The organism is Haemophilus influenzae, from assembly GCF_900475755.1.
In the GTDB taxonomy this organism is placed as follows: domain Bacteria; phylum Pseudomonadota; class Gammaproteobacteria; order Enterobacterales; family Pasteurellaceae; genus Haemophilus; species Haemophilus influenzae_D.
In genome coordinates, this window is sequence record NZ_LS483411.1 from 1,267,511 (window position 1) to 1,728,883 (window position 461,373).

The following is a 461,373-nucleotide window of genomic DNA, read 5'->3' on the forward strand; positions in this document are numbered from 1 at the left end:
CGCGTCAAGCAAAGGTGCATTATGACTTTCAATGCCCTCAAATTGAGCTTCTAAAAAGTGATTAATACGATTTTGAACCTGTTGTAATTCTTCAGAAAAGTGACCCATTAAGCATTCCCTTCATAATCATTCCCTTTATAATCATTCAGTGGAGCATCTTCTGTTTTTTGCAATAAGATCTGAATGCGTTGTTCTGCTTGTTGTAAACGTTCTTGTCCTAACTTAGCGAGTTGCACACCTTGTTCAAATTCTTTTAATGCTTCTTCTAACGGTAGATCGCCATTTTCTAAATGTGTAACAATATTTTCTAACTGCGCTAACGTTGTTTCAAAATCTTGTGAAGATGCAGGTTTACGCGCCATTTAATCGTCCTTTTTCACGGTAAAAATTGCTTGTCATTGTACTGTATTTTACTTGAGTTGTTAAAAAATTATTTCAAGCTAGGACCAGTGGACTTTTCACTATCTTTGCGTAAAATACTCGCCACTTTAAATACCCAAGAAATACCTAAGCTATTTATATGAAATTTATCGTTAAACTTTTTCCTGAAATTATGATTAAGAGCGAAACTGTGCGTAAACGTTTCGCAAAAATTTTAACTTCTAATATCCGCAATATTTTACAGAAATATGATGAAGAAACTGCAGTTGTACGTCACTGGGATTACATTGAAGTGCGGTCAAAAAATGAAGAAAATCGTGAAGAATTAATCGCCTTGTTACAACGTATTCCTGGTATTCATCATTTTTTAGAAGTTGAAGAAAAACCGTTTACCGATTTACATCATATTTTTGAATTGACGCTTGCTGATGTTGCGCAACAACTTCAAGGCAAAACCTTTTGCGTTCGAGTAAAACGTAAGGGAAAACATAAATTTAGTTCGATTGAAGCAGAACGTTATATCGGCGGTGGATTAAATCAACATATTGAAAGCGCAAAAGTACGGTTGAAAAATCCAGATGTGACTGTTCGTATTGATATTGAAGATGACAAAATGATGTTAGTTAAAGCACGCCACGCAGGGATTGGCGGTTATCCAATTGGGACGCAAGAGGATGTGCTTTCTTTGATTTCGGGGGGATTTGATTCTGGCGTATCAAGTTATATGTTGATTCGTCGTGGTTCTCGAGTTCATTATTGTTTCTTTAATCTTGGCGGTGCAGCCCATGAAATTGGCGTAAAGCAAATGGCTTATCATATTTGGCAACGCTATAGCGCTTCACATAAAGTACGCTTTATTGCGATTAACTTTGAGGGGGTTGTCGGTGAGATTTTAGAGAAAGTCGATAATGGCCAAATGGGGGTTGTATTAAAACGGATGATGGTGCGAGCAGCAAGTAAAGTCGCTCAACGTTTTAATATTGAAGCGATTGTGACAGGGGAGGCATTAGGACAAGTTTCCAGCCAAACTTTGACCAATTTACGCTTGATTGATGAAGCTGCTGATGCCTTAGTATTACGCCCGTTAATTACGCACGATAAAGAACAAATTATCGCGATGGCGAAAGAAATTGGCACTGACGATATTGCAAAATCTATGCCTGAATTTTGTGGTGTGATTTCAAAAAATCCTACGATCAAAGCTGTTCGCGAGAAAATTGTTACAGAAGAAAGGTATTTTAATTTTGAGATTCTTGAAAGTGCGGTACAAAATGCGAAATATTTAGATATTCGCCAGATAGCAGAAGAAACAGAAAAAGAAGTCGTGGAAGTTGAGGCAATTTCTGTATTGGGAGAAAACGAGGTAATTCTAGATATTCGTAGCCCAGAAGAAACGGATGAAAATCCATTTAAATCGGATGCACATGAAGTCATTCAAATGCCGTTCTACAAACTTTCCTCTCAATTTGGTAGCCTTGATCAAAGTAAAAATTACGTGTTGTATTGTGAACGTGGTGTGATGAGCAAATTACAGGCCTTATATTTGAAAGAAAATGGTTTTTCAAATGTGCGTGTGTTTGCAAAAAAGATTCATTAATTAGGATATAAAATATGCGTAATCAAACTAAACAGCACCTTGAACAGCTTCAAATTACCATGCAGCAGCTTAATTTATGGCAAACGATGTCCCCTGCTGCAGAGGCGTTTTTAAGTGAAGAACCTTTTTCAATTGATACGATGTCTGCCGAAGAATGGCTACAGTGGATATTTATTCCGCGTATGTGGGCTTTATTAGAAAGTGGTTCAGCTTTGCCAAATAAAATTGCCATTTCGCCTTATATTGAAGAAGCAATGAAAGAATTTGATGAATTGCAAAAATTATTAGCCCCTTTGGTTGCTTTAGAGGCACTGCTGAACAAGAAAGAATGCTAGAAATTTTATATCAAGATGCGTTTCTAGTTGCGGTGAATAAGCCTGCTGGCATGTTGGTTCATCGCAGTTGGTTAGATCCTCATGAAACTCAATTTGTGATGCAAACTTTGCGAGATCAGATTGGTCAGCACGTATTTCCTATTCATCGTTTAGATCGACCGACATCTGGCGTGTTGTTATTTGCATTGAGCAGTGAAATTGCGAATTTAATGTGTGAACAGTTTGAACAAAAGTGCGTTCAGAAATCTTATTTAGCTGTAGTGCGAGGGTATCTACAGGGAAAAGAGCGGATAGATTATCCACTAAAAATCCAATTGGATAAAATCGCAGATAAATTTTCTCAAGAAAATAAAGGGTCTCAAGAAGCGATTACTGATTATGAAGGATTAAAAATAGTCGAAATGCCTTATCCTGCTGGGCGTTATCAAACAGCACGTTATTCTTTAGTTAAATTAATCCCTCATACAGGCAGAAAACACCAATTACGTCGCCATATGAAACATATTTTTCATCCGATTTTAGGGGATACACAATATGGTGACTTACATCAAAATCGTGCATTAATCTCACATTTAGGCTGTTCTCGATTATTTTTACATTCAGATAGTTTGTCTTTTATTCATCCGATAACCAAAGAACAAATCACTATCACAGCAGGGCTAGATGAACAATGGAAGAAACTAATTAATCAATTTGGATGGGAAAATGCTTGATATAAATCTAACACACGAACAGCAACAAAAGGCAGTTGAACAAATTCAAGAACTTATGGCAAAAGGAATTAGTAGCGGAGAAGCTATTCAAATAGTGGCGAAAGCACTACGAGAAATTCATAAAAATGATAAAAAAACTCCAGAAAATTAAATTTTTTGTGATCTACTTATCATTTTTGAATATTGCTCGTTGCATAACCGTTCAAAATATTTAAACATAACGGACCTATATTAGGTGATAAGGCGAGAGTCTTGTTGATTTATTGTTTTAATAGGCGAAGCCTAGAGAGGTCTTTTATGGAAATTGGTATTGTAAAATGGTTCAATAATGCAAAAGGATTTGGTTTCATTTCCGCAGAAGGTGTGGATGCCGATATTTTTGCACATTATTCAGTGATTGAAATGGACGGCTATCGTTCATTAAAAGCAGGTCAAAAGGTGCAATTTGAAGTTATCCACGGCGATAAAGGATCTCACGCCACAAAAATAATCCCAATTTTGGATACTCAAGAATAATAAATACCCTAAATTTTTTCTATTAATCCTAATTTAAAAGACAAGAATTGCAGCTTGTCTTTTTTTATTTTAATAAATTCTTTAAACTAGTTTTCATTGCTGCCATTTGATTTTCAAATTGTGCTTTGCTTTCTCTTTCGTCAATCATATAGGTAATTGTTTCCGAAAGTGTCATTTTCATTTTTCTAGAATATTTAGAAAGACGTAGCCACACCGCATATTCCAAATCAATGGATTTTTTCTTGGTATGTTGTTTTTCTCCATTAAAAAATCGTTTACGGCGAGCTCGAATGGCTTGATCAAGCTTAATTGGCAAGGCTGGGGAAAGATGGTTTTTAATCCATTCTTCAATTTTTTCTGGATAATTTTGGGATTCTAATAATTCTTGCGCTTTGGCTTCTTGCAAACTACGTTCTTCATAACGCGTGATATTTTCCCCTTCGCGATGTTTACGAATGAGGTAAATCCATTTCCAATTTGCTTCTTGATTTTCGAGTTTTTGGTATTTCATTTTTTATCATTGAGTGACGTGGTAACTGCATTAATATACGTGTTTTTATGCTGATTTTCTAGTGGATTTTCACAAGGCTATTAAATATGCGATAATGTGACCAATTTTTCTAGAAAGAGACCAGCCGTGAGTTCATCATTTTCTCAACAACAAGCTATGGAGCAATCCTTAAATTGGCAGGCATTGCAACCTGATTTAGCAATTCAAGATTTTCCTTTAGAACCAGTAGATTTTTGGGCGTTACAACCGAATGCCACACAGGCTATCGATTTATTTTTACGTCATCCAACACGTTCACTACTAATGATAAAAGTGGGCGAACCTGTTGAATATGCGGAGTTATTGCAAAATTTTATATCGCAAAACCATCATAAAGTGCGGTCAATTTTTGGTGTGAATTATGTGATAGAGCAGGGGGACTCTTTTTCTTTTCCGTATATTTATACTGAGCCTGCAAAATCTTTAGATGATAATTTTGCCAGTCAAGGAGAGGTATTAAGCGCATTGTATTGCGATCAATTCCAGCTTTTCGGTAGTTTTCGGCTTCATCCAAGTTCACAAGATATTCAATTAGTGCCAGGATTAGTGCATAAAGCTAATGGCGGAGTTTTGATTTTAAGTGCGACAACATTGTTATCTCAATTTGATTTGTGGGGGCGATTAAAACAGATTCTGCAAACCCAAACTTTTGATTGGTATTCAGCTCATCCATTTAAAAATTTACCTTGTGATATACCAGGCTATACGCTTAACTTAAAAGTGATTGTACTTGGTAATCGTACCGAATTAGCCACTTTGGCTGAGTTAGAAGAAAACCTTTATTCTTTCGCCGATTATGCTGAAATTGAAAGTTATGTTTCTGTGGCTGAAGTGGAAGAACAAAAAACTTGGGCTAGTTATGTGCTACAAATGGCTCAAGAGCAAAAAATTGAGCTAGATTTTTCGGCGTTAAATAAACTTTATCAATTATTAGTGCGTGAAAGTGAAGATCGTTTTTTAATTAATGCATCTCCTCTCAAATTAAAAGAAATCTTACAAGATGCTTCAACTTTTGCAGAAAAAATAGCATTAAGTGCGGAGGATTTTGAGGGCATTTTTCAACAAAAATTAGCACAATATGGTTTTTTAAAAGAACAAACCTATGCGGATATTTTAAACGAGCAAGTTTATGTCGAAACGCAAGGCGAAATTGTTGGACAAATTAATGGGCTTTCGGTAATTGAATATCCAGGTACACCAGTATGTTTCGGCGAACCTTCGCGTATTAGTTGTATTGTACAATTCGGTGAAGGGGAAGTGATTGATGTTGAAAGAAAAAATGAACTAGCGGGAAATATTCACGGTAAAGGTATGATGATTGCGCAGGCTTGCCTTTCCAATATCTTAGATTTGCCCTCGCAATTGCCATTTTCTGCATCATTGGTGTTTGAACAGTCTTATGGAGAAATTGATGGTGATAGTGCATCTTTGGCGATTTTCTGTGTGCTAGCAAGTGCTTTAGCCGATTTACCTTTGCCTCAACATATTGCAATTACAGGATCGATTGATCAATTTGGACTTGTTCATTCTGTGGGTGGTGTAAATGATAAAATTGAAGGCTTTTTTACTATTTGCCAACGTCGCGGTTTGACTGGAAAACAAGGTGTAATCATTCCAATGACAACAATCCAGCAACTGAGTTTATCTGATGAAGTGAAAAGTGCGGTAAAAAATGGCGAGTTTTTTATTTATCCTGTGGAAGATATTTATCAAGCTTGTGAATTGTTATTTGAGCGTGATTTGTTAGATGAGAACAAAGATTATACAGAAAAAACAGAGCCTTTATCTCGTCTTATTCAACGTCGTATTGAGGGGCGTGCCGATTCTGAACGAAAAAGTTTTTGGCGTTTTTTCCACTCCTAATAGAGAAAAGCGAGCATTTTTTCGCTTTTCTTTTTTTCTATAATTTCTAAGAGTGACTGCTCCGACAAGTTTTGCGAACAAGTGTTAGCTATTTACAGTTTGCTGCGTTCCTTTTAAAATACATATATCAGTTATAAACTGGATTTATCATATATAAAGGAATCTGAAATGCAAAACACTTGTACACTTAATAAAAAAAGTAGCTATTCTTATGATGATTTGCTCGCGTCAGGTCGCGGCGAATTATTTGGTAAAGAAGGGCCGCAATTACCCGCACCAACAATGTTGATGATGGATCGCATTGTTGAAATGAATGAAGAAACAGGTGCTTTCGGTAAAGGATACATTGAAGCCGAACTTGATATTAAGCCTGAATTGCCATTTTTTGGCTGCCATTTCATTGGCGATCCAGTAATGCCCGGTTGTTTAGGATTGGATGCGATGTGGCAGCTTGTTGGGTTTTATTTAGGCTGGATTGGTGGCAAAGGAAAAGGGCGAGCATTAGGGGTTGGCGAAGTGAAATTCACAGGGCAAATTTTGCCGACAGCGAAAAAAGTAGTTTACAGAATCCATATGAAACGAGTAATTAATCGTAAACTAGTTATGGGAATGGCTGATGGCGAAGTTGAAGTAGATGGTCGTGTTATTTATACCGCGACAGATTTAAAAGTAGGATTATTCCAAGATACTTCAGCATTTTAATTTTTCCTTATTAAATTGTAATAAATTCTTAAAATATCTATAATATTCCTGCTATTTTTTTAATTTTATTAGTGGTAAATAAAATTTATTTTAAAGTTTTTTAATAGACGTTATTATAGAAAATAATAAATTAATTTCTATTTAAACTATAAATAATATACTAAAGTAGTGGGAATATGATGGCAAATGATGATTTTCAAGAATATGTGAAGCAACTGGTAACAAAACATCGAGATGAACGAATTTATCCTTTTCAATATGAAGGAAAAAATATTGGTTGAAACAACCTGAAAAATTGAAAGGGATTTGGCTATTATTAAAACCCCATTCTAAAAAATCTTTTAAAAATGAATTATATACTTTATTGAAGCTTGCTGAACAAAATGCGCCAGTGCCAAAAGTCTCTTATTATAGTGATCATTTTTTTGTGTTGGAAAATGTGGGACTGACTGTATCACAATGGCTATGCAATAAAAATATAGATGAACAACAGAAATTTTTAATTATTTATGATGCTTGTCTCGCTTTGATTGATTTGCACGCTAAAAATTTGATGCACGGTCGTCCTGCTATTCGAGATATTACTTGGGATAAAGGAAAGGTTACTTTTCTTGATTTTGAATCTCGCTCAAATAGCCAAAATCAAATTTGGATAGTTATTCGGGATATGTTATTTTTCTTTGATAGTTTATGTCGAGAAGAAGATATTTCGGACACTTTTATTCAAAAAGTAGCATTATATTATCAAACACATTGTGAAGCGAAAAATTGGCAGAATATGATCGTATTTTTGCAGCGTTTTAGCTGGGTTTATTATCTTTTATTGCCTTTTAAACCTATTGCAAAGACAGATTTAATTGCGATTTATCGTTTATTTGAAATTTTATTGATAAAGAAAAAATGATGAAGAAAATATTTTTTATTTTTGCATTATCAGGCATATTAGCTGCTTGTACTGTGGGTGGTGTTAGTGCTGGTGGTGGAAGTAATGGTGTAGGATTAGGTGTGGGGATTGGATCTGGTATTCGCTTCTAATAATGAAAAGTGCGGTAAGTTTAATCTTTATCTTGCATTTGAACTTATTCATCGTTAGAATGCGAACTCCTTGTCATCGCTGAGTTAGAGATCGGCGAATGATGTATTTACAACACTACCTTTTAGGAGTAAAAAATGTCTCTAAGTACTGAAAAAAAAGCAGCAATCGTTGCTGAATTTGGTCGTGATGCGAAAGATACTGGTTCTTCTGAAGTTCAAATCGCATTATTAACTGCACAAATCAACCACTTACAAACTCACTTCACAGAGCACAAAAAAGACCACCATGGTCGTCGTGGTTTATTACGTATGGTTTCTCGTCGTCGTAAACTTTTAGACTACTTAAAACGTACTGATCTTGCTTTATACCAAAGCACTATCGCTCGTTTAGGTTTACGTCGCTAATTTTTATTACGATAGTAAAATCAAACCCTCGAATTTCGAGGGTTTTTTTATATTCTATCTTTATTTAAATACATTGAAATAAATAAAATATTTGATTTACATATTTTGCATAGCTATTTTCTTATTTTTCGTAGTAAACATACATTTAATTTGAGTTGTTTGTTATGAAATTGCTGTAACGTACTACGATGACCTACGCTGAGAATAATCATTTCGGGCAAACGCTCTTTAATTGTTTGGTAGAGTAAATGCTCCGTTGTTTCATCCAATGCGGAAGTTGTTTCATCAAGAAATACGACATCTGGTTTTGTGAGTAAAATACGAATAAACGCCACTCTTTGTAGTTCACCGGGCGATAAAATCGCTTGCCAGTCATTTTTTACATTAAGTGCTTGTATGTATTTTCCTAGCGCGCAATCCTTCATGGTTTGTTCCAATTCTGCGTGACTTGGATTGATATTTGGGTAACAAATCGCTTCTCGTAAAGTGCCTTGTGGCATATAAGGTCGTTGTGGCAAGAATAAACTTCCCATACAAGGATGCTCTGCAATGCCTATTGTTTCAAAGGGATAGATTCCTGCAATGGCTTTAGCAGTGATGTTTTTCCTGTTCCGGATGCACCTTGAATTAATAGGGCATCTCCATTTTCTAAATTTATATTCAAATTATTGAGTAATATGTTGCCTTGTTCATCTTTGATGCCAAAGTTTTTTAATGCGACTCTACGAGAACAATGAAAAGTATGATAAAAATTTTGCTTATCTAATTCATCCATTTTGGTTATAAATCCATAAAGACGATTTAATCGTGCTTGATAGAGTGTAAATTGTTCGTAAAATAATCGGAAAAATGAAAGTGCGGTCATTAATCGGTTAAATGCTTGGACTGTTTGATGCATGTCTCCCAGCTTTATTTGACCAGAAAAGAAACGTGATGCTTGTAACATTAAGGGCAATAATTTGGCAACGCGAGTAACCCCTGAGTTGAAACTATTTAAGCCCAACATTTTTAATACAATGGACCAACGATTATGAATAATTTGACGGAATTGATATTGTAAGAATGTTTGTTCTTTTGGCTCGCCATTATAAAAAGCAATGCTTTCTGCATTGTCTCGCACACGGATTAGAGAATAACGATAATCGCCATTGAGTTTTTCTTTTGTAAAATTTAGCTTAATTAGTGGGCGTCCAATCCACACGGACATAAATATTGCAAAAATGATAAAAGCATAAATGAAGAAAACGACGCCTTTTTCGATATTAAATCCAAATAAAGTTAATATGCCAGAAAGTGACCATAAAATAATCGTAAATTCAATGGTTGTGAGTACCGAGTTAATTATGCCTCGCACAATTTGTACAGTGCTGGTAATAAATTCTCTCGCATCTTGTTCAATACGTTGATCAATATTATCTGGCAAATCTCGTTTATATTTCAGTCGATAGTATTTTTTCTTATTTAACCAGCGTTTAATAAGTGTTGTATTAAGACTTTCTAACCAACGAATTTCAAAAACTTGTTGAAAGAAATAATCCGCAATAGTATGTATAACTTGTGCTGTTACAAGAAGAGCATTTAATTTTGCAAAGAACCAAAATTTCTCGATGTTTAACTCTTGCATTGAATATATAATCCATTGTAAAAAAATGAATTAAGCAGGCTAAATCTAACTTCCAACAATATCATTATAAATAGCACTAACAACATTAAAATTAGTTTAAGGCTTGTTTTTTTATTCATTGATGGTGACACGTGACACGATACACCAGAATTTTTTGCCGAAAGTAGTTTGTTTTAAGGCTAATATTGTGATGGTAAAGCATAATATTACCCAAAAAAGTGCGGTTAAAATCCAGTTTAAACTATTATAAAGTTCGGTTTGCCAGTTCATTAATTTTCCGTAAATAGAAAAAGGCGAAATCAGTTCGCCTTAATTTTTAATAATTCATCAAAATTCAATTTTAGTGTTTAATATCACTTCACGCGCATAGCCTAATGCAACAGGAATAAGTGTTCCGTTTGCATTTCCTGACGTTGATGGATAATAAACTTTATTCGATAAGTTTTTACCATTTAATTGGAAAGAAAGTTTTTTGCCTGAAATTTTTGTATCGTATGCAATGAACGCATCATAAACAACTGAATGTGGGAGCTTATATGCTTTTGTATAGGTGCTATTATAAGCATACCAAGAGCCTAAATAATGCGCACCACCAACACGAATATGGCCAAAGTCAAATTCGCCAATGTTATAGGCTAAGAATAATGAAGATTGATGTTTTGGTACACTTGAAAGTTGTTTACCAATAGCTAATTTATTATTGTGATTCTCTAAGGTTTTTACTTTTATGTAAGTATAGTTTACAGCAATACTTAAATTATCAGTAAGTTGCCCATTTATATCAAACTCAATGCCACGAGAACGCTGTTTTCCAACAATTTGTAGTTCATTTGTGTTATTAATATTAACTGTTTCTGCAACATTGCCTTTGTTTATATTAAATAAAGCCAAAGTTGCATTTAAATATGAATTATCATATTTTAAACCTGTTTCAAAAGATTTACCTTGCTCCGCAGGAAGTTCGCTATTAATAATAAGCGTTCTATTATTTTGTGGGCGGAATGATTCTGCACAGTTAAAAAATGTTGCAATTCTTGGGGTAAATTTATATACACTACCGAATTGATAGAGAAGTTTTCCGTCTGTTTGCGCTAAATATCCACTTCTAATATTATCTAATGTTGATCTTCCAATCACTTGATCAAAATATTCATAACGAAGTCCTCCTGTTATAATAAAGTTATCAGTAAAATAAGCAGAATCTTGAATATAAAGACCTAAAGTTTTTAAATGATTAAACTGGTAGGCATTTTTATTTGTATTTTTTTGAATAGCGATTGGATTTGTATAGATTGGATTATCAATATTTAAAGGTTTTCGTTCTGCTGACTTATTTGTATTGTAAATTGGACCAAGATCCATATTATTACGCATAATATCAACTCCAAATGCTAAGCGATTAGCTACATTTCCAATACCAAATTCTCCAACTAAATTTAATGTTCCACTATGAATGTGCTGACTGCCTTGTTGTTCAATATAACGTTGGGCAATTCTATTCGTTATATTTATGCTATTAATACGAGATTGGTTATAGAAATATTTATAACCTGAATAACTATAAGCAGCATTAATTTTCCATTGTTCATTTAGTTTATGTTCAATTTTAAAATCAATATTATCTGTTTTTGCAGTTGTTTCGTTATTGGGTTCATCTAAACGACGAGAAACAGGAATATCAGGTCATAAATAAAACGATATGCAAAGCCGTTGCTTAAACCGCCAGTGAAATCTAATTGAGTTCCCCAAAGATTATGGCTACCTAAAGAGCCAGCAATTAAATATTTTGGTGTTTGTTGTGGTTTTTTAGTCACAATATTGATTACGCCACCCGGATCTTGCACACCATAAAGCACAGAAGTAGGCCCTTTTAAGAGTTCAACAGTTTCAGTTGTAGCACTAAAATTTTTAGCAGGACCAACCTGTAAGCCATTACGCATAATTGAGTTATCTCGGTTGCCGCCAAAACCACGCTTTTGAATGGAATCAAACATTCCCCCTAAAGTATTTGCTTGACTTACGCCGCTTACATTATAAAGCGCATTAATAAGAGAATTCGGCTGACGATCTTGTAAAAGTTGTGTTGAAAGGACATTAACAGTATTTGGCGTATCAAATACGGGGACTTCAGCTTTAAAAACAGCAGATGTACCTGTTACTTGATAACCGTTTTGTTTAAGACCTGTATCTTGTAATTTGATCTAATGTTTTAGTATCAGAGTGCTGTGTTGTTTTTGCTATGGCAGAAACAGAAATACCCGCAAAAAGTGCGGTATAAACTAAGCTTAATTTAAAGTTCATACTGTGCTTCCCAAGGTTAAATCTAGGTTAAAAAAGAGTGGAGAGTATAAGAAAATATAGCAAGTTAATTAATAAAAATAATTATCATTTAATATTTTAATTGATGAATAGCATTGAGTAAAAAGAGATAAAAAAATACCACACTTTTTATGAACAAAGAACTTTTAATGAACAAAGAAAAGTGCGGTATTTTTAAGAAAGAATTTATCAATATTTATAGAGTTCGTTGTATAAGTTACGCTCAAATTGTACCAGTGGTGCACGTTTTGTTTTGCTTTCCAAATCGCCCGTTGAGTAGCCATTAATAAATTGTACAAATGCTACTTTTTCCCCTCTCGCGTTTGTCATAAAGCCAGCTAGGTTATAAACCCCTTTCAAAGAGCCAGTTTTAGCAATCACATTTTTCACTAATGGCGGTCTAATTAATCCGCCACGACCACTGATCGTGCCATCTACGCCTGCGATGGGAAAAGTTTCCATTAAATGTAATTTATCTTCGTTTTTGGCGATGTATTCTAAAACGGATAGCATTGTTTTAGGTGCCACAAGATTATGGCGAGACAGACCAGAGCCATCGGCTAAAATACTGTTACCAAAACGAATTCCTTGTTTTTGCAAGATGGATTTAACCGCCAATGTGCCTAATTGAAAGGAGGCGGGGCGTTTATAGTAATTGAATGCCACAGCTCGGAACAGTGAATCGGCAATCTGGTTATCGGATTTTTTCATCATTTTTTTCAATAAATCGGGTAATGGTTTTGATAAATGTTTCGCTAATAGCTGACCTTGTTGCGGTTTTTGGGGTAACAAGACTTTACCATTAAACTCAATACCTAATTGTCTTAATTGACGTTGAATAATCGCGGCAGCATAGGCATCTGTATCTTGCACGGCAAAGCTTAAGCCAAAAGGTTTAGATTGACGCGCTAAACATCCTTTTACTTGATAGCGATTATTATCGTGTACAACAACATCAAGGTGACAATAAGGGGCTTCATTGCTATCCACTACATAGACTTGTCCGAACACTTGAATTGGAAATTGTGCAGGCACATTGATTTTTACTGTTTCTCTGGGATTTTGATTGGCATCTAGTTCCGCATAGAAACAGTTGTTATCGATATTTGCCGCTGCAGGGGGAGAGTTGAAACACATTGTGAGATCGTTCCAAATCCAACCTAATCCTCGATCGTGACTGGAAAAAACAGAGGTATCTAATACTAAATCGCCATTAATTTTTTTGATGCCTTGTTTTTTTAATTCTGCAAGTAAGGTATAAAGCTGGCCACTTGTGAGATCAGGATCGCCTGTAAAACGCACGATTAAGTGACCCTCTAAATTGACATTTTGGATTTTTCCATTAGTTAAAAGTGCGGTCTCAAATTTGAATTGATCGCCTAACGCGAGTTTAGCAGCGACAGCTGTAAAAACTTTTTGTGTACTCGCAGGAAGCATAAAGGTTGAGCCATTATAATCCGCAATAATTTGATTTTGATTGATATTTTTAGCAATAACACCTGTGTTAGAGCCTTCAGGCAGTTTTTGTGTTAAATCTGAAACATTAATGTTTGCGAAAGTTGGCAGGCTAAAGCTTACGGAAAGTAAAAAGGAACCAAGTGCGGTGGAAATTGAAGATAATTTTTTCATATTAGGTTTGTTATGGTTGCTATTTTTTTTTAGACGAACAATAATAAGCCCCGAATGAAATTGAGTAAATCATTTTCTCATTTCAAGTTTATTTTTAATAATACTGCGGCGAGATTTTAGGATTTTGCCGTGGTTTTTGTTTTATTTAGTAAAAGGAAAAACAATGCAACAAATTCCAATGACTGTGCGTGGCGCAGAACAATTACGTGAAGAATTGGACTTCTTAAAAAATGTACGTCGTCCTGAAATTATTAAAGCCATAGCAGAAGCACGTGAGCACGGAGATTTAAAAGAAAATGCAGAATATCACGCGGCGCGTGAGCAACAAGGTTTTTGTGAAGGTCGTATTCAAGAGATTGAAGGTAAACTTGGTAATGCTCAAATTATTGATGTAACAAAAATGCCAAATAACGGTAAAGTTATTTTTGGTGCAACAGTTGTGCTTGTAAATACGGATACAGATGAAGAAGTCACTTATCGCATTGTAGGCGATGATGAAGCTGACATTAAATCGGGTTTGATTTCGGTTAATTCTCCTATTGCACGAGGTTTAATTGGTAAAGAATTAGATGATACCGTTAATATTACAACGCCTGGCGGTGTCGTTGAGTTTGATATTATTGAAGTGAATTATATTTAAATAAAAAAAGTGCGGTTAAAAATGACCGCACTTTTGATGTTATTTTCGTGGAAGCTGAATTTTTGCTTCTTCGCTTGGGCGATAAAGCACCAAAATATGCCCGATAGTTTGTACTTGTGCTGCTTTAGTCTCACGCACAATCGCATCGATAATAAGTTGTTTTGTTTCGCGATCTGCACCAGCAACTTTTATTTTGATGAGTTCGTGATAATTAAGTGCATTTTCAATTTCAGCAAGTACGCCTTCGGTTAAGCCATTTCCACCAAGCATAACGACTGGGTTAAGATGGTGCGCAAGACCTTTTAAAAATTGTTTTTGTTTGGTTGATAAGGTTGTCATAAGGATTCCTAATAAAAAAGAGCGGTTGATTTTCTCAATGTTTTTCACTGATTTCAATCAGCCTTGACTTGAATTTGACAGATTGTACCCAAATATAGGCGAAACGACTATAAAAAATAGAAGATTATGGGAAAGAAAAAACGTTCAGCGAGTTCTTCTCGCTGGCTAAATGAACATTTCAGTGATCAATTTGTGCAAAAAGCGCATAAGCAAAAGTTGCGTTCACGTGCTTATTTTAAGATTGATGAAATTCAGCAAACGGATAAATTATTTAAACAAGGAATGACCGTGGTCGATCTCGGCGCAGCACCGGGCGGTTGGTCGCAATACGTAGTAAGTCAAATTGGGGGCAAAGGTCGTGTAATTGCTTGTGATATTTTGGAAATGGATCCCATTGTAGGCGTTGATTTTCTGCAGGGCGATTTCTGTGATGAAAACGTTTTGAATGCTTTATTAGTGCGTGTAGGCGAAGATAAAGTTGATGTTGTGATGTCTGATATGGCACCCAATTTTAGTGGAATGCCATCAGTGGATATTCCACGCGCAATGTATTTGGTCGAGCTTGCTTTAGATATGTGTAAACAAGTCTTGGCAAGCAAAGGAAGTTTTGTTGTTAAAGTCTTTCAAGGGGAAGGCTTTGATGAATATTTAAGAGAAATTCGTTCTTTATTTAATGTGGTGAAAGTGCGTAAGCCTGAAGCATCACGCGGACGATCTCGTGAAGTATATATTGTGGCAACAGGCTATAAAGGATAATTGCTTTGATAGCTTTTCATTGCTAATGATGTGTAGTATCTTGTGACGAAATTTTTTAACTTAGGAAAGGTAGGTTAGACTTTGAACGATATGGTCAAAAATCTAGTGCTTTGGGTGGTAGTGGCGGTCATTATGATGACGGCATACCAAAGTTTTAATTCATCTTCGGTAGAAAATTCTACTGATTATACGACCTTTGTTTACGATGTAAGCAACGGACAAGTGACAGCGGCACGTTTTGATGCCAATGAAATTACGGTAACTAAAACCGATGGTTCTAAATATTCAACTGTAATGCCACCACTTGAAGACAGAAAATTGCTTGATGATTTATTAAGCAAAAAAGTGAAAGTGGAAGGCACGCCATTTGAAAAACGTGGTTTCTTATCCCAAATTTTAATTTCTTGGTTCCCAATGTTATTCCTTGTTGGCGTATGGGTTTTCTTTATGCGTCAAATGCAAGGTGGTGGCGGCAAAGCAATGAGCTTTGGTAAAAGCCGCGCCAAAATGCTGAATCAAGATCAGATTAAGGTTACTTTTGCGGATGTGGCTGGTTGTGATGAAGCAAAAGAAGAAGTGGGCGAAATCGTTGATTTCTTGCGTGATCCGAATAAATTCCAAAACTTGGGCGGTAAAATTCCAAAAGGTATTCTGATGGTTGGTCCTCCAGGTACTGGTAAAACCTTGCTTGCTCGTGCGATTGCAGGGGAGGCAAAAGTTCCATTTTTCACTATTTCTGGTTCTGATTTCGTAGAAATGTTTGTGGGTGTTGGTGCATCACGTGTACGTGATATGTTTGAACAGGCTAAGAAAAATGCACCTTGCTTAATCTTTATTGATGAAATCGATGCTGTGGGTCGCCAACGTGGTGCGGGCTTAGGCGGCGGACACGATGAACGTGAACAAACCTTAAACCAAATGTTGGTTGAAATGGATGGCTTTAGTGGTAATGACGGCGTAATTGTTATTGCCGCAACTAACCGTCCAGATGTACTTGATCCAGCTTTAACTCGTCCAGGCCGTTTTGACCGACAAGTAGTTGTTAGCTTGCCTGATGTGAAAGGTCGTGAGCAAATCTTAAAAGTGCATATGCGTAAAGTGCCTGTTGCGCAAGATGTTGATGCAATGACATTAGCGCGTGGCACACCTGGCTATTCCGGTGCAGATTTAGCAAATTTAGTCAATGAAGCCGCCTTATTTGCTGCTCGAGTCAATAAACGTGCGGTAACCATGCTTGAGTTTGAAAAAGCAAAAGACAAAATCAACATGGGGCCAGAACGTCGCACCATGATTATGACGGATAAGCAAAAGGAATCAACCGCTTATCACGAAGCAGGCCATGCGATTGTGGGCTATTTAGTGCCTGAACACGATCCTGTTCACAAAGTGACGATTATTCCTCGTGGCAGAGCGTTAGGTGTAACATTCTTTTTGCCTGAGGGCGATCAAATTAGTATTAGCCAAAAACAATTAGAAAGTAAGCTTTCTACCTTGTATGCAGGGCGTTTAGCGGAAGATTTGATTTACGGCGAAGAAAATATCTCAACGGGTGCATCAAATGATATTAAAGTGGCAACTAATATCGCGCGTAATATGGTGACGCAATGGGGATTCTCTGACAAATTAGGGCCAATTCTTTATACGGAAGATGAGGGCGAGGTGTTTTTAGGTCGTTCAATGGCAAAAGCGAAACATATGTCAGATGAAACCGCACATTCTATTGATGAAGAAGTGCGTGCAATTGTAAATCGCAACTATGAGAGAGCAAGACAGATTTTGACTGATAATATGGATATTTTGCACGCAATGAAAGATGCGTTAGTCAAATATGAAACTATTGAAGAAGAACAAATTAAGCAATTGATGAATCGCGAACCTGTCACACCGCCATCAGGTTGGGGAGAGCCGAAAACACAACAGGCTGCTTATGCAAATTCAACAACGAATGATGCAAAGCCTGAAAGTGCGGTAGAAAATACCGACGATTTTAATGTTTAACTTATCAAAGCCTTTCTTCGGAAAGGCTTTATTTTTTCCTAAATGATTTTTTTTCTTGGATGTATTTCGCTATAATTGCTCACCAAAATCACTCTAAAAATTAACCGCACTTTATGAAACTTTACGCAAATAATAAATGTCTTGATTTAAGCGTTCCTCAAATTATGGGGATCCTTAATTTTACGCCTGATTCTTTTTCTGATAGCGGACAGTTTTTTAGTCTAGATAAAGCACTTTTTCAAGTGGAAAAAATGCTAGAAGAAGGGGCGACAATTATTGATATTGGTGGAGAATCCACTCGTCCGAATGCAGATGAAGTTTCGGAACAAGAGGAATTGCATCGTGTTGTGCCTGTGGTGGAAGCAGTGCGAAGCCGTTTTGATTGCTGGATTTCCGTTGATTCCTCAAAAGCAATTGTGATGTGTGAAGCGGCTAGTGTAGGAATGGATTTGATTAATGATATTCGTGCTTTGCAAGAGCCAAATGCGTTAGAAACAGCGGTAAAACAGGCCTTACCAGTTTGCATTATGCATATGCAAGGACAACCTCGCACGATGCAGGCAAATCCTTATTATGAAAATGTCGTGCAAGATATATTGGCTTTTTTACAAAAACGTACTAATGAATGCCTTTCTGCTGGCATTAAAAAAGAAAATTTAATTTGGGATATGGGCTTTGGATTTGGCAAATCTGTACAGCATAATTATCAATTATTACAAAATCTGAATGAATTTTGTCAGAATGGTTATCCTGTATTAGCGGGGTTATCTCGCAAATCAATGATTGGTGCTGTGCTTGATAAACCAGTCGATCAGCGAGTGATTGGTAGTGCGGCAGGCGCGCTTATTGCAGCGCAAAAAGGTGCAAAAATTTTACGCGTACACGATGTTGCAGCAACATCAGATATGCTCAAAATTTGGCAGGCAACAGAAAATGCCTGATGGTTTTATAACGATAAAAAATTAAAGGAATTTTATTATGGCAAATCGTAAATATTTTGGAACAGATGGTGTGCGTGGAAAAGTGGGCTCTTATCCAATTACACCAGATTTCGCATTAAAATTAGGTTGGGCTGCAGGAAAAGTATTAGCTTCTCAAGGTTCTAAAATGGTTTTAATCGGTAAAGATACCCGCATTTCTGGATATATGTTGGAATCAGCCCTTGAAGCAGGTTTAGCCGCTGCAGGTTTATCTGCTGCCTTTACAGGCCCAATGCCGACACCAGCCATTGCTTATTTAACCAGAGCTTTCCGTGCTGAAGCAGGTATTGTGATCTCGGCTTCACATAATCCTTATTATGATAATGGCATTAAATTCTTTTCAGCAAAAGGAACAAAATTACTCGATGAAATTGAAGAAGCCATTGAAGCGATGTTAGAGCAATCAATGGATTGTGTGGAATCTGCTGAATTAGGTAAAGCAAGCCGTGTTAATGATGCAGCAGGACGCTATATTGAGTTTTGCAAAGGCACATTTCCAGCTCACTTAGGCTTGGAAGGTTATAAGATCGTGGTAGATTGTGCCAATGGGGCGACTTATCACATAGCACCTAATGTATTGCGCGAGCTTGGGGCTAAAGTCATTGAAATGGGTACAGATCCAAATGGTTTGAACATTAATGAAAAATGTGGTGCAACTGATGTGACAGCATTGCAAGCTAAAGTAGTTGAAACGAAAGCTGATGTTGGTTTAGCTTATGATGGCGATGGCGACCGAATTATGATGGTCGATCATTTAGGAAATAAAGTCGATGGCGACCAAATTCTCTTTATTATTGCCCGTGAAGCATTGCGTTCAGGTCAATTAAAAGGCGGTGTCGTTGGCACATTAATGAGTAATATGAGCTTAGAGATTGCGTTGAAAATGCTTGGCGTTCCTTTCTTACGTGCAAACGTGGGCGACCGTTATGTGTTGGAAAAAATGGTTGAAAATGATTGGACGCTTGGTGGCGAAAATTCAGGTCATATTATCATTGCAGATAAAAATACAACGGGCGATGGCATTGTTGCGTCATTAGCTGTATTGGCGGCAATGGCACAGCATAAATTATCCTTAAATGAATTAGCGAGTGCGGTTAAATTATTCCCACAAGTGTTAATCAATGTCCGTTTTGCAGGTGGGGTAAATCCACTTGAAAGTGACACTGTAAAATCAGTTGCCGCAGAGGTTGAAAAACGTTTAGAAAGCAAAGGGCGTATTTTATTGCGTAAATCGGGTACGGAACCACTTATTCGCGTTATGGTGGAATGCCAAGATGCCTCACTTGCACAACAATGTGCAGAAGAAATTGCAGAAGCCGTGAAAAAAATTAATTAATTTTTGACCGCACTTAGTAAAGTGCGGTTTATTTTTGTTTTTAAATAAGGAAAGCAAAATGAACATTTTTATTATGCGTCACGGCGAGGCAGAAGTAATGGCGAATAGCGATAAAGCTCGCCATTTGACTGTTTATGGTTCTAAACAGGCTTTTTTACAAGGGCAGTGGCTAAAACAACATTTAAGTACATTATTAATTAATTCACTAGACCGTATTTTAGTAAGCCCTTATACCAGAGCTGAAGAAACCTTTCATCAAGTTAATCAAGCTTTTGATTTTGCGTTAGAAAATAACGTTGAAATTTGGGAGGGGATTACGCCTTATAGATATGCGCATTCCGTAATTGATTATTTAGAAGTACTAAAAGATGAAGGTGTTAAATCTGTATTGATTATTTCTCATTTGCCCTTAGTGGGAGAAATTGTTGCTGAACTGTATGGAAAAAGAAATCCAATACCATTTTATCCTGCAACCATTGCTCAATTATTATGGGATGGTAATAAATCAGAAATATTGATGCATCAAGCATCTCCTATAATTTATTTAAAATAAATTATTCTTTTTTTACAAAAAAATAAAATTTTTATAGCTTTTATAAAAACATTTAAAATCAATATCTTAGGTGTTGTTTTGTGAAGTAATCTTTTTTTAGAAAGGTAAAGTTTTACTATTACTATTTTTCTTTTTATGAAAATTCCCGTAAACTAAACTACATCAAAGTAATAGGGCTTTGTAATAATCAAATTATTCTATGGAGAAAATAATGAAAAAATTAACACTCGCATTAGTTTTAAGTTCAGCTTTAGCCGTGACAGGTTGTTTTGATAAACAAGAAACAAAACAAAAAGTTGAGGAAACAAAACAAACTGTAGCATCAGTTGCATCAGAAACAAAAGATGCTGCTGCAAATAAAATGGCAGAGGTAAAAGAAAAAGCACAAGAGCTTTCTACAGACGTGAAAAATAAAGCAGCAGAGAAAGTGGAAGATGCGAAAGAAGTAATTAAATCAGCAACAGAAGCTGTAGCAGAAAAAGCAACTGAAATGAAAGAAGCTGCATCAGAAAAAGTAAGCGAAATGAAAGAAGCAGCGTCGGAAAAAGTAGGCGAAATGAAAGAAAAAGCAACTGAAATGAAAGAGGCTGCATCAGAAAAAGCAAGTGAAATGAAAGAAGCTGCGTCGGAAAAAGTAGGTGAAATGAAAGAAAAAGCAACTGAAATGAAAGAGGCTGCATCAGAAAAAGCAAGTGAAATGAAAGAAGCAGCATCAGAAAAAGCAACTCAAACAGTAGATGCTGTTAAAGAAGCGGTAAAATAACAGGTTTAATTTAAATAACAAAATCCCTGTTAAAGAAATTTAACAGGGATTTTTTATAGATTAATTCATTTTAATTTTACAAATAATATCCCGCCATTGAGCTATATACCGCATTTTCACTTTGCAACACTTGATATTTTGCATTCAAAATTGCAAGTTGTGATGATTTTTCCGTATTAGCTGCAACCAACCATTCACGCAATTCGGATACGCCCGCATTATAGCGATTTCGATAATATTGTGTGATACGCTGATTGTAACTATGGGTTTGCTGTAAATTACTTAATGTACTTTGCGCCTGGGTAAACGCGAAATAGTTGGTATCCACATTATTGAGAGCCGTGGTAATACGTTGTTCGTAATTTAAACGTGCGGTTTCATAGTCAGCTTCAGAAATTTTAACGTTCCATTTTACGCTGTTCCAATTTAAGAATGGCAAGCTAATTCCGACTGTGCCAGCAGCCACAGGATTGTGTAACGCCGTGCCAACAGTACTTGCTGTTGAAGAAAGGCTTGCACCTAAATTAATCTCTGGGAACCAACTTTTTTGAGTTGCTTTCGCATTTTTGAATGCACTGCTTAAACGGAATTGTGCTGCTTTTACATCAGGACGATTTGCAATTACAGACACAGGCACGTTTAAATTTACGCCTGCCGTTTTCACATTCATAATATGTGGGAAAGTGATATTTAACCCATCGTTTGGTTTTAAGTTCAGCAGATTGCGTAAGGTTTGTTCTGCCGTTTTGCGTTGGGTTTCAAAATTTAATTTGTTATTACGCGCCGTTAATATGGCTTGTTGTGCTTGATCAACGCTGGCTGCATCAGCCACACCTTGGGCTAAACGCGTTTGCATAATATTGCCAATATCCGTGTAATATTTGATTGTTTCATCGGTTGTGCTAATTGCATCATTTAAATACGCAATTTGATAATAAGTTGTTATCACAGAATTGATTAATGATAAACGAGCCGACTCCATATCTTCTGCGGTTGCTTTGTGTGACCATTCCGCTGCATCAGCGGCATTGGCTAAACGTTGCCAAAGATCTAATGTATAGCTCACATTTAAAGAACCTTTGTGTGAAATGGTTGAGCTTGCACTAGTATCAACTCGACGTTGTGCCGCAGATGAAGTTGAACCATTAAATGCAGGCACTAAATTTGCGCCAACTAAATTTGCACTATAAAGCGCACGGTTTACCGCTACAGCAGCTTTAGCTAAATCTTTATTGTTTGTTAAAGCCTGTTCTATAACACGATTTAATTGTGCATCGTTATATAATGACCACCAATTTTCTTTTACATTATATTGCTTGGTAATTGCTTCATATTGCTTGTAATCTTCAAGGCTTGCTTGATAAGAATCGCCAATATTGGCACATCCCACTAATGCACCAGACATCAACAAAGCAAGCGTGATATTTTTCATTTTAAACATTGAATTTTCCTTTCTACGAACTAAAAAGTGCGGATGATTTTAACCGCACTTTTTTATTTATAAAATAAATATTGTGACCATTATTTATAATGAACGTTTGTTCAGTGGCAGGTATTTTAAAGTTAAATAGTAGAATTTGCACGAAAAAATTTGTATTTTCTTTACATATCAATCTATTTAACGTAAAGTCACGCTTCCATTTATTTTAATGCTAGGAGTATATAAAATGTCTTATTATAATTCTGCAAGCAAGCAAGCAAGCAAGCAAGCAAGCAAGCAAGCAAGCAAGCAAGCAAGCAAGCAAGCAAGCAAGCAAGCAAGCAAGCAAGCAAGCAAGCAAGCATAATCTTTTCTTTTCATCTGTCAAACTAACCACAGCAGCCTAACTTATCAGCAGTTTGCTGATCTCTTCTCAAGCCTTTGCGGCAAATAACAATTCAATTAGTAGTAATTACGGCATTAAAGAGTTTGAGGCATATAGCCTAATTATTGGTCATTTAAAGAATAATACAATTAATAGTAAAAAAGCCGAAGAATTTACACTTTCAAGGATCCAGTTAAAAAACAGCAAAATTTCCTATCAAATGGGAGCTGGCTGGGTTTGGTAAGCTAAACATTCAAAAAACTTACCGCACTTTTTGCATTTATACATCGCCACGATAATTTCGTGGCGGTTTTTTATGGCAAGTTTTTACAATCTTTTATTTAAATCCAGTATTTCTATGGCAAGAACAGGAGATGAACCTTTATTTTCCCTTAGATTTGTATAGAATAGCCAAATATTTTTTTATTTTAACGAGAGAAAATGATGACAGAGACATCTTTGGGCGCAGAAAATACTCGCACTCACAATTTTATTACCCAAATTATTGATGAAGATTTAGCTTCGGGTAAACATAAAAGCGTTCATACCCGTTTTCCGCCAGAGCCGAATGGCTATTTGCATATTGGTCACGCCAAATCGATTTGCTTAAACTTTGGCTTAGCAAAAGAATATCAAGGTTTATGTAACCTACGTTTTGATGACACCAATCCAGTGAAAGAAGATGTGGAATATGTAGATTCCATTAAAGCCGATGTGGAATGGTTAGGCTTTAAATGGGAAGGCGAACCGCGTTATGCGTCTGATTACTTCGATGCACTTTATAGCTATGCCATTGAATTAATTAAAAAAGGCTTGGCTTATGTGGATGAACTTTCGCCAGAAGAAATGCGTGAATATCGTGGCACATTAACTGAAGCGGGTAAAAACAGCCCATATCGTGATCGTAGTGTCGAAGAAAACTTAGCTTTATTTGAAAAAATGAAAAATGGCGAATTTGCCGAGGGTAAAGCAAGTTTACGCGCAAAAATTGATATGGCATCGCCATTTATGGTCATGCGTGACCCTGTAATTTATCGCATTAAATTTGCCAGCCATCATCAAACAGGCGAAAAATGGTGCATTTACCCAATGTACGATTTCACTCACTGTATCTCTGATGCCATTGAGCGTATTACTCACTCGATCTGTACATTAGAATTCCAAGATAACCGTCGTTTATATGATTGGGTGTTGGAAAATATCAGTGTTGAACGTCCATTACCGCATCAATATGAATTTTCACGTTTAAATTTAGAGGGTACATTAACGTCTAAACGTAAGTTATTGAAATTAGTAAACGACGGCATTGTAGATGGTTGGAACGATCCACGTATGCCAACCATTTCAGGTTTACGCCGTCGTGGTTATACACCTGCTTCGTTACGTGAATTCTGCCGTCGTATTGGTGTGACGAAACAAGATAACGTCGTAGAGTATTCTGCACTTGAAGCCTGCATTCGTGAGGATTTAAACGAAAATGCACCGCGTGCAATGGCAGTTATTGATCCTGTTCGTGTGGTAATTGAAAACTTTGAAGGCGAGGAAGTTTTAACTGCCCCAAATCATCCAAATCGTCCAGAATTAGGCGAGCGTCAATTGCCGTTTACGAAAGAGCTTTATATTGATCGAGCTGACTTCCGTGAGGAAGCAAACAAACAATATAAACGCTTAGTGTTAGGCAAAGAAGTGCGTTTACGTAACGCTTATGTGATTAAAGCTGAACGTGTCGAAAAAGATGTAAGTGGCGAAATTACCACGATTTTCTGTACTTATGATCCTGAAACCTTAGGTAAAAATCCAGCAGATGGTCGTAAAGTGAAAGGGGTAATTCACTGGGTTTCTGCTACGCATAATCATCCAGCGGAGTTCCGTTTATACGAGCGTCTTTTCACCGTACCAAATCCAGGGGCTGAAGATGATATTGAAAGCGTATTAAATCCAAATTCTTTAGTGATAAAACAAGGTTTTGTAGAACAAAGCTTGGCTGCTGCAGAAGCAGAGAAAGGTTATCAATTTGAACGTGAGGGTTATTTCTGTGCAGATAGTAAAGATAGCCGACCTGAACATTTGGTGTTTAACTTAACAGTAAGCTTAAAAGAAGGCTTCTAATTTTAATCAACCAAGTGCGGTCAAAATAAATGCGATTTTGACCGCACTTTTTATTTGTATCAACTATGCAATCCAATATGCAACTTGAACCCAATTTCTGGCAAACAAAATCCCTGCTTGAAATGACTGAATCTGAATGGGAAGCGTTATGCGATGGCTGCGGAAAATGCTGTTATCGCAAATATATTCAAGGGCGAGGTAAACGCCAAAAACTTTATTACACTCGAATTGCTTGTAACCTTTTAGATATGGAAACTGGAAAGTGCGGTAATTATTCAGAGCGTTTTAAAATTGAAACCGACTGCACCAAACTCACTAAAAAGAATTTACCTGATTTTCATTGGTTGCCTGATACTTGCGCTTATCGTTTGCTTTATGAAGGAAAAACACTCCCAGAATGGCATCCGCTTATTTCTGGATCTCCCCATTCTGTAAAAAATGCGGATATTTTGATTAAAAATGGTATTCATGAACGTGATGTAATTGATTGGTTTGAGTTTGTGATTTAAGTTTTTATAAAAAACTGGTGTTATTTTTATAATTATTTATAATTTTAAATTGTTCATATATTGTATTAAATTAATATTTAATCAGGTAATTTTAAATTATTGTTATATAAAATATTTAGAATATTAAAGTAGGAATTATGATGGAACCACAACCCAGTATTAATCGTTTAGAAAAAGCAATTGTAGATAAAAATTATGAAGTTGCCTGTTCTGAACTTCTAAACATTCTAGAGAAGATTGATGGTAATTTTGGTGGTATTAACGAGATTGAATTTGATTTTCCTGAACAAATTTCAGATTTATTAGAAAAACGGACTCAATATTTTTGTACTCGTGTAGCTAACGCGGTCACAAATTTATTTATTGATCCTAATTTAATTCTTTCAGAAAGTGGTGCATTACGTTTTATTGCTTTTCAACGTTGGCTTGCATTTATTTTTGCAAGTTCTCCTTATGTGAATGCAGATCATATTTTAAAAACGTACAACACTAATTCTGATATTTTAGGGGATATTCATTTAAATAATGATTTTTCAGCAATTGCAAAATTTTGTATTTTATATTTCCCCGAATCAAATATTAATTTAAATTTAAACGCACTGTGGAATACAAATAAGGAACTTTGCGCTTCTCTTTGTTTTGCATTGCAATCGCCTCGTTTTATTGGAACAGCGACTGCATTTAATAAAAGAGCGGCTATTTTACAATGGTTTCCTAATAAATTAGAGGAATTTGATAGTTTAAATCAATTGCCTGCAAGTATTTCTCACGATGTTTATATGCATTGTAGTTATGATTTTGCGCAAAATAAACACGATGTAAAACGTGCCCTAAATCAGGTTATACGTAAACATTTGTTGGCGCAAGGTTGGCAAGATCGCGAGATTACTTCATTAAACGAATGCAACGGTAAACCTGTAATGATTGTGCTTTTAGAGCATTTTCATTCTTTTCACTCCATTTACCGAACTCACTCCACTTCAATGATTGAAGCGCGTAAAAAATTTCATTTAGTTGGTATAGGAAAAGAAAATGTAGATCAAGCTGGACGAGAAGTATTTGATGAATTTTTCCAACTTGAAAACGGCACAATTTTTCAACAACTTGAGTTTGTTCGTAAAAAATGTGAAGAATATGGTACCGCTGTTTTTTATATGCCAAGTATTGGTATGGATATAACAACGATTTTTGCAAGTAATACGCGTCTTGCACCCATTCAAGTTGTTGCCCTTGGTCATCCAGCTACAACCCATTCTGATTTTATTGAATATGTGATTGTTGAGGATGATTATGTAGGTTCTGAAGACTGTTTTAGTGAGACCTTACTACGTTTACCAAAAGATGCACTGCCTTATGTGCCGTCAGCATTGGCACCTGAAAAAGTCGATTACTTGTTCAGAGAAGAGCCTGAAGTAGTGAATATTGGTATCGCTGCAACAACAATGAAATTGAATCCAACATTCCTTGAAACATTGAGAATAATTCAAGATAAGGCTAAAGTGAAAATTCATTTCCATTTCGCACTAGGGCAGTCTTTCGGTATTACACACCCTTATATTAAGTGGTTTATTGAGCAGCATTTAGGGGATAGCGTAACAGCCCATGCCCATGCGCCTTATAACGAATATCTCAATATTTTACGTCACTGCGATATGATGTTAAATCCATTCCCGTTTGGTAATACGAATGGCATTATTGATATGGTTACGCTTGGTCTAGTTGGTGTTTGTAAAACTGGGGCTGAAACATATTGATGAAGGGTTATTCAAACGTTTAGGCTTACCAGAATGGCTTATCGCTCAAAGTGTAGAAGAATATATTGATTGTGGAGTCAGACTTGCTGAAAATCATAAAGAGCGTCTTGAGCTTCGTCAGCATATTATTAAAACCAATGGTTTAAAAACACTTTTTAAAGGTGATCCTAGCCCTATGGGTAAAGTGTTATTAGAGAAAGTAAAAGCGTTAAAATTTTAATAAGATTTTATTCACGAAAAATTTAGTTTTATATTTAGCCTCTAAAAGTTGGATTTTACCTAACTGATTAGAGGCTTTATTTTGACGAAGATCACACTTTTAAATAAAGCCGGTTGTCATCAATTTCAGCTTAGCTATAATCCCTAACAAGAGTTATATAGTTGTGATGTGGTGTCTATGCAAATCTCGGATTCTCTCAAACAAAAAGCGGAAAAATGCGGTATCGCGCTTTCTCATTATGATATTGATGGACATCTTATTTTCGCGAATGAAAAGACGGTTTCAACTTTTGTTGAGCTTTTGCAGCCTCCGCCAAAAACGAAAGGACAGTTTGACGATGTACTGGCTGCATTTGAAAATGAACCGATTGATTATCGACTAAATCGTCTAGATTTGCCACCATCTGTGGAATATCGTTATCAGCTGATTGATGAATCTAATGCTATTCTGTTGGAAAAAACACTTTCAAATTTATCCGCACTTTCCCTGCCTCCACTTCCTTTTGGCTATTATCAATTATCTATTTTTTCTGATACTGAACAGTACAGCGTTCGTTTACTTATTTCCCCTAAAACAGCGTTTCAACCACCCGTATTAAAAAATAAAAAAGTATGGGGCGTGAATGTGCAACTTTACAGTTTACGCTCAGAACAAAACTGGGGGATTGGCGATTTTGGCGATTTGGCCTATTTGATTGAACAAAGTGCAAAATTAGGCGCAGATTATGTGGGAATTAATCCATTACATTTGCCGTATCCTGCTGTGCCAAAATGGGCAAGCCCTTATAGTTCATCTTCTCGTCGTTGGTTGAATTTTTTATATTTAGCCATTCCTGATTTACCCGAATTTAAGTGTTGTCGTTCAGTGCAAAATTGGTTTAAGCGTGAGGATATTCAGGAAAAAATTGGTAATTTACGTAAAAGTGATTGCGTCGATTATTCTTCAATTTTGGCTTTAAAATTAACCGCACTTGAGTTTCTATTTGATTTCTTTCAACGTAGTCAATCCGCTGAAATTGTGACACGTCGAAAAATCTTTGCCGATTATTTAAAAAGCAAAGGGGAACCTTTATTGTTACAGGGCTTATTTAATGTCTTGGATTTACAAGAACACGCTGATCATCAAGCAGAAGAAAATACCATCGGTTGGCTTGGCTGGCGTAAAGAATGGCAACATTTAAGTGCGGCAAAAAGAAAAGCCCTATTAAAAACACATCACGATCAAATTCAATTTTTTGCTTGGTTGCAATGGCTTTCGGAAGAACAACTTTCCGCATTACAAAATCTTTGTAAACAATCTGGTATGAAGTTGGGGATTTATGGCGATTTAGCGGTGAATAGTTCTCGTGGCAGTGCTGATGTCTGGAGTGATCCTGATTTATATTGTGTAAATGCCTCTATTGGTGCGCCACCCGATCCGTTAGGCCCCGTCGGGCAAAATTGGAATTTGCCACCTTATAATCCAACGGTGTTAAAAGCACGTGGCTTTGCACCATTTATCGATATGCTACGTGCCAATATGCAATATTTCGGTGTGCTTCGCATCGATCATGTTATGGGCTTATTCCGTTTGTGGTGGATTCCAGAAGGAAAAACCGCGGCTGATGGTGCTTATGTACATTATCCTTTTGATGAATTAATGACGATTCTTGCCATTGAAAGTGTACGCAATGAATGTTTGATTATTGGTGAAGATCTCGGCACGGTGCCTGATGAAGTGCGGTGGAAATTAAACGAGTTTCAAATTTTCTCTTATTTTGTATTGTATTTTGCCCAACGAAATGGCGAATTTCCTCGTATATCTGATTATCCTCGAAATGCTTATGCCACTATTGGTACACATGATGTTCCCTCATTACAAAGTTTTTGGCATTGCCGTGATTTAGAATTATTTAATCAACTCGGTATTCTGAATGGGGAAGTGCTCAAGCAAAAATACGATCAACGCGTTGTTGATAAACAAGCCTTATTAAATAGTTTACATCGTGATAATTATTTACCGCCACATTATGAAGGCGATGCACTTTCTATGGCGATGCACGATCATTTAAACAGAATGATCCATCATTATTTAGCAGAAAGTAACAGCCGATTGATTGGTGTGCAATTAGAAAATTTACTTAGCCAAGAAATCAGTTTTAATTTGCCGGGTACTTCAAATGAATATTCAAACTGGTGCAAGAAACTTGCTCAACCGTTAGCGTTTATTTTTAACAATGAAGCTGTAAAAACGTTCTTTGTGCAAATTAACCAAGGGCGAAATGTATAAGGAGTAAATATGACAACCGCAGTAACACAAACAATTATTGATGGTTTTTTTGATGCGAGCAATGGCGATCCTTTTGCTACGCTTGGTATGCACGAAACAGAGCTAGGAATTGAAATCCGTACGTTGTTGCCAGATGCCAGTCGCGTTGTGGTGATTGAGCGTGAAAGTGGAAAAGAAATAACGGAACTTGATTGTGTCGATGAGCGTGGCTTTTTTGTTGGTGTTATTCCAAATTGCCGTCATTTTTTTGCTTATCAATTACAGGTTTTTTGGGGAAATGAATCGCAAATAGTCGAAGATCCTTATCGTTTTCATCCTATGATTGATGATTTAGAACAATGGCTACTTTCTGAAGGTTCTATGCTTCGTCCGTATGAAGTGCTTGGTGCGCATTTTATGGAATGTGATGGTGTGAGCGGGGTGAATTTCCGCTTATGGTCGCCTAATGCAAGATGCGTTTCTATTGTGGGCGATTTCAACTATTGGGACGGTCGTCGTCATCCTATGCGTTTCCACCCAAAAAGTGGTGTGTGGGAATTATTCCTACCGAAAGTTTGTCTTGGTCAGCTGTATAAATTTGAATTGATTGATTGCTTTGGAAACTTGCGTTTGAAAGCCGATCCTTATGCGTTTAGTTCACAACTTCGCCCAGATACGGCTTCACAAGTCAGTACCTTGCCAAATGTGGTAGAAATGACCGAAGCACGCAAAAAAGCCAATCAAGGCAACCAACCAATTTCTATTTATGAAGTGCATTTAGGATCTTGGCGTCGTAATTTAGAAAACAATTTTTGGCTAGATTACGATCAAATTGCTGATGAATTAATTCCTTATGTAAAAGAGATGGGCTTTACCCACATTGAATTTTTGCCGCTTTCTGAATTTCCGTTTGATGGTTCTTGGGGTTATCAACCACTTGGACTTTATTCGCCAACCAGTCGCTTTGGTTCGCCTGAGGCATTTCGCCGTTTAGTAAAACGTGCTCACGAAGCAGGCATCAACGTGATTTTAGATTGGGTGCCAGGGCATTTCCCAAGTGATACCCATGGTTTAGTCGCGTTTGATGGTACAGCCTTGTATGAACATGAAGACCCTCGCGAAGGCTATCATCAAGATTGGAATACCTTGATTTATAACTATGGACGTAATGAGGTCAAAAATTTCTTATCCAGTAATGCACTGTATTGGCTTGAACGCTTTGGTGTAGATGGTATTCGCGTGGATGCTGTGGCTTCGATGATTTACCGCGATTACAGCCGTGCGGAAGGGGAGTGGATTCCAAACCAATATGGCGGACGTGAAAATTTAGAAGCCATCGATTTTTTAAAACATACCAACTGGAAAATTCACAGTGAAATGGAGGGGGCAATTTCTATTGCGGAAGAATCAACTTCTTTTGCAGGCGTAACTCACCCAAGCGAAAACGGTGGATTAGGTTTTAATTTCAAATGGAATATGGGCTGGATGAACGATACGCTCGCCTATATGCAGCTTGACCCAATTTACCGCCAATATCATCACAACAAAATGACCTTTGGAATGGTGTATCAATATAGCGAAAATTTTGTGCTGCCACTTTCTCACGATGAAGTGGTTCACGGTAAATATTCACTTCTTGGCAAGATGCCGGGCGATACGTGGCAAAAATTCGCTAACTTACGTGCATATTACGGTTATATGTGGGGCTACCCAGGCAAAAAATTGCTCTTTATGGGTAATGAATTTGCTCAAGGCAGAGAATGGAATTACGAAGAAAGTTTGGACTGGTTCTTGCTTGATGAAAATATTGGCGGAGGCTGGCACAAAGGCGTGTTGAAGCTGGTTAAAGACCTTAATCAAATTTATCAAAAAAATCGACCGCTCTTTGAGCTCGACAACTCCCCAGAGGGTTTTGATTGGCTTGTCGTTGATGATGCGGCAAATTCTGTGTTCGCCTTTGAGCGTCGCAGTTCAAACGGAGAACGCATTATTGTCGTCAGTAACTTTACCCCTGTGCCTCGCCACGACTACCGCATCGGTGTGAATATTGCGGGCGAATATAAAGAAATTTTGAATACAGATTCAATGTATTACCAAGGCTCAAATGTGGGCAATTTTGGTTGTGTCGCAAGTGAAAATATTGAAAGCCGCGGACGAGAAAATTCGATTTCAGTGTCCATTCCGCCGTTAGCAACAGTTTATTTGAGATTGAAACCAGTAGAGTAATCCGTGGGTATAAATACCCCACGGTTAGGTATAGGCGTTCTCATTTGGAGAACCAAATAGCGGAATAGAATAGCAAATTACAACCCCAAAGGGGTTGGATTATAACTAACCTAGGGTAACTTGTTACCCTAGGAACAACGAAAGATATGTTTACGATTTACAACAACGGCAATCCTATTCCAATGGGATACTCACAAGCGGTCAAAAACAGTGTACAAATTACCAATTTCGCCCTGTTTTCTGCAGCAGCGACAGGCGTGGAGCTTTGTCTTTTTGATGAACAAAATCAAGAAACGCGCTTGCCAATGGTGCGTACTGAAAATGTGTGGCATTTGGCGGTAACTGGCGTGAAAACTGGTACGGAATATGGTTTTCGTATTTACGGAGAATTTGCCAATCCACAGAAATTGATACTCGATCCCTATGCGAAAGCCGTGAATGGTAAACCTGATTTAAGTAGCGAAGAAAGTCGTTCTTGGTTCTTGCTTTCGGATAATCGCGACAACGCACATCTTGCCCCAAGAGCGGTTGTGATTTCGGAAGATTTTGATTGGGAAAATGATTCCTCCCCCAATACGCCTTGGGCTGAAACTATTGTGTATGAATTACACGTTAAAGGGTTTAGCCAGTTAAACGAGAAAATCCCTGCGGCGTTGCGTGGTACTTATACTGGATTAGCACATTCTGTGAACTTGGCGTATTTGAAAGAGTTAGGCATAACTGCAGTGGAGTTGCTGCCTGTCAATTTCCATATCAATGAACCACACTTACAAGTACGAGGCTTACAAAATTATTGGGGATACAATCCCTTAGCTATGTTTGCGGTGGAACCTAAATATGCGGCAACAAATAATCCATTAGCTGAATTTAAAGCGATGGTGAAGACGTTTCACAAAGCAGGTATTGAGGTTATTTTAGATGTGGTATTTAACCATTCCGCAGAATCAGAGCAAACTTATCCAACATTCTGCCAGCGTGGCATTGATGATCAAACTTACTATTGGCGCAACGACAACGGGCATTACATCAACTGGACAGGCTGCGGAAATATGCTCAATCTTTCTTCTGATGTCGGGCGAAAATGGGTGGTGGATTGCTTACGTTATTGGGTGGAGCAATGCCACGTTGATGGTTTTCGTTTTGATTTAGCCTCTGTTTTAGGGCGTGATACGCCTGATTTCAACGCGTCAGCTCAGCTTTTTACAGATATTAAAAACGAGCCAAGTTTACAGAATATTAAATTGATTGCCGAGCCTTGGGATATTGGGCATTACGGTTATCAAGTCGGCAATTTCCCAAGTTATTTTGCCGAATGGAACGACCGCTTCCGTGATGATTTATGTCGTTTCTGGCTATGGAAAAGTGGCGAAATTGGTGCATTTACTGAACGCTTTGCAGGTTCTAGCGATTTATTTAAGAAAAATGACCGTTTGCCACATACTACACTTAATTTTATTACTGCCCACGATGGTTTTACGCTTAAAGATTTAGTGAGTTACAACCAAAAACATAATGAAGCGAACGGCGAAGAAAATCGCGACGGCAGAAACGAAAACTACAGTTACAACCACGGCATAGAGGGTTCGAGTGAAAACCTTGCTGAACCGCAAAAAAGTGCGGTGGAAAATAACCGCACTTTTGCACAAAGTGGCTTGTTAATGAGTTTATTGCTTGCAAATGGCACACCTATGTTGTTGGCTGGCGATGAATTCGGTAATACCCAATATGGTAATAACAATGTCTATTGCCAAGATAACGAGATTACTTGGCTTAAATGGGCAGAATTTAACACAGCATTATTTGAACTGACCAAGCAAACGATTGCACTTCGTAAGCAAATTGTCAGTTTAAACCAAGATCAATGGTGGTCGGATGAGAATGTACAATGGCTTAATATTGCAGGCGAACTGATGACAGTTGAAGATTGGCAAAATCAACAAACCAAAGCATTACAGATAGTTTTAGATAATCGTTGGCTTTTGTTGATTAACGCCAAAGCCGAAAGTCAGGCATTTTGCCTCCCCGCAGGGGAATGGACACCCCTAAATGGCACACACTATTTAACTCTCAATACACGGCAAACCGAGCTATGTGCAATGGGTTTCTGTGTATTGAGCAATGAATAACCAAAAGACTATGGAGATCCTTATGAAATCTGGCGACCTTAACAAATATGATTTAGTTAAAAACACTTTGGTGCTTGTTCTCGCAGGTGGACGTGGTTCACGTTTACACGAATTGACAGATAAACGTGCAAAACCAGCTCTTTATTTTGGTGGTAATCGTCGCATTATCGATTTTGCACTTTCTAATTGTATTAACTCAGGTTTAAACCGAATTGGGGTCGTGACTCAATATGCGGCACACTCCTTGCTTCGTCATTTGCAAACAGGCTGGTCTTTTTTGCCACAAGAGAGGGGGGAATTTGTCGATATGTTGCCAGCTCGTCAGCAAATTGACGATTCTACTTGGTATCGTGGCACGGCGGATGCGGTATATCAAAATATGGCTATTATTAAAAATCACTATCGCCCGAAATATATTTTGATCTTAGCAGGCGACCATATTTACAAACAAGATTACAGTGTGATGTTAATGGATCACGTCAATAGTGGGGCGAAATGTACCGTTGGTTGCATTGAAGTGCCACGTTCTGAGGCTCACGAATTTGGTGTGATGGCAGTAAACGAAAACTTGAAAGTGAAAGCCTTTGTGGAAAAACCGAAAGATCCGCCAGTCATAGTGGGCAAACCTGATGTTTCGCTTGCCTCAATGGGGATTTATGTATTTGATGCTGATTATCTTTATAAAATGCTTGAGCAGGAAGTTAATACCCCACAAACTAGCCACGATTTCGGTAAAGATGTGTTGCCAAAATGTTTAGAAGAAGGCACGCTTTATGCTCACCCATTCAGCCGTTCTTGTATGGGACGCAACACCGAAGGCGAAATTTACTGGCGTGATGTAGGGACGCTTGATAGTTTCTGGCAATCCAATATCGATTTAGTCTCTGAAAATCCACAATTAGATATTTATGACCAAAACTGGCCAATTCGTGGTAATCCTATTCAGGCTTATCCATCAAAATTTTTCTACAAACACTCCAATGTGCATCCAGTGGATAACTCACTTATCGGCGGCGGTTGTGTAATTACCGATGCTTCGATCAGCAATTCTGTGTTATTCGACCACATTAAAATTGACGCATTTTCAAAAGTGGATCACTGCGTGGTGTTACCACAAGTTAAAATCGGCAAAAATTGTGTGTTGAAAAATTGTATTATCGATCGTGAATGCGAAATTCCTGATGGTATGCAAATTGGTGTGGATATAGAAGAAGATAAAAAACGCTTCCGTATTAGCTCAACAGGCAAAGTCATTCTTGTAACCCCGAAAATGCTAAAGAAACTTGAGGGACACGAGATTGAAGAAGATGGGCATTTAGATTAGTTAGGAAAAATGCGGTCAAAATTGACCGCACTTTCTGAAACCCCTCTTTAGCAAAGAGAGGGGCTGATCGAGCGTTATTCATATTTATAGGGAAAATAAAGAACTCAATGAAAATACTACATGTTTGCTCGGAACTCTATCCGCTATTAAAAACAGGCGGGCTTGCCGATGTTTTAGGGGCATTACCCCAAGCACAAAACCAAATCGGGTTGGATGCTCGCGTTTTATTGCCTGCTTATCCTGCAATTACAGCAGGTATTCCGAATACCCAAGTGGTTGCCGAATTTGACAACTTCGCTGGGCACGTGGTGTTGCGTTATGGAGAATATAACGGTGTCGGGATCTATTTGATTGACGCACCGCACTTATACGGTCGCGAAGGCAATCCTTACCACAATGCCTATTACAATGACTACGGTGACAATTACAAACGTTTTGCTTTGCTCGGTTGGGTGGGGGCAGAATTAGCCACTGGTTTAGACAGCTGGTGGCGTGCAGAAGTGGTACATACTCACGATTGGCACGCTGGCTTATGTGCAGCATATCTGTTCAACAAAGGCCGCCCTGCGAAATCGGTGTTCACTATTCATAACTTGGCATATCAAGGGCAATTTTCTTATCATCATTTATACGAAATTGGTTTGCCTGCTGGAATGTTTAATGTGGACGGTTTGGAGTTATTCGGGCAAATTTCTTATTTAAAATCAGGCTTGTTCTATTCTGATTCAAGCACGGCGGTAAGCCCAACTTATGCAGAAGAAATCACGACACCTGAATTTGCCTATGGTTTGCAAGGCTTGCTTTCTGGCTTAAAAGCTCAAGGTCGTTTGGTGGGGATTTTAAACGGCGTGGACGAAAATATTTGGCATCCAAACGTGGATCAATACATTCCGCACCATTACAAGCTGAAATATATGGCAGGCAAAAAGAAAAACAAAGCTGAATTGCAAGCGTTTTTCAATTTGCCACAAGATGAATCTGCCTTGGCATTTGTGATGGTCACCCGTTTAACCGAGCAAAAAGGTGTCGATTTATTAATCGAAAGTGCAGACGAAATCGTCAAACAGGGCGGACAGTTGATGATTTTAGGCTCTGGTGCACCGCACTTGGAACAAGGCATTCGCGATCTTGCCGCCCAATATCCAGAAAATATTGCGGTAAAAATCGGCTATGATGAAGCCCTTTCGCATTTAATGGTCGCAGGTGGCGATGTGATTTTAGTGCCAAGCCGTTTCGAGCCTTGTGGCTTAACCCAACTTTATGGTTTGCAATATGGCACACTTCCACTTGTTCGTAAAACGGGTGGTTTGGCGGATACGGTGGTGGATAGCACTTCAGAAAGTATCAAAGCTCGCACCGCAACAGGTTTTGTGTTTGAACAGGCAACGGCAGATGATTTACGCCGCACCCTTCAGCACGCATTTTCAATTTGGAAGAAACCTAGAGCTTGGTCAATGATACGCACGGACGCAATGGAACAAGACTTCAGCTGGCGTAAAGCTGCAGAGCAATATAGAACACTTTATGAACGCTTGTAGTTTTATTCGTAAACTTTCTTAATAATCACACCGCTTGTGAAAGAATCTTTTGCAAGCGGTGTGATTGGGCTTGTTTTTTACAAAGATAAGCATAAAATTCGAACTACTTTTGTAGGCTGTGTGAACAACATTCACGCACTCAAAGAGCGGTCAAATTTTGATTGATTTTTGCAAACGTGCGTAAATTTTGAAAATTCATACACCCTACGTTAATCATTTCTTAGCATTCTAATAGAGGTTTTACCTATGATAATGGATAACTTTGATTCTCCATTCCAATATAATCGTCCTGAAATGACCGTTGAAGCGATTAAAAAATCAATCGTTTACAAACTCATTTTCTTAATCGGTCGCTCTCCACGTGAAGCCAGCCAACGCGATTGGCTCAATGCAACACTCCACGCTGTACGTGATTTGGTTACCGAAGGTTGGATTACCACTGCGCGCCAAACTCGAGCAGAAGATTCTCGCCGTGTTTACTACCTTTCAATGGAATTTTTAATCGGACGTACGCTATCTAATGCGATGATTGCAGAAGGCATTTATGGATTAGCACAGGAAGCACTTTCTGAATTAAATGTGGATTTAGAAGAAGTTTTAGAAAAAGAAGTAGATCCAGGCTTGGGTAATGGCGGTTTAGGTCGTCTAGCAGCGTGTTTTATGGATTCTATTGCGATCCTTGGTTTACCAGGTATGGGTTACGGTATTCGTTATGAATACGGTATGTTCCGCCAAAAAATTGAAAACGGTCAGCAAGTAGAACGCCCAGATGCGTGGCTTGAAAAAGGAGCGCCTTGGGAATTTATTCGTCCATCAAAACGTTTTACTATAGAATTTGGCGGTAATATTCACTTTGAAGGCAAAAAATGTATTTGGCAAGATACTGAAAAAGTGACCGCACTTGCTTACGACCAAATGATTCCAGGTTATCAAAATAATTCTGCTGCGACATTACGTTTATGGTCGGCACACGCAGGGGAAGTGTTTAACCTTGCCGACTTCAACCGTGGCGAACATTTAGCCGCATTAGAAGAGCATTCTGCAAATAAAAACTTATCTCGCGTGCTTTACCCTGATGATTCTACGTGGAATGGTCGCGAATTACGTTTACGTCAAGAGTATTTCTTAGTCTCTGCATCACTTCAAGATATTTTACGCCGTCACAAACGCACCCACGATAGCCTTGAAAACTTGGCGGATAAAGTGGCGATTCACTTAAACGATACCCACCCAGCGTTAGCGATTCCTGAATTAATGCGTATTTTAGTGGATGATGAAGGTTTTGAATGGAAAAAAGCGTGGGAGATGACGCATAATATTTTCTCTTACACCTGCCATACTTTAATGTCCGAAGCATTAGAAACTTGGCCAGTGGAAATGATGGCGAAAATCTTACCGCGTCATTTACAGATGATTTTTGAAATTAACGATCACTTCTTAGAATATGTCCGCACTTATGTGACGACTGACAACGATTTTATCCGTCGTGTTTCTCTTATCGAAGAAGGCTACCAACGCAAAGTGCGTATGGGCTGGCTATCCGTGGTAGGTTCACACAAAATTAACGGGGTTGCCGAAATCCACTCTGATTTAATGGTAACTTCAACCTTTGCCGATTTTGCTCGTATTTTCCCAGAACGCTTTACCAATGTAACAAACGGTATCACACCGCGTCGTTGGTTAGCCGTTGCGAATCCACAATTAGCCGCATTGTTTGATAAATATATCGGCTCAGAATGGCGTTGCGATTTAAGCCAAATCGAAAAACTCAAACCGTTCGCACAAGAAAAAGCATTTAAAGAGGCTGTCGCTGACATTAAATTTGCCAATAAAGTGAAATTGGCGGAGTACGTAAAACGCGAGTTAGGGGTAGAGCTTGACCCGCACGCTTTATTTGATGTGCAAGTAAAACGTATTCACGAATACAAACGCCAAATGTTGAACGTGTTGCATATTATCGCTCGCTACAATGAAATGCTTACCAACCCTGAAAAAGATTGGCAACCTCGTGTATTTATTTTAGCAGGTAAAGCGGCTTCAGCTTATTATGCGGCGAAACAAACCATTCACTTAATCAATGATGTAGCAAATGTAATCAACAACGATGAACGTTTGAAAGGTCGCTTGAAAGTAGTGTTTATTCCAAATTACAGCGTGAGCCTTGCTCAGTTGATTATTCCTGCAGCGGATATTTCAGAGCAAATTTCACTTGCAGGCACAGAGGCTTCTGGCACCAGTAATATGAAGTTTGCCTTAAATGGTGCATTGACACTTGGTACACTTGATGGTGCAAACGTAGAGATCTTGGAAAACGTGGGCGAAAATCACATTTTCATCTTCGGTAATACGGTAGAACAAGTGGAACAACTTCGTCGAGAAGGGTATCGATCATTTGAATACTACCAGAATGATGCTCAATTACGCACAGTTGTGGATCAAATTATTGAAGGTAAATTCTCACCAGAAGATCCTCAACGTTATCATCAACTATTACAAGGCTTGCAATACCACGATTATTATCAAGCTTTTGCTGATTTCCGCAGTTATGTAGAAACTCAAAAAGCCGTAGATGAAAAATACAAACAACGCGACCAATGGATTGAAAGTACCATTCAAAATATCGTGAATATGGGCTTCTTCTCGTCTGACCGCACGATTAAAGAGTACGCAGAGAGAATTTGGAAAGTTGAGCCAGTTCAATTAGGTGATTAATTTTATATTAAATAGCCAATAAATAAATTATCTGCATCAAACCAAGTTTGATGCAGATTTTTTTGGAGTGTTAGTTACAAACAAAATTACATAAATTTTTAAGCCAAAATCAGTACGGGCAGGTAGTATTTCATAGTCATTGTTTATCAATTTTTTAGATATAGTTTTTAATTAGATTTTAATTTACTTATACATAAAGTTTTATAGAATTTTGAGTAGGATAATTTTTATCCTAAATTTATTAATTTAAAATTTGGGGTTGTAGTAGATTAGCCTAAATATCACACTATTTTTCAAAATTTTAACAGTTTTTTTGATGTACTAAAGTTAAACTGAAACTTACATTATTCAAGAATAAAGAAACAAGCCTAATTATATGATAAAATAGATTTGTTGTATCAGGCTGTATACCAAGCAAGTTTGTAGTAGTTACCGTAGTAGTTTCAGCCAAAAAATTAAAATAATTTTTTCTGTAAAAATTTCTTTAATTTATAATGGGTTATTTTTATTTCTGCAGTGTATAATTGATGTACAACTTTATTTTATAAAAAATAAAAAAAAGGCGTGATACTCACACCTTAAATTTATTCAACTAATGTAATTTTTGTTTTATTCGTACCAGTTAATTCAATTAAACCATTTAAATCATTGATTGTAATATATTTGCCTTGTACGCTAATAACACCGAGTTTTTGAAAGCGACCTAATAAGCGGCTGATGGTTTCTACTGTTAAACCTAGGTAATTGCCAATATCGCCACGTGTCATCGTTAAACGAAATTCTTTTGCTGAAAAACCTCGAGCAGAATAGCGTTTAGAAAGATTATGAATAAAAGCAGCCAAACGTTCTTCTGCATTCATTTTAGATAGCAATAAAATCATCTCTTGATCACTTTTAATTTCACTGCTCATCAAACGTAAAATTTGCTGGCGTAGTTTTGGCATTTTTCCTGCCAAATCATCTAAAATATCAAAAGGAATTTCACATACCATAGCCGTTTCTAGAGCTTGTGCAAAACTAGGGTGTTGCATTTGAGTAATGGCATCAAAACCAACTAGGTCACCGGGCAAATGAAATGAAGTAATTTGTTCTTCGCCAGATTCACTAATCGTATAGCTTTTTATTGTGCCAGAACGAATAGCATAAATTGAATTGAGAGAATCTCCTGCTTTAAATAATACTTGAGACTTTTGAATCGGTTTTTTTCTCTCTATGATATTATCAAGCTGATCTAATTCTTGTTCATTTAAGGTAAAAGGAATGCAAAGCTGACTAATACTGCAATCCTGACAATGAATCGCACAACCGCCTGATTGAATTTTGCGCCCTGATTTAGCTTCTGCAACGAAATTTTTCATGTACGCCTCAAATATTGAAAAAAAATAGTGTAAAATTGATCTAACGCAAATATTCTACCACTAATTAGTCAGATTAAGAAGAGTAAAGCATTATGGCAGCTGAAAAATTAACAAAAAAACGTTTAGCTCAAATTTTAATTATGTTGTGCATTTTAATTATTGCATTTGTTTGGCGATATTTTTAGAAAACAGAAAATTCTTGCTTATTTTTAAAACAAATGGATTATTTCTAATAAATTTTGCTTGTCACACTCTTATATATGCGTATAATTCGACCCATTAAGCCTGGGTGGCGAAATTGGTAGACGCAGCAGATTCAAAATCCGCCGTTGAATAAACGTGTCGGTTCGAGTCCGACCCTAGGCACCATAAAAATAAAACTAGCCGTGTTAATCGCGGTTTTTTTATACATAATTAAAATGTATTAATGCTCGTGTAGAGCTTAATTTTGCAATATTTTCCCTTGATTCTTTCTATATTTCTTTATTATTTGCACATCATCTGTGTTCCTCGTAGAATACGAACAATCTTTCCCTTAAAGTGCGGTGAAAATTAACCGCACTTTCTTACAGTAAACTATCCTGAGAGATAAACGAGTATGTATCAATTATTCCGTCAAGGCATTTTCCAAATGGATGCTGAAAAGGCTCATAATTTCACGATTCAATGCTTGAAATTAGCTGGTAATCCTTTATTTCAACCGATCTTAAAATCTCTTATTCATGCACCCAAAGGCTTTCCGAAAACAGTAATGGGTGTGAATTTTCCTAATCCTATTGGATTGGCGGCTGGGGCGGATAAAAATGGTGATGCGATTGATGGTTTCGGTGTATTGGGTTTCGGTTTTCTCGAAGTAGGAACTATTACGCCCGTTGCACAAGATGGGAATGTAAAGCCACGTCAGTTTCGTTTAATTGAAGCTGAAGGCATTATTAACCGTAATGGCTTTAATAATAATGGCATAGACTATCTTATAGAAAATGTGAAAAACGCCCGTTATCAAGGCGTGATTGGTATCAATATTGGTAAAAATAAATTCACGCCTTTGGAACAAGGCAAGGATGATTATATTTTCTGTTTGAACAAAGCCTATAACTACGCAGGTTACATTACGATGAATATTTCATCCCCCAATACACCAGATTTGCGTCAGTTACAATATGGTGATTATTTCGATGACTTATTGCGAGGCATCAAGGATCGTCAGGCTATTTTGGCAAACCAATATAATAAATATGTGCCGATTGCGGTAAAAATTGCACCAGATTTAACGGAAAGTGAATTAGTGCAAATTGCGGATACGTTAGTTCGTCATAAAATGGATGGTGTTATTGCAACGAATACCACGGTTTCTCGTGATACGGTTATGGGGATGAAAAATGCGGAGCAGCAAGGCGGATTAAGTGGAAAGCCGTTACAGCATAAAAGCACGGAGATTATTAAGCGATTACATCAAGAACTGAAAGGTCAGATTCCCATTATTGGTAGCGGTGGCATTGATGGTTTGCAAAATGCGCAAGAGAAAATTGAGGCTGGTGCCGAGTTGTTACAAGTTTATTCAGGATTGATTTATCACGGTCCAAAATTAGTAAAAGATTTAGTAAAAAATATTAAATAATGACAAAAAAATACGACTTACATTGTCACAGCACCGCATCAGATGGGGTATTAAGTCCAACTGAATTAGTCCAGCGTGCTTATGCGCAAGGCGTGAACGTGTTGGCATTATGCGATCACGATACGATTGCAGGTATTGATGAAGCACAGATAGCAGCTAAAGAAGTAGGCATTGAATTAATTACTGGAGTAGAAATTTCCACAAATTGGGAAGGGCGAGGGATCCATATTGTAGGATTAAACTTCGATAAAACTCATCCCAAAATGACCGCACTTTTGCAAAGCCAAAAAGCATTACGTGAAAAAAGAGCGGTGGAAATTGGCGATAAATTAGAAAAAGCAGGTATTCCTAATGCTTATGAAGGTGCGAAAGCTTTAGCCAATGGCGAAGTGACGCGTGCTCATTACGCGCGTTATTTGGTGCAGATTGGTAAGGTATCTAATGATGGTCAGGCCTTTAAACGCTATTTAGGGCAAGGAAAACCAGCATTTGTCAAAGCAGAATGGACAGATATTCCCACGGCGATTGATATAATCCATGCCGCAGGCGGTATAGCCGTTATTGCCCATCCGTTACGTTATAACATGACGGGGAAATGGGTGCGTAAGCTGATAACCGATTTTAAGGCTTGGGGCGGTGATGGCATGGAAATGGCGGATTGTGGTCAGACAAAAGATCAACGTCAAATGCTTGCTCGTTGGGCAAAAGAATTTGATCTGCTGGGATCCGTTGGCTCCGATTTTCATTTCCCTTGTGGCTGGATTGAGTTAGGAAAAAATTTAGATTTAGTTGGGGGCGTTATCCCAGTTTGGGAAAAATTTTAACAAGCCATAATGTATAAATACCTGTTTCCTTGAAAAGCTAAATTATAAAATTTATTTGGAAACAGGTATTTTTTACGTTTTAACAGATGGATGAAAGATAAATTTTAGCTTTGAGAGTTTTTTTGACTATCTAATAAATAATGTGGCGGCAACTCAGGCATTGACTCTTGTTCATCAAAGGATTCACTTTTAGGTTTGAGATAAAATTCAGCCGCTTCATGATTGCTTTTCGTTTTGCCTAATAATTGTGGCTGAAGTTTTACAAAAGTGCTATTCGGTGCAAGCCAAATGCCGATAAATGCTTGATTAAATTTAGCATCAAAATCGTGTTCCAAAACTGTATCATTTAATACAAAGTAACCTTTATCGGGTAAAGCAATATAGTTCAATATATCGTTTGGGGAAAAATCAGGAAAGGTCTCTTGCATTTCTTTTAGCCAGCTTTGAGTATCGCCATCATTAAGTTTTAAGGTTTCGATTTCTTTAATGAGCGTAATCGCAAAATTTTTTCCTTCAATGGGTTTTTCATATTTGAACGAGAGCATTAATGGACGTTCATTTTCTTGATAAGTGCCAGTTTCGGAAAATAAACCAATGGTATAAACATGGAACGGCCCCCAAGTATATTCGGCATTTCCGATAGGTTGCCAATGGGCAAAAGGTGCGGTAGAAAAAAACGTTATCATTGCCACAAAAAGGGATTTCATTTTCATAATAAATTGCCGTGAATAAAATTGTGTTGATTATAACAAACCGCATCAAAAAACAAATGATAAACGAGTAAAAAGGCGAGTAATTTTACTCGCCTTTAATATTACTGATGTTAATTTGTGCGGTGGATTATTTTAAGCTACCCACCATATCTTCAGGGCGAACCCATTTATCAAAATCTTCGGCAGAAACTAAGCCTAAATTAATCGCCTCTTCACGCAATGTTGTGCCATTTTTGTGCGCAGTTTTTGCAATTTTAGCCGCGTTTTCATAACCGATATGCGTATTAAGTGCGGTCACCAACATTAATGAATTTTCAAGTTGTTGTTTAATGCGTGGATAGTTTGGTTCAATACCCACTGCACAGTGTTCATCGAAAGATACGCAAGCATCGCCCAATAATTGAGCGGATTGTAAGAAGTTTGCAATCATCACAGGGTTGAACACATTTAATTGGAAGTGACCTTGCGAACCCACAAATGCGATGGTGGTGTCATTACCAAATACTTGTGCGCAAACCATTGTCATCGCTTCACATTGAGTTGGATTTACTTTACCCGGCATAATTGAAGAACCCGGTTCATTTTCAGGAATTAAAATTTCGCCAATTCCTGAACGAGGGCCTGATGCTGATAGACGAATATCGTTCGCAATTTTAAATAAACTCATTGCTAATTGACGTAATGCACCGTGAGTTTCAACAATCGCATCGTGTGCTGCTAATGCTTCAAATTTATTATCTGCAGTAACAAAAGGGAGAGCTGTGAATTTCGCAATGTAATCTGCCACTTTCACATCATAGCCTTTCGGCGTGTTCAAACCTGTACCAACCGCAGTGCCACCCAACGCTAATTGACTTAAATGTGGAAGAGTATTTTTTAATGCTTTTAAACCGAAATCTAATTGAGCAGCATAAGCTGAAAATTCTTGACCTAATGTGAGTGGCGTTGCATCCATTAAGTGAGTGCGGCCAATTTTTACCACGTTTTTGAAGGCTTCAGATTTTGCTGCAAAAGTTTTTTGTAAACGTTCAACACAAGGAATGGTATGTTCAACTACTTTTTTATATGCCGCAATGTGCATTGCTGTTGGGAAAGTATCGTTTGAGGATTGTGATTTATTCACATCATCATTTGGATGAATGATTGATTTTTCGCCTAATTTTCCACCGTTTAGCACATGCGCACGATTTGCAACCACTTCGTTCACATTCATATTGGATTGTGTACCAGAACCGGTTTGCCAAATAACGAGTGGGAATTGATTGTCTAATTTATTTGCTAAAATTTCGTCACAAGCTTGAGCAATTAAATCACGTTTTTCAAGAGGTAATACACCCAAATCATGATTAGCAAATGCAGCTGCTTTTTTCAAATAGCCAAAAGCTTCGATAATTTCATGTGGCATTGATGCGGCAGGACCGATTTTAAAGTTATTGCGTGAACGTTCAGTTTGTGCAGCCCAATATTTATCTGCTGGAACTTGAACTTCACCCATTGTGTCTTTTTCAATACGAAATGCCATCCTGTACTCCTATGAATTGAATGAAAATTAAAACTGAATTGATTTTAACACTTCCGAGTTATGAGTGGAACGTAACAAAAACGTTAAAAATCAGTTTTGTGACATAGATCATAAAAGTGCGGTGGATTTTCAGACATTTTTAATAATATCTATTTAATTATTTATCTTCCAAGGTTTTTTCGTTAAAATCCTCAACTTTGTATGGGGCTAGATTGAGAAAATAACGGGGCAAAAAATGGCAAAAAATGCACAATTTTATATTCTTACTGAAAATTGTACTTTAACTGTCGAAGAAATAGCCTGTAATCTTGCTGCCTCAATATGGCGTTCAGGGAAAAAAGTACTAATTAGTTGCGAAAGTGAGAGCCAAGCATTAGAAATTGATGAACTTTTGTGGCAACGAGATCCTAATGAATTTGTACCGCATAATTTATCGGGGGAAGCCACACAATATCCTACACCGATTGAGATTTCATGGCTTGGGAAACGAAATTTACAACGCCGTGATGTGCTAATTAATTTGCAACAAGAAATCCCAGATTTTAGCCATAGTTTTACCCAACTTATTGATTTTGTACCGAAAGATGATGTCTTAAAAACACAAGCTCGAGAACGTTATAAACAATTACGTCTGCAAGGTTGGAATCTTTCTACTGAAAACGTGGGTTAATAAATGAATGACATTACCTTTTATCAACGCTTTGAAGCCGACATTCTCGCCGGGCGTAAAACGATTACCATTCGGGATAAATCTGAAAGCTATTTTAAAGCGGGCGATATTCTACGTGTTGGTCGATTTGAAGATAATCAATATTTCTGCACCATTGAAGTGCTAAGTGTATCGCCGATTACTCTTGACGAGCTGACGGAACAACATGCGAAGCAGGAAAATATGGGATTGGAAGAATTGAAAGAGGTGATTCGGGGGATTTATCCAAAGGAAAAGAACTTCTTCGTCTTAAACTTTAGATTATATTTGTGAATAACCAAATTGTATGATTAATAATCCAGAAGAAAATTTATTTCCTATATATTTTCTATTTAAGATAAATGTAGATTCCATATTGTTTAATCCTCATAAGCCAGAAGGCTTAAGTTTTAGATTAAATGATTCATTATGGTTTTCCTTAAATCCATCAAAGCCTGATGAGGATGCTCAGGGATATTCGCATGGGTTAATATCTCAGATAATAGCAAAATATGAAGTACATCAAGAACAGTATGATTTTATTATCAATTATATTAGAGATAAGAGAGTAACCACTACATCTAGTACTATAACTTTACCTTTATACAGCAATGTTGATCCGAATAAATGTGTAATCGATGACAAGGGATATTGTCAGAAAGGATTTAGTCTAAAGAGATTTATGTGTCCTGATGATATTCAGGAGTTAATTAATTCTGCTGAAACAGAATTATATAATAAGATGAATGATTTATTAGGATTGATTACTTGGAATCACGGGATTCATGTTAATGCATCCTTTGATAAAGGAACTTTATATTGGGGAGAAAAAGGTAAAGATAACTTTTTTATAGTTCCAAGGAATTTGAATCAGCAAGAATTTCCAGTATTTTTAAGTAATGACATTACATGGGAAGAGCAAGATGGAAAAGTTCTTTCTGAAAGTTGGGGAAAAAACTTAAAGATTCCATTAGGTCATATATTAGCAAGAGAGGCTACAGTTCTTATTGAGCATTACCCAAGAAGTGCAATATTGATGATGACCTCTGCATTAGAAACTGGAATTAAAACACATATAAGTAAATTATCTCCAGATACTGAGTGGTTACTAGAAAATCTTCCATCACCACCAATAGATAAGATTTTTAAGAATTATATACCACTATTGTATGAGAAATGTGGTAGAGCGATTGAGTTTCAAAAAGAACTGAAGTCACTAACTAAACAAATAAAGGACATAATAGAAGTTAGAAACAAAATAGCCCACACAGGAAAGTTGCCAGAGAATATTGGTAATATATGAGATGTCACAATTTGTTTTTGATATTTTATATTTACTGGATGTATTAGATGGAAATCAATGGGCTAAAGAGTTAGTTAGTTCTAAGTTAATGAGAAAATTAAGTTGGAAATCTAATAAAGAAAAAATATATGTTTCAGAAATAAGAGAAGATTATTAGATCTTTTTGTTAATGAGAGAACAACAATGACACAAAAATTTGAAATGGCAGACCGTTTTAATCCGTCTGCGGTAGAACAAGCCCTTTATCAACATTGGGAAGAGAGCGGTTATTTTAAACCGTCTGAAAATGAAAACGTGCCGAGCTATTGTATTGCGATTCCGCCACCGAACGTAACAGGTTCTTTACACATGGGGCATGCTTTCCAACAAACCTTAATGGATACCTTAATCCGTTTTAACCGTATGGAAGGACATAACACCTTATGGCAAGCGGGGACAGACCACGCGGGTATTGCAACCCAAATGGTGGTAGAGCGTAAAATTGCTGCAGAAGAAGGCAAAACTCGCCACGATTATGGCCGTGAAGCATTCATCAACAAAATTTGGGATTGGAAAGCCTATTCAGGTGGCACAATCAGCCAACAAATGCGTCGTTTAGGTAACTCAATCGACTGGGAACGTGAGCGTTTCACTATGGACGAGGGGTTATCCAATGCGGTAAAAGAAGTGTTTGTTCGTTTGCACGAAGAAGGTTTGATTTACCGTGGCAAACGCTTAGTAAACTGGGACCCAAAACTTCACACCGCGATTTCTGATTTAGAAGTGGAAAATAAAGAGAGCAAAGGCTCCCTTTGGCATTTCCGCTATCCGTTAGCAAACGGTGCAAAAACGGCAGATGGTAAAGATTATTTAGTGGTCGCAACTACGCGTCCAGAAACTATGTTGGGCGATACGGCGGTGGCTGTGCATCCTGAAGATGAACGCTACAAAGATTTGCAAGGTAAGACGGTAATTCTACCGCTTGCAAACCGTGAAATTCCGATTATTGCGGATGAATATGTGGATCGTGAATTCGGTACTGGTGTGGTGAAAATTACTCCTGCGCACGACTTTAACGACTACGAAGTGGGTAAACGTCACAGCTTGCTGATGGTCAATGTATTAACCTTAAACGCAGATATTCGTGATGAAGCGGAAATTATCGGTACTGACGGCAAACCACTTGCTGGCTATGAAGCGACTATTCCTGCGGATTACCGTGGCTTAGAGCGTTTCGCTGCACGTAAGAAAATCGTGGCAGATTTTGAAGCGCTTGGCTTATTAGACGAAATCAAACCGCACGATTTGAAAGTGCCTTATGGTGACCGTGGCGGCGTGCCAATTGAGCCGATGTTAACCGACCAATGGTATGTGAGCGTGAAACCGCTTGCTGATGTAGCGATTAAAGCGGTGGAAGATGGCGAAATCCAATTCGTGCCAAAACAATATGAAAACCTTTACTTCTCTTGGATGCGTGATATTCAAGATTGGTGTATCTCTCGCCAACTTTGGTGGGGACACCGTATTCCCGCATGGTATGACGAAGCAGGTAATGTGTACGTAGCACGTAACGAAGAAGAAGTGCGTGCAAAACACAACTTACCGACAGATCTTGCATTACGCCAAGATGAAGACGTGTTAGATACGTGGTTCTCCTCAGGCTTATGGACATTCTCAACTTTAGGCTGGCCAGAGCAAACTAAAGAGCTCAAAATGTTCCATCCAACGGATGTGTTAATCACTGGCTTCGACATCATCTTCTTCTGGGTTGCACGTATGATTATGTTTACGATGCACTTTGTGAAAGATGAAAACGGCAAACCACAAGTGCCATTTAAAACTGTGTATGTAACAGGCTTGATTCGTGATGAGCAAGGTCAAAAAATGTCGAAATCGAAAGGTAACGTGCTTGATCCAATCGATATGATTGACGGTATTAGCCTTGAAGATTTACTTGAAAAACGCACTGGCAACATGATGCAGCCGCAATTGGCAGAGAAAATTGCCAAAGCAACCCGTAAAGAATTTACGGACGGTATTGCTGCTCACGGTACAGACGCATTGCGTTTCACATTAGCTGCGTTGGCTTCAAACGGTCGTGATATCAACTGGGATATGAAACGTTTAGAAGGCTACCGCAACTTCTGTAATAAATTATGGAATGCAAGCCGTTTCGTATTAACGAATGACAAATTAGATTTAAGCGAAGGCGAGATCGAGTTCTCATTGGCGGATCGTTGGATTCAATCGGAATTCAATCGCACAGTTGAAACTTTCCGTAATTCATTAAGCCAATATCGTTTTGACCTTTGTGCCAATGCGATTTATGAATTTACCTGGAATCAATTCTGCGACTGGTATTTAGAATTGACTAAACCAGTATTTGCCAACGGTAATGCAGCACAAATTCGTGCAGCAAGCCAAACTTTGGTTCACGTATTAGAAAAATTATTACGTTTAGCGCATCCGCTGATTCCATTTATTACCGAAGAAATTTGGCAAAAAGTGAAAGGATTTGTCGGCATTACGGGTGACAGCATTATGTTGCAAACTTTCCCGAAAGTGGAAGAGAGTGCTTTTGACCCAGAAGCAGAATCTGAAATTGAGTGGTTAAAGGAAGTGATTGTTGCGGTGCGTAATATCCGTGCAGAAAGCAACATCGCACCAAGCAAAGGTTTAGATCTGTTATTCCGTAATTTAAGTGCAGAGAATGCAAAAATTCTTGAAAAACAGACCGCTCTTTTAAAAGCCATGGCGAAGTTAGACAACGTTCAAGTGTTAGCGGCAAATGAAACCGCACCGCTTGCGGTAGCGAAACTCGTGGGCAATGCTGAATTACTCGTGCCAATGGCTGGGTTTATCAATAAAGAAGCTGAGCTTGCACGTTTAACCAAAGAGATTGAAAAATATCAAAACGAAGTTAAACGCATCGAGAATAAACTTAGCAATGAAGCTTTTGTGGCTAAAGCACCTGAAGCAGTGATTGCGAAAGAACGCGAAAAACAAGCGGAATACCAATCTGGATTAGAAAAAATCCAAGAGCAGTATAAAGCGATTGAGGGGTTATAGCTAAATATAAAAAGTAGGCATTATGCCTACTTTTTTATTTCTGATTTAATCCTAAAAAATCTCCAACTTCATGTTCGAGTTGGCTCATTGTGATCAGAGCCTCTTGGGTTTTCTTAGCTTCATCTTCATCAATAACACTCATTGCAAAGCCCACATGAACAAGCACCCATTTGCCAAGTAAATCGGCTGAATTTCCCGTGCAAACTAGTTAAATATTTACTTCACGTTGTACGCTACATACATCCACTGTGGCAAGTTGAAGATAATTTTCATCAATTTTGACAATTTGACCCGGAACGCCTAAACACATAATATTTTTATTCCTATTGGCATTTAAGCTGAAATATAGATTTATTTTACTATTAGGTAGAATAAATTATTACGATCTGGATCAACAGTTGCTCATTTCGGGTTATTTAGTGATTTCTATGTTATTAAAATTAATAAATATTATTAAAAACTAACCGCACTTTTTCTTGATCTTTTACGCCTACAGAGCTTTCCACTCCCGAATTAAGATCCAAGCCTAAGCAATTTTGTTGAATGGCTTGTTTCACATTGTTTGGCGAGATGCCTCCAGCTAAAATAATCTTGTGCTTAAGATGTTCGGGAATTAATGACCAATCAAAGGTTTTTCCTGTGCCACCTTGCTGGTTGGCTGTTTGGCTGTCAAAAATATAACGATCCACATTCAAATCATCAGTAAAATCGACCGCACTTTGGGTTTCAGTATTGACAGAAATCGCTTTCCAGATTTGCGTGTTTTTTGGTAGCTGCTGACGAAGTGCGGTAATAAATGCCTCATTTTCTGCACCATGTAATTGCACCGCATAAAGCTGTAACTGGTTGGCTATTTTTACGATAAAGTCAATTTCTTGATTCTGAAAAACACCAACAAATCGAAGTGGAGCAGCGGTTACTAATTCTTGCGCTTGACGTAAACTCACACAACGTTTTGAATGTTCTACGAAGATTAATCCGCCGTAAAGTGAGCCGTTTTCGTAAACGATTTTGACATCTTGCGCGCGTGTTAAACCACATACTTTATTTTCTCCAAAAATCACTGAGCGAACCGCATTATTCAAATCTTGGTTGCCCATTAAGCTGCTCCCAATTAAGAAACCATGTGCCACTTTTTGTAATTGATGAATTTGCTTGTGATTGTAAATGCCTGATTCGCTAATAATACGTACATCAGCAGGGATACGATCTGAGAATTTTTCAGTGAGTTCAACAACACGATTTAAATCCACAGTTAAATCGTGCAAGTTACGATTATTGACACCAATAATTTTCGCACCAAGCGCAAGGGCGCGTTCAAATTCTTGTTCATTGCTGGTTTCTGTCAATACTCCCATGCCAAGAGAATGTGCAAGATCTGCCAGCACACGATAAGTTTCATCATTTACCACGGAAAGCATTAATAAAATCGCATCAGCTTGATAGTAGCGAGCAAGGTAAACCTGATATTCGCTGATCATAAAATCTTTGCAAAGAACAGGTTGGTTCACGATATCGCGAACTAAAGGCAAGAACTCAAAATTCCCTTGGAAGTATTTTTCATCTGTCAGCACAGATACAGCAGAGGCATAATGTTTATACACATTGGCAATTTCTTCCAAATTAAATTCAGCACGAATTAATCCCTTGGAAGGGGAGGCTTTTTTACATTCCAAAATATAGGCAGGCTTTTGATGCGTACCTTTTGCTAACGCATCATAAAAAGAGCGGTCAGATTTTTGAATGTTTTGTTTAAACTGAGAAAGGGGAAATTCTTTTTCTTTTGCTTTAACCCATTGCACTTTGTCTAAGACGATTTTTTGTAGCACCGTAGCAGAGTCAATCGGTTTTGTGAAATCTTGGGTAATCATAGTTTTCTTCTAGTTGTAGTTATCGCAACATTAATATTTCGTTAAGTTTTGTAGCGTTTCAAACGCTTTACCTGATGCAAGATGCACCAATACACTTTGCACATTTTGTTTTAAGTCATCATGCCCGAATAATTTCAATAATAATGCCGTATTTGCCGCCACAGCATTTACGTGTTCAGCTTTTCCTTTGCCTTGTAAAAGTGCGGTGAGCATTTGGGCATTTTCTTGCGGTTCCCCCCCACGAAGGCTTTCGAGAGATTGCGTTTTTAAGCCAAAATCTTCAGGCGTTAAAGTGAAATATTCAATTTTGCCATTTTTAATTTCTGCCACTTGCGTTTCACCGTGCAATGCGACTTCATCTAAGCCAGAACCATGTACAACAAAGGAATGTTGATGCCCTAAGGCGACTGCGGTTTCAGCATAGGTTTTCACTAATTCAGGCACATATACGCCAAGTAAATGATAAGTTGGGCGAGCAGGATTGATAAGCGGCCCTAAAATATTAAAGATAGTGCACGTTTTTAAAGATGCACGGACTGGCGCAACATGGCGGAAACCAGAATGATATTGTTGAGCAAATAAAAAGCAGACACCAATTTCATCTAATGCTTGTTGAGCTTGCTCTGGTGTGACGTTCACATTAACGCCAAGTGCCGTTAATACATCACTGGCACCTGATTTACTTGATACGCTACGATTGCCATGTTTTGCTACCTTTGCTCCCATTGATGCTGCAACAATGGCACTAGCTGTAGAAATATTAATAGTGTTTTGACCATCGCCTCCTGTTCCTACAATATCCGCAAAAGGGTAGTCTGGATATGGAAATGCTTTAGCATTTTGTAAGGATGCTGATACCGCACCACTTAATTCATCAATGCTGACACCACGTACTTTTAACGCAATCAGCATAGCTGCAATTTGTTCGTTATTGAGTTCTCCTTGCATAATAGCATTAAAAATGACCGCACTTTCTGCTTTATTGAGTATTTGTCCGTTGTAAAGTTGTTCTAAAAGTTGTTCGTGTTGCATAGTCTATTCCTGTTTTTCTTTATATATGTATTTGTTAATTTTCTATATTTTATTAAACATAAATATCGTAATCTAAATCGCGCGCCTCATCGCCTGTCATGCCGCGGAAGCCCCAGCAATGCGCAGATTGTTCTTTAATCGTAATCTCCACATCGTGGGCTCGAATACCGAGTTTGTACTCTAATTCGCTAAATAGCATTTTTATCAAGCGTTTTTTCGTACCTTCCATACGACCAGCCATCAGGTTAATTTCGATGACCGTGTAATCATCGCTGCGGTCAAAAGGGTAGTAAAAATCCTCTTTTTCTAAGCACAAAAAACGAATCGCGTGTTTGCCTTTTGGAATGTCTAAGCCGAGATGAAGACTGTTATAAATTACTTCCGCAAGTTTTTCACGACGTGGTGAAAGTTTGGATTTAAGTCCGAATACAGTGATCATTTTTTCTCCTTTAAAGTGCGGTTAAAAATTACCGCACTTTTTTCTGTCTTATCTATTTAACAACCATTCAATTGATTGTTGTAATAATTGTGAACCTTGCACAGTTAAAATACTCTCAGGATGGAATTGAAATGCGCAAATGGGTAAATCACGATGACGAATTGCCATAATAATGCCATTATATTCCGCATTGACGACAAATTCTTGTGGTAAATTTTGTCCCATTAAAGAATGATAACGCGCCACAGGCATTGGATTAGCAAGATCTTTAAACATGGCTTCGTTATCATGGGTGATACGAGAAACTTTACCATGCAATACTTCGCCAGCATGAACAACGTTACCACCAAAAGCTTGAATCAACGCTTGATGCCCTAAACAAATTCCAATAATCGGTACTTGATTTTTTAAACGTTCGATCAATGGCAGTAAAATCCCTGCTTCTGATGGCGTTCCTGGCCCAGGAGAAAGCGCAAGAATGGTATCAGGTGTATTAAGTGCGGTTTCTATCAGTTTTTCTAAATCACAATCATTGCGGTAAATTGTGACGTTGTGACCTAACACACGAAATTGATCTACAAGATTGTAAGTGAAGGAATCGAAGTTATCTAAAAATAAAATATTAGCCATAAAATTCTTCCTTATTTTGCTTGTGTATTAACTTGACGAATTGCTTTTAAGACAGCTGCGGCTTTGTGGCGTGTTTCATCGGCTTCCATTTGTGGATCAGAATCCAATACTTCTCCGCAACCCGCTTGTACATGGGCTATCCCATTTTGTACAAAAGCAGAACGGATCACGATACAGGTATCAAAATGTCCATCGGACGTGAGATAACCCACCGCACCACCGTAACTATGGCGTTTTTGTTGCTCAAATTGATAAATAAGCTGCATTGCTTTAATTTTGGGCGCACCAGTTAATGTACCCATATTCATACAGGCTTGATAGGCATGAAGTGCATCTAACTCAGGGCGTAATTTACCCATCACACGAGAGACCAAATGCATAATGTGAGAATAACGATCCACTTGCATTAATTCAGCCACTTTACGGGTACCGCTTTGGCAAACTCGAGCAATATCATTACGGGCTAAATCAACCAACATTAAATGTTCCGCTTGTTCTTTATGATCAAGGCGAAGTTCTAGTTCTAAACGAGCATCCAATTCAGGATCGATATTGCCGTGAGCGTCAAAACCACGAGGGCGTGAACCTGCGATGGGGTAAATTTCTAACTGACGATTTTCTGGCGAATATTTCAGCGCACTTTCTGGCGATGCACCAAACAAAATAAAGTCTTCATCATTCATATAGAACATATAAGGGCTTGGATTATTTTGTTTGAGTTGAGTGTAACTGGCTAATGTATTCGGGCAAGCAAGGGAGAAACGGCGAGAAGGCACAATTTGGAAAACATCGCCAATATTAATGTGGTATTTTAAGGCTTTCACAATGCCCTTAAATTCAGGATCTTCAAAGTTTGTTTTAACTTCGTCACTTGCCGCTTTAATAGAAAGAACGTTATCAATATTTTTTAGTTTTTGCGCGATAGAAAGTGAGGTTTTCGCAATATTGACTTGTTCTTCTTGAGCAAAACAGAAACTTTTGAGTGTTGCTTGTTGATTTTGATGATCGATGGTGATGAGGTGTTCGGCAAGATAGAAACTGTAATCAGGGCAGTTGATACCATCATGTTGTAATGTAATGCCATCCATTGGAATGAAATTTGCGACGAGATCGTAAGCAAATAATCCACCTAAGAAAATAGGCGTTTGGCTATGTTGATAAAAAGTAGAAACAACACGTAGTCCATCAAAAATAGTGGCAGATTGTAATTTGCTATCTTCATCGAGTTGATTATCAAGTGGCGAAAATTGTATAGAAAATTCTTCTTCAAAATTGACCGCACTTACTTTCCCAAGTGCGGTTAATTTTGGATAAATTTCTTTTAAAACTTGTTTTCCATTCTCATTTAATGCTTTAAATGTGACGTTGTGACCTAAGCACGTTATTTTAACCGCAGCATTGACTAAGATAAGGCTTTGTAAACTGTTTTTACTCCCGATTTCGGCAGAGTCGAGCAGAAGAGAATTTGAATTAGGTTGGCAAAGTGTATTAAAAATAGCTGTGGTGTCAGCATAATAGGGAATGGGTTGCGCTGTCACTGCAATAAAGGCTTGAGCTTGAATATTCATATTTATTTATCCTTTTGGAAATTTTGTACTATTAAACTAGTGCAAAAGGAATAAGTCAAGCCTGATTTTAATTTTTTATGTTTTTTGATTAAAAAATGTGTTTTTTATTCCTTTGCCCAAGGGCGACCTCCATAATATTCTATATTTTGCTGATTTATCACTTCTAATATTTTTGCAGAAATATTATTGTTATCTTCATCTGACAAAGATTTTTGAGGAAAAACACGACGATAAGGCAAGCAATATGTTTTGATAAGATTGGAAATAAAGATTACGCTCTGTAATTATCTAATAGAAAATATTTTTAGAAAATTTGGAATTAAAATAATCTGGCAGACACATTATTTTAAATAAAAGCTCTGCCAGATTTGATCATCTATAATTAGGCTTTGGTAGCGAGATTACCTAAATCCTTATCGATTAAGAACAAGCTTTTGCCATCTTCTCCAAGAAGATTTAATTTATCTAAAATACTACTAAATAATTTTTCTTCTTCATGTTGTTCTTCCACATACCATTGTAAGAAATTAAATGCAGAGTAGTCTTTTTCTTCAAAGGTTTTACCTACTAATTCATTGATTTTACTGGTAATTAATTTTTCATGCTCATAGGTAGTTTCAATTACTTCTTTTAATGATTTATATTCATGTGCAGGTGCTTCAATTGCAGAAATTACAGCACGTGAGCCAGTTTCATTTAAATAAGTAAATAATTTACGCATATGTTGCATTTCTTCAGCTGCATGAACTGATAAGAATTTTGCCGTGCCTTCAAAGCCTTGCTGATCGCACCAAGCACTCATTTGTAAATATAAATTAGAAGAATAAAACTCTAAATTCATTTGATCGTTTAATAGTTTTACTACATTTTCTGATAACATATTATTTTCTCCTATCTATTCCAAAGTTGCGAGTTCACGATCAATAAAGAATAATCCTTTGCCATCTTCGCCAACAAGATTAAATCTATCAATAATTCCACTAAATAATTTTTCTTCTTCATGCTGTTCTGCTACATACCACTGCAAAAAGTTAAAAGCAGAGTAGTCTTTGCTTTCAAAAGTAACTTCAACTAATTCATTGATTTTTGAAGTGACTAATTTTTCATGTTCTAAAGTTATTTCAAAAACTTCTCTTAATGAAGAATAATCATGTTTAGGTGCATCAATTTTTCCTAAAAGAGGCATACCGCTAGTTTCACTTACGTAATTAAACAGTTTTTGCATATGTTCTAATTCTTCATCAGCATGACGAAGTAAGAAGGCAGCAGCACCTTCATAACCGTGTTTTGAACACCATGCACTCATTTGTAAGTAAACATTAGAAGAGTAGAACTCTAAATTAATTTGGTCGTTCAGCTTGTTTATGATTATTTGATTAAGCATAACTAATTCCTTTCCATTTTGATTGATAAAATGCAATAAAGCGTAATTTGCGGCAATCATTTTAAATTCACAAATGATAATTGCAAGTTTTTTATCAAAAAAATTTTATATAACTCATTAATTTTAAAAAGAAAAATAAAAAACAATTATTATCATTTACATAATGATATATAAATTAAATATGACGTTGTCACAATGAAACTAACAAATTTTAAATTAGTATTAGATATGCCTTTATTTTCCTCCTTAGATTTGGATGAAAATTTAGATTATCGAGTAAGCATGAAAGAGTTCATACCCATTTTCAGCCTAAGCCCAATAACTATTTGCATATCTGTCACGCAAAGTCCTATTTAGCTTTGGTTTGCAAAATTTATTTCTTATTGTACATACGATCCTGAAACTTTAGGCAAAAATCCAGCAGATTGACACAAAGTAAAAGGCATCATTCATTAAGTTTCGGCTGTGTATAATCATTTTGCTGAGTTTTCACTGTGTCAAATCTGAGTGTAGAAAATGACATTGAAAGGTGATAAAACCAAATTCTTTAACGATAAATAATGGCTGCGGTAAACGCCAAAAACTCTATTACATCCGAATTGCTTGTAACTTTTCAGATGTGGAAATTTCTTATAACTACTTTCTTTTGATTATCCATTTAAAATTTTTCATATTGTCATCAAACTGTCACAATTATTTTCTACACTTCGCTACGCAATCTAAATAACACTCAAGGAGAATTTGTTATGTTTATGCATAAAATGAAAAAAAATCTTATTATCGTTTTAACCTTAGGTACGTTACCTTTTGCTCAAGCTAATAGCATCACTGGTGCTGGAGCGTCTTTCCCTTATCCAATTTATGCGAAGTGGGCATCTTTATATGAGAAAGAAACTGGGAATAAAGTTAATTATCAATCCATCGGTTCGGGCGGCGGACAACAGCAAATTATTGCAAAAACGGTTGATTTTGGTGCCTCTGACGATCCAATGAAATCCGAATTATTACAACAACACCAACTAGTCCAATTCCCTGCGGTTATCGGTGGTATAGTGCCTGTTGTTAATTTGCCTGAAATTAAATCTGGTAAATTAAAGTTATCAGGTAAGCTGTTAGCAGAAATCTTCCTTGGTAAGATTAAAAAATGGAACGATCCTGCCTTAGTTGCATTAAATCCAACGCTTCCTTTACCAAATAAAAACATTATTGTGATTCATCGTTCAGACGGCTCTGGAACAACATTTGGCTTCACTAATTATCTATCTAAAATTTCGAACGATTGGAAAAATCAAGTTGGTGAAGGTAAATCAGTGAAGTGGTTAACAGGTCAAGGTGGAAAGGGGAATGAGGGAATTGCTTCTTATGTTCGCCAAATGAAATACTCCATTGGTTATGTAGAGTATGCCTATGCCAAACAAAATCAGCTTGCTTGGATTTCATTACAAAATCAAGCAGGGCAATTTGTACAGCCTTCTAATGAAAGTTTCATGGCAGCTGCAAGTCACGCAAAATGGCACGAAAAGGCGGGAATGGGTGTTATATTAACCAATGAAACGGGGGAAAAATCTTGGCCAATTACGGCAGCGAGTTTTATTTTATTAAATAAATATTCTGACAATCCTGAAACAACTAAAAATGTATTAGCCTTTTTTGATTGGGCATTCTCAAGAGGGCAAGATGCGGCAACTGAATTAGATTATGTGCCAATTCCTGCTGATGTGGTAGCTACCATTAAAAGTCAATGGAAAACAGAGCTAAAACAATAAAATCTCTTTATTTTATACCGCACTTTATACAAAACCAGGCACTTGACATTAATAAAGTGCGGTTATCTTAAATAATTTTGGAAAATACTTATGCTCACAAAAAGTCGGAAATATTTTAATCAAACATGGATTGAATCATTATTCAAACAGACTACGGCATTGTTTGCTTTGCTTGTGTTTATTTTACTTGCTGCTATTTTAATTTCTTTAGTCATAGGAAGTTGGGAGAGTATTAAACGTTTTGGTGGGAGTTTTCTATTAGAAACATATTGGGACCCTGTACAAGAACAATATGGGGCAATTATTCCTATTTTAGGTACGCTTATTACGGCGAGTATCGCATTATTTATCGCAGTACCCATTTCATTTGGTATTGCAATCTTTTTAACGGAGCTAGCTCCCAATTGGCTAAAACGTCCTATAAGCATTGCAATTGAAATGCTAGCTGCAATTCCTTCTATTATTTACGGAATGTGGGGGTTGTTTGTTTTCGTTCCATTATTTCAAGAACATATTCAGCCTGTACTAATTGACAATTTGGGTAATTTACCTGGATTAGAATTATTTTTTTCTGGCGTACCTTTTGGTGTTGGTTTATTTACGGCAGGATTAGTGCTTGCCATAATGATCATTCCTTTTATTGCATCCGTAATGCGAGATGTCTTTAGTGTAGTACCACCAATGTTAAAAGAAGGTGCTTATGGATTAGGTGCAACCACTTGGGAAGTGGTTCGACAAGTGATTGTACCACACACTAGAATAGGGCTTGTTGGGAGTGTGATGCTAGGATTGGGAAGAGCATTGGGCGAAACAATGGCTATCACTTTTATTATAGGTAATACGTTTCAATTGCCTAATTCCTTATTTTCACCTTCTACCTCAATCGCATCTGCTATTGCTAACGAATTTAATGAAGCAGGTGGATTACAAAAATCTGCATTGATGGAATTAGGACTACTCCTCTTTGTTATCACAACTATGGTATTGATTTTATCAAGATTAATGATTACAAAAATGCAACAAACAAAAGGGAAATAAGATGAAAACTAATCAAAACTTGCGTTTTTATTGGCGTAAAACACACAATAAATTAATGTTAGGGCTTTCCTATATTTCAGTAATTATCGGCTTATTTTGGTTGTGTTGGATATTATTCACTCTAATTACCAAAGGCATTCCAGCTTTATCAATTGATTTATTCACACAATCTACCCCTGCCCCTAATGAAAAAGGGGGATTGTTAAATGCACTGATTGGTTCGTTTTTTATTGTCGGTGCGGGTACATTGATAGGCACTCCTATGGGGGTATTGGCAGGGACGTATTTAGCAGAATATGGTCGTTATAGCCGTTTCGCACAAATTACCCGTTTTCTTAATGATATTCTTCTTTCTGCCCCTTCTATTATTATTGGTTTGTTTGTTTACAGCTTATATGTATCAAAAATCGAGCATTTTTCAGGGTGGGCTGGAGCATTCGCATTAGCTTTATTGCTTATTCCTATCGTGGTACGCACTACGGACAATATGTTATTACTTGTACCAAATAATTTACGTGAAGCAGCGGCAGCTCTTGGTTGCTCTCAATGGCAAGTTATTATGATGATTTGTTATCGAGCAGCTAAATCAGGGATTTTAACTGGCGTGCTATTGGCAGTTGCCCGAATTTCAGGAGAAACTGCACCGCTATTATTTACCGCACTGTCTAATCAATTTCTATCTTGGAATATGAATGAACCTATCGCAAATTTACCTGTAGTTATTTATCAATATGCAGCAAGTCCTTTTACAGATTGGAATAATCTAGCTTGGGCAGGTGCAGCTCTAGTAACATTATTTGTGCTTTGCTTAAACATTTTCACTCGACTCTTCTTTCAACATAAAAAATAATGAGGCAATATGATTAGTCTACAAGAAACCAAAATAGCTGTGCAAAATCTAAATTTCTACTATGAGGATTTTCATGCATTAAAAAACATTAATTTACGTATCGCTAAGAATAAAGTGACCGCCTTTATTGGTCCTTCAGGTTGCGGTAAATCTACTTTATTGCGGAGTTTTAATCGGATGTTTGAGCTATATCCAAATCAAAAAGCTACTGGTGAAATTAATTTAGACGGTGAAAATTTACTCACAACAAAGATGGATATTTCTCTGATTCGTGCTAAGGTTGGTATGGTTTTCCAAAAACCAACGCCATTTCCAATGTCGATTTATGATAATATTGCATTCGGTGTTCGTTTGTTTGAAAAATTATCAAAAGAAAAGATGAATGAACGAGTAGAATGGGCATTGACTAAGGCCGCTCTTTGGAATGAAGTGAAAGATAAATTACATAAAAGCGGAGATAGTTTATCTGGCGGACAACAGCAACGCTTGTGCATTGCTCGAGGAATTGCTATTAAACCTAGTGTGTTGTTGCTCGATGAACCTTGTTCGGCATTAGATCCTATTTCGACTATGAAAATTGAAGAACTCATTACGGAGTTAAAACAAGATTATACTGTGGTTATGGTAACTCATAATATGCAACAAGCTACACGTTGCTCCGACTATACGGCATTTATGTATTTGGGTGAATTAGTTGAATTTGGTCAAACACAACAAATTTTTGATAGACCTAAGATACAACGTACAGAAGATTATATTCGCGGTAAAATGGGGTAGTTAAAAAGTAAAAGTTTGGTGAGAATGTATTATTTCTCACTTCACTTTTATGCCATAAATCAAATGAAGGAGTATTATGACAAGAAAAATTCTGATAGTTGAAGATGAATGTGCAATCCGTGAAATGATCGCACTGTTTTTATCTCAAAAATACTATGATGTGATTGAAGCGAGCGATTTCAAAACAGCGATAAACAAGATAAAAGAAAATCCTAAACTAATATTATTGGATTGGATGCTACCTGGTCGTTCAGGTATACAATTTATACAGTATATTAAAAAGCAAGAAAGCTATGCTGCGATTCCCATTATTATGCTCACAGCTAAAAGTACAGAAGAAGATTGTATTGCCTGTTTAAATGCAGGGGCTGATGACTACATCACTAAACCCTTTTCACCTCAAATTTTATTAGCTCGCATTGAGGCAGTATGGAGGAGAATTTATGAACAACAAAGTCAATTTATACAAATCGATGAACTTTCCATTGATGAAAATGCTCAGAGAGTGTTTTTCCAACAGCAGGAAATTAATTTAAGTAGTACAGAATTTAAATTGTTACATTTTTTTATGAAGCACCCTGAAAAAGTTTATTCTAGAGAACAATTGTTAAATCGTATTTGGCATAATGATCTAGAAGTTGAATATCGCACTGTTGATAGCTATATTCGCCGTTTACGCCGCAATTTAGCCCCTTTTCAATGTGAACATTACATCCAAACAGTTCGAGGATCTGGTTATCGATTTTCTAGTTATTTACGAGATAAACAATGAAAAAAATATTGAATTTTATTGTTGAAATAAATTTGGCAATCATTATTTCCTTATTTACTTCTGATTTTATTCTTTGGTTTGCAATAATACTTTTATTAATTTTAGCTTGGCATCATATTAATGAATATCGTTTACTCAAATATCTCAATTTAAAGCAAGATAATAAATTCTCTTTATTACAATTAGGAACATTCTCTCAAACTGAAGCCTACCATCGTCATCGAATTTACAAAGAAAAATGTGCAAGTTTACGTTTGTTATCTCAAATAAATAAAAATATTAAGTATTTACCAGATGCAATTATTATCTGTCAGCATAATGGTAATATTTCTTGGTGTAATTCAATTGCGCAACAGATGTTTGATTTTTGTTGGAATAAAAAAGTCCAGAAAAATATTTTTGATGTTATTTTTTATGAACAATTTAAACATTATTTTTTTCAGTCAAAAAAAAGACGACCGTTAGTACTATTAACTTATAATCAACGTTATATTGAGGTGCAGTCGCACGCTTATAATTCTCATATGATTTTAGTTGTCGCTCGAGATATTACAGATATGATTCATTTACTTAATTCACGCCAAAAATTCTTGAGTAACATTAATCACGAGCTACGTACTCCATTAACCGTATTACAAGGTTACTTAGAAATTCTTGCAGATAATAATACTCAGAACCCTCTACAAAAAAAGGCTATTTTTGCAATGCAAGAGCAAAGCCAACGAATGGAACATCTATTACAACAATTTAATTTTTTAGCAAAAATAGAAACAACTTCAGATAAGGATTTTCGTACATTTGATATGTCAGCCATGATAAATTCTTTAAGAAAAGATACAGATATATTAAATACTTATAATCATCACATTGAATTTATTATTCAACCTAATATCATTATTTTTGGAAATGAATTTCAACTAAGAAGTGCCGTTTCAAATTTAATTTATAATGCTATTAAGCATTCTGGTAAACAGTGTCATATTCAAATTAAATGGGAAACTTGTGAACAGGGTATTAAATTTAACGTGATAGATAATGGTGTTGGCATATCACCACAGCATATTCCACATTTAACAGAACGTTTTTATAGAGTTGATGAATCTCGTAGCCATTTAACTGGTGGAAGTGGTTTAGGACTAGCTATTGTGAAGCATACTTTATTACAATATCATTCTCATTTAAATATTGAAAGTACTGAAACGAAGGGTAGTAGTTTTTCGTTTATCATACCTAAACGCTTTGTCATATCAAAAAAAGAATAAAGAAATTCAATGATAACACGTTGCAAGTATTAGCTGACACGGTAGTAAATAACACATCAGAAAATCGAAAATGGTGGGCTAGTGGAGAACTTAGATACATAAAAAACACAGCTTGGTAGTTTTTCACCCATCTAAACTTTTACTATGGAGCTTGATTGCTTGATGGAAAACGTATTTTATTTAATAAGTTAAAAGTTCTAAACAGGAAACTTATATTATTTACATTATGTAGCAGTGGCTAAATCACCTAAATCTTTATCAATCAAACATAAATCTTTATCAATCAAGCATAAATCTTTAAATGCTGCAGCACTTTCACACCCATGAATGTAAATAAACGTCATAGTATGGCTCTAAATTAATTTACTCGTTCATCTTATCTGTGATGATTTGATTAAGTATAACTAATTAAGAGAGGAGAAATAATCTCTTCATAACCTATAATTAAAGTTACTTTGCATTTTTATAATTTAACATAATATACATTATGCGAAATTAGTTATCTGGTTAGCAAAAACTACGGATTAAATAAATCACAGAGTTATGCACAAGTCACGGATACTAGCAAAACAAGACAAAATAAGGCTATATAACACGTTGTAACGTGTTGTTTTATAGAGTTATTGAATGGAAGAATGAAAATGTAAAGGCAATGTAAAGGTAGAATAAGCTAAATTTATGTGATTGCGCTACGTAAAATCTGGAGAATTTCTTGGATAATTATTCCCAGAAAAAACAACAAAAAAAGCACGTTTTTCTTAAAACGTGCTTTTTGACAAAATGTGACAACGTATTGACTAGCCTAGTAGTTTTATACCATATTCATATACTTGTTGCAGTAAAGATAGTTTTTCATGGTTATCTGAATGTTCCTCTGCTAAACGTTGTAAACTTGATTCAAAATTTACCGCACTTTTTTCAAGTTTATTCTGTCTATATTTCTGCCATTTAATTTGTTCAGCGCGTGTAAGGGTTTTATAAAAATGGCGAGCTCGATAATGGAACAATAATTCAGGGATACGTTTATCTTCAAAAGCTAAACCATGTTCAGCTAATTTTTCCGCAGGTAAACTACGTAAAATAGACATATTATTTTTATCAGCATTGCTGAAAAAGCCATTGTATAGCTCAGTTTCCACATTATCATTTGATTCAAATTGACGTTCTTCATTAAAAATATCCGTCACTTTTTCACGAATATCAAAAGATGCTCGTAATTTTGCAAGATTATCCAAGCATAATTGACGATCAATACCCAAGCGATTTGCTGTTTCTGGCAACAAGGTTTTGGCTGGCGCTAAAATAGGACATTTATTGATATGCACAAGCTTTAATGGGATGGATGAAACTCCCCTTTCTTCTAATTCCAATTTTTTGGTATATAAATCTGCCCGTAATTCATCCGCACTTTTGGCTAATAAATTATCGATATCGCCAGTTAAATCACAAACAATAAGTGCATTTTGATTTGTCGGATGCCAAGCTAAAGGGGCAACCCAAGTGCAATTTCCACGATAATTCCCTAACATCCCAGAAACATGCACTAAAGGTGTCATTGCGCCTGTATCAACCAATTTTTCGATTTCTTTTTTACCGCGATTTTCAAAGAAATATTGGAATAATTTAGGCTGTTTTTCTTTAATTAATTTCGCCATAGCAATAGTTGCATATACATCAGCCATTGCATCATGAGCATTTTCATGCTCAATACCATTTGCTTTAGTGAGTTTTTCTAAGCGGAAACTTGGCATTCCATCATCGTCATAAGCCCAATTAATCCCTTCTGGACGCAAGGCATAACAAGCTCGTACTAAATCTAACAAATCCCAGCGTGAATTCCCGTTTTTCCAACTGTATTCATAAGGATCAATAAAATTACGATAAAACGTATAACGCGTCATTTCATCATCGTAACGAATGTTGTTATAACCCATTACGCAAGTATCGGGCTGTGAGAATTCTGTCAAGATTCTTGCGGCAAATTCAGGCTCTGAAAGCCCCTTTTCATTACATTCTTGTGGCGTAATTCCTGTTACCATTACCGCTTCAGGAGCCGGTAAATAATCGTTGGTTTGTTTACAATAAAACATTATTGGTTCGCCAATAATATTAAAATCAGCGTCTGTACGAATACCCGCAAATTGCGCAGGACGATCTGTTGCGGGATTTACACCAAAACTTTCATAATCGTAAATAAAAAAGCTGAAATCTTTTGCCATGACTACTCTCTTTTACGCAATAAGTTTATCTAAATAATATAGGCAGAAAATAGCTGATAAACTAAAAATAATACCTATCCAATTTAGCTTACTGATTTTTTCTTTAAAAACTAATGCGCCAATTATCGTACCCAAGCAAATCACGCCAATATTCATTCCCGCAAAAACAAGCGTTGGATTTCCAGCAAAACTTTGATGTGCTTTTATATAGAATAAAATATTAAAGAAATTCAATACCCCTAAAACGATGCCGCCAATTACACTTGATGATGTCCATTGGGCTCGTTTTAAGAATAAATAGATAAACATAACACAAGCTGCAAGCGAAAAAGAAATAAACAATGTAGCAGGAAATGCACCGCCGCTTTTCGCAACTTGCTTGAATAAAATATCAATAATGCCATACCCAAACCACACGCCAATTAATCCTAAAACACCTTTAAAATTCACCGCACTTTGCCCTTGATTTGGCTTAGTTAATAAACAAAATAAACCAATAAAGGCTAATACAACGCCAGTGATTTTAGATTGACTTAGTGTTTCATGAAAAATTAAAAATGCCGATAAAATAGGAAGAAACAACGAAAGACGTTGTGCAGCATCAGAACGTACAATTCCAGCAAACTCCACCGCTTTTGACATAATAATAAACACGCTAGGTAGCAATAAACCTAGTGCTAAAAAAATGGGTGAGTTTTCGCTTTGTACAATGTAATCAGTAAATTCTAAGCCTTTAAAATCAGGTTTGAGTAAGAAATAACTAAAAGTAATGGCTGTGATGTAGTTGAATGCGATAGCTTGTTCAATAATAATATTTTTTTTACGGGCAATTTTTAGTAAAACTGAAACCGCTACGCTACAAAGAATGGCAAGAATAAGATTGTGCATTTATTAATCCTTAATAGCTTGTTTAATTAAACTCATAATGTATTCAAGATATTGGGTACTTTCAATGGTAATTTCATAATCCCCATTCCCCCAGTGACCTGTATTAGATACATTTTTTGCTAAATTTTTAGGATCATCTAACTCTCCATAAGGAAGATTAATCCAAATTTTTAAATTCTTTTGTTGGATACGAATATCTGCAATATTTCGATCTTTTTTGAATGCAATGTAAAGTTTTCTAGTATTAATTTCGATATTAGGATCTAAATTTAAAATGCCTTGTTTAAAATCTTCGTATAGTTCTTGAATAAAATCTGATTTATCACTTAAGTGATCAGATTCTTGATAAACTTTTATTTCTTTTAATGTAGAAAATTCTTCATTTTTTTCAATAGAAACAGCTTTAATATTCGGTGCTGATTTTGATTTATTAATAATATTGAGCGTAATAATATCATTATCAAAGCGATTAACTTCCCATAATTCAATAGGTAAATCTTTAAAATTTGTGGCTTGAATTTGGAAATCATTAAAAGTAGGTGAAACAAAAATCACCTTAGATTGTGACCATCCACATCATTTCTTTTAAGTGGGGCTTTTTGCTTTTCATTATATTCCACAATAAAATCAGCTTTATATTCAAGCATCAAATTAAGATAAGAAATCCCTTGATCAACCACACTAGAATTTTGTTGTCTTTTATATTCAATAATGACAAAGGCTTGAGTTTCAGGATCAAAAGCTAAGGTATCAATACGCGAATTTTTAATAGAAAATTCTGAGCGAATAAAAATATAGCCACTTAATAAGGTAAGATTTTCTTCAAATAAACGCTGAATATCCTTTTCCAGCTTAAATTTTTGCTGCTTCAGCTGTGATAATTGTCCTTTTTTTGACGTAAAGATTTTCATTATTCCTTCCTTAAAGGCTTAAGTGCGGTCAAAAACACCGAAGTTTTCAATCGCACTTCTCTATTTTTTATATTCTTATTCTGTCACACCGAATCCACGTAAACCAACAACGTGTACATGCTCTTGGTTGCCTGCGATTTTACGCACGAGTTTATAGGTTGTACCTTTTTCTGGGCTAATGTTTTCTGGCGCAGCAATAAGTAACTGCATATCTAAACGTTCGCAAAGCTCAAATAAGGTAGAAATAGATTTACCGTCTAAACGCGCTGCTTCATCTAAGAACAACAAGCGACAAGGCACAATATCTTTACCACGAATTCGACGGCTTTCTTCTTCCCAGCTTTGAACAACCATTAAGAGAATTGACATACCTGTACCGATAGCTTCACCAGTCGAAAGTGCGCCACTTTCAGCGCGTAACCAACCATCAGCGCCACGGAATACTTCCACTTCAAGCTCAAGATAATTACGGTAATCTAACAATTCTTCGCCGATTGTTTGTGCTGTGCGTTGTCCCATATCAATATGTGGATTAATGCGTTGATAGAGCTTCGCCATAGCTTCAGAGAAAGTGATGCGGTTATCGTTGAATAAATCTTGATATTCATCTTGCTGACCAGAAAGTGCGTCCAACAACATGGCATGGGTATCACGAATATTCACTACCAAACGAACAGATTTCACCTGACCGAACGCAATGTTTTGTAAACCTTGGTTAAGCATACGAATACGATTTTGTTCACGCTGAATCGTTTTACGCATAATATTTGCAACACTTTCAGAACTGATAGCCAATTTTTTCTCACGGCCAGTTAATTCAGCCGTTAAACGAGAAAGCTCAATTTCCATTTGTTCAATGGCATCAATTGGATCATCGGTTTTAATGATGTCTTGACGAATACGTTCACGTAGATGCTGATACACCGCAATAAAGAACCGAACTTTATTTTCAAGTTTACGACTATCTTCAGACATTCTTAGACTATCACGTAGATATTCATTATCTGCCACCGCTGTACGCAACGCACCTAATGCTTTATCCGACATTGAACGTAATTCATCTGCAGATAAATAAGCAAGCTCTCGGCGATTGAGGCGTTTTTCCATATCAGAATTACGTGATAGACGTAAAACTACACACCAACTCACTTTCGCTGCCACCACTAATTCACGTTGAGTTTTATAATCACGTTCAGTTTTGCGGATTAGACGATTTAAGTTGTCAGCTTCGCTTTCAATTAATGTGAGTTGTTTTTCTACATAAGACCGACGCTGACGGCTCGTTGAAAGTTGTTGATGTAATTCATCACGACGGATACGCGCGCGTTCTTCAGCACCATCATCAGCTCTCACGCCAAGATCGCTAATCTCACCAATCAATTCATTTAAAAGCTGATATTTACTATCGTAAGAACTTTGTAACTGAATTAATATGCGGTTATATTCAGCAAATTGGCTTTGTTTTTGGCGAACTTGCTCACGTTGCATATCTCGCTGAGCCTGCATTTGTTCTAAACGTTGGCGAAGTTTTTCGTTAAGTTCAGAAGTTTCAGCCTGCCCTGTATCTTCATAACCAAAATGCGGTTTACGTTGTACAACATCAGCTAACGCAAATGCACGTTGTTGAACTTGTTTTTGACGCTCAATCGCTTGAGTTAATTCATTTTTTAAGCCTTCGTAATTTTCTGGATCACTTTGTAAACTATTGGCAATAGGCTCTAATTGTGACAACGTTACGCCATGCTGACGAATAAAATATTCATCTTGCTCTGCAATATCTAATTGCTCACGACATTCTTCAATACGATCAATTAAATCTTCATCAGTCAATACATTGAGCTGTGGAATTAACTTGTTGAGTAACTGTAGTTTTTCTTTTGCATTATCTAATTGAATGCGTAATTGTTGTTCGCCGTTATTGAATTGATTTAATTCACGATCAATTTCATTGCGTTCGCGATTAATTTCAGACATTAACGCTTCTGGATTTGGCTGGAACGCAAGTGACAGATGCAACCCAACAAATTGGCTGAAATGTTCGTGTAAACGTTGGCATTTTTGTACATCAAATGCAATTTGTGCATGTTGTTCTGCCACTTCATCACGTTCAATTTGTAATTCTTCTAAACGTTTTTCACGTGCTGCACGCCCGAATAATGGGATTTCAGGGAATCTTGAATAGCGTAATTCACGATCTGAAACTTGCACTACAACACCCAGCTCAAGTTCTTGTGCAGATAATACGCTGTCGTCAAATGCGGTAGGATCGCCTTCAATTAAATACAAATCATCAGGACAATCTTCTAATTGCGCAAGTTGTTCACGCACAGCATTGAGATCACGCACAACAATAGCATGACGTGCAGGCCCGTAAAGTGCGGAAAAATAAGGCGCATCTTCAATGGTTACATCATCGTAAAGCTCTGAAAGCAACACCCCACCAAAACGTTCTGTCAGCATATTTAAACGTGGATCTTCTGAACCATCTGGCTGACTTAAACGAGAAATTTGTTCATCTAATTGCAAACGTTTTTGTTCAAGTTGATCACGCTGCATCGTGAGTTCACGTTCTTTCACAAGTTGTGATTGCATAAAATTCATCACATCTTGGCTATATTCAAACGTCTCGCCACTTTGCTGCTCTAAACGTTCTAATGCAGCTTGAGCTGTCAGCCATGCCGGTGCTTTACGCGCATTTTCATCATAAAGTGCGGTTAAATTTTCACGTTTTTGACGAAGCGTAGAACGGTTTTCCACTTGTTCTGAAAGTCTTGCTGAAATATCTTCAATTAACGCTTCTTGCTCGGCGTGATAATCCTCTAATTCTTCTGCCGTTTGTAAACTTAAATTAGCACGTTGATTAAAATCATTAAGTAATTTGACCGCACTTTGTTGTTGTGCATAACGTTGCTCAAGTTCATGTAATTTTGTGCGAAGTTGTGGCGTTTGTTGTGCCTGCAATTTTTGGCTTGGATATTCACGTAATAATTCTTTCGCACTTTCCCACGCCGCAGAACGAGGCATTTCCCCCGCAATTTTGCATACCAATTGATACGCTTTATCAAACTGAGATTTCGCTGCTTCAGAAATAGACATTTTGTGCTCAAGCTCAAGTATGGTTTCCGTTAAACTTTCTGCATGGGCTTCAAATTCTGTGTGATAATCTTCTACATTTTTAACACTTAAATCCGCTAAACCGCATAATGTTTTCGCTTTTTCAAGAGCAGCAATGGCTTGTTGATATTGAAGCGCGCGAGTTTGTTGGGCATCTAATGCTTGTTGATAATCTGCTAATTGGGCTCGTACAGCGTCAATTTCAATTTCAGTTTGCTCAAATTGGGCTTGGCTTTCTTCTAACGCATCATTCGCATCTTCAACCACTATTTTTTGTTCTTCTAAACGCTCGGTGAGTTCTGCAATATCTTCTTGATAGCGCGTGATTTTTTCTTGGTGACGCAAAGCGTTTAACACTAAGTTAAGATAATCAACCGCACTTTGGTGATCAACTTCTAAAGTACGTTCATTTTCTGCCAATTCAGCCGCTTCTCGACTTAAATCAACTAAACGATGTTGAGATAAATTCTGCTCTGCTTTTGCTTTATACCACTCGCGACGAGATTCTAATGCAGCCTCAATATTGCCACGGCGTTCATTCGCATTACGCATATAATCCGAAGCAACATAATTAGTGGTTTCAGTAATTAAATGTTTAAATAAATTGCGATCTGATTGCGTGACCTTAATCGCCTCTAAAGTCATACGGTTCTCACGCAATGCACTTTCCATATCTTGGAAAGCTTTGCGCACACCTAAATTTTCTGGCAATAAATAGTCACGTAAAGAGCGTGTGATTGCACTGGAAATACCGCCGTATAAAGATGCTTCGATAAGTTTATAGAATTTGCTTCGGTCTGATGCTGAACGTAAACGTTTCGGAATAATACCTAAATCGAACATCATGCCGTGATAATCGGTGATGGAATGATATTGTTTAAATTGTGCACCGATATTTTCAATTTTATCTTTGAGTTCGTTTAAATTAAGGACGCGAGCTTGACGTTCGCCCACGGTTTCTGTGAAAAGTGCGGTCGGATTTTGAGATAATTCTACACCTTGAATTGAAAACGTTTTTAAATCAACCTTTTTATCACGACCCGCAATTTGCTGCAGACGCACACCGACAAGAATACGTTGATGACGTGAGTTAATGGTATCTAATACCGCGTAACAAACACCTGGACGCAATTTACCATGTAAACCTTTATCGCGAGAACCGCCTGTGGAGCCAGCCTCTGTTGTATTACGGAAATGTAAAAGGGTTAAATCTGGAATTAATGCGGTCACAAATCCAGCCATTGTGGTTGATTTACCTGCGCCGTTACCACCAGAAAGTGTGGTAACTAATTCGTCTAAATCGAAAGTACGGGCAAAAAAACCATTCCAGTTAATTAAGGTTAAAGAACGGAATTTACCACGCTCTACACCATTGTTTGCCGTCATGCTAAAAGGCATAGGTTCTTCAACGATTTCTTCGACGTTTTCATTTTCCATAATGACTTCATCGCTCTCTAATTCGATTTCATTTTCTAATTCAAAAACATCAGACATTATTCTTGTTCTCCGTCAAATTCTTCGTCAATTTCATCCGCACTTTCTACATCGTTTTCCATTAATTGTGCTTGTTTTTCCAACGCTAAGGATTCAGGTGTTGCCGCTTCCCCATCACGAATGAGTCGAGCTTGCGCCTCTAATGGATCATCTCCGCTACGCACTTCCGCCCCAAAACGAAATACAGATTCAGAAATCGTAAATTTCCCACTATTCTGTTCGCCAACAGTTTGAATCATACCTAAACGACGTAAACGTCCGATTGCTGCTCGCACTTTTTCTGCCAATTTTTGTTTATCTAAGTCAGAACCACTTGAACGCTGATTAACTGCTTTTAATAATTTTCCTTCATCAGCAAGATTTAATAATTCATCATATACTTCTTGCGTACTGAAAATGCCCTGTTGAGCTAAACGTTCTGGGCTTAAATAAAGATAACAAAGCACTTTACCAACAAGCATTTCCAGCTCAGAAAGTACTGAACGCGCAATTAATGTCGTTGCTTTCGGACGAAGATAGAAAAAGCCTTCTGGAGCACGAATGAGTTCCACGTTATAGCGGCGATAAAATCCATCTAATTCATTTTGGAAATCCATTAAAAAGGCGTGATTATCTAAATGCTCCGTGCTGATATGGCGACCGGAACGTAACAGGCTATCCACCGCTGGAAATATTGGATTTGCAATCGCCACAGCGAGTTTTGGGGAAATTACATCTTGAAGGTTGTCTGTCATAGGTTATTTCTCTATTAAAACTTTATTCAGTTACTTTCTTTGTTAATCATTATTGCCAAATCTCCCCTAGTCCCTCTTTGCTAAAAAGGGTTTGGGCATATTTAACAGAAGTAATTCCGTCGAAATTAGCTTTTAAATTATCTTAAAATCAATACTTATCAATCACATGTGCTTGCACTTCTGCGCCACGTTTATTAATTGCTTGCCAAGCTGGATAAATACCCGATAAATCATCATTCGCCATACCAAGGCGTACTGCTTGATCAACAATGATTCGAGCCACATCAAAATGACGAGAAAGTGGGTAATTTTCCAGTTGTTCTTTTAACACTAAACTCAAATCAATCGGACGGTTATTTTCACGATAAGCAATCAGTAAGCCTTGCATATGCTCTACAATTTGATCATGTAAATCTGAAAGGGATTCGTATTGCAATTCTTCTGGCAATTCACCTAAAGCATCATCTTCACGCAACACCATTTCTTCATCACGCAGATCGACTAAACGCTCAGCTTGCGCGGTCCATAAGAACCAAGGATGCTCAAAATAATGATGAATAGAATTACGTAAACGTTGTGAGAACACGCGATTTTTATCCATATCAATGGCGGTTCGGATAAATTTATGCACATGGCGGTCATAACCAATCCATAAATCGATGGCTTGTTGTCCCCAGCTAATAATTCGGTCAAGTTTAGATTGTAAATCGGTAATTAATTGATCGATAAAATACAAATCATCACGCCCAATCACACAATCTTGAATACGCAATAATTGCGCTTGAAGTTTATCCCCAGCCGCATTTAGCGTATCTTGCAATTCGCGTAAATTCCCTGATGTTTCATCTAATAAACGTTCACAGCTAGAAATTGCCGCTTGCCAATCTTTAGTAAGAAGCTCTGCAATTTCATTTTTAATACTTTGCTGATTTTCATCCATGATACGTTGTGAAAGATCGATGCTATCAAAAATCTCTGCAACGGAATATTTTAATGGCGCAAACACATTACGACGCCAATAATGTTCACTTTCATTATTCTCCACGCCTTCTTCCGCAGAATCAGAAGCGCGTTGAATTTCATCTGCCACAATGGAAAGTTGCACTGAAAGACGCAATGCAGAAAATTCACGCTGACGAATGTAATAATCAGACACGCCAACACCTAATGGTGTTAAACGATAAATCGCCAAGCCTTCAGTAAATTCGCTACTAAAACGGTTTAACAAACGTTGTTTCACTAATTCATTAATTGCATTATTCGCTCGTGTTGCAATGGCATCGGTGGATTGCTCAAAAGCATTCATCGTGTGGCGGAAAATATCCACAAGATCGGTTTCTAACATTTCGCCGTCTAAACGTTCGTTGTTATAAATTGCAATCGCTAGCAGGAAAACCAAGCGTTCGGTAGGTAAATTCAAAGAAAACTCGCGATCTTTTGCCCAAGAGACGAGTTCAGGAATAGTTTGGGATGTTTCAATCATTGAATTGCAAAGCGTTAAAATTGAACAAAAAATTGGAAAGATTATACAGGATTTTTTACGGATCTTAAAAATCTTCTTTTGAATTGACCGCACTTTTCCTATTTTTCACGTATAATGTGCGCCTTTCATGAATAACTAAAGATAACAGAATGAGCGAATTAACCCAGTTAGCCCAGCAAGAAAAAAAACAAACCTATAATTTCAATAAATTACAAAAACGTCTTCGCCGTAATGTAGGCAACGCCATTGCAGATTTTGGTATGATTGAAGATGGCGATAAAGTCATGGTGTGTTTATCTGGAGGCAAAGACAGTTATACGCTTCTCGATATTTTGTTGAATTTACAGCAAAGTGCACCAATTAAATTTGATATTGTTGCGGTGAACCTAGATCAAAAGCAACCAGGTTTTCCAGAACACGTATTACCTGAATATTTAGAAAGCATTGGCGTAGATTACAAAATCGTACAAGAAAATACTTACGGCATTGTGAAAGAAAAAATTCCAGAAGGAAAAACCACTTGTTCACTCTGCTCTCGCCTACGCCGTGGGATTTTATATCGTACTGCCACAGAACTTGGTGCAACCAAAATCGCTTTAGGGCACCACCGAGACGATATGTTAGCGACGCTATTTTTAAATATGTTTTATGGCGGCAAAATGAAATCAATGCCACCTAAATTAATTTCTGATGATGGTAAACAAATTGTGATTCGTCCGCTTACTTACTGCAAAGAAAAAGATATTGAGAAATATGCCATCGCGAAAGAATTTCCGATTATTCCTTGTAATCTATGTGGCTCACAACCAAATCTTCAACGCCAAGTTGTAAAAGAAATGCTCAATACTTGGGATCGCCAATATCCTGGACGCTTAGAAACTATGTTCAGCGCAATGCAAAACATTACATTGTCACATATGAGTGATCCAAAATTATTTGATTTCAAAGGAATCAAACACGGACAAATGATTAATGGGATTGAAGGCGATACCGCATTTGATGAAGAACAAATCACGCCAATGCAATTTGAGGACGAAGATCAAACTGATTTTTCAAACAACGAAATGATTAACTTTAAAGAAGTGAATTAATATGTTGAATATCAATGGAATTGAAGTTGAAGTTGAAACTGACAAAGACGGTTATTTGCTCCATAGCCAACAATGGAACGAAGATGTCGCTCAAGCTATTGCACAGTTAGAAAATATTGAATTAACTGATGCCCATTGGGAAGTGATTTATTTTGTGCGAGACTTTTATCAAGAATATAACACTTCCCCAGCCATCCGTATGTTGGTAAAAGCCATGGCGGAAAAGCTTGGTGCGGATAAAGGTAATAGCCGCTATTTACAACGCTTATTTCCTGAAGGCCCAGCAAAACAAGCCACAAAATTAGCAGGCTTGCCGAAACCTGCAAAATGCCTATAAAAGTGCGGTCAATTTTCCAAAAGTTTTTAAACACTTGTGTTTTTACTTATGACTTGTCTTTTTTAAGATAAGGAATAAAATACAAGCTCTTTTAAACCCTAACTAACAAAGAAATGTTATGAAAATTAGTGCAAGAAACCAATTAAAAGGTAAAGTTGTTTCAATCGAAAACGGTTCAGTAAATGCAATCGTTCACATTGATATCGGTGGCGGTAACGTGCTTTCTTCTACTGTATCTTTAGCAGCAGTTAAAGAATTAAACTTAGAAGTTGGTAAAGAAGCATACGCGATCATCAAAGCAACCTCTGTAATGGTTGGGGTAGAATAATTTCTTCCTTTATTTCTTTGATACCTATTTTAAGTCGAATTCCCCTTGTATTCATAAATTTTAAAAATATAATGATAATCATTCTTATTTCTATCTTTTATTTTAGGGAACTATACTATGTATCAAAAAAAGCCATTAATGTTGTTATTCTGCTCAACATTTGTCAGTCCATTTATTATGGGGCAAACTGTTGAAACAACCAACAACCAACAACCAACAACCAACAAAAATATATTGCCCGAAATTGTTGTTTATGGCGACAATAATAAATCGCTTTCTTCCGTTAAAACGCTCTCTTCTGACGAGATAAGTAAAACGCCTACATCAAATGGTAATATCACTGATTACCTTCGTTCTAATCCCCATATTCGTTATGAAAATAGTGACCAAAATGGTTTTCAACGTGGAGAAATCAAGCCTGAAAATATTTCAATTAACGGTGCCGATCCAAATCAAACCGCCTACTTTGTTGATAATGTCAATATAAATAATGATCTTGCTATTGATAACAGTATTTTTGACGGTGCTATGCAAGTTGTTCCAGGAATTAGTCACACTCAAGCTTATTTTTTTGATGCGACTATGCTTTCTAAAGTGGAAGTACAAGATAGTAATATTTCTGCGAGCTTAGGTGGCTTTATGGGTGGTGCTGTTATCGCTAAAACGAAACAATATAGTGGCACTGATAGCATAAAACTTAAATATCGCACGACAAATTCCTCTTGGGCAAAAATGGAAGCTGGAGACTCAGTACAAAAAATACTTAAACAAGTAAGACCCGATGATTCTGGTACGGCAGAGTTACAACCTAAATACAATAAACAAACATTCAATATTTTGGCTGAAAAAAGACTAAATGATAATTTAGGAATGGTTTTTGGCTATAGTCGCAGAACATCATCTATTGAACAAAATCGTTTAATTGGCTTTGATAAAAATGCCAATAACAAAGCGCAACTAGACAAACAAAATCATCAACGACTTTCCGATAATCTTTTATTAAATTTCAATTGGACACCGCAAGAAAAAGAACGTATTGAACTCAGTTTACGTTATTCAAATTATAAAGAATTGAAATATTTCAAGGAAAATATAGGTAACAATGTAAGCGATTATCATCAAGCATTGGGGACAACACTAGCTTGGGTGCATTCATTTGACTCTGGCGTTTGGACAAATACTTTAGCATACGATCGTTTTAAAGATAAGCGTAAATCATCCTCGAATAGTGTTGAAACAACATCAGTGTCAGATGAAAATTATAATCCACTTTATAATTTCGAAAAAGGCGGATATGGTAATAGCCGTTTAACCCAAGATAATTTACATTTTTCAACTGAATATATAATGGATCCTTTTTATTTAGCTTCTACCGAGCATTCTATTTCTATTGGTGGAATTTATCAGGCAACTAAATATCAATTCTATCGTCCACAAGATGTTCATTCAAAAATAATATTATCTACTTTGAAAAATGATGGGACTATAGATCGTTCACCTTTACCAGAAAGTACAACATCAAAAGGTCGTGTAAAAACCACCTATCAAAATATCGCTATTTATGCTGAAGATTTAATTAAATGGCGTAAATTTGAATTTCGACCGGGCATTCGTATTGAACGTGATGATTATTTAAAAAATAATAATATCGCCCCGCGCTTTGTTGCACGTTACCGTCCTTGGGATGATACAGGATTTACATTGGGTTTAAATCGTTATTACGGTCGTTCTTTTGCTTCGTTAAAATTAGCGAATGGTATTTTAAAGCTCAATAATGATTCAACACGTCAGCATCAGAACTTTTCATCCCTAAAAAGCCCTTATGCAGATGAATTAAGCTTAAGTTTTGATCAGAATATGGGTAATTTGGCACTCAAACTTGGTTATATTCATCGTGATAATAAAAATCGTATCATATTGAAACGAGGAGAGATTGTAGGGAGAATAAAGAAAAGTAGTTATATTAATGGGCGTCCATTCGGTGTTGATATTTATACTTTCCAACTTAACAATATAGAACCTTGGAAATTAGGTAAAACTTATTGGACTACGTCACTTGGTTTTGATTGGTTAAATACAAAACGAGCTGATGGCGAAGAATTTGATCTGAATAAACTTGTTTCTTTAGATGGTAAATTAATGACTTATCGTGAAATGTTACGACAAGTTAATAGTAACACCGAAGATTGGATTGCTCGTCTAGGTATTGATATGACGATACCAGATTACAATATTACTTGGTCAAATAAAGTGTATATGAAAGCACCAATTCGTCGTTATGATCCAATTAATGAAAATAATGATGACGACAATGCTCCTCCACGCTATCGTAGCTATCATTACGGCAGACATACACAATGGGATAGTAGTATCCGTTGGCAACCCACCATTCGTGGTAAACATAGTGTCTATTTGCAAGTAGATATTTTAAATGTTCTCAATAAAACACGTAAAAATAAAGTCACTACTATTTCCACCAGCGATGAATATGGTGTCTATACGCCTGGGCGTGAATTTTGGCTAGAAGTTGGCTATCAATTCTAATTATCTTCAATGTATAGGGCTTGTGGGCTTTTGAAATGTCCACCAGCCCTACTCTACGCTCGTTTTACTTAGCGTAGAGTTTTCTTTTTTCTAGGTAAAAATAATGAAAAAAACAACCGCACTTTTTTTGCTTATCTTTTCACTAATTGCTTGTCAATCATTGGAACTATCGCCCAATAGTGATTTACCTTTTGATCCAAATATTCAGCACGGTAAACTATCAAATGGTTTGCAATACTTTGTATTAAAAAATACTGAACCCAAAGAACGCGTTTATATTCGATTAGTAATTAATGCAGGCTCAATGCACGAAGATGATGATCAAAAAGGCATTGCCCATTTAGTTGAACATATGGCATTTAATGGCTCAAAGAAATATCCAGAAAATCAAATTATTAATGCGTTAGAAAAACTTGGAATGAAATTTGCACGAGATATTAATGCTTTCACCGATTTTGAAAATACAGTCTATACTTTAAATTTAGATAGCAACAATCAGCAAAAATTAGAATTGGCTTTTGATGTCATCAATGAATGGATGAATAATATTACTTTTTTACCTAAGGATGTAGATGGCGAACGTGGTGTAGTACAAGAAGAATGGCGGAGACGTTTAAGCCCAATGCTACGTATTGGCAATAAGAAAAGTGCTATTGAAATGGCAGGATCTCGTTATGTATTACGTGATCCTATTGGAGATATGGATATTATTAAAACAATTTCAGCTAAACGCGTCGCTGATTTTTATCACAAATGGTATCGACCAGATAATATGTCAGTAATTATTGTAGGTGATATTGATACAAAACAAGTAGTAAAACTATTAAAACAAAGCCTATCCCAAGAAAACCCAATAACTAAAACAACATTGGAAAAAATTGATTTTAATATTCCTCTTATCAACAAATGGCGATTAGATTCTATTTCTGAACAAGGCACAACAATTCCGAGTATTGAATTAAGTTTTTTTGAAAATACAATTGAAACCAATACATTAGCGAGTTATAAACAAGAATTAATTCAGCAAATTACCACTCGATTACTTAACTTACGTTTACAGCAATGGGAAAAGGAAACAGAAAATGGTGTAGATTCTGCGAATTTTTATCGTACTCATTTAGGTAAAGAAACACTACAAAGCATTTTTTCTCTCCAGCTTATAGATACACAATATTCAAAAACGATAGATAAATTATTTGCCTTTATTGCCAGTATAAAACAACAAGGTTTTACTCAAAATGAATTAAACGGCGAGATTAAACGCTTAACTCAACTCAATGAAAAACAATTAAATATTCGTTCTGGTAGTTTAAAAATTGCCGATGATCTCATTACTTCTGTGGCAAATAAGCAAGTGGTATTGAGCGTAAATGATCGTTATGAACTCAATAAACGTTTTTTATCTCAAATTACATTAGCTGATTTACAACGCACGTTAAATCAAACCTTAGCATTAAAAGCAAAATTACTATTAATCACTCAACCTTTGCCACAAAAAGCCTTGCCTTTTGATGTAGTAGAAATAGAAACTCGTTGGAACAATGCAATGGAAATGCAACAACATCAATGGGATGAAAAAAAACAACTCGAAAAATTACCGCACTTAACATTTAACACAGGCTCACTTTCCCAAGAAAAATATTGGGATCGTGGCGATATTTATGAATTTCGTTTAAGTAATGGAAGTAAATTGATCTATCACTATAGTGACAAAACTCCAAATCAAGTACATTTTCGTGCTGTTACTCAAGGTGGTTTACGCTCTATCCCAGATAAGGACTATCACTTATTGCGTACTGCCGTTAATGTAGTTGATGAAACAGGTGTTGGAGAACTTTCTCTTTCTGCAGTTAATCAAATTTTTTCGCGTGATCCATTGGTAATTGCAACTGTGATTGATGATGATAAACAAGGTTTTACTGGTGTATCTAAACCTAAAGATTTGGAAAATTTACTGACATTGTTCCGCTTAAAATTACGCTCATCCCCTATATCCGATCTTGCTTTAGAAAAATATCGACGTGAAACCCGTGATTATTTCAAACAAATTGATTTAGAAACACAATTTATGCAAGCCGTTTCAAAACTACGCTTTCCAAATATTGAAACTGTCTATACTCAAAAACAAGCACAGCAATTAGCATTTGATAAAAACCAATTAAGTAACGCTTATCAACATTATATTTTAAATAAAACAGATTTTACCTATTTTATTATTGGCGATATTGAACTTAATCAAGTAAAGAAATTGGCAGAACGTTATTTAGCTTCTATTAAATCAAAAACTCAGATCCGCCATTTTGTCCCAACTATTATTCATACACCAACTCAATCATTTATTATGAATGGTTTGAAAGAACCGAGAGCTGATGTAGAAATATACCTTACCGCAGATAATACTTGGCGAGCGGAACAAAAATACTTATTCAATATTCTTTCGGATATTGTGCAAGAAAAATTACGCTTAATTCTACGTGAAAAAGTTTCTGGTATTTATTCTGTAAATAGTTGGTTTATGCAAGATGTTCATGCACCACAAATTGAGGGAAAAATTGAATTTAGTTGCGACCCTAAGCGCGTAGAGGAACTTACGCATCTTACAAATCAGGTACTAGATGATATTGTAAAAAATGGCATTGATGAAAATTTATTACGTAAAAAACTAGCAGAACAACATACTCAGATTCGACGTGAATTTGATTCTTTAGTTTCAATTGCTTCAATTATTGAAGAAAGTTACTGGCAACAAGGTAATCCAGATGCCATTTATACCTATCAAAATTTAGATCAGTTAGCGACAAAAGCCACAATAGATGCGTTGGCGCAAAAAGCCCTAAAAAAATCAGGCAAATTTGTCAGCATATTAAAAGCAACTTCTTATTAGAAAATAAATGAAATCTCAATAGATCTGAAACAGATAAAAAATAACGGTGATCGCTTAAACGATCACCGTTAAATTGAACTCACTGTTTAAACAGTAAATTATATTGGTTATTTTCGAGAAGTATTACTCTTCATTCAATAACTTTAATTCACGGCTTCTTACTTGATTTTTCAAGATTTCCGCAAATTCTTCCACTGTAAATGTACCTAAATCAGCACCTTTACGGGTACGTACAGCGATTTTACCTTCTGCGATTTCTTTATCACCGCAAACAAGCATATAAGGCACACGGCGTAAAGTATGTTCACGAATTTTGAAACCTACTTTTTCGTTACGTAAATCAGTTTTCACGCGTAAACCTACATCAGAAAGCTGTTTCGCGACTTTCTGTACATAGTCAGCTTGGCTATCAGTGATATTCATAACTACCGCTTGGGTTGGTGCTAACCATGCGGGGAAGAAACCTGCATATTCTTCAGTAATGATACCAATGAAACGCTCAATTGAGCCTAAAATCGCACGATGAATCATTACAGGGGTTTTACGGCTATTGTCTTCTGCTACATAAGTTGCATCTAAACGACCTGGTAATGCAAAGTCTAATTGTACGGTACCACATTGCCATTCACGACCTAAACAATCGCGTAGTGCAAACTCAATCTTTGGACCATAGAATGCACCTTCACCTTCTTGGATTTCATATTCCAAGCCGTTATGTGCTAATGCAGCTGCAAGACCTGCTTCCGCACGATCCCACATTTCATCTGAACCGATACGATTTTCAGGGCGAGTAGAAAGTTTTACTGCGATATTAGTGAAACCAAAGGTGCTATAAATGTCGTACACCATTTTAATACAGCTGGTTACTTCGCTCTCAATTTGATCTTCAGTACAGAAAATGTGTGCATCATCTTGAGTAAAGCCACGAACACGCATTAAACCGTGTAAAGAACCTGATGGTTCATTACGATGACAAGAACCAAATTCCGCCATACGGATTGGTAAATCACGGTAAGATTTCAAGCCTTGATTGAAAATCTGAACGTGTCCTGGACAGTTCATAGGTTTAATGGCATATTCACGGTTTTCAGATTGAGTAGTAAACATTAAATCTGCGTAATTTTGCCAGTGACCTGTTTTTTCCCACAACACGCGATCCATCATAAATGGGCCTTTTACTTCTTGATAATCGTATTGTTTTAATTTAGTACGCACGAACGTTTCAAGCTCACGGAAAATTGTCCAGCCATCATTGTGCCAGAATACCATACCTGGCGCTTCTTCTTGCATATGATATAAATCTAATGCTTTACCAATTTTACGATGATCACGTTTTGCCGCTTCTTCTAAGCGTGTTAAATATTCAGCAAGTTGTTTTTTATCCGCCCAAGCCGTACCATAGATACGTTGTAACATTTTGTTTTTACTGTCGCCACGCCAGTACGCACCAGCGACTTTTTGTAATTTGAAATGCTGACAGAAACGCATATTTGGCACGTGTGGCCCACGGCACATATCAATATATTCTAAGTGATGATATAACGCAGGCGTTGCAGTACGTTCAATGTTTTCATCTAAAATTGCCATTTTGTATGGCTCGCCGCGTTTTTCAAAAGTATCACGCGCTTCTTGCCAAGTAACACGTTTTTTCACGACGTCATAATTGGTTTTTGCCAATTCCAACATACGTTTTTCGATTGCATCAATATCTTCTTGGGTTAAAGAGCGATCTAAATCTACATCATAATAGAATCCATTTTCAATGGTTGGGCCAATTGCCATTTTTACATCTGGGAATAATTGTTTAATAGCATGTCCGAGCAAATGAGCGCAAGAATGGCGGATAATCTCTAAACCATCTTCATCTTTTGCAGTAATAATTTCTAACGTTGCATCTTGGTCGATAACATCGCATGCATCGCGACGTTCTCCGTTTACACGACCTGCGATAGTGGCTTTAGCAAGACCCGCACCAATATCTTGTGCGACTTCAAGAACAGAAACAGGATTATCGAATTGACGTTGGGAACCGTCAGGTAAAGTAATAATTGGCATTGTTTTTTCCTTATACAGTGGTCACCCATACGAAAGGTGACGTGTTCGTTTAAAATTCTATAAAAATTAACCGCACTTTTGCCCTACTTGGCTTCATTCCTACCATTGAACGAGCGAAATTAGGCAAAAAATGCGTGGCGAATTCTATCACTTTCTTAAGGTATTGTTAAATAAATGCCCATATTTTACAAAAAGGAAATAATGTTTTTCTGACGAAAGGCTTTATATCCTAAAAATAAAGGCTAGAATAACCGCACTTTTAAATACACTGTTAAGGAATAAAAATGAGCAACGTATTAGTATTAAAATCTAGCATTTCAGGAAATAACTCTCAGACTAATCAATTAGTTGATTATGCTGTCGAAAAATTACAAGGTAATAACATTATCGTACGCGATTTATCTCAACAACCGCTTCCATATTTTGATACCGCAGCTGCAATTGCTGTGCGTGGGGAACCAAAAACAATAGAAGAAAAACAACTTTTGGCGTTGTCTGATGAATTAATCGAGGAATTAAAAAACGCACAGACATTAATAATTGGTGCGCCAATGTATAATTTAAACATTCCAACACAATTAAAAAGCTATTTTGATTTTATCGCACGTCCGAGCGTTACTTTCCAATATACAGCAAAGGGTCCTGAAGGTTTGTTGAAAGGCAAAAAAGTCATTGTGTTATGTGCATTTGGTGGGTTGTATGATGAAGAAAATTTAGTAACACAATATATGAAATCAATTTTAGGTTTTATCGGTATCACAGATGTGCAATTTGTTTATGCACAAGGCATTGGATTGGGTGCTGAAGCCATTGAAAAAGCACAATCATCTGCGAAAAATAAAATTAATGAACTTATCACAAGCCTTTAATCTTCAGATAATCTAAAAAATTTATTACAAACAAAAAAGTGCGGTAATTTACCGCACTTTTCTTGTTATTTTTTTCGTTCAACCCATTTTCCGTTGGTGAAATCAACAATCCATTTAGTCGCTTTTCCCTCTTTTTCAGAAGTCACATATTGCTTTTTCTCTTTACGACTAAAACGAACAATCGCTTCGTTCCCTTCAGGATCTTTTTGTGGTGCATCTGCTAAATAAGCTAATTTTTCAGGTAAACGCTCGCGATATTGCACAAGTTCTGAGATTTTAACTGGGCGTGTTTCGCGGGATTTCGGGAAGTTATGGGCTGACATAAACACGCCACTTGCACCATCACGCAATACAAAGTACGCATCAGATTTTTCACATTTTAGCTCAGGGAAATGTACTGGCTCTTCTTTCGGTGGTGCAACTTCGCCATTTTTCAAAATTTTGCGCGTGTTATCGCAATTTGTACATCCCATATACTTGCCAAAACGACCAAGTTTTAAGTGCATATCCGCACCGCATTTATCACACTCAACAACAGGGCCATCATAACCTTTAATTTTGAATGAGCCTTCTTCAATCAAATATCCATCACAATTTGGATTATTACCACAAATATGGATTTTACGATGGGCATCGATTACATAGCTGTCCATTGCCGTTCCACATTTTGTACAACGTTTACGATCCATTAATGCTTTGGTTTCTGAAGATTCATCTAAAACGTTCAATAATTCTGCTTCGGGAATTAAATTAATCGTTGTTTTGCACCGTTCTTTTGGCGATAACGCATACCCCGTGCATCCTAAAAACACCCCTGTACTTGCCGTGCGAATTGCCATTTTTCTGTCACAAGTTGGGCATTTAATATCTGTTTCCACAAGGCTATTCGGGCGCATACCGCCTTCAAGTTCATCTAATTCAGCTTTAGAAAGTTGGCTAGAAAAATCCTTGAAGAATTGATTTAATTCAGTTTTCCAATTTACTGAACCAGAGGCAATTTTATCTAAGGTATCTTCCATATTCGCGGTGAAATCGTAATTCATTAATTCACCAAAAGACTCATTGAGGCGATCAGTTACAATTTCGCCCATCTTTTCTGCATAGAAACGACGATTTTCAGTACGAACATAACCACGTTCTTGAATAGTAGAAATAATTGCTGCATAAGTGGAAGGTCTGCCAATACCACGTTTTTCCAATTCTTTTACTAAAGCCGCTTCAGTAAAACGAGCAGGTGGTTTAGTAAAGTGTTGTGTTGGTTGCACTTCTTTTAAAGCAAGTTTTTCTGAAACAGCAACTACAGGCAATTCTTGATCTTCAGGATTTTTACCTATTTGTGGCAATACTTTTGTCCAACCATCAAAACGTAAAATTCTGCCTTTTGCTTTTAAGGTATAATCGCCTGCTGAAACAGTCAATGTACTACTATCATATTGTGCTGGTGGCATTTGACAGGCTAAGAATTGACGCCAAATTAAATCATAAAGACGTACTGCATCTTTTTCCATCCCCTCTAAAGATTCAGGCAATGCTCGAATATCTGATGGACGAATAGCCTCATGCGCCTCTTGCGCATTTTCTTTACTTGAATAGAAATTTGGTTTTTCTGGTAAATATTGCGCCCCAAAATGATTTTCAATGTAGCTACGCGCCATATTCAGCGCATCTTGACTTAAATTGGTTGAGTCTGTACGCATATAAGTAATGTAGCCTGCTTCATATAAACGTTGGGCTAACATCATTGTTTTCTTAACGCCAAATCCTAAACGAGTACTTGCCGTTTGTTGAAGTGTTGATGTAATAAATGGCGCACGAGGGCGAGAACTTGTTGGCTTAGTGTCTAAATTTGTGACAACGTAATCAGAAACATTAAGAAAATCTACCGCACTTTGTGCCTCTTTTTGATTCTTTGGATCAAATTTCTTGCCTTTATAATCCGTGACATCCAAACGTATGGCTTGTTTATTTTGATTATTTGTCAGGACGGCAACTTCCCAATATTCTTCAGGCTGGAACGCTTTAATTTCACGCTCGCGTTCGACTAATAATTTAACCGCAACTGATTGAACTCGACCAGCAGAAAGCCCGCGAGCTACTTTTTTCCAAAGTAATGGCGACACCATAAAGCCCACCACTCTATCTAAAAAACGACGAGTTTGTTGAGCATTAACACGATCCATATTTAATTGTTCAGGCTTTTCAAAAGCCTGTTTAATGGCATTTTTAGTGATTTCGTTAAACACCACGCGACTAAAACGATCATCGTTACCACCAATCACTTCACGTAAATGCCACGCAATCGCTTCCCCTTCTCTATCCAAGTCGGTTGCGAGATAAATGTGATCTGCTTTTTTAGCAAGCGACTTTAACTCGGAAACCACTTTTTCTTTACCAGGCAAAATCTGATAATTTGCTTTCCAATCGTGATAAGGATCAATCCCCATACGTTTAACTAAGGCGTTACGTTCCTTTTCTGCCTTAATTTTTGCCTTTTCTTCGGCATCCATACCTTTGGTTGAAATTGGTTTAGCTTTTTCACCTGTACTAGAACCAACTGTCGGCAAATCACGAATATGTCCAACGCTCGATTTCACGACATATTGGCTACCTAAATACTTATTAATAGTTTTTGCTTTTGCTGGCGACTCCACAATCACCAAGGATTTACTCATTTGATTACCTAATATTACTAGAATTTTGTAAAATTGGCGGTATAGTGCAAAGTTATGTTGGCAAAATCAAGCATTTTTTCAAAAAAGGTCTATAAATGGATAAACTCAACGCGATTTCTATTTTCTGCAAAGTCATTGAAACCCAAAGTTTTACTTTGGCAGCAAAGCAACAAAATATTTCTGTGGCGATGGCAAGCAAATTAGTTTCACAATTAGAAGAACATTTAAAAACACGATTGTTACAACGTACCACCAGAAAAATTATGCCTACCGAAGCAGGAATGATGTATTACCAACGCTGTCAAGGCATTTTGCTTGATTTAGATGAAGCAGATTCCAGCATTACTCAGCTTACCAGTTCATTACAAGGAAATTTACTGATTTCCGTTCCTCATGATTTTGGTTTACTTTTTATTGCACCAAATTTACCCACTTTTATGGCTAAGCATCCTCATTTGCATATTGAAGTTGAATTTAATGATAAGAAAATCGATTTATTATCCGAAGGCTATGATCTTGCTCTTCGTATTGGTTATATGGAAGATAGCTCGTTGGTTTCACGTAAAATAGGAACTACTACTGTTCATTTTGCAGCGTCGCCTAATTATCTTGAAACGAATGGTATTCCACAAACGCCTGATGATTTAGAACATCACAATGGCTTACTTTATAAAAATGCAATGAATCAGGTAAATTGGGTTGGTTCACGTATAAATCAAACCCAACGTTTCAAAATCCAATCCAAAGTGGTAAGCAATAGCGGTTTTGCCTTATTAAATATGGCAAAAGCGGGACTAGGTATTGCTAATTTACCAAAATTTATTTTAGGTAGAGCCTTTGAAAAAGGCGAGCTTATTGAAATATTGCCAGAATATAAACAACAAAAATTAGAAATTCATGTGGTCTATCCAAACAGAAGACATTTACCAATAAAAGTACGGGCATTTATTGAATTTTTATCTGGATTGGGCTTGTGTTCAGAAATTTTGGAAAATCATGAAGATAATATTTAAATGCTATAAATAAAAATACCGCACTTAAGCAACCCAAAGTGCGGTTATTTTTATGCGTGTTTTTTATAATGCTTTTAAGATATCTTCAACGCGATCTTTTGCATCACCAAAGAGCATTTGCGTATTCTCTTTGAAGAATAATGGGTTTTGTACGCCAGCGTAACCCACTGCCATTGAACGTTTGAACACAATCACATTTTGTGCTTTCCATACTTCTAACACAGGCATTCCCGCGATTGGGCTATTTGGATCTTCCATCGCCGCTGGGTTTACCGTATCGTTCGCACCGATAACCAATACCACATCGGTATCAGCGAAATCATCATTGATTTCATCCATTTCAAGTACAACATCGTAAGGTACTTTCGCTTCAGCTAAAAGCACGTTCATGTGGCCCGGTAAACGTCCTGCAACAGGGTGAATACCAAAACGAACGTTCACACCACGTTCACGCAATTTTGCCGTAATATCAGCGACTGGATATTGTGCTTGTGCAACAGCCATACCATATCCCGGCGTGATAATCACAGAACTTGCATTTTTCAACAATTCAGCCACTTCTTCCGCTGTAGTTTCACGGTGTTCGCCTTGTTCTTCGCTTGAAGAAACTTGAACATCGTTACCAAAACCACCTGCAATTACACTCACAAATGAACGGTTCATCGCTTTACACATAATGTAAGAAAGAATTGCACCAGAAGAACCAACAAGCGCACCTGTAACGATGAGCAAATCATTATTCAACATAAAACCTGCCGCAGCTGCTGCCCAACCTGAATAAGAGTTAAGCATTGATACCACAACTGGCATATCTGCCCCACCGATTGATGCCACTAAGTGCCATCCAAATGCAAGCGCAATCGCTGTCATTAATAACACAGGGAAAATGCTTTCTGGATTATTCAAGAATGCAACCATCAATAATGCAGATACCACAAGTGCGGCTAAATTTAATTTATGGCGATGCGGTAACATTAATGCTTTTGAATTAATTTTTCCGCTCAATTTACCAAATGCGACAACAGAACCAGTGAAAGTTACTGCACCGATAAAAATACCTAAAAATACTTCGACATTATGAATATTCGTTAATACCGCTTGTTCAGCTACAAATGCGGCTTGTGCTGCTGCATCTAATCCTTCAGGCATTAATGCCTCATGGTGTAAACCATAGCTATTAAAGCCTACGAGTACAGCCGCTAAACCGACGAAACTGTGAAGAATCGCCACAAGTTCTGGCATTTCAGTCATTTCTACTTTTAATGCACGTTGAACACCGATTGCTCCACCAATGATCATTGCAATAATGATCCAAAATGTTCCTTCAGAATGAGGTCCAAAAATGGTTGCGATAAGGGCAATTGTCATACCAACAATACCGAACCAACAACCCGCTTTAGCAGTTTCATGTTTAGAAAGTCCTGCCAAGCTCATAATGAAAAGTAATGCTGCTAAAATATATGCAGCCTGTACTAAACCTTCAGACATTGTGCGCTCCTTAACCTTTTCTAAACATTGCTAACATACGTTGTGTGACACGGAAACCACCAAAAATATTGATGCTTGCCACCAAAATCGCCACAAAAGCTAACGCATCGATAAATAGATTGCCTGTTGGCTGACGAATTTGTAATAACGCACCTACAATAATAATGCCTGAAATTGCATTTGTTACTGCCATTAATGGTGTGTGAAGTGCATGGCTAACATTCCAAACCACGTAATAACCCACCACGCAAGCTAAAACAAATACAGTGAAATGTGATAAAAATGCCGCTGGTGCAACAGAAGCTAACCAAAGGAATAACACACCAACACCTGCCATCACACCGTATTTCACACGAGGATCTGTTGGTTTAGATTCTTTTTTCTCTGCCACTGGTGTAGCTTTGGTCTCTTGTTTTGGTTGTACAGACACTTGAATTTGTGCTGGTGGAATTTCTTCCCCATCACGAACAACGGTCACACCACGAAGAACCACATCTTCAAAATCAATATTGATATTGCCATCTTTCTCTTTGCACAAAAGTTTTAATAAATTGACTAAGTTTGTGCCATAAAGTTGAGAAGATTGCGTTGGTAAACGGCTTGGGAAATCTGTATAACCAATCACTTTCACTTGGTTTTCAGTTGTAACAACTTTCCCTGCTTGCGTATATTCACAGTTACCACCAGTTGCAGCGGCTAAATCCACAATTACCGAACCTGGTTTCATTGAATCCACCATTTCTTTGGTAATCAAACGAGGTGCTGGTTTACCTGGAATGGCTGCCGTAGTAATAATAATATCGACTTCTTTAGCTTGTTCTGCGTAAAGCTCCATCGCACGACGGTTAAATTCTTCCGACATCACTTTCGCATAACCATCACCACTGCCGCCTTCTTCTTTGAAATCAATTTCTAAGAAGCTCGCACCCATACTCTGAACTTGCTCTTTCACTTCAGGACGAGAGTCAAAAGCACGAACAATCGCCCCAAGGCTATTTGCCGCACCAATTGCCGCCAAACCAGCTACACCAGCACCAATTACCAACACTTTTGCTGGTGGAACTTTACCAGCAGCAGTAATTTGTCCAGTAAAGAAACTACCAAATTCATGCGCAGCTTCAATGACAGCACGATAACCAGAAATATTCGCCATAGAAGAAAGTGCATCCAATGCTTGCGCACGAGAAATACGAGGCACTGCATCCATGGCTAACACATTAATTTTCTTCGCTGTGAGTTTTTCCATTAACTCAGGATTTTGCATACGCCAAATAAAGCTCACAAGCGTTGCGCCTTCCTTCATTTGAGCGATTTCTTCATCTGTCGGTGCATTTACTTTGAAGATAATATCCGATTGCCAAATTTCAGCCGACGAACCGATCTTCGCGCCTGCCTCTAAAAATGCTTGATCTTCAAAACTAGCTTTAAAACCTGCATCGTGTTCCACGATCACGTCAAAGCCCAATTTCAATATTTGTTGAACCGTTTTCGGCGTTGCCGCCACACGGTTCTCATTCTCAAGCAGCTCTCTAGGTACACCAATTAACATACTGTTTCCCTCTGATTGATGATTGGGTTGATGAGATTAATGAACAAACTTTCGTCTATTCATCGTTAAAATGACAAAAAGTCAAACAGATACAACTGTATCATTGATTGAATGAAAATAGGTAACGTTTTTAAGTGGTTTTACAAGATATTGTGATAGGGATCACGAAAAATCTCTATTTATAATTTTCTATAAAAAATCAAAAAATAATAGATCTATATATCCTAAGTAATAATATTAGACACTGTAGTGGATTAACATCAATACCAAGCCACAAAAAAGAAAATGACACATTATAAATAAAAAATGCTTGAAAAATCTTATTAAATTTTTGTTGCTAAAGTTAGCTCAAGAACTACTGCAGATTTGCTTAATATTCAACCTAATACATACAGCAATTCTGTTTTATCCAAATTAGCTTTTTATTGAGTGCTATTTAGTACTTGAAGCTCACGGACTTGACAGCATTAAGATTGATGAAAATTACCTAAAGGAAAAAAGACATATAAACAACATAGGAAATTTTTAGAATTAAGATAAAGCTTGTACTCTCAAAAATATAATGGAATTGATCTAAAATACTTTTCTTTATTCTTAAAGGATATGGATTTAAGCTTAATTTGGGTATATGGAAGGGCAATTAAAAATACTGAAAAATGATGCAAGATTTAGAACCAATCTACTATAGTCCAAAAATAAATTTATCCAAATTAATCTTGTACCTTGCCATTCTTGCTATTCTTTTTTATCCTATGCTCCAATTTTGGAGGCTATTATGAAATTTAAAAATATTCTCGTTGTACTTAATCCCAGTAATGAAAAACAGTACGCCCTAGCTCGTGCAGTGCGTTTAGTTGAAGAACAAAAAAATGAAACTAAGGTAAAAATCACCGCACTTTTATCAGTCTATGATTTATCTTATGAAATGTCAGCTTTACTTTCTTCTGAAGAACGTTCAGAAATGCATCAACAAGTAATAGAAAAACACCGTCACGCTGTTCAATATTACTTAGATAAATATGCAAATCCAGAAATTGAATTACAATCTCATATTGTGTGGAATAGCAATGAAGCTGATGCAATTAACGAAGAAGTAGAAAATAATAATTACGATCTAGTCGTAAAATATACCAAAGACGAAGAAAAACTTACGTCTCTAATCTTTACTCCCATTGATTGGCAACTTCTTCGTAAATGCCCTATTCCTGTCTTAATGGTTCGTGATGGCGATTGGAAACATCAACGCCGTATTCTTGTGGCTGTTAATGTATCTGGAGAACAAGAATATCAAGATGAATTTAATCAAGAGCTGGTAGAAACTGGTATTTCACTCGCGGAAAATCTAAATCGTGGTAATGTCCATTTGGTGGCAGCCTACCCTTCCGCGCCAATTAATATGGCGATTGATTTGCCTGAATTTAATACTTCAGGTTATGAAAACGGTATTCGAGGTCAGCATCTCATTAATATGAAAGCGTTACGTCAGAAGTTTGGGATTGATGAAGATCATACTCACGTACGCGAAGGTTTCCCAGAGGAAGTTATTCCTGAAGTGGCGAAAGAAATTGAAGCTGAATTAGTGATTTTAGGCACAGTGGGACGCACAGGTTTATCTGCCGCATTATTAGGCAATACTGCAGAACATGTAATTAGTAAATTAAGTTGTAATTTATTAGGCATTAAACCATCGAAAAAAGACGATTAAAACATTTTCCTCAATTTATAAGACGCCCTAAATATTTTGTATTTAGGGCATTTTTATACTATTTCTTATGGTATTTTTCATTTTGTGATCTCGATCACAAATCTTAAAATTTTATTTAAATAGCTATTTAAATGATAGCTATTTTCATTTAGTATTTTGCACTCATTTTTTAACTCCCCCATTCTTATTAAGGAAATATATGAAAAAAACATTAATTGCAAGTTTATTGGTTTTAGCTGGTGCAGCGCAAGCTCATGAAGTTTGGGTTCAAGCACCTGCAAAATTGGCATCTGGTTCTGTATTAAAAGCAGAATTAGCTTATGGGGATTACCCTTATGTAGAAAAAATTCCTGAAGCACGCTTAAAAATTTTTGCACCAATGGAAATTATTCATCAAAATGGAGAAAAACAAACCTTAATCCAAAAAGGCGAAAACTATCAATATCAATCAGAGAAAGCATTGTCTGATGGTTCTTATTGGATAACAGCCACTTATAAACCAACTTTTTGGTCACAAAATGCTGAAGGTTGGAAAATGGATAATTTGAAAGGATTAGAAAACCCAACTTATTGCGAACAAACTCAAATGTTTGGCAAAAGTCTCGTTACCGTTGGTAAAAAACCATTAAATGCAGAAATGGCAATGACAAGAGTTGGTTTACCGCTAGAAATTGTTCCTTTGCGTGATCCAAGCAAAGCGAAATCAGGCGAACCGTTCCCTGTTCAAATTTTCTACCAAGATCAACCATTAGCAGGCGAAACTGTCATCGCAACCGCTGATACTATTATCGTGAAAGATCTTGAAGCAAGTACAGGTCATCGTGAACCACAAGGTTTTTCAGGTAAAACAGATAGTCAAGGACGTGTGAATATCATTCCATTAATTGATGGTATTTGGAAAATTAAAGTTATTCATAAAACACCATTTGCAGATCAACAAACTTGTCAGCAATCTGCAAGCTATAGCACATTAATTTTACCGGTTGGTAAAGGATTGGCTAAACTCCCACCAAAACCAGAACACCATCATCATTAACCTTGAAAGTGCGGTGGAATTTCACCGCACTTTTGCATCCTAATTAAATAAAAAATACAGAAATAGTCTGCCTAAATCCTAAGTTATTCATCTGCATATCCAGATTTTGGCAAGGGTTTCCCATCTAAATATGCCAAATTATCTTTAAGTCTTAACCGCCCTTCGGTAAACCATTTAATCACAAGCGGATAAATTTGATATTCTTGCTCACGGGTTCTAGCTTCCACTTCTTCTATGCTATCTTCGGGGAAGATTGGCACTTTTGCTTGTAAGACAATCGCACCACCATCTACTTCTTCATTGACAAAATGAACGGTTGTGCCGTGTTCATTGTCGCCTGCTTCAATCGCACGTTGGTAGGTGTTTAAGCCTGCGTATTTAGGAAGAAGAGAAGGATGGATATTTAAAATTTTCCCTGCAAAACGTTGAGTAAATTTTGGGGTAAGAATTTTCATATAACCAGCAAGAACGATCAAATCTACTGCTAGGCTTTGCAAATAATCGCCAATGGCATCGTCCATTTCGAAGTTATTGGCAAAATTTTTGCGAAGAAAGACTGCTTGCGGAATCTGTGCTTGTTTGGCTCGAACTAATCCGTAAGCATCAGCTTTGTTACTTACCACACAAGTAATTTTGGCGGGAATATCGCCTGAATGGCAGGCATCAATAATAGTTTGTAAATTCGTTCCTTGACCAGAAATAAGGACGGCAATTTTTTTCATTTTCTTCCTTATAGAAATCAGCCCAAAAGGGCTGAATTGAAATTTAAGATTTTACTATTGAATCTCAACCTGTGCTTCGCCTTCGCCAAGATGTTCAATTTTGCCGATAACCCACGCTTTTTCGCCCGCTTGTTCAAGCAATGCGATAGCGGTTTCAACCTCTTTTTCTGGTAATGCAATTACCATACCTACGCCACAGTTAAAAGTGCGGTACATTTCATAACGACTAATATTGCCTTTTTCTTGTAACCAGTTGAAGATCGCAGACCATTGCCAGCTTGATTCATCAATCACTGCTTTGGTGTTGTCAGGCAATACACGCGGGATATTTTCCCAGAAACCGCCACCTGTTAAGTGAGCAATGGCGTGAACTTCGGTCTGCTTGATCAGCTGTAAAATCGATTTTACATAGATTTTGGTTGGTGCTAAAAGGTGTTCGCTAAGCGGTTTGCCTTCTAATAAATCCGCTGGATTTGCACCGCTCACTTCAAGCACTTTGCGAATAAGTGAATAGCCGTTTGAGTGAGCACCACTTGAGCCGAGTGCGATAAGCGTGTCGCCTGTTTTCACTGCTGTGCCGTCAATAATCTCTGATTTTTCTACTACACCGACGCAGAAACCCGCTAAGTCGTAGTCTCCTTCGTGGTACATTCCAGGCATTTCAGCGGTTTCGCCACCGACTAACGCACAGCCAGACATTTCGCAACCGTCTGCAATACCTTTGATCACGCTTGCTGCCACATCAACGTCTAATTTTCCTGTTGCATAGTAATCTAAGAAGAAAAGCGGTTCTGCCCCTTGCACGATTAAATCGTTTACACACATTGCTACTAAATCTTGACCAATGGTATCGTGTTTTTTCAAGTCAATCGCCAGGCGTAATTTTGTGCCCACGCCATCTGTACCAGAAACTAAAATTGGCTCTTTATATTTAGTTGGTAAAGCACATAATGCACCGAAACCACCCAATCCGCCCAAGACTTCAGAGCGGCGAGTGCGTTTTACATCGCCTTTGATACGTTCGACTAATTCATTCCCAGCGTGAATATCGACGCCAGCATCTTTGTAGCTAAGTTGTGTGTTGCTCACGATTAACCTCAATCAGTAGAAATAAAAATTAGGCAGATTATATCATTAAGCAAACGTTTGCGGTATTGTTAAATTAATTCATTTAATGGCATTTTTAAAATTAAAATGAAATTGCTTGCAATCAAAATTTATTTGTACTACTTTAATAGTACAAATAAACTCAAGATCTAGGAGAAAAAATGAAAACCACAACCGCATTAGTCACAGGAGCAACCGCAGGCTTTGGCTTGGCAATCTGTAAAAAATTGATCGAAGCAGGCTATAAAGTGATTGGCACGGGCAGACGTGCAGATCGGTTAGCAGAAATTCATTCACAATTAGGCAATAATTTTCTACCGCTTGCCTTTGATATTCGCGATGAACAAGCCACAATTAACGCTCTAAGCACCCTTCCTGAAGGTTGGCAAGAGGTCGATTTATTAGTGAATAATGCAGGTTTAGCCTTGGGATTAGAGCCAGCACATAAAGCGGATTTACAAGATTGGTATCAGATGATCGATACCAACATCAAAGGATTGGTTACTATCACTCGCCTTGTGTTGCCAAATATGGTGGCCCGTAATCACGGGCAGATTATCAATTTGAGTTCAATTGCAGGTACTTATCCTTATGCAGGCAGTAATGTATATGGTGGAACTAAAGCTTTTGTCACACAATTTAGCTTAAATTTACGAGCTGATCTGGCAGGCACAAAAATTCGAGTAAGCAATGTTGAACCCGGTTTATGTGGTGGTACGGAGTTCTCTAATGTGCGTTTTCATGGCGATGATGAAAGAGCGGCAAAAGTGTATGAAAACGTGCAATCGGTTCAGCCTGAAGATATTGCGAACATTGTATTATGGCTTCATCAACAACCTGAACACGTGAACATTAATCGCATTGAAGTAATGCCAACCGCTCAATCTTTTGCGGGAATGAGCGTTGCAAAAGATAACTAAAAAATAATAGGAAAAAATATGTCAGACACACTTCTAAATCCTTATTTTGGCGAATTTGGCGGAATGTATGTACCCGAAATTTTAGTTCCTGTTTTAAAACAATTAGAACAAGCTTTTGTAGAAGCACAAAATGATCCTACATTCCAAGCAGAATTTGCTGATTTACTCAAAAATTATGCAGGCAGACCGACCGCACTTACCCTTTGTCGTAACTTAACCAAAGGTACAAAAACTAAACTTTATCTTAAACGTGAAGATTTATTACATGGGGGTGCCCATAAAACTAACCAAGTATTAGGGCAAATTTTGCTTGCTAAACGTATGGGCAAAACGCGTATTATTGCCGAAACTGGTGCAGGTCAGCACGGTGTTGCGACCGCCCTAGCTTGTGCCATGTTAGATATGCCGTGCCGTGTTTATATGGGCGCAAAAGATGTTGAACGCCAATCGCCAAATGTGTTCCGTATGCGTTTGATGGGTGCGGAAGTGATTCCTGTACAAAAAGGCTCTTGCTCTTTAAAAGACGCCTGTTGTGAAGCGATGCGAGACTGGTCAGCAAACTATGAGAACACCCATTATTTACTTGGAACGGCGGCAGGCCCTCACCCCTTTCCGACGATTGTGAGAGAATTTCAAAAAATGATTGGGATTGAGACGAAACGTCAAATTCTCGAACGAGAAGGTCGTTTACCTGATGCAGTGATTGCTGCCGTCGGTGGCGGCTCGAATGCAATTGGTATGTTTGCGGATTTCATTGAAGAAACCGCTGTGAAACTCATCGGCGTAGAACCTGCGGGTAAAGGTATTGACACGGGCGAACACGGTGCACCGCTCAAACACGGCACAACAGGTATCTATTTCGGAATGAAATCGCCAATTATGCAAGATAAAGATGGACAAATTGAAGAATCTTATTCTATTTCTGCAGGATTAGACTTCCCTTCCGTCGGGCCACAACATGCTTATTTAAATGCGATTGGTCGTGCTGATTATGTATCGATTACCGATGAAGAAGCCCTCAACGCATTCCAAGAATTAGCAAAACACGAAGGTATTATTCCTGCATTAGAAAGCTCACACGCCTTGGCTTATGCCTTGAAATTGATTAAACAAAATCCTGAAAAAGAACAACTTTTAGTGGTTAATCTTTCAGGACGAGGCGATAAAGATATTTTTACCGTTGATAAAATTTTAAATGGAGGCACAAACTAATGAGCCGTTTTGAAACGCAATTTGCGACACTTAACGTAAAAAATGAAGGTGCTTTCGTGCCGTTCGTTACCCTTTGCGACCCTACTTTCGACCGCTCTTTTGAGATCATTTGCACACTTGTCGATAACGGTGCGGATGCTTTAGAGCTCGGCTTTCCTTTTTCCGATCCGCTACTTGATGGCCCAGTTATTCAAGCAGCGAATAATCGAGCTTTAACTGCGGGCCATAGCAGTGAAGATAGCTTTAAGTTATTAGAAAAAGTGCGATCAAAATATCCAGAGATTCCGATTAGCTTATTACTTTGTGCCAATTTAATTTTTGCCAAAGGACTAAATGCTTTTTATCAACGTTGCGCAGAAGTGGGAGTTGATGCTGTGCTTGTAGCAGATATTCCGTTACTGGCAAAAGAAGATTATGTACAAGCGGCTAAAAAACACGGCATTCAACCCGTCTTTATTTGCCCACCAAATGCGGACGAGAAAACGATCCAAGGTGTAGCGGAAAATAGCGAAGGCTATACTTATTTAGTTTCTCGTGCAGGCGTAACCAGTGCTGAAAATCAAGCTCACGCAGCAAATTTGGACACCCTTGTAGAACAACTTAAAGCCCACAATGCCCCACCAATTTTACAAGGCTTCGGCATTGCACAGCCTGAACAAGTGAAAGAAGCCTTAGCTTTGGGGGCAGCTGGTGCAATTTCAGGTTCGGCAACAGTAAAAATTATTGAGCGAAATTTAGATAATCACGAGCAATGTTTAGTTGAATTAGCTGAATTTGTTCAAGCAATGAAAGCAGCAACAAAATAAGCAAAAAAGAACCCGCACTTGTGGCGGGTTTCTTTTATCGAGAAAATTAAAAATTTAATACTTTGTCGGCTTCCATCGTCCAGTCTGCCAACTCTGCTAACGTGCCGATTTCCACACCGTCCGCCAACGGCAGTTCAGTGATACCACGAGCATTTGTACAGGTTTTACAAAGTTTAATTGTCGCCCTTTGCGCTGTTAAAATTTCCAACATTTGTTGTAAATGATACCCTTCTGCTGGATTTTGTTTTGCTAAACCGCCAGTTACCGCATCAGACATTAAAAATACTTTTAAATTAACCGCACTTTTATGTTGCTCTTGCAACTGTAACGCCAAACGTAATGCACTAAAAAATGTTCGTCACCATAAGGGGATGAATGGATAATAAATAGAATATTTTGCATACTATTCTCCTTAATTTCATTAATAACCTTGCTGATAAATTCCTTCCAATAATTTCACTGAAAGCAAGGCGAGATTAAAGCGTTGTTCATCTGCCACAGACCAAAATTCTACGCCATTTTCTACCGCACTTATTTGACTTAAATGAAGTTTTACTGATTCTTCGCTATTTTCTTGTTCTCCATTAAGCACAGGCGTAATTAAGGTTTCTTCTAAAGCGATAAGCTCGCTATTTTGAGGCTGATAGTCGAAATCATAATCTGAAAGTGCGGTGACTTTTTGTGCCAATCCATAAAATACAGGCACTTGGATTGCGTGGAATGTAGCACGCTCTAATTGCGGAAAAATTCGTTGTAATTGATTAGATAAACTAGGTGTTTGATGTGGATAAACATCAAACGCTAAGCGCGTTTCTTCTTCGTCCAATGGAATGCCATTTAATAAACGGGCTGTTTGTCCCGCAAGTTTAGTCACGGTTTCCGCATCTGTATAAGAAGCCGGCAATAAAGAGGTGGCAAACACTTGATTAAGATTCGTTTCTTGTAAAATCGGTGCAAGGGTTAAAGCAAGTTGGCTTACTTGTGGGTCAGGCAAACTAACAATGTTACGTTGTCTCAGTTCAAATAATTGTGATTCATTTACCGTTGGGACAACAACTGGCACATCTGAAAGCGCACTACAAACACCTAACATATCAATGAGAATACAGCCCTGCTCTGCTGCTTGCGCAATATGGGAAACTTGCTCAAGTTTTCCTGCAAAAAAGACATAATTAAAATCAGCCCATTCAACTTCATTTGGGGAAAGTTGTTCAACGCCTTTATTGCGAAAACGAATATTTTGTTCTTCTTCAAAAGGTGTTATTTCAACAATAGAAACGCTGCTAATTTCAAGCGCACTTTGTTCTAAACGCTCTACAATTTTTTCACTTAATTCAAATTCTGCTGCTATCGCAATATTTAAGGTTGCGTCCATTTTTCTCTCCGCTGTAAAATAATCGGCATTATTTTACACCAAAACCAAGAACGAAATAATGACACCTGCAATTGATTTACTTAAAAAACAAAAAATTCCTTTTACCTTGCACACTTATGATCATGATCCGAACAATCAACATTTTGGTGATGAGGCGGCCGAAAAATTAGGCATTGATCCTAACCGCTCTTTTAAAACGTTACTTGTGGCGGAAAATGGCGATCAGAAAAAACTTGCTTGTTTTGTGCTTGCAACGGCCAATATGCTGAATTTAAAGAAAGCGGCAAAATCTATCGGTGTGAAAAAAGTAGAAATGGCAGATAAAGATGCAGCACAAAAAAGTACAGGTTATCTTGTAGGGGGAATTAGCCCGCTGGGTCAAAAGAAACGCGTGAAAACTGTGATAAATTTAACCGCACTTGAGTTTGAAACGATTTATGTTTCAGGCGGAAAACGGGGGCTAAGTGTAGAAATTTCACCACAAGATTTAGCAAAAGTATTAGGTGCAGAATTTACTGATATCGTTGATGAATAAGTGGTTAATTTAGAAATTTAAAGGCGGATTTATTCCGCCTTTTTACTAATTTAAATCTTCCAATAATTTCCCCAATCCGCTCTGGCGTCTCACTGTTTGGCGAATTGCTGTTTTCCATATTTTTTCATCGGCAAATACAGTAAGTTCTTTTTTCGCACGAGTGACACCCGTGAAAACTAATTCTCGCGACAATACTGGATTTACTTCTGTAGGAAGCACCATGACGGTATGTTCAAATTCAGAACCTTGAGATTTATGAATCGTCATCATAAAAGCAGGTTCATGTGCTGGAATTCGGCTTGTCAGCACTTCTCGATTGCCAAACCATACTTTACCATTTGCCAAGCAAAGTCCAATATCGCCGTTATAAAGGCGAACATTATGATCGTTTTCAGTAATCATAATTGGCTTGCCGATATACCAATCTTGTTCATTACGGAACCAGAGCAATTTTTCCTCTCGCAACGCTAATGCGATTTCTTTATTGAGATTTTCAACTCCTAAATTGTTATTACGAAGTGCGGTTAAAAATCTCACAGAATTAAATTGCGCTTGAATAGCCTCGGCATAGGAAATGCCTTGTTCATTTTTAACGTTAGGATCAATTTTTTGTTTACGTAAATCATCCAACATTTTTAAGAAAGTGCGGTAATTTTCCACCGCACTTTTTACCACTTGATTAACCGCATCGCTTTCATCATTTAAGGCATTAAAGTGCAATTCTTGCGGATAATGTTCAAATAACCCAAGGCTATCGTCTGCTTTGCCTTTTTGAATGAATTCAGCTAACTTGCCAATACCTGAATCTTTATCAAAACGGCGACTTTCTGTTAGATGGCATAAGCAATCACGTATTGGATTTGAACAATCAGAACCTTCCACTTTATAGCCTGTTGTCACTTGTAAATACGCAGCTTGTTCATGACTATAAGGTTGATTAATAAATTGTGCCAATTCCCCCAATACTGCCCCCGCCTCAACAGAGGCTAATTGCGCCTGATCGCCTAATAAAATTAATCGAGTTTCGGGCTTTAACGCATTGATAAGTTTTGCCATCATCGGCAAATCAATCATTGATGTTTCATCAACAACTAATACATCCAACTGCAAAGGGTTATGACTGTTATAGCGTGTGTAATCATTAAAGGCATTCACGCCCAGTAAACTATGCAAGGTACTGGCTTTTTGTGGAATCGCATTGAAAAGTGAATCGGATAAATTCATTTTTTCTTGCATAAAACCTAACGCATTTTTAATCGACTCTTCCAAACGAGAGGCAGCCTTGCCAGTCGGCGCAACCAATTTGATATGTAATTTACAATCAAATAATTCTTGTAGAACGAGCAGTAAACGCGTAACTGTGGTTGTTTTTCCTGTTCCTGGGCCGCCTGTAATAATCGAAAATGGATTTTTAATCGCCGTTGCCACTGCCACTTTTTGCCAATCTGTTTTTTCCTGTTTTTCAGGGAAATATTTATCTAATTTTTGACGAATTTCATCATAAGAAAAGGCTAAAGTGCGGTTATTTTTTAAGGTGTTTTTTATATATTGTGCGATGCGATATTCATCTTGCCAAGCTCGATAGAAATACAACGCGCCAAATTGAAATGCCATTGGCACAATTTGATTGACGGGATCTTGCGTAAATGCCATATGCCCGCACAACGCATTTTGCCAATCTTCCACAGCTAAATAACCAATCTTTTCAAGGATTTCTGCTAAATAGTTTTCTTCTGTGGTGCGATAAACCAAACCAAATAAATTATGTTCTAAATAGCGATCTAATTGGCTGCAAGTATTTCCCTGCGTATAACGCCAGCTACAAAGTGCGGCTAATAATATGGCTAAATTTTTGACTGGTTCCGCATAATCCGTATGACATTGTTTATCAGCTATCAACTTAGCAAAATAATAATCACCTTGAGAAAGAATGCCCTGCTCTTTAAGTTTTTGTAATACGGATAACATTAAAACACCCCGTCTAATTCTGTGATTAATTCAACGCTTGGACGATCATAAAATACGCCAGATTGTGGCTCACCGTTCATTCCACGTAAGAAAAGATAAAATACCCCGCCGAAATCTCGCGCATAATCGTAATGAGGCACAACGCTTTGTAAATAACGGTTCAATGTCAGCGTATAAATTAAATATTGCCAATCATAGTGACTATGTAACATTTCTTTTTTCAATGCCTCTTGATTGTAATCAGCAAGAGTTGAACCTAAGAAATTAGATTTATAATCAACAAGATAATATTTCCCATTATGGCGGAAAACTAAGTCAATTGAACCTCTCACCATGCCTTGAATTTGTTCAAATTGAAGTGGCTCGCTTGGCAAATGATGATGGGTTTTCAAAGCACGATTAAATGCTTCAACATCAAAATGTTCCCGAATAGCCAGATAAAATGGCATTTCTTTAATACAATCTTTATTTGCCAAATCAGCTAATGCTATTCCTATTTCATTAGAAAGTGGCGTATGTGAAATCTGTTGTAGCCAATTTTGTAGCGGCTCCGTAAAGGTTTCATCTAACTGTAAGGATTGTCTTAATTTGTCAATTTCTTCTGTATTTGCTAAATCAGAAAAATAGCAATTTTCAAAATGGCGATGCAATGCCGTCCCGACTTGTTTACCTCGTGGCAAATCTAAAATGCTTGATTCATTTTCGTTTAAAAGTGCGGTCGAAATTTCAATAGCATTTTGGTTATCGTAATCTTTTGCGTCATCAAAAACAGCGTGTTTTTTACCCGCACTTTCAGTGAAATAATTTTGTCGGCGATGTGCTTGTTCAATTGAAGTAAAACTGGTTATTCGCCAATCTTGTTCAATATTGCCCGTAAATTCTGCGGCTTTAAGATCATCATTTTTTATATTGATTGATAAAGCCGTAAAATCCTCTAGATTTGGCTTAGTACAGATTTCCACATTATCTCGCATTTTTTCTTTAAAGGCTTGCAACAACGTCTCGGTATTTTTAGAATCTGACAAATTTATTTCTTTGCCTATTTCGCCTTGGCTTAATACATAATGTAAGGCATTCCATTTTTTATCAAATTGACTAGGCAAAGCGAACGCCATTTGATATTTGGCACGGGTTAAAGCCACATAAAGTAAACGTAACTCCTCCGCAAACGTTTCTTCATAAAGTGCGTTTAAATTACGATTTTCCATATCCCATAAGGTTTCATCTCGTTCTTTAGAATAATAAATATTGATGTCTTTTTTACTTGGATCTTTGCTCGGCACAGCTAAAAATGGTAGCCAAACTAAATCGTATTCTAAGCCTTTAGATTTATGGATTGTCACTATTTTTACCAACTGGCGTTCACTTTCTAAACGAATTTGAGCCTCTTGACGACCTTCGCCTTGAATTTGCTTTTCAAACCAACTGAGCAATGCCGCTTCACTTTCGTGTAGCGTGGCAGCTTGTTGTAAAATTTCTGCCAAATGTAGGAAATCCGTTAAATCTCGCTCGCCTGTTGCTTGGCTTAATAATCGCGCTGAAATGCCTTGCTCCAATAAAATTTGATGTAACATTGCCAATATTCCTTGGCGTTGCCAAGTTTGTTGGTATTGAGCAAAGCTATCAGCCCAACGTTGCCAGTCTGCCTCATTTTGCTGAATTTGATGAATATCCGCTGCATTTAAGCCAAAAAGTGCGGTCGCAATCGCATTCAAAATTGGACGTTCTGCCACATTCAAACAGGCTTTAAGCACCCAAGCTAATTCTTTCGCAACATTGCTATCAAATACGCTATTTTGATCAGAAAGATAAACTGACGCTATCCCTAATTTTTGCAATTCATTTTTTACTAAAGCCGCTTCATTTTTATCACGCACCAACACGGCAATATTCGCCGCTTGCAATGTTTTACAAGTATCTTCATTTTGAAAAACTGCCTGATTTTCTGCCGCACTTTTCAGCCAATGTTGAATAGAAATAGCACATATTTTTGCCATTTCAGTTTTATTCACTTTGTCACTTTCGGTTAGATAAAAACGATAAGCAGGTTCGGCTTTACCGTTTAAATAAAATCGAAGATGATCATCACGAGAATCAACAGCAGTAAAGTTAATATTTTGATAAATAAATGGCGATTGAGGAAAATCGAATAAAGCATTTACGCCATCAACCAAATGCTTCTCTGAACGATAATTTTTAGTGAGTTCAAAGCGAGATTGGGCTTCGTCTGAGGCTTTTAGATAAGTAAAAATATCTGCGCCACGGAAACGATAAATCGCCTGCTTCGGATCACCAATCATAATAAAACCAGTATTTTTTTCGGGATTATCACGATAAATTTTTGAAAAAATAGCGTATTGTTGTGAATCCGTATCCTGAAATTCATCAATCATCGCAAAAGGATATTGGAAACGAATCATTTCCGCTAATTCATCCCCTTGCGCACCTTGCAAGGCTTCACAAAGCAAACGCAATAAATCATCAAAGGATTTTTCTTGATGATTAAGTTTATAGTCTAAAAGTTTTTGTTGTAGGCCTTGGCGATAATGATAAAGAGTGAGTTTGCTTAGTAAATCTGGTGTCATTAAGGCATTAACGCGCTTTTCAAGCTCTGCAAAAATCGGGGAATAAAAAGGCGTTGCGGGTTTTTTATCTTTATTTTTATCCGTTGATTCTTCACAATTCTTCTCAATAGATGATTGTAAGAAATAGTCTTTCAATGTGGTATTAATTTGATAATCTCTAGGATTATTTGACCATTGATTGATTTTATTAATCCAATCCCCTAAACGCTTTACTTGGTACTTTTTACGATTTAACGATTTCAACTGATCTTTTGGATAATCTTTCTCCAGTTCATTGGTAATAATCGCTGAAATTTCATCCGCACTTTCTAACCAAAATGCCTTTAATTCATTCAACGCCTTTTGATAACCACCAAGATATTGCGGTAAAAAGATTTGTATTGGTACAGATAACGCCTGTTTATTTTCAATCTCCACCTGCAAATCTTTACCTAAATCCGCTTTCAACAAAGACAACACATTTGCTGGTGATACTAATTCTGTCGCGATAAAATTCGCAGATTCAAAATCCAACGGATAAAAATGCTCTCGCCAAAATTCATTAGCAAAACGAACCAACAAATCAGATTGATCTTTTATTAATTCTAAATTGAAGTGAATGCCAGAATGGAAAGCATATTGCATCAACATACGGCGACAAAAACCGTGAATGGTATAAATCGCCGCTAAATCCATATTTTGCTCGGCTAATTTCAAGCGATGAATTGCCTCAAAAATATCTAAATCCTGAGAAAGTGCGGTAAGAAATTCATCATTTTTAAATGAGGATTTATCTTTGGTTTCTGCAAAGGCTGTGAGTTTATCAATCGCATCTGTTATACGCTCACGAATTTTTTTCTTGAGTTCTTCTGTCGCCATTTCCGTAAAGGTTACCACCAAAATTTCTTCCACATTTAACGGACGAGAAAAGTTATTTTCTCCAGCCTTTAATAAAAGTCGGAGATATAAAGATCCAATAGTGTAGGTTTTCCCCGTACCAGCGGATGCTTCGATTAAGCTAATTTGATTTAAAGGCAACGTGATGGGATTCAGTGGGATTGTTTCGGCCATAGATTTTAACAGATGAGAATTAATGGCATTATTTTACAAAATTTGAAGCCATAAATGCAAAAAAGGACGCTTTTCAGCGTCCTAATTCTTTATCTAAACTTTAAAAAATTAAAGTGCAGATTTTGCTTTTTCAACTAATGCAGCGAACGCTACTTTGTCGAATACAGCGATATCAGCAAGAATCTTACGGTCGATTTCAACAGATGCTTTTTTCAAGCCGTTGATGAATTTGCTGTAAGATAAACCGTTTTGACGCGCTGCAGCGTTGATACGTGCAATCCATAATTGACGGAATTGACGTTTACGTTGACGACGGTCACGATATGCGTATTGACCAGCTTTGATCACCGCTTGGAAAGCAACGCGATACACGCGTGAACGTGCACCATAATAACCTTTAGCAGCCTTAAGAACTTTCTTATGGCGTGCTCTTGCAATAACACCACGTTTTACACGAGCCATTATTTAATCTCCTATGTAATATTTTTCTAAAATGAACTAATCGTACGTTTTGCTTAAATAACGGCTTATGCGTATGGTAAGCAAGCTACTACTAAAACTTGGTCTGCTTTCGCAACCATTGATTTATGACGTAAATGACGTTTACGTTTAGTTGTTTTTTTAGTCAAAATATGACGTAAGTGAGATTGTTTACGCTTGAAACCACCAGAAGCAGTTTTTTTGAAGCGCTTTGCTGCGCCGCGTACTGTTTTGATTTTAGGCATTGTTAAAATAACTCCGCATTTTTCGTTTAAAACAACATAATCAGGCGAACTTAAAAAGTTACTTGGAAGCACTGATCATTTCCATCATAAGGCAAATTAAATTGCCTTTTCAAAAGCAGTTAGGCTGCGTAGTGTGCCCAACATGCAGTTGTCTTTTCATTTAAGTCAAACTTAAACAAAAAGATTTGCTAAGAAATCTCAGCAAAATTCTTATTTTTTCTTAGGTGCTAACACCATTACAGCCTGACGGCCTTCTAATTTACCTGGTGCAGATTCAACCACAGAAATTTCAGCTAAATCATTTTTTACGCGCTCTAGGACATCAAAGCCAATGTCTTGGTGAGCCATTTCACGACCGCGGAAACGCACGGTAATTTTTGCTTTGTCACCGTCTTCTAAGAAACGGATTAAGCTACGTAATTTAACTTGATAGTCACCTTCGTCTGTGCCTGGGCGGAATTTAATTTCCTTAACTTGCACAACTTTTTGTTTTTTCTTTTGTTCTTTAGCGGTTTTACTTTTTTCGTAAAGGAATTTACCGTAATTCATAATACGGCAAACAGGCGGTTCAGCATTTGGGCTAATTTCAACAAGATCAAGTTCTGCTTGCTCTGCCATTTCTAGGGCTTGTTGAATAGAAACAATCCCTGCTTGTTCACCATCTTGGTCAATTAAACGAACTTCTTTTACACGAATCTCTTCATTGATACGGTTTGGGCGATTTACTGCCGGCGCTTTTTTTACGGTTTTAATAATCGTATTCCTTCTATTGGTTAATAGTAAAAATCTTTTCGCTAAAAATAAAAGATTTCAAATTTGTTGCCCGTAAGGAACGAGCAAAATCTTGCGAATTCTATAGTATTCACACCACTTATGCAACAAAATTTAGCCTCTAAGGGAAATTTCTACGCTTAAACTTTCGCCAAATTTAAGCAAGTGATGAATGCGAGCAGTTTCTAAGCACAACATCGTTTGATAGCCAGTTTCACTCATTCCACTCGTCTTTTTATGCCAAGGATTCCAAAGGACAAATTGGCTTGCATTATGATGATGCAGTGCAATCGTACGATTGAAACTTTTATCTACGATTTGATTCTGCATTTTTTCTGCAGAATAAATGCAATCAACATTTTCAGAAATGTGACGCGGTGACGGAACGTTTTCTTGTTGTTGGTTTAAGCTATTAAAACAAGTTTCAGGTAAACCTTGTACTTCCACTCGATTAATATCCCCAATATTGAAATAAGTATGCAATGCGGCTTGTGCAAGTTCTTCGCCATAATGTGTAAAAGTTAAATGACATTTGTCTGTGAACACCATTACAATTTTAGCTTCGATAATATTTAAATCAGAAAACAACTCAAATTCTAACCGCACTTTATGGGCTGAAATATCATAATGACTTAACTGCCATAAACGAATACGAGCTGTACCGTGCGTAGGTTGTTTTACGCCACCAAACCAAGGATAACAAATCGGTACACCACCACGAATAGCGTTGCCACTTTCAAATAGTTCTACTTCACTTAGCCATAATACATCTTGAGCCACGCCTTGTGGTTGCCAGCTAAGAAGTTGCGCGCCTTGTAAGGCGATTTTTGCTGTGCCAACAGCGTGTTTTAGATGAAGAATGGGAATATCATTATGTTGAACAAGGTGAAGTTCTGGTGTCAGTGTTTTTAGTAATGTTGTTTTCATGTTTATTCCTGTAGTTTTAAAAGATAAATAAGGTGCAGAGATAACAAAGGGCGTATCTGATACGCCCTTAATCTACGACTTTGCTTAAATTTCGTCAATAATTCGATAAACCCAATTTTCCAGTGGGTCATTCAGACGTTTCATCTCTGCGCGCATTTCTTCTAGCATTTCTTTTTTAATGCTATTGTATTGCGGATCATAGAACAAATTGTGCATTTCTTCTGGATCATTACGTATGTCATAAAGTTCACACACATCGGTCGCATTAAATACGAGTTTGTAATCTTTACGACGCCACATACGTTGTTCAAAATACACAAAATGCCCTGCAAGCTGACCAAGTACACCTTTTCGTTGGTTATCTTGGTGTTGGCGCATAATCGGGAGAATACTTTGCCCTTCAAAACTTTCTGGCACTTTTTGATTGGCTAAATCGAACACCGTTGAAGTTAAATCGTGAAGATAAACAAGGTTATCATCTTCTTGATTTACACGATTAGAGTTTGGATCTTTGATTATCATCGGAATGTTGTAGGTGGTATCAAACATAAACTCCCCTTTTTCAATCATTCGATGTGCGCCCATTGCATCGCCATGATCTGCCGTAGCCACCAAGAAAGTGCGGTCATAAATTCCTTTATTTTGAAGATAATCAAATAATTCACCAACAGCATCATCAATTAAGGTAATATACCCCCAGAATTTCGTGATGACTTCTTTCCAATGATCTTCGCTCGCCTCCCACATTCCCCACATTTTAGAAATGGTGCGAAAATGACCTGGTTTGCCCTCTAACGGTGTAAAGAAACTTTTATCAAGTACCACATCTTCTTTTCGGTACATGGAATAATAAGGCTCTGGCACGATACAAGGCGTGTGCGGCCCCCAGAAGTTTATCCATGCAAAAAATGGTTTGCCTTCATCTAATGATTCTTGAATATATTTTTTCGCTTCATCAATGATGAAATAAGGGATGGTTTGCTCTTTCGTGCCTGAAAGTAAACCGCAAAGTTCTTGTACCCGTAAATGCGGGTTATCTCCAAAGTAGGCTCGGCTGACCTCGGGGATTTCATACCCCTTTTCTTCTAACCATTCTTTATAACGATTAGAATGTGTTGGAGGTTGGTTGAAGACTAAATTTTTATATACGCCACTACCAGGATAGCCATAACCATCAAAGTTATGGCCTTTAATCCCGTAATCTTCAGGTACGGATTTCGTACCTACATGCCACTTTCCTACAACATAAGTATTATAGCCAGCCAATTTACTGATATTCGGTTTTTCTTGGCTAATTTCGCCTATACCGCCCTTTTCCCCATTTTTAATAATGCCGTGAGACGACGGCATTAATCCAGTAAAAAGTGAAGTGCGAGCAGGCCCACAAACAGATGCTGGCGTGAAAGCATTATTAAAACGAACGCCCTCTTTTGCCAATCGATCTAAATTCGGGGTTTTCACAATTTGGTGACCATAAGCCCCCAACATATCTTTACGAATTTGGTCTAATAAAATGTAAATAATGTTCATTATTTTGCCTCTTTATTTCGTACAACAAATAACAGGATAATTTGTAATACCGCCCATACGCCAAGCACCATTGATGGATTACCATTTTCTGATGCCATACCAAGTGGCGAAAGGAATGTGTAAAGTGCGATTAAGCCTAAAATCAAGGATACGCTAGTCACTTTTAAATATTTCCAGTTGGTTAAATCTACGTCGCCTAAGTTTTCTTTGTTTTCAATGTAAGGTTCACGGCGTAAGAATTGTCCTAAGATGAGCATTAATACAACATCAAATACGAATAATCCGCCCATAATATACACAAAGTTGATTTTGACATTAAACACCCAAACAATGCTGAAATACAAGATAACGTGAGCAAGTAAAGCAATACGTGCCGCTTTGCCAGATACGGTTTTATTAAACATACCCACGGCAAATAAAGCAACGATTGGAATATTCACAAAGCCTGCAAAACGTTTAGTGATTAAGAAGATGCCATCTGTACCAAACATGAGTAACGGTGCGAAAATCATAGTGACAATTGCCATAATGGTAGACACTTTTTTCGCGTAAGAAATTAATTCTGCTTCTGACCGCACTTTTTTACTGATAGATGGCAATAAATCTTTACAGTAAATGGTTGCTGCTGAATTTAAGAATGAGTTAAAGGTACTTAAAATTGCGCCAAATAATGCAGCAATAAAGAAACCTTGTAACCAAGTTGGCAATACTTTGTTTATGAGTAATGGATAAGACGCATCAATTGGATTGATACCTTCGCCTAAAATATGGAAACTCAATAAACCTGGAAGATTTAAAATAATCGGTAAAGTTAATAAGAATAATGCCGCAATCAAAATCCCTTTTTGACCAGATTTTAAGTCTTTCGCACCTAAGCAACGTTGTACGATAGCTTGGTTCGTTGTCCAATAGAAAAAGTGAACAACCATAATGCCCGTGAAAATAGTCGGCCAAGGTGTAGCGTCGGTTTCACTACCAATCGCATTCCATTTTTCAATGTGCGTTGTTGTGATTGTGTGTAAACCTTCAGAGAAACTACCATCGCCTAAATACATCAAGGAAAAGAATGGGACAAGCAATGCACCAATGACTAAAATAATCGCGTTAATAGTGTCAGATACTGCCACCGCTTTTAAACCACCCAAAATTGCATAAATCGCCCCAACAACGCCAATGGCAACAACTGTGTAAGTTATTGCAGCGCCATAACTTAAGCCAAATGCAGTTTCTAAGTTGAAGATTTTATTAAAGGCGATTGCACCAGTATAAAGTGCGGTTGGAATTACGATGAAAAGATAAAACACTAAGAAAAGCGTGGACATAATCAAACGAGTTTGACGGTCGAAACGGCTTTCAAAAAACTCTGGCACAGTGGTGTAACCGTTACGCAAATATTTCGGCAGCATATAAAGAGCCAAGAAACAAAGCGGAATAACCGTTGGAACTGTCCAAGCAATCACGGAAAAATTACCTTTATAGGACACCGCATTGACACCGATAAGCTGTTCAGTTGAAAGCGATGTCAGCACCATTGAGCAACCAATTACTAAACCACTTAACCCACGTCCTGCCAAAAAATACCCTTTCGAAGATTTTAAATCATCCCCTTTTGTTTTTAACCAAGAAACATACGCAACCACAGTGGTTACAACGAGGAAGCTGAGTATCGTCATAAGCATATATTGTTCTCCCATATCGACTAACACAGGATAAAGATAATACAAGGCTCTCTAAAGGGTTATGATAATTGTCATATTAAGATTGTGAGGTGGATCACAGAAATAATAATTGAAGATAAATTCAATGGTTTTTATTTTCTGGCAGTTGAAAAAACAATAAAAAATGCTGGAAAATTCCAGCATTATACTTTTTAAATCCGTCTGACTTGCCAAAAAGATTTCGACCAATAAGGGTTATTCATTGAAGAATAGACAACTCCCCCTCTGGTGGAAGCGTGCAGGAATTTGTCTTCTTTTACATAAATCCCCACATGATATCCATTAGGACCTCGGCCGGTTTTAAAGAAAATTAAATCACCCGTTTGAATATCTTCTTTGCGTACATGTTTACCATAATTGGCTTGTTCAGTTGTACTTCTTGGCAAACGAAGATTAAAACGATCGAGGAAGGTTTTCTGCACAAAACCAGAACAATCTACCCCACGACGTGAAACACCGCCGAGCACATAAGGCGTTCCCGCCCATTCATGTTGTTGTTCGCTCAACATGGCTATAGCCATAATAGGATCGCCGATTTGACCTTTATAGTTCATCGCATAATCATCGTTTTGAAAACTGGAACAAGCGAATAAAAACAGAGAGGCAGTAGCGATTAAAAATGATTTATATACTTTCATACCTTTTCATATGAAAAGTGCGGTAGAAATTCACCGCACTTTTTGTTCCTTGCTATTTAGTTTTTTCTACACGAGCACGTAACTTTTGCCCTGGTTTAAATGTCACCACTCGGCGAGCAGAAACTGGCACAACATCACCAGTTTTCGGGTTACGACCTGGGCGAGATGACTTATCACGTAGTTCAAAATTACCAAATCCTGATAACTTCACATCATGACCAGATTCTAGCGATGAACGAATCTCTTCTAAAAAGTTCTCCACCACATTTTTCGTATCTTGTTTAGATAAGTGATATTTATCGCTTAAATATTCAATAATATCAATTTTGGTTATCGTAGCCATATTAATCCCTTAATTCAGCATTAAAGCGTTGTTTTACCTCCGCTAATACTGCTGAAATCACTGCATTAATTTCTTCATCTTCAAGTGTTTTTTCATTATCTTGGACAGTTAAGCTAATAGCTAAGCTCTTATAGCCTTCAGCAACACCCACACCTTGATATACATCGAACAAGTTCACTTGCACCAATTTTTCGCCGCCTGCTTGTTTACATGCTGCGATCAATTCCCCTGCTGGTACGCTATCTGCTAGGACTAAAGCTAAATCACGACGGTTTGCTGGGAATTTAGAAATTTCTTTTGCTTGCACCACATTACGTGCTGCAATTGCATTCCAAAGAATTTCAAATACAAAAGTTTTGCCATTTAAGCCAAGTTTTTGGCTAATAGATGGATGAATTGCACCAATAAAACCAATTTCTTGGCCATCTAATTCAATAGCAGCAGATTGACCAGGATGTAATGCATCAAATTGTTTTGCAACAAAACGAACTCTATTCCCCCCTTCTGTTAAAGAAAGTACTGATTCTAAATCGCCTTTAAGATCAAAGAAATCTACAGACTCTGCTTTACCGGCCCAATGTTCAGATTTTACAGTTCCAGTAATCACCGCACTTAAAACAAATTCTTGACGCACGCCAAATTCAGCATTGGCATCTGGCACAAAACGTAATCCTGTTTCAAATAAACGAACACGAGATTGTTGGCGATTTTGGTTATAAAGCACTGCACCTAATAAACCACTCATTAAAGACACGCGCATTGCTGACATTTCCACAGAAATAGGATTTGGCAATACAAGTGCTTCTTGATGTGGATGTAATAAACTTTGAATTTTTGGATCCACAAAGCTATAAGTAATGGCTTCTTGATAATCTGCATCCACAAGTGCGGTCTTAATTCGAGCTAAATCTAAATCAGATTCTTTGTGCTCACGCATGCGGAGGTGCGCTAATGGCGCATTGTTTGGAATACTGTTATAACCATAAATACGTGCCACTTCCTCAATTAAATCTTCTTCGATTTCAATATCAAAACGCCAGCTTGCAGAAGTTACCGTCCAAATATCATTTGCATAAGTAACATCGAAACCAAGACGGTGGAAAATTTCTGTTACGCTTTCTGTTTCAATATGATGACCTAAAAGTGCATCTAATTTACTACGGCGAAGTTGAACTGTATTGACTTTAGGAAGATGAGTTTCATTGCTTGCTTCGCAAATTCCCCCTGCTTCACCACCACAGATTTCAAGCAATAATGCGGTTGCTCGTTCCATTGCTTTACGGGCTAATTCAAAATCCACACCACGTTCAAAACGGTGTGATGCATCAGTATGTAAACCATATTGTCTTGCACGGCCTGCAATCGCTAATGGAGCGAAAAATGCGGATTCCAAAATCACATCTTTCGTTTCACTATTCACTCCACTCGCTACACCACCAAAGATCCCTGCCATTGCTAAAGGCCCATTTTGGTCGGCAATTAATAAGGTATTTGATTGAAGTTTTGCGCTTGAACCATCTAATAATATTAATTCTTCACCTTCTTTTGCTAAGCGAACTTGAACAGGTTGTGCAACTTTGGCCGCATCAAACGCGTGCATTGGCTGACCAAGCTCAAGCAAAATATAGTTAGTAATATCAACAATAGGATCAATAGAACGAATGCCACAACGGCGCAATTTTTCTTGCATCCACATTGGCGATTGTGCTTTTACATTGACGTTCTTTATCACACGTAATAAATAACGCGGGCAGGCATCTGGTGCTTGTAAATCAATTTGAACTTTATCAGAAATTGTTGCTGGCATCGCTTCAAAGTGCGGTTGATTTACTGGCTGTTTATTTACCACACCAATTTCACGCGCAATACCCGCAATGCTCAAACAATCCGCACGATTTGGCGTTAAGCTAATTTCGATGGCATTATCATTTAAACCCAAATATTCACGTAAATCAGTGCCGATTGGTGCATCAACTGGCAATTCAATAATACCGTCCGCTTCAACATCAATACCTAATTCAGAAAATGAACAAAGCATTCCTTCTGATGGTTGACCACGTAATTTCGTTTTCTTAATTTTGAAATCGCCCGGCAATACAGCCCCTTCTGTTGCGCAAGCGACTTTTAAGCCTTGACGACAATTTGGTGCGCCACACACGATATCCAATAAACGATCACCACCTACGTTCACTTTAGTTACACGTAATTTATCCGCATCTGGATGTTGTGTACATTCCACCACTTCACCAACAACGACACCGTTAAATTTACCCGCAACGGCTTCTACACCATCCACTTCTAAGCCAAGCATGGTAATTTGCTCGCATAATTGCTCGGTTGAAACGGATGGATTCACCCATTCTCTTACCCACTGTTCACTAAATTTCATTTGTTGTTATCCTTTTAATTCTAATCCGAGAAATTACTTAAATTGTTTTAAAAAACGTAAGTCGTTTTCAAAGAACGAACGTAAATCTGTGACGTTATAACGTAACATTGTTAAACGCTCAACGCCCATTCCCACGGCAAAACCAGAATATTCATTCGGATCAATACCAACGTTACGCAACACATTTGGGTGCACCATACCGCAGCCCAACACTTCTAACCATTTACCGTTTTTACCCATCACATCCACTTCGGCTGAAGGTTCAGTAAACGGGAAATAAGATGGACGGAAACGCACTTGTAAATCTTCTTCAAAGAAAGCGCGTAAGAAATCGTGTAATAAGCCTTTCAATTCTGTGAAATTTGCTTTTTTATCCACATAAAGCAATTCAATTTGGTGGAACATTGGCGTGTGGGTTTGATCGTAGTCATTACGATATACACGTCCCGGAGCCATAATGCGAATTGGTGGCTGCATTTTTTCCATAGTACGAATTTGCACGCCAGAAGTTTGGGTGCGAAGTAATAATTCTGGATTAAACCAGAAAGTATCGTGATCCGCACGTGCTGGGTGATGTTTAGGAATATTTAACGCATCGAAGTTGTAATAATCACTTTCAATTTCAGGGCCATTTTCAACTGAAAAGCCAAGTTCTGAGAAAAATTTTGTTACACGATTAATCGTCATAGTAACTGGGTGTAAGCCACCAGTTTCAACTTTGCGACCAGGTAAACTGACATCAACACGTTCTTTTTCTAATTTTGCGTTAAGTTCAGCCTGTTCCCATTCCGCTTTTTTTGCATTTAAAAATTCTAACGCAGCTTGTTTTGCTTCGTTAATTTTTGCGCCCATAGCTGGACGTTCTTCAGCTGACACATTACGCAATTCTTGCATTAATTGAGTAAAATGCCCTTTCTTACCAAAATATTCGACACGGATTTCATCCAAAGCCGTTAAACTTTTATCCTGAATGGATTCAATCGCTAATTTCGCTTTCTCAACAAGCTCGTTCAGATGTTGCATAGTTTTCCCTGCTTCTCTTTTCTCTATAAAATAAAAACCGAGTAATGATAATACCAAGTACTTAAAAAGTAAAAGAATAATATGAAAAATCATTGGTTTATCAAAAATAAAAATGGAATAACCTTATCGCTATTCCATTTTTTCTTGTTACCAACAAAATCGTTCATTCACAAAATTTTCTGACCGCTCTTTTTGCCATTTTTCTTTATTTTTTGGATTAGCAAAAAAACGTGCTTGTTCCTGTAAACGTTGAACTAATTTTGTTTCTGCTTCTTTTAACGCTTTTTGACGATCTGCAAATTTTGAGGGCAATGCTGGTAAGAAAATCACTTCATAAGGATGCGTAATTGTCCATTTCACCGCATTTTCGGCAGCACGACTTTGTTTATCAAAATTACAAAACGCATAAGCATTAACAAACTGCCCTACAACATGACTAAACCCTGTATTATCCTCTACCGTTTGTTTTGGTAAATCCAACACGTAAAGTGCGGTAATCAAACGATTTTGTCCACGATAAAACCAAGTAACCGCTTCATCTCTTAAGCCAAAATCGTAAGCCCGAGCAGATAATGTGAACATTGTGATTGGGGAAATACGAGCTGGATTTTCTTCTACAAATTTTACCGCACTTTCATAACCTTTTAGCGTATTTTCACGTAGCATAGGATCAATTTCTTTATGTACAAATACATTTTCTGCTTTTCCATTTTCCGCCGAATAATAAGGTTTAATATAAACATCCACTGTCTTCACGGGTTCTTTGCTAATAGAACTACAAGCCGTAATAAGAAGTGCGGTTATAAAACATAGCATTTTAAAAATAGGAATTTTGGCAAAATTCAAGCAAATCCACTGACTAAGTGAAGTTTTTATCAATAATTTCATATTTTCCTTATATAATGGTACGACAAATTTCAACATATCGTTATTATGAAAATCCACCTTATCCGCCATAACACCACATTAGAATTTAATAATGAAACAAGTTTACTCGATCATCTCGAGAAAAATAATATTCATCATGAATATCAATGCCGTAATGGCTATTGTGGTTCTTGTCGTGTGAAGATCAAAAAAGGCAAGGTGTCTTATAAAGAAATGCCTCTTGCCTTTCTACAACCCGATGAAATTCTACTTTGTTGCTGTCAAGTAGAAAGCGATATTGAACTTGATTTATAAATTATTTAAATCCAACACATCCGTCATATCAAATAAGCCATTTGCTTTATTTTCCAGCCATTTACCAGCACGCACTGCACCATTAGCGAAAGTCATACGGCTTGATGCTTTATGGGAAATTTCTACACGCTCGCCAATATCAGCAAACCAAACAGTGTGTTCCCCCACCACATCCGAAGCACGAATAGTTGAAAAACCAATTTCATCACGTTTACGTTCGCCTGTAATTCCTTCACGGCAGAACACTCCGTGAGTTTTTAAATCACGACCTAAAGTTTTCGCGATATGTTCGCCCATTGAAAGTGCGGTGCCAGAAGGTGCGTCCACTTTGTGGCGATGATGCACTTCGATCACTTCAATATCGCAATAATCCCCCATCACTTTTGCCGCTTTTTCTAAAAGCTTGAAGACTAAATTCACACCAACACTGAAATTTGATGCAAACACAATAGCAATTTTATCTGAAGCTGCTTTAATCGCCGCTTTACCATTTTCATCAAAACCTGTTGTACCGATCACCATTTTTTTATTATTCGCTACGCAAAATACAATATGCTCAAGGGTACCTTCTGGTCGAGTAAAATCAATTAATAAATCGAATTTATCTTTTTGGCTTTCAAGATCGTCTAAAACTATTACACCAATTTGACCAATGCCCGCCAATTCTCCCGCATCTGTTCCGACTAAAGATGATCCTTTGCGTTCAAAAGCTGCACCTAGTTCTACGCCTTCCGCAGAATGAACCGCTTGAATTAATTGACGCCCCATTCTTCCGCCAGCACCAGCGATTGCAATTTTTAATGTCATGTTACTTCCTTTTTTATTAATGAATTATTTCGTTGATGCCATTATAGACAAGCACACAACCAAAAAATAAAAATACAATACCTGCCATATTATCAATATAACGACTGTATTGACTGTATAAACGCTTGGCAATATTACGTGAAAAAATCAATGAAATCACATAAAAATAACAAAATGTTTCTACCACAATCACTGCAAAAGCCAAGATAATTTGCCACATTTCAGTGATATTCACTAAAACAAGCGACATCACGCTACTAAAATACACCACGACTTTTGCATTAGATAAATTCACTAAAAGTCCTTTCAAAATTTCTTTTTTAATCGTGGTTTGCTGATTAAATTCAGTATCAGAGTGCGGTTCAAATTGAGCGTGTTTTTTACTGCGAGCCATTAAAAAACCGAGATATGCTAGGTAACTACCGCCTAGCAACATAATAACACCATGTAATGCAGGAATAGTAACGAACAACACCGCCAATCCCAACATTGAAAGCATTGCCCAAAAAGCGATGCCAAGCGTTATACCTAAAATGCCACAAACTGTATTACGACGAGAGTTACTTGCCGCCATCCGACTTACATAAAAGAAATCAGGGCCTGGCGTCATTAAGCCAAATAAATGCACAATGATTAAATTCAGCATCACAACATCCAATACTGAATTGCAAATACGACAATCACCGCATAAATTGCCGCTAATACATCATCGACCATAATACCAAAACCACTTTCGAGTTTTTCGTCAAAATAACGAATTGGGAACGGTTTTAAAATATCAAAAAAGCGGAATAGCACAAAAGCAGACACAATCCATTGCCAAGATAATGACGGGATCGCCGCTAATACAATAAATACACCAATAAATTCATCCCAGACGATAGAACCATGATCATGCACACCCATATCTGCTGTGGTTTTTTGACAAAGGTAGCAACCGAGTAGAAAACAAAGTGCGGTAAAAATTAAAAAGGTTTTTACGCCTAATAAGGAAAGTAAAATCACGCCTAAAATTGTTCCAGCCAAACTCCCCCAAGTGCCGGGAGCAGGATGAATTAAGCCTGAGCCAAAACCAACGGCAAGCAAATGAATAGGATTTAAAAGAGAGATTTTTTTAAGAGGATTATTTTCTGTCATTTTGATTCCTTAAAATGATCGAACCCACTTGAAAAAGTTATATACACAGGTTTTCCATCACGTAAAAAACGAGGCGAAAAGTCACCGCACTTTTCAGTGATTTGACCAATTCGAGTACAAGACACGTTCAGTTTTTTCAAGCGTAATTCTAATTCATCTTTATATTCGGGCGGTATGGTAAAACAAAGTTCATAATCTTCTCCGCCAGTTAAGGCAAATTGTTCCGCTTGAACGCGATCATATTTATGCAAAATCGCTGATGAAAGAGGTAATGAAGAAAATTCAACTTCGGCACTACATTGGCTTCGTTCAAGAATATGCCCTAAATCAGAGATTAACCCATCGGAAAGATCAATGGCTGCATGGGCAATATCAATTAACACCCGTCCAAGTTCAATTCTAGGTGTGGGTCTAAGATGACGTTGTTGCAAAAAAACATCATCAGAATCAACCGCACTTTTGCCCGATAAAATTTGCGTTAAACCTGCTGCGCTATCGCCTAAGGTGCCTGAAACATAAATTAAATCGCCGATTTGTGCTTTATGCCGACAAATTCCTTTGTCTTTTTCGACAAAGCCTTGTGCCGTAATCGTAATAGACAAATTACCTTTTGTAGTATCGCCACCAATTAATGTGACGTTGTATTGTTTTAATGTATGCAATAAACTTTGACTAAATGTTGAAAGCCAATTTTCATCTACATTTGGCAAAGTTAATGCCAGAGAAACCCATTTTGGCAAAGCCCCCATTGCAGCAAGATCACTTAAATTTGTTGCAACGGCTTTGTAAGCTAAATCTTCAGGAGAAATGCTTGGTAAAAAATGCGTATTTTCCACCATTGTATCCGTCGTAATGGCAAGCTGATAATTCTCAGGAATAGAAACCAGCGCACAATCGTCGCCAATAGACAATTGAACGGAATCATCAACTAATATTTGTTGCTGAAAATATCCTTTAATTAAATCAAATTCACCCATTGCCATTTTTCACCTATCTTATTAAAGAAAAGGCACGCGTTAAAAACGCGCGCCATTTTCAGTTTAAAAGGATTATTTACGCCCTAATGCTGGTGCGATTTTATCAAGTACGCCATTGATATATTTATGGCTTTCATCTGCACCGAAGACTTTTGCCACTTCAATCGCTTCATTGATAACCACTTTATATGGCACATCTAACTCGAAGCGCAATTCATAAACGGCTAAACGCAAAATTGCCGTTTCAATAGGATCAAGCTCATCAAAAGCGCGGTCAGTATAAGGCGAAATTGAAAAATCAACGGTTTCAATATTTTCTACTGTTTGACGAAATAATTTACGGAAGTAAGGTTTATCTACCCCATCCATATCTTGATCTAACACAAAGGCTAATTCCACTTGTTCTACAGTATTGCCGGATACTGCCCAAGAATACAAGGCTTGAACAGTACATTCACGCGCACGACGACGAGCAGAAGGCTTTTTCACTTGTTTTTGTTCTGTCATCATTTATGCCGCATCAATTTGTTGAATAAGATTAACCATTTCAAGTGCGGTTAAGGCTGCTTCTGCACCTTTATTACCTGCTTTAGTGCCAGCACGTTCAATTGCTTGCTCAATATTTTCTGTGGTTAATACGCCAAAAGCGACTGGGATTTCAGCATCCATTGCAACTTTTCCTAAACCGCTGCTTGCTTCCCCTGCTACATATTCAAAGTGTGCTGTACCACCACGGATAACTGTACCTAATGCCACAATCGCATCAAATTTTTTACTTTCGGCTAAACGACGAGCAACTAATGGCAATTCATAGGCACCAGGAGCACGCACGATAGTGATATTTTCATCTTTCACTTGACCGATACGTTTTAATGCATCAATTGCGCCTTCTAATAAACTTTCATTAATAAAACTGTTAAAACGAGCAATTGCTACTGCAACTTTTGCATTAGGTGCTGCGACTGAGCCTTCTAAAACTTTCATATTTTTTCCTATTATTAGCCATAATGATTTTGGCTCGGGATTTTAGCACAAAATCGCATATATTCAATATTAATAAGGCTTTACCCCATTTTATTTGAGGTATGTTTTTAAGACTATTTTAGTGTTCATAGACCGCACCAATACTATATTTTTATGGAAAATTTCCTTTATTAAGGTAAACTATCAGCCGTTTTGTGTGAATTAAATTTAGTTACAGAGGTTTAATATGTCTAAAGTGGCATCGATTGTTGATGTATTACGAGGAAAAGTGGCGATTGGCGAAACCGTCACTGTGCGTGGTTGGGTACGTACCCGTCGCGATTCTAAAGCAGGCTTATCTTTCTTAGCAGTTTATGACGGTTCTTGCTTTGATCCAATTCAAGCGATTATTAATAACGATATTGAAAATTACGAAAACGAAATTTTACGTTTAACAACAGGCTGTTCTGTCATTGTAACAGGTAAAATCGTTGAATCTCCTGCAGAAGGACAAGCGGTTGAATTACAAGCAGAAAAAGTGGAAGTGACAGGGTTTGTTGAAGATCCAGATACTTACCCAATGGCAGCAAAACGCCACTCTATTGAATATTTACGCGAAGTGGCTCACTTGCGTCCTCGCACTAATATTATTGGTGCTGTCGCACGTGTTCGCCATTGTTTATCTCAAGCAATTCACCGTTTCTTCCATGAGCAAGGCTTCTACTGGGTGGCAACTCCATTAATTACTGCATCAGATACTGAAGGTGCAGGTGAAATGTTCCGTGTTTCAACGCTTGATTTAGAAAATCTTCCACGTGGTGAAAATGGAAAAGTTGATTTCAGCCAAGATTTCTTCGGTAAAGAATCATTTTTAACGGTTTCAGGTCAGTTAAACGGCGAAACCTATGCTTGTGCATTAAGCAAAATTTATACTTTCGGCCCAACATTCCGTGCGGAAAACTCGAATACTACCCGTCACTTAGCTGAATTCTGGATGGTTGAACCTGAAGTTGCATTTGCAACGTTAGAGGATAACGCAAAACTTGCAGAAGATATGTTGAAATACGTATTCCGTGCAGTATTAGCAGAGCGTAAAGACGACTTACAATTCTTTGAAAAACATGTAGATAAAGATGTTATTACGCGTCTAGAAAACTTTGTAAACTCAGATTTTGCACAAATTGACTATACTGATGCCATTGATGTGTTATTAAAATCTGGTAAGAAATTTGAATTCCCTGTTTCTTGGGGTATCGATCTTTCTTCTGAACACGAACGTTTCTTGGCGGAAGAATATTTCAAATCACCGGTTGTGGTGAAAAACTATCCAAAAGACATTAAAGCATTCTATATGCGTTTAAATGACGATGGAAAAACGGTGGCAGCAATGGACGTGTTAGCACCGGGAATTGGTGAAATCATCGGTGGTTCACAACGTGAAGAACGTTTAGAGGTGCTTGATAAACGTATGGAAGAAATGGGATTAAATCCAGATGATTATTGGTGGTATCGCGATCTTCGTAAATATGGTAGCGTTCCACATTCTGGTTTTGGTCTTGGTTTTGAACGCTTAATCGTCTATGTAACTGGCGTGCAAAATATTCGTGATGTGATTCCATTCCCACGCGCGCCAAGAAATGCGAATTTCTAATTAAATTTAACGTTAATATTGACCGCACTTACGCCAAAGTGCGGTCAATTTTTTCAGAATTTTAAGGAAAGCAAAATGGATAAAATTAAACAACTCTTTGCCAACAATTACAGTTGGGCGCAAAGAATGAAGGAAGAAAATTCAACTTACTTCAAAGAACTTGCGGATCATCAAACGCCACATTACCTTTGGATTGGTTGCTCTGATAGCCGTGTGCCCGCTGAGAAATTGACAAATCTTGAACCAGGCGAGCTTTTTGTTCACCGTAATGTTGCTAACCAAGTAATTCACACAGATTTTAATTGCCTTTCTGTTGTGCAATATGCCGTCGATGTACTTAAAATCGAACATATTATTATCTGTGGTCACACCAACTGCGGAGGAATTCACGCTGCTATGACAGATAAAGATTTAGGGCTTATCAACAACTGGCTTCTTCATATTCGCGATATTTGGTTTAAACACGGACATCTTCTCGGTAAACTTTCCCCAGAAAAACGTGCCGATATGCTAACTAAAATTAACGTAGCGGAACAGGTTTACAATCTAGGGCGTACATCAATTGTAAAAAGCGCTTGGGAACGCGGACAAAAACTCTCATTGCACGGCTGGGTATATGACGTAAATGATGGATTTTTAGTGGATCAAGGTGTAATGGCAACCAGTAGAGAAACCCTTGAAATTTCCTATCGAAACGCTATCGCTCGTTTATCAATACTTGATGAAGAAAATATTTTGAAAAAAGATCATATTGAACCAACAGCAAATTGATACTCGCAATATTTCCACTAGAATTTCATTTATCTATTGTAGAATTTTATTGCTTGTAATGTCTTTTTATTGCAGCAGATTTTGTAAGTTTAGGTCGAGAAAAATGACAGTGGATAAAATAAAAAAGAAGCTAATTTTCCCGAAAATTTGCAAACAATATCATAAATAAAAACATTTGAGCGTTTTTGCACAATTTTAGTTAATAAGATTTTCTATACTGATACCTCATTTACATCAGAAAAGGGAAAATTATGAAAAAAATGATCTCAAGCGTATTTTGTTCGCTTATTGCTGGTACAGCTTGTGCAAAAACTCATCTGTTTTTAGCATTAATGTGCCAGATTTACCTAAACACGGATTTCACGCTAAAAACTTGTTAAGTGCCGATTATGGTTTTGGTTGCAATGGAGGAAATCTGTCACCAGCGATTTCTTGGGCGAATGCCCCGAAAGGGACGAAAAGTTTTGTAGTAACGATCTATGATAAAGATGCACCAACAGGCATTGGCTGGATGCATTGGATAGTTACAAATATTCCTGCAAATACGACCGCTCTTCCTGAAGGCATTAAAGCTGATGGTACTAATTTACCACAAGGTGCGCTGCAAACCCACACTGATTTTGGCGTGCCAGGATTTGGCGGAGCTTGTCCACCCGAAGGACAAAAACATCGTTATGAAATTAAAGTCACAGCAGTAAGTCTAGAAACCTTGCCAAATGTGACGGCAGATACACCAGCTTGGATAATTTTCTCTCCATTTATCCAACGCAAAATTTTTCTACCACGCCTAACCTAAATAACGGCAGGTTGCGTAAAATAGGATTTATCTAGTTTCAATTTATGTCTTTGTATAATGGTATTTTTTTCAGCAAGATTAGGACGAATGGGCATAAAAATTCCTTGTAAAAGTGCGGTCATTTTAAGTAATTTTTTATGAGTGTTCTAAATTATGCTAAACTCTCTCCCAATTTTTAAATGAAGGATCATTTAGAATAATCTGCTACCTATACAGATAAAATTATCGTTCAGTTATGTAATCAAATAATAGATGGAGAAGATTGCGAAGAATTTAACTGATTTATAGCTTTTGATATGATTATTTATAATAAAAAGAGCAGTTAAAAATTATGATATTTTTAACCGCCCTTTGTTTTGTTAAAGGTTAGATTGAACGCTTAACCTCAACCACTTCAAACACCTCGATTTGGTCGCCGACTTTTACATCGTTGTAGTTTTTCACGCCGATACCACATTCCATACCGTTACGAACTTCAGATACATCATCTTTGAAACGACGAAGAGATTCTAATTCCCCTTCAAAGATAACGACGTTGTCACGTAATACACGGATTGGGTTGTTACGTTTCACTACCCCCTCGGTTACCATACAACCTGCGATTGCACCAAATTTCGGATGACGGAATACATCACGAACTTCAGCTAAGCCAATAATTTCTTGTTTAAATTCAGGCTCTAACATACCGCTCATTGCTGCTTTAATTTCATTCAACAATTCATAAATGATTGAGTAATAATGTAAATCAATGTTTTCTGCCTCAATGACACGACGAGCTGTTGCATCCGCACGAACATTAAAGCCAACAATGATGGCATTAGATGCTGCCGCTAAAGTTGCATCAGTTTCAGTAATACCACCTACACCTGAACCAACAACTTTAACTTTTACTTCATTAGTAGAAAGTTCATTTAATGCTTGAACAATCGCTTCTACGGAGCCTTGTACGTCCGCTTTCACAATGACGTTCAATTCAGCCACATCGCCTTCAGACATATTGCTAAACATATTTTCAAGTTTCGCTTTTTGCTGGCGAGCTAATTTCACTTCACGGAATTTACCTTGACGATATAACGCCACTTCACGTGCTTTTTTCTCATCACGTACAACGGTTGCTTCATCCCCCGCTGCAGGCACACCTGAAAGACCTAATAATTCAACTGGAATTGAAGGACCAGCTTCATCAACTTCTTTTCCGTTTTCATCACGCATTGCTCGTACACGGCCGTATTCAAAACCACAAAGTACGATGTCACCTTTACGTAGTGTACCTGATTGCACCAAGATAGTTGCCACAGGCCCTCGACCTTTATCCAAGTAAGATTCAATGACTACACCACTTGCCATACCGTCTTTTACAGCAGTCAATTCAAGCACTTCTGATTGAAGTAGGATAGCATCTAATAAATCATCAACCCCTGTACCTTTCTTCGCAGATACTGGGACAAATTGCACATCGCCACCGAATTTTTCAGAAATGACATCATGTTGTAATAATTCTTGCTCAACACGGTCTGGATTTGCTTCTGGTTTATCAATTTTATTTACTGCAACCACTAAAGGCGCACCTGCTGCTTTTGCGTGTTGAATCGCTTCGATAGTTTGAGGCATCACACCATCATCGGCCGCAACAACAAGAACAACAATATCTGTTGCTTTTGCACCACGCGCACGCATAGAAGTAAAGGCAGCATGTCCTGGAGTATCCAAGAAAGTGATCATTTTGCCATCATCCATTTCTACGTGATACGCACCGATATGTTGGGTAATACCACCTGCTTCGCCTGCAGCCACTTTCGCTTTACGAATATAGTCTAGTAAAGAAGTTTTACCGTGATCAACGTGTCCCATAATAGTTACAACTGGCGCACGCGTTACTTTTTCTGCGTTTACATCACGATCGCCTAATACTGCTTCTTCAAGCTCATTTTCATTGCGAAGAATCACTTTATGACCAAGTTCTTCCGCTACTAATTGAGCGGTTTCTTGATCGATAACTTGGTTGATGGTGACCATTTCACCCATTTTCATCATCACTTTAATGATTTCTGTCGCTTTCACCGACATTTTGTTCGCAAGTTCTGCAACGGTAATGGTTTCGCCAATCACAACATCTGCTTTTACTACTTGAACTGGTTTAGTAAAAGCTTGTTGAAGTGCGGTGCCTTTTTTTCCATTTTTACCTTTACCAAACTTAGCATCTTTTTGATTTTTACGATTAGATTCGCGCTCGTTTTTCGAGTTTTTGCTATTTTCATCGTCACGACCGCCTTTTTTTGCTTTTGCTACTTTATTTTTACCTCGACCACGATTTTCATTACGACGATCTTCTTCATCTTCTGCTTCAAGTGCATATCTTGAACTTAAATTGTAATCAGAATAGTCTTCTGAAGAAGATTCATTGTCTGAATCATCTGCTTCAGCATAACGTTTAGCTTCTTCTGCTGCACGACGAGCTTGTTCTTCTGCTTTTTGACGAGCCACTTCTTCAGCTTTACGACGAAGTTCAGCTTCTTCTGCTTTACGTTTCTCTTTTTCAGGATCAACAAATTTAGCTTTAGAATCTACCGCACTTTTTGCTGGCTTAGCGGTTTCTGCTTTCGCTTTTTCAGCTTTTGATTTTTCATCAGCTTCTTTCTTAGTTGCCGCTTTTTCAGCTTCTAAACGAGCTTTTTCTTCTGCCGCTTTTTGTTCAGCAATTTTTTTCGCTTCCGCTTCTTGCTGTGCTTTTAATTTTGCTTCTTCTTGTTGAGCAATATCGGTTTTTACTGTGCGTTTTTTACGTACTTCTACTTGTACAGCTTTACTTTTTCCACTCGTTGTTGTACCACTCACTGTAGTTTTTGTTCTGCGTTGAATGCTTAATTTTTTTGGCACATCAGCCTTTACATCTTCAGTCATTACAGCTCTCCTTATTCTTCTTCGCCAAACCAACAAATATTACGTGCAGCCATAATTAAATCTGCGGCCTCTTCTGCGGTTAATTCTTCAATATCAGTTAAATCATCAACGCCTTGTTCTGCGAGTTCTTCAAGGGTGGTAATTTGTTTTTCTGCTAGTTTGATCGCAACGTGACGATTCATTCCCTCTAAATTCAATAAACGATCTTCAACATTCGCTTTTTTCAGAGCTTCTTCTTCAGCTACTGCTGCGGCTGTAATCGCATTTTTAGCACGGGTTTGAAGTTCTTCAACAAGATCTTCATCTTCTAAACCATCAATTGCTGTCAATTCATTCATTGGCACATAAGCAATTTCTTCTAAACTTGTGAAACCTTCTTCCACAAGGATTTGAGCAAATTCTTCATCAAGTTCTAAGGCATTCATAAATAAGTTTAACACTTTGTTATCTTCTGCTTGATGTTTTGTGTTTAACTCATCGGTCGTCATTACGTTTAGTGTCCAACCCGTTAATTGTGTTGCTAAACGCACGTTTTGACCATTACGACCAATTGCTTGCGCAAGGTTAGCTGCTTCAACGGCAATATCCATAGAATGATTATCTTCATCAACAATAATAGAAGACACATCCGCAGGTGCCATTGCATTGATCACAAATTGCGCTGGATTATCATCCCAAAGTACAATATCAACTCGTTCACCGCCAAGTTCATTGGTAATTGCCTGAACACGTGCACCACGCATTCCTACACAAGCACCAACAGGATCGATACGTTTATCATTTGATTTTACCGCGATTTTAGCACGAGAACCCGCATCACGAGCTGCACCACGAATTTCAATCATTTCTTCGCCAATTTCAGGCACTTCAATACGGAATAATTCGATCAACATTTCTGGTTTAGAACGTGTCACAAATAATTGTGCAGTTTTGCCTTCAGGATTCACTTTATAAAGTACCCCACGAACACGATCTCCCGGACGGAAGTTTTCACGTGGTAACATATCTTCACGTGCAATCATCGCTTCCGCTTTATTGCCAAGGTCTAAAATAATACTGTCTCGACTTACTTTTTTTACGGTGCCTGTTACAATTTTTCCTTCTTCTTCACGAAATTGTTCAACCACTTTTGCACGTTCAGCTTCACGAATTTTAGTGCTAATAACTTGACGTGCCGTTTGCATTGCAATACGGTCAAACGCAATAGATTCAATTTGATCTTCTACATACTCTCCAAGTTGCAAATTTGGATCATCAAATTGCGCCGCTTCCAAAGTAATTTCCTTCGTTGGTACTTTTACTTCATCTACGACTAACCAACGGCGAAAAGTATCAAATTCCCCTGTTTTTGGATTAATTGAAACGCGAATATCCGTTTCATATTCAAACTTCTTCTTAGTAGAAATCGCAATCGCACTCTCCAATGCTTCAAAAATTTTCTCACGTGGTAATAATTTTTCATTGGATACAGCTTCTGCCGCCAGTAAAATTTCTTTACTCATTTCTCTTTTTCTCCTTTTAAAATTTTGCAACAACATTCGCTTTTTGAATGTTTCCGAAGACTAAAATTTGTTCTTGATCATCAACGATTAAAGTAATCATATCCTTTTCAATACGCTCTAACTTACCTTGCCATTTACGGCGTTCCATCACTGGAATTCGCAAATGTACTGCGATATCTTGCCCAATATAACGTTCAAATTGTAGTAAGGTAAATAGCGGACGATCTAAACCTGGTGACGACACTTCTAGATTGTATTTATCCGCAATTGGATCTTCCACGTCTAAAATTGCGCTCACTTGACGACTTACATCAGCACAATCATCAACCGTCACACCATCATCTTTATCTATAAATAAACGCACCGTCATAAAACGCCCCGCACGCTGACACTCAATTCCCCACAATTCACAGCCTAAATCCTCTACCGCATCTTGTAGCATTTCTTGTAAATTTTGTTCTAACGTAGCCAATTTCTACTCCTATATAAGGTGCAATTCATCGCACTATATCATAACCTTATGAAACCTTATCCTAAACAATACTTATCTCCTCTATTTTAGTAATAGTAAGAAGATAGTTTATTAAATCTCAGGCATAAAAAAAGGGTTAGGTTCATAAGAACCTAAGCCCAGTTACTAAATTTCTTATAGAAAAAAACCCCAAAACTGGGGTTCTTTTACTGAACTTATTATTGGTTGCGGGGGCTGGATTTGAACCAACGACCTTCGGGTTATGAGCCCGACGAGCTACCAAGCTGCTCCACCCCGCGTCCGAAATATGTGCGACATTATAGTGATAAAAATTTAATATGCAAGGAATTTTGTAAAATCATTGGGATAACAATTTAATAAAATTAACAATATATCTCCTAAAAGTAATCTTTTTTATATAAAAGAAAATACTGGTTAGAAAAATTTATATCATTAACACAAATTAAAATAGTCAATATAAATTCTAATTATTCAATAATTTAATTTTCTCAATCACGTTTGTTGTTGAACAACCATTTTCAAAGTTTAGCACTTTAACATCGCCACCGTTTGCCCAAACTTCTTTTGAGCCAGCAATCTCTTCGGGTTTGTAATCTCCGCCTTTGACTAAAAGATCTGGTAGAATGTCACCGATTAAACGCTGTGGTGTGTCTTCGATGAATGGCACCAACCAGTCCACAGATGCCAAACCAGCCAATACCGCCATACGAGTTTCAAGATTGTTAATTGGGCGATTTTCGCCTTTTAAGCGTTTAACAGAATCGTCGCTATTTACTGCGACAATTAAACGATCGCCTAATTTACGTGCATTTTCTAAATAAGAAACATGGCCTGGATGCAAAATATCGAAACAGCCATTAGTCATCACAATTTTTTCACCACGCGCTTTCGCTTGTGCGACTGCATCTTTTAATTCTGCTTCGCTCATAATGCCAAATCCCGTTTCAGGACGAGCATGAATCGCATTTTCAAGTTCCACGGTCGAAACCGTTGAAGTACCCAATTTACCCACCACAACTCCTGCGGCAACATTGGCTAAATAACAAGATTCTTCGAAAGAACGTCCATCTGCTAATGCGGTTGCTAATACACTAATGACAGTATCACCGGCTCCCGTCACATCAAATACTTCTTTTGCGACAGTTGGCAAATGATAAGGCTCTTGATTTGGGCGTAATAATGTCATTCCTTTTTCAGAACGCGTCACCAAAAGTGCGGTTAATTCAATATCAGAAATTAATTTTAAACCTTTTTCAATAATCTCTTCTTCTGTATTGCATTTGCCCACAACGGCTTCAAACTCAGACATATTTGGTGTCAATAATGTCGCACCACGATAACGTTCAAAATCAGTTCCCTTTGGATCGATTAACACAGGCACATTTGCTTTGCGTGCAATTTGAATCATTTTTTGAACATCTTTAAGCGTGCCTTTGCCGTAATCAGAAAGAATCAAAGCACCGTAATTTTTTACCGCACTTTCTAACTTCGCTAATAAATCCTTGCAATCTACATTATTGAAATCTTCTTCAAAATCAAGGCGGAGCAGCTGTTGATGACGAGATAAAATACGTAATTTAGTAATGGTTGGATGAGTCTCTAATGCAACAAAATTACAATCGATTTTTTGTTTTTCTAATAAGTAGGAAAGTGCAGAACCAGTTTCATCTTGTCCAATCAATCCCATTAACTGAACGGGTACATTGAGTGAAGCAATATTCATTGCCACATTTGCTGCACCACCCGCGCGCTCTTCATTTTCTTGTACACGAACCACTGGCACTGGCGCTTCTGGTGAAATACGGTTGGTTGCACCGAACCAATAACGATCAAGCATCACGTCACCTAATACGAGTACTTTTGCTTGCTTAAATTCTGCTGAATATTGAGCCATTTTAAAATCTCTCTAATTTGAATAACCAAAATTGTGGCGATTTTACCACAACTCAAATTTACGATAAACTACGCCCCTAACTTACGTGGAAAGAACAATGAAAAACGAAAAACTCCCTCAATTTCAACCGCACTTTTTAGCCCCAAAATACTGGCTGTTTTGGCTAGGTGTGGCAATTTGGCGAAGTATTTTATGTCTTCCCTATCCTATTTTGCGCCATATTGGTAATAGTCTCGGTTGGCTGTTTTCACATTTAAAAGTGGGTAAACGTCGAGCTGCCATTGCACGCCGTAATCTTGAACTTTGTTTCCCTGATATGCCTGAAAACGAACGTGAGACGATTTTACAAGAAAATCTTCGTTCGGTAGGCATGGCAATTATCGAAACAGGTATGGCTTGGTTTTGGTCGGATTTACGTATCAAAAAATGGTCAAAAGTTGAAGGCTTACATTATCTAAAAGAAAATCAAAAAGATGGAATTGTTCTCGTCGGCGTTCATTTCTTAACGCTAGAACTTGGCGCACGTATTCTTGGTTTGCATCATCCTGGCATTGGCGTTTATCGTCCAAATGATAATCCTTTACTTGATTGGCTACAAACACGAGGTCGTTTACGCTCTAATAAAGATATGCTTGATCGTAAAGATTTGCGTGGAATGATCAAAGCTTTACGCAATGAAGAAACCATTTGGTATGCGCCTGATCACGATTACGGCAGAAAAAATGCCGTTTTTGTACCATTTTTTGCTATGCCCGATGCTTGCACAACCACTGGTAGTTATTATTTATTGAAATCCTCACAAAATAGCAAAGTGATTCCATTTGCGCCATTACGCAATAAAAATGGCTCAGGCTATACCGTGAGCATTTCAGCACCTGTTGATTTTACGAATTTACAAGATGAAACGGCGATTGCTGCGCGAATGAATCAAATCGTTGAAAAGGAAATAATGAAGGACATAACGATATACATGTGGCTACATCGTCGTTTTAAAACACGCCCCGATGAAAATACGCCTAGTTTATACGATTAAAAGTGCGGTCGAATATCACCGCACTTTTTGATAGAATTTTCTCAAATTTAAAAAATTAACGACTCATCTAACCATGACAACCAATTATTCAGCTCAAGAAATTACCGTTCTTAAAGATCTCGAGCCGGTGCAAATTCGCCCTGGTATGTATACAGACACCACTCGTCCTAATCATTTAGCACAAGAAGTTATTGATAACAGTGTGGATGAAGCCCTTGCAGGTTTTGCCACAAAAATTGAAGTAATTTTACACCCCGATCAATCCATTGAAGTCACAGACAATGGTCGCGGAATGCCTGTGGATATTCATCCTACAGAAGGCGTTTCTGGCGTAGAAGTAATCCTGACTAAACTGCATGCGGGTGGTAAATTCTCCAATAAAAATTATGAATTTGCAGGTGGTTTACACGGTGTGGGGATTTCTGTGGTGAATGCACTTTCTGAACGTGTGGATATTCAAGTCAAACGTAATGGGGAAGTGTATAAAATTGCCTTTGAAAACGGCAGTAAAGTAGAAGAATTGGAAGTTATCGGGACTTGTGGCAGACGCACAACGGGAACAACCGTTCACTTCAAACCGAATCCAAAATATTTTGACAGTGCAAAATTTTCCGTTAGCCGCTTACGCCATTTGTTAAGAGCGAAAGCGGTACTCTGCTCAGGGCTTGAAATCAAATTCATTGATAAAGTAAACAATACTCAAGACATTTGGTTATATGAAGATGGGCTTTCCGATTACCTTATCGAAGCAGTAAATGGCTTTGAAACCCTTCCCGAAAAACCATTTGTTGGCGAATTTAAAGGAACAAATGAAGCGGTTAGCTGGGCATTACTTTGGTTGCCAGAAGGTGGCGAACTGATTGGCGAAAGCTATGTAAACTTAATTCCGACTATTCAAGGTGGAACACATGTTAATGGTCTAAGACAAGGTTTATTAGATGCCATTCGTGAATTTTGCGAATTTAGAAATCTATTACCACGCGGGGTAAAACTTACCGCTGATGATATTTGGGATCATTGTTCTTACATTCTTTCCCTTAAAATGCAAGATGCGCAATTCGCAGGGCAAACTAAAGAACGCTTATCATCACGCCAAAGTGCGGTGTTTGTCAGCGGTGTTTTAAAAGATGCGTTCAGTTTATGGCTAAACCAAAATGTACAAGACGCTGAAAAATTAGCAGAAATTGCCATTAGTTCTGCACAACGCCGATTACGTGCGGCCAAAAAAGTCGTACGTAAAAAACTTGTTAGCGGCCCAGCATTACCAGGAAAATTAGCAGATTGCGGCTCACAGGATTTAGAAAAAACAGAATTATTTTTAGTGGAAGGCGACTCTGCGGGCGGTTCGGCAAAACAAGCGCGTGATCGCGAATATCAAGCGATTTTGCCGTTACGTGGGAAAATCTTAAACACATGGGAAGTTTCCCCTGATCAAGTATTAGGTTCAACAGAAATTCACGATATCGCCGTGGCTCTAGGCATCGACCCTGACAGCAATGATTTATCACAACTTCGCTACGGTAAAGTGTGCATTCTCGCCGATGCTGACTCCGATGGACTTCACATTGCCACCCTACTCTGCGCCCTGTTCTTACGCCATTTTCCAAAATTGGTACAAGACGGTCACGTTTATGTGGCTATGCCACCACTTTATCGTATTGACTTAAATAAAGAAGTCTTCTACGCATTAGATGAAAGTGAAAAAGAGGCGATTTTAGAACGGTTGAAAAATAAAAAAGGTAAACCGAATGTTCAACGTTTTAAAGGTTTAGGTGAAATGAACCCATCACAATTGCGTGAAACAACAATGGATCCTAATACTCGTCGCCTTGTTCAATTAACTTATGATTTAGGGGAAGATCAAGGCTCAGATACATTAGAACTGATGGATATGTTATTAGCGAAAAAACGTTCCGAAGACCGTAAAAATTGGTTGCAAGCGAAAGGCGATCAGGTTGATTTATCTGTTTAGACTAAATTAATCTCCGCAAATCCGAATTTTAATAAATTAAAAATATATCAATTAACAGAAACAAAAATGACAAATATCAACTATGAAGGCATTGAGCAAATGCCTCTACGTACTTTCACTGAAAAGGCTTATCTCAACTATTCTATGTATGTCATCATGGATCGTGCGCTGCCTTTTATCGGCGATGGTTTAAAACCCGTTCAACGCCGTATTGTATATGCGATGTCTGAACTTGGCTTAAATGCCACAGCAAAATACAAAAAATCAGCCCGTACCGTCGGTGATGTACTCGGTAAATTCCATCCACATGGCGACAGTGCTTGTTATGAAGCCATGGTATTAATGGCGCAACCTTTCTCTTATCGTTATCCTCTGGTAGATGGTCAAGGTAACTGGGGCGCGCCAGATGATCCAAAATCTTTCGCTGCAATGCGTTATACGGAATCACGCCTCTCTAAAATCGCTGAAATCTTGCTGAGTGAACTAGGACAAGGAACAGTAGATTATCAACCAAACTTTGATGGAACATTGGCTGAACCGCAATATTTACCCGCTCGTTTACCTCACATTTTATTGAACGGAACAACAGGTATTGCAGTGGGTATGGCGACAGATATTCCACCGCACAACATTAATGAAATTGCTGATGCGGCAGTGATGTTGTTAGATAATCCGAAAGCAGGATTAGATGATGTACTTGAAATTGTTCAAGGCCCAGATTTTCCAACAGAAGCGGAAATTATTTCGCCCAAATCAGAAATTCGTAAAATTTATGAGCAAGGTCGTGGCTCAATAAAAATGCGTTCAACTTGGAAAAAAGAAGACGGAGAGATCATTATTTCTGCGCTTCCACATCAATCTTCGCCATCCAAAGTCATTGCACAAATAGCCGAACAAATGACGGCAAAAAAACTGCCAATGCTAGAAGATATTCGAGATGAAGCCGATCACGAAAACCCAATTAGAATTGTACTAGTCCCTCGCTCAAATCGCGTCGATACTGATGCCTTAATGGCACATTTATTTGCGACTACAGATCTTGAAAAAAGCTACCGTGTAAATATGAATATGATTGGGCTTGATCATAAACCAGCGGTAAAAGGCTTATTAGAAATCTTAAATGAATGGCTCACTTTCCGTCGCACAACCGTCACTCGCCGTCTTCAATACCGTTTGGATAAAGTACTCTCTCGCTTACATATTTTAGAAGGTTTAATGATAGCTTTTTTAAATATTGATGAGGTTATCGAAATTATACGTCACGAAGATGATCCAAAAGCAGAGCTTATGGCACGCTTTAATTTAAGCGATGAACAAGCCGATGCAATTTTAAATTTACGCTTACGTCATTTAGCGAAATTAGAAGAAAACCAGCTCAAAGCTGAACAAGATGAACTTGAAAAAGAGCGGTTAAATTTAGAAGCAATTTTAGGATCAGAACGCCGTTTGAATACGCTTATCAAAAAAGAAATTCAAGAAGATGCGAAAAAATATGCGAGTCCACGTATGTCTCAACTGGTCGAACGTGAAGAAGCCAAAATGATCTCTGAAAGTGAGATGACGCCAGCAGAACCAGTTACTGTCATCTTATCAGAAATGGGCTGGGTACGTTGTGCAAAAGGACACGATATCGATCCTAAATCATTAAACTACAAAGCTGGCGATAGCTATCGGGCTCACGCTTGTGGCAAGAGTAATCAAGCCGTTGTATTCATTGATAGTACGGGGCGGAGTTATGCACTCGATCCGCTTTCCTTGCCTTCCGCCCGCTCCCAAGGCGAACCTCTCACAGGAAAACTCAATTTACCAGCTGGTGCGACCATTGAATATGTTGTAATGGCAGGCGAACAACAAGAATTATTGATGGCTTCTGATGCGGGATATGGTTTTATTTGTAAATTTGAAGATTTAATTGCACGTAACAAGGCTGGAAAAGCCTTGATTTCTTTACCAGAAAATGCCAAAGTGTTGAAGCCTAAAAAACTGATAAATTCTACCGCATTTGTTGTCGCGATCACATCAGCAGGCAGAATGTTGATTTTTCCAGCACAAGATTTACCGGTATTATCAAAAGGTAAAGGCAATAAAATTATCACTATTCCCGCAGCGAATGCAAAAGATCGTAGCGAACTATTGACAAAATTATTGCTTATTTCAGATCAAGCAAGTCTTGAATTTTATTCTGGAAAACGAAAAATTGTATTAAAACCAGAAGATCTGCAAAAGTTCCGCGCAGAACGAGGCAGAAAAGGTTCGACATTACCACGTGGATTACATACCAATCTTGAAATTATGGTAGTCGAGCCGTAACACAACACATCACTTAAACATAACTTAGGGAGATCCAATTTATGAGCTATACTTTTAGCACGTATGAAACCCTTGCATTAGCAAGCTTAGTTTTGCTATTGGGCTATTTTTTGGTTAAACGCATTAATGTATTAAAAACATTTAACATTCCAGAGCCAGTTGTTGGCGGCTTTATTGTTGCCATTGGTCTTTTAATTTGGCACAAAATTGATGGAACATCCTTTAACTTCGATAAAAATCTACAAACCACAATGATGTTAGTGTTTTTTACTTCTATCGGTTTAAGTGCCAACTTTTCCCGTCTAATTAAAGGCGGAAAGCCACTCGTTGTATTTCTATTCATTGCTGCATTATTAATCTTCGGACAAAACGTTATTGGCATTGCAAGTTCAATGGCATTAGGAATCCATCCCGCTTATGGTTTACTTGCAGGTTCTGTAACCTTAACAGGTGGTCACGGCACTGGAGCTGCTTGGGCGGATACATTTGCACATCAATTTAATCTACAAGGTGCAACTGAAATTGCCATTGCCTGTGCAACTTTCGGTTTAGTATTCGGTGGTATCATCGGTGGTCCTGTCGCTCGTTTCTTATTAAATCGCCAAAAACAAGGCGAAAATCCTGAAAATGATGAAGTTGATGACATTCAAGAAGCATTTGAACACCCAACTTATAAACGTAAAATTACTGCACGTTCATTAATTGAAACAATTGCAATGATTTCAGTATGTTTATTAATTGGTCAATATTTAGATGTACAAACAAAAGGTACTGCACTCCAATTACCAACTTTCGTATGGTGTTTATTCACTGGTGTTATTGTCCGCAATATTTTAAGCAACATTTTCCGTTTCCAAGTAGCAGAATCCGCTATTGACGTATTAGGTAGCGTAGGCTTATCCATCTTTTTAGCAATTGCTTTAATGTCATTAAGACTTTGGGAACTTGCAGGTTTAGCAATTGATGTATTAATTGTTCTTGCTATTCAAGTCGCATTTATGGCTACCTTTGCAATCTTCATTACTTATCGAGCAATGGGTAAAGATTACGATGCCGTCGTATTAAGTGCTGGACACTGTGGTTTTGGTTTAGGCGCAACCCCAACAGCAATCGCTAATATGCAAGCTGTTACCAGCCGTTTTGGACCATCACACAAAGCATTTTTAATCGTTCCAATGGTCGGTGCATTCTTTATCGACTTAATCAACGCAGCATTATTGAAAGTCTCATTTGCCGTTGTAAATATGCTCGCGTAAAGTGCGGTTGAAATTTACAATATTTTAAAAAATGCCTTTATCTTAAATTGATAAAGGCATTTATTTCAATATAATCAATTATTTCAGCTGCAATATCAACCCCACTTGTTTTTTCAATCATTTCTAAGCCTGGACTTGCATTTACCTCTAAAACCAATAATCCATTTTTTGAACGAATTAAATCCACACCAGCCACATCTAAACCGATGGCTTTTGTTGCTCTAATGGCTATCTGTTTCTCGTCATCGCTTAGTATAATTTTTTCAGTTTTTCCACCACGATGACAATTCGCTCGAAACTCGCCATCTTGTCCGATTCGTTGCATCGTTGCTACAACTTGATCACCAATCACAAAACAACGAATATCCGCATTGCCCGCTTCTTCGATAAAATCTTGCTGCAACATAGATATATTAGTTTGCTTAAAAGCTTCCATAATGCTCACCGCACTTTGTGGCTTTTCAGCTAAAATTACCCCAATTCCTTGTGAACCATTTAGCATTTTTAAAATTGTCGGCGAACTGATATGAGCTATCGTCGCCTGAGCTTGCATTTCACTGCCACTTAAAAGTGAATTGGGAACTGGAACACCTGCATTCAACAACAGTTGCAAACTTTTCCATTTATCACGTGCATTTAAAAATGCCTGAGATGAATTTAAACAAAAAGTCCCTTTGCCTTCAAAATGCTGTAAGACTGAGCATCCCATTTGTGTACTTGTTGTGCCAAATCGAGGCAAAACAGCATCATAATCAGGCAATAAATAAGGTTTAGACCCTGAATTTTCTTGATAAAAAATCTGAAAGTGCGGTGGATTTTGTGAGAGTTTTAAGAGGCAACGATTCGGATCTAAAATATCCATCTCATGCCCTTGACGTTTAGCAGCTTCTTTTAAGCGTTGGCAACTATAAAGACGAGGTTCACGGCAAAGCATTAATAATTTCATAACATTTAATTTATTATCTACGATGTTCCGTATATTACACGAATAAAAACACTTTATGTAGACGATAAAAATCAGGTAGAATTGCCTGGAATGTTTAACTCAAAAAAGGAAATCTTATGTTCGTTGTTATTTTTGGTCGTCCTGGCTGCCCTTACTGTGTGCGTGCAAAAAACCTTGCTGAAAAATTAAAAGGCGAAGTTGCTGATTTTGGCTATCGTTATGTGGATATTCATGCAGAAGGCATTACTAAAGAAGATTTATCAAAATCAGTTGGTAAACCAGTAGAAACCGTACCACAAATCTTTATTGATGAAAAACCAATTGGTGGTTGCACTGACTTTGAAGCATTAATGAAAGAACAATTTGGTATCGTTGCTTAATTTTTCTTTTAATTTACAAAAAAGCCACTTTCAATCGAAAGTGGCTTTTTCATAGAATCGTTTTAACCGTTATAACGTTTAAAAATTAATGTTGCATTCGTACCACCAAAACCAAAGCTATTTGACATGACAGTTTGTAATCCTGCATTTTCTTTCGTCTCAGTAACGATGTTGCAACCTTCAGCGGCTTCATCTAAGGTTTCGATATTAATACTTGGCGCAATAAAATCATTATCCAGCATTAACAACGTGTAAATTGCTTCGTGTGCACCCGCCGCCCCTAAAGAGTGACCTGTCATTGATTTAGTTGAAGAAATCGCTGGGATTTTATCGCCAAATACATTTTTGATTGCACCTAATTCTTTCACGTCACCAACTGGTGTAGATGTACCGTGTACGTTGATGTAATCAATTGGAGTATCAACAGTTGCCATTGCCTGTTTCATACAACGCTCTGCACCTTCGCCACTTGGTGCAACCATATCGTAACCGTCAGAAGTTGCTCCATAGCCGACAATTTCCGCGTAGATTTTTGCACCACGGGCAAGTGCGTGTTCTAATTCTTCCACAACCACAACAGCACCACCACCTGCAATAACGAAACCATCGCGGTTTGCATCATAAGCACGAGATGCTTTTTCTGGCGTTTCATTGTATTTAGTTGAAACGGCACCCATCGCATCAAATTCAGTTGCACATTCCCAAGATAATTCTTCCGCACCACCTGCAAAAACCACATCTTGTTTGCCTAATTGAATTAACTCAACCGCATGACCGATACAATGTGCAGAGGTTGCACAAGCAGAACTCATTGAATAGTTCACACCACGGATTTTATAAGGAGTAGCTAAACAAGCAGAAACACTTGATGCCATTGTTTTCGTTACTGCGTAAGGACCAATCGCCTTTACACCTCTAGGGCCACGCACCGCATCACAAGCCACTAACTGGTTATGTGCAGAACCCGTACCCGCACCAATCACTAAACCAGTACGATCATTAGAAACTTGATCTTCTGTTAAGCCAGCATCCTCAATCGCTTCACGCATAGAAAGATAAGCATAAGCCGCTGCATCACCCATAAAACGGAACACTTTACGATCAATGTGCTCGCTTGGGTTTAATTTGATTGTTCCGGCAACATGGCTACGCATATTCATTTCAACAAACTCAGGCACAACTTCAATACCTGATTTCCCTTCTTTTAATGAAGCCAATACTTCTTCTTTGTTGTTACCGATACTTGAAATAATCCCAAAGCCTGTAATTACAGCTCTTCTCATTGCTTCTTCCTTATTGTTTTATATGTAAAAATAACGGCACAAAATTACTACGAAATAAAAATATTTCAAGCAATAATTCATTTGTTCGACCAGTTCAGAAAATTGCGTTATTATACGCAAATTTCATTAGGCAAGAAAGAAATAAAAATGACCTTTAGCGTGCAACATGCTGAGATTCACTTCAATCGAAACCATATTCCCGTCTCAGATCAATTCAATGATGTCTATTTTTCTAACGAAAATGGATTAGCCGAAACAGATTATGTTTTTCTACAAGGTAATCAACTTTGGGAACGTTGGATAAGCCACAACGAGGCTAATTTTGTCATTGCTGAAACAGGATTTGGTACAGGATTAAATTTCTTTGCGGTAACCAAATTGTTCCGTGAATTTCGCCAGCAACACGAGAATCATCATTTAAAACGCCTAAATTTTATTTCCTTTGAAAAATATCCGCTAAAAATCACCGCACTTTCACAAGCGCATCTTGCCTATCCGCAATTTGAAGATTTAAGCGCTCATTTGCAACGTTATTGGCCTTCATTGATTCTAGGTTGTCATCGTATTCATTTTGAAGAGACCACCTTAGATTTATGGCTTGGTAATGTATCAGAAAACTTGCCACAACTTGGCGATTATATGAATGAACGTATTGATGCTTGGTTTTTAGATGGTTTTGCGCCAAGCAAAAATCCTGAAATGTGGAATGATGATCTCTATAACTTAATGTTTCGTTTCACAAAACCCAATGGTTCTTTTGCCACTTTCACCGCAGCAAGTGCGGTTAGAAAAGGGCTTGAATCCGCAGGCTTTAACGTGACAAAACGTAAAGGCTTTGGCAAAAAACGGGAATGTTTAAGTGGGCTAAAAATACAATCAAAATCTACCGCACTTTCCACACCTTGGTATCTTGCTCAGCCTGCGAAAATGGAAAAACAAGATGTCGCTATTATCGGCGGTGGTATTGCTTCTCTTTGTGCAGCCATTTCCTTAGTAAAACGTGGGGCAAAAGTTACCATTTATTGTGAAGATGAAGCACTCGCACTCAATGCCTCAGGCAATAAACAAGGCGCATTTTATCCGCAACTTAGCGATGATAATGTGCTCACCGTTGATTTTTACCTACACGCTTTCAGTTACGGTCGCCAATTACTTGATTGGACAATCAAACAAAACATAGAGTTTGAGCACGAATTTTGTGGCGTGGCACTATGTGCTTACAACGAAAAAAGTGCGGTTAAATTAACAAAGATTTCTCAACTTGGTTTACCGAACGAAATCTTCCAAATGCTGAGTGCTGAACAACTCAGTGAAAAAGTGGGATTACCGCTTAATTGCGAAGGCGGTTGGATTGAGCAAGGTGCTTGGCTTGCACCAAGACAATTTGTTCAAAATGCCTTTTCATTTCTTGAAAAGCAGGGTGTAATCATTAAAACCTCACAAAAAATTACCGCACTTTCTCAACAAGAAAAAGGTTGGGAACTAGAAAATACGCAAGGTCAAAAATACTGTCATGAAGTCGTCATTCTTGCGAACGGATATAAAATTACTGATTTTATTCAAACAGAAAAGCTACCGCTCTACCCTATCCGTGGGCAAGTCAGCCAAATTCCAACATCAGAAAACTTACTCAAACTGAAATCTGTGCTTTGTTATGATGACTATCTCACTCCAGCCGATCAATTAAAAACCTCACATTGCATCGGCGCAAGCCATATTCGTGATAATGTTGATCGCCATTTTAGCGAACAAGAACAACAAGAAAATCAACAAAAACTCCAGCAAAATATCATGCAGAATTGGACAAAGGACGTAGATACTTCTAGCAATTTGGCTCGAGTGGGCATTCGTTGCTCCGTACGCGATCTTGCCCCAATGATTGGAAACGTCCCGAATTTTGAACAGCAACAAGCGGATTATTACAATTTATTCAACCTCCGCCGCCGTAAACAACCTATTCAAAGTGCGGCCAATTTTCAGAATCTTTTCTTAATCGCAGCCTTAGGTTCTCGCGGGCTTACCTCCGCCCCACTCTTAGGTGAAACTTTAGCTTCAATCATTTATGGCGAGCCATTACCAATAAGCGAAGCCATATTACATAACCTTTCAGCTAACCGAGCTTGGGCGAGAAAGTGGTTGAAAGGTTCAATAGTTGAATAAATCCATAAGATTCAGAACCTTACAAAAATAACTTTAACGTGTTAAAATCAAACAAAATTTAAATATAAAAATGAATACAAAAATGCAATCAATCAATCAATCAATCAATCAATCAATCAATCAATCAATCAATCAATCAATCAATCAATCAATCAATCAATCAATCAATCAATCAATCAATCAATCAATCAATCAAATTGTAGAATTTGTTAAAACTTGCTGCAAGCCTGAGGAAGTATTTCATTTTCTTCATCAGCATTCCATTCCTTTTTCCTCCATTGGAGGAATGACCAATCAAAATGTTCTACTTAATATTTCTGGAATTAAGTTTGTATTAAGGATCCCTAATGCCGTAAATTTGTCACTTATAAATCGAGAATATGAGGCATTCAATAATGCACAGACATATCGTGCTGGTTTGAATGTAGAAACTCCCGTATTAGATGCCAAAAGTGGCGTAAAACTGACTCGTTATTTAGAAAATAGTAAGCCTTTAAGTCAAACACAATTAAACGAACAAAGTTGTTTGTCTCAAGTTGTGAATAATTTATGTCGTTTACACAACAACAGTGAATTTGTTTTTCGCAATGTATTTAGCGTATTCGATGAGTTCCGCCAGTATTTTTCATTGCTAGAAAACAAATCCGCTTTTTTTCAAGCAGATCCTAGAATGGATAAACTTTCAGCCGTATTCTGGCAATTTGAAAATATCAATAAAGACTTAATTTTACGTTCGTGCCACAATGATTTAGTCCCTGAAAATATGTTATTACAAGATGATCGGCTATTTTTTATCGATTGGGAATATTCAGGCTTAAATGATCCGTTATTTGATATAGCGACGATCATTGAGGAAGCTCATTTATCGAAAGAAGCTGCTGATTTTCTATTAGAAACCTATTGCAATCAGACAAATAAATATCACAAGACAGAATTTCAAATCGCTCACAAACGGTTAAAAATTCATCGTTTTTGCCAAAATGTATTATGGTTTTTATGGACAAAAGTAAAGGAAGAACACGGCGAGAATTTTGGCGATTATGCGCTAAAACGCTTAGATGCAGCATTTAAACTATTAGAGGAATTGCCATAATGCGTGGCTATCTCTTTGGCATACTATCCGCTGTATTTTGGGCATTATCTGGATTGTTATATAACGAATTGCCATTAAGTGAATATACTGCGTTAGGGAAAGTGATTTCATTGCTTTTTTTAATTGATTTTTGCTCGTTATTTGTAATAGGCATAACATTGTGGCAAAAAAGTGCGGTAGATTTTCAAGGCGTTTTTTGGCGACCTGCGTTATCTGGCGTATTAGGTGGACCAATAGGAATGTCTGCCTATTTATTAAGCATTCATTATTTAACGATCTATTATGCGGCACCGCTTTCATCTCTCTTTCCTGTTATCGCTGCATTAATGTCTTATTGGATTCTAAAAGAAAAAATCTCTAGAACAGCGCAGTTTGGATTTGGATTGGCGGTTATTGCTTCTGCATTGTTGGCTATTGAAGTCGGGCAAAAAGCAAACTTCAATACAAGCGGTCTCATTTTTTTAGCCATTTGCATATTAGGGTGGTCATCTGAAATAGTGATATCCTCCTATACAATGCGTTCTCTCTCTGGACTTCAAGTGTATTTTTTAAGACTATGTGGTTCAACTATTGGTTATTTATTGATTCTATTTATTCTTTCCTTGAAAGATTTCTCACTAGATATACTTAGTTTTAATTATGTACAAATTGCTGGCGTAATAATCTTTGGGGCATTATCTTACGTCTGCTATTACCAAGCGATTTATCTGTTAAAACCAATCAAAGCAATGGCATTAAATATCACATATTCTGTATGGGCAATTGGACTTGGTTATCTGCTCTATAAACAGCCAATTAAGCCCATTACCTTACTACTCACCTTATTATTAAGTGCAGGAGTGATCGTTACACTTTATTACAAAGGGGAACAAAAATGAATGCAATTATTTTGGCTGCAGGCCTAGGCAGTCGTTTTAAAGACATCACACAAACCACTCATAAAGCCCTATTAGATATTCATGGAACACCTAACTTAGAACGGACACTCGCTTTTCTACGTCAAGCAAATATCGACAATATTGTCATTGTTACAGGGTATTTACACGAACAATTCGAGTATCTAAAGAAAAAATATGACTGCAGCTTGATTTACAACGAAAAATATCGTGAATATAACAGCATTTATTCCTTTTCTCTGGCACAAGACTTCTTTAGTGATTGTTATGTTATTGATGCGGATGTTGTGCTCAATCGTAATATTTTTCTAACGAAGCCACCACACAGTACATATTTCACAGTCATCCGTTCTAAAACGCACAATGAATGGTTACCGATTTTAAATAGTAATGGGCAAGTAATACGTATTGAGATTGGATCATTAAACCAGCCTAGCTTGTCAGGGGTATCTTATTGGACAACTCGGGATTGCAATATTATTCTAAATTTGCTCAAAGAATACACAAATGAAGTGCGGTTAAAAAATCCCAAACTTTATTGGGATACTATTCCGATGGAATATATAGATAAATTAAATGTTCATACGGAGCAACTTAACAACGATGATATATTTGAGATGGATAACCTTGATGATTATCAGCATATTTTACAAAAATTGACACCAAACAAGGAAAAATAATGAAAAAATTGACTCTCAGAGAACAACAACTCGTTTGTCTCGATATCTTAGATTATTTCCACGCTCTATGTGAGAAACACCAAATTCACTATTCTCTTGGTGGTGGAACATTAATAGGCGCAATACGCCACAAAGGCTTTATCCCTTGGGATGATGATATTGATGTATATATGCACCGCGATGAATATCAAAAATTTGTTGATGTTTGGTTTCAAGAAACTCACGAATACTACAATATGGAAACAGTAGAAGACATACTTGCTCAAAAGACTGGAGAAATGGCAAAAATCTTTGATTGTCGTACTCAAATAACCGAAATTAAAGGAAAAAAAAGCGCAATGTTTATAGATATATTCATCTATGATGGGGTGCCAAATAATCCAAAGATCATCTGCTCTTTTATGAAAAAATATAGAAGAACTCATCGCCGTTTCTATTCTTGCAAGAAAAGATGGTTAAGAGAAAAAGAAAATACCTTATGGAAAGCAATACTTAATAAATTGAGCCATTTAATATTTTCCAAAATGCAAAAAAATCTAGAGCAATTTCAAATAACATATCCGATAAAACAATGCGATTATATTGGTCTTGTACTATCTGATTATGACGATTGTGGAGGATGGAAAAAATCTTATATGCCGAAGGAATATTTTAATCACATTGTTTATAAAGAATTTGAAGGACGACAATTTCAAGTAATGAATGGATATCACGAACACTTAACGCAATATTACGGCGACTATATGCAACTTCCCCCTGAAGAAGAGCAAAAACCACATCATATTCAAGAAGCGTATATTTTGTAAGCGAAAGGGCAGATTTAATTCTGCCCTTTTTCAATTATTACTGAACCTTCCCACAATTCAAACAATACAAATATTGACCTTTAGGATCATTAAATTTAGTTAATATATTCAATTCTTTTTGTAATTTTTGAATTGGAGCTGGCAGACCAAGCCATTTAACTAACTGCTCTTGCGTACCTTTTTTAGTATCGCGTAATAAGGTGCTAATTAAACTAACATTATCATCAGTAAACCATTCCACGCTAAAATCTTGTACGGCAGTATCTTGGCGTTGATTTACTAATTGCTCTGCTTTATTGACCGCTTCATTAAAAGAACCGATCTCATCCACCAAACCATTTTGGAATGCGTCACTACCCAACCAAACCTGACCTTGAGCAAGTTTATCTACTTGTGTTTTAGAAAGCTGGCGACCTTTGCTGACAATTTCTAAAAATCGGTCATAACCATGCTCAATTTCTGTTTGATAAATATCTTGTACGGGTTTTGCTAATGGAGAAAACGCTGATGTATTAGCTAATTCAGTGGTTGAAACACCATCTGAACTCACTCCGATTTTCTTTATGCTATTTTCAAAAGTCGGGAACATCGCGAAAATACCGATAGAGCCTGTAATAGTGTTTTCATCGGCAATAATATAATCTGCAGTGGATGAAATCCAATAACCGCCAGATGCTGCCATTGCGCCCATAGATACGATGACAGGCTTACCGATTTTCTGTAAATTTTCTGTTTCTTGACGAATAATTTCAGAAGCAAAAGCACTACCACCTGGTGAATTCACTCGTAAAACAACGGCTTTCACTGAGTTATCATCTTGAGCTTTACGGAGAATTCGCGCAATGGTGTCGCCACCTGCATTTTCTTCATCACTTTCCCCATCGATAATCGCTCCCTCCACATTCACAACCGCAATTTTATTCGGTACGTTGTAATGTTCTAAGCGATCAGGCTGTTGAGCTAAATAATCATCAAATTCGATAAGGTTCGCTTTTCCATCGCTTCCTTTGCCAAAAAGTGCGGTGAGTTTTTTATCTAAATCCAAACGAGTTACAACGTCGGTTACTAATCCACGTTGTTGGGCATAAGCGGTACTATTGCCTTTTAACGCTTTAAGATCCGATAAATATTGTTTCGCATTCGGCAAAACGTTATCTTTCTTAATATTACGATTTTCACTGACGGATAAAACATAATTATTCCACATTTCGCCTAACCAACGCTGCATATTCGCTTTTGCCTCAGCCGACATATCGTTGCGTAAAAATGGTTCTACCGCTGATTTATAAGTGCCTACACGGAAAATATGTGGTGTAACGGCTAATTTTTCGAGCATTTCTTTGAAATACAAATTCTCTTGCGATAAACCGTGAATATCCACTTTTCCAATTGAATTTAGATAAATTTCATCAGCAAAGCTGGCTAAATAATATTGTCCTTGTGAATAATTATCCGCATAAGCAATTACCGGTTTTCCTGCATTTTTAAACTGGCTGATAGCCCCACCAATAAAATCTAATGCCGGCAAATCTGCCCCTTCAAAATAATTAAGATCAAGCACTAATCCTTTAATTTTAGGATCATCTTCCGCTTGTTGAATAGCAAATACCACATCAAACGTCGAAATTTTTCTAGGAACGTGCTCGCCATTCAATTCGCTTAATGCATCTTGCCAACGAAGTGTTTCATCACGGTTGTCCGCTAGATAGCCATCTAAATTAACTAGTAATGCGCCTTCCCCTGTTAATGTTGTAGATTTTTTTCCACCGCTTGAAAAGCTAATGATCGTCACTAGCAATAGTACAAAGCCTAAAAACACGACATTCATCACAAGATCACGAATGAAACACAGTGCTTTCCAACAAAATTTTAATACTCGAAACATACAAATTACCTTTAAAAAAATTTGCCCTAGCGTATCACAAAGCCTTGCCAAAAACTATGCTATAATCTACCGCACTTTTATTTATAGGGAATAATAAAATGGATGCACTTACACTTTTAACCACAAGAAAATCAAATAAAAAATTAACCACACCTGCACCTAATGCAGAACAGCTTGAGCGTATTTTCGAAGCAGCAATGCGTTCGCCAGATCACGGAAAATTACATCCCTATCATTTTATTGTAATGGAAAACGAGAGCTTAAATAAATTGGAAACGTTACTTAAAGCTGCCGTTGTAGAATTTGATTTGGGTGAAGAAAAATTGATGAAAGCTGAAAACCTAGCACATCGCGCACCTATGGTTATTGGTGTGGTAGCAAAAATCAATCCAACTATCGTTAAAGTGCCAGATTGGGAACAAATGCTAAGTGCGGGCTGTGCAACTTACGGAATACAACTGGCTGCCCAAGCACAAGGATTTGATAACGTGTGGATTTCAGGAAAATGGGTTGAGGGAAGTGCATTACGAGAAGCTTTCGGATGTCGTGAACAAGATCGTGTGATTGCCTTAGTTATGATTGGCACAAGCATAGAAAAAGCAGAACGTGAATATCGTGTTATCAATACAAAAGATTTTGTAACCTATCTATAAAATATTGCTTTCCTCAAGACTTAGAGGAAAGCAAAATATTGCCTACTCTTCTTCCAATTCATCCGCCATCGTCGCCAATATTTCTCGTGTAAGAATGGCTAATGCACGATAAAAAGGCAAGGTTGCTTGCTTTTCAACTTGAGTTAAAAACTTCGCTGCACAAGGCAATAAAAAGGTTTCAAAAAATTCTTGCTGAGCGACTAAAGAATCCAAATTATCTTCAAGCCAAGAGGCTGTAAGTAATAATAAAGCAAAATGATCCGCACTTTCCACCTCTGGCATATTGCGTACAAGGCGAAAATTAACAAATTCTTCAACATCAATCTCGTAAGCTGAAATAGCCGTCATCACTTTTCCATTCGCTGCAAATAATTTTTGATACTCTTGGTTCAATAAATTGAGATCAATTTTAGCTTGTAGGCTATTCAGTGCTAATTCACTTTCTTTATCAGTATCTAATGCCCAAACTTGACTCAAACCTTTTTGTTGTAACCAAACAAATGCGTCAGCGAGTACTTTATCTGTTGGAGAACGATAAAAAAGATTACCGAATAATCGACTAATTAATGAAAAATTATTAATTTGTTTTTCAGACATTACGCTTTTTCCTTTAAAAGTGCGGTCAATTTTGCTTGAGTTTTTTGAGCTGCAAGTTCAATCATTGCTTCACGAGCCTTATCATCAATTAAATGAATATCCCCGAATAATTCAAACTCAACATTTTCAATTCCACAATAATTGAATAATCCATTAATCAAACAATGATTAAGCGATTTATCCACACCAAATTCTTTATATTTATCAACATTACTGCCAATAGTAATAAATTGCTGCATTTGCTTATTTTTGAGCAATCCCACTGATTCGCCGTTTTCTGTTTTATAGGCAAAGCCATGACTTAATACGCGATCTAAATAGCCTTTCAAAATTGACGGAAATCCCATCCACCAAAGGGGATAAACCAACGTAATTAAATCCGCTTGAAGAATAAAATCGTGCTCTTGCTGAATATCTTCTGGAATAATACCTTTGTTAGCATTTTGCAATTCTTCATGAGATAAAATTGGATTGAAATTCATTTCATAAAGATCACGAAAAAATACATTTACACCCTTTTCTTGACTGATTTGCTCAATACGATTAGCAATTGCTCGCCCAAAACTATTTTCTGAATTAGGATGAGCAAAAATAATTAAGTGATTCATTTTTCTTACCTATTTGTAGGGAAATAAAACGTGGCAAAAGTCTATCAAAATAGACCGCACTTTGCATATAAAATCATATAAAAAAAGCGGGCAATGCCCGCTCTCTTATTTGCATCATAATTATGCTGCGTTTTTACGTTCTTCTTCCATACATACTGCCGCAGTAAATAATACGTCAGTTGATGAGTTTAATGCCGTTTCAGTTGAGTCTTGTAAAATACCAATAATGAAACCAACACCGATCATTTGTGCTGCTACATCATCAGAAATACCAAACAAGCTACAGGCTAATGGAATTAGTAATAATGAACCGCCCGCTACGCCAGATGCACCACAAGCACAAAGTGCTGCAACAATACTTAATAAAAGCGCACTAACGAAAGAAACTTCTAAGCCAAGTGTATGAACTGCAGCTAAAGTTAAGATAGTAATAGTAATCGCCGCACCCGCCATATTAATGTTCGCACCTAATGGAATAGAAACAGAATAAGTTTCTTCATCAAGGTTTAAGCGTTTTGCTAATTCAATATTCACTGGAATATTTGCTGCGGAACTACGTGTGAAGAATGCAGTTACACCACTTTCGCGTACACAAGTCCACACTAATGGGTAAGGATTGCGACGGATTTTCCAGTAAACCAAAATAGGGTTTACAACAAAAGCAGTAAATAACATCGTACCGATTAATACTGCAAGTAATTGCACATAACCGCCTAATGCAACTAAACCTTTATCAGATAAGGTTTCAGCCACTAAACCGAATACACCAAATGGTGCAAAAGAAATAATCACGTGAACAATTTTTGATACGCCTTCTGCAAAATCAGATAACACATTTTTAGTTGCATCAGATGCATGACGTAAAGCCAACCCTAAACCAATAGACCAAGCTAATACACCAATAAAGTTTGCTTTGAAAATTGCATTTAATGGATTATCTACCACATTCAAAATTAATGTTAGCAACACTTGACCAACGGCTTGAGGTGCAGAACTTGAATCTTCTTTCGCAGCCAATACCACTTCCGTAGGAAATAGAAAACCAGCGATCACAGCAACAAATGCAGCCAAGAAAGTCGCAAACAAATAAAGTACAACAATTTCTTTCATATTACTTTTCGTGCCAATCTTACGATTTGCAAGTGCCGCCATAACAAGAAAGAAAATTAAAATTGGTGCAACGGCACGCAGAGCCTTTACAAAAATCGAACCTAATACGCCAACTTTTTCAGCAAGATTAAAACCAATGGTTTCTTGTAATGGTGCTGAAATCAATGCAACAATAATACCAAGAACCAAACCAGCGGCAATTCGTTTTACCAAACTACCGTGAAATAACAGACTAAATAGACGTGATGTGTTCATATTTTTATCTTTCTTTTAGTAAATTTAACTTCAGATTGTTACCAATCCACCTATGGGGAGTTAAAGATAGCGTAAAATTTTAATGAAAGAAAATATTTTTTATTATTTTTCACTCTAAAAGTGACCTTTTTTCTAAAGTTGTTAGATATTCTCTAAAAACATACTTATAAAAAAATTTTTTATTTAACCTATTGACACCCTGTATGAAACATCAGTAAAATTTAACTGTACAAAAAAACAAGATAAAAGGTTATTTATCCATATTATTTAACGGGAGACAAGAGAATGAACAACCAAACTTTGGCTACACAATATGAAATCGATTTTTCTTATAATCCACTGCCTTTTTTCAGTGATATAGAAGATAACCTTAAATTCAACAAAAAATTAGACTTAAATCTTTACTGTATCAAACGTCCAAAACAAACTTGTTTTATTCATATAACTAATCCAAATATGTTGGCTTGGGGAATTGAAAGCGGCGATATGTTAGTCGTCGAAAAAAATGATGATCTTTACTCTGGTGATCTTATTGTACTTGAAGAAAACAATGAATTTCACGTCTATGAATTTATGTTACATAATGATAATTACCTTTTTATGGCATTGGATTCCACGACACCAAATATAAATACAAAAGATTGGTCGAATTTGCCTATTGTCGGCACCGTAACCAACACTATCCATCAAATGAAACGTCGCGATAAAATGAAATGGGCAGCCTAGTTGGAATAACTAAAGACAAATAAAAAAGTGCGGTAAAAATCCACCGCACTTTTATCTAGTATCTAGATTATATTTCAATTAATTACTCGTCACTTTACGTCTCGCAATCACTGCATCAGAAAGTTGTTGCAATAATCTTTCAGAATCTTCCCATCCAATGCACGCATCCGTAATGCTTTGTCCGTAAGTCTGTGCTTTGCCATCAACTAAATCTTGACGACCTTCCACTAAATGACTTTCCACCATTACACCAAAGATTTGTTTAGAACCAGATGCGATTTGATGACACACATCTTGGCAAACCTCCATTTGTTTTTTATATTGTTTACTGCTGTTTGCATGGCTAAAATCAACCATAACGTGTGGAATACGCCCTGTTTTTTCAATATCAGCACAAACTTTTTCTACATCTTCAGCACTATAGTTAGGGCCTTTATCTCCACCTCGTAAAATAATATGGCAATCTTCATTCCCTTTTGTAGAAACAATGGCAGAATGACCAAATTTAGTGACAGATAAAAAATAATGTGGTGCTTCCGCCGCACCAATTGCATCTAAAGCGACCTTTACTCCGCCATTAGTGGCATTTTTAAAACCAACCGCACAAGATAAACCTGAAGCCAACTCACGATGAACTTGTGATTCTGTTGTTCTAGCCCCAATCGCCCCCCAGCTCATAAAATCAGCCAAATACTGAGGTGTAATCATATCTAAAAACTCGCCCGCAGCAGGCACACCAAGATCATTAATATCTGAAAGTAATTTCCGTGCAATACGTAAACCATCATTTAAACGATAAGTATCATTTAAATACGGATCATTAATTAAACCTTTCCAGCCCACAGTTGTACGCGGTTTCTCAAAGTACACACGCATAATAATTTCGAGACTATCTTTATATTTATCACGTAATGGTTTTAAACGAGTCGCATATTCAATGGCAGCTTTCGGATCATGAATAGAGCAAGGCCCAATCACGACTAATAAACGATCATCTTTAGCCTGAATAATATTATGTGCCTCATGACGAGTTTGCTTCACTAATGCCGCAGCATATTCACTCGCTGGATATTTTTCTAATAAGGCAATCGGTGGTAACACCTGATCGACTTTTTCAATTCGCGTATCATCGTTTGCCACGACAATTTCAATTTTCTCTTTAGCCATACATCACTCTCTTGCTTTCAAATGTTGTATTTAAATTATGTAGCTAATCTACACTTATTTCCTGTACTAGTAAACTAGTTCGTTATGTTTTTAGAATAAAATCTACGAAGTTCCTATTAAACTATCTTTACAACCTGCTTGCAAGCTGAATAAACCGAAATAATTAAGTAAATAAAAGATAAAAAAATACCGCACTTTTGTACGGTACTCACAGAATTAATGACTACTTAATACTTGCGCAGGTTGTAATTTAGCGGCTCGGCTTGCAGGATAAAGGCTCGCAATTAAACTCAAGGCAAGTGCAGCGATTAAAACCATCAAAACATCCAACCAATGTAACTCGCTTGGCAAAAAATCCACAAAATACACATCGCCCGATAATAATTTCTTACCGATAATCCACTCAATACCTTGAATAAAAGTGGTAAGATTTAATGCAAGTATTATGCCTAGCACAATTCCAATTAAGCAACCTTTCATTCCTGCCTGTAAGCCATACCAAATAAAAATACATTTAATGAAAGCGTTATTCGCTCCAAGCGTACGCATAATGGCTATATCGCCTTGCTTATCTTTTACTGCCATAATCAGCGTAGAAACAATATTAAAACACGCCACACCAATCACAAGCACCATTGCGATGTACATCACAGTTCGAATAAGCTGAATATCTCGATACATATAACCAAATTTACTAATCCAATTTTGCATATATAGCATCTGTGGATAATCATTAAGCATTGATAAATCCAGATTTCTCACAGAAAAAGGATCATCTAATTTCAATTCAACACCTGTAATTTGATCTGGTTGATAAGTTAAAAACGTTTGTGCTTGAGCAAGCGGCAATAAGGCATAACTATAATCAAGCTGACCATCTAAGCGTAAAATAGCGGTAACTTGCACTGGCTCACGAGTTGGTTGAGTAAATTGTTCATCGCCGTTTTGCTGAGAAATAAGTAAGGTAATCCAATCCCCTACTTTTACATCAAGTTCTTTAGCGATACCCGATCCCAAGACTAATCCGCCTTCTTTCTCAAATTTGTTCCAACCTTGCTCTTGTACAAAATTACCAATTGAACTTACCTTATCTTCTGCTTGTTTTTCAACACCTTTGACCTGAACAACTTTCAATTTCGAGCCATTTTCTACTAATGCAGTAAAGCTCACAAAAGGAGAAATGCCTTTAATTTGTGGATTTTGTTGTAAGCGTTTTTCTAAATTTTGCCAATGATGAATTGTGGGATCTTTCGCTTGAGGCGCAGAAAAAATCTCAATATGCGGCACGACTGCCAAAATCCGTTGATTAAGCTCACGCTCAAAACCATTCATCGCACTTAAGCCAACAATTAAAACTGCAACGCCCAGCGCAATACCAATTGCAGAAAATTTTGCAATTAACGCAACCAAAGGATTTTTCTGCTTGCCACGTTGATAACGCCAGCTAATAAAAAACGGCGTATTCATTACACACCTTCCTTCAAAAGACCATCTTGCATAACCAAACGGCGTGATAATTTTTCCGCAAGCCCCATATCGTGAGTGACTAATAAAAAAGCGATATTTTGTTCTTGATTAAGTTGTTGAATCAGCTCAAAAATACTTTCAGTAGTCTTGTGATCGAGATTCCCTGTTGGCTCATCCGCCAAAACTAACGATGGATTATTCACTAAAGCACGTGCAATCGCCACACGCTGACGTTCCCCACCAGAAAGCGCAGAAGGACGATGGGTAATTCTATGGCTTAATCCCACCGCACTTAGCATTTTTTCGGCACGATCTTTCGCTTCTGTTTTATTTTGATGACCAATCAACATCGGCATCATCACATTTTCAAGTGCGGTAAAATCCGCCATCAAATGATGGAATTGATACACAAATCCTAAATAACGATTACGCAAAGCAGCTAATTCATTAGCCGATGCTTTTTGCAAAGATTGTCCATTAATAAACACTTCCCCACTACTTGGCTGATCAAGTCCCCCTAAAGTATGCAATAAAGTACTTTTCCCTGAACCTGAGCTTCCCACAATCGCAACCAACTCTGCAGGTTCCATAGAAAAAGAAACGCCTTTTAACACTTGCGTTTGATTTTCGCCTTCTTGATAAAATTTATTGATATTTTCGCATTTTAATAAATAGTTATTCATTTTTTACTCGTTTTAACCGCACTTTAGCGGCAGATAATCCCATCAAAAACTTGCGCGAGTCTATCACACTTTTCCTTGAGCTTAAGTTTCAATACACCCAAAGTATTCAAATCCTGTTTCAGGAAAATGTTTTTCAAGATAACGTTTTAAATAGCGTTGGGTTTCTTGACTAATAATAGGATCATATTCTGGGTAACCGTTATACATTACACTTAATACTGAAATACCGCGAGTACGGCAGGCCTCTAAACTTAATAATGTATGGTTTATACTACCTAATTTTCCCGATGTCACTAAAATTAAAGGGTAATTATTTAACTGGATATAATCCAACGTCGTCTCTTCTTCACAATAAGGTACCATTAAGCCACCAGCACCCTCCAATAGTACATAATCATATTTTTCTGCCAAAAGTGCGGTAGATTTTTCAATGATTTTTGCTTCAATTTTTCTACTTTCTCGCTTTGCAGCTAAATGTGGCGAACAAGGATATTCAAAAACATAAGGGCAGGTTTTGCCTTGTAAATCTTCTTCCGTTAAATCAATCCCTTGAATCTTTCGATGCACAAGTAAATCATCAGCGATATTTTTACAGCCTGTTTGAATCATTTTTTGTGTAATCACGGAAAAGCCTTGTTCCATCAACTTTTTAGCATAAATCCCTGTTGCCACTGTTTTACCCACATCAGTATCAATCCCCGATATAAAAATAACTTTGCCCATAAGCTGCCTTATTGCCTGCCCGCCGCAGAGTAGCGCGCGATAAAAAATAACGGATGATAAGTCAGGCGCACTTTGCCCGACGGCATACTGAACGCCGACAAGTAATCGCCAATAAATCCATTGAGATTTTTTCTTGTCCAATTTTTTTGGTTCGTGGCTGTTACGCCTGTATATTTAAGGTGTTTGAGTACATCTAACGGCGTATCAAAGTCTAGTATTACCTTAAAATCCTCACACCATAAAAGCTCAAAATCTTTGGCTAACCAAGCCTGCCATTGGGATAAAGTCGGGTAATTTAAGCCTATATTTGTGATCTGGCGGACTTCTTTTAAATTGTCTTCGCCAAAGGTCGCAACCGCCAATAATCCGTTTGTTTTCAAGCCTGTTTTGCAATGGGCGATAAAAGCGTCGGGTTGGTGAAACCATTGCACGGCAGATGCGCTTGCGATTAAGTCAAATTGTCGTTGAAAAGGAAAGTTTTCCGCATCGCCGCAATAAAAATCAAAGGATTGTGGCAGTTTTTCAGCCAGTCGGCTTCGTACATCGCACAAATCATTAAATAACCAATAATTCGCTGAAATCTGTTTTTGCAACAACGTACTCAACAGACCAGAACCGCAGCCCAATTCCAGCACGTTTTCCAATGGCATATCCGGCAAATAATCTTGCAAATGCGCGATTAGATTAATCGTCATTTTTTGTTGGATTAAGGCGTGCCGGTCATAATCGTTTAATGCTTTTTGGAAAGCCTGCCGAATGCGCGATTTATTTATGGCAGTCAGTGATTCCATAGTGCCGACCAATGGGTAAATCTTGAAAACAGGTAATGCCCGCCCTCTGTTTCTTGAACCGTGCAACGCGGTATCCAATACCGGTGCTGATTGGCAGGCATAAAAATTTTATCGCGAGAACTAACCCATGCATTTGTCCAGCGGATAAGATCTGTACGTCTATCTTGCCCGATCATCGCAAAAAGTGCGGTAAGTTCTTGATGAATTTCGTCAAACGGACGGGCGGAAAATTGTTGGTAATCTTCAAAAGATGCTTTATCGCCACAGATTCTGCGTTCAAATTTTAAACGGGTATTTTCCGTGAGGTTCTCCAATGTGCCTTTAAAAACGGCGCAAGGGATACCGAAATTATCATCGCAAGGCAAACCTGTGCCATTCACTGCCGTTGCAGATTTTAATCTTATTCCTTGCAATGCCCTCTCTGCCGCCCAAACGCCCATTGACCACGCCACCAAACGGATGTGCCGATAGGCGGAAAAATCAAAATCCAAATTTAAATCTTGATAATCATAGCAAATCAATAAATCGTGATTTTCCGGCAAAATCAAATGATTTACAGCATCGGGCGGCGTTCCCCAACCTGCAAAATACAGGATTAAATGTCCGCCTTGGCAATCGTAAAATTTTGTTTTCATATCATATCCTTACAGGCACGCCACAAACTGTTTTACTTCATCTATTGTCATATCTGCCGTCAAAGATAATCGTATTCTGGATGTACCTTTTGGTACTGTCGGCGGTCTGATGGGCAGGCAATAATAACCCTGCCTTTGCAGGTATTCCGCTTTGGCAAGGGTGGCTTCATTCCCGCCTAAAATATAGGGGATGATACAGGTTTGGCTCGGCATTATTTGCGTCCGATGCGCCACTTCCCGCCGTAAAAATGCGCTTAACTGCTCAAGATGGCTTCTTTCTTTTGAGAATTGCGGCAATCGTTCAAAAATAAAATAAGTCCAAGCCACATTAAACGGCGGCAATGCGGTTGAAAAAATCAATGGACGCATTTGATTAATCAAACATTCTTTCAATACTTGGTTGCAGACGGCATATGCCCCCACCGAGGCTAAGGCTTTACCGAAAGTGCCGACCAATAAATCAATCTCGGCAATCAAATTATCCCGTTCGGCAATCCCCAATCCGTTTTGCCCATAAACACCGATTGCGTGGGCTTCATCCACATAAAGATAAGTATTGGGAAACTGTTTTTTTAATTGGACAAGCTGTTTCAAATCCGCCACATCGCCGTCCATACTGAAAACAGATTCGGTAACGATAAAAGTGCGGTCAAATTTTCCGACGTTTTTTTCAAGCAGATTTTTCAAATGTTCATAATCATTATGACGATAACGGAAAAACGCACACCGGCTCAAACGGATGCCGTCAATCATACTGGCGTGAACAAATTTATCTGCCAAAATCAAACTTTTCGTCGTCGTCAAAGCAGGCAAAATACCGAGATTGGCGTGATAGCCGCTGTTGAACAATAACGCGCTTTCCCGTTTGAAACGTTGTGCGACAAGCGCTTCCAAATCGGTATAAATAGGAAAGTTGCCCGTTAATAAACGCGATGAAGAACTGGTAAAAGAGGGAAAATTACCGCCGTATTGCTGCAAAAAAGACCAGCGCAAATTTTCATCTGATGCCAAACCCAAATAATCATTAGACGACATATTTAGCATTTTGCGGTTTTCCCGTGTAATATACCGCCCTTGATGAATCAAATCCGGAATCGAACGATATTGATTTTGTGCGCTAAGCTTTTCCAGTTGCTGTTTAAAAGCATCCATTTTTTATCCTAATGTTCATATTCCTGTGTTAAAGCCAGAATCATGCCTTTTGTTAATTTCTGAAGTTCATCATCTTTAATCACAAACGGCGGCATAACATAAACCAATTTTCCGAAAGGTCTAATCCAAACACCTTGTTCCACAAAACGCGGAACTAAAGTTTTCATATTTACCGTACTTTTCATTTCAACCACCCCAATCGCCCCTAATACGCGAATTTCTTTGACATAATCTTTTTCAGCTAAAGGCAAAAGCTGTTGTTTTAAGAAATGCTCAATTCGCTGAATATTTTGCTGCCAAGGGCTTTCTAACAATAAACGAATAGATTCCGCCGCAATCGCACAAGCCAACGGATTTGCCATAAAAGTGGGTCCGTGCATAAAGCATTTAGCCTCACCGCTACAAATAATTTGCGCAATTTCAGTGCTTGTAATGGTTGCCGATAAAGTTAAATAACCACCTGTTAAGGCTTTACCGATACACATAATATCTGGCGAAATGCCTGCGTGTTCGGCTGCAAATAGTTTCCCTGTGCGGCCAAAACCAGTGGCAATTTCATCAAAAATCAGCAAAACGCCATATTGTTTACAAAGTGCTTGCGCTTTCACTAAATAAGTTGGCGAATAAAAATACATACCGCCTGCACCTTGCACAACAGGTTCTAAAATTAGTGCGGCAATTTCATTACCTTTTTCTCGAAGTAAATCAGCTAAAGGTTCAATCGCACAATCATTCCAAGATTCATTAAATGAAATATTAGGTTGAGGAAGAAAATACTGCACGGGCAGGCTTTGATGAAATAAATGATGCATCCCTGTGGTTGGATCACACACTGACATCGCATTCCACGTATCGCCGTGATAACCTGAACGAATAGTGGCAAATTTTTGTCGTTGTGGTTCCCCTTTTGCGTGCTGATATTGAATAGCCATTTTCATCGCCACTTCTACCGCAACTGAACCGCTATCGGCAAAAAAGATTTTATCCAGTCCATTGGGCAAAATTTGTACTAATAATTGAGCTAATTCCACCGCTGGATCGTGGGTAAATCCACCAAACATAATATGGCTCATTTTTGCCAATTGATTCTGTGCAGCCGCATTTAAGCGTGGATGATTATAACCGTGCAACGCTGCCCACCAAGAAGACATACCATCAATCAAACGACGACCATCTTTTAAAGTTATCATCACGCCATCAGCACGTTCTACCGCATAAAGCGGCATATCAGAAGAAACTGAAGAATAAGGATGCCAAATATGTTGTGTATCAAAAGCTAAAAGTGATTGTTCATCCATCATTCATTTACCATTAAAACTTATTCATATCGCAAGGCAGCGGCAGGTTCTACTTTCGCCGCACGATAAGCAGGGTAAAGTGTAGAAAGTAAAGAAAGCAACAGGGAAAATCCAATGACAAAAATCATTTGAACAAAGGATAACTCTGTCGGTAAAAAAACACCTTGAGGATTTACCGCACTTACAATCTCTGTTAAGTTCAAGGTAACTAAAACACCCAAAATAGCACCGAGCAATGTGCCAACAAATCCCACCAGTAATCCTTGATAAATAAACACTGAACGAACTTGAGATTTTGTTAAGCCCTGAGTTTGCAAGATCGCAATTTCCCCTTGTTTATCCACCACCATCAAACTTAACGAAGTGACAATATTGGAAATCGCCACGACAATAATCAAACTAATCAGCAATCCCATCATATTTTTTTCCATTCTCACCGCTTGGAAAAATTCGCCTTTTTGCACACGCCAATCCGTGATTTTTTGTGTTGGGAAATGTTGTGGGAGTTCTGTAATTTGGAACGGATCATACAAAAATAAACGATAGCCCTGCACTTGCTGCGGTTGAATACGCATTAAGCGACCAATATCTGTAATATTAGCAAAGGCTTCATAACCCGATGCTTCGCTATAATCATAATAAATATCGCTAACAGTAAACAAACGCTGCATTGGCACGCGACCAAAGGGGGTATATTGGCTATTTTCCGTAATCATCAAACGGATTTTATCCCCAATATTCACGCCCAGTTTTTGCGCCAATTGATCGCCAATGACTAGTTTAAACTCCCCACTAGGCAAAATTTCATTAAATTTAGTCTGCTCAAAAGAATCAACCAAAGGATCATCAGAAAATGATTGAATACCTATAATTTGTCCTGCACTCACGCCTTTTGTCGTTTGATAAATTACATTTGTTGTATTGATCGGCACGGCTTTTTGGACAAAGTGCGGTAAATTTTCTAGCGTTTTTTCCGTAGAAATAAGCTGATCTTCACTGACAATTGCGTGAGGAATGGAAGATAACACCTGTTGTTTTTGGTAATTCTCTAAACCATTCATCACAGAAAGCACAATGATCAATGCCATCACACCTAGCACAATCCCTAGGCTTGCAAGATTTGTGACTAATCGCCCAAAACGATCCGCACTTTTCGCACGCCAATAACGTAGCGCAATATAAAAGGAAATAGGGAAATTCATTATTTTTGATTTAATTGTTGTACAAATTCTTCGATGTTTTGCATTACTTTGCCAACTAATGTTGTCACTGCACTATCGCTCGCCCAAGCAATATGTGGAGTGATAATTAAATTAGGCATCATTTTTGCGGCTAAAATTAACGGATTATCTTTTTCTGGTGGCTCTTTTACCATTACATCCAAAGCCGCTCCGCCTAAATGCCCCGTTTTTAACGCATCAACTAAGGCAAGTTCATCAATCAAAGGCCCACGCCCTGTATTAATCAAAAATGCACCTTTTTTCATTTTGGATAAGGTTTCTGCATTAATTAAATTCTTGGTTGTTTCCGTTAATGGACAATGCAACGTCACAATATCCGATTGTTTTAAGACTTCATCAAAAGGCGTATAACCTTCACGGCAAACAGTGGCATCTTTATGTTCTGCATAAAGCACTTTCATTCCCACGGCATTAGCTAAACGCCCTACTTCTGTCCCTAAGCAACCTTTACCAAATACGCCCAATGTGGAACCACGCACATCTGTAATGGGATAATCAAAATAACAAAATTGTTTACTTTCCGCCCATTTTGCTTCCCTTTGATCGCGTAACCAACCAGCCAAACTGTGTTTTAAAGAAAAAATCAGACCAATTACGTGTTCTGGCACAGTTGTACTGGAATAACCTGTCACATTACGCACGGCGATACCCATTTCTTCAGCAGCCGCAAGATCAACATTATTTGTACCTGTTGCAGTAATCGCAATCAACTTTAACTTAGGTAATTGTTTTAACGTTTCTCGATCAAAAATGACTTTGCTGGTAATAACAATATCAGCATCTTTCGCTCGTTCAATGGTTTCGGCAGAAGACGTATGATCATATTCAGTCCAAGTATGTTCAAAACTTGGGCGAGGAATTGAAATATGTTTAGGAATAGCCGTGCTATCTAAAAATACGATTTTCATTAATTGCTCCTTTTTATATACAAAGTGCGGTCAAAATTAACCGCACTTTTGATGAAATTTAAATTGAGGTATCCAATTCAGGGAAAGATTTCACCAAATCATCGATAGCTTTCATTTGAGACACAAAGCCTTCAAGAGCAGAAAGTGGTAACGCTGATGGGCCATCACATTTCGCTTGATTTGGATTTGGATGCGCTTCTAAGAATAAACCTGCAATGCCGACAGCTAAACCTGAACGTGCGAGTTCCGTTACTTGCGCACGACGACCACTTGATGCTGCCCCAAATGGATCACGGCATTGAAGTGAATGGGTTACATCAAAAATAACAGGGCTACCCTTAGAGGCTTTTTTCATTACGCTAAAGCCAAGCATATCCACAATTAAATTATCGTAACCAAAATTTGTACCACGATCACAAAGAATAATTTTATCGTTACCACATTCTTCGATTTTTTCCACAATATTACCCATTTGACCAGGGCTTAAAAATTGTGGTTTTTTCACATTAATTACAGCGCCTGTTTTTGCCATCGCTTCAACGAGATCTGTTTGACGCGCCAAAAAGGCGGGAAGTTGAATAATATCTACAACATCAGCAACAGGCTGACATTGATAGATTTCGTGTACATCAGTAATAATTTTTACACCAAAGGTCTCTTTCAATTCTTGGAAAATTTTTAAGCCATCTTCCATTCCTGGGCCACGGTAAGAATGAATAGACGAACGATTAGCTTTGTCAAAAGACGCTTTGAATACATAAGGCACGCCAAGTTTTTCTGTCACTTTCACGTAAGCTTCGCACACTTGCATCGCCATATCACGGCTTTCAAGGACATTCATTCCGCCAAAAAGCACGAAAGGTTTGTCATTTGCAACATCAATATTGCCAATTTTTACAATTTTATTTTGCATAAACTTTCCTTAAATTAATGGAGGGGAAAAGTATCTTTATTAATTTCGCCTTTAAGTTCTAAAAGTTGCGTGCGGATAAATGCTGCCGTTGGATCTTTTGGACAATGTTCCACAAAAAACTCTAAATCTTTCAATGCTGAAGGATAAGCCCCCATCTGAGCTAAAACCAAGCCACGGTCACGGATATGATAAGGATCTTCATTATTGCCAATCAGTAAATTCTCAATATAACGGTATGCCATATCATTATGTTCTTCACGAATTAACGCATTTTTCGCCAGTTGCTCAAAGCGAGAATAAAGTAAAGAAAGATCGGCTCTATCAAGTTCTTTGGGTTGAATTTTCGCCCCAAAGCCAAATGCACCTTCATAAAGTTGCTGTAATTTTTCTTGCGAGATATAAGTGCCATCCCAAGGATCAATAAAAGCCACTTCATCTCTTACTTCAGCACGTAAAATGAGCTGCGTTGGAAAATTTACTGGATAAATCGGTAAATCCAATGCCTCAGCTAAATAAAGCACAATTGCCCCAAGAGTCACTGGCATTCCTTGACGATACTCGAGGACATAGGGCAAATATAAATTACGTGCATAGAAATACGCTTCTGGATCGCAACAAAAGCCCCAATCGCCGTAAAATAGTTGTAGCAAATGATGAATCTGTTCTTCTTTCGACCAATCTGGCGAAATTTCTTTACGTGCTTTACGCACAAGCCCACCCATTTTTCCCCGAAGTTGTGCTTCTAAACTGCCATCATCAGAGATAACAAGATAAAAATGCACAAATTTATCGTATAACGCACGTCGATAATATTTCATTACTTCTTCCAAAAACCTAAAGTGACGCGTTCATTGTCGCCATAATCGCGTACAGTTTCAACCATTTCCCAATGATTTTCGAGGAAAATTGACCGCACTTTTTCGCCTTGTTGCCATCCGTGTTCAAGCAATAATGCGCCATTAGCATTCAAATAACTTGGCGCTAATTCAATAATATGACGTAAATCAGCATAACCCTCATCATTCGCCACTAATGCAGAAAGAGGTTCAAAACGCACATCGCCTTGACATAAATGTTCATCTTGAACATCAATATAAGGTGGGTTGCTGACGATAAGATCAAACTGCCCTGTTATATTTCCAAACCAACGGCTCTGCAAAAATTCTACATTTAGCTGATTTCTTTCTGCATTAGATTGAGCTAACGCCACAACATCGGGCATAAGATCCACACCAATGATTTCTAATGAAATCTGTTGTTTTTGACAAATAGAGAAAAGCTCCGAGGCTAATGCTAACGCGATAGCACCTGTGCCTGTGCCGAGATCAAGAATACGAAAGTGCGGTGGATTTTCTTCCAGTTTTTCTAACGCAATTTGTAATGCCTTTTCCACTAAAATTTCAGTATCTGGTCTTGGAATTAAGGTGACTTTTGAGACATTTAATGGCAATGACCAAAATTCTTTTTCGCCAAGAATATAAGCGATAGGTTCTCCGTTTAAACGGCGATCTAAAAGTGCGGTCAATTTTAACCGCACTTTTTCATCAATCTCGGTATCATCAAAAGCAAGGATTTGCGTACGCGGTTTGCCAGTAGCATATTGAAGAAGCACAAGCGCATCAATTTTACTATTTTCAGAGGGATTTTTTTGTGCTAAATCCGACTCCGCTTGTGCCAGCCATTCTTTATAATTCATTATTTTTCGTCTTTTAACACAATCGTGCCAGCCACTAAATCAGTTAAAGAGCGGCAGTCATCTCGCACCAGTGCAACAATACCGCTAATAATCAATAAGAAACTCGTCCACGCCAATAAAATATCAATAATTTCGCGACCGATGTATTTACCAAATTCAACGGGTTGATTGGTATGATAATTAAATACACGCAAGCCTAACCAGCGTTTTGCCATTGTTTGGCCATAAGTTTTCATAAAATATAACTGAAAACCAATATATACCATCGTCCCTAATACACCAGCAAAATCCCCCAATGCAAAACCAAGACCAACCATCACCCAAAGTACAAGCCCATTAATCATACTCGCAAGCCAGCGTTTAAAACGGCTGGCTTGAGTGGGTTGAGATGGCTGGAAAGCAGAAGAAAATTCAGCATCTTTTTGATTTTCAATGATCATAGTATTTCCCTGTAAAGTTAAAAAGGACATCTGAAATCAGACGCCCCTATCATTAATTTTGTTCAGACAATGCCGCCAACTGATCCGCTTGATATTCAGTAATAATCGGCTGAATCAGTTCATCAATTTTACCATTCATTACTTCATCTAAACGGTAAATAGTGAGGTTAATACGATGATCTGTGACTCGACCTTGTGGATAATTATAAGTACGAATTTTATCAGAACGATCGCCCGAACCTAATAAGTTACGGCGCGTATCTGCTTGCTCTTGCGCTAGTTTTTCCTGTTCTTGTTGAACTAAACGAGATGCCAAAACGGATAAAGCCTTTGCTTTATTTTTATGTTGTGAACGCTCATCCTGACATTCCACCACAATGCCTGTTGGAATATGTGTAATACGCACTGCTGAATCCGTTGTATTTACGTGCTGACCACCAGCGCCTGATGAGCGATAAGTATCAATACGCAAATCCGCAGGATTAATTTCTGGCATTTCAGATTCCGGCAATTCTGGCATTACCGCAACGGTACAAGCAGAAGTGTGGATACGCCCTTGCGATTCAGTTTTTGGTACGCGTTGCACACGATGACCGCCAGACTCAAACTTCAACTGACCATACACGCCTTCTCCACTTACTTTTACGATCACTTCTTTATAGCCGCCTTGCTCACTTTCTTTAGCACTTAGCATTTCTACACGCCAGCGTTTACTTTCCGCATAACGGCTATACATACGGAATAAATCTCCCGCAAAAATGCCTGCTTCATCGCCGCCTGTTCCCGCACGAATTTCTAAATAGCAGTTATATTCATCATTAGGATCTTTCGGCAATAAAAGAATTTGAAGTTGTTGTTCCACTTCTTCAATTTCCGCTTTGGATTCTTCGATTTCCATTTGCGCCATTTCTTTCATTTCAGGATCGTCGAGCAATATTTCAGCTTCTTCAATATTTTGATTTAATTGCGTCCAACGATTAAAACATTTCACCACTTCTTCAAGTTGAGAATATTCTTTAGAATACGCACGGAATTTATCCTGATCACTAATCACAGAAACATCACCCAATAAGGCTTCTAGCTCTTCATAACGTTCTTTTAAACTTTCTAATTTTGCAATAATGGAATCTTTCATCATTTGTAAGTCACCGAAAATAAAATCGGCGTATTCTAGCCGATTTTAGGGAGAATTGACAGTGAAAAGGAGATTAAGAATTTCAGACGCTTTATTTGTGATTTACCCACTATTTATTGGTGTCTTGTTTTTGATTGAGCTCACGATATTTATCACACCCTTCTTGACTGCGTAAATCGCAAGCATCGCCAAAATATTTTTTGGCTTTGGATTTATCTTTTTCCAACTCGCCTAGCTTAATTAACACTTTCGGATCTTTACTTAACACCAATTCTTCTTTAATCGCTTCGATTTTTTCTTGAAGATCAGGTTGATTTGGTAAATCATCACGACTAAGAATATTCAGTTTTAAATCGGTGGTATCGTTAATTTTTTTACCTTTACAACCTAGATGGCGATTACATTTATTAATCAATTCCTCAACCATTTTTTCATTTTTTGACGTACCTAATCCCAATAAATAAAGCGTAGCTAAATTTTGGTAAATATCAATGCTAAAGATGCTCAGAAAAATCAAATGTTACAAACACATCATCCGAATTATTGATGTTAATACTCCTATAAGTTTCACTATACCAGTAAAATGCTTTAGACCAATCTTGCTGAACACCATCTCCATAAAAATAGGCTACAGCTAGATCTGCCTGTGAAGATGGATACCCTGCCTCAGCATTTTGATTTAGTAACATTATTGCACTTAGCTTATCTCCCTTTTCATATAAATCCCTAGCTTTCGAAGATTTCGCCTGATAACTTCCTAATAGAACAGCTTTTTCAAGGGATTCATCTTCTCTTTGCTTATCTAAATTGGATAATTGATAATAAGCCTCAGCATAATTCTGAGCTGCTGCTTTCTCATACCATTTTTTAGCAAATTCTTTTTGGTTATTACTTTCATATACTTGAGCCAACTGAAATTGTGCAACTGGATAACCTTTTTCAGCCAACACACGCAAACGTTCAGCAGGAAAGTTTTCTAATTCCTTTCTTGCCTTTACATCTGCATAATGCTGTTCACGCTCTAATAAACGTTCCAACTTTCGAATTTCTGCCTGTTCTGGGTAATATTAGGTAAAATACACCGATCCGCCACCAATTACTGCCAATAATAAAACGGCTAAGGTTAATTTTTTCTTCATTATTTTGTTCCTTGATTTAATTGTTTATACATCTCACAACCTTTTTGCTCTTTATTATCACAAGCCTTGCCAAACCATTTTTTGGCAGTGGCAAAATTTTGCTTTACTCCTATTCCGCCCATATAAGCAAGACCAACTATTGCCTGCGCTCGAGAATTATTATTTTCTGCTGCTTTTTGATACCATTTTATGGCTTCAGTTTTATTTTCTTTTACTCCATCGCCATCATAATACATATCGCCCAATATCATTTGGGATTCAGTATCATTTTGATTTGCCGCTTTTTTCAACCATTTCACTGCTTCCGTATTATTCTGTTTTACGCCAACTCCATCTTTATACATCATTCCCACTTTAAATTGGGCATCAACATCATCTTGCTCCGCAGCTTCCTTCAATAATTTAAAGCCTTCTTGGTAATTTTGTTTTACACCCAAGCCGTTAATATACATACCAGCTAAATCATATTGAGCGATACGTACACCTTGTTCAGCCGATTTTTTATACCATTTTATCGCTTCAAAATAATCTTGCTTTATGCCATCGCCATTTTTATATAACACCGCTAACATCCCCTGTGCAATCCCATCTCCCTGCTCTGCTAAAGGACGAATAATTGCTAATGCGGACTTAAAATCTTTCTGTTCAAATAAATGAATAATCTTATCAAATTGCTCCTCTTCCATTGCATAAACGGTTGATTGAAAAGAAAAGATAGAAGCACCTAAAAGTGCGGTGGTAAGAAGTGTTTTTGTGAGTTTCATTTTAATTTCCTATTAAATTGAATGAATGGATAATCTTTTAGTTTTATTCACTAAAATTGGCGTATAAGTCGCAAAATCTTTAAGTACTTCTCCGTGTGGATGACCTTTTCTTCGTTGGCTATCGGCTGAAAATACACTAATACAAGGCGACAATATCTTCGCTAATCCTTGTTGCCAATTATGCTTTGAACCGTGATGGGGAACTTGCAAGCAATAAATTCTCGCCATTCTCTCCGCACCTAATGATTGCGTTAAATCGGTTAATAATGGCAAATCATTTAAAAACGCATCGCCGGTGTATAAAATGGCATTTTTTGTTTTATCCTTTGGAATAACCGCTATTTCATTTTCATTGTCTGTCGAAACATCAAAAATATGATTATTTCCCATTCCCCAAAAAGAAGGGAGTTTTATATTTCGAATATATAAATATTGAGAAATAATATTTTTGTTTTTACTTCCATTTCCAAATGCGAGAGAGTAGAGTGTTTTTAAGGCTGGAGTTGGGTCTGTGGAATTAGACCGATGAGATTGAATAATTTGTTTAACCTGCTTTTGAAAAGCGGTCAAATTTGTTGGCACTTTTGCAAGCAAATGAAATGGCACATTATATAAAACAAATTCAAACTGCTCTTCGCCTTTTCTAAATAAAAGGGCTTTATTAGGATTAAGCCAATGTAAATTTTGTTCTGACTTATCAAATTCATTTGATAATTTTTCAGTAGTTTCAAAAGAAAGTACATCATCAAAATTACTTGGATCAAGACTTATCGAAATTTCACTCTCATTTTCTTTTGCAGGTAATAAGAGAAATTTGGTTTCGTTTAATTCTTCAGCAAAATCAGTTTTTAAATATTGAATAGGGTTCTGATAAAATGCCCATTCTTCATCATCTGGCTGAATATCTAAAAGAGAAGCAATTACTAAGCGTTGCCATAAGGGATAATAAGGCACAACCCAGCGTTTTATTTTTCTCTTATTTTTGAGTAGTTCTTTTACACCACTAATATGATCTTTATCAAAATGCGAAAGCACTAATAAATCAATATCAGCATTATTTTCTTGCTGGTTATATTTTTGCACGGCATTTTGGATAAGTTTCTGACTTGAATTCGTGCCACAATCATAAACCCAATGAAAGGATGGGGCGTTTCCCATTTGAATACGCCCACTTGAAAATAATCCCTGCCCCACATTCCAAAATTCGCATTGTAAGATTGGCATTAGCATTCCCCTCTATTTAGCTTACCGTAATATTCACACCCTATTTTCTCCCCATTATCACAAGCCTTACCAAACCATTCTTTGGCTAAAGCTTTATTGAGTTGAACACCTTTTCCTAAAAGATATTCTAATCCTAATAGAGCTTGAGCATTTGCATTTCCCTGCTCCGCCGCTTGGCGATACCATTTCACCGCTTCAACATCATCTTGTTTGACGCCGCGTCCCTTCTTATACATCACACCCAAATTAATTTGAGCATTTGCATATCCCTGCTCCGCAGCTTTGCGAAACCATTTCACTGCTTCAAAATCATCTTGTTTGACGCCTTGTCCATTTATATACATCAAACCCAAATTAAATTGAGCAATAGCATTCCCCTGTTCTGCCAAAGATAACCAAAGTTTAAAGGCGGTTTGATAGTCGCTTTGCTTATAAGCGGTTAAACCTTGTTGGAATTGCTGCGCAGGCGTATCTGCCCAAGCAGTATAATGAAAAGAAGCAAGTGAAAAGCCAAGAATAGCAGTAGTAATAAGTGTTTTTGAGAATTTCATAAAATCGTCCATTTATTAATCAATAATTGAAACAACCAAACATTTTTTGTTTAGCAAGATGTTTTGTTGTACTCTCTTTACAGAGAGTACAACACCCAGTATACTGGGTGTGAAATGATTAAAAATTGAACTATTTAATTAGGAGGGAATTGGGGGGATTAAGACTGAAAAAAGTGAGCCATTTTGCTCACTTTCCGCTATTAAATACGCGCGACATCAAACTTCGCTAAATCAATTTTATCTTCTGTGCCATAAAATACCACTAACGCCTTGCGTAACGTTTCAGCTCGTTTTGGTAAACCTTTTTCCGCATAGGTTTTCACTTGCTCATACACGGCTTGTTTAAAAGGCTGTGTATCGCCCGGATTGCCATTCAAATTATCCGCACTGGCAAAATAACGGAAACCTGCCGCTGTTGCTAAAATCCATTCTAATGCTTGCGGTTTAACTTCAACTTTTTCAAAATCACGCTGACGTTCTTCTGAACGTCCATCTGGCTCATACCAATAACCAAAATCTTCTAGTTTACGGCGTTCTTTGCCTGCGACTAACCAATGGGCAATTTCATGCAATGCACTGCTGTAAAAGCCTAGCGCAAAATAAATCGCGTTATAAGGCACTTCATCATTTGCGGGTAAATAAATGGGCTCATCACCGCCTTTGACTAAGCGAGTGTTGTATTCCTCTTCAAAACATTGATTAAAAATTGCAATAATATCTTCTAATTTATGTTCCATTGTATCGACTCCTAAAAAACCGCGAAATTATATCACCAGAGGCTCATTTGTTCTTGTTTATTTTCTTCGGGTAAATTGACATGTAGCCCGATCAAACGAATCGATCGCCCTTTTGCTCGCATAAAAATTTGAGGAAGTAATTGCTGAAAACTCTCTAAAGAAAATGGCAAACCAGTTTTCTCTAAAGTAGTTACTTGAAAATCTTCAAATTTAAGCTTTACGCCAATTTTACGAAGTGCAGATAACGGTATATTACGGCTAACACGTTCAAGGCGACGAAGTAGTTCTTGATAAAGATTATTCAATAAGGCTGAAGCTTGCTCAATTGTGTGAATATTTTCAATCAACGTCTGTTCTACGCCGACTGATTTACGTTCACGATGGGCTTGTACTTCACGCTCATCAATGCCGTGGCTAAAACCCCAAATACGTTTACCCGCCTTACCAAATTGGTTTAATAAGACGATTTGATCAAAGTTTTGAATGTCAGCACAAGTTTCTAATCCCATATCGAGTAATCGTTGTGATGTTACTTTACCCACACCAGGGATTTTATTTAAAGGTAAGGTTTTAATAAATTCCTCGACTTCGTTCGGCTTAATCACAAATTGCCCATTAGGTTTATTCATATCCGAGGCAATTTTGGCAAGGAATTTTAAAGGCGCCACACCGGCGGAGGCAGTTAAATTCAACTCATCAAAAATTGCTTGGCGAATTTCTTGTGCGATCCAAGTGGCTGAGCTAGAACATTTTTGGCAGTGCGTGACATCTAAATAGGCTTCATCTAAAGAAAGTGGTTCAATAATATCGGTGTAACGCTGGAAGATTTGATGAATTTGTGCCGAAACTTGTTTATACAACGTCATATTCACAGGCACAAGAATAAGATTAGGACACTTTTTTATGGCTTGAGCCGTAGGCATTGCGCTATGCAAACCAAATTTTCTCGCCTCATAATTACAAGTTGTTAATACACCACGCTGACGAGAAGAACCACCTACAGCAACAGGCTTTCCCAGCAAATTAGGATTTTCACGAATCTCAATCGATGCGTAAAAACAATCCATATCAATGTGAATAATTTTTTTATCTTGCAACATAAAAAGTGCGGTTAAATTTTTTCTAATATTAATCAAGCAAACAACTGTTTAAATATACATTAAAATTAATAACCTAGCAATTTAATCTTTTATAAATGCCCTTTAACGCAGCAATTCAATCAATCTCAACTTTCCCTACCTTTCTTTTTTTGCTAGACTACGCATAATTTTGGGGCTGATTCTGGATTCGACGGGATTAGCGAAGCCCAAGGTGCACGTCGAGGTGCGGTAGGCCTCGTAAATAAACCGCAAAAAAATAGTCGCAAACGACGAACAATACGCTTTAGCAGCTTAATAACCTGCATTTAGCCTTCGCGCCCTAGCTTCCGCTCGTAAGACGGGGATAACGCGGAGTCAAACCAAAACGAGATCGTGTGGAAGCCGCCGTTTGAGGATCGAAGCACTAAATTGAATCAAACTAGCTTAAGTTTAGCGTGTCTGTCCGCATGCTTAAGTGAAATTAAAGACGAGACTAAACGTGTAGTACTAAAGGTAGAGTAATTTCGGACGGGGGTTCAACTCCCCCCAGCTCCACCACTAAACAAGATCACAAACGGTCAAATTTATTGAAAAATCAATGGTTTGACCGTTTTTATTTAGTGTCTTATAGGTATATAAAAGATCAGTGGATTTCACGAAATATCACAATTTTTTGTAGTAAAAATAGTAGTAAGAACTTACAATGCAAAAATCTTACTACCATTTTATGAAATTCCTACCATGGCAAAAATCATCAAGCAGCTAACCATTGCACAGGTAAATAACGCCAAAGTGGCGGAAAAGATCTATTATTTATTTGACGGTGATGGGTTAAAACTCGTCGTCAAGCCAAACGGTGTGAAAACGTGGGTATTTAATTACAAACGCCCCTACACATTAAAACGTACTGAAAAAACTATCGGCACTTATCCAGCGGTATCGCTTAAATATGCACGTCAAAAAACGCTTAAATTTCGCCAACTTTTAGCCAATAAAATTGACCCACACGAATTTGAGCGAAAACAAGTCATAGACGCACTAAAAGAACAACAGAGTTTTTCCCATGTTGCAAATGAATGGTTGCTCTATCGTGCGAAAATTGGCAAAGAACAAGGCAATTACACAGAAAAGACAAGAATTGATACAGAAAGACGCACGAACGCCGCTATTGACTTAATTGGTGGCGTGCCATTCAAAGAATTGACTCTAAAACACGGTTTATCCGTGCTTGAACCTTATCGCCAATCTGGGGCAACGGCTGAATTGAAAAAGCGTTATTTGGTTTTAAAGTCAATCGCTGAGTATGCTGAACGTTTTGAATATTGGGAAATCAACAAATAGAAATATCTTGGTAATGATTTGCCTGCAGTGAACAAAAACAAACATCATCCTTCAATTCATTACAAAACCTTACCAGAATTTATGATCAGCCTTGCTCGAGCCAACATATCACAAACTGTTCGCCTTGCGATTTTGTGGGGTTTGCTCAACGCTACAAGGGCGAGCGAAACCGTCAGTGCAAAATATTCTGACATCATTGAACACGAACATTTGCCCACTGGTAAAGTGTGGAAAGTGGAAGTTTCAAAAGGCGGGAAAGGGGATCGATTGCACCTTGTGCCGTTAAGTAAACAGGCAGAAACCTTGCTTTCATACATCAAGCAACACGCAAATAAGGAATATTTGTTCCCGTCCACTTTATCAAAGGCGAGAAATAAAAAGCATATCAACAGCCAAACACCGAATGAAGTGATTAAAACAATGGACGGCGGCAAATACAAAGGCACTATGACAAATCACGGCATACGGTCGCTATTCAGTAGTTATTGCAATGATAATCGCCTAGAACTTGGCTTGGATAAGGAAATCATCGAAATTTGCCTAAGCCATTTGAATTCCGATGAAATAAGAAACGCCTATAATCGGGCTGAATATTTGCCTTACCGATTAAAGACGTTTCAAGAATGGGCAACCTATGTTGAAAAATGTGCAAATGGTCTATTTAAAGAAATTATCGCCGACAAGTCTTAATGAATTCGTTCAAGTCGCTTTCCGCAATTTTACGGGAGCGACCGAATTTATAAGACTTTAACTTTCCACTAGCAATCCAACGTTTCACTGTTGCTTCTGAACAAATCCCCGTCTGGGCAATCTCTTTGATTGAAAAGTATCGTTCCATTAAACATCTCCCTCTCTCACAAACACCCCATTCAACTGTGCCAAAATATCTTCTGTTGAATTTGTAACCCATAATCTGTTACTTCCTATGCATAATGCATTAAGGTCGGCTGGACAGGCGGCAAATTTATCTGGCACTAAGTCCCAAGTTCTCTCACAAACATAATCTATAAAATCAATTGCATCCTGTTTTATTATTAATGATGCAGCTGATATATCCCATTTCTTACGCTCAACAAAGTCTGATAATTCTTCATCTTCATTGATATTTACTTCTTTTTCCACTGCAATAACATAATCGGAATTTAAAATAATCTCCTCTGTAAACAAATCAGCTCCAATTGCATTTAATTTCAAAAACTTACTCATTTTTAACCTCACTTTTAATTAATTAACCCTAAAATCCCCCAAGCTCTCGCCCCAACCAAAGGCTTGAGCCAACGGAATTTTTTCTTCTTTAATGAAAACTTCATCGTTTTCACAACAAATCCACCGATAGTCATTAAGCCGTAACCGTCCATGGCGCATTAAAAGGTCAATTTGTGACGGTTTTAATGGCGAACCAATAGGCAACATCAATAAATTAGCTTGCTGTTCAATTTTTGAACGGTTACAGTTATTGACACAAGTCCGAGCTGCGCTCGCTGGTAGAGGTTGAGCTACGCTCAACCAAAGATGGATTAAAGTCCTTAGGACGTTTTTTAATCTCCCATCTTTTGGTTCGCGAAATCACCCGCTTAAGGCTAAAGCGATTGGCTAAGCCAATAATCGCTTTGCGCTGTTCACCATACTTGTTTGCCGGTTTAGTTTCATAATCTAATTTGATTGGCTGTTCTTCTCGTTTTGCCAGTGCACCCCCCTGAATTTCCATATAAGCGGCATAATCGTTCGCCACACCTGCTGCTTGCGCTTTATCAATGAGTTCATCATCGGCTTGACCGCTGATCAATCGGCGCAATTCACGCCAAACAGAAATGGATGCGCCACCGTAGAATTGGAACTGACGAATGCCCCAACGGCTCGCCCATGCACAAACGCGCAATGCGTTGTCGTGTAGGCTTAGTGTCGGGTCTTCATCTGACACTTCGCCAGCAAGGGCGAAACCGTCAATATTTTTCGCAATGTATTTCGCAATGTAAGCCGTTGCGCTGCCTTTTGTTTTATCACATTCTTCCACTTTGCAACGGTGTTCTGCTGCGCCTTTTTCATTGCCGCTAACTCTAGAGCTTTTTGTTTAAATAAGCGGATGACTTCTTCTTTATGTTCTGCTGGCACATAAGCTAGCGCATGCCAGTGTGGTGTGCCGTCTTTGTGCGGCTCTGCCACTCGCATCCCGTAAAATTTAATATCACGTTTTGCTAACAAAGCACGGAATTGTTGCCACACTTTGTTTAGATAGTTTTGCGTATCTCTTGGATTCACCCCCGACCATTTTTTATTGCCGTTTCCTGCATGGAATGATGATGGCGCAGTGAGGGTTAAAAATAAGGCTTCATTATTGTTTTCTTCTGCCCATTCTTCCAAGCCACGCAAGCGCACCATCATTTCATTACGACGTAATGCGGGGTTAGATGATGATTTTAAGAACATATCGAAAAGTTCGACCTGTTCTTCTGGATTGTCCACGTTTTGAATGATCATTGCGCATAAGTAATCATAGTTTTTACGCTGTTGCAGTTGCCATTCTTGGAAACTTTGATTGGAAATATAACTGGCAGCATTGGCACGCACCTCGCCACAGGCAATAGCAACGTGTTCAACTATTCGGCGTTGTGTGGTGCGTATTTTCTTAAACCACCACTTTTCACAAACAAGACGGCTTAATGTGCTATCAACATATTCCCCTTTAATCGGTTTGTTTTGTTCAATTTTCTCCCAATGGGGAATTTGAAACCCCATTGCCAGTGCCATTTCACCGCACTTTTTATAGAGCTCAAAAAAATGTTGATTGATGCTATCAGCCGTTTGTTTGGGATAATAATCCTTGATGTTTTTTATCGTTTCAAATTGGAATGATTCAAACGCTGTGGCGATTTGATACGCCATCTTTTTGATCTTACGTTCAGTAAGCAAATAAAACGGTAATTTGGCATTTTTAGCTTGTTGCTTACCATATTGCTTAAAATTAAAGCCCATTTTGTGAAGTTCGTTATACTGCTCGGCAATTTCTTCACGTGTTGGCACGGTCATAAACTTAGCTTCAAAACGTGTTTCAAATTGGGTTTTAATGTCTTGTTTTATATCTTGCAACCATTTAGGCGTATTGATGAACGCTTGCAAAAAATCCATATTCACGTTGTATTGTGAAAAGACTTTTTTCAAGCGCACATCTAACACATCGCGCAAATAATCATTGGCATGGCGGCGTTGTTTATTGCCAAGGGCAAAGGCAATTGAACCGTCATCTTTGATGGAGCGATAGGCTTTTAAATAGAGCTTGCGGAAATGCTCACGCTGACGTTGGCGTGGGAGACTTTCTAATTTACGTTCAATAAAATCAAAGTCGATTGGATTAGCTGCGAACAACTCTAGCTGTAATGATGTGTATCTGCCATCATCAAAAGGCAGAGAAGTGCGGTCAACATTCACCGCACTTTGCATCATCACTGCACGTGCATCTGCCATCGCTTGCTCACGTTTGGCAAGATTGGCATTACACTCAAGTTCCCAGTTCATCATCAAGAATCCTTACATTGCTGTATTGGCTAAATATTCACTGTGATATTCAAAATATTCTTTGATTTTGTTGTTGGTCGAATTCACTGCACTGACTAATTCTTCCAAACTCAACATTTCATATTGGGCTAAGTCATAACGGCGTACTTCTTCAATTGCGCCCCAAATTGTGTTATGTAAATTGCCTACTGTTCTTGTTTTTTGTTTGCCATACCAACTATCTTGATCGCCCATCACTTCAACCACTTGAAAGCGAGTGCCGATGGGTAAAATTTCTAGCGTTGCGCCACAATCTAGGGCGATACAAATATTGTTTTCCATTATTCTTTTTCTCCTTTACCAACGGCTATCTAGCACGTCCGTAATAAACTCAATTAATCCCATTACCGTCACAGCCACGCCAAGAACGGCAAACACCACCACGAAAAACATCACTAAACAACTTGTCATTTTCTTTTCTCTCTCCAGTCCGCCCATTCGGCGTGTTTTTTCATTAATTCTCGTTTCGCTTGAATTGCAATATCGCCCAAACGGATATATTCACTAAATGCCGTATTCGCTGATTGTTCATCGCCCTTATCTAAGTGGTAGAAATAAGCGAACAATTGTTCTTGTGCATTATCTAGCTTGTGATAAACATCTTTTGCACAAAAAGACAAAGCACCACGGCTTAAAATTATTGCTGCCATTTGTTATTCCCCTATCGTTTTATCAATTTGAGTAAATTCCCGCTCTGTTACGCCTTGTGAAAACATTCCCGAAAGTAACCGCATTTTACGTAGTGCACGGGCTATTTTGCGTTGTCCTTGTTCTGTGTAGTGATGGAGCTTAGTGCCTGTTAAATGCCCTGCACGTAAATCTGAAAAATCTAAATCGGCTAATTCCAACAGCATTTCTCGAAAGCCTTGTTGTAAACCGTCAAACTCTCGTTCTACACGGAATTGGCTTTTGCTTAACGAGTGCAGCACATCATCAAAACTTCGGATTTCAGGCACCTTTACTTGATTTACACGGCACCATTTTTCAGCGGCAGATTCCATTTCATCGTCAAAGCAATAAGGCATTAAGACCATCACTCCCCCCCATTCATTTATTTACGGAACCACCGTGTAACGCATTGGAAAATGCTTTGTTCACGTTTCCACTGTGCTTTTTCAAGTAATGCAATGCGATCGCTTAATGATTCATTCAGCAAAACTTGCTGGGCATTCACACCTGCTTGGTGCGAAATAGCTCGTTGTAAAAGTAAAATATGGCGCGTTTGTTCATTCAATTTTTGTTGCAACTGCCACACATTCACACGGCTATGAGGCGTGTTTTTTTCTTTGCTGTACACATATTTTTTTCTTGTCATTTGCTCAAACTCCTAAATTTTGGTTGCAAAAATCCTGTCGAATGAATTTCTTCAAACGACGGCGGTTAAATTACTGTTGGAAAATTAAGAATTAACCCGTAGGGATTTCGACTTGGCGAGTATCCGTTTCGTCTAACGGCTTACTGCCTAACATTGCTTGCTGATTGGTTTCAAAGCTTGCTGTTTCGACTTCTACAATCTCACTAATCACTTTAAAGCGACATTCACGACATCCACTACAATAACCAAATGAACGCGTGCTTAACTTAGATAACCGTTCAGAGGTGCGAACAAAAACATTTTCAGAACCGCACTTCGGACATTTAACATGAACTTTCACTTTCACCACCTTTTGTTATACTCAACTCCATCTTGATTAAACGGAGCTATTCTATGTATTCAACTTACCCTAAATTTTCTTTACCAAAATTCGATCGGCATATTTCCGCATTTATTGATACCTTTGAAATAGATACCGATGCTTGCCCACGGTTTGATAAAGAATTTGTTGTTGGCATTCAATGCCGCGGATTTATTTACCGACATATTCATTGTCAAAATATTGCTGAGCTTGACGCATTGGCAAATTATCTTGACTACTGTGGCGATTTTCGTCAGGAACTTCCGCCGAAAGGCGTAGATCGACTCTGGGTTCTTTTGGACGAAAGGTAAAAGAGCGAGAAAGTTTAATATTGCCGTCATTTACCACACCTTGCTCAAGGGCAAGGTTCATCCATTCTTCTAATTTTTCCATTGAATAGCGTTCACGAAAGCCGTCTTGGCTTTCCAGCCATAAGGAATATTCGCCATATTGATTTTGCAACAACAAAAAACGCCCTTTGCCTAAGGTTTCCCATTCTGTTCCGCCAGTATTATTTTTTTCACTCATACACACCTTCTTTTTTGTTCTACGCTCTCCACATTCCCCAATATGGATTGCACAGTTATTAAAATTAAAAGATAATCAACACCATAAACCACGACACCATTGAAAATAACGCCACGAGGTATGCCATGCTGACTCGATTTTTACGATTTCTCATATTTATCCTTAACTGGTCTATTGTTGCTGGAATCGTTTGGATTAATGTCATCTTACTGACTGATTAATTAATACATTCTTCCAATTTCAAACGAATAAAATCATTCAATTCCCGTTTATCCGCTTGAGCCATTTCTTGTAACTTTTCTTTAAAACTTGCCGTCACACGAAATGCAATAATTTCAGATTTTAGTTCGCGTTTTTTTTCTGTTTTCGCCATACCCTTTTCCTTGTTGTTGTTTTTGTTTACTTTGTTATACTTCTACTATCTAAAAAATTGGAATGCACAGAACGTTCCTATTACAGCGCAGATAAAACATAAAACTGGTAAATGGTTATGGTGATCATGGTATTGCTGTCCCAGTTCGTCTATTCTTTGCTTGGTTTGTTTTTCCTGTTCTTTCAAGGTTTGTTCAAGTTCTAATATGCGAACCCATAATTGTTCATCCACTTTTTTTGCCATAAAGCACTCCCATGTTTAAAAAATAAGGAACTCCCATGACTGACGAAACACTAGTTATCCCCATTGACGTTGATTCACCGCTCAACATCACTTTCCATGCCGAGACAGGAGAAATGACGGTGGAATATTTTCAGTTTGTTTCAGGTGCGCCACAGGCGAAGATGACTTTTCGCTATACACCGCAGGCAACACAAGAAATGCTGCGGGCGCTTGCGATTTTCCAAGAGAAACTCGGTACAACATTTTTAACGCAAGCCACGCCACATAACGTGCAATAGATTGTTTACATTGAGAAAGCATTGCCTTTTGTGTTTGTTTACATTGTTTGAGATATCATAACTAAATCTTTTTTAAATCAATATGTGATTTAAAAAAGATTTAAAAAATCTTATGAGGAAATCAAAAATGAAAGAATGGTACTCGGCATAAGAGTTAGAAGGGCTAGATGGATTGCCTGCTCAAGCAACAAATATCACTCGCAAGGCAAAAAATGAAAATTGGAAAATGCGCGAAGCCAAAGGTATAAAAGGCGGTGCGTTTGAATATCATATAAGTTCATTTCCTGATGTAACGAAAAATGCATTGGGCTTTACTGACGACACGGTGTGCGTCGTTAATCTGCATGAACCTTTGGCAAAAAAACACTATCCGAGTAGAAATTTTGGATATTGAAGCCAGTGCAGGAAATGGCACGTTTTTAACCCGTACAGAACAGGGCTTATTGGCGCAAGAGTTCGACTTGGATTTCTTCCGTCGCCAATTTGGGCGCACCGATGCTAAAAATTTAAAAATTATTGCGGTGAAAGGCGATAGCATGGCGCCGACATTAGAAAACGGCGATTTACTTTATGTCGATGTATCAGAAAATTATTTCAGTGCCGATGGGCTTTATGTGTTCACGTTTGATGATCACACATTCATTAAACGCTTGCAAAAACGTGGCCGTGAAATGTGGGCGATTTCTAATAATAAAGAAGAGTATAAAGAGTGGGAGATAAAACAGGATGATCCTGTCTATATTCACGAACGCGTGGTGTTTAGTTTGCCGATGAAGATGAAGAAGTGGTGATAAAATGACGGGATTTCTAGCATTTTTAGTTTTTGTAGCAGCGACTTACGGCTTTTATTATATTTTCCGCCTAAAAGCCGAATGAACTCGATTGGCTTCAGCGCCTCCTGCGGTGATTCTTGGTTGGTTAGCCACGGGGTTGTTTTATGCCTTAGCCACAACAGAGCATTATTTTAGGGGCTGACGTAGATTAGCAAGTGTGCTAGTCTATAAAAATAAATATAACTCATTGTAAATTAAAGAAATTTATACAAATAAGCTCCTTGAGTTTTTTGTATTAGAAATTACAGCCTGAGCAGCGGCTGATTTACTCGGTATCCAAGCCAATTCAGCGATTTTGTTTTACCGAAAAATTCGTGAAGTCATTAGCTATCATTTAGCCCTTGAAGCCGATGAGGTTGTTGATGGTCAAATTGAGCTTGATGAAAGCTATTTTGGCGGTCATCGTAAAGGAAAACGAGGTCGAGGCACAGCAGGAAAAATTGCCGTATTTGGTTTGTTAAAACGACAAGGAAAAGTATTTACGGTAGTGGTAGAAAATACCAAAACAGAGACATTAATGCCTGTTATTGTGAGGAAAATCAAGCCTGACAACTGGGTTTATACCGATACTTATCGAAACTATGATGCCCTTGATGTGAGCAAATTTCACCACGAACGAATCAATCATTCCGAACTATTTGCGGTGAAACAAAACCACATAAATGGAATAGAAAATTTCTGGAGTCAGGCGAAGAGAATCCTCCGAAAATATAATAGCATCGACCAAAAAACTTTCCTTTATTCTTGAAGGAATGTGAATTTCGGTTTAACTTTGGATCACCAAAAGAATAACTTAAAACATTGCTTTGCATAACCAAGCAGCTAACATTGCGCCAATTACAGACCTCAAGACAGGAACCCAAGCGTAATCGAAATTGGAACTACCTTTATTTTTAATTGGCATGATAGCGTGAACAAGACGCGGCATAAAATCACGTGTTGGGTTGATTGCATAACTTGTTAATCCACCAAAGGACATAACACCACCAGCTACTCCCGTAAAAACAAAGAACATTGCAACACCATTAGTAGGTTGTTGATGATTTAGTGCGAATAAAATAAATAACAATGAAAATGTGGTGACAATTTCAGAAAGTAAATTGCGTAAGTTATTAGAGTTTGTTGCAATAGTGGTAAAAGAACCTAATTGACAATTTTGATTGTCTTCTTCATCTAAATGATCTTTAAATAATAGCCATACAATCAGAGCACCAATAAACGCACCGATACATTGAGCAATAATATAGACTAACACAAGTTCTGTTGGAAATTTACCTACCGCCCAAAAATCAATAGTAACAGCAGGATTTACATGATCACCGGTGAGTGGTCCAAAAATAACAGCAATGGACACCATTGATAACCCCAACCACAAGCGGCAAGTAAACCACCGCTCCCATACATTCCTGATTTTTTAAGGAAATATTGGCACAAACGCCAAGTCCTAACACCATAAAAAATGCTGTTCCCACAAGTTCACCAAGATAAAGGTTGATATTTTCCATAATCTTCATTCCTATCTAGATATAAAAGAGTGCTAGAGATAACCCTAGCACTCCATCATTTATTCAATTTCAGCAATACAAGTTGGCTTGAATCTAGCCCGACAATGCGTAATGGCGCATTGATAAATTGCTTAATTTTGGCCCCTTTAGGAAGTTCAGAAAGATGCATATCTTCAATCACTGTGGTAAAACGCCCACTGTGATAACCTAAGATCGCTTGGTGATAATTTTTCGGATTTTCTGTATCAGGAACACGAGAAGAAGGCGAACCAAGTGCAAGGAAATCAATACCTACTCCTTTTAAATTAGGATAGTTATCGGATAAATATTTTCCCGCACTCGTCGCAATATATGGTCCTTCATTTTGATAAATTAACGGATTCTCAGTTCTGTATTTCTCAAACCCTGTGCGTAAGAAAGCAAAGGATACTTGCGCTAAAATATCCGCATAAGGCTCTAAATCTTCTTTCGTAATCCCTTCCGCTTCGTCTTTTGGAACCTCAAGTAATACAACATCCTTATGGCAAAAATACTCAATTGGCAATTCATTGATACTTAAACCATCTTTTACAAAGTAGCGTGCCGCATCCATATGTGTACCGCAATGATTTGGTATTTTAGAGATAAAACTGCTAAATGGTGTTATCTCATTTATATCAGTACAACGTATTACTTCAACGACAGGTTCGTCAGGTCAATCTAAATCATTTGGATCTAATGGGTGTGATAAATATATAAACATCATTGATTTCCTTATCTACGTTTTTGGTGTAATAACCATTGTATCACTTCAGGGCTGTTAAATACCGCATCCCATGTATTATGCGCATTATCATTTGCAATACCATTGTCACCCACTTTTTCTGTAGTAAATTCAGTATATTTGACATTTGGTGCATGAAGCTCTTTCAGGATGTTTACGTTAATTCGTGAGCCTTCAACTGGAGAGATTTTATCTTCTTTGCTGTGGAAGAACCACATAGGGATATCCTTAATGGAAGAAAGATTTTCTTTTGTTGCATTACCATCGACCCATTCATACGTATAAGCTTCACGCCCACTCATTAATAATGCACCAGCAAAAAAGTGCGGTCGAGTTAATAAGAGTTTTACTGCACCTTCAGAACCACGAGATAATCCCACTAAATAAATACGTGTTTTATCAATTTGTGGATATTGCATTAAAGTTTCATCAATTATTTTTAATACAAGATCTCGACGGTTTTCCGTTTGCCAATGGATACCACCTTGATGCCCTTTTGTAATATCATCAAAAGGATCAAAAACACTTTGATATTGCGGTGCTAACACGACACCTTCTTCATATTGTAAGGTTGAAATAGCGCCCTTACTTGAAAGCAAATGTGCTATATTATCTGACCCTACTTGCCCTGAACCATGAAGAAAAATGGTTAAAGGATAAGTTTTTTCTGTTTCAAAATGTGGTGTAAAAATTCTGTAATTTAGAAAATTAGCTTTATCTTTCAAATAAACACTTTTCACTGCAAATTGATCAAGCCAAGGTGTTTTAACATGCTCAAAAATAGCAGGTTGCATTAGCTGGATTTTATCTAAGGTTTTACCATTAGTCAGTTTCAAATACCCAATTTGATTAATTTGATAAATTAACTTTTCACCATAATATTGAGGGACTTTGTTGATTTGTTTTTTCTCAATCACAATCACATTACCATCTTTATCTCTTCCTTTGAATTGCATAGATTGATTATTTTCAGTCTTAAGGCTATAAAGATCGGCATTCTTGTCTTGATTATCTAATTCAATAATGACAAATTTACCTATTTTAGGTTGAGCAGATAATGTTGGTTCATTATTTACATAAGCACGTAAAATAGTACGTGGTATAAATTCTTCTCCATTAAGTGCGGTAGAAATTTGATAAGTTTTTCGAAGATCAGAACCTGAAAGTATATTATCTTCATATTCTAATGCTACAGCATTAACCTTTTGACCTTGTGCGGTGATTTCAGCTAAAAGTGTTACTTGAATTGGTTTTATATTTTTAAAAACCTTATCTTGAGCCAAAACATGAAATGCTGCTAGAAGAGAAAGTAGAATGCATATTTTTTTTAACATCATATTCTCCTTAAAATGAAATCCCCATAATATTTTTATCATGGGGATATTTTCTGGCTTAGAGATTTTTATTCTGAAGTTTGATATAGAATAAAATGCTAGCTAACATGACAATAGGGAAAAGTAGATCAAATACAGAGCCATCGTTGCCAAAAATCAAGTTAGCAAGAATTACTGAAATACCACCAATCCCCCAAGCAATCGTGGTTGGTACAGACCAAACGACCATTTGTTTTTTCACATCATTAATTCCCATCATACGGTTAACCACCCAGAATAAACTATCATTGAAATAACCAAAGAAAAGCGATCCCATGGTAGCAGCTTGAGCGGCTAATAGCATATTGACACCGGGTATTTGCGCAAGGATTGGGGCTGAAATTGAAGCAGCTGTAATCATTGCAACCGTACCTGAACCTTGAATAAAACGCACTAAAGTCGATACGATAAATGGAATTAAAATTGGTGAAATAGGTAAGTTTGCGATCTGTTCTGCTAATTGTTTTCCAGCACCACTATCGCGTAATACCGCACCTAATGCACCACCCGCACCTGTTACTAATAAGATAATACCAGCTGTTTTAACACCTTCTTCAAGATGAAGTGCAGTCGTATTTTTATCGGCTTTTGGTAATAATGTGTAAACAGAAATTAATACGCTTAATGCTAAAGCAATAACAGGGTGACCAAGGAATGAAACGATTTGATAAGGTATACTTGTCAATGCTTCAGGTACATCTTTAACGAATAAATGTACAACTGCTTTAATAAAGATTAATATTATTGGTAATACAATTGGTAGTAAAGAAAGCCCTAAACTAGGAAGTTCTTTTTTCTCACGACTTTCAATATAACTATCATATTTTTGTTTTAATTCTTCTTCCGTGAACACTTCTTGATTAAAGTTAGGGTATTTTTTATCTAACCATTTAGCATACAGAACTATTCCTACAACAGGCAAGACAGCCATACACACTCCAGTGAGTAACATTGCACCAATATCTACACCAAATAACCCAGCTACTCCCAATGGACCTGGTGTTGGTGGAACGGTGTGGTGTGTCACAACCAAGCCACCAGCCAAAGCAACGCCTAGAGTTAATAATGAGCGTTTACCATTTTTTGCGAGAGCTTTTGCTACTGGATAAAGGATAACAAATGCAGAATCTACGAAAATTGGAATACTCACTACGTAACCTGTAATGGCTAATGCCCATTCTTCTTTTTTCTGACCTAGCATTTTGATAAAACTATATGCCATTTTTTCTGCCGCACCAGAAACTTCTAAGACGCTACCCATCATTACACCAAGTCCGATAACAATCCCAATACTACCTAGTGTGCCACCAAATCCTTTTGTGATGGAATTTAAGGTTTCATCAGCTGACATACCACCTACTAAACCTGCAATTGAAGCTGCAATTAGCATTGCGATGAAAGCATGAACTCGCGTTCTTAAGACGAGAAAAACGAGAACAAATACAGCGATTAATAATCCAATAATTGGAATAGGTAAGCCAAACATAGTGCCTCCTACATATCATATTCAATAAACTGTTGGATAACATTTTGGAAATTGCTATCCACTTTGAAACCAAGAGCTAATGCCTGGGTGTTATCAATTCTTGCAGGCCAACTAGCAACGATATTGTTAATGCTTTCATCAAACTCAAATTTAATATGTTCTAAAATTGCTTCACCTTTTACTTGAGTGAGATCAGATAACATTTGTTTTACGGTAACACTAAACCCTGGAAGATTAATAGTATGCCAACTACGCAATGGAAGTGATGGAAGTTGTAAAGCATGAATAAAGTTTGCAACTACTGTATTTGGGCTAGATAACCATAAACGTAATTCTTCCGATACGGGACACACAGCATCCTCCCCATGTAGAGGTTCACGCATAATACTGCTAACAAATGAGGATGCAGCTTTGTTTGGTTTGCCTGGTCGAATACAAATGGTTGGTAAACGAATAACAATACCATCTACAAAACCTTTTCGTGAGTAATCATTAATCAGCAATTCACACATTGCTTTTTGTGTACCATAGGTAGATTGCGGTGTGAATGCTGTACTGTCTAAAATAGTTTCAGGTAGTTCTCCACCAAATATGGCTAAAGAACTAGAGAAAATAAACCGCACTTTAGGATTATTTTTGCGACAAATTTCAAGGATATTTCGTGTTGCTAAGAAATTAATTTCATAACCTAAATCAGGATCTTGTTCTGCATGACTACTTACGATAGCTGCTAAATGAAAAATAGCATCCGTTTCTTCAGTAATTAATTCATCTAATCCTGTTGGATAACGTAAATCCATTTCATAACATCGAACACGAGGATCATTATTTGGCGCAATAGGCTTAACAACATCAATTAAAATTAAATCATCAATATGAACATCATTCTGGGCTAATAGCGTTTTGGCTAAACGTTGTCCTAAGAACCCTTGTCCACCAGTAATTACAACTTTCATTGTATCCTCCTTAGATAATATATGTTTTTAAAACCGCAGTTAAATTTAAGAATATTTATTTATACTTCTGAAACCAATCCAATCCCGCTACGGTTTCACCACGTGGTTTATATTCACAGCCAACATAGCCTGTATAACCGATTTCATCTAGTTTATCGAAGATATATTGGTAGTTAATTTCACCTTCGTCTGGTTCGTGGCGTGCTGGTACGGAAGCGATTTGTACATGGGCAAATTTACCGTTTAACTTATCGGTTAAACGAGAGAGATTACCGTCAACATTTTGGGCATGGAAGTAATCCAGTTGAACAAAAACGTTATCGCGATCTACCAATTCTACGATGTCCAACGTGTCATATTGGCTTTTTAAGAAATAGTTAGGTTTAACTTCAGGACTTAACGCTTCCAAACAAATATTAATACCGTGTGGTTTGAATTTTTCAGCAGCATAACGAATGTTTTCTACAAAGGTCTGTTTGTAATCTTCACGATTTGCACCTTCGGGAACAACTGCCGCCATAATATGAACTGTTGGGCAGTTTAAAGTAATGGCATACTCAAGGGCTTGATCAATATGTTGACGAGCTTCAGCTTCGCGTCCGGGAGTCGCCGCAATGCCCCATTCGCCTTTGGTCACATCGCCTGCAGAAGTATTAAATAATACTTGGGTCAAACCATATTGATCGAGTTTGGCTTTTAATTCTTTAGCGGGGTAATCATAAGGCCATAAATATTCCACGTATTTAAATCCAGCGTTAGCAGCAACTTCAAATCGCTCTAAAAATGGTACTTCATTAAACATCATGGTTAAATTAGCTGCAAATTTAGGCATAATTATTTTCCTCTGTGTTCCAAATCTTTAATTTCGTCATCTGTGAGATAACGGATTTTTTGTCCTTTCAATATGAAGAATAATTTTGCGGTTTCTTCTAACTCTTCTGTATTATCTGCCGCATCAAGCAAGTCTGAGCCAGTGACAACAACACCATGATTAGCGAGTAAGAAGGCTTTGCCTGTTAAAGCTCTGTTACTTAATTCTTCTGCAATCTTTGGTGAACCCGGTCTATAGTAGGGAATAACTTGCATTTTTCCCACGCGCATTACGTAATATGGTGTAAATGGCTCTATAGCATTATTAGGATCCAAATTATCTAAGCAAGAAAGTGCGGTCAAATAGGTACTATGTAAATGCACAATGGCTTTGCACTCAGGATTTTTCTTGTACATAGCCAAATGAAATACTGCTTCTTTCGATGGTTTATCGCCCCCTAAAAGATTACCTTCCATATCCAATACAGATAAACGTTCTACACTTAACCGACCGAGTGAAGAACCTGTAGGGGTCACTAACACACGATTGTCATCTAAGCGAACTGATAAATTACCTGCACCGCCCACGGTGTAACCTCGCTCATAAAAAGAACGTCCGAGCTGCACCATTAATTCTTTTTGTGCTAAATCCGTCATAGGAACATTCCTTGTGCATATTCAAAAAAGTCTTCTTTGCCGAAATTGCCTGATTTAAGCGCAAGGAAAATATCTTCTTCTACCGCTTTTAACCAAGGCACACCCGGGGCAATTTGTTTACCAATATGGAACCCAGTAAAACCAAGTTCTTGCACCACAATACTTGAGGTTTCACCACCAGCAGTAATAAAGTTGACCACGCCGGCTTGTTTTAATTTAGCGGCAAGTTTGGCAAAAATGCTTTCAATGGCATGGCTGGCTTGATCCACCCCAAATTGATGTTGAATAGCTTTTAATACATCTGGTTGCACTGTTGCATAGACTATCGGGGCAAATTCGCTATCGAGATTTGCTATCACCCACTGATAAAGTTGTTCTACATAATTTTCATTATGGATGGCTTGCTCAACATCGAGTTGAAAGTGCGGTGCTTTTTCACGATATTTTTCCACTTGTTTATTGGTCATTACTGAGCAAGATCCTGACAATACAACTGTTTTGCCTTTATTCGGGGTAAAAGCGTTCACACCTTTTTTACCACCACTTAAACGCGCCGCCATATATGCTGCTAAACCAGAACCGCCTGTCACCAATTTGAAATCCGCCACTGCTTCAGCAAGTACCTCCAACTGCGAATTATCCACGGCATCAACAACCGCATAACGGTAGCCTTGTGCTTTTAATTCCGCAAAACGCTCTTGCACACGCGAAGCCCCTTTAATCACATCAGAATACGCCACCAAACCAGTTTTACCTTTGGCTTGTGCATCCATTAAACGCATTAAATTAGCATCAGTCATTGGCGTAATCGGATGATTTTTCATGCCTGATTCACTTAAGAGCAGATCACTTACAAATAAATAACCATTAAAAATGGTGCGACCATTCACTGGAAGTGCCGGTGTAATAACGGTGAAATCTTCATTTAATTCATCTAATAAAGCATCCGTGACAGGACCGATATTGCCTTTCGCTGTGCTGTCAAAGGTGGAACAATATTTAAAATAAAATTGTGTACAACCATTTTCCTTTAACCATTGATAAGCCCTCAATGACTGTTCAATGGCTTGATTCACAGGGTTGGAACGTGATTTTAGACTGATCACAATGGCATTTACTTTGCTGTTTAACGATTGTGTTGGAACACCGTTCATTTGCACCGTACTTAAGCCATTTTCAACCAAAAAACTGGCGATATCGCTTGCGCCTGTAAAATCATCTGCAATAACACCCAACATCGCTACGCTCCTTTTTTCGGTAAGTTAACACCACTAAAAATTTTAATCACTGCACTATCATCTTCTTTACCATAACCCGCATTGCTTGCCTCAGTGAACATAGAATAGGCTGTGCTTGCCAAATGAAGTGGGAAATGAAGTGATTTTGCAGTGTCATTAACTAAGCCTAAATCTTTCACAAAAATATCAACCATAGAAAGCGGCGTATAGTCACCTTCTACTACGTGTTTCATCCGGTTTTCAAACATCCAAGAGTTACCAGCTGCATTGGTCACAACATCATACATAACATCAAGTGGAATACCCGCTTTTGAGGCAAGAGCCATAGCTTCCGCACCTGCTGCAATATGTACGCCGGCTAATAATTGATGGACAATTTTCACCGTTGCACCTAAACCAATTTCTTCACCAATGTTATAAACTTTTGCCGCAGTGGCATCTAAAACAGGTTGTAACAACTCAAATGCTTGTTTTGAACCCGATGCCATAACAGTCATTTCACCTTTTAATGCTTTAGCTGCACCACCAGAAACAGGCGCATCTAACATAATCAAACCTAATTCTGTTAATTTTTGTGAAATTATTTGAGCATCTTGAGCCGCCATGGTAGAAGAAACCATCACCGCTGTACCTGCTTTTAATTTTTTAGCAATACCATTTTCGCCAAATAATACTGCGTTAGCTTGGGCTGCATTAACCACTAAAATCACTACAGCATCAAGTTCGTGAGCAAAGTCATAGCCATTTGCCGCTACAGCTTTTGCACCTGCCGCTTTTAGTTTTTCAAGTGCAACTGGGTTTAAATCAATACCATAGGTCGTTAATCCTGCATTAATGCAAGATACCGCTGCGCCCATACCCATAGAACCAAGACCAATTACTGCGACTGAATAATTTTGATTTTCCATTTTTAATCTCCCAATAGATCTTAACTAAATTTATCTGTATATTAGCCGATACAATAAATTAAATCTGAGATCTAGATCACAGAATGATAAAAAATGTTATTTTTTGTTAATTTTGGTGATAAAACGTTATGAGCTCATAATCTGATTTGAAATCAGGTATGGAGAAAAAGATGATTCCTGCTGAACGGCAAAAGACATTATTAAACTTAATTAGTAAACAAGGCGTTATTAGTATAAATAACTTAGTCAATATCTTAGGCGTATCGCATATGACCGTACGTCGTGATATACAAAAGCTCGAAGAGGATGGAAAAGTCATCTCTGTTTCGGGGGGGGTTCAATTACTTGAACGTTTATCCAGTGAACCAACACATGACGATAAATCATTACTAGCAACGACTGAAAAGACGGCTATTAGTAAAAAAGCAGTTGAGTTAATACAAGAACATTCCACTATATATCTAGATGCTGGCACGACAACACTTGAAATCGCAAAACAAATCGCTAATCGAAACGATCTACTTGTAATTACTAATGATTTTGTTATTGCCCATTATTTAATGGTCAATAGCCAATGTAATATTATGCATACTGGTGGGCTCATTAATAAATCAAATCGTTCCTCTGTGGGAGAATTTGCTGCCCAATTTCTACATCAAATTTCAGTTGACATTGCGTTCATCTCGACTTCATCTTGGAATTTAAAAGGGCTAACCACGCCTGATGAGCAAAAAATTCCTGTCAAAAAGGCTATTATCCAATTTAGTCAAAAAAATATCCTTGTTACTGATTCATCCAAATATGGCAAAGTAGCAACATTTCTACTATATCCACTTAGTTCACTAGATACGATTATCTGTGATAAAGGATTACCCGAAAATGCTCAAGCTAGAATCGCTGAAATGAATGTTGAATTATTTTTAGTATAAAATAAAGGGGCTGACGTAGATTAGCAAGTGTGCTAGTCTATAAAATGAATATAACTCATTGTAAATTAAAGAAATCTATACAAAATAAGCTCCTTGAATTTTTTGTATTAGAAATTACAGCCCAAGCAGCGGCTGATTTACTCGGTATCCAAGCCAATTCAGCGATTTTGTTTTACCGAAAAATTCGTGAAGTCATTAGCTATCTCATTTAGCCCTTGAAGCCGATGAGGTTGTTGATGGTCAAATTGAGCTTGATGAAAGCTATTTTGGCGGTCATCGTAAAGGAAAACGAGGTCGAGGCGCAGCAGGAAAAGTTGCCGTATTTGGTTTGTTAAAACGACAAGGAAAAGTATTTACGGTAGTGGTAGAAAATACCAAAACAGAGACATTAATGCCTGTTATTGTGAGGAAAATCAAGCCTGACAGCTGGGTTTATACCGATACTTATCGAAGCTATGATGCCCTTGATGTGAGCAAATTTCACCACGAACGAATCAATCATTCCGAACTATTTGCGGTGAAACAAAACCACATAAATGGAATAGAAAATTTCTGGAGTCAGGCGAGGAGAATCCTCCGAAAATATAATGGAATCGACCGAAAAAACTTTCCTTTATTCTTGAAGGAATGTAAATTTCGGTTTAACTTTGGAGCACCAAAAGAACAGCTTAAAATATTGAGAAAATGGCGTGGTATTTAGGGCTAATCTACGTCAGCCCCTTACATTATCTTGGCAAAGGGTATCATTGGTGGGATTGAACGTTCGGTAAAATATTTAATGCCACTGCTATTTATCTTCTTAATTGGAATGGTTATTCGCAACGTAACATTACCGGGCGCAATGGAAGGCATTACATTCTATTTAAAACCAGATTTCAGCAAAATTACGCCACAATTATTTATCTTCGTTTTAGGTCAAGTCTTCTTCGCATTAAGTCTTGGTTTTGGTGTATTAATTACCCTTTCCAGTTACCTCAATAAAGAAGAAAACTTAATCCATACTGCAGTGATTACAGGTTTCACCAACACAATTATCGCCGTACTTGCTGGCTTTATGATTTTCCCCTCACTTTTCACTTTTGGAATTGAACCAAACGCAGGGCCAACATTAGTATTCCAAAGTTTACCTATCGTATTTTCTCACTTATGGGCAGGTAAATTCTTTGCAATTATTTTCTTCGGCTTATTATTAATTGCTGCGCTAACGACTTCTATCACAATTTATGAAGTAATCATCACGGCATTGCAAGAAAAACTCAGAATGCGTCGTGGTAAAGCCATTATTTTTACGCTTGGAGGGATCTTTCTATTAGGCAATATCCCTGCAATTTTAGGGGGTAATCTATGGAAAAGCGTAACCATCTTCGGCAAAAGCATTTTTGATTTCTACGATTACGCCAGTGGAAATATTCTCTTTATGCTGACCGCACTTGGCTGTGCTATTTTCGTGGGTTTCGTATTAAAAGATGAAGCTAAAAAAGAACTTTCTTCAACAAAATATTCAACTTTTATCAAAATTTGGTTTAACTACGTGAAATTTGTTGTCCCCGTGATCATCTTAGTGATTTTTATTAGCAACCTGTTCTAAAAAAGAAAAAACCGAGTAAATGCTCGGTTTTCTTTTTTTTTAATTCCTACAAAAATATTATTACTTTTAAGCTAATCCCTTGTCTTTCTTTTATTACATTTTCTAACCGCACTTTATTATGCTTGTTTTAACTGGGTTATTAATATGACAACATAAATCCAATGTAGGGTGGGCGTAAGCCCACGCATTTGACTTAAATAATTATCCTTAGTCATATTTATTTTATCGTGAGCGTAAGCCCACTCATTTAACTCAAATAATTATCCTTGTCATATTTATTTTTTCGTGGGCTTACGCCCACCCTACGGACTTGGTTATTGATATGACAAGGTATAAGTTGCGCGACCTTCTAATTCTCCACCTTCAATTTTTTTGGAATTATCCAATTTAATTAATTCGGGAGTAAAGCTAATAATGTATGTATTTTGCTGTGGAAATTCTTTGGTTAATTTAATTTGGTTTTGAGTGCCTTTTTTAGGGCTGTCAGGTCCGAAGCTGATGTAATTACCATTTTTTTGTTTCAGTTTTATGCCAACATTGGCAGTTTGCGCGCCGTTATTTTTGTAAATCATTTTAAGTGTATCACTTCTGTTGCCAAGATTATTTGCATCGGTAAATACAATCCACGGGTTAATATAAGCGTTTGAACCGCAGTTTACACGAATATCTACATCACTTGTTTTAATAGGCGTGGTAATGTCTGAACTCTTTTTCGTGCCGAAATCTCGAGTATAATCTGCCACTCCTTTAATATTACAGGTTACTGCAGTAAGGCGTATTGTTACGTTACTGCCGTTGATTGCTGTCCCAGCATCTTCGGTAACTACTGGTTTCGGTCCTGAACGACTGTATCCATTTAAAGAAAATGCCCCGAAATACGAGTTTTGTAATTTGAGATCAATATCTCCGCTTGGAAATTGAAAGCCATGTACTAAATGACTAAGATCAATCGGTGTAATTTCCATTATCGGTGTTATACGTAACTCTTCTCCTGTAAATCCACAACCACTTCTAAATGTATAAAAATAATCATTTATATTATGCCAATCTTGAAGCCTAGTATTTTCCCCAACCCTTGCAGGCTGACCTGATAATCTAGTTTTAATTCTAAAAGTAAAGCCTAAATAAGGGAATTCTTTTAGCTGAAAAATAGTCGGAGATGTATTAGGAATCTTATTCCAAATAAATTCATCTAAACGTAACTCAGAGGCAAAACAGGAATTATTTCTTGAGCTTGATTTTTTGGGGATCTTATAAGTTTCCATTGTAATTTCGTGTTTACCTAAAGCTTGGATCAGTTTTTCCATATTAATAGGTTTTAAAGTCAAACTAGGATTATCTCGTGGAAAAAGATAACGCTCTGTTAATACTGGTCCTTTAGGATAATGTACTACAGACTGCCCACCGGGAAAACGAATACACCCGTGATTTCCTCCTGTATCACACTCATTATGCCACACTCCTTGCTTATCCGCCTGCACCTCTTGAGGTATAGCATTGAGAATAATAAAAAGAGCGGTCAATTTTTGAAATGTTTTTACAAATTTATTCATAGAATACCTCAAAGGTCATTTCGCTGGCGACTTTGCCAGCTTTGTCTGAAGATCCAGCTGTTACAGCATAGAATTTGGCTGTCAGGGTAATGTCAAAAGTGTCTCCATTTGCTTTTGCCCCAAGTTGAGTGCCAGTATATCCACTACTAGCGGAATTATCTGTCGGTAAGGTTTGTTTTGTTACTTTAATCACTTTTCCAGCCTCACTGCCACTTGTGGCAAAAATTTGGATACCAACACTATCTTTATTGCCTGAATTCTGCACCGTATTTTTTAAATAGTATTGCACGTTCAATCCATTAGTTGTAATAACCTTAAGTTCAGCATAAGGCGAAACAAAATAATATTTCAAGCGATTTGCGTTTTTCGTATTCGGCATTTCGCCACAATTTCTTACAGAAAGAGTAAAGTCTGTTCCGCCAACAGTGGTTCCTTCTCCTGTAAACTGATGGCTTCTTACCCGCCCTAAATCGACGGTTTTTCCCGCGGTTTCGGTGGTAATATTACATAATCTAGCTGCAAGCACCTTGCCTGAAAAAGTCACTTTACCGTGATTTGCAGCATAGCCTTGTGGCAAGCCGAATAGCAAAAATAGCACGCCTGCCCATAAGCTCGTTTTTCTCATTTTAACTCCTTGCTTATTCATAAAAGGCAGCAAAAATCACTTCTGCTCGCACATCGCCTGCTTTATCATCTTTGCCATTTGTAATGGCATAAAAGCGTGCTTTTAAAGGCAATTTAAAAGCGTGCTTTTTCCCTATTACAACCTCTGCCCCGAGAGTATTCCCATTCGGGCTTAAAACAAGTGTTTCAGTGGGAGATGACGAGGCATTGTATTTTATTTCAACAGGATTACCTTGTTTGGTTAATAATTGCACGCCAACGCTATCTTTATTGGCACCTGTTTCAAGATTTGGTAACACACCTTTGGCTAATAAATCAGTCTTGTTTGTGGTATTCATTAACACAAATTTCAGTTTATTGGTTTCATTGATTAAATCGCCGCATTCTTCCACCCAAAGATCGAAATCTTTTTCGCCTGCGGTTTGGTTGGCTGTGCTAAGTTCATTGGCATACACTGTGCCGAGATCAACTTGTTTATTTTCATAGCCACTATGCACTTGGCAAGTGCCACCATTTTTAATCGTTACGGTAAATTTTACCCAACCATCAGATGCAGAGCTAAAAGGTGCCACAAATAACAAGCTGAATAAGCCTATTATTTGGCGGAATAAACCCTGCTTTTTCAATTTTTTCATTGGTTTATCCTCCATTTATTGACACACTTTTTCATATTGTTGCATTTGGGTGGCATTCTCTAAATTCACGCTGTAATCAAAATGGCATTGGTTTTGCTCGCCATTTCCCCAGCTGACTTTGATTGTGCCTTTTGGCTGTTGTAAACCACCAGCGAACAGCACACCATTTTGCACCACATAGCCGACAAATTGCCCTTGTTCATCATAAGCTTCGGATGCCATTGGCAATAATTCGCCGTTCGTACGGGTTAAGTTAAACAATACGAGGCGATTACGTTTGGTTTCAAAATCAATCACGTGAATACTATTGGCTCGCGGAATAATTTTTTTCTCCGTACCATCAAATTCAATATTTAGCGGTAAATTTTGCGGATCGATACCAATTTCATTAATGCGATAAGGCTGAGTGTAAGGCACAATGGCATTACCGAACCAATCCAACATTTGCCCTTGTCCGCTATTCACTTCCGCACCAGCTGCACCATCTGCATGCACCACCGCAAAACTGTCGCCAACAGATTCGCCAAAAGTTAATCCATGGCGATGTGCAACCACTACACCAGATAAATTAGAACTCATTTGACGAGATCCACGATTATCTCTAGAGGCGGAAGCATCAAAGTCGAAATAAGAATTACGATAACTCATATTTGCTGACATATTGCGATATCCCTCTTGTCCTGAGTTGCCATATACGCCATAACTCCATTGACTATTTTTACCAAAACTTCCATTGATACCAATTTGGCTACTGCTATTACCTGCCGAATTACGTGCGTAATTAGACGAAAGTGAATGGTTATGACCTAACGGCACACTCATACTCAAATAAATTTGGTTATCACGCTGCCCACTTTGTCGATCAATCGTTTGTGAAAAGCCGATTTGATAACTTAGCCATTTAAAACGATTCGCATAAGAGAGTTGATATTGATGATAACTGCCTGATTTATTCCAATAATTACGTGTTGCGCCAACTAAATATAAACTTCCCCATTTATCAAAATCTTGAATAATGGATAGTTGATACTGATTTTTAGGGCGAGGCGATAACACAGAAAAAAAGCTTTTCCCAATGACATGATTCGCATTAATCACGTCACTTAAACTATAAAAATCACGAGAAGAATAACGATAAGCTGCTAGCGTAATATTGGTGCGAGTGCGGTTAAAATTAATACTGTAATTACCATGTAAACTATAACCTTTTCTCACGCTTGGCTGTGTGTTCATTGCACCATTTTCATCCACAAGACTGTGCGGCAAAAAGGTACTACGAGTCCAAGTACTATCTACAGAAAACGCACCAATCGGGGTATTCAATCCTAACCCTAACGCACCTGACAAGTAATTTTTACTATAAGTCACACCCGTATTAATAGTGATATTATTATATAAACCATATTGCAACATACTTTGTGCGACATTATCAGGATAGATTTCTTCCCCGCTGCGATAACGCCCTGCAGCGAGTTGATAGCGGAATTGTCCCATTCTAATCAGTGGGGCAACATTAGAAAACGGCACGATAAATGACCGCACTTTTCCGTCTGCCTCTTTGATTTCCACCGTGAGATCGCCGTTATAGCCACTAGAATAAAGATCATCGATCACAAAAGGCCCAGGCGTGACATTAGTTTGATAAATGATATTGCCATTTTGATAAATGCTCACTACGGCATTACTATTTGCAATACCTTGCACACGAGGCGCAAAACCAAGTTGTGATGGCGAGAGCATTCGATCATCAGAAGAGATATCAATACCACGTAATGCAAACCCTTCAACAACTTGTCCAGATGTATAAAAATCGCCTAAAGTAACCAGCCCACGAATCGGTGCAAAATCTCTCTGTACATAGGTTTCGTAAGTTTGGTATGGCGTATTGTAGCTTTGACCTTCACTTTGGCTCCAACTTTTTGAACCAGAATGACGAAATGCCCAGTTACCTAAATTAACCCCTGTTCGCAAATTTAAAAACATTTGCGAAGATTGCGAACCTTGGTTTGCATAACGACTGTGGTTAATATTGTAATCAGCAAACGCTGCCACATCGCCTGTTTGCCAACGGCTTGGCGCAATGTAATCGCGAGGACGATTAATTGTTAAGGCTTGTGCAATCGTAAATTCTAAACGCTGTTGCCCTGTATTAAATACCGCTTTCCCATCAGGAATTGCTTCTTGAATAAACACGCACTCATTCTCACTTGGGGAGCGTTTGATAGCAGCTGATTCTAAATCCAACAAGGCTTCTAATTCAGGGGTAAAACAAAGCTGTGCAAAAGGTATATTTGCATTTTCATTATCACGAAAACGCAATGTCATTTCGCCTTTTTCTTTGCCATTTACCCAAACAGCAGCGGGGTATTCTCCAGGTAATACGCTGTTTTTTTGTTGAAAACGTGCAACATCAATGTTAGAACCATTACCGCCCATATTCAAAAAGCCAGCACTAAATTCCACATCTTCATCTTCTACATTCAAGCTTTCTTTTGGTGTATTTGGTACGTTTTCCGCCTTTGTATACAAGGGGAAAAAAGCCAATCCAATTAAAAAACCAATTAGACTTAAATGCGGATTAAAAGAAAATTCTCTCATAATACCTCGTTAATAATTACGTGGCTTACGCTCACGATAAAATGAATATAACCAACGATAACAATTTGAATTAAACGCGTGGGCTCACGCCCACCCTACATTAATCACTCTCACAACATTAAATATTGTGCGTATCCATTACTTGAATATATTTCATCGCATCGCCCCAACACCTCGTAGGGTGGGCGTAAGCCCATGGTAAAATGAATATATTTCATCGCATCCCCAAAAACCTCGTAGGGTGGGCGTAAGCCCACGGTAAAATGAATATATTTCATCGCATCGCCCAAAGCCTCGTAGGGTGGGCGTAAGCCCACGGTAAAATGAATGTATTTCATCGCATCCCCAAAAACCTCGTAGGGTGGGCGTAAGCCCACGGTAAAATGAATATATTTCATCGCATCGCCCCAAAACCTGTAGGGGGCATACGGTTAATTAATGGTTGATTCGCCTGCTACGTCGCCGCCATAATCATTAATTAACGACCATTTCACTTTTTGTCCGTTATTTACACCTTTTACGTCAAATTCTCCTTGGCTAAAAGGGGCGACCATCACAGCTTCAGGGGCGGATTTACCACCAACTGTGGCTTGTGTAAAAGTTAAATAATAAGGTGTTGGATTATCTGCCCAAAGTTTGCCGCCTTTGGCTTGCCAAGACACTTTTTTGTAGGCTTCTGCTGGTGGATAAGGCAAATTGCTTGGGCGGTAAAAGAGTTTTAAACGGCTACGCACCGAAAACTGCAAATAATTCGGGTTGTCTTTTAAATAGGCTTTACTTGGTTTAGGTGGAATATCCAATAAGTTAAAATAATAAAGCGATTCGCGATCTTGTGGTAAAGCTTGTGTGCCAGTAAAGGTGATACGCAAGGTTTGCCCTTGATTCCCCTCCACACGCGTGACGGGTGGCGTAATAATAAATGGCACCTGTGCTTGGCTGCCTTGTTTGTCTTCAATCCAGCTTTGCACCAAAGCAGGGGAAGAATCTTGATTATTCAATTGCACATTGAGACTGCTTTGATTCCCTGGGTAAATTAAACGCGTACCCAGAATAATCACACTAGCGTGAGCGGAAAAGGTGGCAAATAAACAGGATAAAATCGCAGAAATAAAAATAGATTTTTTAGAAAAGGACAACATACATCACTCTCTTAGCATAAATAATGATACCGAAAAGCCCACCAAAAGGTGGGCAAGGGAATAAACGTAATATTTTGATTACTCGTATGCTAAGTCTAATTCAGCTTCTGCTTTTACTTTACCTGCTTGAGATTGGCCTGTTGCGTAGTAACGGGCAAGGAAGTTTATCGCTGGCGTTGTAGAAAGATCAGTTACGCTTAATTTAGCATCAGCATCATTTTGTCCAATTTTTAATCCATTGCCGTTAATATTAGCAAATTGAATATTAACATTTGTAGCTGGATCATTAGTCTCAATATTTTTTAATGTAAACTGATTAGCAGTATCTACTTTTTCAGTATGGTTAAAAGTAACAGAGACTTTATTTTGAGTAGTTTGATGAACTGTACCTACATGTGGAGTATGAACGCCATTTGTAACGGTACAGTTTTCTAAATGAATAGTAACTAATTGTTGAGCTGCCACGTTACCTGTTTGTTTTAAACTATTTGTGCCTACTTTATCCAAAGTGACAACTTTATTTCTATCATTTGTAGAAATTTCACAAGTTTGAGTCACAACTTCACCATTAACGGTAATTTTTGCATGAGTTGCGGGTTGGTTTTGTGTTGTTACCGCCGTTGCAAACGCACTATTAGCACCAACCACCCCTAATGCTAATAAAGCTAAGATTGTTTTTTTCATTTTAAACATCCTATATAAAAACTTTAGAATAAATTTCATCCTAGATTGGATGACCACGTTTAAACCCGATAATTTAGAGTGAAAACTTACCTATTCTAAAAAAAAAAAAAAAAATGCAATCTGTATAAATATCAGGGTAATTTAATAAATTTCTTTATTTTTCTAGATATTAAGCAAAAAAAAACGCTTGTAATATAACTACAAGCGTTTTTTATATTATGTCGTATTAGTGTTTTATTCAGTAAAGCGTTTACTACATCACCGACACCGCTTTAATCTGAACATAAACATCTTGCCCAACAGCAAAACGCAGTTCATTTTGCGCCCATTTACTGATGCTTGCCCAAATCTTATGCCCTTCCACTAATACGGCAAGATCCACTCGAGAATCTTGTATCTCAATTTGTGTAATTTTGCCACGTAAAATATTACGAATGCTTGTTTGTTCTGGCTTTTGCAGTGTAATAGAAACATCTGAACTATAAATACAAACTCGCACTCGTTCGCTTACATTCGCGGGCACTTGATGAATCCAAAGTGCTTGTTCGCCTAACGAAAGTGCGGTCATTTTATAAGGTGGATTATGCAAATAAACAGGCAAGGCAAGTACACTACTCTGTTCGCTTTCCCCTTTCCAAGGGGCAAAAATAGCACTATTCCAAATTTTTTCTACGCTGTCATAGGCTTTCACAATGCCGTTTTCCATCAGCACAACGCGATCAGCTAAACGCAACAATTCGTCCAAGCTATGTGTAACATATAAAATCGGGATATTAATTTCTTTAGAAAGACGTTCCAAATATTGCATTAGCTCGCGTTTGCGGGGAACATCAAGGGCTGAAAGAGGTTCGTCCATGAGCAAAATATCTGGATCAGTCAGCAACGCGCGCCCGATTGCCACACGTTGTTTCTCTCCACCAGAAAGCGTGAGCGGATAACGCTTTAATAAATGAGTAATGCCGAGAAGATCGACAATATAGTTAAAATCATCTTGCGAGACATTTTTCATGCCATAACGCAAATTGCCTTTCACACTGTAGTGAGGAAATAAGCGCGCATCTTGGAACACATAGCCAATTTTACGCAAGTGGGTCGGCAAGCATTCTTGGCTTTCCATATCCACTAAAGTGCGGTCATTTAAACGGATAAATCCTTCGTCTGGTTGTATCAAACCACTGACAAGATTAATCAGCGACGTTTTGCCAGAGCCAGACAAACCGAAAATAGCTGTCACGCCTTGATCTGGTACTTGTATATTCGCTTGCAAGGCAAGTTGCCCGAGCTGTTTTTTCACATTAATCTGCAACATTTCCTTGTCCTAATTTTTTCTGCATTCGCTTGCTCAACCACTCTGACAATAGCAAAGAAATCAATGAAAGAATGATGGCCAATAAACATAAGCGAGCGGTTTGTTCTTCTGCACTAGGTGTTTGAATAAAAGAATACATCGCAAGGGGAATGGTCTGAGTTTCGCCTGCAATATTCGATACAAACGTAATAGTCGCGCCAAATTCTCCTAATGATCGTGCAAAACCAAGCACTAGCCCAGCTAAAACTCCTGGTAAAGAAAGTGGCAAGGTTATTGTAAAAAATACACGCCAAGCGGAAGCACCCAATGTTTGCGCTGCTTGCTCCAATTTAATATCAATATTTTCTAAAGAAAGTCGAATCGCGCGAACTACCAATGGAAAAGCAACCACTGCAGAGGAAAGCACCGCACCTTTCCAACTAAAACCAAAAGATAAGCCAAACCACTGATATAAATACTTGCCAATGAAACCATTGCGCCCCATTGCCACAAGCAATAGATAACCGATAACCACAGGTGGCAATACTAAAGGCAAATGAATTACGCCAGTAATCAGGGATTTTCCATAGAAGTTTTTGCGCGCTAAAAGCCACGCAACAAAAATGGCTAACGGCAAACTCCAAAGCATAGAACTGACGGCGACACTCAAACTTAAATTAATCGCTGAGATTTCCATTGGCGTCAAATTGAAAAATGAAAAAAATTGGGTAATCAAATAAATAGCCTCTCTGTTTAAATACCTGATTGATGGGAAAAATCCCACATTTACGAGAGATATAATAACGCGAATAACAAAGGGCAGAAATATCTGCCCTTAATAAATGTTAAAATGCCATCTTATTTTGCAGAGAAACCATATCCCACAAGCACTTTCTTCGCAGCATCTGATTCTAAATATTTCAAGAAATCGCGAGAATCCGAATTATCATGACCTTTTACAATAGAAACAGGATAAACAACGGGTTTATGGCTATCCGCAGGGAAAACACCAACTGTTTTAACTTGTTGGCTCACTTTTGAGTCAGTGCTGTACACAATACCGTAAGGTGCTTCTGCACGTTCAACTAAAGCTAATGCACCACGCACATCTTTTCCACGCGCTAAACGATCTTTTACCTTATCCCATAAATTTAATTTGGTTAATGCTTCTTCTGCATATTGACCAGCAGGCACGTGTGCAGGATCGCCAACAGATAAATAGCTATCTTTTAGTGCGTTAATCCATTCGCCTTTTGCAATATCCACAGAATTTACCGCACTTTTTGCTGGTGCGATTAAGACTAAATCATTACCCACTAAAACTTTTTCGGTTTCTTTCACAGTTAAGTCTTTTTCAGAAAGATATTTCATCCATTTATTGCTTGCAGAGACAAAAATATCTGCTGGCGCGCCTTCTTCAATTTGTTTTGCTAAAGTTGAAGAAGAAGCAAAAGAAAACACTACTTCATTTTTCGGGTTTTGTTTTGCGTAATCTTTTGCAACTTGTTGTAAAGCATCTGTCATTGAAGCCGCTGCAAATACAGTCACTTTAGCAGATGCCGCAAAAGAAAATCCTAATCCTGCGATTAAAAGTGCGGTTGAAATTTTCGTTAATTTTTTCATAAATCATCTCCTATGATTGAACGTTATTTACTTAATTATATATTGAAATAAATAACAATCATATAGCAAAAGAAAAATTATTTAGTAAAATATATAACGCTTAGGCTTACCACTTAGGATTACTTAGGAACAGCAAAATGAAAAACACCGAAATTTTACTCACGATTAAACTTCAACAAGCACTTTTTATCGATCCAAAACGAGTACGTTTACTCAAAGAAATTCAACAATGCGGTTCGATAAATCAAGCAGCGAAAAATGCAAAAGTGAGCTATAAAAGTGCGTGGGATCATTTAGAAGCGATGAATAAAATCAGCCCTCGCCCATTGCTTGAACGAAATACAGGTGGAAAAAATGGCGGAGGCACGGCACTTACCACTTATGCAGAGCGTTTGCTACAGCTTTATGATTTATTAGAACGTACGCAAGAACACGCTTTTCATATCCTACAAGATGAATCCGTGCCGTTAGATAGTTTGATCACGGCAACTGCACGTTTTTCTTTACAAAGTAGCGCACGCAATCAATTTTTTGGGCGAGTGGCACAACAGAGAATTATTGACGCCCGTTGTGTCGTGGATGTGAATGTGCAAGGCTTGCCAACACCGTTGCAAGTTTCTATTACCACCAAAAGCTCGGCGCGTTTGAAACTGATTACAGAAAAAGAAGTGATGCTGATGTTCAAAGCACCTTGGGTAAAAATCAGTGAACAACCATTAGCAAATCAACCGAACCAGTTCCCCGTAAATATCAAATCACTTAATGAAGAAGAAGCCATCTTTCAATTTGCTGAAAGCGATATTGAATTTTGTGCCACCGTCCATCAGCCAAATCAATGGCAAATCGGACAACAGGTTTGGATTTATATTGACCAAGAGCAAATTATATTGGCAACGCTGGGGTAATTCCGATGTATAACACATAAATTTAATACTTATATTTTGCATTGAGAATTTTCACTTTAATATTATTATTTATCAGATTAGGTCTAATCTATTCTGCAAACATTCCAATACTCAATGCAAAATAATTAAATTTATGCCAATCTTTAAAAGAACATATTTATTGTTTTCTGAACTAAAATAACCTCAAATCAAACAAAATTTTAAATACTATATTCAATTTCATCGGATTTCCTATTTACGTAAAAAAGTTTGATAAAGTTTTTTCAATAACGAGGTTGGCAATAAACGAGAACCAAAACGCAATGCGAAAGTAAATAATCCAGCTAACAATCCTTGAATACCCAAACGATATTTTAATTTGAACAAACGCCATTCTGCTTTGGCTTGATTGACGCCACGGCGGCGACTCACCATGCCATTTCCGACTCGTGCATAAACTAAAATATCTGGCAAATTCGCCACATATAAACCTTGTGCGACAAGTTTTATCCACAAATAATAATCTTCTTGAAGATCTTCATATCCACCACAATTAATGACCGCACTTTTTTGATATGCCACCGTCATATGATTGAATGGACAACGTTTTTGCGTGAATTTGATAATTTCTTGAGCCGACGTTGGCACATTACGATATGCCACAATATCATTTACATTTTCACCAAATTCAGCAATTTGCCCGCCAAAAATGATGGTTTCAGGATACTTTTCAATAAACGCCACTTGCTTTTCAAAACGATCAGGCACGCAAATATCATCGGTATCCATACGGAAAACCCAGTCATAAGCACAATGCAATAAACCTTCGTTCAAGGCTTTGCCTAAGCCTCGATTTTGCGGCAATTTAACTAATTTTAATGGCAGTTTTGTTTCAAATTCTGTCACAACGGATTCTAATTCTGGTGTTACTACGCCATCAAAAACCAATACAATTTCATCTGCTTGACGAGTTTGTGCAACAAGACTTTCAAAACATTCACGCAAGAATTGAGGATTTTCCTTAATATATAAGGACATTAGGACTGAAAATTTCATTTTATTTTACTTTCCTACATAAACCGTTTTAAATTAATGGCTAATTTTGGCGAAATTAAAATAACCAAAGTAATAATAAATTGCTTAATGCTTTTTGTTTTCTTAAAAATATCAAAATAATATTTTGCCGCTTTACGCGATAAATTCATGATATAGGGATAAGCCAAAATATAACTCGCATTAATATCAAAATTACGAGCTTGCTCTACCGTTTTCACATAATGCTCACGAATATAATCAATGGCTTTTTGCGTATTAGTAGTATCCGTAGACACACTTGAACGTTTAGTATGGAAAGTACAATAAGTCAGTGGTTCATTAATTTTATAAGGTTTAAAACTCGGCTCTTGTAGTAGTTTTAATAAGAAATCATAGTCTTCCAAAGAACGAAGTGCGGTGGATAATCCACCTATTTTTAGAAACATCTCTTTTTTAATTGCAACCATTGGCATGCCACCAATCTTATTGGCTAACAAAATACGTTCTGTCGAGATTTCTTGCGGTTCAATCGGTTGAGTCACATAAGTAAACCCTTCATTGACCATTTCACACTTAGCTGGATGATAAATAAAATTAATGTCTGGATTTTGCTCAATCACTTGTAATATTTTTTCACATTTTTCTGGCATAAACCGATCATCATCATCGAGAAAAAGCAACCAATCTCCCTTTGATGCACGCGCACCAATATTGCGACTTTCCGCTGCACCTTGATTGGTTTCGTTGCGGATGACCTTTACCACAAATGGATAAGATTGTGTCACTTCAACGGGGTCTTTTGAGCAATCATCCACAATAATCACTTCAAAATTACTCGATGTTTGTTGAGTTAAACTTTCTAATAAAGCTGGCACTTCTGCTTTTCGATTATAAGAAGGCACAATAATGCTTAACATAATTCCCTCCTTTAATTAGCCAAATTTCTCTTAATCGCAAAGATTTTTTTCAATGGATATTTCATTAATTTTTTAAATAAATTATTGGATAAAGATCCTCGAACACTTTCTAAATTGCTTATCAATACAGGATTTTCAATGACCATAAGAGGGCGAACCACTTTATTTTTTATATTAAAATCCTGTTCAAAGAGTAAAAAATCATCTGCTAACCAAAATGGTTTATTTTGAGAAATTTGCTGGATAAATCTTCTTGTGGCTGATTTTTTAATAAGATAGCCCACCGTGCCAGCAAAATAACTTTTATAAGGAAAAGCGTAATTTACATTGCCTGTTTTTTTGCATAAAAAAGAAAAAGTTGTGGGATAATTAATTTCTAAATCGTAATTATTAAAATCATTAATTTTGGACTGTCCAAGCAATATAATTTCAGCCTCAAGTTTTTCTGATAAAAGTGCGGTTAAATTTTGCTGAAAATTTGGGTGGAATAAAACATCATCTTCACAGACTAGTGCATAGCTATCTTCAGCGATTTCGTTGTCTTCAATAATTTTTTGGTACACAGAAAGATGGCTTAATGTACAGCCAATTTCGCCCTTAGTGACATCACGACCATAATGTACTTTAAATTGTTCAATATTAAAAATATCAGCTAATTCATCCCAATCTTTTTGCATGGTATTAATGGCAGAAAATACTTGGAAATCCTCAGTGTTTTTTTGAGAAAAGAATAATTCCCGACGTTGAATATCTTTATCTAAAGAGATCAAATATTTTTTTAACATAAAATTATTCCTTATAAAATCACTTTCCATTCTTCAATAATTTTCTCAATGCCATAATCTTCACTGATTACACGAGATTTTTCTGACATCTGTTGATAAAGTTCAGGATTATTGATTAATAAATCTAAAGCATTAACCATTTCTTCAATATTATTTTTTTCACAAAGAAAACCATTTTTTTTATTTTCAACTAATTGCTTTACGCCTGATGAACAATTAAAGGCAACAATAGGTAAACCAAATGCCATCGCCTCAATAAGCACTAGAGGCAAGCCCTCTGTTTGTGAGGGTAAACAATAAATTGAACTATTTTCATAATAAAAAGAAACATCATTAGTACGAGGAATAAAATTAACTAAATCTTCAATATCCAATGCTTTAGCAAGATTTTTTAAATTATCTTCTTCCTCGCCAGAACCCACTATTTTTAAATTCCAATCTGGATATTTTTTTGCCAAAACTTGCCAGACTTTTAATAAATAATCAAAACCTTTATAAGAAAATAAATGCCCTACAGATAAAATGGTTTTATTTTCCCATTTTGCTAATTTATTCTTTGGCAAAAGCGTATTTGGATTAGCAATACTGATTATATTGTTCTTTTTAAATTTTTCTTGCCATAGTGTTTTTTCTGCTTCTGTCAATGTAACTATTTTATCGCAAGTTGTTACAGCTAAATATTTACCGAGTGTGCGAACGAGACGATTTCCCGTAAAATTAAAAGAATAATGCTCCCATAAAATATGCTTTATATTTAAATTAACCAACGCCAAAGCAGAAAAAAGCATAATCGCACCATCAACCACAATTAAGGTATCTAGCTGTAATTCTTTAACCCATTTTCTTAATTTTCTTGTAATAGAAAAATAATCTTTTTTCAATGAATAGGGCAATTTATTCATTGCATAAATATTAATTTTTTCATCGACTTGGAAAAAAGGCTTATTACCACCAATGCTAATAAAATAAACATCATATCCCTGTTTAGCGAGAGCATTGGCAACATTAATGGAAACGCGCTCCGTTCCCCCCGTACTTTCGATATTCATAATAAAGAAACCAATTTTTTTCATCTTAAATTTCCTTATAAATCGTTAATCCAAGGTCTAGAAATGAATCGTAACAGAATTGCCATCTTGGAATACTCGTTCTAATAAAACGAATTTCTACATTAGGATGACTTAATAAATTAAATGCAACAGAACTGAAGAACGTGTAAATAATTACTTTTTTATTTGATAAATGTTTAAATACGTAATCTTCAAAAATTAATTCAGATTCAACATAATTTACCCCATCCACTCGATAATCTTCTGCTGGATGAGGGAAATAATAGTCAAAAGGAATCTGATCTTTTAATTTTTTAATTAATGATACATTTTCCTCTTTTGTATTTAACAATGGTTGCCCTATAAAAAATGAAACTTCGCCATCTATCTCACCATCTACTTTATTATCCCATAAGGAAATTGGTTCAATATTAGGAACAATATTTTTATAATTAGGATAAACCGTATAATGTTTTTTTATTTTTTTAAATAATTTATGCACACTATATCTATCGCCAATAAAGACTTTAATCAGTTTATATTTAAATGTATCAGGCTCTCTCAATAAATTAGGATGTGGAAAAATATTATCCGAGCCATCATCAAAGGTATAAAGCTCTTTAAATGAAACATGACTAAGATAAGTTTGTAGCCATAATGAATTAAGATTAGCGAGAAAAACCTTATCAAAACTTTTATACGTAATTTTATTCTTTAACTGACGCATTAATTTTAAGGAGTCAAAACCTTTTAGATCTTTTCCCGTATCAATATTTACAGCATTACAACAAACCTCCGCTAATTTACTCGCATACAAGGTTCTTTTTTTATCCCATACACCACCAAACATGACGCCAAAGAATTGCTCGTTAGGATGTAATTCAATGATTTTTCTCGCAATTAATACTTGCAATGGTGTGCAACAAAGAATAAGGTTCATAGGGTTTTACTCACTTTAGATGTCATAAAATAAAGAATAGGAATAATGGAAAGCGAACCAATAATTCCAGCATAAGGGATATATTTAATTTCTGTAAAAGTTAAAGCCACAAGGCTTGCCACATAAATTATTGTAGATAAAACGGAACATTGGGAAATCAGTTTATTTTTTCCATAATAGAAAAGATAATTAACTAAAATCAAATAAGGAATACTTAATGTGGTCGAAATTAAAAATAAAATAAAATAATATTTCGTTCCAACAAATTGGCTACCTAAAATCCAAACTAACACATCCTCAGGAATAATCCACATTATTAAGGCAGGAATAGGTATCAGCAAAAAGGAAAATAACGCCCATTTATGTAATTGTTGAATTACTAATTTTTTTTGTTTCAAGGCTTCATAAAAATAGGGAATAATAGCTTTATTAAGTGCTTGAATTGCAATAGAAAAGATTAAAGCAAGTTGAGCCCCCATGGCATAAAGCCCTAAATCTGTTTCACTGAATTTGTGATAAATAAAAATACGGTCTAACTGCCCTTTTAAGAAAAAACTTGCATAATGTAAAATAAGCGGTAATCCAAATCCTAAAATATAAAATAATGCGGATTGATAATGTTTAAATTGATATTTTTTAGATGTTGCACTCTTTCTGTAAAGAAAATAAGAAAAAAACCAAACGACTAAATTACTCAATAAAATTGCCAAAATTCTTTTTTCAACAAGGTCATTTTGATAATACTCGAGCAATGCGACGGTAAATACCGCACCAGTAACAGTGAGTGAAAATTGAATAAAAGCATAAGACCAAGCCTTTTTCTGGCATTGTCTTACACTTAGCTGTACATTTAAAAAAGACTGAAAAATTGAGGAAAGTGCGGCATAAAATAATATTTCAGACTGAGCAATCCAACAACCCATTAAAATAATACTGCCAATTATCGTGGTATAAGCATAGCCAGTATTTACCACTAAATTTAATGAACGTTTTCCGTAAAAATAAAAATAACGGGAAATTGCGCCCTCTTGAGTTAAAGAAACCACAATCAAAAATAAACTTAAAAAAGTTTGATAATAAGAAAGTGAGCCATACCCTTCTACGCCTAATTTACGCGATAAATAAGGCAAAAGTAAAAAAGGAACTAACTTTGACGATAATTCCCCAACAAGGTAAATGACACTATCTTTAAAAACTTTCATAAATATCACCGCACTTTTGATGAATTTAGGCGTTTGTTTATCAAAAAATAAGGGGGCTTATTTTAACAAAATCAACATGGACAAGCTATGACTAATCATTATAATGAAACCGCTCTATATCAAGGATCTTATCTATGTTAGAACTAGGAAAACTTCTTACCGCACTTATCGCACCACCTTTTAATACCTTTGTATTACTTATTATTGCAGCGATTCTTTATCTTGTTCATTTCAAAAAATTAGCCAAATTTATTGCGCTTATCAGTTTCACTTGGCTTTATATCATAAGCACACCTTTTACTGGTTTATTGCTAACAGATAATGATGACACTCCAGCCCTTACCCTAGATGACTATAAACAAGCTCAAGCTATTGTCATATTAGGCGGTGGATCTTACCCAACCAAAGAACTGTATGCAGAAACAACTTCTGGCGCACCGCAACTAGAACGTTTACGTTATGCGGCATTTTTACAAAAAGAAACGGGCTTGCCTATTTTAACTACTGGCTATTCTTTGATAGGCATTTCTGAAGGCGACTTAATGGCAAAAGAACTTAACCAATTCTTTAATGTACCAACACAATGGATCGAAAATAAAGCCCGTAATACGGAAGAAAATGCCAGTTTCACTAAAAATATTTTAGTTAAAGATCATATTCAAAAAATTATTTTAGTAACAAATCAATGGCATATGAAACGAGCCAAATACCTTTTTGAAAAACAAGGATTTGATGTTTTTCCTGCTGCAGCGGCAAGCTATGGCAGCAAAAGAAATCTCTCTGCAAAATCTTTTATTCCTGACTTAGGCGCATTAAATAGCAATATGATTTTATTAAAAGAGTGGATTGGTTATTGGAAAGCCTATTACGTAGAATAATTTGCTTATAAAAATCCTCTTTTCTAAATGTAAATAAACAAAATAGACATAAAAAAGACCGCAAAGTGCGGTCAATTTTTTTAGAATTCTTTTGAAATTAAACTTTCGGCTAATTGCAAATCAAGTGTGGAATCAATATCAATGGAACGATAGGTTGGCATTAAATAAAAACGCATTGGCGCAATGAAAAAGCGTTTTTCTTCAAAGAGACTTTCGATGTCATTAATATAAATTGCGCCATTTGCACGATAAGATTTCGGTAATTTTTGGCGAGGGGCTTCAAAATCGGTTAATTCGTGAATAGGCTGAACTTCGGTGCTTTCTAAAGTGAAAGATTTATAAGGATGATGCTCACATTCGCAAGCGGAAACCACTGATTTATATTTGCCACCAAGGAAAATTTCCATCGCATTACGAATATCTAAAGCATTACGCAATGGGCTAGTTGGCTGCAAAAGTACAGTCGTACCTTGTGAAATATTGAGAGTTTCTAAGCAATGCAAAATAGCATCAATGGTGCGTGTATCACTTTGCGCCAAATTTTCAGGGCGTGCCACTGCTTTTGCACCATATTTTGTAGCTTCTTTTAAAATGTTTTCGCCGTCTGATGTCACTACAATCTGATCAAACATACCCGACTCTTGCGCTGCCAAAATCGCACGCCCCACTAAAGAAACGCCACCAACAAGCTGTAAGTTTTTATCTTTAATGCCTTTAGAACCCGCTCTTGCAGGAATAATCGCAATTCTTGTCATCATCTTTACTCTCTATGATAGAAATGCTAACTATTTTAGAACCTTTCCCTTGCTTTAGCAAAAACTAATCTTTAGTATGGCGACGCATTTTTGTTTAAAAAAAGAGGAAATAAAATGACTCAACTTACTCGTGAACAAGTTCTGGAACTCTTCCATCAACGTAGCTCAACACGTTATTACGACCCAAACAAAAAAATTAGTGATGAAGATTTTGAATGTATTTTAGAGTGCGGTCGATTATCGCCGAGTTCTGTAGGCTCTGAACCTTGGAAATATTTAGTGATTCAAAATAAAACCCTGCGCGAAAAAATTAAGCCTTTCAGTTGGGGAATGCTAAATCAGCTTGATAATTGCAGTCATCTTGTGGTAATTCTCGCGAAGAAAAATGCCCGTTATGACAGCCTATTTTTTGAGGATGTAATGGAGCGCAAAGGCTTGAACGCAGAGCAACAACAAGCTGCCCTCGCCAAATATAAAACCTTTCAAGAAGAAGATATGAAATTACTCGAAAGCGACCGCACTTTATTTGATTGGTGCAGTAAACAAACTTATATCGCCCTTGCAAATATGCTCACTGGCGCTGCCGCCCTTGGCATCGATTCTTGCCCAATTGAAGGTTTTCATTACGACAAAATGAATGAATGTCTCGCCGAAGAAGGATTATTTGATCCTCAAGAATATGCGGTTTCTGTCGCCGCAACCTTTGGTTACCGTTCACGCGATATTGCGAAAAAATCGCGTAAAGCGTTAGATGAAGTAGTGAGATGGGTGGAGTAAAAATCCCATTAAAAAAGGGCTGCATATGCAGCCCTATCTTTTTTTGATTATTTTACTTCTTTAAATAGAATCTCACTTGGGATTACGGAACCTTGCCAGTAAAGTTCTGTAGAGACTTTTTCTGCAAGTTGTAGGAATGCTTGTGAAATTTCATTTTCAGGCACTCGCACAACAGTTGGGTTGCCTGCATCTAAATCTTCACGGATACGAATGTGTAAAGGAAGTTGAGCTAATACTTTCACATTGTATTTTTCAGCCATTTTCTCTGCACCGCCTGTGCCAAAAATCGCTTCATGGTGACCGCACTCGCTACAAATGTGCATAGACATATTTTCCACAATACCCAATACCGGCACGGATACTCGCTCAAACATTGAAATACCTTTCACAGCATCAAGCAGAGCAATATCTTGCGGAGTTGTCACTACCACTGCGCCAGTCACAGGAATTTGTTGTGATAAGGTAAGTTGAATATCGCCAGTGCCTGGGGGCATATCGATAACAAGATAATCTAAACTATCCCATAAGGTTTCATTTAATAATTGGCTTAATGCGCTGCTCGCCATTGGGCCACGCCAAATTGTTGCGCTATCTTCATTCATTAAAAAGCCAATGGAATTTGCAGATAAACCATGTGCTTTAATTGGGGTGATGTGTTGATTATCTGGCGAAGTTGGACGTTGATCCGCTGCGCCTAACATATGTGGAATAGAAGGCCCATAAATATCCGCGTCTAAAATTCCAACACGTGCCCCTTGTGCTTGTAATGCTAAAGCGAGATTAACGGAAACCGATGATTTCCCTACGCCGCCTTTGCCAGAACTAACCGCAATAATATTTTTCACACCTTTTACGGCGGGTTGATTATTCGCACGTTTAAGTGTGGCGATTTGATAAGTCACCGCCCATTTAATTGCGTTGCAATCTGTTGTTTTCAATAACGAATCTGAAACCGCTTGTTTTAATTGTTCTGCACCTGAATTCCACGCAAAAGGTAATTGCAATTCAATGCGTAAAGTATCGCCGCCCTTTTCCACTTTTTTCAAAGTATTAAGCACAATCAGATCCTTTTGCAGGGTTGGATGTTGAAATTGTTGAATAATCTGCTGAACTTGATTTTGCTGCTCGGCAGTCAAATTATCAGAAAAGTAGGTTGCCATAATAACTTCCTGTTTAGTAGAGTAAATTTGTCGGGCATATTTAATCACGGAAAGTGCGGTATGTTAAGTTAAAGTTTTTCAAACTAGAAAAAATCCCCTATTTAAAGTAAGATAAGCACAATTTTTGTATGCTAAAAAGAGAATAAAAATGACAACTCAACCCCGTAAAATTTTAGTCACTTGCGCCTTGCCTTATGCCAATGGGGCAATCCATTTAGGCCATATGTTAGAACATATCCAAGCGGATATTTGGGTGCGTTTTCAACGTATGCGTGGCAATAAAATCCATTTTGTCTGTGCAGATGATGCGCACGGCACACCGATTATGCTGAATGCCGATAAACTTGGCATTACACCTGAAGAATTAATTGCTAAAGCAAAAGCCGATCACATGCGTGATTTTGCAGGTTTCAATATTAGTTTTGATAACTATCATTCCACTCACAGCGAAGAAAACAAAGAGCTCACCGCAGAAATTTACAATAAACTCAAAGCCAATGGCTTTATTAAGAGTAAAGTTATTTCTCAGTTATTCGACCCTGAAAAAAATATGTTCTTGCCTGATCGTTTTGTGAAAGGCACTTGCCCGAAATGTAAAGCAGAAGATCAATATGGCGATAACTGCGAAGTGTGTGCATCTACTTACAGCCCAATGGATTTAATTAATCCTCGTTCAGCTGTTTCTGGCGCAACACCTATCGTAAAAGAATCTGAACACTTTTTCTTTGACTTACCTGCATTTGAAGGGATGTTAAAAGAATGGACTCGTTCTGGCTCACTTCAATCTGAAATTGCGAACAAAATGCAAGAATGGTTTGAGAGTGGTTTACAACAATGGGATATTTCACGCGATGCGCCTTATTTCGGTTTTGAAATTCCGGGCGCAAAAGATAAATTCTTCTATGTTTGGTTAGATGCACCAATCGGCTATATGGCTTCATTCAAAAATCTATGCAATCGTGAAGGCATTGATTTCAATGAATTTTGGGCGGAAGGCAGTGATGCGGAACTTTATCATTTCATCGGTAAAGACATCGTTTATTTCCACAGTCTATTCTGGCCAGCAATGCTTGAAGGCAGTGGCTACCGTAAACCGACTAATGTATTCACTCACGGCTACGTCACGGTGGATGGGGCGAAGATGTCAAAATCTCGCGGCACTTTCATTCAAGCCAGCACTTATTTAAATCATATCGATCCTGAATGTTTGCGTTATTACTATGCGGCAAAATTAAATGATCGCATTGAAGATTTAGACTTTAATCTTGAAGATTTCGTACAACGTGTCAATACGGATATTGTAAACAAATTAGTGAATTTAGCTTCACGCAATGCTGGCTTTATTGCGAAACGCTTTGAAGGCAAACTTGCGGATAAACTGGAAGACGAAGCATTATTTGCAGAATTTACCGCCCAAGCCGAGCAAATCGCCGCTTATTACGAAAGCCGTGAATACAATAAAGCCATTCGTGAAATTATGGCATTAACGGATAAAGCCAATAAATACATTGATGAAAAAGCCCCTTGGGTGATTGCAAAAGAAGAAGGCAAAGAGGCAGAATTGCAAGCCGTATGTTCAATGGGAATTGAGCTTTTCCGCGTGCTGATGTCTTACTTAAAACCTGTTCTTCCAAAACTGGCAGAACGTGCAGAAGCCTTCTTACAAGCTGAATTACGTTGGGATAATATTCATCAACCATTACTTGGTCATACCCTTGCACCGTTCACAGCCTTATTCTCTCGTTTAGAGAAAAAACAAATTGATGCCGTTGTGGAAGAAACTAAAGCCTTATTTGCAGCAGCCAATAAAGCAGCAGAAAAAACTGAAGCAAAACCAACCGCACTTTCTGCTGTTGAACCTATTGCTGAAACCATCACCATTGATGATTTCGCTAAACTTGATATGCGTGTAGCAAAAGTATTGAAATGCGAAGCAGTGCCAGAATCTAATAAACTTTTACGTTTTGAATTGGATCTTGGCGATCATACTCGTCAAGTCTTCTCTGGCATTAAAGCGGCTTATAATAAGCCTGAAGAATTAGAAGGTCGTTTTGTGATTATGGTGGCAAACCTTGCACCACGTAAAATGAAATTCGGCGTATCTGAGGGAATGATTCTATCCGCAGGAACAGGCGGTAGTGATTTATTCTTGTTATCTGCCGATAGTGGTGTTACCGCAGGTATGCAAGTAAAATAATCAATTCTATTAATTAGGGCAACATTACGTTGCCCTTTTATTTTCTTGTTGAAAATAGGTGACTTATAACCTACTATAACACTCAACTATTTATCTGTTTGGAGAATATTATGAAAAACGAATTAATTTGCTATAAACAAATGCCAGTGTGGACAAAAGACAAGTTGCCACAAATGTTCCAAGAAAAGCACAACACAAAAGTCGGCACTTGGGGAAAATTAACTGTATTAAAAGGTAAGCTCAAATTTTATGAGCTAACCGAAAATGGCGATGTCATTGCTGAGCATATTTTCACCCCAGAAAGCGAGATTCCTTTTGTTGAACCTCAAGCATGGCATCGTGTTGAAGCGCTTTCTGATGATTTAGAATGCACCCTAGGTTTCTATTGCAAAAAAGAAGATTATTTCAGTAAAAAATACAACATGACAGCCACTCACGGTGATGTAGTGGATGCAGCAAAAATTATCTCGCCTTGTAAAGTATTAGATTTAGGTTGTGGACAAGGGCGTAATTCACTTTATTTAAGTTTATTAGGCCATGATGTAACCTCTTGGGATCACAATGAAAACAGCATTGCCTTTTTAAATGAAACCAAAGAGAAAGAAAACCTTAATATTTCTACCGCACTTTACGACATTAATTCCGCCAACATTCAAGAAAACTACGATTTTATTGTTTCAACGGTAGTGTTTATGTTCTTAAATCGTGAACGTGTGCCGTCAATCATTAAAAATATGCAAGAACACACCAATGTTGGCGGGTATAACTTAATCGTTGCCGCTATGTCTACTGATGATATGCCTTGCCCACTTCCGTTCTCTTTCACTTTTGCTGAAAATGAATTAAAAGAATATTACAAAGATTGGGAATTCTTAGAATATAACGAAAATATGGGCGAATTACACAAAACCGATGAAAACGGCAATCGCATTAAAATGAAATTTGCCACGATGTTAGCAAAAAAGAAATAATCTGCTAATTTAAAAAATCACCGCACTTTGCCTCAATAAAAAAGATCACTTAGAAAATATCTTTGGCCTTGCGAAGTGCGGTAAATTCTTCAAGTCTTTTTGCTTGTAAAAACGGATTAATTTCTCGCTCTAGTTTTAATGTTGTCGGCAAACTTGGTTTATTTTCAGCTCGCTGTTTTTCAACAAAAACACGCTGCTTTTCTACCGCACTTTTTTCCACCAGCACAATTTCCGCAAATGCTAAATTTCCCAATGTATATTCGTGAGCAGGGCAAACAATCGTCTCGTCAGGCAATGCATTCAAACGCTGTAAACCTTCAAACATCTGCGCATAATTACCTGTGAAAACACGTCCGCAACCTGCAGAAAATAACGCATCGCCACAAAACAAATGATTATCCACTAAAAAACTAACGTGCTGTTTAGTGTGTCCACCCGTCGGAATGACATCAATTTGATAATGTGTGGTAAGGATCTTCCCTTCGTTCACAATTTGAGTTGCACCTTTTTTCTCACATTCTTGCGACCCATAAATCGGCACTGTTGGATAACGTTTTTTAAATGCCGACACACCTTGTGTATGATCATCGTGTTCGTGAGTAAGCAACACCGCTTCAATGTTTACATTTTGTTTATCTAACCACGCAAACAGCTTGTCCGTTTCAGGCAAATCTACAATAATAAGAGGCAGATTTTCTCGTTGATAAAGCCAAATGTAGTTATCATTCAGCGCAGGCAAAGCAAATAACATAATCGTCCTTTTCATTTGTGATGGAGGAATAAAATGATTGTAAACTGGAATGCCAACGCGACCAAATTTTTCTTTTTTGAGTTATCCTAGATAACAACTAAAAATTTGATTTAGGCTAAAATAACCAAATGAAGAAAAGTCGCCTAAGCCACTAGAAATAAAATAAACTTATTTTACCGCAGTTAAAGCCTCGATTGCAGCTTCTGGCGCAGTTTCAACAGTATGAATTTGAAATTTAGACATTATGTTTCTCCTAAATAAATATAAATAGATATGTTTTGTGTGAGAAATAATACGAAGGTTTTTCAATAAATAAAAAGAAATAAAATGCACTTTATAGATTAGAAAGTTATAACTAACGATCAAATTTTGCTAGAATACGGCAATTTTTAACGATATTAATAAGGTACTTTATGTCTGAACAAACATTTATCCTTGGCAAAGATGCCGCATTGGAAGATAGCATTGCAAAATTTCAGCAAAAATTGACCGCACTTGGTTTTAATATTGAAGAGGCATCTTGGTTGAATCCAGTGCCAAATGTGTGGTCTGTACATATTCGCGATAAAGACTGCCCACAGTGTTTTTCAAATGGTAAAGGGGCAAGCAAAAAAGCGGCGTTAGCCTCTGCCCTTGGCGAATATTTTGAGCGTCTTTCCACTAATTATTTCTTTGCTGATTTCTATTTAGGGCAAGAGATTGCAAACAGCGATTTTGTGCATTATCCCAATGAAAAATGGTTCCCGATTGAAGATGATGCTTTACTGCCTAATGGCATTTTAGATGATTATTTATTGGATTATTTTGATCCTAATGCCGAGCTTACGCCTGAATTATTAGTCGATTTACAATCTGGCAATTATGATCGTGGGATCGTGGCGATGCCTTATGTTCGGCAATCAGACGAGCAAACCGTTTACATTCCACAAAGTATTATTGCCAACCTTTATGTCTCAAATGGCATGTCTGCAGGCAATACAAAATTTGAAGCACGCGTGCAAGGCTTGTCAGAAGTCTTTGAGCGTTATGTGAAAAACAAAATTATCGCTGAAGCAATCAGTCTGCCAGAAATTCTAAAATCTGTGATGGATCGCTATCCATCTATTCAGGCTTCCATTGCAAAATTAGAGGAAGAAGGCTTCCCAATTTATGCTTTTGATGCTTCACTCGGCGGAAAATACCCTGTTATTTGCGTGGTGCTACTCAATCCAAATAACGGCACTTGCTTTGCCTCTTTTGGTGCACATCCAAATTTCCAAGTGGCATTAGAACGTACGGTGACTGAACTTTTACAAGGTCGCAGTTTGAAAGATTTAGATGTTTTCTCTCCGCCATCTTTCAATAACGATGATGTGGCTGAACACGCTAATTTAGAAACCCACTTTATTGATTCGAGCGGTTTAATTTCTTGGGATTTATTTAAACAAACACCAGATTATGAATTTGCTGATTGGGATTTCAGCGGTACAACACAAGAAGAATACAATAATTTAATGGCGATTTTCCATGCGGATGAAAAAGAAGTTTACGTAATGGATTACAACCATTTAGATGTATATGCGTGCCGTATTATTGTGCCAGGTATGTCTGATATTTATCCTGCAGACGATTTAATTTACGCCAACAACAATATGGGCATGGACTGGCGCGAAATTTTACTCGATTTACCAAACTGGCATCACGATGCTGAAACCTATCAAGAGTTATTAGAAGAATTAGACGGACAAGATATTGACGATGCAACTCGCGTGCGTGAATTTATCGGTATCGTTGCACCTAAAAATAGCGGCTGGACAACCTTACGCGTGGGCGAATTAAAATCTATGCTTCACCTTGCATTAGGCGAATTAGAACAAGCATTAGATTGGGCAAACTGGACGCTTAATATGAACAGCTCCGTATTCACCACAGAACGTGTGAATTATTACCGTGCATTAATTTCCATCATTGAATTACATTTAGATCAAAATCGTGACCCAGCGCAATATCGTTCAGTGTTTGAGAAAATGTATGGCAAAGATGCAGTTAAACAAGCTTGGGTTGCTGTCTCTGAAGGGGGTAATCCGTTCTACAATCTTCCTGCAAGTGATGAAAATTTGGAAAACTTTAAGGAGCATCAAGCGTTGCTAAAGGCTTATGGGAAGTTGCAGAAAGCGAAGCGAACACATCAAAAATAAATTAGGCTTATTTCGTACTTTCAATTCTTGAAAGTACGACCTACTTTTCTTTGTTTCGCCAAAGAAAATTAGGCAAAAGAAAAGCGCCCCTGCTTTTCCTTATTTCCTTCGTTTCATACAATTTGCTTAACGGAAATTTTCTGAACTCGCCGCAAACGGCTCAAACAGACGAAAATTTCCTACAAATTCTATGAAACAAAGGCGGAAAAGAAGGGACCCCATTTAATTCTACCTACAAATAAAACGACCTATAAAAATCTCCCTAAAACCAACCGCACTTTTTAAATGATCCTCCGATAAACTCGGGCCCCATATAAATCGCCTTTGCGACTTTCAATTTTTAGGCAATTTTCGTCTGTTTGAGCAACGTAGTTGCGAGTTTAGAAAATTGCCGTAAAGAAAATTGAAACAAAGCAAAGATCAGCGATTTAACTGGGGCACTTTTCTTTGCTTACTTTCTTTTGTACAAGCAAAAGAAAGTAAGTCGCCATTAGGCGAAATCCTAATGTAAAAAACATACCTTTATGCTATAATCCGCCACAATTTTTGATCAAAAAAGGAATACCAATGACGGATTCAATCCAATCATCTATCACCCCTGTCAATATTGAAGAAGAACTCAAATCTTCCTACCTTGACTACGCGATGTCGGTTATCGTTGGGCGTGCATTACCTGACGTTAGAGATGGTTTAAAACCTGTTCACCGCCGCGTGTTGTTCTCAATGGATCGCGAAGGCAATACCGCCAATAAAAAATACGTAAAATCAGCGCGTGTTGTGGGGGATGTAATCGGTAAATATCATCCTCACGGCGATTCCGCTGTGTACGATACAATCGTTCGTATGGCGCAACCATTCTCACTTCGCTATATGTTAGTTGATGGGCAAGGTAACTTTGGTTCAATTGACGGCGATGCACCCGCTGCAATGCGTTATACCGAAGTACGTATGCAAAAAATTACGCAAGCATTGCTCACTGATTTGGATAAAGAAACCGTCAATTTCTCGCCAAACTATGATGGCGAATTAATGATTCCAGATGTATTACCGACTCGTATTCCAGCACTTTTAGCAAATGGTTCTTCTGGTATTGCGGTGGGGATGGCAACTAATATTCCTCCTCACAACTTAAATGAAGTATTAAATGGTTGTTTGGCTTATATCGACAACAATGAAATTACCATTGATGAATTAATGCAACATATTCCAGGCCCAGACTTTCCAACCGCGGCATTAATTAATGGTCGTAAAGGAATTGAAGAAGCCTATCGCACTGGTCGTGGCAAAGTGTATGTTCGCGCTCGAGCAACGGTAGAAACCAACGAAAAAGGACGCGAGCAAATTATCGTGTCTGAATTGCCATACCAAGTAAATAAAGCAAAATTAGTCGAGAAAATTGCCGAATTAATTCGCGAGAAAAAAATCGAAGGTATCAGCAATATTACTGACCTTTCAAACAAAGAAGGGATTCGTATTGAAATTGATATTAAACGTGAGGCAGTAGGGGAAGTGGTATTAAACCATCTTTACTCGCTTACTCAAATGCAAGTGACCTTTGGTATCAATATGGTAGCATTGGATCACGGTCAGCCACGTTTATTTAATCTTAAAGAAATCATTGAATCCTTTGTGTTACACCGCCGTGAAGTCGTTACACGTCGTTCTATCTTTGAGCTTCGCAAAGCACGTGAACGTACGCATATTTTGGAAGGTTTAGCGGTTGCTCGTTCTAATATCGATGAAATGATTGCGATTATTCGTAACTCTAAAAACCGTGAAGAAGCTGCAACAACAATCAGTTCACGCTCTTGGACATTACATAGCGATATTATTAATCTTCTTGATGTTTCTGCTCGTCCTGATGATTTAGAAGAAAATCTTGGTATTCAAGGTGAACAATATTACTTATCGCCAGCGCAAGTAAACGCAATTCTAGAACTTCGTTTACACCGTTTAACGGGCATTGCCTTTGAAGAAGTTGTAAAAGAATATGAAGAATTATTAGTTAAAATTGCAGATCTTCTTCATATTTTAAGTAGCGCAGAACGTTTAATGGAAGTGATTCGTGAAGAATTGGAAGAAGTGAAAGCACAATTCGGCGATGATCGTTTAACTGAAATTACCACCGCATCTGGCGATATTGATTTAGAGGATTTAATCGCACAAGAAGACGTAGTTGTAACGCTTTCTCATGAAGGTTATGTGAAGTACCAACCACTAACTGACTATGAAGCACAACGTCGTGGCGGTAAAGGTAAATCTGCGACGAAGATGAAAGAAGAAGATTTCATCGAAAAATTACTGGTGGCAAATACTCACGATACGATCCTCTGCTTCTCTAGCCGTGGCCGTTTATATTGGTTGAAAGTATATCAACTTCCGCAAGCAAGCCGTGGCGCACGCGGTCGTCCAATTGTAAATATTCTTCCATTACAAGAAAACGAACGTATTACTGCAATCTTACCAGTTTCTGCTTACGAAGAAGATAAATTCGTGGTCATGGCAACTGCTGGCGGTATTGTGAAGAAAATCGCCTTAACTGAATTTAGCCGTCCACGTTCAAACGGTATCATCGCATTGAATTTACGTGATGAAGATGAATTAATCGGCGTGGATATTACCGATGGTAGCAACGAAATTATGTTGTTCTCATCACAAGGTCGTGTGGTACGTTTTGCAGAAAATGCTGTGCGTGCAATGGGGCGTTTAGCAACAGGGGTTCGCGGTATCAAACTGGCTTTAACAAACGATATTTCTGACGATGAAAGTGCGGTAGAAATTGAAGAAATTTCTGATGACAACGCTGAAGCATCATTAGACTTAAATATCGATAAAGTGGTTTCTCTTGTTGTGCCAAAAGGCGAAGGTGCCATTTTAACCGCAACGCAAAACGGCTACGGAAAACGCACACAGTTAAGTGAATACCCAACTAAGTCACGTAATACAAAAGGTGTGATTTCGATTAAAGTGAGTGAACGCAATGGTAAAGTAGTTGCCGCAACTCAAGTAGAAGAAACAGACCAAATTATGTTGATCACTGATGCAGGAACCCTTGTTCGCACACGCGTAAGCGAGGTAAGCATTGTAGGTCGTAACACGCAAGGTGTTCGTTTAATTCGTACTGCCGATGATGAACACGTAGTAAGTTTAGAGCGTGTTTGTGATGCAGATGAAGAAGATTCTTTGGAAGAAAGCAGTTCTGAAGAATAACCTATTATAAAAGAACCTATTATAAAAGAAAAAGTGCGGTAAAATTTCACCGCACTTTTTTATGCCTAATTACTTACCAGCCAAACCATCTCTAATCCGTTTTTCAAACTGATCATAATCCACTAAAAACGCATCGTGTCCGTAGTCTGATGGAAATTCATGAAAATGTAGATCGACGCCACTTTGTTCTAAAAGCTGTTTACTTTTATAAAGATCCACTGGTTTAAAAAGCTGATCCGTAGTCACAGAAACCAATGTATAACGCGCTTTAATGCGTGATAAAGCCTCTTTGATATTTTCATACCCCAGACTGGGATCATACATATCTAACGCACGTAACAAATGCAAATAACTATTGGCATCAAAACGTTCTAAGAATTTTTTTCCTTGATAAGAAAGGTAGGATTCCACTTGAAAGTAATCGCCCCAAAAACTGCCATCTGATTTTGTGGCACGCCCAAAGGCTTTCGCAAGTTGTAAATCAGTGCGGTAAGTCAGCATACCTAGCATACGCGCAATAGATAGCCCTTGATCTGGCGGTGTACCATCATAGTAATCGCCACCGTTAAAATTAGGATCATTAATGACCGCTTGACGCATTACGTGGTTAAAACCGATGGCTTCAGCACTAAAATAAATGGATGAGCAAAGGTTCACGATATTATCCATAAAATCAGGATAATCAATCGCCCATTGATTCGCTTGCATGCCACCAAAAGATCCGCCAATAATAGCTTTTAAATGGCTAATGCCAAGATGATCAAGCAAGGCTTTTTGTACTTTGACAATATCTTGCACGACAATATTAGGAAATTGGCTACCATAAGGTTTACCCATCTTCGGATTAATCGATGAAGGCCCAGTTGTTCCCTTACAACCGCCTAATACGTTCGAGCTAATAAAAAAATAACGATCCGTATCCAATGCTAAACCTGCTCCCATAAAATTCTGCCACCATCCATTGCGACCATCATCGAAATAAGGCTCAGCATCGCCAGTCAAAGCGTGGCAAATTAATACCGCATTATTTTTCTCAGCATTGAGCACGCCATATGTTTGATACGCGACATTAATATGGGAAAGTTTGCCGCCAAGCATCAGAGTTAAAGGCTGTGTGTCAAAAAGCACTACATTTTGCACAGACATTGAAAACCTATCGTAATAATCAGAATGGCGTTTAAACTATCAGTAAGTCGATTAGCTTGTCAAGAAATTTTAGCCGTCTAAACGGCTAAATTATCGCACATCAATGCGATTCACAAAATCCATCAAATTCCCCTTGAAGTGCGGTCGATTTTTCATTATGTTTACCGCTATGCTAGTAAAAAAATTCTCCCCAAAATTCACCGCACTTTTTCGCATACTACTCTACGCAATCTTTGCATTGATTATACTTTGCTTGCTAGTTGATCGAGGCGTAAGTTTTTATGTTCGCGATAAAATATTCACAAATATTGATGAACTCCCCTTTCGTCCTTACGCCCTTGTGCTTGGCACATCAAAATACACCGTCAGCGGAAAACCGAACGTTTATTACGATAGTCGCTTAACCACAGCTAAAAGCCTAATCGAACAACAAAAAGTGAATTATCTTTTATTAAGTGGCGACAACCGAACTTTGCAATATAACGAACCAAGAGCAATGTTTCGCGATTTACGCAAAATGGGCGTGCCAGAAACTTCAATGTTCCGTGATTTTGCAGGCTTTCGCACCCTTGATTCCGTTATCCGTGCCGATAAAATTTTCCAAGTACAAGCATTTACGATTGTCAGTCAAAAATTTCATTGCGAACGCGCACTATTAATTACCCAAGCACATAATATTGATGCCATTTGCTTTGTGGCAAAACAGCCAGAATTACATTTTTCCACACAAATAAGAGAAGTTTTTGCGCGAATAAAAGCAGTTTTTGATTTGATATTAGGGGTTGAACCTTATTTTTTGGGCGAGCCAGAACCACTTCCAACGGAAAAATTTTCAGTGAAATAATCGCTGAAATCTAATCAGTATTTCTACCAAAAATTTCCGCTAAAAATTTGCAAGCCTACTTAAAATTGGTTAAAATCTACACGCTTTTGCAAAGCAATGTTACGTATTACGTAAAGTCCCACATTCAATCCTTAAATTAGTAAAATTTATCAGGTGAATTATGAAACTCTCCCAAGCAAGCAAAAAAATAAGGGCTGATTTTAAAGATCAGCCCTTTGTTTTAATGGTAAATTTTATTCCAATACCGCCCAAAATTCAGCAACGGTGTGGAAAGATCCTAAGACTAAAACAACATCATTTTTTACCGCACTTTTGAGCGCTGTACGCACACCATCCATAACAGAATTATCTGATGTAGCTTGAACGTGTGGGAAATGACTTTTCAGTTTATCAGCTAATTCATCGCCTGACTGCCCGCGATAGCCGCCTAAGGTTACACAATGCCATTCATCAATAATAGGCGTTAAATGTGCAAATACCCCATTTGCATCTTTATCTTTTAGCATTCCACATACGGCAATCATTTTGCCCTCAATGTTGCATTTAAGTGCGGTTAATTTTTCAGATAAATATTTTGCGGCATGAGGATTATGCCCCACATCAACAATGATTGTTGGCAAGGTTTCAGCTGGTACGCCAAGATAATCCGCTAATTTTTTACGTCTATCTGCTTTTATTGCTTGAAAACGACCAACCAACTCCACCTCTTGCAGAGATTTTCGCAAAGTCTGTTCAGAAATATCAAAAGGTAAACATTGAACAGCAGCAAGAGCCGTTGCGGCATTCGCCAATGGAATCTGACAAAACAGCAAATTTTCTAACCGCACTTTTTTATTTTGCCATTGCCAATTTTCAGCATTTTGCTCAAATGACCAATCCACATCACGACGAGAAACTTGGCAATGTAATTTTTCAGCCTGATCTAACATTGTTTGCGGAACATTAGGTTCGCCAATCACGACAGGGCAATTTTCGCGGAAAATTCCTGCTTTTTCAAAAGCAATAGCCTCTCTGGTATCCCCAAGAAAATCGGTATGATCAATATCGATGCTAGTAATCACTGCAAGATGGCTATCCACAATATTGGTCGCATCTAAACGACCACCCAACCCCACTTCTAAAATCACTACATCTAACTTTGCTTGCTTAAATAAATGCAATGCAGAAAGGGTGCTAAATTCAAAATAAGTCAGCGATTCTGTTTTGTTTTCATCAATAAAAGCAAAAGAGGCTGTATGTGCTTCATCGGGTAAATCTTGATTTTGAATGCGTACTCGCTCGTTATAACGCAACAAATGGGGCGAAGAATACACGCCTACACGTAATCCGTGATTAAGCAAAATCGTTTCTAATAAGTGGCAAGTGGTGCCTTTACCATTCGTCCCTCCCACTGTTATCACATAAGGGGCTGGATGAAGTAAATCCAATTTTTCTGCCACAGATTTAATACGATCTAAACCAAGATCAATGGGTTTAAAATGGCTTTTTTCTAAATAAGAAAGCCACTCAGCGAGTGGCGAAGTGGCTTTAAGTTGCATATTATTCATCTTCTGAAATGAGTTCAGGTTCTACAAAAGGAGAAGGTTGATTCGTTAATTTACTCAGTACACTTGCCAAAGTTTTACGCATTTCTGAACGTTTCACGATCATATCAATTGCCCCTTTCTCAAGTAAAAACTCACTGCGTTGGAAACCTTCTGGTAATTTTTCACGTACGGTTTGTTCAATAACACGAGGGCCAGCAAACCCAATTAAGGCTTTTGGCTCGGCAATATTTAAATCCCCTAACATCGCAAAACTGGCTGATACGCCACCTAAAGTTGGATCCGTTAATACTGAAATAAACGGCACACCTTTTTCACGCATTTGGGCAAGCACCGCACTAGTTTTTGCCATTTGCATTAAAGAAAACAAGGCTTCTTGCATACGCGCACCGCCACTTGCAGAGAAACATACAAAGGGACAATTCATTTCCATTGCTTTTTCAGCCGCTTTAACAAATTTTGCCCCAACTACAGAACCCATTGAACCGCCCATAAAAGCAAAGTTTGATGCAGCCACAACAATTGGCATATTATAAAGTGTACCTGTCATGGTAATTAATGCATCTTTTTCACCCGTTTCTTTTTGTGCCGCACTGATACGATCTTTATATTTCTTTAAATCTTTAAATTTTAAAATATCTTTTGGTTCTAAATCTGCCGCAATTTCTTGGCTTGAATCTTCGTCCAATAAGTTTAATAAACGCTCACGGGCATCAATACGCATATGATGACCGCATTTAGGGCAAACATACAGATTACGTTTGAGTTCTTCACTATAAAGTACTTGTTCACAAGCAGTGCATTTTGTCCATACGCCTTCTGGCACATTGGCTTTTCGAGTGGAAGAAGAAGGACTTTTACTAAAAATTCGGTTAATCCAGCTCATTTTTTGACCTTTTTATTGACTAGAAAATTGCGCGTATTAGAACATAAATTTATAGAATTTGCTACTTGTAAGGCCGTTTTTATACTGCTCCGATTTCCTTTTTAACAAGATAATTTGCTCTCCTCTTATTGAACATTTTTTCTATTTTTTTGTCTTATAGACCACGTTGTCTGAAATCTATTTTGGAGTATTTTATGAAAAAAACACGTTTTGTATTAAATAGTATTGCACTTGGATTAAGTGTATTAAGCACATCATTTGTTGCTCAAGCCACTTTGCCAAGTTTTATTTCGGAACAAAACAGTCTTGCACCAATGTTAGAAAAAGTTCAACCTGCCGTTGTCACTCTTTCCGTTGAAGGAAAAGCTAAAGGAGATTCTCGTTCTCCTTTCCTAGACGATATTCCTGAAGAATTTAAATTTTTCTTCGGCGATCGTTTTGCGGAACAATTTGGTGGACGCGGAGAGTCAAAGCGTAACTTCCGTGGTTTAGGTTCTGGTGTCATTATTAATGCAAGCAAAGGCTATGTTTTAACTAATAATCATGTTATTGATGGGGCTGATAAAATTACCGTGCAATTACAAGATGGTCGTGAATTTAAAGCAAAATTAGTGGGTAAAGATGAGCAATCAGATATTGCGTTAGTTCAACTTGAAAAACCAAGTAATTTAACAGAAATCAAATTTGCTGATTCCGACAAATTACGCGTAGGCGATTTTACTGTTGCAATTGGTAATCCATTTGGTTTAGGTCAAACTGTGACATCAGGTGTTGTTTCTGCATTGGGTCGTTCAACAGGCTCTGATAGCGGTACTTATGAAAACTACATTCAAACCGATGCAGCCGTAAACCGCGGTAATTCGGGTGGTGCGTTGGTAAATTTAAATGGCGAACTTATTGGCATTAATACCGCAATTATTTCTCCAAGCGGTGGCAATGCAGGAATTGCCTTTGCGATTCCAAGTAATCAAGCAAGCAATTTAGTGCAACAAATTTTAGAATTTGGTCAAGTGCGTCGCGGATTGCTTGGTATTAAAGGGGGCGAACTCAATGCTGATTTAGCCAAAGCCTTTAATGTGAGTGCGCAACAAGGCGCATTTGTGAGCGAAGTTTTACCGAAATCTGCTGCTGAAAAAGCAGGTCTTAAAGCGGGCGATATTATCACGGCGATGAACGGTCAAAAAATCTCAAGTTTTGCTGAAATGCGTGCAAAAATTGCAACCACTGGTGCAGGCAAAGAGATTAGCTTGACTTACTTACGAGACGGCAAATCCCACGATGTTAAAGTGAAATTACAAGCAGATGATGGTAGCCAACTTTCCTCTAAAACTGAATTACTCGCATTAGATGGCGCAACATTGAAAGACTACGATGCAAAAGGCGTTAAAGGCATTGAAATCACAAAAATTCAACCTAATTCGCTGGCTGCACAACGTGGTTTAAAAGCGAGCGATATTATTATTGGTATTAATCGTCAAATGATCGAAAACATTCGTGAATTAAATAAAGTGCTTGAAACTGAGCCATCAGCAATTGCACTTAATATTTTACGAGGTAACAGTAATTTCTATTTATTAGTGCAATAATCTGCTTGATATATTTAAGAAAAAAGTCCGATCACAATGATCGGACTTCTTTTTATGCAGCAATCGTTCTTAACAAATCCACCACAAATTCTAACCGCACTTTGTTATCGGATAGATCTTTCATAAACTTAAATTTTAATGGACCATCAAATCGATACACAATAGGTTCTTTTTGAATTAATTGAATAAATTTATCTGGATTCACTTGTGCTTTTGCTGAAAACTCAATAAAACCGCCTTGTGTTCCAGCATCAATTCGCACAACTTTTAACGGCTCAACCAATAAACGCAACTCTGCAATTTGTAATAAGTTTTTCGTTGCATCAGGCAATAATCCAAATCTGTCAATCAACTCGACTTTTAATTCATCTAATTCTGCTTTACTCTCTGCGGCGGCAATGCGTTTATAAAAGGATAAACGCATATTCACGTCTCCTAGATAATCATCAGGCAGTAAAGCAGGAACGCGCAATTCAATATCCGCTTGTTGTTGCGTCAGTTCTTCTAAGGATGGTTCTCGCCCTTCTTTTAACGCTTTAACCGCCGCATCCAATAATTCCATATAAAGCGAAAAACCGATGCTTTCAATTTGTCCGCTTTGTTCATTTCCGAGTAATTCGCCTGCACCACGAATCTCTAAATCGTGGGTTGCCAAGATAAAACCAGCCCCAAGATTATCAAGATTTTCCAATGCATCAAGACGGCGTTCAGCATCTTTTGTCATCATTTTTGGCGGTGGCGTAAGCAAATAAGCATAAGCCTGATGATGTGAACGCCCTACTCGTCCACGTAATTGATGAAGCTGAGCCAAGCCAAAATGATCCGCTCGTTCAATAATAATGGTATTTGCCGTTGGTACATCAATACCCGTTTCGATAATGGTTGAACAAACTAAGACGTTATAACGCTGATGATAAAAATCACTCATCACACGCTCTAATTCACGTTCGCGCATTTGTCCATGCCCCACAATCACTCGCGCTTCTGGCACAAGTGCGGTGAGTTTTTCTGCTGTATTTTCAATACTTGCGACATCATTATGGAGGTAATAAACCTGTCCGCCACGCAAGATTTCACGCAAAATCGCTTCTCGTACAACAAGATCATCATTCTGGCGGACGAAGGTTTTAATACTTAATCGGCGAGCAGGAGGTGTGGAAATAATGGACAGATCACGAATACCATTCATCGCCATATTTAGCGTACGCGGAATTGGCGTTGCCGTTAGCGTAAGAATATCGATATTCGCACGGAGCTGTTTGATTTTCTCTTTTTGCCCTACACCAAAACGGTGCTCTTCATCAATAATCAACAAACCAAGATCGCTAAATTTGACATCTGATTGAATTAATTTATGGGTACCAATCAATATATCGACTTTGCCTTCTGCAAGGTTTTCCAGAATTTGTTTTTGTTCTTTTGCAGTTTTGAAACGCGATAACACTTCTACGTTCACAGGCAAGTTCGCAAAACGATCTTTAAAATTCTCATAATGCTGTTGGGCTAACAATGTGGTTGGCACTAGCACTGCTACTTGTTTATGATTCATCACAGCCAAAAAGGCAGCACGCATTGCCACTTCAGTTTTACCAAAACCCACATCACCGCAAACAAGGCGATCCATTGCTTTTGGCTGACACATATCAGAAATTACCGCATTAATTGCCATTTCCTGATCGTAAGTTTCTTCAAAAGGAAAGGTTGCAGCAAATTGTTGAAATTCTTCACGATCATATTTAAAGGCAAAGCCTTTCTTCGCTTCACGTTGAGCGTAAACATCTAATAACTCGGCCGCCACATCACGAATTTTCTCCGCTGCTTTTTGACGTGATTTCGCCCAAGCCTCGTTACCCAGTTTATGTAATGGCGCACTTTCATCAGAACCACCCACATAACGGCTAATCAAATGTAATGAAGTCACTGGGACATAAAGTTTTGATTCATTGGCATAATTTAACAGCAAATATTCTGCTTTAATGCCGCCTGTATCTAAGGTGACCAAACCACCATAACGCCCCACACCGTGATCAAGATGCACAACTGGTTGCCCTATTTTCAACTCGGCAAGATTGCGTACAAGCGTGTCAGGATTAATCGTTTTACGTTTATCTCTAGAACGTTGTTGAACACGTTCGCCAAGTAAATTAGCTTCGCCAATAATCGCAACAGGAAACGATTGTTCAATAATAAAACCTTGTTCAAGAGAGCTGACTAACAAGCTAAATTTTTCATTCTTAGCCTGTTCCAAGGATTGAATTTGTTTTGGTTTAAGTTTTAACGCTGAAAGTAAATCAAGCAACGTCTCTCGGCGACCTTCTGTCTCCACAGAAAAGAGTATATTTCCTTTAAAATGCTCAATAAATTGGCGTAATTGCCCCAATGGTTCTTTTTGCTGGGATTGAATAGTCACTTCTGGTAAAGCGGCAACAGGTAAATTTTTCTGGCATACCGATGACCGCACTTTTTCCGCTTTAAATGTAATACGTGGATAAGATTTCAATCGGCGATTAACTTTATCAACATTGAGCCATAATTTTTCAGGCGATAAAAGCGGACGCATTGGATCCACTTTACGTTGTTCATAACGCTGTTTGGCATCTTGATAAAAACGCTCGCCTTGCGTTTGGTTATTTTCCATATCCACAAACAGCGTTTGTTCTGGCAAATAATCAAACAACGTCGCCATTTCAGAAAAGAAAAGTGGCTGCCAATATTCAATGCCAGAAATCAAGGTACCTTTACTGATTTGCTGATAAATATGTTCGGGATCTCGACGGATCTCCCCAAAGGTTTCACGAAATTGTGCACGGAAAAATTCAATCCCTTTATCATCCGTTGGAAATTCGTGCGCTGGCAAAAGATTAATTGAGTTAATTTCATCAAGAGTACGTTGCGTATCCACATCAAAAGTGCGAATGGAATCAATTTCATCATCAAAAAAATCAAGACGAAAAGGCACCGCACTTCCCATTGGGAAAAGATCCAACAAAGCCCCACGAACGGCATACTCGCCGTGTTCTAATACTTGCTCCACAGCACGATAGCCCGCGGCTTCTAATTGTAAACGCATTTTATCGATGACCAAACGATCGCCTTTTTTAATCAGAAGCACATTGTGTTGTAAATATTGTGGCGGGCAAAGGCGTTGCATTAATGTCGAAATCGGCAATAAGAAAATGCCTTTTTTCGCATTTTGTAAATGGAAAAGCGCACTTAAACGAGAGGAAATAATTTCTTGATGGGGAGAAAAGGTATCATAAGGTAAGGTTTCCCAATCAGGGAATACGCAAACATTTTGACTGCTTAATTCCGATAAAACACGCGATAAACGTACCGCACTTCGTGTATCTGGTGTGACTACTACAGTTAAATTTTGATTTTGCTCTGCAATTTCACTAATCGCCAGTGCATCAGCACCTTGTAAGACATTGCCTAAAATTTTATGATCATTAGGTTGGGTTGGAATATCAGGTTGGAAAAAAGCCGTTTTCATAAATATAAATAATGCGTCAATCTTGTATAAAAATTGACGCATAGTGTACTGGAATTTGCCCTATCTTTCAATAAGCTTACTGTTTAAAAAAACAGTTAATATTTATTTCTTTAAAGAAGATTCTTCTTTCTTCAAATTACCATTTTCATCTTCTGTTGCTAACATAGGCACGCAGCTACAATTAGGTTGATCTAAACCCCATTCTTTAATGAAGTTGTCATATTTTTCAAGTGCGCGTTTAAACCAGCCTTTTGGTTTTGCGGTTTGTTCTGTCATAAAGTTCCTCGCTCTAAATATTGTTTAATTTCTAAACGTAGCCGTTCTACGCCTTTTTTCTTGTTAATGGGAAGTTGTTTTTTTGTTAAATAAGCGGAAATTAATGGGAAATTTTCTTTGCCCGCTAATTTTAATAAACGCCTCATCGCAGGAATGCTTGAAAATAAAGTGCGGTAAAAATTAGCGAAGTTTTTTAAGCTCATCCAATCAAAATCATCAAGCTGCCAATCAATTTGATTTTGCGAAAAATTTTCTGCCAAAGGATGATAAGACAGGCTAATATTTCGCTGAAATTGTTTATATGCAGTATCAACTAAAGCCAATCCTTCTTTAGAAATACCTTTTAGGGCTATCGCTGAATAACAACTACTACTCGCTTCTTGATGCTCGCCTAAATGCACCAAAACAAAACCGCACTTTTGCCAAAATTTTTCGAGTTCGTCAGTGTAACCAAAACTTACCGAAAGAAAATCCACTTCTGAATTTTCCATAAATTTCATTAGATTTTGACCAATTCCCTTTTTTTGCCAATTTGGCTGAACTGCGATACGAGAAATTCGTAAAGATCGTAATTTACAGGCTTGGGATAAATTTTCGTGGAAACATAACGCCTGTGGCACAAGGTTCCCTTTTGGACGGCGTCTGCCTTGTTGAATTTGCACAATCAATTCATCATCTGCCATATTTCCCTCTTCCAACGCCCAGATTGCACCGAGCAAATTCTGTTGATATTCTGCAAAATAAAAACGTTGATTTTCTCCATCAAGTAAACGGCGAAGATCGAGTGGCGATGTACGGTAGTGAGCAATCGTCATTAGTCCATAAAAATCTCGAAAGAAAAATTGATGACTATATTCCTCTTGTCTGCCCTTGCTTGTGAGGGGTGCTACCGAAGGCTGAGGGGGGCTGGCTATATCTAAGTCCCCCTTCCGCCCTACGGGCACCTTCCCCCGCAAGCAGGGGAAGGAAAGGTTTTTAGCGTTTTCCTCAATGTTATAAGTAATATCGCTATAGTCGAAGTGCTGAAAATCATCTTCGGCATTTAGCAACAAAAGATCATCAATAAAATGTTCTAAGGGATCATTTTCTTGCCAACGTAGAGGCTGTTTAAGCTCAAAATGCTGAAAAGTGCGGTGAATTTTCCGTTTAAATTTTAATTCGAAACCACGCCCCGTTCCTTCGTAGCTATGAATTGTAGTACTGAAGACAATATGTTGAAAATATTGAGAATATTGTTGCAATAAGGGCAATGGGATCATTGCGGCTTCATCTACCAGCAACCAAGCAGATTGACTAAATTCTGGTTCATTTTGTAACCGAATAGCCAGTTCATCGGGCGCAATAAATTCTATCTCTCGTTCTGAAAATTCAATAACCGAATGTACCGCACTTTTATTCGGTGCAGTCAGATAAACTGGTGCTTGAATTTGGTTAGCAAGCATTCCCAATAATGCAGATTTCCCTCTTCCCCGCTTGGCGGTTAGAAAATAAATATCCTGCTCAGCCTGTAAAATAGTCTCGATAATTTGTTGTTGAGCTAACGTGGCATTTTTGTGATGCTCGTTAGAATAAAAAAATGCAGGAAATTCAACCGCACTTTCCTCTCTTAAAATGGGGAAATGATAACGTTCAATACACTGTTTGAAATGATCAATAAAATTAGGCGTGGCGATTGCTGACTGATTTCCATTCCAACGTAAACTATCTTGATCAGGCTGCTGAGATAAATTTTCCCAATCGGATAACACTAAACAAAGTGTACCGCCCATTTTTAGTGTTCCAGCTGCAATAGCCAGCGCTTCAAGATGAATGCCATTTCGTCCATCAAATAAGATATGTTCAAATTCTTGTCCAAGCAAATTTGTTGCTTTAGAAAAAGCAATGCCACTTTCGCCGATAATCAAAACGTTATCAGGCACAAGTGGCAAGGTTTTGCAGATTAAAATTTGAAGATGGCGAGATGGCATCGTGTTATTTTAAATAGGCAATTAATATCGCACCAATAAAACTTACGCAAGCAAGCCAAAAGAAAATGCTTTTGGGTTGAGAAACTTTTTTACTGAAAAATTTTGCAGCAAACAGGATATACAAAATCAGTAATGCAAATTTAGCCACTAACCATAATTCAATATCAAAAGCGAAGAGATATAAAATGACGACACCAGACACAATCAGCAAGGTATCTGATAAGTGCGGTAAAATTTTTAATAATTTTATCGAACGCCAATTTTTACCATTAAGCTGCATTGCACCACGAATTACTAACAATGCCAAACTTACAAAGGCGAAAAAAATATGTAAATGAACTAACATAATCACTCCCAAAAAAGTAAGAAAAGTGCGGTCAAAATCCACCGCACTTTCTCAATCTAAATTACTTCGCAATACGTTTATATTTAATACGATGTGGCTGAGTAGCGGCATCGCCTAAGGTTTTCTTTTTCCACTCTTCGTAGTCTGAGAAGTTACCTTCATAGAACGTGACTTTACCTTCATCGCCGTAGTCTAAAATATGCGTTGCGATACGGTCTAAAAACCAGCGGTCGTGGGAAATAACCATTGCACAGCCTGGGAATTCTAAGATCGCATTTTCTAAGGCACGCAAGGTTTCAACATCTAAGTCATTGGTTGGTTCGTCCAGTAATAGCACGTTACCACCACGTTGTAGAAGTTTAGCTAAGTGTAAACGACCACGTTCCCCACCCGATAATTCGCCTACTCGTTTTTGTTGGTCCACACCTTTGAAGTTGAAACGCCCCACATAAGCACGGCTTGGAATTTCAAAGTTGCCGATAGTGAGAATGTCTTGTCCATTAGACACTTCTTCCCATACAGTTTTTTTGTCATCCATAGCGTCACGGAATTGATCCACAGACGCAAGCACAACGGTTTCGCCCATCGTAATAGATCCATTATCTGGCTGCTCTTGACCTGACAACATACGGAATAAGGTTGATTTACCTGCACCGTTCGCTCCGATAATCCCAACGATTGCACCTTTTGGAATACTAAAGGATAAATCATCAATTAAAGTGCGGTCGCCATAAGACTTGGTTAAGTTTTGCACTTCAATCACTTTATCGCCTAAGCGTGGACCTGGTGGAATAAAGAGTTCGTTCGTCTCGTTTCGTTTTTGATATTCGCCAGAGTTCAATTCATCAAAACGAGCCATACGTGCTTTGCTTTTCGCTTGACGGCCTTTAGGATTTTGACGAACCCATTCCAACTCTTTCGCAATGGATTTTTGACGTGCATTTTCAGCTGCTTGTTCTTGTTCTAAACGTTTCTCTTTTTGCTCTAACCAAGAAGAATAGTTACCTTCCCAAGGAATACCCTCGCCACGATCAAGCTCTAAGATCCAACCTGCTACATTATCTAAGAAATAACGGTCGTGGGTAATTGCCACAACAGTGCCTTCGTAGTCGTGTAAGAAGCGTTCTAACCACGCCACAGATTCCGCATCTAAGTGGTTAGTTGGTTCATCTAATAACAACATATCAGGTTTTTCGAGTAATAAGCGACAAAGTGCCACACGGCGACGCTCTCCTCCTGATAAATGTTCGATTTTAGCATCCCAATCAGGTAAACGTAATGCATCTGCCGCACGCTCTAATTGGTTATCTAAATTATGCCCATCGTGTGCTTGAATAATGGCTTCAAGATTGGCTTGTTCTGCCGCTAATTTATCAAAATCTGCATCAGGATCCGCATAAAGTGCATACACTTCATCTAAACGAGTCAGTGCATTTTTCACTTCAGAAACCGCTTCTTCCACTGCTTCACGCACGGTTTGTTGTGGCTCGAGTTTTGGCTCTTGCGGAAGATACCCAATTTTAATTCCTGGTTGCGGACGAGCCTCCCCTTCAAACTCTTTATCTACGCCTGCCATAATGCGTAAAAGGGTCGATTTCCCCGCACCATTTAAGCCCAATACCCCGATTTTCGCACCTGGGAAGAAGCTCAAAGAAATATCTTTCAAAATATGACGCTTCGGCGGCACCACTTTGCCAACACGATGCATCGTATATACAAATTGAGATGACATTAATAATTCCTCACAAAAAAATTCGCCCTATTCTACTGGAAAATAGGGCGAAAATATAGAATACCAAGAACAAGATTTACTTAAATTCTTACCATTAACCAAAAATTTCTGGATGGGTATTAAGACGAGCTAGTCTTATTTCATCCCCCACAATTTTATAAATAAGCACGAGATCATTCTTAATATGGCAATCTCGCCAACCTTTCCAATTGCCAGTTAAAGCGTGATCTTTATATTTTTCTGGCAATGGTAAGCTATTCAAAAGACAATACATAACTTCAATATATTCTGGACTATTTATAATAAGAGGAATATGTTTTTTAAATTCTCTTTTATATTCCTCACTCACTGAAATCATAGTTTCATCTCCGATAGCATCGCTTGATGGAATTCCTCCAATGTTTTGTATTCACGCCCATTATGATTATCCAACTCTGCCATAGCCATTATCGTTTTTGAGTTAGGCATCTGTTCAGTTTGATAATCTAATGATACTGGAATCGCTTTCGTTTTAGCTATTTGAGCTAAAAACATATTAAGTGCTTGAGTTGGGGAAAGACCATAACTTTTAATCACTTCAAACGCTATATTTTTAGTTTCATCAGGTACTCGAAAGCTAACTGCAGCCATATTATTTTCTCCTTATCAATGATGCTTAACATACACAATAACATACAATGAAATACAATTAAAACACAAAAGATATACAAAAATGCGTTCCTAATAAATTTTAGATAAAAAAAACCACCCGAAACGGGTGGCAGGAAAGTAGTTTAGCTATATTTATGATTATTTTATTTAGGAACTTTATGAATATCAAGCAATCACTTGACGGAGGTAATGTTACTGAATATTCAGAGACGAGGGAAATGCTATTGAGAGTTTTTTTGATTTACATCAATATTTTTGACCGAAAAATTCATTTTTGCGTGTAGAATAAACAACTTCTAATGCTAACGTTCAAAATAATTAGGATTTTTTGTGAAAACGTATTCATTATTACTCGGTCTATTCTTTAGTTGCAGTGCTTTATCTCACCCCCATGCATTTATTGATATACAAAGCACGCCCATTATAGAAAATAATCAACTTACTGGTTTTTCAATGAAATGGACGTTGGATGAACCAAGTTCGTCTGCAGTTATTTATGATATGAAACAAGCTAGAACTAAATCGGAGAAACAAAAACTTCTTGATGACGTCATGGGAAATATCGTCAGTGAACATTATTTCAGCTATTTATATGACAAGCAAAATAATAAAATCAAATATTCCCCTCGCCCAAAAAATTACGGCATTAACGTTCAAGGTTTACAACTGCAATATTATTTTGATGTGCCACTCGCCCATTCTCAAAAGTTAGAAAAAAACACATTTAGCTTACAAACTTACGATTCCACTTATTATGTGGCGATGACTTACGCCTCAAAAAGTGCGGTAGATTTTTCCGCACTTCCGAAAAATTGCCAAGGAAAATTAATTGAACCTAATGTGGATGAAAAAATCCAAGCCTACGCATCTTCACTTGATAAATCCCAAAAGAACGAAGATTATTCCTTAGGTGTGATGTTCGCACAAAAAATAATAATTCAATGTGAGTAGAAATGAAAAAATATAAAACAGTGCTAATGTTATCGATTGTTGCATTAGCCTTATTTGGCTATTTTTCCCCTTGGTTTTTCTTACATATTGCTGCATGGCAAAAAGATTTTAATCAACTTATTTCGGAAAATTTACATCAAATTCAAAATAATAGCATCAAGGCAGGCATCACGCTTATTTTCGCCAGCTTTGTTTACGGCGTACTCCATGCTCTCGGGCCAGGACACGGCAAATTTATTATCGCCAGCTATCTTTCCACTCATGAAAGCCAATTAAAACAAAGCACTATCTTGAGCCTACTTTCATCTTTAATGCAAGGCATTGTCGCGATTACAGCAACAACATTGCTTGTTATAGTGCTAAATCTTTCATCACGTTATTTCAAATTAAGTCAGCTTTGGTTAGAACGAACTGCCTTGCTATTATTGGTATTTCTCGGCTGTTATTGGATTTGGCAAGGTTTACGTGCCTATCGTAAAAAAGCTAAATTAACCATTAAATCCCTAAATCCACTCTCCCTACACGAAAAAAGTGCAGTGAAAAATAACCGCACTTTTCAATCAAACACCTGTGGCTGTGGACACCAACATTTGCCAAGCCCCACGCAAACTGCACAAGCAACCAATCTAAAATCACAATTTCTAGTCATTTTAACAATTGGTATGCGACCATGTAGTGGTGCAATTTTCGTTTTATTTTTAGCTTATATGCTTGATCTTTATGGCTGGGGAATCTTAGCTGTATTGGCCATGTCTTTCGGCACGGGGCTTATGTTGTCAGCCTTCGCAGGAATTGTTCGTTACGCACGAAATACAGCAATTCACTTAGGGCATTGGTATAATTCAAAACATACGAAAGGAAAAAGCGAAGGCATCGTGAAATTAATAGCAGGTGGAATAATGCTATTTTTTGCCTTGAGTTTGTTGTATGGAACGCTAAACCCAGTAAATGGAGGCACTATTTTATTTGGAAATTAATAAGCTATTAAGGCTATTTTATTATCAAGAGATAATAAGTTGCATTGATATTTTATTAAATTATAAAAAACGGTCAGATATAAATCTTATTAGAAAATACCTCTTAATCCACACATCAACAGAATATATTGAACATATTGAATTAATTTGGTACTTCAAACAATAAAAAACTCTCTCAAAAACATTTTTCGTCAGTTGCTTTGATTACAGAATAAAGCTGTGAACCAGTAATAGCATCACTAGAATTTTCAGAGAGCCTGCACCAACGTTTTGGATTTGTCGTTTAACATTGTTATTACCAATAACTTACTGTGCCATTATCAGTTGCGGCAACACCTTTAGATAGCGTAGTGTCTCCGATTTTCATATCACTTACTGCATGTTTAGTAGATGTACTTGAAAATTGACCAATAGCAATTCCATTTAAAGCTTCACGATATTGATCTCCCCAATAATTATTAACATTTGCACGAGAACCAATAGCAATGGAATCCGTCGCTAATGCGTTGGCATATACGCCGACAGTAACTGAACCTTCAAGAGCAACATTTTTCAGAATTTCACTATTAGGATCTGATACGACTGCAACACCTTGTTTAGGAATATCATTGTAATTAATAGTGGCAGCATTGCTAACTGAAGCTAGCAATGTTGATGTTATAAGAACTGTAAGAATAGATATGATAAATTGTTTTGTGGCTTTTTGAGTATTATTAGAAGCAGAACTTGCTTTTGCACTACTTTTCGCTAATTCTGAAACAACCTCTTGTCTCTGCGTTGTTTTGTTCCAAATAATTTTAAATACACGATTCATAAATAAATAACCTTCATTTCAGGGGTATAGATAGCCCACATATTTTTTAACGCATTTTCTAGATAGTGACGTTTAAATAAGCGTGAGATAAAGGTTGGCGATTATATATATCAATATGATTAATGCTTGTTTTTTGTAAAGATTTGTAAAGAAAGAGGATATTCAAATTAACTTCATAAACATAATGTGACAACTAATTATCAATTCAATAAATAAAATGTAAATTAAATTTACATTTTTATACATTTTGATTGACAAGGAATGAGCTCCTTATTAAAATGCGCGCCCTATTCCTTGTGATACAAAGTTTATTCCTCCTTAGTTCAGTCGGTAGAACGGTGGACTGTTAATCCATATGTCGCTGGTTCAAGTCCAGCAGGAGGAGCCAATTTTTCTTTTGGTTTAGAGTTTGTTTGTCTCCTTTTACAAATTTCTAAATTAGCAACCAAAAGATTTTAAGTCCATCCTGTTGATGGGCTTTATTTTTATCAATATCATCTCTTTTTTCTATCCACAAAGCCTGTGGATAACTTTGTGGATTAACTTTTTAAAATTTTGCGGATCCCTTGTTCTTACAAGGATTATTCGATCTTGATTACAGATTAGCCTAAATTTAAATTATCCTTTAAAATCAATAAGTTAAGTTTTGTCTAGTAAAAAATTAAAGTTTTTTTTATAAATTTGTGAGATCTTTCTCTTGACATCACTAAGTCTGTGTAAAACTTAGATTTTTGCCTGATCAATTTTACACGTTAAATATGCTAAAATAGGCACTATTCAAAACTATCAAAAAACTGACCTCACTTTATGTCTGAAAAAATCAACACAAAACCGTTCATTCTGCATTCCGACTTTCGTCCTTCTGGCGATCAGCCACAAGCTATCGAAAAATTAGCTGAAAATTTAACGGATGGATTGGCTCATCAAACTTTGCTCGGAGTAACAGGCTCGGGGAAGACATTTACTATCGCCAACGTAATCGCTCAATTAAATCGCCCCGCAATGTTACTTGCACCGAATAAAACCCTTGCGGCTCAACTTTATGCAGAAATGAAAGCCTTTTTTCCAGAAAATGCGGTGGAATATTTTGTGTCTTACTATGATTATTATCAGCCAGAAGCCTATGTGCCTAGCAGTGATACTTTCATTGAAAAAGATGCTTCTATTAATGATCAAATCGAACAAATGCGACTTTCTGCGACAAAATCTTTTTTAGAACGTCGAGATACCATCGTAGTGGCTTCCGTTTCTGCAATTTATGGTTTGGGCGATCCTGATAGCTACTTACAAATGATGTTGCATTTACAACAAGGTGCCATTATCGATCAACGCCAAATTTTAGCGAAGTTAGCGGAATTGCAATATACCCGCAATGATCAAGCATTTCAGCGTGGAACTTTCCGTGTTCGTGGAGAAATTATTGATATTTTCCCTGCAGAATCCGATGATCGTGCGGTGCGTATTGAATTATTTGATGATGAAATTGAACGATTAAGTTTATTTGATCCGCTCACTGGCAGTAGTTTTGGTGCTGTTCCACGTTTTACGATCTATCCTAAAACGCACTATGTTACGCCAAGAGAACGCATTTTAGATGCGATAGAAAACATCAAAAAAGAACTCGTATCACGCCGTGAATACTTCATTAAAGAACATAAACTTTTAGAAGAACAACGAATTAGCCAACGAACCCAATTTGATATTGAAATGATGAATGAATTAGGCTATTGCTCGGGTATTGAAAACTACTCTCGCTATTTATCGGGAAGAAATGAGGGCGAACCACCACCAACATTATTTGATTATATGCCCTCTGATGCCATTTTAATTATTGATGAATCTCATGTAACTGTGCCTCAAATTGGTGGAATGTATCGTGGCGACCGTTCACGTAAAGAAACCTTAGTCGAATATGGTTTCCGTTTGCCATCCGCCTTGGATAATCGTCCGTTACGCTTTGAGGAATTTGAACGCTTAGCTCCGCAAACCATTTATGTTTCCGCAACACCAGGGCCTTATGAATTAGAAAAATCAGGCAGTGAAATCATCGATCAAGTGGTTCGCCCCACTGGTTTGCTTGATCCGCTTATTGAAATTCGTCCAGTGTCAATTCAAGTGGATGATTTACTTTCCGAAGCTCGCCAAAGAGCGGATAAAAATGAACGCGTTTTAGTGACGACGCTAACGAAGAAAATGGCTGAAGATTTAACGGATTATTTAGATGAACATGGAATTCGTGTGCGTTATCTACATTCTGATATTGATACCGTGGAACGCGTCGAAATTATCCGTGATTTGCGTTTAGGCGAATTTGATGTATTAGTGGGAATTAACTTATTACGTGAAGGTTTAGATATTCCAGAAGTGTCTCTTGTGGCGATTTTAGATGCGGACAAAGAAGGATTTTTACGTTCTGAACGCTCTTTGATCCAAACCATCGGTCGTGCTGCGCGAAACTTAAATGGTAAAGCGATTTTATATGCGGATAGCATCACAAAATCCATGGAAAAAGCCATCACCGAAACTAATCGTCGTCGTGAAAAACAAACAAAATACAATGAAGAACATGGCATTGTGCCACAAGCATTAAATAAGAAAGTCGGCGAATTGTTAGATATTGGACAAGGTGCAAACCAAAAAGTGAAAGCCAATAAACAACGTGGAAAAATGGCGGCAGAACCAACCGCACTTTATAATGCACCGAAAAATGCCAAAGAATATCAACAACAAATCAAAAAACTGGAACAACAAATGTATAAATTTGCGCAAGATTTGGAATTTGAAAAAGCCGCAGCAATTCGCGATCAATTACATCAATTACGTGAACAATTTGTTTTTGATAACTAAAAAAACGCCAGCTTAAGCTGGCGTTCCATTTATTTATTTTCACCTGAAGAATACAAGCGATTTTTATATAAATAACTACCTAATAAAGCGTGAGCCAATGCCTCTTTTTTCATTGCATCAGGCACGTCTTTTGGCGTTAAAGTTTCTGTTGATTTATCATAATGATAACCTTGCGCTGCTTTATTTGGCATTTGAATTACCACATCATTATTGCCTTTCATCATTGCTTGAGTTTGATCGTATTGCATAAAAGCACGATCTGGGTTTACATCTTGCGTTAAATCAAAACCAATCATTGGATAATTGCCACTTACGCCTGCTAAAGAAAGTAATGTGGTTGGCATATCAATTTGGCTCACAAGACGGCTATCACGGCGTGGCGTAATGCCATCACCAAGAATCAAGGCTGGAATATGGAAATACTTAATCGGCACAAGACTTGCTCCGCCTACACGAGAATCGTGATCCGCAACAATTAAGAAAATCGTATCTTTCCAATAATTAGACTGTTTTGCCATTTTAAAGAAATGACCTAACGCATAATCCGCATATTTTGCTGCGTTATTACGAGTGGCTTTTGGTTGCTCATAAAGCTCAATCTTGCCATCTGGATATTCAAATGGATCGTGATTGCTGGAGCTAAATACTAAACTAAAAAACGGTTTACCTTCATTTTGTAATTTCGTGAAAGTTTCATTGGCTTTATCAAATAAATCCTCATCACTCACGCCCCAAGTGCCAGTAAATTTTGGATTTTGGTAATCTTGTTGATCCCAAATATCTTTAAAACCATTGCCATAGAAAAAGCTCGCCATATTGTCGAAGTGCTTTTCGCCACCATAAATAAAGGAAGTGTTATAGCCTTGTTTATGTAATAAATCCGCAATAGTAAAGAAACCACTTTGGGCATTATTAAGTTTCACCACTGCACGAGCTGGCGTTGGCGTAAAACCTGCGGTTGTTGCTTCAATACCACGTACTGAACGCGTGCCTGTTGCATAAAGATTTTCAAATAACCACCCTTCTTTTGCGAGCTGATCCACATTTGGAGAAAGTGGTTTGCCACCGAGTGTACCAATAAATTGAGCACCGAGACTTTCTTGTAGCAAAATCACGATATTTTTAGGTTTACCCTGATAAGTCGCGACATTTTTCGTTAAAGTTGGGTATTTATCTGAAATGTAATCACTTTCTGGACGGCCACGGCTAGCTTTAACAATACGAAACATTTCATCTGCATCCATTTTTCCATACATTTCTGAAGATTTTTCTTCATCTTTAAATTGCTGTGCCGCATAAATGACGGAATAGCCCGAATTAAGCACCAAAGAATTCACTAACGCATCAGAAGAAAATGCCACCATAGCAGGATTTATACCACGGTGTTGAAAACTTGAACGTGCCCCAAGGAAGCTCACGACAATCACAAGCAAAGCAATCACAGGACGAAGTTTCCAACTCATTGAACGTAAATTTTTGACTGCCCAACCAGAAATTTTCCAATAAATCACGGCAGCTAAAATCGTGAAAACAAGGCTAAAAATCACCGCACTTAAATGCCCTTCCGCAAGCATTGAAAAAACTTCTTTCGGATAAATCAGATATTCGATAAATAAACGATTTGGGCGGTAATCGTAAGTTTCAATAAAGGCAGGTGTGGCAATTTCCATAAAGATAATAAACACACTGCCAAGGGTTAGCCATAGGCGTAAAATTTTTACCCAAACTTTACTGCTATGAAATAACGTTGTGAGCAATGCAGGTACGCCAAATAAATAGCAAAGTGCCACAATATCCATTCGTACGCCTTGCAAAAATAATTGCAACCAACCATCTACGGCCGATACACGCTCTGATTGCCATACCGCAAGTCCCAAACGGGATAAGGAAAGAATGATGAGATTAATCAACACAAATGTGAAGATGGGAAATAAAGGGAAATGCGCTTTTTCATTGTGAAAACCACTAAACAACGGCATATAAGACGTATTAAATTAAAGAAAGATAGGCTATTATACGTCTATCAGCTCCTTTTCGACAAGATAAAAGCCTTAAAGTGCGGTAAATTTTCGCATAGTTTTACTTAATCTCAAATGTAAACAATATGCCGAATTCTGTGTAGTACATTTTAGCTAATCACATTCAATAGAATGATAAAAATAAAGCCTCGAAAAAAATCGAGGCTTCATTAAATAAACGACAGAAATTTACCGCACTTTTTTCGATTACTCTTGTTGTGCTTTCACTGCTGCATAGGCAATCATATTAATAATACGGCGAACAGATGCACCCGGATTAAGAATATGCGCAGATTTATTCATACCCATTAAGATCGGGCCAACAGTAATTGCGGTGGTTGTTCCGCGTAATAAGCTATAACTAATACGTGATGAACTCAAATCAGGGAACACTAATAAATTTGCACATCCTTTCAATGGACTATCAGGCATTAATTCTTTTCTGTGTGCTTCGTTCATCGCTAAATCGCCACGCATTTCCCCATCGATCATTAAGTGCGGATTACGCTCTTTTACGATTTGTAATACTTCACGCATTTTTGGTGCACCTAATGAATCAGATGAACCAAAATTAGAGTGAGAAAGTAATGCAACTGCAGGTTCAATACCAAAACGATGAATTTCTTCTGCTGCCATTAAGGTAATTTCAGCTAATTCTTCTGCTGTAGGATTACTGTTTACGTGAGTATCAGTTAAGAATACGTTACCAGTCGGTAATACAAGACTATTTAAAGCGGCGGCAGTTTTCACACCATCTTTTAAGCCAATGATATCGCGAATAGATGCAAGGTGTTTTCCGTATGAACCAAATAAACCACATACTAAAGCGTCTGCATAACCTAAGCTAAGCAAGGTAGAAGCTAATACGGTTGTGTTAGAACGCACGACACGTTTTGCGATTGCAGGTGTAATGCCTTTACGTTTGGTAAGTTCGTAGTAATGTTTCCAACATTCTTCATAGCGAGGATTATCTTCGTTATCCACGATTTCAAAATCCACACCGACGGTTAAACGTAAGCCAAGTTTTTTAATTTTTTCTTCAATCACGCTGCGGCGACCAATTAAAATTGGATTTGCCAAGCCCATTGAAATCACTTCTTGGGTTGCATGCAATGCTTTATTTTCTTCCCCTTCCGCTAAAATAATGCGTTGTTTTACTGCTTTTGCTTGGCTGAAAATAGGACGCATAAACAAATTAGTTTTGTAAACAAACTGAGTAAGTTGGTCAATATAAATATCCCAATTTTGAATTGGACGAGTTGCCACGCCTGATTCCATTGCGGCTTTTGCTACCGCTGGTGCGATACGCACAATCAAGCGTGGATCGAATGGACGAGGAATCACATAATCCGCACCAAATGTCGCCCCTTCGCCGCCATAAGCCGAAGTTACCACTTCATTTTGTTCTTCTAATGCAAGGTCAGCAATGGCATAAACTGCCGCACGTTTCATTTCTTCATTAATAGTAGTTGCGCCCACATCTAATGCACCACGGAAAATGAATGGGAAACAAAGCACGTTATTTACTTGGTTTGGATAATCAGAACGACCTGTACATACAATCGCATCAGGGCGAACCGCTTTCGCGTCTGGCGGGGTAATTTCAGGATTTGGGTTAGCTAAAGCAAGAATAATTGGATGCGCAGCCATACTTTTAACCATATCTTGTGTAAGCGCACCCGCTGCAGAACAACCTAAGAAAATATCTGCATTTGGCATCGCATCGCCAAGTGTACGCCAGCCATTATCTTCAATTGCATAATCTTTTTTGGTTTGATCCATTCTTTCATCACGGCCTTTATATACCACACCTTTCGAATCGCAAACCGTGATGTTTTCACGTTTCATACCTAAAGAAAGTAATAAGTTCAAGCACGCAATTGAAGCCGCACCCGCACCAGAGGCAACAAGTCGAACATCTTCAATTTTTTTACCCACAATTCTAAGTGAGTTAATAATCGCTGCCGCACTGATGATCGCCGTACCATGTTGATCATCGTGGAATACTGGAATATTCATTCTCTCTCGCAATTTTTGTTCAATATAGAAACACTCTGGTGCTTTAATATCTTCAAGATTTACCCCACCGAAAGTTGGCTCTAACGAGGCAATAATATCAACAAGTTTATCGGGATCATGTTCATTCACTTCAATATCAAATACGTTAATGCCCGCAAATTTTTTGAACAAAACACCCTTTCCTTCCATTACGGGTTTGCCCGCAAGCGCACCAATATTGCCAAGTCCAAGCACCGCTGTACCATTAGAAATAACAGCAACTAAATTGCCACGCGCCGTATATTTGTAAGAGGCTGCAGGATCTTTTTCAATTTCTAAACAAGGCTCTGCCACACCTGGCGAATAAGCTAAGGCTAAATCGCGTTGTGTTGCGAGTGATTTTGTTGGGGTAACTTCAATTTTTCCAGGAATTGGAAATTCGTGGAAATCTAAGGCTGCTTGACGTAATTGTTCGGTCATAATAAATGCTCCATTTTCTTGAAACAGGATTGAAATATTGCGTCGATTATATCTGTTTTTTATTCAAAAAATTGTGACGAACTGCAAACTTTTACAACTTTATAACAAAATTTTTTTGATGCGAAGCATTAGCTAGACTTTTCATTTTTCAGCAAAAAAGTAGGATTTTCGCAACAAAGTATAAGGAATAAGAAAATGAATCCATTTCAAAAAATTAAAAGTGCGGTGAATAAATGCCAAAGATTTTTCATTAATCGCACTCTGCAACATAAACTAATAAATCAAGGTATGACTGTCATTTCTGCCAATTGCGTGGGGGCTTTTATCTTGCACGATTTACACCAGCCGTTTAATTCTCCATTTGTGAACCTCTATCTCTCGCCACAGGATTTTTTGCGTTATTTAAAAAATATAGGTTTCTATCTCAATCAACCTCTCACATTTGTGCAAACGGAAAAAAGTTATCCCGTAGGAAAACTTGCGGATCTTGAAATTCATTTTATGCACTATCACAGTGAGCAAGAAGCTAATGAAAAATGGCAACTTCGCACATCAAGAATGAATTTAGACAATCTTTTTATTATGATGACAGATCGAGACGGCGTGACCGAAAAAGACATTCAACTTTTTGATCAACTCCCTTTTAAAAATAAAGTGATTTTTACTCACAAGCCCTACCCTGCTTTTAAATCGGCTTATTATATAAAAGGCTTTGAGAAGCAAAATCAAGTAGGCGATATTTTTGAATTTTCAGGCTGGAATGGAAGAAAATATTACGACCAATTTGATTATGTGAAGTGGTTTAATCAAACTAGATAATAACCAACGAATATAAGGCTGCATTGCAGCCTTTTTTGTTTCGTTATAAAAGCAAAAACCTGTACAATACCCAGCGAATTTTAACAAGAGAAAACATAATGAGATTAGATAAATTTATTGCTGAAAATACGGGCTTAACGCGTTCTCAAGCAACGAAAGCAATCCGTCAAAGTGCGGTAAAAATTAATGGTGAAATTGTCAAAAGTGGTTCAGTACAAATTTCACAAGAAGACGAAATTTATTTTGAAGATGAATTATTAACTTGGCTGGAAGAAGGCCAGTATTTTATGTTGCATAAGCCACAAGGCTGTGTTTGTTCTAATGATGACGGCGACTATCCAACAATTTATCAATTTTTCGATTACCCTTTAGCTGGAAAATTACATAGCGCAGGTCGCTTAGATGTGGATACGACAGGTCTCGTATTGCTTACCGATGATGGACAATGGTCACATCGTATTACTTCGCCAAAACATCATTGTGAAAAAACATATTTAGTGACATTAGCTGATCCTGTAGAAGAAAATTATGCAGCGGCTTGTTCGGAAGGTATTTTATTACGCGGAGAAAAAGAGCCCACTAAACCAGCAAAATTAGAAATTTTAGATGATTACAATGTGAATCTGACCATTTCTGAAGGTCGTTATCATCAAGTAAAACGTATGTTTGCCGCACTTGGGAATAAAGTCGTTGGATTACATCGCTGGAAAATTGGTGATGTAGTGTTGGATGAATCCTTAGAAGAAGGCGAATACCGCCCATTAACTCAAAGTGAAATTGAAAAGTTAGTAAAATAATATGAATCAACAAAAATCGACTTTCATCTTTATTCTTACCCTCGGTATTCTCTCTATGCTACCGCCCTTTGGCGTGGATATGTATTTGCCGTCTTTTTTAGAAATTGCAAAGGATCTCGGCGTGAGTCCAGAACAAGTACAACACACGCTCACCTCTTTTGCTTATGGCATGGCGTTTGGTCAGCTTTTTTGGGGACCTTTTGGTGATAGTTTCGGACGAAAACCGATCATTTTACTCGGTGTTATTGTAGGTGCATTAACAGCTTTAGTGCTCACCGAAATAAATTCAGTTGGAAATTTCACCGCACTTCGTTTTGTACAAGGTTTCTTTGGTGCCGCACCTGTTGTGCTTTCAGGCGCATTATTACGTGATTTATTTAGTAAAGATCAGCTATCTAAAGTGATGTCCACCATCACGTTAGTGTTTATGCTTGCACCTTTAGTTGCGCCAATTATTGGTGGTTACATCGTTAAGTTTTTCCACTGGCACGCGATTTTTTACGTCATTTCACTGGTGGGATTACTAGCCGCAGCATTGGTCTTTTTTATCATTCCAGAAACCCATAAAAAAGAAAATCGCATTCCACTGCGCTTAAATATTATTGCGCGCAATTTCCTTCTGCTTTGGAAACAAAAAGAAGTGCTTGGCTATATGTTTGCCACCTCCTTTGGCTTTGGCGGATTATTTACCTTTGTCACCGCAGGCTCAATTGTATATATCGGCATTTATGGGGTTCCTGTCGAACAGTTCGGTTACTTCTTTATGATGAATATCATTACGATGATCTTTGCTTCCTTTTTGAATACCCGATTTGTCACCAAAATTGGTGCAGAAACAATGCTACGGATAGCCCTCGCAATTCAATTTATTTCAGGAATGTGGCTAATTTTGACCGCACTTTTAGATCTCGGCTTTTGGTCAATGGCAATTGGCGTTGCCCTTTTCATCGGTCCAAACCCTGTGATTTCATCAAATGCAATGGCATCAGCTTTAGAAAGATGTCCTCAAATGGCGGGGACTACAAATTCTTTGATTGGTAGCGTGCGTTTTGCAGTAGGTGCAATGATGGGAAGTTTAGTTGCGTCAATGAAAATGGATACCGCTGCCCCAATGCTCTTTACTATGGGAGCATGTGTCGCGATTTCCGTATTATCCTATTATTTTCTAACCAGCCGAAATCTAAAAAGCCGTGGGTAAATATCCCCACGGCTCAATGATTGTTTTCTTTATTAAACAAATACCATCCATAACGGCAAGCAAGCAGCAATAAATAATAGGATAAATAAGCTATTGGCAGATAATTTCCACTTTTGGAAACCATGCAGAATCAGAATAGCCGCAATAACAAAATGGCAAACAAAATAAATGATGTAGGCAAAAACACTCTCAGAATTAACCGCACTTTCCATGCCATTTAAAAGCAAAAATAAGAACATTGCCAAGGCATTTAAAGCAAGCAATATAATCATGGCTAAGGGCAACAATGCGATAAAACCGTCCAAACGACTACGTGCAATCACAAGCGAAAGATTTGCTAAAATCACACCAGATAAAATCGGTGCAAAAGGGTTATATTCAGCAAAATCACTCGCAGGAAGCACGGTAAAAATCATTAAATAACTCAAGCAACCTAAACCCGCAATTAATGCAGCCATCAATAAAAAGCTGTTACGGATTTTTTCAGTTTTTGGCTGTTTCCAAATAAAATACACGACAGAAAGGCCACATACACTCATCACGTTAGTAAGCGTGTGATTATTCTGTAATAGGCTTATCAGCAACCAGACCGCCCAATAAATAGCAAAAGTCAGATTAACTTTGATTAAACGACCACGTTGTCCAGGGCAAATTTCGCCACGATAAAACACCAATAAAGAAATTAACTGTGCAACCAACACGCCTACACCTAAGTGAGGCATTGTTTGTTTTTCAGATTGCAAAGAAAAAATAAATAGATCGATGCCAAGCACCATTAAGGTTGATAATACCGCAAGCAATGCTGCGATATATTTAGAAGATTGTTCTGACATAATTTTGACGTCTGAAAAAATAATGCGCCATTATGCTAAAAATTCATTAAATTTTAAAGTAGAATGAAACCAATTTTAACCGCACTTAGGTACATGAATGTTACTTAGTATTTTATATATCATCGGTATCACTGCTGAAGGAATGACAGGTGCACTTGCGGCAGGTCGTGAAAAAATGGATATTTTTGGCGTGATAATTATCGCATCCGTTACTGCCATTGGTGGCGGCTCTGTGCGTGATGTACTGCTTGGGCATTACCCTCTAGGCTGGGTTAAGCACCCAGAATATTTTTTAATGGTGGCAAGTGCGGCAGTAATTACCGTATATGTTGCACCGTTCATCAATCATTTTATGCGCTATTTCCGCACTATTTTCTTGGTGCTTGATGCGATGGGCTTAGTGGTGTATTCCATTATTGGCGCGCAAATTGCAATGGATATGGGACATAGCCTCACTATTGTTTGTATTGCAGGCTGTATTACAGGTGCCTTTGGCGGTGTTCTACGCGATATGCTATGCAATCGAATTCCTCTGGTATTCCAAAAAGAACTCTACGCCAGCATTGCGCTATTTGCCACGCTGACTTATTACGCATTAAGCACAATTCAAGTAGAACATACGCTTGCCGTGTTACTCACACTTATTAGCAGCTTTACTTTACGCCTTTTAGCTATTCATTTTGAATGGGGTTTGCCGGTGTTTAATTACCAAGAACTCACATCGGAAGAACAAGATAAGCTGCCAAAGAAAAAGAAATAAATACAATAAAGGAAATAACTATGTTAGAACAAATGGGTAAACAAGCTAAAGATGCTGCATTTATCTTGGCTCAACTCACCACTGCTGAAAAAAATCGTGCATTATCCATTATTGCAGAACAACTCGAACAACAAGCACCGCTTATCTTAGCCGAAAACGCAAAAGATATTGAACTTGCTAAACAAAATGGATTATCCGATGCTTTGATTGATCGCCTACTGCTCACGCAAGAACGTTTGCAAGGCATTGCTAATGATGTACGCCATGTTATTTCACTTGCAGATCCTGTGGGTAAAATCATAGACGGCGGTACATTGGATAGCGGACTTAAAATCGAACGCGTACGCACGCCGCTCGGCGTCATTGGCACAATTTATGAATCTCGCCCAAATGTAACCATTGATGTGGCAAGTCTTTGCCTTAAAACGGGTAATGCAGTGATTTTACGCGGTGGTAAAGAAACGCAGTTTTCTAACAAGATCTTAATCGAAGTTGTGCAAAATGCTTTAGAACAAGCAGGCTTACCAAAATTTGCTGTGCAAGCCATTACCGATCCAAACCGTGAACTCGTTATGCAATTATTAAAACTAGATCGCTATGTGGATATGATTATTCCTCGTGGTGGTGCGGGTTTACATGAATTGTGTAAACAACATTCAACTATTCCTGTTATTGTAGGTGGCGTGGGTGTTTGCCATACTTTCGTTGAAGAAAGTGCGGATCAAAATAAAGCGATTTTTGTTATTGATAACGCTAAAACACAACGTCCAAGCACTTGTAACACATTGGAAACATTGTTAGTTCAACATTCTATTGCTAAAGAATTTTTACCTAAACTCGTGTCTCACCTCGCTGCCAAAAACGTAAAATATCACGCAAAATCCACCGCACTTAATATATTAAAACAAGCGGGTGCGAATGTCTGCGAAGTGACAGAAAAAGAATTGCGCGAAGAGTGGGGATCATTGGATTTGAATGTGGTTGTTGTGGAAGATATTCATGCAGCTATTGAGCATATCCGCCAATATGGTACGCAACATTCTGAAAGTATTTTAACCGCTTCACAAAACCTAGCCCGTCAATTTATTAATCAAGTCGATGCAGCTGCCGTTTATGTGAATGCAAGCACACGCTTTACTGATGGCGGACAATTTGGATTAGGCGCAGAAGTTGCCGTGAGTACTCAAAAACTTCACGCTCGTGGCCCAATGGGATTAGAAGCATTAACGAGTTATAAATGGGTGTGTGAAGGAGAATATACGGTTCGCAAATAGTGCCATTGAACAAAAAGCACAAAAAGTGCGGTAATTTTTAAAAGAGATTATTTGCATATAAAAAAGTCCGCGAAATGCGGACTTTTTCATAATCTTTATTTGTCAGACTTACCCAAATTATCAAAGAATTTTTTCACACCATCTAAAAATCCTGAAGATTTTGGTGCGTGTTTACTTAAATCTTTACCTTGTAAACTTTCTTCAAGTTTTTGAAGTAATTCTTTTTGTTCGCTGGTTAAATTAACTGGCGTTTCTACCACAATACGGCAAATCAAATCGCCCGCATAGCCACTACGTGTAGAGGCGACACCTTTGCCTCGCATGCGGAATAATTTTCCAGTTTGGGTTTCTGCAGGAATTTTAAGCTTCACTCTACCATCTAAAGTTGGCACTTCAATTTCCCCACCTAATGCCGCAATTGCAAAGCTAATTGGTACTTCGCAGTAAAGATTAGAACCATCACGTTCAAAAATATGATGTTCTCTTACGTGAATGACCACATATAAATCGCCAGCTGGCGCACCATTTTCGCCCACTGCGCCTTTTCCAGCTAAACGAAGTTGATTGCCCGTATCTACGCCTGCAGGAATTTTTACTGAAAGATTTTCTTTCTTATGAACTCGCCCTTCTCCATGACAGCTGCGACAAGGTTTTTCAATTTTCTTACCGCTACCATGACAAGTTGGACAAATACTTTCAGATACGAAGAAACCTTGCTGACGACGAATTCGACCAGAACCGTGGCAATGCGGACAAGTTTCCACTTTAGAACCTTTTTCAGCCCCAGAACCACCACAGCTATCACAATGTGCAAGAGTATTGATTTGAATATCTTTGGTTGTACCTTTTACAGCTTCTTCCAAAGTAATTTCTAAGTCATAACGTAAGTCTTCGCCACGAACAACGCGCTGACGACCACGTCCACCACCGCCGAAAATGTCTCCAAAAATATCGCCGAACATATCGCCGAAATCAGCACCACCAAAGCCGCCACCGAAACCACCAGCTCCCCCACCTTGTTCAAAGGCTGCGTGGCCATATTGATCGTAGGCTGCGCGTTTTTGATCGTCGCCTAATACTTCATAAGCTTCATTAATTTCTTTGAATTTTTCTTCTGCTTCTTTACTGCCTTGGTTTTTATCAGGGTGATGTTTAGACGCTAAACGTTTATACGCACGTTTAATATCGTTCTCACTCGCCCCTTTTTTCAATCCAAGGACTTCGTAGTAATCTTTTTTTGCCATAGTGTTTCGTTTGTAAATTTTATAGAAATTTGACCGCTTGTAACATACTCCCCTCTTTAACAAAGAGGGGCGGGGGGAGATTTGGCAGAAGTAAATTTAGCTCATAAGAAAATTTGATATCGCTATCAAATCTCCCCTAACCCCTCTTTTCTAAAGAGGGGGATCATTTATATACACCAAAAGGGCGTGTTTCCACGCCCTTTGTTTATGTTAAGAAGAGCGGTGAATTATTTATTATCTTTCACTTCTTCAAATTCAGCATCTACCACGCCATCATCTTTTGCTGATGATTGTTGTGGTTGCTCGCCACTAGCTTGTTGAGCTTTTGCTTGAGCTGCTTGCATTAATGGTTCAGAGGCTTTAATTACTGCTTCAATTTTCGCTTCAATCTCTGCTTTATCTTCGCCTTTTGCTGCGGTTTCAAGCTCAGCGACTGCAGCTTCAATTTTCTCTTTGTCTGCGGCACTCAATGCATCGCCAGCTTCTGCAATTTGTTTACGTGTTGCGTGAGCAATACCATCTGCTTGGTTACGAGCTTGAACAACTTCTTCAAATTTACGGTCTGCATCAGCATTTGCTTCTGCATCACGCACCATTTGTTGAATTTCTTCATCAGATAAACCAGAAGATGCTTGAATACGAATTTGTTGCTCTTTACCCGTATTTTTATCTTTTGCCGATACGTTGATTACGCCGTTTGCATCGATATCAAATGTTACTTCGATTTGTGGCATACCACGTGGTGCAGGATTAATACCCTCTAGGTTGAATTGACCTAAAGATTTATTGTCTGCCGCACGTTTACGTTCACCTTGAAGAACGTGAATAGTTACCGCACTTTGGTTATCTTCTGCTGTTGAGAATACTTGCGATTTTTTGGTTGGAATCGTGGTGTTTTTCTCAATTAAAGTGGTCATCACGCCACCCATGGTTTCGATACCAAGTGATAATGGAGTAACATCTAATAAAAGAATGTCTTTCACATCGCCTTTTAATACACCACCTTGTACTGCCGCACCGATTGCCACCGCTTCATCAGGGTTTACATCTTTACGAGCTTCTTTACCAAAGAACTCAGCCACTTTTTGTTGTACAAGTGGCATACGAGTTTGGCCACCCACAAGAATAATATCGTGGATTTCACTTACACCTTTACCAGCATCTTTTAATACAGTTGTAAGTGACTCAATTGAGCTTGCCACTAAATCTTCTACCAATGCTTCTAATTTTGCACGAGTGATATTTAATGCTAAATGTTTAGGGCCAGTCGCATCTGCAGTGATGTAAGGTAAATTGACTTCGGTAGATTGCGCTGATGAAAGTTCAATTTTTGCTTTCTCTGCCGCTTCTTTCACACGTTGTAATGCCATCGCATCATTACGTAAATCGATGTTTTGTTCTTTTTTGAATTCATCAATGATGTAATCAATTACACGGTTATCAAAGTCTTCCCCGCCTAAGTGAGTGTTCCCCCCCGTTGCCAATACTTCGAAAGTTTGTTCGCCATCAAAGTTATCAATTTCGATGATTGAAATATCGAATGTACCACCACCTAAGTCATAAACTGCGATCACTTGGTTCTCTTTACTTGAACCTAAACCGAACGCTAACGCAGCCGCTGTTGGTTCATTAATGATACGTTTAACGTCTAAACCAGCGATCTTACCTGCATCAATCGTTGCTTGACGTTGTGCATCGTTAAAGTATGCAGGAACGGTAATTACCGCTTCTGTTACAGACTCGCCCAAGAAATCTTCTGCCGTTTTTTTCATTTTTTTCAACACTTCAGCAGAGATTTGTGGCGGTGCTAATTTATCGCCTTTTACATTGACCCAAGCATCGCCATTGTCAGCACGAGTAATTTCAAAAGGCATAATTTTAATATCGCGTTGAACTTCTTCACTTTCAAAACGACGACCAATTAAACGTTTAATAGCAAACAATGTATTTTTCGGGTTAGTGATTGCTTGACGTTTTGCTGGCTGACCCACTAAAGTTTCGTTATCTGTATATGCAATGATTGATGGAGTGGTACGCGCACCCTCTGCATTTTCAATTACACGAGCTTTGTCGCCGTCCATTACAGCTACACAAGAGTTTGTTGTACCTAAGTCAATACCAATAATTTTTCCCATTTTGTACTCCTAGTAAAAATTTTAAAATTCAGGGTAATTTATTACGAGTTTTAAGATGTGGATATTCTTTCGCATTTCAAGAGAAAATTTTAAAAATTTTTTATTTCTTAAAGTGCGGTAATTTCCGTTCTTGTTTTTCAAAATAAGTCTCAAATGATGAACTTCAAGGGGAAAACAAAAATTTTCAGGCAAGAAAAAGGGATTTGTGATAAATTTGGCGAAAATTTTTACTTTAAAATAGGAAAGAAATAAATGAAAAAATCAAAAATTGCTGCAGGCGTAGTCGTTGCGCTTGCTGCTGTTTGGTGTACCAGTGCATGGTTTACAGGGAAAAAAGCTGAAGAAGAATATTTACATCAACTAAAACAATTAAATCAACTATTTGCCAAAACTGAGGCATTAGAAGAAAGTAAAATTTTTTATAAAAATATAAAATATGACAGAGGATTATTTGCGTCTCATATTCAAGATCAAATTGAAATTCATAAAGCAAATGAAACGATCATTATTCCTTTATCATCAATACTTTATCACGGGCCTTTGCCGCTTGATCGTGTGGCAAAACTGAATTTCGTTCCAACCATTTTCTCAAGCCAAACCTTGTTAGGAAAAAATGCAACAACTCAGGCACTTTTTGACGTCACAAAATCAGAAAAACCGCTACAACTGAATTTCGCAATGAATTATGCCTTAAACGGTAATGCGGAATTAAAACTTGCATCGGGACAATATCACAATGAACAATCTAAGGCAGATTTTGATTGGTCAAATATCGTATTAAATGTTGATTTAGACAAAAATGAACCCAGCCATTATACGCTATCTGTAGATGCATTTAATTCAAATGACCCAAATCATGCAGTTTCAACTGCTTCATCAATTAAAATAAAAGATCTTGTCGTACAAGGCGCATTACAAAATACAAAATGGCCATTTATTTATAGTGGAAACCTCAATAGCAAAATTGGTTATTTTGAGCAAAATACCGAGTTTGCAGAGACAGGAGAAAAATTTTCTCTGATTCAGAAAAATAGCCAATCAGATTTAATGACTCAAGTTGATGACGACACAGTAAACATCATCAGTAAAACTAATATGGATGAACTACATATTAATGGCAAAAATTTAGGGAAATTTACCAACAACCTAGAATTGAATCACATTGATGGCAATGCATTACAAGAACTTTTAAACATTTTAGTAGCAATAGGCAAGGCTGATTCAGATATGCCGTTACCTAAACCATTGGTGCAAAAATTACAACAAGCAGGCATGGTCATTGCAAATAATCAGCCTCAAATTAAGTTTGCCCCTCTTTCTATTTCTGATGAAAAAGGCAAAGTAGCATTAGATCTGAACATTGCTTTAGTGCCAAATCCTAAATTTGATTTAATGCGTAGTGGCTTATACAAACAATTCAAAGATTTTTCCATCAATTTTGATGTGAATAAAGAAACTACAATTTCATTGTTATCTAAATTCACACCAGAAAACCAAAAGCAAGATTTAGTTTACAGAATAGATGAATTAGTTGCTGAAGGCGAAGTAAATGGCATTATCGTAAACACCGATAAAACCGTCACATTAACGCTTGCTTTAGAGAATAACGAATTGAAACTAAACGGCAAGCCAATCCCAGAAGAACAATTGAAAATGGTACTCTTTATACTTGTAATGGGGGGATTTGGGAGATAACTAAAACAGGGCGATAAATTTTGTTCGCGTTTTTCAGTATCGTAGGGTGGGCTTCAGCCCACCGTTTTTATTCATTTTTTATGGTTAATTGGTGGGCTAAAGCCCACCCTACAACTATAAAGTGCGGTAAATTTTCGTTGCAGTTTAAGCTAAACGCTCTTTTAAATACCCTTCATAATCTGGCACGTCAATTTCCACATCTTGTTCAAATAAAACTGAAGTTAAAAGAAAATCTGCAGAACTTTGATTAATAGCGACAGGGATATTCCACACTGTTGCAATACGCATGAGGGCTTTTACATCAGGATCGTGTGGTGCGGCATTCATTGGATCCCAAAAGAAGATCATCATGTCAATTTTCTTTTCTGCGATTAATCCTCCAAGTTGTTGGTCGCCGCCCATCGGACCACTTAATAAAGATTGAATGCTTAAACCTGTTTCTCGTTCTAAAATATGTCCAGTCGTACCTGTTGCATAAAGTATATGAGGCTTAAGAGCCTCTTTGTGTTTTTGCGTCCAATTCAGTAAATTTTTTTTGCAGCTATCGTGAGCCACAAGTGCAATACGTTTGTGTTGAGTGAGGGTTCGAGTTGTTGTCTGCATTGCTGATTCCTTTTTGAAAAAAATTTGAAAAAACTTTAAAGCAAAGCCAACTGGAATGCAATATTTTACTGGTTATTTTAGCGAACAAAAAAACACGAAAAAATTACCGCACTTTCAAATAATTATTTACGCCAAAGCTGATTTGATATGATGATTTGATGAAAATTCACTATCTTTATCTCAAAAAATCTTCTAAAATTTACAAGATTTGTTAAATGTTTGTGAAAAGCAAATGTTGCCGTATTCGTGTTTAGCCTTGTCTAAACTAATATTCACTCAAAACAGATTAAGGAAAACCTATGTCTGAGATTTTAAAAAATGACGTTGATCCAATCGAAACACAAGATTGGTTGCAATCATTAGATTCATTAATTCGTGAAGAGGGCGTTGAACGTGCTCAATATATCGTTGAGCAAGTTATTGGTCAAGCACGCACAAGTGGTGTTTCATTGCCAACAGGGGTAACCACTGATTACGTGAATACTATTCCTGTGGCTGAGCAACCTGCTTATCCAGGTGATCACGCCATCGAACGTCGTATTCGTTCAGCAGTACGTTGGAATGCGATCGCAATGGTTTTACGCAGTCAGAAGAAAGATCTTGACTTAGGTGGTCATATTTCCACTTTTCAATCTGCTGCAACTATGTATGAAGTGTGTTATAACCACTTCTTCAAAGCTGCAACAGAGAAAAACGGTGGCGACTTAATTTTCTTCCAAGGCCATGCAGCACCAGGTATGTATGCGCGTGCTTTCTTAGAAGGTCGTTTAACTGAAGAACAAATGGATAACTTCCGTCAAGAAGCCTTTACGGACGGTTTATCTTCATATCCACACCCTAAATTAATGCCTGAATTTTGGCAATTCTCTACGGTTTCTATGGGATTAGGCCCTGTAAACGCCATCTATCAAGCGCGTTTCTTAAAATACTTAGATAACCGTGGCTTAAAAGATACCAAAGATCAAAAAGTTTATGCTTTCTTAGGCGATGGCGAGATGGATGAAATTGAGTCTAAAGGAGCATTAACTTTCGCAGCACGTGAAAAATTAGATAACTTAATCTTCACTATTAGCTGTAACTTACAACGTTTAGATGGCCCTGTGAATGGTAACGGTAAAATCGTTCAAGAATTAGAAGGATTATTTACTGGTGCGGGCTGGGAAGTGATTAAAGTTTTATGGGGAAGCGATTGGGATAAATTATTCGCTAAAGATACTTCAGGTAAATTAACTCAGTTAATGATGGAAGTGGTTGATGGCGACTATTTAACCTTTAAATCTAAAGATGGTGCGTATATTCGTGAACACTTCTTCGGTCGTTACCCAGAAACTGCGGCATTAGTAGCAGATATGACCGATGATGAAATTTGGGCATTACGCCGTGGCGCACACGATAGCGAAAAATTATATGCAGCCTATGTAAAAGCACAAAATGCAACGAAACCAGTTGTAATTTTAGCCCATCAAGTTAAAGGTTATAAAATTCCTGAAGCGGAAAGTAAAAACACCGCTCACCAATCTAAAAAAATGTCTTACGAAAGCCTTAAAGGTTTCCGTGACTTCTTTGAACTACCATTAACCGATGAACAAGTCGAAAAATTGGAATACATTAAATTTGCTGAAGGCACTCCTGAGTATGAATACTTACATGGCCACCGTAAAGCATTAAACGGCTATGTTCCTGCTCGTCGTACTAAATTTGATGTTGAATATAAAGTTCCTGCATTAGAAGAGTTTAAAGCATTATTAGAAGAACAACCTCGTGGTATTTCAACCACTATGGCGTTCACTCGTGCATTAAACATCCTATTAAAAGATAAAAATATTGGTAAAACTATCGTTCCAATGATTGCGGATGAAGCGCGTACTTTCGGTATGGAAGGTTTATTCCGTCAAGTTGGTATTTATAATCCTCACGGTCAAAACTATGTGCCTTCAGATCGTGATTTAGTGGCTTACTACCGTGAAGCGAAAGATGGTCAAGTGCTACAAGAAGGCATCAATGAATTAGGTGCAACAGCATCTTGGTTAGCAGCTGCGAATTCATATTCTGTCAATAACCAACCAATGATTCCATTCTTCATCTATTACTCAATGTTTGGTTTCCAACGCGTGGGCGATTTAATGTGGGCAGCGGGAGACCAATTAGCGCGTGGCTTTATGGTAGGGGGTACTTCTGGTCGTACAACCTTAAATGGAGAAGGTTTACAACACGAAGACGGTCACAGCCATATTCAAGCGGGCGTTATTCCTAATTGCGTTACTTACGATCCATCATTCGCATTTGAAGTCGCTGTAATTATGCAAGACGGTATTAACCGTATGTACGGCGAAAAACAAGAAGATGTGTTCTATTATATGACTACATTAAATGAAGTTATGGATCAACCTGCAATGCCTGCTGGTGCGGAAGAAGGTATCCGTAAAGGTTTATATAAATTTGAAACAGTGGAAGGTAAAAAAGGCAAAGGTCAAGTTCAATTGTTAGGTTCTGGTGCAATTATGCGTCACGTGCGTGAAGCAGCACAAATTCTTGCAAATGATTATGGCGTAACCGCTGATGTATTCTCTGCCCCATCTTTCAATGAATTAGCTCGTGAAGGCCACGATGCGGCACGTTGGAACTTATTACACCCAACAGAGACACAACGTGTGCCTTATGTTACTCAAGTATTAGCTGATTTACCAACAGTTGCTTCAACTGACTATGTGAAAGGTTACGCTGATCAAATTCGTGCGTTTGTTCCAAATCGTCACTATCACGTATTAGGTACAGATGGTTTCGGTCGTTCAGATAGCCGTGCAAACTTACGTGAACACTTTGAAGTCGATGCTCGTTATGTGGTGGTTGCAGCACTTTCACAATTAGCAAAAGAAGGTACAGTTACTACTAAAGTAGTGGCTGATGCGATTGCAAAATTTGGCTTAAATGTGGATCGTATCAATCCGCTTTATGCGTAATTGATAAGAACGCGGTTAAAATTTTGGTAAATTTTGACCGCACTTTAAAAGGAACAAACAAATGTCAAAACAAATTAATATTCCAGATATTGGTAGCGATGAAGTTACCGTAACAGAAGTGATGGTAAATGTGGGAGATACCATTTCTGTTGATCAATCCATTATTAACGTTGAGGGCGATAAAGCTTCAATGGAAGTCCCTGCACCAGAAGCTGGTGTTGTAAAAGAAGTTTTAGTCAAAGTGGGCGATAAAGTTTCAACTGGTACTCCAATGCTTGTATTAGAAGCGGCAGGTGCTGCACCAGCAGCTGATGCACCTACTGCACCAGTGGCTGCTACCGCACCAACGGCTTCAGCTATTGTGGAAGTAAATGTGCCAGATATTGGATCTGATGAAGTCAATGTTACTGAAATTATGGTTAAAGTGGGCGATAGCGTTGAAGTTGATCAATCGATCATTAATGTTGAAGGCGATAAAGCTTCAATGGAAGTTCCTGCTCCAATCGCAGGTGTGGTAAAAGAAATTTTAATCAATGTCGGTGACAAAGTTTCAACTGGCAAATTGATTATGAAATTTGAAACAGCATCAGCTGCTCCAGTTGCTGCAACAGCACCTGCTCAAACTGCTGAGCCTGTAGCTGCTACAACATCTGCAATCAAAGATGTGAATGTGCCAGATATTGGTGGCGATGAAGTCAATGTAACCGAAATTATGGTCGCAGTTGGCGATACAATCACTGAAGAACAATCTTTAATTACCGTTGAAGGCGATAAAGCCTCAATGGAAGTTCCTGCTCCATTCGGTGGTGTGGTAAAAGAAATTCTAGTGAAATCAGGCGATAAAGTTTCAACTGGTTCATTAATTATGCGTTTTGAAGTAGCAGGCGCAGCTCCAGCAGCAACATCAGCTTCAACATCAGCACCACAGGCAGCAGCTCCTGCACCTACTGCACAAGCACCTCAATCAAATAACAACGTATCTGGATTAAGCCAAGAACAAGTAGAAGCAAGTACAGGCTATGCACACGCAACACCTGTAATTCGTCGTTTAGCACGTGAATTTGGCGTAAACTTAGATAAAGTAAAAGGTACAGGTCGTAAAGGTCGTATCGTTAAAGAAGATATCGAAGCTTATGTGAAGACCGCAGTTAAAGCCTATGAAAGCGGTGCAACAGCCCAAGCATCAGGCAATGGCGTAGCAAACGGTGCTGGCTTAGGCTTATTACCGTGGCCAAAAGTTGATTTCAGTAAATTTGGTGAAATTGAAGAAGTTGAATTAAGTCGTATCAACAAAATTTCAGGTGCTAACTTACATCGTAACTGGGTAATAATTCCACACGTTACTCACTTCGATAAAGCAGATATCACTGATTTAGAAGCCTTCCGTAAAGAACAAAATGTATTAGCAGAAAAACAAAAACTTGGTGTAAAAATCACGCCAGTTGTGTTTATTATGAAAGCAGCGGCAAAAGCATTAGAAGCCTACCCTCGTTTCAACAGCTCAATTACCGAAGATGCACAACGTTTAATCTTGAAAAAATACATTAATATTGGTGTTGCTGTAGATACGCCAAATGGCTTAGTCGTTCCAGTATTCAAAGATGTAAACAAGAAAGGCATTATTGAACTTTCACGTGAATTAATGGAAGTGTCGAAAAAAGCACGTGAAGGCAAATTGACTGCATCAGATATGCAAGGTGGCTGTTTTACCATTTCAAGTCTTGGTGGTATTGGTACAACCCATTTTGCGCCAATCGTAAATGCGCCAGAAGTAGCTATCCTCGGTGTGTCTAAATCATCAATGGAGCCAGTATGGAACGGTAAAGAATTTGCGCCACGCTTAATTCTTCCGATGTCATTATCATTTGACCACCGTGTCATTGATGGTGCGGATGGTGCTCGTTTCATTAACTATCTTGGCTCTGTTTTAGCAGATTTACGCCGCTTAGTAATGTAATACTTAGGTGGGCTTTAAGCCCACCTATTAATGAGATCTATTAGAAATCTTTGGTGGGCTGAAGCCCACCCTACAAAGACTACAAAGACCGTAAAAGTGCGGTCAATATTTTTAACGTTTTTACGAGGTAAAAATGAGTAAAGAAATTAAAACCCAAGTCGTTGTACTTGGTGCAGGTCCTGCAGGTTATTCAGCCGCATTCCGTTGTGCGGATTTAGGATTAGAAACTGTTATTGTTGAGCGTTATTCAACCTTAGGTGGGGTGTGTTTAAACGTAGGTTGTATTCCATCTAAAGCGTTATTACACGTTGCAAAAGTAATTGAAGAAGCAAAGCATGCTAATAAAAATGGTATTTACTTTAGTGAACCACGCATTGATCTAGATGAAGTTCGTGCAGGAAAAGAAGCCGTTGTTGCTAAATTAACAGGCGGTTTAGCGGGAATGGCAAAAGCGCGTAAAGTGACTGTTGTTGAAGGTTTAGCGGCTTTTACCGATCCTCATACATTAGTTGCGCGTGATCGCGATGGAAATCCAACGACTGTTAAATTCGACAATGCCATTATTGCGGCAGGTTCTCGTCCAGTTCAATTACCCTTTATCCCACACGAAGATCCACGTATTTGGGATTCAACAGATGCGCTTAAATTAAAAGAAGTACCGAAAAAACTACTTATTATGGGCGGTGGTATCATCGGCTTAGAAATGGGTACTGTATACAATGCTTTAGGTTCTGAAGTTGAAGTTGTTGAAATGTTCGACCAAGTGATTCCTGCAGCAGATAAAGATGTTGTTGGTATTTACACTAAACAAGTTGAGAAAAAATTTAAGTTAATGCTTGAAACCAAAGTGACGGCAGTTGCAGCAAAAGATGATGGCATCTACGTTTCAATGGAAGGCAAAGCATGCAATGACACAAAACGTTATGATGCGGTTCTAGTTGCTATCGGTCGTGTGCCAAATGGTAAATTGATTGATGCAGGTAAAGCTGGCGTTGAAGTGGATGATCGTGGTTTTATTCACGTTGATAAACAAATGCGTACCAACGTGCCACATATCTACGCAATTGGGGATATTGTAGGTCAGCCAATGTTAGCACATAAAGGTGTTCACGAAGGTCACGTTGCCGCAGAAGTCATTGCGGGACAAAAACACTACTTCGATCCTAAAGTGATTCCATCCATAGCTTATACTGAACCAGAAGTGGCTTGGGTAGGTAAAACCGAGAAAGAATGTAAACAAGAAGGTTTAAACTACGAAGTCGCTAAATTCCCTTGGGCTGCATCAGGCCGTGCAATTGCCTCTGAATGTTCAGAAGGTATGACGAAGTTAATCTTTGATAAAGATACACATCGCGTACTTGGCGGTGCAATCGTAGGTTCTAATGGTGGGGAATTATTAGGCGAAATTGGTTTGGCAATTGAAATGGGTTGCGATGCAGAAGATATTGCATTAACTATCCACGCTCACCCAACTTTACACGAGTCTGTTGGTTTAGCTGCGGAAGTATTTGAAGGCTCAATCACTGACCTTCCAAATGCAAAAGCGAAGAAAAAATAATTCTTATTGAAGAATTTTTAATTCGGCTAAGATTAAAAATTCCAGCCTAAATAAAAATCCCCAATTGGGGATTTTTATTTTCCTCTCTTTCTATTTTTTTATGATAGAATGCCAATCTAAAAACGTTTATTTTTTTACCGCACTTTTGAGCATTATTTATGACTACACAACTTGATTTAATTAAATCTTCTATCAAATCAATTCCTAACTATCCAAAAGAAGGCATTATCTTCCGCGACATTACGACCCTTTTAGAAGTTCCAGCAGCTTTTAAAGCAACAATAGATCTTATTGTGGAACAATATCGAGACAAAGGAATCACAAAAGTACTTGGAACTGAATCTCGTGGTTTTATTTTTGGCGCACCAGTAGCTTTAGCCTTAGGTTTACCTTTTGAATTAGTACGTAAACCTAAAAAATTACCACGTGAGACTATTTCGCAATCTTATCAATTAGAATATGGTCAAGATACTTTAGAAATGCACGTTGATGCAATTTCACAAGGAGATAATGTTTTAATTATTGATGATTTATTAGCAACAGGTGGCACCGTTGAAGCAACGGTAAAATTAGTGCAACGTTTAGGTGGAACTGTAAAACACGCTGCATTTGTGATTAATTTACCTGAATTAGGTGGCGAAAAACGCTTAAATAATTTGGGCGTTGATTGCTATACACTCGTCAATTTTGAAGGTCACTAATTAAGGATTCGATGAGCTACCAAGTCTTAGCCAGAAAATGGCGACCAAAAACATTTGCTGATGTCGTTGGGCAAGAACACATTATCACGGCATTAGCAAATGGATTAAAAGATAATCGACTACATCACGCCTATCTCTTTTCTGGTACGCGTGGTGTAGGAAAAACCTCTATTGCTAGATTATTCGCAAAAGGATTAAATTGTGTTCACGGCGTAACAGCAACCCCTTGTGGAGAATGTGAAAATTGTAAAGCGATCGAGCAAGGCAATTTCATTGATTTAATTGAAATTGATGCGGCATCTCGCACAAAAGTTGAAGACACGCGTGAATTATTGGATAACGTGCAATATAAACCTGTTGTGGGCAGATTTAAGGTTTACTTAATCGATGAAGTCCATATGCTATCTCGTCATTCATTTAATGCGTTGCTCAAGACTTTGGAAGAACCACCAGAATATGTAAAATTCTTACTCGCGACAACGGATCCACAAAAATTACCTGTAACTATTCTTTCGCGCTGTTTACAATTTCATCTTAAAGCATTAGATGAAACCCAAATCTCCCAGCATCTTGCCCATATTCTGACGCAAGAAAATATTCCTTTTGAAGAGCCTGCATTAGTTAAACTTGCAAAAGCGGCGCAAGGAAGTATTCGTGATAGTTTAAGTTTAACGGATCAAGCCATTGCAATGGGCGACCGACAAGTTACGAATAGTGTTGTAAGCAATATGTTAGGGTTGCTTGATGATAACTATTCTGTTGATATTTTATACGCCTTACACCAAGGCAATGGCGAACTCTTAATGAGAACACTGCAAAGAGTTGCAGATGCAGCAGGCGATTGGGATAAATTACTTGGCGAATGTGCAGAAAAATTACATCAAATTGCACTCATGCAACTTCTTCCACAAAAATCTTCAGATAACAATGAACATTTTTCATTTTTAGCCAAACATATCTCTCCAGAAGATGTTCAGTTTTTTTATCAAGTGATCATTTCTGGTAGAAAAGATTTATCAAATGCGCCAAATCGTCGTATTGGAGCAGAAATGACATTATTGAGGGCATTGGCATTCCACCCAAAGTTCCTTACGGCAGTACCAAAGGCTAACACTACAATTACTCCACCGCCATCAACGCCAAGTGCGGTTGAAAATACTGGTAATTATGTAGATGTGCCAGTACTGTCGCAAAGTATAAAATCAGCTTATTCTCAAGCAAAACCAAATAAAACGAGCATTCCAAATTTGGCAAGCCTTTCGGCTTTAGATGCGCTAGAACATTTAACACAACTCGAAAACCAAGAACGTCAAGAACACAAAGCTGAATCATTAGCTGCAGTAAGTGAAACTTTACATCATATCCAAGAACTGGACGAAGAAAAATCTCATAAAAAAATGACCGCACTTCCCGTGCGAGAAATGACTGAACCAAAGCCCAAGCACATAGAAAAGCCAACATCACCACCAAATGCCGCACAAGCTCCACAAGAAAATAGCACAGAAGAAAATTCAAGTGATGATAATGCAGAAGTGGCTCAAGATGAACAAGAAATCTTGAGTGCTGACACCTATCGTTGGGAATGGAGCAATCCAGAACTTGCTAAAGCCGATACAGGTGTTCGTCCTTCCGATATAAAACAGGCGATTTTAAAAGATATTACGCCTGAATTACGTTTAAAAATCATCACCCAAACTCAACAACAAGATGAGTGGGCAGATATAGTTGAACGTTCTGGCGTAACAGGATTTAGCAAAGAATTAGCGTTAAATTGTTTCTTACAAAGCAAAACCGATGATGAAATCAATCTTGGACTACATTCAGAAAAATCTCATTTACGCCAAGACAGAAGTATAAAAAATTTGGTTGAAGCTTTAAGTAAATTGCAAGGTAAAGATATTCGATTAACAATCAATCTTGATGATAGCAATGTCACGACGCCAATTGAATATCGCCGTAATATTTATCAAGCATTGCGGGAAAAAGCTCAAAATGAATTGCAAAAAGATAGTAAATTACAAATTCTGCTCAATGAGTTCGATGCAAAATTAGATGTAGAAAGTATTCGACCAGTTTAAAAATATTGTGTTTTCCCCTCACAATTTCCCTATCAAATTTATAAAACCATCAGAATATTTTTATTAAACTCTACCATTTTGTATGTTTTTAATCTAAAATTCGTTAATTTGTTTTTTAAGAGTCAAAAGGAGAGTGAAAATGAAACTAGTTGAAGTAAAACACCCACTTGTAAAACACAAACTAGGTGTGATGCGTGAAGCTGAGATTGATACAAAAAAATTCCGTGAACTGGCAACAGAAATTGGTAGCCTATTAACCTATGAAGCAACCTCTGATTTAGAAACTGAAAAAGTAACGATCAACAGTTGGAATGGCCCTGTAGAAATTGATCGAATTAAAGGTAAAAAAGTAACGGTTGTGCCAATTTTACGTGCAGGTTTAGGTATGATGGATGGTGTACTTGAACATGTACCAAGCGCACGTATCAGTGTAGTGGGAATCTACCGTAATGAAGAAACCCTTAAGCCAGTCCCTTATTTTCAAAAATTAGCCAGCGATTTAGAAGAACGTCTTGCAATTGTTGTCGATCCAATGCTTGCAACAGGCGGTTCTATGATTGCCACCCTCGATCTTTTAAAAGCAAAGGGTTGTAAACATATCAAAGTATTAGTGTTAGTGGCTGCACCAGAAGGAATTAAAGCTCTTGAGGCTGCACATCCTGACATTGAACTTTACTGCGCTTCTATTGATAGCCATTTAAATGAACAAGGTTACATTATTCCGGGTCTTGGTGACGCGGGCGATAAAATTTTTGGGACAAAATAATCCCCAAAACAAGACGGCATTTAAGCCGTCTTTTTTCCGTGCGTGAAACACAAGAAAAACTGACCGCACTTTTAAGTTAATTCAAACAGAGAGTTGAAACTAAATGACAAACCAAACTTCTTCTTTTCCTTCGGAAAATCAAAGCAAATTAAAACAATCTTTCGTTGGCCTACAAATGCTCTTCGTCGCATTTGGTGCGCTTGTTCTTGTACCATTAATTACAGGCCTTGATTCCAATACGGCATTATTAACAGCAGGCGTTGGCACTCTACTTTTCCAATTTTGTACAGGCAAACAAGTGCCTATTTTCTTGGCATCATCTTTTGCCTTTATCGCGCCCATTCAATATGGTGTTCAAACTTGGGGTATTGCGACTACGATGGGCGGTTTAGCGTTTACTGGGCTTGTTTATTTCGCCTTGAGTACGTTAGTAAAATTACGGGGAGCAGAAGCACTACAACGTTTTTTCCCACCAGTGGTTGTTGGGCCAGTAATTATTATCATTGGCATGGGGCTTGCACCTATTGCGGTGGATATGTCATTAGGTAAAAACAGTAACTATGCTTATAACGACGCAGTATTAGTTTCAATGGTAACGCTTCTTACCACTTTATCTGTGGCTGTATTTGCCAAAGGATTGATGAAACTTATTCCAATAATGTTCGGTATTACCGTAGGCTATATTTTGTGTTTGTTTCTGGGTTTAATTAATTTCCAACCAGTTATTGATGCACCTTGGTTCAGTTTGCCCAAATTAACGACACCTGAATTTAACCTAGAAGCTATTCTTTATATGTTACCAATTGCTATTGCCCCTGCCGTAGAACACGTTGGTGGTATTATGGCGATTAGCTCTGTGACAGGTAAAGATTTTCTAAAAAAACCAGGATTACACCGCACTTTATTAGGCGATGGCGTCGCTACTGCTGCAGCTTCTTTAGTGGGCGGTCCGCCTAATACGACTTATGCGGAAGTTACTGGTGCTGTGATGCTAACACGCAACTTTAACCCAAATATTATGACTTGGGCTGCAGTTTGGGCTATTGCGATTTCATTCTGTGGAAAAGTAGGCGCATTCCTATCAACCATTCCAACGATTGTAATGGGTGGAATTATGATGCTTGTTTTCGGTTCAATCGCAGTCGTGGGCATTAGCACCTTAATTCGTGGCAAAGTTGATGTTACCGAAGCGCGTAATCTATGTATTATTTCTGTTGTAATGACATTTGGTATCGGCAATATGTTTGTAGATGTGGGTAACGTATCACTAAAAGGTATCAGCTTATGTGCGATTGTTGCTATCATCTTAAACCTTGTTTTACCGAAAGCAAAAAATGAAGTAGAATAATCCTCATTTCAAAGGGTTAAATTATCATTTAGCCCTTTCTTACTTAATCTGTACTACATAAACATTTGAATAAGCAGCTTCCCTTACCCATTCATCAAATTGATGATGCCACATTAGAAAACTTTTACGGCGATAATAATCTTTTATTGCTCGATTCTTTACGCAAAAATTCATCTGATTTAAAACAACCGTTTTTCTATATTTGGGGAGATAAAGGCTCTGGTAAAACCCATTTACTTAGAGCATTCAGTAACGAATATTTAATCAATCAACGTACTGCTATTTATGTACCCCTTAGCAAATCTCAATATTTTTCTACCGCAGTTCTTGAAAATTTAGAACAGCAAGAATTAGTATGCTTAGATGATTTACAAAGCGTCATAGGAAATGATGAATGGGAATTAGCTATTTTTGATCTATTCAATCGAATTAAAGCAAGTGGGAAAACGCTTTTACTAATTAGTGCAGATAAATCGCCTTCCGCACTTTCTGTAAAATTACCTGATTTAAACTCTCGCTTGACTTGGGGCGAAATTTATCAATTAAATTCATTAACAGATGAACAAAAAGTCGAAGTACTACAGCATACAGCTTACCAACGAGGATTCCAATTATCTGACGAAACTGCAAATTTTTTAATTACACGACTAGCACGAGATATGCATACTTTATTTGAAGCACTTGATCTACTAGATAAAGCATCATTGCAAGCACAACGAAATCTCACAATTCCTTTCGTCAAAGAAATTTTAAACCTATAACAAAAAAGGCACTAATGTTGCCTTCTTAATCATCCACCTGATAATTTAACTTTAAACCCTTTTTGCTCTAATAATTGCTTGAGCAAATCTCGTTTTTCCCCTTGAATTTCAATAATACCATTTTTAACTGATCCGCCACATCCACAACGTTTCTTTAATTCTACAGCTAATTTTTTCAAATCCTCGTCAGATAAATCTAAACCAGTTATAACCGATACACCCGCACCTTTCCTACCACTTGTTTGTTTTTGGATACGTACAACACCGTCTCCTTTTGGGCGAACTACAGAAGCCTTTTCCTCTTTAATTCGCCCCACATCTGTAGAATACACTAAAACAGAATCTGACATTATGATTACCCAATAGATACATTAATAGAACGGAGAACCTCCGCAGGATTATCCGCTTGAGTTATAGGGCGTCCAATAACTAAATAATCTGAACCTGCACAAATTGCTGCAGTAGGCGTCATCACACGTCGTTGATCGCCAAAATCAGTTCCTATTGGACGAATCCCCGGTGTAACTAATTTAAACTCTTTACCACAAGTATTACGTAAAATTTCAACTTCTTGAGGGGAACAGACTACACCATCTAAACCCGCCCGTTGGGTTAAATGAGCTAAGCGTAAAACTTGTTCCATTGGCGATGCATTAATCCCAATTTGTAATAAATCCAAATCTTCCATACTGGTTAATACCGTCACGGCAATAAGCAATGGCGCATCTTTCCCATAAGGTTCAAGAATTTTCTTCGCCTCTTCCATCATACGCAAGCCACCACTTGCGTGTAAATCCACCATCCATACGCCTAAATCAGCAGCAGAACGAACTGCTCTTGCTACCGTATTTGGAATATCGTGATATTTAAGATCCAAAAAAACATCAAAGTTACGTTGATGTAATTGTTTTACAAAATTAATACCAAGTGTAGTAAACATTTCTTTACCCACTTTTAATCGACACAAACTTGGATCAATTTGATCAACTAAAGCAAGAGCCTCTGCTTCTTTCTCATAATCCAATGCCACAATAATTTTGCTTGTCATAATGTTACCTCACTGAGTATCAATTAATTATGTTCTTGATTTGAAACCGGTTTAATACTTTCCCATTGACGGCAAGATGGGCAATTCCACAATAGCTTATGAATTTGATAACCACAATTTGTACAACGATAAGGCGATGTTTGCTTAATCCTTTCGCCAACCATTTTATGTAATAAAATTAAGCTTTCTTTTCCCCGCCCGTCTTCTGCATCATCAATTTGATACTGCATAAAACGATGGAAAATTAAAGTACTTGGATTTTTTGTAAGTTGTTGATAAAGCTTAGCTTGCGCAGCAGACTTACCATCTTTTTCTTCAATTAATTTGACTAGAGCTAGTTCTACTTCATCATTATTAATAATTTGACCTGCACGAATTAAAAATAACTCAAAATTATCTAACTGATTTAATTCTTCATAACAATGTTTTAAAGGTGACAAAATTTCACCCGTATAATCTGGATTTTGCTCCAAAACATTTTCTAAAATTTCTACTGCTTGTTGATATTGACCGTCAAGCATTGCTAAATTTGCAAGCAATAAAGAAGCGCGAACACAAGTCGGAGAAACCGACAAAGCCTTTTGTAAAACACTGCGTTTTTCAACCGCACTTTCAGGCTCTAAACTTTGTGAATATTCACAATAACATTGCGCAAGTTCAATATTATTCTCTTGTGGCTTTATTTTAGCGAGTTTTTCAGCAATATTGACTGCTTTTTTCCATTCTTTTGTTTTTTGATAAATCACTAAAAGTTGCTGTAAAGCATTTTCTGCAAATTCAGGTTCATCTACTAGTAAAATATAAAGATTCTCAGCTCGGTCAAAAAAACCAACCACCATAAAATCTCGAGCAAGCTGTTGTTTTGCAAGTAATTTTTGTTCAAAAGTATAATTAGGACTAAGATCTAAAGCTTGATGAATACGCAATGCACGATCAACTTCGCCTCGAGAACGAAACAGATTACCAAGTGTAAGCTCGGCTTCAAATTGGGAGTGGCTTTCGATTTCATTTTCGATTTCTTGCTTTTGCAACATATCTAAAAACAAATCTACAGCTTTATCAGTTTGATTAGAAAGTAAAAAATTCACTCCCGTAACATAATCTCGGGAGAGTTTATTACTTATGTCATCTTGATCTTTCTTCGCACTACGCCGCCCCATATACCAGCCATAGGCAGCAGCAATAGGCAATAATAGAAAGAGTAATTCTATCATTAAGCGACCTTATCGCGCGTAGTCGTCAATTCATTGATTTGTAAAGTCTGACGTTTCACTTGACGAGCTAGTGCCATATTTTTTAATTTTAACTTAATATAGAAAAAAGCAGTAATTAACCAACCAAGAATTAAACCTAACCCAAATAAAATAGCAACGAGGCTTGAAAGCTGAAACTGACTTTCTGCCACAATATAATTAAATGTAATAATCTGATCGTTATTCGCACCAATAGTAATTGCAACTAACACAATAGCAATAAAGATCACAATGCCTAAAATATATTTAATCATTTCATTTCCTTTCCTTTAAAATATTTGTAACCCAAAATAAACTTTTTAATCAAAAATATTTTAATTAAATTTTAATCAATTAAGCCTGAACATCCACTCTAGCTTTTAATTCTTTACCCGCTTTAAAATATGGAACAGACTTAGCTGATAAGTTTACTGAATCGCCTGTTTTCGGATTTCTTCCCAAACGTGGTTGCCGATGATGTAAAGAAAAGCTACCAAAACCTCGAATTTCAACACGATCACCATTTTCAAGAGATTGAGAAATAAACTCTAAAATATCTTTTACCATATTTTCAATTTCTTTTGCAGGTAAAGTCGGCTGTTTTGCTAACAATTTTTCTATAAGTTCTGACTTAGTCATCGTCTATGCTTCCTTAATATTATTTAAATTAAGATCTATTGATAATAAATTACACAAATATATTAGCAATAACTCCTAACAAATAAGGCTGGACATCAGCCCAGCCTTATTACGTGAATTAATTATTCACCTTTAGCTGCTTTAAATGCTTCAGCCATTGCATTTGGAATAACAATATCTTCTTGTTTGTTATTTACACTTGCAACTGCCGCAGCTTCTTCAGCTTGATCTTTTGCTTTCACTGATAAGTGAACAATACGAGATTTACGATCTACCCCAGTATATTTCGCTTCAACAACATCGCCAACAGCTACTTCATTTGTTAAATCAGCAGAACGGATATAACCTTCAACACCTCCTGCTAATTCAACTTTAGCACCTTTAGCATCTGCTTCAACAACAGTTGCAGATACTACCGCACCTTTTTTGTTGATTGCGACGAAGTTATTGAATGGATCTTCTTCAAGTTGTTTAATACCTAAAGAGATACGTTCTTTTACTGCATCAACAGCTAATACAACAGCTGACACTTCGTCACCTTTTTTGTATTGACGAACAGCTTCTTCGCCTGAAATACTCCAAGAAATATCAGATAAGTGAACTAAACCATCGATACCACCTTCAAGACCGATGAAGATACCGAAATCAGTGATAGACTTGATTTTACCCGTTACTTTATCGCCTTTGTTGTGAGTATCAGCAAATTGAGTCCAAGGGTTAGCTTTACATTGTTTTAAGCCTAAAGAAATACGACGACGTTCTTCATCAATTTCTAATACCATTACTTCTACAGTATCGCCTAAGCTAACCACTTTAGATGGGTGGATATTTTTATTAGTCCAATCCATTTCTGAAACGTGAACTAAACCTTCAACGCCATCTAAGATTTCAACGAAACAGCCATAGTCAGTTAAGTTAGTTACTTTACCTGTTAATTTGCTGTTTACAGGATGGTTTTCAGCAATTGCTGCCCATGGATCTTGACCTAATTGTTTTAAGCCTAAAGATACGCGAGTACGATCTTTATCGAATTTTAATACTTTAACAGTTACTTCATCGCCAACATTTACGATTTCACTTGGGTGTTTAACACGTTTCCAAGCCATATCTGTGATATGTAATAAACCATCAACACCACCAAGATCAACGAATGCACCGTACTCAGTTAAGTTTTTAACGATACCTTTAACTTCTGAACCTTCAACAAGATTTTCTAATACTTGTTCACGTTCTTGGCTGTTTTCAGATTCAATTACTGCACGACGAGAAACAACAACGTTGTTACGTTTTTGATCTAATTTGATTACTTTGAATTCTAATTCTTTACCAAGTAAGTGATCTGCTTCACGCGCTGGACGAGTATCAACTAAAGAACCTGGTAAGAATGCACGAACACCGTTTAACTCAACTGTGAAGCCACCTTTCACTTTGCCGTTGATTAAACCGATAACGGTCGCTTTTTCTTCGTAAGCTTTTTCTAATTCAATCCAAGATTCGTGACGAACAGCTTTCTCACGAGAAAGTTTAGTTTCGCCGAAACCATCTTCAACTGCATCTAAAGCAACATTTACAGTATCGCCAACTTGGATTTCAAGTTCGCCTTGTGCATTTAAAAATTCAGCAACTGGAATTGCAGACTCAGATTTTAAACCTGCATCAACAAGCACAAAGCCTTTTTGGATAGCTACTACAGTACCGCCAACGATTGAACCTTGACGAGTTTCAAGGCCTTTTAATGATTCTTCAAAAAGTTGAGCAAAAGATTCTGACATATAAATAATCTTCTTAATTTAAGTTAATAACATCCACATTAAAATCCATAAAATGCGGGGTTGAGGATAAATGCTTATTCTTCCTTGAACAAACAGTTAAATCTAAACTGATACCTTTTCTTGAATATAAGATAATGCTTGATCGATTACTTCATCGATACTCAAGCTTGTGCTATCCAATAATAAAGCATCATCTGCTGGTTTTAGCGGCGCAACTTCACGATTTCTATCACGAAAATCACGCTCTTTTATCTCGGCTAAAATCTGTGCAAAGTTACCATTTATTCCTTTATTTTGCAACTGTTTATAGCGTCTTTTTGCACGTTCTTCAGCACTTGCATCTAAAAATAATTTTACTTGTGCATTTGGGAATACAACTGTTCCCATATCTCTACCATCCGCAATTAATCCATCATTTTTCGCAAAATCTTGCTGAAGTTGTAACAAAGCTGACCGCACTTTTTGAAAAACTGCTACTTTTGACGCAGCATCTGCCACTTCTTGCGTGCGAATTAAACGGCTCACATCCATTCCTGCAAGCAAAATGTTTACCTCGCCATTTTGAGGAATAAATTGAATATCTAAATGACGTGCTAATTCTGCTAAATCTGTTTCATTTGTTAGATCAGTTTTACGTTGCAACGCTGCCAATGCAGTAACGCGATAAATCGCCCCACTATCCAACAGTGCATAGCCCAACTTTTCAGCCAACGCGTAACAAAGCGTCCCTTTCCCAGCACCACTAGGCCCATCAACAGTAATAATCACTCCCATACAAATTATCCTTTCATTATCAAAATTTTGCGCATTATAGAGACAATTGCCCCTCATTACCATCCTAGAGATTATTACTAGCTTCCATGTTTTGTATGGCTTATCTAATAAAGTTAATTTCACAAGCTCTAGGAAGGCGTAAACTCTCTTTCAAGCCTTTTTTCTTAAATTTCAGAAAATCTAACCGCATAGAAAAAAGGTTTTAAAAACATTTCAAAGTTTTTAATAACTATTGTAGCACTTAAGGACGAAATTCTTTCAGCTAAAGTAGCGCTTTTTTCTATTATTAAATTGGACAATCCTTCTGACATTCTACACTTGGTTTATACAAAAAACTGAAATTAAGCACGCTAGACATTATGCCTTTTAATATATACGCATTTTTTCAAACTTGTTCTAAAGACTTTTCTACATTACAATAAAAAACGTAGCTATCAATACAAATAATCAAATAATGAGGACAAAGAAATGGCTGAAAATCGTTATGAACTAAATAAAAACTTAGCACAGATGCTCAAAGGTGGAGTTATCATGGATGTTCAAAACCCTGAGCAAGCTCGCATTGCAGAAGCTGCTGGTGCAGCTGCAGTGATGGCTTTGGAACGAATTCCTGCAGATATTCGTGCTGTTGGAGGTGTCTCTCGCATGAGCGATCCTAAGATGATCAAGGAAATCCAAGGAGCAGTTAGCATTCCAGTTATGGCAAAAGTTAGAATTGGACATTTCGTTGAAGCTCAGATTTTGGAAGCTATTGAAATTGACTATATTGATGAAAGTGAAGTGCTTTCTCCAGCTGACAACCGTTTCCATGTGGACAAGAAAGAATTCCAAGTACCTTTTGTATGTGGTGCCAAGGATTTGGGCGAGGCCTTGCGTCGTATCGCTGAAGGGGCTTCAATGATTCGTACAAAAGGAGAACCAGGAACAGGAGATATCGTCCAAGCTGTTCGCCATATGCGCATGATGAATCAAGAAATTCGTCGCATTCAAAATTTACGTGAGGACGAACTCTACGTTGCGGCCAAGGATTTACAAGTTCCTGTAGAATTGGTTCAATACGTCCATAACCATGGGAAATTGCCAGTTGTCAACTTCGCAGCTGGAGGAATTGCAACTCCAGCAGATGCAGCCTTGATGATGCAACTTGGCGCAGAGGGTGTCTTTGTTGGTTCAGGTATTTTTAAGTCAGGAGATCCTATAAAACGTGCGAGCGCTATTGTCAAAGCTGTAACTAACTATCGAAATCCACAAATCCTAGCACAAATCTCCGAAGATTTAGGTGAAGCCATGGTTGGTATCAATGAAAATGAAATCCAAATTCTCATGGCCGAGCGAGGAAAATAAATGAAAATCGGAATATTAGCTCTACAAGGTGCCTTTGCGGAACATGCACGAATGCTAGAAAAATTAGGAATTGAAAGTGTCGAACTGAGAAATTTAAAAAATTTTCAACAATATTACAGTAATTTATCAGGTTTGATTCTACCTGGCGGTGAGTCAACCGCCATAGGAAAACTTTTAAGAGAGCTGCATATGCTGGAACCGATGAAACAAGCTATCTCTTCTGGCTTTCCTGTCTTTGGAACTTGTGCTGGTTTGATTCTGTTGGCTAAAGAGATTACTTCTCAGAAAGAGAGTCATTTTGGAACGATGGACATTGTGGTTGAGAGGAATGCCTATGGACGCCAATTAGGAAGTTTCTATACAGAAGCAGATTGCAAAGGGGTTGGTAAAATTCCTATGACTTTTATCAGAGGACCTGTTATCAGTAGTGTTGGTAAAAAAGTCAATATTCTTGCAACGGTAAATAATAAAATCGTTGCAGCTCAAGAAAAGAATATGCTGGTAACATCATTTCATCCTGAATTAACAAATGACATGAGTTTGCATAAGTACTTTATTGATATATGTAAAGTAACAAGTTGAGAAAATATTTTCTCAATTTGTTACTTGGATAGTATTGAAATTATCTCTGCCACTCTACACCTTTCTCCAAATCTCGGGTAGTTTCTCCTTGTTTTGATTATTACCACTATCCTTGGCTTATTCAGCACGTATATTTTTATCTATCCATCTAATCAATATTTCATTTTATTCTATTAATTATCGGATAAATAAAAATTAGTAATAAAAATGTAAAAAATGAAAAAAAAATGTTAAATTTTATGAGATATTGATCACATTTTCTTAAAATAGGTATATGATTTTTTTATATAAATCCATAAAATCATCACATCTTTTACTCTAACTCTGAGGATATTTTATGCTGTCTTTTATTCTAAGTATTTTTCCTATCGTTTTACTGATTTATCTTATGGTAAAAAGAAACGCGCTACCTTCTTATGTTGCCTTACCTTGGATTGCGACATTAGTTATGGGCGTTCATCTTTTACACTTTAATACAGATATTGTTACTATTAGTGCAAATGTTGTTTCTGCAATTGTTGCGGTACAAACTCCTATTACAGTAATTTTTGGTGCGATTCTCTTTAACCGTTTCTCTGAAATTTCAGGCGCAACGAATATTATGCGAAAATGGTTAGGAAATATTAATCCAAATCCCGTTGCACAATTAATGATTATTGGTTGGGCATTTGCCTTTATGATCGAAGGTGCAAGTGGTTTTGGTACACCAGCAGCAATTGCCGCACCTATTTTAGTGGGATTAGGTTTTCATCCATTAAAAGTGGCGATGTTGGCACTGATTATGAACTCAGTTCCCGTATCCTTTGGTGCGGTAGGTACACCAACTTGGTTTGGTTTTGGTGCTTTAAAATTATCAGAAAATATGATTTTAGAAATTGGGTCTATTACAGCATTTATACACTCCGTTGCTGCACTTATTATCCCATTATTAGCACTTCGTATCTTAGTAAGTTGGGATGATATTCGTAAAAACATCGTATTTATCTATATTAGCGTACTAGGTTGCGTAGTACCTTATTTCTTGATTGCTCAAGTCAATTACGAATTTCCATCACTCGTTGGGGGGGCAATCGGCTTATTTATTTCCGTATGGGCTGCGAATCGCAATATTGGTTTAGCAAAAGTAACAAATAACCTTGATAATAATGCGGTAAGTACGGGAGAAGTAGTTAAAGCATTATTCCCTACAGGTTTACTTATTGCATTTTTAATTGTGACTCGTATTCATCAATTACCATTCAAAGCAATGATGAATGACGCAACTATTTGGTTCTCAACCACATTAGGTTCGTTAGGATTATTTGAAATTAGTAAAGGTTTAATCTTTAGCTTAAAAAATATTTTTGGCTCAAATGTTTCATCAAGCTATAAACTTCTTTATGTACCCGCATTAATTCCATTTGTCATTACAGTGCTAATTGCGATTCCTTTCTTTAAAATTTCCAGTTCAAATGTTAAACAGATTTTTGTATCAAGTTTACAACAATCTAAAAATCCATTTATTGCCTTAGTTGGTGCCTTAGTGATGGTAAACCTAATGTTAGTGGGTGGCGAACATTCTATGGTAAAAATTATTGGTCGAACTTTTGCTGAAATTTCTGGTAGTAACTGGACTATTTTCTCCTCTTTCTTAGGTGCGATTGGATCGTTTTTCTCAGGTTCAAATACCGTATCCAACCTAACATTTGGTAGTGTTCAACTTTCTACCGCAGAAACAACTGGCATTTCTGTCGCACTTGTTCTTGCTTTACAATCTGTCGGTGGGGCAATGGGGAATATGGTATGTATCAATAACATTGTAGCGGTAAGTTCTGTGTTAAATATTTCAAACCAAGAAGGCACAATTATTAAGAAAACCATTATACCTATGATCATTTACGGTATCATTGCCGCACTTTGCGCGTTGTTCTTAGTACCTTTGTTTTATAATCTATAAAATTTACGCCAAAAATGACCGCACTTTTGCGGTCATTTCCTATTTTTCTCTTTTATGTTTCTACTATCAAAAATGAGCTTTAACCCATTAAAGTGCGGTTGATTTTGCGAATAAATTTCTCCATTTCGCAAAAACCAAACTTTCTTTTTCTTTATCTTCTCAACATATTTCCTCTCTAAAAATTAATTTTTTTCATTATTTTTAGGTATTTTCATTAAATCATTCCTTGAAATCCCTCTTATAAAATGGATAATCGTAATCCTTCTCAAAAATAAATAGGAACTATAATGAAGAAAGCTATAAAATTAAATTTAATTACACTTAGCCTAATCAATACAATCGGTATGACGATTACACAAGCTCAAGCCGAAGAAACATTAGGACAAATTGATGTCGTAGAAAAAGTGATATCAAATGACAAAAAACCTTTCACTGAAGCCAAAGCCAAAAGTACGCGTGAAAATGTCTTTAAGGAAACACAAACCATTGACCAAGTGATTCGGAGCATTCCTGGTGCATTTACTCAGCAAGATAAAGGCTCGGGTGTCGTTTCTGTAAATATTCGTGGCGAAAATGGATTAGGTCGTGTCAATACGATGGTTGATGGTGTAACCCAAACTTTCTATTCTACAGCCTTAGACTCTGGTCAATCAGGCGGAAGTTCTCAATTTGGTGCGGCAATCGATCCTAATTTTATTGCAGGTGTAGATGTTAATAAAAGCAACTTTTCAGGATCAAGCGGTATAAATGCGTTAGCAGGCAGTGCTAATTTTAGAACATTAGGCGTTAATGATGTTATTACCGATGACAAACCATCCGGCATTATTCTGAAAGGAATGACAGGAAGCAATGCCACTAAATCCAATTTTATGACGATGGCGGCTGGCAGAAAATGGCTTGATAATGGTGGCTATGTAGGCGTGGTGTATGGTTATAGCCAACGTGAAGTATCTCAAGATTACCGTATCGGTGGCGGAGAACGATTAGCATCATTAGGGCAGGATATTCTCGCGAAAGAAAAAGAAGCCTATTTCCGCAATGCAGGTTATGTTTTAAATCCTGAAGGGCAATGGGCACCTGATTTAAGCAAAAATCATTGGTCTTGTAACAAGAAAAACCCTGAGTTAGTAGATAAAAGGTTTTCAAATTTTGGGTGTAGTATTTATTCCAATTCTGATAGAAAAGAAATTCTCAAAGAATTATTAGAACAGAATAAAAACCCTAAGGATATTACAAAGCTCCAAAACGGTAAGGATGGAATTAAAGAAACTGACGAATCATTTGAACGCAATAAAGATCAATATAGTGTTGCCCCAATTGAACCGGGTAGTTTGCAATCTCGCTCACGTAGCCATTTGTTAAAATTTGAATATAGCGATGATCGCCATACCTTAGGTGCACAAATACGTACCCTTGATAATAAAATTGGTTCTCGCAAAATTGAAAACCGTAATTACCAAGTCAATTATAACTTCAATAATAACAGCTATCTTGATCTTAATTTAATGGCTGCACATAACATTGGTAAAACCATTTATCCTAAGGGTGGTTTTTTTGCTGGCTGGCAAGTGGCAGACAAACTTATCACTAAAAATGTCGCAAATATTGTTGATATAAACAACAGCCATACTTTCTTGTTGCCAAAAGAAATCGATTTAAAAACCACATTAGGTTTTAACTATTTTACCAATGAATACAGTAAAAACCGTTTTCCAGAAGAATTAAGTTTGTTTTATAACGATGCTTCACACGATCGAGGTAACTACAGTAATTTAGGACGACTTAAAGGTGCCCAAGGTTTACTACCCCAACGTTCAGTGATTTTACAACCTTCTGGCAAGCAAAAATTTAAAACGGTCTATTTTGATACCGCACTTTCTAAAGGCATTTATCATTTAAATTACAGCGTGAATTTTACCCATTATGCCTTTAATGGTGAGTATGTTGGATATGAAAATGGAGCGGAACCGATTTTGCATAAATCAGGGCATAAAAAGGCATTCAATCATTCCGCTACATTAAGTGCAGAGCTAAGTGATTATTTTATGCCATTTTTCACTTATTCACGCACACACAGAATGCCGAATATTCAAGAGATGTTTTTCTCTCAAGTGTCTGATGCTGGGGTAAACACGGCATTAAAACCTGAACAATCTGACACCTATCAACTAGGCTTTAATACTTATAAAAAAGGTCTATTCACTCAAGACGATGTGCTAGGCATCAAATTAGTGGGTTATCGTAGCTTTATTAAAAACTATATCCATAATGTTTACGGTGTTTGGTGGAGAAATGGTACGATACCTACGTGGGCAGCCACGAATAGTTTTCTCTTTAATATCGCACATCAAAATTATCAACCTATCGTGAAAAAAAGCGGGGCGGAGTTAGAGTTAAATTATGATATGGGGCGTTTTTTTGCGAATGTCTCTTACGCTTATCAACGTACTAATCAGCCAACCAATTATGCCGATGCCAGCCCACGTCCGAATAATGCTTCAAAAGAAGACATTTTGAAACAAGGTTATGGCTTATCTCGTGTTTCAATGCTACCAAAAGACTACGGCAGATTAGAGCTTGGTACACGTTGGTTTGATAAAAAATTAACCTTAGGTATGGCAGCTCGTTATTATGGAAAAAGTAAACGTGCGACAATTGAAGAAGAATATATCAATGGATCTCACTTTGAAAAAAATGCTAGGGGCAACAGAAATTATTATGCTATTAAAAAGACAGAAGAGATTAAAAAACAACCTATTATTTTAGATTTACACGTCAGCTATGAACCAATCAAAGATTTGATTATTAAAGCGGAAGTACAAAATCTGTTAGATAAACGTTATGTTGATCCGTTAGATGCTGGAAATGATGCGGCTTCGCAAAGATATTATTCAAGCTTAAATGATTCAATTTGTAGTAAAGATCCTGATAATTGTGAAGGTGGTTCAGATAAAACTGTACTTTATAACTTTGCACGTGGAAGAACTTATATTCTGAGTTTAAACTATAAATTCTAGAGAGTTCATATAAAAGGCATAGCTAATAAGCTATGCCTTTTCAATAATGTTTATGAAATTTGTGATCTTATGAAAAGATTATTACTACAGTCTGTCAATCATTCCTAACACTAATGCGGAAGACTGCTTCGCCGCCAATGGCAAAAACTCTTCAAAAGATATACTTGCTTTGCCATCGCCGTCATCAGAAATAGCACGAGCCACTACGAAAGGCACATTAAACGCATAGCAAACTTGCGCAATCGCTGTGGCTTCCATTTCAACGCCCATTACATTCGGGAAATCTGCTTGAATTTGTGTAATTTTGTCTTCGCTATTAATAAAACTATCGCCAGAGCAAATTAAACCGCGTTTTACTGATTGCCCTTGCTTTTCTGCAATTTCTTGCGCGAGATCTGCTAATTTTTTATCCGATAAAAATGCAGCAGGATTAGCAGGTAACTGCCCTTTTTCATAGCCAAAAGCTGTCACATCCGCATCGTGATAGCGTGTTTCATCAGAAATTACAATATCCCCCACTTTCAAGCCTTTTGCTACCCCACCTGCAGAGCCAGTATTGATCACAAAATCTGGCTTGGCTAATTGCAATAATGCCGTCGTGCCAATGGCAGCTGCCACTTTGCCAATGCCTGATTGTAATAATGCAACATTTTTACCGTTAATTTTGCCTTCAAAAATGACCGCACTTGCTACTCGAGTTTCCGTTCTATCAGCCATTAAATTTTTTAAAATTTCGACTTCTTGTGCCATTGCACCAACAATTCCTATTTTCATTGTTTTTGTTCCTGTTCTATTTTATTTACCAAAAAATCTAACACCGCCACGCTATAATCATCGTTATAAAGCGTACTCGCAGTGAGTACATATTTTCCCCCAATAACAACGTAAGGATAGGTAAACACACCATATTCTTCCGTCAATTCAATCGCATTTTGAATTTGTTCTTTTACGCTTTGTGAATTTTCAGTTTGAATAAATAACGGCTTATCTAACCCTTGTTCTTCCGCCCATTGCTGAATTTTATTTGATGTAGACAATTCTGTATAACGGGATTTTTCTGAAGTTTCAAATAATAAAACATTAGATAATTCCACCGCACTTAATGCTTGCAAAGTATAAAAAATGCGTGCGCTAAACTGGCTATCGGCAGTTGCAATAGGATATTGTTCCAACACAACTTTATGTGTGCGTATTTGGCTATAAAGTTCTAAAATATCCTGTGCTGAAGAACATACTCGACAATCATAATCAAAAAAGAATTGAATGCGGATTTTTTTATCGGCTCGAGACGCTTGTTCGATAGGTTCTTTATAAGAAAAATAATCACGCCCGTCTTCAAAATAAATTGTGTCCCTTGATGGCAAGTGCGGAGAATTTTGCACTGAAAATTCTTTCTGATTGACTTCTGCTAAAACAAACGACGATAAAAAAAGCAAACAAAATGCCAATAACCCTTTTAATTTCATTCTATCACTCATCTATCGGCTCAATATAATCTACCAATAATTGTAGGCTACGATTGCCACGAAATTCGTTAATATCTAATTTATAGGCTAAACGAGCCTGTTTAATTGAAAGATCAGGATACAATCTTGTATTAATATTAAACGCAATGGCATCTAATAAAATCCCACCTTGTTTCGGTTCTAGCAACATTTTTAGATGATTTTTATTTTGCCCAATTGCGCGCTGATCTAAAATTTTAAATTCGCCATCAAAGCAAGGCTCAGGAAACCCTTGCCCCCAAGTGCCTACTGATTTTATCAGCTCTGCCGTTTCAAGATTAAATTCATTTGAATTTAGTTCGCCATCTGTCCAAATTACGCCTTGTAGATGTTCTTCATCAAGCCAATCGGCAACGGTTTGATTAAAAATATGTTGGAAATCGGCAAAATGTTCTTTGCGAATACTCAAGCCTGCCGCCATTGCGTGTCCGCCAAATTTTAAAATCATATTAGGATGTTGCGAATGAATACGCTCCAGAACATCACGCATATGTAAACCTTCAATAGAACGAGCAGAACCTTTCAAAATTCCCTCACTATCTTGTGCAAAGGCAATCACTGGACGATGATATTGATCCTTAATCCTTGATGACACAATGCCTAATACGCCTTGATGCCAATCAGGTTGATAAAGCGTAATACCATAGGGTAACTCTTTAAAAAGTGCGGTAAGATTTTGACAAATTTTTATTGCCTCAAGCTTCATACCCGCTTCAATTTCTTTACGCGTTTGATTGAGCTGATCGAGATCTAAAGCTAATTCTCTAGCTTTTGACATTTCGTTCGCCAGCAAAAGCTCTACCCCAATCGACATATTATCTAAACGCCCTGCCGCATTTAAACGCGGCCCAATACAAAAACCGAGATCACTTGAAGTAAACTGCTCTACATTACGGTTAGCCACTTCTGCCAACGCAATAATACCGAGACGGCAATGTCTAGCACGGATACGCATTAAACCTTGATAAGCAAGGATACGATTATTTTGATCCAAAGGAACAACATCAGCTATAGTGCCTAGTGCCACCAGATCGAGCAAATCAGTAAAATTAGGTTGTGTTTCTGCCGTAAAAATACCGAGTTCTCGAAATTTTGCTCGTACGGCTAACATCAAATAAAATGCCACACCAACGCCCGCTAAGGATTTTGAAGGAAAACCACACTGACTTAAATTAGGATTAACAATCGCATCGGCTGGCGGCAAAGTTTCGGGGGGTAAATGATGATCCGTAACTAAAACTCGAATGCCTTTTTCTTTCAAAAATGCCACACCGTCAAAAGACGAAACGCCGTTATCCACCGTCATTAACAACTGAACACCCTTTTCAATCGCCATTTCAGCCACAGGAATACTCAAGCCATAACCTTGTTCAAATCGATTTGGCACAAGGTAATCCACATCAGAAAAGCCAAGTTGTCTTAAAGCCAGCACACTCAATGCTGTGCTGGTTGCACCATCAGCATCAAAATCCCCAACAATCACAATTTTTTGCTGTTGTTGATAGGCTTCCACTAATAAATTTACAGCTTGATCAATGCCATATAATTGATTTGGATTGAGCATTGATTTCAAAGTGCGGTCTAATTCTTTGGTGTTTTGAATACGACGAGCGCGATAAAGGCGATCTAATAAGGGATGATTTGAAACAGAATTTCCAATTGGAATTTCACGGCGTTTAATAAGTTTTTTCACTGGATATTAATTCATACCTAAAAGCAAAAAGCTGTTGAAATCAACAGCTCTTTTATCTATACTTTTTCCTGTCGGTCAGGGCTTTTAACCCTGAATGCTGACAGGGATTAAACCTACTGACCATTAGTCTAACTATTGTGTCAGCTAAGGATTTTAATGATGCCTAAATTATGTATTTATATCATAATTTTTGTGTTGTTAATGCTTTTAAGCTCCCCAGCATATTAAGCATACCGACTATTAAAACACAAGGGGTAGGCAACTGCCCCTTGCTCTTTATTATAAAATTATTGTGCCGTTTCTTCAAGAGCTCTTAATAAATCAGCTGGTTTTAAATAACCGCCAATAAGCTCACCAGTTGAAGTCACAATACTTGGCGTTCCTCGTACACCAAATTGAATACCTAATTCATAATGTTTTTTCACGATATTTGGCGTTTTAACTTCTTTTGGTAAATTGCCTTTTTCTGCTTCATTTAAAGCAAAAACGGGATCTTTCGCCGTCCAAATCGCTTCCATTTGTTTCGCCGTTTGATTATTCATACCTGCGCGAGGGAAAGCTAAATAACGCACAGTAATACCAAGATCGTTATATTCTTTTAATTGCTGATGTAACAAATGGCAATAATGGCAGGTAATATCCATAAATACTGTTACTACGTGTTTTTCATTTTTCGCAGGATAAACAATCATCTCGTCTTTATAAGAATTAAGTTTATCCACTAAAATTTTACCTGCTACATCAACAGGGCCATTATTTGTGAGTTCATAAAGTTTACCTTCAAAAAGATATTTTCCATCTTCGCTCACATAGAGTATACCTTGATCCGTGACAGCCGTTCTAATGCCTGAAATCGGCGAAGATTTAATAACAATATTTGATATATTAAAAGACTGTAATTTGCGTTTAATTGCCGCATCATCTGCCATTGCATTAGCCGCAGCCACGCACAAAAGTGCGGTAAAAATTTTCTTCATTTTTTGTTCCTAAATTAGCTTGAGTGAGAAAGTCTAAAATTATAGAGAGATTGCTAATTTCTGCAAGGTCAAACTATCCAAAAATCAGAAAATAGCATATAATTCCACACTTTATCACACAGTGAATTTATTATGTTTGAAATCAATCCTGTAAAAAATAAAATCATCGATTTATCTGACCGCACTTCAGTGCTTCGGGGGTATCTTTGACTTCGATGCCAAAGTTGAGCGTTTAGAAGAAGTCAATGCCGAACTAGAACAGCCAGATGTTTGGAATGATCCAGATAAAGCCCAAGCACTTGGTAAAGAGCGCGTTTCTTTAGAACAAGTTGTAAATACCATCAAAAATTTAGAACAAGGCTTAGAAGATGTTGATGGCTTGTTAGAACTCGCCATCGAGGCAGAAGACGAAGACACTTTCAATGAAGCGGTTGCTGAATTAGATGAACTTGAACAACAACTCGAAAAATTAGAGTTCCGTCGAATGTTTAGTGGCGAACATGATGCTTGCGATTGCTATGTGGACTTACAAGCTGGTTCTGGCGGTACGGAAGCTCAAGATTGGACAGAAATGTTGCTGCGTATGTATCTTCGTTGGGCTGAAAGCAAAGGCTTTAAAACAGAACTAATGGAAGTATCCGATGGCGATGTAGCGGGATTGAAATCGGCAACTATTAAAGTGAGCGGAGAATATGCTTTTGGTTGGTTACGAACAGAAACGGGCATTCATCGTTTAGTGCGTAAAAGTCCATTTGATTCCAATAACCGTCGTCACACATCATTCAGCGCAGCATTTGTCTATCCTGAAATTGATGACGATATTGATATTGAAATCAATCCTGCTGATTTACGTATTGATGTTTATCGCGCATCGGGGGCAGGTGGTCAGCACGTAAACAAAACAGAAAGTGCGGTGCGAATTACCCATATGCCAAGTGGTATTGTTGTGCAATGTCAAAACGACCGTTCACAGCACAAAAACAAAGATCAAGCGATGAAACAATTAAAAGCAAAATTGTATGAGCTTGAGTTACAGAAGAAAAATGCGGATAAGCAAGCAATGGAAGATAATAAATCCGACATTGGTTGGGGAAGCCAAATTCGCTCTTACGTATTAGACGATTCACGCATTAAAGATTTACGTACTGGCGTAGAAAACCGTAATACGCAAGCCGTATTAGACGGGGATTTAGATCGATTTATTGAAGCGAGTTTAAAAGCGGGGCTTTAAGTATGATTTGCTGGATAAGTAAAGAAGCGTTACTTATCCCATCATAAGAAATAACCCAAAAGTGCGGTTATTTTTGAAGGTATTTTTAAAGTTAAAATTAAAGGTAAACAAAATGTCAGAACAAGAAGTTAAAGAATTAGATCTCAATGGCGAAATGCTCGTTCGTCGTGAAAAATTATCCGCATTACGTGCAAAAGGTAATGCCTTTCCAAACAAGTTTCGTCGTGATGCTCTCGCACAAGATTTACACAATCAATATGATTCAGAAGACGGGGAAATCTTAAAAGAGAAAGGCGTTGAAGTACAGGTTGCTGGTCGTATTATGACTCGCCGTGCAATGGGTAAAGCAACTTTTATCACTATTCAAGATATGAGCGGTAAAATCCAGCTTTACGTTGCACGCGATAATTTGCCTGAAGGTGTTTATAAAGATGACGTTGGTACTTGGGATTTAGGCGACATCGTTGGCGTTAAAGGCACTTTATTTAAAACAAAAACTGATGAACTCACTGTAAAAACCACTGAAGTTCAACTTTTAACTAAAGCACTCCGTCCATTACCAGACAAATTTCACGGTTTAACCGACCAAGAAGTTCGCTATCGCCAACGTTATTTAGATTTAATTTCTAACGAAGAATCTCGCCGCACTTTTATTATTCGTTCTAAAGTTGTCGCGGGTATTCGTGAATATTTCATTTCTAAAGGCTTTATGGAAGTGGAAACGCCAATGTTACAAGTAATTCCAGGCGGTGCATCTGCACGTCCTTTCGTGACTCATCATAATGCATTAGATGTGGATATGTATTTGCGTATCGCACCTGAACTTTATTTAAAACGCTTAGTCGTTGGTGGGTTTGAACGAGTATTTGAATTAAACCGTAACTTCCGTAATGAAGGGGTTTCTGTTCGTCATAATCCAGAATTTACTATGCTTGAATACTATCAAGCCTATGCAGATTACCACGATTTAATGGATAACACCGAAGAACTTCTTCGTAAATTAGCGATTGATATTCTTGGTACAACCATTGTGAAATACGGTGATTTAGAATTTGACTTCGGCAAACCATTTGAGCGTATTACATTACACGATGCAACGGTTAAATATGGTGCTGACAAAGGTATCGTAAAAGAAGATTTATATGATTTTGATCGTGCAAAAGCCACGGCTGAACGCTTAGGTATTGAAGTACAAAAATCTTGGGGTTTAGGCAGCATTGTCAATGCAATTTTTGAAGAAGTGGCTGAACATCACTTAATTCAACCAACATTCTTAATGGCTCATCCTGCGGAAATTTCGCCACTTGCACGTCGCAATGATGAAAATCCAGATGTAACAGATCGTTTTGAACTCTTTATCGGTGGTCGTGAAATCGGTAATGGTTTCTCAGAATTAAATGACGCAGAAGATCAAAATGAACGTTTTGATGCACAAGTGGCTGCAAAAGAAGCAGGCGATGATGAAGCGATGTTTAAAGATGAAGACTTTGTTGTTGCATTAGAGCACGGCTTACCACCAACAGCTGGGGAAGGTTTAGGTATCGACCGCCTAGCGATGCTTTATGCAAATGCACCGTCAATTCGTGATGTGATCTTATTCCCTGCAATGCGTCAGAAATAATAAAGATACAAACAAAAGCCACCATTTGGTGGCTTTTTTATTTTAATAAAAAGAGAATTTTATATTCCCTTCTTATTGTTTAACGATTAACCATTAATAAATTTTTCGCCCAATTCAATATCTGCACGTAAAGTTGGCAACATATTTTCTAAGGCTTGTTGTTCAAAATTGCTTAATGGGCCAATTGGTAAAATTTCTTCTACGCCTTCTTTGCCTAAACGAACGGGTTGAGAGAAGAAACGAGCATATTTGCCATCTCCTTCAACATAAGTACATTCAACCACTGTCTCGCCACTTAATCCTTTCACTAAAGAACGCGCAAAACGTGCTGCAGCTTGTGCCATTGAAAGCGTTGCTGAACCGCCACCTGCTTTTGCATTGACAACTTCTGTACCTGCATTTTGGATACGTTTTGTTAATGGTTCGATTTCTTCTTCGTTCCATTTTGCATATTGAACTTGAGAAAGTAATGGAAGAATAGTCACACCTGAGTGACCACCAATAACAGGAACGCTCGTACGAGAAACATTTAAACCTTTTAATTCAGCCACAAAAGTTTCAGAACGTAACACGTCTAAAGTTGTCACACCAAATAATTTACGTTTGTCGTAAACACCTGCTTTTTTCAACACTTCAGCCGCAATCGCAACAGTAGTATTTACTGGGTTAGTGATGATACCAACACAAGCTTTAGGGCAAGTAACCGCGACTTTTTCAATTAAACCACGCACGATACCTGCATTAATATTGAATAAATCTGAACGATCCATACCAGGTTTACGCGCAACACCAGCAGAAATTAATACAACATCCGCACCTTCAAGTGCTGGTGTTGGATCTTCACCAGAAAAACCTTTTACATTCACTGCCGTTGGAATATGGCTCACATCTACTGCAACACCTGGTGTTACTGGGGCAATATCATATAATGCTAAGTCGGTGCCTGCTGGCAACTGAAGTTTTAGTAATAACGCTAATGCTTGACCAATACCACCTGCGGCACCTAATACAGCAACTTTCATAAATACTCCTTATGTGTTAGTTAATTTAAAACAGCCTGATTTTAAAATGTTCATCTTACAATTACAAATAGAGAAATATCATTCTATGATCTAGTTCACATTTCTGAGATAAATATTTTCTTCTCTTTGTTCTTATTCATATTTCAGTTGATAAAAGTGAATTTTTATGCAATTCTTATGCAAATTTTGACTATTAAAAAATAAAGATGACTGACAATTTAACTCGTGCTTTTAAAGAATTACTCAATCAAGAACGCTTTGGTTCTCAAAATGAAATTGTCGATGCCTTAAAAAAACAAGGCTTTACTGGTATTAATCAATCAAAAATATCGAGAATGCTCAGCAAATTTGGTGCGGTTCGCACTCGTAATACCAAAATGGAAATGGTCTATTGCTTACCAAATGAATTAAGTGTTCCCAATACCAGTAGTCCATTAAAAAATCTTGTCTTAGATGTTGATCACAATTCGATGTTAATCGTAATAAAAACGACGCCCGGTGCTGCTCAATTAATTGCACGATTACTTGATTCCATTGGAAAATCGGAAGGCATTTTAGGTACTATCGCAGGCGATGATACTATTTTTGTCACGCCCACAAGCGATAAACCTATCGACGAATTATTGCAAAATATCCAACGCTTATTTGAAAACGCATTGTAATGAATATTCTATTAACAGGAGGAACAGGACTTATCGGCAAAGCACTTGTCGAACAACTCTGCTTACGCAATGAACAAGTGACGATCTTAACGCGCTCAAGTTCGCCGCACACTTTCTCAAAGCAAAAAAACATCAAATTTATTACCGCACTTTCAGAACTCGATTTACAAGAACAGTTTGATGCCATCATCAATCTTGCTGGCGAACCAATTTTTCATAAAGTTTGGTCGAAAAACCAGAAATCTATTTTACGAGAAAGTCGTTTAAGCCTCACTACTCAACTGGTTGAATTCATCAATCAGTATCAGCAATACCCAATTTTTATATCAGGTTCAGCAACTGGAATTTACGGCGATCAAGGCGAACAAACAATTACCGAAACAAGCAAAACAGCAAAAACCTTTACCGCACAATTATGCCAAGATTGGGAAAATATCGCGCGACAAGCTAATGCGAGGGTTTGTTTGATTAGAACAGGAATAGTCTTTTCTAAAAAAGGGGGCGCGCTTGCAAAAATGTTGCCTTTATACAAATGGGGACTTGGCGGTAATCTGGGCAAGGGAGAGCAATATTTCCCTTGGATTGCTTTGGAAGATATGGTAAATGGCATTTTATTTTTACTCGATCATTCAGAATGCAGAGGGGCATTTAACTTCTCAGCCCCGAATCCCATAAAACAGCATAAATTTAACCGCACTTTGGCTGGAATATTAAAACGTCCTGCCTTTGCAACTATTCCAAAATGGATATTACATTTCATTCTTGGCGAACGAGCGAATCTATTACTCGAAAGCCAAAATGTTGTGCCTGAAAAATTACTCAACGCTGGATTCCAATTTCAATATTCTGATTGCGAAAACTATCTAGAAGAAATCCTAAAAAACAAATAAAAAAATCACCGCACTTTTTTAATGAGGTGATTTTTATCGGACTAAATATCTCGCCTTATCGCAATTTATTGTTCATTATAAATTTCAAGATTGGATGCTTGTTTTTCACGTTTTTTCTTTGCACTATCGTTGCGTTGAAGTGCGATTTTATCAAGATATTCAGGACTAATATCGCCTGTAATATATTCGCCTGTGAATACTGAACAATCAAAACCTTGAATGGCTGGATTTTCCAATTGAACAGATTCAGTAAGTGCGGTCAGATCTTGGAAAATTAATTTATCTACGCCGATCAAATGTGCAATTTCCTCAACATTTCGACCGTAAGCGATCAGTTCATCACAACTCGGCATATCAATACCATATACATTCGGATAACGAATTTCAGGAGCAGCAGAGGCAAAGTAAATTTTCTTCGCACCAGCTGAGCGAGCCATTTCAACAATTTGCTCAGAGGTTGTGCCACGAACGATAGAATCGTCCACCAATAACACGTTTTTATCTTTAAATTCAGCTTTAATGGTATTCAATTTGCGACGAACAGAACTAATACGCTGTGCTTGACCTGGCATAATAAAGGTACGACCAACATAGCGATTTTTCACAAATCCTTGGCGATAAGGCTTCCCTAGTACACGAGCTATTTGTAACGCAATATCTGTTGAAGTTTCAGGAATAGGAATGACCACATCAATATTATCAATTTCATCCGCCCATTCTTTTGCAATTTTTTTCCCGAGTTTTTCCCCCATATGAACACGTGCCGCATAAACAGAGACACCATCAATCGTTGAATCTGGGCGTGCAAAATAAACATACTCAAAAATACAAGGATTTAACACCGCACTTTCGGTACATTGTTGTGAATAAAGTTCGCCATCAAACGTCACATAAACGGCTTCGCCCGCAGCAATATCACGCACAAACTCGAAACCCACAATATCTAAAGCCACTGTTTCAGAGGCGAACATATAATCAGTTTTGCCATTTTCTTCACGTTTACCCAACACCAAAGGACGAATACCAAAAGGATCACGAAACGCAACCATGCCATGCCCAATAATCATCGCTACGCAGGCATAAGCACCACGAATATCATTGTGAGTTTTACGAACAGCATAGAAAATATCTTGTGGATCGAGATGGTTTTGAGGAATGTGATCAAGATGATTAGCGAGAATATTAAGAAGAAGTTCAGAATCTGAATTAGTGTTTACGTGACGGCGGGCAGTTTTAAAGACTTTTTCTTTTAACTCCACTGAGTTGGTTAAATTGCCGTTATGCACCAAAGTGACACCATAGGGAGAATTTACATAAAAAGGTTGTGCCTCTGAGACGCTAGAACTTCCTGCCGTAGGATAGCGAATATGCCCTAATCCAGCATTTCCTTGCAAGCGTAGCATATGCTCTTGACGGAACACATCGCTGACTAAGCCATTAGCTTTACGTAAGCGGAAACGGTTTTCATCATCAACCGTTACAATACCCGCCGCATCTTGTCCACGATGTTGCAAAAGGGTTAATGCTGCATAAATAGATTCATTAACCGGACTTTGGCTAACAATACCGACAATACCACACATTTTGTGTTCCTTATTGATTAAGCGTTGGAGTTAAAAAACTTGAACTTGACTGAAGCTGTTGAAAGAACCATTCAATAATAAAACCAAAGTGCGGTATTAATTGAGATTCTTTCCACCAATCAGTTTGTTCAAAATTGGTAAAAGTATCCATAAAAAATAACAACGCAGCCACAATCAATGCACCGCGCACTAAACCGAAAGCTGCACCTAATACGCGATCAGTGCCGCTTAAACCCGTCTTATCTACTAATTGACTAATCACATAATTTACTATTGCGCCCACGATTAAAGTCAGAACAAACAGAATGGCGATTGCAGTTCCATTACGCACATACATTGATTCAATTTGCGTAAGATAAGTGGCAAGATAAGGATAGAACTGGCTTGCTACGATAAATGCCACAACCCAGCTACCAAGTGAAAGTACTTCGCGTACAAAACCACGTAATAAACTGACAAGAATGGAAAAAGCGATAATGCCAATAATAATGTAATCGATCATTAAAAAATCTCTCAATGAAAAACGGCCGTTTAAAACGACCGAGGTATTCTACAAAAATACAGCCAAAAAGAAAACGTTTGCGTAAACTAAATTTCCTGCCAAAAAGCACGTTCAAATTTGCTTTGAGCTTTCCTTAAGACTTCCGCTAAATGTTGATATGTCGGTTTTTCTTGCACAAAAGGCAAGGGTTCATTTTGTTGTTTTAAGCGTTCGCAAATATCGTAAAACCATACCGCACTTTGATTTTCTAATGGTGAATTTGCACGCTTACCAAGCCAATAAAGCCCTTGAAAAGGAATAAGCAAGGCAAAAAGTGCGGTCAAAATTGCGATAGAAAATGCCATTAAATCATTTTTTGCATAAATCTGTTGCCACAGTATTGCAAATACAGCAACAAAAGGCATAAATTTTTGTGCAAAACTCGTGGCTTTCATAATACGATTTTCAGGGAAAATAATCCCTAACTTCGCCTCCTGCGGCCAAGTATTAAGATAAATTTGTCCCTGTTTAAAAATGGAAAAAAACGCCATAAAAAACACCTCAAAAAATTGACCGCACTTATCATACGCTATTTTAAGTCTATTTTTAGTAAAAATAGTTTAATTTTTCAAAAAATACGATAAAGTTTGTATTTTTTCCTTACCGATGAATTTATTTTATTCATCAAAAGGTGTATCCTATACCTAATTTTTCAAACCATCTTAAATGATGGATTTTTATTAACCTCAATCAAATATAGGGTTCCTATGTCAAAACTTGTTCTTATCCTTAACTGCGGTAGTTCTTCACTAAAATTTGCAATTCTTGATCCAGCGACAGGGGAAGAAAAATTATCTGGCTTAGCCGAAGCATTTTTCTTACCAGAAGCACGTATCAAATGGAAACTCAATGGAGAGAAAGGTAACGCAGATTTAGGCGCAGGCGCAGCGCATACTGAAGCGCTTAATTTTATTGCATCTAACATTCTGACTGATGAACTAAAAAATTCTATCGCAGCAATTGGTCACCGTATCGTTCACGGTGGCGAAAAATACACCCAATCTGTTATCGTAACTGATGAAGTTGTTAAAGGTATTGAAGATGCTGCACAATTTGCGCCACTTCACAATCCAGCTCACTTAATTGGTATTCGCGAAGCATTTAACGCATTCCCACACTTAAAAGATAAAAACGTGGTAGTTTTTGATACAGCATTCCACCAAACTATGTCTGAAGAAGCATTCCTTTATGCCCTTCCATACTCTTTATATAAAGAACACGGCGTACGTCGCTATGGTGCACACGGCACAAGTCACTACTTCATTTCTCGTGAAGTCGCTGAATATGTAGGCAAACCCGCAGACCAAGTCAATGCTATTATTTGTCACTTAGGTAATGGTGGTTCTGTTTCTGTTGTGCGTAACGGTCAATGTATTGATACATCAATGGGCTTAACTCCACTAGAAGGTTTGGTAATGGGTACGCGTTGTGGCGATATTGACCCTGCAATCGTATTCTATCTATACAAAACACTAGGTATGTCTATGGAACAAATCGAAGAGACTTTAGTGAAAAAATCTGGTCTTTTAGGTTTAACTGAAGTAACCAGCGACTGCCGTTATGCTGAAGATAACTACGATAATGCATCTAAACCAGAAGCAAAACGCGCTTTAAATGTTTATAGCTATCGTTTAGCGAAATACATTGGTGCTTATATGGCTGTGTTGGGCGATGATCACTTAGATGCGATTGCATTCACTGGTGGTATTGGCGAAAACTCAGCGCACGTTCGTGAATTAGCATTGAATCACTTAAAATTATTTGGCATTCAAATCGATAATGAACGAAATCTTGCCGCACGTTTTGGTAAAGATGGCGTAATCACGACTGATGATTCCGCATTTAAAGCGATTGTTCTTCCAACTAACGAAGAATTGGTTATCGCACAAGATACCGCAAGACTTTGTTTCTAATTCAACAACAAACTGCCGAATTTTTCGGCAGTTTTTATTTATAACATATACATATTAAGGTTTAATTATGTCTCGCACGATTATTCTTATCCCTGTAAGTAAAGGCGTGGGTTTAACTAGCATTAGTCTTGGATTAATCCACTCTCTCGAACAAAAAGGCGCGAAAGTTGCTTTTATGAAACCCGTTTCTCAACCAAGCACTGGCGAAGATAAATTGGATCGCACAACCTCTATTATTCGCACTAGCACTAGCCTTGAAACTGCCGAACCCTTTATGTTAAGCGTGGCAGAATCATTAATTGGTCAAAATCAGTCTGACGTATTGTTAGAAAAAATTGTAGCTAACCACCAACAATTAACCAAAAACAACGATATCGTTGTGGTGGAAGGTTTAATTCCAACAAGAAAACACGGTTATGCAAATAATATCAACTATGAAATTGCACAAGCATTAGATGCAGAAATCGTATTAGTTGCAGCACCAGCAACTGAAACCCCAACCGAATTAAAAGATCGTGTAGAAGCAGCAGCCTCTTTATTTGGTGGTAAAAACAATCCAAATCTTTTAGGCGTAGTTGTAAACAAATTTAATGCACCCGTTGATGAATCTGGTCGTACACGCCCCGATCTTGCTGAAATCTTTGATTCATTCCAACACAATCATATTAGCGAAACAGAAGTAAACAAATTATTTGCAGATAGTGCCATCAAATTATTAGCTTGTGTGCCTTGGTCAGCAGATTTAATCGCAACACGCGCTATCGATTTAGTGAAATACTTAGGTGCATCAATTATCACTGAAGGAGATATTAACCGTCGCATCCGTGGTATCACTTTCTGTGCAAGAAGTTTACCAAATATGGTTGAGCATTTCCGTGCAGGCAGTTTATTAGTCGCTTCAGCAGATCGTCCAGATGTGCTTGTAGCAGCCGCTCTCACAGCGTCAAATGGTATTGAAATCGGCGGTATTTTATTAACAGGCGGTTATAAAATTGATGCTCAAATTAATAAACTTTGCCAACCTACTTTTGAAAAAGCAAAATTGCCGATCTTCCGTATTGAAGGCAATACTTGGCAAACGGCATTAAGTTTACAAAGCTTTAATCTTGAAGTGCCTGTTGATGACAAAGAACGTATTGAAAATATTAAACAATACATTAGCCAACACTTTAATGCTGACTTTATCAATAATTTAGTTGCAGATTCTAGCCGTTTACCTCGCTTATCCCCACCTGCGTTCCGTTTCCAATTAACTGAACTTGCTCGTGCGGCGAAAAAACGTATTGTGCTTCCTGAAGGCGATGAACCTCGTACAATCAAAGCAGCTGTACTTTGTGCAGAACGTGGCATTGCGGAATGTGTGCTTTTAGCAGATCCTGCATCAGTTCAACGTGTTGCAGAAGCACAAGGTGTTAAATTAGGCAAGGGTATTACAATCATTAACCCAGCAGATGTTCGTGAAAACTATGTTGATCGTTTAGTTGAATTACGTAAAGCGAAAGGTATGACCGAAACCGCAGCACGTGAACAATTAGAAGATACCGTAGTGCTTGGTACTATGATGTTAGAAGCAAATGAAGTAGATGGTTTAGTATCTGGTGCCGTTCACACTACAGCAAATACCATTCGCCCACCAATGCAAATCATCAAAACTGCACCAGGTAGTTCAATCGTTTCTTCTATCTTCTTTATGTTATTACCAGATCAAGTGCTTGTTTATGGCGACTGCGCGGTAAACCCAGATCCAACAGCAGAACAACTTGCGGAAATCGCAATTCAATCTGCGGATTCTGCGAAAGCATTTGGTATTGATCCAAAAGTCGCAATGATCTCTTACTCAACAGGTACATCTGGTAGCGGTGCTGATGTGGAAAAAGTGAAAGAAGCAACCCGTATTGCGAAAGAAAAACGCCCTGATTTATTAATCGATGGCCCATTACAATATGATGCAGCTGTGATGGAAGACGTGGCTCGCTCTAAAGCACCAAATTCACCAGTAGCAGGTAAAGCAACAGTATTCGTATTCCCTGACTTAAATACGGGTAACACCACTTACAAAGCAGTACAACGTTCTGCAGATTTAGTGTCTATTGGCCCAATGCTTCAAGGTATGCGTAAACCAGTCAATGACTTATCTCGTGGAGCCTTAGTTGATGATATTGTGTACACAATTGCCTTAACCGCAATTCAAGCAACACAATAGTTCAAGTAAAAACATAAAAGAAAATACCGCACTTTGCCCCAGTCAGTAAAAGTGCGGTATTTTTTATAACGTTTTTTACAAATCAACCAAAATCAAAATTGCGGCTTCGCCACCCCATTCTCTTGGTGCTTGATGTAATGCCCGCACTTTAGGATGTTGTACTAGCCAACGTGGAATTTGTTTTTTCAATGTAAAGGTGCCATAGCCCGTCATGATACTGGCACAATCAACATGCTCATTTTCACAAGCCAGTAAAAGTGCGGCTAATTCTTGCTTAGCTTGTTCACGGGTTAAACCGTGTAAATCTAAAAACAATTCTGGGAAAAAATCTCCACGACGAAGTTGTTTTAATAAATGGGAATCTTCCCCATCACGTAAATATTTCACAACACCATCATTGTCATTCAGTAACGGCTCATATTCATCAGAAAAATAAAATAACGTATCTTCTTTCGCTCGTAATTCTTTCAATTCTATTTTTTTCTGATCACGTTTTTGGTGAGGGGCAACAAAAGTATCTTGTTTCATTGGCTTAATGCCTTTGGTTTCCGCACGGAATAAATCAAATTCGTCTTGCATTTTTTTCTCATTAATTTCAAATTTTGCGTATCATATCATAGTTCTACATTCTCATCTGTGGTATAACTACGCCAAATTTTCATACCGAATTTTATGCTAACTTTTCTACTCACTTTTATGGAGAAATGCGATGGAAACTTCACATAACCAAGAATTAGTTGCAACTATCTTGGAAGATAATGTTGCAAACGAACTGCAAACCATCCAAGATTTTCTGCGTTGGACGTATAGCATTCTCAATCGATCCGATATTTACTTCGGGCAAGGGCACGATAATCCTTGGGATGAAAGCCTGCAACTCGTTTTAAGTGGCTTACATTTACCCATTGATTTACCTACCGAATTATTTAACAGTCGATTAACCCCATCTGAAAAAGAAACCTTAGTTCAACTTGCATTAACCCGAATCGAACAACGTGTACCAGTGGCATATTTAACAAATAGTGCTTGGTTCTGCGGTCACGAATTTTATGTCGATGAACGAACCATTATTCCACGTTCTCCAATTAGTGCGTTAATTCAAGATCGCTTTGAAAATTTAATTTCACAGGAACCTCATCATATTCTCGATCTATGCACAGGCAGTGGCTGTATTGCCATTGCTTGTGCTTATGCTTTCCCAAATGCGGAAGTAGATGCTGTCGATTTATCGGTTGATGCACTTAATGTGGCGGAGATCAATATTTCACGCCATCAATTAGAACATCGCGTATTCCCGATTCAATCAAACTTATTTACAAATATTTTAGGACAAAAATACGATCTTATCGTGACCAATCCACCTTATGTGGACGAAGAAGATCTCGCCGATATGCCAGAAGAATTCCATTTTGAGCCAGAGTTAGCCTTAGGTTCTGGCAGTGATGGCTTAAACATTACCAAACAAATTTTGAAACAAGCACCAAATTACTTAACCGAAAATGGCGTATTGGTGTGTGAAGTGGGTAATAGTATGATTAGCTTAATTGAGCAATATCCAGATGTGCCATTTGAATGGGTAGAACTTAAAAATGGCGGGCTAGGCGTATTTGCTATTCAGCGTAAAGATTTAGTGAAATATCACGATCTGTTTTAATCTTTCAAGTGCGGTTGAAATTCTTATTAAATTTCAACCGCACTTCATTTATACATTGTTATCTTGTTTCCAATTCAATGCCTTCAAATAATTTTTTCACTGAATTGTTATCACGCAAACGCTCGGCTTTTTCTACGACACTACGAGTTAAGTGCGGCGAAAAATATTCCATAAAATCATACATATAATTACGTAAGAACGTGCTATGTTTAAATGCAATATTCGTCATACTTGGGCGGAACAAATGGCTTGCATCAATCAGTACAAGATCCGTATCTAGTGCCGTATGTGCCATAGATGCCATAATGCCCACCCCTAACCCCAAGCGCACATAAGTTTTAATAACATCAGCATCGGTAGCCGTAAAGACTATATTCGGTAAAATACCGGCACTATTAAATGCGTAATCTAAATCAGAAACACCCGTAAAACCAAATGTGTAAGTCACAAGTGGGTATTTTCCTAATTCCTCAATGGTCAGTTCTTTCACTTTAGCAAGTGGATGATCGGGCGTAACAATCACGGCACGATTCCACCAATAGCATGGAATCTGAACTAAATCATCAAATAAATAAGGTGCTTCAGTGGTAATTACCAAATCCACTTCGCCTGACATTAAAGCATCGTGAATTTGTGTTGGAGAACCTTGATGAATATGCAAACTCACATCAGGATATTTTTTAGAAAAACGTTCAATCACGCTTGGCAACATATAACGTGCCTGAGTGTTTGTCGTCGCAATACGTAATACACCGTGATTTGGCTGAGTATATTCATCGGCAACGGCACGGATACCTTGCGCTTTAACAAGTAACTCGCGTGCAATCGAAATAATTTTTTTCCCTGCTGGTGTAATTGATTTTATATGCTTGCCATGACGCTCAAAAATTTCCAGACCTAATTCATCTTCTAAGAGGCGAACTTGTTTACTGATACCCGGCTGCGATGTGTAAAGTGCATTTGCAGCTTCTGTAACATTCAAATTTTGGTTTACAATCTCAACGATATAACGCAATTGCTGCATTTTCATAAAAAAGTCCTTATTTTTTATAACGTTTATTCATCTCCGAATAACGTTTCACCGCTTTACGAATTTGCCCAGATTTTGGACGACGACTTGCCTGTTTTACATCTAATTTCGTTTCGGTTTCAGCAGGTAATCCCACCAATTCACGCAAATAATTGACGTTTTCAAGATCCATTTCTTCCCAGCCACCACGAGGCAAACCTTTCATTAATTTGATATTTCCATAACGAATACGAATCAAACGGCTGACTTGAATACCTTGGGATTCCCACAAACGACGCACCTCACGATTACGTCCTTCCATCAAGGTTACGTCATACCATTGGTTAATACCCACACCGCCTGTAAATTTAATTTCTTTAAAATTGGCAGGGCCATCTTCAAGCTGAACGCCTTTGCGTAAACGTGCTAACATCGCATCATCCACTTGACCAAATACACGTACAGAATATTCACGTTCAACTTCACGACTTGGGTGCATTAAGCGATTTGCTAATTCGCCATCAGTAGTAAAAAGCAACAAACCCGATGTATTAATATCTAAACGCCCCACTGCAATCCAACGAGATCCCGTTAAACGTGGCAAACGATCAAACACGGTCGCACGCCCTTCTGGGTCGCTACGCGTACAAAGTTCCCCTTCAGGTTTGTAATACATTAACACTCGACAAATTTCTTTTTGTGCGTGGCTAAGATTAATGATTTGACCATCAATACGCACTTTCACACCAGAATGTACGTCAATACGATCGCCTAAAGTCGCAATTTTACCCTCTACACTCACTCGGCCCGCGGCAATCATCGTTTCAATTTCACGACGAGAGCCTTGCCCAGCACGCGCTAAAACTTTCTGTAATTTTTCGCCCTCTATTTTAGGTTGATTCGAGGCTTTTACAACAGGTTTCGCTTTTGGCTTAGATAAAAATTTGTTATCAGAATTAACCGCACTTTTTTTCGTATTTGCCGTTTCTATGCGAGCAGTACGAGAGACTGAACGTCTGTCATTTTTAACTGAAAAATCACTTTTCTTTGCTGAATCTTTGGAAAAGTGCGGTTGTTTTTGAGTTTGTTTTTGACTAGGTTTCATTGTTTTCCTTGAATAATGGAAAGGTCGCTTTCACAAGCGTCTATCTGTTACATAATATGTATTAAATAAAAGGATCAGTGCTTCCACTTCCCTCGCGTAAAATCACTGGCGATTCTTCCGTTAAATCCACCACTGTTGTAGGCTCTTGCCCTAAATATCCACCGTGGATAATTAAATCCACTTGATGTTCTAAGCGATCACGAATTTCTTCAGGATCAGATTGTGCAGTATGTTCTTCATTCGGCAACATTAACGAACAAGATAAAATAGGCTCACCTAAAGCTGAAAGTAAATCTAAAGCGATCTTATTATCTGGTACGCGTAAACCTATGGTTTTACGTTTTGATGTCATTAAACGACGCGGTAATTCTTTCGTTGCTGTAAGAATAAAAGTATAACGCCCTGGCGTATTATTTTTAATCAAACGATAAGCGATATTACTCACTGTTGCGTAAGTTGAAAGTTCCGATAAATCACTACACACCAAGGTAAAATTATGTCCTTCAAGCAATTTACGAATTGCCACAATGCGATCCATTGCGTGTTTATCGCCCATCATACAGCCTAAGGCATATCCCGAATCCGTTGGATACACAATTACACCGCCTTTTTGTAAAATCTCTACGGCTTGATTAATCAAGCGCGCTTGTGGATTTTCAGGGTGGATATAAAAAAATTGGCTCATCTGTTTCTTCCTTAAAAAGTGTGCGCTGATTATAGCAGTTTTGCGTTCACTTTATAATGGCGAGCATATAAAAATAAAGGCGTAGAGAGTCAATCTACGCCTTATCAAACTAAAGTGCGGTTAATTTTCTTAAATTATTTTAATATCTTTCTCAAAGCTGCACCAATTTTAGCGAGGCTTTTTACACAGGTCACGCCTGCGGTCTCAAGCGCTGCAATTTTTTCTGCGGCAGTACCTTTTCCGCCACTAATAATAGCACCAGCATGCCCCATCCGTTTGCCTTTTGGCGCAGTGATACCCGCAATATACGCAACCACTGGTTTAGTGACATTATCTTTAATGAAGATTGCCGCATCTTCCTCTGCGGAACCACCGATCTCACCAATCATCACAATAGCTTCAGTTTCGGGATCTTGTTGAAATCTTTCAAGAATATCAATAAAACTAGAACCAGGAATGGGATCGCCACCGATACCAACACAAGTAGATTGCCCAAAGCCTTCATCTGTAGTTTGTTTTACCGCTTCATACGTTAAAGTACCAGAACGAGAAACAATCCCCACTTTGCCTTTTTTATGTATGTGAGCAGGCATAATGCCGATTTTACATTCATCAGGTGTAATCACACCAGGGCAATTTGGCCCAATCATCACAACACCAGTTTCATTTAATTTTTGTTTCACTTTAAGCATATCCAATGTAGGTATGCCCTCAGTAATGCATACAATTAACTTAATCCCTGCATCAATGGCTTCAATTATGGCATCTTTACAAAATGGTGCTGGCACATAAATAACCGTCGCTGTTGCGCCTGTATTTTCAACGGCTTCACGAACTGTATTAAATACAGGCAAACCAAGATGACTACTGCCACCTTTATTTAGCGATACGCCACCAACTAATTGCGTTCCATAGGCTAATGCTTGTTCAGAATGAAAAGTCCCTTGTCCACCAGTAAAACCTTGGCAAATCACTTTAGTATTTTTATCAATTAAAATCGCCATTAGTGTTCTCCTTTTGCTGCATTCACAGCTAATTCTGCAGCTTGTTGTAAATTCTGTGCGGTAAGGATATTAACATCGCTTTGCGCTAAAATTTGGCGACCGATTTCAGCATTTGTTCCTTCTAATCGCACAACCACAGGCACTCTCACGCCCACTTCATTTACTGCAGCAATCACGCCTTCAGCAATCAAATCACAACGAACAATGCCACCAAAAATATTCACTAAAATCACTTTAACGGAAGGATCGGTTAAAATGATTTTAAACGCTTCAGCAACCCGCTCTTTCGTTGCACCACCACCCACATCAAGAAAATTCGCAGGCTTCCCACCATAGAGTTTCACAATATCCATGGTTCCCATTGCAAGCCCAGCCCCGTTTACCATACAACCAATATCACCCTCTAAAGCCACATAGTTTAACTGGAATTTTTCAGCTTCTGCTTCACGAGCATCATTTTGAGTTAAATCTTGTAGTGCTAAGAGATCTTTATGACGAAATAAAGCGTTATCATCAACAGATATTTTGGCATCGAGACAAATCAAATTCCCTTGTTTAGTAAGAACAAGCGGATTGACTTCCAGTAAAGATAAATCTTTTTCTAAAAACAAACGAGATAACCCCATAAAAATATCGGTAAACTGTTTGTTTTGCACACCAATTAACCCTAATTTAAACGCTAATTCACGCCCTTGATAAGGCAATCCTCCAAATAAAGGATCAATAGTGACTTTGTGGAGTAAGTGCGGTGAATTTTGCGCGATTTCTTCAATATTCATTCCACCTGCAGAGGAAGCAATAAACACCACTTTTTGAGAGGCGCGATCAACAACCGCACTTAAGTAAAATTCTTTATCAATATCGCAAGTTTCTTCAAAATAAATCTGGTTTACTGGCTGCCCCAATTTATCCGTTTGAAAAGTGACTAAACGTTGCCCTAGCCATTTTTCTGCAAAAGCTCTTGCTTCCTCTACATTTTGCACTAATTTAACGCCACCTGCTTTACCACGCCCACCAGCGTGAACTTGACATTTCGCTGCCCACTTATCGCCTGAAAGTTGAGCCAGTACCAAATCGACTTCCTCAACAGATTGACAGACCACCCCATTTTTTACGGGTAATTCATAACGCTCAAATAGTTGTTTTGCTTGGTATTCGTGTAAATTCATTCGCGACGTCCTTTTTGGTTATGAAAACAATTAACTCAAGGTTTTAATGCTATATGTACCGTGATTTCTTCACGATCGTGATATAAATGTTTAGCTTGAATATCAAAATTTAAATTCTGCTCAGCCAACATAACAGCCAAGTTTTCTAAACATAATATCACTTCTTGATAACGTTTTTTCATGGGTAATTTTAAATTGAAGATGGTTTCTCGGCACCAACCATTCAACAACCATTTGCCAATTAATAAAGAAATACGACTTGGTTGTTCCACCATATCACAGACTAACCAATCCACTTTTTTCCTTTTGGGAGGCTGAAATTTAAAACCATCTTCCGCACAATGTTCAATGCGACCTGTATCATGCAAACTCGCTGCCATTTTTCCGTGATCAACTGCATAAACAAATAAACCGCGTTTGACTAATTGATATGTCCAACCCCCAGGGCAAGCCCCTAAATCAACGCCAATCATATTTTCATTTAAACGTTTATTCTCTTCTTTACGCGGAATAAAAGTCAAAATAGCTTCTTCTAGTTTTAACGTAGAGCGGCTAGGTGCATCTGCCGGAAATTTTAAACGAGGGATTCCCATAAAATGAGGGGAATGATTATCTACATAAGAATATCCCACATAACAGCAATTCGGTTTTACAAAAAAACAATGTAAAAATTGACCGCACTTTTGACTCGCTTTTGCAGAAAGCCAACCTTGTTTTTTCAATGCTTGACGCAAAGGCACGGTAAATTTACGGCAAAAAGTGGAAAGCTCTTTCGCTTCATTTGTATCTGCAGTTTCGACAAAAAGCTCGCTAGATTGAGCAAAATTAATTTGTTGTGATAATTCTTCAAACGCCGCCACGATAGGACTAATACGATCAGCGGGATCTAAATCTTCCAATAAATCGGAAATAACTATCATCTGACGAGCAAAAATCAAACGATTAAAAGGAATTTCTCGGGCAAGGCGATCTGCCTCATTAGGTTGATAACATTCAAAAATCACATAGCCCGAATTATCTTGTACTCGTGCAAAACCAAATACACCTAAATTACTTGCTTGATCAGTGATCTCTGCTGCGACTTCTTTCTCAAAACCTGGGCGACAATATAATGCGAGTTTATTCATTTTCTTCTCGTTTAATTGAGTTAATAATCCATTGGCGGAATGCTTGAATTTTTTGTTCATCAAGGCGATCAAGATGATTGACCACATAAAATGATTTTGGATCAGGCAAATTAGTCGGCAACACCGCTTGCAATGATCCATTTTCAATTTCTTGCAAAGCTAATAAGCGATTAGCTAATACAATGCCTTGCCCGTGAATAGCCGCCTGTAACGCCATAAATGTATGGCTAAATAACGGCCCTTGCTGAATATTTAAATCATCTAACTGTAAATGATTTGCCATCGCTTGCCAATTATCACGGGTATGAATATGAATTAATGTGTGTTTTTTTAAATCTTCAGGCTGAATAATTGGATTTTTATCTAGTAATTCAGGCGACGCAAAAATCAATAAATTTTCTTCGCCAAGACGATCTACTTGAAGATTCTGCCAATTTCCCAAGCCATAATAAATAGCAAGATCAATTTCTTTATTTAACAAGCCTTCATCTTGATCCACGCCTGTTAAACGCACCTCAATTTGCGGATAAAGCTGATTAAATTCACTTAAATGTGGAACTAGCCATTGAATACCAAAAGTTTGTGGCACGCTAATATTTAAATGCGGGTCCGTTTTTAACGTTAATAATCGCTCTGTTGCTTCATTTAAACGACGTAGAATTTTATTAATATCAACAAAATAAGCTTTTCCAAGTTCTGTTAATTCTAACGAACGATTCTTTCGCTTAAATAATTCAATTCCTAAAAATTCTTCTAATAATTTAATTTGATGACTAACCGCCGCTTGTGTCACACAAAGCTCATCTGCAGCTTTAGTAAAACTTAAATAACGAGCAGCAGACTCAAAAGATTTTAGCGAATTCAATGGGGGCAAACGTTTATACATAAGTATTTCCATTCATAAATTTTTCGTCTATAATGGACAAGATTTATTTCAAATTAGTTTTTCTAATACCTCAAATAAAAAAACGTCGCTTGTCCTTTCTTGCCCTTTTTTCTTAAAATATCGCCATACTTAATGATTGGTAATTCCTTACTAGTTAATGAGTTTCAGACTTAAGTATGATGTTGTGTTTGCATATAGTTCGGGAAACCGAACTTGAGTAACAATTTGTTACTCATTTACTTCCTGTATATTATTAAACCGATTTGGTTAAATCGCCGCTCCATTGAGCGGCGTTTTTTTCGTCCTAATTCTATCACAATTACATATTGATTTCCTGATCCACTTCACAATTTTGACAATTCCTTGTTGATTTCTTGAAATTTGAGCGATTTTGAAAATCTATTATTTTAATCAAAGAGAGAATATTGTAGATTAAGCAACACTTTCACAAAAATATATAACCGTGGGTAAACATACCCACGGCTAATTATAGTAATAATGGTTCCCCTTTGGGGAACATCCTATCTCCCCCAAAGGGGTAGTATTAAAACTAGCCTAGGGTATACTTACCCTAGGCGACATAACTTCATAAAAAAAGGAAGCAAAATGAAAAACTTAGACTGGAATAACCTTGGTTTTAGTTATATTAAAACAGATTACCGTTTCATCGCTCACTGGAAAGAGGGCAAATGGGAGGAAGGCAAACTCACAACAGACAATACCTTACATATTCACGAAGGTTCTACCGCACTTCACTACGGTCAGCAATGTTTTGAAGGTTTAAAGGCTTATCGTTGCAAAGACGGCTCAATCAACTTATTCCGTCCGCAGGCGAATGCAGAACGTATGCAACGTACCGCAGACCGTCTTTTAATGCCACGCGTACCAACTGAATTATTCGTACGTGCGTGTAAAGAAGTGGTTAAAGCTAACCAAGATTGGTTGGGCCCTTACGGTTCTGGTGCAACCTTATACTTACGTCCATTCTTAATTGGTGTGGGCGAAAATATCGGCGTGAAAGCAGCACCAGAGTTTATTTTCTCTGTTTTCTGTTGCCCAGTGGGTGCTTACTTCAAAGGTGGTTTGGCTCCATCAAACTTCATCACGACCGATTACGACCGTGCAGCACCAATGGGAACCGGTGGCGTAAAAGTGGGCGGAAACTACGCAGCAAGCCTTCTGCCACATGTATTAGCGGCAGAACAAGGTACGCCAGAACGTAAATTTGCAGATGCTATTTATTTAGATCCAAAAACTCACACCAAAATTGAAGAAGTCGGTGCGGCAAACTTCTTTGGGATCACAAAAGATAATAAATTCATCACACCAAAATCAGAATCAATTTTACCAAGTATCACCAAATACTCTCTTTTACATATCGCAAAAGAGCGTTTAGGCATGGAAACCATCGAAGGCGATGTTTATATCGATCAACTTGACGAATTCGCTGAAGCTGGTGCCTGTGGTACAGCAGCAGTAATTACCCCTGTAGGCGGTATCCAACACAAAAGCAACTTCCATGTTTTCTATTCAGAAACCGAAGTAGGCCCTGTTACCCGTCGTCTTTACGGTGAACTAACAGGCATCCAATTCGGTGATGTTGAAGCGCCTGAAGGCTGGATTGTGAAAGTAGAATAATTTCTAGCAATATAAAAACCAAAAGAGTGGTTGAAATTAACCGCTCTTTTTTATTGATTCAATCCCCATTGGCGAGAATCTTTATCAAATTTAACACCTGAATGCGAACCTTCTGCGCCGTTAAAATACACATCTTTATTCGCACAAGCTGAAATAATAAATGCGCCTGCGATAATCAACAACCATTTTTTCATAAATAAACCTTTTTGCTAAATTAAAAACCTGCGAATTGTAGCACAACGACTACACATCCTAACGAAATATTTCACTTGTCTTGCTAAAATAGAACTTCCCCACTAGAATACCCCCCGTAGTTCGCAAACCTCCTACAATAAAAAACTAGGTAGAATATGAATATTTTCAATCCAAACCACGATCGTAAAGCGATTGTCATCTTTTCAGGTGGGCAAGACTCCACAACCTGTTTATTCCAAGCTATTGCTGAATACGGCAAAGAAAACGTAGAAGCCATTACCTTTCAATATGGGCAGCGTCATGCTATTGAATTAGAAAAGGCGCGCACCATTGCACAAGATTTAGGCATTAAACAAACCTTGATTGATACATCTGTTATGAAAGCTATCACGCATAATGCATTAATGGATGAACAGGCACATATTGAACAAAAAGAGAATGAATTACCAAACACTTTTGTTGATGGTCGCAACGCTCTATTTTTACTTTATGCAGCGATTTATGCGAAAGGTCAAGGCATTCAAGATATTATCACTGGCGTATGTGAAACAGATTTCAGCGGTTATCCCGATTGCCGAGATGTGTTTATCAAGTCTATGAATGTTACATTAAATTTGGCTATGGATTATCAATTCAATATCAAAACACCATTAATGTATCTCACCAAAGCCCAAACTTGGCAGCTTGCTGATGAATTAGGCGTACTAGATTATGTACAAAAACATACGCACACTTGCTATGAAGGGATTGAAGGGGGATGCGGAAAATGCCCAAGCTGTATTCTTCGCAATAAAGGCTTACAAGAATATTTAGCAAAAAAGTGCGGTAAAAAAACTCAAGGAATTTAAACCGCACTTTAAATAAAATAAAAATTTCTTATCCCTCTTGATCGCTATAAATTTATGTATATAATGAATTCTGTTTTAGATACTAGATAGTAATTTAATAGTAATGAAACTTGGCTAGTGCATTCCCCCACTCCTTTCGCACTAGCCATTTTTTTTGGAATTTTGTACCATATCCCAACTTTTTCCAATCAACGATCCATTATGAATAATCTCGAACTTGAACAACTCATTAATCAAAAACTTTCTTCTGACAAAATCAATGACTATGCGCCCAACGGCTTACAAGTCGAAGGTAAAACAGAAATCAAAAAAATCATTACTGGCGTAACGGCAAGTCAGGCTCTAATTGATTACGCAATCAGCAAAAATGCCGATGCAATTTTGGTTCATCACGGCTATTTTTGGAAAAGTGAAAACCCTTGTATTCGAGGAATGAAAGGCAAGCGAATTAAAGCCCTTTTAGTGAACGACATTAATTTATATGGCTATCATTTGCCATTAGATGTGCACCCAGAATTAGGCAACAATGCACAATTAGCCAAACTGCTCGACATTGAAAATTTACAACCATTAGAAAAAAGCTCTGTGAGTATTCCTGTTTGGGGCGAATTAAAAGAACCGATGACAGGTAAAGACTTTGCAGAAAAAATAGAAAAAGTGTTAAATCGAAAACCGTTAATTTGCATTGAAAACGGACCGCACTTAATCCGAAAAATTGGTATCTGCACCGGTGGCGGACAAGGTTATATTGATCTTGCTGCAGAACAAGGCTGTGACGCATTTATTACAGGGGAAGTGTCAGAACAAACAATCCATTCTGCCCGTGAACAAGGATTACATTTCTTCTCTGCAGGCCATCACGCAACAGAACGCTATGGCATCAAGGCGTTAGGAGAATGGTTGGCGAAAGAATATGGCTTTGACGTAGAATTTAAAGATATAGATAATCCAGCGTAAAATACAAAAGTGCGGTAAAAATATTTCTTTTTTACCGCACTTTTATCTTCTGAAATTATCGTTTAAACATTCCGCCTAAACCACCAAGACCGCCTAAGCCTGCGCCCATTAAGCCTTGCATTCCACGCATCATTTTAGCCATGCCACCTTTACGCATTTTCTTCATCATGCGTTGCATTTCATCGAATTGTTTAAGTAATTTATTAACATCTTGCACTTGAGTGCCAGAACCTAATGCAATACGACGACGGCGAGATCCTTTGATAATCTCTGGGTTCGCACGTTCTTTTAGTGTCATGGAGTTAATGATCGCTTCCATTTTGACAAACATTTTGTCATCTACTTGATTTTTAACGTGATCAGGCAAATTTTTTGCACCTGGTAATTTTTCAAGCATAGACATCATGCCACCCATTTTTTTCATCTCGATAAGCTGCTCGCGGAAATCATCTAAAGTGAAACCATCGCCTTTCTTGAATTTCTGTGCCATTTTTTCGGCTTTTTCACGGTCAACAGAACGTTCAAGATCTTCGATAAGGGAAAGCACATCGCCCATGCCCAAAATACGGGAAGCGACACGATCAGGATGGAAAGGCTCAAGTGCTTCTGTTTTCTCGCCCACACCCAAGAATTTGATTGGTTTACCTGTGATTTGACGAATTGATAAGGCTGCACCACCACGTGCATCACCGTCCACTTTTGTCAAAATAACACCTGTAAGCGGCAATGCTTCATTAAAGGCTTTTGCCGTATTGGCTGCATCTTGACCAGTCATCGCATCAACAGTGAAAAGGGTTTCGATTGGATTTAACGCTGCATGGACTTGCTTGATTTCATCCATCATTTCTGTATCAACATGCAAGCGACCAGCTGTATCCACAATCAACACATCGTAGAATTTCAGTTTTGCATCAGCAAGTGCCGCTTTAGCAATATCAACTGGATTTTGTTTGACATCCGATGGGAAAAAATCCACGCCAACAGATTGAGCCAAGGTTTCAAGTTGCTTAATCGCAGCTGGGCGATATACATCGGCAGAAACCACTAACACTTTCTTTTTATGACGTTCACGCAAGAATTTTGCCAATTTACCCACGCTGGTGGTTTTACCCGCCCCTTGTAAACCTGCCATTAAGATAACTGCAGGTGGTTGGGTTGCAAGGTTTAAACTCTCATTCGCTTCGCCCATGGCTTTTTCAAGCTCACGCTGAACGATTTTTAAGAACTCTTGCCCTGGCGTTAAACTTTTATTGACTTCTTCCCCAAGCGCGCTTTCTTTTACTTTTGCGATAAATTCACGCACCACAGGTAAAGCAACATCTGCTTCAAGTAATGCCATACGCACTTCGCGTAAGGTTTCTTTAATATTATCTTCCGTTAAACGACCTTTTCCTGTGATATTACGTAAAGTTTTGGAAAGGCGATCCGATAAATTCTCAAACATGGCTAACAATCCTGTTTTCTTAAAAAATTGCGCTGATTATACCGAAATTTAGGCGTTTTTCATCATTTCAAATGAAAATGACTTTTTGAATAGGCGATTTCATAAAGAAAGCATAGGATATAAGGAAAAAGAATGATTATTGAGCCAATTTCGGGTATCATTCTGCCCATTCTTGGCTATTTGAGTAGCCATTTGATTTAATAAAATCAAATAACAAGTAAAAAGTGCGGTGAAAAATGACCGCACTTTTTGTTGATTCACAAACAAAAGGATTTTCTCTTGGATAGCATTCCCCTTAGTACTTTATTTATTATTCTCATTATCTGTTTAGTTTTATCAGCCTATTTTTCTGGTTCAGAAACTGGACTACTCTCCCTCAATAAATATCGTCTTCGTTTTCTATCTGAACAGGGCAATAAAGGCGCGAAAAAAGCGGAAAAACTGCTCGAAAAGCCAGATACCTTGTTAAGCTTTATTCTTATCTTTAATAATCTTGTGAATATCAGTGCATCGGCAATTGCAACAGTTATTGGTATGCGTTTATATGGCGATGTCGGCGTGGCAATTGCAACGGGTTTGCTCACTTTCGTGATGCTCGTATTTTCTGAAATCTTCCCTAAAACTGTGGCAGCGATGCACGCAGAAAAAGTCAGTTTTTTTTCAAGTCATATTTTAACTTCATTGCTTAAAATCTTTTATCCGCTCGTTTGGTTAATGAATATTTTTACTAAATCCTTGATGCAAATAGTAGGGTTAAAACTTGATATGCAAAAACAAGTGATTAGTAGTGAAGAACTGCGTAGCATTGTGTCAGAGGCGGGCGAAGCAACGCCAAATGAACAGCATCCGCAAATGTTACTGTCTATTTTGGATATGGAAACAGTCACTGTTGATGACATTATGGTTCCCCGCAACGAAATCGGCGGTATAAATATTGATGATGATTGGCGAGCCATTATGCGCCAGCTCAATCACGCCGCACACAATCGTGTTGTACTTTATAAAGGCAGCCTTGATGAACAAGTACTTGGCATTTTGCGCGTGCGTGAAGCATTCCGCTTACTGCTTGAAAAAAATGAATTTACCAAAGAAACCTTAATTCGTGCCGCAGATGAAGTGTATTTCATTCCTGAAAGCACGCCATTAAAAACGCAACTTGCAAATTTCCGTGCAAATAAAGAACGCATTGGCTTAGTTGTGGATGAATACGGCGATATTAAAGGTCTTGTAACTTTGGAAGATATTTTGGAAGAAATCGTTGGGGATTTTACCACTTCCACCGCCCCAAGCATTGACGAAGAAGTAATTCAACAGTCCGATGGTTCAATGATTATCGATGGCTCCGCTAATCTACGTGATCTCAACAAAATGTTTAACTGGGAATTAGATACAGAAGATGCTCGTACTTTTAATGGTTTAATCTTAGAACACTTAGAGGAAATACCCGACGAAGGCACAATTTGCGAAATTGATGGTTTGCTAATCACTATTCTTGAAGTGGGCGATAATATGATAAAACAGGCGAAAGTCGTCAAACTTTAATCATAAAAAAACTCCGCCAAATAGAACCGCACTTTTGACTTGGATCATAAGTGCGGTTCTTTTTTGCGCATTTTTTAGAAAAGATTTTTATAATTCTTTCTAGGTATATTTTGATAGAGAACAAGGATATGGAACACGAATATCAACGGGCGGTGACTCGCGTATGCGTACAAACAGCACTGCTCTTGTTACAACATGGGGCAGAAAGTACCGTAGTGGTGCAAATGGCGCAGCGTTTAGGCATAGCACTTGGTGTAGAAAGCGTGGAATGTGCGCTTACGGCAAATGCGGTGGTGCTGACGACCTTATCCGATAATCATTGCATTACCACCGCACGAAAAAATACAGATAAAGGCATTAATATGCAAATGGTCACTGATGTTCAACGTATTGTGATTGCTGTTGAGCATCATTTGTATGACTTAGAAATCGCACAAAGAAAACTGAATCAATTAAAACCGCTTAAATATAACCGATGGTTGATTGTATTCATGATAGGCTTATCTTGTGCGGCGTTTGCTCATTTATCTGGCGGAGATTGGATAATTTGTGGCATTACCTTTGTGGCAGCAGCCATAGCAATGTTTGTGCGGCAAGAGTTTTCAAAACGGCACTATAATCCCATCATTGTTTTTTCTATCACGTCCTTTGTTGCCTCACTGATTTCTGGCGTTAGCTTGAAATATAACTTAGGTAATGATCCTCAAATTGCTTTAGCGTCTAGTGTGTTATTACTTGTACCAGGGTTTCCTCTGATTAATTCTTTGGCGGATATATTAAAAGGTTATGTGAATATGGGATTAGGTCGTTGGACGATTGCCACTATTCTCACTTTTGGCGCATGTCTTGGCATTGTATTTGCTTTGAGCGTATTACATATTACAACTTGGGGGCATTAAAATGTTATTAGATATCACAATATTTATATTGAAATTACTCGATGATATGTTATTTGCCGCAATTCCAGCGGTGGGCTTTGCTTTAGTATTTAATGTGCCGCCCAAGGCCTTAAAATATTGTGCAATTTTAGCCGCACTTGGGCATGTGACACGCACATTATTACTGCATATTAATATGCCTATTGTATTTGCCACCTTCTTTGCCACTTGCGTAATTGGATTTTTAGGCGTGCATCTTTCCCATCGTTATTTAGCCCATCCCAAAGCCTTCACCGTTGCGGCAATTATCCCCATGATCCCCGGTGTTCATGCTTATAAAGCAATGATTTCAATGGTACAAATTCATCACTTTGGTTTTTCTGATGCTTTATTTGAACAAATGATTAGCTCCTTTATTAATACCAGTTTTATCTTAGGCGCAATTGTATTTGGATTAGCTTTACCGGGCTTATTGTTTTATCGGCAAAAACCTGTTGTATAACACTAAAACGGTGCAACAAAAAAGCCGACATTTTGTCGGCTTTCTACTATTCTTGTGATTTTTTCTTGAGATATTCATAAAGCTCATCTTTAATCCGTAATTTTTCTTTTTTCAAAGCCTCAATTTCCATATGAGTAGCGAGCTGAATGTTTTCCTGCATATTCTTAATTTCATGATCTAATTCGTTATGCTTTTCAAAAAGACGATCAAAATAAGCATCATTACTTTTAAGCTTGGTAATTAAGTCTCGATATTCGGGAAACATAGCATTGCTCCTATAGTGGTTTTAACTGGTTTAAGTTTACTACATTCACCCCAAATAAACAGAACAGGATCTTAAAAATTTGACAACGATCACAAAAATTTATTTATCGAAAATTATCCTTTACTCTCTTGCTTTTTTCTTTCTTCCAGTACCTAAAATCAGCATCGCTAACAAACTAAACATAATTCCAAAGCCAGCCCCCCCATTGAAATAACATAATGTTTCTCTAACATCACAAGATTAGATTGTTATACAAAATGAAATGCCACCAAATTATTACCTAACGCTTGAATAGATTGCATCATCTTCAATTTATTTTGTGAGATGAAAACACTTCCCCGCAAAACCTAGCCCACCACCGATAAGCATAAACAGAAAAGAAAGAATAAATTTTCTCATAATTTACCTAAAATTCAGACTAAATGGAGCGTGGATTCTAACACAAAGTGCGGTCAATTTTTCTTTATTTTTATCCGCTGGCTTTTAAACTGGTTTATTTAAAGAAAGCACGCTAGAATAAGGCTATTTTCATTTCAACGAAAAAAGTAAGGAAATTCTATGATCGATCCAAATTTGCTCCGTAATAATTTATCCGAAGTCGCAGAAAAATTAAAAGTAAAACGCAACTTTATTCTTGATACGGAAAAACTCACTGCGTTAGAAGATCAGCGCAAAAACTTACAAATCACTACCGAAAACTTACAAGCTGAACGTAATACTCGTTCAAAAGCTATTGGTGCTGCGAAAGCACGTGGTGAAGATATCGAACTGTTATTGGCTGAAGTGGATAATATGGGCAACCAATTGACTGAAGCAAAAGCACAATTAGATGCGGTACTTGCGGAAATCAATCAAATTGTATTAAGTATTCCAAATCTACCTGCAGACGAAGTGCCATTAGGCAAAGATGACACCGAAAATAAAGAAATCTTACGTTGGGGCACACCACGTACATTTGATTTTGAAGTAAAAGATCATGTGGCTTTAGGCGAAGAAGCAAATGGCTTAGATTTTGCCGCAGGAGCTAAATTAGCTGGTGCGCGTTTTGCCGTAATGAAAGGTCAAATCGCTAAAATGCACCGTGCATTAGCGCAATTTATGTTAGATCTTCATACTGAACAGCACGGCTATTTAGAAACCTATGTGCCTTATTTAGTGAATCACGCCACACTTTATGGCACTGGGCAATTACCAAAATTTGGGGAAGATTTATTCCATACGCTTGCTTTAGAAGGCGAACAACCTTACGCATTAATTCCAACCGCAGAAGTACCAGTCACTAATTTAGTGCGTGATGTAATTATTGATGAAGCAGAATTGCCAATAAAAATGACCGCACATACGCCATGTTTCCGTTCAGAAGCAGGCTCTTACGGTCGTGATACTCGCGGTTTAATTCGTATGCACCAATTTGATAAAGTGGAAATGGTACAAATCGTTGATCCAGATAAATCTATGGAAGCACTTGAAGAATTAACAGGTCACGCAGAAAAAGTATTGCAATTATTAAATTTACCATACCGTAAAGTTTTACTTTGCACAGGCGATATGGGCTTTGGTTCTTGCAAAACTTACGACTTAGAAGTGTGGGTGCCTGCACAAAATACTTATCGTGAAATTTCTTCTTGCTCAAATATGTGGGATTTCCAAGCTCGCCGTATGCAAGCACGTTGTAAAGCAAAAGGCGATAAGAAAACCCACTTAGTGCATACCTTAAATGGTTCAGGCTTAGCGGTTGGTCGTACTTTAGTAGCTGTGCTTGAAAACTATCAAAATGCCGATGGTTCAATCACCGTGCCAGAAGTGCTACGTCCATATATGGGCGGATTAGACGTTATCGGAAAATAATCCTTCTATAAAATAAAAAAGCGTGGATTTTAAAATTTCCACGCTTTTTTATTAAGCTATTTCAACAGCGACATCGGATTCTGATTTAGATTTTAATTCACCTACTTCATATAAATCAATGCCCGCATCTTTGGCTATTTCAATGACCGTTTGAACGCTATTAGGCTCAACTGCCACTAATAAACCGCCTGATGTTTGAGGATCACACAAAATCGCTTTTTGTTCTTCCGTTAATACACCCACTTTATGCCCATAACTTTCAAGATTACGCCCTGTTCCTCCGGGGACGCAACCTTGAGCAATATAATCTTTTACGCCGTCCAAGGTTTTAATTTTGTCCGCAAAAACTACCGCACTTAGATTTGAACCTTCACAGATTTCAATTAAATGACCAAGTAAACCAAATCCTGTGACATCCGTCATTGCTGTTACGCCATCCACTTGGGAAAATTGGCTGCCAATGGAATTCATTTGGAACATAGCGGCAGTGGCTAAACCTTGATGTTCTGGCTTAAGTTTTCCTTTTTTCTCCGCCGTCGTCAAAATACCGATACCAAGCGGTTTCGTCATATAAAGCTTACAACCTGATTTTGCAGAAGCATTACGTTTCACTTTTTCAGTGTCAATCACGCCTGTCACCGCTAAACCAAAAATAGGTTCGGGTGAATCAATGGAATGTCCACCCGCCAAAGCAATACCCGCTTGATGGCAAGCAAAGCGACCGCCATCAACAATTTTCTGTGCAACTTCTGCAGGTAATACATTAGTTGGAAAACCTAAAATAGCGATTCCCATAATCGGCTTACCGCCCATAGCAAAAATATCACTGATGGCATTGGTTGCGGCAATTCGTCCAAAATCAAAAGGATCATCTACAATCGGCATGAAAAAGTCTGTGGTACTGATAATCGCAGTTCCATTCCCAAGATCATACACCGCTGCATCGTCTGCGGTTTCATTGCCGACGAGCAGATTTGGATCATAAAATTTTTCCAGTTCTGAATGTAAAATTGTCCCTAACACCTTAGGCGAAATTTTACAGCCTCAACCTGCACCATGGCTGTATTGCGTCAGCCGAATTTTTTCTTCCATTTCTTATTTACCTTGTTGAATATTCGTTTTCGAGAATATGACGTTTAAACCTATTCTTAATCATAAAGATCTTCGCCATCTTTCCTTGTACGCAATAATTGCAAAATCCAAACATATTGCTCTGGCGTTGGCGTAACAAAAGATTCTATTTCTTCGTTCATTGCTCGGGCTGATTGTTCAGGATCATCGCTTAAATTCATTGCAGGATGAATTTCCATTTCATATTTGCCGGTTTCAGCGTTATAACGAGGAAACATTGGAATGACAACGGCTTTAGAAAGTTTTGCCATTTTATTTAATCCTGGCAATGTCGCTTTATAAGTCCCAAAGAAATCAACAAATACGCTTTGCTCCGCACCAAAATCTTCATCGGGTAAGTAATAACCCATTTCGCCTTTACGAACATGATTTAAAAAGGGTTTAATACCATTTTGGCGAGCATGCATTTTTCCGCCGAAACGTTGGCGTGTAATCGTCCAAAGCCAATCCGCCAATGGATTACGGTGTGGATTATACATAGAAGTCATTGGCATACCTTGAATGTGCAAAATAATGCCTGAGGCATCAATTGCCCAGCCATGTGGCACCATAAGAATAATATTCTTGCCTTCAGCTTTTGCCTGTTCGATATGTTCAAGACCGATAAATTCGCTACGTTTTTGCAAATGTTTCTTTGAACGGATGGCAATCTCACCAATACCAAACATAACCTGAGCGACAACCGCAAACATTTTATCAATGACTTGCTCACGTTGTTGTTCAGTCCAATGAGGAAAGCAATATTGCAAGTTAGTTTGCGCGCGCGTACGCTGTTTCTTTGCTTTATGCCCAATCCAAATACCTAATTTTCCCGCCAATTTATCGCGCAGACGAAAAGGCACAAATGCTAACAACAATAAAAAGAAAATACCGAGCCAAATTCCCCAATATTGAGGCTTTAAATACGACCATGAAAAGTGCGCTTCATAGCCCACTCTCGCCGTCAGACGTAAATTTTGTTGATTATCCGACATAATAAAATGAAATTAATTTTAACCGCACTTTTGTGCGCTTTCCGAATTAAAAATGAAACCAACCCTGATCGTAAACCATTTTGGCCGTCATCATAAAAGACATGATAACAACCATCGGTCGAATCAAGGTTTTACCTTTCGTCATCACCATTTTGGCGCCTAAATTTGCACCTAAAATGCTCCCAGCCATCATCACGAAACCCACTTTCCAAAGAATTTGTCCGCCCAATAAGAAAAGTGCAAAAGAAGCAAGGTTCGAAGTGAAGTTCATCACTTTTGCATGTGCTGTCGCTTTCGGGAGATTAAATCCTAGCAAAGTAACACAGGCCAAACTCATAATTGAGCCCGTTCCTGGGCCAAAGAAGCCATCATAAAAACCTAAAAATGGGCTAATTAAAAGACCAAATAACAGATAACTTAATCGTTGTTTCCGATCTTCATCACCTAATTTAGGGGTAAATAAAAAATACAGACCAATGACTAAAATCAGAAAAGGCAGAATTTTTCTGAAAATCGCCACGTCAATTGATTGAATTAATAATGTACCTAGGGCAGAACCTAAGAAAACCCAAATCAAAATAAACCAAATATCGCGTAAATTGACCGCTCTTTTTCGCAAGAAATAAAGACTTGCGGATAATGCACCGCCCATAGCTTGCAATTTGTTAGTGCCTAACGCCATTGCTGGCGGCATACCAGTCATGAGCAACGCTGGAATGGTGATTAATCCCCCACCACCAGCAATTGCATCGATAAATGATGCGACAAAACCAACACAAAACAATATTGCTAAAAGATCAATTCCGATATCCATATTGATTTACCTTAATTCTATTCTAACCATTCATTCCGATTCGGGGAATTTAAAATTTGTTGGCACAAAAACGGCTCAGGTGGTGTAACTTTAGGTTTGCTCACTGAAGCACCTGTTTTTGGTGGCTCAAACCAAGAATATAATTCGTCTCCACAACCATCACTGGGAGGAACGGGTGCTTGATTTTCACAATAAGACGCATCTGCTGGGCAAGTTAAACGAACATGAAAATGAGAGTCGTGTCCATACCAAGGACGAACTTTGTGTAACCAGCCGCGATCATTGCCAGCAGTTTGACATAATTTTACCTTAATCGCAGGATTAACAAAAATACGTGTCACATTTGGATCTTGCGCGGCTAATTTGATTAACGTCGCATGATTGCTATTCCATACGCGTTCATCCACTCGTTGTGCCTTTCTATCCACAACTAATAAACCTTTACCATCAGAATTCAGTGCATCGGCATCTGACATTTCGCCCATTCTTAACCAAATATCCGCATCTAATCCCATCTGATGGCTAGCATGACCCGTTAAAAATCGTCCACCACCTGGCATGGCAATATCGCCCACTAACATCGTTGGTAACCCAGCAGCTTTAGCACGTTGTCCCAAACGTTCAAGATACTGAATCATATTTGGATGACCATAATAACGATTGCGATTCATACGAATAACTTGGTAACCGTCTCCTTTCGGCGGTAGTGCTTGCGCCCCAATAATACATCCATTGGTATAACTACCAATAGGTTTTGCTTTCCCATCGCCACTTGGTATTGGACGTTTCACTTTTTGCCAATCTAGAGGAGACGCAGCAACGTTCAGAGAGAAAAGTGCGGTAAAAATTATGGTTGTTTTTAATAAAATTTTATTCATTCTAAAGTTTTGCTATGGGTAAGCATATCTTAGGTTTTGCCGTGGGTAAGTATATCCTAGGTCTTGCCGTGGGTAAGTATACCCACGGTTAGAAAAATAGTTCCCCTTTGGGGAACTTTCCACTTACCCCAAAGGGGTAACATCAAACTAACCTAGGGTATACCTACCCTAGGCACAGACTCCCATCTTATACTAAGATTATTTACACTGTGCCTTAAAACGTAATAGATGATCTAATAAGACAATCGCCATCATTGCTTCTGCGATGGGTACAGCACGAATACCCACACAAGGATCGTGACGACCTTTTGTTACAACTTCTACGGGGTCTCCATTAAGATTAATTGAACGACCAGAAATTGTAATACTTGAAGTTGGTTTTAACGCAATCGTGGCGATAATTGGCTGTCCTGAACTAATTCCGCCTAAAATGCCGCCTGCGTGATTACTTTCAAAGCCATTAGGTGCCATTTCATCACGATGTTCCGAACCTCGTTGCTCAACTACAGCAAAACCATCACCAATTTCGACGCCTTTTACTGCATTAATTCCCATTAATGCGTGAGCAAGATCTGCATCTAAACGGTCAAATACTGGCTCGCCCAATCCTACAGGTACATTCTCTGCAATAACAGTAAGTTTTGCACCAATAGAATCTCCTTCTTTTTTAAGTTCACGGATCAATTCATCGAATTTTTCTACCGCACTTTCATCGGGGCAAAAGAATGGATTGCTGTTTACCTTTTCCCAATCAATTTCTCCGATGGTCTGTGGCGAAATTTTCACATGACCGATTTGACTTAAAAAACCACGGACTTCAATACCAAAATGTTCGCGTAAATATTTTTTTGCAATCGCTCCCGCTGCAACTCGCATCGCTGTTTCACGCGCTGAAGAACGCCCACCGCCACGGTAATCACGGATGCCATATTTTTTCTGATAGGTAAAGTCTGCATGACCAGGGCGAAAACGATCTTTAATCTCGCCATAATCTTGAGAACGCTGATCAGCATTTTTAATGATCATCCCAATACTTGTGCCTGTAGTTTTTCCTTCAAACACACCAGATAAAATTTGAACTTCATCGTCTTCACGACGCGGCGTGGTATATCGAGATGTACCGGGTTTACGACGATCTAAATCTGGCTGAATATCTTTCTCAGATAATTCGAGATTTGGCGGTACCCCATCAACGATACAGCCTAATGCAATCCCATGTGACTCCCCAAAGGTCGTCACACGAAAAAGTTGTCCAATTGTATTACCTGCCATAATTTCCCCTTATTTTTTTACATCAACAAAGGGAATTTCTTCGCCAGTGTCATTATTTTTGATAAATACATCTAATTGATTAAAGGCAATATCAATATTATGTTCTGCAAATAATTCATTAATACGGCGATTAATAGCATCTGTAGTACTGGTACGATCTCCAACTTGTTCTACATAAACACGTAATTCGTGATCCAAAGTACTTGCACCAAAAGTTAAAAAATAAGCAGATGGTTTAGGATCGCGTAAAACAGTCGGCTGTTCATCAGCTGCTTGAAGTAATAATTGACGAACGAGTGTTAAATCAGAACCATAAGCAACACCAACACTAATCACTAAACGTGTCATCGTGCTAGATAATGCCCAATTGGTTACTTGACCTGTCACAAAAGATTTATTTGGCACAATAATTTCTTTGCGATCAAAATCAATTAATGTAATTGCACGAATACGAATTTTCGCTACAGTACCGCTCACTCCATTAATGGTTACGACATCGCCAACTCGGATTGGGCGTTCAAATAGCAAAATAATGCCCGACACAAAGTTTGCAAAAATTTCTTGCATACCAAAACCAAGACCAACGGAAAGTGCGGCAAATAACCATTGTAATTTTGACCAAGACATTCCTAAGGTTGCAAATGCCCACGCACCACCAATGGCGATAAAAATATAAGTGAGCAATGTCGTAATCGTATAAGGCGTACCTTGTGAAAGATTCATGCGAGAGAAAATTAATACTTCCAAAATACCTGAAATATTACGAACCAACACATAAGTAATTCCTAGGATAACCAAAGCAACAAGAAGATTAAATAAAGTAATGCTTTCCATTACAGTGCCAGCATCGGTTGTCGTGGTTTGTTGCCAAAGTGTAATTTCACGTAAATAGCTCACTACTGTGACTAAATCTGACCATACATAGTAGAAAATCCCCAATAATGCTGTCCAAATAAAGAGATCTACAAAACGTAATAATTGGCTACGCACATCATTTAACGCTAAACCTTCCTCTGGCTCTCCCACTGCAACCACATCATCAGAGGAAATATTTTCATAATTATTTTCAAGTGCTTTTTGACGACGTTTTTCTGCTAAACGGCGATGTGCTAAACGACGAGAAGAAACCGTAATACCACGGTAAATCGTATTACGTACTAACCACCATACACACCAAGCAATATAAGAATGAATAAAATGCTCAATTAAATTTAAAGCAGTGTAATAATAGCCTAAAACAATAAGTACGATTAGTCCCACAGGAATTAATCTTAAACCAATTTGTACAATTCTTATTAACCAATGATGTTTATTTGTTTCAGGTTCATAAGAGCGAAGTACTCGATTAAAGCGAGGGGCAATAATCGCCGCACAGAAAATTAGAGCTGTAATAGTATTAATTTGACCTAACACATCATTAGCTAAACCTGCATCAGTGACATTGCTAAACACAGAAGTATTTAAAAGCAATACAATCACAATAATAATGCGTTGGATAACACCACGAAAACGTTGTGCATTCTCTTTTGAAGATTCAAAATGATTAACAAAAATACCATTTGGACGGAACAATGAAATCCAAAATGTAAAGAACCACCAATAACCCGCCATACTAAATGACCAATGCCAAAATTCTTCTGGATTTTTGAAGAAAAAGAAGCCGATCATTTGGCAAACTGCTAAAAACCAAAGTGTACTAGAAAGCGTTAAAAACGCAGTTAATAACAGGGCAAGTGGAGTACTCCACTGACTATCTGTATCTAAGCGATGTATTTCACGATTAATTTTGTTTAATTGTTGTTTAATACGATTTTTAAATTTAAAAATTGCACCGCCTACAATAAATAATCCTAAGAAATACATCAGCAAATAAGGTAAATTGTCATAATTAGTTGGAAAACCTAATTTTTTCAACATACCATTAAACTGTTCAATTAAAGCTCTTGGCAGCATTTTTACCCAATCTAAATTAATAGGATTATTACTTTTCACCCAAAAACTTTGCTGCTCTAATTTAGATTGAATTTGATCACTGATTTGTGTAATTTGCAGCTGTGTTAATTCCAAAGAAATCGCGAGATTTAATTGATTATTTAAAGATTTAATCAGATCAGATGTCATTTTCCGACGCTCAGTTAATAGCGTTTTAACTTGCGTTCTTTCTGCCTCAGTAAATTGTTTTCCATCTTCACTTTCAACTTTATTAATATAGTTATCTAGATCATAAAGTTCATTGCGTTTTTGAGTAATGTCAAAAATATGTACACGCAAATCGGCAATTTGTTTTGATAAACCTTGGATATTTAAGTTAGTCGGTAATTTTTGTTTTTGTTGCTGGATAATACGTGAAAGAACTAACGTGCCTTGTAATGCACTAATTTGTTCATCAATAGTACGTTGAGTTTGAGTGAGGCTATCTAAAATATTCCGCATTCTTAACTCATCTTGAGTTAATGAATTCGCTTTTTCTGTTTGTTGTAATAAATACTGACCAAGCTGTGCATTGCGATCAAGTTCTTTTTGAATGTAATCATTTTGCACAGTTTTTTGCTGTTGCTGAGCTTGTTCTACTTGATTTTGTGATTGCTGAAGATTTTTTTGATTAATGACTTCTTGAATCGCAATAATATTTTGCTGCTGTACTTGCAAACGTAAATTCAATAGGTCATAACGGCTTTGATAGAGTAAAGAAAGCTGATCATTATTTTTTAATAAATTTTGATTATAACTATTCTTTAAATCAATCAGTTGTAATTCAATCTGATATTGTTTTCGCAATATGCTACCAATATCATTATTGGCTAATTGTTGATTGATTTGCTGTGTGCGTACAACATTTTCTGTTAATGCCGCTTGTGCTCGTTCAGAAATAGAACTTTGCCCTGCCAATTGTGCATTTACTGTGCTTAATGCGTTTTGCGTATCTTGTAATTGATCATTTAACTTAGTGAGACTATTTTGTAAATAGTCCTGTGATTGCGCATTATAATCAGTACTTGTTGCCGTTTCTTGTTGTTTTTTTAATGCTTGAATTTCTGCATTATTCTTTCTAATTTCACTCTCTGAATGGCTTAATGTTGTTTGCAATGCATCATTGATTTTTTGTTGAGCTTGAATTTGCTGCAATAAATCAATTGATGTTTGTAATTCTGCTAACAACCTATTTTTTGCCTCCCCCTCACTCATTTTTTGAGCGTTAGCCAAATCGGCTTTAAGCGATTGCTCCGTTGGTAATACATTTGTTGAATTTGCCGCCAATACCCCTTGCGAAACGCTAAGGGTAAACATTGCCGAGGCAAAAAGTGCGGTAAAAAATGGAGGTGTTTTCATAAGTTTCCTAATCATTATTTTTCCCTAATCTAAATGGTAAATTAATTTATCTCATCTCGCTTTGCCAGCCAATCAGCAAGCTGTTTACGTGAGATCTTAATGCCTTTCTCAAGCATCAGTGGCAAAGGATAATATGCAATAGGTTGTTTAAAACGTGCAAGTTTATCTTGTAAAAAAAACATTAAATTTTCAACCGCACTTTTGCTAAAGGGTTCATTAAAATCCACTAAAGCGACAGGACGCTGACCAAATTCTTTGTTTTTTTGTGGTAAAACAAACACTTGATTAACTGAAGAATGTTGAATAATCACTTGTTCAATTTCTTCTGGCTGAATATTTTCGCCACCTGAAATAAACATATTATCAAGTCGTCCGATAATAACCAGTTCGCCCTCTTGCCAAATGCCTTTATCTTTTGTCTGAATCCAGCCTTGGTTATTCGTTAATGGAACAATTTGTCGATCTTTCCAATAACCCATCGCCAAACCTGCACCTTTCAGCCAAATTTCATCATTTACTAAACAATACTCTCTACCTAAGAGCGGTTGCCCTACGCCTTGTTTTTTATCAGATTGTTTGGCAAAAACTGTCGAAGCCATTTCCGTCATTCCATAACCAGAATAAGTTTTAATGCCATATTTTACCATTTTTTGTGTAAGTTCTGTCGGAATATGCGCACCGCCCAGTAAAATATGGCGTGTAGCAAATGAAATGCTCGGATTTTCCTGTAAATAATCTAATAAACGCTGTAATTGCGTTGGCACAAGAGAAACGTGGGTCGTCTTTAATAATGAAGCATAAAAATCATCTTCTGGGAAATGTAATTGTGCACCGCAATATAACCAACGCCAAACAATACCTTGCCCTGAAACGTGATATAAGGGTAATGAAAGTAACCAAGATTGATTACAATCAAACTTCATTAAGTTACATACCCCTTTTGCATTATCCAAATGCGCTTGGACATTATGCACAACTGCTTTTGGTAAGCCTGTAGAACCAGACGTTAGCGTCATTGTTGCAGGGCGAAAGAAATCAGCTTTTTGTGTAAAAACACCAATTTCTTGCAAATTCAGTAAATCTTTATCATAAAAACAAAAATCAATTTGATAAAACTCACATAATTTTGCAATTTTTTCTTGTGGAAAAGCAGGGTTTATGCCTAAAACTTTTGCACCAAGCTGAATTGTCGCCAGATATAAAAATAAAATTTTCTCTGAATTTTTTCCCACAAAAGCAACCACACTTTCCGCATTTACGCCTTTTTTTTGTAAAAAAGCCACTGTTTGGTTAATCTTTGTAGTCAATTCTATCCAAGTAAGCACATCGCCCTGCGTAGTATGCAAAGCGATTTTATTTGAGAAATCAGGTTGAATAGCAAAATCTTGCCAAGGATACATTATTAATTTACCGTGAAATATGATCGCACTTCATCAATCAATGTTTCAGGTAATTCCATAGATTGCATTGCACCTTCTAGCATTAACATTTTTCGTCCGCTATTTGTATTGGTAATAACCCAATAAGGCGTATCTGGAATTTGCTTTGGTTTAGTATGGTTACCCGCCATTAATAATGTCGCTTCATCACGAGCAAAATAGACCCGTGTACGTCCCTGTAAAGATTCTGTGGCTTGAGCAAAACTTTCAGGATTTGTACGATAAAGCACACGTAAAATCGCTAAGAAACGTACAACAGCCTTACTTTCTTCTTGAAATTCAGTTGAATTTAATAAAGTTTGGACTTTTTCTACAATCTGATTAATTGCGGTTATTGATTGCTTTTTTGTTGTTTTGATATTTACTTCTTTCACATTGATAGTCTGTTTTGGCTTTTGATCTGTTTCTACTGAAGTAATAATTAAATCATTAACAATTGAAGTATGCACAGGTAAACTAAGCAAACGGCGTAAAATATCCGAAGCACTTTCTCCAATAGAGCGGGTTTGGCTCGCAATATATTGGTATAATTCTTCATCTACTTCAATGATCTTCATTTTTATCTCTCTGTTTGCTAAAATTTTTTTCAATTATAACGACTTCTTTACAAATTCTCACGTAAAAATTATGGCAAAATCATTACTCAATTATCAATTTCATCAAGTAAAACAAACGATTAATACACCTGTTTTAATTTTTATTCACGGTTTATTCGGCGATATGGATAATCTCGGCGTTATCGCGAGAGCTTTTAGTGAACATTACAGTATTTTACGTATTGATTTACGCAATCACGGCCATAGTTTTCATTCGGAAAAAATGAATTATCAACTGATGGCTGAAGATGTTATCGAGGTAATCCGCCACTTAAGTTTATCCAAAGTGATATTAATTGGTCATTCTATGGGTGGAAAAACCGCCATGAAAATCACCGCACTTTGCCCAGAATTAGTCGAAAAATTAATCGTAATTGATATGTCCCCTCTGCCTTATGAAGGATTTGGTCATAAAGATGTGTTTAATGGCCTATTTGCGGTAAAAAATGCAAAGCCTGAAAATCGTCAGCAAGCCAAACCGATTTTAAAACAAGAAATTAATGATGAAGACGTTGTACAATTTATGTTGAAATCTTTTGATGTTAATTCAGCTGATTGTTTTCGTTTTAATCTTACCGCGCTTTTTAACAATTATGCCAATATTATGGATTGGGAAAAGGTACGTGTATTTACGCCAACTCTTTTTATTAAGGGTGGAAATTCCTCTTATATAAAAATAGAAAATAGCGAAAAAATTCTAGAACAATTTCCTAATGCAACTGCCTTTACGATTAATGGGAGTGGACACTGGGTTCACGCCGAAAAACCTGATTTTGTTATTCGTGCAATTAAACGATTTCTAAATAAGAATTAAGTGGTTTAAGTGAGAATGCTTTTATGATATAGTTCGCCGAATTTGGATAAGTCTTATAATCAATAGATTAAATTTAATATAAAAGGAAATAAAAATGGCAATAGTTGGTCTTTTTTATGGTAGTGATACTGGAAATACTGAAAACATCGCAAAACAAATCCAAAAACAATTAGGTAGCGATTTGATTGATATTCGTGATATTGCCAAAAGTAGCAAAGAAGATATTGAAGCATACGATTTCTTGCTTTTCGGTATCCCAACTTGGTATTACGGCGAAGCACAAGCAGACTGGGATGATTTTTTTCCAACACTCGAAGAAATCGATTTTACAGATAAACTTGTAGGTATTTTTGGCTGTGGCGATCAAGAAGATTATGCGGATTATTTCTGTGATGCTATCGGAACTGTACGCGATATTATAGAGCCACACGGTGCAATTGTGGTAGGAAATTGGCCAACAGAAGGCTATAATTTTGAAGCTTCAAAAGCCTTATTGGAAGATGACACTTTCATCGGATTATGTATTGATGAAGATCGCCAGCCAGAGCTTACCGCAGAGCGTGTAGAAAAATGGTGTAAACAAATTTATGATGAAATGTGTTTAGCTGAATTGGCTTAACATTTTTGCATAATAGGAAGAAAAATTATGTCTGAAGAAAATATTAAATTACTCAAAAAAGCAGGATTAAAAATTACAGAGCCTCGCTTAACTATCCTCGCTTTAATGCAAAATCATAAAAATGAACATTTTTCTGCAGAAGATGTTTATAAAATTTTGCTGGAACAAGGTAGTGAAATTGGATTAGCCACAGTTTATCGTGTGCTTAATCAATTTGATGAAGCGCATATTGTAATCCGTCATAATTTTGAGGGAAATAAATCCGTTTTTGAGCTTGCTCCAACAGAACATCACGATCATATTATTTGTGAAGATTGCGGCAAAGTATTTGAATTTACTGATAACATTATTGAACAACGTCAGCGTGAAATCAGCGAAAAATACGGCATAAAATTAAAAACGCATAACGTATATCTTTACGGAAAATGCAGTGATATTAATCATTGTGATGAAAACAATTCAAAATAAATAATATCTAAGGCGACAAAATGTCGCCTTTCTTATATTCAAATTTTATCCGAAAAAATAACCGCACTTTATTACAGTGCGGTTATTTAATTTAACTTTTTTATCTGTTAATAAACGCCTTGAGCCAACATAGCATCAGCTACTTTAACAAAGCCTGCTACATTTGCACCAACAACATAGTTGATGTTTTCTTGACCTTCAATTGTGCCGTATTTTTTACAGTTTGCGTGAATATCTAACATAATGCGATGTAATTGAGCATCCACTTCTTCCGCTGTCCAATATAAACGTTGTGAACTTTGTGCCATTTCTAAACCAGAAGTAGCAACACCACCAGCGTTGGCAGCTTTACCCGGGCCAAATAATACATCTGCAGCTAGTAATGCTTCTGTTGCTTCAATTGTTGTTGGCATATTGGCACCTTCAGCCACTAATTTCACACCATTTTTAATTAAAAGTTGTGCATCAGAAAGTTCTAACTCATTTTGAGTTGCACAAGGAAGCGCGATATCAACTTTCACTTCCCAAGGGCGTTTACCTTCAAAATATTGTAAACCAAACTGCTCCGCATAATCTTGCACACGCCCACGTTTTGTATTTTTAATTTCGAAAAGTGCGGCTAATTTTTCAGTAGTAAATCCATTTGGATCATAAACATAACCCGATGAATCAGAACAAGTTACTACTTTTGCACCAAGCGATAATGCTTTTTCAATCGCGTATTGTGCTACATTACCAGAACCAGAAACTGAAACTACTTTACCTGCAAAACTATCGCCTTTTTCAGCAAGCATTGCTTGAGCAAAATAAACTAAGCCATATCCCGTTGCTTCCGGACGAATTAAACTACCACCGAAAGAAAGACCGCGACCAGTGAAAACACAAGCTGATTGGTTTGATAATTTTTTCATATAGCCTGCTAAATAGCCAACTTCGCGCCCACCGACGCCTATATCTCCAGCAGGAACATCTGTATCAGCTCCTACGTGACGATAAAGTTCAGCCATTAATGCTTGGCAAAAACGCATAACTTCAGCATCAGATTTGCCTTTTGGATCAAAGTCCGAACCGCCTTTTGCTCCGCCCATAGGCAATGTTGTTAAAGCATTTTTAAAGATTTGCTCAAAACCTAAGAATTTTAAGATAGATAAATTTACTGATGGATGGAAACGCATTCCCCCTTTAAATGGGCCTATGGCACTATTAAATTGTACACGAAATGCTCGGTTTACTTGCACTTGCCCTTTATCATCAGTCCACGCCACACGGAATTGAAATGCACGCTCAGGCTCAACTAAACGTTCTAATAATGCTTCTGAACGATATTTAGGATTGGCTTCTAAAAAAGGCCAAATTGATGTGAATACCTCGCGAACCGCTTGTAAAAATTCAGGTTGATGACCATCGCGTTGAACAACTTTTGTTAAAAATGCGTCTAAGGAAGCAACTTTTGACATAATGAATTTCCCTCTTTGTTGATGTTGTGTATATTGTATTTTTATTGTCTTCGCCTCGTGAGGCGCATAGACAATATGCAATGGCTAATTTAATCTTGCAACCATTTTTATAAAGGAAATTTAAAGAAAAGGAAAAAGTAAAGAAATTATCTAAAAAAATATCGTATTCATTAGATAAAAAATAAAAAACGACAGAAAACCATCAGGTAATGATATTTTCAATAAAAATATAGAACAGACTACAAATCATATTTCTAGTAAATCACTACGAAAATATGTTTTATGAAAAAACAAAATTAGGGTTATATCAATATAATAAAAACGGGGGCAAAGCCCCCATACTATTAAAAACTCAATTCATCATTGTGTTTTTTCTGATTCATCATTATTTTCAACCGCACTTTCATCGTCTTTTGGTTGATAAAATCGAGCAACCAATAGACCTAGCTCAAACAGCAAGCACATCGGTACGGCAAGCAAAGTTTGTGAAAAAACATCAGGAGGCGTTAAAAGCATTCCAATAAAAAATGCCACAACAATAATATAAGGGCGTTTTTCGGAAAGAGCCTTTACAGTGGTAACACCAGTCCAGCAAAGTAGAATAATCGCAATTGGCACTTCAAAACAAACGCCAAAAGCTAAAAATAACGCCAAAGCAAAATCTAAATAACTACTAATATCTGTTGCGATGGCAACACCTTCTGGGGCTGTTTGTGTAAAGAAGCTGAATACAAAAGGAAAGACGACATAGTAAGCAAAAGCAACACCGCAATAAAATAAAATCGTACTAGAAAATAACAACGGATAAATCATCCGTTTTTCGTGCTGATATAAAGCAGGTGCAATAAAAGCCCAAATTTGATAAAGCAAATAAGGAACAGAAATAAAAATTGCAACAATCACAGTTAATTTAATTGGCGTAAAGAAAGGAGTTTGAATATTGGTTGCAATCATTGTTGCGCCTTTTGGCATAACAGCCGTTAAAGGTGCTGCAACAAAATGATAAATATCATTGGAAAAATACACCAAAGCAACAAAAACCAATACCACACAAATTACACAGCGTAATAAACGGTTTCTTAGCTCAACAAGGTGCGTAATTAAAGGTTGAGATTCATCCACATTACTCATAAAAACTCGCTATGATTTAGTTTTTGAAGATTGAGATTTTGACGCTGGAGCGATTTCAATATCATCAGGAGGATAATAGCTAGATAAATGTGTGTTCAGTTCTGCTTTCTCGTGAGTTTCAAGTGCGGTCAAATCTGTAGGTGTTTTTTCTGCTTCAGATGAAGTTTCTGCAGCCTCCTCAACTGAGATTGCATTTTGAGGCTTTTCTGCATTTTCAGCCACACTTTTGATTTCTTTGATTTGATCTTCCACCGTTGTACCAGCTTGAGCTGCTTTATCTTCTAGCTCCGCTTTCATCTTATCTGCTTGAGCTTTTAATTCTTCCACCGTTTTACTCAATTCTGGTGAAAGGGCTTGCAAGCTAAGGGATTCCGCTTTTTTAATGCTATCTTGTAATTCTTGCAATTTTAGCTCTTGTTTCAACTCATTTTGAACGTTAGCAGCTAAACCACGAATTGTTTTCACCCAATCCATTACAGTGCGAATTGCTATAGGCAAACGTTTTGGGCCTAATACAACTAATCCCAAAATCATTAGCAAAATAAGTTCTGAAAAACCAATATCAAACACGGATTAAGCCTGTTCTTTCTCTTTTATATTTTCTTTTTTTGCAGAAGCTGCTTCATTATCTATAGACTTAAATTCTGCATCTTTTACTTTTTCATCTTCTTTCATCGCTTTTTTGAAACCCTTCACTGCTGCGCCAAGATCTGAACCGGCATTTCTTAATTTTTTCGTGCCAAAAATCAATAAAATAACGACTAATAAAATAATCAGTTGAGCGGGGGACAAACCAAACATAATAAACTCCGTTCTGTAAAAAAGAAAAAATTTGGCTCGGAATATACTCTTTTTAGCCATTTAGAACAATAGCTATCGGAGATTATTTTTATGTTATCCTGATCTTAATCATAAAAGTTGATTTTTAACTTATTTATGTAATAAAAAAGTTAAAATTTATCTATCTCTAAAAATTGTATTTTTCTTCTAACTCTGTGATTTAACCACTTTTATCCTTTTAGCTTGTTTCAGGAATCTGCGGTAAATTCACGGCTTCCACCGAGCCTAATGCTTTCGCTTTTTGATAAAATGCTAACTTATATTCCAGTAAGTCTAAATAGCGTTTTAATTCGGCAATTTGACACTTCACATTTTCTGTTTGATTTTCAAATAAGGACAGGCGTTCTTCAATAGTATCGTCGCCAATGATAGTACATTCCGCAAAGCGTTTGATATCTTTTAAGCTCATTCCCGTATTTTTCAAGCATTGTAATAAACTTAACCATTGCAAATCCTTATCGGTAAAACGGCGATTACCGTATTCATCACGTCCGACATTAGGTAACAAGCCTTCTTTGTCATAAAAGCGTAAGGTGTAGGCGGAAATGCCTATTTTTTCAGCAGCTTTAGCGGTGGTGTAAGTCACTTTTTATTCCCTTTAAACAAAAAATGGTAAAAAACACTTGCTTTAGAGTGAACTCTAAAGTGTAAACTGTTGCTATCTTGCTTAGGCAAGGCACCTTTGTCAATGAATTAAGAGGAAAACAATGGAAATTAAACAAATCAACTCAACCATCAAATCTCGTGCGGCGGTGGCATTCTCACCAAACCAACCCTTACAAATTGTGGAAATTGACGTAGAAATGCCACGCAAAGGTGAAGTGTTAATCCGCAACACTCACACGGGCGTGTGCCATACTGATGCATTTACGTTATCAGGAAGCGATCCTGAAGGCGTATTCCCAGTGGTGCTAGGACACGAAGGTGCGGGTGTGGTTATTGCGGTTGGCGAAGGTGTGTTAAGCGTAAAACCAGGTGATCACGTTATTCCGCTTTACACCGCAGAATGTGGCGAATGTGAGTTTTGCCTCTCGGGTAAAACCAACTTATGCGTCTCAGTGCGTGACACGCAAGGTAAAGGCTTAATGCCAGATGGTACGACGCGTTTTTCTTGCCAAGGCAAGCCAATTTATCACTATATGGGCTGTTCGACTTTCAGTGAATACTCAGTTGTTGCGGAAGTTTCACTGGCGAAAATCAATCCAGAAGCGAACCACGAACAAGTATGTTTGCTCGGCTGCGGTGTTACCACAGGTATTGGTGCGGTACATAACACAGCAAAAGTGCAAGAAGGAGACTCTGTTGCCGTGTTTGGCTTGGGTGCGATTGGTTTAGCGGTAGTGCAAGGTGCGCGTCAAGCCAAAGCTGGCCGTATTATCGCCATTGATACCAATCCTGCAAAATTTGAGTTGGCAAAACAGTTTGGTGCAACGGATTGTTTAAACCCTAATGATTACGATAAGCCGATCAAAGATGTGTTGTTAGATATTAATAAATGGGGCATTGACCATACCTTTGAATGTATCGGTAATGTAAACGTAATGCGTCAAGCATTAGAAAGTGCTCACCGAGGCTGGGGGCAATCCATTATCATCGGCGTAGCGGGTGCAGGACAAGAAATTTCAACGCGTCCGTTCCAATTGGTAACAGGCCGTGTTTGGAAAGGTTCGGCATTTGGTGGCGTGAAAGGTCGCTCTGAACTTCCGCAAATGGTGGAAGATTCAATGAAAGGCGACATCCAGTTAGAACCGTTTGTGACTCACACAATGCCACTTGATCAAATTAATGAAGCCTTTGAATTAATGCACGAAGGCAAATCAATCCGTACTGTTATTCACTACTAAGGTACGCTATGAAACTAATTGAACAACATCAAATTTTTGGCGGTTCGCAGCAAGTTTGGACACATAATGCCCAAACACTTCAATGTGAAATGAAATTTGCCGTTTATTTGCCAAATAATCCGGAGAATCGACCTCTTGGCGTGATTTATTGGCTTTCTGGCTTAACTTGTACAGAACAAAATTTCATTACCAAATCAGGCTTCCAGCGTTATGCGGCAGAACATCAAGTGATTGTGGTTGCGCCTGATACTAGCCCTCGTGGAGAGCAAGTGCCGAATGATGTGGCTTACGATTTAGGGCAGGGAGCGGGCTTTTATCTTAATGCGACCGAGCAGCCTTGGGCGACGAATTATCAAATGTATGATTATATTTTGAATGAATTGCCTGATTTGATTGAAGCAAATTTCCCTACCAACGGCAAACGTTCCATTATGGGACATTCAATGGGTGGACACGGTGCATTGGTATTGGCACTGCGAAACCAAGAACGTTATCAAAGTGTTTCTGCTTTTTCGCCCATTTTGTCGCCAAGCCTTGTGCCTTGGGGAGAAAAAGCCTTTTCTGCCTATTTAGGGGAAGATCGTGAAAAATGGCAGCAATATGATGCTAGCTCGCTCATTCAACAAGGCTATAAAGTGCAAGGTATGCACATTGATCAGGGCTTGGAAGATGAGTTTTTGCCGACACAATTGCGTACCGAAGATTTTATCGAAACCTGTCGAGTGGCAAATCAGCCAGTCGATGTGCGCTTCCACAAAGGCTACGATCATAGCTATTACTTCATCGCCAGTTTTATTGGCGAGCATATTGCCTATCATGCGGCATTTTTGAAGTAAGCTAAAGAGCGGTCAGTTTTCAAAGCAGTTTGGAATAGCCGGCACGAGGGCGGTAAAAAGTGCCGGCAATAGTTTATTCAGTCTGAACTAGAAGAACCAAGCCTGAAACAATATCAAAAAATTTCTTTAAATAATAATCTAACTCTTTGGAAAGGTAGATAATCTCTTTCTAGCCATTTTATCTTTATTTCCAAATGCGAGAATCAAATATTTTCTTACGCAATTCAGGGTGTTCGTCAATTTTAAACTCTGGTGTTTTTCCTTCTTTAAGCTGGCGTTGATAATCCTTCATTAATTTCCATACGATTGGCGACAACATCAAAATTGCGATCAAGTTAATGATTGCCATGACTGCCATTACAGTATCTGCGAAATTCCATACCACATTACCTGAACGAACCGAACCAAAATACACGAAGAATAGCACCATTAAACGGAACAACAATACAAACCAAGATTTGTTTTTAATAAAACGGATATTACTTTCCGCATAAGCATAGTTACCAATAATAGAAGAATAAGCGAATAACAATAAGATAAACGCTAGGAAATGCACCCCAAATTCACCTATGTGATATTGCAAAGCATTTTGCGTAAGTGAGATACTTTTGAGCGTTTCGCTACCATAATTATTGGAAAGCAAAATAATAACGGCAGTACAAGTACAAACGATCATAGTATCAACAAACACACCGAGCATTTGCACTAAACCTTGGCTAACTGGATGCTTCACGTGAGCTGCTGCAGCCGAATTAGGCGCAGACCCCATCCCCGCTTCGTTTGAGAATAAACCACGTTTAATCCCCATCATCATTGCTTTTGATACCAGCGCACCAAACATTCCGCCAGCTGCTGCGTCAAAACTAAATGCACTTTGAACGATACGATGAATCACGGAAGGAATCATATCTATATGCATTCCAAGAATAATCACCGCCATAATCAAATAGAAAAGTGCCATCATTGGCACAAGGTTGCTCGAAATAATCGCAATACGCTTAACGCCACCGAAAATAATAAGTGCGGTCAAAATTACTAATGAAATGCCGACATATTCTCCTTTCCAATTCCACGCATTGCTCGTCGCTTCAACAATAGAGTTCGCCTGCACAGAATTAAATGCGAAACCAAATGTAAAAATTAATGCAAGCGCAAAAGCCACTGCCATACAACGTGATTTTAAACCTTGTACAATATAATAAGCAGGGCCGCCACGGAATGATCCATCTTTATCTTGAATTTTAAATAATTGAGCAAGGGTAGATTCAGCGAAAGCACTCGACATACCAATAAATGCCGTTACCCACATCCAAAACACTGCGCCTTCGCCCCCTAAGGCGATTGCCGTTGCAACCCCACCAATGTTACCCACACCAACGCGGCTCGCAAGACCTGTTGTAAACGCTTGGAAAGGTGTTAATGAACTTCCCTCCACCGAACGACCAAACCACATTTCACGAAGGCTTGCAGGGAATAAACGGAACTGCACAAATCCTGTTGTAATGGTAAAAAATAGACCAGTCCCAAGCAAAATAATAATGGTGGCATCCCATAAAGGTCCATCAAGGTGTGCGACTATCCAAGTTAGCACTTCTTCTAACATTTTTGAAAATTCAAATTCCATAATCATCCCTCAAGCGATAAATAATTTGATTGTATAGTTTTTCAATGAAAAGGCGAGATTTTTTAATGATTTCTCTAAATAAAATAAACACAAACAAGAAAAAATCTAATAAATTTAGAATATTCTAAATATTTTCCAAAACAAAGGGCGTATTATTTGAATACGCCCCACTAGTTTGTTGAATTATTTGGTTAAAAACAACGCTGCCGCACCACGCACACCACCAGAATCGCCGTGTTTCGCTTTTTTGATTGGTGGAACTTTTGCTGTCCGCATCAAATGAGGCGGAAGCGCTTTTGGTAAAGCCTCATAAAGATAATCAAAATTAGATAATCCACCACCTAACACAATCATATGCGGATCAAATGCCGTAATGATATTGCCAATAGAAATCGCCGCCAACTCAACAAAAAGATTCACAAAATCTACCGCACTTTCATTGCTTTGATAGAACAAATCAATAATTTTACGAGCAGATAATGTTTCGCCTTTCAAATCTTGATAAAGCATTTCAAAACCGCGACCAGACAGATAATTATCCAAACAAGCCTTGTTACCACAACCGCATTGATAAATTGGGGCGTTATCCCATCCCAATAATTTCAAAGCATGATAATTTAATTGTAAATGACCAAGCTCTCCCGCCATTCCCACTTGACCTGAATGAACTTTACCGTTTAAGACAAAGCCACCACCAAAACCAGTCCCAAGAATTAAACCAAGTACAGTCGAATATTGCTGATTTTCCGTATCCCATGCTTCAGATAACGCAAAACAATTTGCGTCATTTTCTGCCCGCACTTCACGGCCCAAACGCGTAGACAAATCGCATAAAATTGGTTTATTATCTGCCACACGAATATTGGCAATTTCGGCTAATCCAGTTTGTTGATTAACAAAACCAGGTACGCCCAAACCTACGGTGCCCGCCTCACCAAACTTTTCATCAGCACGATTCACTAAATCCACAATCGTGTTAAGCCATTCTTCATAGTCGGTTTTAGGTGTTGGTACCCGTTCAGAATATAATTTTTCTAATTTTTCATTGAATACGGCAAGCTCTATTTTCGTGCCACCAATATCTAAACCATAATACATAATCTGCTCCTGTATAAAGAAGTGCGGTTAAAATTAGGCAAAATTTTAACCGCACTTAAATCATTATTTAATGACAAAGATCGCCTTTTTCTTCAAAAAGATCAAAATAATGCTATTAATTACTCAAAATAGCAAGTCTCAAATCTAAAAGATATTATGAATATAAGCATTCAACCTTTTTATATCGCAAGCTTTTTGTTTCCAACTTTGGCATTCCTAAAAATCTCCGCTAAAATAACCGCACTTTTTCTTATCCTCAAGGAAAGCAATATGTCAGATATTCTCAATAACCTCATTCATCTTCTTAAACTTGAAAAAATTGATGATTTGATCTTTCGTGGTGAAAGCCAAGATTTAGGTTTTCGTCAAGTATTTGGTGGGCAAGTTGTGGCTCAAGCATTATCAGCGGCAATGCAGGTGGCGCCAGAAGATCGTATTTTACATTCTTGTCATGCCTATTTTCTTGCTCCGGGAGACAGTCAATATCCGATTATTTACGATGTAGAAACCTTGCGTGAAGGGCGTAACTTTTCTGCATTACGCGTAAAAGCCATTCAACATAAAAATACCATTTGTCATGTAACCGCTTCTTTCCAAGTGCCTGAAAAAGGTTTTGAACATCAAAATACAATGCCAAATGTTGGTGCGCCTGAAGACTTTACGGATGAAAATGCGATGCTACAAAAAGTAGCTCAAACCTTGCCAGAACCACTCAATGAAAAATTTGCAGCAGAGCGTCCATTTGAGGTGAGAACCAAATATTTGAATAACCCATTTAATGGGTCAAAATTGCCAGCCGAGCAATATTCTTGGTTTAAAACCAATGGTGAAACGCCGCTTGATATAAAAATTCAGCAATGTTTATTGGCTTATTTTTCCGATTTTCACTGTATTTTGACCGCACTTCATCCGCATGAAAAAGGCTTTTTACAAAAAGGAATGAAAGTGGCAACCATTGATCACAGTATTTGGTTCCATCGTCCGTTTGATTTAAATCACTGGCATTTGCACGCAATTGAAAGCAATAATGCCTTTGGAGGTCGTGGTTTGGCTCAAGGGCAGATTTTCTCGCAAGATGGTCAATTAATCGCAACAACACAACAAGAAGGCTTGATCCGTTTTAACGAATAAGAAAGAAAAAATGACCGCACTTATTACACAATTTTGGCAACAAGTTGAAACCGCTCTGAAAACAGCAAATCCACAAGAAAAATGCAGTTTAGTTAATGATATCTACGATAATCTTCTGCCACAAATTCAGTTGATTAAATTAGAAGATTTTCCCGAAGTCGTGCCGCAAGATAATATTGCCGCTTTTCCTGAAAAACCGCTCTTAGTTGCACCGAAAGATGTGCCAAAACGTTCTTTTGCCACAGAAGAAGGCTATGCTGCCACATTGCACGCTATCGCACATATTGAGTTTAATGCGATTAATTTAGGTTTAGATGCAGCTTGGCGATTCGGGCGGAATGCACAAGAAGAACTTGGCGAAGGTTTAGCTTTTGTAAAAGATTGGTTGCGTGTCGCTCGTGAAGAAAGTACGCACTTTTCCTTAGTCAATGAACATTTGAAAACATTGGGTTATCAATATGGTGATTTTGAAGCTCATGCTGGATTATGGGAAATGGCGCAAGCCACTGCTCACGATATTTGGGAACGAATGGCGTTAGTTCCTCGTGTATTAGAAGCAAGAGGCCTCGATGCAACACCTGTTCTGCAAGAGAAAATCGCACAACGTAAAGATTTTGCCGCAGTGAACATTTTGGATATTATTTTGCGTGATGAAATTGGCCATGTGTATATCGGCAATCATTGGTATCACGCCCTTTCTAAAAAACGGGGTTTAGATGCGATGAAATGTTTTACAGAGCTGTTACACAAATATCGTATTGTAATTTTTAAAGGTGTCATTAATACCGATGCTCGTATTCAAGCAGGTTTCACGCAGCATGAGTTGGATTGGATTTATGAAGTGGAACAAACATTGAAATCCTATATTAAGAAATGATGAAAGAATAAAAAGACTAAGTTCGATTGAATACCGAACTTAGTCTTTTTAATGAAAGTGATTTAACGTTTAAATTTATTGCTTACGCCAAGTTGTTCCATTCGGCCCATCTTCTAATACGATGCCCATAGCTGTCAATTCATTACGTGCTGAATCTGCGGCAGACCAATCTTTAGCCGCACGCGCTTCATTGCGTTGTTTAATCAGTGCTTCAATTTTTGCCACTTCATCATCGTTAGAACCTGCTTGTAAGAATTTCTCTGGTTCTTGTTGAAGTAATCCTAAAATCGCACCCAATTCACGCAAACGTGCAGCAAGTCCATTAACTTTCTCAACATCTTCTGTTTTTAACTTATTAATTTCACGTGCCATTTCGAATAAAACAGAAAGTGCATTTGGCGTATTAAAATCATCATCCATTGCTTCACGGAAAGTTGCAACAAAATTTTCTCCGCCAAAAGCAACCGCACTTTGATCTGTTCCGCGTAAAGCCGTGTATAAACGTTCCAACGCACCTTGTGCTAAATTCAAGTTTTCTTCGCTATAATTGAGCTGGCTACGATAATGTGCTGTTAATAAGAAATAACGTACCGCTTCTGCATTGTAGTGGTTTAATACATCACGAATTGTGAAGAAATTGCCGAGGGATTTCGACATTTTTTCTTTGTCTACCATGATCATGCCGGAATGAATCCAATAATTCACATATTGTCCGCCATGCGCACAGCAAGATTGTGCGATTTCATTTTCGTGGTGAGGGAACATTAAATCAGAGCCACCACCGTGAATATCAAAATGTTCGCCAAGCTGTTTGCAGTTCATCGCTGAACATTCAATATGCCAACCTGGACGACCTGCGCCCCAAGGGGAAGCCCAACTTGGCTCGTTTTCTTTTGACATTTTCCAAAGCACGAAATCCATTGGATTTTTCTTGATTTCATTGATTTCAATACGTGCACCAGCTTGTAATTGCTCAAGATCTTGACGGGATAATTTGCCGTATTCTTTGAAGCTTTCTACATCAAACATCACGTCCCCATTATCCGCAACATAAGCATGTCCGCGTTTAATTAATTTTTCCACAATTTCAATAATTTCTGGAATATGATGCGTCGCACGAGGTTCAAAATCAGGGCGTAATACATTAAGTGCATCAAAATCTTTATACATTTCCTGCACCATGCGATCCACTAACTGATCGCAGGTTTCTTTGTTTTCTAACGCACGTTTAATAATTTTGTCATCTACGTCCGTAATATTACGTACATAAGTTAAATCGTAACCCAAAGAACGCAAATAACGGGCAATCACATCAAAACACACAAAAGTGCGTCCATGACCGATATGGCATAAATCATAAACAGTGACACCACAAACATACATTCCCACTTTATTTTCGTGGATAGGTTTAAAGATTTCTTTTTCTCTCGTTAAGGTATTGAAAATTTTTAGCATTTTTAAGCTCGTAAAATGAAATAAAAACAAACCGCACTTTTATAGCACTTTTACCTCGATTGTGGAATAATACAACCCTTAATTTTTTAGAGGGAAAACAAAATGGTTACATTACACACAAACTTTGGCGACATTAAAATTAAATTGGATTTTGATAAAGCTCCAGTTACAGCAGAAAACTTCTTAAATTACTGCAAAGAAGGTTTTTATAATAACACAATTTTTCATCGTGTTATTGATGGCTTTATGATTCAAGGTGGCGGTATGGAAAGCGGTATGCGCGAAAAAGCAACTAAAGCCCCAATCCAAAATGAAGCGAACAATCGTTTAAGTAACAAACGTGGAACCATTGCAATGGCTCGCACTTCAGATCCACATTCAGCGACAGCACAATTTTTCATTAACGTGGCAGACAATGATTTCTTAAATTATCGTTCAAAAGAAATGTTTGGTCGCGAAGTCGTTCAAGAATGGGGCTATGCAGTATTTGGCGAAGTGGTTGAAGGTATGGATGTTGTTGATAAAATCAAAAAAGTGAAAACAGGCAACAAAGGCTTTCATCAAGATGTTCCAACTGAAGATGTAGTGATTACATCGGTTTCAGTAGAATAATGGCAAATGGCGGATGAATTCCGCCATTTTTTATCGACCTAAAGGAAAATGCCCATGCCTTTCTTCGACACTCACACGCATCTCGATTATCTCCAACAATTTACAGGGGAACCTTTATCACAGCTTATTGATAATGCTAAGCAAGCCGATGTGCAAAAAATACTGATTGTGGCGGTGAAAGAAGCTGATTTTAAAACAATCCAAAATATGACCGCACTTTTTCCTGATAATTTGCACTATGGGCTTGGGCTACATCCTCTTTATATTAAAGCACACGCCGAAAATGATTTGATTCTGTTAGAACAAGCCTTAAAAAATCGTGATACAAATTGCACGGCGGTGGCAGAAATTGGTTTGGAACGCGCGATTCCCGATTTGCTCACCGATGAACTTTGGGCAAAGCAATGTCATTTTTTTGAAAGCCAACTTTATTTGGCAAAACAATTTAATTTACCCGTCAATATTCACAGTCGAAAAACACATGATCAAATTTTTACTTTTTTAAAACGTATTCCATTATCTAAACTTGGCGTGGTACACGGTTTTTCAGGAAGCTACGATCAAGCAAAACGCTTTGTTGATTTAGGCTATAAAATCGGAGTTGGCGGCACCATCACTTATGAACGAGCTAATAAAACTCGTCAAGCGATTACAAAACTACCACTTGACGCCTTAGTGTTGGAAACAGACAGTCCAGATATGCCTGTATTTGGTTTTCAAGGCCAACCTAATCGACCAGAACGTATTGTGGAAAGTTTCAAAGCCCTTTGTGTCTTAAGAAATGAACCTGCTGAATTGATTAAAAAAGTCACATGGGAAAATGCTTGCCAGATTTTTTCTTGATCCACGTCACATTACTGAAATTATTTTGAATTAAATAATAGAAAAAAGAAACTGAGCATAATAATATCCGCCTCGTAGAAAGTTTTTCTCAACACACAATAAAGATATATTATGTCGCAAATCTATACTCAGGTGAGAAAGTTAGCGGAACTACAATTTGCAAAACGTTTAATTACTCAAATCTTTGAGTATGCAAGAAATAAAAATATCAAAACCGCATTACATGTATGCCGTGGCAACTGGACCAAAGATGAAAGCGTATTACTGTGCGAGCCTTATACATCATTAGTAGATTTATTTGAATCGGCATTACCTGATATTTTAATGCTCGAATTTTCTATACCAAGAGCGGGAGAATTAAGTTCGTTATTAGAAAGTAAAATCTTAAGACAAAAATGTATTTTAGGCTTAGGCGTTATCAATCCTCGTTCTGATGAGGTAGAAACCGTAGATCAGATTGTTCAACGAGCAGAAAAAGCCTTTCCTTTAAATATAGAATTTGAGCAAGTGCTTTGATTAGCATCAGATTGTTTCTCAAAATATCAGATAAAAAAATTGCCCCATTAAGGGGCAATCTTATCAATGCTCTAAAGTTACTTATAACTTTAAGCAACGATTAAATATGTTGGTTAATGAAGTTAGCCAATTGAGTTTTTGGTAATGCACCAACTTGAGTTGCAACAACTTGACCATTTTTAATCAATAATAATGTTGGGATACTACGAACACCAAATTGTGCTGGGGTTGCTTGGTTGTCATCCACATTCATTTTCACGATTTTAACTTTACCTGCAAATTCAGGCGCAAGTTCATCTAACACTGGAGCAATCATTTTGCAAGGACCACACCAAGGTGCCCAAAAGTCTAATAAAACGGGGATATTTGAATTAACTACAACACTTTCAAAATCTGCGTCATTAATGTGTAATACTTCGCTCATTTTGTTTTCCTTATTTTGTGAATGGAATCCCTATATAAGGGCTTTTTTTAAACTTACAAGTGCGGTGCAGAATAACACCGTTTAAAAAAATGTAAACTAATCGTTTTAATTGCCAAAAGCTAAGACGGCAAAACAATATTTTCACACACTTTGCCCAATTTCAATTTATAAACATTTGATAAAATCACATCCGCAATATTCGTTAGTGCCTCTTCGGTTAAAAACGCTTGGTGACCTGTTAGCAACACATTATGGCAAGAAGATAAACGGCGGAAAATATCATCTTGAATCACTTCGTTAGACTTATCTTCAAAGAACAAATCTCGTTCATTCTCATAAACGTCCATACCTAACGCCCCGATTTTACGCTGTTTTAACGCATCAATTGCAGCTTGAGTATCAATCAAAGAGCCACGACTAGTATTAACTATCATCACGCCATCTTTCATTTTTGCAAAAGCCTCGCGATTTAATAAATGATAGTTTTCTGGCGTTGCTGGGCAATGGAGCGTAATCACATGAGATTTAGCATAAAGCTCATCCAATTCAACATATTGTCCACCAAAGTCTTCCACCACTGGATTTTTGAAAGGATCGTACGCCAAGATATTCATGCCAAAACCTTTCAAAATGCCCATCACTGCGATCCCGATTTTTCCTGTCCCGATCACGCCGACCGTGCGTCCGTGCATATTGAAACCAATTAACCCCTCAAGAGAGAAATTCGCTTCTCGGGTACGCTGATAAGCACGATGAATTCGACGGTTCAGTGTCATCATCAAACCGATGGTATGCTCTGCCACTGCTTCAGGCGAATAAGCGGGAACGCGTACAACTTGAATGCCCAATTCTTGAGCGGCTTTTAAATCAACATTATTGAAACCCGCACAGCGCAAAGCCACGATTTTCACACCAAGTGCGGCTAATTTTTCTAATACTTTTCTACTACCATTATCATTCACGAAAATGCATACTACTTCGCAATGCTCTGCCAAACGTGCAGTACTCTCGTTCAACATAAAATCAAAAAATTCTAAATCGAAATTATATTTCGCGTTAATGAGCTCAATATATTTTCTGTCATAGCTTTTAGTGCTATAGATTGCAATTTTCATGGTTTGCTCCAATTATTTTAAGTTTGCAAAAGCCTGTAATAAATCCGCTTTAATATCTTCTACATCTTCAATACCGACTGAAAAACGCAGCAAGGTATTAGTAATCCCACGAGCTACACGCTCGGATTCTGGAATATCCATATGGGTTTGAGTGGCAGGATAAGTAATAAAACTTTCTGTGCCGCCTAGACTTTCTGCAAAAGTAATCAATTTGATGGATTTTAAGAATGTATTAACCCAAGCTTCATCTTGCAAACGGAAAGACAGCATCCCACCTTTATTCGGATAAAGCACTGATTCCACTTGTGGTTGAGCTTTTAAAAATTCCGCAATGGCTTGTGCATTTTCTTGATGGCGTTTCATACGCAAAGAAAGTGTCTTCATACCACGAATAGTCAGCCAAGAATCAAACGGAGAAAGTACTGCACCCGCACCATTTTGAATATAAGCAATGCGATCACAAAGTTCTTGCCCTTTTGCAACAATCAACCCGACAAGTACATCATTATGACCAGCAATATATTTAGTCCCGCTGTGAATCACCACATCAGCGCCTAAATCTAATGGGCGAGAAAGCACAGGCGTTAAAAACGTATTATCCACGATCAACATCAAATTATATTTTTTCGCAAGTTTTGCAATTTCAACTACATCACATTCTTCCATTAAAGGATTTGATGGGGTTTCAATAAAAATCGCTTTCGTATTTGGGTTAATGGCAGATTCAATTTCTGAAGCAGATGCTGTATTAACATAAACAGGTTTTACACTATTGTTATTTTTATAAGAAAAATCTAATAGTCGATAAGTACCACCATACACATCGCTAGAAACAATCCATTCATCTGGTGCAGTGAAAAGCGTCATCAAAACTTGAATTGCCGCCATCCCAGAAGAAAACGCAAAACCACGATCTCCATTTTCTAATTTAGCTATCGTTTCTTCTAATACTGTACGAGTTGGGTTTTTGGTACGTGTGTAATCAAATCCCGTACTTTCACCGATACCATAATGACCATAAGCCGTAGAAAGAAAAATTGGTGCAGAAACCGCGCCCGTACGCTCATCACTGCGATTGCCTGCTTGAGCTAATAAAGTATCGATAGCATATTGTTGTGTCATAACATCCTCTAAAAATAATGAAAAAATCAACCGCACTTTACGTGCTAAAAAACGTTTAACATTTTGGCACAAAGGAAAAAGTGATAAAAGTAGAAATTAGAAAATTACATAAAATTCCATTTTTCCATCATTTTCTGTAATTTATTTAAACAAAATGAACTTTTTTTAAACGGTTAGACAATTTTTTTAAATCTGTAATTGACAGTTATCTGAATTTCCGTAAAATGCGCACCACTAACAGCGAATGCGGGAATAGCTCAGTTGGTAGAGCACGACCTTGCCAAGGTCGGGGTCGCGAGTTCGAGCCTCGTTTCCCGCTCCAATTCGTGGCGTGTTAGCAAAGCGGTTATGCACTGGATTGCAAATCCATGTAGCTCGGTTCGACTCCGGGACACGCCTCCATAATACGCAAATGTTAGTTGTCTATATGCCCGAGTGGTGGAATCGGTAGACACAAGGGATTTAAAATCCCTCGCCTTTCGAGGCGTGCCAGTTCAAGTCTGGCTTCGGGCACCATTTAAATACCAATCTAAAGGTTTTAAAATTCACTTTAAAATCATCTAATTGGGTCGTTAGCTCAGTCGGTAGAGCAGCGGACTTTTAATCCGTTGGTCGAAGGTTCGAATCCTTCACGACCCACCATTTATTAAAATAAAGCAAGCACCGAAAGGTCTTTTTTTATCGCCTAAATTTAATACTACTTTTTCAAATCACTGTCTTATTGATAAATAGCTATTCTTTCTATTAATGTAAAACTAATTAGTTAATACATCCTTATTTTTTATCTTAATACCCTATTTCTAAAAATAAAATAGCACCTGAAAATCAGATGCTATCCAAAACACAATAAAAATTTACCGCACTTTATGACTTCAATAAGTAAGCCCGTAGTTGTGCAAAATCATTATCCATTTCATCAGAAAGCAATGGTAGCTGATTATGTTTATCCAGTGCTTCAGGTAATGAAAGCTGAATACCAAGAATACGTTCTACGGATTCTTTAAATTTCGCTGGATGTGCTGTACATAGGAAGATTCCTGTTTCACCCGCTTTAAGTTGATCTTTCAGCACTTGGTAAGCTATCGCACCGTGAGGTTCACATAAATAACCTTTCGCCTGCATCGCTTTTAAGGTATCTTCTGTTTCACTATCACTTAGCATATCCGAACCTAAATCAGTTAAATTCCAATCATTTCGTTTAAACAATTCTTCCACTCTCGGCCAGTTATTTGGGCGACTGACATCCATTGCATTAGAAAGGGTTGCCACTGTCGTTTTAGGCTGCCAATTGCCCGATTTCAAATAACGTGGCACAGTATCATTTGCGTTTGTTGAGGCGATAAAGCGTTTTATCGGCAAGCCTAAGGTTTTTGCAATTAACCCTGCAGTTAAGTTACCAAAATTACCACTTGGCACAGAAACCACAACATTATCACGTTTTTCTTTTGGTAATTGTGCGACGGCCTCAAAGTAATAACAAACTTGAGCTAACAAACGGCTAATATTAATAGAATTTGCGGAATTGAGCCCTATAGTTTGGCGTAATTCAACATCATCAAAGGCTTGCTTAACTAAAGCCTGACACGCATCGAAATCAGCGTTAATAGCAACAGTACGAATATTCCCACCTAAAGTACAGAATAGCTTTTCTTGCAATGGGCTGATTTTGCCTTTTGGATAAAGGATAACCACATTAATATTTTCTAATCCATAAAACGCATGTGCTACAGCGGCTCCAGTATCGCCAGACGTTGCCGTTAAAATAGTGATTTTGCCATCACCACGAACTGCTGCAAGTGCCTGAGCCATAAAACGCCCACCAAAATCTTTAAATGCTAGCGTTGGGCCATGAAATAATTCAAGTGCATAAATATTATTTTCCACTTTTTCCAATGGCGCGGTAAAAGTAAACGCATTTTTTACCATTGCATCTAACGTTGCTTGTGGTAACTCGCCATCAATTAATGCACCTAGAATTTTTTGACTACGCTCAACAAGAGGTAATTCAAGTAATTCATTAATGTTATTAAGTTGAGGAATAACTTCTGGAAAGAATAAACCTTGATCCCGCCCAAGACCTTGACGAACAGCCTGAGAAAAAGTGACTTGTTCTTCTGGGTGTTTGATATTGTATAAATTCATATTTAATCCGTTTTTAATCTGATTTCATCTATTTAAATTAACTTATTTAATTTCTCTTGTGCCTTCGTTATCGACCTTACATACATGCACAAAACCTTCATTATTTTGTAAATAATGATTCTCTAAATAAGTTGAAAGTTTAATTGCAGTTTGTAAATCAGGGGCAATAGAGAAAATTGTTGGTCCAGAGCCTGAAATACCTGTGGCAAGTGCGCCTAAGTCTCGCGTAGCTTGTTTTACTTCAACAAAATTAGGTAACAGAGATTCACGATAAGGCTCGGCAATGACATCTTTCATCATAATCGCCGCAAGGTTTTCCTGATGGGTATGGCAAGCATGCACAAAGCCACCTAAATGACGACCATGGGCAATCACGTCTTGTCGAGTATAGCTTTTCGGTAAAATTGCACGAGCTTCGGCAGTAGAAACTTCAATTCCTGGATACGCCAACACCCAATACCAATTATCAAAAAATGGAAGCTTTTGACAAATATTGCCTAACGATTGCACCATAAATTGCACACCGCCAAGATAGCAAGGTGCGACGTTATCATAATGGATTGAACCAGAAATACGACCTTCCAATTCTCCCATCATTTCAAGCAATTCCATTTTCGAAAAAGGTTCATTATGAAACTGATTTAATGCCACTAATGCAGCAACAATAGAACAAGCACTAGAGCCTAAACCAGAGCCAATAGGCATATTTTTTTCCAGCGTTAAACGCAAAGGTTTTACATTTGCTCCGCATAATTTTAATTGCTCAGTAAATAGCACATAAGCTTGGTAAACAATATTTTTTTGCGGTTCTTTCGGTAATTTACGAACAAAATAGCCCGCACTTTCTAACTCAAAACCACTTGAAATAGATTCTATTTGAACCACATCGCCTAACAAAGAACCATCAATTGGAGAGATCGCAGCACCTAAAGTATCGAATCCTACACTAATATTTGCGCTAGATGCTGGAGCATAAATTCTTAACATCTGAAATCCTTATTAATGTTGTAATGTTCTTAAAATATCTGCAAAGATACCTGCCGCAGTAACTGCATTGCCTGCGCCATAACCACGTAATAAAAGTGGGATAGGTTGGTAATAACGAGTATAAAATGCCAAAGCATTTTCGCCATCTTTTACTTTGTAAAGTGGGTTATTCTGATCCACTGCAACAATAGATACTTTACATTTACCTTCACGAATTTTTCCAACATAACGCAATACTTTGCCTTCAGCTTTAGCGGTGGAAACACGAGCTTTAAACTCTTCATCAAGCTGCGGCAACATTGCCATAAATTCATCTGCAGATTTTCCTTCAGAAAAGCCTTTCGGCAATACACCTTCAACTTCAACATCGGAAAGTTCAAGTTCAATTCCTGCTTCACGAGCCAGAATTAATAATTTACGCGCTACATCTTGTCCTGAAAGGTCATCACGGGGATCTGGCTCAGTAAAGCCTTTTTCTCGCGCAAGTGCGGTGACTTCTGAAAGAGAAAGTCCCTCTTCTAATTTACCAAAAATAAAGGAAAGCGAGCCAGATAAAATACCTTCAAAATATTCAAGTTCATCGCCTGCGGCAAGTAAGTTTTGAAGATTTTCAATAACTGGTAAACCTGCGCCCACATTGGTTTCATACAAAAACTTATGGTGGCTTGCTTGAGCATTTTGACGTAATTCATTGTAATATGCTAATTCTCGTGTATTCGCTTTTTTATTTGGTGTAACCACATGGAAACCTTCTTTTAACGCACGAGCATAAAGCCCTGCAACAGACTCCGCCGAAGTACAATCTACAAATACAGGGTTTACCACATGATGTAATTTAATGAAAGAAAGCAATACATCAAAATCTGATGGCTGAGTCGCATTTTCTAAATCGGTTTTCCAATCCTCTAAATTTAATCCATTTTCATCAAGCAACATACGATTAGAATTTGCTATAGCGCAGACACGAATTTCAACATTCTTCTTTGCTAAATACTCCTTTTGGCTCTTTACCTGCTCTATTAATTCTCCGCCTACTCCACCAACGCCCACTAAAAACATATCCACGACTTTTTTATTATTGAAAAGTGCCTGATGGGTAGCTTTTACGGCTTCGATCGCTTTATTTTGTGGCACAACTGCAGAAATTGAACGTTCACTAGAACCCTGTGCAATCGCTACAATGCTAATATTTGCCTGTGCTAACGCAGAGAAGAAACGAGCAGCAATGCCCTTCGCTTGTTTCATTCCATCGCCCACAACAGAAATAATGGATAAATCTTTAATCACTTCAATTGCTTCTAATTGATGCTCATTTAATTCATTAGCAAACTCAGTTTCTAACACAGTTTTCGCTACTTCTGCAGATTTCACTGGCACGCAGAAACTAATACTATATTCAGATGAAGACTGAGTAATTAAAATAACTGAAATGCCTGCGCCTGACATAGCTGAAAATACACGAGATGCCATACCTACCATGCCTTGCATACCAGGGCCTGATACATTAAACATCGCCAAATTGTCTAAGTTAGTGATACCTTTGACTTGTAAACCTTCTGATTTCACATTGCCATCAATAATAGAACCTGGTGCAGAAGGATTTCCTGTATTTTTAATGACACAAGGAATATTTTGTGGCAACAATGGGCCAATCGTACGAGGATGAATGACTTTCGCGCCGAAATAAGAAAGTTCCATTGCTTCACGATAAGAAAGGGTTGGTAATAAACGGGCATCAGGCACTAAACGCGGATCGCAAGTATAAACGCCATCCACATCGGTCCAAATTTCGCATACGCTTGCACCTAAACAAGCGGCTAAACAGGCTGCAGAATAGTCTGAGCCATTACGACCGAGCAGCACCAACTCACCTTTTTCATTACCCGCAGTAAAACCTGCCATCAACACCACTTTATCTTTTTCGATACTTGCTGCATCAACACGTTTTGTTGATTCTTCAATTTCAACAGAAGACTCAAGATAACCGCCTTTTGCCAATAATTGTTTGACAGGATCCACAATATGTACACTATAGCCACGCGCTTCAAACCAAGCTTTCATCATTGCGATAGAAAGTTTTTCACCACGGCAATCAATCGTCGCTTTAACTGCATCTTCTACTTTTCCTGCCTGACGAATTTCTTCTAATAATTCTTTGATTTGAGCAAATTCAGCATCAATAAGCGCCTTGATGCCATTTAAGTCGAATTGATTATTTTCGGTATGCAAGCCATTGATGATATTATAGAAAATTTCGATTGCTTCGTTGAAATGTGTATCGGTTGGTTGATTTAATGCAGCTTTTTCAGAAAGGGCGACGAGATGATTAGTTATTTTGGCTGGTGCTGATAAAACACCAGCAGCCTGCTCTTCTAAATGAGCTTGCTCGATCAATTTCGCCGCTTGGGAAAAACGTTCTGGATTTGCAAGCGAAGTGCCGCCAAATTTAAGTACGCGCATAATTGGTTCTCCTAGAGATATTGTGTTTTTAAATTTATAAAAAAACCCGCTATTCAGTTGAATTGCGGGTTTTCAGTATCCTGTTTTTTGCTGCACTAACCCGCACCATTAATTGTAATAATGGTCATCATAATAGTGGTAATTGTGCTAATGATTACGGATAAAGTGCGGTTATTTTTCATTGTGTTTTATCTTGAAAAATGAATGCGTAAAGAAATACCGAAATTTCCCGAGCTTGTCAAACAGAAAGTAACAAATTTTTCAGAAATTTTCTCAACCAATAAATTTCGTGTAAACTAACCGCACTTTTATAAAGGAGAACCTATGAATATCCAGCATAATCTCAACCTAATTCAGCAAAAAATTGAAATGGCTTGCGAAGAAGCTAAACGCAATCAAAATACCGTAAAATTACTTGCCGTATCTAAGACCAAACCTATTTCCGCGATTCTTTCGGCTTATCAAGCTGGGCAAATAGCCTTTGGGGAAAATTATGTGCAAGAAGGTGTAGAAAAGATCCAATATTTTGAATCTCAAGGTATTAACCTTGAATGGCATTTTATTGGTCCATTACAATCGAATAAAACCCGTCTTGTTGCAGAACATTTTGATTGGATGCAAACACTTGATCGAGCAAAAATTGCAGATCGTTTAAATGAACAACGACCGACCAACAAGGCTCGATTGAATGTATTAATTCAGATTAATATCAGCGATGAAGAAAGTAAATCAGGCCTCCAACCTGAAGAAATGCTAACACTGGCAAAACACATCGAAAATTTACCGCACTTATGCCTACGTGGCTTAATGGCAATACCCGCACCAACTGATAAAATCGCGGAACAAGAAGCCATTTTCAGAAAAATGTCAGATCTATTTGAACAACTTAAACAAGCCTTACCAAATCAACAAATAGATACGCTTTCTATGGGAATGACCGATGATATGCCGAGCGCAATAAAATGCGGTTCTACAATGGTACGCATTGGCACTGCGATTTTTGGTGCGAGAAATTATTCAACATCACAAAATAAATAATCATGGAATAAGGCTCGAATTTAAAACAAGCCTTATTTATTAATGAAATTTAAATGCCAGTACTCTCGCCACATTTTGAGCGGAAGAAATTAAATTTTGTTCGCCTTGTTTGAGAATATCCGATAAATCGCCAAGTTGGTGAATAATAGGAAACACCGCATCAATACCGTGATCAAACACCACATCATAATCTTCACGCAAACACCCTGCGATGGCGATCACTGGCTTATTGAACTGTTTTGCCGTACGCGCCACACCAATTGGCGTTTTACCCATAATACTTTGTGCATCTATTCGCCCTTCACCCGTAATCACCACATCAGCATCTTTTACATAGTCGATTAAACGTAACCGGTCTAACACAATTTGTATACCTGCTTTCAGTTGTACACTTGGTAATAATAGCAATCCACCACCCATACCACCAGCAGCACCTGCGCCAGCCTGATCACGAATTTGTTTACCGCAATCGCGTTCGGCAATTTCAGCAAAATGCGAAAGTGCAGCATCAAGTTGTTTCACCATTTCAGACGTTGCACCTTTTTGTGGTCCAAAAATGGTAGATGCGCCACATTCACCACAGAGCGGATTATTCACATCGCACGCTACTTCAATGTGAACTTGTTGCAAACGTGGATCTAATTGTTGAACGTCAATCTTCACAATATTTGCTAGCTCTGCTCCACCAAAACCGATAGGCTTATCTTGCGAATCTAAACATTGCATCCCTAGTGCTTGCAACATTCCTACACCACCATCGTTGGTTGCACTACCGCCAATGCCAAGAATGAAACTCTCCACACCTAAATCTAATGCCAGTTTAATCAACTCCCCTGTGCCGTAACTGGTGGTAAGCAAGGGATTGCGTTTTTCAGGCGGAACAAGATGTAAACCAGAAGCTGCAGCCATTTCGATAATCGCAGTTTTTCCATCTCCCGATAAACCGAAGAAACTTTTCACTTTGTCGCCCAAAGGCGCGGTGACTTCACATTCAATAAGCTTGCCTTGCGTGGCATCCACAAGAGATTGAACTGTACCTTCGCCCCCATCTGCCATTGGCAATTTTACATAGTCCGCATCAGGGAATACGCGTTTGAAGCCTGTTTCAATGGCAGTAGCTACTTCAAGTGCGGTCAAACTTTCTTTAAAAGAATCAGGTGCAATCACAAATTTCATAACAACTCCTAGAATTTAAATACGCCAAAAATTAAGGTAGCAACGATGGTCATCATCAAACCGACCGCACTTTCATAAGGAATAAGTTTTAAACGTTCTTTGATATCCATATTCACACTACCGCCTGTGGCATGGAAGAAAGAACCATGTGGCATATGATCAAATACGGTCGCCCCTGCGTGAATCATTGCTGCACCAGCAAGACTGCTAATACCAAGTTCTAACAAGGTACTACTGAACACATTGGATGCCACCGCAGTACCTGCAGTGGTAGAAGCTGTCGCTAAAGACATCAACGCCCCTGAAATTGGTGCAAGAATATATGATGGCAAACCTGAATGTTCCAAACCTTGAATCAATACTTCTTTTAAACCAGAATTAGCAATGATGCCAGCAAGCGCACCTGTACCAAGTAACATAATTGCCACGGGTGTCATTTTACTCAATCCATTGATAGCATAACTATTTATATTGCGAAGTTTGCCCATACAAAGCGCACCAATCAAACCACCTAACGGCAATGCAATTAATGGATCAACTTTAATATCAAACAATGGACGAAGTGCCAATAGCAAAATTGCCACTAAAGGTGCGACAAGTGCGGTCAGAAATGAAGGTAAATTTTGCGTTTCAAGCACGATTACCTCTTTGTCAGTTACTTTAGAACCTTTGTTGATTAAGCGTTTTGCTAAGAAGTAGGTGAGAATCAAACCAAATAGCGCAGGAATTATACCAGCCATTATCACGGAAGTGAGTGGCAAATGAAAAGTATCTGCTGCCGCAATGGCATTTGGGTTTGGCGACATAATATTACCAGCTTTACCACCGCCAATCATGGCGAGCAAAATTGCAGCTTTCGATAAATCGCTGCGACGCGCTAACGCTAAAGCAATTGGTGAAACAGTAATCACTGCTACATCCACGAACACACCTACCGCAGTTAAAATCATCGTCGCCAGTGCCAAGGCGAGTAAAGCTCGAGTTTCACCCAATTTATTAGTAATGGTTTCCGCGATGGAATTTGCTGCACCCGATTCAATCAACACACCTGCCAACACACCAGCAGCTAAGATACGCATAACCGCAGTAGTAATACCCTGAGCGCCACCGATCATTAGGCTCACTGTTTGCGATAAATCCGCACCGCCAATTAAGCCTCCAACCAAAGCTCCCACCAACATACCATAAGCTGGTGAGACTTTTTTCAAAATGAGGAAGATAGCAACGATTAACGCCACCAACGCACCTATTGCTGAGACTGTTGTCATTTTTTCTCTCCTATAAAAATTAAAACCAAGGAGATTATTTCTGTTTTATAGGGAAAATGCTTTATTAGAGCAAACAAAAAGTGCGGTTAAAAATCATCAAACTTTGTAAAGTTATACAACCTCAATGTTCTAACAACGTTCCGAGATAAAGCGTTAATTCATCATCTATCTTATTGAAAAATAAGCCAGTTATTTGCTCTATTTTGTTCAATCGATAACGCAAAGTATTCGGGTGAACAAATAATTTTTCCGCAGTGAGATAAAGATCACAATTTGATAAAAAATATTGTTGAAGGGTTTTATAAAGTGTCGCATTTTCTTCTGAGAAAAGGGGAGAAAGAGGTTTTATCAATTCGTTCCCTTGCCAAGAATGAGATAATCCAGCAAGTAGCACAGGCAATCGATGCTCATCAAACACATAAATACCTTTGCGTGGATGATGTTTTAATCCATAAGAAAGCGTGCTTTGCGCACTTTGAAAAGACAAGGGAAGTTGCTCAAAAAGCGGTAGATTTAGACAAGCACCTACAGCAATTTTATAATCTTGTTTTGAATAATCTGCAGGTAAAAGCGTTTTCATTTGAGCAGAAAGTACGGTGGAGTTTTGCCAAGTCTTTAAGACCACAACCTGATCAAGGGACAAAATTGCCACATCCTGTGCAAATTCAGACTGTTCTAAATAATTGATCAGATGCTGTAAATTATCCAGAGCTGGATTAAGTAACTTAATCAATACAACCACACGAGATTTATTTAAATCAAAAGAAAAAAATTTCGCCTGCTGTTCCATCTCTTTCCAATTCAAATTGCAATGTAATAATTGTAAAATAAATTCTTCTTTGTAACGACGATGCCAGCTTTCTTGTTCCAGTAAAGCCTGTTGTTCCACAATAAGTTCTGCCGTCATTTTCACTAGTTCGGCATATTGTTTCACCTGCGTTGGCTCACCAGAAATCCCCACCACTCCAATATTTTTGCCTAAATAATGAATCGGTAAATTAATCCCTGGTTGTGCTTCAAAATTCCATTTTTGTGCCAACACTTGATCAATCTCTACCACACGATTTTCCCTCAACGCCAACACCGCTCCTGTGTGCCGTTGATTCAAACGCGTTGAATTTCCCGACGCAATGATCACACCGTCGTGATCCATTACATTTACAGAGTGATGAATGATCTTCATTGCACGTTTAACAATTTTTTTGGCAGTGTATTTATCGAGTTGCATATTTGTAATAAAGAAGATAAATGAAGATAAAATATTGAGAAAAAGAAAGTTAGTCAAATATTGTTTTATCTGCAAGAAAAGACGCGAGACTATTCTCCCGCACTGCGTTTTTATCGCTATAATGTTTTATTCTGAACTTGAACATATCCCATAATTAATGCCAAAATTCCTAGTGGAAAAATAAGATCTATTACAGAACCATCATTTCCCCAAATCAAATTAGCAATAATAACGAGACTACCACTTATCGCCCAAGCCAGAACCTCCAGTAACTAATTTCAGATCAGCTACTGCTTCAGCAAGAATCATAAGCTGAGTATTATCTACCGCACTTTATCCTACGTTATAGGCTCCATCTGCTTTAATTTTTCAAGGGTTTGCGGATTAAAATCGACGCCATAAGTGGTTAAACCAACTCTTATACCAATAACGACAACTGAATAAGCTCGACGACCTATCATTATTTTTCCAAAATAAACTTTATTGATTTGATGGAATACATTTTGCCGCAGCTAAAAATAAAAAAATGTGACCTTAATCACAAATATTAACAATAATGTTATTTAATGTAAAAATAGTGAAATAACAACAAAAATACTCAAGAGAAGTTATAATAAAGAAAATTTTTTGGAGGCATTATGATTCCCGCAGAACGACAAAAATTATTGCTCAATTTGATTAGCCAGAAAGGCATTACAAGCATTTCACAGCTTGTTGAATCACTTAATGTTTCACATATGACAATTCGGAGAGATATTCAAAAATTAGAAGATATAGGAAAGGTTATTTCAGTATCTGGTGGCGTAAAAATGCAAGAACATCTTTCTTTTGAACCGACTCATCAAGATAAATCCTTACTCTTTTGCGATCAAAAAGAAAAAATTGGTGAAACTGTGGTGCAACTGATTCCTAAGAATACAACTCTTTATCTTGATGCAGGTACAACAACACTTGAAATTGCCTATCACATCATTGAACGCAATGATTTATTAGTAATCACGAATGATTTCTCTATTGCTCATTTCTTAATGACTAACGGAAAATGTGAATTAATCCATATCGGAGGAACAGTTAATAAGCAAAATCATTCTTCTGTTGGTGAATTAGCTGGACAATTTTTTTTCCATTGATATAGCCTTTGTTTCCACATCATCTTGGACATTAAAAGGATTAACAACACCAGACGAAAATAAATTACCTGTGAAAAAAGCATTAATTAGTGCCAGCAATCAACAAATTTTAATATCAGATTCATCAAAATATGGGAAAGTGGCGACATTCCATATTTGTCCACTAACAAATTTTGATCACATAATTTGCGACAAAAATCTTGTTGAATCTGCACAGAATGGCATTAGAGAATTAAATATTAATTTAACTATCGTATAAATAAATTAATATAAATGATCTGCACCCCAAAACTAAACAAATAAGCTTACTCATTAAAGGTGCAAATCAAAGTGCGGTTCATTTTTATATTATTTTTGACTACATACAGCAATAAAATGTAATTTATGTTCAGGATCATTAAAGGTTTTGAACATTCTTTTAAATTGCTCACGATTTTCCGCTTTCATGGCATTACGGATGATTTTTAACGTACCGAAAATTCCTTCATCATAAATCATTCCTTTTGGAGAAAGTAATGTCATCTCGCCAGAGAAAGTATCTACATATCTAAAGCCACTTTCTTGGAATATGCCTTTCCAGCCATCTTTCGTTAATGGCGTGACAGTCACGTTAATCGCTTTTCGCATATTTTCTAGAATAGTTTGATGATCATTCCCCACCAGCATAACATCGTGAGTAAGCAATAAACCATTTGGTTTTAACACTCGAAAATATTCTGCAATGGCTTTTTTCTTCGCTTCCACGGGTAACATCGTGAGCATCGCTTCATTGATGACAATATCAAAACTTTCATCCTCAAAAGGCAACTTCATCGCATTCGATCGCTGCACATGAATTTTTTCTTGCAAGCCATTTGCTTCGATATTTGCTTGTGCTTTTGCTAACGCATGTTCGTCTAAATCAACACCTTCAATATGGCAACCAAATTGCTTCGCCAATCCAATGGCTGTCGTCCCCATATTACAAGCAACCTCTAACACTTTTTTATCTTGACTAAAATCGCCATTGGCAATTAACCAATCTGTTGCTTTTTTACCGCCTGGACGCAAACGAGTTTTACCTAAACGTGCAAGAAAATTATGCCCAACTTCATCTTTTGCCATATCTATCTCCTAGTAATTAACTTGGTTTTTATATTATAGATAAAAATGATAACTATTAAAATGGCAGATCAAATAAATAAGGCGGAATAATTGTTCCGCCTTTTTCTCTTATTTCTTCAATGCTTTTTTCAATTCAAGTAATTCTCGACGTAACTGTTTCAATTCGCTTTCCATTTCAGCTTGTTTATGCAGTTTTTTGTTGGTTTCTACTTGTTGAGAACGCATCATCACTACTTCTTGTCGCAATTGTAAAACTTCCGCAGAATTAACCGCACTTTGTGTTGAAACCGCAGGTTTGGATTTGTTACCAAATTTCCAAGAAACACCTGCGCCAAAGGTTTTTTCCGAACCAGAAAAACTCCCCGCTACATTAAGCAACACATTTTCAACTGGCTTAAACACCGCACCCATTGCCATCGCCTGCGCATTTTTATAACTTCCAACCCCCAAAGACAACGCAAATTTATCATCTTCGCCTAATTGTGCAGGTTTTAATGAAGCCAACGCTGCAGCACTTGTGCCAACGCGGTTAATATGTAAATCTGTTCGATTTAAACGCGTATTTACGTGAGTGAATTGATTATCAATTTGTCCAAGTTTAGTTTCTGTACCATCTAAACGATTATTAACTTGTGTAAAGTTATTATTAACTTGAGTAAATTGGTTATCAATTTGACCCAGTTTATTTTCTGTACCATCTAAACGATTATTAACTTGTGTAAAGTTATTATTAACTTGAGTAAATTGGTTATCTATTTGACCCAGTTTAGTTTCTGTGCCATCTAAACGGTTATTGACTTGAGTGAATTTGTTATCAACTAGAGCAAATTGATTATTCACTTGACCAATTTTAGTTTCTACCGCATTTAACTGACGAACATTTACTGCATCATAATCTTCTGTGCCATCGGCGACATTAACGATTTGGCAGCGGAAATTAGTTGATGAATCACCAACAGAAACACTGTTTTCTCGATCCGCAAAGGACATATAACCTACAGCAACAGAATGTTTGGCAACAGACTTAGCATAAGCTCCTAAAGCTGTTGATTCTTTAGCATATGCTAAAGAACGATTCCCCACCGCAGTACTGTCTTCGTCTACTGCTGTACTGGAACTCCCCAAAGCCGTTGAATATCTGCCTATTGCTGTACTATATGTGCCGTAAGCAGAAGCTGTTAGTGCATGTGAAGATGAATGCATCCCAAAAGCTGTTGCAGCATAGGTTTTTCCATAAATTTGTTCTAATTCTTCTGGTGTTTTTGAAAGAGTTCTTGTTGGGCTAGTAATTGAATTGGATAGAATGGCAGTACTGCCAGATTGTCTAACATAAGATTTCTTTAAGGCTTCAAGATCTATTTTTTACTATTTCCATATTCATTATTATACGCCTCAACTGTTTCAACTTTACTAAGCAGACCAATAGCAATAGAACCGTATCCGCCTAGGGCTTTGCTCCCATGTCCTAAAGCAATACTATATTCTTCATTCGCTTCAGACCATCGACCCAACGCCATACTTCGTTTTCCTAACGCTTTTGCATGCGTGCCAACAATGCCTTCCCCATTAACTCCCGTTTCTGAATATGCTCCTATCGCAGTAGAATCCTTACCTAAAGATTTCGCCCCTTCTCCAATGGCAAGACTCAAATATTCGCTAGCCTTAGCACTCGCACCTATGGCAAATGAATTTGAACCGGAAGCATTGGCTTCATTTCCTACGGCTATAGCAAGTTGTTTAATGGCTAATGGCTTTGGATTCACTTCCAACAGCAACAGTATCCGGTCCCGAGGCATCAGCGTTCAATCCAAATGCAACAGAACGAACGATTGCTTTTGCTCCAGAACCACAAGCGATACTATCTCCATCTTTTTTAAATATTGACTGATCAATCGCAAAAAACTGAACAGGATAAAAAGAAGTAGAAAGAAGCAGGCTGATTAAAGAAAGTCGGGTTAGATTATTTTGCTTGCTTGCTTGCTTGCTTGCTTAATGATTTTCATAATATTTTTCCTTTTGTCAAATAAATGATTATCGAAAGGCTTCCAAAAATCACAAAATATTAATAAAAAATCTGTGACGTATATCACAGATTTTTAAATCAATTAGCTATTTAGGCTTTTACTACTTACTCTCTTTCCACTTTCCATTTACTACTGTGCCGATCACTTTATAATCTGGCGTAAACACCGCTAAGTTTGCTATCTTACCTTTTTCTACCGAACCTAAACGATCATCTATACCAATTGCACGAGCTGGGTAAAGGTTACTCATTCTAATGGCTTCCGCAAGAGGAATTTCAACATATTCTACCGCATTTTTAATGGATTCCATCATTGTGATTGATGCCCCTGCAATCGTGCCATTCGCATCATAGCAACGCCCATCTTTGATATAAATTGTTTTTCCTACAAAGGTAAAACTTTCTAGTTCTGGCGGTGCACCTGCGGCTGCAATGGAGTCAGTCACAATACAAAGTTTGTCGCCTTTGATTTTTTTATCAATGCGAACATTGCCGTAATTCACGTGAATACCATCAACAATAATACCTGTGTAAATATCGCTGTCTAGCACAGCTCCCACGACACCCATTGCACGCCCAGAACTAATTGGCGACATTGCATTATGTAAGTGAGTCGCAAAAGTTGCACCTTTATGGAATGCGGCTTTAGCCACCTCATAGCTTGCGTTGGAATGCCCTACAGAGACAATAATGCCCGCTTCCACAAAATCGGGCGTATAGTTAATAGTTGGATTTTCTGCGGCAATGGTAATTTTTGTAATGACATCCGAATTTTCACAGAGAAAATCTTTCATTTCTGGCGTAATTTCACGAATATATTCGGGACGGTGCACGCCTTTTTTCTCAATGCTAAGATAAGGCCCTTCAATATGTAAACCAAGTGCTTGGTTTTTATGCTTGTTTAAATATTCACGCATAATTTTCACCGCACTTTTTATGTTTTCATCTGGTGCCGTAATAAAAGTGGGGAGGAAACTTGTACAACCTGATTTTAAGTTAGTTTCCTGCATAATTTCCAAGGTTTCAACGCTAGTTTGGTCGTTAAACATCACGCCACCGCAGCCATTTAATTGCAAATCAATAAAACCAGCAGTTAAATTATTACCTTGTAAATCAATGGTTTTGATGTCCTTTTCTAATTCAGTTTGCGGGATCACTGCTTCAATAGTCTCGCCATCAATTACTACCGCATAATCTCGTAGAATTTCGTATTTAGTGTAGATCACACTGTTGGTTAATGCGTATTTCATTCTATACCTTCCAAATGTTTTAAGAAAAACGACTGATTGTAAAAATGATAGGTTATTTATCGCTGTAATAAGTCCCAGCAACCGCACCTTCTAATTCAGTAAAATATTTCACGGTTTTCACTTTTAACTCTTGTTGAGCAGCTTCATCACAAACGAGCAAGAAATGACGGTGCATTTGTAATGCACTGACTGTCCATAAATGGTTAATACTGCCTTCAACGGCAGCTTGCACTGCCAGTGCTTTTTGATGTCCTGTTGCTAAAATCATCACTTCTTCTGCATCTAATAATGTGCCAACACCAATGGTTAAAGCATATTTCGGCACTTGAGTAACATCGTTATTAAAGAAGCGTGAATTTGCAATTAATGTATCTTGTGTGAGTGTTTTAATGCGGGTGCGAGAACTTAATGAAGAGGCAGGTTCATTGAATGCAATATGTCCATCCACACCAACCCCCCCCATAAACAGATGAATTTTGCCGTAGGATTTAATTTTTTCTTCATAACGACGGCATTCTGCATTATGGTCATCGGTATTGCCGTTAAGAATATTGATATTTTCAGGTAAAATATCGATATGATTGAAAAAATTGTTATACATAAAGCTGTGGTAACTTTCAGGGTGTTCCTCTGGTAAACCCACATATTCATCCATATTGAAAGTCACTACGTGTTTGAAACTCACTTTGCCTGCTTGATAAAGTCGAATCAGTTCTTGATAAGTTTTTAGTGGTGTACCACCAGTAGGTAACCCCAATACAAAAGGACGCTCGGCGGTAGGTTTAAAATCATTGATACGATTGATGATATGTTGTGCAGCCCAACAACTGACTTGTTGTTCTGTTTGTAGCGGAATAAAACGCATATTAGCCTTCCTTTATTATTGACCGTAATGATCCTATTCATATCGTAGGCTGGACTTTAGCCCACCCTACACCAAAGGATCATTATAAGTGCGGTAATTTTCTATCTTGTTTTTAAAAAGAAATTCTTTTGCTCCAATAATTTACGACAAAGCAATAGAAGTTGCCCCCTTCCGCTCTTCGGGCACCTTCCCCCGTAAACAGGGGAAGGGAAGTTCTTGCTGACTTGCTGTTCTGTTTGTAACGGAATAAAACAGGGGGAGGTAAGTTTTTTCTAATTTAAATATTTATGACAAAAATTTCGCTTTCAATTCTTTTGCTTTTGCAACCTGTTCTTCTGTTGCTTTTGCTGTCATTGGCTCACGGCAATAACCTGCATCCACCCCTTCTAATTTAAGCAATTCTTTGATAGTTAAATATAAACCGTTCGCTAAAATGCCTTCGATTAAATCATTGGTTACGTGTTGAATTTCTAATGCTTCAGCTAATTTACCCGCTTTGGTTAATTCAAAAATTTGACGAGCACGAACGCCGTTTACGTTGAAAGTTGAACCGATAGCACCATCTACGCCTAAAGAGGCAGCAGGTAACATCATTTCATCAAAACCTGCCCAAATTAAGTGGTTTGGATAAGCTTTTTTCAAACGTTCTAATAAGTAGAAATCACCTGCTGTGAATTTCACACCCAATACTTTCGGATTTTTGTAAAGCTCGCCAAATTGTTCAATGCCCATATTCACGCCAGTTAAGAACGGAATAGAGTACACGATCATATTATTGCCCGTTTCTGCAATAATGGTGTCGTAATAATGTTTAATTTCAGGGAAACTAAATTTGTAGTAGAACGGAGTAACAGCAGATAAGCAATCATAGCCTAATTCTGTTGCATATTTACCTAATTCAACTGCTTCTTTTAGGTTTACGCTGCCCACTTGAGCGATTAATGCGATTTGATCTTTTGCTTCATCTTTTGCAATACGGAAGATTTCTTTTTTCTCTTCCGTTGAAAGCATAAAGTTTTCGCCTGTTGAACCGCCCACATATAAGCCGTCCACTTTCATTTTGTCGATGTTGTGGCGGATGATTTGGCGTAAACCTTTTTCATTAATGGTGCCATCTTCATTAAATGACACTAATAATGCACTGAAAATACCTTTTAAATCACGCATAAGTTTTCTCCTATTTTATACGTTGTTCAAGAATTACATTGAGAGTTTTTTGTTTAGTTTGAGCGGCAATTTCTTCTTCGCCCTGCACTAACAAAGCATAAATTAAATCTAATACAAAAAGCTGTGCGATCTTGGTGCCAATAGAATCTCCTTGTAACTTGCCTTGTTTATTACCATTTACCAAAACATAATCAGCATATTCTGTCACAGGGGAACGCAAACTATGCGTCAATGCCACTGTTGTTGCACCATTTTGTTTTGCAATTTTGATGGTATGTGCCGTTTCAGCAGAATAACCAGAATGGCTTAAACCAATTGCCACATCAGAAGATGTAAGTAATGCTGCCTGCATATACATAAAATGATTATTACCTGAAGCATCCACTTGAAAACCAATACGCATCAGCTTATTTTTAGCATCTTCCGCCGTTACGCCAGATGAACCCACACCAAATAAAAAAATACGACGTGCTTTTTTAAGTACTTTAACGACTTCTTCAAGCTGTTTTAAATCAAGTAAATTAATCGTTTCTTCCATTACATTAGCAACTGCGGCTTGCAATTTTTGTGCAATAGTGAGCGAATCATCACTTGGCATAATTTCTGTTTCAAGTACGCTTTCATCTTGATTATCTTTCGTCGCAAGTTCAATAGAAAGCTCTAATTTAAAATCGCTGAAACCTTTAAAGCCAACGGTTCGACAAAAACGGACAAGCGTAGCCTCTCCCACTTCTAAGTGTTTTGCAATTTCAGAAAGGGGACATTGCGATACCAAATCAGGCGAACGCAAAATCGTATCAGCAATTTTTTTCTCTGATTTAGTTAAACTCTGGTAAAGCAAGCCAATTCTGTTTAACACATTTCCCGATTTAGCCATAAATTGTTCCTTCAGGCTTATCCAGTAAAACATCTTTTACCCAATAAGCCGCACCAATTAAACCTGCATCTTGTCCAAATTTAGCGGATTCAATTTCACAACAATATATCGAAGGAAAATCTTGTAAATATTTTTCGACCAAAGGTAAATATCCCTCAGCTAATCCTACACTACCACCAATCGCGATTTTTTGAATATCTAAACTAATCACTAAATCTGCAATTAAATTAGCAATGGCTTTCGCAGAACGCTCGACAAGTGCGGTCGCTTTTTCATCATTTTTTCTAAAACGCTCAAACACTTCTTTTGGCTCGCACGGATCTTCCCATTGGGAAGAAACTGCTTCAATTGCTCGCCCTGAAGCAATCGCTTCGACACAACCTCGACGCCCACAACCACAGATCGCACCATTTGGATCAGCTAATGTATGACCAATATGCCCAGCAATACCACGAGAACCTGTCTGCAAAATTTGGTTTAGCACAATCCCTCCGCCAACTCCTGTTGAAACGGTAATAAAAACAAAATTTGATACCTGTTCAGAATTTTGCAATTGATATTCCGCATAAGTCGCAGCTTGTGCATCATTTAATAAACCAATCGGTTTATCCGTATGTTTTGCAATACTAGCTTTAAGTGGAAATTCCGCCAAGCCGCCTAAGTTTTTCGGATTTAATGCACTTAAAATGCCATTATTGATGATCCCCGTAGATGCCACCGCTACATAGTCAAACTGCCCTTCATAATCAGCAAGTAATTTGCCTAACGCTTGGTGCATTCCCTCCACCACATTTTCACGTGGTGTATGAATTTGCTGACGTTGCTCAATTTCGCCATTTTTTACAATCGCCGCAGCAATTTTTGTCCCGCCAATGTCTAGTGCTAAACAACGCATAACTTATCCTTATAGTATAAAGTCTTTTCTCACACGTCTTACGACTATCTTGCAGATTTCACTGAATTAGCAAACCAACTCACAATATGTTCAAGACGAGTTAAAGCTGAACCTACAGTCACGCAATCTGCGCCAATTTCAATTGCCACTTTTGCTAATTCAGGCGTGTTATAACGCCCCTCAGCCATCACAAAACAACCCGCTGCTTTTAAATCTTTTACTAATTGATAATCAGGTTCTTTTGGCACTGAGCCACCTGTATAACCCGACATCGTACTACCGACAATATCAAAACCAAGTGCTTTACAATACAGGCCTTCTTCTAAATTAGAACAATCTGCCATTGCCAAACAGCCCATTTCGTGGATTTTTTTCACCGCACTTTCAATATCCACAGGACGCGGACGGCTCGTGCCATCTACTGCAATAATATCCGCGCCTGCATTGGCTAGATCTTCAATATCTTGTAAAAACGGCGTAATACGCACGGGACTATCAGGCAAATCACGTTTTACAATTCCGATAATCGGAACATTCACAAAAGGACGGGTTGCTTTAAGGTTATCAACACCCTCAATACGTAAGCCAGAAGCTCCGCCCATAACCGAAGCCTGAGCCATAGCAGAAACGATTTCAGGTTTATCCATTGGGCCATCATCGACAGGTTGGCAAGAAGAAATAAGACCATATTGAATTTGAGAAAGCACTTCTTGATAAGATAATTTAGACATATAACACCCCTCATTTAAATCTGAATAGATCACTTTAAAATTAATTTAATCCACATAAAACAATCTTTTATAAATTGTAATATGCTTATATTTTCATCATTTCACATTATTATATGAAAAAGAAATGCCATTTTAAAGAATATTTTTGAAGTGTTTTTTCACAAATGTGATCAACTTCTCATTTTTGAAATAAAACTCGTAAAACTATTTTAAATTTGTTTTTTTACTCTTAGAATTGCTCACGAATCCTATTTTTGGGGAGAAAACATACATTTTTTGCCTGAATTGATTCTCATATTACGGGGTTAATATATGACCCTTTCCAACATAAGTTCACACAGGAGCGAATATGATGAAATTGACAAAACTTTTCCTTGCCACAGCCATTTCTTTAGGCGTATCTTCTGCTGTTCTTGCCGCTGATTATGACTTGAAATTCGGTATGAATGCTGGAACTTCATCAAATGAATATAAAGCGGCAGAAATGTTTGCCAAAGAAGTCAAAGAAAAATCACAGGGTAAAATTGAAATTTCACTTTATCCAAGTTCACAATTAGGTGATGACCGCGCAATGTTAAAACAATTAAAAGACGGTTCTCTCGACTTCACCTTTGCAGAATCTGCTCGCTTCCAGTTGTTTTACCCTGAAGCAGCAGTATTTGCCTTACCTTATGTTATTAGCAACTACAATGTTGCACAAAAAGCCTTATTCGATACAGAATTTGGTAAAGATTTAATTAAAAAAATGGATAAAGATCTTGGCGTTACTTTACTTTCCCAAGCTTATAACGGTACTCGCCAAACGACTTCAAACCGTGCAATCAACAGTATTGCAGATATGAAAGGCTTAAAACTTCGTGTGCCAAATGCTGCAACAAACTTAGCCTATGCTAAATATGTTGGTGCATCGCCAACACCAATGGCATTTTCTGAAGTTTATCTTGCGTTACAAACGAATGCCGTCGATGGTCAAGAAAATCCGTTAGCAGCAGTGCAAGCACAAAAATTCTATGAAGTGCAAAAGTTCTTAGCAATGACTAACCACATTTTGAATGACCAACTTTATTTAGTAAGCAACGAGACTTATAAAGAACTCCCTGAAGATCTTCAAAAAGTCGTAAAAGATGCTGCCGAAAATGCAGCAAAATATCACACTAAATTATTCGTAGATGGGGAAAAAGATTTAGTCACATTCTTTGAAAAACAAGGTGTGAAAATTACACATCCTGATCTTGTCCCATTTAAAGCATCAATGAAGCCATATTATGCTGAGTTTGTAAAACAAACGGGTCAAAAAGGTGAAGCAGCTTTAAAACAAATTGAAGCAATCAATCCATAATCCCTCTTTAGTGTGCCGTAATGGCACACTACATTCCCTTATTCTTCATCAAGCGGAGTGAAGTATGAAATATATTAATAAGCTTGAGGAATGGCTGGGTGGCACATTATTTATCGCCATTTTCGGTATTCTTATCGCTCAAATTCTTTCACGCCAAGTTTTTCATTCTCCGTTAATCTGGAGTGAAGAACTCGCCAAGCTCTTATTTGTTTACGTGGGTATGTTAGGTATCAGCGTTGCTGTGAGAAAACAAGAACACGTATTTATTGATTTTTTAACTAATCTAATGCCAGAAAAAATCAGAAAATTCACAAATACTTTTGTACAATTATTAGTCTTTGTATGTATTTTCTTGTTTATTCATTTCGGGATTCGTACTTTTAATGGCGCATCATTCCCCATTGATGCCTTAGGGGGCATTTCTGAAAAATGGATTTTCGCTGCACTACCTGTTATCGCAATATTAATGATGTTTCGCTTTATCCAAGCGCAAACCGTAAACTTTAAGACAGGGAAAAGCTATTTACCTGCGACTTTCTTTATCATAAGTGCGGTCATTTTATTTGCAATTTTATTTTTCGCGCCAGATTGGTTCAAAGTATTGCGAATTAGCAATTATATAAAGCTCGGTTCAAGTTCAGTCTATGTTGCCTTACTCGTTTGGCTAATCATTATGTTTATCGGTGTCCCTGTAGGTTGGTCCTTATTTATTGCTACCCTACTTTATTTTTCTATGACACGTTGGAATGTCGTAAATGCCGCAACTGAAAAATTAGTCTATAGCCTAGACAGCTTTCCATTACTTGCCGTGCCGTTTTATATTTTAACAGGTATTCTAATGAATACTGGTGGGATTACCGAACGTATTTTTAATTTCGCTAAATCCTTACTCGGTCATTACACAGGAGGAATGGGGCACGTTAATATCGGCGCAAGTTTATTGTTCTCTGGTATGTCAGGTTCAGCACTTGCTGATGCGGGGGGCTTAGGTCAGCTTGAGATTAAAGCAATGCGTGATGCTGGTTATGACGACGATATTTGCGGAGGAATTACTGCTGCTTCTTGTATTATTGGGCCATTAGTTCCGCCAAGTATTGCAATGATTATTTACGGTGTAATCGCCAATGAATCTATCGCAAAACTCTTTATTGCAGGTTTTATTCCCGGTGTATTAATTACTTTAGCTTTAATGGCAATGAATTATCGCATTGCAAAAAAACGAGGTTATCCACGTACACCAAAAACCACGAGAGAACAACTTTGCAGCAGCTTTAAACAATCTTTTTGGGCAATCTTAACGCCGTTATTAATTATCGGTGGTATTTTTTCAGGCTTATTCAGTCCAACAGAATCTGCCATTGTTGCAGCAGCATACTCTGTAATTATTGGTAAATTTGTGTATAAAGAATTAACCTTAAAAACCTTATTTAATAGTTGCATAGAAGCAATGGCAATTACAGGCGTAGTCGCCTTAATGATTATGACCGTGACTTTCTTTGGCGATATGATTGCCCGTGAACAAGTCGCAATGCGTGTTGCTGATGTATTTGTTGCCGTTGCCGATTCGCCTTTAACCGTATTGGTAATGATTAACGCACTGTTACTTTTTCTTGGAATGTTCATTGATGCCCTAGCATTACAATTTTTAGTATTACCAATGCTTATTCCTATCGCAATGCAATTCAATATTGACTTAATCTTCTTTGGTGTAATGACCACATTAAATATGATGATTGGTATTCTTACCCCACCAATGGGAATGGCTCTCTTTGTTGTTGCTCGTGTAGGAAATATGTCGGTTTCCACGGTTACCAAAGGCGTATTACCGTTCTTGATTCCCGTTTTCGTCACATTAGTATTAATTACGATTTTCCCACAAATCATCACATTTGTGCCAAATCTATTGATACCATAATAAAAAGTGCGGTTGAAAAACATTAAATTTTTTAACCGCACTTTTATCTTTCTCGTAAGTTACATCTGCCGTACCTTACAATACAAAAAGGTGCAATAACTGCACTTTATCAACGCCTATTCAATGCCGTTTAATGAATAGAAAACTGTAAACACAACTAAAAATGGGGTTTATTATGAAACTAACCAAAACAGCATTATGCACCGCACTTTTTGCCACTTTTACTTTTTCAGCGAACGCACAAACTTATCCTGATTTGCCAGTGGGAATCAAAGGAGGAACAGGCGCATTAATTGGCGACACCGTTTATGTGGGATTAGGCTCTGGTGGCGATAAATTCTATACTTTAGACCTAAAAGATCCTTCAGCACAATGGAAAGAAATTGCTACATTTCCAGGTGGCGAACGCAATCAACCTGTTGCAGCCGCAGTGGATGGAAAACTTTATGTATTCGGTGGTTTACAAAAAAATGAAAAAGGCGAACTTCAACTCGTTAATGACGCTTATCGCTATAACCCAAGCGATAATACTTGGATGAAACTTCCTACTCGTTCTCCCCGTGGTTTAGTAGGATCAAGTGGTGCATCTCACGGAGATAAAGTTTATATTTTAGGCGGCTCTAATCTCTCTATATTTAATGGTTTCTTCCAAGACACTGTGGCAGCAGGAGAAGATAAAGAGAAAAAAGATGAAATCGCAGCAGCTTACTTCGATCAACGTCCAGAAGATTATTTCTTTACAACAGAATTATTGAGCTATGAACCCTCAACCAACAAATGGCACAATGAAGGTCGCATTCCATTCTCTGGTCGTGCTGGTGCAGCCTTTACAATTCAAGGTAATGATCTCGTGGTTGTCAATGGCGAAATTAAACCAGGACTTCGCACCGCTGAAACCCATCAAGGTAAATTCACTGCTAAAGGTGTGCAATGGAAAAACTTACCTGACTTGCCCGCACCAAAAGGCAAATCACAAGATGGTTTAGCTGGTGCACTTGCAGGCTATAGTAACGGTCATTATTTAGTCACTGGTGGCGCAAATTTTCCAGGTTCAATCAAACAATTCAAAGAAGGAAAACTTCACGCACATAAAGGTTTAAGCAAAGCTTGGCATAACGAAGTTTATACGTTGAATAATGGTAAATGGCGCATCGTTGGGGAATTACCAATGAATATTGGCTATGGTTTTTCTGTATCTTACAACAATAAAGTTTTACTGATTGGCGGTGAAACTGACGGAGGTAAGGCTTTAACTAGCGTCAAAGCAATAAGCTATGACGGTAAAAAATTAACCATCGAATAATTTATCACAGAATAGTGCATAAAATTTATAATAATCAAAAGCGGCGAAATTTATCGCCGCTTTATGCAAAATAAAAGTAATTAAAGCAAAATTAACACAAATTTTGACCGCACTTTAAATGCTCTATAAAGAGCTGGCATTTTTATTAATAAGATTTAGCGATGTTATTTATTCCACCACCACTACTCTGTTTATTCATTGCCATAGCAATGTATTTTTTGCCAAAGATTGCTAGTTATTCTGTCCATTTTTCAGTGATTGTTTTTGTTATTTCCCTTTCATTTTTGATTGCTTTAAGCAGCGTTATGCAATTCTTTATATGTAAAACCTCCATTAATCCTCGTGACTTTAAAGGCACAACAAAATTAGTTTGCACAGGCATATTTCGATTTAGCCGTAACCCAATGTATTTAAGTTTGCTGTTAATTTTGCTTGCTTGGACGCTTTGGTTAGGTAATAGTTTAGCTTGGTTAGGCGTAATTATCTTTATATTAGTGATAAACCAGTTTCAAATAGCCCGAGAAGAAACCTATTTGGAAAATAAATTTGGCGATGAATATCGTCGTTATAAACAAAAAGTAAGACGTTGGCTATAAAAAAACACCTTCACGAGGAAGGTGTTTTTATCAAATTAAAATCTATTTTTTCGGTGCCTGCATAAAGCGGAAGAAATCACTATCTGGTTTTAAAATCATTATATTGTCAGAATTTGCAAAACTCGCTTCATAGGCTTTTAAGCTACGCACAAACGTAAAGAATTGTGGTTCTTGAGCAAAAGCATCTGAATATAATTTTGCCGCCGCTGCATCGCCTGAACCTCGTAATTCTTGTGCAGTTTTATTTGCATTAGCAAGAATTAACGTCACTCTGCGATCTACATCAGCTTGAATAAATGCTGCTTTTTCTTTCCCTTGAGAACGATGTTCACGCGCCACTGCATCACGTTCTGCACGCATACGTTGGTAAATCGAAGAAGAGACTTCGTCTGGTAAATTAATTTGTTTTACACGCACATCGATCACTTCAATACCTAATTCTGCCGTACTGTCTTGTCCTGAACTTAAAGCTTTTTTTGCCCCTTCCATTAATTCTCCACGTGTACCAGAAACAATATCTTTAATCGTGCGTGAACCAATTTCAGAACGTAAACGGTCATTTACTTTACGACTTAATAAATTTGCAGCTTGGGCATAATCGCCACCGCCAGTAGACGTGTAGAATCGACCAAAATCACTGATTTTCCATTTCACATAAGAATCCACTAGCAAATCTTTTTTCTCAACAGTAACAAAACGTGTTGCAGATCCATCTAAAGTACGAATACGCGCATCTAAAACTTTGATGCTATCAATTAAAGGCACTTTAAAATGCAAGCCCGGTTCATATACAACCACTTTGTTATCGGCATCACGCTGTACTTTGTTAAATCGTAACATAATGCCACGCGTACCTTCCGTTACAACGACGATGCTAGAATAAACCACTGCCGCAATCACGAAAATAACAGGTAATAAAAATCTACGCATTAGTTAAATCTCCCTTGACGAATCGGCGCAACGGTAGTCGGCTGAGGCTGATAAGAATTTTGACGTTCTGGCGCAGTAAAAGCAGGCGAAGAATTGACCGCACTTGGCGCACTTGTTACCGATTTTTTGCCCATAATTTGCTCTAGCGGTAACACAGTTAAATTATTACCATTATTGCCATCAAGCATTACTTTTGGGGTATTTGCCATCACTTTTTCCATCGTCTGAATATATAAACGCTCACGCAGTAAATCTGGTGCAGCCTTAAATTCTGGCAACAAGCGTTGCAAACGTTCCACTTCACCTTTTGCATCTAACACGATACGATCTTTATAAGCTGTTGCTTCTTCAAGAATACGTTGCGCATCACCGCGTGCAATCGGTTCTTTCTCACGCGCATAGGCTTCCGCTTCACGAATAAAACGTTGTTCATCTTCCTGTGCTTTAATTGCATCATCAAACGCATCCTTTACTTCTTCAGGTGGGCGCGCAGATTGGAAGTTCACATCAATAACCTCAAGTCCCATATCATAGGATTTGATAATTTCATTCAAAGCTTTCCAAGTATTTTCACGCACGACAGAGCGACCTGTGGTTAAAATATCATTCATAGACATATGCCCAACAACATAACGTAATGCACTATCTGTCGCTTGATTCAAACTATCATCTGCATTTGTTACGCTAAAACGATATTTTGCAGGATCTTGCACGCGATATTGCACGGTCATTTCCACTTTTACCATATTTTCATCTTGAGTCAGCATTGCACCTTGTGTACGCAACTCTTTTACTTGCTCCACATTTACTGGCAATACTTTATCTACAAATGTTGGTTTCCAGTTCAAACCGGGTTGAACAATAGAATGTAACTCGCCAAAACGAAGCACCACACCGCGTTCAGCCTCTTTAATAGTATAAAAACCGCTTACGCCCCAAATAATCGCACCAATCGCTACAGCAAGTGGAATAACTTTGCCAAAATTAAATGGAGTACTGTTTTGAGAACTACCATTGTTTTGACCGCTCTTTTTATTTCCACCGCCTAATTTTTTAAGCAGATTATTAAAAATCTCCTCAATATCTGGCGGAGATTGCTCTTGATTTCCACGATTTTGGTTATTATTCCATCCATTATTGTTGGATGAATTTCCCGGCTGTTGGTCGTTGCTCTGCCCTGGTTTACTCCAAGGATCGCGATCTGAACCGTTCTGTGACATTTCATTCTCCATTTGTCAAAAAATTGTTAAGAGTTTAGCTAAATAAATGGGGCACGTCTATGAAAATACAAGAATTTTTAGGCAATAAAAAATCCTTGATTTTACACAAGGATTTTCTTGATTAATTCACATCATAAAAAACGCATTTTTGAAGTTCTTTTATCTGTAAACTTTCCCCACTCCATTCATAAAAGTGCGGTAATTTTTCTTGATGATTGACAAACGCAGCTAAATAAATAGAGAGTTCATCAGTAAACCACAACTGCCCCTGCGGACAATAATCCGAAAAAATTTTTTGTTGTTCAGGGAAATGACGAACATTGGATAATTTTACGATCCCAAATCCTTGAGATTTCAATACAGCTTCTCGTAAACACCAACAACGATAAAAAGCGTTCAAAGAATCCTGCTGATGATGAAACCAATCAATTTCTTCTTTTGGTGCAATATGTTCCATCAACGCCGTAAAATTTCTTATTTTAGGAAATTCAATATCAATTCCCACCGCACTTTTTTCTTCATTTCTAATATCTAATATTACCGCCACCCAATCACCAGAATGACTAATATTAAAATCTATTCGCTCATCAAGAAAATAAGGTCTGCCACTTTCAGTACGATGAATTTGAGATAAAAGTGCGGTGGATTTTCTAGATATTTTTAAAAGTTGGAAAAGTAATAAGTGAGCAAGCCGACGGCACTGATGACGCTGAAAAACACGCGAGCTATCCGTTTCAGTTTGATATAGATTTTCTGGAATCAGTTCATCGGGTAAGGATTCCAAAGAAAAAGGTTGATTTATATTGCCGTAGGCGATGTAGGTTGTCATAAAAATAAAAGCACCATTCAAAGGTGCTTTTATATTAAAAGGATTTAGTTTGTGTGTAAATTAGCGAATCACTAATTCCGCTACAGAAACACCGACCAAGCAAGCAACAACAACCCCAATTAAACCCGGCACCATAAAACTGTGGTTAAAATAATATTTACCAATTTTTGTTGTACCCGTTACGTCAAAGTTTACTGTTGCAATGTCTGATGGATAATTTGGAATAAAGAAATAGGCATAAGTTGCAGGCATTAAACCAACCAAGATTGGTGCTGGAATACCTAAGCCAATACCCACAGGTAATAACATGACTGCAGTCGCAGCTTGGCTATTAATTACGACAGAAACTGCAAATAATGCCAATGCGAATGTCCAAGGATAAGTTTGCACCATATCAGTAATCGCAGCTTTAAATTCTGGCATTGCATATTTGAAGTAAGTGTCGCTCATCCACGCAATACCATAAATTGCAATCGCTGCTACCATACCAGATTTAAATACCACGCCATTTGGCACAATTTGAGGATTTGTTTTCGTTGCGAGTAAAATCACACCACCAAAGCAAAGCATCATCATTTGAATGATAAGTGACATTGAAATTGCTTTTCCGCTACCGATAGTGCGAATTTCAGGAATCATCGCAATCGCAACAATCACAACTAAAGCAAGTAAAAATAGGTAAACAGATTTTTTTGCCCCTTGCGGAAGGGTTTCATTCAATGTTGTGCTTGTGGTATTTAAAATACGTTCACGCCATACGGGATCTTGTAAACGACTTTGATATTCAGGATCTTGTTCCAACTCTTTGCCACGACGCATACTGTATAAGGAAAGCGCAATCGTACCTGCTAAGGTTGCAGGAACAGTCACAGAAATAATGTCTAATAAACTAATGTTTTCAAATCCCGGCATTGCAGTAATTTTTCCCAAATAGAATACAACTGCAGCAGAAAGTGGGCTAGATGTGATGGCTAATTGAGATGCCACTGAAGATGCAGCCATTGGACGTTCTGGACGAATTTTATTTTTCAATGCAATGTCACCGATAATTGGCATAATTGTGTAAACAGAGTGACCAGTACCGAGCATAAAGGTTAATAAATAGACGACTAATGGGCCAAGTAAAGTGACACGTTTTGGATTTTTACGGAGAATGCGTTCAGCAATTTGTAACATAAATTTCAAACCGCCAGCAGCTTCAAGCACCGATGCACAAGTCACTACCGCAAGAATGATAAGCATAACATCAATCGGCGCTTTCCCTACTGGCATACGAAAAACAAAGACTTCAATTGCTAATCCAATACCAGAAACCACACCTAAACCAATACCGCCGTAACGGCTACCGATATAGAGCATTAATAGTAAAAATAAAAATTCTAAGTAAAGCATAAACACCTCAAAAATGAAAAACTATGCAAATAATACTTCTTTTTAGGCATATAACTAAATAATTTTTTAAAGTTTAAACCAAGATTTTAAGTAAAAGATAATTTAGATCAATTTTTTATAAAAGAGAAAAGTGCGGTAATTTTAAAGAGGATTTTTGGGAAAAAATTAGGCGACTTAAAACGTCGCCCAACTTAAAATTATTGATTGTTTTGCACGTAATCAATCGCAGATTGAACAGTGGTAATTTTTTCAGCTTCTTCATCTGGAATTTCGATATCGAATTCTTCTTCTAAAGCCATTACTAATTCAACTGTGTCTAAAGAGTCCGCACCTAAATCTTCAACGAAAGAAGCTTCAGATTTAACATCTTCTTCTTTAACACCTAATTGTTCAACGATGATTTTTTTCACGCGTTCTTCAATACTCATTTGTTTTTCCTATTTTGTTGGTTTTAACTCATAAAAGAGCGGTTAGTGTATGTATTTTTTATTAACTTGCAACTATTTTATGGTCTGGTCGCACCACAAAATGGGCAATCTAAATACACACATTAAAAATAGTTACGTACCTTTGCATACGCTCAAGGCGTAACCAAGTTACATTGCACTTAGGATTCTAACATTATCTAAAATCTTTGGCTATGATTTTGTTATTCAAAATCTATCAACATAATGCCAAAACGACATTAACTTAAGTACAAGCCACCATTAACGTGTAATGTTGTTCCCGTAATGTAAGCTGCATCATCAGAAGCTAAGAAAGCAACCGCTTTAGCTATGTCTTTTGCTTCGCCTAAACGACCTGCGGGAACATTAGATAAAATGCCTGCTTTTTGTTCATCAGTAAGCACTTCTGTCATATCCGTTGCAATAAAACCAGGTGCAACCACATTTACAGTAATACCGCGCGCAGCCACTTCTTTCGCTAAAGATTTAGAAAAACCAATCACACCCGCTTTTGCCGCACAATAGTTGGTTTGACCGGGGTTCCCCATTGAACCGACTACTGAACCAATATTGATGATACGACCAAAACGTTTTTTCATCATCGAACGTAACATTGCTTTAGAAAGATGATACACCGAAGTTAAGTTAGTTTGCATAATATCAAACCACTCATCATCTTTCATACGCATCAATAAATTATCGCGAGTAATACCTGCGTTATTCACGAGAATATCAATATCGCCAAAATCATTTTTAATTTGCTCAAGTAAAGTTTCAATAGATTCTTTATCGGTTACATTTAACACTAAACCTTTACCTTTATCCCCTAAATATGCAGAAATTGTTTCTGCACCTTTTTCAGAGGTTGCAGTACCGATAACAAACGCACCTTTTGAACTAAGTTCTTCTGCAATCGCACGACCGATACCACGAGTAGCTCCAGTGACTAAAGCAATTTTACCTTGCATTTTTTTCTCCTTTTTACGCTAAAAATTCTTCTACGGCATTGAATGATGCAACATCATTTACAGATATCGCTTGTAAATCACTCACAATGCGTTTGGTTAAACCATTTAATACTTTACTCGGTCCCACTTCAACAAGCACTTGAACGCCATCTTGTGCCATTTTTTCAACTGTTTCAGTCCAACGAACTGGGCTATATAACTGACGAATAAGTGCGGTACGAATTTCTGTACCTGCAGTTTCTGCTTTCACATCAACGTTATTTAATACCGATGTTGTTGGTGTATTAATTTGAATATTCTCAAGTGTTATCGCTAATTGCTCCGCTGCTGGTTTCATCAAGGCACAGTGAGAAGGCACACTCACAGCTAATGGCAAGGCACGTTTTGCCCCAGCTTCTTTACATAATACAGCTGCACGTTCTACCGCCGCTTTCGCACCCGCAATAACGACTTGACCTGGAGAGTTGAAATTCACCGCTGATACAACTTCGCTTTCCTCTGCTTGTTTACAAGCATTAATAATCGCTTCATTATCCAAACCAATGATCGCATACATAGCACCAGTGCCTTCAGGCACAGCTTGTTGCATTAATTTTCCGCGCAATTCCACTAATTTAATCGCATCTTGGAAATCCAACACACCAGCACAAACTAGTGCGGAATATTCCCCCAAGCTATGCCCAGCCATCACTTCTGGTTTTAATTGAGGAAACTTCTCTTGCCATACGCGATAAATAGCGACTGAAGCTGCCAAAAGTGCGGGCTGAGTTTGCCAAGTTTTATTGAGTTCTTCAGCTGGGCCTTGTTGAACAAGATGCCATAAATCATAACCAAGCGCATCAGATGCTTGTTTAAATGTTTCAGTAATGATTGGATATTCGGTGGCAAGATCAGCAAGCATACCGACAGTTTGGGAGCCTTGGCCTGGGAATACCATTGCGAATTTTTTCATTATGTTTTGTCCTATTGTTTTTTAATTGAGAATTCTTCTTCGGTAATTAAAATCGGATTTCGCCGATGGCGACTTACTTTTTCTTTGCCTCGCCAAAGAAAAATTAAGCAAAAAGAAGGAAACCCAATTTGTGCTTTATCCGATTTAAAGTGCGGTTAAAACTCAAAATATTTTTTATTCTTAAAATGAATTCAAAACTAACCGCACTTTTTAAACCGCTTACATATTCTAACAAACTAATTAGAAACGCACTAATGCTGAACCCCAAGTCCAACCACCGCCAAAGGCTTCTAATAATAGTAACTGCCCACGTTGAATACGGCCATCTCGAACAGCCTCATCTAAGGCAACAGGCACAGTAGCTGCACTGTTGTTAGCATATTTATCTAACGTAACCACCACTTGTGACATATCCATTTCTAACTTCTTAGCCGTTGCCGTGATAATACGTAAATTTGCTTGGTGTGGCACAAGCCAGTCTAAATCTTTTTTATCTAAATTATTTGCTAAAAGAGTTTCTTCCACTACATTTGAAAGTTCACGAACTGCCAATTTGAACGTTTCGTTACCTTGCATCTCGATATATCCAGATTTTTCTACGCCACGTTCAGGCTGAGCTAAAACAAGGGCATTATGCTTATCTGCTGAAGCGTGTAAATGTGTAGAAATAATCCCTTCTTGTTCACTCGCTTCAAGAATGACCGCTCCCGCACCATCACCAAATAGCACAACGGTGCTGCGATCTGTTTCATCTAATTTACGAGAATTGAGATCTGAGCCTATCACTAAGGCTTTTTTCACCTTGCCTGCACGAATAAATTGATCGGCTACGCTCAAGGCATAGACAAAACCAGTACAAGCTGCGGCTAAATCAAAAGAAATCGCATCATCAATATTTAATAAACCTTGCACTTGGCAAGCAGCACTTGGATAAGCGTGTGAATGACTTGTTGTTGCAACAATAACCAGTTCAATATCTTGAGGATTAATCTGGGCAGCTTCGATCGCATTTTTTGCCGCTTCAAATCCCATTGTTGCAACAGTTTCATCTGCTGCTGCGATACGACGTTCACGGATACCAGAACGAGTGACAATCCATTCATCTGATGTATCAACCATTTTTTCTAAATCCGCATTTGTGCGAATATGGCTCGGCAAATAGCTACCGGTGGATAAAATTCTACTATTCATACTCAATAAGATAAGCAATTAAAAAGGAAAAAAATCTATGGACTATCGCCAAGTAAGAGAAAAGACGACACCGGATTATTTTCCGATGTTAAAGGAATGCAGATAGTAATACGGGGACCTACGTCCCCGCCCATCACATCTAACACTAAGGTTAGACGACCCAAGTGAACACCTATAAGTAAAAATTACTTATTGATCACCTTACGACCACGATAGTAACCGTCTGCAGTTACGTGGTGACGTAAGTGAGTTTCACCACTTGCTTTATCTACTGATACAGCAGCAGTTGTTAAAGCATCGTGTGAACGACGCATATCACGACGTGAACGAGATTTTTTGTTTTGTTGAACAGCCATTGGCTATACTCCTAAATTTAATTTACTTTTGCTTTAAATTAGCTAATACAGCGAACGGGTTCGGTTTTTTTGCCAATTCTTCAGGCAATTCGCCAAAAACCTGTTCCTGCGCGGACACTTCACAGTGTTCAGATGAATGCATTGGGACAAGCGGTAGAGCTAAAATAAGTTCGTCTTCCACTGCACCAATTAAATCTATTTCGCCAAACGCATTAAATTCGATTGGTTCATAAATTTCGGGCAAGTCATCAGCCTGATCCCAATTAGCCACTGGACTATAAGTAAACTCACATTCCAATGTTTGTTTGTAAGGCAAATTACACCGCTGACATTCAAGCTCGACATCAACCTGTACTTTACCTTTCATCACCACTAATTTTTGTGGATCAACATAAAACGATAATGTTACCTGTGCATCGCTAAGCACATTTACTACTGATTCCGCCAAACGCTCAAGCTGATTTGCAGCATAATAGCCAACATAATCAAGCCGTCTTTGAGCATCTTTTACGGGATCAACAGTGAGGGGTAGTTTTACCTTTTGCATAGGGCGTGAATATTACCTGTTGTTGCGAAGATAGTCAAAGGGAAATCACATTTTTTATTGGATAACTCAATAAAGGAAATTATCCAGTAACTAAAAAGGTTGGAACTATAACAAAAATTGCTATAATCACGCCTCTTTTTTAACAAGGAAAGATAATGATGACTTCAAATTCTTATTGGCAACGCCTAAAAGTTGCCTTTCAATATGTGATGCCACAAATTTATTTAACTCAAATTGCAGGCTGGTTTGCTAAACAAAAATGGGGAAAAATAACACGTTTTGTAATTAAAGCCTTTGCAAAAAAATATAACATTGATATGAGCATTGCGCAAAAAGAACAATTTTCTGATTACGCAAGTTTTAATGAATTTTTTATTCGTCCGTTAAAAGAAAACGCACGCCCAATCAATCAAAATCCTACCGCACTTTGTTTACCCGCAGACGGTCGCATTAGCGAGTGCGGTCATATTGACGATACTCTTTTATTACAAGCTAAAGGGCATTTTTTCAGCCTAGAAGACTTACTGGCAGAAGATAAAGAATTAGTGGAAACCTTTAAAAATGGGGAATTTGCCACTACTTATCTTTCTCCCCGTGATTATCATCGAGTGCATATGCCGTGCGATGGCACGCTACGCAAGATGGTTTATGTACCGGGCGATTTGTTCTCTGTGAATCCATTTTTAGCCCAACATATACCCAATTTATTTGCGCGTAATGAACGTGTGATTTGTGTTTTTGATACTGAGTTTGGCACAATGGTACAAGTATTAGTTGGTGCAACAATTACCGCAAGTATTGGCACAACTTGGGCGGGCGTGATTAATCCACCGCGCCACAACGAAGTGAAAACTTGGACTTATGAAGGCGAAAGTGCGGTCAAATTATTGAAAGGTCAAGAAATGGGTTGGTTCCAACTTGGTTCGACAGTAATTAATTTATTCCAAGCAAATCAAGTGCGTTTGGCCGATCACTTAAGCGTCAACGAACCTGTTCGCATGGGCGAAATCTTGGCATATAAAAAATAAACAGGATTTATTTCCATAAATGACGGAAACAAATCCTGAAAGTAGATATTTTTTACTTATTTAAAGGCAGAATAACCTTACTGCCTTTTTCTTCTTTCATTTGAACAATTAACGCATTGTTACAAATTCCTCTGAACCTGTTGGATGAATTGCCACCGTATTGTCAAAATCAGCTTTTGTTGCACCCATTTTGATTGCTACAGCAAATCCTTGGATCATTTCATCTACACCGAAACCAATACCATGTAAACCCACAACTTTTTCATCTTTACCCACACAAACTAATTTCATTTTGCACGGTTGGCGATGTTGAGTTACCGCAGTGTACATTGCTGTGAAAGAGGATTTATATATCTTAACATTTTCTGCGCCGTACTGCTCAATCGCTTGCGGTTCAGTTAAACCTACTGTGCCAATTGGTGGATGGCTGAATACAACGGTTGGAACTAAACTGTAATCTAAATATTCAGTCGATTTATTATTAAATAAACGCTCTGAAAGGCGACGACCTGCTGCAACTGCAACTGGTGTCAATTCAATACCGTTTTCGATAATATCGCCTACCGCATAAATGCCTTTCACATTAGTATTTTGATATTTATCTACTTTGACATAGCCGCGTTCGTTCGTTTCTACGCCTGCATTTTCTAAGCCAATTTTATCTGTCGCTGGCACACGACCCGCAGCCCAAATAACGCAATCTACGGTAACATCAGATTGACCATCACATTTTACTGTAAGTGAACCATCTGCATTTTTTACAATTTCAGATGGGGTAGAATTGGTATGTAATTGAATACCATCTTGCTCAAGCACTTCCACTAATGTTTCTACGATTAATGGATCTTGATTACGCATTGGCGCATGGCGACGCACTAATAAATGTGTTTCCACGCCTAAGCTGTTTAATACGCCAGAAAGTTCAACAGCAATATAGCCTGCACCGATAACAGCAGCACGTTTTGGTAATTCGGTTAATGCAAAAAAACCATCTGAATCAATGCCATATTCTTGTCCTTTAATATTTGGACGATATGGACGCCCACCAGTTGCGATTAAAATATGATCTGCGGTTACTTGTTCTGTTGTACCATCAGCAAGTGTTACTTCGACGGTATGCGCATCGACAAATTTTCCGAAACCATTAATTACATCAATATTATTTTTCGCTAATACATTATTATAAGATGTATGAATACGACCAATATAGGCTTGTCGGCTTTCAATTAGTTTTGAAAAATCAAATTTTTTCACTTCAACATCAAAACCATAATCTGGCGCATAATTGTTGATTGCTTCTGCAATATGTGCGCCATAAAACATCACTTTTTTAGGTACGCAACCGACATTTACACAAGTGCCGCCAAGATATTTTGCTTCAATGATTGCACATTTTTTTCCATAGCTTGCAGCACGATTTAGAGACGCAATACCGCCACTGCCACCGCCAATAGCAATATAATCATAATGTTTAGCCATAATTTGCTCCTTTTTTTTAAACTGAAAGTTTTTGTATTCTGCCTAATTTTTATAAAGAATGCTATAAATTGATGTAATTGGTTTTATGAATATTTTTTATTCTTTTAAACAGATAATTAGTCCGAAATGATTTTATGTGGAGCCCAGTATGTAGAATGAAATGGCATCATAGAAAAAGAGGAAGATTGTTTTAATCTTCCTCACTGTAGATATGCGATTAATTAGAATATTGGTTAATCGCAACCGCAACTTCTTGATCTTGATAAATATTGTTCACAATATCATTAAAAGTTTGAGATAGCACTTTATGAATTTCATCATTGTCCGCATTAAATACGCCCTCTTGTGAGCGCGTGACATTAAATGATTTATTATACGAACCTTTCGCACCTTGTACATAAACTGTCGCTTGAATTTTGGTATTGAGTTTATAACGAAGATTACCTTGTTCTACTTGCGTAGCAAATTCACGCACATCCACTGTTACCCACGCATTTGAACCATTTAATTGCCCAATTCTAAAACCTTTACTAATTAAATTTTGCTGCATCACTTGCTGAAATAATTGTGTAACACTTGGGGATGCATTTAATTTAATCAGTTCCCCGTATTTTGTATAACTCGCAATCTCTTGTATTGCGCGGCTATCTTTTGTTGTAACAGATACAACAGCAGTTCGATTAACATTCATTGAAGCACTTGGCGCAGGAGGTGTGAATGCTAATATATTTGATTGTGCTTGGCAGCCTGCAAGAAATAATGTAGCCGCTAGAATACATACTGATGATAATGTTTTAATTTTGTTTACTAATGTCATGATTTCCCCATAAATCAATTAGAATTGTGCTATTCTTACAAACTTCCTTATTAATGTATAGCGTTTCATTGTAGTTTTTGTGGAGAACTTATAATGTCAATTCAACAAATTATTGAGCAAAAAATTCAACAAGAATTTCAACCGCACTTTTTAGCAATAGAAAATGAAAGCCATTTACATCACTCTAATCGAGGTTCTGAATCACATTTTAAATGTGTTATTGTCAGCGCAGACTTTAAAAATATTCGAAAAGTACAACGTCATCAGCGTATTTATCAATTATTGAACGAAGAATTAAATCATAGTATTCACGCATTAGCATTACATTTATTCACTCCAGAAGAATGGAAAGCACAAAATGAAACTGTACCGCACTCAACAAAATGTGCAGGTATTGGTCGCTAATTTTGTTATAAAAATGTAACATTTTTGATATATCGCAAAAAGTTCTAACAAAAAACCCTCTGTTTAAGTAGCGAAAAACAGAGATTTTCGCTAGAATAAGGCGTTTAATTTAGTCCAAATTCGATTTCTCGGTAAAATTATTAACTGTGAAATCAATCCATTTGAGTTTTTTATTTTGTGACATTAATGTTTTTTTAGCGGTTTGTCACACTCAAACGTGAGATTGCTTCTAGGGTATTTTTACTATATTAGCAATTGTATTTTTAACCTTGAAAAGTAGTGCAAATAGTATGATTACAATTAAGAAAGGTTTGGATCTCCCAATCGCGGGAAAACCAGCACAAGTAATCCATAGCGGCAACGCTGTGAATCAAGTTGCGATTCTAGGTGAGGAGTATGTGGGGATGCGTCCTTCAATGAAAGTGCGCGAAGGCGATGTTGTGAAAAAAGGTCAAGTACTTTTTGAAGACAAAAAAAATCCTGGTGTAATTTTTACAGCCCCTGCAAGCGGTACCATCACTGCAATCAATCGTGGCGAAAAACGTGTATTACAATCTGTTGTTATTAATGTAGAAGGTGATGAAAAAATCACTTTTGCAAAATATAGCACAGAACAATTGAATACACTTTCTTCTGAACAAGTAAAACAAAACTTGATAGAATCTGGCTTGTGGACGGCATTACGTACTCGTCCATTTAGTAAAGTTCCATCCATTGAAAGTGAACCATCTTCTATTTTTGTAAACGCGATGGATACCAATCCATTAGCAGCCGATCCTGCTGTCGCATTAAAAGAATATTCGCAAGACTTCACTAACGGTTTAACAGTATTAAGTCGTTTATTCCCTTCAAAACCATTACACTTATGTAAAGCGAGCGATTCTAATATTCCAACTGCTGATCTTGAAAATTTACAGATTCATGATTTTACTGGTGTTCATCCAGCTGGTCTTGTAGGGACACATATTCACTTTATTGATCCTGTCGGTATTCAAAAAACTGTATGGCATATCAATTATCAAGATGTGATCGCTGTAGGTAAATTATTTACAACAGGCGAACTTTATGCAGAACGAGTAATTTCTCTTGCGGGTCCTCAAGTGAAAGAACCTCGTTTAGTACGTACAATAATCGGTGCTAATCTTTCTCAATTAACCCAAAATGAATTAAGTGCGGGTAAAAATCGTGTAATTTCTGGCTCGGTGCTTTGTGGTCAAATAGCAAAAGATTCACATGATTATTTAGGTCGCTATGCTTTGCAAGTATCAGTAATCACTGAAGGTAATGAAAAAGAATTTTTTGGTTGGATTATGCCACAAGCCAATAAATATTCTTTGACTCGTACCGTATTAGGCCACTTCAGTAAAAAATTGTTTAATTTTACTACTTCAGAAAATGGTGGCGAACGTGCAATGGTGCCAATCGGTAGCTATGAGCGCGTAATGCCGTTGGATATTTTACCGACATTGTTATTACGTGATTTAATCGTGGGCGATACTGATGGCGCGCAAGCATTAGGTTGTCTGGAATTAGACGAAGAAGACTTGGCGTTATGCTCTTTCGTTTGCCCAGGCAAATATGAATACGGTTCAATCTTGCGTCAAGTCTTAGATAAGATTGAGAAGGAAGGTTAAAAATGGGTTTGAAAAATCTTTTTGAAAAAATGGAACCCGCGTTTTTACCCGGTGGTAAATACAGCAAACTTTATCCGATCTTTGAATCGATTTATACCTTGCTTTATACACCTGGTACGGTAACGCACAAAAACACTCACGTTCGTGATGCGTTAGATTCAAAACGTATGATGATTACGGTTTTCCTTGCGTTGTTCCCTGCTATTTTCTACGGGATGTACAATGTGGGTAACCAAGCGATCCCCGCTTTAAATCAATTAGGCAATTTAGATCAACTAATTGCTAACGATTGGCACTATGCTCTTGCTAATTCATTAGGTTTAGATTTAACTGCCAATGCAACTTGGGGCTCAAAAATAGCACTTGGGGCAATTTTCTTTTTACCAATTTACTTAGTGGTATTTACCGTTTGTACTATTTGGGAATTATTATTCTCTGTGGTTCGTGGTCACGAAGTAAATGAAGGTATGTTTGTATCAACCATTTTATTTGCATTGATCGTTCCACCAACATTGCCACTATGGCAAGCCGCATTAGGTATTACTTTTGGTATCGTTGTTGCAAAAGAAATTTTTGGTGGTGTTGGTCGTAACTTTATGAACCCTGCACTTGCGGGTCGAGCTTTCTTATTCTTCGCATATCCAGCTCAAATTTCAGGCGATACGGTTTGGACTGCCGCGGATGGTTTTTCTGGTGCAACCGCACTTTCACAGTGGTCACAAGGTGGTCAAGGTGCATTGCAACATACCGTAACAGGTGCTCCAATTACTTGGATGGATGCTTTTGTTGGTAACTTACCTGGTTCAATGGGGGAAGTTTCTACCCTTGCAATTTTAATTGGCGGTGCTGTTATTGTATTCACTCGCATTGCATCTTGGCGCATTATTGCTGGTGTAATGATTGGCATGATTGCAACCTCAACCTTGTTTAACCTAATTGGCTCAGAGACTAACCCTATGTTCTCAATGCCTTGGCATTGGCACTTTGTTTTAGGTGGATTTGCATTGGGTATGGTATTTATGGCGACCGATCCTGTTTCAGCATCTTTTACTAATACTGGTAAATGGTGGTACGGTGCATTAATTGGTGTAATGGCTGTATTAATTCGTACTATAAACCCAGCCTATCCAGAAGGAATGATGTTAGCGATTTTATTTGCAAATTTATTTGCACCGATTTTCGACTACATCGTTGTTCAAGCAAATATCAAACGTCGGAGAGCGAGAACAAATGGCTAAATTTAATAAAGACAGTGTAGGCGGCACAATCCTTGTTGTGCTACTACTGAGTTTAGTTTGTTCCATTATTGTTGCTGGTTCCGCAGTAATGTTAAAACCTGCACAAGAAGAACAAAAATTGCTCGATAAACAAAAAAATATTTTAAATGTAGCTGGTCTTTTACAAGCAAATACGAATGTAAAAGAAACTTATGCAAAATTTATTGAGCCGCGTTTCGTTGATTTAGCAACAGGCGAATACACACAACAAGCAGATGATAGCCAACAAGCAATTCCTGCTGATTCGGATAAAGCACGTATTCGTTCTCGTAGCAAAACAACTGAAGTTTATCTTGTAAAAGATGAACAGGGTCAAACTCAACAAGTTATTTTACCAATTTATGGCACTGGCTTGTGGTCAGTGATGTATGGCTTAGTATCTGTTCAACCAGATGGTAATACTATTAATGGAATTACTTACTATCAACACGGCGAAACACCAGGATTGGGCGGAGAAATTGAAAATCCAAACTGGGCAAGTCTATTTAAAGGTAAAAAATTATTTGATGAGCAACATCAACCTGCCATTCATATTGTGAAAGGTCAAGCTCCACAAGATGAGCATAGTATTGATGGTTTATCTGGTGCAACTTTAACAGGTAATGGTGTTCAAGGTACCTTTAATTATTGGTTCAGCAAAGATGGCTTTGGTCCATATCTTGAAAAACTTCATTCAGGAGCAAACTAATGTCTGGAAAAACAAGTTATAAAGATCTGTTGTTAGCGCCAATTGCTAAAAACAACCCTATTGCATTGCAAATCTTAGGGATTTGTTCTGCATTAGCTGTAACAACAAAATTAGAAACTGCTTTTGTTATGGCAATTGCAGTTACCTTAGTAACTGGATTATCAAACTTATTTGTTTCCCTAATCCGCAATTATATCCCTAACAGCATTCGTATTATTGTACAGCTCGCAATCATCGCTTCGCTTGTTATCGTAGTGGATCAAATTCTAAAAGCCTATGCTTATGGTTTATCTAAACAGCTTTCGGTATTCGTTGGTTTGATTATTACTAACTGTATCGTAATGGGACGTGCCGAAGCATTTGCGATGAAATCCCCTCCCGTTGAAAGTTTTGTAGATGGTATCGGAAATGGCTTAGGTTATGGTTCGATGTTAATTATCGTAGCATTTTTCCGTGAACTTATCGGTTCAGGTAAATTATTTGGTATTACTATTTTTGAAACTATTCAAAATGGTGGCTGGTATCAAGCAAATGGTTTATTCCTACTTGCACCAAGTGCATTCTTTATTATCGGATTTGTGATCTGGGGATTAAGAACTTGGAAACCAGAGCAACAGGAGAAGTAATCAATGGAACATTATATTAGCCTATTTGTTAAGGCAGTCTTCATTGAAAATATGGCACTTTCTTTCTTCTTGGGGATGTGTACTTTCTTAGCGGTATCTAAAAAGGTATCAACTGCGTTCGGTCTTGGGATTGCGGTAACTTTCGTTCTTGGTATCGCAGTGCCAGTAAACCAATTAATTTACGCAAATGTACTAAAAGAAAATGCTTTAATTGAAGGTGTAGATTTATCATTCTTAAACTTTATCACTTTCATTGGGGTTATTGCAGGTTTGGTACAAATACTCGAAATGGTATTAGATAAATTTATGCCGTCACTTTATAACGCATTAGGGATTTTCTTACCTTTAATCGCAGTAAACTGTGCGATCTTTGGTGGCGTATCTTTCATGGTTCAACGTGATTACAATTTCCCTGAATCTATCGTGTATGGTTTCGGCTCAGGTTTAGGTTGGATGTTAGCGATTGTGGCGCTTGCTGGCTTAACGGAAAAAATGAAATACGCTGATATTCCTGCTGGATTAAAAGGTTTAGGTATTACCTTTATCTCTGTTGGTTTAATGGCGCTAGGCTTTATGTCTTTCTCTGGTATTCAATTATAAGGAGTGTAATCAATGAGCGATTCAGTAATTCTTGCACTCGGTATTGCCGCATTCACGGTTATTGTATTAGTATTAGTGGCGATCATCTTATTTGCGAAATCAAAATTAGTCGATTCTGGCGATATCATTATCGGTATCAATGACGATCCTGAAAAAGCCATCACATTACCTGCAGGTGGTAAATTATTAGGTGCTTTAGCAAGTAAAGGTATTTTCGTATCTTCTGCTTGTGGCGGTGGTGGCTCTTGTGGTCAATGTATTGTTAAAGTGAAAAATGGTGGTGGAGAAATTCTTCCCACAGAACTTTCTCACATTAACAAACGTGAAGCAAAAGAGGGCTATCGCTTAGCTTGCCAAGTTAATGTAAAAGGCAATATGGACGTTGAACTTCCAGAAGAAATCTTCGGCGTTAAAAAATGGGAATGCACCGTTATTTCTAATGATAACAAAGCAACCTTTATTAAAGAGCTTAAATTGGCTATTCCTGAAGGCGAGGAAGTACCTTTCCGCGCAGGTGGCTATATCCAAATCGAAGCTGATCCACATGTGGTAAACTATAAAGATTTTGATATTCCAGAAGAATACCACGAAGACTGGGATAAATATGATTTATGGCGTTATGTCTCTAAAGTGGACGAACATATTATCCGTGCTTACTCAATGGCTTCATACCCTGAAGAGAAAGGTATCATTATGCTTAACGTGCGTATTGCAACACCTCCTCCACGCCAACCTGATGCACCTCCGGGTCAAATGTCTTCTTACATTTGGTCATTAAAAGCAGGAGATAAAGTCACAATTTCTGGCCCATTTGGGGAATTCTTTGCGAAAGAAACCGATGCAGAAATGGTATTTATCGGTGGTGGTGCAGGTATGGCTCCAATGCGTTCGCATATCTTCGACCAATTAAAACGTTTACATTCTAAACGTAAAATGTCGTTCTGGTATGGCGCACGTTCTAAACGTGAAATCTTCTATCAAGAAGATTTTGACCAATTACAAGCTGAAAATGATAATTTCGTATGGCATGTTGCATTATCAGATGCGCTACCTGAAGATAATTGGACTGGCTACACAGGCTTTATTCACAATGTACTTTATGAAAACTACTTGAAAAATCATGAAGCACCAGAAGACTGTGAATACTATATGTGTGGGCCTCCAGTGATGAATGCAGCTGTAATTAAAATGTTGAAAGATCTTGGTGTTGAAGATGAAAACATTTTATTAGATGACTTTGGTGGCTGATTTTAGTTAATCAATTCATTATAAAAGCTGACCGCACTTTGTGATAAGTGCGGTCAAAATTTAAGATGTTTTTAGAAATTTTCTATGATTACAGGTAAGTTTTGTTGAGTTTGCCAGTAATTCACACATTTAGGAAATCCAGATGAAAAAATTAATAAGCGGTATTATGGCTGTAGCAATGGCATTAAGTCTTGCAGCTTGTCAAAAAGAAACAAAAGTTATCTCTTTAAGCGGTAAAACAATGGGGACAACTTATCATGTTAAATACCTTGATGATGGTTCAATAAAAGCAACATCTGAAAAGACGCATGAAGAAATTGAAGCAATCTTAAAAGATGTGAACGCTAAAATGTCCACTTACAAAAAAGATTCGGAACTGAGTCGTTTCAATCAAAATACCCAAGTGAATACACCGATTGATATTTCAGCAGATTTTGCCAAAGTATTAGCTGAAGCAATTCGTTTAAATAAAGTGACTGAAGGCGCATTAGATGTAACTGTTGGCCCAGTTGTAAATTTATGGGGATTTGGTCCTGAAAAACGCCCAGAAAAACAACCTACACCAGAACAATTAGCTGAACGTCAAGCTTGGGTTGGCATTGATAAAATTACCCTAGATACTAACAAAGAAAAAGCTACATTAAGTAAAGCTCTTCCTCAAGTTTATGTTGATTTATCATCGATTGCTAAAGGCTTTGGCGTTGATCAGGTCGCTGAAAAGTTAGAACAATTAAATGCTCAGAATTACATGGTTGAAATCGGCGGTGAAATTCGCGCGAAAGGAAAAAATATTGAAGGCAAACCTTGGCAGATCGCAATTGAAAAACCAATTACAACAGGCGAAAGAGCGGTTGAAGCTGTTATTGGATTAGACAATATGGGAATGGCAAGTTCTGGCGATTACCGTATTTACTTTGAAGAAAATGGTAAACGCTTTGCGCACGAGATTGATCCGAAAACTGGTTACCCAATTCAACATCATTTAGCCTCAATTACGGTACTTGCACCAACTTCAATGACTGCAGATGGTCTATCAACAGGGTTATTTGTGCTAGGTGAAGACAAGGCGTTAGAAGTGGCAGAGAAAAATAATCTTGCCGTCTACTTAATCATTAAAACAGATAATGGTTTTGTCGCAAAATCATCCTCTGCGTTCAAAAAATTAACAGAAACAAAAGAATAGTTATGCAAACTTTATTTTTTACTTTAATCGCTTTCGTCGCAATTATATTGTTGATGTCTATCGGATTTATTATCAAAAAACAAAGTTTAAAAGGCAGCTGCGGTGGTTTATCTACCCTTGGTATTGCCAAAGCTTGCGATTGTGATAAACCGTGTGACACGCTTCAATCAAAATTAGATGCAGGCGATGAACAAGCGAAAGCTGAATATGAGCAAAAATTCGCGAAAAAAGATGATGATTCGCAATTTTATGAAGTGAAATAACTTGCTCAAAACTGACCGCTCTTTTGATGATAGGGCGTTATTGACGCCCTCTTGAGGATGAACTATGCGATCAAATAATCGTTGGCTACAACGTTTCCAAAATTATCAACAATCCCTTTTTCATTTAAAAAATGAAGTAACTCAATATGGAAATACCAATATTGATGTGATTAAAAAAGGAATTATTCAAAGTTTTGAAATCACTCACGAATTGTCGTGGAAATTGATGCAAGATATTCTTCGAGAAGAAGGCGAATCTGAGCTTTATGGTTCAAAATCAGCAACTCGTTTAGCTTTTAACCGTGGACTAATTAGTCAGGGAGAAATTTGGTTAGAAATGATCAAAAGTCGTAATCTAACAGTCCATACTTATGATCAGCAAATGATTAATGAAGAATTTAATAAAATTATTCATCTATATTTACCTGCATTTACTAGTTTTGAGCAAAAAGTGAATATGATATGCAGCAATTTGGATTAAGTGATAAACAGCAGATAATTATAAAAAATATTTTAGCTCACTACCCAGAGGTTGAGCTTGCGATTATTTATGGCTCTCGTGCTCAAAACACTTTTAGAGAGGGCTCTGATATTGATTTAACACTGAAAGGTAAACATTTAACCCAAGATATTTTAGGAAAAATTTGGCTTGAACTTGATGATTCCGATTCACCCTATTTATTTGATTTATCAATTTATCAGCATTTGACTCATTCTCAACTGGCTGAAAATATAGAACGAACTGGCAAGGTTTTTTATCAACGATAATCAACTATCTTAACAACTAACCAATGTGCTTCGCCTTAACCGAAGTTACGGGAGAAATATGTTAATTTCAAATACTTATAATCAACACTTTCCTCAACTGACGCAAGAACAGCTTGCGAGAAATGCTACCAAAAAAGTGATTTGTGGTATGTCTGGCGGCGTGGATTCTTCTGTGTCAGCTTTTATTCTTCAACAGCAAGGCTATCAGGTGGAAGGCCTGTTTATGAAAAACTGGGAAGAAGATGATGATACGGATTACTGTACTGCTGCAGCTGATCTTGCAGATGCTCAAGCAGTATGTGATAAATTGGGTATCAAACTACATAAAATTAATTTTGCTGCAGAATATTGGGATAATGTTTTTGAGCATTTTTTAACTGAATATAAAGCAGGGCGCACGCCGAACCCAGATATTCTGTGTAATAAAGAAATTAAATTTAAAGCATTTTTAGAATATGCAGCTGAAGATCTTGGTGCCCATTACATTGCAACAGGGCATTATGTACGTAGAGCTGGTGATGATGAAAATGCAAAATTATTACGTGGTTTAGATACTAATAAAGATCAAAGTTATTTTCTTTATACCTTAAGCCATAAACAAGTAGGGCAAAGTTTATTCCCTGTTGGTGAAATTGAGAAGCCCATTGTTCGCTCTATTGCTGAAGATCTTGGTTTAATTACAGCGAAGAAAAAAGACTCTACCGGTATTTGTTTTATTGGAGAGCGTAAATTTAAGGATTTCTTAGCACGCTATTTACCTGCTCAACCGGGTAATATTCGCACTGTAGATGACGAAATTATTGGTCGTCATGATGGTTTGATGTATCACACGTTGGGACAGCGTAAAGGATTAGGCATCGGTGGTTTAAAAAATGCAGGAGATGAAGCTTGGTATGTAGTAGATAAGGATGTAGAAAATAATGAACTTATTGTTGCGCAAGGTCATGATCATCCTCGTTTATTTTCAAAAGGTTTAATTGCCAGCCAATTACATTGGGTTGATCGCCAACCAATTCGAGAGTTATTACGTTGCACGGTAAAAACACGCTATCGCCAACAAGATATTTCTTGTGTGATTGAACCGATTGATGATGAAACTATTCGAGTGATTTTCGATGAACCTCAATCAGCAGTAACACCAGGACAATCTGCCGTATTTTACCTTGGTGAAGTTTGTTTGGGCGGTGGTATTATCGAAAAAAGAATATAAAACAAAGATACTAAAAGTGCATTTTATGCGCTTTTAAACTATTTATTCAAACCAAATGACACTTGCCATTCGTCCCGTTTGATTATCCCTGCGATAAGAAAAGAACTTTTCTTTTTCGTTAAATGTACAGTGATTTCCACCATAAATTTGCGTAATGCCTAGATTGTTTAATCGTTGAGTCGCGATTTGGTAAAGATTACCTAGGTATTTACCTTCTTCGATTGCATCGGGTTGAAAGGCGAGTTTGGCTTTTTCATCTACCGCAACAAATTGTTTTACAACATCAATTCCAACTTGAAATGCTGTTGGGCCAATTGCTGGGCCAAACCAGGCGATAATATCTTCAGGTTTGGTCTGAAAGCATCTGACAGTTTTTTCCAATACGCCATCACATAAACCACGCCAGCCAGCATGTGCAGCAGCCACTTCATTTCCAGATATTGTAGAAAATAAAACAGGCAAACAGTCTGCAGTCATAACAACGCAAACTTGATTGGGAATATTTGTATAAACAGCATCCGCTTCAAGATTTTCTCCTGAATAAGGTAATTGAAGTACTCTAGTGCTGTGTGTTTGCGTTAAAAATACAGGTTTTTGTGGCAAGCCAAATTTTTCGACTAATAAAGTGCGGTTGGTTTTTACCGCACTTTTGTTATCACCCACATGATCGCCTAAGTTGAAACTCAAATAAGGCTCTAAGCTCACGCCCCCTTCACGAGTGGTGGTAAAGGCATGAATATTATTTGGAACGTTCCAATTGGGGTTAATCGCTTGCATATTAATAATCTAACTCATCTTGATGTTCGAGATAGTCGGCTTTGAGGGCATTGAGCAATTCAACGAAATCATCAGGCAATGGTGCATACCATTCCATCATCTCCCCTGTAATTGGATGAGCTAAACGTAACATGACCGCATGTAAAGCTTGGCGTTTGAAATTACGCAATACTTCCATAAAGTCTTCACTTGCATTCTTGGGTGGACGAGGGCGTCCGCCATAGGTTTGATCGCCTAGTAATGGATGGGCAATATGTGCCATATGAACACGGATTTGATGTGTACGACCCGTTTCCAAACGTAAACGTAAACGGGTGTAGTTACGGTAATTCTCCATAATACGATAATGGGTCACAGCTGGTTTTCCCATTGGATGAACCGCCATTAAAGTGCGTTTGGTTGCATGACGAGCCATAGGTTGATCTACCGTGCCACCTTTAGTCATAATGCCTGAAGCGACGGCTTCATATTCACGCGTAATTTTGCGTTTTTGTAAGTCGCGTACTAACTTAGTTTGTGCTGGAATAGTTTTCGCAACAACCATTAGACCTGTCGTATCTTTATCTAATCGATGCACAATTCCTGCTCTAGGTACTTCTGCAATTGGCGGATAATGATAGAGTAACGCATTGAGTACGGTTCCATTTGGATTGCCAGCACCAGGGTGTACCACAAGATCTTTTGGCTTGTTAATCACAATAATATCATCATCTTCATACACGATATTCAATGGAATATTTTCTGCTTCAAAACGTGTTTCATCTTCCACTTCAACAATAATCTCTATTCTCTCTCCTCCAAGCACTTTCTCTCGTGGAATATTGGCAATGCGATCATTTAATTTTACGAGATCGGCTTCAATCCACGTTTTTAATCGGGAGCGAGAATATTCAGGGAACAACTCTGCAAGTGTTTGGTCTAAACGCTGTCCCATTTGTTCTGGCTGCACTTCAGCCGAAAGGGTAATTTGTGGCATAAATAGCTCTCAAAAATTTTAAAAGTTGGCTTATTGATTAATGTTCTATACAATAGCCAACAATTGTATCTTATTTATTGGTTTTCGTAAAAATTAAGGAAAAAACAATGCGTAAAATAAAATCTTTGGCGTTGCTTGCCGTGGCAGCATTGGTTATTGGATGTTCAAGTGGTTCAAAAGATGTTGAACAAGCATCGGTAAATGAATTATACACAAAAGGTACAACATCATTACAAGAAGGTAGCTACTCTGAAGCCATTCGCTATTTAAAAGCGACGACTGAACGTTTCCCTGGTAGTATTTATCAAGAACAAGCAATGTTAGATTTAATTTATGCAAACTATAAAGCACAAGATTATACGCAAGTATTATTGACGGTAGATAGCTTTTTACATCAATTTCCACAAAGCCCAAATCAAGCCTATGCGGTATATATGGCTGGCTTAACTAATGCAGCAACAGGCGATAATGTTATCCAAGATTTTTTTGGAATTGACCGTGCAACACGTGAAACAACCTCTATGCGTACCGCTTTTTCTAATTTCCAAAACTTAGTTCGTGCATTCCCTAATAGCCCTTACTCACAAGATGCTTTAGCTCGTATGGCTTATATTAAAGATGCACTAGCTCGTCACGAATTAGATATTGCAAAATTCTATACAAAACGTAAAGCTTGGGTAGCAGTTGCAAATCGTGTGGTAGGAATGTTAAAACAATATCCTGATACTAAAGCAACTTATGAAGGATTATTTCTAATGCAGGAGGCTTATGAAAAAATGGGTTTAACCGAATTAGCAAATGATACTCAAAAAATTATTGATGCGAATAAAGATAAAACTTTTGCACCAATTGAAAAACCAAACGAACCAGACTTAAAAGTGCCAGCAGTTAAATAACAATAACTGCAGAAAAATCAAATACTCTCTGCACCCTAAAAGTTGAATAAAATTTAAACTAATTAAGGTGCAGATTTTTTATCAACTGAAAATACTTTGCCATAATTAGCACAAATAATCTGAGCAGCATTATAAAGCGTTGTATCAGGTGTTAAACTTAACGTATGTTTCTTTTGCTTTTTAGGTGCAGCACGTAAACCCTGTCCCCAAAACTCATCATAGAAATCAGTTCGCACTTGAGTTAAATGATAATTTGCACAATTTAAAATCTTATACTGACGAACAGAACGTGCATAACGTTTAGGCTCAGGATAAACATACAATCCCTTATCTAAATTCACCACTGCATCAAAATGCACAATTTGTGGCTCTTGGTTATCCACCCAAATAGATTCACTATCGATGTAATAATTTGCATTCTTCACTAAACGTACATATCCGCTTCGCACATCAGTCGGCACTGTCAGCTTCACATCATTTTGTTCAGCCTTTTGAGTTTGAGCAGAACAGGCGGTAAGCAACCCAAGTGATAATGTTAAAATAATTTTTTTCATTATTTACTCCTTATGTTAGCTAGCATTTATTCTAGAATTTTACAGTGTGTCCATAACCTTCTAGGATTATTTTAATATGCTCTAACGATTCTTTGGTTGGCGGTAATACATCTTCAAGCTCATAATCTAACCCAAGGGTTTTCCATTTATGCGCACCTAATCGATGATAAGGAAGAAGTTCAACTTTTTCAATATTGGTCATACCTTCAATAAACTGACCTAATAAATGCACATCGTGATCGCTATCGGTATAACCAGGAACAACAACATAACGAATCCATGTGCGTTGATTACGTTTTTGCAAATATTTTGCAAACTCAAGGGTACGTTTATTGGGTACCCCAATAAGATTTTGATGAACTTGATCATTAAGCTCTTTTAAATCGAGTAAAACAAGATCTGTTACATCCAATAATTCATCAATAATATGATCATAATGACGCACAAAACCATTTGTATCCAAGCAGGTATTAATCCCTTCTGCTTTACAAGCACGGAACCAATCACGTACGAACTCAGCTTGTAGCACGGCCTCGCCACCAGATGCCGTAACACCACCACCTGTAGCATTCATAAAATGGCGATAAGTCACGACTTCTTTCATTAAATCTTCGACACTGATTTCTTTGCCACCTTCAAGATCCCAAGTATCACGATTGTGGCAATATTTGCAACGCATCAAGCAACCTTGCATAAATAAAATAAAACGAATACCTGGCCCATCTACAGTGCCACAGGATTCAAAAGAGTGAATTCGTCCAAGAACTGACATATATAAATTTCCTAAAATTAGATATAGCTAAATTTTACCAAAGATCTAGTCTATAAAAAATGAGCCTGATTTAAATCAGGCTCATACATATTATGTTTCCGCCAAAGTGCGGTCAAAAATAAAAATGTTTTTACATTGACTCTGTGAAAGTTCTAGTAATTACATCTTGTTGTTGCTCTTTAGTTAAAGAGTTGAAACGTACTGCGTAACCAGATACACGGATGGTTAATTGCGGATATTTATCCGGATTTTCCATTGCATCTAACAACATTTCACGATTTAGCACGTTCACATTTAAGTGTTGGCCACCTTCAACAGTTGCTTCGTGGTGGAAGTAACCATCCATCAAGCCAGCAAGATTACGACGTTGTGCTTCTGCATCTTTACCTAACGCATTTGGTACGATTGAGAAGGTATAAGAAATACCATCTTTCGCGTAAGCAAATGGAAGTTTAGCCACAGAAGTTAATGATGCTACCGCACCTTTTTGGTCACGACCGTGCATTGGGTTCGCACCTGGTCCGAATGGTGCACCAGCACGACGACCATCTGGGGTGTTACCTGTTTTCTTACCATAAACTACGTTAGAAGTAATGGTTAATACAGATTGTGTAGGCACAGCGTTGCGGTAAGTTTTAAGTTTTTGAATTTTCTTCATGAAACGTTCAACTAAGTCACAAGCGATGTCATCAACACGGTTATCGTTGTTACCATATTGTGGATATTCACCTTCGATTTCAAAGTCGATTGCTACGTTAGTTGCAACAACATTGCCATCTTTATCTTTGATGTCGCCACGAACTGGTTTAACTTTCGCATATTTGATTGCTGAAAGTGAGTCAGCCGCAACAGAAAGACCCGCGATACCACAAGCCATGGTACGGTATACATCACGATCATGTAATGCCATTAATGCGGCTTCGTATGAATATTTATCGTGCATATAGTGGATTACGTTTAAGGCGGTCACATATTGTTTTGCCAACCAATCCATAAAGCTATCCATACGAGTCATTACTGTATCGAAATCTAATACTTCATCAGTAATTGGTGCAGTTTTCGGACCTACTTGCATACCTAATTTTTCATCGATACCGCCGTTGATTGCGTATAACAATGTTTTCGCTAAGTTTGCACGAGCGCCGAAGAATTGCATTTGTTTACCCACAACCATTGGTGATACACAACATGCGATTGCGTAGTCATCATTGTTGAAGTCTGGACGCATTAAATCATCGTTTTCATATTGAACTGATGAGGTATCAATCGATACTTTCGCACAGAAACGTTTGAAGTTTTCAGGTAATTGTTCAGACCAAAGAATGGTTAAGTTTGGTTCTGGAGAAGTACCCATGTTGTAAAGAGTGTGTAAAATACGGAATGTATTTTTGGTTACTAATGTACGACCGTCTAAACCCATACCTGCGATGGTTTCAGTTGCCCACATTGGGTCACCTGAGAATAATTGATCGTATTCAGGCGTACGTAAGAAACGAACCATACGGAGTTTCATAACTAAGTGGTCAACTAATTCTTGCGCTTCAGTTTCAGTAATTTTTCCTGCTTTTAAATCACGTTCGATATAGATATCAATGAAGGTTGCAGTACGACCGAATGACATTGCCGCACCATTTTGTGATTTGATTGCAGCAAGATAAGCAAAGTACATCCATTGAATTGCTTCTTGAGCATTAGTTGCCGGGTTAGAAATATCATAACCATAGCTTGCTGCCATTTGTTTTAATTGACCTAATGCACGGTGTTGTTCTGCGATTTCTTCACGTAAACGAATTGTTGCTTCAAGATTTACACCATCTTCTAAATCTTTTTGTAAAGAAGAGAATTGTGCGTATTTATCTTTCATTAAGAAGTCTACACCGTAAAGTGCTACACGACGGTAGTCACCGATGATACGGCCACGACCATAAGCATCTGGAAGACCAGTTAATACACCAGATTTACGGCAACGTAAAATGTCTGGCGTATAAACATCGAATACACCTTGGTTATGCGTTTTACGATATTCAGTGAAGATTTTTTTCACTTCAGGATCAAGTTCACGACCATAAACTTTACAAGAACCTTCCACCATTTTAATACCACCGAATGGCATAATGGCACGTTTTAAAGGTTCATCAGTTTGAAGACCAACGATTTTTTCTAAATCTTTGTTAATGTAACCGGGTGCGTGGGAGATAATGGTAGATGGCGTATGTTCATCAAAATCCAATGGTGCGTGAGTACGGTTTTCAATTTTAATTCCTTCCATCACAGATTCCCAAAGCTTGGTTGTTGCTTCGGTTGGACCTGCTAAGAAAGAGTCATCGCCTTCATACGGAGTATAGTTTTTTTGGATAAAGTCACGTACATTGACATTTTCTTGCCAATCGCCACCAGCAAAACCAGCCCACGCCAATTTTTGCGCTTCATTAAGTTCTGACATAGTCATTTCCTTTGTTAATTAATAAATAAGTAAATCTTTAATGCGTTTTGGTTAAATAACGTTGGAATACACCAATACAAATTGCCCCGCCGACAATATTTCCCAACGTTACAGGGATTAAATTCTTCACGATGAAATGGTACAAATCTAAATCTGCGTATTTCATCGGATCAACACCGATTTGTTGCCAAAATTCAGGTGTACTAAAATGAGCGGTAATAATTCCCATTGGAATCATAAACATATTAGCCACACAGTGTTCAAATCCTGATGCAACAAACAAACTAATCGGCATAATCATAATAAATGCTTTGTCTGTAACAGTCTTACCAGAATAAGACATCCAAACCGCCACACACACCATAATGTTACATAAAATACCTAGGTTAAAAGCTTCAAACCACGTGTGATGAATTTTATGTTGGGCGGTTGCAAGAATCGTTAAACCCCATTGGCCATTTGCTGCCATTGTTTGTCCACCAAACCAAATAACAGCGGCAATAAACAAACCACCAACGAAGTTGCCTAAATACACCACGATCCAATTTCGAATCATTTGTGTCGTAGTGATTCTACCGCCCACTCGAGCGACTAAAGTTAAAGTAGAAGAGGTGAATAATTCAGATCCTAAAATCACCACCATAATTACGCCCAAGGAGAAGACTAATCCACCTACTAACTTGGTTAATCCCCAAGGTGCACCTGCACTAGCAGTTTGTGTTGTTGTGTAAAATACAAAGGCTAAGGCAATACAAGCACCGGCACTAATGCCGGACATAAACGATAAAAATGGACGTTTATTTGCTTTATACGTCGCTGTATTTTCTGCATAATCCGTTGCTTCAACTGGCGTGAGAGCAACAGAAGATAATTTTTGATTTTCTGATGCCATAATCAAACTCCAACTATTGAAATTGAAAAAGTTGATGAAAATTTAATACTTTTAACAAGTTTACGGCTACAAATACTTCTATAATTGGCGTTATTTTACTCTCCTCCCCTTTCATTGCAAAGAAAAGCAAAAATTATTTCAACAAAATTTGATATTTTGCAATGTTTGTTCAATTAAACAAAAAACAAACTAAATTTTTACCGCACTTTTATATCTTAATAAATAAAAAATCTGCACTCAAATTAGTTAAATATTTTCTTTAACTAATTCAAGAGCAGATTGAAGTGCGGTTATTTTTTATATTGAATTATGGATTAAAGTTTTGCTGAAAGCATGGCTTCCAATTTTTCTTGGTCAACAGCAAATTTACGAATACCCTCTGCTAATTTTTCAACAGCCATAGCATCGCTGTTATGTTGCCAGTAGAACTCAGCTTCTGTTAATGGTTGTGGTTTCGCTTTTACTTCGCCTTTATATTCTAGTTTGCGTACAAGTGCGGTTGAATTTTCTTGTAATTCTTTCAGTAATGCTGGTGCAATGGTTAAACGATCGCAACCTGCAAGTTCAGTAATTTCGCCTACATTACGGAAACTTGCGCCCATCACAACGGTGTTGTAGCCATATTCTTTGTAGTAATTGTAAATTTTGGTGACCGAAATAACGCCTGGATCTTCTGCTGGCGCATATTCTTTTTTGTCGGAGTTTGCTTTGTACCAGTCTAAAATACGACCTACAAATGGCGAAATTAAGTAAACGCCTGCTTCTGCACAAGCACGAGCTTGAGCTTCAGAGAATAATAAGGTTAAGTTACAGTTAATGCCTTCTTTTTCAAGGATTTCTGCAGCTCGGATCCCTTGCCATGTCGAAGCGATTTTAATCAAAATACGATCATTTGAAATGCCTGCTGCATTATAAAGTGCGATTAATTTACGCGCTTTTTCAACCGTTGCTTGGGTATCGTAAGAAAGGCGAGCATCTACTTCTGTTGAAATGCGTCCTGGAACAATTTTTAAAATTTCTAAGCCGATGTTTACCGCTAATTTATCTTCTGCATCAATTAATTGTTGCACCTTGTCTGCACTTTGTGCTTTTGCATAAGCAAGCGCTTCATCAATTAATGGGGCGTATTGTGGTAATGCTGAAGCACTTAGAATTAATGATGGGTTAGTAGTCGCATCTTGTGGTTGGTATTTTTTGATTGCATCAATATCGCCAGTATCAGCTACGACGACGGTCATATTACGAAGTGAATCTAACTGTGTTGTCATTGTATTCTCCTTGAATGGACTTGTTTAAATCTAATCGGGTTACGATAGCACAATTAGCATTAAAAGGGTAATTTATGTAGGAAAATATTTACAATAGGAAAAATCAATATATCCTAGATTCCCCCCTCTCATATCATCACTTTTAGCAATTTTTTTAGCGATTTATTAGACACAACTCACAAAACTCAATTTTTCTTCAAATAATTTCCTGACAAATCTTTACAAAAATGAATTTTTGAGCTAATAAGTAGAAGACTTTTTATAAAAATATCGCCTAATGACAAGGAGGCTCAAATGCAACACAAACTACTCTTCTCTGCAATCGCTCTTGCTCTTTCCTATTCTGCGCAAGCAGTTATAGTGCCTGAAGGAACACAATTAGATGAAAAACAGCATATCGTGTTCAATAATGGGGCTGAACCACAAAGTTTTGACCCACACAAAACCGAAGGTGTGCCAGAATCTAACGTTGCTTATCAATTACTTGAAGGCTTAGTCACCTCAGACTCTGAAGGTAAACTTCAACCAGGTGTGGCTGAAAGCTGGGAAAATACACCTGACTTCAAAACCTGGACATTCCATTTACGTAAAGATGCTAAATGGTCAAACGGAGATCCTGTTACTGCACATGATTTCGTGTTTGCGTGGCGTCGTTTAGTGGATCCTGCAACTGCTGCACCTTATGCGAGTTACTTAAGTTATTTACAAGTTGAAAATGCGCAAGACATTATTGACGGTAAGAAAAAACCGGCTGAATTAGGCGTGGAAGCAAAAGATGATTACACCTTTGTGGTTCATGCAACCAATCCTGTGCCTTATGCGGTTAGTTTAACGACTCACCAATCCTTATTGCCATTACCACAAAAAGTAGTCGAAAAATTGGGTGATGCATGGGTGAAAAAAGAAAACTACGTGGGTAACGGTGCGTATAAGCTGGCTAACCACATCATTAACGAAAAAATCGAATTTGAACGTAACCCACTTTATTGGAACGATAAAGAAACCGTAATCAATAGCGCGACATTCCTCGCCATTGAAAACCCAAGTACCGATGTAGCGCGTTATCGTGCGGGCGATTTAGACATGACCAGTTATGGTTTACCGCCAGAACAATTCGCTAAATTACAAAAAGAATTGCCAGGCGAAGTATACGTTACTCGTACCCTAGCAACTTATTCTTATGAATTAAACAATAAGAAAGCACCTTTTGATAACGTGAATATTCGTAAAGCCTTGAACTTATCCCTTGATCGTAATGTGATCACCGATAAAGTATTGGGCCAAGGTCAAACACCAACCTATGTGTTTACCCCAACTTACATCGAAGAAGGTCATCTCATTCAACAACCTGCTTATTCAAAAGAACCGATGGCACAACGTAATGAAGAAGCCATTAAACTCTTAGAAGAAGCTGGTTACAGTAAAGCGAATCCGTTGAAATTCAGCATTCTTTACAATACCAATGAAAACCACAAAAAAGTGGCTATTGCTGCAGCTTCTATGTGGAAAGCTAACACCAAAGGTTTGATTGATGTGAAATTAGAAAACCAAGAGTGGAAAACTTACATTGATAGCCGTCGTGCAGGTCGTTACGATGTGGCGCGTGCTGGATGGAATGCGGATTACAACCAAGCAACAACATTCGGCAACTATTTCTTATCTAATTCTAGTAACAATACCGCGAAATACGCGAATCCAGAATATGATAAAGCGATGGCAGAATCTTACGCAGCAACTGATGCAGAAGGTCGTGCAAAAGCTTATGCGAAAGCCGAAGAAATTCTTGCAAAAGATTACGGTATCGTACCAATCTTTAACTATGTGAATCCACGCTTAGTGAAACATTACGTAAAAGGTTATTCAGGCAAAGATCCACAAGATCATATTTACTTACGCAATCTTTATATTATTAAACATTAATTCGTTGCTCGTATTTAAGTGCGGTTAAAAATCGTCGTATTTTTTGACCGCACTTTTCGCCCATTTTGGTTGGAGTTGTTATGCTCAAGTTTATTTTTAAACGGCTGTTGGAAGCCTTACCGACGCTGTTTATTTTGATTACTTTTTCTTTCTTTTTGATGCGTCTTGCCCCTGGCAGCCCCTTCACTTCTGAACGCGCTTATCCGCCAGAAGTCATGGCTAATATCGAAGCGAAGTATCATTTAAATGAACCATTATATAAACAATATTTCCTTTATTTAGAAAATCTTTCCAAAGGAGATTTTGGTCCCTCTTTTAAATATAAAGACCAATCAGTCAATGATTTAATCGCGTCAGCTTTCCCTGTTTCCATAAAATTGGGAATGGCTGCCTTCGCCTTTGCAGTCGTGCTAGGAGTAACAGCAGGTACGCTCGCCGCTCTCAATCAAAATAGCCGTTGGGATTATATTTTGATGAGTTTCTCGATGCTTGGGGTCATTATGCCAAGCTTCGTATTTGCACCTGTTTTAGTGCTAATTTTCGCCATTTATCTAGGATGGCTGCCAGCTGGCGGTTGGAACGGCGGTACCGCCATGTACATGATCTTACCTGTAGCCTCCTTAACTATCGCTTATGTTGCAGGGATTGCGCGTATCATGCGTGGTTCAATGATTGAAGTGTTACATTCCAACTTTATTCGAACCGCCAAAGCTAAAGGACTTTCCATGTCGAGAATCATTTTAAAACATGCTTTGCGTCCCGCACTTTTACCCGTGATAACCTATTTAGGACCTGCTTTCGTAGGGATTATTACCGGCTCAATGGTCATCGAAAGCGTATTTGGTTTACCTGGCATGGGATTATTATTTGTAAACGGCGCATTGAACCGCGATTACTCTTTAGTTTTGAGCCTCACCATTTTAGTGGGGACATTAACCATTTTATTTAATGCGATTGTGGATATTTTATACGCCATCATCGATCCAAAAATTCGTTATTAAGGATAAATTATGACAGATTATCGTACTCAGCCGATTAATCAGAAAAATGCGGATTTTGTGGAACAAGTGGCTGACCGTATTGAAGAAATGCAACTGGAAGGCCGCAGCCTATGGCAAGATGCGAAACGCCGTTTTTTCCGAAACAAAGCTGCTGTTGCCAGTCTGATTATTTTGGCGTTTATTATTATATTTATCACCGTAGCGCCTTGGTTCTTCCCATTTACCTATGAAGATACCGATTGGAATATGATGAGCGCCGCACCAACAATGGAAGGCTATCACTTCTTCGGTACCGACGCATCGGGTCGAGATTTATTGGTACGCACTGCTATCGGTGGACGGATTTCATTATTGGTCGGTATTGCTGGTGCTTTCATTTCCGTGACTATCGGCACAATTTATGGAGCGATTTCTGGCTATGTAGGCGGTAAAACAGATATGCTGATGATGCGCTTTTTAGAGATTCTCAGCTCATTTCCATTTATGTTTTTCGTGATTTTGTTGGTGACCCTTTTTGGCCAAAACATTTTCTTAATTTTTATCGCTATCGGGGCCATTGCTTGGCTTGGTCTTGCACGTATTGTACGCGGACAAACCCTCAGCCTAAAAAATAAAGAATTCGTCGAAGCCGCCATCGTTTGTGGCGTACCTCGTCGCCAAATCATTTTGAAACACATTATTCCAAATGTATTAGGCTTAGTGGCAGTTTATGCCTCGCTTGAAGTGCCTGGGCTCATTCTATTTGAATCATTCTTAAGCTTCTTAGGATTAGGAACTCAAGAACCGATGAGTAGCTGGGGTGCACTCTTAAGTGATGGTGCTGCACAAATGGAAGTGTCGCCTTGGTTATTAATTTTCCCGGCATTTTTCCTTTGCCTTACCCTATTTTGTTTTAACTTTATCGGTGACGGGTTGCGTGATGCGCTCGATCCGAAAGATAGATAGGAGCGAATAATGAATCCTTTATTAGATGTAAAAAATCTCTACGTTCGCTTCAAAACACCAGATGGCGTCGTCACAGCAGTGAATGACTTAAACTTCACGCTGAATGCAGGAAGCACGCTGGGCATCGTAGGCGAAAGTGGATCAGGCAAGTCACAAACAGCCTTTGCTTTAATGGGTTTATTGGCAGCCAACGGTGAAGTGGAAGGCTCTGCCATTTTTGAAGGGAAAGAATTAGTTAATTTACCGAATGCTGAATTGAATAAAATCCGCGCCGAGCAAATTTCCATGATTTTCCAAGATCCAATGACGTCACTAAATCCTTACATGAAAATCGGTGAACAACTCATGGAAGTGCTGCAATTGCACAAGGGCTATGATAAACAAACTGCCTTTGCCGAATCCGTGAAAATGTTAGACGCAGTTAAAATGCCAGAAGCTAAAAAACGCATGGGCATGTATCCGCACGAGTTTTCTGGCGGTATGCGTCAACGGGTGATGATTGCGATGGCCTTATTATGCCGTCCCAAACTACTCATTGCAGATGAACCAACAACCGCTTTGGATGTGACCGTTCAAGCACAAATCATGACCTTGTTAAATGAGTTAAAACACGAATTTAATACTGCGATTATTATGATTACCCATGATCTTGGGGTAGTGGCTGGTATCTGCGATCAAGTTATGGTGATGTATGCTGGACGAACCATGGAATACGGCACAGCGGAACAAATTTTCTATCATCCAACCCATCCCTATTCCATAGGCTTAATGGATGCGATTCCTCGCTTAGACGGCAATGAAGAACACTTGGTAACCATTCCTGGCAATCCACCGAATTTATTGCATTTGCCAAAAGGTTGTCCATTCTCACCTCGTTGCCAATTTGCTACCGAACAATGCCAAATTGCGCCAAAACTGACTACATTTAATCACGGTCAATTACGTAATTGTTGGTTACCAGCGGAGAAATTTAACCTATGACAGTCTCAAACAACAAAGAATTACTCCTTGAAGTCAATCACTTAGGCGTCAGTTTTAAAATTAAAAATGATAAATCCCTTTTCTTCGCCAAACCGCAAACCTTAAAAGCGGTGAAGGATGTGTCTTTTAAACTTTACGCAGGTGAAACTCTCGGCGTAGTAGGTGAATCTGGTTGTGGTAAATCCACACTTGCACGCACTATTATCGGTTTAGTCGAAGCGAGTGAAGGGGAAATCTTGTGGCTTGGTAAACATTTACGAAAACAATCAGCGAAACAATGGAAAGAAACGCGTAAAGATATTCAAATGATTTTCCAAGACCCACTAGCCTCTCTCAATCCGCGAATGAATATTGGCGAAATCATTGCTGAGCCATTAAAGATCTACCAACCGCACTTAAGTGCCGCCGAAGTGAAAGAAAAAGTGCAAGCTATGATGTTGAAAGTTGGGCTTTTACCGAACTTGATTAACCGCTACCCACATGAATTTTCTGGTGGTCAATGTCAGCGTATCGGTATTGCTCGTGCATTAATCATTGAGCCCAAAATGATCATTTGTGATGAGCCCGTTTCAGCGTTAGATGTGTCGATTCAGGCTCAAGTGGTGAATTTATTGAAATCCCTGCAAAAAGAAATGGGGCTTTCCTTAATTTTTATCGCTCATGATTTAGCGGTGGTAAAACATATTTCTGACCGCGTATTAGTGATGTATTTAGGCAATGCAATGGAATTAGGCAGCGATGTGGAAGTATATAACGATACCAAACATCCTTATACCAAAGCCTTAATGTCTGCTGTTCCGATCCCCGATCCAAAATTGGAACGCAATAAATCCATCGAATTACTTGAAGGTGATTTGCCTTCGCCAATTAATCCACCGTCTGGTTGCGTATTTCGTACTCGCTGTCTAAAGGCTGATGAGAATTGTGCGAAACAAAAACCACCTCTCACCAGCCAAAACAACAGCCATTTTGTGGCTTGCTTGAAAGTCTTATAAAACAAAAAGTGCGGTTAAAATTCACCGCACTTTTTACTTTTACAATCCTAATTTTTCTTCAATTACTTTAGCCAAATCATCTAGCATCGCATAACGTTTACGATACATGGAACGTTTTTTACTTGGCACATCATCCAGATTTCTATCCATTTCTAAAGGCAATTCCCAGTAATCTTTTAATTCTCCGCCTGATTCGCCAAAAATCGCATCATAATCCACCGTGTATTGTTTACTTTGAATGAAACGAGATTTATTTTGGTATTTTTGCGGAATGCCAAGCAATTTATCGTAGCCTAGAATTTTCGTCAGTGATTTCATGGTTTCAACCATTAAATAGGCTGGGCGCAAACCGTGGCAAGATTTAGTTAGTTGTTTTACCATTTCCTTTGAGCCTTCAAAATTTGGCCCTTGTACAACAGCAATAAGCAACTCATCGCCCAATTTGGCAAAGGTAAGCAAATAGACTAATTCATTTCTTGGTTTATGCCATAGCTCCAATACCCAATATCCTTCCATCGGTTGATGGGTTGTCATGCTTAATGTCATTTCAAAATCAGGAATGACTTCGCCAAAACTTAATGGTTTTTCCCATAATGGCGTAGAAAGTGCGGTAAGTTTTTCGGGTAAAAATAAAAGATTCTCGCAAATGGCATGAAAACGTTGTGATGCGTTAAAACGCTTATCCAGAAAACGACAAGCAACAGGATAACTATAATCCAAGTGCGTATTAAAAATATCGACGAGAAAAGGATGTTGATTGATAAATTGTTCAAAGCGACGAATTGAACCACGATTTAAAAAGCTACGTAAGTTATAACGCCAATGTTTTGGTGCATCAAAACGCCCTGGTCGATATGGATAAAGATCCTTAGATTGAGGCCATTGGTAAGTTGTTTTTGTTGTCATCTGGGTTGCCATTAATTGATTATAATTTCGGAGAGAATTTTGACATAATTTCAGGAAATTTTCCATTTATGCTATTCTAAACACAATTTTTAAAAGGAATCCTTATGTCTGAAATTAAACTTAATTACCACAAAACTCACTTTTTAACGAGCGCGCCGAATATTCGTTCCATTCCTGAAGATACGGGCATTGAAATTGCGTTTGCGGGTCGTTCAAATGCAGGAAAATCAACTGCACTTAATGCATTAACCAATCAAAAAAGCTTAGCTCGCACCTCAAAAACGCCAGGGCGTACTCAACTAATCAACTTATTTGAAGTGGAACCAAATTGTAAATTGGTGGATTTACCGGGCTATGGTTATGCTGCCGTGCCAGAGCAGATGAAAATTCAATGGCAAAAATCCTTAGGCGAATATTTACAAAAACGCGAATGTTTGGCAGGGTTAGTTGTGTTGATGGATATTCGCCATCCGCTTAAAGATCTTGACCAACAAATGATTGAATGGGCAGTTTCAGCTGATTTACCAGTTCTTTTATTACTTACTAAAGCCGATAAATTGAGCCAAAGCGCACGTAGTAAACAAGTAAAAATGGTGCGTGAAGCAATTCTTCCATTCCAAGGCGATATACAAGTTGAAGCCTTTTCTGCACAAAATAAAATTGGTATTGATAAACTTGCAGCGAAATTAGATTTTTGGTTTTCGCCACTTTTTGCGGAATAAAATATAAATTTTGCGATCTAGATCGCAATAAAAGCACGGAATGAATGATTTCATTATGTGCTTTTTTTATAGTGCCAAAACTATCTCCATTTTTACCGCACTTTAAGGATTATCATGTCCCTTGCTATTGTTTACAGCCGTGCTTCTATGGGTGTGCAAGCACCGCTTGTCACTATTGAGGTGCATTTAAGTAACGGAAAACCCGGATTTACGCTTGTTGGTTTGCCCGAAAAAACCGTGAAAGAGGCACAAGATCGGGTGCGTAGTGCATTGATGAATGCACAATTTAAATACCCAGCCAAACGCATTACCGTGAATCTCGCACCAGCAGATTTACCGAAAGAAGGCGGACGATTTGATTTGCCTATTGCCATCGGAATTTTAGCCGCATCGGATCAGCTTGATGCGAGCCGCTTAAAGCAATTTGAATTTGTGGCAGAGCTTGCGCTTACTGGGCAATTGCGTGGCGTTCACGGCGTAATTCCCGCTATTCTTGCAGCACAAAAGTCAAAGCGAGAATTAATTATCGCAAAGCAAAATGCCAATGAAGCCTCGCTTGTTTCTGATCAAAATACTTATTTTGCACAAACACTTTTAGATGTGGTGCAATTTCTCAATGGTCAAGAAAAATTACCTCTCGCCACTGAAATTGTGAAAGAAAGTGCGGTAAATTTTTCGGGTAAAAATACATTAGATTTAACGGATATTATCGGACAACAACATGCCAAACGAGCATTGACCATTGCTGCAGCAGGGCAGCATAATTTACTCTTTCTTGGCCCTCCGGGCACAGGGAAAACGATGTTAGCTAGCCGATTAACAGGGCTTTTACCTGAAATGACAGATTTAGAAGCGATTGAAACAGCATCTGTAACGAGTTTAGTACAAAACGAGTTAAATTTTCATAATTGGAAACAACGTCCTTTTCGTGCCCCGCACCATAGTGCATCAATGCCTGCTTTAGTTGGTGGTGGGACGATCCCTAAACCTGGTGAAATATCCTTAGCAACAAATGGCGTACTTTTTCTTGATGAACTTCCAGAGTTTGAACGAAAAGTATTGGATGCACTACGTCAGCCTTTGGAAAGTGGTGAGATTATTATTTCTCGTGCTAATGCAAAAATTCAATTCCCTGCTCGTTTTCAATTAGTCGCAGCGATGAATCCAAGCCCCACAGGTCATTATACTGGAACACATAACCGCACTTCGCCGCAACAAATTATGCGTTATTTAAATCGACTTTCAGGGCCCTTTTTAGATCGCTTTGACTTGTCTATTGAAGTGCCTTTATTGCCACAAGGTAGCTTACAAAATACGGGCGATCGTGGCGAAACCAGCACACAAGTTCGTAAAAAAGTGTTAAAAGTGCGTGAGATTCAAATGGCAAGAGCGGGGAAAATTAACGCTTATTTGAACAGTAAAGAGATTGAGCGTGATTGCAAGTTAAACGATAAAGATGCCTTTTTCCTTGAAAAAGCACTGAATAAACTTGGGCTTTCTGTTCGGGCTTATCATCGTATTTTGAAAGTATCTCGAACCATTGCCGATCTACAAGAAGAACAACAAATTTCTCAACCGCACTTGGCTGAGGCCTTGGGCTATCGAGCAATGGACCGTTTGTTGCAGAAATTGTCGAATATGTAAAAACGCGTGGAAAGAATACCACGCGTGAAAGGATTAGTAAGTGCTTTGGGTATCTTGCGTACCGCTAATAATTGCAATGCCCGCACTTGCACCAATACGAGTCGCACCTGCTTTAATCATTGCAAGTGCCGTTTTAGTATCACGCACACCACCTGATGCTTTAACACCAATATTGCCGACCGTTTGTTTCATCAATGCAATATCTTCTACAGTCGCACCACCTTTATTGAAGCCTGTTGATGTTTTAACAAAAGCCACACCGATTTCTTTACAAATTTCACAGGCTTTCACTATTTCATCTTTAGTGAGCAAACAAGTTTCTAAAATCACTTTTAATGGCGTACCATCACAAGCATTAAACACCGCTTGAATATCTTGTTTTACTGCATCCCATTTTTGCGATTTTATCCAACCTACATTAATCACCATATCAATTTCATCTGCCCCTGCTTTAATGGATTCTTGTGTTTCAAATGCTTTGACTGAGGTTAAATTCGCCCCCAAAGGGAAGCCAACTACGGTACAAATTTTTACATTTGAGCCAGCAAGTTTTTCTTTAGCGAGTGGAATATAACCAGAATTGATACATACAGAATAAAATCCATGTTCAATCGCTTCATTACAGAGTGTCAAAATATCTTGTTCATTTTTTTCTGCAGTTAGTGCAGTGTGATCGATATATTGAGCAAGTTGATTCGGTGTCATTATTTTCCTCCTTTATTTATGTTTTACCTATTGTAGCAAAAATTCTTTATTTTTGACTGTTGTTTTATGCTCAATTACAATCATCTCAACAAGATAAGGAATAAATAAAATGAAGATTAAAAAATTACTCAAGAATGGATTATCCCTCTTTTTAACTTTTATTGTGATAACTAGCATACTGGATTTTGTTCGTCGCCCTGTAGTGCCAGAGGAAATAAATAAAATCACGTTACAAGATCTTCAAGGGAATACGTTCTCTCTTGAAAGTCTTGATCAAAACAAACCCACATTACTTTATTTTTGGGGAACTTGGTGTGGCTATTGTCGTTATACTTCGCCAGCAATTAATTCTTTAGCGAAAGAAGGCTATCAAGTTGTATCCGTGGCGTTACGCTCAGGCAATGAGGTGGAAGTGATTGATTATTTAAGAAAAAATGACTACCACTTCACTACAGTAAATGATCCGAAAGGCGAGCTTGCACAACAATGGCAAATTAATGTGACGCCCACAATTGTGCTGTTGAGTAAAGGCAAAATGGATCTTGTTACGACGGGTTTAACGAGTTATTGGGGGTTAAAAGTGCGGTTGTTTTTCGCAGAGTTTTTTGGCTAAGCGGTAGAAAATCTATTACAATACGCAAACTTATTTTAAAGAGGACAGAATTATGATTATCGTAACAGGCGGCGCTGGTTTTATTGGCAGCAATATTGTCAAAACATTAAATGATTTAGGGCGTAAAGATATTTTAGTGGTAGATAACTTAAAAGATGGCACAAAATTTGCCAATTTAGTTGATTTAGATATTGCAGATTATTGTGATAAAGAAGATTTCATTGCTTCTATTATTGCAGGCGACGAATTTGGCGATATTGATGCAGTATTCCACGAGGGAGCATGTTCTGCGACTACGGAATGGGATGGCAAATACATTATGCACAACAACTACGAATATTCTAAAGAGTTGTTGCATTATTGCCTTGACCGCGAAATCCCTTTCTTTTATGCCTCAAGCGCAGCAACTTATGGCGATACTAAAGTATTTCGTGAAGAACGTGAATTTGAAGGCCCGTTAAATGTTTATGGTTATTCTAAATTCTTGTTCGACCAATATGTACGTAATATTTTGCCAGAAGCAAAATCGCCAGTATGTGGTTTCCGTTATTTCAATGTTTACGGGCCGCGTGAAAATCATAAAGATTCTATGGCGAGCGTGGCATTCCACTTGAATAACCAAATCTTAAAAGGCGAAAATCCAAAATTATTTGCAGGCAGCGAAAACTTCCGCCGTGATTTTGTTTATGTGGGCGATGTGGCTGCAGTGAATATTTGGTGCTGGCAAAATGGTATTTCAGGTATTTATAACCTTGGTACAGGAAATGCAGAAAGTTTCCGTGCAGTGGCTGATGCGGTAGTGAAATTCCACGGTAAAGGCGAGATTGAAACCATTCCATTCCCAGAACATTTGAAATCTCGTTATCAAGAATATACTCAAGCAGATTTGACTAAACTTCGTTCAACAGGCTACGATAAACCATTCAAAACAGTTGCGGAAGGCGTAGCTGAATATATGGCGTGGTTGAATAGAAAATAAATTATTAATGTAGTAAATCCCCTATAGACTCTCGGTATAGGGGATTTTATTTAGTATAATTGTGATAAATGTTTTAAATAACGCTCGTAAGCACTTTGATAATTTTTCACCTGTGATAAGTTAGGATAAGTTTTGGAGTTTTCATCTAAGTGAATGAAGGTGTCGCATAAAAATTCAAGTTCTCCTTCTCCATTTGCCCACATAGCTTGAATTGCTCCTCCTAATGCAGCAGCTTCTTCTTCCTGCAAACATACCACTTCGGTATTCATTACATCAGCAATCATTTGTCGCCAAAATAAGCTTTTCGCACCACCTCCAATTAGGCGAATTTGTGAGGTTTTGAGACCAGCTTGACGAAATAAATCTAAACCATAGCGAAGCGTAAAAGTGGCACTTTCCATCATTGCTCGACAAAGATTTTCTCGTGTGAAATTACTTGAATCTAATCCTAAAATGCTCGCTTTTGTATTGGGTAAAGGTGGAACTCTTTCACCATTAAAGAATGGTAAAATAGTGATGCCATTCGCGCCGATAGGTGCTTGTTGAGCAAGTTGATTTAATTCTTCAATATCAATATTTAGCAAATTCATTAGCTGTTTATTTGAGGAGGTTATATTCATCACACAAACTAGTGGTAACCAGCCATTATTACTTGAACAAAAATTTGCGATCATTGGTGGTAAATTAAGTAATGGCTTTTGCGTATAAGCATACAAGGTACCAGAAGTACCGAGACTCATCGTAGCAATCCCTTCTCGAATATTTCCTGTACCAATTGCTCCCATCATATTATCGCCTCCACCTGTGGAGACGATGACATTATCATTAAAACCAAATAAAGTCGCAATTTCAGGTTTAATCACACCGATTTTTTGTTCGGCAGAAAGTAATTTAGGTAACACTTCATCCATATTTAATTCTGGCGCAAGATATTTGAAGACTTCTCTTTTCCATTCTCTTTTCACAACATCGAAATAACCACTACCAGAAGCATCACCAAATTCAGTGCAGAATTTTCCTGTTAGCCAATAATTTAGATAATCGTGTGGCAGCATAATTTTGCGAATATTGGCAAATTTATCAGGATAATTTTGACGAAACCAACTCAGTTTTGAAGCCGTATAACCAGTTTGGCAAATGATACCTAATTTTTCAAATGCGGCCGTTTGTCCGCCTAATTTTTCGATCAGTATATCATTTTCCGTAGCGGTTTCTGTATCACACCAAAGCTTAGCCTTGTATAGAGGACGATCGTTTTTATCTAACATTACCAGTCCATGTTGTTGTCCTGAAATGCCTATTCCCTTCACTAAATTAGGTGAAAAGTGCGGTGAATTTTTTGCTTGTTTTAATGCAATTTGTAATGCTTGTTGTAATGCTTCAATCCACCAATTTGGTTGTTGTTCACGTCTTCCATTGGATTGTGTAATTAATTCATGTTTTGCGTAACCAGCTCCAATCACTTTTTTTTGGACAGAATCAAGCACTATCGCCTTTGTTCCTTGTGTGCCACAATCAATTCCTATATACATAATGTCTCCTAAAATAAAAAAGTGCGGTGAAATACAACCGCACTTTTGCTTCATTTTTAGCTATAAATAACTTGGTTTACCAAATTTTCCAAATATTCTTGCTGACCTGAAACTGGTTTTGGCGCTAAATCTTTTTGTTGGACTAGTTGTGCAAGTGTTTCAAGTGAAGTTTTGCCTTGCAAAATATGCTGGCCAAGTTCACTATTCCAACCTGCATAGCGTTCATTAACAATTTTTTGTAAGGTTTCCTCTTGTAACATTTTTGCTGCACGTTTTAAGGATAATGCCAATACATCAATTGCACCGATATGAGCGTAAAATAAATCATAAGGATCAATACTTTGTCGGCGAATTTTCGCATCAAAATTAAAACCTCCAGTAGTAAAACCACCATGTTTTAAAATTTCATACATAACCAACGTGTTTTCTTCAACACTATTTGGGAATTGGTCGGTATCCCAGCCTAATTGTGGATCGCCACGATTAGCATCAATTGAGCCAAAAATATCTAATGCACAAGCTGTTGCAATTTCATGTTGAAAGGTATGACCAGCAAGCGTCGCGTGGTTAGCTTCAATATTAACTTTAATTTCTTTTTCTAAACCAAATTGTTTTAGGAAACCATACACTGTTGCCACATCATAATCATATTGATGTTTAGTTGGTTCTTGCGGTTTTGGCTCGATTAATAATGTACCTTTAAACCCAATTTTATGCTTATGTTCTACCACCATTTGCATAAAACGACCAATTTGTTCACGTTCACGTTTCAAATCGGTATTCAATAAAGTTTCATATCCCTCACGTCCACCCCATAATACGTAATTTTCTCCACCTAAACGTTGAGTAGCATTCATTGCATTAAACACTTGTGTTGCAGCCCAAGCAAAAACCTCAGGATTAGGATTGGTTGCTGCACCAGACATATAACGAGGATTAGTAAAACAATTTGCAGTTCCCCATAAGAGTTGTATACCCGTTTCTACTTGTTTGCGTTCTAAAATATCAACAATATGATGAAAATTTTGTACATATTCCCGCACTGAATTACCTTCAGGTGCAATATCGACATCATGAAAACAATAATAAGGTACGCCTAACTTATTCAAAAACTCAAAAGCAATATCGGCTTTTTGTTCTGCACCAGCAAGCAAATTTAGATTTTTCTGCCAACTTCGTTCCAAAGAACCTAGCCCAAACATATCATTCCCATTCCAGCAAAAGGTATGCCAATAACACACAGCTAAGCGTAAATGTTCAGCCATAGTTTTACCTAAAATTACTTGATTAGCATCATAATGTTTAAAAGCAAAAGGATTTGTGGATTTTTCTCCCTCAAAGGAGATTTTTTCAATTTTATCGAAATAGGTTGTCATAACATTTTCCTCTCTAGATGATGAAGTTTTTCGTATTTTTGTGAAAAACTAGCTTTTCATCAATTATGTTATTTAATTTTTCTATGTTGATTATTTACAACTGTGGAGTGGATCACAGTTGTGAAAAAACGTAATAATGGAGAAAGATTTTATAATTGAAAGCCTTTTTTAAAGTGTGAAAACTAACAACTGGAGCAATAACTAGTCCTTCACTTAACTATTGAGGTATCAATATGAAAATCAAATCAGCTTTACTTACCCTTGTTGGTGCATTAACTGTATTTAGTAGTTCTGCCCATTCCAAAGATCTTAAAATTGGTTTATCCATTGATGATTTACGTTTAGAAAGATGGCAAAAAGATCGAGATATTTTCGTAAACAAAGCAGAATCAATGGGTGCAAAAGTATTTGTCCAATCTGCGAATGGTGATGATTCAGCACAAATTTCTCAAATCGAAAATATGATCAATAAAAATATTGATGTATTAGTAATTATTCCTCATAACGGTGAAGTATTAAGTAACGTTATTTCTGAAGCTAAAAAGGAAGGAATAAAAGTATTAGCGTATGACCGTTTAATCAATAATGCAGATTTAGATTTTTATGTTTCCTTTGATAATGAAAAAGTGGGTGAACTACAAGCTAAAAGTATTGTGGCTGTAAAACCAGAAGGTAATTATTTTTTAATGGGGGGATCTCCTGTAGATAATAATGCAAAATTATTTAGAAAAGGGCAAATGAAAGTATTAGATCCTTTAATTGCCAGTGGGAAAATTAAGGTTGTAGGAGATCAATGGGTTGATTCTTGGTTAGCTGAAAAAGCGTTACAAATTATGGAAAACGCATTAACAGCTAATAAAAATAATGTGGATGCTGTTGTTGCATCTAACGATGCTACTGCTGGAGGTGCGATTCAAGCCCTTAGCGCACAAGGCTTATCTGGGAAAGTCACAATTTCTGGGCAAGATGCAGATTTAGCTGCAATTAAACGTATTGTCAATGGCTCGCAAACTATGACTGTTTATAAACCAATTACGAAACTTGCAGATAAAGCGGCAGAAATTGCGGTTGAATTAAGTAAGAATGAAAAAGTAGAAGCTAATGCAGAACTGAATAATGGCTTAAAAAATGTTCCTGCGTATTTACTTGATCCTATCGCTGTTGATAAACGTAATATTAATGAAACTGTAATTAAAGATGGTTTTCATACTAAGGAAAGTATTTATCACTAACTTTAAGAGGGAAGAGAAAACTCTTCCCTTACCTCTTAGGGAGTTACGATATGGCATTGTTGGAAATGAAACATATCACAAAAAAATTTGGTGATGTGACCGCACTTCATAATATATCTATTGAATTAGAAGCAGGGGAAATTTTATCTTTATGTGGTGAAAATGGATCTGGAAAATCTACATTAATGAAAATACTTTGCGGTATTTATCCTTGTGGAGATTACAGCGGTGATATTTACTTTTCTGAAAGTGAACTAAAAGCAAGGAATATTAGAGATACTGAAGAAAAAGGCATTTCAATTATTCATCAAGAACTTACTCTCGTAAAGAATATGTCTGTATTGGAGAATATTTTTTTGGGTAATGAAATAACTCATAAAGGTTTGACAGCAGATAATGAAATGTACTTACGTTGCAAAAATTTATTACAGCAGGTGCAATTAGATGTTGATCCCAATACACGAGTAGGAGAATTAGGTTTAGGGCAACAGCAATTAGTTGAAATAGCTAAGGCCTTAAATAAACAAGTAAGACTTCTTGTCTTAGATGAACCAACGGCTTCACTTACCGAAAAAGAAACGGAAATTTTATTAAATCTTATTAAGGATCTTAAAGCACACAATATCGCTTGTATCTATATTTCCCATAAACTCAATGAAGTTAAGGCGATATCTGACAAAATTTGCGTCATTCGTGATGGTGAACATGTTGGAACGAAAGACGCTTCAACAATGACAGAAGATGACATTATCACCATGATGGTAGGTCGGGAAATTACCTCACTTTATCCACATGAACCTCATGAAATCAAAGATGAAATTTTACGAGTAGAAAATCTTTCTGCTTGGCATCCAATCAATGCACATATTAAGCGTGTTGATAACGTAAGTTTTAGTCTTCATGAGGGGGAAATTTTAGGTGTTGCAGGTTTAGTTGGTTCAGGTCGTACAGACATGGTGCAATGCTTATTTGGGTCTTATGAAGGTAAGTTTGAAGGAAATATTTTTATCAATCAAAAACAAGTAAATATCAAAAATTGTGCCCAAGCGATTGAACATAAAATTGTGATGGTTCCTGAAGATCGGAAGAAACACGGCATTGTTTCTATTATGGGAGTTGGCAAAAATATTACGCTTTCTTCTTTGAAATCTTATTGTTTCGGAAAAATGGTAGTTAATGAAGCAAAAGAAGAGCAGATAATTGGTTCAGCCATAAAACAACTAAAGGTGAAAACTTTTTCACCAGATTTGCCAATAGGACGACTTAGTGGCGGTAATCAACAGAAAGCGATCCTAGCAAAATGTTTATTGTTAAATCCTAAAATACTGATTTTAGATGAACCAACAAGAGGAATTGATGTTGGTGCAAAATATGAAATTTATAAGTTAATTAACCAATTAGCCCAAGAAGGGATTGCGATTATTGTCATTTCATCAGAACTACCAGAAGTTTTAGGCATTAGTGATAGAGTTCTTGTTATGCACCAAGGTAAACTTAAAGCTAGTCTTATCAATACTGCTCTTACTCAAGAACAAGTTATGGAAACAGCACTTAAGGAGTAATCTATGTTTAAGTTAAAATCCGTAAATTTACAAGTTTACATTATGTTAATAGCTATTGCCGTCATTATGGCATTCTTTAGTGTTGCTACTGATGGCGCTTATTTAAGTGCAAGAAATATTTCTAACTTGTTACGCCAAACTTCAATTACTGGCATTCTTGCAATTGGAATGGTTTTTGTCATTATTTCTGCTGAAATTGACTTATCTGTTGGTTCACTTATGGGCCTACTGGGCGGATTTGCAGCTATTGCCGATGTTTGGTGGGGCTTCCCATTACCTGTAACTATTATTGCAACAATTGCTCTTGGTTTAATTTTTGGTATTTGGAATGGTTGGTGGGTGGCTTATCGCAAAGTGCCATCCTTTATTGTTACACTTGCAGGTTATCTCGCATTCCGTGGAATTTTGATTGGTTTGACTAATGGCACAACTGTATCTCCTATTAGTGGATCTATGACAGTTATTGGACAAGGTTATTTATCAGATATTGCAGGGTTTATCTTAGGTGGTATTGTAGTTATTGGATTTGTTCTTTGGGGAAATTATCAACGTAGAAGTCGCCAGCAGCTTCAGCTGGAAGTGTCTGCATTATCAAAAGATTTTACGAAATATGCTTTGTTTGCAGTAATTGTATTAGGAGCAATTTATTTACTTAATGATTATCGTGGCATTCCATTTCCTGTTTTAGTACTGGCAGTTCTTGCAATCTTAGGGTTATTCCTCTCTCGTAAAACTTCATTCGGCCGCCACGTTTATGCGATTGGTGGCAATATTGATGCGGCAAAATTATCTGGTATCAATGTAGAGAAAACAAAACTGATTATCTTTGCAATGAATGGTGTGTTAGTTGCAATAGCAGGGTTGATTTTAAGTGCTCGTTTAGGTGCAGGCTCACCATCGGCAGGGCAAAATGCAGAACTAGATGCGATTGCAGCTTGTGTAATTGGAGGGGCGAGCTTAGCGGGTGGTGTAGGAAGTGTGTTTGGGGTTGTTATTGGCGCACTTATCATCGCATCGCTTGATAATGGTATGAGTATGCTTGATGTGCCAACTTTTTGGCAATATATTGTCAAAGGTGCCATTTTGTTACTTGCTGTATGGATAGATACTAGTAATAAGAAAAAGATGTAATTATTAATTTTAAACCGTCATTTATAAAATGGCGGTTTTTTAATTTTATAGAAATGGTTACCTAACATACTGCTTTCTAGATGATGAAGTTTTTCATCTTTTTATGAAAAAACAAGTTCTTATCCGTTACATTATTTAATTTTTTATAGTGATTATTTACAATTGTGGACTAGATCACAATTGTGAAAAAACGTAATAGATAAAGTAGTTTTAGTAATTTTAATTCTTTTCTTCTTTGACTAAAGTAAATTTGCCTTATACATCAGGAGGAATAATGAATAATCTTTATAATTTTGATGTGATTATTGATCGCCTAAATACATTTAGTGCTAAATGGAATGTAGATAATGATATTATTCCAATGTCTGTTGCGGATATGGATATTCCAGCACCTCAATTAATGATAGATGAATTAGAAAAATTTAATCGTTTAGGAATTTATGGTTATACTGAATTACCAGCCGATTATTACGAGATAATCAGTGATTATATTTTCGAACAATATCATTATTCTGTTCTCTCTGAAAAAATTGTATTTTGCCCAAGAATAATCCAAGCTGTATCTATTTATATACGAGCATTTACAAAAGAAACTGATGGAATATGCATTCTTTCACCTTCATATAGTCCAATATTAAACACGATAAAATTAAATGAAAGAAAATTATATAAATGCCCTTTGGTTTATGAGAATAGAAAATATCATATTGATTTTAATTTATTAGAGGAATGTTTTGAACATTCTAAAGTATTTGTTTTAATTTCTCCTCATAATCCAACTGGAACGATTTGGAACAAAGAAGTCCTTATTAAAATTATAAACTTAGCTAAAAAACATAATGTATTTATCATTTCCGATGATGTCCACGCAGACTTTACGCTAACAAATGAATCCCACTATCTAATATCATCATTAGATGAATGGGTAGCAAATCACTCAATGATTTGTTTATCCCCAGCAAAAACTTTTAATATTCCTGGATTGGAAATAGCTAACCTAATTATTGAGAATAAAGAAATTCGAGAAAAATTTATAAAAGAAATGATGGCATTAGGTATACATAATCCAAATTATTTCTCTATACCAGCTATTGTTTCGTTATATAAATATTGTACTGACTGGATAATCTATCTAAAAGAATACATAAAGAATAATAAGAAGATAGTAAAAAAATTTTTCAATGAGTATATTCCATTATTAGATATTACTGAAAGTGATGGAACTTATTTACTTTGGATAAACTATAAAAAGCTAAGTATAAATGAAAATGAATTAGCTTATTGGATTAATAATTTATCAAGAGTAAAAGTATCTTTGGGTAGTGAATTTGGAAAAGAGGGAGACGGTTTCTTTCGTATGAATGTCGCTATGCCTAGAGAAAAATTATTAGAAGCATTGAATCGAATCAAAAATGGGTTTTGTTTATTAAACAATAGGGAGATTTAATATGAAAACCACTCATCGCACAAGAATGCCAACAACATTAGAAGCTTTTTCACCAATCATTGTGATGCTATTACTGTTAGGGCTTGGGTATGCTTTATTTGATTTGCCAGCAGAGCCATTAATGATTATTTCAACGGTATTTGCTGGTTTTTTAGTTATTAAATTAGGTCATTGCTATTTAGATATTTTAAACGCCATTTCAGAAAAAATAGCTAAAACAATGCCTGCGCTATTAATTTTAATTACTGTAGGATTATTAATTGGAACTTGGATTAGTGGAGGAACAATTCCTATGATGATCTACTACGGATTAAAAGCGATATCACCAGAATATCTTTATGTGACAGCCTTATTCCTTACTGCTATTGTTTCCATTTGTACTGGAACCTCTTGGGGGTCAGCAGGGACTGTTGGTGTGGCATTTATGGGAGTTGCGATTGGATTAGACGCCAATTTGGCTGCTACGGCAGGTGCTGTGGTCGCTGGTGCGTATTTTGGAGATAAATTATCGCCATTATCTGATACAACCAATATTGCATCCGCAGCTGCTGGCGTAGATTTATATGAGCATATCGCTCACTTACTTTATACAACATTACCATCCTTTATTCTTTCGGCTACTGTCTATGTGGTATATGGTTTAAACTACGATTTTTCTAATGTGGCGACTCCAGAAAAAGTAAATACAATGATTCATGAGTTAGAGCAAGTTTATCATTTTAACTTTCTATTACTTATTCCAGTCGCTATTGTATTATGGGGATCTATTACTAAGAAACCGACTATTCCAGTGATGTTATTATCAGCATTTATCGCAATTATTAATGCTATCTTAATTCAAAAATTCTCTCTATCTGATGTGATTAATAGCGCAGTTAATGGATTTGATACCTCAATGATTCACCATACTTCAGTTAGCTCTGATTTAAGTCGTTTGTTGAATCGTGGTGGAATGAACTCAATGATGGGAACACTATTAATTTGTTTCTGTGCATTATCATTTGCAGGTGTATTACAATTGAGCGGTGCATTAACCGTGATTATTCAAAAATTACTCACCTTTGTTCATTCAACTCTTTCTTTGATTATTACAACGATTCTTTGCGGTTTAACAATGATTGGGGTTACTTGTAATGGGCAAATTTCTATTCTAATTCCAGGAGAAATGCTTAAAGATGCGTATGTAGAAAAAGGATTACATCCAAAAAATCTAAGTCGAACAGCAGAAGATTCCGCAACAATTATTGAACCTATTTTGCCATGGACTGCCGCAGGTGCATATATGGCAGGCACATTAGGTGTTGCAACATTGTCTTATTTACCTTGGGCAATTTTATGTTGGAGCGGTATTATCTTTGCTATCATTTATGGTGCAAGTGGAATAGGTATTGCGAAGCTAAAAAAATAAATGTGGTATTGGATATAAAAATGGCCAGTTATTCTGGCTATTTTTATCTTGAAGCTAAATATCTTTTCTATTATAACTTAAATAGCAATTTCCCATAGATAAGGATATAAAATGACGGAACAATACTACAAAATTGCCCTCTTATTTAATGCAAACAAAGTATATGATCGGCAGGTGGTGGAGGGTATTGGACAATATATTCAGGCATCGCAATGTATGTGGGATATTTTTGTAGAAGATGAATTTATCTATCATACTGATACCATTAATCAACTTTCTATTGATGGCATTATTGCAGACTTTGATGATCCAAAAACTGTTGAATTATTGCAACACGCTCTTATTCCTACTATAGCAGTTGGTGGATCTTATAAACAGGCTGATTTTTATCCGCACTTTCCTTATGTAGCAACAGATAATATGATATTGGTTGAAATGGCTTTATCTCATTTACAGGAGAAAGGACTGTCACAGTTTGCATTTTATGGTTTGCAAGTAAATACTCATAAGCATTGGTCTATAGAACGAAGAGATGCTTTTGTAGAGTTGATGGAGAAAAATCATTACCCTATTTACCTATATGAGGGTGTGCAGGTTCATGCTCAAAATTGGTTGGAAGAGCAACAAAAGCTAATTGTCTGGTTAAAATCTCTTCCTTCTCATACTGGTATTATTGCTGTTACGGATGCGCGTGCTCGTCATTTATTGCAGGCTTGTGAGTACAGTAAAATTGCTGTACCTGAAGAGCTTTGTGTGGTTGGTATTGATAATGAAGAATTGATCCAATATTTATCGCGTGTGTCCCTTTCCTCCGTAGAACAAGGCACGAGAGAGATTGGTTATCAAGCTGCGAAATTATTACACAAATTACTCAATGGTCAAAAAGTTTCACATACCCCTATTTTAATTCCACCGATTACCGTTCACTCTCGAAATTCTACAGATTATCGATCATTAACAGATCCGCTTGTCATTCAAGCAATGCATTATATTCGTCATCGTGCCTGTCATCGAATTAAAGTAGAACAAGTTTTAGATCATCTTGAAACCTCACGTTCTAATCTTGAACAACGTTTTAAGAATGAAATGAATAAAACAATTCACCAAGTCATCCACGAAGAAAAAATTTCCCGAGCAAAGAATTTATTACAACAAACAGATATTTCTATTCAAGAAATTGCTGAGATTTGCGGCTATCCATCCATTCAATATTTTTATTCTGTTTTTAAGAAAGAATTTGAAATGACTCCTAAAGAGTTTCGACTAAATTGTTAAAGGAGCATATTTTTATTCAACTCTGTGCCATAATAACAAGTATTTTTAACCGCACTTTTATCTGAAAGACAGAAAATGAATATTCTAATTATTGGCCCATCTTGGGTTGGCGATATGATGATGTCGCACAGTTTGTACCAGCAACTGAAAATTCAATATCCAAGCTGCAATATTGATGTGATGGCACCGAATTGGTGTAAGCCTTTGCTTGCGCGTATACCAGAGGTGCGTAAGGCGATTGAAATGCCACTAGGGCACGGGGCTTTTGAATTGGGAACTCGTTATCGTTTAGGAAAGTCTTTGCGTGAGCAATATGACATGGCGATTGTTTTACCTAATTCATTGAAATCTGCGTTTGTTCCTTTCTTTGCAAAAATTGTTCATCGTCGTGGTTGGAAAGGCGAAAGCCGTTATATTTTATTGAATGATTTACGAGCCAATAAAAAAGATTATCCAATGATGGTGCAGCGTTATATTGCATTGGCTTTTGAAAAAAATGCTGTACCAAAAGCTGATGATATTCCTGTCTTGAAGCCCTATTTGAAGGTTGAGCCAGCGCAACAAGCTGAAACCTTAAAAAAATTTGAAAAACAAACCGCACTTTTAGGCGAACGTCCAATTATTGGTTTTTGTCCTGGTGCAGAATTTGGCCCAGCAAAACGTTGGCCGCATTATCATTATGCAAAATTAGCAGAAATGTTAATTACCCAAGGCTATGCGGTGGAACTATTTGGTTCTGCTAAAGATGAGCCAGTGGGCGAAGAAATTCGTCAAGCACTGCCAGAAGAATTACGTGAGTTTTGTGTTAATTTAGCAGGAAAAACCAACTTAAATGAAGCGGTGGATTTAATTGCAAATTGTACGGCGGTCGTGACCAATGACAGTGGTTTAATGCATATTGCGGCAGCAGTAAATCGTCCATTGATTGCACTTTATGGCCCAACGAGTCCGCAATACACGCCGCCGCTTTCGGATAAAGCAACGATTATTCGTTTAATTGAAGGTGGATTGATTAAAGTCCGTAAAGGCGACAAAGAGGGCGGTTATCATCAAAGTTTGATTGATATTACGCCGGAAATGGCATTAGAAAAACTGAACGAACTGTTAGCAAAATAATGAAAATTTGCTTAATGAAAATAAAACTTATAAAGATATTACTTATAAGATGACTTGTTTCATAAAAAATGCTCGCACTTGGCGAGCATTTTCATCTTTTATATTTTCTTAGTCTAAGGCTTTACCTTTTAATTCAGGGATTAAGAAAATTGTCGCTAACATATCAATTATGTAGATAATCGCAAGTAGGGCGATGGCAGTTTGGAAAGAGTAAGCAAGTACAACTGCGCCCACAACCACAGGTCCAAATCCCCCTACGGCACGACCAATATTGAAAAGTACGTTTTGTGCCGTTGCTCGAGCTTCTGTTGGGTAGGCTTCCGCCATCAATGCACCGTAACCGCCCAGCATTCCGTTCACAAACATACCTAAAAATGCCCCAGCAAGAAGCATGATGTCAGGATCGGTAAGTTGTGAGTAAACCACGATACTTATCACTGCGCCTAATTGGAAAAGTAAGAAACTTGGTTTGCGTCCGATGCGGTCGGCAAGTTGTCCGAAAATCCAAATGCCAGCCATCATACCGCAGACGGTAACGGCTGTCCAAAGCCCAGATTTAGTTAAGCTAAATCCAAGTTGTTTTGATAAGAAATTAGGTAGCCAAATCATAATGCCGTAATAACCGAAGTTTTGTACGGAAGTAAGTACGACGATACCAAGGCTAATTTTGCTCGTGGCTTTATCTTTAATAAGAAGCTGGAATGAACGTAATTTATCAGTAAAACTGGATTGCGTTGAAAGTGCGGTTTGTTTTTGAGTAAAAATTTCAGGTTCGTGTAGATGAGAACGTAAGAACCAAGCGACAAATGCTGGGAAAATACCCACCAAGAACATTCCACGCCAGCCAATATGCGGGAGCAATAATGGTGTAAGTAATGCAGCACCTAACACACCAACTTGCCAACCTAATGCAACATAAGATGCTGCTTTCGCTCGGTGACGTGCAGGCCATGCTTCTGCTGCTAGAGCCATCCCAATTCCAAATTCACCGCCTAAGCCAATGCCAGCAATTGTGCGATAAATCAGTAAATCCCAGTAACCTTGTGCAATCGCACATAAACCAGTAAATACCGCAAAAAGAAAAATGGTCCAAGTAAGTACCCGTACACGACCGTATTTATCGCTTAATGCACCAAATAAAATACCACCAAAAACTGCACCAATAAGCGTCCATGTCACGAGAGAGCCACCTTGGGCAGGTGTTAGATTTAAGTCTGCGGAAATTGCACTAAGCATGAAACCTAAAATGAGAAGATCGAAACCGTCCATTGCATAGCCGACGGCGGAGCCAATTAAAGCTTTCCAGCCATAACTGTTTACTTTATTTGTCATGATGTGTCCTTTTGTTACTCGCGGGTAACATTTAAAGTGAAAAGAAAGGTGATTAAAAATCGGTGGCTAGTTTACTGCATTAATAAAAAAATTCAATGAACAGAATACGAAAAGAAGAATAAAAAATTAATTTTGAATAAGAAGGAAAGGATAAGGGGATTAAATTAGGATGCTAGTGAGAAAGAACAACAATTTTAACGCTTATGCCTTGATTTTACTGGAGTTTAGTAGTGTTCGCTTATGTTTACTGAGATCAAAGATAGGGTGCAATGTAAATTAATTTGTGATTAATAACAACTAATTACGCAAGTTTAATGCGTATTCCCAAAGAGCATTGGGAGCTACATTTAAAGGAATGTGAATAGCGTTTTAACAACAGTGAAACAAAATCTCAAATTTCAATTTTAAAATAATTAGTTAAAGGGAATTTGGTCTAGGTAAAAGTGCGGTGAAAATTCACCGCACTTTGTTCTTTTTTGTTTATCCTTCAATCCCTTCAAAAAGTGCTGTGCTTAAATAGCGTTCAGAAGCTGAAGGCAAAATAACAACAATGAGTTTATCAGCAAATTCTGGTAATTTAGCTAAACGATCCGCAGCCGCGACAGCTGCACCAGATGAAATACCTGCAAGAATGCCTTCTTCCGCCATTAAGCGACGAGCTGTGGCAAGTGCGGTATCACTATCAACAGTTTCTACGCAATCAATAATAGATAAATCTAAATTTTTGGGAATGAAACCCGCACCGATACCTTGAATTTTGTGTGGGCCTGGTTTTACTTCTTCACCCGCTAAAGTTTGACTAATGACTGGAGATTCCACTGGCTCAACGGCAACAGAAGTGATTTGTTTACCAAAATCTAATTTAATCGCACGAGAAATACCCGTAATCGTGCCGCCTGTTCCTACTCCAGCAACCACAACATCGACTTTACCATCCGTATCTTTCCAAATTTCAGGGCCTGTTGTTTCTCGATGAATTTGTGGGTTAGCTGGATTTTCAAATTGTTTAAGCGTGACATAGCGGTTTGGATCAGAAGCAACAATTTCTTCCGCTTTCGCAATCGCACCTTTCATTCCTTTTGCGCCTTCAGTAAGCACTAAATTCACACCCAATCCACGCAATAAACGTTTTCTTTCAAGACTCATAGTTTCTGGCATGGTGAGCGTGATTTTATAACCTCTAGCGGCAGCAACATAAGCCAAAGCGATACCTGTGTTACCACTCGTTGCATCTACAATTTCTTTTCCTTTCGTGAGCGTGCCATCTTTTTCTGCTTGCCACACCATATTCGCCCCAATACGGCATTTCACGCTGTAGCTTGGATTTCGCCCTTCAATTTTAACTACCACATTGCCGTTGTGACCAAAATGTTTTAAACGCACAAGCGGCGTATTTCCGATAGAATAAGAATTGTCTGCATAAACTGTCATAATATTTCCCTTTTGTTGGACTTCGTTAATGTTGGTTTATTTATAGTACCGTATTTTTGATTAAAAAAATACTTATTTGATCTATTTTATAACCGCAAGCTATTTAACAATCCCTGTATTTTCTGAATGAACATCAAGCCCCGTTTGAGAGGAAAAAGGTCTATTCATATTAAAACGTAAGCCATTACGATAATTTTCTACCCACATTAGCGTCGCTCCACATACTGCAACAGGCATAATTAATAAATTAATCACAGGCACAAACGTACAGCACGTAACTAATCCTCCAAAAGTTAAACTTTGAGTTCGTTGATTGCCAAGCGCATTCTTCATTACATCAAAAGAAACTTTATGATTATCAAAAGGATAATCACAATATTGAATTGCCATCATCCAGCAAGTGAACAAGAAAGTAAGTACAGGCACGATGGTTTGCCCAACCAAAGGGATAAAACTCAGTAAAAACAAGGCGATAATTTTAGGCAGGCTATAACGTAATTTTTGCCACTCTCGAGCAAACATACGAGGCACATCTTTTATTACATCAGCAAGACCATCATCATTAATATTTTCCCCCGTCAGCATTTTTTCTACTTTTTCCGCCAATAAACCATTAAAAGGAGCAGCGATAAAGCCAGAAAGCGTGGTAAAAGTAAAATAAAAGAGCAATAAAATAGTTAAGATCGAAAATGCCAGTAAAATAAAACTGAGAAAACCAAGCCAATCAGGAATAAAATTCATTACCCAATCAATGGCACTGCTGATTTGGCTAATAAAAAGCCAAAATAAACCACAAAGCAAAACGGTATTGAGTAAAATTGGAATAATAACAAACCGACGTAAACCTTTTTGTGTGATGAAATGCCAGCCCATCACAAAATAATGGAAACCCGATTTTAATTCATTAAGATTCAACATTTTTCTTTCCTTTCAATAAAAATATACTTAAAACAGACCGCACTTTTCCTTTAAAATTCCACACCTTGAAGTATTTTTTTCACCTACTGAAATATGGTAGCATTAACACCGTTTATAGCACTCTTGCCGAACTATCGCACGTAAGGAATAAAAATGGATTTAAATACAATTTTGATTATTATGGGTATCGTGGTACTTGTCGCCTTAATCCTACACGGATTATGGTCAAATCGTCGTGAGAAATCAAAATATTTCGATAAAGCCAATAAATTTGACCGCACTTCTCCAACAGCTAAATCCCATACGCAAGAAGAAATGGTACAGCCAAACAATATTTCGCCAAATACCTATGTGGAAAATAGGCATACACCAATTACTCAACCAACCACAGAAAAAGCACCATCAGAAGCTGAATTGATCGATTATCGCCAAAGTGATAAAAGTGTGGATGACATCAAAATTTCTATTCCTAACGCACAACCTATTTATGATATGGGCAATCATCGTTCAGAGACAACACAACCAACGCAGCCTCAATACGATATGCCGACCTCAAATAATGTCGCAAGTATGACCTTAGAACAACTTGAAGCACAAAGCCAAAATGTTGATTTTAATGGCATTAATTCATCATCGCCAGAATTAAGAGTGCAGCTTGCAGAATTATCTCACGAAGAACGTCAAATAGACTACAATGTTTCTTTTAATGAACCAAAAGCAGAAACGACAGCTCAGCCAAAACAAACAACTGGCTATATTCAACTTTATCTTATTCCAAAATCTAGCGAAGAATTTAATGGTGCTAAATTAGTGCAAGCTCTTGAAAACTTGGGTTTTATCTTGGGTAAAGATGAAATGTATCATCGCCATTTAGATTTAAGTGTGGCAAGTCCTGTGCTTTTTAGTGTGGCAAATTTAGAACAACCAGGCACATTCAATACTTATAACTTAGCAGAATTTAACACCATAGGAATTGTATTCTTTATGCGATTGCCCTCTCCAGGTAATAATCTTGCTAATTTACGTATGATGATGCGTGCTGCCCATACATTAGCCGAAGATTTACAAGGTGTTGTGCTGACTGAAGAACAAGAAGTCTTTGATGCAAATGCAGAGCAAACCTATCTTGCTCGTGTGTAAATTCATACTTTAAATTTACCGCACTTTTATTCATTGAGACAAGCTTTATGCCTGTCTATTTTCACTCTAAACAAGCAAAAAGTGCGGTCATTTTTCTCCGAGAATTTTATGACAGATATTCAAACTAAAATAAACAATCTACGCAAAACCTTGCACCAATATGAATACGAATACCACGTTCTAGATAATCCAACCGTGCCTGATAGCGAATATGATCGTCTCTTTCATCAACTAAAAGCTTTAGAACTAGAACATCCTGAATTTCTTACGTCAGATTCGCCAACTCAACGTGTGGGTGCAAAACCACTTTCTGGGTTTAGCCAAATTCGTCACGAAATTCCAATGCTCTCTTTGGATAATGCTTTTTCCGATGCAGAATTCAATGCTTTTGTAAAACGCATTGAAGATCGTTTAATTGTATTGCCTAAACCACTTACTTTCTGTTGCGAACCTAAACTTGATGGCTTAGCTGTGAGTATTTTATATGTTAATGGTGTACTTACCCAAGCTGCCACTCGTGGCGATGGCACTACAGGAGAAGATATTACGGCAAATATCCGCACCATTCGTAATATTCCGTTACAACTTTTAACAGACAATCCTCCAGCTCGTTTAGAAGTGCGAGGCGAAGTTTTTATGCCACACGCAGGCTTTGAGCGTTTAAATAAATATGCGCTAGAACATAATGAAAAAACCTTTGCTAATCCTCGCAATGCAGCGGCAGGTTCTTTACGCCAACTTGATCCTAATATTACCAGTAAACGTCCACTAGTATTAAATGCTTATGGTATTGGAATTGCTGAGGGTGTTGATCTGCCGACTACGCATTATGCTCGTTTGCAATGGCTAAAATCTATCGGTATTCCAGTAAATCCAGAAATTCGTTTATGTAACGGTGCTGATGAAGTTTTAGATTTTTATCGAGATATTCAAAATAAACGTAGCTCGTTAGGTTATGATATTGACGGAACGGTATTAAAAATCAATGATATAGCCTTACAAAATGAACTAGGATTTATTTCTAAAGCACCTCGCTGGGCGATTGCTTATAAATTCCCCGCCCAAGAAGAATTAACGGTGCTGAATGATGTTGAATTCCAAGTGGGGCGAACTGGCGCAATCACACCAGTTGCCAAATTAGAGCCAGTGTTTGTTGCAGGAGTTACAGTAAGTAATGCCACCTTACACAATAGCGATGAAATTGAACGTTTAAATATCGCTATTGGCGATACTGTTGTTATTCGTCGAGCAGGCGATGTAATTCCACAAATTATTGGCGTATTACACGAACGTCGCCCTGATAATGCTAAACCAATCATTTTCCCAACAAATTGCCCTGTGTGCGATTCTCAAATTATTCGTATTGAAGGCGAAGCAGTAGCACGTTGCACGGGAGGATTATTCTGTGCGGCACAGCGTAAAGAGGCGTTAAAACATTTCGTCTCTCGTAAAGCAATGGATATTGATGGTGTAGGCGGAAAATTAATAGAGCAATTAGTCGATCGAGAACTGATTCATACACCTGCGGACTTATTTAAACTTGATTTAACCACGCTCACACGCTTAGAAAGAATGGGCGCAAAATCTGCAGAAAACGCACTCAATAGTCTTGAAAATGCAAAAAGCACGACGCTTGCTCGCTTTATTTTTGCTTTAGGCATTCGTGAAGTGGGCGAAGCCACTGCATTAAATCTTGCTAATCATTTCAAAACTTTAGATGCGCTTAAAGACGCAAATCTTGAAGAACTTCAACAAGTGCCTGATGTAGGGGAAGTTGTAGCGAACCGAATTTTTATATTTTGGCGTGAAGCGCATAATGTTGCTGTCGTTGAGGATTTAATCGCACAAGGCGTACATTGGGAAACCGTGGAAGTAAAAGAAGCCAATGAAAACTTATTTAAAGATAAAACCGTCGTCCTCACAGGTACCCTCTCTCAAATGGGTCGCAACGAAGCAAAAGCATTACTACAACAGCTAGGCGCAAAAGTAAGTGGCTCAGTTTCCAACAAAACGGACTTTGTTATCGCAGGCGATGCAGCAGGCTCTAAACTTGCAAAAGCACAGGAACTAAATATTGAAGTATTAACAGAAGAAGAATTTTTAGCACAGATAACAAGATAAATTTTATCTAAAATAGTGATAATTATAATGATACCCAACGCTTGGCGTTACTGGAAGAACAGGCAATACACTTTTTGTTCTCGTTTTAACTTTATTGTCACTCTGGTTTAATTTTAAACTTGTATCAATTTGTTGTGTTATTTTATCCTTTTGAGTTTGTGTAACAGTATTACCACTAATAACTCGAGCATTATATTCTTGTACAGTTTTCATATCGTAAATAGCTTGACTACTTTGCTCTGACTGAGATGAACATCCAACCAAACTTAACATAACAACACTAATAAAAACGGAATTTTTCATTTAATATAACCTATTTACAAATTAAATCATTTAATACGGCGATGCCTTCTGAAATATGATTGATGGCAGTTTCCTTTAATTTTTTATTTTCTTGTGCCTGAATGCGCTTAGACAAATCTTTGTCTGTAATTGAATAAACAGGCACATAACTTAAATTTTGAAGATCTTTTTGGTTATAAATAGTTGCACCAGCCACACTGCCATAGAATTCGCCTCTATTGTCTAGAGAAAGATAATGGTAAGTTGAATTTGTGTAATCTACACCTCTTGTAATCTTAAATCCCTGACAAATTCCAGCTGGAGATTAATAAATACTTTCTGATGAAGTCGTTTCATCTATTTTATAAGCTTTAAATTCAATACTTTGAGCTAGTTTTTGAGCATCATTATTTGAAACATCGGAATTAAATGCTTTTTTATCTTCAGAATCAATATAAGTGACTGCACTAGAATCATTTTCTGCAATCGAAAATTGTGAAGTAAATAAACTTCCAATAATGACGCAGAACAAAGAAAAAAAGTGCAATTTTTATTATTCATTTCTCGTTCCTTTAGTACTTTATTAAATGCTAATCTGTTCGACTACGAATAATTTTTTCGCACTATATCAAAAAGTCTTATAACGTACTAGGTTATTTTTCAGGAGTGATACTTTTTGATTTTTCTTCGTTTTGAGCTTCTAAAGCATCACGTGCGGCACGAATACTTTTTTCAATTAGTGGCACACGTTCATCATCTTTCGGCATTAAGCGTAGCATCATCGCCCAAGTCACTGCTGCCATTTTATAATCTTCCGTTTCAAAATAACGGAATGCGAGTAAACTCAATGCTTCAATGTTAGTGTGATCTTGACGAATCACTTCCCTCAATAAATTGCCGCCTTTAAGTTTATCTGTTGCGTCTTCAGAAAACATCAATATGCGAGCATAGCCTAATTTATATTGCACATTATCTGGTTCCAGTTTGTTAGCTCTTTGATAGCTATCAAATGCTAAACGTGCATCACCTAAGTTCATCCCAATTTGACCGAGCATCCACCATTTTTTTGCATCGTTTGCATTTTTCTGTAAATCTATACGAAGTGCGGTAGAAAATTGCTGCATTTCTGCATCAGAAAATGGATTTTTATCTTCATCTTTCATTCGTTCAAAGAAATAGGGCAATTTCGCATAAGTTTGCTCTAACATCGATTCAACTTGCCAAGAACCCACCATAAAATAAGAAGAGCCCGCGATAATTCCTAACGCTAATAGACCAGAAGCAAACCAAATTTTTCCATAAGATTTGCCAGAATAATCCACATTCTCTTGGACTTTACTCGGCACATCATCAAGCAAAGTTTTCTGTAATTCTTGTTTGAGTTGCTCAACATTTTCAACTAAACCTTGGGAATTATCTTGCTCAATTTCTTCCAAGCGTGAGAAATATAACGCCTTATTTAAATCATCACGTTTTTGCCCATGTTTCGCTTTGAATTGACGTAATAAAGGATAAAAACAAATTAACGCCACAACTAAAGTGGTTAATATAAAAATTAATGCAAAATTCATCTATTTATCCTTGTTTAATAATTCTGCCAAACGCGCATTATCTTCATCAGTTAAAACATCTTGGGATTTTACCGCACTTTGAGCTTTTGGTTTACGTCTTAATAAAAATACCACGCCTAACAACACAAGCAATAATGGGGCAATCCATAGCACTAATGTACTCGCTGTCATAGGTGGATCGTAAGTTACAAAATTGCCATAGCGTTCCACCATATAATCCACTACATCATTTTTCGACTTGCCTTCTTGTAAAAGCTCAAATACTTTGCCACGCATATCCACAGCGATAGTCGCATTGGAATCCGCAATATTGTTATTTTGACATTGAGGGCAACGCAAAGATTGTGTTAATTGATGGTAATCACTCTCTTGTTGTGGAGAACTAAAATTTAATGCGTCAATCGCTGAAAACGCCACTGAGTTAAACAAAAGAGCGGTCAAAAATAGCCATGTTTTTTTCATTATTGTTGCTCCGAAAGTTTGTCATAAATTGGTTTTAAAGTCTGAGTCCAAACTTTTTCGTTTACATCACCGGCATAACGATAATGAATCACGCCTTTACTATCTATAATAAAAGTTTCAGGCGCACCATATACTCCTAAATCCAAACCGAAAGAACCTTTTTCATCTTTTAAAACAACTTGATAAGGATTGCCAAGATCTTTTAACCACTTCATTGCTTTAGGTGATTCATCTTTATAATCTAAACCAATAATTCTCACACCCTCTTTAGCAAGTTTGTTTAAATATTGATGTTCTGCATAACAAGTCGGACACCAAGTCGCCCATACGTTAAGCAAAACTGGCTTACCTTGTTGAAACAATTCATTCGTATAAGCTTTATTTTCAAACAACTCCGTCAAATTTTTTGCTGGCACAGGCTTTCCAACCAAAGCTGACTCTAACGCTTTAATATCTTCGCCTTGTGCATTACGTTTTAATTGCACTAAAAAAGCAATTGTTATTGATAAAAAGAGAATAAGAGGAACGAGTAATTTTTTTTTCATTTTTTACCGCACTTTAAAATTGGTGCCTAGGGTAAGTATACCCTAGGCTAGTAAAAGTGTAGCCTCTTTGAGGCTAGTTGAAATTCCCCAAAGGGGAACCATTTCAATTAGCCATGGGTATACCTACCCATGGCAGTATAAATTATTTCTTCAACAACGCATTAAACCGATAGCGTCGATCGAACATACACAACAATCCACCTAACGCCATAAATAAGCCGCCAATCCAAATCCAGCGAATAAATGGCTTGTAATATAAGCGTAACGCCCAAGAATTGTCCTCAAGTTTTTCGCCTAGAGCCACATAAAGGTCACGAGTTAAACCACCAGCAATGGCGGCTTCCGTCATAGACATACGACTTACTGTGTAAAAACGTTTTTCTGCGAATAAACTTGCCTCTGGTTGCCCATCTTTAGAAATATCAATTTGAGCTTTTCCACCAATATAGTTTGGACCATTTTCATCCGTCACACCGGCAAATTTAAAATCGTAACGACCAATTTGTGCGCTCTCGCCAACTTTCATTCTCACATCACGTTCTACGCTAAAGTTTTGGCTAAACGCAATCCCCCAAACAGTCATAGCTACGCCTAAGTGAGCTAACATCATTCCCCAGTGAGAACGAGATAGTTTTCGTACGCCCACAAAGAATGGTTCACGATGCGTCGCACGTTGTTGCAATTCATAAAGCGCAAGTAACGCGATAATCACAGTCATCATTGAACCAAGCACCGAACTCACGGTAATTTTATCTTGCAAGAAGTAAGGTAACGCAAAACCTGCAATCAGCATAATAAATACGCTGATAACAACAGGCGTACGAATTGCAGAAAATTGGTCTCTACGCCATTTCACTAAAGGTCCAATACCAAGCAATAATGCAAATGGTGTCATAATAATTAAGAACATTTGATCAAAAAATGGCGCACCAATAGAAATAGAACCTAAACCCAGTTGTTTGTGAACGAGTGGTAACAACGTTCCTAAGAATACAACGCAAAGTGCGGTCATTAATAAGATATTATTTAATAACAACATACTTTCACGTGAATAGCGTTCTGCATTATCGCGAGAACGAATTTGACTGCCTTTATACGCATAGAGCGCAAGCGAACCGCCAATCACCACAACGAGGTAAGCCAAAATATATAAACCACGAGTTGGATCCGATGCAAATGCGTGAACTGAAACTAAGATACCCGAACGAACTAAGAACGTGCCGAGTAAACAAAGTGAAAAGGCTAAAATCGCCAGTAATACCGTCCAAGCTTTGAAAGAACCGCGTTTTTCTGTCACAGAAAGGGAGTGAATCAATGCAGTACCAGCAAGCCAAGGCATAAATGATGAATTTTCCACAGGATCCCAGAACCACCAGCCGCCCCAGCCAAGCTCATAATAAGCCCACCAAGAACCGAGTACGATACCTAAAGTTAAAAACACCCAAGCAGCAAGCGTCCAAGGACGTGACCAACGCGCCCAAGCTGAATCTAATTTTCCCGTCATTAAGGATGCAATCGCAAACGCAAATGCCACAGAAAAACCAACATAGCCCATATAAAGCAATGGCGGATGGAAAATCAAGCCTACATCTTGCAACATTGGATTAAGCTCTTTTCCGTCCACTGGGAAATTAGGGAAAGTACGCGTAAAAGGGTTTGAAGTGAATAAGACGAACAACACAAAACCGACGCTAATAATCCCCATAATACCAAGCACGCGAGCAACCGCTTCTTGGGGTAAATGTTTACTCAATAAAGCGACGGCAGATGACCAAACGGCAAGTAGCCAAATCCACAATAATAAAGATCCTTCATGAGAACCCCATACCGCAGATAAACGATAATAAATGGGTAAAGTAGTATTAGAATTATTTACAATATATTGCACGCTAAAATCATTGACTGCGAATAAATAAAATAGCGCAGCAAAAGCAATGCTTAGGCTTGCAAATAAACCATAAGTCATTGGGCGAGCTAGTGCCATTAATTGTGCATTGCCCTTTTCAGCCCCCCACAAAGGGAAAATTGCCAACATAAGCGACACAGCTAAACTTAAAGCCAGCGCATAATTTCCTAATTCAGCAATCATTTTGCGCCTTCTTTTTCTTGACGATCACGCGCACTTTCGCCTTTTAAGTCCGCTGCCTCAATTCCCATTGGTTTATGTACTTTTTGCATTTTTTCGCCTAATTCTGGCGGCACATAATTTTCATCGTGTTTAGCCAATACTTCTGTCGCGCTTAAAACAGTTGGCTGAGTTAATACACCTTGAGCCACAATACCTTGCCCTTCACGGAAAAGATCTGGCAAAATGCCTTCATATTCAACCGTGATCGCAGGACCAATATCATTTAAATCAAACCGCACTTTCAAGCTTTTTGGATCACGCTCTACAGAGCCTTCAACCACCATACCGCCAACACGAATACGCTGCCCCACTTCAGGTTTTTGATTCAGATTATTATCCTTACCTTGAATCACTTCAGATGGCGTATAAAACAAGTCGATATTTTGGCGTAGCGCATATAACATTAACCCACTAGCAATAGCGATGCCTAATACAACAAAAATGACTAATTTAAATCTGGATTTACGTCTTGGATTCATAGTGTATTCCCCTTATTTGCTTGTTGTAAACGTTCTTCGCGTTGTTTCTCACGCAAGACATTTTGTAATACTGTCTTGCGTTGCTTGACACTTTGAACAATTAAGGCAATAACTGCCACTAAACTTACTGCATAGGATAACCATACGTAAAAACCGTAGCCACCCATATTAAAAAAATCACTCCAAGTTTGGAAAAACATAAAATATTCCTTATTTCTCACCCTAGGGTAGGTATACCCTAGGTTAGTAAAAGTACTACCCTTTTAGGGTAGATTCAACTTTCCCCAAAGGGGAATCATTTTATATTAACCGTGGGTATACCTACCCACGGAATTAGATACCCTCCGCAAGTGCTTTAACCCAAGGACGTTTCGCATCTTCTTTCAATAATTCCACGCGATAACGCACTAAAGTAAGCCAAATATACAAGGTTAAAAAACCGAATATACACAAAATTAATGGAACCAACATTGGAATTGCAATGGATGGTTTTTCCAGTTTAGTGATACTCGCACCTTGATGTAACGTGTTCCACCATTCCACCGAAAAATGAATAATCGGTAAAATCACGACCGTTGTAATGCATAAAATCCCCGCTGCTTTTGCCCCTACATTACGATCTGAAAAAGCAGAATAAAGCGCTAAGATACCAAGATAAAGAAAGAATAAAATTAATTCTGCAGTTAAGCGAGCATCCCACACCCACCAAGTACCCCACATTGGTTTCCCCCAAATTGCCCCCGTAACAAGCGATAAGAAAGTAAACAATGCACCAATTGGCGCCATTGCAATCATTGCGAGATGAGCTTGCTTAATTTGCCACACAAGGGCAACCACAGCTGCAATCGCCATTGAACCGTACACGCCCATTGACCAAATCGCTGTCGGCACATGCACATACATAATTCGGAAACTATTGCCCTGTTGGTAATCAGCTGGGGCGAATGCCAACCCCCATACAATGCCGATACCGAGTAAAATAAGCGTTAAAAATGCAAATAGCGGACTCAATTTACCGCAGATACGATATTGAGTTTCGGGTTTTGCATAAGGATGTAGCCACTTCCACATAAAAAGATCCTTAAAAATTAAAGAGAAAAATTACCGCACTTTTATACGATGAAATAAAATTAATTATCTAAACTAATTCGCAGTGCCGCCGCGATGGCAAAAGGCGAAAGTGTTACTGCGCCAACCATCATTGCACCTAAAATCGCCAGTTGTCCCCCATAAGGCACATTTAATCCTGCTGCTTCTAATATTGATGAAGCAAAAATTAAAACGGGAATAAATAACGGAACAACAAGCAAACTCAACAACACACCCCCTTTTCGCAACCCCACTGTTAAAGCCACGCCAATTGCGCCAATACAGCTCAATACAGGGGTGCCAAGCAACAATGTCAAAACTAATGCCCACCAAATATTCACTTCAAGAGAAAGTAACAAAGCTGCAATAGGCGATAATAAAATAAGCGGTAAACCTGTGAGCAACCAATGTGCAACCACTTTAGCCAAAGCTGTCATTGGTAAAGGCTGTGCAGTTAGCATTAATTGTTCGAGAGAACCATCAATAAAATCATCACGGAATAAACGTTCAAAAGAAAGCAATGCTGAAAGTAATGCGGCTACCCATGCGATACCCGGTGCGATACGGGAAAGTAATTTAGGATCTGGCCCAATAACCAACGGAAACAAGGTAATCACAAGCAAAAAGAACCACAGCGGATTTAAAATTTCCGCATTTTTACGCATCGCAATTTGAAGTTCGCGTTTAATTATTTCTAGAAAAATCATTAAGTTATTCCGCTTTATAAGCTGCTAGATTCAATTTTTGCAGATGAGAACTTGGCACTTCTTGATGGCTGGTCAGTAACACAATACCACCTCGTTGAGCGTGCTTATCAAAAAGTGCGGTTAAAATTTCCACGCCTTTTTTATCAATCGCAGTAAAGGGTTCATCTAAAATCCATAAAGGAGCTTGAGAAAGCCATAAGCGACCTAAGGCGATACGTTTTTGTTGTCCTGCAGAAAGCTGTGCAGCCGGCAAATCTTCGCGACCTAATAATCCTACTTTCTCAAGTAAATCCCATAAAATATCAGGATTTTGTTCCGCTTGGCTAATTCGTTGATAAAACTGCAAATTTTCCCACGCGGTTAATTCTGGTTTAACACCAGAAAGATGACCTAAATAAAGCAAATTCTGATGATATTGTTCACGTTGTTTGGAAATCGCTTCAGAATCCCACCGCACTTCGCCTTCCAAAGGTTGCGCTAAACCCGCAAGAATACGTAACAAACTGGTTTTACCTATGCCATTATGCCCTTCAATTTGCACAAAATCACCGCTATTAACATCGCAAGTCAAAGCACGAAAAAGTACGCGTTCACCACGTTGGCAGGATAAGTTTTGCAGAGATAACTTGTGTTGCTCAAACATAATTACAGAGGGAAAATAGAAAGTGGCAGTATTCTAATATTTGATGAAATTTTCGCAACTCAAACGCATAACTCTTTAGAAGTAGATCGATAGGTTTATTGATTTAAAACAAAATTTAATAAATTCACTGATTAAAAAAGCAAAAACATTTAATGATCTAAATCAATTTTTTTGCTATTATTTGCTCAATTTTGGTTATAGACCAAAACCTCAACGAAATCTGTTTTTAACAATGGAAGGAATACATTATGTCTTACACTCTCCCTGAATTAGGCTATGACTACAATGCGTTAGAACCACATTTTGATGCGCAAACAATGGAAATCCATCATAGTAAACACCACCAAGCTTACGTAAACAATGCAAATGCTGCATTAGAAGGTTTACCCGCTGAATTAGTAGAAATGTGTCCGGATCATTTAATTTCTAACCTTGATAAAATTCCTGCAGAAAAACGTAGTGCATTACGTAATAATGCGGGTGGCCACACAAACCACAGTTTATTTTGGAAAAGTTTGAAAAAAGGCACTACTTTACAAGGCGCATTAAAAGATGCGATTGAACGCGATATCGGTTCTGTAGATGCATTTAAAGCAGAATTTGAAAAAGCAGCAGCAACTCGTTTTGGTTCTGGCTGGGCATGGTTAGTATTAACCGCTGAAGGTAAATTAGCCGTAGTATCAACAGCAAACCAAGATAACCCATTAATGGGTAAAGAAGTGGCTGGTTGTGAGGGTTTCCCACTTTTAGGTTTAGATGTTTGGGAACACGCTTACTACTTAAAATTCCAAAACCGTCGTCCAGACTACATTAAAGAATTCTGGAACGTGGTAAACTGGGATTTCGTTGCAGAACGTTTTGAACAAAAAACAGCACACAGCAATTGCGCAAAATAATAAACATAGAAAAGCCTAGCAAAAGCTAGGTTTTTCTACTTTCCTCTCTATAACTTTTCTCTTGCAATCTTTTTTATCAAATCTGTATCTTTTACAGGCTTATTATTTATAAGCATTTATCAATGTTTATTTTCCATAAACAAAGTATTATTAAAATTCAATAAATAATGAAGAAATGTAAAGCTTCTTTAGTGAGGTCAAAAAGAATGTTACTATGACAAAATTTTAAGTTATTAAAAATAGAATTTATCACTATTTTTTATAGCTATTTTTATGACCACATTAAAGTTAAGCCAAAGAAATGTGTTGCTATAAATAACAAAACTTAATCTTTAAATTAAACAAATCTAACTTTTTAAGGTCATATAAAACTGATTGAACTTTTTATTTATAAACGAGATTTTAATGAATCAAAATCTAATTGAAGTTAAGAATCTTACCTTTAAACGCGGTGATCGCGTGATTTACGATAACCTGAATTTGCAAGTAAAAAAGGGAAAAATCACTGCGATCATGGGACCGTCGGGGATTGGTAAAACCACCTTACTTAAATTGATCGGTGGGCAACTAATGCCAGAGCAAGGTGAAATTTTGTTTGATGGACAAGATATTTGTCGTCTATCTAATCGTGAACTGTACGAAGTACGCAAGCGGATGGGGATGTTATTCCAATCAGGTGCGCTTTTTACGGATATTTCTACTTTTGATAATGTCGCCTTTCCAATTCGTGAACATACGCATTTGCCTGAAAGTTTAATTCGTCAAATCGTGTTGATGAAATTGGAGGCGGTTGGGTTGCGAGGTGCTGCCGCATTAATGCCTTCAGAACTTTCCGGTGGTATGGCTCGTCGAGCTGCATTAGCGCGTGCTATTGCGCTTGACCCTGATTTAATTATGTTTGATGAGCCATTTACGGGGCAAGATCCGATTAGTATGGGCGTAATTTTAAGCCTGATTAAACGATTAAATGAAGCGTTAAATTTGACTTCTATCGTAGTGTCACACGATGTGGAGGAAGTATTGAGTATTGCTGATTATGCCTATATTATTGCAGACCAAAAAGTCATCGCAGAAGGAACATCTGAGCAGCTTTTACAAAGCCAAGATCCGCGCGTGGTGCAATTCTTAAAAGGTGAATCTGATGGTCCTGTGCGCTTTAAGTACCCAGCGCAAGATTATGTGAAGGAATTGTTTGAATGATCGTCAATTTTATTTCTGCTTTGGGAAAACAGGTGATTGATTTTTTCCGTGCATTGGGGCGAGCTGGCTTTATGTTATTTGGCGCATTGATCGGCAAGCCACAAATTCGTAAGCATTTTCCTTTGCTTGTGAAGCAAATGCATGTTTTAGGTGTCCAATCGTTACTCATTATTTTGTTGTCCGGTTTATTTATTGGAATGGTATTAGGACTACAAGGTTATGTCGTGTTAGTCGATTTTTCTGCTGAAACAAGTTTAGGCCAGTTGGTGGCACTTTCTCTTTTGCGAGAATTAGGCCCTGTTGTTACCGCACTTTTATTTGCTGGTCGAGCAGGTTCTGCATTGACGGCTGAAATAGGCTTAATGAAAGCCACTGAACAACTTTCTAGTCTTGAAATGATGGCTGTTGATCCTTTACGTCGAGTGATTGCACCTCGTTTTTGGGCAGGGGTTATTTCCATGCCAATTTTGTCAATCTTGTTTATCGCGATTGGTATTTGGGGCGGTTCCTTAGTTGGTGTGGATTGGAAAGGTGTTGATTCAGGCAGCTTTTGGTCTGTTATGCAAAATTCCGTGAGTTGGAGCTATGATATTTTAAATGGCTTTATTAAAGCGGTTTTCTTTGCTGTAGCCGTAACTTGGATTGCGCTTTTTAATGGTTATGATTGTATGCCAACATCAGAAGGTATCAGTCAAGCTACAACACGAACAGTTGTGCACGCTTCACTTGTTGTTCTAGGATTAGATTTTATTTTGACTGCTATTATGTTTGGTGCAGGTTAAGGATTTTTTTATGAGACAAACAATTAAATATGAATTTTGGGTCGGATTATTTTTATTACTTGGTATTGGTGCCTTAGTTTTTTTAGGTTTACGCGTAGCTAATGTACAAGGTTTTGCTGAGACGAAATCTTATACCGTGACGGCAATTTTTAATAATATTGGCGGACTTAAAGTGCGCGCACCACTAAAAATTGGAGGCGTAGTAATTGGACGTGTGAGTGCTATTACTCTTGATGAAAAAAGCTATTTACCGAAAGTAAGCATCGCGATTAATCAAGAATATAATGAAATCCCAGAAAACAGTTCTTTATCAATTAAAACATCAGGTTTATTAGGTGAGCAATATATTGCCTTGACAATAGGTTTTGATGATGGAGATACAGCAATGCTTAAAAATGGTAGCCAAATTCAAGACACTACATCAGCTATGGTATTGGAAGATTTAATTGGGCAATTCTTATATGGAAGTAAAAAATCGGACGGCAATGAAAAATCAGAATCCGCAGAATAATAGGTTAAATTTTATAAATTAGGAGATTGATAATGAACCTTACTCAACTAAAAAAATGGTTTACTATTTTAACTTTCGTATTAACCGCACTTTTGGTTACACGAACAGCTATTGCAGAAACAAGTCCTTATGTTTTAATGCAGCAAGCGGCAGATAAACTATTTTCTGATATACAAGCTAATCAAAGTAAAATTAAACAAGATCCAAATTATTTACGTACTATTGTTCGTAATGATTTATTGCCTTATGTAAACTTAGAATATGCAGGTTCTAAAGTATTAGGTTCATACTACAAATCAACCTCTGCAGAACAACGCAAAAAATTTTTCAAAACTTTTGGCGAATTGATTGAGCAAAAGTATGCACAAGCATTAACAAATTATTCTAATCAAAAAATTCAAATTGAATCAGAAAAAGAATTAGGCGATAACAATTTTGTAAATATTCGCGTAAGTATTATTCAAACTAATGGCGTTGCTCCGATCCTATTAGATTTTAAATGGCGTAAAGGCAATAAAAGTGGGGAATGGAAAGCCTACGATATGGCAGCAGCAGGCGTAAGTATGCTGGAAGATACGATAAAAAATTGGGTTGGTATTTTAAACAAACAAGGTATTGATACATTAATCACAAAGATGCAGCAATCTGCCTCACAACCTATAATTTTCAATCAATAAATGAATAACTATGCTAAATTGGGATTTGCAAAAAAATAATGATAAAATAACGCTCTTTTTGTTTGGGGAACTATCTCGCAGCACGTTGTTACCAATGTGGCAGCAACGTGGCGTTTTTTTGTCAGCCAGTACACTTGATAAAACTATTGTTGAATGGAATTTGTCTGATCTTCAGCATATTGATTCTGCTGGTTTTGCAGCTCTTTGTGATTTTTTACGAGAGTGTCAAAAGCTTAATAAAACAGTGCGATTAGTTTATCCACCAAAACAATTATTAACCCTAGCAGATCTCTTTGGTTTATCTGATTGGATCGCAAATTTTACATAGCTTAACTAAACGGAAATCCGATGGAACTTCAAAAAATTGAACAAATTTTAAAAGACACACTAAATATTGCAGAAGTCTATGCACAAGGTGAAAATGCACATTTTGGTGTGATTGTTGTGAGTGATGAAATCGCTGCACTATCTCGTGTAAAACAACAACAAACGATTTATGCCCCTTTAATGCCTTATTTTAGTACTGGTGAAATTCACGCTCTAACCATCAAAACTTATACCGTAGAAAAATGGAAACGCGATCGTGCATTAAACCAGTTTAATTAAGGACTTAAAAATGGATAAATTTCGTGTTTATGGGCAATCTCGTTTAAGTGGAAGTGTGAATATTTCAGGCGCAAAAAACGCCGCACTTCCAATTCTTTTTGCGGCTATTTTAGCGACAGAACCTGTTAAATTGACAAATGTTCCCGAACTTAAAGATATTGAAACTACTTTGAAAATTTTGCGTCAATTAGGCGTGGTTGTAGATCGTGATGCAACTGGTGCAGTTTTATTAGATGCCTCTAATATCAATCATTTCACTGCACCTTATGAATTGGTTAAAACTATGCGAGCTTCAATTTGGGCATTGGCACCTTTAGTCGCTCGTTTCCATCAAGGTCAAGTATCATTACCTGGAGGTTGTTCTATTGGGGCTAGACCTGTTGATCTCCATATTAGCGGTTTAGAAAAATTAGGTGCAGATATTGTTCTTGAAGAAGGATATGTAAAAGCACAAGTATCGGATCGTCTTGTGGGAACTCGTATTGTAATAGAAAAAGTAAGTGTAGGCGCCACTTTATCTATTATGATGGCAGCAACCCTTGCGAAAGGTACGACTGTTATTGAAAACGCCGCTCGTGAGCCTGAAATTGTTGATACCGCCGATTTCCTTAATAAAATGGGTGCGAAAATAACAGGTGCAGGTTCTGCTCACATCACGATTGAAGGTGTTGAACATTTAACTGGTTGTGAACATAGTGTTGTGCCAGATCGTATTGAAACGGGAACATTCTTAATTGCTGCAGCCATTTCAGGCGGTCGTGTTGTTTGTCAAAATACTAAGGCTGATACTTTAGATGCAGTAATTGATAAACTCCGTGAAGCTGGTGCGCAAGTTGATGTAACTGAAAATAGCATTACTTTAGATATGCTTGGTAATCGCCCTAAAGCAGTCAATATTCGTACCGCCCCACATCCGGGGTTCCCAACTGATATGCAAGCTCAGTTTACCTTATTAAATATGGTGGCAGAAGGTACAAGCATTATTACTGAAACGATTTTTGAAAATCGTTTTATGCATATTCCTGAATTAATTCGTATGGGGGGTAAAGCTGAAATTGAAGGGAATACAGCAGTATGTCACGGGGTTGAACAATTGTCTGGCACAGAAGTGATGGCGACAGATTTACGCGCTTCAATCAGTTTAGTGCTTGCAGGCTGTATCGCAACGGGAGAAACCATTGTAGAGCGTATTTATCATATCGATCGTGGTTATGAACATATCGAAGATAAATTACGTGGTCTAGGTGCGAAAATTGAACGTTTTTCTGAAGCATAATTAAGTATAGTTACTCGTTATATTCTTTCTATTTACAGCTATAGTACTTCGTCAAATTTCTATAAATGCCTTTCTTTATAAAGGCATTTTTGCGTTAATTGTAAAAATATAAGTCATTACGTTGTATAGATGCAAAATAATTTTCAAAAAGTGCGGTTAATTATTTTCTAGTTTTTAGAACAAAAGTTTATAAACTATAAATAAATAGTATTTTTTTTTCATAAATTTGGTTTTTATAATCGCATCTATCCAAAACACAACATAAGGAATAAAAAATGAAAAAATTACTTTTTACTACCGCACTTTTAACTGGAGTTATTGCTTTCTCAACTTTTTCTCAGGCAGGCGAAATTGCCGATCGTGTTGAAAAAACTAAAACTTTATTAGTCGGAACAGAAGGGACTTATGCACCATTTACTTTCCATGATAAAAGTGGAAAATTAACAGGTTTTGATGTAGAGGTTATTCGTAAAGTTGCTGAAAAGCTCGGTTTGAAAGTGGAATTTAAAGAAACACAATGGGATGCAATGTATGCGGGGTTAAATGCAAAACGTTTTGATGTGATTGCAAACCAAACTAGCCCAAGCACAGAGCGTTTAAAAAAATACAGTTTCACAACACCTTATAATTATTCTGGTGGAGTGATAGTAACAAAATCATCGGATAACAGTATTAAATCATTTGAAGACTTGAAAGGTCGTAAATCTGCGCAATCTGCAACAAGTAACTGGGGTAAATATGCAAAAGCTGCTGGCGCACAGATTCTTGTAGTGGATGGTTTAGCACAGAGCTTAGAGCTTATTAAACAAGGCCGTGCAGACGCAACAATTAATGATAAATTGGCTGTATTAGATTATTTTAAACAACACCCAAATTCTAATTTAAAAATTGCTTATGATCGTGGGGATAAAACTCCGACTGCCTTTGCTTTTTTACAAGGTGAAGATGCATTGATTACAAAATTTAATCAAGTACTTGAAGCACTTCGCCAAGATGGTACATTAAAACAGATTTCAATTGAATGGTTTGGTTATGATATTACTCAATAATTGGTTGGCGAGTCTTCCATTTATGAGCGAAGAACGAGCTGATTATGTAATCAGCTCGTTTTGGCCTATGTTGGAAGCAGCAATTTTATACACATTGCCATTGGCAGTCATTTCCTTCTTCTGTGGTTTGCTTATTGCAGTGATTGTTGCTGTTATTCGTACTTTACCTAGCCCTAATTTACCCTTAAAATTGTTACAGGCTTTATGTCGAGTGTATATCTCTATAATTCGAGGTACACCGATGTTAGTACAAATTTTTATTATTTTTTATGGATTACCTGAAGTCGGTATTACTTTAGAGCCTTTTCCGACAGCGATTATTGCATTTTCTATTAATATAGGTGCTTATGCAGCAGAGACAGTTCGTGCTTCAATTATTGCTATACCTAAAGGGCAGTGGGAGGCCTCTTATGCGATAGGTATGAATTATCGACAAGCATTTATTCGTACAATTATGCCACAGGCTTTACGTATTTCAGTACCATCGCTTTCTAATACTTTTATTAGTACAGTGAAAGACACTTCATTAGCTTCTCTTGTTTTAGTGACAGAATTATTCCGTGTCGCACAGAATATTACAGCAGCAAACTATGAATTTATTTTGATTTATAGTGAAGCTGCTCTGATTTATTGGGTTTTCTGTTTTGTATTGTCTATTGGTCAAATGCGTTTAGAAAAACGCCTTTCTCGTCACTTGTAAGGATTGTCTATGTTAAAAGTAAGTAATATTCAGAAAAACTTTAATGGCAATCACGTGTTAAAAGGCATTGATTTTGAAATTAATAAAGGTGAAGTGGTAGCAATTTTAGGTCCCTCTGGTTCTGGAAAAACCACCTTTTTACGTTGTTTAAACTTGCTTGAACGACCAGAGCAAGGCATTTTAGAATTTGATGATGGTAGCCTAAAAATTGATTTCAGCCAGAAAATCAGTAAAGTAGATGAATTGAAGTTACGCCGACGTTCGTCAATGGTATTTCAACAATATAATTTATTTCCTCATCGCTCCGCCCTTGAAAATATCATGGAAGGAATGGTTGTCGTGCAAAAACAAGATAAGGCTCAAGCTCGTGAAAAAGCCCTTAGCTTGCTAGAAAAAGTAGGGCTTAAAAATAAAGTGGATTTATTTCCATCTCAACTTTCTGGTGGGCAGCAACAGCGAGTTGGGATTGCTCGAGCCCTTGCGGTAAAACCTGATATTATTTTATTAGATGAACCAACATCGGCTTTAGATCCTGAATTAGTGGGCGAGGTGTTGCAAATTCTTAAAATACTCGCACAAGAAGGCTGGACAATGATTATTGTTACTCACGAAATGCAGTTTGCTAAAGATGTTGCAGATCGTGTGATTTTGATGGCAGATGGGTATATTGTGGAACAAAATAGCGCAGATAAATTCTTTGCTTATCCACAACAGGAACGAACTAAGCAGTTTTTATTACAAGCCAACATACCGCTTGAGTTGGATTATTGTATTTAAAGTGCGGTGAATTTTTAGAGAGTTTCTCAAAATTCATTCAATAATGGATTGCTTGGAATTTGATAGAAATGTGATGAATTTCACAAGTTTAGAATTAAATTGCTCTGAATCTTTACATTACAAAAACACAATGCAATAATGTTTACATTAAAACTTAAGTCAATAGGAGTAAATAATGACTTTGGCAGAACGTTTAAAACAAGAATTTGTTTCTGGTTGGAAACCTTTTGAGGTGGTTTGGCTTGTGCTTTTTATCATCGCGCAAATTTGGGCTTATGTACAAACACCTGATTCTTGGTTAGCAATGATTTCTGGCATTTCGGGTATTTTGTGTGTGGTATTGGTAAGTAAAGGCAAAATCAGTAATTATTTCTTTGGATTAATTTTTGCTTACACTTATTTTTATGTTGCTTGGGGATCGAATTTCTTAGGTGAAATGAACACCGTACTTTACGTATATTTACCATCTCAATTTATTGGTTACTTTATGTGGAAAGCCAACATGCAAAATAGCGATGGTGGAGAAAGTGTAATTGCAAAAGCTTTAACTGTTAAAGGTTGGATTACATTAATTGTTACAACTACAGTTGGAACTTTACTTTTTGTTCAGGCATTGCAAGCAGCTGGCGGTAGTTCAACTGGTTTAGATGGACTAACTACAATTATTACGGTTGCTGCACAGATTTTAATGATTTTGCGTTATCGTGAACAATGGCTGTTATGGATTGGATTAAATGTTCTTTCTATTTTCCTTTGGGCAGAAACACCAGCCATCTACTTAATGTATTCAGCTTACTTACTTAACTCGTTATATGGTTATTATAACTGGACGAAATTAGTTAAGCGTACTAACTAAAAATATAAAAACAGTAAATAGCTTATAAAAAATCCCCGTTAAATGATGAATTTAACGGGGATTTTTTTACTTCAAAAACATCAAGTTATATCATAACCAAATAAAAATATTTCATTTTTTTACCGCACTTATTGCAGAACCAAGAATTACTTCACAGATTTTTTGTGATTTTCATAGGCTGCTTTTACAAAGCCTGCAAATAACGGATGACCATCACGAGGAGTCGAGGTAAATTCTGGATGGAATTGGCAAGCGACAAACCAAGGATGATTTGGCACTTCGATAATTTCTACCAATTTTTTATTGGCAGATAATCCAGTTACTTTCAATCCTGCTTTTTCAATTTGTGGAAGTAAGGTATTATTTACTTCATAGCGATGACGATGACGTTCTTCAATGGTTTCTTGGCCATAAAGCTCACGAGCGCAGCTGCCTGACACCAAATGACATTGTTGTGCGCCTAAACGCATTGTTCCACCAAGATCTGATTCATCGGTACGCACTTCTGTATTTCCATCCGCATCTTGCCATTCCGTGATTAATGCAACCACGGGTTGTTCACAATCTTTATCAAATTCAGATGAATTGGCTTTAGTTAAACCCGCTACATTGCGTGCATATTCAATCAATGCGATCTGCATACCTAAGCAAATGCCCAAATAAGGAATTTTGTTTTCTCGTGCATATTGTGCGGTACGAATTTTACCTTCCACACCACGATAACCGAATCCACCAGGAACAAGAATACCATCAATGCCTTTTAATACTTCAACACCTTTGGTTTCAACATCTTGGGAATCAATGTATTTAATGTTTACACTTAAACGATTCGTTAAACCTGCGTGTTTCAACGCTTCATTTACAGATTTATAGGCGTCTGGTAACTCAGTATATTTACCTACCATTCCAATGGTCACTTCTCCCACTGGATTTGCTTGTTTATAAAGCACTTGTTCCCATTCAGAAAGATCTGCTTCTGGGCAAGTTAAACGAAAACGGTCACAGACAAAATCATCTAAACCTTGAGATTTTAATAATGCTGGGATTTGATAAATCGAATTTACATCTTTTAACGAAATGACTGCACGCTCTTGTACGTTACAGAATAAAGCAATTTTTGCACGTTCATTTGCTGGAATCATGCGATCTGAACGGCAAATCAACACATCAGGTTGAATACCAATAGAAAGTAATTCTTTTACAGAATGTTGGGTTGGTTTAGTTTTTACTTCACCCGCCGTTGGAATGTAAGGCACTAAGGTTAAGTGCATAAATAACGTATGTTCACGACCAACTTGAACAGCTAATTGACGTAATGCTTCTAAGAATGGAAGTGATTCAATATCCCCAACAGTGCCGCCCACTTCAACAATCACAACGTCGTGACCTTGAGCACCAGCAATAACGCGATCTTTAATTTCATTGGTAATATGAGGAATCACTTGAATTGTTGCACCAAGATAATCGCCGCGACGCTCTTTACGTAATACTTCAGAATAAATTTTACCTGTGGTGAAGTTATTACGTTTAGTCATTTTAGTACGGATAAAACGCTCATAGTGACCTAAGTCTAAATCTGTTTCTGCGCCATCTTGAGTGACGAAAACTTCCCCATGTTGGGTTGGACTCATCGTACCGGGATCCACATTAATATATGGATCTAATTTCATAATGGTTACGTTTAAACCACGCGCTTCTAAAATTGCCGCCAATGATGCTGCCGCAATGCCTTTACCTAACGATGAAACCACACCGCCAGTGACGAAAATATAATTTGTAGCCATAGGGAACCTAATCTGTATTGGGATATAAATGATTATAGCTAATCATCTTACAGACAAAATCGACCAAAAGTGCGGTCAAAAATCGAAGATAATTAGCTATCAAAGACGGGACGGTAGTCTACCTTATTTGGTTAATGAACTCAATGCTAGTTTTAGCTTAATCCTTTTTATCATTGGAAATGATTAACAATCACATTACAAATGTTGAATGATAAATTAAGTACTAAATGCCACTACATACTATTCGAGTCGTTAAAAACATCAAGAAATGATGTTGGTTGAGACAAATATTAAAATATGCTCTTACACAATGAAATTAATCATCTTTAAAACAAAAATTATTGAAAAAATGTCAATTTGATCTAGGTCAATTAAATGAAATATAACAAATAAGCCCTATTTTTGTATTTATATCAAAAATGTGATCTATATAGCATTTTTTACTATTTTTTATCCTTATGTTTAGTAGTAGAATAGCCGCCAATTTGGGTTATCTCTATAATAACTGGTGTTTTTTTAACCTTTAAAAATAATTATGCAGATAAGTCAATTTAAACTTAGCTGATTGGAGTTGAGTAATTAGGGATTATTTAAGGCATCGCCTTGTTAATCATTGTTGGAACTAATGTTGTTTATACAAAGGAGTTGAGAATGTTAGACGTTGTTGATCTTTCTCGCTTGCAGTTTGCTTTAACTGCGTTGTATCACTTCATTTTCGTGCCGCTAACATTGGGTTTATCCTTTATTCTTGTAATTATGGAAACTATTTATGTGGCGACAGGTAAAGAAGTTTATAAAGATATGACAAAATTTTGGGGAAAGTTATTTGGCATTAACTTTGCCCTTGGGGTGACCACCGGTATTATTATGGAATTCCAATTTGGTACTAACTGGTCTTATTATTCTCATTACGTCGGGGATATTTTTGGTGCGCCACTTGCTATTGAAGCGTTACTTGCTTTCTTCTTAGAATCAACTTTTGTGGGATTATTCTTCTTCGGTTGGGATCGTTTATCAAAAGGAAAACACTTATTAGCAACTTATTGTGTGGCTTTCGGTTCTAATTTATCTGCAATGTGGATTTTGGTCGCAAATGGCTGGATGCAAGCACCAACAGGTTCAGAATTTAATTTTGAAACTGTACGTATGGAAATGACTAACTTCTTAGATCTTTGGTTAAATCCTGTTGCGCAAAGTAAATTCTTACACACTCTTTCCGCAGGTTATGTGACAGGCGCATTTTTTGTTTTAGCAATTAGCTCATATTTTTTACTAAAAGGTCGTGATTTTGAATTTGCAAAACGTTCTTTCTCTGTAGCAGCGACTTTTGGATTTATCGCCTCTATTGCAGTACTAATTCTAGGTGATGAATCTGGTTATGATATTGGTAAAGCACAGCCTGTAAAATTAGCCGCAATGGAAGCTGAATTTGAAACTCACGCAGCACCTGCCCCATTCCACCCTATTGCAATTCCAAATACGGCTGAAATGAAAAATGATTTTGCGATTGAAATTCCTTATCTTGGTGGTGTAATAGCAACTCGTTCAATTGATAAAGAAATTACAGGTCTAAAAGATCTTCAAGCATTAAATGAAACTCGTGTGCGTAGTGGTATCCGTGCTTATGAATTATTTACTCAACTACGGGCTGAGAAAAAAGCGAATGGTCAAGTTAATGAAGAAACCAAAGCACAATTTAATGAAGTTAAAAAAGATCTTGGTTTCGGTTTATTATTAAAACGCTATACAAACAATGTTGTTGATGCGACTGAAGAACAAATTAAACAAGCTGCTCGTGATACTATTCCAAATGTAGGTCCTAACTTCTGGGCATTTCGTGCGATGCTTGCAGCTGGTGGTTTAATTGCTTTACTTACATTCGGTGCATTTGTTCAAAATTTACGTAATAAAGTAACTCAAATTCCATTATTGTTAAAAGTTCTTTTATGGGGCTTGCCATTACCTTGGATTGCCATTGAGTGCGGCTGGTTCTTAGCCGAATATGGTCGTCAGCCTTGGGCTATTTACGAGATCTTACCTGTTGGTGTATCTGCTTCTAATTTAAGCACAGGCGATTTATGGTTCTCTATTGGTTTAATTTGTGCGCTTTATCTTGCGTTCATTATTGTTGAGATGTATTTGATGTTTAAATATGCGCGTTTAGGTCCAAGTGCATTAAAAACCGGCAAATACTACTTTGAACAATCAACTAAATAAGCAGGAGATAAATTATGATTGATTATGAATTTCTACGTTTTATTTGGTGGGTGTTAGTTGTTGTATTATTGATTGGTTTCTCTGTAACTGATGGATTTGATATGGGCGTGACCGCACTTTTACCAGTAATAGGTAAAAAAGAAGTGGAACGCCGCATTATGATCAACACTATTGCTCCCCATTGGGATGGTAACCAAGTTTGGTTATTAACTGCAGGCGGTGCGGTATTTGCTGCGTGGCCAATTGTATATGCAGTATCCTTCTCTGGTTTCTACATTGCATTAGTATTAGTCTTGGCAGCGTTATTCTTACGCCCATTGGGTTTTGAATATCGTGCAAAAATTGATAATCCAACTTGGCGTTCTGTTTGGGACTGGGGATTATTCGCAGGTGGTTTTGTACCAGCATTAGTATTTGGCGTGGCTTTTGGTAATTTATTACAAGGTGTTCCATTCCATTTTAACGAATTGACTCAAGTAACTTATACAGGTTCATTCTTTGAGCTATTAAATCCATTTGCATTATTATGTGGTGTTATTAGCTTATCAATGCTTGTGACTCATGGCGCAAACTGGTTGCAAATGAAAACCACTGAAGTCTTACGTGATCGAGCTCGTTCAGTAAGTCAAATTGGTTCTATTGTGACTTTAATTGCATTCGTATTAGCTGGCGTATGGTTATATTCTAAAGATGGTTATGTAGTTACTAGCACTATCGATCATTTCGCTCCATCGTCTCCAATGAATAAAGAAGTTGCTGTAGAAACTGGTGCGTGGTTTAGAAATTTCAATGAAATGCCAATTCTTTGGATTTTCCCTGCGTTAGCTGTAGTTGCTGCATTATTAAATGCTGCATTTTCTAAAGCGAATCGTTGTGGTTTTGCATTTTTCTTCTCTGCATTAACAATGGCTGGTGTGATTATTACTGCAGCAGTATCAATGTTCCCATTTGTGATGCCTTCAAGTTCACATCCTGAACAAAGTTTATTAATGTGGGATTCAACTTCAAGTGAATTAACATTAACATTAATGCTGATTTTTGCAGTTGTTTTTGTGGTCATTGCCTTAGCTTATACTATTTGGTCTTACTCAAAAATGTTTGGTCGTTTAGATGCTAATTTCATTGATAAAAATAAACACTCATTATACTAAGGAGAAATAGAATGTTATATGCGATTTGGGTAGTGGGTGTATTGTTTGCAATTTGGGCTAGTGCGAAATGCACCATCAATAAAGAAAAAAAAGGTAAATTTGAAGAATAAATTATTCAAGAATTTTACTAACTAAATAAAAGGGTTCATTATGAACCCTTTTTAACTTCCCTATTCATCTTTTTCTCAACAACAATGGAAAATAATTTTACGAATTTCTATGCTAGAATATTTATCAAAATTTCCATTTTTTTAACCGCACTTTATGACATTACAATTCAATACTATTGCTCTATTACTAGTTATACTTCTTATTCTTGGCGTATTAAGCAACAATAGCACAATTACCATCTCTGCCGCTGTATTACTTATTATGCAGCAAACTTTTTTATCTTCTCACATTCCTTTGCTCGAAAAATATGGCGTTAAAATTGGTATCATTATTTTAACCATTGGGGTTTTAAGCCCCTTAGTTTCAGGGAAAATTCAGTTGCCTGATTTATCAGGTTTTCTTAGTTGGAAAATGGCTCTTTCTATTGCAGTTGGAGTGCTTGTGGCATGGCTTGCTGGCAAAGGTGTGCCTTTAATGGGCGAACAACCGATTTTAGTCACTGGCTTGCTTATCGGCACAATTATTGGTGTAGCATTTTTGGGTGGAATTCCTGTTGGTCCCCTTATTGCTGCAGGGATATTAGCTTTATTTTTAGGGAAAATTTAAATGAAAAACAAATGGTTATTTATCGCGGGATTAAGCGGTTTTTTATGTGTGACAATTGGTGCTTTTGCGGCACATGGATTAAGTAAAGTTTTAGAACCTAAAGAATTAGCGTGGGTTGAAACTGGTGTGAAATATCAAATGTTCCACACCATTGCGATTTTAGCGATTGGCATTTTGCAATTATGCCGTGAAGCATTGGTTACAAACAAAATGGCTAATTTTGCTGCAGGGGCTTGGACGTACGGCATCCTTCTTTTTAGTGGCAGCCTTTATGTACTTACGCTTGGTGCAGGCAAGTTCCTAGTTTGGGTAACACCAATTGGCGGAACGTTATTTTTAATTGGTTGGCTTTGCTTGGCTTACGGTGGTTTTAAAAGTAAATCAGTATGAAGAACAAATCAGTCAAACGTGAATTAAATCCGATACAACAATCTCTCTTTTCAAAACTCAACGATATTATGCTGGTGGATCAACGCCGTTTATCTGCCCGCATCCATGGCATCGGTAAGATTAAAAACCTAGAGGCACAACAAGCCGTTGCAGATGAAATCCAACAGCAAATTGAACAAGCAAGATTACGTGTAGAACAACGGAAAAGTGCGGTGCAAAATCCCATCATTTTTCCAGAAAGCCTACCTGTTAGCCAACGCAAAGCAGATATTCAAAAACTGCTTTCTGAACATCAGGTCATTGTGGTGGCAGGGGAAACTGGTTCAGGTAAAACCACTCAATTGCCGAAAATGTGTTTGGAATTAGGTTTCGGAAATTTGGGCATGATTGGTCATACTCAACCACGCCGTATTGCCGCTCGTTCGGTGGCGGCACGTATTGCGGAAGAACTGAAAACGGATCTTGGCGGTTTAGTTGGTTATAAGGTTCGTTTTAACAATCAAATTAGTGATGATACACAAATTAAATTGATGACTGACGGGATCCTGTTAGCGGAAATTCAAAACGATCGTTTTCTCAATCAATATTCTTGTTTGATTATCGATGAAGCCCATGAACGTAGCCTAAACAACGATTTTATTCTCGGTTATCTGAAACAGCTTTTACCACGTCGTCGTGATTTAAAACTTATCATCACGTCTGCGACCATTGATGTGGAACGTTTTTCCAAACATTTCAATAATGCACCGATCATTGAAGTGTCAGGCAGAACCTATCCTGTGGAAGTGCGTTATCGTCCTATTGCAGAGAAAGATAATCAAGATCAGCTACAAGGTATTCTCAATGCGGTGGATGAACTGCAAGCAGAAGGTCGAGGCGATATCTTGATCTTTATGAACGGAGAGCGTGAAATTCGTGATACCGCCGAAGCTTTACAAAAACAAAATCTAAAACACACGGAAATTCTACCGCTCTTTGCTCGATTGTCTGCGCAAGAACAAAATAAAATTTTCCATCCAAGCGGTTTAAATCGCATTGTATTGGCGACCAACGTCGCAGAAACCTCATTGACCGTACCTGGCATTAAATATGTAATTGACCCAGGTACAGCGCGCATTTCCCGTTATAGCTATCGCACCAAAGTACAACGTTTACCGATTGAACCTATTTCACAGGCATCGGCTAATCAGCGTAAAGGTCGTTGTGGTCGTGTGAGTGAAGGGATTTGTATCCGTTTATATTCGGAAGAAGATTTTAATTCTCGTCCGGAGTTTACCGATCCTGAAATTTTACGCACCAATTTAGCCTCCGTTATTTTGCAAATGACAGCATTGGGTTTGGATGATATTGAAGCGTTCCCATTTGTTGATGCACCAGATAAACGCCATATTCAAGATGGGATAAAACTGTTGGAAGAATTAGGTGCGTTTGAAATGGTTCGCACCAAAAAAGCAGGCAAAAAACGTCAATTAACGGCTGCTGGTCGTCAATTATCGCAGCTCCCTGTTGATCCGCGCCTTGCCAAAATGCTCCTAAGTGCGGTCAATTTTGGCAGCGTTTATGAAATGATGATCATCGTTTCTGCGTTATCCATTCAAGATCCGCGTGAACGCCCACAAGAAACACAACAAGCTTCCGATGAAAAACATCGCCGTTTTGCCGATAAAAAATCAGATTTCTTGGCGTTTTTAAATCTTTGGCGTTATGTACAAGAACAACAAAAAGAATTGAGTAAAAACCAATTCCGTCGTCAATGCCAAAAGGATTTCTTAAATTATTTACGTATTCGCGAATGGCAGGATATTTATCATCAAATTCGCTTAACCGTGCGTGAAATGGGCTTACCGATTAATTCCGAAAAAGCAGAATATCAGCAAATTCATACCGCACTTTTAAGTGGCTTGCTTTCTCATATCGGCTTAAAAGAAGCAGAGAAACAACAATATCTCGGCGCCCGCAATGCGCATTTTGCGATTTTCCCTAATTCCGTGCTTTTCAAAAAACAACCGAAATGGGTAATGGCAGCAGAATTAGTGGAAACTTCCAAACTTTGGGGGCGTATGGTGGCGGAAATTGAGCCAGAATGGATTGAGCCTCTCGCCGAGCATCTAATTAAAAAATCCTATTCTGAACCGTGTTGGTCGAAATCTCGTGGTGCCGTGATTGCAGATGAAAAAGTCACGCTTTACGGTGTGCCGATTGTGGCTGCACGACCAGTGAATTACGGTGCTATTGATCCAAGGGTAAGCCGTGAGATCTTTATTCAATCTGCCTTGGTGGAAGGGGATTGGAATACCAAACATAAATTCTTCAAAGAAAATCAACGACTCCTTCGAGAAGTAGAGGAATTGGAGCACAAAAGCCGCCGCGATATTTTGGTGGATGACCGCACGCTTTTTGAATTTTACGATCAGCGTATTGGTACGGAAGTGGTTTCCCAAAAACATTTTGATACCTGGTGGAAAAAGGCGCAGCAAAAAGATCCTGAATTGCTTAATTTTGAACGCTCATTCTTGATTAATGATGATGCGGAACAAGTGAGCAAGCTGGATTTTCCGAATTTTTGGCATCAAGGCAATTTGAAACTCAAACTGACGTATCAATTTGAACCAGGCACCGATGCAGATGGGGTGACCGTGCATATTCCATTGCCATTGCTTAACCAAGTGGAAATGACCGGCTTTGACTGGCAAATTCCAGGCTTGCGTGAAGAATTGGTGATTGCGTTGATTAAATCTCTGCCGAAATCTTATCGCCGTAACTTCGTGCCTGCACCTAATTATGCCCAAGCTTTTTTAAGTCGAGCCGTGCCGTTGGAAAAACCACTATTGGATACGCTAATTTATGAATTGCGTCGTATGACAGGCGTTACCGTTGAGGCGGAACAGTGGAATTGGGAACAAATTCCAAGCCATTTAAAAATGACATTTCGCGTGGTAGATGAAAACGGCAAGAAAATCGCGGAATCCATGAATTTGGATGAGCTGAAATTCAACTTAAAAGATCGTGTACAAGAAAGCATTTCTGCTGTGGCAGATGATGGTATTGAGCAAAGCGGGCTGCATATTTGGAGCTTCGCCGAGCTGCCGCAATGTTATGAACAAAAACAGCGCGGTTTCAGTGTGAAAGCCTTTCCTGCCATCGTAGATGAAAAAGATGCCGTAGGTATCAAACTGTTTGAAACGGAATTTGAACAAGCGGTGGCAATGCAACAAGGTTTACGTCGCTTGTTATTGCTCAATGTGCCGTCACCGATTAAATATCTGCACGAAAAACTGCCGAATAAAGCCAAATTGGGTCTGTATTTTACCCCGTTCGGTCGTGTCTTAGATTTGATTGATGACTGTATCGCTTGTGCCGTGGATAAACTGATTACCGATTTTGGCGGCTTTGTTTGGGATGAAGCTGGCTTTGAAAAATTGCGTGATTTTGTACGAGAAAACCTTAACCAAGTGACTGTGGATATTGCGCAGAAAGTGGAGCAGATTCTCACTCTCACTTACCAACTTAACCAACGCCTTAAAGGCAAAATGGATTTCACGATGGCATTTGCATTATCCGACATCAAATCGCAACTTGCAGGTTTGGTGTATCAAGGTTTTGTGCAAAAGAGCAGTTATGATCGCCTACCAGATTTACAACGTTATCTGCAAGCCGTTGATAAACGTATTGATAAGTTGGCTCAAGATGTAAACCGTGATCGTGCTGCGATGTTACGCGTAGAGCAAGTACAACAGGCTTACCAACAATTACTGGCTAAACTGCCAAAATCTAAACCTATTTCCGATGAAGTAGCAGAAATTCGCTATATGATCGAGGAATTGCGCGTAAGTTTATTTGCACAACAATTAGGTACGAAATATCAAATATCAGATAAAAGAATAGCAAATATTATTAGTCAATACTAATGATA

The 461,373-nt window shown here is 37.7% G+C and carries 418 protein-coding genes, 7 tRNA genes, 1 other RNA gene, 17 pseudogenes, 1 riboswitch and 1 other annotated feature (1 of these 445 running past the window's edge); of the genes and pseudogenes, 193 read left to right on the forward strand and 250 right to left on the reverse strand.

Annotated elements, in window-relative coordinates; all coding sequences use genetic code 11:
* Positions 1–108: the beginning of a (2E,6E)-farnesyl diphosphate synthase gene (gene ispA / locus DQN24_RS06280; RefSeq protein WP_050949159.1), read on the reverse strand. It extends 783 nt beyond the left edge of the window; the window shows 108 of its 891 coding nt (coding positions 1–108); the start codon lies at positions 106–108; its stop codon lies off the left edge, out of view.
* Entirely contained in the window at positions 108–362 is a 255-nt protein-coding gene (xseB, locus tag DQN24_RS06285; RefSeq protein ID WP_005656614.1) for an exodeoxyribonuclease VII small subunit, read from the reverse strand. Before xseB ends, ispA begins: the two co-directional genes overlap by 1 nt.
* Positions 363–520: 158 nt before the next feature.
* On the opposite strand from xseB, the gene thiI reads away from it, so the two are divergent.
* The 5 genes from thiI to cspD all read left to right on the forward strand — a co-directional run bounded on the left by thiI (position 521) and on the right by cspD (position 3,542).
* Entirely contained in the window at positions 521–1,978 is a 1,458-nt protein-coding gene (gene thiI, locus DQN24_RS06290) for a tRNA uracil 4-sulfurtransferase ThiI (RefSeq protein ID WP_111695550.1), read from the forward strand.
* A gap of 14 nt (positions 1,979–1,992) precedes the next feature.
* Entirely contained in the window at positions 1,993–2,313 is a 321-nt protein-coding gene (locus tag DQN24_RS06295; protein WP_111695551.1) for a YqcC family protein, read from the forward strand.
* Entirely contained in the window at positions 2,307–3,026 is a 720-nt protein-coding gene (gene truC, locus DQN24_RS06300) for a tRNA pseudouridine(65) synthase TruC (RefSeq protein WP_111695552.1), read from the forward strand. The genes DQN24_RS06295 and truC overlap by 7 nt, the downstream gene beginning before the upstream one ends.
* Entirely contained in the window at positions 3,019–3,177 is a 159-nt protein-coding gene (locus DQN24_RS06305; RefSeq protein ID WP_005688434.1) for a YoaH family protein, read from the forward strand. The genes truC and DQN24_RS06305 overlap by 8 nt, the downstream gene beginning before the upstream one ends.
* A gap of 146 nt (positions 3,178–3,323) precedes the next feature.
* Positions 3,324–3,542: a cold shock domain-containing protein CspD gene (gene cspD / locus DQN24_RS06310; protein WP_021035241.1), complete on the forward strand. Its 219-nt coding sequence runs from the start codon at positions 3,324–3,326 to the stop codon at positions 3,540–3,542.
* 64 nt (positions 3,543–3,606) lie between these two features.
* Here the strand turns inward: cspD and matP are convergent, their stop codons facing one another.
* Positions 3,607–4,053, reverse strand: a complete 447-nt coding sequence (matP, locus tag DQN24_RS06315; RefSeq protein WP_005628871.1) for a macrodomain Ter protein MatP — start codon at positions 4,051–4,053, stop codon at positions 3,607–3,609.
* Positions 4,054–4,179: 126 nt separating this feature from the next.
* Here matP and DQN24_RS06320 point away from each other — a divergent pair, with 126 nt between their 5' ends.
* From DQN24_RS06320 to rpsO, 5 genes and pseudogenes are all read left to right on the forward strand, one after another.
* Positions 4,180–5,955, forward strand: coding sequence for an AAA family ATPase (locus tag DQN24_RS06320; RefSeq protein WP_172453980.1), 1,776 nt, complete (start codon positions 4,180–4,182; stop codon positions 5,953–5,955).
* Between the two features lie 168 nt (positions 5,956–6,123).
* Complete coding sequence (gene fabA / locus DQN24_RS06325) at positions 6,124–6,657, forward strand: bifunctional 3-hydroxydecanoyl-ACP dehydratase/trans-2-decenoyl-ACP isomerase (RefSeq protein WP_005652828.1); 534 nt, start codon at positions 6,124–6,126, stop codon at positions 6,655–6,657.
* A gap of 176 nt (positions 6,658–6,833) precedes the next feature.
* Positions 6,834–7,561, forward strand: a pseudogene (locus DQN24_RS06330) (hypothetical protein).
* Positions 7,561–7,692 carry a hypothetical protein gene (locus DQN24_RS09205; protein WP_005689651.1) on the forward strand — a complete coding sequence of 44 codons (132 nt, stop codon included), beginning with the start codon at positions 7,561–7,563 and terminating at the stop codon, positions 7,690–7,692. The pseudogene DQN24_RS06330 and the gene DQN24_RS09205 overlap by 1 nt, the downstream one beginning before the upstream one ends.
* A gap of 135 nt (positions 7,693–7,827) precedes the next feature.
* The gene (gene rpsO / locus DQN24_RS06340; RefSeq protein ID WP_021035236.1) at positions 7,828–8,097 is read left to right on the forward strand and encodes a 30S ribosomal protein S15; all 270 of its coding nucleotides are present in this window, start codon (positions 7,828–7,830) and stop codon (positions 8,095–8,097) included.
* A 113-nt stretch (positions 8,098–8,210) separates the two neighbouring features.
* Here the strand turns inward: rpsO and DQN24_RS06345 are convergent.
* The 3 genes and pseudogenes from DQN24_RS06345 to dacB all read right to left on the reverse strand — a co-directional run bounded on the left by DQN24_RS06345 (position 8,211) and on the right by dacB (position 13,669).
* Positions 8,211–9,991: pseudogene (locus tag DQN24_RS06345) on the reverse strand (ABC transporter ATP-binding protein/permease).
* 57 nt (positions 9,992–10,048) lie between these two features.
* Positions 10,049–12,022 (reverse strand): annotated as a pseudogene (locus DQN24_RS06350) (TonB-dependent siderophore receptor).
* A gap of 207 nt (positions 12,023–12,229) precedes the next feature.
* Positions 12,230–13,669 carry a serine-type D-Ala-D-Ala carboxypeptidase gene (gene dacB / locus DQN24_RS06355; protein WP_021035235.1) on the reverse strand — a complete coding sequence of 480 codons (1,440 nt, stop codon included), beginning with the start codon at positions 13,667–13,669 and terminating at the stop codon, positions 12,230–12,232.
* Positions 13,670–13,832: 163 nt separating this feature from the next.
* On the opposite strand from dacB, the gene greA reads away from it, so the two are divergent.
* Positions 13,833–14,309, forward strand: coding sequence for a transcription elongation factor GreA (gene greA / locus DQN24_RS06360; RefSeq protein ID WP_005637913.1), 477 nt, complete (start codon positions 13,833–13,835; stop codon positions 14,307–14,309).
* Between the two features lie 39 nt (positions 14,310–14,348).
* On the opposite strand, the gene yhbY is transcribed toward greA, so the two are convergent.
* Complete coding sequence (gene yhbY, locus DQN24_RS06365) at positions 14,349–14,648, reverse strand: ribosome assembly RNA-binding protein YhbY (RefSeq protein WP_041175340.1); 300 nt, start codon at positions 14,646–14,648, stop codon at positions 14,349–14,351.
* A 126-nt stretch (positions 14,649–14,774) separates the two neighbouring features.
* On the opposite strand from yhbY, the gene rlmE reads away from it, so the two are divergent.
* From rlmE to DQN24_RS06395, 6 genes are all read left to right on the forward strand, one after another.
* Positions 14,775–15,404 (forward strand): 23S rRNA (uridine(2552)-2'-O)-methyltransferase RlmE, encoded by a 630-nt coding sequence (gene rlmE, locus DQN24_RS06370; RefSeq protein WP_021035232.1) that lies wholly within the window; start codon positions 14,775–14,777, stop codon positions 15,402–15,404.
* Positions 15,405–15,494: 90 nt separating this feature from the next.
* Positions 15,495–17,402 carry an ATP-dependent zinc metalloprotease FtsH gene (ftsH, locus tag DQN24_RS06375; protein WP_111695554.1) on the forward strand — a complete coding sequence of 636 codons (1,908 nt, stop codon included), beginning with the start codon at positions 15,495–15,497 and terminating at the stop codon, positions 17,400–17,402.
* 113 nt (positions 17,403–17,515) lie between these two features.
* On the forward strand, positions 17,516–18,343 hold the full coding sequence (gene folP / locus DQN24_RS06380) for a dihydropteroate synthase (protein ID WP_021035230.1): 828 nt from the start codon (positions 17,516–17,518) through the stop codon (positions 18,341–18,343).
* A gap of 37 nt (positions 18,344–18,380) precedes the next feature.
* Positions 18,381–19,718 carry a phosphoglucosamine mutase gene (gene glmM / locus DQN24_RS06385; protein ID WP_111695555.1) on the forward strand — a complete coding sequence of 446 codons (1,338 nt, stop codon included), beginning with the start codon at positions 18,381–18,383 and terminating at the stop codon, positions 19,716–19,718.
* A 58-nt stretch (positions 19,719–19,776) separates the two neighbouring features.
* Positions 19,777–20,271 (forward strand): phosphohistidine phosphatase SixA, encoded by a 495-nt coding sequence (gene sixA, locus DQN24_RS06390; protein ID WP_041175339.1) that lies wholly within the window; start codon positions 19,777–19,779, stop codon positions 20,269–20,271.
* 211 nt (positions 20,272–20,482) lie between these two features.
* Positions 20,483–21,034 (forward strand): histone, encoded by a 552-nt coding sequence (locus DQN24_RS06395; protein WP_041175338.1) that lies wholly within the window; start codon positions 20,483–20,485, stop codon positions 21,032–21,034.
* A gap of 76 nt (positions 21,035–21,110) precedes the next feature.
* Here the strand turns inward: DQN24_RS06395 and tdeA are convergent, their stop codons facing one another.
* Positions 21,111–22,475 carry a toxin/drug exporter TdeA gene (tdeA, locus tag DQN24_RS06400; RefSeq protein WP_021035225.1) on the reverse strand — a complete coding sequence of 455 codons (1,365 nt, stop codon included), beginning with the start codon at positions 22,473–22,475 and terminating at the stop codon, positions 21,111–21,113.
* A 234-nt stretch (positions 22,476–22,709) separates the two neighbouring features.
* The gene (locus DQN24_RS09210; protein ID WP_269460456.1) at positions 22,710–22,835 is read right to left on the reverse strand and encodes a hypothetical protein; all 126 of its coding nucleotides are present in this window, start codon (positions 22,833–22,835) and stop codon (positions 22,710–22,712) included.
* Positions 22,836–22,873: 38 nt separating this feature from the next.
* On the opposite strand from DQN24_RS09210, the gene DQN24_RS06405 reads away from it, so the two are divergent.
* The 10 genes and pseudogenes from DQN24_RS06405 (at position 22,874) to DQN24_RS06450 (ending at position 39,604) form a co-directional block, all read left to right on the forward strand.
* The gene (locus DQN24_RS06405) at positions 22,874–23,083 is read left to right on the forward strand and encodes a hypothetical protein (RefSeq protein ID WP_021035223.1); all 210 of its coding nucleotides are present in this window, start codon (positions 22,874–22,876) and stop codon (positions 23,081–23,083) included.
* Between the two features lie 197 nt (positions 23,084–23,280).
* Complete coding sequence (gene glnS / locus DQN24_RS06410) at positions 23,281–24,948, forward strand: glutamine--tRNA ligase (RefSeq protein WP_111695556.1); 1,668 nt, start codon at positions 23,281–23,283, stop codon at positions 24,946–24,948.
* 77 nt (positions 24,949–25,025) lie between these two features.
* Positions 25,026–25,457 carry a YcgN family cysteine cluster protein gene (locus DQN24_RS06415; protein WP_041175337.1) on the forward strand — a complete coding sequence of 144 codons (432 nt, stop codon included), beginning with the start codon at positions 25,026–25,028 and terminating at the stop codon, positions 25,455–25,457.
* 134 nt (positions 25,458–25,591) lie between these two features.
* A pseudogene (locus tag DQN24_RS06420) lies at positions 25,592–27,431 on the forward strand (adhesin).
* Positions 27,432–27,608: 177 nt separating this feature from the next.
* Complete coding sequence (gene malQ / locus DQN24_RS06425; protein WP_172453981.1) at positions 27,609–29,699, forward strand: 4-alpha-glucanotransferase; 2,091 nt, start codon at positions 27,609–27,611, stop codon at positions 29,697–29,699.
* 9 nt (positions 29,700–29,708) lie between these two features.
* On the forward strand, positions 29,709–31,904 hold the full coding sequence (gene glgB / locus DQN24_RS06430) for a 1,4-alpha-glucan branching protein GlgB (RefSeq protein ID WP_111695558.1): 2,196 nt from the start codon (positions 29,709–29,711) through the stop codon (positions 31,902–31,904).
* Between the two features lie 146 nt (positions 31,905–32,050).
* Positions 32,051–34,030, forward strand: coding sequence for a glycogen debranching protein GlgX (gene glgX, locus DQN24_RS06435; RefSeq protein WP_021035217.1), 1,980 nt, complete (start codon positions 32,051–32,053; stop codon positions 34,028–34,030).
* 22 nt (positions 34,031–34,052) lie between these two features.
* On the forward strand, positions 34,053–35,354 hold the full coding sequence (glgC, locus tag DQN24_RS06440; protein ID WP_021035216.1) for a glucose-1-phosphate adenylyltransferase: 1,302 nt from the start codon (positions 34,053–34,055) through the stop codon (positions 35,352–35,354).
* Positions 35,355–35,461: 107 nt separating this feature from the next.
* Complete coding sequence (gene glgA / locus DQN24_RS06445; RefSeq protein WP_111695559.1) at positions 35,462–36,892, forward strand: glycogen synthase GlgA; 1,431 nt, start codon at positions 35,462–35,464, stop codon at positions 36,890–36,892.
* A 246-nt stretch (positions 36,893–37,138) separates the two neighbouring features.
* Positions 37,139–39,604, forward strand: coding sequence for a glycogen/starch/alpha-glucan phosphorylase (locus DQN24_RS06450; protein ID WP_041175335.1), 2,466 nt, complete (start codon positions 37,139–37,141; stop codon positions 39,602–39,604).
* A 361-nt stretch (positions 39,605–39,965) separates the two neighbouring features.
* Here DQN24_RS06450 and DQN24_RS09140 read toward each other — a convergent pair.
* Positions 39,966–40,113, reverse strand: a pseudogene (locus DQN24_RS09140) (IS1595 family transposase); the annotation flags it as partial.
* Between the two features lie 75 nt (positions 40,114–40,188).
* Positions 40,189–40,962 (reverse strand): fumarate/nitrate reduction transcriptional regulator Fnr, encoded by a 774-nt coding sequence (gene fnr / locus DQN24_RS06455; protein WP_021035212.1) that lies wholly within the window; start codon positions 40,960–40,962, stop codon positions 40,189–40,191.
* A gap of 283 nt (positions 40,963–41,245) precedes the next feature.
* Between fnr and DQN24_RS06460 the strand changes: the two genes are divergently transcribed.
* The 3 genes from DQN24_RS06460 (at position 41,246) to rnm (ending at position 43,404) form a co-directional block, all read left to right on the forward strand.
* A tRNA-Leu gene (locus DQN24_RS06460) sits at positions 41,246–41,331 on the forward strand.
* Positions 41,332–41,560: 229 nt separating this feature from the next.
* Positions 41,561–42,580 (forward strand): quinone-dependent dihydroorotate dehydrogenase, encoded by a 1,020-nt coding sequence (gene pyrD / locus DQN24_RS06465; RefSeq protein ID WP_021035211.1) that lies wholly within the window; start codon positions 41,561–41,563, stop codon positions 42,578–42,580.
* Positions 42,580–43,404, forward strand: a complete 825-nt coding sequence (gene rnm, locus DQN24_RS06470; RefSeq protein ID WP_050949181.1) for an RNase RNM — start codon at positions 42,580–42,582, stop codon at positions 43,402–43,404. Before pyrD ends, rnm begins: the two co-directional genes overlap by 1 nt.
* Before the next feature lie 104 nt (positions 43,405–43,508).
* Here the strand turns inward: rnm and DQN24_RS06475 are convergent, their stop codons facing one another.
* Together DQN24_RS06475 and fumC are read right to left on the reverse strand one after the other, a co-directional pair.
* Entirely contained in the window at positions 43,509–44,117 is a 609-nt protein-coding gene (locus DQN24_RS06475; RefSeq protein WP_021035209.1) for a chalcone isomerase family protein, read from the reverse strand.
* 127 nt (positions 44,118–44,244) lie between these two features.
* On the reverse strand, positions 44,245–45,639 hold the full coding sequence (gene fumC, locus DQN24_RS06480; protein ID WP_021035208.1) for a class II fumarate hydratase: 1,395 nt from the start codon (positions 45,637–45,639) through the stop codon (positions 44,245–44,247).
* Between the two features lie 235 nt (positions 45,640–45,874).
* Between fumC and DQN24_RS06485 the strand changes: the two genes are divergently transcribed.
* The 4 genes from DQN24_RS06485 to valS all read left to right on the forward strand — a co-directional run bounded on the left by DQN24_RS06485 (position 45,875) and on the right by valS (position 50,678).
* Positions 45,875–46,309, forward strand: a complete 435-nt coding sequence (locus tag DQN24_RS06485) for a DNA polymerase III subunit chi (protein WP_021035207.1) — start codon at positions 45,875–45,877, stop codon at positions 46,307–46,309.
* A 3-nt stretch (positions 46,310–46,312) separates the two neighbouring features.
* Positions 46,313–46,621 (forward strand): N(4)-acetylcytidine aminohydrolase, encoded by a 309-nt coding sequence (yqfB, locus tag DQN24_RS06490; RefSeq protein WP_021035206.1) that lies wholly within the window; start codon positions 46,313–46,315, stop codon positions 46,619–46,621.
* 13 nt (positions 46,622–46,634) lie between these two features.
* Positions 46,635–47,630, forward strand: coding sequence for a hypothetical protein (locus DQN24_RS06495; RefSeq protein ID WP_111695560.1), 996 nt, complete (start codon positions 46,635–46,637; stop codon positions 47,628–47,630).
* 183 nt (positions 47,631–47,813) lie between these two features.
* On the forward strand, positions 47,814–50,678 hold the full coding sequence (gene valS, locus DQN24_RS06500; RefSeq protein ID WP_111695561.1) for a valine--tRNA ligase: 2,865 nt from the start codon (positions 47,814–47,816) through the stop codon (positions 50,676–50,678).
* Positions 50,679–50,712: 34 nt separating this feature from the next.
* Here the strand turns inward: valS and hybG are convergent.
* From hybG to ftnA (DQN24_RS06540), 9 genes and pseudogenes are all read right to left on the reverse strand, one after another.
* Positions 50,713–50,988: pseudogene (gene hybG, locus DQN24_RS06505) on the reverse strand (hydrogenase maturation factor HybG).
* A 130-nt stretch (positions 50,989–51,118) separates the two neighbouring features.
* Positions 51,119–52,549 (reverse strand): bifunctional indole-3-glycerol-phosphate synthase TrpC/phosphoribosylanthranilate isomerase TrpF, encoded by a 1,431-nt coding sequence (gene trpCF / locus DQN24_RS06510; protein ID WP_111695562.1) that lies wholly within the window; start codon positions 52,547–52,549, stop codon positions 51,119–51,121.
* 30 nt (positions 52,550–52,579) lie between these two features.
* Positions 52,580–53,581 (reverse strand): anthranilate phosphoribosyltransferase, encoded by a 1,002-nt coding sequence (gene trpD, locus DQN24_RS06515; RefSeq protein ID WP_111695563.1) that lies wholly within the window; start codon positions 53,579–53,581, stop codon positions 52,580–52,582.
* Between the two features lie 52 nt (positions 53,582–53,633).
* On the reverse strand, positions 53,634–54,020 hold the full coding sequence (locus tag DQN24_RS06520) for a tautomerase family protein (protein WP_111695564.1): 387 nt from the start codon (positions 54,018–54,020) through the stop codon (positions 53,634–53,636).
* 48 nt (positions 54,021–54,068) lie between these two features.
* A complete protein-coding gene (locus DQN24_RS06525) occupies positions 54,069–54,650 on the reverse strand; it encodes an aminodeoxychorismate/anthranilate synthase component II (RefSeq protein ID WP_050847113.1) in 582 nt (193 codons plus the stop codon).
* 11 nt (positions 54,651–54,661) lie between these two features.
* Entirely contained in the window at positions 54,662–56,218 is a 1,557-nt protein-coding gene (gene trpE, locus DQN24_RS06530) for an anthranilate synthase component I (RefSeq protein ID WP_111695565.1), read from the reverse strand.
* Positions 56,219–56,322: 104 nt separating this feature from the next.
* On the reverse strand, positions 56,323–56,457 hold the full coding sequence (locus tag DQN24_RS09215; RefSeq protein ID WP_265578824.1) for a hypothetical protein: 135 nt from the start codon (positions 56,455–56,457) through the stop codon (positions 56,323–56,325).
* A gap of 143 nt (positions 56,458–56,600) precedes the next feature.
* Positions 56,601–57,098, reverse strand: a complete 498-nt coding sequence (ftnA, locus tag DQN24_RS06535; protein ID WP_105893032.1) for a non-heme ferritin — start codon at positions 57,096–57,098, stop codon at positions 56,601–56,603.
* A 15-nt stretch (positions 57,099–57,113) separates the two neighbouring features.
* The gene (ftnA, locus tag DQN24_RS06540) at positions 57,114–57,602 is read right to left on the reverse strand and encodes a non-heme ferritin (protein ID WP_041175333.1); all 489 of its coding nucleotides are present in this window, start codon (positions 57,600–57,602) and stop codon (positions 57,114–57,116) included.
* A gap of 761 nt (positions 57,603–58,363) precedes the next feature.
* Here ftnA (DQN24_RS06540) and pstS point away from each other — a divergent pair.
* The 6 genes from pstS to phoR all read left to right on the forward strand — a co-directional run bounded on the left by pstS (position 58,364) and on the right by phoR (position 64,067).
* Positions 58,364–59,368, forward strand: coding sequence for a phosphate ABC transporter substrate-binding protein PstS (gene pstS / locus DQN24_RS06545; RefSeq protein WP_076773452.1), 1,005 nt, complete (start codon positions 58,364–58,366; stop codon positions 59,366–59,368).
* A 90-nt stretch (positions 59,369–59,458) separates the two neighbouring features.
* Positions 59,459–60,406 (forward strand): phosphate ABC transporter permease subunit PstC, encoded by a 948-nt coding sequence (pstC, locus tag DQN24_RS06550; RefSeq protein ID WP_111695566.1) that lies wholly within the window; start codon positions 59,459–59,461, stop codon positions 60,404–60,406.
* Between the two features lies 1 nt (position 60,407).
* On the forward strand, positions 60,408–61,256 hold the full coding sequence (pstA, locus tag DQN24_RS06555) for a phosphate ABC transporter permease PstA (RefSeq protein WP_021035193.1): 849 nt from the start codon (positions 60,408–60,410) through the stop codon (positions 61,254–61,256).
* 9 nt (positions 61,257–61,265) lie between these two features.
* Positions 61,266–62,033 (forward strand): phosphate ABC transporter ATP-binding protein PstB, encoded by a 768-nt coding sequence (gene pstB, locus DQN24_RS06560; protein WP_021035192.1) that lies wholly within the window; start codon positions 61,266–61,268, stop codon positions 62,031–62,033.
* Positions 62,034–62,109: 76 nt separating this feature from the next.
* Entirely contained in the window at positions 62,110–62,805 is a 696-nt protein-coding gene (phoB, locus tag DQN24_RS06565; protein ID WP_021035191.1) for a phosphate regulon transcriptional regulator PhoB, read from the forward strand.
* Positions 62,802–64,067, forward strand: a complete 1,266-nt coding sequence (phoR, locus tag DQN24_RS06570; RefSeq protein ID WP_050847119.1) for a phosphate regulon sensor histidine kinase PhoR — start codon at positions 62,802–62,804, stop codon at positions 64,065–64,067. The genes phoB and phoR overlap by 4 nt, the downstream gene beginning before the upstream one ends.
* A gap of 797 nt (positions 64,068–64,864) precedes the next feature.
* Here the strand turns inward: phoR and sbcB are convergent.
* From sbcB to mukF, 6 genes and pseudogenes are all read right to left on the reverse strand, one after another.
* Positions 64,865–66,286 carry an exodeoxyribonuclease I gene (gene sbcB / locus DQN24_RS06575; RefSeq protein WP_111695567.1) on the reverse strand — a complete coding sequence of 474 codons (1,422 nt, stop codon included), beginning with the start codon at positions 66,284–66,286 and terminating at the stop codon, positions 64,865–64,867.
* Between the two features lie 12 nt (positions 66,287–66,298).
* Positions 66,299–67,174, reverse strand: coding sequence for a DMT family transporter (locus DQN24_RS06580; RefSeq protein WP_005670976.1), 876 nt, complete (start codon positions 67,172–67,174; stop codon positions 66,299–66,301).
* A gap of 3 nt (positions 67,175–67,177) precedes the next feature.
* Positions 67,178–68,085, reverse strand: a pseudogene (locus DQN24_RS06585) (DUF5655 domain-containing protein).
* A gap of 75 nt (positions 68,086–68,160) precedes the next feature.
* Positions 68,161–72,693, reverse strand: coding sequence for a chromosome partition protein MukB (gene mukB, locus DQN24_RS06590; protein WP_111695568.1), 4,533 nt, complete (start codon positions 72,691–72,693; stop codon positions 68,161–68,163).
* The gene (gene mukE, locus DQN24_RS06595; protein ID WP_111695569.1) at positions 72,693–73,427 is read right to left on the reverse strand and encodes a chromosome partition protein MukE; all 735 of its coding nucleotides are present in this window, start codon (positions 73,425–73,427) and stop codon (positions 72,693–72,695) included. Before mukE ends, mukB begins: the two co-directional genes overlap by 1 nt.
* Before the next feature lie 148 nt (positions 73,428–73,575).
* A complete protein-coding gene (mukF, locus tag DQN24_RS06600; protein WP_111695570.1) occupies positions 73,576–74,910 on the reverse strand; it encodes a chromosome partition protein MukF in 1,335 nt (444 codons plus the stop codon).
* Positions 74,911–75,059: 149 nt separating this feature from the next.
* Between mukF and ttcA the strand changes: the two genes are divergently transcribed.
* From ttcA to DQN24_RS06625, 5 genes are all read left to right on the forward strand, one after another.
* A complete protein-coding gene (ttcA, locus tag DQN24_RS06605; protein WP_111695571.1) occupies positions 75,060–76,001 on the forward strand; it encodes a tRNA 2-thiocytidine(32) synthetase TtcA in 942 nt (313 codons plus the stop codon).
* A 1-nt stretch (position 76,002) separates the two neighbouring features.
* Complete coding sequence (locus DQN24_RS06610) at positions 76,003–76,338, forward strand: TusE/DsrC/DsvC family sulfur relay protein (RefSeq protein WP_005656764.1); 336 nt, start codon at positions 76,003–76,005, stop codon at positions 76,336–76,338.
* A 118-nt stretch (positions 76,339–76,456) separates the two neighbouring features.
* On the forward strand, positions 76,457–76,666 hold the full coding sequence (locus DQN24_RS06615; RefSeq protein WP_005631673.1) for a TOBE domain-containing protein: 210 nt from the start codon (positions 76,457–76,459) through the stop codon (positions 76,664–76,666).
* Between the two features lie 117 nt (positions 76,667–76,783).
* Positions 76,784–79,210, forward strand: coding sequence for a TonB-dependent receptor plug domain-containing protein (locus tag DQN24_RS06620; RefSeq protein WP_111695572.1), 2,427 nt, complete (start codon positions 76,784–76,786; stop codon positions 79,208–79,210).
* A gap of 103 nt (positions 79,211–79,313) precedes the next feature.
* On the forward strand, positions 79,314–82,094 hold the full coding sequence (locus DQN24_RS06625) for a M16 family metallopeptidase (protein ID WP_111695573.1): 2,781 nt from the start codon (positions 79,314–79,316) through the stop codon (positions 82,092–82,094).
* Positions 82,095–82,217: 123 nt separating this feature from the next.
* Here DQN24_RS06625 and thrS read toward each other — a convergent pair whose 3' ends face one another.
* Entirely contained in the window at positions 82,218–84,149 is a 1,932-nt protein-coding gene (thrS, locus tag DQN24_RS06630) for a threonine--tRNA ligase (RefSeq protein WP_111695574.1), read from the reverse strand.
* 284 nt (positions 84,150–84,433) lie between these two features.
* Here thrS and DQN24_RS06635 point away from each other — a divergent pair, with 284 nt between their 5' ends.
* Positions 84,434–85,018 (forward strand): FMN-dependent NADH-azoreductase, encoded by a 585-nt coding sequence (locus DQN24_RS06635; protein WP_005653992.1) that lies wholly within the window; start codon positions 84,434–84,436, stop codon positions 85,016–85,018.
* A 65-nt stretch (positions 85,019–85,083) separates the two neighbouring features.
* Here DQN24_RS06635 and topA read toward each other — a convergent pair whose 3' ends face one another.
* Positions 85,084–87,690: a type I DNA topoisomerase gene (gene topA / locus DQN24_RS06640; RefSeq protein WP_111695575.1), complete on the reverse strand. Its 2,607-nt coding sequence runs from the start codon at positions 87,688–87,690 to the stop codon at positions 85,084–85,086.
* Positions 87,691–87,785: 95 nt separating this feature from the next.
* Between topA and DQN24_RS06645 the strand changes: the two genes are divergently transcribed.
* Positions 87,786–88,703: a LysR family transcriptional regulator gene (locus DQN24_RS06645; protein WP_111695576.1), complete on the forward strand. Its 918-nt coding sequence runs from the start codon at positions 87,786–87,788 to the stop codon at positions 88,701–88,703.
* Positions 88,704–88,766: 63 nt separating this feature from the next.
* Here the strand turns inward: DQN24_RS06645 and pntB are convergent, their stop codons facing one another.
* On the reverse strand, positions 88,767–90,191 hold the full coding sequence (gene pntB, locus DQN24_RS06650; RefSeq protein ID WP_005637794.1) for a Re/Si-specific NAD(P)(+) transhydrogenase subunit beta: 1,425 nt from the start codon (positions 90,189–90,191) through the stop codon (positions 88,767–88,769).
* Between the two features lie 10 nt (positions 90,192–90,201).
* Entirely contained in the window at positions 90,202–91,740 is a 1,539-nt protein-coding gene (gene pntA, locus DQN24_RS06655; protein ID WP_021035178.1) for a Re/Si-specific NAD(P)(+) transhydrogenase subunit alpha, read from the reverse strand.
* Positions 91,741–92,515: 775 nt separating this feature from the next.
* On the opposite strand from pntA, the gene uspE reads away from it, so the two are divergent.
* Together uspE and DQN24_RS06665 are read left to right on the forward strand one after the other, a co-directional pair.
* Positions 92,516–93,445, forward strand: a complete 930-nt coding sequence (gene uspE / locus DQN24_RS06660; protein WP_005656626.1) for a universal stress protein UspE — start codon at positions 92,516–92,518, stop codon at positions 93,443–93,445.
* Between the two features lie 199 nt (positions 93,446–93,644).
* A complete protein-coding gene (locus DQN24_RS06665; RefSeq protein ID WP_020910070.1) occupies positions 93,645–94,481 on the forward strand; it encodes a DUF4198 domain-containing protein in 837 nt (278 codons plus the stop codon).
* An 83-nt stretch (positions 94,482–94,564) separates the two neighbouring features.
* Here the strand turns inward: DQN24_RS06665 and purN are convergent, their stop codons facing one another.
* On the reverse strand, positions 94,565–95,203 hold the full coding sequence (purN, locus tag DQN24_RS06670) for a phosphoribosylglycinamide formyltransferase (protein WP_075985270.1): 639 nt from the start codon (positions 95,201–95,203) through the stop codon (positions 94,565–94,567).
* 54 nt (positions 95,204–95,257) lie between these two features.
* The gene (purM, locus tag DQN24_RS06675; RefSeq protein ID WP_111695577.1) at positions 95,258–96,292 is read right to left on the reverse strand and encodes a phosphoribosylformylglycinamidine cyclo-ligase; all 1,035 of its coding nucleotides are present in this window, start codon (positions 96,290–96,292) and stop codon (positions 95,258–95,260) included.
* 179 nt (positions 96,293–96,471) lie between these two features.
* Here purM and DQN24_RS06680 point away from each other — a divergent pair, with 179 nt between their 5' ends.
* Genes DQN24_RS06680 through trpA form a run of 3 tightly spaced genes read left to right on the forward strand, consistent with a single transcriptional unit; the run spans position 96,472 to position 99,248 of the window.
* Positions 96,472–97,230, forward strand: coding sequence for an SDR family oxidoreductase (locus DQN24_RS06680; protein WP_111695578.1), 759 nt, complete (start codon positions 96,472–96,474; stop codon positions 97,228–97,230).
* 18 nt (positions 97,231–97,248) lie between these two features.
* Positions 97,249–98,442 carry a tryptophan synthase subunit beta gene (trpB, locus tag DQN24_RS06685; RefSeq protein ID WP_111691673.1) on the forward strand — a complete coding sequence of 398 codons (1,194 nt, stop codon included), beginning with the start codon at positions 97,249–97,251 and terminating at the stop codon, positions 98,440–98,442.
* Positions 98,442–99,248 (forward strand): tryptophan synthase subunit alpha, encoded by an 807-nt coding sequence (gene trpA / locus DQN24_RS06690; protein WP_111695579.1) that lies wholly within the window; start codon positions 98,442–98,444, stop codon positions 99,246–99,248. The genes trpB and trpA overlap by 1 nt, the downstream gene beginning before the upstream one ends.
* A gap of 46 nt (positions 99,249–99,294) precedes the next feature.
* Here the strand turns inward: trpA and DQN24_RS06695 are convergent.
* Positions 99,295–99,650: pseudogene (locus DQN24_RS06695) on the reverse strand (DsrE/DsrF/TusD sulfur relay family protein).
* 19 nt (positions 99,651–99,669) lie between these two features.
* Positions 99,670–100,623: an oxidoreductase gene (locus DQN24_RS06700; protein WP_021035171.1), complete on the reverse strand. Its 954-nt coding sequence runs from the start codon at positions 100,621–100,623 to the stop codon at positions 99,670–99,672.
* A gap of 58 nt (positions 100,624–100,681) precedes the next feature.
* Between DQN24_RS06700 and ybaK the strand changes: the two genes are divergently transcribed.
* Complete coding sequence (gene ybaK / locus DQN24_RS06705) at positions 100,682–101,158, forward strand: Cys-tRNA(Pro) deacylase (protein ID WP_021035170.1); 477 nt, start codon at positions 100,682–100,684, stop codon at positions 101,156–101,158.
* A 45-nt stretch (positions 101,159–101,203) separates the two neighbouring features.
* On the opposite strand, the gene recD is transcribed toward ybaK, so the two are convergent.
* The 13 genes from recD to DQN24_RS06770 all read right to left on the reverse strand — a co-directional run bounded on the left by recD (position 101,204) and on the right by DQN24_RS06770 (position 117,713).
* Positions 101,204–103,126 carry an exodeoxyribonuclease V subunit alpha gene (recD, locus tag DQN24_RS06710; protein WP_111695580.1) on the reverse strand — a complete coding sequence of 641 codons (1,923 nt, stop codon included), beginning with the start codon at positions 103,124–103,126 and terminating at the stop codon, positions 101,204–101,206.
* Positions 103,126–106,761 carry an exodeoxyribonuclease V subunit beta gene (gene recB, locus DQN24_RS06715; RefSeq protein ID WP_111695581.1) on the reverse strand — a complete coding sequence of 1,212 codons (3,636 nt, stop codon included), beginning with the start codon at positions 106,759–106,761 and terminating at the stop codon, positions 103,126–103,128. The genes recD and recB overlap by 1 nt, the downstream gene beginning before the upstream one ends.
* A 108-nt stretch (positions 106,762–106,869) precedes the next feature.
* Complete coding sequence (gene rplT, locus DQN24_RS06720; RefSeq protein ID WP_005596075.1) at positions 106,870–107,223, reverse strand: 50S ribosomal protein L20; 354 nt, start codon at positions 107,221–107,223, stop codon at positions 106,870–106,872.
* A gap of 65 nt (positions 107,224–107,288) precedes the next feature.
* Positions 107,289–107,486, reverse strand: coding sequence for a 50S ribosomal protein L35 (gene rpmI / locus DQN24_RS06725; protein ID WP_005596065.1), 198 nt, complete (start codon positions 107,484–107,486; stop codon positions 107,289–107,291).
* Positions 107,487–107,696: 210 nt separating this feature from the next.
* Entirely contained in the window at positions 107,697–108,239 is a 543-nt protein-coding gene (gene infC / locus DQN24_RS06730; RefSeq protein WP_075564409.1) for a translation initiation factor IF-3, read from the reverse strand.
* A gap of 132 nt (positions 108,240–108,371) precedes the next feature.
* A complete protein-coding gene (locus DQN24_RS06735) occupies positions 108,372–109,184 on the reverse strand; it encodes a D-hexose-6-phosphate mutarotase (protein WP_111695582.1) in 813 nt (270 codons plus the stop codon).
* Between the two features lie 84 nt (positions 109,185–109,268).
* Positions 109,269–110,714 (reverse strand): sulfatase-like hydrolase/transferase, encoded by a 1,446-nt coding sequence (locus tag DQN24_RS06740; RefSeq protein WP_111695583.1) that lies wholly within the window; start codon positions 110,712–110,714, stop codon positions 109,269–109,271.
* Positions 110,714–112,393, reverse strand: coding sequence for a solute:sodium symporter family transporter (locus DQN24_RS06745; protein ID WP_111695584.1), 1,680 nt, complete (start codon positions 112,391–112,393; stop codon positions 110,714–110,716). The genes DQN24_RS06740 and DQN24_RS06745 overlap by 1 nt, the downstream gene beginning before the upstream one ends.
* Positions 112,394–112,584: 191 nt before the next feature.
* Positions 112,585–113,070, reverse strand: a complete 486-nt coding sequence (locus DQN24_RS06750) for an NlpC/P60 family protein (protein ID WP_111695585.1) — start codon at positions 113,068–113,070, stop codon at positions 112,585–112,587.
* A 52-nt stretch (positions 113,071–113,122) separates the two neighbouring features.
* On the reverse strand, positions 113,123–113,413 hold the full coding sequence (locus DQN24_RS06755; protein ID WP_005631730.1) for an integration host factor subunit alpha: 291 nt from the start codon (positions 113,411–113,413) through the stop codon (positions 113,123–113,125).
* Position 113,414: 1 nt separating this feature from the next.
* Positions 113,415–115,802 carry a phenylalanine--tRNA ligase subunit beta gene (gene pheT, locus DQN24_RS06760; protein WP_111695586.1) on the reverse strand — a complete coding sequence of 796 codons (2,388 nt, stop codon included), beginning with the start codon at positions 115,800–115,802 and terminating at the stop codon, positions 113,415–113,417.
* 33 nt (positions 115,803–115,835) lie between these two features.
* A complete protein-coding gene (gene pheS, locus DQN24_RS06765) occupies positions 115,836–116,825 on the reverse strand; it encodes a phenylalanine--tRNA ligase subunit alpha (protein ID WP_005640625.1) in 990 nt (329 codons plus the stop codon).
* Positions 116,826–116,972: 147 nt separating this feature from the next.
* Positions 116,973–117,713, reverse strand: coding sequence for a hypothetical protein (locus DQN24_RS06770; RefSeq protein WP_111695587.1), 741 nt, complete (start codon positions 117,711–117,713; stop codon positions 116,973–116,975).
* Between the two features lie 45 nt (positions 117,714–117,758).
* Between DQN24_RS06770 and yfaE the strand changes: the two genes are divergently transcribed.
* Positions 117,759–118,007, forward strand: a complete 249-nt coding sequence (yfaE, locus tag DQN24_RS06775; protein WP_021035161.1) for a class I ribonucleotide reductase maintenance protein YfaE — start codon at positions 117,759–117,761, stop codon at positions 118,005–118,007.
* Here the strand turns inward: yfaE and dapB are convergent.
* From dapB to ribE, 6 genes are all read right to left on the reverse strand, one after another.
* A complete protein-coding gene (dapB, locus tag DQN24_RS06780) occupies positions 118,002–118,814 on the reverse strand; it encodes a 4-hydroxy-tetrahydrodipicolinate reductase (RefSeq protein ID WP_005660315.1) in 813 nt (270 codons plus the stop codon). The two genes, yfaE and dapB, sit on opposite strands and share 6 nt — an antisense overlap.
* 16 nt (positions 118,815–118,830) lie before the next feature.
* Complete coding sequence (locus DQN24_RS06785; RefSeq protein ID WP_005660313.1) at positions 118,831–119,460, reverse strand: LysE family transporter; 630 nt, start codon at positions 119,458–119,460, stop codon at positions 118,831–118,833.
* Positions 119,460–119,951: a phosphatidylglycerophosphatase A gene (locus tag DQN24_RS06790; RefSeq protein WP_005660311.1), complete on the reverse strand. Its 492-nt coding sequence runs from the start codon at positions 119,949–119,951 to the stop codon at positions 119,460–119,462. Before DQN24_RS06790 ends, DQN24_RS06785 begins: the two co-directional genes overlap by 1 nt.
* Entirely contained in the window at positions 119,948–120,934 is a 987-nt protein-coding gene (thiL, locus tag DQN24_RS06795; RefSeq protein ID WP_005660309.1) for a thiamine-phosphate kinase, read from the reverse strand. The genes DQN24_RS06790 and thiL overlap by 4 nt, the downstream gene beginning before the upstream one ends.
* Before the next feature lie 66 nt (positions 120,935–121,000).
* Positions 121,001–121,435 (reverse strand): transcription antitermination factor NusB, encoded by a 435-nt coding sequence (nusB, locus tag DQN24_RS06800; protein ID WP_005660308.1) that lies wholly within the window; start codon positions 121,433–121,435, stop codon positions 121,001–121,003.
* 3 nt (positions 121,436–121,438) lie between these two features.
* A complete protein-coding gene (ribE, locus tag DQN24_RS06805; protein ID WP_005628657.1) occupies positions 121,439–121,912 on the reverse strand; it encodes a 6,7-dimethyl-8-ribityllumazine synthase in 474 nt (157 codons plus the stop codon).
* Between the two features lie 226 nt (positions 121,913–122,138).
* Here ribE and asnS point away from each other — a divergent pair, with 226 nt between their 5' ends.
* The 3 genes from asnS to DQN24_RS06820 all read left to right on the forward strand — a co-directional run bounded on the left by asnS (position 122,139) and on the right by DQN24_RS06820 (position 125,109).
* Positions 122,139–123,542 (forward strand): asparagine--tRNA ligase, encoded by a 1,404-nt coding sequence (gene asnS / locus DQN24_RS06810; protein WP_005660305.1) that lies wholly within the window; start codon positions 122,139–122,141, stop codon positions 123,540–123,542.
* 75 nt (positions 123,543–123,617) lie between these two features.
* Positions 123,618–124,313 (forward strand): carbonate dehydratase, encoded by a 696-nt coding sequence (gene can / locus DQN24_RS06815; protein WP_111695588.1) that lies wholly within the window; start codon positions 123,618–123,620, stop codon positions 124,311–124,313.
* A 334-nt stretch (positions 124,314–124,647) separates the two neighbouring features.
* A complete protein-coding gene (locus DQN24_RS06820) occupies positions 124,648–125,109 on the forward strand; it encodes a YbhB/YbcL family Raf kinase inhibitor-like protein (protein ID WP_021035156.1) in 462 nt (153 codons plus the stop codon).
* A 366-nt stretch (positions 125,110–125,475) separates the two neighbouring features.
* On the opposite strand, the gene infB is transcribed toward DQN24_RS06820, so the two are convergent.
* The 5 genes from infB to hldE all read right to left on the reverse strand — a co-directional run bounded on the left by infB (position 125,476) and on the right by hldE (position 131,899).
* Positions 125,476–128,010 carry a translation initiation factor IF-2 gene (gene infB / locus DQN24_RS06825; protein WP_111695589.1) on the reverse strand — a complete coding sequence of 845 codons (2,535 nt, stop codon included), beginning with the start codon at positions 128,008–128,010 and terminating at the stop codon, positions 125,476–125,478.
* An 11-nt stretch (positions 128,011–128,021) separates the two neighbouring features.
* The gene (gene nusA, locus DQN24_RS06830) at positions 128,022–129,512 is read right to left on the reverse strand and encodes a transcription termination factor NusA (protein WP_021035153.1); all 1,491 of its coding nucleotides are present in this window, start codon (positions 129,510–129,512) and stop codon (positions 128,022–128,024) included.
* A 16-nt stretch (positions 129,513–129,528) separates the two neighbouring features.
* Positions 129,529–129,984, reverse strand: a complete 456-nt coding sequence (gene rimP, locus DQN24_RS06835; RefSeq protein ID WP_021035152.1) for a ribosome maturation factor RimP — start codon at positions 129,982–129,984, stop codon at positions 129,529–129,531.
* A 222-nt stretch (positions 129,985–130,206) separates the two neighbouring features.
* Positions 130,207–130,283: transfer RNA gene (locus DQN24_RS06840), tRNA-Met, on the reverse strand.
* 185 nt (positions 130,284–130,468) lie between these two features.
* Entirely contained in the window at positions 130,469–131,899 is a 1,431-nt protein-coding gene (hldE, locus tag DQN24_RS06845) for a bifunctional D-glycero-beta-D-manno-heptose-7-phosphate kinase/D-glycero-beta-D-manno-heptose 1-phosphate adenylyltransferase HldE (RefSeq protein ID WP_021035151.1), read from the reverse strand.
* Between the two features lie 97 nt (positions 131,900–131,996).
* Here hldE and htrB point away from each other — a divergent pair, with 97 nt between their 5' ends.
* From htrB to gltS, 4 genes are all read left to right on the forward strand, one after another.
* Positions 131,997–132,932 carry a lipid A biosynthesis lauroyl acyltransferase HtrB gene (gene htrB, locus DQN24_RS06850; RefSeq protein WP_021035150.1) on the forward strand — a complete coding sequence of 312 codons (936 nt, stop codon included), beginning with the start codon at positions 131,997–131,999 and terminating at the stop codon, positions 132,930–132,932.
* A gap of 73 nt (positions 132,933–133,005) precedes the next feature.
* Entirely contained in the window at positions 133,006–134,904 is a 1,899-nt protein-coding gene (gene parE, locus DQN24_RS06855) for a DNA topoisomerase IV subunit B (protein ID WP_021035149.1), read from the forward strand.
* A gap of 66 nt (positions 134,905–134,970) precedes the next feature.
* Positions 134,971–137,214, forward strand: a complete 2,244-nt coding sequence (parC, locus tag DQN24_RS06860; RefSeq protein ID WP_021035148.1) for a DNA topoisomerase IV subunit A — start codon at positions 134,971–134,973, stop codon at positions 137,212–137,214.
* 41 nt (positions 137,215–137,255) lie between these two features.
* Entirely contained in the window at positions 137,256–138,470 is a 1,215-nt protein-coding gene (gene gltS, locus DQN24_RS06865) for a sodium/glutamate symporter (RefSeq protein WP_021035147.1), read from the forward strand.
* Between the two features lie 37 nt (positions 138,471–138,507).
* On the opposite strand, the gene DQN24_RS06870 is transcribed toward gltS, so the two are convergent.
* Positions 138,508–139,416 (reverse strand): RimK family alpha-L-glutamate ligase, encoded by a 909-nt coding sequence (locus DQN24_RS06870; protein ID WP_021035146.1) that lies wholly within the window; start codon positions 139,414–139,416, stop codon positions 138,508–138,510.
* A 116-nt stretch (positions 139,417–139,532) separates the two neighbouring features.
* Here DQN24_RS06870 and DQN24_RS06875 point away from each other — a divergent pair, with 116 nt between their 5' ends.
* Positions 139,533–139,796 (forward strand): GrxA family glutaredoxin, encoded by a 264-nt coding sequence (locus tag DQN24_RS06875; protein WP_005650929.1) that lies wholly within the window; start codon positions 139,533–139,535, stop codon positions 139,794–139,796.
* Between the two features lie 62 nt (positions 139,797–139,858).
* Here DQN24_RS06875 and fabB read toward each other — a convergent pair whose 3' ends face one another.
* Positions 139,859–141,079, reverse strand: coding sequence for a beta-ketoacyl-ACP synthase I (gene fabB / locus DQN24_RS06880; RefSeq protein ID WP_050847971.1), 1,221 nt, complete (start codon positions 141,077–141,079; stop codon positions 139,859–139,861).
* A 147-nt stretch (positions 141,080–141,226) separates the two neighbouring features.
* Between fabB and mnmC the strand changes: the two genes are divergently transcribed.
* The 5 genes from mnmC to DQN24_RS06905 all read left to right on the forward strand — a co-directional run bounded on the left by mnmC (position 141,227) and on the right by DQN24_RS06905 (position 146,714).
* Positions 141,227–143,239, forward strand: a complete 2,013-nt coding sequence (mnmC, locus tag DQN24_RS06885) for a bifunctional tRNA (5-methylaminomethyl-2-thiouridine)(34)-methyltransferase MnmD/FAD-dependent 5-carboxymethylaminomethyl-2-thiouridine(34) oxidoreductase MnmC (RefSeq protein ID WP_111695590.1) — start codon at positions 141,227–141,229, stop codon at positions 143,237–143,239.
* Between the two features lie 70 nt (positions 143,240–143,309).
* Positions 143,310–144,332 carry a phosphorylcholine kinase LicA gene (licA, locus tag DQN24_RS06890; RefSeq protein ID WP_111695591.1) on the forward strand — a complete coding sequence of 341 codons (1,023 nt, stop codon included), beginning with the start codon at positions 143,310–143,312 and terminating at the stop codon, positions 144,330–144,332.
* Positions 144,332–145,210, forward strand: a complete 879-nt coding sequence (locus DQN24_RS06895; protein WP_111695592.1) for a DMT family transporter — start codon at positions 144,332–144,334, stop codon at positions 145,208–145,210. Before licA ends, DQN24_RS06895 begins: the two co-directional genes overlap by 1 nt.
* Positions 145,207–145,908: an NTP transferase domain-containing protein gene (locus DQN24_RS06900; RefSeq protein WP_005688486.1), complete on the forward strand. Its 702-nt coding sequence runs from the start codon at positions 145,207–145,209 to the stop codon at positions 145,906–145,908. The genes DQN24_RS06895 and DQN24_RS06900 overlap by 4 nt, the downstream gene beginning before the upstream one ends.
* The gene (locus DQN24_RS06905) at positions 145,908–146,714 is read left to right on the forward strand and encodes a LicD family protein (protein WP_111695593.1); all 807 of its coding nucleotides are present in this window, start codon (positions 145,908–145,910) and stop codon (positions 146,712–146,714) included. The genes DQN24_RS06900 and DQN24_RS06905 overlap by 1 nt, the downstream gene beginning before the upstream one ends.
* 37 nt (positions 146,715–146,751) lie before the next feature.
* On the opposite strand, the gene sppA is transcribed toward DQN24_RS06905, so the two are convergent.
* On the reverse strand, positions 146,752–148,599 hold the full coding sequence (sppA, locus tag DQN24_RS06910; RefSeq protein WP_111695594.1) for a signal peptide peptidase SppA: 1,848 nt from the start codon (positions 148,597–148,599) through the stop codon (positions 146,752–146,754).
* A gap of 98 nt (positions 148,600–148,697) precedes the next feature.
* Here sppA and DQN24_RS06915 point away from each other — a divergent pair, with 98 nt between their 5' ends.
* Positions 148,698–149,252 (forward strand): NAD(P)H nitroreductase, encoded by a 555-nt coding sequence (locus tag DQN24_RS06915; RefSeq protein ID WP_111695595.1) that lies wholly within the window; start codon positions 148,698–148,700, stop codon positions 149,250–149,252.
* 42 nt (positions 149,253–149,294) lie between these two features.
* Here DQN24_RS06915 and DQN24_RS06920 read toward each other — a convergent pair whose 3' ends face one another.
* The 3 genes from DQN24_RS06920 to sstT all read right to left on the reverse strand — a co-directional run bounded on the left by DQN24_RS06920 (position 149,295) and on the right by sstT (position 151,822).
* Entirely contained in the window at positions 149,295–149,849 is a 555-nt protein-coding gene (locus DQN24_RS06920; RefSeq protein WP_050847979.1) for a TorD/DmsD family molecular chaperone, read from the reverse strand.
* On the reverse strand, positions 149,849–150,457 hold the full coding sequence (locus tag DQN24_RS06925; protein ID WP_074030695.1) for an NAD(P)H-dependent oxidoreductase: 609 nt from the start codon (positions 150,455–150,457) through the stop codon (positions 149,849–149,851). The genes DQN24_RS06920 and DQN24_RS06925 overlap by 1 nt, the downstream gene beginning before the upstream one ends.
* 120 nt (positions 150,458–150,577) lie before the next feature.
* Positions 150,578–151,822, reverse strand: coding sequence for a serine/threonine transporter SstT (gene sstT, locus DQN24_RS06930; RefSeq protein ID WP_050847981.1), 1,245 nt, complete (start codon positions 151,820–151,822; stop codon positions 150,578–150,580).
* A 285-nt stretch (positions 151,823–152,107) separates the two neighbouring features.
* Between sstT and DQN24_RS06935 the strand changes: the two genes are divergently transcribed.
* Positions 152,108–152,548 carry a LexA family protein gene (locus DQN24_RS06935; protein ID WP_111695596.1) on the forward strand — a complete coding sequence of 147 codons (441 nt, stop codon included), beginning with the start codon at positions 152,108–152,110 and terminating at the stop codon, positions 152,546–152,548.
* Positions 152,549–152,626: 78 nt separating this feature from the next.
* On the opposite strand, the gene aroG is transcribed toward DQN24_RS06935, so the two are convergent.
* The 22 genes from aroG to dinB all read right to left on the reverse strand — a co-directional run bounded on the left by aroG (position 152,627) and on the right by dinB (position 172,312).
* Positions 152,627–153,715 (reverse strand): 3-deoxy-7-phosphoheptulonate synthase AroG, encoded by a 1,089-nt coding sequence (gene aroG, locus DQN24_RS06940; RefSeq protein WP_111695597.1) that lies wholly within the window; start codon positions 153,713–153,715, stop codon positions 152,627–152,629.
* A gap of 216 nt (positions 153,716–153,931) precedes the next feature.
* Positions 153,932–155,182 (reverse strand): lipoprotein-releasing ABC transporter permease subunit LolE, encoded by a 1,251-nt coding sequence (gene lolE, locus DQN24_RS06945; RefSeq protein WP_050949277.1) that lies wholly within the window; start codon positions 155,180–155,182, stop codon positions 153,932–153,934.
* Positions 155,182–155,865 (reverse strand): lipoprotein-releasing ABC transporter ATP-binding protein LolD, encoded by a 684-nt coding sequence (gene lolD, locus DQN24_RS06950; RefSeq protein WP_021035132.1) that lies wholly within the window; start codon positions 155,863–155,865, stop codon positions 155,182–155,184. Before lolD ends, lolE begins: the two co-directional genes overlap by 1 nt.
* A gap of 81 nt (positions 155,866–155,946) precedes the next feature.
* Positions 155,947–156,588 (reverse strand): dethiobiotin synthase, encoded by a 642-nt coding sequence (gene bioD / locus DQN24_RS06955; RefSeq protein ID WP_050845827.1) that lies wholly within the window; start codon positions 156,586–156,588, stop codon positions 155,947–155,949.
* Between the two features lie 8 nt (positions 156,589–156,596).
* On the reverse strand, positions 156,597–157,379 hold the full coding sequence (gene bioC, locus DQN24_RS06960) for a malonyl-ACP O-methyltransferase BioC (protein WP_111695598.1): 783 nt from the start codon (positions 157,377–157,379) through the stop codon (positions 156,597–156,599).
* On the reverse strand, positions 157,367–158,014 hold the full coding sequence (locus DQN24_RS06965) for a pimeloyl-ACP methyl esterase BioG family protein (protein ID WP_111695599.1): 648 nt from the start codon (positions 158,012–158,014) through the stop codon (positions 157,367–157,369). The genes bioC and DQN24_RS06965 overlap by 13 nt, the downstream gene beginning before the upstream one ends.
* 9 nt (positions 158,015–158,023) lie before the next feature.
* On the reverse strand, positions 158,024–159,166 hold the full coding sequence (gene bioF / locus DQN24_RS06970; RefSeq protein ID WP_111695600.1) for an 8-amino-7-oxononanoate synthase: 1,143 nt from the start codon (positions 159,164–159,166) through the stop codon (positions 158,024–158,026).
* An 8-nt stretch (positions 159,167–159,174) separates the two neighbouring features.
* A complete protein-coding gene (bioA, locus tag DQN24_RS06975; RefSeq protein ID WP_172453997.1) occupies positions 159,175–160,464 on the reverse strand; it encodes an adenosylmethionine--8-amino-7-oxononanoate transaminase in 1,290 nt (429 codons plus the stop codon).
* Between the two features lie 20 nt (positions 160,465–160,484).
* Positions 160,485–161,666, reverse strand: a complete 1,182-nt coding sequence (locus DQN24_RS06980; RefSeq protein ID WP_111695602.1) for a lipoprotein-releasing ABC transporter permease subunit — start codon at positions 161,664–161,666, stop codon at positions 160,485–160,487.
* Positions 161,666–162,613 (reverse strand): 2-hydroxyacid dehydrogenase, encoded by a 948-nt coding sequence (locus DQN24_RS06985; RefSeq protein WP_110430949.1) that lies wholly within the window; start codon positions 162,611–162,613, stop codon positions 161,666–161,668. Before DQN24_RS06985 ends, DQN24_RS06980 begins: the two co-directional genes overlap by 1 nt.
* Positions 162,614–162,671: 58 nt before the next feature.
* A complete protein-coding gene (gene kdsA, locus DQN24_RS06990) occupies positions 162,672–163,526 on the reverse strand; it encodes a 3-deoxy-8-phosphooctulonate synthase (protein ID WP_105890905.1) in 855 nt (284 codons plus the stop codon).
* 14 nt (positions 163,527–163,540) lie between these two features.
* Complete coding sequence (locus DQN24_RS06995; protein ID WP_111695603.1) at positions 163,541–164,344, reverse strand: SirB1 family protein; 804 nt, start codon at positions 164,342–164,344, stop codon at positions 163,541–163,543.
* On the reverse strand, positions 164,344–165,222 hold the full coding sequence (gene prmC, locus DQN24_RS07000; protein WP_111695604.1) for a peptide chain release factor N(5)-glutamine methyltransferase: 879 nt from the start codon (positions 165,220–165,222) through the stop codon (positions 164,344–164,346). The genes DQN24_RS06995 and prmC overlap by 1 nt, the downstream gene beginning before the upstream one ends.
* Positions 165,222–165,662 carry an RDD family protein gene (locus DQN24_RS07005; RefSeq protein WP_172453982.1) on the reverse strand — a complete coding sequence of 147 codons (441 nt, stop codon included), beginning with the start codon at positions 165,660–165,662 and terminating at the stop codon, positions 165,222–165,224. The genes prmC and DQN24_RS07005 overlap by 1 nt, the downstream gene beginning before the upstream one ends.
* A gap of 52 nt (positions 165,663–165,714) precedes the next feature.
* Entirely contained in the window at positions 165,715–166,797 is a 1,083-nt protein-coding gene (gene prfA, locus DQN24_RS07010; protein ID WP_172453998.1) for a peptide chain release factor 1, read from the reverse strand.
* Between the two features lie 109 nt (positions 166,798–166,906).
* The gene (locus tag DQN24_RS09150; RefSeq protein WP_231902248.1) at positions 166,907–167,254 is read right to left on the reverse strand and encodes a hypothetical protein; all 348 of its coding nucleotides are present in this window, start codon (positions 167,252–167,254) and stop codon (positions 166,907–166,909) included.
* Positions 167,255–167,291: 37 nt separating this feature from the next.
* Entirely contained in the window at positions 167,292–167,834 is a 543-nt protein-coding gene (locus tag DQN24_RS09155) for a tetratricopeptide repeat protein (RefSeq protein WP_227894298.1), read from the reverse strand.
* A 101-nt stretch (positions 167,835–167,935) separates the two neighbouring features.
* A complete protein-coding gene (locus DQN24_RS07020; protein WP_021035119.1) occupies positions 167,936–168,700 on the reverse strand; it encodes a tetratricopeptide repeat protein in 765 nt (254 codons plus the stop codon).
* Between the two features lie 12 nt (positions 168,701–168,712).
* Positions 168,713–169,924: an MBL fold metallo-hydrolase gene (locus DQN24_RS07025; RefSeq protein ID WP_111695607.1), complete on the reverse strand. Its 1,212-nt coding sequence runs from the start codon at positions 169,922–169,924 to the stop codon at positions 168,713–168,715.
* Entirely contained in the window at positions 169,924–170,475 is a 552-nt protein-coding gene (locus tag DQN24_RS07030) for a tetratricopeptide repeat protein (protein WP_111695608.1), read from the reverse strand. Before DQN24_RS07030 ends, DQN24_RS07025 begins: the two co-directional genes overlap by 1 nt.
* 200 nt (positions 170,476–170,675) lie before the next feature.
* On the reverse strand, positions 170,676–171,212 hold the full coding sequence (locus DQN24_RS07035) for an elongation factor P hydroxylase (protein WP_111695609.1): 537 nt from the start codon (positions 171,210–171,212) through the stop codon (positions 170,676–170,678).
* A gap of 32 nt (positions 171,213–171,244) precedes the next feature.
* Positions 171,245–172,312 (reverse strand): DNA polymerase IV, encoded by a 1,068-nt coding sequence (gene dinB / locus DQN24_RS07040; RefSeq protein ID WP_111695610.1) that lies wholly within the window; start codon positions 172,310–172,312, stop codon positions 171,245–171,247.
* Between the two features lie 171 nt (positions 172,313–172,483).
* Here dinB and ssrA point away from each other — a divergent pair.
* From ssrA to DQN24_RS09165, 3 genes are all read left to right on the forward strand, one after another.
* Positions 172,484–172,849: a transfer-messenger RNA gene (ssrA, locus tag DQN24_RS07045) on the forward strand.
* Positions 172,850–173,032: 183 nt separating this feature from the next.
* The gene (locus tag DQN24_RS09160) at positions 173,033–173,632 is read left to right on the forward strand and encodes an integrase arm-type DNA-binding domain-containing protein (protein ID WP_021035114.1); all 600 of its coding nucleotides are present in this window, start codon (positions 173,033–173,035) and stop codon (positions 173,630–173,632) included.
* Between the two features lie 27 nt (positions 173,633–173,659).
* Complete coding sequence (locus DQN24_RS09165; RefSeq protein WP_021035113.1) at positions 173,660–174,322, forward strand: tyrosine-type recombinase/integrase; 663 nt, start codon at positions 173,660–173,662, stop codon at positions 174,320–174,322.
* Here the strand turns inward: DQN24_RS09165 and DQN24_RS07055 are convergent.
* The 12 genes and pseudogenes from DQN24_RS07055 to DQN24_RS07110 form a co-directional block, all read right to left on the reverse strand.
* Positions 174,303–174,542, reverse strand: coding sequence for a helix-turn-helix domain-containing protein (locus DQN24_RS07055; RefSeq protein ID WP_331838477.1), 240 nt, complete (start codon positions 174,540–174,542; stop codon positions 174,303–174,305). The two genes, DQN24_RS09165 and DQN24_RS07055, sit on opposite strands and share 20 nt — an antisense overlap.
* Positions 174,470–174,838 carry a hypothetical protein gene (locus DQN24_RS07060; RefSeq protein ID WP_054249382.1) on the reverse strand — a complete coding sequence of 123 codons (369 nt, stop codon included), beginning with the start codon at positions 174,836–174,838 and terminating at the stop codon, positions 174,470–174,472. Before DQN24_RS07060 ends, DQN24_RS07055 begins: the two co-directional genes overlap by 73 nt.
* 14 nt (positions 174,839–174,852) lie before the next feature.
* Positions 174,853–174,990 (reverse strand): hypothetical protein, encoded by a 138-nt coding sequence (locus DQN24_RS09285; protein ID WP_021035111.1) that lies wholly within the window; start codon positions 174,988–174,990, stop codon positions 174,853–174,855.
* A gap of 30 nt (positions 174,991–175,020) precedes the next feature.
* Positions 175,021–177,148, reverse strand: a pseudogene (locus tag DQN24_RS07075) (replication endonuclease); the annotation flags it as partial.
* Positions 177,149–177,157: 9 nt separating this feature from the next.
* Positions 177,158–177,466, reverse strand: a complete 309-nt coding sequence (locus DQN24_RS07080; RefSeq protein ID WP_021035110.1) for a hypothetical protein — start codon at positions 177,464–177,466, stop codon at positions 177,158–177,160.
* A 125-nt stretch (positions 177,467–177,591) separates the two neighbouring features.
* Positions 177,592–177,834 (reverse strand): hypothetical protein, encoded by a 243-nt coding sequence (locus DQN24_RS07085; protein ID WP_005668404.1) that lies wholly within the window; start codon positions 177,832–177,834, stop codon positions 177,592–177,594.
* A 3-nt stretch (positions 177,835–177,837) separates the two neighbouring features.
* Positions 177,838–178,218: a hypothetical protein gene (locus tag DQN24_RS07090; protein WP_041175322.1), complete on the reverse strand. Its 381-nt coding sequence runs from the start codon at positions 178,216–178,218 to the stop codon at positions 177,838–177,840.
* A 17-nt stretch (positions 178,219–178,235) separates the two neighbouring features.
* On the reverse strand, positions 178,236–178,499 hold the full coding sequence (locus DQN24_RS07095; RefSeq protein ID WP_021035107.1) for a hypothetical protein: 264 nt from the start codon (positions 178,497–178,499) through the stop codon (positions 178,236–178,238).
* Positions 178,500–178,590: 91 nt separating this feature from the next.
* Complete coding sequence (locus tag DQN24_RS07100) at positions 178,591–178,839, reverse strand: hypothetical protein (RefSeq protein ID WP_041175321.1); 249 nt, start codon at positions 178,837–178,839, stop codon at positions 178,591–178,593.
* A gap of 192 nt (positions 178,840–179,031) precedes the next feature.
* The gene (locus DQN24_RS07105) at positions 179,032–179,388 is read right to left on the reverse strand and encodes a hypothetical protein (protein ID WP_111695611.1); all 357 of its coding nucleotides are present in this window, start codon (positions 179,386–179,388) and stop codon (positions 179,032–179,034) included.
* Between the two features lie 217 nt (positions 179,389–179,605).
* The gene (locus DQN24_RS09000) at positions 179,606–179,761 is read right to left on the reverse strand and encodes a hypothetical protein (RefSeq protein ID WP_005633752.1); all 156 of its coding nucleotides are present in this window, start codon (positions 179,759–179,761) and stop codon (positions 179,606–179,608) included.
* 45 nt (positions 179,762–179,806) lie between these two features.
* Positions 179,807–180,004 (reverse strand): hypothetical protein, encoded by a 198-nt coding sequence (locus DQN24_RS07110; protein WP_021035103.1) that lies wholly within the window; start codon positions 180,002–180,004, stop codon positions 179,807–179,809.
* A gap of 35 nt (positions 180,005–180,039) precedes the next feature.
* Here DQN24_RS07110 and DQN24_RS07115 point away from each other — a divergent pair, with 35 nt between their 5' ends.
* The 4 genes and pseudogenes from DQN24_RS07115 to DQN24_RS07130 all read left to right on the forward strand — a co-directional run bounded on the left by DQN24_RS07115 (position 180,040) and on the right by DQN24_RS07130 (position 181,907).
* The gene (locus DQN24_RS07115; RefSeq protein WP_041175320.1) at positions 180,040–180,282 is read left to right on the forward strand and encodes a hypothetical protein; all 243 of its coding nucleotides are present in this window, start codon (positions 180,040–180,042) and stop codon (positions 180,280–180,282) included.
* Positions 180,283–180,454: 172 nt separating this feature from the next.
* Positions 180,455–180,676: a DNA-binding protein gene (locus tag DQN24_RS07120; protein WP_021035101.1), complete on the forward strand. Its 222-nt coding sequence runs from the start codon at positions 180,455–180,457 to the stop codon at positions 180,674–180,676.
* Positions 180,627–181,073, forward strand: coding sequence for a S24 family peptidase (locus DQN24_RS07125; protein WP_021035100.1), 447 nt, complete (start codon positions 180,627–180,629; stop codon positions 181,071–181,073). The genes DQN24_RS07120 and DQN24_RS07125 overlap by 50 nt, the downstream gene beginning before the upstream one ends.
* 215 nt (positions 181,074–181,288) lie before the next feature.
* A pseudogene (locus tag DQN24_RS07130) lies at positions 181,289–181,907 on the forward strand (IS1595 family transposase).
* A gap of 1 nt (position 181,908) precedes the next feature.
* Here DQN24_RS07130 and DQN24_RS07135 read toward each other — a convergent pair.
* From DQN24_RS07135 to ltnD, 10 genes are all read right to left on the reverse strand, one after another.
* Positions 181,909–182,472 carry an MIP/aquaporin family protein gene (locus DQN24_RS07135; RefSeq protein ID WP_021035098.1) on the reverse strand — a complete coding sequence of 188 codons (564 nt, stop codon included), beginning with the start codon at positions 182,470–182,472 and terminating at the stop codon, positions 181,909–181,911.
* Positions 182,432–182,620 carry a hypothetical protein gene (locus DQN24_RS09005; protein ID WP_162690879.1) on the reverse strand — a complete coding sequence of 63 codons (189 nt, stop codon included), beginning with the start codon at positions 182,618–182,620 and terminating at the stop codon, positions 182,432–182,434. Before DQN24_RS09005 ends, DQN24_RS07135 begins: the two co-directional genes overlap by 41 nt.
* Positions 182,621–182,675: 55 nt before the next feature.
* Entirely contained in the window at positions 182,676–183,290 is a 615-nt protein-coding gene (locus DQN24_RS07140) for a cyclase family protein (protein ID WP_373271671.1), read from the reverse strand.
* Positions 183,291–183,373: 83 nt separating this feature from the next.
* On the reverse strand, positions 183,374–184,717 hold the full coding sequence (locus tag DQN24_RS07145) for a phospholipase (RefSeq protein ID WP_111695612.1): 1,344 nt from the start codon (positions 184,715–184,717) through the stop codon (positions 183,374–183,376).
* Between the two features lie 58 nt (positions 184,718–184,775).
* Entirely contained in the window at positions 184,776–186,242 is a 1,467-nt protein-coding gene (locus tag DQN24_RS07150) for a GntP family permease (protein WP_111695613.1), read from the reverse strand.
* Between the two features lie 8 nt (positions 186,243–186,250).
* On the reverse strand, positions 186,251–187,198 hold the full coding sequence (gene denD / locus DQN24_RS07155; RefSeq protein ID WP_050847019.1) for a D-erythronate dehydrogenase: 948 nt from the start codon (positions 187,196–187,198) through the stop codon (positions 186,251–186,253).
* A gap of 55 nt (positions 187,199–187,253) precedes the next feature.
* Entirely contained in the window at positions 187,254–188,030 is a 777-nt protein-coding gene (gene otnI / locus DQN24_RS07160; RefSeq protein WP_111695614.1) for a 2-oxo-tetronate isomerase, read from the reverse strand.
* 2 nt (positions 188,031–188,032) lie between these two features.
* Positions 188,033–188,665: an aldolase gene (locus DQN24_RS07165; protein WP_050949271.1), complete on the reverse strand. Its 633-nt coding sequence runs from the start codon at positions 188,663–188,665 to the stop codon at positions 188,033–188,035.
* Entirely contained in the window at positions 188,662–189,903 is a 1,242-nt protein-coding gene (gene otnK / locus DQN24_RS07170; RefSeq protein WP_111695615.1) for a 3-oxo-tetronate kinase, read from the reverse strand. Before otnK ends, DQN24_RS07165 begins: the two co-directional genes overlap by 4 nt.
* A 2-nt stretch (positions 189,904–189,905) precedes the next feature.
* Positions 189,906–190,811, reverse strand: a complete 906-nt coding sequence (ltnD, locus tag DQN24_RS07175) for an L-threonate dehydrogenase (RefSeq protein ID WP_015702001.1) — start codon at positions 190,809–190,811, stop codon at positions 189,906–189,908.
* Between the two features lie 170 nt (positions 190,812–190,981).
* On the opposite strand from ltnD, the gene DQN24_RS07180 reads away from it, so the two are divergent.
* The 3 genes and pseudogenes from DQN24_RS07180 to DQN24_RS07190 form a co-directional block, all read left to right on the forward strand.
* A complete protein-coding gene (locus DQN24_RS07180; protein WP_041175318.1) occupies positions 190,982–191,740 on the forward strand; it encodes a DeoR/GlpR family DNA-binding transcription regulator in 759 nt (252 codons plus the stop codon).
* A 44-nt stretch (positions 191,741–191,784) separates the two neighbouring features.
* Positions 191,785–192,440 (forward strand): annotated as a pseudogene (locus tag DQN24_RS07185) (IS1595 family transposase).
* A 21-nt stretch (positions 192,441–192,461) separates the two neighbouring features.
* Positions 192,462–193,328: pseudogene (locus DQN24_RS07190) on the forward strand (sodium-dependent transporter); the annotation flags it as partial.
* 314 nt (positions 193,329–193,642) lie between these two features.
* On the opposite strand, the gene DQN24_RS07195 reads toward DQN24_RS07190, so the two are convergent.
* The 10 genes from DQN24_RS07195 to modA form a co-directional block, all read right to left on the reverse strand.
* Positions 193,643–194,881 carry a fimbrial protein gene (locus DQN24_RS07195; RefSeq protein WP_111695616.1) on the reverse strand — a complete coding sequence of 413 codons (1,239 nt, stop codon included), beginning with the start codon at positions 194,879–194,881 and terminating at the stop codon, positions 193,643–193,645.
* Positions 194,874–195,506, reverse strand: a complete 633-nt coding sequence (locus DQN24_RS07200) for a fimbrial protein (protein WP_227894296.1) — start codon at positions 195,504–195,506, stop codon at positions 194,874–194,876. The genes DQN24_RS07195 and DQN24_RS07200 overlap by 8 nt, the downstream gene beginning before the upstream one ends.
* A gap of 13 nt (positions 195,507–195,519) precedes the next feature.
* Positions 195,520–196,140, reverse strand: a complete 621-nt coding sequence (locus tag DQN24_RS07205) for a fimbrial protein (RefSeq protein ID WP_227894294.1) — start codon at positions 196,138–196,140, stop codon at positions 195,520–195,522.
* A gap of 15 nt (positions 196,141–196,155) precedes the next feature.
* Positions 196,156–198,738 carry a fimbria/pilus outer membrane usher protein gene (locus DQN24_RS07210; protein ID WP_111695619.1) on the reverse strand — a complete coding sequence of 861 codons (2,583 nt, stop codon included), beginning with the start codon at positions 198,736–198,738 and terminating at the stop codon, positions 196,156–196,158.
* A gap of 110 nt (positions 198,739–198,848) precedes the next feature.
* Positions 198,849–199,136 carry a hypothetical protein gene (locus DQN24_RS07215; protein ID WP_111695620.1) on the reverse strand — a complete coding sequence of 96 codons (288 nt, stop codon included), beginning with the start codon at positions 199,134–199,136 and terminating at the stop codon, positions 198,849–198,851.
* 33 nt (positions 199,137–199,169) lie between these two features.
* The gene (locus tag DQN24_RS07220) at positions 199,170–199,877 is read right to left on the reverse strand and encodes a fimbria/pilus periplasmic chaperone (RefSeq protein WP_111695621.1); all 708 of its coding nucleotides are present in this window, start codon (positions 199,875–199,877) and stop codon (positions 199,170–199,172) included.
* Between the two features lie 78 nt (positions 199,878–199,955).
* A complete protein-coding gene (locus DQN24_RS07225) occupies positions 199,956–200,561 on the reverse strand; it encodes a fimbrial protein (RefSeq protein ID WP_227894293.1) in 606 nt (201 codons plus the stop codon).
* A gap of 253 nt (positions 200,562–200,814) precedes the next feature.
* Positions 200,815–201,870 carry a molybdenum ABC transporter ATP-binding protein ModC gene (gene modC, locus DQN24_RS07230; protein WP_111695623.1) on the reverse strand — a complete coding sequence of 352 codons (1,056 nt, stop codon included), beginning with the start codon at positions 201,868–201,870 and terminating at the stop codon, positions 200,815–200,817.
* Complete coding sequence (gene modB, locus DQN24_RS07235) at positions 201,857–202,585, reverse strand: molybdate ABC transporter permease subunit (protein WP_172453983.1); 729 nt, start codon at positions 202,583–202,585, stop codon at positions 201,857–201,859. The genes modC and modB overlap by 14 nt, the downstream gene beginning before the upstream one ends.
* A 122-nt stretch (positions 202,586–202,707) precedes the next feature.
* Positions 202,708–203,472 carry a molybdate ABC transporter substrate-binding protein gene (gene modA / locus DQN24_RS07240; protein WP_111695624.1) on the reverse strand — a complete coding sequence of 255 codons (765 nt, stop codon included), beginning with the start codon at positions 203,470–203,472 and terminating at the stop codon, positions 202,708–202,710.
* A 137-nt stretch (positions 203,473–203,609) separates the two neighbouring features.
* Here modA and DQN24_RS07245 point away from each other — a divergent pair, with 137 nt between their 5' ends.
* Positions 203,610–204,377, forward strand: coding sequence for a TOBE domain-containing protein (locus tag DQN24_RS07245; RefSeq protein ID WP_111695625.1), 768 nt, complete (start codon positions 203,610–203,612; stop codon positions 204,375–204,377).
* Positions 204,378–204,608: 231 nt separating this feature from the next.
* Here the strand turns inward: DQN24_RS07245 and lsgF are convergent, their stop codons facing one another.
* Genes lsgF through lsgA form a run of 6 tightly spaced genes read right to left on the reverse strand, consistent with a single transcriptional unit; the run spans position 204,609 to position 210,284 of the window.
* Positions 204,609–205,412 carry a lipooligosaccharide biosynthesis galactosyltransferase LsgF gene (lsgF, locus tag DQN24_RS07250; protein ID WP_172453984.1) on the reverse strand — a complete coding sequence of 268 codons (804 nt, stop codon included), beginning with the start codon at positions 205,410–205,412 and terminating at the stop codon, positions 204,609–204,611.
* 14 nt (positions 205,413–205,426) lie between these two features.
* Complete coding sequence (lsgE, locus tag DQN24_RS07255; RefSeq protein ID WP_111695627.1) at positions 205,427–206,308, reverse strand: lipooligosaccharide biosynthesis N-acetyl-glucosamine transferase LsgE; 882 nt, start codon at positions 206,306–206,308, stop codon at positions 205,427–205,429.
* 11 nt (positions 206,309–206,319) lie between these two features.
* Positions 206,320–207,093, reverse strand: coding sequence for a lipooligosaccharide biosynthesis galactosyltransferase LsgD (gene lsgD, locus DQN24_RS07260; protein WP_111695628.1), 774 nt, complete (start codon positions 207,091–207,093; stop codon positions 206,320–206,322).
* An 11-nt stretch (positions 207,094–207,104) separates the two neighbouring features.
* Positions 207,105–208,166: a lipooligosaccharide biosynthesis family 4 glycosyltransferase LsgC gene (gene lsgC / locus DQN24_RS07265; protein WP_111695629.1), complete on the reverse strand. Its 1,062-nt coding sequence runs from the start codon at positions 208,164–208,166 to the stop codon at positions 207,105–207,107.
* Between the two features lies 1 nt (position 208,167).
* On the reverse strand, positions 208,168–209,082 hold the full coding sequence (gene lsgB, locus DQN24_RS07270; RefSeq protein WP_111695630.1) for a lipooligosaccharide biosynthesis sialyltransferase LsgB: 915 nt from the start codon (positions 209,080–209,082) through the stop codon (positions 208,168–208,170).
* A complete protein-coding gene (gene lsgA / locus DQN24_RS07275) occupies positions 209,079–210,284 on the reverse strand; it encodes a lipooligosaccharide flippase LsgA (protein ID WP_111695631.1) in 1,206 nt (401 codons plus the stop codon). The genes lsgB and lsgA overlap by 4 nt, the downstream gene beginning before the upstream one ends.
* 134 nt (positions 210,285–210,418) lie before the next feature.
* Here lsgA and DQN24_RS07280 point away from each other — a divergent pair, with 134 nt between their 5' ends.
* The gene (locus tag DQN24_RS07280) at positions 210,419–211,162 is read left to right on the forward strand and encodes a YdcF family protein (protein ID WP_111695632.1); all 744 of its coding nucleotides are present in this window, start codon (positions 210,419–210,421) and stop codon (positions 211,160–211,162) included.
* 80 nt (positions 211,163–211,242) lie between these two features.
* Here the strand turns inward: DQN24_RS07280 and DQN24_RS07285 are convergent, their stop codons facing one another.
* Positions 211,243–211,917 carry a cytidylyltransferase domain-containing protein gene (locus DQN24_RS07285; RefSeq protein WP_105900070.1) on the reverse strand — a complete coding sequence of 225 codons (675 nt, stop codon included), beginning with the start codon at positions 211,915–211,917 and terminating at the stop codon, positions 211,243–211,245.
* Between the two features lie 114 nt (positions 211,918–212,031).
* Between DQN24_RS07285 and DQN24_RS07290 the strand changes: the two genes are divergently transcribed.
* Positions 212,032–212,694 carry an NAD(P)H-dependent oxidoreductase gene (locus tag DQN24_RS07290; protein WP_111695633.1) on the forward strand — a complete coding sequence of 221 codons (663 nt, stop codon included), beginning with the start codon at positions 212,032–212,034 and terminating at the stop codon, positions 212,692–212,694.
* A 47-nt stretch (positions 212,695–212,741) separates the two neighbouring features.
* Here the strand turns inward: DQN24_RS07290 and apbC are convergent, their stop codons facing one another.
* Positions 212,742–213,854 carry an iron-sulfur cluster carrier protein ApbC gene (gene apbC / locus DQN24_RS07295; RefSeq protein WP_111695634.1) on the reverse strand — a complete coding sequence of 371 codons (1,113 nt, stop codon included), beginning with the start codon at positions 213,852–213,854 and terminating at the stop codon, positions 212,742–212,744.
* A 148-nt stretch (positions 213,855–214,002) separates the two neighbouring features.
* On the opposite strand from apbC, the gene metG reads away from it, so the two are divergent.
* Complete coding sequence (gene metG, locus DQN24_RS07300; RefSeq protein ID WP_111695635.1) at positions 214,003–216,051, forward strand: methionine--tRNA ligase; 2,049 nt, start codon at positions 214,003–214,005, stop codon at positions 216,049–216,051.
* A 110-nt stretch (positions 216,052–216,161) separates the two neighbouring features.
* Positions 216,162–217,022: an SAM-dependent methyltransferase TehB gene (gene tehB, locus DQN24_RS07305; protein WP_111695636.1), complete on the forward strand. Its 861-nt coding sequence runs from the start codon at positions 216,162–216,164 to the stop codon at positions 217,020–217,022.
* Between the two features lie 49 nt (positions 217,023–217,071).
* On the opposite strand, the gene gloB is transcribed toward tehB, so the two are convergent.
* Both gloB and DQN24_RS07315 read right to left on the reverse strand, forming a co-directional pair.
* Positions 217,072–217,773 (reverse strand): hydroxyacylglutathione hydrolase, encoded by a 702-nt coding sequence (gene gloB, locus DQN24_RS07310; protein ID WP_021035067.1) that lies wholly within the window; start codon positions 217,771–217,773, stop codon positions 217,072–217,074.
* Between the two features lie 171 nt (positions 217,774–217,944).
* A pseudogene (locus DQN24_RS07315) lies at positions 217,945–218,016 on the reverse strand (carboxymuconolactone decarboxylase family protein); the annotation flags it as partial.
* Positions 218,017–218,186: 170 nt separating this feature from the next.
* On the opposite strand from DQN24_RS07315, the gene ycaO reads away from it, so the two are divergent.
* The gene (gene ycaO / locus DQN24_RS07320; protein WP_021035065.1) at positions 218,187–219,950 is read left to right on the forward strand and encodes a 30S ribosomal protein S12 methylthiotransferase accessory factor YcaO; all 1,764 of its coding nucleotides are present in this window, start codon (positions 218,187–218,189) and stop codon (positions 219,948–219,950) included.
* 567 nt (positions 219,951–220,517) lie between these two features.
* Complete coding sequence (gyrA, locus tag DQN24_RS07325) at positions 220,518–223,160, forward strand: DNA topoisomerase (ATP-hydrolyzing) subunit A (RefSeq protein ID WP_041175313.1); 2,643 nt, start codon at positions 220,518–220,520, stop codon at positions 223,158–223,160.
* A 69-nt stretch (positions 223,161–223,229) separates the two neighbouring features.
* On the opposite strand, the gene metX is transcribed toward gyrA, so the two are convergent.
* Complete coding sequence (gene metX, locus DQN24_RS07330; RefSeq protein WP_041175312.1) at positions 223,230–224,306, reverse strand: homoserine O-acetyltransferase MetX; 1,077 nt, start codon at positions 224,304–224,306, stop codon at positions 223,230–223,232.
* A gap of 157 nt (positions 224,307–224,463) precedes the next feature.
* Between metX and DQN24_RS07335 the strand changes: the two genes are divergently transcribed.
* A complete protein-coding gene (locus tag DQN24_RS07335; RefSeq protein ID WP_041175311.1) occupies positions 224,464–225,150 on the forward strand; it encodes a SanA/YdcF family protein in 687 nt (228 codons plus the stop codon).
* 233 nt (positions 225,151–225,383) lie between these two features.
* On the opposite strand, the gene folC is transcribed toward DQN24_RS07335, so the two are convergent.
* Complete coding sequence (gene folC / locus DQN24_RS07340; RefSeq protein ID WP_021035060.1) at positions 225,384–226,688, reverse strand: bifunctional tetrahydrofolate synthase/dihydrofolate synthase; 1,305 nt, start codon at positions 226,686–226,688, stop codon at positions 225,384–225,386.
* A gap of 1 nt (position 226,689) precedes the next feature.
* Entirely contained in the window at positions 226,690–227,580 is an 891-nt protein-coding gene (gene accD, locus DQN24_RS07345) for an acetyl-CoA carboxylase, carboxyltransferase subunit beta (protein WP_021035059.1), read from the reverse strand.
* Positions 227,581–227,774: 194 nt separating this feature from the next.
* Here accD and DQN24_RS07350 point away from each other — a divergent pair, with 194 nt between their 5' ends.
* A complete protein-coding gene (locus DQN24_RS07350) occupies positions 227,775–229,166 on the forward strand; it encodes a DegQ family serine endoprotease (RefSeq protein ID WP_111695637.1) in 1,392 nt (463 codons plus the stop codon).
* 52 nt (positions 229,167–229,218) lie between these two features.
* Here the strand turns inward: DQN24_RS07350 and mfd are convergent, their stop codons facing one another.
* The 7 genes from mfd to DQN24_RS07380 all read right to left on the reverse strand — a co-directional run bounded on the left by mfd (position 229,219) and on the right by DQN24_RS07380 (position 237,610).
* Complete coding sequence (mfd, locus tag DQN24_RS07355) at positions 229,219–232,659, reverse strand: transcription-repair coupling factor (protein WP_111695747.1); 3,441 nt, start codon at positions 232,657–232,659, stop codon at positions 229,219–229,221.
* 102 nt (positions 232,660–232,761) lie between these two features.
* The gene (locus DQN24_RS09010) at positions 232,762–232,935 is read right to left on the reverse strand and encodes a DUF5363 domain-containing protein (protein WP_021035056.1); all 174 of its coding nucleotides are present in this window, start codon (positions 232,933–232,935) and stop codon (positions 232,762–232,764) included.
* Entirely contained in the window at positions 232,932–234,902 is a 1,971-nt protein-coding gene (locus tag DQN24_RS07360; RefSeq protein ID WP_111695638.1) for a tRNA(Met) cytidine acetyltransferase TmcA, read from the reverse strand. Before DQN24_RS07360 ends, DQN24_RS09010 begins: the two co-directional genes overlap by 4 nt.
* Before the next feature lie 4 nt (positions 234,903–234,906).
* Entirely contained in the window at positions 234,907–235,248 is a 342-nt protein-coding gene (locus tag DQN24_RS07365) for a SirB2 family protein (RefSeq protein ID WP_050846956.1), read from the reverse strand.
* A 61-nt stretch (positions 235,249–235,309) separates the two neighbouring features.
* Positions 235,310–236,980, reverse strand: a complete 1,671-nt coding sequence (ettA, locus tag DQN24_RS07370) for an energy-dependent translational throttle protein EttA (RefSeq protein WP_044364316.1) — start codon at positions 236,978–236,980, stop codon at positions 235,310–235,312.
* A gap of 94 nt (positions 236,981–237,074) precedes the next feature.
* Positions 237,075–237,338 (reverse strand): type II toxin-antitoxin system YafQ family toxin, encoded by a 264-nt coding sequence (locus DQN24_RS07375; protein ID WP_050846954.1) that lies wholly within the window; start codon positions 237,336–237,338, stop codon positions 237,075–237,077.
* Entirely contained in the window at positions 237,335–237,610 is a 276-nt protein-coding gene (locus tag DQN24_RS07380) for a type II toxin-antitoxin system RelB/DinJ family antitoxin (protein WP_021035051.1), read from the reverse strand. The genes DQN24_RS07375 and DQN24_RS07380 overlap by 4 nt, the downstream gene beginning before the upstream one ends.
* Positions 237,611–237,961: 351 nt before the next feature.
* Here DQN24_RS07380 and zevA point away from each other — a divergent pair, with 351 nt between their 5' ends.
* Complete coding sequence (gene zevA / locus DQN24_RS07385) at positions 237,962–238,582, forward strand: zinc transporter binding subunit ZevA (RefSeq protein WP_111695639.1); 621 nt, start codon at positions 237,962–237,964, stop codon at positions 238,580–238,582.
* A gap of 2 nt (positions 238,583–238,584) precedes the next feature.
* The gene (zevB, locus tag DQN24_RS07390) at positions 238,585–239,559 is read left to right on the forward strand and encodes a zinc transporter permease subunit ZevB (protein ID WP_111695640.1); all 975 of its coding nucleotides are present in this window, start codon (positions 238,585–238,587) and stop codon (positions 239,557–239,559) included.
* Positions 239,560–239,854: 295 nt separating this feature from the next.
* On the opposite strand, the gene DQN24_RS07395 is transcribed toward zevB, so the two are convergent.
* On the reverse strand, positions 239,855–240,373 hold the full coding sequence (locus DQN24_RS07395) for an ESPR-type extended signal peptide-containing protein (protein WP_227894291.1): 519 nt from the start codon (positions 240,371–240,373) through the stop codon (positions 239,855–239,857).
* Positions 240,374–240,685: 312 nt separating this feature from the next.
* On the opposite strand from DQN24_RS07395, the gene DQN24_RS07400 reads away from it, so the two are divergent.
* Together DQN24_RS07400 and uvrB are read left to right on the forward strand one after the other, a co-directional pair.
* Positions 240,686–240,761, forward strand: a tRNA-Asn gene (locus DQN24_RS07400).
* 419 nt (positions 240,762–241,180) lie between these two features.
* Positions 241,181–243,220 carry an excinuclease ABC subunit UvrB gene (gene uvrB, locus DQN24_RS07405; RefSeq protein ID WP_105873737.1) on the forward strand — a complete coding sequence of 680 codons (2,040 nt, stop codon included), beginning with the start codon at positions 241,181–241,183 and terminating at the stop codon, positions 243,218–243,220.
* 29 nt (positions 243,221–243,249) lie between these two features.
* Here the strand turns inward: uvrB and DQN24_RS07410 are convergent, their stop codons facing one another.
* Complete coding sequence (locus DQN24_RS07410; protein WP_111695641.1) at positions 243,250–245,199, reverse strand: LTA synthase family protein; 1,950 nt, start codon at positions 245,197–245,199, stop codon at positions 243,250–243,252.
* A 246-nt stretch (positions 245,200–245,445) separates the two neighbouring features.
* Positions 245,446–247,716, reverse strand: coding sequence for an NADP-dependent malic enzyme (locus DQN24_RS07415; RefSeq protein ID WP_021035045.1), 2,271 nt, complete (start codon positions 247,714–247,716; stop codon positions 245,446–245,448).
* A gap of 195 nt (positions 247,717–247,911) precedes the next feature.
* Here DQN24_RS07415 and DQN24_RS07420 point away from each other — a divergent pair, with 195 nt between their 5' ends.
* The 3 genes from DQN24_RS07420 to DQN24_RS07430 all read left to right on the forward strand — a co-directional run bounded on the left by DQN24_RS07420 (position 247,912) and on the right by DQN24_RS07430 (position 250,530).
* Complete coding sequence (locus DQN24_RS07420; RefSeq protein ID WP_111695642.1) at positions 247,912–248,535, forward strand: DUF1919 domain-containing protein; 624 nt, start codon at positions 247,912–247,914, stop codon at positions 248,533–248,535.
* Positions 248,536–248,633: 98 nt separating this feature from the next.
* Entirely contained in the window at positions 248,634–249,332 is a 699-nt protein-coding gene (gene rsuA / locus DQN24_RS07425) for a 16S rRNA pseudouridine(516) synthase RsuA (RefSeq protein ID WP_021035043.1), read from the forward strand.
* A 1-nt stretch (position 249,333) separates the two neighbouring features.
* Positions 249,334–250,530: a Bcr/CflA family multidrug efflux MFS transporter gene (locus DQN24_RS07430; protein ID WP_021035042.1), complete on the forward strand. Its 1,197-nt coding sequence runs from the start codon at positions 249,334–249,336 to the stop codon at positions 250,528–250,530.
* Positions 250,531–250,562: 32 nt separating this feature from the next.
* On the opposite strand, the gene DQN24_RS07435 is transcribed toward DQN24_RS07430, so the two are convergent.
* A complete protein-coding gene (locus DQN24_RS07435) occupies positions 250,563–251,363 on the reverse strand; it encodes a hypothetical protein (protein ID WP_021035041.1) in 801 nt (266 codons plus the stop codon).
* Positions 251,364–251,460: 97 nt separating this feature from the next.
* Between DQN24_RS07435 and DQN24_RS07440 the strand changes: the two genes are divergently transcribed.
* Positions 251,461–252,123 (forward strand): trimeric intracellular cation channel family protein, encoded by a 663-nt coding sequence (locus DQN24_RS07440; protein ID WP_021035040.1) that lies wholly within the window; start codon positions 251,461–251,463, stop codon positions 252,121–252,123.
* 20 nt (positions 252,124–252,143) lie between these two features.
* The gene (gene proA, locus DQN24_RS07445) at positions 252,144–253,397 is read left to right on the forward strand and encodes a glutamate-5-semialdehyde dehydrogenase (RefSeq protein ID WP_021035039.1); all 1,254 of its coding nucleotides are present in this window, start codon (positions 252,144–252,146) and stop codon (positions 253,395–253,397) included.
* 95 nt (positions 253,398–253,492) lie between these two features.
* Here proA and dnaJ read toward each other — a convergent pair whose 3' ends face one another.
* Positions 253,493–254,641 (reverse strand): molecular chaperone DnaJ, encoded by a 1,149-nt coding sequence (gene dnaJ, locus DQN24_RS07450; protein WP_021035038.1) that lies wholly within the window; start codon positions 254,639–254,641, stop codon positions 253,493–253,495.
* 227 nt (positions 254,642–254,868) lie between these two features.
* The gene (gene dnaK / locus DQN24_RS07455; protein ID WP_021035037.1) at positions 254,869–256,776 is read right to left on the reverse strand and encodes a molecular chaperone DnaK; all 1,908 of its coding nucleotides are present in this window, start codon (positions 256,774–256,776) and stop codon (positions 254,869–254,871) included.
* A 252-nt stretch (positions 256,777–257,028) separates the two neighbouring features.
* On the opposite strand from dnaK, the gene DQN24_RS07460 reads away from it, so the two are divergent.
* Positions 257,029–258,471: a YdgA family protein gene (locus tag DQN24_RS07460; protein ID WP_111695643.1), complete on the forward strand. Its 1,443-nt coding sequence runs from the start codon at positions 257,029–257,031 to the stop codon at positions 258,469–258,471.
* 144 nt (positions 258,472–258,615) lie between these two features.
* Here DQN24_RS07460 and mgsA read toward each other — a convergent pair whose 3' ends face one another.
* Positions 258,616–259,074, reverse strand: a complete 459-nt coding sequence (gene mgsA, locus DQN24_RS07465; RefSeq protein WP_005687337.1) for a methylglyoxal synthase — start codon at positions 259,072–259,074, stop codon at positions 258,616–258,618.
* A 299-nt stretch (positions 259,075–259,373) separates the two neighbouring features.
* Here mgsA and aceE point away from each other — a divergent pair, with 299 nt between their 5' ends.
* The 8 genes from aceE (at position 259,374) to hda (ending at position 271,203) form a co-directional block, all read left to right on the forward strand.
* The gene (gene aceE / locus DQN24_RS07470) at positions 259,374–262,034 is read left to right on the forward strand and encodes a pyruvate dehydrogenase (acetyl-transferring), homodimeric type (RefSeq protein WP_111695644.1); all 2,661 of its coding nucleotides are present in this window, start codon (positions 259,374–259,376) and stop codon (positions 262,032–262,034) included.
* Positions 262,035–262,095: 61 nt separating this feature from the next.
* Positions 262,096–263,991 carry a pyruvate dehydrogenase complex dihydrolipoyllysine-residue acetyltransferase gene (gene aceF / locus DQN24_RS07475; RefSeq protein WP_111695645.1) on the forward strand — a complete coding sequence of 632 codons (1,896 nt, stop codon included), beginning with the start codon at positions 262,096–262,098 and terminating at the stop codon, positions 263,989–263,991.
* 133 nt (positions 263,992–264,124) lie between these two features.
* A complete protein-coding gene (lpdA, locus tag DQN24_RS07480) occupies positions 264,125–265,549 on the forward strand; it encodes a dihydrolipoyl dehydrogenase (RefSeq protein ID WP_021035032.1) in 1,425 nt (474 codons plus the stop codon).
* A gap of 158 nt (positions 265,550–265,707) precedes the next feature.
* The gene (apt, locus tag DQN24_RS07485) at positions 265,708–266,250 is read left to right on the forward strand and encodes an adenine phosphoribosyltransferase (RefSeq protein ID WP_005657614.1); all 543 of its coding nucleotides are present in this window, start codon (positions 265,708–265,710) and stop codon (positions 266,248–266,250) included.
* An 11-nt stretch (positions 266,251–266,261) separates the two neighbouring features.
* Positions 266,262–268,328, forward strand: coding sequence for a DNA polymerase III subunit gamma/tau (gene dnaX, locus DQN24_RS07490; protein WP_021035031.1), 2,067 nt, complete (start codon positions 266,262–266,264; stop codon positions 268,326–268,328).
* Between the two features lie 139 nt (positions 268,329–268,467).
* Positions 268,468–269,094, forward strand: coding sequence for a uracil phosphoribosyltransferase (gene upp, locus DQN24_RS07495; RefSeq protein ID WP_005657618.1), 627 nt, complete (start codon positions 268,468–268,470; stop codon positions 269,092–269,094).
* Between the two features lie 103 nt (positions 269,095–269,197).
* On the forward strand, positions 269,198–270,442 hold the full coding sequence (locus DQN24_RS07500) for a nucleobase:cation symporter-2 family protein (protein WP_005657620.1): 1,245 nt from the start codon (positions 269,198–269,200) through the stop codon (positions 270,440–270,442).
* Positions 270,443–270,507: 65 nt separating this feature from the next.
* Positions 270,508–271,203 carry a DnaA regulatory inactivator Hda gene (gene hda / locus DQN24_RS07505; RefSeq protein WP_005689548.1) on the forward strand — a complete coding sequence of 232 codons (696 nt, stop codon included), beginning with the start codon at positions 270,508–270,510 and terminating at the stop codon, positions 271,201–271,203.
* Positions 271,204–271,232: 29 nt separating this feature from the next.
* Here the strand turns inward: hda and yciH are convergent, their stop codons facing one another.
* The 7 genes from yciH to cmk form a co-directional block, all read right to left on the reverse strand.
* Entirely contained in the window at positions 271,233–271,553 is a 321-nt protein-coding gene (gene yciH / locus DQN24_RS07510) for a stress response translation initiation inhibitor YciH (RefSeq protein ID WP_005657626.1), read from the reverse strand.
* Positions 271,554–271,558: 5 nt separating this feature from the next.
* Positions 271,559–272,251 carry an orotidine-5'-phosphate decarboxylase gene (gene pyrF, locus DQN24_RS07515; protein WP_111695646.1) on the reverse strand — a complete coding sequence of 231 codons (693 nt, stop codon included), beginning with the start codon at positions 272,249–272,251 and terminating at the stop codon, positions 271,559–271,561.
* Positions 272,252–272,274: 23 nt separating this feature from the next.
* The gene (gene lapB, locus DQN24_RS07520) at positions 272,275–273,465 is read right to left on the reverse strand and encodes a lipopolysaccharide assembly protein LapB (protein ID WP_005652936.1); all 1,191 of its coding nucleotides are present in this window, start codon (positions 273,463–273,465) and stop codon (positions 272,275–272,277) included.
* On the reverse strand, positions 273,465–273,758 hold the full coding sequence (locus DQN24_RS07525; protein ID WP_005652934.1) for a LapA family protein: 294 nt from the start codon (positions 273,756–273,758) through the stop codon (positions 273,465–273,467). The genes lapB and DQN24_RS07525 overlap by 1 nt, the downstream gene beginning before the upstream one ends.
* A gap of 79 nt (positions 273,759–273,837) precedes the next feature.
* Positions 273,838–274,122, reverse strand: a complete 285-nt coding sequence (locus DQN24_RS07530; protein ID WP_005652932.1) for an integration host factor subunit beta — start codon at positions 274,120–274,122, stop codon at positions 273,838–273,840.
* A gap of 122 nt (positions 274,123–274,244) precedes the next feature.
* A complete protein-coding gene (gene rpsA, locus DQN24_RS07535; protein WP_005667223.1) occupies positions 274,245–275,894 on the reverse strand; it encodes a 30S ribosomal protein S1 in 1,650 nt (549 codons plus the stop codon).
* A 102-nt stretch (positions 275,895–275,996) separates the two neighbouring features.
* Positions 275,997–276,668 carry a (d)CMP kinase gene (cmk, locus tag DQN24_RS07540; protein WP_172453985.1) on the reverse strand — a complete coding sequence of 224 codons (672 nt, stop codon included), beginning with the start codon at positions 276,666–276,668 and terminating at the stop codon, positions 275,997–275,999.
* A gap of 468 nt (positions 276,669–277,136) precedes the next feature.
* On the opposite strand from cmk, the gene pdxS reads away from it, so the two are divergent.
* From pdxS to DQN24_RS07560, 4 genes are all read left to right on the forward strand, one after another.
* Entirely contained in the window at positions 277,137–278,012 is an 876-nt protein-coding gene (pdxS, locus tag DQN24_RS07545) for a pyridoxal 5'-phosphate synthase lyase subunit PdxS (protein ID WP_005667219.1), read from the forward strand.
* On the forward strand, positions 278,013–278,594 hold the full coding sequence (pdxT, locus tag DQN24_RS07550) for a pyridoxal 5'-phosphate synthase glutaminase subunit PdxT (RefSeq protein WP_111695647.1): 582 nt from the start codon (positions 278,013–278,015) through the stop codon (positions 278,592–278,594).
* A 337-nt stretch (positions 278,595–278,931) separates the two neighbouring features.
* A complete protein-coding gene (locus DQN24_RS07555; protein WP_111695648.1) occupies positions 278,932–280,530 on the forward strand; it encodes a lactate permease LctP family transporter in 1,599 nt (532 codons plus the stop codon).
* Between the two features lie 287 nt (positions 280,531–280,817).
* A complete protein-coding gene (locus DQN24_RS07560; RefSeq protein WP_111695649.1) occupies positions 280,818–283,547 on the forward strand; it encodes a TonB-dependent receptor domain-containing protein in 2,730 nt (909 codons plus the stop codon).
* A gap of 84 nt (positions 283,548–283,631) precedes the next feature.
* Here the strand turns inward: DQN24_RS07560 and DQN24_RS07565 are convergent, their stop codons facing one another.
* The 4 genes from DQN24_RS07565 to dsbC form a co-directional block, all read right to left on the reverse strand.
* Positions 283,632–284,321 (reverse strand): 5'-methylthioadenosine/adenosylhomocysteine nucleosidase, encoded by a 690-nt coding sequence (locus DQN24_RS07565; RefSeq protein ID WP_111695650.1) that lies wholly within the window; start codon positions 284,319–284,321, stop codon positions 283,632–283,634.
* A complete protein-coding gene (locus DQN24_RS07570; RefSeq protein ID WP_111695651.1) occupies positions 284,318–285,013 on the reverse strand; it encodes a thiol:disulfide interchange protein DsbA/DsbL in 696 nt (231 codons plus the stop codon). The genes DQN24_RS07565 and DQN24_RS07570 overlap by 4 nt, the downstream gene beginning before the upstream one ends.
* 4 nt (positions 285,014–285,017) lie before the next feature.
* Entirely contained in the window at positions 285,018–286,745 is a 1,728-nt protein-coding gene (gene recJ / locus DQN24_RS07575) for a single-stranded-DNA-specific exonuclease RecJ (protein WP_111695652.1), read from the reverse strand.
* Positions 286,746–287,032: 287 nt separating this feature from the next.
* A complete protein-coding gene (gene dsbC / locus DQN24_RS07580) occupies positions 287,033–287,722 on the reverse strand; it encodes a bifunctional protein-disulfide isomerase/oxidoreductase DsbC (RefSeq protein WP_005670566.1) in 690 nt (229 codons plus the stop codon).
* Positions 287,723–287,854: 132 nt separating this feature from the next.
* Between dsbC and prfB the strand changes: the two genes are divergently transcribed.
* Together prfB and lysS are read left to right on the forward strand one after the other, a co-directional pair.
* Positions 287,855–288,953, forward strand: a protein-coding gene (gene prfB, locus DQN24_RS07585) for a peptide chain release factor 2 (RefSeq protein WP_014550889.1) whose coding sequence is annotated in 2 segments (ribosomal slippage) — positions 287,855–287,929 and positions 287,931–288,953 — 1,098 coding nt in all. Because the reading frame shifts where the segments join, the coding sequence is not laid out codon by codon here.
* A 112-nt stretch (positions 288,954–289,065) separates the two neighbouring features.
* Positions 289,066–290,574 carry a lysine--tRNA ligase gene (gene lysS / locus DQN24_RS07590; RefSeq protein WP_050846910.1) on the forward strand — a complete coding sequence of 503 codons (1,509 nt, stop codon included), beginning with the start codon at positions 289,066–289,068 and terminating at the stop codon, positions 290,572–290,574.
* Between the two features lie 86 nt (positions 290,575–290,660).
* Here lysS and mdh read toward each other — a convergent pair whose 3' ends face one another.
* Complete coding sequence (gene mdh / locus DQN24_RS07595) at positions 290,661–291,596, reverse strand: malate dehydrogenase (RefSeq protein WP_021035018.1); 936 nt, start codon at positions 291,594–291,596, stop codon at positions 290,661–290,663.
* A gap of 206 nt (positions 291,597–291,802) precedes the next feature.
* Here mdh and argR point away from each other — a divergent pair, with 206 nt between their 5' ends.
* Together argR and DQN24_RS07605 are read left to right on the forward strand one after the other, a co-directional pair.
* A complete protein-coding gene (gene argR, locus DQN24_RS07600) occupies positions 291,803–292,258 on the forward strand; it encodes a transcriptional regulator ArgR (protein WP_050848262.1) in 456 nt (151 codons plus the stop codon).
* Entirely contained in the window at positions 292,258–293,148 is an 891-nt protein-coding gene (locus tag DQN24_RS07605) for a TIGR01777 family oxidoreductase (RefSeq protein ID WP_111695653.1), read from the forward strand. The genes argR and DQN24_RS07605 overlap by 1 nt, the downstream gene beginning before the upstream one ends.
* 65 nt (positions 293,149–293,213) lie before the next feature.
* Here the strand turns inward: DQN24_RS07605 and purF are convergent, their stop codons facing one another.
* The 3 genes from purF to yfbV form a co-directional block, all read right to left on the reverse strand.
* On the reverse strand, positions 293,214–294,731 hold the full coding sequence (gene purF / locus DQN24_RS07610; protein WP_011272442.1) for an amidophosphoribosyltransferase: 1,518 nt from the start codon (positions 294,729–294,731) through the stop codon (positions 293,214–293,216).
* 10 nt (positions 294,732–294,741) lie between these two features.
* A complete protein-coding gene (locus DQN24_RS07615) occupies positions 294,742–295,233 on the reverse strand; it encodes a CvpA family protein (RefSeq protein WP_105197802.1) in 492 nt (163 codons plus the stop codon).
* Between the two features lie 86 nt (positions 295,234–295,319).
* A complete protein-coding gene (yfbV, locus tag DQN24_RS07620; protein WP_005657119.1) occupies positions 295,320–295,763 on the reverse strand; it encodes a terminus macrodomain insulation protein YfbV in 444 nt (147 codons plus the stop codon).
* 216 nt (positions 295,764–295,979) lie between these two features.
* On the opposite strand from yfbV, the gene DQN24_RS07625 reads away from it, so the two are divergent.
* Both DQN24_RS07625 and pta read left to right on the forward strand, forming a co-directional pair.
* On the forward strand, positions 295,980–297,185 hold the full coding sequence (locus DQN24_RS07625; protein WP_021035014.1) for an acetate kinase: 1,206 nt from the start codon (positions 295,980–295,982) through the stop codon (positions 297,183–297,185).
* 67 nt (positions 297,186–297,252) lie between these two features.
* The gene (pta, locus tag DQN24_RS07630; RefSeq protein WP_021035013.1) at positions 297,253–299,388 is read left to right on the forward strand and encodes a phosphate acetyltransferase; all 2,136 of its coding nucleotides are present in this window, start codon (positions 297,253–297,255) and stop codon (positions 299,386–299,388) included.
* A gap of 75 nt (positions 299,389–299,463) precedes the next feature.
* Here the strand turns inward: pta and smrB are convergent, their stop codons facing one another.
* Complete coding sequence (smrB, locus tag DQN24_RS07635) at positions 299,464–299,967, reverse strand: endonuclease SmrB (protein WP_021035012.1); 504 nt, start codon at positions 299,965–299,967, stop codon at positions 299,464–299,466.
* Positions 299,968–300,097: 130 nt separating this feature from the next.
* On the opposite strand from smrB, the gene prmB reads away from it, so the two are divergent.
* Positions 300,098–301,042, forward strand: a complete 945-nt coding sequence (gene prmB, locus DQN24_RS07640) for a 50S ribosomal protein L3 N(5)-glutamine methyltransferase (RefSeq protein ID WP_111695654.1) — start codon at positions 300,098–300,100, stop codon at positions 301,040–301,042.
* Positions 301,043–301,100: 58 nt separating this feature from the next.
* On the opposite strand, the gene cysB is transcribed toward prmB, so the two are convergent.
* The 7 genes from cysB to DQN24_RS07675 form a co-directional block, all read right to left on the reverse strand.
* Entirely contained in the window at positions 301,101–302,072 is a 972-nt protein-coding gene (cysB, locus tag DQN24_RS07645) for an HTH-type transcriptional regulator CysB (protein ID WP_021035010.1), read from the reverse strand.
* Between the two features lie 10 nt (positions 302,073–302,082).
* The gene (gene rluB, locus DQN24_RS07650; RefSeq protein WP_111695655.1) at positions 302,083–303,156 is read right to left on the reverse strand and encodes a 23S rRNA pseudouridine(2605) synthase RluB; all 1,074 of its coding nucleotides are present in this window, start codon (positions 303,154–303,156) and stop codon (positions 302,083–302,085) included.
* Positions 303,157–303,217: 61 nt separating this feature from the next.
* On the reverse strand, positions 303,218–303,841 hold the full coding sequence (locus tag DQN24_RS07655) for an L-threonylcarbamoyladenylate synthase (RefSeq protein WP_111695656.1): 624 nt from the start codon (positions 303,839–303,841) through the stop codon (positions 303,218–303,220).
* Between the two features lie 134 nt (positions 303,842–303,975).
* Complete coding sequence (sucD, locus tag DQN24_RS07660) at positions 303,976–304,845, reverse strand: succinate--CoA ligase subunit alpha (protein WP_111695657.1); 870 nt, start codon at positions 304,843–304,845, stop codon at positions 303,976–303,978.
* Complete coding sequence (sucC, locus tag DQN24_RS07665) at positions 304,845–306,014, reverse strand: ADP-forming succinate--CoA ligase subunit beta (protein WP_111695658.1); 1,170 nt, start codon at positions 306,012–306,014, stop codon at positions 304,845–304,847. Before sucC ends, sucD begins: the two co-directional genes overlap by 1 nt.
* A gap of 35 nt (positions 306,015–306,049) precedes the next feature.
* Positions 306,050–307,141, reverse strand: a complete 1,092-nt coding sequence (gene rlmM / locus DQN24_RS07670; protein WP_111695659.1) for a 23S rRNA (cytidine(2498)-2'-O)-methyltransferase RlmM — start codon at positions 307,139–307,141, stop codon at positions 306,050–306,052.
* Positions 307,134–308,027 carry a transcriptional regulator GcvA gene (locus DQN24_RS07675; protein ID WP_111695660.1) on the reverse strand — a complete coding sequence of 298 codons (894 nt, stop codon included), beginning with the start codon at positions 308,025–308,027 and terminating at the stop codon, positions 307,134–307,136. The genes rlmM and DQN24_RS07675 overlap by 8 nt, the downstream gene beginning before the upstream one ends.
* Positions 308,028–308,633: 606 nt before the next feature.
* On the opposite strand from DQN24_RS07675, the gene DQN24_RS07680 reads away from it, so the two are divergent.
* On the forward strand, positions 308,634–309,665 hold the full coding sequence (locus DQN24_RS07680) for a branched-chain amino acid aminotransferase (protein WP_111695661.1): 1,032 nt from the start codon (positions 308,634–308,636) through the stop codon (positions 309,663–309,665).
* A gap of 50 nt (positions 309,666–309,715) precedes the next feature.
* Here the strand turns inward: DQN24_RS07680 and DQN24_RS07685 are convergent, their stop codons facing one another.
* Positions 309,716–309,859 (reverse strand): hypothetical protein, encoded by a 144-nt coding sequence (locus DQN24_RS07685; protein ID WP_021035002.1) that lies wholly within the window; start codon positions 309,857–309,859, stop codon positions 309,716–309,718.
* A gap of 110 nt (positions 309,860–309,969) precedes the next feature.
* Positions 309,970–310,014, forward strand: a riboswitch (PreQ1 riboswitch).
* A gap of 1 nt (position 310,015) precedes the next feature.
* On the opposite strand from DQN24_RS07685, the gene queC reads away from it, so the two are divergent.
* The gene (gene queC, locus DQN24_RS07690; protein WP_111695662.1) at positions 310,016–310,708 is read left to right on the forward strand and encodes a 7-cyano-7-deazaguanine synthase QueC; all 693 of its coding nucleotides are present in this window, start codon (positions 310,016–310,018) and stop codon (positions 310,706–310,708) included.
* Positions 310,709–310,909: 201 nt separating this feature from the next.
* A complete protein-coding gene (locus DQN24_RS07695; RefSeq protein WP_111695663.1) occupies positions 310,910–311,665 on the forward strand; it encodes a Nif3-like dinuclear metal center hexameric protein in 756 nt (251 codons plus the stop codon).
* Between the two features lie 55 nt (positions 311,666–311,720).
* On the opposite strand, the gene ffh is transcribed toward DQN24_RS07695, so the two are convergent.
* The gene (ffh, locus tag DQN24_RS07700) at positions 311,721–313,109 is read right to left on the reverse strand and encodes a signal recognition particle protein (RefSeq protein ID WP_111695664.1); all 1,389 of its coding nucleotides are present in this window, start codon (positions 313,107–313,109) and stop codon (positions 311,721–311,723) included.
* 99 nt (positions 313,110–313,208) lie between these two features.
* On the reverse strand, positions 313,209–313,370 hold the full coding sequence (locus DQN24_RS09015; RefSeq protein ID WP_162629708.1) for a hypothetical protein: 162 nt from the start codon (positions 313,368–313,370) through the stop codon (positions 313,209–313,211).
* Between the two features lie 18 nt (positions 313,371–313,388).
* Between DQN24_RS09015 and DQN24_RS07705 the strand changes: the two genes are divergently transcribed.
* The 3 genes from DQN24_RS07705 (at position 313,389) to DQN24_RS07715 (ending at position 316,031) form a co-directional block, all read left to right on the forward strand.
* Positions 313,389–314,651, forward strand: a complete 1,263-nt coding sequence (locus DQN24_RS07705) for an HlyC/CorC family transporter (protein WP_038439572.1) — start codon at positions 313,389–313,391, stop codon at positions 314,649–314,651.
* Positions 314,652–314,779: 128 nt separating this feature from the next.
* Entirely contained in the window at positions 314,780–315,550 is a 771-nt protein-coding gene (locus DQN24_RS07710) for a threonine/serine ThrE exporter family protein (RefSeq protein WP_111695665.1), read from the forward strand.
* A 1-nt stretch (position 315,551) separates the two neighbouring features.
* A complete protein-coding gene (locus DQN24_RS07715) occupies positions 315,552–316,031 on the forward strand; it encodes a threonine/serine exporter family protein (protein WP_005628250.1) in 480 nt (159 codons plus the stop codon).
* A gap of 46 nt (positions 316,032–316,077) precedes the next feature.
* On the opposite strand, the gene DQN24_RS07720 is transcribed toward DQN24_RS07715, so the two are convergent.
* On the reverse strand, positions 316,078–316,296 hold the full coding sequence (locus tag DQN24_RS07720; RefSeq protein WP_005630674.1) for a YdcH family protein: 219 nt from the start codon (positions 316,294–316,296) through the stop codon (positions 316,078–316,080).
* 558 nt (positions 316,297–316,854) lie between these two features.
* Between DQN24_RS07720 and serS the strand changes: the two genes are divergently transcribed.
* Positions 316,855–318,144, forward strand: coding sequence for a serine--tRNA ligase (serS, locus tag DQN24_RS07735; RefSeq protein ID WP_111695666.1), 1,290 nt, complete (start codon positions 316,855–316,857; stop codon positions 318,142–318,144).
* Between the two features lie 51 nt (positions 318,145–318,195).
* Here the strand turns inward: serS and selD are convergent, their stop codons facing one another.
* The 8 genes from selD to seqA all read right to left on the reverse strand — a co-directional run bounded on the left by selD (position 318,196) and on the right by seqA (position 328,539).
* Positions 318,196–319,236 (reverse strand): selenide, water dikinase SelD, encoded by a 1,041-nt coding sequence (selD, locus tag DQN24_RS07740; protein ID WP_080228106.1) that lies wholly within the window; start codon positions 319,234–319,236, stop codon positions 318,196–318,198.
* 56 nt (positions 319,237–319,292) lie between these two features.
* Positions 319,293–320,249, reverse strand: coding sequence for a lauroyl-Kdo(2)-lipid IV(A) myristoyltransferase (gene lpxM, locus DQN24_RS07745; protein ID WP_021034992.1), 957 nt, complete (start codon positions 320,247–320,249; stop codon positions 319,293–319,295).
* A 46-nt stretch (positions 320,250–320,295) separates the two neighbouring features.
* A complete protein-coding gene (locus DQN24_RS07750) occupies positions 320,296–321,063 on the reverse strand; it encodes a TSUP family transporter (protein ID WP_042593606.1) in 768 nt (255 codons plus the stop codon).
* Positions 321,064–321,080: 17 nt separating this feature from the next.
* Entirely contained in the window at positions 321,081–321,941 is an 861-nt protein-coding gene (mepA, locus tag DQN24_RS07755) for a penicillin-insensitive murein endopeptidase (protein ID WP_021034990.1), read from the reverse strand.
* Positions 321,942–322,139: 198 nt separating this feature from the next.
* Entirely contained in the window at positions 322,140–323,213 is a 1,074-nt protein-coding gene (gene aroC / locus DQN24_RS07760) for a chorismate synthase (protein ID WP_111695667.1), read from the reverse strand.
* Between the two features lie 9 nt (positions 323,214–323,222).
* Positions 323,223–326,543: a mechanosensitive channel MscK gene (mscK, locus tag DQN24_RS07765; protein ID WP_021034988.1), complete on the reverse strand. Its 3,321-nt coding sequence runs from the start codon at positions 326,541–326,543 to the stop codon at positions 323,223–323,225.
* Positions 326,544–326,584: 41 nt separating this feature from the next.
* On the reverse strand, positions 326,585–327,943 hold the full coding sequence (menE, locus tag DQN24_RS07770) for an o-succinylbenzoate--CoA ligase (RefSeq protein WP_021034987.1): 1,359 nt from the start codon (positions 327,941–327,943) through the stop codon (positions 326,585–326,587).
* 2 nt (positions 327,944–327,945) lie between these two features.
* Positions 327,946–328,539 (reverse strand): replication initiation negative regulator SeqA, encoded by a 594-nt coding sequence (seqA, locus tag DQN24_RS07775; protein WP_021034986.1) that lies wholly within the window; start codon positions 328,537–328,539, stop codon positions 327,946–327,948.
* A gap of 70 nt (positions 328,540–328,609) precedes the next feature.
* Between seqA and DQN24_RS07780 the strand changes: the two genes are divergently transcribed.
* The 3 genes from DQN24_RS07780 (at position 328,610) to fur (ending at position 330,479) form a co-directional block, all read left to right on the forward strand.
* Complete coding sequence (locus DQN24_RS07780) at positions 328,610–329,392, forward strand: alpha/beta fold hydrolase (RefSeq protein ID WP_111695668.1); 783 nt, start codon at positions 328,610–328,612, stop codon at positions 329,390–329,392.
* A 94-nt stretch (positions 329,393–329,486) separates the two neighbouring features.
* Entirely contained in the window at positions 329,487–330,011 is a 525-nt protein-coding gene (fldA, locus tag DQN24_RS07785; protein WP_005664331.1) for a flavodoxin FldA, read from the forward strand.
* A gap of 27 nt (positions 330,012–330,038) precedes the next feature.
* Positions 330,039–330,479 carry a ferric iron uptake transcriptional regulator gene (gene fur / locus DQN24_RS07790; protein WP_005671209.1) on the forward strand — a complete coding sequence of 147 codons (441 nt, stop codon included), beginning with the start codon at positions 330,039–330,041 and terminating at the stop codon, positions 330,477–330,479.
* A 107-nt stretch (positions 330,480–330,586) separates the two neighbouring features.
* On the opposite strand, the gene gdhA is transcribed toward fur, so the two are convergent.
* The 5 genes from gdhA to DQN24_RS07815 form a co-directional block, all read right to left on the reverse strand.
* Complete coding sequence (gdhA, locus tag DQN24_RS07795; RefSeq protein WP_111695669.1) at positions 330,587–331,936, reverse strand: NADP-specific glutamate dehydrogenase; 1,350 nt, start codon at positions 331,934–331,936, stop codon at positions 330,587–330,589.
* Positions 331,937–332,296: 360 nt separating this feature from the next.
* Entirely contained in the window at positions 332,297–333,067 is a 771-nt protein-coding gene (gene tatC / locus DQN24_RS07800) for a twin-arginine translocase subunit TatC (protein ID WP_050837893.1), read from the reverse strand.
* Between the two features lie 9 nt (positions 333,068–333,076).
* Complete coding sequence (tatB, locus tag DQN24_RS07805) at positions 333,077–333,637, reverse strand: Sec-independent protein translocase protein TatB (RefSeq protein ID WP_111695670.1); 561 nt, start codon at positions 333,635–333,637, stop codon at positions 333,077–333,079.
* Positions 333,638–333,640: 3 nt separating this feature from the next.
* Positions 333,641–333,868 (reverse strand): twin-arginine translocase TatA/TatE family subunit, encoded by a 228-nt coding sequence (gene tatA / locus DQN24_RS07810; protein ID WP_172453987.1) that lies wholly within the window; start codon positions 333,866–333,868, stop codon positions 333,641–333,643.
* 217 nt (positions 333,869–334,085) lie between these two features.
* The gene (locus tag DQN24_RS07815) at positions 334,086–334,493 is read right to left on the reverse strand and encodes a MerR family transcriptional regulator (RefSeq protein WP_005671199.1); all 408 of its coding nucleotides are present in this window, start codon (positions 334,491–334,493) and stop codon (positions 334,086–334,088) included.
* Between the two features lie 148 nt (positions 334,494–334,641).
* On the opposite strand from DQN24_RS07815, the gene DQN24_RS07820 reads away from it, so the two are divergent.
* Positions 334,642–335,751, forward strand: coding sequence for an S-(hydroxymethyl)glutathione dehydrogenase/class III alcohol dehydrogenase (locus tag DQN24_RS07820; protein ID WP_197711754.1), 1,110 nt, complete (start codon positions 334,642–334,644; stop codon positions 335,749–335,751).
* Between the two features lie 8 nt (positions 335,752–335,759).
* Positions 335,760–336,587, forward strand: coding sequence for an S-formylglutathione hydrolase (gene fghA, locus DQN24_RS07825; RefSeq protein ID WP_111695672.1), 828 nt, complete (start codon positions 335,760–335,762; stop codon positions 336,585–336,587).
* Between the two features lie 184 nt (positions 336,588–336,771).
* Here fghA and DQN24_RS07830 read toward each other — a convergent pair whose 3' ends face one another.
* Entirely contained in the window at positions 336,772–338,211 is a 1,440-nt protein-coding gene (locus tag DQN24_RS07830) for an alanine/glycine:cation symporter family protein (RefSeq protein WP_021034979.1), read from the reverse strand.
* A 183-nt stretch (positions 338,212–338,394) separates the two neighbouring features.
* Entirely contained in the window at positions 338,395–339,309 is a 915-nt protein-coding gene (nagK, locus tag DQN24_RS07835; protein WP_050837886.1) for an N-acetylglucosamine kinase, read from the reverse strand.
* A gap of 270 nt (positions 339,310–339,579) precedes the next feature.
* On the opposite strand from nagK, the gene tesB reads away from it, so the two are divergent.
* The gene (gene tesB, locus DQN24_RS07840; RefSeq protein ID WP_111695673.1) at positions 339,580–340,440 is read left to right on the forward strand and encodes an acyl-CoA thioesterase II; all 861 of its coding nucleotides are present in this window, start codon (positions 339,580–339,582) and stop codon (positions 340,438–340,440) included.
* Between the two features lie 10 nt (positions 340,441–340,450).
* A complete protein-coding gene (locus tag DQN24_RS07845) occupies positions 340,451–341,317 on the forward strand; it encodes a ferritin-like domain-containing protein (protein ID WP_111695674.1) in 867 nt (288 codons plus the stop codon).
* Positions 341,318–341,392: 75 nt separating this feature from the next.
* Here DQN24_RS07845 and cysS read toward each other — a convergent pair whose 3' ends face one another.
* A complete protein-coding gene (gene cysS, locus DQN24_RS07850) occupies positions 341,393–342,772 on the reverse strand; it encodes a cysteine--tRNA ligase (protein ID WP_021034975.1) in 1,380 nt (459 codons plus the stop codon).
* A 102-nt stretch (positions 342,773–342,874) separates the two neighbouring features.
* On the opposite strand from cysS, the gene DQN24_RS07855 reads away from it, so the two are divergent.
* The 3 genes from DQN24_RS07855 to DQN24_RS09170 all read left to right on the forward strand — a co-directional run bounded on the left by DQN24_RS07855 (position 342,875) and on the right by DQN24_RS09170 (position 344,743).
* Positions 342,875–343,384, forward strand: coding sequence for a peptidylprolyl isomerase (locus tag DQN24_RS07855; RefSeq protein ID WP_005690982.1), 510 nt, complete (start codon positions 342,875–342,877; stop codon positions 343,382–343,384).
* A 54-nt stretch (positions 343,385–343,438) separates the two neighbouring features.
* A complete protein-coding gene (locus tag DQN24_RS07860) occupies positions 343,439–344,227 on the forward strand; it encodes a TatD family hydrolase (RefSeq protein ID WP_021034974.1) in 789 nt (262 codons plus the stop codon).
* Positions 344,228–344,338: 111 nt separating this feature from the next.
* Complete coding sequence (locus DQN24_RS09170; RefSeq protein WP_227894290.1) at positions 344,339–344,743, forward strand: hypothetical protein; 405 nt, start codon at positions 344,339–344,341, stop codon at positions 344,741–344,743.
* Between the two features lie 100 nt (positions 344,744–344,843).
* Here the strand turns inward: DQN24_RS09170 and trxA are convergent, their stop codons facing one another.
* From trxA to DQN24_RS07880, 3 genes are all read right to left on the reverse strand, one after another.
* Positions 344,844–345,167: a thioredoxin gene (gene trxA / locus DQN24_RS07870; protein WP_050846833.1), complete on the reverse strand. Its 324-nt coding sequence runs from the start codon at positions 345,165–345,167 to the stop codon at positions 344,844–344,846.
* Between the two features lie 119 nt (positions 345,168–345,286).
* Positions 345,287–346,282 carry a 2-hydroxyacid dehydrogenase gene (locus DQN24_RS07875; RefSeq protein WP_111695675.1) on the reverse strand — a complete coding sequence of 332 codons (996 nt, stop codon included), beginning with the start codon at positions 346,280–346,282 and terminating at the stop codon, positions 345,287–345,289.
* Positions 346,283–346,294: 12 nt separating this feature from the next.
* Positions 346,295–347,404 carry a methionine biosynthesis PLP-dependent protein gene (locus DQN24_RS07880; RefSeq protein ID WP_172453988.1) on the reverse strand — a complete coding sequence of 370 codons (1,110 nt, stop codon included), beginning with the start codon at positions 347,402–347,404 and terminating at the stop codon, positions 346,295–346,297.
* 246 nt (positions 347,405–347,650) lie between these two features.
* On the opposite strand from DQN24_RS07880, the gene DQN24_RS07885 reads away from it, so the two are divergent.
* From DQN24_RS07885 to DQN24_RS07900, 4 genes are all read left to right on the forward strand, one after another.
* Positions 347,651–347,726 (forward strand) — tRNA-Gly (locus DQN24_RS07885).
* Positions 347,727–347,732: 6 nt separating this feature from the next.
* Positions 347,733–347,806: transfer RNA gene (locus DQN24_RS07890), tRNA-Cys, on the forward strand.
* Between the two features lie 27 nt (positions 347,807–347,833).
* Positions 347,834–347,920 (forward strand) — tRNA-Leu (locus tag DQN24_RS07895).
* A 50-nt stretch (positions 347,921–347,970) separates the two neighbouring features.
* Positions 347,971–348,046 (forward strand) — tRNA-Lys (locus DQN24_RS07900).
* 222 nt (positions 348,047–348,268) lie between these two features.
* Here the strand turns inward: DQN24_RS07900 and thrC are convergent.
* The 3 genes from thrC to thrA are packed head-to-tail and all read right to left on the reverse strand — an operon-like array spanning position 348,269 to position 352,993.
* A complete protein-coding gene (gene thrC / locus DQN24_RS07905; protein WP_111695676.1) occupies positions 348,269–349,546 on the reverse strand; it encodes a threonine synthase in 1,278 nt (425 codons plus the stop codon).
* Between the two features lie 42 nt (positions 349,547–349,588).
* A complete protein-coding gene (thrB, locus tag DQN24_RS07910) occupies positions 349,589–350,533 on the reverse strand; it encodes a homoserine kinase (RefSeq protein WP_021034968.1) in 945 nt (314 codons plus the stop codon).
* Positions 350,534–350,545: 12 nt separating this feature from the next.
* On the reverse strand, positions 350,546–352,993 hold the full coding sequence (gene thrA, locus DQN24_RS07915; RefSeq protein ID WP_021034967.1) for a bifunctional aspartate kinase/homoserine dehydrogenase I: 2,448 nt from the start codon (positions 352,991–352,993) through the stop codon (positions 350,546–350,548).
* A gap of 35 nt (positions 352,994–353,028) precedes the next feature.
* Positions 353,029–353,147 (reverse strand) — a sequence feature (Thr leader region).
* Between the two features lie 170 nt (positions 353,148–353,317).
* Between thrA and DQN24_RS07920 the strand changes: the two genes are divergently transcribed.
* A complete protein-coding gene (locus DQN24_RS07920) occupies positions 353,318–354,031 on the forward strand; it encodes a YggS family pyridoxal phosphate-dependent enzyme (protein ID WP_021034966.1) in 714 nt (237 codons plus the stop codon).
* 39 nt (positions 354,032–354,070) lie between these two features.
* Here DQN24_RS07920 and DQN24_RS07925 read toward each other — a convergent pair whose 3' ends face one another.
* The 5 genes and pseudogenes from DQN24_RS07925 to DQN24_RS09220 all read right to left on the reverse strand — a co-directional run bounded on the left by DQN24_RS07925 (position 354,071) and on the right by DQN24_RS09220 (position 358,164).
* Positions 354,071–355,207, reverse strand: coding sequence for a glycerate kinase (locus DQN24_RS07925; RefSeq protein ID WP_021034965.1), 1,137 nt, complete (start codon positions 355,205–355,207; stop codon positions 354,071–354,073).
* 8 nt (positions 355,208–355,215) lie between these two features.
* Positions 355,216–356,475, reverse strand: coding sequence for a GntP family permease (locus DQN24_RS07930; protein WP_105893220.1), 1,260 nt, complete (start codon positions 356,473–356,475; stop codon positions 355,216–355,218).
* Positions 356,476–356,596: 121 nt separating this feature from the next.
* Complete coding sequence (locus tag DQN24_RS07935; protein ID WP_105880416.1) at positions 356,597–357,703, reverse strand: PucR family transcriptional regulator; 1,107 nt, start codon at positions 357,701–357,703, stop codon at positions 356,597–356,599.
* 249 nt (positions 357,704–357,952) lie between these two features.
* Positions 357,953–358,033, reverse strand: a pseudogene (locus DQN24_RS09245) (four-carbon acid sugar kinase family protein); the annotation flags it as partial.
* Positions 358,034–358,041: 8 nt separating this feature from the next.
* The gene (locus DQN24_RS09220) at positions 358,042–358,164 is read right to left on the reverse strand and encodes a hypothetical protein (protein ID WP_021034960.1); all 123 of its coding nucleotides are present in this window, start codon (positions 358,162–358,164) and stop codon (positions 358,042–358,044) included.
* A gap of 177 nt (positions 358,165–358,341) precedes the next feature.
* Here DQN24_RS09220 and DQN24_RS07945 point away from each other — a divergent pair.
* Positions 358,342–359,092, forward strand: a pseudogene (locus DQN24_RS07945) (DeoR family transcriptional regulator).
* Positions 359,093–359,181: 89 nt separating this feature from the next.
* Here the strand turns inward: DQN24_RS07945 and DQN24_RS07950 are convergent.
* The 10 genes from DQN24_RS07950 to DQN24_RS07990 form a co-directional block, all read right to left on the reverse strand.
* The gene (locus tag DQN24_RS07950) at positions 359,182–359,937 is read right to left on the reverse strand and encodes a class I SAM-dependent methyltransferase (protein WP_021034958.1); all 756 of its coding nucleotides are present in this window, start codon (positions 359,935–359,937) and stop codon (positions 359,182–359,184) included.
* Between the two features lie 108 nt (positions 359,938–360,045).
* Positions 360,046–361,140 (reverse strand): YadA-like family protein, encoded by a 1,095-nt coding sequence (locus DQN24_RS07955; RefSeq protein WP_021034957.1) that lies wholly within the window; start codon positions 361,138–361,140, stop codon positions 360,046–360,048.
* 152 nt (positions 361,141–361,292) lie between these two features.
* Positions 361,293–361,700 carry a hypothetical protein gene (locus tag DQN24_RS07960; protein WP_172453989.1) on the reverse strand — a complete coding sequence of 136 codons (408 nt, stop codon included), beginning with the start codon at positions 361,698–361,700 and terminating at the stop codon, positions 361,293–361,295.
* The gene (locus DQN24_RS09290; RefSeq protein WP_371903634.1) at positions 361,675–361,743 is read right to left on the reverse strand and encodes a hypothetical protein; all 69 of its coding nucleotides are present in this window, start codon (positions 361,741–361,743) and stop codon (positions 361,675–361,677) included. Before DQN24_RS09290 ends, DQN24_RS07960 begins: the two co-directional genes overlap by 26 nt.
* Before the next feature lie 318 nt (positions 361,744–362,061).
* Entirely contained in the window at positions 362,062–363,210 is a 1,149-nt protein-coding gene (gene nagA, locus DQN24_RS07965; RefSeq protein ID WP_021034953.1) for an N-acetylglucosamine-6-phosphate deacetylase, read from the reverse strand.
* Positions 363,211–363,262: 52 nt separating this feature from the next.
* Positions 363,263–364,075 carry a glucosamine-6-phosphate deaminase gene (nagB, locus tag DQN24_RS07970; RefSeq protein ID WP_050948540.1) on the reverse strand — a complete coding sequence of 271 codons (813 nt, stop codon included), beginning with the start codon at positions 364,073–364,075 and terminating at the stop codon, positions 363,263–363,265.
* 285 nt (positions 364,076–364,360) lie between these two features.
* Positions 364,361–365,242: an N-acetylneuraminate lyase gene (gene nanA / locus DQN24_RS07975; protein WP_021034951.1), complete on the reverse strand. Its 882-nt coding sequence runs from the start codon at positions 365,240–365,242 to the stop codon at positions 364,361–364,363.
* Positions 365,243–365,252: 10 nt separating this feature from the next.
* Complete coding sequence (locus tag DQN24_RS07980; RefSeq protein WP_012054838.1) at positions 365,253–366,119, reverse strand: MurR/RpiR family transcriptional regulator; 867 nt, start codon at positions 366,117–366,119, stop codon at positions 365,253–365,255.
* Positions 366,112–367,014, reverse strand: coding sequence for an N-acetylmannosamine kinase (locus tag DQN24_RS07985; RefSeq protein WP_021034950.1), 903 nt, complete (start codon positions 367,012–367,014; stop codon positions 366,112–366,114). The genes DQN24_RS07980 and DQN24_RS07985 overlap by 8 nt, the downstream gene beginning before the upstream one ends.
* 44 nt (positions 367,015–367,058) lie before the next feature.
* On the reverse strand, positions 367,059–367,745 hold the full coding sequence (locus DQN24_RS07990) for a putative N-acetylmannosamine-6-phosphate 2-epimerase (RefSeq protein WP_005648624.1): 687 nt from the start codon (positions 367,743–367,745) through the stop codon (positions 367,059–367,061).
* Positions 367,746–368,094: 349 nt separating this feature from the next.
* Here DQN24_RS07990 and siaP point away from each other — a divergent pair, with 349 nt between their 5' ends.
* From siaP to DQN24_RS08010, 4 genes are all read left to right on the forward strand, one after another.
* The gene (gene siaP, locus DQN24_RS07995; protein WP_005691499.1) at positions 368,095–369,084 is read left to right on the forward strand and encodes a sialic acid TRAP transporter substrate-binding protein SiaP; all 990 of its coding nucleotides are present in this window, start codon (positions 368,095–368,097) and stop codon (positions 369,082–369,084) included.
* A 64-nt stretch (positions 369,085–369,148) separates the two neighbouring features.
* On the forward strand, positions 369,149–370,999 hold the full coding sequence (gene siaT, locus DQN24_RS08000; protein WP_021034949.1) for a sialic acid TRAP transporter substrate-binding protein SiaT: 1,851 nt from the start codon (positions 369,149–369,151) through the stop codon (positions 370,997–370,999).
* Between the two features lie 175 nt (positions 371,000–371,174).
* On the forward strand, positions 371,175–372,302 hold the full coding sequence (locus tag DQN24_RS08005) for an N-acetylneuraminate epimerase (protein ID WP_041175301.1): 1,128 nt from the start codon (positions 371,175–371,177) through the stop codon (positions 372,300–372,302).
* A gap of 161 nt (positions 372,303–372,463) precedes the next feature.
* Positions 372,464–372,898, forward strand: coding sequence for a methyltransferase family protein (locus DQN24_RS08010; protein ID WP_005691502.1), 435 nt, complete (start codon positions 372,464–372,466; stop codon positions 372,896–372,898).
* Positions 372,899–372,940: 42 nt separating this feature from the next.
* Here the strand turns inward: DQN24_RS08010 and hflC are convergent, their stop codons facing one another.
* The 11 genes and pseudogenes from hflC to yceD form a co-directional block, all read right to left on the reverse strand.
* On the reverse strand, positions 372,941–373,828 hold the full coding sequence (gene hflC, locus DQN24_RS08015; RefSeq protein WP_021034947.1) for a protease modulator HflC: 888 nt from the start codon (positions 373,826–373,828) through the stop codon (positions 372,941–372,943).
* Positions 373,828–375,048, reverse strand: a complete 1,221-nt coding sequence (gene hflK, locus DQN24_RS08020) for an FtsH protease activity modulator HflK (protein ID WP_041175300.1) — start codon at positions 375,046–375,048, stop codon at positions 373,828–373,830. Before hflK ends, hflC begins: the two co-directional genes overlap by 1 nt.
* 121 nt (positions 375,049–375,169) lie before the next feature.
* A complete protein-coding gene (locus DQN24_RS08025) occupies positions 375,170–375,877 on the reverse strand; it encodes a 4'-phosphopantetheinyl transferase family protein (protein WP_041175299.1) in 708 nt (235 codons plus the stop codon).
* 60 nt (positions 375,878–375,937) lie between these two features.
* Positions 375,938–377,269, reverse strand: coding sequence for an anaerobic C4-dicarboxylate transporter (locus tag DQN24_RS08030; protein WP_054249365.1), 1,332 nt, complete (start codon positions 377,267–377,269; stop codon positions 375,938–375,940).
* A 197-nt stretch (positions 377,270–377,466) separates the two neighbouring features.
* Positions 377,467–377,697, reverse strand: a complete 231-nt coding sequence (gene acpP / locus DQN24_RS08035) for an acyl carrier protein (RefSeq protein WP_005627318.1) — start codon at positions 377,695–377,697, stop codon at positions 377,467–377,469.
* A 257-nt stretch (positions 377,698–377,954) separates the two neighbouring features.
* Entirely contained in the window at positions 377,955–378,683 is a 729-nt protein-coding gene (fabG, locus tag DQN24_RS08040) for a 3-oxoacyl-ACP reductase FabG (RefSeq protein WP_054249364.1), read from the reverse strand.
* 13 nt (positions 378,684–378,696) lie between these two features.
* The gene (gene fabD / locus DQN24_RS08045) at positions 378,697–379,635 is read right to left on the reverse strand and encodes an ACP S-malonyltransferase (RefSeq protein ID WP_054249363.1); all 939 of its coding nucleotides are present in this window, start codon (positions 379,633–379,635) and stop codon (positions 378,697–378,699) included.
* Positions 379,636–379,875: 240 nt separating this feature from the next.
* Positions 379,876–380,826: a beta-ketoacyl-ACP synthase III gene (locus DQN24_RS08050; RefSeq protein ID WP_054249362.1), complete on the reverse strand. Its 951-nt coding sequence runs from the start codon at positions 380,824–380,826 to the stop codon at positions 379,876–379,878.
* Between the two features lie 41 nt (positions 380,827–380,867).
* A pseudogene (locus DQN24_RS09175) lies at positions 380,868–380,990 on the reverse strand (phosphate acyltransferase); the annotation flags it as partial.
* Between the two features lie 21 nt (positions 380,991–381,011).
* A complete protein-coding gene (gene rpmF / locus DQN24_RS08055; protein WP_005544470.1) occupies positions 381,012–381,182 on the reverse strand; it encodes a 50S ribosomal protein L32 in 171 nt (56 codons plus the stop codon).
* A 22-nt stretch (positions 381,183–381,204) separates the two neighbouring features.
* The gene (gene yceD, locus DQN24_RS08060; protein WP_050846791.1) at positions 381,205–381,729 is read right to left on the reverse strand and encodes a 23S rRNA accumulation protein YceD; all 525 of its coding nucleotides are present in this window, start codon (positions 381,727–381,729) and stop codon (positions 381,205–381,207) included.
* Between the two features lie 158 nt (positions 381,730–381,887).
* Between yceD and asd the strand changes: the two genes are divergently transcribed.
* Positions 381,888–382,757, forward strand: coding sequence for an archaetidylserine decarboxylase (asd, locus tag DQN24_RS08065; RefSeq protein ID WP_172453999.1), 870 nt, complete (start codon positions 381,888–381,890; stop codon positions 382,755–382,757).
* Between the two features lie 108 nt (positions 382,758–382,865).
* Here the strand turns inward: asd and gorA are convergent, their stop codons facing one another.
* Both gorA and DQN24_RS08075 read right to left on the reverse strand, forming a co-directional pair.
* Positions 382,866–384,236 carry a glutathione-disulfide reductase gene (gene gorA / locus DQN24_RS08070; RefSeq protein ID WP_111695678.1) on the reverse strand — a complete coding sequence of 457 codons (1,371 nt, stop codon included), beginning with the start codon at positions 384,234–384,236 and terminating at the stop codon, positions 382,866–382,868.
* Positions 384,237–384,453: 217 nt separating this feature from the next.
* Positions 384,454–385,053 carry a YajG family lipoprotein gene (locus DQN24_RS08075; protein ID WP_111695679.1) on the reverse strand — a complete coding sequence of 200 codons (600 nt, stop codon included), beginning with the start codon at positions 385,051–385,053 and terminating at the stop codon, positions 384,454–384,456.
* Positions 385,054–385,146: 93 nt separating this feature from the next.
* Between DQN24_RS08075 and DQN24_RS08080 the strand changes: the two genes are divergently transcribed.
* From DQN24_RS08080 to mnmA, 12 genes are all read left to right on the forward strand, one after another.
* Positions 385,147–385,458 (forward strand): BolA family protein, encoded by a 312-nt coding sequence (locus tag DQN24_RS08080; protein ID WP_111695680.1) that lies wholly within the window; start codon positions 385,147–385,149, stop codon positions 385,456–385,458.
* 290 nt (positions 385,459–385,748) lie between these two features.
* On the forward strand, positions 385,749–387,092 hold the full coding sequence (locus DQN24_RS08085; RefSeq protein ID WP_111695681.1) for a Na(+)-translocating NADH-quinone reductase subunit A: 1,344 nt from the start codon (positions 385,749–385,751) through the stop codon (positions 387,090–387,092).
* A gap of 2 nt (positions 387,093–387,094) precedes the next feature.
* Positions 387,095–388,330 carry an NADH:ubiquinone reductase (Na(+)-transporting) subunit B gene (locus tag DQN24_RS08090; RefSeq protein WP_111695682.1) on the forward strand — a complete coding sequence of 412 codons (1,236 nt, stop codon included), beginning with the start codon at positions 387,095–387,097 and terminating at the stop codon, positions 388,328–388,330.
* A complete protein-coding gene (locus DQN24_RS08095; protein WP_111695683.1) occupies positions 388,323–389,057 on the forward strand; it encodes a Na(+)-translocating NADH-quinone reductase subunit C in 735 nt (244 codons plus the stop codon). The genes DQN24_RS08090 and DQN24_RS08095 overlap by 8 nt, the downstream gene beginning before the upstream one ends.
* Positions 389,057–389,683 carry an NADH:ubiquinone reductase (Na(+)-transporting) subunit D gene (gene nqrD, locus DQN24_RS08100; protein ID WP_111695684.1) on the forward strand — a complete coding sequence of 209 codons (627 nt, stop codon included), beginning with the start codon at positions 389,057–389,059 and terminating at the stop codon, positions 389,681–389,683. Before DQN24_RS08095 ends, nqrD begins: the two co-directional genes overlap by 1 nt.
* 3 nt (positions 389,684–389,686) lie before the next feature.
* Complete coding sequence (gene nqrE, locus DQN24_RS08105) at positions 389,687–390,283, forward strand: NADH:ubiquinone reductase (Na(+)-transporting) subunit E (protein WP_005631374.1); 597 nt, start codon at positions 389,687–389,689, stop codon at positions 390,281–390,283.
* Between the two features lie 12 nt (positions 390,284–390,295).
* The gene (gene nqrF, locus DQN24_RS08110; protein ID WP_050846786.1) at positions 390,296–391,531 is read left to right on the forward strand and encodes an NADH:ubiquinone reductase (Na(+)-transporting) subunit F; all 1,236 of its coding nucleotides are present in this window, start codon (positions 390,296–390,298) and stop codon (positions 391,529–391,531) included.
* Between the two features lie 142 nt (positions 391,532–391,673).
* Entirely contained in the window at positions 391,674–392,714 is a 1,041-nt protein-coding gene (locus tag DQN24_RS08115; protein WP_005658172.1) for an FAD:protein FMN transferase, read from the forward strand.
* Positions 392,715–392,716: 2 nt separating this feature from the next.
* A complete protein-coding gene (gene nqrM / locus DQN24_RS08120; RefSeq protein ID WP_005629187.1) occupies positions 392,717–392,977 on the forward strand; it encodes a (Na+)-NQR maturation NqrM in 261 nt (86 codons plus the stop codon).
* Between the two features lie 64 nt (positions 392,978–393,041).
* Positions 393,042–393,458, forward strand: a complete 417-nt coding sequence (locus DQN24_RS08125; protein WP_050846785.1) for a nucleotidyltransferase substrate binding protein — start codon at positions 393,042–393,044, stop codon at positions 393,456–393,458.
* Positions 393,440–393,745 carry a nucleotidyltransferase domain-containing protein gene (locus DQN24_RS08130; RefSeq protein WP_050846784.1) on the forward strand — a complete coding sequence of 102 codons (306 nt, stop codon included), beginning with the start codon at positions 393,440–393,442 and terminating at the stop codon, positions 393,743–393,745. The genes DQN24_RS08125 and DQN24_RS08130 overlap by 19 nt, the downstream gene beginning before the upstream one ends.
* Positions 393,746–393,803: 58 nt before the next feature.
* Positions 393,804–394,955 carry a tRNA 2-thiouridine(34) synthase MnmA gene (gene mnmA / locus DQN24_RS08135; RefSeq protein WP_050846783.1) on the forward strand — a complete coding sequence of 384 codons (1,152 nt, stop codon included), beginning with the start codon at positions 393,804–393,806 and terminating at the stop codon, positions 394,953–394,955.
* 42 nt (positions 394,956–394,997) lie between these two features.
* Here the strand turns inward: mnmA and pgeF are convergent, their stop codons facing one another.
* Both pgeF and rluD read right to left on the reverse strand, forming a co-directional pair.
* Positions 394,998–395,732 carry a peptidoglycan editing factor PgeF gene (pgeF, locus tag DQN24_RS08140; protein ID WP_111695685.1) on the reverse strand — a complete coding sequence of 245 codons (735 nt, stop codon included), beginning with the start codon at positions 395,730–395,732 and terminating at the stop codon, positions 394,998–395,000.
* A 1-nt stretch (position 395,733) separates the two neighbouring features.
* Entirely contained in the window at positions 395,734–396,708 is a 975-nt protein-coding gene (gene rluD, locus DQN24_RS08145) for a 23S rRNA pseudouridine(1911/1915/1917) synthase RluD (RefSeq protein WP_005658166.1), read from the reverse strand.
* 107 nt (positions 396,709–396,815) lie between these two features.
* On the opposite strand from rluD, the gene DQN24_RS08150 reads away from it, so the two are divergent.
* Positions 396,816–397,604, forward strand: coding sequence for an outer membrane protein assembly factor BamD (locus tag DQN24_RS08150; protein ID WP_111695686.1), 789 nt, complete (start codon positions 396,816–396,818; stop codon positions 397,602–397,604).
* 62 nt (positions 397,605–397,666) lie between these two features.
* Here the strand turns inward: DQN24_RS08150 and DQN24_RS08155 are convergent, their stop codons facing one another.
* From DQN24_RS08155 to tal, 5 genes are all read right to left on the reverse strand, one after another.
* A complete protein-coding gene (locus DQN24_RS08155; protein WP_021034926.1) occupies positions 397,667–398,158 on the reverse strand; it encodes a surface-adhesin protein E in 492 nt (163 codons plus the stop codon).
* A 31-nt stretch (positions 398,159–398,189) separates the two neighbouring features.
* Positions 398,190–398,930, reverse strand: coding sequence for a pyruvate formate lyase 1-activating protein (pflA, locus tag DQN24_RS08160; RefSeq protein ID WP_105182528.1), 741 nt, complete (start codon positions 398,928–398,930; stop codon positions 398,190–398,192).
* A 130-nt stretch (positions 398,931–399,060) separates the two neighbouring features.
* Positions 399,061–401,373, reverse strand: a complete 2,313-nt coding sequence (gene pflB, locus DQN24_RS08165) for a formate C-acetyltransferase (protein ID WP_050948562.1) — start codon at positions 401,371–401,373, stop codon at positions 399,061–399,063.
* Between the two features lie 37 nt (positions 401,374–401,410).
* A complete protein-coding gene (gene focA / locus DQN24_RS08170; protein WP_050848330.1) occupies positions 401,411–402,265 on the reverse strand; it encodes a formate transporter FocA in 855 nt (284 codons plus the stop codon).
* A gap of 314 nt (positions 402,266–402,579) precedes the next feature.
* Complete coding sequence (tal, locus tag DQN24_RS08175; RefSeq protein ID WP_111695687.1) at positions 402,580–403,533, reverse strand: transaldolase; 954 nt, start codon at positions 403,531–403,533, stop codon at positions 402,580–402,582.
* Positions 403,534–403,827: 294 nt separating this feature from the next.
* Between tal and DQN24_RS08180 the strand changes: the two genes are divergently transcribed.
* From DQN24_RS08180 to oppF, 5 genes are all read left to right on the forward strand, one after another.
* On the forward strand, positions 403,828–405,453 hold the full coding sequence (locus DQN24_RS08180) for an ABC transporter substrate-binding protein (protein ID WP_111695688.1): 1,626 nt from the start codon (positions 403,828–403,830) through the stop codon (positions 405,451–405,453).
* 80 nt (positions 405,454–405,533) lie between these two features.
* Complete coding sequence (gene oppB / locus DQN24_RS08185; RefSeq protein WP_046067751.1) at positions 405,534–406,454, forward strand: oligopeptide ABC transporter permease OppB; 921 nt, start codon at positions 405,534–405,536, stop codon at positions 406,452–406,454.
* A 9-nt stretch (positions 406,455–406,463) separates the two neighbouring features.
* The gene (gene oppC, locus DQN24_RS08190) at positions 406,464–407,399 is read left to right on the forward strand and encodes an oligopeptide ABC transporter permease OppC (RefSeq protein WP_005651799.1); all 936 of its coding nucleotides are present in this window, start codon (positions 406,464–406,466) and stop codon (positions 407,397–407,399) included.
* A 9-nt stretch (positions 407,400–407,408) separates the two neighbouring features.
* Positions 407,409–408,380: an ABC transporter ATP-binding protein gene (locus DQN24_RS08195; RefSeq protein WP_050948565.1), complete on the forward strand. Its 972-nt coding sequence runs from the start codon at positions 407,409–407,411 to the stop codon at positions 408,378–408,380.
* Positions 408,377–409,375, forward strand: coding sequence for a murein tripeptide/oligopeptide ABC transporter ATP binding protein OppF (gene oppF / locus DQN24_RS08200; protein ID WP_050948566.1), 999 nt, complete (start codon positions 408,377–408,379; stop codon positions 409,373–409,375). The genes DQN24_RS08195 and oppF overlap by 4 nt, the downstream gene beginning before the upstream one ends.
* A 39-nt stretch (positions 409,376–409,414) precedes the next feature.
* On the opposite strand, the gene DQN24_RS08205 is transcribed toward oppF, so the two are convergent.
* Positions 409,415–410,281, reverse strand: coding sequence for a VirK/YbjX family protein (locus DQN24_RS08205; protein WP_172453990.1), 867 nt, complete (start codon positions 410,279–410,281; stop codon positions 409,415–409,417).
* 104 nt (positions 410,282–410,385) lie between these two features.
* Between DQN24_RS08205 and yihA the strand changes: the two genes are divergently transcribed.
* Together yihA and DQN24_RS08215 are read left to right on the forward strand one after the other, a co-directional pair.
* Positions 410,386–411,003 carry a ribosome biogenesis GTP-binding protein YihA/YsxC gene (gene yihA, locus DQN24_RS08210; protein WP_005626810.1) on the forward strand — a complete coding sequence of 206 codons (618 nt, stop codon included), beginning with the start codon at positions 410,386–410,388 and terminating at the stop codon, positions 411,001–411,003.
* A 114-nt stretch (positions 411,004–411,117) separates the two neighbouring features.
* Entirely contained in the window at positions 411,118–412,647 is a 1,530-nt protein-coding gene (locus DQN24_RS08215; protein ID WP_111695689.1) for a YifB family Mg chelatase-like AAA ATPase, read from the forward strand.
* Between the two features lie 33 nt (positions 412,648–412,680).
* Here the strand turns inward: DQN24_RS08215 and deoC are convergent, their stop codons facing one another.
* The gene (gene deoC / locus DQN24_RS08220; protein ID WP_111695690.1) at positions 412,681–413,352 is read right to left on the reverse strand and encodes a deoxyribose-phosphate aldolase; all 672 of its coding nucleotides are present in this window, start codon (positions 413,350–413,352) and stop codon (positions 412,681–412,683) included.
* A gap of 109 nt (positions 413,353–413,461) precedes the next feature.
* On the opposite strand from deoC, the gene DQN24_RS08225 reads away from it, so the two are divergent.
* Together DQN24_RS08225 and rfaD are read left to right on the forward strand one after the other, a co-directional pair.
* Positions 413,462–413,965, forward strand: a complete 504-nt coding sequence (locus DQN24_RS08225; protein WP_111695691.1) for a protein disulfide oxidoreductase — start codon at positions 413,462–413,464, stop codon at positions 413,963–413,965.
* A gap of 52 nt (positions 413,966–414,017) precedes the next feature.
* Positions 414,018–414,944: an ADP-glyceromanno-heptose 6-epimerase gene (gene rfaD, locus DQN24_RS08230; protein ID WP_111695692.1), complete on the forward strand. Its 927-nt coding sequence runs from the start codon at positions 414,018–414,020 to the stop codon at positions 414,942–414,944.
* Between the two features lie 50 nt (positions 414,945–414,994).
* On the opposite strand, the gene xylB is transcribed toward rfaD, so the two are convergent.
* Both xylB and xylA read right to left on the reverse strand, forming a co-directional pair.
* A complete protein-coding gene (xylB, locus tag DQN24_RS08235) occupies positions 414,995–416,476 on the reverse strand; it encodes a xylulokinase (protein WP_172453991.1) in 1,482 nt (493 codons plus the stop codon).
* A gap of 56 nt (positions 416,477–416,532) precedes the next feature.
* Positions 416,533–417,852 carry a xylose isomerase gene (gene xylA, locus DQN24_RS08240; RefSeq protein WP_111695694.1) on the reverse strand — a complete coding sequence of 440 codons (1,320 nt, stop codon included), beginning with the start codon at positions 417,850–417,852 and terminating at the stop codon, positions 416,533–416,535.
* A 233-nt stretch (positions 417,853–418,085) separates the two neighbouring features.
* On the opposite strand from xylA, the gene xylF reads away from it, so the two are divergent.
* From xylF to waaF, 7 genes are all read left to right on the forward strand, one after another.
* Positions 418,086–419,084 carry a D-xylose ABC transporter substrate-binding protein gene (gene xylF / locus DQN24_RS08245; RefSeq protein WP_111695695.1) on the forward strand — a complete coding sequence of 333 codons (999 nt, stop codon included), beginning with the start codon at positions 418,086–418,088 and terminating at the stop codon, positions 419,082–419,084.
* 50 nt (positions 419,085–419,134) lie between these two features.
* Positions 419,135–420,646 (forward strand): D-xylose ABC transporter ATP-binding protein, encoded by a 1,512-nt coding sequence (gene xylG, locus DQN24_RS08250; RefSeq protein ID WP_111695696.1) that lies wholly within the window; start codon positions 419,135–419,137, stop codon positions 420,644–420,646.
* Positions 420,647–420,649: 3 nt separating this feature from the next.
* Positions 420,650–421,777 (forward strand): sugar ABC transporter permease, encoded by a 1,128-nt coding sequence (locus DQN24_RS08255; RefSeq protein WP_032824625.1) that lies wholly within the window; start codon positions 420,650–420,652, stop codon positions 421,775–421,777.
* A gap of 274 nt (positions 421,778–422,051) precedes the next feature.
* Positions 422,052–423,224: a MalY/PatB family protein gene (locus DQN24_RS08260; RefSeq protein ID WP_111695697.1), complete on the forward strand. Its 1,173-nt coding sequence runs from the start codon at positions 422,052–422,054 to the stop codon at positions 423,222–423,224.
* Position 423,225: 1 nt separating this feature from the next.
* Complete coding sequence (gene nhaC, locus DQN24_RS08265; protein ID WP_032824621.1) at positions 423,226–424,632, forward strand: Na+/H+ antiporter NhaC; 1,407 nt, start codon at positions 423,226–423,228, stop codon at positions 424,630–424,632.
* Positions 424,633–424,743: 111 nt separating this feature from the next.
* Complete coding sequence (locus tag DQN24_RS08270; RefSeq protein WP_111695698.1) at positions 424,744–425,907, forward strand: XylR family transcriptional regulator; 1,164 nt, start codon at positions 424,744–424,746, stop codon at positions 425,905–425,907.
* 75 nt (positions 425,908–425,982) lie between these two features.
* Positions 425,983–427,023 carry a lipopolysaccharide heptosyltransferase II gene (waaF, locus tag DQN24_RS08275; protein ID WP_111695699.1) on the forward strand — a complete coding sequence of 347 codons (1,041 nt, stop codon included), beginning with the start codon at positions 425,983–425,985 and terminating at the stop codon, positions 427,021–427,023.
* Positions 427,024–427,131: 108 nt separating this feature from the next.
* On the opposite strand, the gene DQN24_RS08280 is transcribed toward waaF, so the two are convergent.
* From DQN24_RS08280 to cysZ, 3 genes are all read right to left on the reverse strand, one after another.
* Complete coding sequence (locus DQN24_RS08280) at positions 427,132–428,355, reverse strand: MFS transporter (RefSeq protein ID WP_111695700.1); 1,224 nt, start codon at positions 428,353–428,355, stop codon at positions 427,132–427,134.
* 480 nt (positions 428,356–428,835) lie between these two features.
* On the reverse strand, positions 428,836–429,786 hold the full coding sequence (gene cysK / locus DQN24_RS08285) for a cysteine synthase A (protein WP_111695701.1): 951 nt from the start codon (positions 429,784–429,786) through the stop codon (positions 428,836–428,838).
* A gap of 99 nt (positions 429,787–429,885) precedes the next feature.
* Positions 429,886–430,704 carry a sulfate transporter CysZ gene (cysZ, locus tag DQN24_RS08290; protein WP_111695702.1) on the reverse strand — a complete coding sequence of 273 codons (819 nt, stop codon included), beginning with the start codon at positions 430,702–430,704 and terminating at the stop codon, positions 429,886–429,888.
* Between the two features lie 153 nt (positions 430,705–430,857).
* Between cysZ and zipA the strand changes: the two genes are divergently transcribed.
* A complete protein-coding gene (gene zipA / locus DQN24_RS08295; protein ID WP_111695703.1) occupies positions 430,858–431,844 on the forward strand; it encodes a cell division protein ZipA in 987 nt (328 codons plus the stop codon).
* 108 nt (positions 431,845–431,952) lie between these two features.
* Positions 431,953–433,965 carry an NAD-dependent DNA ligase LigA gene (gene ligA, locus DQN24_RS08300; protein ID WP_111695704.1) on the forward strand — a complete coding sequence of 671 codons (2,013 nt, stop codon included), beginning with the start codon at positions 431,953–431,955 and terminating at the stop codon, positions 433,963–433,965.
* Positions 433,966–433,968: 3 nt separating this feature from the next.
* Here ligA and DQN24_RS08305 read toward each other — a convergent pair whose 3' ends face one another.
* The 11 genes and pseudogenes from DQN24_RS08305 to ccmA form a co-directional block, all read right to left on the reverse strand.
* Complete coding sequence (locus DQN24_RS08305; protein WP_050846774.1) at positions 433,969–434,268, reverse strand: hypothetical protein; 300 nt, start codon at positions 434,266–434,268, stop codon at positions 433,969–433,971.
* Positions 434,269–434,278: 10 nt separating this feature from the next.
* A pseudogene (locus DQN24_RS09250) lies at positions 434,279–434,779 on the reverse strand (hypothetical protein).
* Positions 434,780–434,900: 121 nt separating this feature from the next.
* Positions 434,901–435,818 (reverse strand): c-type cytochrome biogenesis protein CcmI, encoded by a 918-nt coding sequence (ccmI, locus tag DQN24_RS08320; protein ID WP_111695706.1) that lies wholly within the window; start codon positions 435,816–435,818, stop codon positions 434,901–434,903.
* Positions 435,819–436,280, reverse strand: a complete 462-nt coding sequence (locus tag DQN24_RS08325; RefSeq protein WP_111695707.1) for a cytochrome c-type biogenesis protein — start codon at positions 436,278–436,280, stop codon at positions 435,819–435,821.
* Entirely contained in the window at positions 436,280–436,825 is a 546-nt protein-coding gene (locus DQN24_RS08330) for a DsbE family thiol:disulfide interchange protein (protein WP_111695708.1), read from the reverse strand. The genes DQN24_RS08325 and DQN24_RS08330 overlap by 1 nt, the downstream gene beginning before the upstream one ends.
* Before the next feature lie 142 nt (positions 436,826–436,967).
* Positions 436,968–438,914 carry a heme lyase CcmF/NrfE family subunit gene (locus DQN24_RS08335; protein WP_111695709.1) on the reverse strand — a complete coding sequence of 649 codons (1,947 nt, stop codon included), beginning with the start codon at positions 438,912–438,914 and terminating at the stop codon, positions 436,968–436,970.
* Complete coding sequence (gene ccmE, locus DQN24_RS08340; protein WP_044330600.1) at positions 438,911–439,432, reverse strand: cytochrome c maturation protein CcmE; 522 nt, start codon at positions 439,430–439,432, stop codon at positions 438,911–438,913. The genes DQN24_RS08335 and ccmE overlap by 4 nt, the downstream gene beginning before the upstream one ends.
* Entirely contained in the window at positions 439,429–439,632 is a 204-nt protein-coding gene (ccmD, locus tag DQN24_RS08345; protein WP_005693416.1) for a heme exporter protein CcmD, read from the reverse strand. The genes ccmE and ccmD overlap by 4 nt, the downstream gene beginning before the upstream one ends.
* A gap of 133 nt (positions 439,633–439,765) precedes the next feature.
* On the reverse strand, positions 439,766–440,503 hold the full coding sequence (locus tag DQN24_RS08350; RefSeq protein WP_048954773.1) for a heme ABC transporter permease: 738 nt from the start codon (positions 440,501–440,503) through the stop codon (positions 439,766–439,768).
* 59 nt (positions 440,504–440,562) lie between these two features.
* A complete protein-coding gene (gene ccmB / locus DQN24_RS08355) occupies positions 440,563–441,228 on the reverse strand; it encodes a heme exporter protein CcmB (RefSeq protein ID WP_042599623.1) in 666 nt (221 codons plus the stop codon).
* Between the two features lie 4 nt (positions 441,229–441,232).
* On the reverse strand, positions 441,233–441,871 hold the full coding sequence (gene ccmA, locus DQN24_RS08360) for a cytochrome c biogenesis heme-transporting ATPase CcmA (RefSeq protein WP_075913072.1): 639 nt from the start codon (positions 441,869–441,871) through the stop codon (positions 441,233–441,235).
* A gap of 248 nt (positions 441,872–442,119) precedes the next feature.
* Between ccmA and sodA the strand changes: the two genes are divergently transcribed.
* From sodA to pnuC, 12 genes are all read left to right on the forward strand, one after another.
* A complete protein-coding gene (sodA, locus tag DQN24_RS08365; RefSeq protein WP_111695710.1) occupies positions 442,120–442,767 on the forward strand; it encodes a superoxide dismutase [Mn] in 648 nt (215 codons plus the stop codon).
* A gap of 405 nt (positions 442,768–443,172) precedes the next feature.
* On the forward strand, positions 443,173–443,967 hold the full coding sequence (gene mlaF / locus DQN24_RS08370) for a phospholipid ABC transporter ATP-binding protein MlaF (protein ID WP_005656079.1): 795 nt from the start codon (positions 443,173–443,175) through the stop codon (positions 443,965–443,967).
* Positions 443,964–444,749 (forward strand): lipid asymmetry maintenance ABC transporter permease subunit MlaE, encoded by a 786-nt coding sequence (gene mlaE / locus DQN24_RS08375; protein ID WP_005628334.1) that lies wholly within the window; start codon positions 443,964–443,966, stop codon positions 444,747–444,749. Before mlaF ends, mlaE begins: the two co-directional genes overlap by 4 nt.
* Positions 444,750–444,759: 10 nt before the next feature.
* Positions 444,760–445,260, forward strand: coding sequence for an outer membrane lipid asymmetry maintenance protein MlaD (gene mlaD, locus DQN24_RS08380; protein ID WP_005656074.1), 501 nt, complete (start codon positions 444,760–444,762; stop codon positions 445,258–445,260).
* A gap of 32 nt (positions 445,261–445,292) precedes the next feature.
* Positions 445,293–445,937 carry a phospholipid-binding protein MlaC gene (gene mlaC, locus DQN24_RS08385; RefSeq protein ID WP_021034910.1) on the forward strand — a complete coding sequence of 215 codons (645 nt, stop codon included), beginning with the start codon at positions 445,293–445,295 and terminating at the stop codon, positions 445,935–445,937.
* A 10-nt stretch (positions 445,938–445,947) separates the two neighbouring features.
* A complete protein-coding gene (locus tag DQN24_RS08390; RefSeq protein ID WP_005686374.1) occupies positions 445,948–446,265 on the forward strand; it encodes an STAS domain-containing protein in 318 nt (105 codons plus the stop codon).
* 20 nt (positions 446,266–446,285) lie between these two features.
* Positions 446,286–446,543, forward strand: a complete 258-nt coding sequence (locus tag DQN24_RS08395) for a BolA family protein (RefSeq protein ID WP_005686372.1) — start codon at positions 446,286–446,288, stop codon at positions 446,541–446,543.
* A 10-nt stretch (positions 446,544–446,553) separates the two neighbouring features.
* Entirely contained in the window at positions 446,554–447,819 is a 1,266-nt protein-coding gene (gene murA / locus DQN24_RS08400; protein WP_021034909.1) for a UDP-N-acetylglucosamine 1-carboxyvinyltransferase, read from the forward strand.
* 275 nt (positions 447,820–448,094) lie between these two features.
* Entirely contained in the window at positions 448,095–448,868 is a 774-nt protein-coding gene (locus DQN24_RS08405) for an amino acid ABC transporter substrate-binding protein (protein ID WP_021034908.1), read from the forward strand.
* Positions 448,852–449,568, forward strand: coding sequence for an amino acid ABC transporter permease (locus tag DQN24_RS08410; protein ID WP_041175295.1), 717 nt, complete (start codon positions 448,852–448,854; stop codon positions 449,566–449,568). The genes DQN24_RS08405 and DQN24_RS08410 overlap by 17 nt, the downstream gene beginning before the upstream one ends.
* Positions 449,569–449,577: 9 nt before the next feature.
* The gene (locus DQN24_RS08415; RefSeq protein ID WP_021034906.1) at positions 449,578–450,345 is read left to right on the forward strand and encodes an amino acid ABC transporter ATP-binding protein; all 768 of its coding nucleotides are present in this window, start codon (positions 449,578–449,580) and stop codon (positions 450,343–450,345) included.
* Positions 450,346–450,520: 175 nt separating this feature from the next.
* Positions 450,521–451,201, forward strand: a complete 681-nt coding sequence (gene pnuC, locus DQN24_RS08420; RefSeq protein ID WP_111695711.1) for a nicotinamide riboside transporter PnuC — start codon at positions 450,521–450,523, stop codon at positions 451,199–451,201.
* Positions 451,202–451,347: 146 nt separating this feature from the next.
* Here pnuC and pyrG read toward each other — a convergent pair whose 3' ends face one another.
* Complete coding sequence (gene pyrG, locus DQN24_RS08425) at positions 451,348–452,985, reverse strand: glutamine hydrolyzing CTP synthase (RefSeq protein WP_021034905.1); 1,638 nt, start codon at positions 452,983–452,985, stop codon at positions 451,348–451,350.
* A 651-nt stretch (positions 452,986–453,636) separates the two neighbouring features.
* On the opposite strand from pyrG, the gene DQN24_RS08430 reads away from it, so the two are divergent.
* The 5 genes from DQN24_RS08430 (at position 453,637) to hrpA (ending at position 461,368) form a co-directional block, all read left to right on the forward strand.
* Entirely contained in the window at positions 453,637–455,202 is a 1,566-nt protein-coding gene (locus DQN24_RS08430) for a cytochrome ubiquinol oxidase subunit I (protein ID WP_021034904.1), read from the forward strand.
* 14 nt (positions 455,203–455,216) lie between these two features.
* On the forward strand, positions 455,217–456,353 hold the full coding sequence (gene cydB / locus DQN24_RS08435) for a cytochrome d ubiquinol oxidase subunit II (RefSeq protein WP_021034903.1): 1,137 nt from the start codon (positions 455,217–455,219) through the stop codon (positions 456,351–456,353).
* Between the two features lie 264 nt (positions 456,354–456,617).
* Positions 456,618–457,070, forward strand: a complete 453-nt coding sequence (locus DQN24_RS08440; RefSeq protein WP_005690764.1) for a DUF441 domain-containing protein — start codon at positions 456,618–456,620, stop codon at positions 457,068–457,070.
* Positions 457,071–457,460, forward strand: a complete 390-nt coding sequence (locus DQN24_RS08445) for a DUF423 domain-containing protein (RefSeq protein ID WP_021034900.1) — start codon at positions 457,071–457,073, stop codon at positions 457,458–457,460.
* A complete protein-coding gene (gene hrpA, locus DQN24_RS08450) occupies positions 457,457–461,368 on the forward strand; it encodes an ATP-dependent RNA helicase HrpA (protein WP_111695712.1) in 3,912 nt (1,303 codons plus the stop codon). Before DQN24_RS08445 ends, hrpA begins: the two co-directional genes overlap by 4 nt.
* Positions 461,369–461,373: the final 5 nt, after the last annotated feature.

What these genes read in the sequence shown, in the direction of transcription:
- bioD (WP_050845827.1), bottom strand. Translation starts at nt 156,588, where the DNA reads ATGGGCAAAGTTATTTTTATATCGGGGATTGATACTGATGTGGGTAAA.
- proA (WP_021035039.1), top strand. Translation starts at nt 252,144, where the DNA reads ATGTTAGAACAAATGGGTAAACAAGCTAAAGATGCTGCATTTATCTTG.
- tesB (WP_111695673.1), top strand. Translation starts at nt 339,580, where the DNA reads ATGTCAGATATTCTCAATAACCTCATTCATCTTCTTAAACTTGAAAAA.
- DQN24_RS07855 (WP_005690982.1), top strand. Translation starts at nt 342,875, where the DNA reads ATGGTTACATTACACACAAACTTTGGCGACATTAAAATTAAATTGGAT.
- gltS (WP_021035147.1), top strand. Translation starts at nt 137,256, where the DNA reads ATGAGCTATACTTTTAGCACGTATGAAACCCTTGCATTAGCAAGCTTA.
- argR (WP_050848262.1), top strand. Translation starts at nt 291,803, where the DNA reads ATGACTGACAATTTAACTCGTGCTTTTAAAGAATTACTCAATCAAGAA.
- DQN24_RS08325 (WP_111695707.1), bottom strand. Translation starts at nt 436,280, where the DNA reads ATGAAAAAAACATGGCTATTTTTGACCGCTCTTTTGTTTAACTCAGTG.
- dnaX (WP_021035031.1), top strand. Translation starts at nt 266,262, where the DNA reads ATGAGCTACCAAGTCTTAGCCAGAAAATGGCGACCAAAAACATTTGCT.
- pyrD (WP_021035211.1), top strand. Translation starts at nt 41,561, where the DNA reads ATGTATCAATTATTCCGTCAAGGCATTTTCCAAATGGATGCTGAAAAG.
- matP (WP_005628871.1), bottom strand. Translation starts at nt 4,053, where the DNA reads ATGAAATACCAAAAACTCGAAAATCAAGAAGCAAATTGGAAATGGATT.
- mukB (WP_111695568.1), bottom strand. Translation starts at nt 72,693, where the DNA reads ATGTCTGATGTTTTTGAATTAGAAAATGAAATCGAATTAGAGAGCGAT.
- ftnA (WP_105893032.1), bottom strand. Translation starts at nt 57,098, where the DNA reads ATGTTATCAGAAAATGTAGTAAAACTATTAAACGATCAAATGAATTTA.
- waaF (WP_111695699.1), top strand. Translation starts at nt 425,983, where the DNA reads ATGAATATTCTAATTATTGGCCCATCTTGGGTTGGCGATATGATGATG.
- DQN24_RS07225 (WP_227894293.1), bottom strand. Translation starts at nt 200,561, where the DNA reads ATGAAAAAAACAATCTTAGCTTTATTAGCATTAGGGGTGGTTGGTGCT.
- DQN24_RS07360 (WP_111695638.1), bottom strand. Translation starts at nt 234,902, where the DNA reads ATGCCATCTCGCCATCTTCAAATTTTAATCTGCAAAACCTTGCCACTT.
- ettA (WP_044364316.1), bottom strand. Translation starts at nt 236,980, where the DNA reads ATGTCATCTCAATTTGTATATACGATGCATCGTGTTGGCAAAGTGGTG.
- DQN24_RS08050 (WP_054249362.1), bottom strand. Translation starts at nt 380,826, where the DNA reads ATGAATAGTAGAATTTTATCCACCGGTAGCTATTTGCCGAGCCATATT.
- DQN24_RS06620 (WP_111695572.1), top strand. Translation starts at nt 76,784, where the DNA reads ATGTATCAAAAAAAGCCATTAATGTTGTTATTCTGCTCAACATTTGTC.
- DQN24_RS08080 (WP_111695680.1), top strand. Translation starts at nt 385,147, where the DNA reads ATGTCAATTCAACAAATTATTGAGCAAAAAATTCAACAAGAATTTCAA.
- rnm (WP_050949181.1), top strand. Translation starts at nt 42,580, where the DNA reads ATGACAAAAAAATACGACTTACATTGTCACAGCACCGCATCAGATGGG.
- mlaC (WP_021034910.1), top strand. Translation starts at nt 445,293, where the DNA reads ATGAACCTTACTCAACTAAAAAAATGGTTTACTATTTTAACTTTCGTA.
- DQN24_RS07035 (WP_111695609.1), bottom strand. Translation starts at nt 171,212, where the DNA reads ATGGAACATAAATTAGAAGATATTATTGCAATTTTTAATCAATGTTTT.
- lsgF (WP_172453984.1), bottom strand. Translation starts at nt 205,412, where the DNA reads ATGAAATTTTCAGTCCTAATGTCCTTATATATTAAGGAAAATCCTCAA.
- yfaE (WP_021035161.1), top strand. Translation starts at nt 117,759, where the DNA reads ATGAAAATCCACCTTATCCGCCATAACACCACATTAGAATTTAATAAT.
- DQN24_RS08225 (WP_111695691.1), top strand. Translation starts at nt 413,462, where the DNA reads ATGAAGATTAAAAAATTACTCAAGAATGGATTATCCCTCTTTTTAACT.
- DQN24_RS08075 (WP_111695679.1), bottom strand. Translation starts at nt 385,053, where the DNA reads ATGACATTAGTAAACAAAATTAAAACATTATCATCAGTATGTATTCTA.
- DQN24_RS08440 (WP_005690764.1), top strand. Translation starts at nt 456,618, where the DNA reads ATGACATTACAATTCAATACTATTGCTCTATTACTAGTTATACTTCTT.
- thiI (WP_111695550.1), top strand. Translation starts at nt 521, where the DNA reads ATGAAATTTATCGTTAAACTTTTTCCTGAAATTATGATTAAGAGCGAA.
- pstC (WP_111695566.1), top strand. Translation starts at nt 59,459, where the DNA reads ATGCTCACAAAAAGTCGGAAATATTTTAATCAAACATGGATTGAATCA.
- DQN24_RS06295 (WP_111695551.1), top strand. Translation starts at nt 1,993, where the DNA reads ATGCGTAATCAAACTAAACAGCACCTTGAACAGCTTCAAATTACCATG.
- ccmE (WP_044330600.1), bottom strand. Translation starts at nt 439,432, where the DNA reads ATGAATCCAAGACGTAAATCCAGATTTAAATTAGTCATTTTTGTTGTA.
- sucC (WP_111695658.1), bottom strand. Translation starts at nt 306,014, where the DNA reads ATGAATTTACACGAATACCAAGCAAAACAACTATTTGAGCGTTATGAA.
- queC (WP_111695662.1), top strand. Translation starts at nt 310,016, where the DNA reads ATGAATATTTTCAATCCAAACCACGATCGTAAAGCGATTGTCATCTTT.
- sucD (WP_111695657.1), bottom strand. Translation starts at nt 304,845, where the DNA reads ATGGCGATTTTAATTGATAAAAATACTAAAGTGATTTGCCAAGGTTTT.
- DQN24_RS06495 (WP_111695560.1), top strand. Translation starts at nt 46,635, where the DNA reads ATGATTAATAATCCAGAAGAAAATTTATTTCCTATATATTTTCTATTT.
- nusA (WP_021035153.1), bottom strand. Translation starts at nt 129,512, where the DNA reads ATGAGTAAAGAAATTTTACTGGCGGCAGAAGCTGTATCCAATGAAAAA.
- kdsA (WP_105890905.1), bottom strand. Translation starts at nt 163,526, where the DNA reads ATGCAAAATAAAATTGTAAAAATTGGCAATATTGATGTTGCAAATGAC.
- DQN24_RS09000 (WP_005633752.1), bottom strand. Translation starts at nt 179,761, where the DNA reads ATGGCGAAAACAGAAAAAAAACGCGAACTAAAATCTGAAATTATTGCA.
- DQN24_RS08095 (WP_111695683.1), top strand. Translation starts at nt 388,323, where the DNA reads ATGGCTAAATTTAATAAAGACAGTGTAGGCGGCACAATCCTTGTTGTG.
- DQN24_RS08005 (WP_041175301.1), top strand. Translation starts at nt 371,175, where the DNA reads ATGAAACTAACCAAAACAGCATTATGCACCGCACTTTTTGCCACTTTT.
- truC (WP_111695552.1), top strand. Translation starts at nt 2,307, where the DNA reads ATGCTAGAAATTTTATATCAAGATGCGTTTCTAGTTGCGGTGAATAAG.
- nagK (WP_050837886.1), bottom strand. Translation starts at nt 339,309, where the DNA reads ATGTATTATGGTTTAGATATTGGTGGCACGAAAATAGAGCTTGCCGTA.
- prfA (WP_172453998.1), bottom strand. Translation starts at nt 166,797, where the DNA reads ATGAAAGATTCCATTATTGCAAAATTAGAAAGTTTAAAAGAACGTTAT.
- DQN24_RS08030 (WP_054249365.1), bottom strand. Translation starts at nt 377,269, where the DNA reads ATGCTTTACTTAGAATTTTTATTTTTACTATTAATGCTCTATATCGGT.
- rluB (WP_111695655.1), bottom strand. Translation starts at nt 303,156, where the DNA reads ATGAAACCTAGTCAAAAACAAACTCAAAAACAACCGCACTTTTCCAAA.
- pstB (WP_021035192.1), top strand. Translation starts at nt 61,266, where the DNA reads ATGATTAGTCTACAAGAAACCAAAATAGCTGTGCAAAATCTAAATTTC.
- DQN24_RS06580 (WP_005670976.1), bottom strand. Translation starts at nt 67,174, where the DNA reads ATGCACAATCTTATTCTTGCCATTCTTTGTAGCGTAGCGGTTTCAGTT.
- nanA (WP_021034951.1), bottom strand. Translation starts at nt 365,242, where the DNA reads ATGCGTGATTTAAAAGGTATTTTCAGTGCATTATTAGTGTCATTTAAT.
- lsgC (WP_111695629.1), bottom strand. Translation starts at nt 208,166, where the DNA reads ATGAAAAAAATTGGTTTCTTTATTATGAATATCGAAAGTACGGGGGGA.
- DQN24_RS08395 (WP_005686372.1), top strand. Translation starts at nt 446,286, where the DNA reads ATGGAACTTCAAAAAATTGAACAAATTTTAAAAGACACACTAAATATT.
- cydB (WP_021034903.1), top strand. Translation starts at nt 455,217, where the DNA reads ATGATTGATTATGAATTTCTACGTTTTATTTGGTGGGTGTTAGTTGTT.
- glgX (WP_021035217.1), top strand. Translation starts at nt 32,051, where the DNA reads ATGTTTACGATTTACAACAACGGCAATCCTATTCCAATGGGATACTCA.
- mdh (WP_021035018.1), bottom strand. Translation starts at nt 291,596, where the DNA reads ATGAAAGTTGCTGTATTAGGTGCCGCAGGTGGTATTGGTCAAGCATTA.
- DQN24_RS07695 (WP_111695663.1), top strand. Translation starts at nt 310,910, where the DNA reads ATGAATAATCTCGAACTTGAACAACTCATTAATCAAAAACTTTCTTCT.
- trpE (WP_111695565.1), bottom strand. Translation starts at nt 56,218, where the DNA reads ATGAATATTCAAGCTCAAGCCTTTATTGCAGTGACAGCGCAACCCATT.
- DQN24_RS07335 (WP_041175311.1), top strand. Translation starts at nt 224,464, where the DNA reads ATGTTTACCGCTATGCTAGTAAAAAAATTCTCCCCAAAATTCACCGCA.
- DQN24_RS07780 (WP_111695668.1), top strand. Translation starts at nt 328,610, where the DNA reads ATGGCAAAATCATTACTCAATTATCAATTTCATCAAGTAAAACAAACG.
- DQN24_RS07005 (WP_172453982.1), bottom strand. Translation starts at nt 165,662, where the DNA reads ATGATCATTGAAAATCAAAAAGATGCTGAATTTTCTTCTGCTTTCCAG.
- pgeF (WP_111695685.1), bottom strand. Translation starts at nt 395,732, where the DNA reads ATGCAAGCGATTAACCCCAATTGGAACGTTCCAAATAATATTCATGCC.
- DQN24_RS08445 (WP_021034900.1), top strand. Translation starts at nt 457,071, where the DNA reads ATGAAAAACAAATGGTTATTTATCGCGGGATTAAGCGGTTTTTTATGT.
- DQN24_RS07925 (WP_021034965.1), bottom strand. Translation starts at nt 355,207, where the DNA reads ATGAAATTTGTGATTGCACCTGATTCTTTTAAAGAAAGTTTGACCGCA.
- purN (WP_075985270.1), bottom strand. Translation starts at nt 95,203, where the DNA reads ATGAAAAAAATTGCCGTCCTTATTTCTGGTCAAGGAACGAATTTACAA.
- DQN24_RS06615 (WP_005631673.1), top strand. Translation starts at nt 76,457, where the DNA reads ATGAAAATTAGTGCAAGAAACCAATTAAAAGGTAAAGTTGTTTCAATC.
- pdxT (WP_111695647.1), top strand. Translation starts at nt 278,013, where the DNA reads ATGAAAATCGGAATATTAGCTCTACAAGGTGCCTTTGCGGAACATGCA.
- mukF (WP_111695570.1), bottom strand. Translation starts at nt 74,910, where the DNA reads ATGATTGAAACATCCCAAACTATTCCTGAACTCGTCTCTTGGGCAAAA.
- DQN24_RS07060 (WP_054249382.1), bottom strand. Translation starts at nt 174,838, where the DNA reads ATGAGTAAGTTTTTGAAATTAAATGCAATTGGAGCTGATTTGTTTACA.
- DQN24_RS06625 (WP_111695573.1), top strand. Translation starts at nt 79,314, where the DNA reads ATGAAAAAAACAACCGCACTTTTTTTGCTTATCTTTTCACTAATTGCT.
- ffh (WP_111695664.1), bottom strand. Translation starts at nt 313,109, where the DNA reads ATGTTTGAGAATTTATCGGATCGCCTTTCCAAAACTTTACGTAATATC.
- sodA (WP_111695710.1), top strand. Translation starts at nt 442,120, where the DNA reads ATGTCTTACACTCTCCCTGAATTAGGCTATGACTACAATGCGTTAGAA.
- yihA (WP_005626810.1), top strand. Translation starts at nt 410,386, where the DNA reads ATGTCTGAAATTAAACTTAATTACCACAAAACTCACTTTTTAACGAGC.
- lsgE (WP_111695627.1), bottom strand. Translation starts at nt 206,308, where the DNA reads ATGTTAAGCATTATTGTGCCTTCTTATAATCGAAAAGCAGAAGTGCCA.
- DQN24_RS07135 (WP_021035098.1), bottom strand. Translation starts at nt 182,472, where the DNA reads ATGGTGTCCATTGCTGTTATTTTTGGACCACTCACCGGTGATCATGTA.
- ftnA (WP_041175333.1), bottom strand. Translation starts at nt 57,602, where the DNA reads ATGCTTAATCAAATAATCATAAACAAGCTGAACGACCAAATTAATTTA.
- DQN24_RS08390 (WP_005686374.1), top strand. Translation starts at nt 445,948, where the DNA reads ATGCTAAATTGGGATTTGCAAAAAAATAATGATAAAATAACGCTCTTT.
- uspE (WP_005656626.1), top strand. Translation starts at nt 92,516, where the DNA reads ATGAAATTTAAAAATATTCTCGTTGTACTTAATCCCAGTAATGAAAAA.
- pta (WP_021035013.1), top strand. Translation starts at nt 297,253, where the DNA reads ATGTCTCGCACGATTATTCTTATCCCTGTAAGTAAAGGCGTGGGTTTA.
- DQN24_RS07930 (WP_105893220.1), bottom strand. Translation starts at nt 356,475, where the DNA reads ATGACAACAGTCTCAGCAATAGGTGCGTTGGTGGCGTTAATCGTTGCT.
- rpmI (WP_005596065.1), bottom strand. Translation starts at nt 107,486, where the DNA reads ATGCCTAAAATCAAAACAGTACGCGGCGCAGCAAAGCGCTTCAAAAAA.
- DQN24_RS08305 (WP_050846774.1), bottom strand. Translation starts at nt 434,268, where the DNA reads ATGAAAAATTCCGTTTTTATTAGTGTTGTTATGTTAAGTTTGGTTGGA.
- DQN24_RS07675 (WP_111695660.1), bottom strand. Translation starts at nt 308,027, where the DNA reads ATGTATAAACGTTTGCCCCCATTGAATTCGCTAAAATCTTTTGAGTCT.
- DQN24_RS07615 (WP_105197802.1), bottom strand. Translation starts at nt 295,233, where the DNA reads ATGATCGATTACATTATTATTGGCATTATCGCTTTTTCCATTCTTGTC.
- DQN24_RS07460 (WP_111695643.1), top strand. Translation starts at nt 257,029, where the DNA reads ATGAAAAAATCAAAAATTGCTGCAGGCGTAGTCGTTGCGCTTGCTGCT.
- prmC (WP_111695604.1), bottom strand. Translation starts at nt 165,222, where the DNA reads ATGAATTATAAAGAATGGCTGGCACAAGCGGAGTCGGATTTAGCACAA.
- DQN24_RS08405 (WP_021034908.1), top strand. Translation starts at nt 448,095, where the DNA reads ATGAAAAAATTACTTTTTACTACCGCACTTTTAACTGGAGTTATTGCT.
- DQN24_RS08010 (WP_005691502.1), top strand. Translation starts at nt 372,464, where the DNA reads ATGTTATTTATTCCACCACCACTACTCTGTTTATTCATTGCCATAGCA.
- aceF (WP_111695645.1), top strand. Translation starts at nt 262,096, where the DNA reads ATGTCAAAACAAATTAATATTCCAGATATTGGTAGCGATGAAGTTACC.
- nqrF (WP_050846786.1), top strand. Translation starts at nt 390,296, where the DNA reads ATGAGCGATTCAGTAATTCTTGCACTCGGTATTGCCGCATTCACGGTT.
- DQN24_RS08025 (WP_041175299.1), bottom strand. Translation starts at nt 375,877, where the DNA reads ATGACAACCTACATCGCCTACGGCAATATAAATCAACCTTTTTCTTTG.
- DQN24_RS06895 (WP_111695592.1), top strand. Translation starts at nt 144,332, where the DNA reads ATGCGTGGCTATCTCTTTGGCATACTATCCGCTGTATTTTGGGCATTA.
- folC (WP_021035060.1), bottom strand. Translation starts at nt 226,688, where the DNA reads ATGCAACTTAAAGCCACTTCGCCACTCGCTGAGTGGCTTTCTTATTTA.
- yciH (WP_005657626.1), bottom strand. Translation starts at nt 271,553, where the DNA reads ATGTCAGATTCTGTTTTAGTGTATTCTACAGATGTGGGGCGAATTAAA.
- hldE (WP_021035151.1), bottom strand. Translation starts at nt 131,899, where the DNA reads ATGGCTCAATATTCAGCAGAATTTAAGCAAGCAAAAGTACTCGTATTA.
- pstA (WP_021035193.1), top strand. Translation starts at nt 60,408, where the DNA reads ATGAAAACTAATCAAAACTTGCGTTTTTATTGGCGTAAAACACACAAT.
- DQN24_RS07710 (WP_111695665.1), top strand. Translation starts at nt 314,780, where the DNA reads ATGGAACACGAATATCAACGGGCGGTGACTCGCGTATGCGTACAAACA.
- DQN24_RS07605 (WP_111695653.1), top strand. Translation starts at nt 292,258, where the DNA reads ATGAATATTCTATTAACAGGAGGAACAGGACTTATCGGCAAAGCACTT.
- metX (WP_041175312.1), bottom strand. Translation starts at nt 224,306, where the DNA reads ATGTCTGTGCAAAATGTAGTGCTTTTTGACACACAGCCTTTAACTCTG.
- DQN24_RS09005 (WP_162690879.1), bottom strand. Translation starts at nt 182,620, where the DNA reads ATGGAAAATATCAACCTTTATCTTGGTGAACTTGTGGGAACAGCATTT.
- DQN24_RS07090 (WP_041175322.1), bottom strand. Translation starts at nt 178,218, where the DNA reads ATGGTCTTAATGCCTTATTGCTTTGACGATGAAATGGAATCTGCCGCT.
- DQN24_RS06750 (WP_111695585.1), bottom strand. Translation starts at nt 113,070, where the DNA reads ATGAAAGTATATAAATCATTTTTAATCGCTACTGCCTCTCTGTTTTTA.
- thrB (WP_021034968.1), bottom strand. Translation starts at nt 350,533, where the DNA reads ATGTTAAGAATTTATGCTCCAGCATCTAGCGCAAATATTAGTGTAGGA.
- fldA (WP_005664331.1), top strand. Translation starts at nt 329,487, where the DNA reads ATGGCAATAGTTGGTCTTTTTTATGGTAGTGATACTGGAAATACTGAA.
- DQN24_RS08350 (WP_048954773.1), bottom strand. Translation starts at nt 440,503, where the DNA reads ATGTGGAAGTGGCTACATCCTTATGCAAAACCCGAAACTCAATATCGT.
- smrB (WP_021035012.1), bottom strand. Translation starts at nt 299,967, where the DNA reads ATGCAAGACGAATTTGATTTATTCCGTGCGGAAACCAAAGGCATTAAG.
- DQN24_RS06875 (WP_005650929.1), top strand. Translation starts at nt 139,533, where the DNA reads ATGTTCGTTGTTATTTTTGGTCGTCCTGGCTGCCCTTACTGTGTGCGT.
- fabG (WP_054249364.1), bottom strand. Translation starts at nt 378,683, where the DNA reads ATGCAAGGTAAAATTGCTTTAGTCACTGGAGCTACTCGTGGTATCGGT.
- DQN24_RS08205 (WP_172453990.1), bottom strand. Translation starts at nt 410,281, where the DNA reads ATGACAACAAAAACAACTTACCAATGGCCTCAATCTAAGGATCTTTAT.
- htrB (WP_021035150.1), top strand. Translation starts at nt 131,997, where the DNA reads ATGAAAAACGAAAAACTCCCTCAATTTCAACCGCACTTTTTAGCCCCA.
- DQN24_RS06915 (WP_111695595.1), top strand. Translation starts at nt 148,698, where the DNA reads ATGGATGCACTTACACTTTTAACCACAAGAAAATCAAATAAAAAATTA.
- lpdA (WP_021035032.1), top strand. Translation starts at nt 264,125, where the DNA reads ATGAGTAAAGAAATTAAAACCCAAGTCGTTGTACTTGGTGCAGGTCCT.
- DQN24_RS08330 (WP_111695708.1), bottom strand. Translation starts at nt 436,825, where the DNA reads ATGAAAAAAAAATTACTCGTTCCTCTTATTCTCTTTTTATCAATAACA.
- glgC (WP_021035216.1), top strand. Translation starts at nt 34,053, where the DNA reads ATGAAATCTGGCGACCTTAACAAATATGATTTAGTTAAAAACACTTTG.
- gorA (WP_111695678.1), bottom strand. Translation starts at nt 384,236, where the DNA reads ATGGCTAAACATTATGATTATATTGCTATTGGCGGTGGCAGTGGCGGT.
- ccmA (WP_075913072.1), bottom strand. Translation starts at nt 441,871, where the DNA reads ATGTTTGAGCAACACAAGTTATCTCTGCAAAACTTATCCTGCCAACGT.
- DQN24_RS08215 (WP_111695689.1), top strand. Translation starts at nt 411,118, where the DNA reads ATGTCCCTTGCTATTGTTTACAGCCGTGCTTCTATGGGTGTGCAAGCA.
- DQN24_RS08335 (WP_111695709.1), bottom strand. Translation starts at nt 438,914, where the DNA reads ATGATTGCTGAATTAGGAAATTATGCGCTGGCTTTAAGTTTAGCTGTG.
- ycaO (WP_021035065.1), top strand. Translation starts at nt 218,187, where the DNA reads ATGTCTGAACAAACATTTATCCTTGGCAAAGATGCCGCATTGGAAGAT.
- DQN24_RS06985 (WP_110430949.1), bottom strand. Translation starts at nt 162,613, where the DNA reads ATGAAAATCGTATTTTTAGATAGCACGGCTATTCCTAAACATATTTCA.
- DQN24_RS06610 (WP_005656764.1), top strand. Translation starts at nt 76,003, where the DNA reads ATGTTGAATATCAATGGAATTGAAGTTGAAGTTGAAACTGACAAAGAC.
- cysZ (WP_111695702.1), bottom strand. Translation starts at nt 430,704, where the DNA reads ATGTTGAATCTTAATGAATTAAAATCGGGTTTCCATTATTTTGTGATG.
- tehB (WP_111695636.1), top strand. Translation starts at nt 216,162, where the DNA reads ATGAAAAACGAATTAATTTGCTATAAACAAATGCCAGTGTGGACAAAA.
- DQN24_RS07375 (WP_050846954.1), bottom strand. Translation starts at nt 237,338, where the DNA reads ATGATTTCAGTGAGTGAGGAATATAAAAGAGAATTTAAAAAACATATT.
- trpD (WP_111695563.1), bottom strand. Translation starts at nt 53,581, where the DNA reads ATGCAACACGAACAACTTTTAGAACAACTTTACAACGGACAAATACTC.
- fghA (WP_111695672.1), top strand. Translation starts at nt 335,760, where the DNA reads ATGAAACTAATTGAACAACATCAAATTTTTGGCGGTTCGCAGCAAGTT.
- DQN24_RS07955 (WP_021034957.1), bottom strand. Translation starts at nt 361,140, where the DNA reads ATGCATTCATCTTCACATGCACTAACAGCTTCTGCTTACGGCACATAT.
- DQN24_RS07200 (WP_227894296.1), bottom strand. Translation starts at nt 195,506, where the DNA reads ATGAGAAAAACGAGCTTATGGGCAGGCGTGCTATTTTTGCTATTCGGC.
- mnmA (WP_050846783.1), top strand. Translation starts at nt 393,804, where the DNA reads ATGTTAATTTCAAATACTTATAATCAACACTTTCCTCAACTGACGCAA.
- DQN24_RS07350 (WP_111695637.1), top strand. Translation starts at nt 227,775, where the DNA reads ATGAAAAAAACACGTTTTGTATTAAATAGTATTGCACTTGGATTAAGT.
- DQN24_RS06635 (WP_005653992.1), top strand. Translation starts at nt 84,434, where the DNA reads ATGAGCAACGTATTAGTATTAAAATCTAGCATTTCAGGAAATAACTCT.
- DQN24_RS07985 (WP_021034950.1), bottom strand. Translation starts at nt 367,014, where the DNA reads ATGCGTTGTTTAGCACTAGACATTGGCGGGACAAAAATTGCTGCGGCG.
- DQN24_RS09285 (WP_021035111.1), bottom strand. Translation starts at nt 174,990, where the DNA reads ATGGACGGTTACGGCTTAATGACTATCGGTGGATTTGTTGTGAAAACG.
- yfbV (WP_005657119.1), bottom strand. Translation starts at nt 295,763, where the DNA reads ATGGCGTTTTTTTCCATTTTTAAACAGGGACAAATTTATCTTAATACT.
- DQN24_RS09160 (WP_021035114.1), top strand. Translation starts at nt 173,033, where the DNA reads ATGGCAAAAATCATCAAGCAGCTAACCATTGCACAGGTAAATAACGCC.
- metG (WP_111695635.1), top strand. Translation starts at nt 214,003, where the DNA reads ATGACAACTCAACCCCGTAAAATTTTAGTCACTTGCGCCTTGCCTTAT.
- dnaJ (WP_021035038.1), bottom strand. Translation starts at nt 254,641, where the DNA reads ATGGCAAAAAAAGATTACTACGAAGTCCTTGGATTGAAAAAAGGGGCG.
- DQN24_RS09170 (WP_227894290.1), top strand. Translation starts at nt 344,339, where the DNA reads ATGTCGCAAATCTATACTCAGGTGAGAAAGTTAGCGGAACTACAATTT.
- DQN24_RS08155 (WP_021034926.1), bottom strand. Translation starts at nt 398,158, where the DNA reads ATGAAAAAAATTATTTTAACATTATCACTTGGGTTGCTTACCGCCTGT.
- glnS (WP_111695556.1), top strand. Translation starts at nt 23,281, where the DNA reads ATGATGACAGAGACATCTTTGGGCGCAGAAAATACTCGCACTCACAAT.
- pheT (WP_111695586.1), bottom strand. Translation starts at nt 115,802, where the DNA reads ATGAAATTTAGTGAACAGTGGGTAAGAGAATGGGTGAATCCATCCGTT.
- lsgB (WP_111695630.1), bottom strand. Translation starts at nt 209,082, where the DNA reads ATGAACCTTATTCTTTGTTGCACACCATTGCAAGTATTAATTGCGAGA.
- rsuA (WP_021035043.1), top strand. Translation starts at nt 248,634, where the DNA reads ATGAGATTAGATAAATTTATTGCTGAAAATACGGGCTTAACGCGTTCT.
- fabB (WP_050847971.1), bottom strand. Translation starts at nt 141,079, where the DNA reads ATGAGAAGAGCTGTAATTACAGGCTTTGGGATTATTTCAAGTATCGGT.
- deoC (WP_111695690.1), bottom strand. Translation starts at nt 413,352, where the DNA reads ATGACACCGAATCAACTTGCTCAATATATCGATCACACTGCACTAACT.
- rlmM (WP_111695659.1), bottom strand. Translation starts at nt 307,141, where the DNA reads ATGAATAAACTCGCATTATATTGTCGCCCAGGTTTTGAGAAAGAAGTC.
- DQN24_RS06485 (WP_021035207.1), top strand. Translation starts at nt 45,875, where the DNA reads ATGGCAAAAAATGCACAATTTTATATTCTTACTGAAAATTGTACTTTA.
- pyrG (WP_021034905.1), bottom strand. Translation starts at nt 452,985, where the DNA reads ATGGCTACAAATTATATTTTCGTCACTGGCGGTGTGGTTTCATCGTTA.
- DQN24_RS07095 (WP_021035107.1), bottom strand. Translation starts at nt 178,499, where the DNA reads ATGACAAGAAAAAAATATGTGTACAGCAAAGAAAAAAACACGCCTCAT.
- DQN24_RS06745 (WP_111695584.1), bottom strand. Translation starts at nt 112,393, where the DNA reads ATGCTTATGACGATACTCAGCTTCCTCGTTGTAACCACTGTGGTTGCG.
- DQN24_RS07215 (WP_111695620.1), bottom strand. Translation starts at nt 199,136, where the DNA reads ATGAAATATATTCATTTTACCGTGGGCTTACGCCCACCCTACGAGGTT.
- lysS (WP_050846910.1), top strand. Translation starts at nt 289,066, where the DNA reads ATGTCAGAACAAGAAGTTAAAGAATTAGATCTCAATGGCGAAATGCTC.
- DQN24_RS07570 (WP_111695651.1), bottom strand. Translation starts at nt 285,013, where the DNA reads ATGAAATTAAAAGGGTTATTGGCATTTTGTTTGCTTTTTTTATCGTCG.
- rluD (WP_005658166.1), bottom strand. Translation starts at nt 396,708, where the DNA reads ATGCCACAAATTACCCTTTCGGCTGAAGTGCAGCCAGAACAAATGGGA.
- oppF (WP_050948566.1), top strand. Translation starts at nt 408,377, where the DNA reads ATGACAGTCTCAAACAACAAAGAATTACTCCTTGAAGTCAATCACTTA.
- denD (WP_050847019.1), bottom strand. Translation starts at nt 187,198, where the DNA reads ATGAAAGTTGTAATTACTGGTGGACAAGGGTTCTTAGGACAACGTTTA.
- uvrB (WP_105873737.1), top strand. Translation starts at nt 241,181, where the DNA reads ATGTCTGAAAAAATCAACACAAAACCGTTCATTCTGCATTCCGACTTT.
- dnaK (WP_021035037.1), bottom strand. Translation starts at nt 256,776, where the DNA reads ATGGGAAAAATTATTGGTATTGACTTAGGTACAACAAACTCTTGTGTA.
- pstS (WP_076773452.1), top strand. Translation starts at nt 58,364, where the DNA reads ATGAAAAAAAATCTTATTATCGTTTTAACCTTAGGTACGTTACCTTTT.
- DQN24_RS07420 (WP_111695642.1), top strand. Translation starts at nt 247,912, where the DNA reads ATGAATCCATTTCAAAAAATTAAAAGTGCGGTGAATAAATGCCAAAGA.
- DQN24_RS07430 (WP_021035042.1), top strand. Translation starts at nt 249,334, where the DNA reads ATGAATCAACAAAAATCGACTTTCATCTTTATTCTTACCCTCGGTATT.
- cspD (WP_021035241.1), top strand. Translation starts at nt 3,324, where the DNA reads ATGGAAATTGGTATTGTAAAATGGTTCAATAATGCAAAAGGATTTGGT.
- DQN24_RS06905 (WP_111695593.1), top strand. Translation starts at nt 145,908, where the DNA reads ATGAAAAAATTGACTCTCAGAGAACAACAACTCGTTTGTCTCGATATC.
- trpCF (WP_111695562.1), bottom strand. Translation starts at nt 52,549, where the DNA reads ATGATTACCCAAGATTTCACAAAACCGATTGACTCTGCTACGGTGCTA.
- DQN24_RS07410 (WP_111695641.1), bottom strand. Translation starts at nt 245,199, where the DNA reads ATGCCGTTGTTTAGTGGTTTTCACAATGAAAAAGCGCATTTCCCTTTA.
- DQN24_RS08180 (WP_111695688.1), top strand. Translation starts at nt 403,828, where the DNA reads ATGCAACACAAACTACTCTTCTCTGCAATCGCTCTTGCTCTTTCCTAT.
- dapB (WP_005660315.1), bottom strand. Translation starts at nt 118,814, where the DNA reads ATGACATTAAAAATTGCAATCGCTGGTGCTGGCGGAAGAATGGGGCGT.
- DQN24_RS06700 (WP_021035171.1), bottom strand. Translation starts at nt 100,623, where the DNA reads ATGGACGCAACCTTAAATATTGCGATAGCAGCAGAATTTGAATTAAGT.
- fumC (WP_021035208.1), bottom strand. Translation starts at nt 45,639, where the DNA reads ATGGCATTTCGTATTGAAAAAGACACAATGGGTGAAGTTCAAGTTCCA.
- otnK (WP_111695615.1), bottom strand. Translation starts at nt 189,903, where the DNA reads ATGTTGGGTGTTATTGCAGATGATTTTACAGGCGCAAGCGATATCGCC.
- DQN24_RS09205 (WP_005689651.1), top strand. Translation starts at nt 7,561, where the DNA reads ATGAAGAAAATATTTTTTATTTTTGCATTATCAGGCATATTAGCTGCT.
- xylG (WP_111695696.1), top strand. Translation starts at nt 419,135, where the DNA reads ATGGCATTGTTGGAAATGAAACATATCACAAAAAAATTTGGTGATGTG.
- DQN24_RS07715 (WP_005628250.1), top strand. Translation starts at nt 315,552, where the DNA reads ATGTTATTAGATATCACAATATTTATATTGAAATTACTCGATGATATG.
- DQN24_RS07680 (WP_111695661.1), top strand. Translation starts at nt 308,634, where the DNA reads ATGAAAAACTTAGACTGGAATAACCTTGGTTTTAGTTATATTAAAACA.
- rplT (WP_005596075.1), bottom strand. Translation starts at nt 107,223, where the DNA reads ATGGCTCGTGTAAAACGTGGTGTTATTGCAAGAGCACGCCATAAGAAA.
- DQN24_RS07830 (WP_021034979.1), bottom strand. Translation starts at nt 338,211, where the DNA reads ATGGAATTTGAATTTTCAAAAATGTTAGAAGAAGTGCTAACTTGGATA.
- DQN24_RS07280 (WP_111695632.1), top strand. Translation starts at nt 210,419, where the DNA reads ATGTTAGAACTAGGAAAACTTCTTACCGCACTTATCGCACCACCTTTT.
- DQN24_RS06520 (WP_111695564.1), bottom strand. Translation starts at nt 54,020, where the DNA reads ATGATCACTGTATTCGGACTTAAATCCAAACTTTCACCACGTCGTGAA.
- modA (WP_111695624.1), bottom strand. Translation starts at nt 203,472, where the DNA reads ATGAAAAAATTAACGAAAATTTCAACCGCACTTTTAATCGCAGGATTA.
- DQN24_RS07030 (WP_111695608.1), bottom strand. Translation starts at nt 170,475, where the DNA reads ATGAAATTCTCAAAAACACTTATTACTACTGCTATTCTTGGCTTTTCA.
- nqrM (WP_005629187.1), top strand. Translation starts at nt 392,717, where the DNA reads ATGCAAACTTTATTTTTTACTTTAATCGCTTTCGTCGCAATTATATTG.
- siaT (WP_021034949.1), top strand. Translation starts at nt 369,149, where the DNA reads ATGAAATATATTAATAAGCTTGAGGAATGGCTGGGTGGCACATTATTT.
- yhbY (WP_041175340.1), bottom strand. Translation starts at nt 14,648, where the DNA reads ATGACAACCTTATCAACCAAACAAAAACAATTTTTAAAAGGTCTTGCG.
- serS (WP_111695666.1), top strand. Translation starts at nt 316,855, where the DNA reads ATGATCGATCCAAATTTGCTCCGTAATAATTTATCCGAAGTCGCAGAA.
- oppB (WP_046067751.1), top strand. Translation starts at nt 405,534, where the DNA reads ATGCTCAAGTTTATTTTTAAACGGCTGTTGGAAGCCTTACCGACGCTG.
- mnmC (WP_111695590.1), top strand. Translation starts at nt 141,227, where the DNA reads ATGACCTTTAGCGTGCAACATGCTGAGATTCACTTCAATCGAAACCAT.
- DQN24_RS09210 (WP_269460456.1), bottom strand. Translation starts at nt 22,835, where the DNA reads ATGAAAAGAAAAGATTATGCTTGCTTGCTTGCTTGCTTGCTTGCTTGC.
- thrS (WP_111695574.1), bottom strand. Translation starts at nt 84,149, where the DNA reads ATGCCAATTATTACTTTACCTGACGGTTCCCAACGTCAATTCGATAAT.
- upp (WP_005657618.1), top strand. Translation starts at nt 268,468, where the DNA reads ATGAAACTAGTTGAAGTAAAACACCCACTTGTAAAACACAAACTAGGT.
- DQN24_RS08410 (WP_041175295.1), top strand. Translation starts at nt 448,852, where the DNA reads ATGATATTACTCAATAATTGGTTGGCGAGTCTTCCATTTATGAGCGAA.
- nqrE (WP_005631374.1), top strand. Translation starts at nt 389,687, where the DNA reads ATGGAACATTATATTAGCCTATTTGTTAAGGCAGTCTTCATTGAAAAT.
- DQN24_RS06680 (WP_111695578.1), top strand. Translation starts at nt 96,472, where the DNA reads ATGAAAACCACAACCGCATTAGTCACAGGAGCAACCGCAGGCTTTGGC.
- tatC (WP_050837893.1), bottom strand. Translation starts at nt 333,067, where the DNA reads ATGAGTAATGTGGATGAATCTCAACCTTTAATTACGCACCTTGTTGAG.
- DQN24_RS09010 (WP_021035056.1), bottom strand. Translation starts at nt 232,935, where the DNA reads ATGACAGAACAAACCGCAAAACCAAAAGGCTGGTTTAAACGCGCACTT.
- DQN24_RS06925 (WP_074030695.1), bottom strand. Translation starts at nt 150,457, where the DNA reads ATGAATCACTTAATTATTTTTGCTCATCCTAATTCAGAAAATAGTTTT.
- bioA (WP_172453997.1), bottom strand. Translation starts at nt 160,464, where the DNA reads ATGGATGAACAATCACTTTTAGCTTTTGATACACAACATATTTGGCAT.
- pdxS (WP_005667219.1), top strand. Translation starts at nt 277,137, where the DNA reads ATGGCTGAAAATCGTTATGAACTAAATAAAAACTTAGCACAGATGCTC.
- DQN24_RS08280 (WP_111695700.1), bottom strand. Translation starts at nt 428,355, where the DNA reads ATGACAAATAAAGTAAACAGTTATGGCTGGAAAGCTTTAATTGGCTCC.
- nqrD (WP_111695684.1), top strand. Translation starts at nt 389,057, where the DNA reads ATGTCTGGAAAAACAAGTTATAAAGATCTGTTGTTAGCGCCAATTGCT.
- accD (WP_021035059.1), bottom strand. Translation starts at nt 227,580, where the DNA reads ATGAGCTGGATTAACCGAATTTTTAGTAAAAGTCCTTCTTCTTCCACT.
- DQN24_RS08125 (WP_050846785.1), top strand. Translation starts at nt 393,042, where the DNA reads ATGCGATCAAATAATCGTTGGCTACAACGTTTCCAAAATTATCAACAA.
- DQN24_RS06980 (WP_111695602.1), bottom strand. Translation starts at nt 161,666, where the DNA reads ATGAATTTCCCTATTTCCTTTTATATTGCGCTACGTTATTGGCGTGCG.
- lsgD (WP_111695628.1), bottom strand. Translation starts at nt 207,093, where the DNA reads ATGTTAAAAAAATATTTGATCTCTTTAGATAAAGATATTCAACGTCGG.
- tdeA (WP_021035225.1), bottom strand. Translation starts at nt 22,475, where the DNA reads ATGTTTAAAATGAAAAATATCACGCTTGCTTTGTTGATGTCTGGTGCA.
- lpxM (WP_021034992.1), bottom strand. Translation starts at nt 320,249, where the DNA reads ATGTCGGATAATCAACAAAATTTACGTCTGACGGCGAGAGTGGGCTAT.
- nhaC (WP_032824621.1), top strand. Translation starts at nt 423,226, where the DNA reads ATGAAAACCACTCATCGCACAAGAATGCCAACAACATTAGAAGCTTTT.
- pntA (WP_021035178.1), bottom strand. Translation starts at nt 91,740, where the DNA reads ATGTTAATTGGTGTACCTAGAGAGCTGCTTGAGAATGAGAACCGTGTG.
- sstT (WP_050847981.1), bottom strand. Translation starts at nt 151,822, where the DNA reads ATGAACACATCACGTCTATTTAGTCTGTTATTTCACGGTAGTTTGGTA.
- DQN24_RS06525 (WP_050847113.1), bottom strand. Translation starts at nt 54,650, where the DNA reads ATGGCTAATATTTTATTTTTAGATAACTTCGATTCCTTCACTTACAAT.
- DQN24_RS07365 (WP_050846956.1), bottom strand. Translation starts at nt 235,248, where the DNA reads ATGTTAGTTCATTTACATATTTTTTTCGCCTTTGTAAGTTTGGCATTG.
- pnuC (WP_111695711.1), top strand. Translation starts at nt 450,521, where the DNA reads ATGACTTTGGCAGAACGTTTAAAACAAGAATTTGTTTCTGGTTGGAAA.
- DQN24_RS07220 (WP_111695621.1), bottom strand. Translation starts at nt 199,877, where the DNA reads ATGTTGTCCTTTTCTAAAAAATCTATTTTTATTTCTGCGATTTTATCC.
- DQN24_RS06395 (WP_041175338.1), top strand. Translation starts at nt 20,483, where the DNA reads ATGAAAAAATTAACACTCGCATTAGTTTTAAGTTCAGCTTTAGCCGTG.
- glgA (WP_111695559.1), top strand. Translation starts at nt 35,462, where the DNA reads ATGAAAATACTACATGTTTGCTCGGAACTCTATCCGCTATTAAAAACA.
- bioC (WP_111695598.1), bottom strand. Translation starts at nt 157,379, where the DNA reads ATGGAATCACTGACTGCCATAAATAAATCGCGCATTCGGCAGGCTTTC.
- fnr (WP_021035212.1), bottom strand. Translation starts at nt 40,962, where the DNA reads ATGAAAAATTTCGTTGCAGAAGCTAAATCAGGGCGCAAAATTCAATCA.
- aroC (WP_111695667.1), bottom strand. Translation starts at nt 323,213, where the DNA reads ATGGCAGGTAATACAATTGGACAACTTTTTCGTGTGACGACCTTTGGG.
- siaP (WP_005691499.1), top strand. Translation starts at nt 368,095, where the DNA reads ATGATGAAATTGACAAAACTTTTCCTTGCCACAGCCATTTCTTTAGGC.
- ybaK (WP_021035170.1), top strand. Translation starts at nt 100,682, where the DNA reads ATGACACCTGCAATTGATTTACTTAAAAAACAAAAAATTCCTTTTACC.
- hflC (WP_021034947.1), bottom strand. Translation starts at nt 373,828, where the DNA reads ATGCGTAGATTTTTATTACCTGTTATTTTCGTGATTGCGGCAGTGGTT.
- pflB (WP_050948562.1), bottom strand. Translation starts at nt 401,373, where the DNA reads ATGTCAGAACTTAATGAAGCGCAAAAATTGGCGTGGGCTGGTTTTGCT.
- ttcA (WP_111695571.1), top strand. Translation starts at nt 75,060, where the DNA reads ATGAGCGAATTAACCCAGTTAGCCCAGCAAGAAAAAAAACAAACCTAT.
- DQN24_RS07110 (WP_021035103.1), bottom strand. Translation starts at nt 180,004, where the DNA reads ATGGCAAAAAAAGTGGATGAACAATTATGGGTTCGCATATTAGAACTT.
- topA (WP_111695575.1), bottom strand. Translation starts at nt 87,690, where the DNA reads ATGAGTAAATCCTTGGTGATTGTGGAGTCGCCAGCAAAAGCAAAAACT.
- DQN24_RS07055 (WP_331838477.1), bottom strand. Translation starts at nt 174,542, where the DNA reads ATGGGTTACAAATTCAACAGAAGATATTTTGGCACAGTTGAATGGGGT.
- cysK (WP_111695701.1), bottom strand. Translation starts at nt 429,786, where the DNA reads ATGACAGTTTATGCAGACAATTCTTATTCTATCGGAAATACGCCGCTT.
- DQN24_RS06645 (WP_111695576.1), top strand. Translation starts at nt 87,786, where the DNA reads ATGGATAAACTCAACGCGATTTCTATTTTCTGCAAAGTCATTGAAACC.
- apt (WP_005657614.1), top strand. Translation starts at nt 265,708, where the DNA reads ATGACTACACAACTTGATTTAATTAAATCTTCTATCAAATCAATTCCT.
- mgsA (WP_005687337.1), bottom strand. Translation starts at nt 259,074, where the DNA reads ATGCAGACAACAACTCGAACCCTCACTCAACACAAACGTATTGCACTT.
- dsbC (WP_005670566.1), bottom strand. Translation starts at nt 287,722, where the DNA reads ATGAAGAAAATTTTTACCGCACTTTTGTGCGTGGCTGCGGCTAATGCA.
- DQN24_RS08415 (WP_021034906.1), top strand. Translation starts at nt 449,578, where the DNA reads ATGTTAAAAGTAAGTAATATTCAGAAAAACTTTAATGGCAATCACGTG.
- DQN24_RS07935 (WP_105880416.1), bottom strand. Translation starts at nt 357,703, where the DNA reads ATGCAACTCGATAAATACACTGCCAAAAAAATTGTTAAACGTGCAATG.
- DQN24_RS07210 (WP_111695619.1), bottom strand. Translation starts at nt 198,738, where the DNA reads ATGAGAGAATTTTCTTTTAATCCGCATTTAAGTCTAATTGGTTTTTTA.
- valS (WP_111695561.1), top strand. Translation starts at nt 47,814, where the DNA reads ATGACACAAAAATTTGAAATGGCAGACCGTTTTAATCCGTCTGCGGTA.
- purF (WP_011272442.1), bottom strand. Translation starts at nt 294,731, where the DNA reads ATGTGTGGTATTGTCGGTATTGTTAGCCAAAGTCCGGTTAATGAATCT.
- can (WP_111695588.1), top strand. Translation starts at nt 123,618, where the DNA reads ATGGATAAAATTAAACAACTCTTTGCCAACAATTACAGTTGGGCGCAA.
- aceE (WP_111695644.1), top strand. Translation starts at nt 259,374, where the DNA reads ATGTCTGAGATTTTAAAAAATGACGTTGATCCAATCGAAACACAAGAT.
- pntB (WP_005637794.1), bottom strand. Translation starts at nt 90,191, where the DNA reads ATGTCTGAAGGTTTAGTACAGGCTGCATATATTTTAGCAGCATTACTT.
- pyrF (WP_111695646.1), bottom strand. Translation starts at nt 272,251, where the DNA reads ATGACAAGCAAAATTATTGTGGCATTGGATTATGAGAAAGAAGCAGAG.
- thrA (WP_021034967.1), bottom strand. Translation starts at nt 352,993, where the DNA reads ATGCGCGTACTTAAATTTGGCGGCACTTCGCTTGCAAATCCAGAACGT.
- DQN24_RS07025 (WP_111695607.1), bottom strand. Translation starts at nt 169,924, where the DNA reads ATGCCAATCTTACAATGCGAATTTTGGAATGTGGGGCAGGGATTATTT.
- DQN24_RS07290 (WP_111695633.1), top strand. Translation starts at nt 212,032, where the DNA reads ATGACTCAACTTACTCGTGAACAAGTTCTGGAACTCTTCCATCAACGT.
- bioF (WP_111695600.1), bottom strand. Translation starts at nt 159,166, where the DNA reads ATGGATGCTTTTAAACAGCAACTGGAAAAGCTTAGCGCACAAAATCAA.
- nusB (WP_005660308.1), bottom strand. Translation starts at nt 121,435, where the DNA reads ATGACAGAACAAAAACAAGTGAAAAAGCCTTCTGCTCGTCGTCGTGCG.
- DQN24_RS07500 (WP_005657620.1), top strand. Translation starts at nt 269,198, where the DNA reads ATGACAAACCAAACTTCTTCTTTTCCTTCGGAAAATCAAAGCAAATTA.
- rfaD (WP_111695692.1), top strand. Translation starts at nt 414,018, where the DNA reads ATGATTATCGTAACAGGCGGCGCTGGTTTTATTGGCAGCAATATTGTC.
- parC (WP_021035148.1), top strand. Translation starts at nt 134,971, where the DNA reads ATGACAAATATCAACTATGAAGGCATTGAGCAAATGCCTCTACGTACT.
- DQN24_RS08150 (WP_111695686.1), top strand. Translation starts at nt 396,816, where the DNA reads ATGCGTAAAATAAAATCTTTGGCGTTGCTTGCCGTGGCAGCATTGGTT.
- licA (WP_111695591.1), top strand. Translation starts at nt 143,310, where the DNA reads ATGAATACAAAAATGCAATCAATCAATCAATCAATCAATCAATCAATC.
- dinB (WP_111695610.1), bottom strand. Translation starts at nt 172,312, where the DNA reads ATGTTGCAAGATAAAAAAATTATTCACATTGATATGGATTGTTTTTAC.
- trxA (WP_050846833.1), bottom strand. Translation starts at nt 345,167, where the DNA reads ATGAGCGAAGTATTACACATTAATGACGCAGATTTTGAAAGTGTTGTA.
- ccmI (WP_111695706.1), bottom strand. Translation starts at nt 435,818, where the DNA reads ATGAATTTTGCATTAATTTTTATATTAACCACTTTAGTTGTGGCGTTA.
- DQN24_RS07990 (WP_005648624.1), bottom strand. Translation starts at nt 367,745, where the DNA reads ATGTCTAAATTATCTTATCAAGAAGTGCTTTCTCAAATTCAATATGGT.
- trpB (WP_111691673.1), top strand. Translation starts at nt 97,249, where the DNA reads ATGTCAGACACACTTCTAAATCCTTATTTTGGCGAATTTGGCGGAATG.
- DQN24_RS07205 (WP_227894294.1), bottom strand. Translation starts at nt 196,140, where the DNA reads ATGAAAAAATTGAAAAAGCAGGGTTTATTCCGCCAAATAATAGGCTTA.
- DQN24_RS06450 (WP_041175335.1), top strand. Translation starts at nt 37,139, where the DNA reads ATGATAATGGATAACTTTGATTCTCCATTCCAATATAATCGTCCTGAA.
- yqfB (WP_021035206.1), top strand. Translation starts at nt 46,313, where the DNA reads ATGAATGACATTACCTTTTATCAACGCTTTGAAGCCGACATTCTCGCC.
- ccmB (WP_042599623.1), bottom strand. Translation starts at nt 441,228, where the DNA reads ATGATTTTTCTAGAAATAATTAAACGCGAACTTCAAATTGCGATGCGT.
- asd (WP_172453999.1), top strand. Translation starts at nt 381,888, where the DNA reads ATGACTTCAAATTCTTATTGGCAACGCCTAAAAGTTGCCTTTCAATAT.
- glmM (WP_111695555.1), top strand. Translation starts at nt 18,381, where the DNA reads ATGGCAAATCGTAAATATTTTGGAACAGATGGTGTGCGTGGAAAAGTG.
- DQN24_RS07720 (WP_005630674.1), bottom strand. Translation starts at nt 316,296, where the DNA reads ATGTTTCCCGAATATCGAGACTTAATTACCAAGCTTAAAAGTAATGAT.
- mukE (WP_111695569.1), bottom strand. Translation starts at nt 73,427, where the DNA reads ATGACAGACAACCTTCAAGATGTAATTTCCCCAAAACTCGCTGTGGCG.
- DQN24_RS07165 (WP_050949271.1), bottom strand. Translation starts at nt 188,665, where the DNA reads ATGACGGATTTAGCACAAAAAGAATTAATGGTGCAGCTCGGACGTTCT.
- DQN24_RS07115 (WP_041175320.1), top strand. Translation starts at nt 180,040, where the DNA reads ATGACTGACGAAACACTAGTTATCCCCATTGACGTTGATTCACCGCTC.
- murA (WP_021034909.1), top strand. Translation starts at nt 446,554, where the DNA reads ATGGATAAATTTCGTGTTTATGGGCAATCTCGTTTAAGTGGAAGTGTG.
- prmB (WP_111695654.1), top strand. Translation starts at nt 300,098, where the DNA reads ATGGAAACTTCACATAACCAAGAATTAGTTGCAACTATCTTGGAAGAT.
- DQN24_RS06415 (WP_041175337.1), top strand. Translation starts at nt 25,026, where the DNA reads ATGCAACTTGAACCCAATTTCTGGCAAACAAAATCCCTGCTTGAAATG.
- mscK (WP_021034988.1), bottom strand. Translation starts at nt 326,543, where the DNA reads ATGAAAACACCTCCATTTTTTACCGCACTTTTTGCCTCGGCAATGTTT.
- ftsH (WP_111695554.1), top strand. Translation starts at nt 15,495, where the DNA reads ATGGTCAAAAATCTAGTGCTTTGGGTGGTAGTGGCGGTCATTATGATG.
- seqA (WP_021034986.1), bottom strand. Translation starts at nt 328,539, where the DNA reads ATGAAGATCATTGAAGTAGATGAAGAATTATACCAATATATTGCGAGC.
- DQN24_RS08255 (WP_032824625.1), top strand. Translation starts at nt 420,650, where the DNA reads ATGTTTAAGTTAAAATCCGTAAATTTACAAGTTTACATTATGTTAATA.
- hflK (WP_041175300.1), bottom strand. Translation starts at nt 375,048, where the DNA reads ATGTCACAGAACGGTTCAGATCGCGATCCTTGGAGTAAACCAGGGCAG.
- DQN24_RS07145 (WP_111695612.1), bottom strand. Translation starts at nt 184,717, where the DNA reads ATGTTAAAAAAAATATGCATTCTACTTTCTCTTCTAGCAGCATTTCAT.
- DQN24_RS07750 (WP_042593606.1), bottom strand. Translation starts at nt 321,063, where the DNA reads ATGGATATCGGAATTGATCTTTTAGCAATATTGTTTTGTGTTGGTTTT.
- DQN24_RS06785 (WP_005660313.1), bottom strand. Translation starts at nt 119,460, where the DNA reads ATGCTGAATTTAATCATTGTGCATTTATTTGGCTTAATGACGCCAGGC.
- folP (WP_021035230.1), top strand. Translation starts at nt 17,516, where the DNA reads ATGAAACTTTACGCAAATAATAAATGTCTTGATTTAAGCGTTCCTCAA.
- DQN24_RS08090 (WP_111695682.1), top strand. Translation starts at nt 387,095, where the DNA reads ATGGGTTTGAAAAATCTTTTTGAAAAAATGGAACCCGCGTTTTTACCC.
- DQN24_RS07920 (WP_021034966.1), top strand. Translation starts at nt 353,318, where the DNA reads ATGAATATCCAGCATAATCTCAACCTAATTCAGCAAAAAATTGAAATG.
- DQN24_RS06870 (WP_021035146.1), bottom strand. Translation starts at nt 139,416, where the DNA reads ATGAAATTATTAATGCTTTGCCGTGAACCTCGTCTTTATAGTTGCCAA.
- yceD (WP_050846791.1), bottom strand. Translation starts at nt 381,729, where the DNA reads ATGCAAAAGGTAAAACTACCCCTCACTGTTGATCCCGTAAAAGATGCT.
- pflA (WP_105182528.1), bottom strand. Translation starts at nt 398,930, where the DNA reads ATGTCAGTTCTTGGACGAATTCACTCTTTTGAATCCTGTGGCACTGTA.
- apbC (WP_111695634.1), bottom strand. Translation starts at nt 213,854, where the DNA reads ATGGCAACCTACTTTTCTGATAATTTGACTGCCGAGCAGCAAAATCAA.
- greA (WP_005637913.1), top strand. Translation starts at nt 13,833, where the DNA reads ATGCAACAAATTCCAATGACTGTGCGTGGCGCAGAACAATTACGTGAA.
- DQN24_RS07245 (WP_111695625.1), top strand. Translation starts at nt 203,610, where the DNA reads ATGAAAAACACCGAAATTTTACTCACGATTAAACTTCAACAAGCACTT.
- phoB (WP_021035191.1), top strand. Translation starts at nt 62,110, where the DNA reads ATGACAAGAAAAATTCTGATAGTTGAAGATGAATGTGCAATCCGTGAA.
- sppA (WP_111695594.1), bottom strand. Translation starts at nt 148,599, where the DNA reads ATGTTTCGAGTATTAAAATTTTGTTGGAAAGCACTGTGTTTCATTCGT.
- trpA (WP_111695579.1), top strand. Translation starts at nt 98,442, where the DNA reads ATGAGCCGTTTTGAAACGCAATTTGCGACACTTAACGTAAAAAATGAA.
- ligA (WP_111695704.1), top strand. Translation starts at nt 431,953, where the DNA reads ATGACAGATATTCAAACTAAAATAAACAATCTACGCAAAACCTTGCAC.
- tal (WP_111695687.1), bottom strand. Translation starts at nt 403,533, where the DNA reads ATGACAACACAGTTAGATTCACTTCGTAATATGACCGTCGTCGTAGCT.
- gyrA (WP_041175313.1), top strand. Translation starts at nt 220,518, where the DNA reads ATGACGGATTCAATCCAATCATCTATCACCCCTGTCAATATTGAAGAA.
- lolE (WP_050949277.1), bottom strand. Translation starts at nt 155,182, where the DNA reads ATGAATACGCCGTTTTTTATTAGCTGGCGTTATCAACGTGGCAAGCAG.
- DQN24_RS06735 (WP_111695582.1), bottom strand. Translation starts at nt 109,184, where the DNA reads ATGAAAACAACATTACTAAAAACACTGACACCAGAACTTCACCTTGTT.
- mlaD (WP_005656074.1), top strand. Translation starts at nt 444,760, where the DNA reads ATGAGACAAACAATTAAATATGAATTTTGGGTCGGATTATTTTTATTA.
- DQN24_RS08195 (WP_050948565.1), top strand. Translation starts at nt 407,409, where the DNA reads ATGAATCCTTTATTAGATGTAAAAAATCTCTACGTTCGCTTCAAAACA.
- DQN24_RS08430 (WP_021034904.1), top strand. Translation starts at nt 453,637, where the DNA reads ATGTTAGACGTTGTTGATCTTTCTCGCTTGCAGTTTGCTTTAACTGCG.
- hrpA (WP_111695712.1), top strand. Translation starts at nt 457,457, where the DNA reads ATGAAGAACAAATCAGTCAAACGTGAATTAAATCCGATACAACAATCT.
- DQN24_RS08130 (WP_050846784.1), top strand. Translation starts at nt 393,440, where the DNA reads ATGCAGCAATTTGGATTAAGTGATAAACAGCAGATAATTATAAAAAAT.
- cysS (WP_021034975.1), bottom strand. Translation starts at nt 342,772, where the DNA reads ATGCTAAAAATTTTCAATACCTTAACGAGAGAAAAAGAAATCTTTAAA.
- DQN24_RS07415 (WP_021035045.1), bottom strand. Translation starts at nt 247,716, where the DNA reads ATGACCGAACAATTACGTCAAGCAGCCTTAGATTTCCACGAATTTCCA.
- malQ (WP_172453981.1), top strand. Translation starts at nt 27,609, where the DNA reads ATGCAAATCTCGGATTCTCTCAAACAAAAAGCGGAAAAATGCGGTATC.
- DQN24_RS06305 (WP_005688434.1), top strand. Translation starts at nt 3,019, where the DNA reads ATGCTTGATATAAATCTAACACACGAACAGCAACAAAAGGCAGTTGAA.
- sixA (WP_041175339.1), top strand. Translation starts at nt 19,777, where the DNA reads ATGAACATTTTTATTATGCGTCACGGCGAGGCAGAAGTAATGGCGAAT.
- DQN24_RS07530 (WP_005652932.1), bottom strand. Translation starts at nt 274,122, where the DNA reads ATGACTAAGTCAGAACTTATAGAAAAATTGTTAGCAAAACAGCCGACT.
- DQN24_RS06965 (WP_111695599.1), bottom strand. Translation starts at nt 158,014, where the DNA reads ATGAAAACAAAATTTTACGATTGCCAAGGCGGACATTTAATCCTGTAT.
- mlaE (WP_005628334.1), top strand. Translation starts at nt 443,964, where the DNA reads ATGATCGTCAATTTTATTTCTGCTTTGGGAAAACAGGTGATTGATTTT.
- DQN24_RS08270 (WP_111695698.1), top strand. Translation starts at nt 424,744, where the DNA reads ATGACGGAACAATACTACAAAATTGCCCTCTTATTTAATGCAAACAAA.
- DQN24_RS07440 (WP_021035040.1), top strand. Translation starts at nt 251,461, where the DNA reads ATGTTACTTAGTATTTTATATATCATCGGTATCACTGCTGAAGGAATG.
- focA (WP_050848330.1), bottom strand. Translation starts at nt 402,265, where the DNA reads ATGGCATCAGAAAATCAAAAATTATCTTCTGTTGCTCTCACGCCAGTT.
- otnI (WP_111695614.1), bottom strand. Translation starts at nt 188,030, where the DNA reads ATGCCTAAATTTGCAGCTAATTTAACCATGATGTTTAATGAAGTACCA.
- cysB (WP_021035010.1), bottom strand. Translation starts at nt 302,072, where the DNA reads ATGAAAATGCAGCAATTGCGTTATATCGTTGAGATTGTAAACCAAAAT.
- DQN24_RS07565 (WP_111695650.1), bottom strand. Translation starts at nt 284,321, where the DNA reads ATGAAAATAGGAATTGTTGGTGCAATGGCACAAGAAGTCGAAATTTTA.
- xseB (WP_005656614.1), bottom strand. Translation starts at nt 362, where the DNA reads ATGGCGCGTAAACCTGCATCTTCACAAGATTTTGAAACAACGTTAGCG.
- DQN24_RS08115 (WP_005658172.1), top strand. Translation starts at nt 391,674, where the DNA reads ATGAAAAAATTAATAAGCGGTATTATGGCTGTAGCAATGGCATTAAGT.
- DQN24_RS06790 (WP_005660311.1), bottom strand. Translation starts at nt 119,951, where the DNA reads ATGACAGAAAATAATCCTCTTAAAAAAATCTCTCTTTTAAATCCTATT.
- DQN24_RS06900 (WP_005688486.1), top strand. Translation starts at nt 145,207, where the DNA reads ATGAATGCAATTATTTTGGCTGCAGGCCTAGGCAGTCGTTTTAAAGAC.
- DQN24_RS06995 (WP_111695603.1), bottom strand. Translation starts at nt 164,344, where the DNA reads ATGAAATATTATCGACGTGCGTTATACGATAAATTTGTGCATTTTTAT.
- parE (WP_021035149.1), top strand. Translation starts at nt 133,006, where the DNA reads ATGACAACCAATTATTCAGCTCAAGAAATTACCGTTCTTAAAGATCTC.
- DQN24_RS08260 (WP_111695697.1), top strand. Translation starts at nt 422,052, where the DNA reads ATGAATAATCTTTATAATTTTGATGTGATTATTGATCGCCTAAATACA.
- mepA (WP_021034990.1), bottom strand. Translation starts at nt 321,941, where the DNA reads ATGAATAAAATTTTATTAAAAACAACCATAATTTTTACCGCACTTTTC.
- DQN24_RS07285 (WP_105900070.1), bottom strand. Translation starts at nt 211,917, where the DNA reads ATGACAAGAATTGCGATTATTCCTGCAAGAGCGGGTTCTAAAGGCATT.
- rpsA (WP_005667223.1), bottom strand. Translation starts at nt 275,894, where the DNA reads ATGTCAGAATCTTTTGCTCAACTTTTTGAAGAATCATTAAAAGGCCTT.
- DQN24_RS07150 (WP_111695613.1), bottom strand. Translation starts at nt 186,242, where the DNA reads ATGTTTGGCTTACCTATTCCAATTATTGGATTATTAATCGCTGTATTT.
- xylB (WP_172453991.1), bottom strand. Translation starts at nt 416,476, where the DNA reads ATGTATATAGGAATTGATTGTGGCACACAAGGAACAAAGGCGATAGTG.
- tatA (WP_172453987.1), bottom strand. Translation starts at nt 333,868, where the DNA reads ATGTTTGGTTTGTCCCCCGCTCAACTGATTATTTTATTAGTCGTTATT.
- DQN24_RS07105 (WP_111695611.1), bottom strand. Translation starts at nt 179,388, where the DNA reads ATGAGTGAAAAAAATAATACTGGCGGAACAGAATGGGAAACCTTAGGC.
- mfd (WP_111695747.1), bottom strand. Translation starts at nt 232,659, where the DNA reads ATGAAAACGGCTTTTTTCCAACCTGATATTCCAACCCAACCTAATGAT.
- glgB (WP_111695558.1), top strand. Translation starts at nt 29,709, where the DNA reads ATGACAACCGCAGTAACACAAACAATTATTGATGGTTTTTTTGATGCG.
- DQN24_RS06755 (WP_005631730.1), bottom strand. Translation starts at nt 113,413, where the DNA reads ATGGCTACGATAACCAAAATTGATATTATTGAATATTTAAGCGATAAA.
- DQN24_RS07555 (WP_111695648.1), top strand. Translation starts at nt 278,932, where the DNA reads ATGCTGTCTTTTATTCTAAGTATTTTTCCTATCGTTTTACTGATTTAT.
- DQN24_RS06920 (WP_050847979.1), bottom strand. Translation starts at nt 149,849, where the DNA reads ATGTCTGAAAAACAAATTAATAATTTTTCATTAATTAGTCGATTATTC.
- DQN24_RS07950 (WP_021034958.1), bottom strand. Translation starts at nt 359,937, where the DNA reads ATGGCAAAAGATGAAGTTGGGCATAATTTTCTTGCACGTTTAGGTAAA.
- DQN24_RS07435 (WP_021035041.1), bottom strand. Translation starts at nt 251,363, where the DNA reads ATGTCAGAACAATCTTCTAAATATATCGCAGCATTGCTTGCGGTATTA.
- cmk (WP_172453985.1), bottom strand. Translation starts at nt 276,668, where the DNA reads ATGGGAGTGATTATTACTGTTGATGGGCCTAGTGGTGCTGGGAAAGGG.
- DQN24_RS06770 (WP_111695587.1), bottom strand. Translation starts at nt 117,713, where the DNA reads ATGAAATTATTGATAAAAACTTCACTTAGTCAGTGGATTTGCTTGAAT.
- lolD (WP_021035132.1), bottom strand. Translation starts at nt 155,865, where the DNA reads ATGAATAACTATTTATTAAAATGCGAAAATATCAATAAATTTTATCAA.
- acpP (WP_005627318.1), bottom strand. Translation starts at nt 377,697, where the DNA reads ATGAGTATTGAAGAACGCGTGAAAAAAATCATCGTTGAACAATTAGGT.
- nagB (WP_050948540.1), bottom strand. Translation starts at nt 364,075, where the DNA reads ATGCGTTTTATTCCGCTACAAACAGAACAACAAGTCAGTTGTTGGGCT.
- DQN24_RS07845 (WP_111695674.1), top strand. Translation starts at nt 340,451, where the DNA reads ATGACCGCACTTATTACACAATTTTGGCAACAAGTTGAAACCGCTCTG.
- DQN24_RS09220 (WP_021034960.1), bottom strand. Translation starts at nt 358,164, where the DNA reads ATGATAGGTCGTCGAGCTTATTCAGTTGTCGTTATTGGTATAAGAGTT.
- rlmE (WP_021035232.1), top strand. Translation starts at nt 14,775, where the DNA reads ATGGGAAAGAAAAAACGTTCAGCGAGTTCTTCTCGCTGGCTAAATGAA.
- zevB (WP_111695640.1), top strand. Translation starts at nt 238,585, where the DNA reads ATGAAAAAATATAAAACAGTGCTAATGTTATCGATTGTTGCATTAGCC.
- mlaF (WP_005656079.1), top strand. Translation starts at nt 443,173, where the DNA reads ATGAATCAAAATCTAATTGAAGTTAAGAATCTTACCTTTAAACGCGGT.
- ribE (WP_005628657.1), bottom strand. Translation starts at nt 121,912, where the DNA reads ATGAAAGTTTTAGAAGGCTCAGTCGCAGCACCTAATGCAAAAGTTGCA.
- DQN24_RS07125 (WP_021035100.1), top strand. Translation starts at nt 180,627, where the DNA reads ATGAACCTTTGGCAAAAAAACACTATCCGAGTAGAAATTTTGGATATT.
- lsgA (WP_111695631.1), bottom strand. Translation starts at nt 210,284, where the DNA reads ATGAAAGTTTTTAAAGATAGTGTCATTTACCTTGTTGGGGAATTATCG.
- DQN24_RS07180 (WP_041175318.1), top strand. Translation starts at nt 190,982, where the DNA reads ATGATTCCTGCTGAACGGCAAAAGACATTATTAAACTTAATTAGTAAA.
- fabD (WP_054249363.1), bottom strand. Translation starts at nt 379,635, where the DNA reads ATGAAAAAATTCGCAATGGTATTCCCAGGCCAAGGCTCCCAAACTGTC.
- nagA (WP_021034953.1), bottom strand. Translation starts at nt 363,210, where the DNA reads ATGAAATACGCATTAACCAACAGTGTGATCTACACTAAATACGAAATT.
- DQN24_RS07395 (WP_227894291.1), bottom strand. Translation starts at nt 240,373, where the DNA reads ATGAATCGTGTATTTAAAATTATTTGGAACAAAACAACGCAGAGACAA.
- phoR (WP_050847119.1), top strand. Translation starts at nt 62,802, where the DNA reads ATGAAAAAAATATTGAATTTTATTGTTGAAATAAATTTGGCAATCATT.
- rpmF (WP_005544470.1), bottom strand. Translation starts at nt 381,182, where the DNA reads ATGGCTGTTCAACAAAACAAAAAATCTCGTTCACGTCGTGATATGCGT.
- DQN24_RS07380 (WP_021035051.1), bottom strand. Translation starts at nt 237,610, where the DNA reads ATGGCTGCAGTTAGCTTTCGAGTACCTGATGAAACTAAAAATATAGCG.
- aroG (WP_111695597.1), bottom strand. Translation starts at nt 153,715, where the DNA reads ATGGCTAAAGAGAAAATTGAAATTGTCGTGGCAAACGATGATACGCGA.
- DQN24_RS07080 (WP_021035110.1), bottom strand. Translation starts at nt 177,466, where the DNA reads ATGGAAAACAATATTTGTATCGCCCTAGATTGTGGCGCAACGCTAGAA.
- DQN24_RS06740 (WP_111695583.1), bottom strand. Translation starts at nt 110,714, where the DNA reads ATGAACATTATTTACATTTTATTAGACCAAATTCGTAAAGATATGTTG.
- fur (WP_005671209.1), top strand. Translation starts at nt 330,039, where the DNA reads ATGTCTGAAGAAAATATTAAATTACTCAAAAAAGCAGGATTAAAAATT.
- menE (WP_021034987.1), bottom strand. Translation starts at nt 327,943, where the DNA reads ATGTATCCTTGGCAAGATTTTGCTATTCAACCTGATTTCTCAAATAAA.
- rpsO (WP_021035236.1), top strand. Translation starts at nt 7,828, where the DNA reads ATGTCTCTAAGTACTGAAAAAAAAGCAGCAATCGTTGCTGAATTTGGT.
- DQN24_RS08085 (WP_111695681.1), top strand. Translation starts at nt 385,749, where the DNA reads ATGATTACAATTAAGAAAGGTTTGGATCTCCCAATCGCGGGAAAACCA.
- oppC (WP_005651799.1), top strand. Translation starts at nt 406,464, where the DNA reads ATGACAGATTATCGTACTCAGCCGATTAATCAGAAAAATGCGGATTTT.
- infB (WP_111695589.1), bottom strand. Translation starts at nt 128,010, where the DNA reads ATGACTGAAGATGTAAAGGCTGATGTGCCAAAAAAATTAAGCATTCAA.
- asnS (WP_005660305.1), top strand. Translation starts at nt 122,139, where the DNA reads ATGTCTAAAGTGGCATCGATTGTTGATGTATTACGAGGAAAAGTGGCG.
- sbcB (WP_111695567.1), bottom strand. Translation starts at nt 66,286, where the DNA reads ATGGCAAAAGATTTCAGCTTTTTTATTTACGATTATGAAAGTTTTGGT.
- DQN24_RS07980 (WP_012054838.1), bottom strand. Translation starts at nt 366,119, where the DNA reads ATGGCTAAATCGGGAAATGTGTTAAACAGAATTGGCTTGCTTTACCAG.
- DQN24_RS06475 (WP_021035209.1), bottom strand. Translation starts at nt 44,117, where the DNA reads ATGAAAATGAAATCCCTTTTTGTGGCAATGATAACGTTTTTTTCTACC.
- recB (WP_111695581.1), bottom strand. Translation starts at nt 106,761, where the DNA reads ATGGCCGAAACAATCCCACTGAATCCCATCACGTTGCCTTTAAATCAA.
- DQN24_RS07685 (WP_021035002.1), bottom strand. Translation starts at nt 309,859, where the DNA reads ATGAAAAAATGGTTGTTGATTATCGCAGGCGCATTTATTATTTCAGCT.
- DQN24_RS07875 (WP_111695675.1), bottom strand. Translation starts at nt 346,282, where the DNA reads ATGAAAATTGCAATCTATAGCACTAAAAGCTATGACAGAAAATATATT.
- DQN24_RS06665 (WP_020910070.1), top strand. Translation starts at nt 93,645, where the DNA reads ATGAAAAAAACATTAATTGCAAGTTTATTGGTTTTAGCTGGTGCAGCG.
- DQN24_RS07525 (WP_005652934.1), bottom strand. Translation starts at nt 273,758, where the DNA reads ATGATTAAATATATTTTAGGCATTGTGATCTTTATTGCTATTGTGTTA.
- gdhA (WP_111695669.1), bottom strand. Translation starts at nt 331,936, where the DNA reads ATGTCAAAAGTTGCTTCCTTAGACGCATTTTTAACAAAAGTTGTTCAA.
- DQN24_RS07085 (WP_005668404.1), bottom strand. Translation starts at nt 177,834, where the DNA reads ATGGCAGCAATAATTTTAAGCCGTGGTGCTTTGTCTTTTTGTGCAAAA.
- DQN24_RS07655 (WP_111695656.1), bottom strand. Translation starts at nt 303,841, where the DNA reads ATGAGCCAATTTTTTTATATCCACCCTGAAAATCCACAAGCGCGCTTG.
- DQN24_RS07195 (WP_111695616.1), bottom strand. Translation starts at nt 194,881, where the DNA reads ATGAATAAATTTGTAAAAACATTTCAAAAATTGACCGCTCTTTTTATT.
- fabA (WP_005652828.1), top strand. Translation starts at nt 6,124, where the DNA reads ATGCAAAACACTTGTACACTTAATAAAAAAAGTAGCTATTCTTATGAT.
- recD (WP_111695580.1), bottom strand. Translation starts at nt 103,126, where the DNA reads ATGTTATCCGTATTACAAAAACTTAAAGAGCAGGGCATTCTTTCTCAA.
- DQN24_RS07560 (WP_111695649.1), top strand. Translation starts at nt 280,818, where the DNA reads ATGAAGAAAGCTATAAAATTAAATTTAATTACACTTAGCCTAATCAAT.
- modC (WP_111695623.1), bottom strand. Translation starts at nt 201,870, where the DNA reads ATGTTGCAGATTAATGTGAAAAAACAGCTCGGGCAACTTGCCTTGCAA.
- thiL (WP_005660309.1), bottom strand. Translation starts at nt 120,934, where the DNA reads ATGGCAATGGGTGAATTTGATTTAATTAAAGGATATTTTCAGCAACAA.
- dacB (WP_021035235.1), bottom strand. Translation starts at nt 13,669, where the DNA reads ATGAAAAAATTATCTTCAATTTCCACCGCACTTGGTTCCTTTTTACTT.
- pheS (WP_005640625.1), bottom strand. Translation starts at nt 116,825, where the DNA reads ATGCAACATCTGAACGAGCTTGTTGAGAAAGCGAAATTAGCGATTGAA.
- DQN24_RS07020 (WP_021035119.1), bottom strand. Translation starts at nt 168,700, where the DNA reads ATGAAACTCACAAAAACACTTCTTACCACCGCACTTTTAGGTGCTTCT.
- xylA (WP_111695694.1), bottom strand. Translation starts at nt 417,852, where the DNA reads ATGACAACCTATTTCGATAAAATTGAAAAAATCTCCTTTGAGGGAGAA.
- DQN24_RS07880 (WP_172453988.1), bottom strand. Translation starts at nt 347,404, where the DNA reads ATGACACAACAATATGCTATCGATACTTTATTAGCTCAAGCAGGCAAT.
- xylF (WP_111695695.1), top strand. Translation starts at nt 418,086, where the DNA reads ATGAAAATCAAATCAGCTTTACTTACCCTTGTTGGTGCATTAACTGTA.
- ccmD (WP_005693416.1), bottom strand. Translation starts at nt 439,632, where the DNA reads ATGTTTTTCCAAACTTGGAGTGATTTTTTTAATATGGGTGGCTACGGT.
- ltnD (WP_015702001.1), bottom strand. Translation starts at nt 190,811, where the DNA reads ATGGAAAATCAAAATTATTCAGTCGCAGTAATTGGTCTTGGTTCTATG.
- DQN24_RS07860 (WP_021034974.1), top strand. Translation starts at nt 343,439, where the DNA reads ATGCCTTTCTTCGACACTCACACGCATCTCGATTATCTCCAACAATTT.
- zipA (WP_111695703.1), top strand. Translation starts at nt 430,858, where the DNA reads ATGGATTTAAATACAATTTTGATTATTATGGGTATCGTGGTACTTGTC.
- lapB (WP_005652936.1), bottom strand. Translation starts at nt 273,465, where the DNA reads ATGATAGAATTACTCTTTCTATTATTGCCTATTGCTGCTGCCTATGGC.
- gloB (WP_021035067.1), bottom strand. Translation starts at nt 217,773, where the DNA reads ATGTTATTTGCTTTGCCTGCGCTGAATGATAACTACATTTGGCTTTAT.
- DQN24_RS07625 (WP_021035014.1), top strand. Translation starts at nt 295,980, where the DNA reads ATGTCAAAACTTGTTCTTATCCTTAACTGCGGTAGTTCTTCACTAAAA.
- thrC (WP_111695676.1), bottom strand. Translation starts at nt 349,546, where the DNA reads ATGAATTTATACAATATCAAACACCCAGAAGAACAAGTCACTTTTTCT.
- DQN24_RS06935 (WP_111695596.1), top strand. Translation starts at nt 152,108, where the DNA reads ATGAACAACCAAACTTTGGCTACACAATATGAAATCGATTTTTCTTAT.